The following is a 403,515-nucleotide window of genomic DNA, read 5'->3' as shown; positions in this document are numbered from 1 at the left end:
GACCCGTTGAACGCGCCGTAAAACATGCAGTCCGGACATACGTGCCTCCGGAGGCCCCGCCCCCCGTCACCACGACACACCCAGCCCGTCCGGCGTTTGAGGACATCAGTAAGGCGCGCCCGCGCCCCGGGCAGACGCCAAAACGGAGCCCGTCCGGCGATTGAGGACAAGCGAGGAAGCCGCGCCGCCCACCAGGGCGGAGACGCCCGTCCGGCGCGAGGACAAGCAAAGACGCCGCGCCGCCCAGGCGGACCGCCCACGTCACCCCGCCGCAACGCGCTCCGCCTGGAAGACCAGGAGCGCCACGTCGTCCCCCGGCGGCGCCCCGTCAAAGTCATGCACCGCCCGCCGTATCCGCTCCGCCACCCCCTCCGCCGAAAGCCCCACGCACCCCTCCAACGCCCGCGCCAACCCATCCCCGTCGTCCAGCATCCGCCGCCCCGAGCGCCGCTCGGTCACGCCGTCCGTGACGCAGAGGAGCGTGTCCCCGGGGGCCAGGTCGAACGTGTGGCTCTGGTACGAGACGTTCTCCTCGACCCCCAGCAGCAGCTGCGGCGACGCCGCGGACGTCACCGTGCCGTCGGGCCGCAGCAGCAACGGCAGCGGATGCCCCGCGCTGGCCAGCGTGCACCGCGCGCCCCCACGGGGCCCCGGCAGCGGCACCAGCTCCCCGTACAGGAGCGACAGGAACCGCGGCCGGTTCTCCTCACGCACCTCACCAGCCTCACGCACCTCACCGGCCTCACGAGGCCCACCGGCGTCACGAGTCCCACCCGCCTCACGCGCCCCAAGAGGCCCCCCGTCCCGGGACGGCAACGCCGCCACCGCGGCCGCCGCCTCCGTCGCGTCGTCCAGGAGCAGCCGGTTCAGCCGGTCGAGCACCGCGCCGACCCGGTACCCCTCCCGGGCCAGCAGCCGCAGCCACGGGCGGGCGAGGCCCGTGACGACCGCCGCCTCGGGGCCGCTGCCCTGGACGTCGCCGAGCATGAAGCACCACCGGCCGCCGGGCGGGCACGGGAAGATGTCGTAGAAGTCGCCGCCCGCGAGCCCCTCGTCGCTGGGCTCGTAGACGAGGGCGCTCTCGACGCCGGGAATGCGCGCGACCTGGCTCGGCAGCAGTCCGCGCTGGAGGACCCGGCTGATGGTGGCCTGCCGGGTGTACCGGCGCGCGGCGCCGATCGCCAGGGCCACGCGCCGCGCGAAGTCCTCGATGAGGGCGGACACCTCGTCGGGCACCCGCGTACGGCCCGCCCCGCCGAGCAACAGCGTGCCGAGCGGCCGCCCGTTGGCGACGAGCCGGCACGCGAGGGCGGCGCCCTCGTCCCCCGAAGCGCCGCCCCCCGCGTCGTCCTCCGCGCCCGCCGGCCACGGCAAAGGCACCGACACCGGCACCGACCCGCCCCGCAGGGACTCCGGCAGCCGCGGCAGTTCCTTCCGCAGGGACTCCTGCTCCAGGACCGCGCGCAGGTCGTCGATACGGGCCTCCTCGGCGTGCCAGACCCGCGCGAGCCGCGGCGCCGCCCCGGCCTGGCCGCCCTGGACGTCGAGCCAGACCGCGCACCAGTCCGCGAGCCTGGGCACGAGCAGCTGGCAGGCGAGCGCGGCGACGAGGTCCTCGTCGAGCTGCCCGGCGAGCAGGTCGGAGGCCTCGGCGAGGAAGGAGAGCGCGGCGCGGCCGACCCAGTCGGGGTCGTCCCGTACGGCGCGGCGGGGCGCGGGGGTCAGGATCTCGGCGGCGCGCAGTTCCCGCCGTACCACCGGCTCGGCCTCGGGCCCACCCGAGCCCCCGCCGACACCCGTGCCCTCAGGGGCCTCAGAGGCCCCAGGGGCCTCCCCGTCGGCCCGGGCACCCTCGGGGCTCTCCCCGGTCGTCACAGGCGCCCCAGGGGCCTCTCCCGCCCCGTCCCTCACGCCGAGCGGCAGCCGCGCCCACACCGTCTTCGTCCCCGACCGGTACGTGATGCCCCAGCGCTCGGCGAGCGCGGCGACCAGTTCGAGTCCCCGCCCGTACTCCGGCGTTCCCGCCGGCGCACGCCCCCGCCCGTCGCTCTGCACGCCCCGGGCCGGATGGTGGTCGGACACCTCCAGGACCAGCGCCGCGCCCACCTCGTCCGGCCCGTCGTCGCCCACGGCGGGGTCCTGCGCGGGGTCTTCGAGGCGGCAGAGCAGTTCGACGTCGGTGCCCGCGTGCACCACCGCGTTGGTGACCAGTTCGTCGACGATCAGCACCGCGTCGTCGGCGAGCAGGTCCGTGCTGTGCTGCCCGGGCGAACAACCGCTCTCCCCCTGGCAGAAGACACAGGTGGCCAGCAGCCCGAGGCTCGTCCAGTCCGCCAGCGCGGCCCGCGCGAAACGGCGGGCGGCGGCCGGGGCGAGCGGGTTGCCGGGCAGGCTGGTACGTGACGTGGACCGCGCGTCCTTGCGTAACGGCACCTGCGGTGCCGGTCGACGTGTCGTCTCGCGCGGGATCGGAATGCGACCCACTGTGCGGCTCCTGGTCCGGTTCCGGTTCTGGCGTTGCGCCGCTTACGATCCCGACAGAGTGACAGACGGAGGCCGTCCGTACGCGCCGAGTCATGGAAGTGACACCGGCCGGCCGCGACCAAACCGCCGGAACGGCGTGCGAACTCGCCCCGGACAGAGCATTCTTGCCTCGCTGGCCGAACAAGGGCCGGACAAGGAGCCCGGAATGAGCAGAACCGCGCCCGCCGAGGATCGCGCGAGCATCCTCCTCGTGGACGACATGGAGGACAACCTCGTCGCGCTGGAAGCGGTCCTGGCTTCCCTCGACGAGCCTCTCGTACGGGCCCGTTCGGGCGAGGAGGCGTTATCGGCCCTGGGGCAGCGGCAGTTCGCGGTGATCCTGCTGGACGTCAGGATGCCGGGCATGGACGGCTTCGAGACGGCCACCGCCGTCAAACGGCTCGACCACGCCAAGGACATCCCGATCATCTTCCTCAACGGGTCGGACGCCGACGGCGGTTACGCGTTCCGGGGATACGCGACCGGCGCCGCCGACTTCCTCACCAAGCCCTTCGACCCGTGGGTGCTGCGGGCCAAGGTCCGGGTCTTCCTCGAACTGCACCGGGGGAAGCTCCAGTTGGAGCGGCTGCTGGCCAGGGAGCAGGAGCAGCTGGGCCGGATCGGGGACCGGCTGTCGGCGATCGAGAAGGAACTGGCGCAGGACGACCCCAACGATCTCGCGGTGCTGGGCCGTCAACTGAGGCGTATCGAGGACATGTTGGGCGAGCTGCGGCGCGAACGGGGCCAGTAGACGGCCGGTGGACGAGGCGAACGCGGCGGACGAGACGGACGAGACGGACGCGGGGTGGCCGTACGGGAATCCGGCCGGCCGCCCCGTCCCCCGCCCCCGTCAGAACGCCTTGGTTCCCGCGTACATCTCGTCCAGCAGGTCCTTGTACTCCCGCTCCACCACCGGCCTCTTGAGCTTGAGGCTCGGCGTCAGCTCGCCGTGCTCGATGTCCAGGTCGCGCGGCAGCAGCCGGAACTTCTTGACCGTCTGCCAGCGCTGGAGCCCCTCGTTGAGCCGCTGGACGTAGCCGTCGATGAGCTGGACCACCGCGGGCGAGGCCACGACATCCTCGTACGCCTTGCCCGCCATCCCGTTCTCCGCCGCCCAGCCGAGGATGGTGGGTTCGTCGAGCGCGATCAGGGCCGTACAGAAGTTGCGGTCCGCGCCGTGCACCAGGATGTTGGAGACGAACGGGCACACCGCCTTGAACTGGCCCTCGATCTCGGCCGGCGCGATGTACTTGCCGCCCGACGTCTTGATCAGGTCCTTCTTGCGGTCGGTGATCCGCAGGTAGCCGTCGACGGACAGCTCGCCGATGTCACCGGTGTGGAACCACCCGTCGGCCTCCAGCACCTCGGCGGTCTTCTCGGGCAGCCCGTGGTAGCCGGACATGATCCCCGGGCCGCGCAGCAGGATCTCGCCGTCGTCGGCGATCCGTACCTCGGTGCCGGGCAGGGGCTTGCCGACGGTGCCGGTACGGTACGCCTCGCCCGGGTTGACGAAGCTCGCGGCGCTGGACTCGGTCAGTCCGTACCCCTCCAGAATGTGGATCCCGGCGCCGGAGAAGAAGAAGCCGATGTCGGGGGCGAGCGCGGCGGAGCCGGAGACGGCCGCGCGCAGCCTGCCGCCGAACGCGTCGCGGAGCTTGGCGTAGACGAGCGCGTCGGCGGCCTTGTGCTTCGCGGCGAGGGCGAAGGGGAGCGACGCCCTGCCCGTACGGCGGAAGTTGTCCTGGGAGATCTTGGCGGACTCGCGGGCGAGTCCCGCGGCCCACTGGAAGATCTTGTATTTGGCGCCGCCGCCGGCCCGCGCCTTGGCGGCGACCCCGTTGTAGACCTTCTCGAAGATCCTGGGCACGGCGGCCATGTAGGTCGGTCTGACCACCGGCAGATTCTCGATGATCTTGTCGACCCGGCCGTCCACGGCGGTGACGTGCCCGGCCTCGATGTGCCCGGAGGTGAGCACCTTGCCGAAGACGTGGGCCAGCGGGAGCCACAGGTACTGCACGTCGTCGGGGCGGATCAGGCCGGTCCCCACGGTGGCCTTGGCCATGTACGACCAGCTGTCGTGCAGGAGCCGTACCCCCTTGGGGCGGCCGGTGGTGCCCGACGTGTAGATCAGGGTGGCCAGCTGGTCCGGGCGGATGGCGCCGAGCCGTTCGGTGACGGCGTCCGGCGTCTTGGCGAGAAGCTCGCGCCCGCGGCTCTCCAGGTCGGCGAGGGAGAGCACCCAGCCGTCCGGGTCGCCCTCGGCGGGGACCGCGTCGGCCGCGTCGAGGACCACGACGTGCGCGAGGTCCGGCAGGTCCGCACGGCGCTCCCGCGCCTTGGCGAGCTGGGTGGCGTCCTCCGCGATCAGGACCCGGCTGGCGGAGTCGGCGAGGATGTACGCGCACTCCTGGGCGTTGGTGGACGGGTAGACCGTGGTGGTCGCGGCGCCCGCGCACATCACCCCGAGGTCGGCGAGGATCCAGTCGACGCTGGTGGCGGCGGCGAGCGCGACGCGCTCCTCGGGCCGTACGCCCAGGTCGATCAGGCCGGCCGCGACGGCGTACACCCGCTCGGCGGCCTCGGCCCAGGTCAGGGAACGCCAGTCGTCGGGGCCCTCGCCGGAGGCCGGGGGGACCGGGTAGCGGTAGGCCTCCGCGCCGGGCGTGGCCGCCACGCGCTCAACGAAGAGGACCGCCACGGAGGGCGGCCGGTTCTCGATCAAGTTCTGTGTGTCGCTCACGGCATCCTCCGGGCCCGTCCGCAGCGCTGTGTGACGGACTGCTGTTCCAACTGTCGAGTAACTAACTCGCGAGTAACTACCGATCTGTGATCAGACTAGAGGCCGTCCGGCCGGTACGTAAGTGCCTGCGCGCCGCCGCTTCCCGGAAAGCGGCCGGCGGGCCCGCACGCCACGGCGTGGGGCCCGCCGACAGAGTGCGCGGGCCTGTTTCCGGGGCGCCCGTTCGGGGCGCCCTTTCGGGTGCCGGCCTACTTCTTGGCCTTGCCGCCCGACTCGTCGCTGGACAGCACCGAGATGAAGGCCTCCTGCGGCACCTCCACGCTGCCGACCATCTTCATCCGCTTCTTGCCCTCCTTCTGCTTCTCCAGCAGTTTCCGCTTACGGGAGATGTCACCGCCGTAACACTTGGCGAGGACGTCCTTGCGGATGGCGCGGATGGTCTCGCGCGCGATGACCCGCGAGCCGATCGCGGCCTGGATCGGGATCTCGAAGGCCTGGCGGGGGATGAGCCCGCGCAGCGTGGCGACGAGCCGCACGCCGTACGCGTACGCCGCGTCCCGGTGCGTGATGGCCGAGAACGCGTCGACCTTGTCGCCGTGGAGCAGGATGTCGACCTTCACGAGCTGCGCCGACTGCTCACCGGTCGGTTCGTAGTCGAGCGAGGCGTAGCCGCGCGTCTTGGACTTCAGCTGGTCGAAGAAGTCGAAGACGATCTCGGCGAGGGGGAGGGTGTAGCGGATCTCCACCCGGTCCTCGGAGAGGTAGTCCATGCCGAGCAGCGTGCCGCGGCGGGCCTGGCACAGCTCCATGATCGAGCCGATGAACTCGCTCGGGGCGAGGATCGTGGCCTTGACGACCGGCTCGTACACCGCGTCGATCTTGCCCTCGGGGAACTCGCTCGGGTTGGTGACGATGTGCTCCTTGCGGTCCTCCATCACCACCCGGTAGACGACGTTGGGCGCGGTCGCGATCAGGTCGAGGCCGAACTCCCGCTCCAGCCGCTCGCGGATCACGTCGAGGTGCAGGAGGCCGAGGAAGCCCACGCGGAAGCCGAAGCCGAGGGCCGCGGAGGTCTCCGGCTCGTACACCAGCGCGGCGTCGTTGAGCTGGAGCTTGTCGAGGGCGTCGCGCAGCTCGGGGTAGTCCGAGCCGTCCAGCGGGTACAGGCCGGAGAACACCATCGGCTTGGGGTCCTTGTAGCCGCCGAGCGCCTCGGTCGCCCCCTTGTTCAGGGTGGTGATCGTGTCGCCGACCTTGGACTGCCGGACGTCCTTCACGCCGGTGATGATGTAGCCCACCTCACCGACGCCGATGCCGTCGGCCGGGGTCATCTCCGGGGAGGAGACCCCGATCTCCAGCAGCTCGTGGGTGGCGTTGGTGGACATCATCCGGATGCGCTCGCGCTTGTTGAGGCTGCCGTCGATGACACGGACGTACGTGACCACGCCCCGGTACGAGTCGTACACGGAGTCGAAGATCATCGCGCGGGCGGGCGCGTCCGCGTCACCGACCGGCGCCGGTACGTCCCTGACCACGCGGTCGAGCAGCGCGTCCACGCCGACGCCGGTCTTCGCCGACACCCTGAGGACGTCGTCGGGCTGGCAGCCGATGAGGTTGGCCAGCTCCTCGGCGAACTTCTCGGGCTGGGCGGCCGGCAGGTCGATCTTGTTGAGCACCGGGACGATCGTGAGGTCGTTCTCCATCGCCAGGTACAGGTTGGCGAGGGTCTGGGCCTCGATGCCCTGCGCGGCGTCCACCAGGAGGACCGTGCCCTCGCAGGCGGCGAGCGAACGGGAGACCTCGTAGGTGAAGTCCACGTGGCCCGGCGTGTCGATCATGTTCAGGACGTGGGTCTTCCCCACGTCGTCGCCCGTGTTCGGCGCCCAGGGCAGCCGGACCGCCTGGGACTTGATCGTGATGCCGCGCTCGCGCTCGATGTCCATCCGGTCGAGATACTGGGCGCGCATCTGCCGCGAGTCGACCACACCGGTCAGCTGGAGCATCCGGTCGGCGAGGGTCGACTTGCCGTGGTCGATGTGCGCGATGATGCAGAAGTTGCGGAGCAGCGCCGGGTCCGTACGGCTCGGCTCGGGCACGTGGGTAGGGGTCGCGGGCACGCAGGGTCCTGATTCTTGAGACGCGCGGCGTCTCGTCTCGGGTCGACTCGGATCGATACGTAGCCCCTATCGTCCCACGGGTACGGGGCTGCGACCGGTTTGGGCCGCGTCGGCGGTGACTGGTAGCCTGAGCAGCTGTGTCCCGTGCCGTCTCGGTCCGGGACACTCACTCGAAGATCATCAAACCTGAAAAGGCTCATTCGTGGCGAACATCAAGTCCCAGATCAAGCGGAACAAGACGAACGAGAAGGCGCGCCTGCGCAACAAGTCCGTCAAGTCCGCGCTCAAGACCTCGATCCGCAAGGCTCGTGAGGCCGCTGTCGAGGGCGACGTCGAGAAGGCCACCGCGGCCGCTCGCGAGGCGTCCCGCCAGCTCGACAAGGCCGCCTCGAAGGGCGTCATCCACAAGAACGCCGCCGCCAACAAGAAGTCGGCGCTGGCGTCCAAGGTCGCCGCCCTCCAGGCCTGAGCATCCGCTCCACGCTCCACATGATGTGATCGCCGGAAGGGACCCAGCGGGCCCTCTCTACCGCTCCTGACCGGCGGACCCAGGATCCACACACGACTGCGTTCGCCACGCGGGTGCGGATCCACACAGGTTTGACGTCGAAGGCCCCGGGGCCGTCCTCTCCCAGGACACCCCCGGGGCCTTCGTCACGCCACGCCCCTTCGGCCCTCGCCCGGCAACCTCTTCCGCCCGGCGGCACTCTTCTCCCGGGCCTTCCGGGCCCGCCCGGCGGCCTCTTCCGCCCACCCTGCGGTACTTCCCCAACGCGGCCGACCTGCCGGCCCCGCCCGGCGGCCTCCTCTGCCCGGTTGCCCGGCGGTACTCTTCCCCCGACTTCCGGCCCAGCGACGTCTCTTCCGGCCGGCCCCGCCCGGCCCCGCCCGGCGGCACTCTTCTCCCCGGCCTTCCGGGCCCGCCCGGCGATGTCCCTTCCGGCCCCCGGCAGCCTTTCCTGCCCCGCCCTCCGGCGGCACTCGTCCAACCCGGCCGACCTCCCGAGCCGGCCCGGCGACGTTCCTCCGGACCCCGCCCGGCGCCCTCTTCCGCGCGGCGCCCGGCGGTACTTTTCCAACTCGACCGGCCCTCCCGGGCCCCCGTCGGCTTTCCCGTCGCCACGAGCGGCACTCGTCCGACCCGCCAGGAGTACGTTCCGACCCGCCCGCCGTACGCTCTAGCTCGACCGGCCTACGTTTCAGCCCGTCCGGGCACGTTCCAGCCCGTCCGGCTTACGTCCCACCGGCCCAAGGCACGTTTCGGCCCGACCGGCCTACGTTCCAGCCGGCCCGGGGCACGTTCCAGCCCGTCCGGGAACGTGCCAGGCGGCCGAGGCACCATTCAGCCCGTCCGGCGATTGAGGACACAGCGACGGCCGCAGGCCGAGCCAGTCGTCCGTACGGTCACGCAAACGCACGCGTACTCGGACCCGCTACCGACCCGCCCGCGCCGCGCGGGCAATCGCGACGACCGCCTTTTCCAGCGCGTACTCCGGATCGTCGCCCCCGCCCTTCACCCCCGCGTCCGCCTCCGCGACCGCGACCAGCGCCGCCGCCACCCCGTCCGGGGTCCAGCCGCGCATCTGCTGGCGCACCCGGTCGATCTTCCACGGCGGCATCCCCAGCTCGCGGGCGAGATCGGCGGGCCGGCCACCCCGCGCCGAGGAAAGCTTCCCGATGGCCCGGACGCCCTGGGCGAGCGCGCTGGTGATCAGCACGGGCGCCACCCCCGTCGACAGCGACCAGCGCAACGCCTCCAGCGCGTCGGCCGCCCGCCCCTCCACCGCACGGTCCGCGACCGTGAAGGAGGAGGCCTCCGCGCGGCCCGTGTAGTACCGCGCGACGACCTCCTCGTCGATCGTCCCCTCCACGTCCGCCGCCAGCTGCGAGACCGCGCTCGCCAGCTCCCGCAGATCGCTGCCGATGGCGTCGACGAGGGCCTGGCACGCCTCGGGTGTGGCCGAGCGGCCCAGCGCGCGGAACTCGGAGCGCACGAAGCTCAGGCGCTCCGCGGGCTTCGTGGTCTTGGGACACGCGACCTCCCGCGCGCCCGCCTTCCGCGCCGCGTCCAGCAGCGCCTTGCCCTTGGCCCCGCCCGCGTGCAGCAGGACCAGCGTGATCTCCTCGGCGGGCGCGACGAGATACGCCTTGACGTCCTTGATCGTGTCGGCGGAGAGATCCTGCGCGTTCCGCACGACGACGACCTTGCGCTCGGCGAAGAGCGACGGGCTGGTCAGCTCGGCGAGTGTGCCGGGCTGGAGCTGGTCGGAGGTGAGATCACGGACGTCCGTGTCGGCGTCGGAGGCGCGGGCCGCCGCCACGACCTGCTGCACGGCACGGTCGAGCAGCAGGTCCTCCTGGCCCACGGCGAGCGTGAGGGGGGCGAGCAGGTTGTCGGGGGAAGCTTTTCTGGTGGCCATCGCGAACCAGCATGGCACGCCCCACCGACACTCCTCCCGCCCCCGGCCACCGACCGCGCGCACCCCGGCGGACGGTCACCACGACGCCCCGCACCCCCTCGCGAACACGCCCTACGCGGACGGTCACCGCGGCACCGCACGCCCCCCATGGAAACGCCCTACACGGACCGCCACCACGGCGCCCCGCACCCGCTCACGGACACGCCCTACGTGGACCGTCGTCAGGGCGCCCGGCCGCCCCCTTCTCGCACACCGCCCTGCACGGACACCGCCCCGCGCGGACCCGTCACCACGGCGCCCCGCGCCCCTCGCGAACACGCCCTACGGCGCCTCGCGCCACCCGTCCCAGTCCGCCACGAACGCGTCCAGCTCGGCGGTGTCCAGGCGGGCCCGGGGGTCCTCCACGACCACGAGCCACTGCGCGTCCTCCGCGTCGTCCTCGCCGGCCAGGGCGTCCCGTACGAGCTGGGGCTCCTCGGTCACGGCGAACCGCTCGCCCAGCTCCCGCGCCACCTCCTCCGCGGCGTCGCGGTCAGGCAGCACCAGCACATGTCTCACATCGCTCACCCCCGCATTCTCCCGTGCCCGCGCGGCCTCCCGTGCCCGCGCTACCCCTTGGGGACGATCTGGATGTCGAGGTCGATCTTGATGCTGGAGCCGACCACCGCGATCCCCCGCGCGAGCATGGACTGCCAGTTCACCGTGTAGTCCTCCCGGTGCAGCTCGGTGGAGGCCCGGACGGCCACCCGGGTCTCGCCCTCCATGCCGTTGCCCATGCCGAGGTACTGCGCTTCGAGGGTGACCGTACGGGTCACGCCGTGCAGGGTCAGCGCCCCGGTGATCGCCCAGTTGTTCCCGCCGCGGTGGGCGAAACGGTCGCTGTAGAACTCCAGCGTCGGGTAGTTCGCGACGTCGAGGAAGTCGGCCGATCGCAGGTGGTCGTCGCGCATCTGGACGTTCGTGTCGATCGAGGCGGCGCCGATGATCACGTGCATCGCCGACTGCTCGATCGTCTCGCCGATCCGGATTGCCCCGGCGAAGTTGTCGAACCGCCCGTGCACCCGCGCGAGTCCGATGTGGCGCGCGATGAACCCGATGCGGGAGTGCGCCGGTTCGATCTCCCACTCACCGGGGGCGGGCAGCGGGAGCGAGGGCGCGATCTGGAGGGTGATGTCGCCGAGCCCGGCGTGCTGGCCGTCGTCGGCGATCGAGACACTGCCCCGGTACGAGCTGAAGCTGTCGGCCGACACCGCCAGCCGGTACTCGCCGTTCGGGACCATCGCCACGATCGTCCCGAACGGATCGGTCTCGCCGCTCACGATCTTGCGGCCGTTCCCGTCGGTGACGGTGAACTCGGCCTGCCGGACGGGCTCGTTGACGGGATCGAGGACACGACAGGTGAGCAGGCCCGCACCGGTGGGCACCGTCAGTCCCGCGAGTGGATTGCTCTTCTGGTGAGCGGCCGTCCGTCGGCCGAGCAGGCGACTGATCATGCGCTACGTACCCCTGTGCGTTTTGGGCTCTGCGGGGCCGCGCGCGGCAGTCGTCCTCGGCAGGGCGGCGGCCCATGACGAATACGCATTCGATCACCCCTGCGTCGTTCGAGGCAAACGTACGCCGGTGTACGGAGTCCGTTATTACCAGCCGTTATTGAACCGTGTCCGATCAAGGTCGCCACACCGCCGCTCCCATCCCGGCATCCCCCGTCATGTCTGGCCAACGGCCCCCATGGCGTCCGGAGAGCCACCGCGACGGAACCCGCCCCACCCGGGGGCGTGACCAACGAGAACAAGACATTCTCGACGACCCGCCACCCCCGCACCCCGGCCCTTCCCCGTCATCCCGGCCGCCCCCTCGGGCCACCCCTCGGGCCGTCCCTCGGGCCGCGTGGCACCGCGCGCAGACCGGGCCCGGTCCCGGTGACCGCGATCGCCCCGTCGGTGTCCGTACGGAGCACCGCCGCGCCCCCGGCACGCAGGGCGCCGACCGTCCGGGGCGAGGGATGCCCGTACAGGTTCTCCGTACCGACGGAGATCAGGGCCAGCCGTGGCCGGACCGCCCGGAGCAGGCCGGGGTACTGGAAAGGTGAGCCGTGGTGGGCGACCTTGAGGACGTCCACCGGGGGCAGCGCCGGATGGTCGCGCACCAGCGCCTGCTGTGCCGGGGGTTCGAGGTCCCCGGGGAGCAACAGCGTGGGGCCGCCCGCGACGCGCACGAACAGGGTGACGCTGGCATCGTTCGGCTCCACCGCCACCGGGCCCGCCCGGGGCCACAGCACCTGCCAGCTCAGCGGCCCGACGCGGCGTCGCTCCCCCGGTCCCGCCCGGACGACGGGCACCCCCGCGGTGGCGGCCGTTCTCCTGACGAACGCGCTCTGGTCCCGGGGTTCCTGGAGCCGCGTCGTCTGGATCGCGCCGACCGCGCGGCCCCGCAACACCCCCGGCAGTCCGGCGACATGATCGGCGTGCAGGTGGGTGAGGAGCAGCAGAGGGACACGCGTGACGCCGAGGTCCCGCAGACAGCGGTCGGCGAGGAGCGGGTCGGGCCCGGCGTCCACGACCACGGCCGTACCGTCCCCGGCCGCCAGGACCGTGCTGTCGCCCTGGCCGACGTCGCACATCGTGACCGACCAGCCCGGCGGCGGCCATCCCGTCACCAGCCGGGTCAGCGGGGGTGGCCGCAGGATCACGAGCAGCAGGAGCACCGCGCAGCCGGCGGCGGTCCAGGGATGGCGCGGGACGCGCCGGGCGGCGAGCAGGACGAGGACCGTCAGGGTGGCGAGCAGCAGCCCGCCCCACCATCCCCCGGGCCAGCCGGTCTCGGCGCCCGGCAGGGCGGCGCCGCGACGGGCCACCGAGGCGATCCACCCCGCCGGCCACCCCGCGCACCGGGCCAGCGCCTCGGCGACGGGCATCGCCAGCGGCGCCACGGCGAGGGCGGCGAAGCCCAGCACCGTGGCCGGGGCCACGGCCAGCTCGGCGAAGAGGTTGCACGGGATCGCCACCAGGCTGACCCGCGCCGCGAACACCGCGACGACCGGCGCGCACACGGCCTGCGCGGCCCCTGCGGCGGCCAGCGCCTCGGCGAGCCGCGGCGGCACCCCGCGCCGCCCCAGCGCGGCGCTCCAGCGGGGCCCGATCGTGAGCAGCGCGCCCGTGGCCAGGACGGAGAGCAGGAATCCGTAACTCCGCGCCAGCCACGGGTCGTACAGCACCAGGAGGAGGACGGCCCCGGCCAGGGCGGGGATCAGCGACCTGCGCCGGCCCGTGCCGATGGCGAGCAGGACGACGGCCCCGCACGCGGCGGCCCGCAGCACGCTGGGGTCGGGGCGGCAGACCACCACGAAGGCGAGCGTGAGCGCCCCGCCGAGCAGCGCGGTCGACCGCAGCGACATCCTCAGCCTCGGCGCCAGGGCCGCGCCGTTCGGCCCTCAGCGCGAGCCCCGGCGGGCCGATCAGCAGGACGAGGACGATGGTGAGGTTGCTCCCGGAGACGGCCGTCAGGTGGGAGAGGTCCGTCGCCTTGAACGCGTCCTGGAGGTCGGGCGGGATCCGCGACGTGTCGCCGACCACCAGTCCCGGCAACAGGGCGCGGGCGTCCGCCGGCAGCCCCTCGGTGGCCTCCCGCAGCCCGGCCCGGAGCGCGCCGGCCACCCGCTGCGGCCGGGACGGCGGCCCGGTGATGTGGGGCGGCCCGGCCCCTTCCACGCGCAGCGTGGCCGCGTACCGGTCGTCCCCGTACAGCGGCGGCGAGAGCCGCCCGGTCAACCGCAACCGGGTAGACGGCAGTACGCTGTGCCACCGCCCCGCGTACGCGCCGGGCGTGGCGAGCACCAGCACCGGCGTCCGCCCGGCGGTGACCGCGCCGTCGGGCGCCGTCACGCGCGTCACCTCGGCCTCCACCAGGAACGCGCCGCCGGACATCCGGTCACCGAACACCCTGGGCCGGGTGGGCCGGGGATCGGAGGTGACGACCGCCTCGACCGTCACCCGCGCGTATCGCTCCGCGAGCCCCACCACCGGCCCCCGCCGCAGATCGGCCCCGTACAACCCTCCGGAAGCCGCCCCAGCGGCCCCACAGAGCAACACCCCGGCCAACGCCACCCCATTGACCCGCCCCCACCGCCGCCGTGTCGGGGCGCCCCCGGAAAGCCGCCGCCCCCGCCCCACGTCTGCCGGGGCAACTCCGTCACGCCGCCGCCGACGCACCTCCGCCGGAGCCGGCCCATCGAGCCGCCCGCGCCGCCCACGGGGCGGAGTGACCCGGCCAAGTCGCCCGTGCGGCGTGTCTGCCAAGGCACCCCAGTTGACCCGTCCCCGCCGGACCCCGGCCGTGGGCACCCGGTCGAGCCGTCCCCGCCGCATCTCCGCCGCAGCCGCCCCGTCAAGTCGCCCCCGGCGCGCCCCCGCCCAGGTGGGTCCGTGGAGCCGCCCCCGCCGCGCATCCGGTCTCCGGATCGGACCAGGCTCGCTCCCCCGCTGCCTGGCCCCGTTCCGCTCAGCCCCCCGTTGGCTCCCGCCGCCCCCGCCCGTCCCTCGCAGCGCCGTCCGGATCAGGATCAGCGCCGCCGCCGAGAGGCAGGTGAGGACGGCCGCAGCCGTCCAGTGGGCCGGGGCGCCCAGTGCCAGGGCCGCGGCCGCCCAGGCCGCCGCCGCGGGGGGCACCAGGCGGAGGTCTGGTGGGCCCTCCTGGTGGGGGTTCGCGGCGCCCAGTGGGTTGTCGGAGGCCGCGTGGACCGCCGGGCGGGTTGGGCGGGTCGGGCGGGGCAGAGAAGTCGGGCGTCCGGGGCTCGTCACGGGCGGACCAGGGGGCTGAGGTCGGCGAAGCGGCGGTCGCCGATACCGTTCACCTCGCGCAGTTCATCCACGGACCGGAAGCCGCCGTGCTCGGTGCGGTAGTCGAGGATGTGCTGGGCGAGCACCGGACCCACCCCGGGCAGTGTGTCCAGTTGCTCCGCCGTCGCCGTGTTGAGGCCGATGGGTTCCGCCGGGCGCGCCGGGCCCCCGGTCGGCGCGGCGCCAACCGGCGGTGCCGGTACGCCCACCACCACCTGTTCGCCGTCCATCAGCACCCGCGCCCGGTTCAGCGCCGTCGTGTCCGCGCCCGGCTCGGCGCCCCCCGCCGCACGCAGCGCGTCGGCCACCCGTGATCCCGCCGGCAGCCGCAGCACCCCGGGCCGCCTGACCTTGCCGCCCACGTCGACCACCACACGGTCCGTGGGCGCCGCGGAGGGCGGTGCCGACGGCGGAACGACCGCCGCCGCCCGGACCGTCTGCGGAGCCCGGACCGACCTCGGCCGCGCCGACCAGAAATGCTGGGCCGCCAGGACCCCCGCCACGACCAGGACCACGGCGAGCGCGGCGAGCGTCCTGGGCTCCAGACCACAGCGGAGCTGAAGCCACAACGGCAGCCGCTCGCCCACCGCCTGGGCCACCCGCTCCCGCCTCCGCCCTGCGGCCGGGGGAGGAGGATCCGGCGTCGCCGGCACGGACGGCCCCGCCGACGCCGGCAGTTCGGCGGGCGTCGGTGACCCGGCGTCAGGCGGGACAGGGCGCGGCGGCTCCGCCACCCGCACGCGCTCCTCCGCCCGCCTCGGCGGTGACAGTCCGTCACCCCTCGGCCCGTCGGCGAACAGCGCGTCCGCCCGGCGCCGCAGCGCCGTGGACGTCGTGGATGCCGTCGACGCCGTCGATCCGCCTCCGCGAGAACGCGGACGGAGACGGCGTCCGCGCCGCGCGCGGCTGTCGGAGCCCGGCGCCCGGCCCGGGCCGCTGGTCGGAGAACTGGTCACGGAACGTGTTCGGAAGGTCATGCCTCAACACGTTAGGCACATCCGCCGAACCTCGCGGATCACCCTCAATTCCGGTGGACAACCGACCCGTTGTGGATAACTCCGTCACCCGTACGAGTCACGCACACTGGTCACGCTCACGAGTCATGCACAGGAGCCACGCACCCGTGTCAGCGCGGCGAGATCACAGCCCCCAGCAGCCCCGGCCCCGTATGCGCCCCGATCACCGCGCCCACCTCGCTGACGTGCAGATCCACCAGCCCCGGAATCCGCTCCCGCAACCGCTCGGCCAGCGCCGTCGCCCGGTCGGGCGCCGCGAGATGGTGCACCGCGATGTCCACCTGGCCGGTCCCGGCCCGCTCCGCGACGATCTCCTCCAGCCGGGCGATCGCCTTCGACGCCGTCCGTACCTTCTCCAGCATCTCGATCCGCCCGCCCTCCAGCTGCAACAGCGGCTTCACCGCCAGGGCCGAGCCGAACAGCGCCTGGGCCGCCCCGATCCGCCCGCCCCTGCGCAGATAGTCCAGCGTGTCGACGTAGAAGTACGCAGACGTCCCGGCGGCCCGCTTCTCCGCCGCCGCCACCGCCTCGTCCAGCGTGCCGTCCGCCTCCGCCACCTCGGCCGCCGCCAGCGCGCAGAACCCGAGCGCCATCGCCACCATCCCGGTGTCCACCACCCGCACCGGCACCGGAGCCTCCTTGGCGGCCAGCACGGCGGCGTCGTACGTCCCCGAGAACTCGGCGGACAGGTGGAGCGAAACGATCCCGCTCGCGCCGGCCTCGGCGGCCGTACGGTACGCGGCGGCGAAGACGTCGGGGCTCGGCCGGGACGTCGTCACGGAGCGTCGCTTCTGGAGGGCGACCGCCAGCGAGCGGGCCGAGATCTCCGTACCCTCTTCCCACGCCCTGTCGCCGAGCACGACGGTCAGCGGGACCGCGGTGATGCCGTGCCGCTCCATCGCCTGGGGTGGCAGGTAGGCCGTGGAATCGGTGACGATCGCGACATGGCGGGACATGAGCGGGAGGTTACCCGCCGTCGCCCCCGGTCGGCAGCCCGGGACCGCCTCAATGATCGCTTCCGTCCGGACCGACGTCGAATCGGTCACTTCCAGCGCCCGTATTCCGTCACTTACAGCGCCCGCATCCCGTCATTCACCGGTCCCGTGTACCCGTCACCCCGAGATCCAGGTCCCGTGTCCCGTCACCCCAAGATCCCGGTCCCGCTCAGTTCATGGTCTCCGGCCGGGCCTGCCTGGCCTGTTTCTGCCACGGGTAGACGGTCTGCCGCGGGTCCGGCGGCTCGATCGCCTCCGCCCTCGGCGCGTCCGTCCTGCCGTCCGCCGCCGCCGGCGGCTCCTCCCCGTGCGACTCCACCGTCGACCAGTGCCGCAGCGCCCCCGACTCCATGTCGATCTGCTCGCTCAGGGACGACAGGTCGTCCTCCGCGAACTTCCGCGCCCGGTCCCGCGCCGCCCACCGCAGGGAGTCCGCCGAACGCGTGATCCGCTCCGTACGCTCCCGCAGCCCCGGCAGGCGCTCCGTGACCCTCGCCCGGTCCGGGTCGCGCTCCATCTGCCGGAGATCGTCGTCCAGCTCCCTGCCGTGCGCGCTCAGGCGCTCGAACAGGGCGACCGACTCCGACAGCGAGGCGTCCTCGGCCGCGCCCGCGTGCAGCGCCTCCTGCGTCGCCTTCATCGACGTACGCAACCGGACCCGCAGCTGCGCCAGCTCGCCCGGTACGCCCATCTGTCCCATGCTCCGCGCGCGCAGCGTGGTGTCCTCCACGGTCCTGCGGGCCTGCGAGATCGTGCGGTCGACCCCGCGCTTGGCCGCCTTGACCGCCTTGACGCTCGCGAACACCCCCAGGGCCACGAAGGCGACGAAGAGTAGCGCCAGGATCAGGATCACGGCTTCCATGAGCGCCCCTCGGGGGTTGGGTCGGAAACATCTCGTTCGTCCGTCACGCCTTCCACCGTGGCCGCCGCGGCTTCCACTGTGGTTCTTCCACCGTAAACGGAACGGGCAGGCAAAGGGTTCCGTAGGAACCCTCAACCTGCCCGTAAGGGGAAGCCCTAAGCAGCCCTGAGCGGACCCGAGCGGACCTGAGCCGCCCCGACCACCCGCCGACCACCCGCCGGCCCCCGCCGTCACACGACGATGTTCACCAGCTTCGGCGCCCTGACGATCACCTTCCGGATCGTCGCCCCGCCCAGCGCCGCGACCACCGTCGCGTCACCCAGCACCAGCGCCTCCAGCTCCGCGTCCGAGATCGACGCGGACACCTCCAGACGCGCCTTGACCTTGCCCTTGACCTGCACCACGCACGTCACGGTCTCGTCCACGACATACGCCGGGTCGGCGACCGGGAAGTCCTGGTGCACCACCGAGTCGGCGTGGCCCAGCCTGCGCCACAGCTCCTCGGCGATGTGCGGGGCCAGCGGCGCGACCAGCAGCACCAGCCGCTCGGCGACCGTCCGCGACACCGGACCGCCCGCCTTCGTCAGGTGGTTGTTCAGCTCGGTGACCTTGGCGATGGCGGTGTTGAACCGCAGCCCCGCCATGTCCTGCGCGACCCCGTCGACGGCCTTGTGCAGCGCGCGCAGCGTCTCCTCGCCGGGCTCCGTGTCGACCACGGTGACCTCGCCCGTCGTCTCGTCCACGACATTGCGCCACAGCCGCTGCAACAGCCGGTACTGACCGACCACCGCACGGGTGTCCCACGGACGCGAGACGTCCAGGGGGCCCATGGCCATCTCGTACAGGCGCAGGGTGTCCGCGCCGTACTCCGCGCAGATCTCGTCCGGAGTGACGGCGTTCTTGAGGGACTTGCCCATCTTGCCCAGTACGCGTGTGACCTTGGCGCCCTGGTACCAGTACCCGCCGTCGCGCTCCTCGACCTCCGCGGCCGGCACGGCGATGCCCCGGCCGTCCCGGTAGACGAACGCCTGGATCATGCCCTGGTTGTAGAGCTTGTGGAACGGCTCGACCGACGAGATGTGCCCCAGGTCGTAGAGCACCTTGGACCAGAACCGCGCGTACAGCAGGTGCAGTACGGCGTGCTCCGCGCCGCCCACGTACAGGTCGACGCCGCCGTGCGGCTGCCCCTCGCGGGGGCCCATCCAGTACTGCTCGATCGCCGGGTCGACCAGCTTCTCGCTGTTGTGCGGGTCCAGGTAGCGCAGCTCGTACCAGCAGGAACCGGCCCAGTTCGGCATGGTGTTGGTCTCACGCCGGTAGCGCTTGACGCCCTCGCCGCCGCCCAGGTCCAGCTCCACGTCCACCCAGTCCTGCTTCCGCGACAGCGGCGGCTCGGGCTGGGTGTCGGCGTCGTCCGGGTCGAACGTCCGTGGCGAGTAGTCGTCGACCTCGGGCAGTTCCAGCGGCAGCATCGACTCGGGCAGCGCGTGGGCGATGCCGTCCTCGTCGTACACGATCGGGAACGGCTCGCCCCAGTAGCGCTGGCGGCTGAACAGCCAGTCGCGCAGCCGGAAGTTCACCGTGCCCTCGCCGATGCCCCGGGCCGCCAGCCAGTCGGTGATCTTCGCCTTGGCGTCGGCCACGCCCAGTCCGTCCAGGACGATCGCGTCGTTCGCGGAGTTGACGATCTTCGCGTCGTACGAGGCGAACGCGTCGTCCCACTCCGCCGGGTCGGCGGACCGGCCGTCGGACGGCTCGACCACACAGCGCATCGGCAGCTCGAAGGCGCGCGCGAACGCGAAGTCACGGCTGTCGTGCGCCGGGACGGCCATGATCGCGCCGGTGCCGTACCCCATCAGGACGTAGTCGGCGATGAAGACGGGCACGGGCTCGCCGCTGACCGGGTTGGTCGCGTACGCGCCGGTGAAGACACCGGTCTTGTCCTTGGCCTCGGCCTGCCGCTCGACGTCGGACTTCGACGCGGCCTGCTTGCGGTACGCGTCGACCGCCTCGGCCGGGGTCGCGTGGCCGCCCGTCCACACCTCGTGCGTGCCGGCGGGCCAGGCGGCGGGGACGATCCGCTCGACCAGTTCGTGCTCCGGGGACAGCACCATGTACGTGGCGCCGAACAGGGTGTCCTGACGGGTCGTGAACACCGTGATCGCGCCGGCGTCACCGACCGGGAAGTCGACCCGCGCGCCCTCGCTGCGGCCGATCCAGTTGCGCTGCTGCGCCTTGATGGCGTCCGGCCAGTCCAGCGCCTCCAGGTCGGCCAGCAGGCGGTCGGCGTAGGCGGTGATGCGCATGTTCCACTGGCGCAGCTTGCGCTTGAAGACCGGGAAGTTGCCGCGCTCGGAACGGCCCTCGGCGGTGACTTCCTCGTTCGCCAGGACCGTGCCCAGGCCGGGGCACCAGTTGACGGGGGCGTCGGAGGTGTACGCCAGCCGGTACTCGCCCAGCACGTCGGCGCGTTCGACGGCGTCCAGCGCACTCCAGGGGCGCCCGTCCGGCGTCGCGCGCCGTCCGCTCTCGAACTGCGCCACCAGCTCCTCGATCGGGCGCGCCCGGTCCGCTTCGTCGTCGTACCAGGAGTTGAAGATCTGGACGAAGATCCACTGGGTCCACCGGTAGTAGTCCGGGTCGATCGTCGCGAAGGAGCGGCGCGTGTCGTGACCCAGTCCCAGCCGGCGCAGCTGGGCCTTCATGTTCTCCATGTTGGCCTCGGTGGAGGCCCGGGGGTGCGTGCCGGTCTGCACCGCGTACTGCTCGGCGGGCAGGCCGAAGGCGTCGAAGCCCAGCGTGTGCAGGACGTTGTGACCGGTCATGCGCTGGTGGCGGGCGAAGACGTCCGTGGCGATGTACCCGAGGGGGTGCCCGACGTGCAGGCCCGCGCCGGAGGGGTACGGGAACATGTCCATGATGAACTTCTTGGGCCGCGCGACCAGCCCGGGGTCCCCGGCCAGGTCACCGGTGGGGTTCGGCGCCTCGTACGTGCCCTCGGCGGCCCAGCGGTCCTGCCAGCGTGCCTCGATGTCGGCGGCCATGGCAGCCGTGTAGCGGTGCGGCGCGGCCGTCTCGGTGGCGGCCGGAGCCGTGTCGGCGGCAGCGGAATTCGTCTCGCTCATGATCCTTCGAAGCTCCATCGATCGTCTCTGCCTGCGGCGAATGAAAAAGCCCCTCGCACAGGAGGGGTCAGCCGCGCCGATTCCGACCGGATCTTCCATCCGTCGGGACTGATCAGCGCGGCCCGCCGAGCAGAAGGCGTACGGCACGCATGGCGTCAGGGTACCGCAGGGCCCGGACGGCCCGCACCGGAGATCCGGCGGGGCGGGTCGGCGGGACGGAAAGCGAGAACCGGAGGACCGGCGTGTCGGCTGGACGGCGATCACCGATCACCTCGCCGACCCAAGGGGAGCGCCTTACTCCGCGTATCGCCCCTATCCGGGGCAAGCTCAAAGTCGGTTACCTCACCTTCCCTTGGTTAAACCTGAGAATCGGTCTCTGCCTGGTATCGCTCCACTTAGCATGCGGCAACGGGACCGCTTTCCCGAGCCATTCGGAGTCGACCCCCATGAACCCTTCTCGCAATCGCAGGATCAGTTCGTCGCCCGCGCTGGACCCCGGCATGAGCCGGCAGGTCCAGGGCGGGCTGACCGTCGCCGCACTGGTACTCGTACCTCTTCTCGCCGTCGCGACAGGCGACGCCTTCCGCGCCGCGCTCGATTTCGCAGCCGGCGTGCTTTCCCTCGTGTCCCTGACGGCAGCCGTCGCGTGGGGGCTGATAGCCACCGACCGGCTGCTGCTCTCCTCGCGGCACCGGCTGCTCGCGCAGGGCATCCACCGGGCGACGGCCGTGGCCTCGCTCGGCTTCCTGCTGCTGCACGTCACCGTCAAGGTGTCGCTGGGGCACGTCTCGCTGATCGGCGCCCTGGTGCCGTTCGGCCTGGGGATGACCGGTACGAACGGTCTCATCGGTTTCGGTTCGCTCGCCGGACTCCTGATGATCGTCGCCGCCACCACCGGGGCGATGCGCAGTGCCTTCGCCGCCCCCGGCCGCATCGCCGGCCGCTGGCGGGCGATGCACATGGTCGCGTATCCGGCCTGGTGCTTCGCCCTGGTGCACGGCCTCTACACGGGCCGGCCGGCGGCCACCTGGGTCACCACGATGTACTGCGTCTCGCTCGTCGGAGTGGCGGCGGCCGTGTCCCTGCGGCTCCTCCCCCGCCCGGTCCAGAACCGGATCGCCGACCAGCTGATCGCACTGACCGGCGGACAGCGCCGTACGGCGGAGCCGGAGCAGTCGCTCCGGGACCTGTCGTCGGATCCGCTGCCCGGAGCGACGGGCCTCACCCCGAGGCCCGAGTACGAGCAGCTCCGCCGTGAGCCGTCCTTCTCGGCCTCGGCGCAGCCGCTGGGCGCCCCGCTCGGCCGGCCGCGGACCCCACCGCGGCTCGCCCCGCCGTCCCCGCCGCTGTACGAGGCGGAGCGGGCCCCCATGGGCCTGTACGCGGGCGGCTCGGGCGCGTCGGGCGGCGATTCGCTGTCCGACGCGTTCACGGACCCGTTCTCGGGCCGTGCCCCCGATCCGGTGTCCGGACCCGGAACCGGCCTCTCGGCCGGCTACCGCGCGGTCTCCCTGGGTACGGACCCCACCACCGTTCTCCCGGTCACACCGCCCTACGGCGCGGCGCCGGGATCCCCGTCCGGCCCGCTGTCCGGTCCCCCGTCCGGCGACGTCCCGCTCGCCGAACGCATCCCCATGACCGAGGAACTGCCGATCATCACCGAAGAGTCCACCGGCCGTCCCGGCTCCTGGCCGGCGCCCTCCCCGCCGCCGCCCGGACAGGCCTTCGCTCCCCCCGCCCCGGCACCCGCCCCGGCCCCCTCCCCGTACGACACGGGATCCGTCCCCTCGTACGGCACGGGCTCGACGCCTCCGTACGACACCGGGTCGGTCCCGGCGTACGACACCGGCTCCGCCCCTTCGTACGACACGGGGTCGACCCCGGCGTACGACACCGGTTCCGTGCCCGTCTACGGGCCCAACGCGGCCTCCCCGTACGACACCGGCTCGATCCCCGCGTACGACACAGGCGCCCTCCCCGCCTACGACACGGGCAACCTTCCTCCGTACACGGGCCAGTCGCCCGCCTCCCCGGTCGGGCCTTCCTACGAAGGCGCGGCGTACGACGGAACGGGGCCCCGTCCCGGCAGCGAGCCCCCGCCGGGTCCGCTCTACCAGCCCCCGGCCGGGGAGCCCTGGACCGCACCCGCAGGAGACCGACCGTGAACGCCCCCCTCCCCGACGTCCCCGAGGTCCGCGTCGTCGGCCTGCCCCAGCTGACGCAGGGGTTCGACCTGGTCGAACGGCTCGACCTGCCCATGCACCTGAAGGTGCACGGGCCGCTCCAGCCGATGACCGGCGAGCGGCTGGCGCAGCTCGCGGAGAACATCACCCTGCGCGGCCGCGGCGGCGCGGGCTTCCCCTTCGGCAAGAAGCTGCGGGCGGTCGCCCAGGCGTCGATCCGGCGCGGGGTCAGGCCCGTCGTGGTGATCAACGGCAGCGAGGGCGAGCCCGCGTGCCGCAAGGACACCGTGCTGCTCAACCGGGCGCCGCACCTGATCCTGGACGGCGCCCTGCTGGCCGCCGAGGCGCTCGGCGCCCGCACCCTGGTCGTCGCCGTCACCCGCAACTCCACGGAGATATCCATGCGGGCGGCGCTCGCCGAGCGCGGTCTGTCCGACCGGCGCGGCCAGCAGTTGCGCGCGCGGGTGGTCCGTACGCCCGAACGCATGGTCTCCGGCGAGGCCTCGGCGGTGATCCGCGCCATCGGCGGCGGGCCCGCCCTGCCGCCGGGGCGCAGGGAACGCGCGGCGGAGTCCGGCGTCGGCGGAGCGCCGACCCTGCTCTCCAACGCCGAGACGTACGCACAGCTGGCCGTCGGCGCCCGGATCGGCGCCCGCCGCTACGGCCATACCGGGCTGGAAGACGAGCCGGGCACCGTCATGCTGACCGTGTCGGGCGCGGTCGCCCGGCCCATGGTCATCGAGGTGCCGACCGGTGTGCCGCTGCGGTACGTCCTCCAGATGGCCGGCGCCCCGCCGCTGCCCCAGGGCGTGCTCACCGGCGGCTACCACGGCAACTGGATCGACGCGGTGGCCGCCCATGAGGCGGTCGTCTCGCGGGCGTCCCTGGCGGCCGTGGGAGGCTCCCTGGGCGCCGGGGCGATCCTGCCCATCGGCCCCGAGACGTGCCCGCTGGGCGAGGCCCTGCGGGTGGCCAACTGGCTCGCGGCCGAGACGGCGGGCCAGTGCGGCCCCTGCAAGCTCGGTCTGCCCGCCGCGGCCGGCGGTCTGTCCGACGTGATCAACGGGGGCGGCCCGACCGCCCTGGAGGCGCTGCGCGCCGTCACCCAGGCGGTCAAGGGCCGGGGCGCGTGCAAGCACCCCGACGGCTCCGCGCGCTTCTTCGCCTCCACCCTGTCGGCGTTCACGGACGACCTGGCCGCGCACATGCTGCACGGCGGGTGCGGGCGTGAGACGACCGGGGTCCTCCCGCTGCCGGGTCCTGGCTACCAGGAGGCCGAGGAGTCGATCCCGAGCGGCGAGAAGCTCGCCGTGGACTGGACGCTCTGCCAGGGCCACGGGCTCTGCGCGGACATCGTGCCCGAGCTGATCCGGCTGGGCCCCGACGGCTATCCGGCGCTCGCGGACGCATCGGTCCCCATGCACATGCGGGGCCGCGCGCAGCGCGCCGTGCGCCGCTGCCCGGCGCTGGCGCTCCGTATCGAGCAGTCCGAGCCGGAACGGCCCGCGCGCGCGGCGCTGCCGCCCGGCGGCGGCCGCAAGGCCCTGGGCCCCGGCCGGGGTTGAGCACGAAGAAGCGGGCCACCCGATCGGGTGGCCCGCTTCTTCATGTGCTCTACGAAGTGAAGCTGATGCACTGTGGAGCTAAGGAGAATTGAACTCCTGACCTCTTGCATGCCATGCAAGCGCTCTACCAACTGAGCTATAGCCCCGCGCCGGGTCTCCCCTGCGGTGACGCCAACATTAACGGTCCCTCCCGCCGAGCACCAAATCGATTCCCCTCCGTACGGATGTGCCCGGTACGGACGTCCTCCGCGACCGCGTCGCGAAGGACTCCGTCAGGCGGTCGCGAAGGAGTAGAAGCGCTTGAGGGTGCAGTGTTCGTCGAGGAGACGTCCGTAGATGGGCTCGCCTTCGAGCTCACGGTAGGTCTCGATCGGGTCGCCTTTTATGATCAGTGCCCGTGCGCACTCCTCGCACCAGTACTGGTAGTCGGCGTGGAGCGGATCCATGTCCCTGACGATCGGCGTGCCGCTGCCGCACCAGTCGCACTTACGCCTGTGAGCACCCATCACTCAGCTCCGGCCGCGGCCGCGGACCTCCGTCGTGGCAGGCAGGTCATCGTCCCCCTCGACGCCGCTGGCGGACATGCGCGCTCTCCCTCCGGGTCCAGGCCGGCGTCCCCCTCCGGCCGTCCGATTCTGCCACGCCCGCGCAACGGGGTCAGCATGAAAAGGCCTGCCGGTGAAGGCTCATAGCGGACGTCAGCGCATGGTAGGGGCCTTTCGCCCGGCGACGGAACCGACCGCCGCGCCCAGGACACTCGCGCCGGCGAGCGCGAGCATGCAGATCCACAGCGCGTCCGCGGCCGCGCCGGGTCCCGAGGCGTCCAGACGGTTCAGGAAGAGTGTCCCGAATGTCGCGACCCCGAGCAGCTGGCCGAGTTGGGTGACGGTGGCGAGCAGTCCGCTGGCGTCGGCCGCGTCCTCCTGGCGTACGGTCGCCAGCGCACGGGCCAGTACGGGGCTGAAACCGAGCGACAGTCCGGCGCCGAGGCCCATGAAGGCGGCGTACATCGCGACTCCGCCGTCGCCCACGTCACGCAGTACCCATCCCACGGCGACGGACGAGACGGCGGCCAGCGCGAACCCACCGGGGACCAGGGCCCTGTGCAGCCGCCGGGGCCAGGTGCGCCAGGTCAGGCCGATGAGGCCGAAGACGACCGCCGTCGGCGCGAAGGACAGTCCCGCGCGCAACGGGCTGTAGCCCAGGACGCCTTGGATGTAGAGGGTGAGGGAGAAAAGGAAACCGGCGTTGACGGCCATGACCAGCAGGATGCGTACGGCCGCCAGGGCCATCCCCGGAATGCGCAGCACACGCGGGGCGATCAGCGGGGCTCCCCCGTCGCGCGCGAGCCGGGACTCGAACGCGAGGAAGCCGCAGAAGAACACCACGGACGCCCCCAGCGACAGCCACGACCAGAGGGGCCAGCCCTCCTCCTGACCGAGCACCAGCGGTACGGTCAGCAGCGACACGGCCCCGGCCAGCAGCACCAGGCCCGGCAGGTCGAGCGAGCGCGAGCGTTCCGGTTCGCCGCGCCGGTCCTTGGGCAGCACCCGGGCGCCGAGCACCAGCAGGACCGCGCCCACGGGCACGTTGACCAGGAAGACCGGCCGCCAGCCCTCCCCGAACAGGTCGGCGCTGACGAGCAGTCCGCCCACGACCTGCCCGGCGGCGGCCCCGGTGGCGAGGACGGCGGCGTACGCGCCGAGCGCACGCCCGCGCGCCTCACCGGTGAAGTTGCGCTGGATGAGGCTGAGCACCTGAGGGATCATCAGGGCCGCACCGGCGCCCTGGATCAGCCGGAAGGCGATCAACTGCCCCGTGCCCGCGGCCAGTCCGCAGGCGAGCGAGGAGACGGTGAAGACGGCGAGCCCGCCGAGGTACATCCGCCGGTGGCCCAGCAGATCGCCCAGCCTGGCGCCGGTGATCAGCAGGACGGCGTACGAGACGGTGTAGCCGGCGATCACCATCTGCAACCCGGCGCCGGAGGCGTGCAGTTCGGTACGGATCGTCGGAGCGGCGACGTTGACGATGAAGACGTCGAGCAGCGCCATGAACTGGGCGGCGAGCACCACCGCGAGCAGCATGCCGGGCCGCTTGTCAGTGGTACCGGCTTTACTGGATGTGTCGGATCCGGCGGATGTGTCGGGTCCGGCGGACCTGCCGGGGCGGGCGGATCTGCCGGGGCGGGCGGAGGTCGCGGCGCCGGGGCTCGCGGCCGAAGGGGTCGTGGTCATGGCACCGAGCCTGCGGTGCGTCGGATACGGGTAACGAGAGCCCCTTGATGCTGGTACTGGCACCACCTGGCAGCGGCCTCTCCGGAAGCGCACGATGGGGGCGTGACAACGATGACCGTGCGGCACACCACAAGCGGCGGCCGCCGCAGGCCCGAGCTGGCGGCCTTCCTGCGCAGCCGCCGGGCCCGGGTGACCCCCGCCGACGTCGGCATGCCCCCGGGGCTGCGCCGCCGCACCCCGGGCCTGCGGCGCGAGGAGGTCGCGCAGCTCTCCGGGGTGGGGGTGACCTGGTACACGTGGCTGGAGCAGGGCCGCCCGATCAACGCCTCGGCCCAGGTGCTCGACGCCATCGCGCGCACGCTCCGCCTGGACCGTACCGAGCGGGAGCATCTGTACCACCTGGCGGAGGTGCCGCACGACCCGGACCCGGAGACGGACTCGCTCGCCGTCACCCCCGAGGTCCAGGGCATCATCGACGCGCTCGACCCGCTCCCCGCGGTGGTCTACAACGGGCGGTACGACATCCTGGCCACGAACGGGGCGTACACCGATCTCTTCGAGGAGATACCGCGCCCCGCCGGCCCGTGGAACGTGCTGTGGGTCCTGTTCACGGTGCCCGACACCCGCTGCCCGCTGGTCCATCCGGAGAGGGAGCTGCCGATGATGGTGGCGACGCTGCGGGCCACCTACGGACGCCATGTAGGAGAGCCCGTATGGGAGTCGTTCGTCCGCCGCCTGGCCCGCGCGAGCCCGTACTTCGCCGAGCTGTGGGAGCGGGGGGACGTGGCGCCGTCGGGCTCCAGGACGAAGACCTTCCACCACGAGGAGGTGGGCGAGATACGGATGACGTCGGTCTCGCTGGCGATCACCGGCATGCCGGAGTGCCGGATCGTCGTGTACACCCCGGGCGACGAGGAGAGCCGCGACCGCACGGCACTGCTCCGCGCCCGGCGCGCGCTGACCCCCTGAGACGGCTGACGGACAGCAAAAATCCCGTCCCCTGCGGGGGACGGGATCCACACTTCGTGCGACTGATTGTGGAGCTAAGGAGAATTGAACTCCTGACCTCCTGCATGCCATGCAGGCGCTCTACCAACTGAGCTATAGCCCCTCGTGTCCTGTGCGCTCGCGCGCTGCGGACTAGAAGAACTTTAGCCTGCGACCAGCCGGAAAGTGAAATCAGACGTCGTCGCCGAGCACCGGCTCGGGAAGCGTGCCGGCGTTGTGCTCCAGGAGACGCCAGCCGCGCGCGCCCTCGCCGAGGACGGACCAGCAGCAGTTCGAGAGACCCCCGAGGCCCTCCCAGTGGTGCGCCTCCAGGCCGAGCAGCCGACCGATGGTGGTGCGGATCGTGCCGCCGTGGCTGACGACGACGAGCGTGCCGTCGTCGGGCAGCTTCTCGGCGTGCCGGAGCACCACCGGCGCGGCCCGGTCGGCGACCTCGGTCTCCAGCTCGCCCCCGCCGCGCCGCACGGGCTCACCGCGCTTCCACGCGGCGTACTGCTCGCCGAACCGCCCGACGATCTCCTCGTGCGTCAGCCCCTGCCAGTCCCCCGCGAAGGTCTCGCGGAGCCCGGCGTCGTACGCGACCTCCAGGCCGGTGAGGCCGGCCAGCTCGGCGGCCGTGGCCGCGGCCCGGGAGAGGTCGGAGGCGACGATCGCGTCGGGCCGCAGGGACGCCAGCAGCCGCGCGGCCCGCCGCGCCTGGGCCACGCCCGCGTCGGTCAGCTCGATGTCCGTGGAGCCCTGGAAGCGGCGCTCCAGGTTCCACGCCGTCTGGCCGTGCCGCCACAGGACGATGCGGCGTCCTCTGCCGCGTCCGCTGCCGTTCAGCTCAGCTCACCGTCCGCGTCACCGGCGATCCCGGCGGGCTCGGCGGCCTTCGTACGGGTCTTCACGGCGTCCTCGGGCAGGGGCAGCTCGGGGCAGTCCTTCCACAGCCGCTCCAGGGCGTAGAAGACCCGCTCCTCGGTGTGCTGCACGTGGACGACGATGTCGACGTAGTCGAGGAGGATCCAGCGGGCGTCGCGGTCGCCCTCACGGCGCACCGGCTTGACGCCGAGCTGCTTCTGGATCTGCTCCTCGATCTCGTCGACGATCGACTTGACCTGGCGGTCGTTGGGCGCGGACGCGAGCAGGAAGGCGTCCGTGATCGACAGCACGTCGCTGACGTCGTACGCGATGATGTCGTGCCCGAGCCGGTCGGCGGCCGCCTGGGCGGCGACGGTGACGAGCTGGACGGAACGTTCGGTTGCGGTCACAAGCAGGCTTTCGTGTCGGCGGTCGTGGAGAGAACCAGGATCTCACGGACCGCCGACACCGGGCGCAGCTCTCCCGCCCCGGCCGGGTCGCGCGCGGCCGGGGCGGGTCAGGACTCAGTTCGGGGAGTAGTCCTGACCGAGGACGACCGACACGTCGGCGTTGGCGGCGGGTGTGCCCTTCTTCACCGCGTCGGTCGGCAGCCCGAGGGTCTTGGCGACCTCCACGGCCTGGTCCTTGATCGCCGCGTCACCATAGATGACCTGCGAGGACGCCTCCGCGTCCGCCGAACCGGCGTCCACGTAGCTGTAGCCGCCATTGATCACGGCGGTCCGCGCTGCCTCGGCCGCGCTCGTGCCGCCGCTGGCGTCCTCGACCCCCACGCGCAGGGCGCTGCCCTTCTCCGGGGCGCTGACCGAGCCGCCGAGAATGTCCTTCACCACACCGGCGACGGCGGAGTCGCTGAGGGTGCCGTCGGGCTGCACGGGCAGGAGAGCCGTCTTGTAGTCGCCCTCCTTCGCGTGCAGGGACAGCTTGGCGAGGGCGGCGCCCAGGTCGGCCTCGGTCAGCGACGGGTCGAGGATCTGCCCGAGGGTCTGCACGGTGACGGTCGCGGCCTTCGGGTCGTCGGACATCTTCCGCAGCACCCCCTGGAGGACCTGGCCGAAGCGCTGGAGCTGCTTGGCCTCGGGCTCGCCGGGGCCGCGGTACGTGGCGTACGCGACGGCCGCCTTGCCGCTGAGGGTCTGGTTCTCGCCCTTCCGTACCACCGGCTGGTCGCCCTTCTTCGCGCCGGGCACGTCCGTGTCGGTGGTGAGGTCGATGTTGCCGACGAGCTGGACGAGGTTGTCCAGGTACGGGGTGTCGAGCCGCCAGGTGCCCGAGATCTCGGTGCCGAGCAGCGTGCCGAGCGCCTTGCGGGTGGTGTCGGAGCCGTCGTCGTCCACGGACTTGCCGAGCGTGACCCCGGAGCCGTCGTCGCCCTCCACGGAGAGCGAGTTGGGCAGCAGGACGGTGGTGCCCTGGCCGGTCGTGGCGTTGTTGACGAGCAGCGCCGTCGAGGTGCCCTTCGCCTTGGTGTTGTGCAGGTGGACGACGATCACGTCACGCTTCTGCGCGCCGCCCGCGGCGGTGTTCCCCTTCGTGTCCGCCCCGGCGGAACCGGGCAGCTTGCCCGCGTACCAGAGGTAGCCGGCCCCGCCCGCGACGACCAGGACGACGGCGACGACCAGGGCCACCACCCGGGACCGGCCCCGGCGCTTGGCCTCCTCGCGCCGCTCGGACCGGCTCTCGGTGAACTTGAGCCAGTCGATGACGTCCTCGGAGTCCTCGTCGGGCTCCTCCGTGAAGGCGAACTGCTCGTCGACGGCGGGGCGCCGCTGCTCGGGGACGGCCGCCTGACCGGCCTCGGGGGCGGCCTGGCGCGGCGGCGCCTCGTGCCGCGGCTCGTGAGGCGCCTCCTGCTGCTGCGGGATCCACTGCTGGGTGGCGTCCACGGCGACGGGCTGCTGGGCCTGCTGCTGCCCGGTGTCGTAGCCGTACCCGTCGTACCCGTAGCCGTCCTGCTGCTGGGCGGGCTGAGGATGCTGCTGCCCGTAGTTCTCATAGGGCTGCTGCGACTGCTGCGGGGCCTGCTGCTGGGCATACGGGTCGTACGTCTGCTGCGGCTGTCCGTACGCGTCGTACTGCTGCGTCTGGGGCTGCTGCGTCTGAGGCTGCTCGTACACCGGCTGCCCGTACTCGTCGTACCCGACGATCCGAGGCTGTGCGTAATAGGGGTCGTACGGGTCGTACGGCTGCTGCTGGTCGTTCACCGGTGTCCCTCTCCGTGACTCATTCGCCGCGGTACAACTGCCTCTTGTCGATGTAACGCACCACACCGTCCGGGACCAGGTACCAGACCGGATCGCCCTTCGCGACGCGCTCCCGGCAGTCCGTGGAGGAGATCGCCAGTGCCGGGACCTCCACCAGCGACACACCGCCCTTGGGCAGCCCGTCGTCCGTCAGGTCGTGGCCGGGCCGCGTGACCCCGATGAAGTGGGCCAGCGAGAACAGCTCTTCGTGGTCCCGCCAGCTCAGGATCTGCGAGAGCGCGTCGGCCCCGGTGATGAAGAAGAGGTCCGCGTCGTCGTTGCGGGAGCGCAGGTCCCGCAACGTGTCGATCGTGTACGTCGGCCCGCCGCGGTCGATGTCGATGCGGCTGACCGAGAACTGCGGATTGGACGCCGTGGCGATGACCGTCATCAGATAACGGTCCTCCGCCGGGGAGACCACCTGACGGCTCTTCTGCCACGGCTGTCCGGTCGGTACGAACACCACCTCGTCGAGCTGGAACCGTATGGCGACCTCGCTGGCCGCGACCAGGTGCCCGTGGTGGACCGGGTCGAAAGTCCCGCCCATCACGCCGAGTCGGCGCCTGCCCCGGCCGGGGGCCGCGACGGGGCCGGCGGGCGTCTGCTGCTCTCCCATGCGTGCAGAGCGTACTTGCACCGGGTTGCGTACCGGCCTCAGCGGTCGCGGTTGAAGCGGGTGGTGATCCACAGCAGCAGGAGGAGCGCGAACAGCGCGCCGCCGCCCGTGAGGTACGGGCTGAGGCTTTCGTGGTTGCCGCCGCCGTGCTCGGCACCCTCGGCGAGCGTGACCAGGTTGGCGGCGGTGCCGGTGAGGCTCATCTTCAGCAGGCCCTTTTCGTCGGGAGTCGGTGAGACGTCGCGCACATCGTATGCGGGCGCCTCGGGCACGCTCACGCCGACTCAGTCGTTGTGGTCCTTGTCGCGGTAACCGCGCAGCAGGAACCAGGCGAGCAGAGCGACTCCGACCAGGGAGACGACGAGCACGATCCGGATCGTATCGCCGGGACCCTGCTGGTCGGAGGCCGCGGCGAGCAGTGTGGCGGGGAAGGGCATGTCGGCTGTGCTCCTCGGTGTTCTCGGGCTTCACGGGCCCCCTTCACACGGTAGACGCACCACCTAGGGTGGGGTTCGTCAGGGGGACGGGCCTTGGACTCGTAGAACAGGGGGCATCCATGACAGAAGAGATCCACGACAACGTGCCGAGCAGGCAGCGCAAGCGCTTCCCGGGCATCTCCTCACGCGCGTACGAACATCCCGCGGACCGCTCGGCGCTGGTGGCCCTGCGCAAGCTCACCGGTTTCGACACGGTGTTCAAGGCGCTGAGCGGGCTGCTGCCGGAGCGCAGTCTGCGGCTGCTCTTCCTGTCGGACTCGGTGCGCGTGAGCGAGGCGCAGTTCGCGCACCTCCACACCATGCTCCTCGACGCGTGTTACGTACTGGACCTGGCGAAGGTCCCGGCGATGTACGTGACGCAGGACCCGCGGCCCAACGCCATGTGCATCGGCCTGGACGAGCCGATCATCGTGGTGACCACGGGGCTCGTGGAACTGCTCGACGAGGAGGAGATGCGGGCGGTCGTCGGCCACGAGGTGGGCCACGCCCTGTCCGGCCACTCCGTCTACCGTACGATCCTGCTCTTCCTCACCGGCCTCGCGCTCAAGGTCGCGTGGATCCCGCTGGGCAATGTCGCGATCATGGCGATCGTGACGGCGCTGCGCGAGTGGTTCCGCAAGTCGGAACTGTCCGCGGACCGGGCGGGACTGCTGGTCGGTCAGGACCTCAAGGCGTCCATGCGCGGCCTGATGAAGATCGCGGGCGGGAACCACCTGCACGAGATGAACGTGGACGCGTTCCTGGAGCAGGCGGAGGAGTACGAGGCCGGGGGCGACCTGCGCGACTCGGTGCTCAAGATCCTCAACATTCTGCCCCGTACGCACCCGTTCACGACGGTGCGGGCGGCCGAGCTGAAGAAGTGGGCCGAGAGCCGCGACCACCAGCGGATCATGGACGGCCACTACCCCCGGCGCGGCGAGGACAAGGAGACGTCGGTCACCGACTCCTTCCGCGAATCGGCCTCGCACTACGCGGACACGGTCCGCACCAGCAAGGACCCGCTGCTGAAGCTGGTCGGTGACCTCGCGGGCGGCGCGGGGGACCTGGGCGGCAAGCTGCGCGACCGCTTCGGCGGCGGTACGGCCGGCCCGAAGACCCCGCCGAACGGCGAGGCGGCGGAGGGCCAGGCCTGACCGACGGGTCCGGCACGGCGCGCGGGGTGCGGGGGGCCGGGCTCAGGGAGACCTACGGCTTCGGCTCGGCCCCCGTCGACAGCATCCCGCACAGGCCCGTCCCGATCGGGCCGGTGGCGAACGGGTTGGTGCCGGGCGGCCGCTCGGCCACCGTCGTCCGCGCCCCCGCCAGGAGGGGCCGCAGCGTCCTCGGCGGCGCGGCCGAGCAGGCCTGCGGCCCGACCTGGGCCTGGCTCAGCAGCAGCTCGGCCTGGTGCTTCGCCAGGTCGTTCTGGTCGAAGCGGAAGCGCAGCTCGCGCCGGACGGTGAAGAGCGAGGCGTCCCGTACGGGCACCGCCGACGACGCGGCGGGCCGCAGCGCGTAGACGAAGGTGTGGTCGGAGCTGACCTCCAGGATCCCCGGCCCCGTCTCCTCGACGCGGAGCGTGCCGTGCACCCGTACCTCGTCGGCGGCGGGGGCCACCTTCGCCGGGTCGAAGCGCACCAGCCATCCCGCCGGGACGTGCCGCCCGTCGTCCGCCGGCGCGCTGAAGCTCCGGTCGAACTGGGTCAGCTGGTCGGGGTCGAGCAGCGCCCGTACGGGCCGCACCGTACGGCCCGCGAGGACGTCCGGGTCCAGCGAGGACGCCACGAGGTAGTCCTTGACGGTGGTCAGCGCGGCGACGACCTGGCTCTCGGTGAAACTTCTGGTCCCCCGCACACCCGGCAGGGTGATCCCGGCGGCCCCGGCACGGAACTGCGCGGCCGGACTGTGCGCGAAGAGGCCGTCGGGAGTGCCGCCCGGCACCCGCCCGGCCGGGGCCAGCGGGATGACCGTCATCCGCAGCGCCTCCGCCGTCCCGTGGGTCGAGGGCCGGTACGGACTCCGTACGCCCAGGTAGATCGCCGTGCCGAAGGCCAGGGCGACCACCAGGAGCAGGACGAGCGCCTGCCGGGGGCCGTGCAGGAAACCGCGGCGCCTGCCCCGCCTGACGTGCTTGGGCGGCAGGCTCCGGACGGCCGCGTGGGCGTGGTCGCCGCCCAGCCGCTCCCGCGCCGAGTACTCCTGGAGCCGGGCAGCGCGGATGAACGACTCGTCGAACACGACGGACCGGTACTCGTCATCGCCGTTGGGGGAGCCCTCGGGTGCCCCTTCAGGTGGCTCTCCGCGCCCTGCCATACCTTCAGGGTAGGTCGGCGGGGGCAAACGTAAACGCTCCGCCTCAGGGCGAGTTCCGCCGGACACCGTTGGTCCGTTCGGGTGAGCGGGTCCCCGGATCACGGGTGGCGCGGCCCCCGGAACACCCCGGCGGAGCCCCGTGCCGGGCGGTGGTCAGGGCGTGTGCGGTACGGCGCCGGTCGCCGGGGCCGTACGGTCCTGGTCCCGGGAGACCCCCGCCCCCGGCCCGATCACGGGACCGACGACGGGCGCGCCCGAACGGGTCGTGTCCACCCCGGTCGTGGCGGGAGCGGGCGCCGGGTCCTGGCGGCCGCTCGCCGCCCCGCGGTAGACGGCGCTGAAGGCGAGCGCGACCATCCCGATGCCCAGCAGCAGGGCGAGGAGCCAGGCGACGGGACGGTGCCAGCGGGCGTTGCCGCGGTACGGGCGCAGGGCGCCGCCGTGCGGTCCGTACGGCCCCGCGTACCCGTCCGGGTCGTCGGGGTCGTATCCGTACCCGTCCTCCCGGTCGTCACCGCCACCGGGCCCGTAGAACTCGTCGTAGAACTCGTCGTCCGGCGGGCCGCCCGACCGCAGGCGGGCCGCCTCCGCGGCGGCGCGTGCCTCGGCGGCGGCCAGCAGCCGCTCGACCGCGCTGGGTTCATGGAAGGTGGCGGACTTGATGAAGGCCTCGTCGAACACCACGGAGGCGAAGTCCTCGTCCGCGCCTCCGCGGTCGTCGTCGGGCTCCCAGCCGTCCGGGAACGGCCTGCCCCCCACGTCGTCCGGCACGATCCCAGGGTAAACCGGGCGAGTCGTTTTGGGCAGGCGGAGTCCAAAGTCCGGGTGGTCACCTCACCTGGTGTGACCGTCCCCGGTCACGATGTACTTGGTGGAGGTCAGTTCGGGCAGTCCCATCGGCCCGCGCGCGTGCAGCTTCTGGGTGGAGATGCCGATCTCGGCGCCGAACCCGAACTGGCCGCCGTCGGTGAAACGCGTCGAGGCGTTCACGGCGACCGTCGTGGAGTCCACCAACTGGGTGAACCGCCGGGCGGCGGCCTGCGAGGTGGTCACGATCGCCTCGGTGTGGCCCGAGGACCAGAGCCTGATGTGGGCGACGGCCGAGTCCAGCGAGTCGACGACGGCCGCGGCGATGTCGTACGACAGGTACTCCGTCTCCCAGTCCTCGGCGGTGGCCGCCACGACGGTCGCCTTGGTACCGCCCGCGTACGCGAGGACCCGCTCGTCGGCGTGCACGGTCACGCCCGCGTCGGCGAGCGCGTCCAGCGCGCGGGGCAGGAACGCGGCCGCGATGTCCTGGTGGACGAGCAGCGTCTCGGCGGAGTTGCAGACGCTGGGCCGCTGGGCCTTGGAGTTGATCAGGATGTCGACGGCCATGTCGAGGTCGGTGTCGGCGTCCACGTACACGTGGCAGTTGCCGGTCCCGGTCTCGATGACCGGGACGGTGGACTCCTCGACGACCGTACGGATCAGGGAGGCGCCGCCGCGCGGAATCAGGACGTCGACCAGGCCGCGCGCCCGCATCAGCTCCCGTACGGAGTCGCGGCCCTCGCCGGGCACCAGCTGGACGGCGTCGGCGGGCAGCCCGGCGCCCCCGACGGCGTCGCGGAGCACCCGGACGAGTGCGGTGTTGGAGGAGATGGCGGAGGACGAGCCGCGCAGCAGCACGGCGTTGCCCGACTTGAGGCACAGGGCGGCGGCGTCCACGGTGACGTTGGGGCGGGCCTCGTAGATGATCCCGACGACACCGAGCGGCACCCGTACCTGCCGCAGGTCGATGCCGTTGGGCAGCGTGGAGCCGCGGACGACCTCGCCGACCGGGTCGGGCAGGGCCGCCACGTCCCGTACGTCGGCGGCGATGGCCCGCACCCGCTCGGGCGTGAGGGTCAGCCGGTCGATGACGGTCTCGGTGGCCCCCGCCTCCCGGGCGCGCGCCACGTCCTCGGCGTTGGCCGTGACGATCTCGTGGGTACGGACCTCCAGCGCGTCCGCGATCGCCAGCAGCGCGTCGTCCTTGGCCGCGCGCGGCAGCGGCGCGATGTCGGCGGCGGCCGCGCGGGAGCGGTAGGCGGTCCTGGCGACCGGGGAGAGGTTGTCGTACGGCGAGAGCGAGGTCATGCCCGCAGGGTAGTGCGCGCCCTGCGGGCATTCCGCACCTATTCCGCACTCCGAGACACGTCACGGGACACGCGTGGGGCCCGTGGGACCGGGGGCGGCGGACGGGTCAGAACGGATGGACCCCCACGGGCGCGGCGGGCGGCGGCCCGTATCCCTCCGCGATGCGCAGGTGGTACGTCTCGCGGTCGATGACCTCCAGGCCCACGATCTCCCACGGCGGCAGCTTCGCGCTGGACCGGTGCTCCCCCCAGAGCCTCAGTGCCACCGCGGCCGCGTCGTGCAGGTCCCGGGCCTCCTCCCAGTAGCGGATCTCCGCGTGGTCGTTCGCGTACCGGCTGGTCAGCAGGAAGGGATGGTCGTGGGCCAGCTGTTCCAGGCCGCGTCTGACCTCCGTCAGCGGAGCCTCGGAGCCCGAGACGCTGAGTGTGATGTGCCAGAGCTTGGACACCTGGCGCTCTTCTCCCCGCGCTTCCTTTCCCGATCCTGCCTCCCTCTGTGGCTCGTCGCCGCCGCCGTCGCGGTCGAAGTCCTGTCCCGCTTCGACGCTGGTCAGGGTTCGTGTCTTCCCCGCCACCCGCCGGGCGTGGGCACTGCCGCCGTTCCCTCGGGGCACCGCCCCCGGGCGCGCTCGTCTCACCAGCGGCCTCCTGTTGTTGCTGCGTCGTCGTGCTGTTCCCCTGTGGACCGACCGGTCCTGCTCCCGGGGATCCCTCCTGGGATCGTGCCCCGGATTACCCCTGGGACAAAGTTGACCAGCCCGGGCGCCGATGTGGGGCGGTTTTCCCCAAGGTCCCTGTCCGGCGGAGCCGGTTTCAGCCGTTTCAGGGCCGCGGGCCGGGGTGGAGAATCACCAGATCGTCTCTGTGTACGACCTCGCGTTCGTAGGCGGGGCCCAGCTCACGGGCCAGGTCGCGGGTGGAGCGGCCGAGGAGCTGGGGGATCTCTTTCGCGTCGAAGTTGACGAGCCCGCGGGCGACGGCGCGGCCCGCCGTGTCCCGCAGTTCCACCGGGTCGCCGGCGCTGAACTCCCCCTCCACGGCGGCGATTCCGGCCGGCAGCAGCGAGGTGCGGCGCTCGACGACGGCCCGTACGGCGCCGTCGTCCAGGGTGAGGGCGCCCTGGGGGGTGGAGGCGTGGGCCAGCCACAGCAGGCGGTCGGCCGAGCGGCGTCCCGTGCGGTGGAAGTACGTGCCGGTGTCGCGGCCCGCGAGCCCGTCGGCGGCGTGGCTGGCGGAGGTGAGCACGACCGGGATGCCGGCGGCGGCGGCGATCCTGGCGGCCTCGACCTTGGTGACCATGCCGCCGGTGCCCACGCCCGCCTTGCCCGCGCTGCCGAGGGAGACGCCCGCGAGGTCGGCGGGGCCGCGCACCTCGGCGATCCGGGTGGTGCCCGGGGTGCTCGGGTTGCCGTCGTAGAGCCCGTCGACGTCGGAGAGGAGGACGAGGAGGTCGGCCCGGACGAGATGGGCGACGAGCGCGGCCAGCCGGTCGTTGTCGCCGAAGCGGATCTCGTCGGTGGCGACGGTGTCGTTCTCGTTGACGACGGGGACGGCGCCCATGCCGAGGAGCTGGTCGAGGGTGCGGTACGCGTTGCGGTAGTGGGAGCGGCGGCTGGTGTCGTCGGTGGTCAGGAGGACCTGGCCGACCCGGACGCCGTAGCGGGCGAAGGAGGCCGTGTAGCGGGCGACCAGGAGCCCCTGCCCGACGCTGGCGGCGGCCTGCTGGCGCGCCAGGTCCTTGGGGCGTCCGGTCAGGCCGAGCGGCGCCAGTCCGGCGGCGATGGCGCCGCTGGACACCAGCACGATCTCCTTGGGTCCCGTCTCGCCCGGTGCCTGCTCGCCGTTGCCGCCGCGCACCGTGGCCAGGACGTCCACCAGGGCGTCGACCCGGTCGGCGTCGAGCCCGCCGGAGGCGGTCGTCAGCGAGGAGGAACCGACCTTGACGACGATCCTGCGGGCCCCTGCCACCACGTCCTGCCGTACCGCTGCCACGTGCCTTGCCTCTGCTCTCACTGTCGGGCCGCCTCCCGGCCGGTCAGCGTACGCGCACCCGGGCGGCCGGCGCCGGGACTTTTCAGCCGCTGAGACGGCGGGCGCGCAGCTCGCTCCTGAACGACACGCAGTCCTCGTACGCGGGCAGCAGGCCCTGCCGTTCGGCCTCGGCCAGGGTCGGCGCCTCGGCGTCCTTGGGCGAGAGCAGCGGGGGGATGTCGGCGGGCCACTCGAGGGCCAGCGCGGGGTCGAGCGGGTGGATGCCGTGCTCCCGGGTGGGCGCGTATCCCTCGGAGCAGAGATAGACGACGACGGTGTCGTCCGTCAGCGCGAGGAAGGCGTGCCCGAGCCCCTCGGAGAGGTAGAGCGCGTGGTGGGTGTCGTCGTCGAGCCGGACGATCTCCGACTGCCCGTACGTGGGCGAGCCGACCCGGATGTCCACGACGGCGTCCAGGACGGCCCCGCGCACGCACTTGACGTACTTGGCCTGGCTGGGCGGCACGTCGGCGTAGTGGATCCCGCGCAGGGTGCCGCGCCTGGAGACGGAGTAGTTGGCCTGGGCGAGGTCGAGGTCCTGGCCGGTCGCCTCCCGGAAGTCGGCGGCGCGGAACCACTCGTGGAAGCTGCCGCGCTCGTCGGGGAACACCTTGGGCTCGTGGATCCAGGCGCCTTCGATGGACAGGGGTCGCATGATGTGTGGGGATTCCTCGCTGTGGCCGTACGGACGCGCACGTACGGAGATGGTCGGACGGACGGGGTCATACGGACGGGGTCACACGGGCGGGGTCATACGCAACGCGGATACGGACGTGGGCCACACGCGGGGCCGGTCACGGGGCGGGGCCGGATGGCCCCGAAGCGCCGGGGCCGTCGGGCGTGAAGTGCCGCGTCACCGGCCGGAGTCATCGCGCCAGCGCGCGGCGGACCCGGCCGAGCACCCGCCGCAGCAGGGACCGCCGGACGGGCGCGCCCTTCGGTGCGGCGGCCTTCTTCCGCTTCGGCAGCGCGGTGGCCGCGACGACCCTCGCCACCCCGTCCTCGGCGAACCGCAGGCCGACGGGCAGGACCGTCCAGCGGGGTGCGCCGCGCTTGGCCGACGGCAGCCCCACCTCGACGTGCCAGGCCCGGCCGGTGAGCGTCTCCACGGGCAGCTCCGACGAGAGGAGCGCCCCGTCGCCCTTGGGCACGAGCGTGGCGGGGCTCTCCGCCTTCGCGCCGCTCGCCGCGTCCGTCAGCCGCAGCGCCACGTCCTCCGGGTCGGCGGCGTGCAGCCGCAGCGGTACGGAGAGGCTGCCGTCGTCGTACGTCACGTGGGCGGGGGCGATCCCCGCGACGTCCTGGTCGAAGCGGCTGGTGGCGTGGTCGACGTCCAGCGACAGGTTGCCGTACGGCTCGGTCCAGTACGGCAGCACCAGCCGCCGGGGCGTGCCGCCGAGGGTGCCCTGGCGGGCCGCGTCCACGGTGTCCGCGCGGACGGCTCCCAGCCGGGCCTCCTTGGTCCACCCGCAGGCGCTGATACGGAAGTGGAGGTCCCAGATGCCGGGGCCGAGGGGGGCGCGGTTGGCGGCGGTCCCGGGGTCCACGGACGACTCGGCCCGCAGGACGAGCCGGAAGGCTCCGTCGGCGCCGTCGGCGGGCACCCGCTCGCGCGTGAACTCGACGGGCTGGTAGAACTCGGCGGCCGTGGAGCGTTCCCGTACAACGAGGTCGACCTTCGCCTGGTCCACCGGGGCGCGGGTGCTGGCGCCCACCTCCCGGATCGCGGCGGCGGTCTCCTCGCCGAAGGGCAGGTCGAGGCGGGCCTCGCCGTCCTCGGTGAGGAACGTGAGCGGGGAGCCGGCCACCTGGTACTCGGCGGTGAAGCCGATCCGCAGCGCCCCCGTCTCCCAGCCGAGCGTCTCCAGCCGTCCGGTGGGCTTGATCCCGGCCTCCCACCGGGCCAGTTCCTCCAGGTCGGCGAACCGGTCGGCGGTCACCAGCGCGGCGACGACCTGCTGGGTGGGCTGGAGTCCGGCGGCGACCCCGGGGCCCATGCGCTCGACGACCACCCCGCGGATCTCGTCGTACAGCTCGCGGCGGTAGTCCTCGGGCAGGGCCAGGAGCCGGCGCCCGCGCAGCCTCTCCACCATCTCGTTGCGCAGCCAGCGGCGGTAGAGCTTGTCGCGCAGCGCGCCCGGCTCGGTGTTGCGCTCGACGACGTCCAGCGCCTCGCGGAGGTTCTTGAAGTAGCCGACCGGGTCGAAGCGCTGGAAGCCGGCGTTCGAGGCGTCCTCGCGCTTGACGTGGTAGTAGCAGAGATAGTCGCTCAGCACCGCGACGTTCGAGGCGAGCAAGTAGGTCTCGGCGACAAAGACATGGTCTTCGAGGCGGCGCCGGCCTTCCTTGAATCGGATGCCGTTCCGGTCGAGGAATTCCTTGCGGAACATCTTGTGCGGAGTGAGGCTGTCGATCAGCGGGGCATTCCCGACGTTCGCGTGCGGCCGATTCACACGGAACAGTTCCAGCGGGACCGGCCGGCCCTTGCCCGCCATCTTTCCGACGATCACATCGGCGTTGTTCTCGACGCCGTATTCGTACATGCGCTCAAGGGCTTCGTCACCGAGCCAGTCGTCATTGTCGACGAACATCACGAACTCGCCCCGGGCCGCCGCGATCCCGACGTTGCGGGGCTTGCCGGACCAGCCGGACGGCTCCTGGTGGATCACGTGCATGTGGGGGTGCTCGGCGGCGAGCCGGTCGAGCCGTTCGGGCGTTCCGTCCGTCGACCCGTCGTTGACGAAGATGGCTTCGTACGTGTCGTCAGGCAGGCTCTGGCGCAGCAATGAGGCAATGCAGTCCTCGATGTACTGACCGGGGTTGTACACCGGAATAACCACGCTGACCTTGACGGACATGCGATAAGCCCCACTGGTGAAAGCGCCCCGGCGTCTGCTCGCGGGACATCGGAAAACCCACAATATCGTCTGGCCGTAAGGCAGCGGGATCGCCGTCCACAGCTGCGGCCGCCCGGTCCGTTAATCATTCCGGACCGGGCGGCCGGCGGTTCAGCGTCCGACGGCCTCGATCTGCTTGCGCAGCGGACCGAACGCGGAGCGCCCGCGGCGCAGGTCACGGGCGCGGGTGAGCTGACGCCAGAAGTCGGCGGTGAGGACGGTCTCGGGGGCGATCGCGTTCTTGCGCACGATCACCTCGTCCGGGACGGCCTGGGGGTCCGGTACGACGTACTCCTCGATGATCTTGTCGTACGCGTCCTTGAGGACCGTGCTCGTCGGGTCGGCGCCGAAGACCAGCACCACGCCGGTCGGCTGCGTGTCGACCTCGACCACGAGCAGGTCGGGGCGGAAGCGGCGGAGCACGGTGGCGACCTTGTAGACGTCCCCGGTCCACGCGTCGGTGTGGCGGTCGCGGGCGGCCTCGTCGATGTTGCGGGGCAGCATGTCGTCGAGCACGATCACGCTGGACCAGCGCGCGTGGCGCTCGACGTTCATGAAGTCGCGCAGGGCGAACTCGAAGAGGTGCATGCCGTCGATGAACGACAGGTCCAGCTTGGGGTCGCCGCCGAACAGCGCGAGGGGGTCCTTGCGGGCCAGCGCGCGGAACGGGTTGCGCTGCGGCCGCAGGTGCAGCAGGGGATCCTTGCGCGCGAAGAAGTCGTCGCTGGTCGCACGCACCAGGTGGACGTCGCAGCTGATCGCCTTGACCACCTTGAAGGCGGGGTCGACCGCTACGGAGGGAACGCGGGAGAGAGCCAGGCTGCGACCGTCGTTGACCCCGATCTCCAGGTAGGTACGGGGCTTGTAGACGCGGTGCAGTTGACGCAGGAAGCCGTGGCGATCCACTGAGGGCCCTTCACTCAGAAGCAAACATTGGAGACGTTAATTCCGAGTGAAGGTAGTCCCTCCGCCGACAAAACGTAAATGGCTACCGTCCGGTGGCGGCGCCTCCGCGCTCGCTCTCCAGCAGGGCGGGGAAGGCCTCCACGAGAGCTTCACGCCACTCCCTCATCGGTCCGAACCCGGCCTCCTTCCACCGGTCGTGGCCCAGCACGCTGTACGCGGGCCGGGGCGCGGGCCGGACGAAGGCGTCGCTGGTCGTGGGGCGTACCCGGGCGGGATCCGCGCCCAGCAGCCGGAAGATCTCGCGCGTGAGGCCGAACCAGGTCGTTTCGCCCCCGTTCGTCCCGTGGTAGACACCGGCCGGCGCCTCGCCGCGCAGGGCGTGCCGGCCGAGGCCGGCCAGGCGCTCCGCGAGGTCCGCCGACCAGGTCGGCTGACCCCTCTGGTCATTCACCACATCGAGGGTGTCCTTGACACCCTCCAGCTTGATCATTGTTCTGATGAAATTGCCACCGCCGGCGCCGTAGAGCCACGCGGTACGGATCACGAACCCGGTCTCCGGGAGCGTCTCCAGGACGGCGCGCTCGCCGGCGGCCTTCGTACGGCCGTAGGCGTTGATCGGCGCCAGCGGGCTGTCCTCCGGGTACGGGTCCCCGGCGTCGCCCGCGAGGACGTAGTCCGTGGAGACGTGGAGCAGGAGGGCGCCGGAGTCCCGGCAGGCCTCCGCGAGGACCCGGGGCCCCGTGCCGTTGACCGCGAGGGCCGCCTCCTCGCCGGCCTCGGCGTCGTCCACCGCCGTCCAGGCCGCGCAGTTCACCACCACGGCGGGTCGGTGCTCGTCCAGGGCGGCCCGTACGGACGCGGGGTCGGTGATGTCCAGGGCGGCCCTGCCGAGCCCCGTGACGGCCTCTCCGTCCGCCGTGAGCCGGGCCAGGAGGTCCTGGCCCAGCATGCCGCCCGCTCCGGTGACCAGCCAGCCGCTCACAGCGCCGCACGCTCCTTGAGGGGCTCCCACCACGCGCGGTTGTCGCGGTACCACCGCACCGTCTCGGCGAGGCCCGTGACGAAGTCCTTGCGCGGCTCGTACCCCAGCTCGGTGCGGATCTTGGCGCAGTCGACGGAGTACCGCCGGTCGTGGCCCTTGCGGTCGGTGACGTACTCGACGCTGGTGTCCCAGTCCGCCCCGCACGCCTCCAGGAGCAGCCCGGTCAGTTCCTTGTTGGACAGTTCCGTACCGCCGCCGATGTTGTAGACCTCGCCCGCCCGGCCCTTCGTGCGGACCAGCTCGATGCCCTGGACGTGGTCGTCGATGTGCAGCCAGTCGCGTACGTTCCCGCCGTCTCCGTAGAGCGGGACCTTCTTGCCGTCCAGCAGGTTCGTGATGAACAGCGGGATGACCTTCTCGGGGAAGTGGTGGTGCCCGTAGTTGTTGGAGCAGCGGGTCACGCGCACGTCGAGGCCGTGGGTGCGGTGGTACGAGAGCGCGATCAGGTCGCTCGACGCCTTCGCGGCGGAGTACGGCGAGTTGGGCGCCAGCGGGTCGGTCTCGGGCCAGGAGCCCTCGTCGATGGAGCCGTAGACCTCGTCCGTGGAGATGTGCACGAAGGTCTTCACCCCGGCGCGGTGCGCGGCGTCGATCAGGGTGTGCGTGCCGACGACGTTCGTACGGACGAACTCGGCGCCCCCGTCGATGGACCGGTCGACGTGCGACTCGGCGGCGAAGTGCACCACCTGGTCGTGCTCGGCCATCAGCTTGGCGGCCAGCTGCGGGTCGCAGATGTCCCCTTCCACGAAGGAGAACCCGGCGTGGTCGCGGACCTCGTCGAGGTTGGCCGGGTTGCCCGCGTAGGTGAGCTTGTCGAGCACGGTGAGGGCGACGTCACCGGGGCCCTGCGGACCGAGCACCGTACGGACGTAGTGCGAGCCGATGAAGCCCGCCCCGCCGGTCACCAGGATCCTGGTGGGACGGCCGGAAGTGGCGGAAGTGGTCATGACGAGATCTGCACCTTGCTGTGGTCGCCGAGGACGAGGCGGTGGGCGGACGGGTGACGGGGGGCGGGGGTGACCTCGACGTTGCGGCCGATCAGCGACGCCTCGACCCGGCGTACACCGGTGATGGAGGCACCCCGCAGGATGATGGAGTACTCGATCTCGCTGTCCTCGATCGTGCACTCCTCCGAGACGGACGTGAAGGGACCGATGTAGGCGTCGCTGACCACCGTGTCCGCGCCGATGATCGCGGGGCCGACGATCCGGCTCCCGGTCACCTTGGCGCCCTTCTCGATCCTGACCCGGCCGATGATCTCACTGTCCGCGTCGACGGTGCCTTCGCAGAACGGCTCGATCCGCTCCAGCACCGAGCGGTTGACCTCCAGCATGTCCGTGACGTTGCCGGTGTCCTTCCAGTACCCGGAGATGGTCGTGGAACGGACGTCCTTCTTCTGGTCGATGAGCCACTGGATGGCGTGGGTGATCTCCAGTTCGCCGCGCCAGGAGGGCTCGATGGACCGTACGGCCTCGTGCACGGCGGGGGTGAAGAGGTAGACGCCGACCAGCGCGAGGTCGCTCTTGGGCTGCTTGGGCTTCTCCTCCAGGGCCACCACCCGGCCGCCGACGTCGAGTTCGGCCACGCCGAAGGAGGTCGGGTTGGGCACCTGGGTGAGCAGGATCTGCGCGTCGGGGCGGTCGGCGCGGAATCCGTCGACCAGACCGGAGATGCCGCCGACGATGAAGTTGTCACCCAGGTACATCACGAAGTCGTCGTCGCCCAGGAATGCGCGGGCGATCAGCACCGCGTGCGCCAGGCCGAGCGGGGCCTCCTGCTGGAGATAGGTGATCCGCATTCCGAATTGCGAGCCGTCGCCGACCGCTTCACGGATCTCGTCGGCGGTGTCGCCGACGATGACTCCGACCTCCGTGATGCCCGCTTCCGCGATCGCTTCCAGTCCGTAGAAGAGCACCGGTTTGTTCGCGACCGGTACCAGCTGTTTGGCGGAGGTGTGCGTGATGGGGCGCAGACGGGTACCCGCCCCGCCGGACAGCACGAGAGCCTTCACGTTTTCCCGACCTCACTGAAGATTGTTACTGCGCGGGCTGTACGGATCAGCCCGATTTTACCCAGCGTTTCCCCAGAGGGCAGTACGCGGCCACGTCCGGACACGCTCCCGGCGGCCCCCGGCGCGCCGCCGTCCGCTCATCCTTTCGACGTCAGCGCGCCCATGCTCCTGCGCAGCCTGCGGGCCGCCCGCCGCGCCAGCGACGCGGGCCTGCGGATGGTCCTGGCCGGTTCCACCCGCCGCTTGCCCGCCCAGTCGTTGACGGTGATCTCGTACGTCGCGTCGGGGATCCCCGCCCCGCGGGCCCCGAAGTGCGGGTAGGCGAGATACGTCGTCCCCGTCCGGCCCTTGCGCACCACCTCGGGCGCGGTGCCGGCCCGGAGGAAGGCGAGGACGTCGAGGAGGAGGTCGAGCCGGCCCCTGGCCACACACTCCAGGCGGAGCCGCTCGTTCACCTTGAGCCGGGCCGCCAGACCCGGCGTCCAGTATTCGGCCATCAGAGGGGCGGCCAGCTCCATCTTGTGGCGCCGGACGTCGTCGGACTCCTTGAGGAGGCGGGGGGTGAACTGCTGGAGCAGGGTGACCGTGAACGGTCTGGTCATCAGCTTGTCGCGCTTGGCACCCGGTGGTACGAGGTCGGCGATCAGCTTCATCAGGGCCCGCGCGGAATCGAACCGCAGAATGTATCCGCCCGACTTGGTGACGTGCTTGCCGTCGTCGCGGCCGACCAGGTAATAGCACGTGTAGTCGGCCACGATGGAGACGCCGGAGCCCCGCAGGAACGCCTCCAGCGTGAAGAGGGCGTCCTCGCCGGTCTTCAGTTCCTCGTCGAAGCGCAGGTCCAGCCGGGTGAGCAGGTCGCGCCGGAAGAGCTTCTGCGCGCTGAGCGCGAAGATGGCCCGCGAGTTGAACACGTCGACCCGCTCGACGGTCTTCCCCCACATGGACCGGGGGGCGGTGCGGTTGACGCCCTCGACCTTGCCGAGGACCACGTCCGTACCGGCGCGGTCGGCCATGGCGACCATCCGCTCCAGGGCCTCCTCGCCGAAGTAGTCGTCGGCGTCGAGGAAGAACACATAACGCCCGCGTGCCAGGGACAGCCCCACATTGCGGGGGCCGCTGGGGCCGCCGGAATTGGCCTGGCGCACCACTCTGGTCGGTACGGCGGACTCGGCGGCGAATTTCTCCAGATACTCCCCCGTACCGTCGGTCGAACCGTCGTCGACCGCGACGATCTCGATTCTTCCGGCGCCCAGGGTCTGTTTCTCCACCGATTCCAGACAGCGGACGAGGTAGGGCATCGCCTCATACGCACCGACGATGACGCTCACATCAGGAACAGCAATGTTGTTCATCGAGTTTTAAGACAATCGCCGCCGAGTATCGGTTGCCTCGCTCTCATCACCTGGAATGTGACGTCCATCACGACTCATTCGCGTCGTGCGGTACGACGCGAAAACCCGCGGAACACCGGAGGGCGTTCCGCGGGTCTTCGTACATCCCCGGAGGGATCGGCGGGCCGGGATCAGCCGCGCAGGGACGGATCCAGATCGTTGTTCTCCGGCTCCACGAAGGCGTCCGCGGCCGTCTCCAGCCCTTCCTCCGCCCTGGCCTCCACCGGCGCCGAGTCGTCCGGCGCCCCCGCGTCGGCCACGCTGTCGGGCTCGGCGAGGCGCTGCTCGACGCCGATGTTGCGCGCCAGGGACTTGGCGGCCAGCGTGCGGGTGGCCGCGTTGAACTGCTCGATCGACGTGGGCTCGTCGGGGCCCAGCAGATACCGCTTCAGTTCGTGGCGCGCGGCCGCCCGGGTGTCCCCGGCCGGGTCCGTCACCGTACGGAGCAACTCGTCGAGCTCCTCCGCGCTGTTGGACAGGATCACCGCGGCCCGAACGGCGGTGTTCTGCCGCTTGAACTCCTCGGCGCCCAGCTCCGCGGAGTCGGTCACCGCGTACGGCTTGCCGCTCGCGATGAAGTCGGAGACCACGCTGGAGATGTCGGAGACCATGGCGTCCGACTCGTTGAAGCAGTCGTAGAGCCGCGGCTCGGCGCCGCTGATGACCCGGTGCTCCCACCAGCCGAAGGAACGCCAGTAGGCGGTGTTCCACTCGGCCCTGAGCCGGGTCAGCTCCGCCTGCCGTGCCGGGTCGGCCTTGGCGTCACGGGACTCCTCGGCCTCGTCGCGGCTCGCGTCCGCGCCGGCCGTCAGCGCGGTGAGACGGGCCTCGACCCGGCTCAGCTCGGCCCGCGCGGCGGCCTGCTCCTCGCGCTGGGCGGCGCTCACCCAGCGGGTGTCGGTCGCCCGCTCCGCCGCGGCCTTCTGCACCAGCGCCACGATGCGCTCGTGGACCGCCTTCGCCTTGGGGCTGCGGGTGCCGGTGAACGGGTGCGGCTTGTACAGGAGCCGTACGGGCTGCTCGGCGGCGAGCAGCCGGTTCACGATGTTCTCCCCGGCCAGCAGCAGGGAGGTGTTGCCGGGGTTGTCGTCCCAGCCCTCCCAGGTGGGCGCGTACAGCACCGTGGGCACGGGGTGGCGCGGTACGCCCGTCCCCGACGCGATGGGGGCCAGCTGCGGGCGCCCCACCTCCACGATGTCCTCGTCGCGGACACCGACGTCGGCGAGCGCGTACCGGTCGCGGCCCGCGCGGCCCGCCGTCCACACCTCGTCGTACGCCTTGCTGAACGGGTTGACGCTGGCGAGCTTGTCGCTGTCGCCGTGGCCGATGAAGACGTGCTTCATGGTCGGCACCCGCAGCATGTGGATGTTCTTGCCCACGTTCGCCGCGTACAGGGCGACCCGGACGGTCGACAGGTCCAGGTTCATCAGGTGCACCCCGCCGGGGACGCACAGCACCGGCACGGCCGTCGGCAGGAGCTGCTGGGCGATGACCCGCTCGCGCAGCAGGATCATCGGCCGGTCCTCCATCTGGTCCAGCGTCTCCAGCCACATGTTGACCTGGTACGCGGACTCCTTGGAGCCGGAGAAGTAGAGGATCGTCGTCGGCCGGTAGTCGGCCAGCCAGACGTCCACGGCCGCCAGGACCTTCTCGGCGGAGGGGACGAGCCGGCTGGGCCGCAGGTACGGCAGCAGGGCCAGGACGTACCCGACACCGAGGACCAGCGTGAGCGCGAGGCTCGCGTACCCGTACAGGTTCTCGTCCGTGGCCAGGGCGGTGATCACGCCCGCCATGGCGAAGAGGTCCAGGTGGAGCATCTTCTCGGCGGACCGGTGGAGCAGCCAGCGCGGCGGGGCGTCCGGGATCCGGATGGAGCCGAGGTCGATGTTCCGCGTGACGACGGGGAGCCTGCGGCGCAGGCGGAGCAGGGTCACCACCGCGCCGTGCGGTGCCTGGAGGCCGTAGAACACGAGGACCGTCACGACGGTCACGTAGAAGATGCGGTCCTGACCGAGCCCGGAGCGGGCGACGAGCAGCACGAGGAGAAGCTGCCGGATCAGGAAGCGGATGGAGAGACCGGCGCGCACTTTGGCGAGGCGGTTCACCAGGTAACTGCCGCGGTGGTGCAGATGCGCGTCCGCGACATAACTGACAGCCACCGCGACTGCGAACAGCCAGGTGTCAGGAATTATCGCGGCGACCATGATGCACGGGAAACTGAGCACCAGGAGAAGTGCCGCTGCCAGCTCTGATCCGCTGCCTACCCGGGCGAGGCGAATGGCTGTCGAAATCACGAAGAACCTGCTCCAGACCGTGCCGGCTGATGACCTTGCGACGAAAGTGTGAAGACGAAGCTTCACGAACTCGGGCCCCCGCGGTGCGCAATTCCGCAACCGCGAAGGCCCATATCATGGATTGTCACGAATTATTACACATCTTCCTGACGGTCCAGGACGGCGGCCAGCGCCTGTTCAAAACCGGAGGCCTCGGACGCGGTGCGCGTCGGGTCCTGCTGCCGTACGTCGATGACGTGGCCGGTCAGCTCGGAGAGCAGGACGTCGAGGGACGTCCTGGCGACCGCCTCGGAGGAGAGCAGGGAACCGGCGGGCTCCTGGCCGAACGCCTTGGTCCGCATGGGGGTGGCGGTGCGCTCGGGGTTCACGCAGTTCACGCGGATCCCGTCGGCGGCCCACTCGTCCGACAGCGCCTGGGTCAGGTTCACCATGGCGGCCTTGGTGGACGAGTAGAGGCTGTACTCCGCGCGGCCCCGGGTGTAGCTGGAGGACGTGTAGAGAAGCAACTGGCCTTTGGTCTCGGCCAGGTACTTGTACGAGGCGCGCGCGATCTGCACCGGCGCCAGGTAGTTGACGTTCAGCGCTTCCTGGATCGTCGTGTTGTCCGTCTCGGCCAGCTTGCCGATGCGCAGCACGCCCGCGGTGTTGATGACGTAGTCGATGCGGCCGGTTTCCGAGTACGCCTTCGACAGGGCGTCGTCCACGTGTTCCGGGTTCTCGACGTGCGTACCGGTGGTGGAGCGGCCGAGCGCGTACACCGACGCGCCGTACCGCTCCGCCAGGGCGGCGATGTCCGCGCCGATCCCGTACGAACCGCCGAAGACCACCAGCGTGCGGCCGGAGAGCAGGTCGCGGTAGGCGGCCTCGTCGGCCTGGGCGGGGGCGGCGGTGGAGGCCAGCTGGAAGAGCTTGTCGGCGATGAAGACGTCGACGGGCTGGGTGACCTTCATGTTGTACTCGTCGCCCGCGACGACGTAGATCGGCACGTCGGGCAGGTACTTGAGCACCACCGAGCAGTCGTCCGTGGCCTGGAAGTTGGGGTCGCCGCCGGCGATGTCGTACGCCTTGCGGATCGTGGAGAGCTTGAAGGCCTGCGGGGTCTGGCCGCGCCGCAGCCGGGCGCGGTCGGGGACCTCGGTGATGAACTCGCCGTCGCCGCCGTGCGTACGGGTCACGATGATGGTGTCCGCGGAGGGGATCGCGACGTCGACGGCCTGGTAGCGGTCGAGCGCGTCCACGCAGTCCTGGATCACCCGCTGCGAGAGCAGGGGCCGTACCGCGTCGTGGAACAGGACGTTGGCGTCCTCGCCCTCCGCCAGGCCCTCGCCCAGCGCGGCGATGGCCCGCTCGGTGGTCTCGTTCCGCGTCGCGCCGCCCTCGATCACCCGGGTGACCTTGCTCAGGCCGGCCTTGATGACGATCTTCTCCACGTCGGGGACGAAGCCCGGCGCCATGAGCACGATGACGTCGTCGATCGCGTCGGCCTGCTGGAAGATCGACAGCGTGTGCTCGATGACCGCCTTGCCCGCGATCTTCAGCAGCTGCTTGGGGATCGACAGGCCCACGCGCTGACCTGTACCGCCCGCCAGGACGACGGCGGTGGTGCGGGGCCTCGCGTTGGACGCGGAAGTTGCAGACACGTAACTGACCTACCTTGCGGACTCAGAGGATGAATCGATGGTCCCACCCGCGGCAATCGTCCCGCAAGGCGGAGCACGGCTGTCAGCCACCCCCACGCAACCCCTGATTCACCTGGACAGGCTACTGCGGCACTGGTCATGACACGATCGCCGGAGGGGCGGGAACCCACCCCTCCGGCGATCGGAGAGACGCCTGTCACAGGACGGCGCCGCTGACCTGCGCGTCCCGTACGGCCGGAAGGAGCCGAAAGGGCTAGAAGGGGTCGAACTCGTCGTACTCCTTCTGGACGTCGTCGCGCTCCGCGTCCCGGTCCCTGCGGCGCTGCGACGCGGGACGGGGTGCCTCCAGGCGGTGGTCCTCGCCGCGGCGGCCCAGCATCTCGGCGCCCGCCATCATCGTGGGCTCCCAGTCGAAGACGACCGCGTTGTCCTCGGCGCCGATCGCCACGCCGTCGCCCGACCGGGCGCCGGCCTTCATCAGCTGGTCCTCGACGCCGAGCCGGCTGAGCCGGTCCGCGAGGTAGCCGACGGCCTCGTCGTTGCTGAAGTCGGTCTGGCGCACCCAGCGTTCGGGCTTCTCGCCCCGTACGCGGTAGATCCCGTCCTCCTCCAGGGTGACGGTGAAGCCCGCGTCGTCCACGGCCTTCGGACGGATGACGATCCGGGTCGCCTCCTCCTGCGGCTTGTCGGCGCGGGCCTTGGCGACGGCCTCGGCGAGTCCGAAGGACAGCTCCTTGAGGCCGGTACGGTCGACCGCGGACGCCTCGAAGACGTGGTAGCCGCGCTTCTCCAGCTCGGGCCTGATCATGTCGGCGAGGTCCTTGCCGTCCGGGATGTCGACCTTGTTGAGGACGACCATGCGCGGCCGGTCCTCCAGGCCCCCGTACAGCGCCAGCTCCGCCTCGATCACGTCGAGGTCGGTGACCGGGTCGCGGTCGGACTCCAGCGTGGCGGTGTCCAGGACGTGCAGCAGCACCGAGCAGCGCTCGACGTGACGGAGGAATTCCAGACCGAGGCCGCGGCCCTGGCTGGCGCCGGGGATCAGTCCGGGCACGTCCGCGATCGTGTAGACGACCGAACCGGCCGTGACCACCCCGAGGTTGGGGATGAGCGTGGTGAACGGGTAGTCCGCGATCTTCGGCTTGGCGGCCGAGAGCACGGAGATCAGCGACGACTTGCCGGCGCTCGGGTAGCCGACGAGCGCGACGTCGGCGACCGTCTTGAGCTCCAGGACGATGTCACCGCCGCCACCGGGCACGCCGAGCAGCGCGAAGCCGGGGGCCTTGCGGCGGGCGGAGGCGAGGGACGCGTTGCCGAGGCCGCCGCGGCCGCCTTCTGCCGCCACGTACGTCGTGCCCTGGCCGACGAGGTCGGCGAGGACGTTGCCGGCCTTGTCGAGGACGACCGTGCCGTCCGGGACGGGCAGGATCAGGTCCTGGCCGTCCTTGCCGGAGCGGTTGGCCCCGGCGCCGGGCTGGCCGTTGGTGGCCTTGCGGTGCGGCGTGTGGTGGTAGTCGAGCAGCGTCGTCACGTCCTGGTCGACGACCAGGATCACGTCGCCGCCGTGTCCGCCGTTGCCGCCGTCGGGTCCGCCGAGCGGCTTGAACTTCTCACGGTGTACGGAGGCGCAGCCGTGGCCTCCGCTACCCGCGGCGACATGCAGCTCGACGCGGTCCACGAAGGTGGTCATGGGGATTGCCTCCAGTACATACGGAAATGTCTCAACAACAACACACGAAGGGCGGACCCGCTTCCCGATACTCCGGGAAGCGAGGTCCGCCCTCGCGAAGAAACCCGTTCTACAGGTGCCTGACGACCGATGGGTCTCAGGCGACCGGAACGATGTTCACGACCTTGCGGCCACGGCTGGTGCCGAACTCCACCGCGCCGGCGCTCAGCGCGAACAGCGTGTCGTCGCCGCCGCGGCCGACGCCGGAACCGGGGTGGAAGTGGGTGCCGCGCTGGCGGACCAGGATCTCACCGGCGTTGACGACCTGACCGCCGAAGCGCTTCACGCCGAGCCGCTGAGCATTCGAATCGCGCCCGTTCCGAGTGGACGATGCGCCCTTCTTGTGTGCCATGTCTCCTCAGTCCCTTACTTCGCAGCCGCGGGGATACCGGTGACCTTGATCGCCGTGTACTGCTGGCGGTGACCCTGGCGACGGCGGTAGCCGGTCTTGTTCTTGTAGCGAAGGATGTCGATCTTGACACCCTTGTGGTGATCCACGATCTCGGCCTGGACCTTGATGCCGTCCAGGACCCACGGGTCGCTGGTGACGGCGTCGCCGTCGACCACGAGCAGGGTCGAGAGCTCGACCGTGTCGCCAACCTTGGCGGTGGGAATCTTGTCAACCTCAACGATGTCGCCGACAGCAACCTTGTGCTGGCGGCCACCGCTGCGCACGATGGCGTACACGCGGAACTCACTCTCGCTCGGAACGGAAACCCCTGACGCCAGCCGCTCGCACGGCCCGGGGCCGTGACGATCCGAAAGGACGAGCGGCCTCCTCCGGCGAGGTGGAGCGGCGCCGGAAGGTGGGTGCTCAGGGATTGGCGCGTACATAAACACGCCGACGGCCAAGAGTACGGGCAGGCCACCGGGGGGGTCAAACCAGCCCGGTGGGCGCAACGGCCCGTGCCCCGCCCCGGGGAGTCCGGGGCGGGGCACGGGCCGTTCGGCCGCCGTACACCGGGACGGGCCCGGCGCCGGCGGGGACGGACGACTCAGCTGTCGGTCGACGCCGTGACGGACGGGGCCGTCTGCTCGGCGGCCGACGTCTTCTTCGCCGCCGCCTTCGTCGTCTTCTTGGCCGTGGTCTTCTTCGCGACCGTCTTCTTGGCGGCGGTCTTCTTCACCGCCGCCTTCTTGGCGACGGCCTTCTTGACGGTCTTGCGGGCCGTCTTCTTGGCCGGGGCGGCGTCCGCGTCCGGCGTCTCCGGCGTTTCCTGGGCCGCCTGCGGCTCCTGGTCGGACCCGGGAGCCTCGGCCGGTACGGCAGCAGCCTCCTCGGGCTTCGACGCGGCCACCACGACCACCGCGGCGTCCTCCGCGCCCGTCGGCGAACCGGCGGGGGCGGTGACCTTGCGGGTCGCCCTGCGGCGGGCCCGCGGCGGCGCGGCGTCCGGGGTCGCCTCCGCATCGGGGGCCGTGGCGGCCTCCGCGGCCGGGGCCGGCTCGGGCACGGGCTCGTGCTCGGTCACCGGTACGACGACCTCGGCGGCGGCCTCCGCGTCGGCGGCCCTGGGCGAACCGGCCGGGGCCGTCGCCTTGCGGGTCGCCCTGCGGCGGGTACGGCCCGTGGGGGCCGCCTCCTCGGGCGCCGCCTCCTGGGCGGGCGCCTCCACGGACGGGGCGGTGTCCTCGGCGGACGCCTCCACGACCGGCGGGGCCTCGGCGACCGGCGTCTCCACGACGATCTCCGCCGCCTCCGCCTCGGCCGCCCTCGGCGAACCGGCCGGAGCCGACGCCTTGCGCGACGCCCGGCGGCGCGAACGGCCGCGTACGGACGCCTCGGCCTCCGCCACGCTGCTGAACAGCTCCTCGTCGGGCGCGAACTCCGCCACCGCGAACGGGACCGGTGCCGCCACCTCGGCGGCCAGTTCGGCCTCCGTCTCGTGCTCGGGCTCGGTCAGCACGTCGGCGTACTCGTGCTCGTGGTCGTGCTCGTGTCCGTCGTGACCGTGGTCCTGGTCCGTACCCGCCGAGCCGCCGCGGCCGCGCTTCTTGGAACGCTTGCCGTTCCCGCTCACCGCGCCGTTGTGGTGGGCGTTGCCGCTGCCGTTCCCGCCACCGCCACCGGACGCCGTCGGCTGTTCCATGTGGACGATCACACCGCGCCCGTTGCAGTGGACGCAGGTCTCGGAGAACGACTCCAGCAGGCCCTGACCGACCCGCTTGCGGGTCATCTGGACCAGGCCCAGCGAGGTGACCTCGGCCACCTGGTGCTTCGTACGGTCCCGGCCCAGGCACTCCAGCAGCCGCCGCAGCACCAGATCCCGGTTGGACTCCAGCACCATGTCGATGAAGTCGATCACGACGATGCCGCCGAGGTCGCGCAGCCGCAGCTGACGCACGATCTCCTCGGCCGCCTCCAGGTTGTTCCTGGTGACGGTCTCCTCCAGGTTGCCGCCCTGGCCGGTGAACTTCCCGGTGTTGACGTCGACCACGATCATGGCCTCGGTCTTGTCGATCACCAGCGAACCACCGCTCGGCAGCCAGACCTTGCGGTCCAGCGCCTTCATCAGCTGCTCGTCGATGCGGTACGTCGCGAAGACGTCGACCTCGCTCGTCCAGCGCGTCAGCCGGTCGGAGAGGTCCGGCGCGACGTGGGCGACGTACCCGTGGATGGTCTGCCACGCGTCGTCACCGCTGACGATGACCTTCGTGAAGTCCTCGTTGAAGATGTCGCGGACGACCCGGACGGTCATGTCGGGCTCACCGTAGAGAAGCGTCGGGGCGTTGCCGCTCTTCGACTTCTTCTTGATGTCCTCCCACTGGCCCTGGAGACGCTCGACGTCACGGCGCAGCTCGTCCTCGCTGGCGCCCTCGGCGGCCGTACGGACGATGACTCCGGCGTCGTCGGGGACGATCTTCTTGAGGATGGACTTGAGCCGGGACCGCTCGGTGTCGGGCAGCTTGCGGCTGATGCCGGTCATCGAGCCCTCGGGCACGTAGACCAGGTAACGGCCGGGCAGGGACACCTGACTGGTGAGGCGCGCGCCCTTGTGGCCGATCGGGTCCTTCGTCACCTGGACGAGCACCGACTGGCCGGACTTGAGCGCGGTCTCGATGCGGCGCGGGCCGTTGGCCATGCCCAGCGCCTCGAAGTTGACCTCACCGGCGTACAGGACGGCGTTGCGGCCCTTGCCGATGTCGACGAACGCGGCCTCCATGGACGGCAGTACGTTCTGCACCTTGCCCAGGTAGACGTTGCCGACGTAGCTGGTGGCCTGCTCCTTGTTGACGTAGTGCTCCACGAGCACGTTGTCCTCGAGGACGCCGATCTGGGTGCGCTCGCCGTTCTGCCGGACGACCATCACCCGCTCGACGGCCTCGCGGCGGGCGAGGAACTCCGCCTCGGTGATGATCGGCACCCGGCGGCGGCCCTGCTCGCGCCCCTCGCGGCGGCGCTGCTTCTTGGCCTCCAGGCGGGTCGAGCCCTTGATGGACTGCACCTCGTCGGAGCCGCTGTGGATCTCGCGCTCGCGGTCCGTCTCCTTGGCGCGCCGCTCACGCGGCTCGCGGACCTTGACGACCGTACGCTCCGGGTCGTCCTGGCCGTTCTGCGCGCTCTCGGCCTCGGGGCCGCTGTCACCGCTGCGACGGCGCCTGCGGCGACGGCGGCGGCTGCTGGAGGAGCCGGCGCCCGACCCGTTGTCCCCGTCGTCGTAGGAGGCGTCGTCGCCGTCGTCGTACGACCGCTCCGTCTCGTCCTCGGCGTGGTCGTGGGCGCGGTCGGCGGACCGGTCGGTGTGCTGGTCGGCGTGCTGGTCCGGGTGACGGTCGGTGTGCCGGTCGTCCGACTGCTCGTCCTGGGTGTCGTCCGGCTCCGCGGACTCACCGCGACGGCGGCGGCGGCCACCCCGGCGGCGGCGCCGCGAGGGGCGGTCGCCGTACTCGTCACCGTCGTCGAAGGGACCGTCGGCGCCCTCGGCGCCCTGGTCGGCCTCCGGCTCGCCGTCGTCGGCGTGCTGCTCCTGGGCGGCGGGCGCCCCGTCGGCGCGCGGGGCCTCGGCGGGCTCGGCGGACTCCCCGCGACGGCGGCGCCTGCGGCGGCCCGCCGGCTCGGGGGCGGCGACGGGCTCGGCGGGGGCCGCGTTCTCCGTCGTGTCCGTGTCGAGGATGTCCTCGTCCTCGTCGATGTGGTCGTCGAGGTCGTCGTGCCCGCGCGTCCCGGCGGCGGCGGCCATCGCGGCGGCCGTCTCGGGGGTCTGGAACATCGGCTCGGTGAAGACCGGGGCCTGGAAGACGGCCACGGCGGGCCGCGCGGCGCGGCGCCGCGAGCGCTCGGGGGCCTCGGGCTCCCGCTCGGGCTGCTGGGCGGGCTCGGGCTTCCTGGTGGCCCTGGCCGGCTGCGGCTCCGGCGCGGAGACGGGCTCGGCGGCGGCGGGGGTGGTCTCCGGCGCGGCGGCCCTGCGGCGCGTACGGCCCCGGGTGGCGGCCTTGCCGGCCGCCTCGACCTGGGCCTCGTCGGCGCTGATCTGGGCGACGGCGTCCTCGGGCAGGCTCTCGCCGGCCACGGGCTCGTTCTCGTCGGGGACCGCTGCGGGGGTGACGCCGGCTGCCGCCTCGGGCGCCGGGGCACCGGCGGGCGCGGTGGCCCTGCGGGTGGCGCGGCGGCGCGGACGGGCGGCGGGCGCCGCGTCCTCGGCGGGGGTCGCGGTCTCGCTCTGCGCCGGGCTGTCCGGCGTGCTGACGGCTGCTTCGGGTACGTCGGCCACGGTGGCCTCGTCCTGGGCGGCGGGGGTCTCGGGGGCGGCCTCGGGCGCGGCGACCTTGCGGGTGGCGCGGCGGCGGGTGCGCGGCGCGGGGGCTTCGGCGGGCGCCTCGACCGGTGCCTCGTCCGGCGTCACGGCCGCTGCTGTCGCGCTCTCCGTACCGTCCTCGGCCTGCGGCGGCCCGGCGGGCGCGGTGGCCTTGCGGGTCGCACGACGGCGCGTCCGCGGGGCGGGCGCCTCGTCGGGCGCCGCTTCCGCCACGGGGGCGGCGGCCGGCTCCGTGGTCGTCTCGGGGGTCGTCTCGGGCGCGGCCACCTTGCGGGTGGCCCTGCGGCGGGTGCGCGGCGCGGGCGTCTCGTCCGCCGCCGGTGCTTCCGCCGCGCCGTTCTCCGTACCGCCGCCGCTCTCCGTACCGCTCACGGCTTCCGCCGTCCCGGCGGACCCGACGCCCGCCGACGGCGGTCCCGCGGGGCGGGAGGCCGCGCGGCGCCTGCGCCGGGGGGGCAGCGTGTCGCTGGGTGTGTTGTTGTCTTCTTCGGTGGTCCCGGCCGTACCGGGTTCGTCGTTCTCAAGCATGCGGGGTTCTCCCGTCGCGTTCCCGGGCGCCGCGCCTGATTCCGGTCCGGCCGCGGCTCGCGCATCGCGCGATCACCGCCGTCCGGGGCGCGGGCGCCGCACGGGAACTGTTATGTCTGGCTCGCCGGTTCCCTACGCGAAGTACGTACGGCCTGGCGAAAGTCTTTTTTGGTGGAACGCGCCGCCCGACCCAGGTGGCTCCCGAGTACCAGGGCTGCGCTGTGACGACCGCCTTACGCGGAACCCGCACCTTCCGGCGCTTTCGCGGCGGCGGGTCCGGCGGCCTGTTTCAGGCCGGCCGTGGCTGCCTCGCGGTCGGGCGCGAGCGGGTCGGTCACCGTGCCGGACTCCTCGTCGAAGAGCCCCTGCGCCAGCCTGGTCACCGCTGCGGGGACCGGCGGCGCCAGGTCGGCCACAGCTCGGAGACCGGACAGGACGTCGTCGGGTCGCACGGCAGGTGTCACGTGCCGAACAACCAGGCGCAGTATCGCACAGGGCCCGTCGCCCGGCCTATCGGCCCGGGGCGGGGTGACCTCCAGGGACACCACCGCGGCGCGTGTGTCGAAGGTCCGCACACCGTTCTTCATACGGCGCTCGACCTCGACCGATTCGGCGGTCAGGAAGACGGACACGGCGTGTCCGGCCTCCTCAGGACGTACGCCCTCCAGCCGCAGCTCCCACACGGAAGCGGTCAGCCGGTCGGCGAGTCCTGACGTACGGGCCTCGACGGCGTCGGTGATGTCGAGACCGGTGGGCAGCGACTCGTCGAGCAGCAGACGCAGCTTCTCCGGGTCGCGGTGCTCCACCAGGGCGATCTCCAGGAACTCGGCCTCACTGCCCGTGCCGGTGGGTGCGGCATTGGCGTACGACACCTTCGGGTGCGGGGTGAACCCCGCCGAGTACGCCATCGGCACCTCGGCACGGCGCAGCGCCCGCTCGAAGGCGCGCTGGAAGTCTCGGTGGCTGGTGAACCGGAGGCGGCCCCGCTTGGTGTAGCGCAAACGGATGCGCTGCACCGCCGGTGTGGCTGGCGGCCCCTCGGGCTGTCGCTTGCCCAGTGGTTCTTCTCCTCGGTGCGGGGCGGTACGCGCTCGCGTGCCGCCCTCCGGCGTCCGGGTGACCCCGGTCCCCCGGCTCACCCCTGCTTGCGCAAGGAGATCTCAGGTGCGGGCACCGCGCCGGGGACAGTCGTTGTACTACCCAGAGTACGCGCCCGGTGCGCGATAGGTTCCCGGGGCTCGGTCATCCGTGACGTACCCCGTGTCGCACCGACCAGTGCGCGCCAGGCGTCACGGCGTGTCTGCCGGAACGTCTCCCGGGCGCTCTCGAGTGTTTCCCGAGCGACGCGGCCGATCGCGCGGGAGGCGCGCGCCGCCGGAGCGAGCACGTCGTCCCGCACCCAGTGGCCCACCGGGGTGCACACGTTCCGGTACGTCCAACGTCCCGGACGCCCCACCGCATTCCAGGCCAGCCAGGCGAGGGCCCTGCCGAGGGCGCGCGAGAGGTACCCGGCGATCCGCCAGGCGACGGAGAACGCGGCGCCGATCTCCCGTCCGACCGGGACGAGGATGCGCCGCACCACCCACCCGCCGGGCGCGACGACCAGGACGAGGGCGAGCCGGACGACGGCGGCCCAAAGGACGCGGGCGCAGAACGAGAGCCCGTGGCCGAGCCGGCCGAGGAGCCACACGATCCCCAGGCCGAGCGGGACCAGCGCGGAGCGCCAGACCCACACCGCGGGCACGACCATCCCGTACCGCACCACGGGCACGAGGACGTACCGCCTCACCGCCACCACCGGCCACACCAGGGCCTTGCCGAGGGGGGTCAGGACGTTCCGGTACGCGGCCACCAGCAACCGGTCCACCGCCCGCCCGAGCGGAAGGAACACGGCGGTGGCCACCCACCGCAACGCGGTACCGAGCGGTACGACCAAAGTCTCGTAGCACCGGACCAGCGGGAGGACCACCACCACACGCCCGAGCACACCGAGCGCGCGCCCCAGCCACTCCAGCCCCCACACCAACCCCCGCCCCAGCGGCCGCAGCACCGTACGGTCCACCGCCCTGGCGCCGGCGGCCAGCAGGTCCCACACCACCCGTACGGGCAGGACGAGCAGCAGGACGACGATCCGCACCGGGATCCGGACGGCCACCGTCAGACACCCGTCGCCGCCCTGGCAGGAAGAGGTCACACCCCGCTCCCCGTACTCCCCCACCGTCTCCATGCCCACGCCCACGCCCACGTCCACGCCCACGCCCATGTAGACCCCCCTGCCCAACAGGACGCGTCAGGGGCCGGTTCGGATCCAGAAACGGAGCTTTTCCCCGCGCTGGTCCTCCAGCACGCCGCCCACGGCCTCGATCACCTTCCGCGAGGCGGTGTTGGTGGTGTCGCAGGTGACCAGGACGGACCCGATCCCGATCCGCCGCGCGACGGGCAGCGCCTCGGTGAGCATGGCGGTCGCGTACCCCCGCCGACGGGCGGTGGGCCGCACGGCGTACCCGATGTGGCCGCCCAGCTCGCGCAGGAACGGATTGAGCCGGTGCCGGATCGCCAGCCGCCCGAGGAACGTGTCGCCCTCGACGTACCACAGAGTCGTACTGGGCACCCACCCCTCGACCCGGGGCGTCTCCTCCAACGCCTCGGCGCGAAGCCGCTCCACATACCCGGCGAACACCTCGGCCCGATGCCAACTCCCCGCGTACCGCTCCATCTCGTGCGCGAGCAACGACCGCTCCCCATCCCCCTCGTCGACGAACTCCCGCATCGCGTCGAGAAACGAGGCATGAACGCGAACGTCGGGAACGATGAGCTGAGGCATCCCCCCAGTCTCCCACCGGGCGCCCGGACGGGCCCGAAAGCACCGCGAGGTCCGCGGCCGATCTATCTCCCTCCCCTCCGCTTCAACCTGCCACAGCACGGCCGATCAACGTCCCGATGTGGCCTGACTCGGGGGCGTCCAGAATGCGCACCTCCGCCTTCGAAAAACCGGACCTCAGCAAAAGGCTTTCCCACTTTCCAGGGGTGTAGCTGTAGCGATAGGTGAACTGCGCCCGACCTGCGAATCCCCCCTTGTACATGCCCTGCGGACCGTAGGCTCCGGGGATGGCCGGAGGGTGCGAGAAGACCAGACTCCCGCCCGGCCGGAGTGCTTTGACCACGAGCGGCAGAAGCTTGGCCGGGTCGGTGAACCAGACCGCGCCGAAGATCGAGTACACCGCGTCGTACTGTTCCCCGTGATCGCGCAGGAAAGCGAGCACTTCCGCGCAGTGGAACGACACCTGGTCCCCCCACCGTTCCCGCACGGCCTCCACCATGACGGGAGACATGTCCACTCCCGTCGCCCTCACTCCCCGTTCCGCGAGGTAGGCGAGAGTCCGTCCGGTGCCGCACCCGATCTCCAATACCGTGCTCGGGCTTTCAAGAAGCTCCACACCCGGGCCGTGCCCGGCGTACTGCGTCCAGTTCATGACCGGATTACCGATCTCCCTGGTGACGCTGGTCGCGTACGTGTCCCAGAGATCGCGTTCGTCGTCGTGGTTGTGGCGGGCTCGCACGGTAGCTCTCTTCGTAAGGGGCGTACCCCACGCCGGTCAGTCGTGGGCCGGAGCGGGGCACGTGGGGCGCGGCTGTTCAGTGGGAGTCGGGAACCTTGTTGTCACAAGGGGAGCACTCTGTCCCGTCGATGGCCCACAACTCCTCATCAGGCGTGAAGCCGAGGGAGCGGATGAACTCCTCGGTGCGCAGGCAGAGACCGTCCCGCCGCCGCTCGATGAAGGGTGCGTGGTGCTTGTACCTGCCGCCGTTGTATGCGGCGCAGATGGCGAACCAGACAGGCGTGTCGAGGATGAGTTGATGCACGCCGATGTCCACGATCTTGCCCACCCCCAGATGCACGTCCGGGCGTTCGATGGACGCGACCACGTACATGACCGCGTTTCCGAGGATGCGTTCCGCCATGTCCCGCACCATCGTGTGGTCCCGGAGCAGAAGTGCCACCTCCCGCTCCCACAGGGACATCCCTCCGTCGAGAACGTTCACGGTGAGATGTTCGAGGTACGGCGCCACGCCATTGAGGATCTGGCGGGGATCGCGCGTCTTGGTGGCTCCGAGGGACTCGACAATCACTGTCATGAGAATCCTTCCGGTCTCGTCCGGGAGACGTACTCGCTGTCGAACCGCCAGCGCTCGGAATGTTCCGCTGAATCTCCCTGGGGACCCATCCTCGGGGCTCAGGCGAAGCAGCCCTAGCCGCTTTCCCGTTGAGGCAAGAACCCGTCCCGGATTCCCTCGACCAGGGTCCGCATCGCGCCGCCGTAGAGCGCCACCTCGGCGAATCGCTCAAAGGTGTCGACATACGTCTGCACGTCCCTGGGCTCTCGCGTCGTGACCTCGGAGTGGAACGTCTCGACCAGCACGAGTCGGTCGTCGTGGATGCTGAAGCACGTCATCGGAAAATCCGGCATCCGGCCGGCCAACGGCACGATCCCGATCGACACGTTGGGAAGCCGGGACAGGGACACGAGCCGGTCGAGCTGGACGGCCATGACGGCAGGCTCAGAGATCAGCCATCGCAGGACGTGCTCACAGATGATGAAGCGGAAGGACCGGCCGTCTTGGTAGAGAGTGGTCTGGCGCTCGAGCCTGGCTGCCACCGTCCGCGCCCGCGTCTCGTCCGGCAGCGCGGGCGGCAACGAGAACACGGCGGACGCGTACTCCGGAGTCTGGAGCAATCCCGGGATGAGCTGACCCTGAAAGAGCCTGAGAACAGTAGTGCCGGCCTCGATCGCCCTGATGGTGTTCTGATGTTTCCACGGACCCATTCGGCGCAGCAGACGCCACGCTGTGGCCTCCGTGACCTCGGCTCGGGCAGTAGTGAGGAACTGCTCCTTCACTTCCTCCGAGGCGCCGAGCGCGGACAGAATCAGGTCGACGTCCTGCACGGTTGGCAGCGTCCGACCGTTCTCGATCTTCGACAGCTTCCCCGCGGACATGGAAGCCCTGCGGGCCACCGCGTCACCGGTCGTCCCCGATGCCTTCCGCAGTGCCCGCAGGGCTTTCCCGATGGAGTCCGCGGTCAGTGGTGGCGCTCCCAGTAGGACGCGAACGGTACGGCGTGCGCAAGCGCCAGCCTCCGGTAACCCTGGTACTCGGCGAGTCGACCAGCAGGCAGGAGTTCACCACCGACGAACGCGCCGACGGGGTTGTAGTGCATGCGGTACACGTCCCGGTCGTCGAAGAGCCAGAAGTCGTGATCAGGCAGGCCGGCCACCTCCTGCTCCGCGAGGTCGACGATCCCGATGGACTCCCCTGCCTCGATGTTCCCGGGGTAGGCCGCCAGTTCGTACCGCAGGTACTCGGTCAGAGGCGAACGCAGGACATGAACACGCGACACGCTCTTGCCTTGGTCCGTCATCGAGCGCACCCACGGATTGTCGTCCCACTCGGGCCCCATGTCCTCACCCGCGAGGAACCGTGCGATCTCGTCCCGCTCCTCTTCCACGTCGTACTCGGCCAGCGTCTCCAGTCGGAACGCCGTCCGCTCGAAGGCACCGAAGAGGCGGCCGAAGTCCTCACCGCCGAGCACGGAAGAACTCCTCAAGGACGGCAGTCGGAACGATCACGGCGCCTTCCCCCTCGGGCAGGTCGAGCTGCGCCAGCCGCTCGGGGTCCGTCTCGACGTACCCCTGGACCACATAGCTCTTCCCGTCCTCCGTTCCCCACAGGGTCGGGCAGGTCCCGTTCTTGCACTCCTGGTCCCCGGACAGTTTGCGTAGCGGCGCGCCCATGGCTTCCCCCTCGTCCCAGTGGTCGGCCTCCATGCTCCCGAGCCGCCGTGAGCAAGGTCAAGAAAGCCGCCTTTCCACAACGGGAAAGGGCCTCGGGCGGCACCCGCCGGTCACTGCCGCTACTTGACCACCGTCAGGGGGAGGAGTTTCTTGCCCGTCGGGCCGATTTGGATGTCCAGGTCCAGTTGGGGGCAGACGCCGCAGTCGAAGCACGGGGTCCAGCGGCAGTCCTCGACCTCTGTTTCGTCCAGGGCGTCCTGCCAGTCCTCCCAGAGCCAGTCCTTGTCCAGGCCGGAGTCCAGGTGGTCCCAGGGGAGGACTTCCTCGTACGTGCGCTCCCTCGTGGTGTACCAGGCCACGTCCACGCCGAAGGCGGGGAGGGTCTTCTCGGCGCTCGTCATCCAGCGGTCGTAGCTGAAGTGCTCGCGCCAGCCGTCGAAGCGGCCGCCGGACTCGTACACCGCGCGGATCACCGCGCCGACGCGGCGGTCGCCGCGGGAGAGGAGGCCCTCCACGATGCCGGGCTTGCCGTCGTGGTAGCGGAAGCCGATCGAGCGGCCGTACTTCTTGTCGCCCTGGATCTTGTCCTTGAGCTTCTTGAGGCGGGCGTCGGTCTCCTCGGCGCTGAGCTGCGGGGCCCACTGGAACGGGGTGTGCGGCTTGGGGACGAAGCCGCCGATCGATACCGTGCAGCGGATGTCGCCCTGGCCGGAGACCCTGCGGCCCTCGGCGATGACCTTGACCGCCATGTCCCCGATCTGGAGGACGTCCTCGTCCGTCTCGGTGGGCAGGCCGCACATGAAGTACAGCTTCACCTGCCGCCAGCCGTTGCCGTACGCAGTGGAGACCGTACGGATCAGGTCCTCCTCCGAGACCATCTTGTTGATGACCTTGCGCAGCCGCTCCGAGCCGCCCTCGGGCGCGAAGGTCAGGCCCGACCTGCGGCCGTTCCTGGTCAGCTCGTTGGCGAGGTCGACGTTGAACGCGTCGACGCGGGTGGAGGGGAGGGACAGGCCGATCTTGTCCTCCTCGTACCGGTCCGCGAGGCCCTTCGCGATGTCGCCGATCTCGCTGTGGTCGGCGGAGGAGAGCGAGAGCAGGCCGACCTCCTCGAAGCCGGTCGCCTTGAGGCCCTTCTCGACCATCTCGCCGATGCCGGTGATGCTGCGCTCGCGCACCGGGCGCGTGATCATGCCGGCCTGGCAGAAGCGGCAGCCGCGGGTGCAGCCGCGGAAGATCTCCACGGACATCCGCTCGTGCACGGTCTCGGCGAGCGGCACCAGCGGCTGCTTCGGGTACGGCCACTCGTCCAGGTCCATGACGGTGTGCTTGGACACCCGCCACGGGACACCGGACCGGTTCGGTACGACCCGGCCGATGCGCCCGTCCGGAAGGTACTCGACGTCGTAGAAGCCGGGCACGTACACCCCGCCGGTCTTCGCGAGCCGCAGGAGCAGCTCCTCGCGCCCGCCGGGGCGGTCCTCCGCCTTCCAGGCCCGGACGATCTCGGTGATCTCCAGCACGGCCTGCTCGCCGTCGCCGATGACCGCGCAGTCGATGAACTCCGCGATGGGCTCGGGGTTGAAGGCCGCGTGCCCGCCCGCGACGACGATCGGATGATCGACGGTACGGTCCTTGGCCTCCAGCGGGATGCCCGCGAGGTCCAGGGCGGTGAGCATGTTCGTGTAGCCCAGCTCGGTGGAGAAGCTCAGCCCGAACACGTCGAAGGCGGAGACGGGGCGGTGCGAGTCCACCGTGAACTGCGGGACCCCGTGCTCGCGCATCAGTTCTTCGAGGTCGGGCCACACGCTGTACGTACGCTCCGCCAGCACGCCCTCGCGCTCGTTGAGCACTTCGTACAGGATCATGACGCCCTGGTTGGGCAGCCCGACCTCGTACGCGTCCGGGTACATCAGCGCCCAGTGGACGTCGCACGAATCCCACGGCTTGACCGTGGAGTTGAGCTCGCCACCGACGTATTGGATCGGCTTCTGCACATGCGGGAGCAGGGCTTCGAGCTGCGGGAAGACCGATTCGGCACGCATCAGGAAAAGTTCTTTCGTGGGCCGGCTGGATTGACCCACCAGAGTACCCCGGTGCTCAGCCGGCCAGCGCCGCCCGCCATTTCCGGTCCGAGGACTCCGCCCACACCTCGGGCAGCTCGCGCTCCCTGTCCTCCGCGTGCGCCTCCTCCTGGCCGTACAGGAGTCCCCAGGTGAACGCCGTCTCGCCGGCCGCGTGGGCCTTCACCGCGAGGGCGCGCAGGGCCTCCCGGGCCACCACGCTGTCCTGGTGGTCGCCCAGCACGGTCTGCACCGCCTTCATCCGCTCGGCGAACCGCTTCGCGGGCCGGCCCAGCACCGGCTTCGCCGCCTCGCCCGCGTACCGCGCGCGCTTCGCCGCCTTCCTGGCCTCGTGCAGCGCCACGTCCCGCTCCTCGCCGGGGCGCAGGGCCAGCGCGTGCTCGATGCGCCCGGCCAGCCGCCCGTAGTCCTTGAGGATCGCCTTGGGCAGCGCCTTGTCGGGCGGGCCGTCCGCGCCCTTGCGCAGCGGCGGGTCGGCGAGCAGCGCGTCGACGGACTTCAGCAGGGCGAGGTAGCGCTCGCCGTCGAGGACGGCGACGGTCGCGCTGCGCGAGTCGGTGCTCCCCGCCGCGTTCCAGATCTGGACCCGGGCGCGTACGGGTCCGAGGACCAGCGTCCCCGGCAGCGCGTCGAGCCGGGCGGTGATGCGCTCGGCCAGGACTTCGTGGTCGCGGTCCACGCCCAGCTCCCCCGCCAGCCACTTCAGCTCGTCGGCGATCGGGTCGGTGACGGACCGGTCGAGGATCCTGCGGTACGTACGGAACGCGGAGCGCATCCGGCGGGTGGCGACCCGCATCTGGTGCACGGCGTCCGGCAGGTCACGCCGGACGGCCGGGTCCTGGGCGATGATCGCCTCGGCCTGCGCCCTGATGTACGCGAGGACGTGGTCCCCCGCGGTGAGCGGTTCGGGCCGCCGGGCGGAGCCGTCCGCGGCGCCCTCCGGGGCGGTCTCCGCGAGGGCCCTGCTGAGCTTGGAGGGGGCGGCGGCGGGCCGCAGCCCGGCCTTGCGGAGCTTCTTCTCGACGGCGTCGAGGATCGCGGGGTCCGCGCCGTCGCCCAGCTCCACCTCGACCTCGGCCCAGGCGGTGACCCGGCCGGGCATGCCGGTCAGGCGCTCGGCGCGGACGGTGTCGACGCTGACCTCGGCGAGCAGCTCGCCGTCCGCGCCGGACAGGTGGGTGACCTCGCGGGACGAGCGCAGCCGCACGACGGGGATCAGGGCGGAGCCCCGGAGCCGGGAGCGCAGCAGCGCGGCCAGCTCGTCGGGGACGGTGTCGGCGAGGGGGGCCTGGATTTCGTCGCGGATGCCCGTGGAGACCGGGAATTTGAGGTGCCAGCCCTCGTCGTCCCCGCCGGTCCTGCGGCGCAGGGTGAGCCTGTCCGCCGCGAGGCGCAGATCCGCGGTGTCGTAGTAGACCGCGTCGAGCTCCACGACGCCCCGGTCGAAGAGGGACGAGACTCCTGGGACCCGGGTCAGGTCCGGCAGGGCGGGCCGGGCGTCGTCACCGGCACGCACAGGGAGTTCGTACTTGCGTTCGATCTCTCGCTTCGTGTCCGCCATATAGGGAACCTATCCGTCACAAACGTCCTCAATCGCCGGACGGGCTTTTAAAGCCCGTCCGGCCGCCTACGCCCTCAGTGGTTTCTGCACCCGGATCGACTGCAACAGCCCCACCGCGATCCACACGGCGAACATCGACGTGCCTCCGTACGACACGAACGGCAGCGGGAGCCCCGCCACCGGCATGATGCCGAGCGTCATCCCGATGTTCTCGAAGGACTGGAACGCGAACCACGCGATGATCCCGGCCGCCACGACCGTCCCGTACAGCTCGGTCGTCTCGCGGGCGATCCGGCACGCGCGCCACAGCACCACGCCCAGCAGCAGCAGGATCAGCCCGGCTCCCACGAAGCCCAGCTCCTCGCCGGCGACGGTGAAGACGAAGTCCGTCTGCTGCTCGGGGACGAACTGCCCGGTGGTCTGCGAGCCCTTGAAGAGCCCCGTCCCGGTCAGGCCGCCCGAGCCGATGGCGATGCGCGCCTGGTTGGTGTTGTAGCCGACGCCCGCCGGGTCCAGCTCCGGGTTGGCGAAGGCCGCGAAGCGGTTGATCTGGTACTCGTCCAGCATCCCGAGCGCGGCGATCGCGACGGCGCCGATCACCCCCGCCCCCACCAGGCCGAAGATCCAGCGGTTGGACGCGCCGGAGGCGAGCAGAACGCCGAGCACGATGACGGCCATGACCATGACCGACCCGAGGTCCGGCATCAGCATGACGATCGCCATCGGCAGGACGGCCAGGCCCAGCGCCTTGGCGACCGTGCGGTGGTCGGGATGCAGCTGGTCGCCGGCGTCGACCCGGGCCGCGAGCATCATCGCCATGCCCAGGATGATCGTGATCTTCACGAACTCCGACGGCTGGAGCGAGAAGCCGCCGCCGATGACGATCCACGCGTGGGCGCCGTTGATGGTCGCGCCGAGCGGGGTGAGGACCAGTATCACCAGCAGGACCGACAGGCCGTAGAGCACCGGGACCGCCCCTCGCAGGGTGCGGTGCCCCAGCCAGATCGTGGCGATCATGAGGGCGAACCCTATGCCGGTGTTCAGCAGGTGCCGGAAGAGGAAGTAGTACGGGTCGCCGTGGTTGAGCGTCGTACGGTTCCTCGTCGCCGACCAGACCAGCAGCGAGCCCAGCAGGGACAGGGCGATCGCCGAGAACATCAGCGGCCAGTCCAGCCGCCGCGCCATCGAGTCGCGGGCCGCGAGCCGCGCCCACGTACTGCGCTCCGGACCGTATCCGGAGACCGAGAAGCCACTCGTACCGGCCATGGCTCAGTCCCTCCGGACGTGCGGGGCGGCGCCGCCGGCGACCACCTGGGTGTCGGCCGGAGGCTTCTCCGGCATGTACGGCCTGACCTTCGGGGCGTCGATCGTGCCGTCGGGGCCGATCTTCGGCAGGGCGGTGGCGGGCTGGGGCATGAGCGCCTTCTTCAGGTTCTGCTTGCCCTTGAGGTCCAGCCCGTACATCGCCTCGTAGATCTTGCGGACGGCGGGGCCGGAGGCACCGGATCCCGTACCGCCCTGGGAGATCGTCATCACGATCGTGTAGTCCTTGGTGTACGAGGCGAACCACGAGGTCGTCTGCTTGCCGTAGACCTCGGCGGTACCGGTCTTGGCGTGCATCGGGATCCTGTCCTGCGGCCAGCCGCCGAACCGCCACGCGGCCGAACCGCGCGTCGCCACGCCCGCCAGCGCCTCGTCGATCTCGTCGCGCGTCTTGCGGTCGAACGGCAGGCGGCCGTGCGCCCTGGGCGCGATCTCCTCGACCCGCTTGCCGTCGGCGCTGATGATCGCCTTGCCGACGGTGGGGTTGAAGAGCGTGCCGCCGTTGGAGATGGCCGAGTAGATGGTCGCCATCTGGATCGGCGTGACGAGCGTGTCGCCCTGCCCGATCGAGTAGTTCACCGAGTCACCCGCGCGCATCCGGTCGCCCTCGAGGCAGCCTTCGTACGCGATCTGCTCGACGTACGTGCCGCCCTTCTTGCCCTGCTTGCACCAGGAGGCCTTGTTGGCCTTCCAGAAGTTCTTCTTCCACTGCCGGTCGGGCACCCGCCCGGTGACCTCGTTGGGGAGGTCGATGCCGGTCTCCTTGCCCAGGCCGAACTGGTGGGCGGTCTTGTAGAACCAGTCGCCGGGGTTCTTCTTCGGCTTCATCCCCCCGTCCTTCTGCCACTCCTTGTGTGCGATCCCGTAGTAGACGGTGTCGCAGGAGACCTCCAGCGCCTTGCCGATGGTGATGCTGCCGTAGCCCTGGGACTCGAAGTTCTTGAAGACCTGCCCGCCGACGGAGTACGAACTGGGGCAGGGGTAGCTGCCGTTGAATTCGTACCCGGCGTTGACGGCGGCCGTCGAGGAGATGACCTTGAAGATGGACCCGGGGGCCGCCTGGCCCTGGATCGCCCGGTTCAGGAGCGGGAAGTTGGACTTCTTGCCGGTGAGTTTCGCGTAGTCCTTGGCCGAGATGCCCCCGACCCACGCGTTCGGGTCGTACGTCGGCTGCGACGCCATCGCCACCACCCGGCCGGTCTTCGCCTCCATCACGACCACGGCACCGGAGTCCGCCTTGTAGTTCACGCCGGTGTTGCGGTCGATCTCCTTGCGGGCGGTCTTCATCGCGTTGTGGAGTTCGTACTCGGCGACGGCCTGCACGCGCGCGTCCACGGAGGTGACCACGTTGGCGCCGGGCCGCGCCTCGTCGCTCATCGCCTGGCCGATGACCCGGCCCAGGTTGTCGACCTCGTACCGGGTCACGCCGGCCTTGCCGCGCAACTCCTTGTCGTACGTACGCTCCAGGCCCGAGCGGCCCACCTGGTCCGAGCGCAGGTACGGCGAGAGGGTGTCCTGCGCCTTGGTGATCTCCTCGTCCGTGACCGGCGAGAGATAGCCGAGCACCTGCGAGGTGTTGGCGAGACCCGGCGCGGGGTAGCGGCGGACGGCCGTGGGCTCGGCGGTGATGCCGGGGAAGTCCTCGGTGCGCTCGCGGATCTGGAGGGCCTGCTGGGTGGTGGCCTCGTCGGTCACCGGGATGGGCTGGTACGGCGAACCGTTCCAACACGGCTGCGGCGTCTTCGCGTCGCACAGCCTGACCTTGTCGGTGACGTCCTTGGGCTTGACCCCGAGGACGTCGGCGAGCCGGGTCAGGACCGCCTTGCCGTCGTCGCGCATCTTCATCAGTTCGGTCCGGCTGGCCGAGACGACCAGGCGGGTCTCGTTGTCCGCGAGCGGCACCCCGCGCGTGTCCAGGATCGACCCGCGCACGGCCGGCTCCACGACCTGCTGGACGTGGTTGTTCTTCGCCTCGTCCGTGTACTCCTGGCCGTTGCGCACCTGGAGGTACCAGAGCCGGCCGCCGAGCGTGAGCAGCAGCGAGAACACCAGGACCTGGATGACGATCAGCCGGATCTTGACGCGGGGGGTCCGGCCCGTCTCCGGGATGTTGCTCACAGCCGCTTCACCCCCTTGATACGGCCCGCGCGGGCGGCGCGGCCGCGCGCGGCCTTGACCCGCAGCCCGCCGCGCTGGCTCCCGATCTTGAGGCCCGTACCGGTGGTGAGCCAGCCGGCCGCGACGTCCCCGCCGCCCCCGGCGCTCTGCGCCTCGGAGAGCGGATCGTTGTCGGCGCGTCTGGCCAGCCACATGATGAGCGGGACGGTGAACGGCGCCAGCAGCAGGTCGTAGACGGCCGCCGTGAACAGCAGGCTGCCGAGGCCCACGTGGCGGGCCGCGTTGTCACCGACGAGGGCGCCGACGCCCGCGTACAGCAGGGTCGAGCCGACGGCGGCGCCGACGACCACGGCCATCGGGCCGAGCGCCGACCTGAGCTGGCCGTTCTCGGGACGGGCCAGGCCCGCCAGGTAGCCGATGACGCAGAGCACCAGCGCGTAGCGTCCCGCGGCGTGGTCGGCGGGCGGGGCCAGGTCCGCGAGCAGCCCCGCGAAGAACCCGATGAGGGCGCCGCCGACATGCCCGTACACGAACGCCAGGGCGAGCACGACGAGGAGCATCAGGTCGGGGACGGCGCCGGGAAGCTGGAGGCGGGCGAGGACGGTCACCTGGATGACCAGGGCTACCACGACCAGCGTGGCCGAGAGCAGCATCCGGTTGAAGCGCATGGGGATCAGCTCTACCTCTGCTCGTCGACAATCTGCCCCGCGTCGGCGCCTGCGGTCGGCGACGGGGTGACCGTGACGGTGACGGTGGGGGTGGGCGTGGGCTTCGGCTTGGCCGGCAGGACGGTGTCCCGCGGGTCCTCCCGGGGCGCCTGGACGACGACGCCGACGATGTCGAGTTTGGTGAAGCCGACGAACGGGCGTACGTACACGGTCCGGGTGAGGTCCCCGCCGGCCGGGTCCACACGGACGACCGTGCCGACCGGGACGCCGGGCACGAAGGGCTTGTCCTTGGCGGAGCCGAAGGTCACCAGCCGGTCGCCCGTCCTGACCCTGGCCTTGCCGTTGAGCAGCTGGACGGCGAGCGGGCGGTCGCCCTGCCCGGTGGCGAAGCCCAGTTCGTCGGACTTCTCCATCCGGGTGCCGACGGTGAAGTCCGGGTCGTTGGCGAGCAGGACGGTCGCGGTGCCGGGTCCCACGGTGGTGACGCGGCCGACCAGTCCGTCCCCGTTCAGTACGGTCATGTCGCGCCGGATGCCGTCGTCGGCGCCGGCGTCGATGGTCACGGTCCAGGAGAAGCCCTGGGCCGCTCCTATGGCGATGACCTCGGCGCCCTTGATGCCGTACTGCCCGGTGCCCGCCTTCTTGAGCATGTTGTCCAGCTCGCGGACCCGGCTGCGGTTGCGGTCGTCGCTGCCGAGCTTCTGCTTGAGCGCGGTGTTCTCCTGCTGGAGCGCCGCGATGCGGTCGTGGCGCTCGCCGGAGTCCCGTACGGCTCCAATGGCGTTGCCGACCGGGTCGACCGCGGAGGCGACACCGTTCTCGACGGGACCGAAGACGGAGGCGGCTGCCTGCCGCGCGCCGTCGACCGGGGATTCCTCACCCCCGCGGATGTCCACCGTGATCAGTGCGAACGCGATGGCGATCAGCAGCACCAGGAGCAGCCGGCTCTCCTTTGTGTCCCTCACGTGCGGCGGCCGTGCCTTCCTCGTAGGAATGGTTGTGCCTGTGTGTCGGCGATCAGCTGGGTCGGTGTTTCGCTGGGTCGGTGTTCCGCTTGGTCAACGAGCCGCCGTACGGGGAGAAGCGGGCTCCCGCCGCGGGACCCCCGGACCCGTGAGGGGACCGGGGGACGCGCGTGTCCGGCGCGGTGTGTTTCAGCGGCGCGGCTGGGCGTCCAGGACCTGCTGGAGCGCCTCGAACTCCTCGACGCACTTGCCGGATCCGAGCGCGACGGAGTCCAGCGGGTTCTCGGCGATGTGGATGGGCATGCCGGTCTCCCGGCGCAGTCGCTCGTCGAGGCCGCGCAGCAGGGCGCCGCCACCGGTGAGCACGATCCCGCGGTCCATCACGTCGCCCGACAGCTCCGGCGGGCACTTGTCGAGCGTCGTCTTCACGGCGTCGACGATCGCGTTGACCGGTTCCTCGATGGCCTTGCGCACCTCGGCCGCGGAGATGACCACGGTCTTCGGGAGCCCGGAGACGAGGTCGCGGCCGCGGATCTCGGTGTGCTCGTCCTTGTCGAGGTCGTACGCGGAACCGATGGTGATCTTGATGCTCTCGGCGGTCCGCTCACCGAGGAGGAGCGAATACTCCTTCTTGATGTGCTGGATGATCGCGTTGTCCAGTTCGTCCCCGGCGACCCGGATGGACTGCGCGGTGACGATCCCGCCGAGCGAGATGACGGCGACCTCCGTGGTGCCGCCGCCGATGTCGACGACCATGTTGCCCGTGGCCTCGTGGACGGGGAGTCCGGAGCCGATGGCCGCGGCCATGGGCTCTTCGATGATGTGGACCTGGCGTGCGCCCGCCTGGGTGGATGCCTCGATGACCGCACGGCGCTCGACGCCCGTGATGCCCGAGGGCACACAGACGACCACACGCGGGCGGGCCAGATAGCGGCGCTTGTGGATCTTCAGGATGAAGTACCGCAGCATGCGCTCGGTGATCTCGAAGTCGGCGATGACACCGTCCTTCAGCGGCCGGACGGCAACGATGTTGCCCGGCGTCCGGCCGATCATCTTCTTCGCTTCGGCGCCGACCGCGAGAATGCCGCCCGTGTTGGTGTTGATGGCGACGACGGACGGCTCGTTGAGGACGATCCCCCGGCCTCTGACGTACACCAGCGTGTTGGCGGTCCCGAGGTCGACAGCCATGTCACGGCCGATGAACGACATGTTGTTCCCCATGAGGATGCGTCTGGCCTTCCCGGACGAAGCCTGTGACGGCTTTTCAGGAGGGCGAGGTGGGTGCTGTGGCTTGGAGGGTCATCGTAGTGCCGCCCGCACGCAGACGGCGCGGTGGCCCACCTCAGTAAAGGTGACGATGTTTCGCACCATTGCGTTCCCGGAATCGGCTCTCATATGCCGCAGGGCGACCGAATTCCTTCGGTCGCCCCAGGGCTTCACGGCCGTTTGGCTGACACGCGGTCAGGAAAGTCCGGGGAAGAAAAGCTTCAGTTCCCGAATGGCGGACTCTTCGGAGTCCGAAGCGTGGATGAGATTCTCCCGGACAATCGTGCCGAAGTCCCCCCGGATGGACCCCGGCGCTGCGGCGATCGGGTCAGTCGGCCCGGCGAGGGCGCGTACGCCTTCGATGACCCGCTCGCCCTCGACCACCAGTGCGACGACCGGCCCCGAGGCCATGAACGCGACCAGCGGCTCGTAGAAGGGCCGGCCCTTGTGCTCGCCGTAGTGCTGCTCCAGCGTCTCGTGATCGAGCGTGCGCAGCTCCAGCGCGGCGATGGTCCAGCCCGCCTTGCGCTCGATGCGGCCGATGATCTCGCCGACCAGTCCGCGGCGGACGGCATCGGGCTTGAGCAGGACGAGCGTACGGCTCACGGTACGGGCTCCTTCGGGTGCGGGATGCGGGTGCTCAGAGGCTACAGGGCGCCCGGCGACCCCCCTTACGCAGCGTCAGCCTCTACCGGGGACTCGGCCGCCTGGGCGGCCCACCGGGCCTTCGTCTCGTCGATGATCCGGCCGTAATGGACCGACGCCCACCACAGCGCGGTGAATACCGGGCCAAGGACGAACATCGCCGGTACGACCACTCCGCCCGCGATGAGCGCGACGTGGAACGCCCAGCCGAGCGCCACCCCGCCGGGGCGGGTGATCAGCCCGCAGAGCAGAACGGACAGGAGCATCGCCACCCCGCAGACCGTCCAGACCGTTCCCGTCGACAGATCGCCCGACTTCATCGCGACCAGTCCGGCGAATCCGATGACGAAGAATTCAGCGATCAGAGTGGACGCACACAGCGTACGCATCGAATTCAGCGCCTTCCCAGAAGCAGCCGGGCCTCGCCCACCGTGATGACGGAACCCGTCACCAGAACACCGGCCCCGGCGAACTCCGCGTCGTCCTCGGCGAGCGTGATCGCCGCCTCCAGCGCGTCGTCCAGCCGTGCCTCGACCACCACCCGCTCGTCGCCGAACACCTCGACGGCGACGGCGGCCAGCTCGTCCGCGCCCATCGCGCGGTGGCTGGAGTTCTGGGTCACCACCAGCTCCGTACAGATCGGCTCCAGCGCTTCGAGCACCCCGCGCACGTCCTTGCCCTCGCTCGAACCGATCACCCCGATGAGCCGGCTGAACCCGAACGACTCGGTGATGCCGTCGGCCGCCGCCCGCGCGCCCGCCGGGTTGTGCGCCGCGTCCAGCACCACCGTGGGCGAGCTCCGCATCACCTCCAGGCGGCCCGGCGAGGAGACCGACGCGAACGCCTTGCGGACCGTGTCCATGTCCAGCGGACGCGCGTGCTCCGCGCCGATCCCGAAGAACGCCTCCACGGCCGTCAGCGCCACCGCCGCGTTGTGCGCCTGGTGGGTCCCGTACAGCGGGAGGAACACCTGCTCGTACTCGCCCCCGAGGCCGCGCAGCGTCAGCAGCTGCCCGCCGACGGCGATCTCCCGGGCGACGACCCCGAACTCCAGGCCCTCGCGGGCCACGGTCGCGTCGACCTCGGCGGCCTTCTTGAGCATCACCTGCGCCGCGTCCACCGGCTGCTGCGCGAGGACGACCGTCGCGCCCGCCTTGATGATCCCGGACTTCTCCACGGCGATCTCGCCCGGCGTCGAGCCGAGCCGGTCCGTGTGGTCCAGGTCGACGGGGGTGACGACGGCCACCGACGCGTCGATGACGTTCGTCGCGTCCCAGCTGCCGCCCATGCCGACCTCGACGACCGCCACGTCCACCGGCGCGTCCGCGAACGCGGCGTACGCCATGCCCGTCAGCACCTCGAAGAACGACAGCCGGTGCTCCTGCGCCGCGTCGACCAGCTCCACGAACGCCTTGATGTCGTCGTACGTCTCCACGAAGCGCTCGGCCGGGATCGGCTCGCCGTCCAGGCTGATCCGCTCGGTGACGGACTGGACGTGCGGGCTCGTGTACCGCCCGGTCCGCAGCTCGAACGCGCCGAGCAGGGCCTCGATCATGCGGGCCGTGGACGTCTTGCCGTTGGTGCCGGTGATGTGGATCGTCGGGTACGCGCGCTGGGGGTCCCCCAGCACGTCCATCAGGGCCTCGATCCGCGCCAGCGAGGGGTCGAGCTTCGTCTCCCCCCACCGCCCGGCGAGCTCCTGCTCGACGGCGCGCAGCGCCTGGTCCACCTCGGGGTCCTCGGGACGGGACGGCACCTCGTCACGCCGCGGCCCGCCCTGGGCGCGCAGGGTGCGGCTGCCGGCCTCGATCACGGCGAGGTCGGGGTCTCGGTCTGTCTCGGCGCCGACGATCTCGTCAAACTCGTCGTACTCACCGGGCTGGTCGGAAGGACGGTGCTCACTCACACGGCCAGTCTACGGAGCGCGCCGTCCCCGTCCGCCGGACGGGCCGATTTCGGCGTCCGGCGGACGGGGACGGGGGTGATCAGGTGCCTCGGCTGTGATCAGGCCTCGCGGGTGATCAGCCCCGCGGCAGGGCCGCGATCTGCGCGGTGATCCGCTCGATGTCCGTCTCGGCCTTGGCCAGGCGGGTACGGATCTTGTCCACGACGTTGTCCGGCGCCTTCGCCAGGAACGCCTCGTTGCCGAGCTTCGCCGTCGCCTGCGCCTTCTCCTTCTCGGCCGCGCCCAGGTCCTTCGTCAGCCGCTTGTGCTCGGCCCCGACGTCGATCGTCCCGGACAGGTCGAGCCCCACCGTCGCGCCCGCGACCGGCAGCGTGGCGGTCGCGTGGAACCCGTCGCCCTCCAGCTGGAGCCGGAGCACCTGGCGGATGGCCGCCTCGTGCGCCGCCAGGGACGTACCGGACAGATCGAGCCGGGCCGGGACCTTCTGGCCGGGCTGGAGACCCTGGTCGGCGCGGAAGCGGCGGACCTCGGTGATCACCTGCTGGAGGTGCTCGATCTCCCGCTCGGCGTCCTGGTCGCGGAACCCGCTGTCGGCCGGCCAGTCGGCGACGACGACCGACTCCTTGCCGGTGAGCGTCGTCCACAGCGTCTCGGTGACGAAGGGGACGACGGGGTGCAGGAGGCGCAGGGTCACGTCGAGGACCTCACCGAGGACGCGGCCGGACACCTTGGCCTGCTCGCCGCCGTCGAAGAAGGTGGTCTTGGACAGCTCGACGTACCAGTCGAAGACCTCGTCCCAGGCGAAGTGGAACAGGGTGTCCGAGAGCTTCGCGAACTGGTAGTCGTCGTAGTACGCGTCGACCTGGGCGACCGTCTCGCCGAGCCGCGACAGGATCCACCGGTCGGTGGCCGACATCTGTTCGGGCGCGGGCAGCGGGCCTTCGACCGTCGCGCCGTTCATCATCGCGAAGCGGGTGGCGTTCCAGATCTTGTTGGCGAAGTTGCGGGAGCCCTGGACCCAGTCCTCGCCGATCGGCACGTCGACACCCGGGTTGGCACCGCGCGCGAGGGTGAAACGGACCGCGTCGGAGCCGTACTTGTCCATCCAGTCCAGCGGATTGACCGCGTTGCCGAAGGACTTGGACATCTTCTTGCCGAACTGGTCACGGACCATGCCGTGCAGGGCGATGGTGTGGAACGGCGGGGTGCCGTCCATCGCGTACAGGCCGAACAGCATCATCCGGGCGACCCAGAAGAAGAGGATGTCGTAGCCCGTGACCAGAACCGAGTTCGGGTAGAACTTCTCCAGGCTCGGGGTCTGTTCGGGCCAGCCGAGCGTCGAGAACGGCCAGAGGGCGGACGAGAACCAGGTGTCCAGGACGTCGGTGTCCTGGCTCCAGCCCTCACCCGTCGGCGGCTCCTCGTCCGGGCCGACACAGACCGTCTCGCCGTTCGGGCCGTGCCAGACCGGGATCCGGTGGCCCCACCACAACTGCCGCGAGATGTTCCAGTCCCGGAGGTCGTCCACCCAGGCGAAGTAGCGGGACTCCATCTCCTTGGGGTGGATCGTGACGCGTCCGTCGCGGACCGCGTCACCGGCCGCCTTGGCGAGGGTGGCGACCTTGACCCACCACTGGAGGGAGAGCCGGGGCTCGACGGTCGTCTTGCAGCGCGAGCAGTGACCGACGGAGTGGACGTACGGGCGCTTCTCCGCGACGATCCGGCCGTCCGCGCGCAGGGCGGCGACGATGGCCGAGCGCGCCTCGAACCGGTCGAGTCCCTGGAAGGGCCCAGGGACGGTGATGACGGCCCGCTCGTCCATGACCGTGATGTTGGGCAGGTCGTGCCGCCGGCCGATCTCGAAGTCGTTCGGGTCGTGGGCCGGGGTGACCTTGACCGCGCCGGTGCCGAACTCCGGGTCGACGTGGGTGTCGGCGACGACGGGGATCGTACGGTCGGTCAGCGGCAGCCGGATCCGCTTGCCGACGAGGTGCGCGTACCGCTCGTCGTCGGGGTGGACGGCGACGGCCGTGTCACCGAGCATCGTCTCGGCGCGGGTGGTCGCGACCACCAGGGTCTCGTCGCCCTCGCCGTACGTGATGGAGACCAGCTCGCCGTCGTCGTCCTGGTACTCGACCTCGATGTCGGAGATCGCGGTGAGGCAGCGCGGACACCAGTTGATGATCCGCTCGGCGCGGTAGATCAGCCCGTCGTCGAACAGCCGCTTGAAGATGGTCTGGACGGCCTCGGACAGCCCCTCGTCCATCGTGAACCGCTCACGGGACCAGGCGACGCCGTCACCGAGCCGCCGCATCTGCCCGGAGATCTGGCCGCCGGACTCTTCCTTCCACTGCCAGACCCGCTCGACAAAAGCCTCACGGCCCAGGTCCTGCCGGGACTTGCCCTCTTTCGCCAGCTCGCGTTCGACGACGTTCTGCGTGGCGATGCCGGCGTGGTCCATGCCGGGCTGCCACAGCGTCTCGTACCCCTGCATCCGCTTACGGCGGGTCAGGGCGTCGATGATCGTGTGCTCGAAGGCGTGCCCGAGGTGCAGGCTGCCCGTGACGTTCGGCGGCGGGATCACGATCGTGTACGGGGGCTTCTCGCTCTTCGCGTCCGCTTCGAAGTAACCGCGTTCTACCCAGCGCTCGTACAGTTTCCCCTCCACCTCGGCCGGCGCGTACTGGGTCGGCAGTTCGGGGGTGCTGGCTGGCTGCGGGTGCTGAGCGTTCTCGGTCACGGGCCCAGTTTAGAGGTGTCACGGGCCTGTCCTGAAACGAGATGTTCCGTAACGGTGCCGCCCCCGGCGATCCCCAGGGGTGACCCTTCCGTCAGGATGTTCGTATCGCATAAAGCATCTGGAGGGGACAGATCACATGAGCTACAACCAGCCGGGCCCGTACGGTGGGCAGCAGCCCCAGCAGCCAGGGCCGTACGGTCAGCCGGGTCCCTACGGCCAGCAGCCGCCGCAGGGTCCGCCGCAGCCCGGCTACGGTTACCCGCAGCAGCCCGGGGTCCCGCCGCAGGGGCAGCCCCAGCCCGGGTACGGCTACCCGCAGCAGCCGGGCCAGCAGCAGCCCGGACCGTACGGGCAGCCCGGGCAGCAGCCGGGGCCGTACGGGCAGCAGCCGCAGCAGCCTCCGTACGGCGGCGGCTCCTTCCCGCCCCCTCCGGGCCCCGCCCCCAAGAAGCGGACCGGGCTGGTCGTCGGCGTGGTCGTGATGGCTCTCGCGGTGATAGCCGGGGGCGCGTACTTCGTGACGCGGGACGGCGGTGACGGGGGGTCCTCCGTCGCCGACGACGGCGCGCACCGGCTCAGCGCCCCGGAGACCGTGATCGGCGGGACGTACAAGAAGGACAAGGCGCAGAGCGGCGACACCGGCATGAGCGAGAGCGACCTCAAGGACGCCGAGAAGTGGGGGGTCAAGAACGCCAAGGACGCGAGCGCCAGTTACAAGTCGGGGGACGAGGCGAACCCGCTGGCCGGCAAGGTGCTGACCTTCAGCGGCGCGTACGGCCAGATCGCCGACCCGGAGAAGACGGTCGACGCGATGTTCGCGTACCTGAAGACGCAGTCCGAGAAGGACGCGGACACCAGCTCCATCGGCACCCTCGTCGGCAGCCCCGAGGCGTTCACGCCGGCCGGGCTCGACGGCGCGGTCATGAAGTGCCAGGAGATCAAGGTGAAGACCGACGACTCGGGCGCCGCCGCCGGCGGCCCCGCGGAGATCTCCTTCCCGATGTGCATCTGGGGCGACCACAGCACGGTCGCCTCCGTCACCTACGTCGAGGTGGCGAACGCCGTGAGCGGCAAGAGCGCGCCGCTCCAGGACGCCGCCGCCATCGCCGCCAAGCTGCGCAACGACGTGCGCGTCAAGCTCTGACGCCCACCCGCCACATGACAGGGGCGCCCGAGCCGGTGTGAACCGGCCGGGCGCCCCTGTCGTGCACCGGGTGACCGCCTTCTGGGGCCTCGGTGGTTACGCGGACTTCTCGTGGCGGCCGTCGTTCTTGACGATGCGCGGCTCGCGCGGGACCAGCGTCGGGTTCACGTGCGAGAGGACCACGTCCTCCGTGATGACGACCCGCGCCACGTCCTTGCGGGACGGCACGTCGTACATCACCGACTGGAGCACCTCTTCCATGATGGCGCGCAACCCGCGGGCGCCCGTGCCGCGCAGGATCGCCTGGTCGGCGATCGCCTCCAGCGACGGGCGGTCGAAGTCCAGCTCCACGCCGTCGAGTTCGAAGAGGCGCTGGTACTGCTTCACCAGCGCGTTGCGCGGCTCGACCAGGATCTGGAGCAGCGCCTCGCGGTCCAGGTTGTGCACCGACGTCAGGACCGGGAGGCGGCCGATGAATTCGGGGATCATCCCGAACTTCACCAGGTCCTCCGGCATGACCTCCTGGAACTGGTCGCTCGCCTCGATCTCGCGCTTCGAGCGGATCGTGGCACCGAAGCCGATGCCCTTCGCGCCGGCCCGCGACTCGATGATCCGCTCCAGGCCCGAGAAGGCGCCGCCCACGATGAACAGGACGTTCGTGGTGTCGATCTGGATGAATTCCTGGTGGGGGTGCTTACGGCCGCCCTGCGGCGGGACCGAGGCCGTCGTGCCCTCCAGGATCTTCAGCAGGGCCTGCTGGACGCCCTCGCCCGAGACGTCGCGCGTGATCGACGGGTTCTCGCTCTTGCGGGCGACCTTGTCGATCTCGTCGATGTAGATGATCCCGGTCTCGGCCTTCTTGACGTCGTAGTCGGCCGCCTGGATCAGCTTGAGCAGGATGTTCTCGACGTCCTCGCCGACATAGCCGGCCTCCGTCAGCGCCGTCGCGTCGGCGATGGCGAACGGGACGTTCAGCATGCGCGCCAGCGTCTGGGCGAGCAGCGTCTTGCCGGAGCCCGTGGGGCCCAGCAGCAGGATGTTGGACTTCGCGAGCTCGATCGCGTCGTCGCGGCCCGCCCCGCCGCCGTTCTCGCCGGCCTGGACGCGCTTGTAGTGGTTGTAGACCGCCACCGAGAGGGCCTTCTTCGCGGGCTCCTGCCCGACGACGTACCCCTCCAGGAACTCGTAGATCTCCCGAGGCTTGGGCAGTTCCTCCCACCGCACCTCGGAGGTCTCCGCCAGCTCCTCCTCGATGATCTCGTTGCAGAGATCGATGCACTCGTCGCAGATGTAGACACCGGGACCTGCGATGAGCTTCTTCACCTGCTTCTGGCTCTTCCCGCAGAACGAGCACTTGAGCAGGTCGCCGCCATCACCGATGCGTGCCACGAGGTGCTTCCCCTTCGCCTGGGAGCAGCTTGGTTCAGCGGCTCCTGTGCCTCATATCCGACGGTACCTTGCCCGGGCCCCCGTTCGGGCCCCCCTTGGCGCGGTTCACAAGGTCGTGGGACTCCGCCGTACCGTACGCGGCGTCCGACCATGACCCGTGCGACCCGCGCCGAGGGCGCCGGGAGCCTCAGGCGGCCGCGGCAGCGGCCGTCGTCTTGCGGGTCGACACGATCTGGTCGACCAGGCCGTACGCGAGTGCGTCTTCGGCGGTGAGGATCTTGTCGCGCTCGATGTCGTCGCGGACCTTCTCGATCGGCGTCGTCGAGTGCTTGGCCAGCATGTCCTCCAGCTGCGCGCGCATCCGGAGGATCTCGTTGGCCGCGATCTCCAGGTCGGAGAGCTGCTCGCGGCCGGTCTGGCTGGACGGCTGGTGGATCAGGACGCGCGCGTTCGGGAGGGCCAGTCGCTTGCCGGGGGTGCCGGCGGCGAGCAGCACGGCGGCGGCGGAGGCGGCCTGTCCCATGCACACGGTCTGGATGTCGGGCTTCACGAACTGCATCGTGTCGTAGATGGCCGTGAGGGCCGTCATCGAGCCGCCGGGGCTGTTGATGTAGATCGAGATGTCGCGGTCCGGGTCCATCGACTCCAGGCACAGGAGCTGCGCCATGACGTCGTTGGCGGACGCGTCGTCGATCTGCACGCCGAGGAAGATCACGCGCTCCTCGAAGAGCTTCGCGTACGGGTCGTACTCGCGCACGCCCTGCGAGGTGCGCTCCACGAAGCGCGGGATGACGTAGCGGTTGTCCACCTGCGGGCCGGTGTAGAGGCCGCTCGCGGAGTAACTCGCGGGATTGTTGTTCATGTGGGTGTTCACCATCCTGATGGCGTTCGCTGGGCGGGGCTGCGGGGGCTGGTCCTGGGCGGGGGCCGCGGGGCTCAGGCCCCGGTGCCGCCGCCGCCCGGAACGTGCGAAGCGGCGCTGATGATCTCGTCGATGATGCCGTAGGCCACGGCCTCCTCGGCGGTGAACCAGCGGTCGCGGTCACCGTCGCGGATGATCGCCTCTTCGGTCTGGCCGGTGTGGCGGGCCGTGATCTCGGCCATGCGCTTCTTCGTACGGAGGAGCTGCTGGGCCTGGATCTTGATGTCGGAGGCGGTGCCGCCGAGGCCCGCCGAGCCCTGGTGCATGAGGATGTCCGTGTTGGGCAGCGCGAAGCGCTTGCCGGCCGTGCCGCCGGTCAGCAGGAACTGGCCCATGGAGGCCGCCATGCCCATGCCGATGGTGACCACGTCGTTGGGGATGTACTGCATGGTGTCGTAGACGGCCATGCCGGCCGTCACGGATCCACCGGGGCTGTTGATGTAGAGGTAGATGTCCTTCTCGGGCTCGGCCGCGAGGAGGAGGAGCTGCGCCGTGATCTTGTTGGCGATGTCGTCGTCGACCTGCTGGCCGAGGAAGATGATCCGCTCTCCGAGCAGTCGGCTGTAGACCTGGTCGCCGAGGCCACCACCGAGGGACGGCTCACCGGCGGCGTAAGGCATCAGATTCGTCACGTATCCACCTGCTCGTCTCTGACGGCTGCGGCCGTCTCAGCGTCTTCGTTCCGGGGGTCGGGGAACTCCCCAGCCCTCGTATTCATGGACCCTAACGCGCTGGTCGGCGAGGGCCATCCCGCTTCCGTGACTGTTCGCTGGGAGCGCAAGGCAGTTGGGGCTCCGTACGGCCCTGGGAGGGCCTGGGGGACGCCCGGGCCCTCGCGGGTGCCTCCGGGGTCGTCCGGGGGCCCTCAGGGGCGCTCCTGGGCGGGCGGCGGTGGGTGTCCGCCCGGCGGAAGGGGCGGGCCCCGGGCGCGTGTCGCGTCCGGGGCCCGTCCTCACGTGCGGCCTGCGGGGCGGATCAGGCGTCGGTCTTGTCGGCCTTCTCGGCCGTGCCCTCGTCGTCGCCCTGGGCGGCGTCCCCGGCCGGGGCGGCGGCCGCCTCGACCGTCTGGCCGGTCTCGTCTTCCTCGTCGTCGTCCAGCTCGACGGTCTCGCCGTTGGTGTCGACTACCTTCGCGGACTCGACCACCACGGCGAGCGCCTTGCCGCGGGCGACCTCGCCGACGAGCATCGGCACCTGGCCGCCTTCGACGACGGCCTGGGCGAACTGGTCCGGGGACATGCCGGAGGACTGGGCGCGGCGCATGAGGTGCTCGGTGAGCTCCTCCTGGCTGACGTTCAGCTTCTCCTTGTTGACCAGCTCGTCGAGGATGAACTGGGTCTTGATGCCCTTGACCGCCTGCTCCTTGGTCTCCTCCTCGAACTCCTCCTCGGTCTTGCCCTGGATCTCCAGGTACTTCGCGAGGTCGAGGCCCATCTGACCGAGCTGGTGGTGCTCCAGGTTGTGCTTGCGGGTGTTGATCTCGTCCGCGAGCAGCTTCTCCGGGATCGGCACCTCGGCGAGCTTCAGCAGCTCTTCGAGGACCCGCTCCTGGGCCTGGGTGGCCTGGTCGTACTGCTTCATGTTCTCGAGGCGCTTGCGGCTGTCGGCCCTGAGCTCTTCGAGGGTGTCGAACTCGCTCGCCGTCTGGGCGAAGTCGTCGTCCAGCTCGGGCAGCTCGCGGGCGGAGACCGTGAGGACCTTGACGGTGACCTCGGCGGGCTGGCCCTCGGCGGCGCCGCCCTTCAACTCGGAGGTGAAGGTGGCCTCGCCGCCGGCCTCCAGGCCGATGACGGCCTCGTCGATGCCGTCGAGCAGTTCGCCGGAACCGATGGTGTACGACACGTCGCTGGCGACGCCGTCCGGCAGCACCTCGCCGTCGACCTTGGCCTCCAGGTCGATCGACACGACGTCGCCCTGGGCGGCGGCGCGCTCGACCACGTTGGTGGTCGCGAAGCGGTCGCGGAGCTGCTCGACCGACTTGTCGACGTCCTCGTCGGTGACCTCGACCGCGTCCACGGTGACCTCGATGCCGGAGTAGTCCGGGATCTCGATCTCGGGGCGGATGTCCACCTCGGCGGTGAAGGACAGCAGCTCGCCGTCCTTGAGCTCGGTGATGTCGACCTCGGGCTGGCCGAGGACGTTCAGCTCACCCTCGTTGACGGCCTCGGTGTAGAACTTCGGGAGAGCGTCGTTGACGGCCTCCTCCAGCACAGCACCACGGCCGAACCGCTGGTCGATGACCCGGGCCGGGATCTTGCCCTTGCGGAAGCCCTTCACCGTGACCTGCTGGTTGATCTTCTTGTACGCCGCGTCGAGGCTGTCCTTGAGCTCCTCGAAGGGCACCTCGACTGTGAGCCGAACCCGAGTCGGGTTCAGGGTCTCCACGGCGCTCTTCACGGTTCGGTCTCCTTGGTGGCTGATTCTGGGGTTCTGCTGCCTCCGCCGCACTCGCGGCGGCCACAGCGGATTCGGCCCGGCTTCGTCAGATCCTTCAGAGACTCTTCAGACACACAGGCACGCAGCTTGCATAGTAACCGCATGCGGGAAGGGCCCCACAACGCGATCTTGTCGTGCTGGTCCGTGCGATCGGGCCACGGGCGGTCGGGCTACTGGTCGGGGTGGCCGGATTCGAACCGACGACCTTCCGCTCCCAAAGCGGACGCGCTACCAAGCTGCGCCACACCCCGTTGGTGCGACACGTAGGGTACATGCCCGAAGGCGCTCCGTTCGCCTTTTCCGGCCGGGCGACGGCCGGGGCGACGGGGAGGGTGAGCGGCGCCGGTGCGCCGCACCGGCGCCAAGTGATGTGCGGGGAGCGGCGGTGACCCGCTACGATGCTGTTCGTGCCGCGGTCACCCGACCGGCGGCGCTCGCTGTGCGGGCGTAGCTCAATGGTAGAGCCCTAGTCTTCCAAACTAGCTACGCGGGTTCGATTCCCGTCGCCCGCTCCACGGCTTCGGCCCGACCCGTGTGCGCAAGCCACCGGTCGGGCCGTTCGCGTTTCGCCGTTCGTGCCGTTCGTCCGGCGGCGGGGCGCCGGGGTCGCGTCAGAACGTGATGTTGCTGATCGTGTCCGCTATCGAGTTGAGCGTCCGGTTCACCGCCGGCGCCATGTTCGTGGACGCGAGGAAGAAGCCGAACAGCACGGCGACGACCGCCGGTCCGCCCTTGAGCGAGCCGCCTCGGATCAGCACCACGAGGATGATCGCCAACAGCACCACCACAGACAGTGAAATGGCCACAACTGATCACACCCTCCGTCGGTCCGCCTCGCGCTTCGACCATCGTGCCATCAACGGCCTTGTTGATGTTGCCCCGTGACGAAACATCGACGTCAAGTTCTCGCCAATCGCGCGCCCCGCGCGCCGGATCGCGCCCCACTCCGCCACACCCGGCGGGAGATGAATACCCGTGCGAATTCGATCCGACACCCGGCCGTCCGCACATTTGATCCACCGCTCATTTTCACGTCACCCGCGGACGGATCACGGAGTGGATCAGTGGGCAATTGACGCGGCGCCACCCCGGATGGCGGCGGAGTCGATCAAGGCCGACCCTATGACCCTTTTAAGGGCGATCAATTGGGGCATACAGGGCGGTTGTCGGTGGTGTCAGACGTGCGCGCATTCCCGTCCCGGAGGGGATCGGGAAGGTTTTACGAATCGCTTTGCGCGCGGCTAGGGTGCGGCGGATGTTCCAGGCTCCCCACGGTTATGACAGGACCCCACTGCCTCAGACCTCTCCGGCACCCGAGCCGAAGTCCCCCACCGGAACCGACGCTTCCGCCGTGGCCGACACGCCGAGACCCGCCCAGTGGGACGCCTTCTTCGACAACGCCAAGTACCTGGCCATCGTGCTCGTGGCCGTCGCGCACGCCTGGGAACCGGTCATGGACGGCAGCCGCGCCACCAAGGCGCTGTATGCGGCCGGAGCACTTCCGGCTGGTACGGCGCCCCGGGGCGCGGAAGTTGGCGGTCGCGCTGTTCGCGGGCGCGCTGGTGTTCGCGTACGCCCTGGCGCCCCGGATGCGGACCGGCTGGCTCTACCACAGCACCGGCGCCCAGGTTCACGGTGCTGGGCGCGGGCACGGTCTGCGGCTATCTGCTGCACGGATTCCTGGTCAAGGGCGCGGTGTTCGCCGGCCTCTTCGACACGTACCCCTGACTGGCGGATCCGGCCGGGGAGGTGCTGGTGTCGCTCGTGGCGGCCGTGGCGGTGACCCTGCTGTGCACTCCTCCGGTACGGCGGCTGTTCCGCTTCGCCGTGGAGCCGGAGATGCGGTGGGCGTTCCGCCCCGACGCCGTGGCGCCGGCGGGCGGGGCGGGCCCGGCGGGCGGGAGGGCCGCCGTTCCTACCGCGTCAGGCCGAGCAGGTGTCGTACCGTCGCGTACTTCTCGGTGAGCCGGGTCCGGGTCGGCTCGTCGAGGACGGCGAGCCGGGCCGGATCGGCGTTGTGCGCGAGGTCGGACTCCTTGACGAGGAGGGCGCCCGGGGTGGCCAGGATCCGTGCGGTGTACGTACGGAGGTCCTCGCCCTTCGCCTTCGTGAGCGCGAGGACCATGTCCGTGACCGGCCGGGGCAGCGGGGCGGCGGCCAGCCACTCCCGCGACAGCGCGCCGTCCTCGACCGCGTCGTGCAGCCAGGCGGCGGCGATCTGTTCGCCGGACCCGCCCCTGGCCCGTACTCCTTCCGCGACCGCGCTGAGGTGCTCGGTGTAGGGGCGGCCCGCTTTGTCGGTCTGGGTGGCGTGGGCCTCGCGGGCGAGGGCTTCGACCTCGGCGAGGGTCAGGTGCGGCATGGCCGGACTGTACCGGCCGTTCCCCGCCGCCGGGGCGGGTCTCAGGCCGCCGCACCCGTGCGGGAGAAGGCCGGTGCGGTGAGGGAGGTCATGCGGGCGGCGATGCGGGCCGCGTCGGCGCGGGGCAGGCTGTCCGCGATCAGCCCGTCGGCGAGGAACAGGACGCGGTCGGCGTGGGCGGCCGCCGCCGGGTCGTGGGTGACCATGACCACCGTCGCGCCGAGGGAGTCCACGGCGGTGCGCAGGAGCGACAGGATCTCGGCCGCCGTGGAGGTGTCGAGGGCGCCGGTCGGCTCGTCGGCGAAGACGACGTCGGGCCGGGTGACGAGGGCGCGGGCGAGGGCGACGCGCTGCTGCTGGCCGCCGGAGAGTTCGGCGGGGCGGCGACCGGTCTTGTCGGCGAGGCCGAGCCGGCCGAGGATCTCGGCGGTGCGGCGCGGGTCGGGGCGGTGGCCCGCGAGGCGGGTGGGCAGCTCGATGTTCTGGCCGACGGTCAGCGCCGGAAGCAGGTTGAACGCCTGGAAGACAAAGCCGAGGCGGGTACGGCGCAGCTCGGTGAGCCGGGTCTCGTCCAGGCCGGTGAGGTCCGTGCCGCCGAGGTGTACGGACCCGGTCGTGGGGCGGTCGAGACCGGCCGCGCACTGGAGGAACGTGGACTTGCCGGAGCCCGAGGGGCCCATGACGGCGGTGAAGCTGCCGCGCGGGAGGGCGAGGTCGATCCCGCGCAGGGCGTGGACGGCGGCGGGGCCGCGGCCGTACTGGCGGCGTACGTCGCGGAGTTCGACGGCGATGCCGTCCTCCCCGCCGCCGGTGCGGGGGCCTTCCGTACCGGTGTGCCGGCTGCGTGTGCGTCGTAATCCCATGGCGTCCGCCCTCTCCTGATCCGTACCGCCGATACCGCCGGTCACTGCCCTCCTGACGCTAGTGAGCGGAGGTGGGGGGCGGCCAGGGCGGTGCCCGGCGGACCGGGGGTGGGGGTAGCCCTACCGGTCCCCCGCGTACCGGGAAAGTTGCTTGTTAAACTCTTTGGTAAAGTAACTACTGACGCTCCCTTGACCTGCTCTTGACTCAAGCCGACGGAGGAAAGCCCATCGGACACGCGGAAACCCTCATCGCCATGGGCGGCGCGTTTCTCGCCGCCGCCCTGCTCGCCCGCCTCGGCAGCCGGATCGAGCTGCCGACGATCCCCCTGTTCATCCTGGCCGGGATCCTCCTCGGCCCGCACACCCCCGGCATCGTGCTCGTCTCCGACCCGCACGACCTGGAGATGCTTTCCGCCCTCGGCCTGGTCCTGCTGCTCTTCTACCTGGGCCTGGAGTTCCATCTGGACGACCTCAAGGCGGGCGGCCGGAAGATGGCCCTCGCCGGCGGCGCGTACCTGACGCTGAACGTCGGCGCGGGGCTGGGCTTCGGCTTCGCGCTGGGCTGGGGGACGTCGGAGGCGCTCGTGCTCGCCGGGGTGCTCGGCATCTCGTCGTCCGCGATCGTCACCAAGGTCCTGGTCGACCTGGGCCGGATCGGCAATCCGGAGACGAAGCCGATCCTGGGCATCATCGTGGTCGAGGACATCTTCCTGGCGCTCTATCTCGCGGCGCTCCAGCCGATCCTGTCCGGCGCGGACAGCGTGCGGGCGGCGCTGCTGGACGGCGGGAAGGCCTTCGGGTTCCTGCTGCTGCTCGCGCTGGCGGCGCGGTTCGGGACGAGGGTGGTCGGGCGGCTGATCGGCACGAAGGACGACGAACTGCTCGTCATCTCCTTCCTGGGCGCGGCCGTGTTCGTGGCGGGGGTCTCGGAGTGGTTCGGGGTCGCGGACGCCATCGGCGCGTTCATGGTGGGCCTGATGCTGGGCAGTACGTCGTCGGGCGAGCGGATCCGGAAGCTGGTCCATCCGCTGCGGGACGCGTTCGGCGCGATCTTCTTCTTCGCGTTCGGCCTGTCGATCAACCCGGGCGATCTGCCGACAGTGCTGTGGCCGGTGCTCGCGGCGGTGGCGGTGACGCTGGTGATGAACGTGATCGCGGGGCTGGTGGCGGCGCGGATCAACGGCTTCGGGGCGGGGCCCGCGGCGAACATCTCCACGACGCTGCTGGCGCGCGGCGAGTTCGCCCTGATCCTGGCGACGATGGCGGCGGGGGCCGCGCTGGACGAGCGGCTGGCGCCGTTCATCGCGGGCTATGTGCTGGTCCTGGCGGTCCTGGGACCGCTGGCCGCGGGCCGGTCGCACTGGCTGGCGCGGGTGCTGCCGGGCGGGCGGGCGTCTGCCGGGGCGGGCGGGACCGGCGGATCGGTGACGGTGCGGGAGAAGGAGCCGGTGGGCTGAGGCGGGGACCTGGTGGCCGGGGGTGCGGGCGGTGCGGTACGACTGGGTCCGCAGCGATCACGCCACGGTGATCGGGGGGATCACAGGAGGCAGCGCGTGTCACGTCCGGTCACCATCGTCACCGGGGGCAGTCGGGGGATCGGCGCGGCGACGTGCGTCCGGCTGGCGGCCGACGGGCACGATCTGGTCCTCGGGTACGTCAGTGACGGCGCCGCCGCCGAGTCGACGGCGCTCGCCGTGCGGGCGGCGGGGGCGCGGTGTGTCACCGTACGGGCGGACACCGCCGACGAGGCGGACGTGGAGCGGCTGTTCGACGTCACCGCCGCCACGTTCGGGCCGGTGGACAACCTGGTCAACAACGCCGGGGTGACGGGCCCGCTGGGCCGGCTCGCCGACACGCGCACCGCCGACCTGCGGCGGGTGCTGGAGGTCAACCTCCTGGGCTACCTGCTGTGTTGCCGAAGGGCGGCCCGGGACATGGGGGCGCTCGGTGCGGGCGCGATCGTCAACGTCTCGTCCACCGCGGCCGGGCTGGGCAGTCCCGGCGAGTACGTCCACTACGCGGCGACGAAGGCGGCCACGGACTCCCTGACGGTCGGCCTGGCGAGAGAGCTGGGCCCCGAGGGGATCCGGGTCAACGCGGTCGCGCCCGGCATCGTCAACACCGGGATGCACGCGACGATGGGCGACCCCGACCGCCCCGCCAAGGCGGCCCCCACGATCCCCCTGGGCCGCCCGGGCGAACCCGCGGAAATCGCCGCCGCCATCACCTGGCTCCTCTCCCCCGACGCCTCGTACACGACGGGCACGGTGCTACGGGTGTCGGGCGGGCGGTAGGAAGGGCCATGGCCGAGAACCGGGCGGACAGCAGGCCCGCGTCTCGCCGTCACCGTTGACGAGGGGTGCGCGCTCGGGGAGGTGCTTCTCAACCGTCGTACCGGTGGCATCGGTTACGTCGTCGGCGCGCACGCGCTGGCCGCGGCTGCCCCGCGTCGTGCTGGAGATCGAGCCGGACAACCGCCCGAGCGTCGCCGTGGCCCGCGCGGCCGGGTTCCGGCTTACGGACGCGCCGCCGGAGACCGTCACGGACAAGGGGCGTACGTACACCCTGCTCACCTGGGTACGTGAGGCCCCCGGCGCCGTCCCCTGACCCTCGGCGTCACCGGCGCGTGCGGCCGCGCAGGCGCCAGGCCTGGTAGAGGAGGTACGCGCCCACCAGGGCCACCAGCGCGCCCAGGAACGCGTACTGGCTTTTGCCCGACATGCCCGAGCCGCCCACCGCGCCCGTGCCCTGGGCTATCCAGAGCACCCCGAGCACGCACAGAATGACCCCGCCCACACCGCGAACCACCATGTTCTGTTCCCTTTCCGGTCGCCCAGTCCGCGCGGGTGCGCGCGTGACCGCCCCAGCTTCACCCCTCGGAGCCCCTGCGGAGGCCGGGTAACCCTTACAGAACGCGAACGTCACGCCTCGCGGCAGATCAGCAGCAGCGCCCGGTCGTCGTTGACGTCCTTCGCCACCGCCTCGATCAGGTGCCACGCCGCCCCCTCGAACCCGCCCGCCACATAGCGGTCGGCCTCGCCGGTCAAGCGGTCGATGCCCTCCGCGAGATCGCGGCCCGGGGCCTCCACCAGACCGTCCGTGAACAGCATCAGGACGTCACCCGGCCGCAACGAGCCCTTCACCGGGTCGAACTGCGCCGCGTCGTAGACGCCGAGCAGCGGGCCCTCGCCCGACATCTCGTCCCACCGGCCGCTGCCCGCGTGCAGGTGGAGGGCGGGCAGGTGGCCCGCGGAGAGCAGTTCGTAGTCGCCGGAGTCCAGATCGAGGACCAGGTGGATGGAGGTGGCGAAGCCCTCGTCCCAGTCCTGGCGCAGCAGATACCCGTTGGCCGCCGGGAGGAAGCCGTGCGGAGGGAGCGAGCCGAGCAGGCCGCCGAAGGCCCCGGACAGCAGCAGCGCCCGCGAGCCCGCGTCCATCCCCTTGCCGGACACGTCCGTGAGGACCACTTCCAGCGTGCGCCCGCCGTGCGTACGGGCCGCCACGACGAAGTCCCCGGAGAAGGACTGCCCGCCCGCCGGCCGCAGCGCCATCTCGTGGTGCCAGCCCTTCGGCAGCTGCGGCAGCGCGCTCTGTACGCGGATGCGTTCGCGCAGGTCGAACAGCATCGTCCCGCCGCGCCGCCACGGCACTCCGACCCGCGCCCTGAACTGGGCGATCAGCAGGCCGAAGAGCCCGCAGGCCGCGACGACCAGCACCACGCCGGGGGTGACCCGGCCGGTGCCTTCCGTGTACGGGCCGAGGACGACCGACTCGACGATCAGCGCGGTGGCCGCGGCGGCGTACAGGCCGAGCAGGCTGGCGGGCCGCAGCAGCAGACCGCCGGCGACGATGGGCAGGACGAGGGTGGAGGGCGCGCACCAGACCGGGACGGCGACCGTGACGACGGCGATGACCGGAACGGTGAGCAACAGCCCCGCGAGGGCGATCCAGTCGGACCCGTCCCCGCGGAAATAGTCGACCCCTGATTTGCGCAGGGCGATACGGCCCCGGTGCAGCGTTCTGCGCATCCGGGCCGTGAAGGAGTCCGTTCTCGCGTTACCGGCCATTGTTGTGGACCCTATCCATCCGCCTGCCCCGCGTGCAGGGGGACCCCTGTGACATTGTGTTCGAAATCGGGTCGCCCGATCGTCGTACCCCTGCTACTCATGGCATATGACGACTGATCTGCGCGAGCTGGCGCCGGCCGACTGGGACCGCTGGTACCACGTGCTCGAACACGCCTTCGGAGGTATCACCGAGACGTCCCAGGAGCGGGTCCTGTGGAGGGATCTCACCGAGTTCGGGCGCTTCGTCGGCGCCTGGGACGGGGACGAGTGCGTCGGGACGGCGGGGGCGTTCAGCTTCGGTCTCACGGTGCCCGGCGGCGCGCGCGTGGACGCGGCGGGGGTCACGATGGTCAGCGTGGCGCCGACGTACCGGCGGCGCGGGGTCCTCTCGGCCATGATGCGGCGCCAGTTGGACGACGTACGGTCGTGGGGCGAGCCACTGGCGGTCCTGACGGCGTCGGAGCCGCCGATCTACGGCCGGTTCGGCTACGGAGGGGCGACGCAGGAACTGTCCGCGGAGATCGACACGGTACGGGTACGGATCCCGCCGGCCGCCCGCCCCGGGGACACGGACCGGATCCGGTTGCGGCAGGTCAGGCCGAACGACCCCGCCGTACAGGCCGCGTGCGAGGAGGTCTACGCCTCGCAGGTTCCGGTCCGGCCCGGCATGATCGCGCGCGGGCCCGGCTGGGAGCGGCTGCCCGTCCTCAACGGCGAGCGCGAGCGGGACGGGATGTCGCCGCTCCAGTGCGTACTGGTGGAGCGGGACGGCGAGGTGGCGGGGTTCACCCTCTACCGCGTGAAGCCGGAGTGGGACCGCTCCGGTCCGAAGGGCACGGTCGAGCTGCGTGAGCTGTACGCGCGCGACGCGGAGGCGTACGGCGAGCTCTGGCGTTTCCTCTTCGGCATCGACCTGACCTCGACCGTCCGGGCGCGCAACCGGCCCCTGGACGACCCGTTCCAGTACCTCGTCTCGGACGTGCGGCGCTGCGGGCTCCAGGTCAGGGACGCGCTGTACGTACGGCTGGTGGAGGTGGGCGCGGCGCTGGAGGCACGGACGTACCGGACGCCCGTGGACGTGGTGGTGGAGGTCGAGGACACCTTCTGCCCCTGGAACGAGGGGCGTTGGCGGCTGACCGGCGACGCGAAGGGCGCGTCCTGCGTCCGCACCGCGGACCAGGCCGATCTCGCTCTGTCGGTACGGGAGTTGGGCGCGGCCTACCTGGGCGGGGTGCCGCTCATCTCGCTGGCGGGCGCGGGCCGGGTGACCGAACTGCGCCCGGGCGCGCTGGCCGAGGCGTCCACGGCCTTCGGCTCGGACGTCGCCCCGTGGCTGCCGCACGGTTTCTAGGGCGTGTCCGCGAAGTGGGGTCTGGCTCGCGGCGCCTGGCACGCGCGCTCGCGGCGTTGTCGGACCCACCCCGTACATCCAGTACGGGGTGAGTCCTCCGCCTTGCGATCGCACGCACCAGACGCCGCGAGCCCCGCCCTCCGGGCGGACGACCCCACTTCGCGGACACGCCCTAGTACCACCTGACTAGGAGGCGGCCGGGTCGCCGCTCTGGCAGCGGGGGCACCAGAAGAGGTTGCGGGCGGCGAGCGGTGCGGTACGGATCTCCGTACCGCAGAGGAGGCAGGGCAGCGCGGCCCTGCGGTAGACGTAGACCTCGCCGCCGTGGTCGTCCACGCGGGGCGGGCGGCCCATCGCCTCGGGGGTGTGCGCGGGGCGGACGGTGTCGATGCGGTTGTTCCGTACGCCCTCGCGCATCAGCTCCACCAGGTCCGCCCAGATCGCGTCCCATTCCGTACGGGTGAGGTCCTTGCCGGGGCGGTACGGGTCGACGCCGTGCCGGAAGAGGACCTCGGCGCGGTAGACGTTGCCGACCCCGGCGATGACCTTCTGGTCCATGAGCAGGGCGGCGACGGTCGTACGGGAGCGGGAGATCCGGGCCCACGCCTTCTCGCCGTCGTGGCCCGGGCGCAGGGGGTCGGGGCCCAGCCGGTCGTGTATCGCCCGCTTCTCGGGATCGGTGATCAGGGCGCAGGTCGTCGGGCCCCGCAGGTCCATGTACGCGGTGGCGGAGGCGAGGCGCAGCCGGACGGTGTCCGTGGGCGGCGGGGCGGGCGCGTCCCCGAGGGCGACCTTGCCGAACAGACCGAGGTGGACGTGGACCCAGCCGGTCCGCCCGAACCCCAGGAAGAGGTGCTTGCCGTGGGCGTCCACCGTGTCGAGGACCTGGCCGTCGAGCAGGGCCGCGCTGTCGGAGAACTTGCCCTGCGGGCTGCTGACCCGTACCGGCCGTCCGCCGAAGCGGTCGAGATGGTCCTCGGCGAGGCGGTGGATCGTATGCCCCTCGGGCACGGTGGTCTCCTCGGAAGTGCGGTCGGCACGACGAAAGTGCGGTCGGCATGACGGTGCCGCCGGGCGGCCGTTCAGGGTGCCCGGCGGCACAGGGGTCTCGGGGGTCGTCCGGTCGTTCAGTCCTGCTGCGGGTGGTGCGGCGGGATCGGCGGCAGGACGTGGGTGCTCTCGTACTCCGCGAGCATCCCGATCCGGCGCGCGTGCCGCTCCTCGCCCGAGTACGGCGTGGTCAGGAAGGTCGCGACGAAGGAGGTCGCCTCCTCCTCCGTGTGCATCCGGCCGCCGACGGAGATGACGTTCGCGTCGTTGTGCTCACGGCCGAGCGCCGCCGTCTGCTCGCTCCAGGCGAGGACGGCCCGTACGCCCTTGACCTTGTTGGCCGCGATCTGCTCGCCGTTGCCGGAGCCGCCGATCACGATGCCGAGGCTGTCCGGGTCGGCCGCCGTGCGCTCCGCGGCGCGCAGGCAGAACGGCGGGTAGTCGTCCTGGGCGTCGAAGATGTGGGGCCCGCAGTCGACGGGGTCGTGGCCCTGGGCCTTGAGCCACTGGACGAGGTGGTTCTTGAGTTCAAAACCGGCATGGTCGGAACCGAGGTACACGCGCATGCTCCGAGTGTGGCACGCGTGTCGCAGGGTGACCGTCATCGGGGGCCGGGACGGTACGTGTCAGCCCCGGCGGCCGGCCAGCTTCCACGCGGCGGGCAGCGCGCCCATCGCCAGCGCGGCCTTGAGCGCGTCGCCCAGCAGGAAGGGCACCAGGCCGGCCGAGACGGCGGCGCTCAGCGACAGGTCCGCCGAGACGGCGAGGTACGGGACGCCGACCGCGTAGATGATCGCGGAGCCCAGGACCATCGTCCCGGCCGTCCGGACGACGGACCGGTCGCCGCCGCGGCGGGCCAGCGCGCCGACGACCGTCGCGGCGAGCAGCATCCCGAGGACGTACCCGAGGGTCGGGAAGCCGACGCCGGAGGCGCCTTCGGAGAACCACGGCACCCCGGCCATGCCGAGCAGCGCGTACAGGGCCAGGGAGAGGAAGCCGCGGCGGGCGCCGAGGGAGACGCCGATGAGCAGCGCGGCGAAGGTCTGTCCCGTGACCGGCACCGGTGAGCCGGGGACCGGCACGGAGAGCTGGGCCGCGACGCCGGTCAGGACGGCGCCGCCCACCACCAGGGCGAGGTCGCGCGCGTGGGCACGGTGGGCCGGGAGGAGGTCGGCGAGGACCACTCCGGTACGGGGGGCGGGGGCGGCGGTGCTCATGGGGACTCCGGCGGTCGTCGGGGGGTGCGCCGGGCAGGCCGTGGCGTGTTCCGGGCGGGGGGACGGTCCGACCGTAACCCGGCCGTCCTGGCCCGATCACCGTCGGACGCCCACAAAGAGGAGGTCAGCGGCTTGTCGGGGGTGTCACACGGCGCCTGCCCACTCCGGAGCCCTCTTGCTGTTAGCGTGCACCTGCATAAGATGTGCAATAAGAGTTTCGGAGGGCTTGGACATGGCCGTTTACACACTTCTCGAACTTCCGTACGACTACGCGGCGCTCGAACCGGTCATCAACCCGCAGATCGTCGAGCTGCACCACGACAAGCACCACGCGGCCTACGTCAAGGGCGCCAACGACACGCTCGACCAGCTCGCGGAGGCGCGGGAGAAGGAGGCGTGGGGGGCGCTCAACGGCCTGGAGAAGAGCCTGGCGTTCCACCTCTCCGGCCACATCCTGCACTCGATCTACTGGCACAACATGACCGGTGACGGCGGCGGCGAGCCGCTCGCGGCGGACGGCGTCGGGGAGCTGGCCGACGCGATCGCCGCGTCGTTCGGGTCCTTCGCGGGCTTCAAGGCCCAGCTGAGCAAGGCGGCGGCGACCACGCAGGGGTCGGGGTGGGGCGTCCTCGCCTACGAGCCCGTCAGCGGCCGGCTGATCGTGGAGCAGATCTACGACCACCAGGGCAACGTCGGCCAGGGCTCGGTCCCGATCCTGGTCTTCGACGCCTGGGAGCACGCCTTCTACCTCCAGTACAAGAACCAGAAGGTGGACTTCGTCGAGGCGATGTGGCGGGTCGTCAACTGGCAGGACGTGGCGAAGCGCTACACGGCCGCCCGGAAGAACGCCACCCACCTCCTGATCGCCCCCTGACGGGGGGCCTCCCCCGCGGGGGAGGCCGCGCACGTCCTGCTCGTGATCGTCTTCTCACCCTTCACGGCGGGCGGATGGAACGGACGGCCCCCGCGAGGACATGACTCGCGGGGGCCGTCCTCCGTACCCGTGCGTGCACGCGCCGAAGCGGCCGCCCCGGTCGTACTAGTCGAAGATCGGGCCCTGGGTGCGGGTGCGCTTGATCTCGTAGAAGCCCGGGATCGAGGCGACCAGCAGCGTGCCGTCCCAGAGCTTCGCCGCCTCCTCGCCCTTGGGGGCCGGGGTGACGACCGGGCCGAAGAAGGCGATCTGCTCGCCGTCCGCGCCGGGGACCGCGATGACCGGGGTGCCGACCTCCTGGCCGACCTTGTCTATGCCTTCCTTGTGGGAGGCCCGCAGTTCCTTGTCGTACGCGTCGGAGTCGGCGTACTCCAGCAGGTCGGCCGGCAGGCCGACGTCGTCCAGCGCCGAGGCGATCGCCTCACGCGTCGGGCCCTCGCCCCGGTTGTGGATGCGGGTGCCGAGCGCGGTGTAGAGCTCGCCGACGACCTCGTCGCCGTGCTTCTGCTGGGCCGCGATCACCACACGGACCGGCCCCCACGCCTTCGTCCGCATCGTCTCGCGGTACTGCTCCGGCAACTCGTCGACCCGGTCCTCGTTGAGGACGGCGAGGCTCATCACGTGCCAGCGGACGTCGATGTCCCTGACCTTCTCCACCTCAAGGACCCAGCGGGACGTCATCCAGGCCCAGGGGCACAGGGGGTCGAACCAGAAATCGACGGGAGTCTTCTCGGACATGTCTCTCCTCTGAAACGGGCGTCCCGGCTACCCGCGGGCGCCCGGCGGACCTCGTCGCTGCAACGTCCCAACCGGACGGCGGCATTCCCGGATGCCCGGTCACAGCGGCACATGCGAGGATCGTCACTGTTTCGAACGACCCACCAACGATCTCCGCCATCGTCCGACGACCACGAGACCCACGAACGAGTCACGAAGGAGTGCCCGTGCCCGGTGAGAACCTGTCCCGCGACGAGGCCCGTGTACGGGCCGGCCTGCTGTCCGTAGACGGGTACGAGGTGGAGCTCGACCTGCGCTCGGCGGTGGGTGAGGCGCCGGACGGCCCCGGGCCCCGCACCTTCCGCTCGGTGACCACGATCCGCTTCCGCTCCGCGGAGCCGGGCGCGGCGGCCTTCGCCGACCTGATCGCCCCGCGTGTGACCGCCGTCACCCTCAACGGCCGCGCCCTGGACCCCGCCACCGTCTTCGACGGATCACGGGTGACGCTGGAGGATCTCCGCGCGGAGAACGTGCTGGTGGTCGACGCCCAGTGCGCGTACAGCAGGACCGGCGAGGGCATGCACCGCTTCGTCGACCCGGAGGACGGCGAGGTCTACCTGTACACGCAGTACGAGCCGGCCGACGCCCGCCGGGTCTTCGTCACCTTCGAGCAGCCCGACCTCAAGGCGCCGTACCGCTTCCAGGTGACCGCGCCCGAGGGCTGGCGGGTCTGGAGCAACGGCGCGGGGACCCTGGGCGACGACGGGGTGTGGCGCTTCGCGGAGACGAAGCCGATCTCGACGTACATCACGACGATCCTCGCGGGCCCGTACCACCACGTCACCGACTCCTACCGGCGTACGTTCGACGACGGCACGGTCCTGGAGATCCCGCTCGGCGCGATGTGCCGCAAGGGGCTCGCCCGGCACTTCGACGCGGACGACGTCTTCCTGCTGACCAAGCAGGGCCTCGACTTCTTCCACGACCGGTTCGACTACCCGTACCCCTTCGGGAAGTACGACCAGGCGTTCGTGCCCGAGTACAACCTGGGCGCGATGGAGAACCCGGGCCTGGTGACCTTCCGCGAGGAGTACATCTTCCGCGGCAAGGTGACGCGGGCGTCGTACGAGCACCGGGCCAACGTCATCCTGCACGAGATGGCGCACATGTGGTTCGGCGACCTGGTCACCATGACCTGGTGGGACGACCTGTGGCTCAAGGAGTCCTTCGCGGAGTTCATGGGCACCTTCGCGCTGGTCGGGGCCACCCGCTTCCAGGACGGCTGGATCACCTTCGCCAACAACCGGAAGTCCTGGGCCTACCGCGCCGACCAGCTGCCGTCCACCCACCCGATCACGGCCGACATCCGTGACCTGGAGGACGCCAAGCTGAACTTCGACGGGATCACGTACGCCAAGGGCGCGTCGGTCCTCAAGCAGCTGGTCGCGTACGTGGGGCAGGACGCGTTCCTGGAGGGCGCCCGGCGCTACTTCAAGCGGCACGCGTACGGGAACACCAGCCTCGGCGACCTGCTCGCCGTCCTGGAGGAGACGTCCGGACGGGACATGGCCGGCTGGTCCCGGTCCTGGCTGGAGACGGCCGGGGTCAACTCGCTCACCCCGGAGGCCGTGTACGACGCCGAGGGCCGGATCACCGAGCTGGCCGTGATCCAGGAAGCCGCCCCGTCCCACCCCGAACTGCGCCCGCACCGGGTGGCGGTCGGGCTCTTCCGGCGTACCGCCGACGGGGATCTCGTACGGTACGCGCGCGTCGAGACGGACGTCGCCGGGCCCCGGACGGTCATCGCGGAGCTGGCCGGTGCGGAGAAGCCCGACCTGATCCTGGTCAACGACGAGGACCTGACGTACTGCAAGATCCGCTTCGACGCCGCCTCGCTGGACACCCTGCGCACCCATCTCGGCGCTCTCACCGACCCGCTGGCGCGCGCCCTGTGCTGGTCCGCGCTGTGGAGCCTCACCCGTGACGCGCTCATGCCGGCCCGGGACTTCATCGGTCTGGTGCTCACCCACGCGGGGCGCGAGACGGACATCGGGGTGCTCCAGATGCTGCACGCGTGGGCGCGGGGCGCGCTCACCCTCTACGCGGTCCCGGAGTGGCGCGAGGAGGGCGGGCGGCTGCTCGCCGAGGGGGCGCTGCGGGAGCTGCGGACGGCGGAGCCCGGCGGTCAGCACCAGTTGACGTGGGCCCGCTTCTTCGCGGCGGTCGCGACGACGGACGCGGACTTCCAGCTGCTCCAGGGGCTGTTGGAGGGCACGGCCAAGATCGACGGGCTCGACGTCGACCAGGAGTTGCGGTGGGCCTTCCTGGAGCCGCTGACCGCGCACGGGCGCGCGGACGAGTCGGCGGTGGCGGCCGAACTGGCCCACGACGACACCGCGTCGGGCAAGCGGCACGAGGTGCGGTGCCTGGCGGCGCGGCCGTCGGCGGCGGTGAAGGCGCAGGCGTGGGTACGGCTGGTGGAGTCGGACACGCTGTCGAACGCGCTGGTCGAGGCGACGATCGCCGGGTTCGCCCGATCGGACCAGCGGGAGTTGCTGGCGCCGTACGCGGAGAAGTACTTCGAGGTGATCGAGCGGGTGTGGGCGGAGCGTTCGATCCAGATCGCCATGCACGTGGTGCGCGGGCTGTACCCGGCCGCGCAGGGCGACCGTTCGACCCTGGAGGCGGCGGAGGCGTGGCTGGCGTCGCACGAGGAGGTGGCTCCGGCGCTGCGCAGGCTGGTGCTGGAGGCGACGGACGATCTGGCCCGGTCGCTGCGGGGGCAGGCGTGCGACGCGGCGGCCGCGGGGCGGTGAGTCGGGGCGTGTTCGGGCGGTGAACGGGAGCGGGGGGCGAGTTGGCGCGTTCGAACGGTGAGCGGCGCATGATCGGCAGCCGAAGGCCCGTACTTTAGGGCGAGCTTGTCCGGTTTTGCCGACGAACGTGTAACAACGGGTTAGAAGGCGGTCACAGGGCGGGCAGACCCCGGGCATGAACAACAACACCCCGGTCACCCCCCGCCCCCTCCGTCCCCTCGGTCACGACGTGCGCCACCGCGTGCTCTCGGCCGCGCAGCTACGCGAGCACGGGGTCGCGGCCGCGCGCGCCGCCGCGCAGTGCCGCGCCGGTGGCCCCTGGCAGCAACCGCTGCCGGGGGTCTACCTGTTGCACCCGGGGCCGCCGACGAGCGAGGAGCGGCTGCACGCGGTGCTGCTGTACGCGGGACGCCCCGGCCCCGAGGGGGCGAAGAGCGTTCCGGCGCAGCCCGGCTCCTCCTCCGGCGGTCGCCCGGCGGCGGCGTCCGGGTCGGCCTCGTCCCGGTCGGCCTCGTCCCGGCCTGCCTCCCGGTCGGCGTCCCCGTACGGCGGTGTGATGATCACCGGTCTCGCCGCCCTCGCCCTGCACGGCTTCGGGTCCACCCCGGGCCTGCGGGCGCTCGACCTGATCGACGTGCTGGTGCCCCGTACCCGCCGGCTGCGGTCCACCAGGTTCGCCCGGCTGATCCGCGCCCACTCCCTGCCCCGGCCCGAGCTGGTGACCGGGGTGCCGGTGGCGCCGGTGGCGCGCGCGGTGGCCGACGCGGTCGCGGAGCTGTCGGACGCGGCTGTCGTACGGGCGCTGCTGACCGAGTCCGTACGGGGCGGGCACTGCGAGCCTTCCTCTCTCGTACGGGAGTTGAGTCAGGCGCGGCTGCTGGCCCGGCCGCATGTGGTGGACGCGGTGGACGCGCTGCTCGCCGAGGGGCGGTCGCTGGCCGAGGGGCGGCTCTACGAGATGGTGCGGACGTACGCGCTGCCCGACCCGGTCTGGAACGTCGACCTGCGGCTGCCGGGCGGACCGCACCTGGGCGGGGTGGACGCGTACTGGCCGGAGCAGGCGGTGGCCGTGGAGCTGGACACGCGGGCGCCCCGGGTGGGCGGGCCGGGCGGGCCGCAGGACGACGACGCGATCTGGGCGGAGTACGCCCGCAAGCGGGAGCACCTGGAGCGGCTGGGCGTCACCGTCGTGCATCTGACGCCGAGAAAACTGCGGGAGTCCCTGGAGCAGCAGGCGATGGTGGTCGGTACGGCGCTGACGGCGGCGGACGAGAGGGATCCGGCCGCGTACGTGGAGGTCCTGCCGAGGTGAGGCGGGGCCCGAAGGCTCGGGCACAAAAAGAAGGGGACGGGCGCGGCCCGCGCCCGTCCCCTCTTTTTGGTCTCTCCAGTCTCTCCGGGTCCGGGCTCAGCCGCAGAACTCCGCCTCCACGACCGTCGCCGGGTCACCGGCCCAGTCGGCGTTGAAGTTCAGGGAGAGCGCGTGCGTGCCGTCGGCGGTGGTGAAGGCGCCCGAGGAGGAGCCGTGGATCCCGCCGGTGTGGCCCCAGACGACCGTGCCGCAGGACAACCGGGTCTTCTCCAGGCCGAGTCCGTAGCCGACGACCCCGCCGTCCTCGCCGCTGCCGAGCGCGACGGTGGTCTTCATCTCCTTGAGCTGGGCCGGGGGCAGCAGCCGGCCCGTGAGCAGCGCGCCGAAGAACCGGTTGAGGTCGGCAGCGTCGGAGATCATGCTCCCGGCGGCCCCCGCCACCGTCGCGTTGAGTTCGGTGACGTCGTGGACCGTCCGCTCCGGGTCGTCGGCGAGGACGGCGTACGCGCGTCCCGACGGCCGCGGCAGCCGGGGGTCCGTACCGGGCAGGCGGGTGCCCGTGAGGTGCAGGGGCCGCAGGATGCGGCGTTCGATCTCGGTGGCGTACGGGCGTCCCGTCACCTTCTCCACGACCATCCCGGCGAGCACGTAGTTGGTGTTGGAGTAGTTCCAGTCCGTGCCGGGGGCGAAGTCCGGCGCGTGTCCCATGGCGAGCGCGACGAGTTCGCCCGGCTGCCAGGTCCGGTAGCGGTTCTTGAGGAAGTCGGTGGTGAAGACCTTCTGCTGGAAGCCGGGGTCGGCGGTGTAGCTGTAGACGCCGCTGGTGTGGTTGAGGAGCTGACGGAGGGTCACCCGGCGTCCGTCGTGCCCGTTGCCGCTGACCACCCCGGGCAGCCAGTGGTCGACGGTGTCGTCCAGGTCGAGCCGTCCCTCGGCCTCCAGTTGGAGCAGGACGGTCGACACGAAGGTCTTGGTGACGGAGCCGACGCGGAAGTGGTCCCGTGCGCCGCGCTCGCGGCCGGTGGCCGTGTCCCCCACCCCCGCGGTGCCCGACCAGGCGCCGGTACGGGTGGTGACCCGGGCGAGGACGCCGGGCACGCCGTCCGCGACGGCGGCGTCGAGGGCCCGCTGGGTGGCGGCGTGCGGCGCTCCGGCGTCCCGTACGGCGGAGGCCGCCGCGCCGGGACCGGAACCCTCCGCCGGCGCGTTCGCCACGGCGGGGCCGGCCAGCGCGGTGGACGCGAGGGCCGCCGCCGCCAGCGCGCCGGTCCAGGCGAGACGGGCGCGGTGCGTCGCGCGGCGGGCGACGCGGGTCGCCGGGCGGTGAGCGGGGGCCGTACGTGCCGACATGGGGAACTCCTCCGTGCGTGAGGTGCGGTCGGCGGACAGGACCGCGGCGGGGCGCGGGGAGTTGCCCGGCGCGGCGGGGTTGACCGTGTTCCGGTCGTTCGGGAACGGCGGCGGCAGAATACGGGAGGGCCGCCTCCGGCCGCGTACTACGCGCGTCATGTGTCCGCAGAGCGGACGGATTCACTCCGGTGCTCCGCCCAACGACCGCGCGGGCCGGGCATGTTCGCCGGTTTGAGCCGGTTCCTCCCGCCTGGCGGGTGACCCGCGTTGGCGGGTGTACGCCATGACCGAATCCCGCCGCCGACAACACTCCACAAACCCCTGTTGTGTAAGAAAAGCTGAGCGGTCACCGGTACCGAAATCCGGATCTTCTCTTCCACACCACAGGGATGCTGATGACCTCCGAATCCGCAGGCTCCATATCCGGGCCGAGACGCGTGGCCAGGATCGCGGCAGCCGCCGGCCTGGTGGCCGCGCTGATCGCCACGGGCGCCGCCCCCGCGTTCTCCGAGACGGGCACCGACGACCCGGCCGCCACCGCCGCCGTGAAGTCCGACCGGGCGTCCGACAAGCTCGGCGCCGTGGACGCCCAACTGCTGTCCCAGGCCGAGGCCGAGGGCACGAAGACCGTCACGCTGATGGTCGCCACCGCCCCCGGTGCGACCGAGCAGGTGGCGGGCCAGCTGAACGACGTCGCGGGTGCGACCGTCGGCAAGACGTACGACAAGCTCGGTTACGTACGCGCCACGCTCCCGACCGCCAAGGCGGACGCGGCGATCAAGGCGGCCGCGAAGCTCTCCTCCGTCCGCGGCATCGATCTCAAGCAGGAGATCCAGCTGGACGACCCGACGCCGGCGGCCGACACGGTCGCGCACGCGAAGGGCTCGAAGGGCTCCGCCGTCCAGAAGTACCCGGCGCCGAGCAGTAAAACTCCGGCGAAGAACCCGTACAACCCGTCCTTCGAGACGGGCGCGGTCGACTTCGTCAAGCAGCACCCGAAGGCCGACGGCCGCGGTGTCACCATCGGCATCCTGGACTCCGGTGTCGACCTGGGCCACCCGGCCCTCCAGAAGACCACCACGGGCGAGCGCAAGATCGTCGACTGGGTGACCGCGACGGACCCGGTGTCCGACGGCGACGGCACCTGGCTGCGGATGACCGGCGCCGTCAGCGGTCCCACGTTCACGGCCGCGGGCCGGACCTGGACGGCGCCGGCCGGCGCCTTCAAGTTCAGCACCTTCGCCGAGCGCGTCACGGTCGGCGGCGACATGGCCGGTGACCTCAACCGCGACGGCGACACGACCGACGTCTGGGGCGTGCTCTACGACCCGGCGAACGGCACCGTGCGGGTCGACCTGAACAACGACGGCAACTTCACGAACGACACCGCGCTGAAGCCGTACAAGGACGGCTTCCAGATCGGCTACTTCGGTACGGACAACCCGGCGACCCCGATCGTCGAGCGCATCCCGTTCGTCGTCGAGATCCGCAAGGACGTCGTCTACAACGGGTCCGGCGCCACGTCGGACTACGTCAACATCGGTGTGATCCAGGGCGAGCACGGCACGCACGTCGCCGGCATCACCGCCGCCAACGGCCTGTTCGGCGGCAAGATGAACGGCGCCGCCCCCGGCGCCAAGCTGGTCTCCTCCCGCGCCTGCACGTGGAGCGGCGGCTGCACCAACATCGCGCTGACCGAGGGCATGATCGACCTCGTCGCCAACCGTGGCGTCGACATCGTCAACATGTCCATCGGCGGCCTGCCGGCGCTCAACGACGCCAACAACGCGCGCGCCCAGCTGTACACGCAGCTGATCGACACGTACGGCGTGCAGCTGGTGATCTCGGCCGGCAACGACGGCCCCGGCACCAACACCATCAGCGACCCCGCCGTGGCGGACAAGGTCATCTCCGTCGGCGCCTCCATCTCCAAGGAGACCTGGGCCGCCAACTACGGCTCCGGCGTGACGACGAAGTACGGCCTGCTGCCGTTCTCGGCGCGCGGCCCGCGTGAGGACGGCGGCTTCACGCCGACCATCACCGCGCCCGGCGCGGCGATCAACAGCACGCAGACCTGGTACCCCGGCGGCCCGGTCGCCGAGGCGGGCTACACCCTGCCGCCCGGCTACTCCATGCTCCAGGGCACCTCGATGGCGTCCCCGCAGGCCACCGGCGCGAGCGCGCTGCTGATCTCGGCCGCCAAGCAGAAGCACCGCACGCTCACCCCCGCCGACCTGCGGACGGCGCTCACCAGCAGCGCCGACAAGATCCCCGGTCTCCAGGCGCACGAGCAGGGCGCGGGTCTCATCGACGTCGTCAAGGCGTGGAAGGAGATCGAGCACGGCGCCACCGCGCACGAGTACACGGTGAAGGCCCCGGTCGACACCGCGATCGACTACGCGCTGGAGACCCCCGGCTTCGGTACGGGTCTGTACGACCGCGAGGGCGGCCTCCAGGCCGGCAAGAGCCGGACGTACGACGTCACCATCACCCGGACCACCGGCCCCAAGGGCGCCGTGGAGCACCGGCTGGACTGGAAGAACAACGACGGCACCTTCCGTCTGCTCGGCAGTGACAAGGTCAAGCTGCCGCTGAACCAGCCGGTCACCGTCACCGTCCAGGCCCGCCCCTCCTCGGCCGGCGTGCACAGCGCCATCCTGGAGGCGGACGACCGTCGTACGGAGGGTGTGGACAAGCAGATCCTCGCCACCGTGGTCGTCTCCAAGGAGCTGGCGAAGCCGTCGTACGCCTTCAAGGCGAACGGTTCGGTGCAGCGCAACAGCTCGAAGTCGTACTTCCTGACGGTGCCGGAGGGCGCGAAGACCCTGGAGGTGGCGCTCGGCGGACTCGCCAAGGACAGCCAGACCCGGTTCATCTCGATCCACCCGTACGGTCTGCCGGTCGAGGACAGCTCGACGATCTTCTGCTACCCGAACTACGAGAACCCCGCCAACACCTGCCGCCCGGACGTGCGTTCGTACGTGGACCCGGCCCCCGGCGTGTGGGAGATCGAGGTCGAGGCGCGTCGTACCTCGCCGCTGCTCGACAACAAGTACACGCTCGACGTGTCGGTGCTCGGCGCGACCTTCGACCCGGCGGTGACCACGCTGCCCGAGGCGAAGATCGGCACGCCGACCCCGGTCCGGTGGACGGTCAAGAACAACTTCGCCGCCATCGACGGCAAGCTGTCGGGCGGCTCGCTGGGCTCGGCGAAGATCGACCGGCCGTCGATCGAGGACGGCGGCTCGCTCGTCTCCACGATCGTCGTCGGTGAGGGCGTGACCCGCCTGGACGTCGCCATCGGCGGCACCTCCGACCCGTCCGCGGACCTCGACCTGACGGTCGCCCGGGGCAACGTGGTCGTGGGGCAGTCGGCGGACGGCGACTCCGAGGAGTCGGTCAGCCTCGTCAACCCGGTCGCCGGTACGTACACCGTCGTGGTGGACGGCTACTCGGTGCCGGCCGGCACGACGGAGTTCAACTACCGCGACGTCTACTACTCGCCGTCGCTGGGCTCCATCAAGGTCGACGACACCAAGCCGGTCAAGCTCGCCAACGGCGCGTCGGCGCAGGTCACGGCCGATGTCGTGGTGAACAGCGCGGCTCCCGAGGGACGCCAGTTCTTCGGTGACGTGCAGCTGCTGAACGCGCGCGGCACGTCCGCGGGCACCGGCAGTGTGGTGATCGGCAGCGTCACGCCGTAACGGCGCGGTACTGCTGAAGGAGGGGGCGGGCGTCCGGACGGGCGCCCGCCCCTTCCGCTGTCCGGTCCGCGCCCCGGGCCCCGGTCCCGTCCGCGCCCCGGCCCCCGTCCGGTCCGCGTCCTGGACAACCGACTGGACAACACGGGCAGGGTGATACGCATGATGGAGCGGCACGGCACCCATGCCGCTCGTACATACGGAGGAGACCCCGTGAAGGTCGGAATCGTCGGAGCCACCGGTCAGGTCGGCACAGTCATGCTCAGGATCCTGGCCGAGCGGAGCTTCCCGGTCACCGAGCTGCGGCTCTTCGCCTCCGCCCGGTCCGCCGGGTCCACGCTGGACTGGCGGGGCACGCCGGTCACGGTCGAGGACTCCGGTACGGCCGACTGGTCCGGGCTGGACATCGTGATCTTCTCCGCCGGGGGGGCGACCTCGAAGGCGCTGGCCGAGAAGGTCGCCGCGCAGGGCGCCGTCGTGATCGACAACTCGTCCGCGTGGCGGCGTGACCCCCAGGTCCCGCTGGTCGTCTCCGAGGTCAACCCGCACGCGATCAAGGACCGCCCCAAGGGCATCATCGCCAACCCGAACTGCACCACGATGGCCGCCATGCCCGTGCTGCGCCCGCTGCACGAGGAGGCGGGGCTCGCCGCGCTGGTCGCCACCACCTACCAGGCGGTCTCCGGGTCGGGCCTGGCCGGGGTCGCCGAGCTGCACGGCCAGGTGAAGCAGGTCGTCGCCGACGCGGACAGGCTGACGCACGACGGCGGGGCGGTCGAGTTCCCCGCGCCGGCCGTCTACCAGCGCCCCATCGCCTTCAACGTGGTGCCGCTCGCGGGCAGCCTCGTGGACGACGGCTCCTTCGAGACCGACGAGGAGCAGAAGCTCCGCAACGAGTCCCGCAAGATCCTGGAGATCCCGGAGCTGAAGGTGTCCGGGACCTGCGTACGGGTGCCGGTGTTCTCGGGGCACTCGCTCCAGGTGAACGTACGGTTCGACCGCCCGATCAGCGTGGAGCGGGCGTACGAGCTGCTCAAGGACGCGCCGGGCGTCGAGCTGTCCGACATCCCGACCCCGCTCCAGGCGGCGGGGAAGGACGCGTCGTTCGTGGGCCGGATCCGGGTCGACGAGACGGTCGAGAACGGTCTGGCGCTCTTCGTCTCCAACGACAACCTGCGCAAGGGCGCGGCACTGAACGCGGTCCAGATCGCGGAGCTGGTGGCGGCGGAACTGACGGGCTGACCCCGGACGCGCGCGGGGCGGGCCGCCCGACCGGCCCCGCACTGTCGCGCCGCGCTCACCGCGGTGGCTTCGGCGGGTACAGCTTGAACTGCGACGTGTCGACACCGAACGAGAAGGGGGCCGGCAGCTCGACGGTGTCGCCGAACTGGAAGCGGTCGGTCGTCCGGTAGCGGAGCTTGCGCGGGTCCGGGTGCGAGCACAGTTCGACCGTGCCGTCGTTCGGGTCGACGAGCAGGTAGAACGGCACCTCGCTCATCGCGTACCACATGCGCTTCTTGACGTAGTCGCTGTCCCGGTCCGACGAGACCACCTCGACCACCAGGTCGACGCGGTCGGCCGGGAGCGGATTGCGGTTGTCCGCGATCTTCTCGGCCGTGGTGACGGTCAGGTCCGCCTTCGGCTCGAAACTGGAGATGTCGGAGATCATCGCCTGCTCGGGCAGCACCTCCCACTCCTCGGCGAGGAACTGGGCCGAAAGCCTGGCCACGATGCGGTTGTGGAACGGGGCGGCCGATGCCTGCATGACGATCTTTCCGTCGATGAGCTCGATCCGCAGCTGATCGAGCTCAGGGAGGGTCTCCAGAAAGCGCAGCAGTTCGTGCCCGGTGTCGTCCCGCACGGTTTCCTCGGCAGTCTCGTGATGCGTCAGGGTCATCGCGGCGCCTCCTTCCGCCGTCAGCGTAGGGACGGCGCCCGTTCTCCCCGCCACGGTAGCCCGGGGTCCCCACGATCGGGTGAACGCGACCCGCCGTGGAAGGATGGGCCGAAACGCCCTATACCGAGGAGATGACCGGGTGCCTGGCACAAATCTGACCCGCGAGGAGGCGCAGCTGCGTGCGCGCCTGCTCACCGTGGACTCGTACGCGATCGATCTCGATCTGAGCGGCGCGCAGGAGGGCGGCACCTACCGGTCCGTGACCACGGTGCGCTTCGACAGCGCGGAGGCCGGGGCAGAGACCTTCATCGACCTGGTGGCGCCCGCCGTCCACGAGGTCGTCCTCAACGGCACCCCGCTGGACGCCGCCGCCGTCTTCAAGGACTCGCGGATCGCGCTGGCCGGCCTCCTGGAGGGTCCGAACGACCTGACGGTCGTCGCGGAGTGCGCGTACACGAACACCGGCGAGGGGCTGCACCGGTTCGTCGACCCGGTCGACGAACAGGCGTACTTGTACACGCAGTTCGAGGTCCCCGACGCCCGGCGCGTGTTCGCGTCGTTCGAGCAGCCGGACCTCAAGGCGACGTTCCAGTTCTCCGTACGGGCCCCCGAGGGCTGGACGGTCATCTCCAACTCGCCGACCCCGGAGCCGGAGGACAACCTCTGGCACTTCGCGCCGACCCCGCGCATCTCGACGTACATCACCGCGCTGATCGCCGGCCCGTACCACGCGGTGCACAGCTCGTACGAGAAGGACGGGCAGTCGGTGCCGCTGGGCATCTACTGCCGGCCCTCGCTGGCGGAGTTCCTGGACGCGGACGCGATCTTCGAGGTCACGCGGCAGGGGTTCGACTGGTTCCAGGAGAAGTTCGCCTACGACTACCCCTTCGCCAAGTACGACCAGCTGTTCGTGCCGGAGTTCAACGCGGGCGCGATGGAGAACGCGGGCGCGGTGACCATCCGCGACCAGTACGTCTTCCGCTCGAAGGTGACGGACGCGGCGTACGAGACGCGCGCCGAGACCATCCTGCACGAGCTGGCCCACATGTGGTTCGGCGACCTGGTCACCATGGAGTGGTGGAACGACCTCTGGCTGAACGAGTCGTTCGCCACGTACACCTCGATCGCCTGCCAGGCCGACGCGCCGGGCTCGCGGTGGCCGCAGTCGTGGACGACGTTCGCCAACTCCATGAAGACCTGGGCCTACCGGCAGGACCAGCTGCCCTCCACGCACCCGATCATGGCGGACATCCGCGACCTGGACGACGTACTCGTCAACTTCGACGGCATCACGTACGCCAAGGGCGCCTCGGTGCTCAAGCAGCTGGTCGCGTACGTCGGCCAGGACGAGTTCTTCCGCGGCGTGCAGGCGTACTTCAAGGCCCACGCCTTCGGGAACTCCCGCCTCTCCGACCTGCTGGGCGCGCTGGAGGAGACCTCAGGGCGCGACCTCAAGGCCTGGTCGAAGGCGTGGCTGGAGACGGCCGGGATCAACATCCTGCGCCCGGAGATCACCCTCGACGCGGCGGGCCACGTGGCGTCGTTCTCCGTCACGCAGGAGGCGCCCGCGCTGCCCGCCGGGGCCAAGGGCGAGCCCGTCCTGCGGCCGCACCGGATCGCGATCGGGTGCTACGACCTGGACGGGAACGGCAAGCTGGTCCGTACGAACCGGATCGAGCTGGACGTCGACGGGGAGCGCACGGAGGTGCCGTTCCCGGCGAACACCCCGCGTCCGGCGGTGGTCCTGCTCAACGACGACGACCTGTCGTACGCGAAGGTCCGCCTGGACGAGGAGTCGCTGCGGGTCGTCACCGCGCACCTCGGGGACTTCGCGGAGTCCCTGCCGCGCGCCCTGTCCTGGGCCTCCGCGTGGGACATGACGCGGGACGGCGAGCTGGCGACGCGCGACTACCTGGCGCTGGTGCTGTCCGGCATCTCCAAGGAGACGGACATCGGCGTCGTGCAGTCGTTGCACCGCCAGGTGAAGCTGGCGCTCGACCTGTACGCGGCGCCGGTGTGGCGCGAGACGGGTCTGACGCAGTGGACGGAGGCGACGCTGGCGCACCTGCGGGCGGCGGAGCCGGGCAGCGACCACCAGCTGGCGTGGGCGCGCGCGTTCGCGTCGACGGCCCGTACGCCGCAGCAGCTCGACCTGTTGCAGGGCTTGCTGGACGGTACGGAGACGGTCGAGGGCCTGGCCGTCGACACCGAGCTGCGCTGGGCGTTCGTCCAGCGGCTGGCGGCGGTGGGACTGCACGACACGGAGGAGATCGCGGCGGAGTACGAGCGCGACAAGACCTCGGCGGGCGAGCAGCACGCGACGGCGGCCCGGGCGGCGCGGCCGACGGCCGAGGCCAAGGCGGAGGCGTGGGAGTCGGTGGTGGAGAGCGACAAGCTGCCGAACTCCCTCCAGGAGGCGGTGATCGGCGGCTTCGTCCAGACCGACCAGCGTGAGCTGCTCGCTCCGTACACGGAGAAGTACTTCGCGGCGGTCGCCGAGGTGTGGGAGTCCCGTTCGCACGAGATGGCGCAGCAGGTGGCGGTCGGGCTGTACCCGTCGCTCCAGGTCTCGCGGGAGACGCTGGACGCGACGGACGCGTGGCTGGCGTCGGCCGGCCCGAACGCGGCGCTGCGGCGGCTGATCTCGGAGTCGCGCGCGGGCGTGGAGCGCGCGCTGCGCGCCCAGGAGGCGGACGCGGCGGCGGCGCCGGTCGTCTAGAGCTTGGCCCGCGATCCCGGAGGTCCCGCTGTCTCTCGGACGGCGGGACCTCTTCGGGGTGTCGGCGGTCTTCGCCCCGAGGGGATTCGGGTACGCGAAAGCGCCGCACGGCGGGCGTGCGGCGCTCTGCCGGGGCGTGGGGCGGGTGGTCAGCCCTGCTTCGGCTTGGTGACGCGGTGGGACGGGTGCGACTTGTCCAGGACCAGCACCAGGCCGGTGATGATCGCGAACAGCAGCAGCGGGATGCCCACGAACAGGCCGAGGGTCTCCACCACGCTCAGGCCGGGGCCCGGGTCGTCACCGTCGTCGCGGCTCAGTGCGAGCGCCGGGGACGTCATGAGCAGCATCATCAGCGTCGTACCGGCCGCCAGGGCGCCCGCGCGCATCGCGTTCTTCTTGTCCACGATGCCAACGTAGCGAACGGCCGGGTCCGCCGCGCGCGCGGGGTCCCGTACGGATCGGCGTGCCTCCCGTACGGCTCCCTCTCCCGTCGCGCGTACGGCCCTGGCGCGCGTCCCGGCCGTCACGGGCGCAGCACGTCCATCAGGCGGTGCAGCCGGGGGGACGCGGCCAGTTCCTCCAGCGTCATCGGCCGGCCCGTCGCGTCCGCCACCGGCAGGCGCCAGTTGGGGTACTGGTCCCACGTCCCCGGCAGGTTCTGCGGCCTGCGGTCGCCCACCGCGTCCGGCAGCCAGACCCCGACCATCCGCGCCGGGGTGTGCAGCAGGAAGCGGTAGACCGCGCGGATCTCCTCCTCCTCGTCACCGGGGCCCCCGGGCAGCAGCCCCAGGCGCTCCAGGTACGTGAGCCACTCCCCGACCTCCGCGCGGTCCTCGGCCTGTTCCTGGTCCAGCGGGCGGGTGAGGAGCCCCAGCCGGTGGCGCAGTTCCACGTGCTCGCCGGTCAACCGGGCGGCGGTGGACGGCAGGTCGTGGGTGGTGGCGGTGGCGACGCAGTCCTCACGCCAGGTCTCCGGGGGCAGGGGCGGCTGTCCCGGCCCCTCCCAGTCCCGTTCGAACCAGAGCACGGACGTGCCGAGCACCCCGCGCCGCTCCAGCGCCTCGCGCACCCCCGGCTCGACCGTGCCGAGATCCTCCCCGACGACCGGGGCGCCCGCGCGGTGCGCCTCCAGGGCGAGGACGGCGAGCATCGCCTCGGCGTCGTACCGCACATACGTTCCCTGGGTGGGCTGCTCGCCCTGCGGGACCCACCAGAGCCGGAACAGCCCCATCACATGGTCGATGCGCAGCGCCCCGGCGTTCCGCAGCAGGCCCTGGAGCAGGCCGCGATACGGGGCGTAGCCGGACGCGGCCAGGACGTCGGGGCGCCAGGGCGGCAGGCCCCAGTCCTGACCGAGGGCGTTGAAGGCGTCGGGCGGGGCGCCGACCGACATGCCGGCGGCGAAGGCGTCCTGCTGGGCCCAGGCGTCGGCTCCCCCGGGGTGCACGCCGACGGCGAGGTCGTGGACGATCCCGACGGCCATGCCCGCCTCCCGCGCGGCGCCGGACGCGGCGGCGAGCTGCTGGTCGGTCAGCCAGGCCAGCCGGCGGTGGAAGCCGACGCGGCCGGACAGGTCGCGGCGGGCCCGGGCGGTCTCGGGCGAGCGCGGGTCGCGCAGCCCGGCCGGCCACTCGTGCCACCGCGGGCCGTGCGCCTCGGCGAGCGCGTACCAGGTGGCGTGGTCCTCCAGGGCCTGCCCCTGGGCGGCGAGGAAGTCGGCGTACTCGGCGGCGCGCCCGGGGCCGAGGGGGACGGCCGCCAGGATCTCCAGGGCGGGGAGCTTGAGGGCCCATACGGCGTCGCGGTCGATCAGCGCGTCCTCGCCGAGGACGGACGCGCGCAGGGCGTCGGCCTTCTCGCCGAGGGCGTCGAGCTGTTCGCGGTCCGCGCCGCGTACGTACGCGTACTCCGGCACGGCCTCGATCCGCAGGTGGACCGGGTCGGGGAAGCGGCGCGAGGAGGGGCGGTACGGCGAGGGGTCGGTCGGGTCGCCGGGGACGGCGGCGTGCAGCGGGTTGATCTGGACGAAGCCCGCGCCGAGGTGCCGGCCCGACCAGGCGGCCAGCTCGGCGAGGTCCCCGAGGTCGCCCATGCCCCAGGAGCGCTCGGAGAGCAGGGAGTAGAGCTGCACCAGGAAGCCGTGGGTACGGGGCGGGGGCTGCGGTACCTGATGGGGGGCGACCACCAGGGTGACGGTGGCCGTACGGCCGTCGGGGGCGCGCGCGGTGAGCCGGTGGACGCCGAGGGGCGCGCCGGCCACCACGGCGGCGGGGTCGGTGGCGGGTTCCGCGAGCGGGGGCGTACCGCCGTCCTCCGGCTCCACCTGGAGGGTCGTGCCGGGCGGCAGCGCCGTCAGGGCGGCGGGGATCCCGGGCCGCTCCTCCTCGGGGGCGCTCCACAGCACCACCGTCGGGGGCAGCAGCCGCTCGGCGGCGGTGGCTTCCGCGCGGGTGAGCGCGTCCGTCACCGCCTCGGGCGTGGACGCGTCGACCCCGAGCGCGGCGAGCACCGCCACGACGGTGTCGTCCGGGACCTGGACCGTGACGTCGGGCGAGGGGGCGTACGAGGTGGCGACACCGTGCAGTGCGGCGAGCCTGGCCAGGCCCATTCAGACTCCTGGGGACTCCGTGCCCCCGGCGGTGCCGGGAGCTGTCGGTTCGCTGGTGAGGGGGGCGGTGTCGGCGAGCGGGGGCTCACTGGTCAGCGGTTCCGCGTCGGCGAGCGGCGGTTCACTGGTCAGCGGGCCGGGCGCGGCTTGCGCGGGGCCCGGCACCGACGGTCTGGGGATCGGCGGTTCGGAGGGGCCGGGGAGCAGGCGCGGTGCGGGTGCGGCCATGACGGCATCTCCTGGGGCTGGGGGACAGGACACAACAGCCCTACCCAGCGTAGGCGGAGGCAGGCGCGTACGGCGGGTGAACCTGTGCCGGTGAGGAGGTGTCGGGTCACGGTCCGCCTTGCGCGGGTCACGATCCGTCCCCCGCCCGGCAGTTGGAACCCCTGCCTATCACACGGGGCAAAGGAGACACAGCGGCCACGCGCATTGACACCCCGACCACGGGGTGGTGGGCTCGTCCCCGCTTGGCGCGAATCCTCGCGAGTCTTGGGGGGACCAGGGAACACGAGAGGGGCACGGCGTGCGGCTCGGGCGTACAGGACGGACGGCGACGGCGGTCGCGGTGGCCGTGATCGGCGGGCTTCTCGGCGGGGCGCCGGGCGCGTACGCGGCGCCGCACGACCCGGCCTCCCCCGTGGCCGCCACCCCCGACCCCGAGGGCCGGGCGGCCGTGCCGGACGTGTGGCCCCGGCCCCAGACGATCAAGGCGGCCGGCCGGGCGGTGCCGCTCGGCGACCTGGTCACCGTCGTCGCGGGCGAGGGCGCCGATCCGGTCGCCGTCCAGGCGCTCACGGACGCGCTGCGCGCCGCCGGGGTCCGTACGGTCGGGCAGGCCTGGGCCACGGATCCGCTCGGGGCGGGCGCGGGCACGGTGGTCCTGGCCGGCGGCACCGGCGCGCGGGACGCGCTGCGCGCCCTGCGCGCGCCCGACAGCGCCGGCCTGCCGTCCGGCGGGTACCGCATCGCGGTGGGCCGGGTCGCGGGGCGCGACACGATAGCGCTGGACGGGGTCGGCGAGGACGGGCTCTTCCACGGCGCGCAGACCTTGCGCCAGCTGATCGTGAAGGCACCGGCCGGGAAGAAGGGCGCGACGGCAGGCGGGAAGCCGGGTGCGGGAGCGACCGTCCCGGGTGTGGTCGTACGGGACTGGCCGGGCACGCTCGTGCGCGGTACGACGGAGGGCTTCTACGGGGAGCCCTGGACGCACGAGGAGCGCCTGGCGCAGCTCGACTTCATGGGGCGTACCAAGCAGAACCGCTTCCTGTACGCGCCGGGCGACGACCCGTTCCGGCAGGCGCGCTGGCGCGATCCGTACCCGGCGGCGGAGCGCGCCCGGTTCCGTGAACTGGCCGAGCGAGCGGGACGCAACCATGTGACGCTCGCCTGGGCCGTGGCCCCCGCGCAGTCCATGTGCATGACGTCGGAGAAGGACCTGGCGGCGCTGAACCGCAAGATCGACGCGATGTGGGCGCTGGGCGTGCGGGCCTTCCAACTCCAGTTCCAGGACGTGAGTTACAGCGAGTGGCACTGCGACGCGGACGCCGACACGTTCGGCTCGGGCCCCGAGGCGGCGGCGAAGGCCCAGGCCCGGGTCGCGAACGCGGTGGCGGAGCATCTGGCGGAGCGGCACCCGGACTCCGAGCCGCTCACGGTCATGCCGACCGAGTACCACCAGGACGGCGTCACCGCGTACCGCACGGCGCTCGCCGGGACGCTCGACGGCGGCGTCCATGTGGCGTGGACAGGGGTCGGGGTCGTACCGCGCACCATCACGGGCCGTGAACTGGCGGACGCGAAGGCCGCGTTCGCGCATCCGCTGGTGACGATGGACAACTACCCGGTCAACGACTACGAGCCGGAACGTCTCTTCCTCGGCCCGTACACCGGCCGCGAACCGGCCGTCGCGGGCGGCTCGGTCGCGCTGCTCGCCAACGCCATGGAGCAGGCGTCGGCGTCCCGTATCCCCCTCTTCACCGCCGCCGACTACGCCTGGAATCCACGGGGTTACGTACCGGAGGAGTCCTGGCGGGCGGCCGTGGACGACCTGGCGGGCGAGGACGCGGCGGCCCGCGCGGCCCTGCGCGCCCTCGCGGGCAACGACGCCTCGTCCCTCCTCGACCCGTCCGAATCCGCCTATCTCAAGCCGCTGTTCACCGCTTTCTGGGCGTCCCGCGCCACGTCGGACGTACGCGCGCGGAGCCGCGCGGCGACCGCCCTGCGCGCCGCCTTCACCGTGATGGCCGGGGCGCCGGAACGTCTCGCGACGACGGCCGGGGGCCGGCTGGACGACGAAGTACGGCCGTGGCTCGACCAGTTGGCGCGCTACGGGCGCGCCGGGGAGCTGGCCGTCGACATGCTCACCGCCCAGGACCGCGGCGACGGCGCGGACTCGTGGCGGGCGTCGCTGGCGCTGGAGCCGCTGCGGGGGAAGCTGCGCGCGAGCACGGCCGTGGTGGGCGAGGGCGCCCTGGACCCGTTCCTCGACCGGGCCGTGAAGGCGGCGGCGGGGTGGACGGGCGCGGACCGCGCTGCCGGCGGGGACGTCACCGAGGACACCCGCTCCTACACGGTCGCCCTCGGCCGGGCGAGACCGGTGACGGCGGTGACCGCGATGACCGAGCCGGGCACGGGCGCCGGGGCGCGCGTCGAGGTGCGCGTCCCGGGTGAGGGCTGGCGCCCGCTGGGGCCGCTGTCGACGAGCGGCTGGACGCAGGCGGACGCGAAGGGCCTGCGCGCCGACGCGGTACGGATCGTGTGGCCGGGCGCGGTTCCCGGTCCGGGCGTCTCGGGTCCGGGCGCGCCCGCCCCCTCCGTACGGCAGGTCGTGCCCTGGTTCGCCGACGAGCCGGGGGCGCGGCTGGACCTGGCACCCCGCGAGGCGGACGCCCAGATCGGCGGGAAGGCGGAGACGGTCGAGGCGCGGCTGGCGGGGCGGCGGCCCGGCGAGGTGCGCGGATCGCTCACCGCGAGGGCGCCGTCCGGCATCCGGGTGACGGTGCCGAAGAAGACCACCGTGCCGCGCGGCGCCCTGACGACCGTCCCCATCGAGGTCGAGGTGAAGGCGGGCACGCCGGCCGGTTCGTACGAGGTGCCGCTCGCCTTCGGCGGTGAGCGGAGCACGCTGACCGTACGGGCCTCGCCGCGCACCGGCGGCCCCGACCTCGCGCGCGGGGCGACCGCCTCGTCCTCGGGCGACGAGACCCCGGACTTCCCGGCGTCGGCCGCGCTCGACGGGGACCCCGCCACCCGCTGGTCCTCGCCGGCGGAGGACGGCGCCTGGTGGCAGCTGGAGCTCCCGGCGGCGGCGCGCGTCGGGCAGGTGGTCCTGACCTGGCAGGAGGCGTACGCGCGCCGCTACCGCGTCGAGGTCTCGGCCGACGGCCGCACCTGGCGGACGGCGGCGACGGTCTCGGACGGCCGGGGCGGGCGGGAGGCGATCGGGATGGACGCGAAGGACACCCGGTTCGTACGGGTCCAGGGCGAGGCCCGCGCGACGGAGTACGGCTACTCGCTGTTCTCTGCCGAGGTCTACGCGGTGGCGCCGTAGCGCGGGCCCCCGGCCGCGGTGGCGCCGTACGGGAAGTACCGGACGTACCGGAAGCGGCACCCGCCCCGCACCGGCCCCCGCGCACGCCTCCGCTCCCCCCGGCCCACACCCGCCTGACCAGGGGGAACGACAAAGGCCCGGATCTCAGGCTGAAATGCCGTCGATCCGGGCCACCGCGTCCTCCGCGCCGTACGGTTGCAGGTACGGCATCCAGCGCGGGTCACGGTGTCCGGTCCCGATGATCCGCCAGGCGAGCCCGGACGGCGGGGCCGGTTGTTGGTGCAGGCGCCAGCCCAGCTCCCGCAGGTGCCGGTCGGCCTTGACGTGGTTGCACCTGCGGCACGCGGCCACGACGTTGTCCCACGCGTGCTGTCCCCCGCGGCTGCGGGGGACGACGTGGTCGACGCTGGTGGCGGCGGCGCCGCAGTACATGCAGCGGCCCCCGTCCCTGGCGAAGAGCGCACGACGGGTGAGAGGAACGGGCCCCCGGTAGGGGACCCGCACGAACCGCTTCAGCCGTACCACGCTGGGGGCCGGGACGACGCGGGTCGCGCTGTGCATGAAGGCGCCGGATTCCTCGAGGCTGGTGGCCTTGTTCTCCAGGACGAGGACGAGCGCGCGGCGGAGCGGTACGACGCCGAGCGGCTCGTACGACGCGTTGAGGACCAAGACATGCGGCACGGATGCCTCCTATTACGCCGGCGGCGCGTGGCTCGCGCCGGGACGATCTGCTCCAGTCTCTCCTCATGCCTGGTCGAAACGCCACCACGTCCGGGTAACGGGCTCGGAGTGTTTTCGACCACAGGACCACCACACGCCACCCGCCCGCCCCTCCTCCCCGGCCCGATATCGCGCCCCTACCACGCCCGTACCCGGCCCGTACCGCGTGAGGAGCGTCTCTCCGCCCGGCGGGGGCGGAGGAGGCCGTCCACTGCCCCGTTAGTGTGGTTGGCCAGTCCGACCCCTATCCGGAGGTTTCCGTCGTGTCCTGGTCCGCCCTGCCGGCCGCAGCCCCGCCGTCCGGTCCCGGCACCCTCGACGAGGCGGGGAACCGCGCGAACGACGCGGCGGGCTGGGTCGAGGACAACTGGTCCACCTGGCTGAGCGTCGGCCTGCGCATCCTGCTGATCCTGGTGATCGCGCTCGTCCTGCGCCACGTCATCCGCCGCGCGCTCACCAAGCTCATCGAGCGGATGAACCGCAGTGTGCAGGCGGTGGAGGGCACCGCGCTGGGCGGGCTGCTGGTGAACGCGGAGCGGCGCCGCCAGCGCTCCGAGGCGATCGGGTCCGTGCTGCGCTCGGTGACGTCGTTCCTGATCCTCGGCACGGCCGCGCTGATGATGCTCGGGGCGCTGAACATCAATCTGGCGCCGCTGCTCGCCTCCGCCGGGGTCGCCGGGGTGGCGCTGGGCTTCGGCGCCCGCAACCTCGTCACCGACTTCCTCTCCGGCGTGTTCATGATCCTGGAGGACCAGTACGGCGTCGGCGACAGCATCGACGCGGGGGTGGCCACCGGCGAGGTGATCGAGGTCGGCCTGCGCGTGACCAAACTGCGCGGCGAGAACGGCGAGATCTGGTACGTGCGCAACGGCGAGGTGAAGCGGATCGGCAACCTCAGCCAGGGCTGGGCCACGGCCGCCGTCGACGTGATGGTCCGGCCGTCCGAGGACCTGGAGAAGGTCCGCGCGGTCATCAAACAGGTCGCGGAGACGATGGCGAAGGACGACCCGTGGGCGGAGCGCCTGTGGGGCCCGATCGAGGTGCTGGGCCTGGACTCCGTCCTGCTGGACTCGATGACCGTACGGCTCTCGGCCAAGACGATGCCCGGCCAGGCGCTCAGCGTGGAGCGCGAGCTGCGGTGGCGGGTCAAGCGGGCGTTCGACGAGGAGGGGATACGGATCGTCGGGGGCGTCCCGCTCCAGGCGGACGAGGAGCCGGTGGACCTGTCGGCGGGCGTGTCGGCGCCCTCGGCGCTGTCCAGCCCCACGTCACCGCAGTCCCAGGCCGCGTCCCCGCTGACCCCGCAGGTGCCGCCGGGCGCCCCCGGCCAGGGGAAGTGACCGGCCGCCGTCCCGCCGCAGGTACGTCGTCTCCCGCACCCCCGCGGGCACGTCGTCCCCCGCACCCCCGCAGGTAACGCTTTGGTTGCCTCGGGGGTGCTTTGCTCCGGGAGGTATTGACTGATTCCTGACGCCGGGCCTACTTTCCTCGCATCCCAATAGGAAACTTTCCTAACAGTGTCACTCGGTGCCACGAGGAGAGCGAGCAGAGACAAGGCAGGTGTCCGGTCAGTGTCAGGATCATCCACTCCGTCACCGGGGACACCCAGCGTCCTGCGGGCCATGAACGACCGGGCCGCGCTGGACCTGCTCATCGCCCACGGACCGCTCACGCGCACCAGGATCGGTGAGCTGACCGGCCTCTCCAAGCCCACCGCGTCCCAGCTGCTGACCCGGCTGGAGAGCGCGGGCCTGGTCCGTACGACCGGCAGCCAGAGCGGCCGCCCGGGACCCAACGCCGTGCTGTACGAGATCGACCCGCGCGCCGGGCACGTGGCCGCGCTCTCCGCGGGACCCACCGGCATCGACGCGGTGGTCGCCGACATTACCGGCGCGGTCGTGGGCAGCTGCCGGGTCGAGGCGGAACCCGCCACGAAGGACGTGGGCCACCGCACCGCCCAGCTGGTCGCCGAGGCCGTGGACGGCGCGCTGCGCGCGGCCGGGCTCGGCCACGACGACCTGCGCTGCACGGTGATCGGGACCCCCGGCGCCATCGACCCGCAGACCGGCCAGCTGCGGTACGCGCCGCACCTGCCGGGCTGGCACTCCCGTACGCTCCGGGCCGATCTCGCGGAAGTGCTGGGCACCCCGGTCTTCATCGAGAACGACGTGAACCTCGCGGCGATCGCCGAGCAGTACGAGGGCGCGGCCCAGGACCACGACGACTTCGTCCTCGCGTACCTCGACGAAGGCGTCGGCGCCGCGATCGTGCTGGGCGGCACCCTGCTCAGGGGCGCCACCGGCGGCGCCGGGGAGATCGGCTACATGCCGCTGCCCGGCGCGCCGCTCGCCCGGGGCGGGGTCCGCGACTGGGCCGGTGACGACGCCGGCGGCGGTTTCCAGAGCCAGGTCTCCACCCCCGCGGTACGGAAACTCGCCGGCGGACTGCCGCTGGCCGAGGCCCTGGCCGACGAGGGCGTACGGAACCAGGTGGCGGCCATGCTGGCCACCGGCCTCGCGGCCGTGGTCGCGGTGGTCGACCCCGAGCTGGTCGTGCTCTCCGGCGCGGTCGCGGAGGTCGGCGGGGAGGCGCTGCGGGAGCGGGTCGAGGCCGAGCTGACCGGGCTCATCCTGCCCAGACCCCTGCTGCGGATCAGCGACCTCGACGGCGACCCGATCCTGACCGGCGCGCTGCGGTCGGCCCTGACCCAGGCGCGCGACACGGTCTTCGACACCACCTGACCGCGCCTCGCGTGCCGCTTCCCCGTATCCCACAGTCCTTATTCCACAGGCCCCTTGTCCCGCACCCGTACCCGTATCCGTACCGGTGTGTGTCCTCCGCCTTCCCCGCGACGCCCCCGCGTCCCCTCAGAACCCACCCGCCGCCGTTTTCCCGTACCCCTCCCCCGTAAAGGAAGTCCGCCATGGCGCGATGGCGTATACGCACCTGCGTGTCCGCGGCGCTCGCCGCATCGGCGCTGCTGTTGTCCGGCTGCGCGAATCCGAGCACCGGGAGCGACACCGACGACCCGACCAAGCCGGTCACGCTGAAGTTCTGGCACGGCTGGTCGGCGCCCGGCGAGGTGAAGGCGATCAACGCGAACATCGCCCGCTTCGAGAAGCTCCACCCGAACATCAAGGTCGTCTCCACCGGCAACGTCGGCGACGAGACGATCAACCAGGCGCTGCGCGCCGGCGGCAGCAAGGCTCCCGACGTGGTGACCTCGTTCACCACCAACAACGTCGGCCAGTACTGCTCGTCCGACATGTGGGTGGACCTCGACCCCTTCTTCAAGAAGAGCGGGATCGACAAGGCGAAGGTCTTCCCGAAGACGCTGCTGGACTACACGCAGTACCAGGGCGTCCAGTGCGCGGTGCCGCTGCTCGCGGACGCGTTCGGCATGTACTACAACAAGGACGCGTTCAAGGCCGCCGGGATCGCCTCGCCGCCCCGAACGATGTCCGAGCTGAAGGCCGACGCGGTCAAGCTGACCGAGAAGAACAAGGACGGCTCGATCAAGCGCGCCGGCTTCATGCCGAACTACCAGCTCTACCAGAACGCGCCGGACCGGATGTTCGCGCAGTGGGGCCCCCAGTACTTCGACGGCAAGGGCAAGGCGCGCCTCGCCGACGAGCCGAAGACCGAGGACTTCTTCTCGACGATGAAGTCGATCGCCGACGCGCAGGGCGGGTACGCGGCCATGGAGCGGCTGCGCCAGACCTTCGGCGACGAGTACTCCAACGGCAACGCCTTCCTGAACGGCAAGCTCGCCATGCACCTCGACGGTGAGTGGCGCGGGCTGATGCTGGACGACGAGAAGGCGACGTTCGACTGGGGCGTGGCGCCGCTGCCCGTACCGGACGACCAGGCGGACACGTACGGGCGCGGCTACCTGACGGGCACCGTCGCGGGGATCGCGCACAGCAGCATGCACCAGAACGCGGCATGGGAGCTGGTGAAGTTCCTGACGGTCGACACCGACTCGGTGGTCAGCTTCGCCAACGCGATCCACAACGTGCCGTCCACGAACGAGGCGCTCAGGTCCCCGAAGCTGGACCAGGACCCGGCGTTCCAGGAATTCCTCAAGATCGCCCAGAACCCGTACAGCCAGGCGGTCCCGCCGTCCAACAACGGCGGCCAGTACATCACCTCGTTCGGTGACTTCTCGCAGTCCGTCGAATCGGGCAGGACGCCGCTCAAGGACCTGCCCGGCGCGCTGAGGGAACTGGACGACCAGATCGACGCCGACAACGTCCAGTCGGAGAACTGAGGAGCCGGGTCATGGCACTGTCACTCACCACCTCGGCGAAGGCCGCCAGGTCCGGGGCCGCCGGGGCACCGCGCAACACCCCGCTGCGCCGCAAGCGGAACCGCGACCGGATGCGCACGCTGGGCTTCCTGTCCCCGTGGCTGATCGGTTTCTCGGTCTTCTTCGCCTATCCGCTGATCGCCACCGTCTACTTCTCATTCATGCACTACAACCAGATCAAGGCCCCGGACTTCGTGGGGCTGCGGAACTGGAAGTACGTGTTCCAGCAGATGCCGCTCTTCGGTCCCGCGCTGTGGAACACGATGTGGCTGGTCGTCGTGATGGTCGCGCTGCGGGTGGCCTTCGGCCTGGGCATCGGCCTGCTGGTGACGAAGATCAAGACGGGCGTCGGCCTGTTCCGTACGGCGTTCTACATCCCGTACCTGGCCCCGCCGGTCGCCGCGACCGTGGCCTTCGTCTTCCTGCTGAACCCGTCCACGGGCCCGGTCAACGAGATGCTGGGGTGGATCGGGCTGCACGGCCCGAACTGGTTCAACGACCCCAGCTGGTCGAAGCCGTCGCTGGTGCTGCTCTCCGTGTGGGGCATCGGCGATCTGATGGTCATCTTCATGGCCTCGCTGCTGGACGTGCCCAAGGAGCAGTACGAGGCCGCCGATCTCGACGGCGCGGGGGCCTGGTCGAAGTTCCGTTACGTGACCTGGCCGGCGATCACCCCGATCGTCCTGTTCGCCGTGGTCACCGGGGTCGTACAGACCATGCAGTACTACACGCAGGCCCTGGTCGCCGGGAAGCTCGCGTCGGGTGTCTCCATCGGGCCCGGCACGGTGATCCAGCCCGGCTACCCCGACCACTCGACCCTGACCGTCCCGCAGCTCGTCTACTCGCTGGGCTTCCAGAACTTCAACACCGGCGCCGCATGTGTGCTCTCGCTCGTGCTCTTCGCCATCGCCATGGCCGTCACCCTGCTGCTGATGCGCAAGAGCGTCGGCCTCATCCCGGCGGAGGACTGAGATGACCACCACCACCCTGACCGCACCACCCGTTCCCGCCGGGCGGACCCGCGACCGCGGACCCGACGCCGCCCGCCACCGCCGCAAGCGGATCCTGAACTGGATAGCGGTCCACTCCGTGGCGCTCGCGCTGGCGCTCTTCTTCGTCCTGCCGTTCGTGTTCGTCTTCCTCACCTCGGTGATGAGCGACGGGCAGGCGCTGAGCGGCGACCTGTGGCCCACCTCGTGGCACTGGTCGAACTACTCGACGGTGTTCCACACGCCGGGCTTCCTGACCTGGTGGCGCAACTCGCTGGTGTACGCGGTGCTGGGCACCGTCTTCACGGTCTGTTCGTCGGTCCCGGTCGCGTACGCCCTCGCCAAGTTCCGCTTCCGGGGCCGCCGTACGGCCATGATCCTCGTCATCTCCACGATGATGCTGCCGCCGCAGGTCATCATCATCCCGATGTACCTGGTGTGGGCGCAGCAGTTCCACCTGTCGGGCTCGCTGTGGCCGCTCATCATCCCGATGGCGTTCGGCGACGCGTACTCGATCTTCCTGCTGCGGCAGTTCCTGCTCACCATCCCGCAGGAGTACATCGAGTCGGCGAAGGTCGACGGCTGCGGCGAGCTGCGCACGCTGCTGAAGATCGTCGTACCGATGGCCAGGCCCGGCATCGCGGCCGTCGCCCTGTTCCAGTTCTTCTACTGCTGGAACGACTACTTCGGGCCGCAGATCTACGCCGCGCAGAACCCGGGGGCGTGGACACTGAGTTACGGGCTGGAATCCTTCAAGAGCGCGCACTCGGTCAACTGGAACCTGACCATGGCGGCGACTCTGCTGGTGATGGCCCCGGTCATCATCGTGTTCTTCTTCGCACAAAAGGCCTTCGTCGAAGGCGTCACGCTCACCGGAGTAAAGGGCTGAGAACCATGAAGCTCGCAGTGGTAGGCGGAGGATCGACCTACACACCCGAACTCATCGACGGATTCGCACGGCTGAGGGACACCCTGCCGATCGAGGAACTCGTACTGATCGACCCGTCGGCCGACCGGCTCGGACTGGTCGGGGGGCTGGCCCGGCGCATCTTCGCCAAGCTGGGCCACCCGGGACGGATCACCACCACGTCCGACCTGGACGCGGGGGTGGAGGGCGCGGACGCCGTCCTGCTCCAGCTGCGGGTCGGCGGACAGGCCGCGCGGAACCAGGACGAGACGTGGCCGCTGGAGTGCGGCTGCGTCGGACAGGAGACGACGGGCGCCGGGGGGCTCGCCAAGGCGCTGCGCACGGTGCCGGTGGTGCTGGACATCGCCGAGCGGGTGCGCCGTACCAACCCCGACGCGTGGATCATCGACTTCACCAACCCGGTGGGGATCGTGACCCGCGCGCTGCTGGAGGCCGGGCACAAGGCCGTCGGGCTGTGCAACGTGGCGATCGGCTTCCAGCGCAAGTTCGCGGCGCTGCTGGACGTCGCGCCGTCCGAGGTGTACCTCGACCACGTGGGGCTCAACCACCTGACGTGGGAGCTGGGGGTACGGCTGGGCGGGCCGGAGGGCGAGAACCTGCTGCCCAAGCTGCTGTCCGAGCACGGCACGGCGGTGGCCGAGGACCTGCACATGCCGCGCGAGATCGTCGACCGGCTCGGCGTCGTCCCCTCGTACTACCTGCGGTACTACTACCAGCACGACGCCGTCGTACGGGAGTTGCGGACGAAGCCGTCGCGCGCCTCCGAGGTGGCGGCGATGGAGAAGCAGTTGCTGGAGATGTACGGCGACCCGTCCCTGGACGAGAAGCCGGCGCTGCTCGCCAAGCGCGGGGGTGCCTTCTACTCGGAGGCGGCCGTGGACCTGGCGGCGTCGCTGCTGCGCGGCGGCGGCAGTCCGGTGCAGGTGGTGAACACGTACAACAACGGCACCCTGCCGTTCCTGCCCGACCACGCCGTCATCGAGGTCCAGGCGACGGTCGGCACGTCCGGCGCGGTGCCGCTGGCGGTGCCGAAGCTCGACCCGCTGTACGCGGGGCTGATCGCGAACGTCACCGCGTACGAGGATCTCGCCCTCCAGGCGGCGCTGCACGGTGGGCGCGAGCGCGTCTTCAAGGCGCTGCTGTCGCATCCGCTGATCGGACAGTACGAGTACGCCGAGGCGCTCACCGACCAGCTGATCGCGCACAACCGGGAGCACCTCGCGTGGGCATGAGCTTGGGTACGGGCACGGCCGGCCCGGCGGCGGGGCGCGGCAGCGTCCTCGCCGTCGACGCCGGGAACAGCAAGACCGATGTGGCGGTGATCGGCGCCGACGGTTCGGTGCTGGGCACGGCCCGCGGGGGCGGCTTCCAGCCGCCGGTCGTCGGGATCGAGGCGGCGATCGACATCCTGGCGGTGGCGATCGCCGAGGCGGCGTCGGCGGCGGGGCTGCCGGGGCTGGACTTCGCCGACCATGTGTCGGCGTGTCTGGCCAACGCCGACCTGCCGGTGGAGGAGCGGGAGTTGGCGCAGGCCGTGCAGGCGCGCGGGTGGGGGCGTACGACCGACGTGCGCAACGACACCTTCGCGATACTGCGGGCCGGCCTGCCGAGCGGCGCGGAGCCGCGCGGGGTGGCCGTCGTGTGCGGCGCGGGCATCAACTGCGTCGGCATGCTGCCGGACGGGCGGACGGCGCGGTTTCCCGCGCTCGGGCGCATCTCCGGGGACTGGGGCGGCGGTTCCGGGCTCGCGGAGGAGGCGATGTACCACGGCGCGCGGGCCGAGGACGGCCGGGGCGAGCCGACGGAGCTGGTACGGACCCTGCCGGGGCACTTCGGCCTGGCGACGATGTACGACCTGATCGAGGCGCTGCACCGGGGGCACATCCCGTACGCGCGGCGGCACGAGCTGGCGCCGGTGCTGTTCGCGACGAGCGCGGCGGGCGACCGGGTCGCCCGGTCGCTCGTGGACCGGCTGGCGGAGGAGGTCGTGGCGCTGTCGACGGTCGCGCTCGGCAAGCTGGACCTGCTGGGCGAGGAGGCGCCGGTGCTCCTCGGGGGCAGTGTGCTGGCGGCGCGTCATCCGCAGCTGGACGACGGGATCGCGGAGCGGCTGGCGGCGAAGGCGCCGAAGGCGTACGTGGACGTGGTCACGGCGCCGCCGGTGCTGGGGGCCGCGCTGCTGGGTCTCGACCACGTGGGGGCGAGCGCGGAGGCGCATGTGCGGCTGGGTGAGCACTTCGTGTGAGGTGCCGTGCCGGGCACGTGCTGCCGCCGCCGGGGTTCTTCCGGCGGCGGCAGTGTCGGTTCCGCCGCCAGGGTTCTCCCGGCGGCGGCGGCGTCGCTTCCGCGGGTCCGGGGCCGGGCCCTCCGGGCACATGGCGGATGATCGCCACGAACGCCCACGAACGCCCCGGAACGGGAACCGATCACGCGTGCGCGGCGTATTCATGGTGGGAAGCCGGACAGGAGCGGGCGCACACCGGCCCGGCGCGATCCGCACAAGATCGCGTCAAGGCTGCTGCCAATGTCCGTCCCTGCGGCCATACTGCTGGCCGGAAGGGGTTCCCGGGCTCGCGAGGGGGTGAGCCACCGCCGTCCCATTGACCCAGGGGGAGGTCACGTGACATACCCAGCGTCTCCGTCGCCCGCCGCGCACGGCGCGTGGGCCGAGACCGTGGAGCGCCTGCGCGCCTCCGCGACGACGGAGCCCGGACGGCTGCGGATCATCGGGGCCGCGCTGGCCCTGCTGGTCGTGGCCTTCGGCGCGGTGACGGCCTGGGAGGTCTCCGACCGGTTCGCCGCCGCCGACGACGTGGTGACCCGCAGTCAGCCGCTGTCCGCGGACGCGGCGAACATATACCGCTCGCTGGCCGACGCGGACACGGCCGCGGCGACGGGCTTCCTGGCGGGGGCTCAGGAGCGGCCCGAGGATCTGGCGCGGTATCAGAAGGACATAGAGACGGCGTCCCGGCTGCTGGTCAAGGCGGCGGCCAACACGGGCGGTTCCGGCGGCGGCGACGCGGCCCGGCAGATAGCGACACTGAACGAGGCCCTCCCCCGGTACACGGGCCTGATAGAGCGTGCCCGGGCGAACAACCGCCAGGGGCTTCCGCTGGGCGGCGCCTATCTGCGGTACGCGAACCAGCAGATGACGAGCGACCTGCTGCCGGCGGCCGAGAGGCTGTACGCGGAGGAGACGGCCCGGCTCGACCGGGACAACGACGACGCGCGGGTGTGGCCGTTCGTCTCCCTCGCGCTGGGCGTGCTGGCCTTCGCCGTCCTGTTCTGGGCGCAGCGGCGCAACTATCGTCGTACGAACCGGCTGTTCAACCACGGCCTGCTCGCGGCGACCGCCGCGTCCACCGTCGTCCTGCTCTGGCTGGCCGTGGGACACACGGTCGCGCGGACGGAGTTGAACAACGCGCAGGTGCACGGGCAGGAGTCGCTCGCGGTCCTGAACGACGCGCGGATCAACTCGCTCAAGGCCCGGGCGAACGAGAACCTCACGCTGGTGGCGCGGGGCGCGGTCCTCACGGCGGACGGCGACGACAAGTACGAGACGGACTACGCGTCGGGCATGGCGAGGCTCACCACCGCGCTCGACCGGGCGAAGGGCCTGGCCGACGACCGTTCGGGCGTCGCGCCGGTGGCCGACGCCATCGCCTCCGCCGGCGAGTGGCGGCAGCGCCACCGGTCGGCCAGCGCCACGGACAAGGCCGGTGACTACGAGCTCGCGCTGGAGCAGGTGATCGGCACCGAGGGATCCACCGGTGAGTGTTTCGACCAGGTGGACGCGGCCCTGGAGAAGGCGATCGCGCACGAACAGGTGGAGTTCGACGCCTCCGCCACGGACGGCAGGAGCGCGCTGACGGGACTGGCCGTCGGGGCCGGGGTCCTGGCCCTGCTCGGGGCGGTGGCCGCGATCCTGGGCATCGGCCGCAGGCTTTCGGAGTACCGGTGAGAGGCGGAGGGATGACTTCCATGGACAGGCTCCGCCGGTCCGGCGGGCCGCGCCCGTCCGGCGGCCGTCGCGGCGCCGGGAGGCTCCGTGGGCTGGGCGGGCTCCGTGGCCGGGGCGGGCTCCGCAGGGGGGGCAGGCTGCGTGGCTGGGGTGGCGTCACGGCCATGGCCACGGCGTGTGTGGTGACGGCGTCGCTCACCCTGCTGCCGCTCACCCACAGCACGTCGGAGAAGGCACCGGACCGGGCGGCCCAGCGCGTGGTCACCGCCGCGTCCGCCGCCGCCGAGGACTGCTCGGAGCCGGAAGCCAGCCTGCCGCCCTCCACCGCCGACGGCCCGACGATCGAGCGGATCAAGGCCCGGAAGAAACTGATCGTGGGTGTCGACCAGAACAGCTACCGCTGGGGGTACCGCGACCCGGAGTCGAACCAGCTCCAGGGCTTCGACATCGATCTCGCGCGGGCGATCGCCAACGACATCCTGGGCAGCCCGGACGCGATCATCTTCCTGGCGATCCCCACCAACCAGCGGGTGCCGGCGCTGGAGAAGGGCACGGTGGACCTGGTCGTCAGGACGATGACGATCAACTGCGCCCGGATCGATCAGGTCGCCTTCTCCACCGCCTACTTCCAGGCGGGCCAGCAGGTGCTCGCCCCCAAGGGGTCGAGCATCACCGGGCGCGACGCGTCCCTGGCCGGGAAGCGGGTCTGCACGGCGGAGGGCTCGACGGCGTACGAAGCGCTGAAGGAGAAGTCCTTCGGCGCGATCTACCAGGACAAGAACGACGGGAAGCCGGGGGACGAGGACCTGTTGACGGTGCCCAACCAGCTCGACTGCCTGGTGCGGCTCCAGTTGGGCGAGGTGGACGCGGTGGTGACGGACAACGCGCTCGCCGCCGGCCAGGCCGCGCAGGACCCGACGGTCGAGCTGACGGGCAAGCCGTTCACCACGGAGTACTACGGCGTGGCGGCCAAGCTCGGGAACGACGACCTGGTCCGCCGGGTGAACGCGGTGCTGGTGGGGTATCGCGCCGGTGGGGACAACAGCCCCTGGATGACGTCGTACCGGAAGTGGCTGGCGGCGGGGCTGCCGGGGATCACCGCGCCGCCTCCCGCCAAGTACAGGAACGGGTAGAGGGACCGCGCCCGCGCGGCCCGCGGGATGTGCCCGGTCCCGCGCGGGGGGTGCGTGGGCGCCCGGGATGTGCGCGGTTCCGACATGGGTTCCGGCAGGACACGAACGAGCGGAGAGGTGATCGATGGGCGGCGCGGGCTCCATCCCCGACTCCAGGGGTGTGCCATCGGGACCGGTGATGGACCGGGACGAGGCCGACCGCGCGCTGGCGCGCCTCGAAGCCGAGCACGAAGCCATCGAGACGTCCCTCCTCGCCCTCCAGGACCACGCGGGCCGCAGGCTCCTCGAAGGGGCCGCGCTCACCGGCGTCACGAAGGAGCGCTGGGCGGCGACCGAGCAGTCGATCACCCTGCTGTGGACGTACTTCGACGCCTACAGCGCCGCCCTGAGCGGGGCCCGGGACACCCGCGCCAGGCGCCGCTGGCCGAACCGCGACGACCTGGTGGAGCTGACCGAGACGCTGCGCGGCAGCAGCGTCACGCTCTCGGGCGCGGCCGCCCTCGCCGGGCCGGCGGAACAGCGGCCACCGTCCTCGATCACCGGCCCCGCCCAGCTCTCCGAGCGCTTCACACTCGCGGAGCTGGTCTCCCGGATGAACGAGCTGTACGCGCGCGCACTCGACATGGTCGTGGCCGCCGACTCGGTGTGGTCCGCGCTGCCCGCCCGGATCGACCTGCTCGCCGCCGAGCTGCGGCGCACCCTCTCGCTCGCGCACTCGGTGGGTGTACGGCCCGGGGAACACCCCGCCGGGGACGATCTGGAGTCGATCACGCACGAACTGACCGACCTGCGCGCCCAGGTGGTGTCCGACCCGCTGGGCTTCTGGCGGCTCGCGTCCGGGAGTTCGGCACCCGGCGGCGGCCGGCCGGACACGGAGCGGTACGACCGGGCGGCCCGCGCGCTGGAGGACGTACGGCGGGAGATCGAGGCGGTCCTGGCGGTGCGCCAGGACTCGGAGGAGCGGCTGATGCGGCTGCGGGACGTCGTGTCGCGCGCGGACCGCACGCTGGCCGAGGCCCGCGCCGCCCGGGGCGAGGTGCTCGCGAAGATCGCCGCCTCGGAGGTGCCCGCCGTCAGCGGGCCGCCGATCGTCCTCCACGAACGCCTGTCGACCGCCGCCGAGTACCGCAGGCACGCCCAGTGGCACCGGCTCTCCCCGCTGCTGGAGTCGCTGGAGCGCGAGGCCGAGGACGAACTGCTGCGGGCCCGCGAGTCGTTGACCGCCGTCACGCAGCCGCTCGCGGTCCGCGCGGAGCTGCGCGGCCGGCTCGACGCGTACAAGGCCAAGGTCGCCCGGCACGGCATGGCGGAGGACCCGGTGCTGATCGAGCGGTACGACGCGGCCCGCCGGATGCTGTGGAGCGCGCCGTGCGACCTGCGGGTCGCCGAGCAGGCCGTCCTGCGGTACCAGCAGGCGGCGGCGGACCTCCTGGTCCCGCGCGCGCCGGGCCCGGCGGACGGCGGGGGGCGGCCGTGAGCGGCAGGAGAGAGGGCACGGCGGGGCCGACCGTACAGACACCGGATCGGCCGGCGGGTCCACCGGGAGGTCCACCGGCGGCTCCACCGACAGCGGGGACACGGACAGGAGGGGACCGATGAGCGGGACGACGACGGGCACATGCCAGCGCCCCGGGTGCGAGGGCTCGTACGAGGACATGGGCGGCGGTGAGCTGTACTGCGACACCTGCGGTCTCGCCCCGGTGGTGGGCGCGCGCGGCGAGCTGTCCTCGCCGGCCACGGGCGTCACGGGCGGCGGCCGGGTCAGCGGGCGTTCCGCGCGCGGCAGTTCGTCGTCGCGCGCCTCCTCCCGGGCGTCCTCGCGCTCCGCCACCTCCCGCCGTTCGGTGTCCGGCCGGCTCTCCCTGGCGCAGTCGGGCGCGGCGACGGCCGGCCGGTCGGTGTCGGTCCGCAGCTCCGGCGCGTCCTCCACGGCCTCGGGGCGCGGCCGGCTGGGCGCCGGGCTGGTCTCCGTACCGGACGTGCCGCGTCCGGATCCACGCGCCGCGGTGATGGAGAAGGCGGAGGTGCCGGAGCGCAAGCGGTTCTGTTCGCGCTCCGACTGCGGTGCGCCGGTGGGGCGTTCGCGCGGTGACCGGCCGGGCCGTACGGAAGGGTTCTGCACGAAGTGCGGCCACCCGTACTCGTTCGTGCCGAAGCTGACCCGGGGCGATGTGGTGCACGGGCAGTACGAGGTCAAGGGCTGCCTGGCGCACGGCGGTCTGGGCTGGGTCTACCTGGCGATCGACCGGGCCGTCTCGGACCGCTGGGTCGTCCTCAAGGGCCTGCTGGACACGGGCGACCAGGACGCGATGGAGGCGGCGATCTCCGAGCGGCGCTTCCTCGCGGAGATCGAGCACTCGAACATCGTCCGCATCTACAACTTCGTGGAGCACCTCGACCAGCGGACCGGCTCAATGGACGGCTACATCGTCATGGAGTACGTGGGCGGCAAGTCGCTCAAGGAGATCGCCAACGACCGGCGGACGGCCACGGGTCAGCGGGATCCGCTGCCGGTGGAGCAGGCGTGCGCGTACGGAATCGAGGCGCTGGAGGCGCTGGGCCACCTGCACAGCAGGAACCTGCTGTATTGCGACTTCAAGGTCGACAACGCGATCCAGACCGAGAACCAGCTCAAGCTCATCGACATGGGCGCGGTCCGCCGGGTGGACGACGACGAGTCGGCGATCTACGGCACCGTGGGGTACCAGGCGCCGGAGGTCGCGGAGACGGGTCCTTCGGTGGCGTCGGACCTGTACACGGTGGCGCGCACGCTCGCGGTGCTGACCTTCGACTTCCACGGCTACACGAACGTGTTCGTGGACTCGCTCCCGGATCCGGGCACCATCGAGGTGTTCCGTACGTACGAGTCGTTCTACCGCCTGCTGGTCCGGGCAACGGACCCGGACCCGGCGCGGCGGTTCTCCTCGGCGCTGGAGATGGCGGAGCAGCTGACGGGGGTGCTGCGGGAGGTCGTGGCGCTCCAGACGGGACGCCCGCGCCCGGCACTGTCGACGCTGTTCGGCACGGAGGTACGGGTCACGGACACGGAGCTGTTCGCGCCACCGACGGAGGACGTGTCCCGCCTGGGCGCGCGAACGGCGCGAGGGAAGGGCCGACGGGCAAGTCCGTCGCCGAAGCCGACCCCGCTACCGCCCGCCCCGGGCCAGGCCCCCGCGTACGCCGCGTCCCAGGCTCCCGCGCACGCCTCGTCCCAGGCCCCCGCCCCAGGCCAACTCCCGGCGTACGGCCCGGGCCAGGGCCACGGCTCAGCCCTCCCGATCCCACCCCAGTCCGAACCCCCGGCACCCCTACCACTCGCCGCCCAGGCCCCGGCCTACGGCCCGGGCCCGGCTGCGGCACCGCCCGCCGGGCAGGTCTACGGGCCGGGCCACGCCTCCTCGTTGGCGGGGCAGGGGCGCGGTCCGGTCGTGCCGGGGCAGGGGCGGGTCAACAGCGGCGGGTCGGGCCACGGTCCGGCGGCCGTTTCGCCGGGCGGGCCGGCCTACGGCTCGTACGCTCCCGTCTCGGCCCCCGGGCCGCGCCTCGCGGTGATGGACGCTCCCGCGACCGCGCTCGCGCTGCCCGTCCCCCGGGTCGACCCGAACGACCCGAACGCGGGATTCCTGGCGAGCCTGATGGCCGCCGCCCCCGCCGAACTCATTTCCGCGCTGGCGTCGGCCCCGGCCGACACCGTGGAGCGGCGGCTGCGCGAGCTGCGGGCCCGGCTGGAGATGAACGACCTGGTCCCCGCCGGTGAGGCGCTGCGCGCGCTGGAGGCGGAGCACCCCGACGACTGGCGGGTCGTCTGGTACCGGGGCCTGTTCGCCCTGGCCACCGGCGACCACGAGAGCGCGGCGCTGGCGTACGACGCCATCTACGACGCGTTCCCGGGCGAGCCCGCGCCCAAGCTGGCGCTGGGGGTCTGCGCCGAGGTGCTCGGCCAGCTCGACAACGCCGCCGAGTACTACCGCCTGGTCTGGACGACCGACCCGAGCTACGTCAGCGCCGCGTTCGGCCTGGCCAGGGTGCAGTTGGCCGCCGGTGACCGGACCTCGGCCGTACGGACGCTGGAGTCCGTGCCCGAGGCGTCGATCCACTACACGGCGGCGCGGGTCGCTGCGGTACGGGCCAGGCTGCGCGAGCGTGAGGTGGCCGTACCGGCCCAGGGAGCGGCCGGGGCCCCGGGCGCGGAACCGGCGCTGATCGACGACCTGTCGGCGGCGGCGAGGCAGGTTTCCGCGCTCCAGCAGTTCGGCCTGGACGCGGTGCGGCGTGAACAGTTGTCGACGGAGGTACTGGGCACGGCTCTGGACTGGGTACTCTCCGGTAGTCCCGGGGGCCGCCCCGGCCCGGCCGTGCTGCTCGGCAGCGCGCTGGACGAGCGCGGCCTGCGTTTCGGGCTGGAACGCTCGTACCGGGTACTCGCCCGGCTCGCTCAGCGCGGCGAGGAGAGGATCGAACTGGTGGAGCGGGCCAACCGTTTCCGCCCCCGGACGTGGGTGTGAGTGATGGCGCAGATGCACCGGTCGACCGATGGCCCGACCTGCCCCGGCTGCGGGGATCCGCTGGAGCCCGCCGACCTGTTCTGCGGGGCGTGCGGGTACGACCTGTCGGCCGTGGCCGCAAGCACGGGCGGCGGCGACCGCCCCACGGTCGCCCTGACCGGCGCCCCAACCGCCCCCACCCCCACCGAAACCACCCCTGCCGGGGCTGGTCCCCTGGGCGGCACTCCTCTCGGCGGCGGACTCGTAGGAAGCATGCCCCCCGGCGGCGGTCCCGTTGGGAACGCGCCTGCCGGTGGTAGCCCCGTGGGCGCCGTCGCGTGGCCGCCGACCGCCGAGCCCGCGCCGGGCAGCGGTGGTCCCGTAGGTGGCACGCCTGCCGCCGGCTATCCCATGAGCGGCGCGCCTGCCGGCGGCGGTCCCGTCGGGGGCGCACCTGCCGGGCCCGTGGGGGCCGTTGCGTGGCCGTCGGCTGCTGAGACCGACAGTTCGAACGTGCCCGCGCCCGTCCATGTGCCGAGCGAGTTGCCGGGCCTGGACTCGTCCGGCTCGCCCCTCTCCGTCCACCGGCCCACGCCCCCGGCCGGCACCGGGCGGCCGGACCGGTCCGTGGCCGCCCACCCGGTCGTACCGCCGCCGCCCACCCCGCACCCGGCCGCCTCGCACCCGCCCGTACCGCCCGCTCCGCACGCATCGGCCGGTCCGTCCGCACCGCTCGCGGGCCCCCCGCAGCCCGCATCGCCCGCGTCGCCCGCGACCGGTCCGTCCGCCACGCCGCCCGCCCCGATCGCAACCGGTCCGTCCGTCACCCCGACCGCCCCGACCACGAGCCCCGCAGCGGCCGCGTCGCCCGGCGGCGCCTCGCAGGCCCCGTCCTCGCCGCCCAAGGCCGGGGCGGCCCCGCACGGTGGGGACTTCGAGTTGCCCGCGCCCCATCCGCCCGTACGGTCCGACGCGCCCGGCGCGAGTGATCCCCGTACCGTGGCCCCCGCGCCCGGCGCGAAGCTCTGTGTCGCCTGTCGGGCCGGGCGCGTGGACCTCGACGGCTACTGCGAGAACTGCGGGCACGCCCAGCCGCGCGAACGCGACCACATGGAGCAGGAGTTGGGCGCGGTCGCCGCCGTCAGCGACCGGGGGCTGCGCCACCACCGCAACGAGGACGCGTTCGCCGTGTCCGCCGCGGCCCTCCCCGACGCCTCCCCCGCCGTCGTGGCGATCGTCTGCGACGGCGTGTCCTCCGCGACCCGCCCCGACGAGGCCTCCGCCGCCGCCGCGGCCTCCGCCAACGAGTCGCTGCTGGCCGCCCTCCCGCGCGGCACGCACCCGCGGCAGGCGATGCACGACGCGATCGTCGCCGCCGCCGAGGCCGTCAACGCCCTGGCCCCGGAGCCCGGCAGGGCGTCCGAGCACGAGCCGCACCGCCATCAGAACGCCCCCGCCTGCACCATCGTCGGCGCCGTCGTCGCGAGCGGACTGCTGGTCGTCGGCTGGATCGGCGACAGCAGGGCGTACTGGGTCCCCGACGACCGCGACGGCCCCCCGGCCCGCCTCACCGAGGACGACTCGTGGGCCGCGCAGATGGTCGCGGCGGGCCTGATGAACGAGGCGGAGGCGTACGCGGACGAACGCGCCCACGCCATCACGGGGTGGCTCGGCGCCGACGCGTACGAACTGGAACCGCACACCGTGTCGTTCAAACCGGACCGCCCCGGCGTCGTCGTGGTCTGCACGGACGGGCTGTGGAACTACGCCGAGGGCGCCGACGACATGGCCAGGGTCCTGCCGCCCGACGCGGCGGCCCGCCCGCTGCACGCCGCGCGGGTCCTGGTCGGCCACGCGCTCGACGGAGGCGGCCACGACAACGTGACGGTGGCCCTGGTGCCGTTCGCCGTGCCGGGGCGAGGGGCAGGATCCGCGTACCAAAAGGCCCCCGTCCAGCCCTGATCCCCCTTCTCTTGTTCCGGTCTGTGGAGCGTCAAGGAGCGAAACGCGATGGCCAACTTCTCCAAGTCGAACGTGCCGCAGTTCTCGGTCGACGTGTACCAGAACGAGTACCTGCCCGAAGGCGGCCGCGAGGTCAACGCCATCGTCACCGTCACCTCCACGGGCGGCGGCACCTCGGGCCGCGTCCCGCTGCTCGGCGCCTCGGCCACCCCCTCGGCCGTGCCCGGCAACAGCCCCGACGCGGCCGTGGTGATCATGGTCGACTGCTCGGGTTCGATGGAGTACCCGCCGACGAAGATGCGCAACGCGCGCGACGCGACGGCCGCCGCCGTCGACACCCTGCGCGACGGAGTCGCCTTCGCGGTGGTCGCCGGTACGCACCTGGCGAAGGAGGTCTACCCGGGCAACGGCCGGCTGGCCGTCGCCGACGCGCGCACCAGGGGCGAGGCGAAGCAGGCGCTGCGCCGCCTGAACGCGGGCGGCGGCACGGCGATCAGCACCTGGCTGCGGCTCGCCGACCGGCTGCTGAACTCCGCCGAGGTCACCATCCGCCACGGCATCCTCCTCACCGACGGCCGCAACGAACACGAGTCGTCCGACGCCCTCAAGTCCGCGCTGGACGCCTGCGCCGGCCGCTTCACCTGCGACGCGAGGGGCGTGGGGACGGACTGGGAGGTGAAGGAGGTCACCGGCATCGCGTCGGCGCTGCTCGGCACCTCCGACATCGTCGCCGACCCCGCCGGACTGGCCGCGGACTTCACGCAGATGATGGCCAACGCGATGGGCAAGGAGGTCGCGGACGTCGCGCTGCGGCTGTGGACGCCGGTCGGGGTGGAGATCGCGTTCGTCAAGCAGGTCGCGCCCCGGGTCGAGCAACTCACGGACCGGCGTACGGAAGCGGGCCCCCGGGCGGGCGACTACCCGACCGGTTCCTGGGGCGACGAGTCCCGGGACTACCACGTGTGCGTACGGGTCCCGGAGGCCGGCATAGGCAGGGAGATGCTGGCCGCCCGCGTCTCGCTGATCGTCCCGGCGCCGGACGGCGGCTCCCCCGAGGTGCTGTCCCAGGGGTTGGTACGGGCGGTGTGGACGGACGACATGGAGGCCTCCACCTCCATCAACCCCCAGGTCGCCCACTACACCGGGCAGGCCGAGCTGGCGCAGGTCATCCAACAGGGCCTGGAAGCACGGAAGATGGGCGATCTGGACGGGGCGACGGCGAAACTGGGCCGCGCCGTGCAGCTCGCCGCCTTCTCCGGGAACGCCGATACGGCGAAACTGCTTTCGAAGGTGGTGGACGTCGTCGACGAAGCGAGCGGTACTGTGCGACTGAAGGCGAAAGTCGCGGAAGCGGACGAGATGACCCTCGAGACCCGCTCCACCAAGACGGTTCGTGTGAAGAAGTAGGAGCGCGACCGGGGCGGCGCCGAGCGGCACCGCCCGGGGAACCAGTGGTGAGAAATCCGGCCTCCGGGCCGCACAGGAAGGGGGAAGCGCCGATATGCCGACATGCCCGAACGGACACCAGTCGGGTTCCGACGACTGGTGCGAGGTCTGCGGCCATCGCATGACGGGCCAGGCGCCCACGGGCTCCGTGCCCCAGCCTCCCCCGCCGCCGCCCACACCCGGCTACGGCTTCCCGCCCGCCCCGGGCCCGGGCCTCGGGCCCGACCCGACGATGCAGGCCCAGCTCTGCCCGCAGTGCCGCACCCCGCGCGAGCCGATGGCTCCGTTCTGCGAGGAGTGCCGGTGGAACTTCCTCACGAACACCGCCACGTCGTACACCCCGCTGGCTCCGCAGGGAGGTCCGGTCAGCCGGCCCACGGGACCGGTCCCCGGCGCCAATCCGCCGCCGGGCTTCCCGTCCCTGGGGCCGCCGAGGCCGCCGGACCCGTACGAGTACCAGAGCTCGCGCCCCTCCCAGCTGAACCGGCCCGCCGAGCCGCTCGCGGCCGAGCAGGCCTCGCCCCACTCACCGCAGCAGGGCCCGCCCCCGTCGGCCTTCCAGCGGCAGGGGCCGCCCCCGCAGGGACAGCACCCGCAGGGTCCCCCGCAGCAGGGGTCACCTGCGCAGGGACCCCACCAGGGCGGCCCTCACCAGCAGGCATCGCACCAGCAGGGTCCGCCCCCGTCGCCGTACCAGCACCAGGGCCCCCCGCTCCCGCCCGTCTTCCAGCAGCAGTCCTCGGCCCCGCCCGCGCCGCCGCAGTCGCGCGGGACCGCCGAGGACGACTGGATGCTCCCGCCGCCCTCGGCGGGACAGTCGCCGCTGCCCCAGCACGGACCGCCCTCCCCGCAGCACGGGCCGCCCGCGGCCCCGTACGGTCAGCCCGCCGGATGGACGGCGGTCGTCGGGCCCGACCGTGAGTACTTCATGGCGATGATGCAGCGCAGCGGCCCCGAGGCGACGGGCCTCAACCTGCCCGCGTACTCCCCCGAGCAGCGGCTCACGCTCGGCGGGAACCAGCTGACCATCGGCCGCCGCCGGCACTCCACCGGTGAGTCCCCCGACATCGACCTGTCCGTCCCGCCGGAGGACCCCGGGGTCTCGCACCAGCACGCGGTCCTGGTCCGCCAGCCGGACGACACCTGGGCCGTCGTGGACCAGAACTCCACGAACGGCACCACGATCAACGGCGCCGAGGACCCGATCCAGCCCTATGTCCCCGTCCCGCTGTCGGACGGCGACCGGGTGCACGTCGGCGCCTGGACGACGATCACGGTCCGCCGGGGCTGAGCGGCCGCCTGCTTCGGCGGATCAGCGTCCGCCCGGCGGATCAGCGTCCGCCCGGCGGATCACCGACCGCCCGGGCCGATCAGGGTCCGCGCGCGGGGGCCGGTCACGGTCCGCCGGGGCCGGTCAGCCCGGCGGCCGCCGGTCCCGTCGGTTCGAGCGGCCATACGTACGGCCCCGCCGGGTCGTCCAGCCAGGCCCACTGGCGGCCGCCGCTGACCGTGACGCCGTACCGCTCACGGGCCGGCCGCTGCTCCAGCTCCCAGAGGGACAGCGCCTCGTGCGGGTCGAGGCTGCCCTCGGTCAGCGCGAGCAGGAAGCGGAACAGGTCGTTGTCGGTCACGCCCTTCGGCAGCCCGCCGAGGGGCCGTGCCGCCATGGGCACGCCCTGGGGGGTGCCCCGCAGCGGTACGAAGAAGGCGGCCGTCCGGAGGAACCGCCCTTCCGCGAAGTCCGGGCGGCCCGACGCCCCCGCCTCCCCGGCCTTCAGCGCGATCAGCCCGGTGGCGAGCGGGGCGAGGATCCCGGCCCCGGGGGCGCACTGCGCCAGCCAGCCGGTCGGCACCGACGGCAGGGTGCAGGTCGCGATGATCCGGTCGAACGGCGCGCGCTCCGGGCAGCCGCGCACCCCGTCCCCGGTGACCACGGCGGGCCGGTAGCCGGCCGTCGCGAGATGGGTGCGCGCGGACTCCGTGATCTCCGGGTCCAGGTCGACGGTGGTGACGTTCTCCTCGCCGAGCCGGTGGGAGAGGAGCGCCGCGTTGTATCCGCTGCCCGCGCCGATCTCCAGGACGCGGTTGCCGTCCCGTACGTCCAGCTCGTCCAGCATCCGGGCCATGAGGGAGGGCTGGCTGCTGGACGAGATCAGCTCGCCGTCCCGTACCCGCGTCGCGATCGCGCTGTCCGCGTACGCCCCGCGCAGCCAGCGCTCCCGGCGCCGGGGGTCGGGGTCCCCGTACCAGAGCCGGTCGTAGCCGCCGGGCCTCCCGACGAAGTAGTACGGGACGAAGAGGTGGCGCGGGACCTGCGCGAACGCCCTGTGCCAGGCCGGATCGTCCAGCGCCCCCGACAGCGCGATCTCCCGTACGAGCGCGGCCCGCGCCTCGCCGGCCGCCGCGTCGTCCGGTCGGTACACGTCCTGGTCCCGGTGTGCGCCCATCTCTCCACTGTCCTGGGTCCGGGCCCGGGAAGCGAGTGGGCCGGGTCCGTACGGCGGTCCGTACCGCAGGATCCGTACCGCACGGGCCGGGCCCTAGGTCGCTGGACCGAGGCAGGAAGCGGGTCGGGTCTGAGACGATGGTGGGGTGAACGAGATTCCGCACGGCACGCTTCAGGAGCAGACCTTCTACGAGCAGGTCGGCGGGGAGCAGACCTTCCGGCGCCTGGTCCACCGCTTCTACCAGGGGGTCGCCGGGGATCCCGAGCTGCGGGCGATGTACCCGGAGGAGGATCTCGGCCCCGCCGAGGAGCGCTTCACGCTGTTCCTGATGCAGTACTGGGGCGGCCCCCGCACCTACAGCGACCACCGAGGTCATCCCCGCCTGCGGATGCGGCACGCCCCCTTCGCGGTGAACCAGGCGGCGCACGACGCGTGGCTGCGGCACATGCGGGTGGCGGTCGACGAGCTGGGGCTGTCCGAGGAGCACAGGAAGCAGCTCTGGGACTACCTCACGTACGCGGCCGCGTCGATGGTGAACACGGCGGGCTGAGGGCCCGGAGACTCTGGGCGCCGACGACTCACTCTGAGTTCCGGAGCCCCCTGACGCCCAGAGCCGCTGACGCCCAGCCTCAGGCCGGCGTGACCGACAGGCCGCCGACTCCGGCCCTGCGGACCGCGATCGAGCCGTACTGCGTCCGCAGCCGGAGCCAGTTGCCGGACGCGAGCAGCGCCACCGTCTGCTCCGGGGCCCCGCCCGCCGGCACCAACGCCCGTACCGGACGCAGGAATCCGAGCGACTGGGCGGCGTGCGCGGCCCGCAGCGGGAGCGGGGTCTCCCCGAGCGTCCTGGACCAGATCTCGCGCCCGATCCGGTCCCGCTGCGCCCTGGTCCGGTCGACGGGCGCCAACCGCTCGTCCCGCGACCGGAATTCGCCGACCGCCGCGGCCACCGCACCGCGAATCGCGTCCTCCTCCGGCAGCCCGGGGAGCTGCTGCCAGCCGCCGCGCGGCGGCAGCATCCCGGCCCACGGGGGGCCGGTGACGGCGGCCGGGATCCCGGCCGTGCCCGCCGACTCCCCGATGCCTTCGAGGAGTTCACCCGCGGAGACGGTGACGTCCAGCACGTGCGGGGTGGCGAGGCGGGCCGAACGGACGGCGAGCACGTCGAACGACGCCGGCCTGCCGAACACGGCGAGCGCGCCGCCGCCGGCCTGGATCCTGACCGCCGCGGCGCGGTCGTAGTGGATCAGCCGGCCGAGGAAGGCGGCGAGGTCCGCCGCCTCCCGCGCGTCGGCGAACTCCAGAGTCAGGCCGGGCGATGTCATGCCGCGAGAGCGTCCTTCTTCTTGTCGCCGTGCTTGCCGCCGGCGCCGTTCCTGGCGCCGGCGCCGTCGTCCAGGTAGTGGACGAGGAAGGACTTCTCCTCGTCGGTGATGCGCCGGGGCCGCCCCGCCTCCAGGTTGTACGGCACGACGACCGTCGAGGCCCTCACGTACACCTCGTCCGCGCCCTCGGCGTCCTTGATCTCGTACGCGATGGTCAGCGACGCGGCCGTGATCGCCGTCACCCAGGACTCGATGATCACCGGCTCGTGCCGGTGGACCAGCGGGCGCTTGTAGTCGATCTCGTGCCGGGCCACGACGGACCCGCCGGAGAACGACGGCGAGCCGTCCCCGGGCGCCAGCCGGAACATGAAGTCGATGCGGGCCTCCTCCAGGTAGCGGAGGAAGACCACGTTGTTGACGTGCCCGAAGGCGTCCATGTCCGACCAGCGCAGGGGGCAGCTGTAGATGTGCCGGGCCATCTCAGCCTCGCGTCAGCTTCTTGTAGGTGGCGCGGGTGGGACGGGCGGCGTCCGCGCCGAGGCGCTCGACCTTGTTCTTCTCGTACGAGTCGAAGTTGCCCTCGAACCAGAACCACTTGGAGTTGCCCTCGTACGCGAGGATGTGCGTCGCGACCCGGTCGAGGAACCACCGGTCGTGACTGACGACCACGGCCGCGCCGGGGAATTCGAGGAGCGCGTTCTCCAGCGAGGAGAGCGTCTCGACGTCCAGGTCGTTGGTCGGTTCGTCAAGGAGCAGCAGGTTGCCGCCCTGCTTGAGGGTCAGCGCCAGGTTCAGGCGGTTGCGCTCACCACCGGAGAGGACACCGGCCGGCTTCTGCTGGTCGGGGCCCTTGAAGCCGAACGCGGAGACGTACGCGCGCGAGGGCATCTCGACCTGGCCGACGTTGATGTAGTCCAGCTCGTCGGAGACGACGGCCCACAGCGACTTCTTCGGGTCGATGTTGCCGCGGCCCTGGTCGACGTAGCTGATCTTGACGGTCTCGCCGACCTTGATCGAGCCGGAGTCGGGCTGCTCGAAGCCCTGGATCATCTTGAACAGCGTGGTCTTGCCGGCGCCGTTGGGGCCGATCACGCCGACGATGCCCATGCGGGGCAGGGTGAAGGAGAGGTCGTCGATGAGCACCTTGTCGCCGAACGCCTTGGTGAGGTGCTCGACTTCCACGACCACGTTGCCCAGGCGCGGGCCCGGCGGGATCTGGATCTCGTCGAAGTCCAGCTTCCGCATCTTGTCCGCCTCGGCGGCCATCTCCTCGTAACGGGCCAGGCGGGCCTTGGACTTGACCTGCCGTCCCTTCGCGTTGGAGCGGACCCACTCCAGCTCTTCCTTGAGCCGCTTGGCGCGCTTGATGTCCTTCTGGCCCTCGACCTTGAGGCGGGCCTGCTTGCTCTCCAGGTACGTGGAGTAGTTGCCCTCGTAACCGATGGCACGGCCGCGGTCGAGCTCCAGGATCCAGCCCGCGACGTTGTCGAGGAAGTACCGGTCGTGGGTGACGGCGACGACGGTGCCGGGGTACTTGGCGAGGTGCTGCTCCAGCCACTGGACGGACTCGGCGTCCAGGTGGTTGGTGGGCTCGTCCAGGAGCAGCAGGTCGGGCGCTTCGAGGAGGAGCTTGCAGAGCGCGACGCGGCGGCGCTCACCGCCGGAGAGGTTGGTGACGGGCCAGTCGCCGGGCGGGCAGCCCAGGGCGTCCATGGCCTGTTCGAGCTGGGTGTCCAGGTCCCACGCGTTGGCGTGGTCGAGGTCTTCCTGGAGCTTGCCCATCTCGTCCAGCAGGGCGTCGGAGTAGTCGGTGGCCATCAACTCGGCGACCTCGTTGAAGCGGTGGAGCTTGCCCATGATCTCGGCCGCGCCCTGCTGGACGTTCTCCAGCACCGTCTTGGTCTCGTCCAGCGGCGGCTCCTGGAGGAGCATGCCGACGGTGTAACCGGGCGAGAGGAAGGCGTCCCCGTTGGACGGCTGCTCCAGGCCCGCCATGATCTTCAGCACGGTGGACTTTCCGGCGCCGTTCGGACCCACCACACCGATCTTCGCGCCCGGCAGGAAGCTCAGCGTCACGTCATCGAGGATGACCTTGTCGCCGTGCGCCTTGCGCGTCTTGCGCATCGTGTAGATGTACTCAGCCAAGAGAAACCGTCCGGCAATCGAGAAGGGCCAATGTGCGGCTCCGCCGCGTGAGGGCAGATACACCCCATCTTGCCTGACGTCCATCCCCCGAGGGAAACGGGTACCTCACGGCCTTCTGAACTGGGCCCTACGGCTTGAGCACTTCCACCGAGCGGTCGTTGCGGGTCGTCATTGGTCACTGTTGGTCGACGTCTGACGGCCCACAGACGGCCCCGCAGAGGGTACGTTCTCCGTGGTCAGGACGCTTTGGAGGCAGCGTGCCAGTCCGGGCCGTCGAGCAGTCGGCGACCATCGTGCACCCGCACCTGCGGCCCGCTGTCGCCGAGGGCATCAAGGACACGCACCGCATAAGCCTCAAGCATCTCTGCTTGGATCTCTCCACGCGTGAACCACTGAACGTCCACGGTCTCGCTTGACGTGCGCTCCTCTCCCCCGACCTGTCGGCAGAGGAAGACCAGCGCGACGACGCCTCGCGTCATGTTCTTGTAGACGCCGGTAAGGCGTACGGCGTCTACCTTGATCCCGGTCTCTTCCAGTACTTCCCGGCAAACCCCTTCTTCGGGCCGCTCGTCCAGCTCCAGGACGCCGCCCGGCGCCTCCCAGGCACCGTTGTCGGCACGGCGGATGACCAGGACGCGGCCGTCGTCACGGACCACGACGCCGGCCACAGAGACCGAGTGAAGCGACATTGGCGCGCCCTCCTGGGTAGCGTTACTCATGTATAGGAGCATAGGAGGAACGGAAGAGTATGGGCATCACAGCCTCTAGGGACTCTGGTCAGCCACGGTACCTACAGATCGCCGAAGACCTCGCTCAGCAGATCAGGGCCGGGATCCTCGCGCCAGGGCAGAAGGTACCCAGTGAGTCCGAGCTGATGACTCGGTACTCGGTCTCGCAGGGCACCGCGCGCAAGGCAGTGGCAGAGCTGCGCCCGACTGGTCTGATCGACACCCACCACGGCAAAGGCTCTTTCGTGAAGAGCCAGCCTCCCGTACGCCGCAAGTCTTCCGACCGCTTCCGTCGGTCCCACCGCAGGGCGGGCAAGGCCGCCTACCTCGCAGAGACGGAGCAAGCAGGAAAAACGCCCGGGGTGACAGTCCTCTACGTGGGCCCCATCGAGGCGCCGGGCGACATCGCGGAGCGTCTGGACGTCCCCGCCGGAAGCAAGGTCCTCGCGCGTCGACGCCTGTATTTCAGCAATGGAACACCGACGGAAGAGGCGACCTCCTACCTCCCGTGGGACATCGCGGAGACCATCCCGGAGCTGTCCCAGGAGAACCCCGGCGGCGGGGGCATCTACGCGCGCTTGGAGGAGAACGGCCACACCCTCAAGGAGTTCACCGAGACGGTTCGCGCCCGGCTCGCGACCAAGCAGGAGACCGGCGCGCTCAGTCTCAGCCCCGGCGCACCCGTCTTTCATCTGACCCGCAATGCAGAAACAGAAGCCGGTCGCATCGTGGAGGTCTGCGACACGATCATGGCCGCTGACCAGTTCGTTCTCGACTACCGGATCCCCGCCGGGGACTGACCGTCGTGCGCCTCCCACAGCCCGCTGCGAAGAAATTTGTCGCGGCGGGTTGACTCATGTGCAGGAGTTGGGTCATTCTCATAAACGTAACTCCTGCACATGAGTGCAGGAGTACAGGAGTCATGAGACTCCGTGCATTGCGTGCCCGAAAGGGCGCGCGGCAAGTCAAGGGGCCCCGGACAGAGGGGGCCGAGGGACCCGGACCCCTGGTCAACCGGAGGGCAATTCGAGACCGAAAGGTCGCGTCTCCAGCCTGAAACGGGAGCTCGTGTTCCCGAAGGAGACACCCCCTGCTCGACCACTCAGCGAAGGAGTCGGCATGCACCGGCGACATACCAGGGCGCCGCTCGCGCCGGACCTGCACGAGCGGTAACGCCCACCGCGTCACTCGCCGCCCAAGCGTTCCCCGGCCTGGCGGCGGCCGGCTGCCTCTCCCGTCCGTCCGATCATTCGTGACCGTACGGACGGGGGTGCGGGGAGCTGGAAATGCCGGTTCCAGTGCATCGAGAGAGACGAGATCACTTCATGGCCTCCCAGAAGTACACCACCAGGAAGATCACAAAGTCCGTCTCGGCCAGGCGTCCCGTCCTTGGCCAGGGACCCGGAGACTGTTACGCCGAGTGCATCGACTGCAACTGGCGGTCATTCAGCCGGAGGGACTACACGGAGATCGTCGCGGCGGCCAAGCGTCACCGTTGCCGCTGACGGTCGCCTCTCTCTGTACAGCGCATTCGCCCCTGATGGTGACCCCCACGGGTCGGCGGGTTCCACTCCCGCCCGGGGCACTCCAACCACGCAACGGCGTACGGCCCCGGTGGTGAGACACCGGGGCCGCTGTTCGAGCCGTGTCACCTGCTAGGGAGATCCCGACTCATGCCTTACATCGTTACTGTTCAGGACGCCGTTACGGCGTTCGAGCCCTGGCTTGACCCGACCGACGACGAACTGTCCGCGATCGAGATCGAGATGCCGCTCATCCGGGCGGAGGTCGAACTCCTCGACGCGCAGATCATGACCCTGGACCGGCCTGCCAACGAGCTGGACACCCGCCGGGTGCGCCGGGCCCGCCGCCGAGTGCTGGCCGCCCGCCGGGAGCTGTCGAACCGGGGCACCACGGTGAGCACGTCCGGGGGTGCCGCGTGAGCGCCGACCTGGACAAGAAGCTGACCGCCGCGCACGCCGAGGTGAAGGCGGAGATCGCCCGCACCGACACCAAGACCTCGCTGCTGCTGGCGTTCATCGGCGCCCTGCTCGCCGGAGTCTGGACGGTCGCCAAAGACGCGCCCGTACCGGTCGCCGGATACGTCGTCGGCGCCGCCGGTGTGGCCCTGCTGCTGGTTGCGGCGGGCCTGCTGCTGCGGGCGGTGCGACCGAACATGTCCGGCGCGGCCGTGGCCGGTTTCCCGTACTGGGCCCGGCTGACCGCCGAGGAGATCCGTACCGCGCTGGCGGAAGACCGGCGCGGGGCGGACATCGCGAATCTCTCCCGTATCGCGGTGACCAAGTTCCGGTGCCTGTCCCGCGCGGTCGACCTGACGTGCGCGGCCGGCGTGCTGCTGATCCTCGCTGCCGTGATCGCGATCGGGGGTGGGCTGGCATGAACCGCACCGCCAAGACCCTGCTCGTCCTCGCCCTGGTCGGCGTGGTCGGGATGGCGTTCCGGGTGTCGTGGACCGCGTTGCGGGATGTGGCCCGTGCGATCGGCGCGGACGCCACCGGGGCCACGCTGTACCCGTTCGTAGTCGACGGCCTGATGGCTCTCGCGCTGGTCGCCGCGCTGGTTCTGGTCGGGGACGATCGGAAGTTCGCTCTGCGGGTGCTGGCCGCCTACACGGTCGCATCCCTGGTCCTGAACTACGTGCACGGTCTCGTTCCCGCCCTGCACAGTCGGGCGGTCGACTGGGGCCAGTTGGCCGACTGGAACCCCGCCAACTGGGCGCTGGTCCTGCTGGCCACCTCGCTTCCGGTCGGGTCGATCTACTTCGGTTCCGACCTCGTGGCCAAGGTGCTCCACCACCGACCGCAAACCACCCCAGACGATCAGAAAACGACCGAGATTATTATCAATCGGTCTACCTCTGACCTGGAAAAGTCGGCCGACACCCCCGCCCTTCCGGTCGAGACCCCGGCCGCGCTCCCCGCCCCCGACCCGGTTGAGATTCCGGCGGTCGTGGAGTCGGCTCCGATCGCCGCGCCCGTTCCTGTGGTTGCGGCGGAGTCGGTGCGGCCCCGTCGGGCGACCGGTCGGGTCCCGCAAGCCGCCCGGCCGGGTGCCCGACCGAGGCGCACGCCTGACCAACTCCTTGATGAGGCCCGTGCGGCAACGGCGGACTGGCCGGACGGCCGGTTGACGGCCGATGCCATCCGCAAGGCGGTCAGCACGTCTGCGGAGAAGGCTCGCGGACTGCGCGATACTCTGCGCGCCGAGCGTGACGCGGCTAACGCCGTTACCGATTCTCGTCAGGACGACACTGCCCCGGCGGTGGCCTGATGTCGGCCCGGTTCTTCGACCCGGACGGCGAGGTGTACGGGCTCCCGACGTTTCCCTTCCGCATGGCCCCGGACGGGTACGCGACCCGTCGGCAGCTCCGTGCCGACGGGTTGCGGCCGGGCGGTCAGCGGGCCGCCGCGCAACTGCTGTGGTTCTCCAACCGCCGCCGCCGCACGGGCCAGCCGCCGACGCTCCGTGTCGCTTACCTGTACCGGCGCGACCGTGCCAAGCCCGTACGGCCCATGACCCCGGGTCGCGCCGCCGCGCTCGCCAAGGCCATGCTCGCCCGCCGCACCTGCCCCAACTGCCGCACCGATCGCGGGTACTGCATCCCCCGCTCACTCGGCATGTGTGTTCCCTGCGCTAACCCCTCCTGACCTGCGCGTCGATCGCCCCGGCATTCACGCCGTGAGGGCGCCGCATCGACCGCGGCCCGGGGCACGCACCACTACTCACCCACCCCGAGAGGACATCGTGACCACCACCGAGACCGAGACGTTCGAGACCATCCGCCTGACCGCCGACGTCGTACTCATCGCCAACGGGCACGTCCTGCTGATCGAGCGCGGGTGGGACCCGTTCGAGGGCATGTGGGCGCTTCCCGGCGGCCACGTCGACGCGGGCGAAACGAGCCTGACAGCCGCCGCCCGCGAGCTGGCCGAGGAGACCGGCATCGCCGTGACCACCGCCGACCTGCGGCAGGTGGGCACCTTCGACGCTCCCGGCCGTGACCCGCGCGGCCGGTACGTCACGGTCGCCTACGCCGCGACGCTTCCCCGGCCGGTTCAGCCGTCGGCGGGGGACGACGCCGCGGCCGCCCGCTGGTGGCCGCTGGACGCGCTCCCTGTCCTGGCGTTCGATCACGCGGCCATCGTCCGGGCGGCCACGGAATCCACCTCCTGACCTGCGGCGCCTACAGTCCCGATGGTCGAAAGGGCCGGTTCGACTCCGGCCCGGGGCGCCCCCGCACCACCCCGCGACCACGTACCCGGAGGAACCGTGGAACACCTGCCCGCCCCGCGCACGGTCGTCCAGCTCCCGGACGGCACCCACGCCTACGTCAACCCCACCCACCTGCCCGCACCGCAGCAGTCGGCCCCGCAGGTCGTGCACATCCACCAGGCCCCGCCGGACCGCACCATCCAGCGTCTCGCGCTCGGATCCGGCGTCGGCGCCGGGACTGTGGCGGCCGGCGTGTACTTCGGGCCGTTGCTGGTCGGCGTGCTGACCGCGATGGCCGCGAACCTCGCCCTGCTCGCCCTGATCGCCGCCGTGTGCGCGTGGGGTGTCGTGACCGTCGTGAAATCGATCGGCGGCCCGGACGGCAAGGCCGCCGCGAAGAACGTCCGCCGTGCCCGTGGCCGTCGCTGAGCGAAAGGGTGCTGGCATGACGTTCAAGGCCGGCGACATGGTGCGGATCGTCTCCTGCGAGGACGACCCGCGCGCGGCCGGGAAGACCGGCCACATCCTGGACGAAGTCCCCCCGGGACCGCTGACGAACGGGCGGTGGACCGTAGCCGGGATCGGCTTTTGGATCGCCCCCGTGCTGTGCCACACCCGCGAACTGCGGCCCGCCTGACGCTTGCCCGATCCGCCCGTGCCCTGTGCCGGGCGGTGAGGGGAGCCGGACAGTCCGGCCCCGGAACGGGAGACCTGCGATGGCACTCAAGCCCAACCCCGAACCCCGCCTCACCGCCGGGGAGAAGACCCGTGTCGCCGCCCTGATCGCCCGCATGGCCAAGCGCGGCCTCGCGGGGGAGGACGTCCACCTCGATGACCTGACCCGCCGGGTGGACCGCATCTTCGAGACGGCCGCCACCCGCAGCGAGCGTGAGAACGACGCCATGACCCGCGAGCTGGAAGCCGCCCGGGACGCGGTGGCCGTGGCCAAGACCGCCGCGCGCACCGCCGGTCGCACCGACCGTGCCGCCGCCAGGACTGCGCTGCGGACCACCGAGGACGCGTTGCGTCGTACCGAGCGCGCCGCCCGCCGCATCGGACTCTGAACTGCCCCCGGACGGCCGTCTACCGGCCAAGGACGCCGACCGTCCGGGGTTCCCGCCGCTCCACAAGCTGAGAGCAGGAGACCTCCATCATGTCCGAGAACGTCATCCATCTGTTCAAAGATGCCGAACCCACCACCACCCTTACCGCGGTTCCTTCCCCGGCCGCCCCGGCGCCCGCCGTTGTTCTCCCGGTCGAGCAGGTCAAGCCGCTGGTTCCGCTGTGGGTGCGCTCCGGGCGCGCGGTCCGTACGGCCGTCACGCATGAGGGGACCCGTACGGCGGGGCGCCTGGTGGTGCGGCACGGCATGTACGTGGTCGGTGGCACGCGCATCGTGTCCCGCCGTGCGTGGGACGGCCGTACCGCCGCCCGGTACGAGCGGATGCTCCGGGCCGCCGAAGCGGTCGGCAACTACGAGGCCGCCGGCGACTGGGAAGAGCGGCTGCATCGCTACCGTGCCGACCGGCACCGCCGCCGGATGGACCTGCTCACCGCACCCGAACGCATCGTCAAGGGCGCGGCGGTCGGCGCAGGTGGCGGGGTCGGAACCCTCCTGGTGATCGGGATCGCGCTGGCGGTGGCGAACAAGAACCCCGCCGACGTCATCACCCCCCTCATGGCCCTCGTGGACCTCATCCGCCTGTTGGTCGTCATCACCACGGTGGTGTGGGGGCCGTTGGTCGCCGCTGCCCCCTGGGTGGCCCTGCTCGGTGTGTGGGCTGTTGGCCGCCGCCGGGGCGCCGCCCCCCAGTGGGCCCTTCCTGTGAGCGCGCGTGGTCAGGACGCGGGGGCGCCGATCACCCCTTCCGTGGTGGTCACCGCCCTGCGGGACCTGGGGGTTGCTCCGCTGCGGGCCGCGATCAAGGACATGGGTGACGCGGGCGCGGCGATGCTGGGACCGATCCGGATCGCCGGGTGCGGTGTCGAGGTCGACGTCACCCTTCCCTCCGGGGTGTCCACGAACGAGGTGCAGGGCAGGCGCCGCAAGCTCGCCGAGAACCTCGCCCGCCACGAGCACGAGGTGTTCATCACCATCCCCCAGGCCGCCCGGACCGTGCGTCTGTGGATCGCCGACAGTGGCGCACTCGATGAGCCGATCGGGCCGTCCCCACTGGTCACGGACGACACCCTGACCGCCGACTACGCCAAGGGAAAGGCCCCGTGGGGCCAAGACCTGCGCGGCGACGCCGCGACCCTGAGTCTTTACCAGCGGCACCTTCTGATCACGGGTCTGTCCAACCAGGGCAAGACCGCCGCCCTGCGGGCGCTGGCCCTGTGGTTGGCGTTGGACCGGTCGGTGGAGTTCCGTCTCGCCGACCTCAAGGGCGCCGGGGACTGGGCCATGTTCGACGGCTTGGCCACCATCCTCATCCAGGGCCCGACCGACGATCACGTCGTTGAGGCAACGGAGATGCTGGAAGGCGGTGTGAGTGAGATGGAGCGGCGGCTCCAGGCCCCGCCCGGCACGGTGTTCCCGCCGCTGGTCCTGCTCGTGGACGAAGCGCAGGTCGCGTTCATGTGCCCGGTGGTCGACGCGGACAAGCGGCCCTATGGCGGGTCGAAGGCCACGTCCCGGTACTTCATGGCCGCGCGGAAGATCCACAACCAGGGGCGGGCCGTCAACGTCACCCTCTGGCAGGGCACCCAGGACCCCACCGACCAGAACCTCCCCAAGCTCGTCCGCGAAGGCGCCCACACCCGCGCATCGCTCGCGCTGGGCACGGAGTCGCAGGCCCGGATGGCGCTCGGAGACAAGGCCGTCGACGGAGGGGCCGCACCCAACCTGCTCCGCCCCGGGCTGGACAAGGGAACCCTCGTGGTCGCGTCCGACGGCATCACCATCGCCGCCGGGCAGGCGTCCATCACGGTCCGCACCCACTACATCGACACCGAGACCGCCGGGCAGATCACCGCCCGCGCACGGGCCATGCGCGACGGCGTCACCACCCTCCACGTCATCGAACACGGCGAGGACCACGACCCGTTGGCGGACATCGCATCCGTCATCGCCGACGCGCCCCGCGTCCTCACCCAGGACGTCCTCAAGCGGCTCGCGACGCTGAACGAGGACGCATACGGGTCGTGGACCAACAGCGACCTCAAGCGCGTCCTCGACGCCGAAGGCGCCGGGGCGTACAAGTCCGACGGGCGGATGGTCGTCGGCCGCGACCGCGTCGCCCGCGCCCTCACCAACCGTGGCACCGACGGTTCCGCTTCCGCCGCCGAGTAGAGGGAGCCACACCCCGGCGGGTCAGGGAGACAGGGAGAACTCCCTCACCCCCTCCCTGACCCACCTCCCTCCATCTGACCTGCACAAACGATGTTCAGGGAGCTAGGGAAGCACCGCAGGTCAACACCCCCGAAGGGCCCTCTACGCCCTCCCGGAAGGGGGTGCCTCCACCTCCCTGACCTCTCCGCCACACGATTCCACTTGCACGTGAAAGAGACCCCCCTTCCGACATCCTCCCCACTTCAAAGGACTACTCATGGCATCCCGACAGCCCGCCAGGCGCACCACCGACAACGGTGACGAGGTGGTGGAGATCCGCGTGATCGCCCGCGACAACCTCGTCCGGGCACTGGCCGAGCAGATCGTTGCCTCCATCCCGAACTGCCCCCCGCCCCGCTTTTCCCCCTCGCGCAAGGACGCCGGACGCACCCTCGCCTACATCAAGTTCAAGGCTCCCACGCAGCGCGGGCGAGAAATCGGAAGGAGCTGACCCCACATGTGGGACACACTCATCGCCGTACTCGGCACCCTCGCCGGCGGCGCCCTCGTGGCCTATCCACAGCGCGCGGCTGACCGGGCCGCCCGTACCGAGCGGCACCAGCAGGAAGTCACCGGGGCCCTCATCGCCCTTCTCAAAGCGGTGCTGAAGTACCGCGAGAGCTACTGGCTCATGGTCGCGTCGCTCCGGGACGGCACCGGCGAGACCAGCGACCAGCGCGCGGACCGCTTCCGACTCCGAACGGAAATCACCCTGGCCCGCGATCTCCTCGCTCTCGTCGCACCCGGCAGCACCCTTGTCGACCTGGGAGAAAAAGCCGCCTGGGCCGCCATCGACCTCAGCGACATTCCACTGGGCGCCGTGAACAACGGAACGTTCAACCCCGCCACGGAAGCGGCCCTCACCGCCGGACGCGAACAGAGCCGCGACACACACACCGCACTCCGACAGGCAGGAAGCGCCTACCTGTCGACCCGCTCACGCCCCCGCCTCCCGACCCCGGAACCGAACCAACTGCACTCCTGACCCACCACACGACCAAGGGCGGCCCCCGTCTCACCAAAGTCCGGGGCCGCCCTCGTCCAGCACACAACTCAAGAGTGGAACTGGAGCCCCCAGCATGACCCAACGCACCCCCATCCGGCGAGTACGCGGTGAACAGTCGCGCCTGCTCGATCTGTTCTCGTGCGCCGGCGGCGCCGCCATGGGCTACCACCGGGCCGGGTTCGACGTGACCGGCGTCGACATCGCGCCCCGGCCCAACTACCCCTTCGCCCACCACCAGGGCGACGCGCTCGCCCACCTCGCCCACCTCATCGAGACGGGCGAGATCCGGCGGTACGCGTTCGTCCACTCCTCCCCGCCGTGCCAGGGCAAGTGCTCCCTGACCGTGGGCACCAACGCCTCCCAGGGCTGGGGCGGAACCCACGTGGACCTCGTGGCCCCGACGCGGGAGCTGCTGGACCGTACGGGCCTGCCCTACGTGATCGAGCAGCCCAACGGCCGCGCGGACATCCGCAAAGACCTCACGCTGTGCGGGGAGATGTTCGGTCTCGGAGTGATCCGCCACCGCAACTTCGAGTTGGGGAACTGGACCACCCGGCAGCGGGCGCACGTCCCGCACCGGGGGCGGGTGCGCGGCTACCGGCACGGCGCCTTCTACGACGGCCCGTACGTCGCGGCGTACGGCAACGGCGGCGGCAAGCCGTCCGTCCCCGAACTCCAGACGGCCATGGGCATCACGTGGACCGACGTCCGCGAGGAACTGACCGAGGCCATCCCCCCGGCGTACAGCGAGTGGATCGGCCGCGCCTTCCTCACCCACGTTCGTACGGCGGTGGCGGCATGAACAACCACCTCCTGACCGCCGCCCTGGCGGGCGCCGAACGCGGCTGGCACGTCTTCCCCCTGCGCCCCGGCGACAAGCGCCCCGCCCTGCACGGCGAAACCTCCTGCCCCCTCACCGGGCAGTGCGCCGGCGGGCACCGGAAGTGGGAGGACCGGGCCACCACCGACCCCGACCGCATCCGCCGGGCCTGGTCCCAGGGCGCGTACAACGTCGGCATCGCGACCGGCCCGTCCGGGCTGGTCGTGGTGGACCTGGACATGCCCAAGCCCAACAGCAGTACGGGCACGCCGTGCGGCGTGACGACCTTCAAGGCGCTCTGCAAGCGCGCCGGGCAGGCCGTCCCCACCACCTACCGCACCCGGACCCCCTCCGGCGGACACCACCTCTACTTCACCGCCCCCGGCGGCACCCGGCTGACCAACACGGCAGGGAAGCTTGGGGAGTTGATCGATACGCGGGCGTGGGGCGGGTACGTCGTCGCCGCCGGCAGCACCACCCCCGCCGGTTCGTACGTGGTCGCCGATCCAGCACCGGTCGCCCCGCTCCCGGAATGGCTGTACGCCCTCCTGACGGCCCGTCAGGAATCGCGGGCACTAACGGCCGCCCCCGAGGCGCCCAAGGGCCCTGCGTACGCCACAGCGGCCCTCAAGGCCGAAACGGCGAACGTCGCGACCGCGCAGGAGGGTGTGCGCAACGCGACGCTCATTCGTGCTGCCCGCGCCCTGGGACGGTTCGTGGCATCCGGCGCCCTCACCCGGGCTGCGGTCGAAGATGCTCTTAATGGGGCGGGATTGGCCTCTGGTCTGCGGGAAAGCGAGTGCCAGGCCGCCATCACCAGCGCGTTGAACTGGTCGATCGCCCACAACCCCGGCAGGGCCGCATGATCCCGGCCCCCCTCCCCCTCCTTAAGAGCAGTCCTTCCATCCCTACCAGCCCCAGCCTCGCCGGAGCGGCCCCCGCCCACCGTGGCGCTGGGGCGGCGAAGGTCGTCGCCGAAGGCGTCCCCACCTCTGTTCCCCCCGCCCCTCGACATGCCGCCCCGCTCCGCGTCGTCGGGGAACTGACCATCCGGGCGCCGTACCGCGCCACGCCCACGGCCCAGTCGTGGTGCGCGTGCGGACGGGACCTGACCGCTGCCGGAAAAGCGGACCTCCTCGCGCTGGTTGAGGACCACGCGGCACACCGGGACGCCTGCCCCCACCACACCGACCAGACCAACGTCGCCCTGCTGCGCCCGCCGACCGCCCGCAACACCAGGAGGACCGCCGCATGAGCACCACACCCCCAAGCACCCCGTCCATCGACGGCGCGGCCCTGCTCAACGAGGTGGAGCAGTTCCACCGCCGCTTCAACGTCTTCCCCAGCGAAGCGGCCTACGTGGCCGTGGCCCTGTGGGACGCACACGCCCACCTGCTCGACTGCTTCGAGTCCACGCCGCGGCTGGCGTTCCTCTCCCCCGAGCCGGGGTCGGGGAAGTCGCGGGCGCTGGAAGTGGTGGAGACCCTGGTGCCCGCACCGATGACGGCCGTCAACGCGTCCGCCGCCGCCCTGTTCCGCTCCGTCTCCAACCCCAACGGGCGGCCCACCATCCTGTTCGATGAGATCGACACGGTCTTCGGGCCAAAGGCGGGGGAGAACGAGGAGCTACGCGGGTTCCTCAACGCCGGCCACCGCCGTACCGGGGTCACCTACCGGTGCATCGGTGACGGCGGGAACCAGACCGTTCAGGCGTTCCCCTCGTACTGCGCGGTCGCCCTCGCGGGACTGGGCAACCTGCCGGACACGATCATGACCCGGTCGGTCATCATCCGCATGCGCCGCCGGGCCCGCAACGAACGCGTCGAACCCTTCCGCGCCCGCATCCACGAGGCCGAGGGTCACAAGCTCCGTGACCGACTCGCCGAATGGGCCGAGCACGCCCGTGAGTTCGTCATGGGAGCCTGGCCCGACATGCCCGAAGGGGTCAGCGACCGGCCGGCCGACGTGTGGGAGTCCCTGCTCGCCATCGCCGACGTCGCCGGCGGGGACTGGCCGGAGAGGGCGCGTGAAGCGTGCGTGACGCTGGTGACCGCGTCCAGGACCAACGACAAGGGCAGTCTCGGCATCCGCCTGTTGACCGACCTGCGTGATCACGTCATGGTCGGAATCGACCGACTGCCGACCGTCGCGATCCTGGACCGCCTCAACGCCCTAGACGATGCGCCGTGGGCGGACCTGCACGGCAAGCCGCTCGACAACCGGCGCCTCTCGAAGATGCTCGCCGAGTACATGACCAGCGACAACGACCCCGTCACCTCCCGCAACATCAAGACCGCCGGGAGCGTCCTCAAGGGCTACTACGCCGCCGATCTCTGGGACGCGTGGGCCCGCTACTGCCCCCCACCCCCCGGAAGTCCGCTACCTCCGCTACCCGGCACCGAAAACCCGGCCTGACCAGCGGAAACACAGTAGCGGCAACCGGCATCCCGGGCCGCTACCCCGCCGCTACCCATCCGCTACCGCTACCCCAGCCGCTACCACCCACAGGCCCCTGACCTGCGACGTAGCGGCGGTAGCGGAAGTAGCGGCCCACAGAGGTAAGGGCAAAGGGCTCCCGCAGACGACGGAGACGAAATGACCGTACTCCCTGATCGCTTCCTCACCCCGCCCGACATCGCCGCGCTCTTCGACGTACCGCTGGAGACCGTCTACCAGTGGCGCAAGAAACGCACCGGACCCCCCGGATTCCGCGTCGGCAAACACCTACGCTACGACCCCACCGCCGTGCGCAACTGGGCAAACGACCGCATGACCGCAGACGCGGCCTGAGACGCCACCACACCCCAGCAACACCCAAGGGAGGGCCCACGGGCCCTCCCTTCCCCATGCACCCCGAAGGGATCGCCACCACATGGCAGGCCATATCCAAGACCGCTGGTACAAGACCGAGACCACCCCGGACGGCAAAACGGTGAGGGTCAAGAGCGATCGTTACGGTGTGGGGCTGCGCTACCGCGCCCGCTACATTGGACCGGACGGGACGGAGCAGTCCAAGAGCTACCCGGACCGTCAAAAGGCCCTGGCCGAGAAGTGGCTGACGCGCATCAAGGCCGACATGGACTCGGGGCAGTTCATCGATCCGAAGGCTGGACAGATTACCTTCCGGGAGTACGCCGCCAAGTGGCTGGCGGGGCTGACAACAGATCTGGGGAGTCAGGAAGTCGTGGACAGGCGTCTACGACTCCACGCGATCCCCTACCTGGGGACACGCCCCATGGGGTCGTTCAAGCCCGAGCACATGCGTACGTGGCTGAACATGCTCCTGCTGGCTCTGCCCAACGCGACGTACCGACGCGCCATCTACGACTCGGTGTCGTCGCTGTTCAACGCCGCCGTGGACGACGGCGTCATCCGGTCGAACCCCTGCCACGCTCACTCGGTCAAGCCCCCGGAGCCTGAACCGCGCTTGATCCAGCCGTGGACCGAGGAACGCGTGCTCGCTGTCCGCGCCGGCTTGCCGGACCGGTACGCGGCCACCGTGGATGCTGGCGGCGGCTGTGGATGCCGACAAGGGGAGGTGTTCGGACTCGCCGAAGACAACATCGACTTCGACGCCGGGTGGCTGCGTATCCGCCAGCAGGTCAAGCGCGTACGCGGCACTTTGGTCTTTGCTCCGCCCAAGCGCGGCAAGCTCCGGGATTCACCGCTCAGTCCGGTGGTCGGAATGGGACTGCGAGAGCACATGGAACAGTTCCCGCCCGTCGACGTCACGTTGCCGTGGAAGACGCCGGACGGACCGCCGGTCACTCGCAAACTCGTCTTCACCAGCGGTGTGGGCAACGCGATCTGGCGCAGCTACTTTGACGACTACGTGTGGAAACCCGCACTGGTCTCCGCCGGCGTCATCCCGCCCAAGCAGCGCGGCGAACGCTACGCCGCCGCACCGGACGACGGCATGCACGCGTTGAGGCACTTCTACGCCTCGATGCTCCTGAACGCGGGCGGGAATATCAAGGCTCTGAGCGTGTACCTGGGGCACTCGGACCCCGGCTTCACGCTGCGGATCTACACGCACTTGATGCCGAGCAGCGAGGTAAGGACGCGGGCGGCGGTGTCGGCGGTGTTCCTCCGGGCGCGCCCTGCGCTTCTCGCACAGGCGGCCTGACGGCCCCCAGACGGCCCACGGCCCGTGCGCGGCCCCTGTCCGGCGGTTCCCCCGCTGGTCAGGGGCCTGCGCCGGTCCTGAGCCGCCAAAAACACCCCATCTTGCCTGACGTCCATCCCCGGGGGGAAACCGCCCGCCCACCCCTCGGACACGCTCCCCCGGCCCGTGACCGTCCTTGGGGCACCGCGGTCAGGTCGCGTCCTGGGGGTGCTGTGCGGCGAACATGGCCTCGATCGCCTTGAGCACGAGGTCGGGGCGTTCCGTCGGCACCTCGTGGGAGGTGCCCCTGGCGGTGACGAGCGTACGGTTGGGCGCCTCGCGGGCAAAGGAGGCGGCGGCGTCGCGCCAGCGCTGGGCGTCCTCGGGAGACCCGTCGAACGGGGTCTTCTCCGACACCATGACCGTCACCGGCACCGAGTCCGGCCACGTGACCCGGTGGAATGCCCGGTGCGCGGCGGCGAAGCCCTCGGCGGTCGCGATGAGCTGGCGGTTCTCCGGCTTCCCGGGGTCCTTCTTCGCCTCGTCGACCTCCTGCCGGGTCGCGGCGACGAGACGGGGAATCTCCTCGTCCGTGAAGAACTGGGGGAGGTTGGCGTCGACCAGGACCGCACCGGAGAGCATCGCCGGGTCGTCCTCGGCGAGGTGGTTCGCGATCTCACCGGCCTGGGAGTGGGACACCAGGGTCACGTCATGGGTGACGCCCAGCTGCCTCAGGCCCGCCTTGAGGTCGCCGACGGCGCTCGCGACCTTCCAGGGGCCGGGCACCACGTCGCTCTTGCCGAGACCGGCCCGGTCGTACGTGATGACGGTGGCGCCGGTGGCCGCGTGGAGCTTGGGAACGATGTCCTTCCACTGCGAGGAGGACTCGCCGCCGCCCGAGTCCAGGACGATGGTGGAACCGTTGCCCCGCGTGACGTGGAAGGCCAGACGGTGACCGCCGTTGTCGACCATGTGCAGCTTTGCCGCGGCCGCCCTGCCGTTCCCCGCGGAGGCGGACGAGGTGACGGACGACGAGGCCGGGTGGCCGGAGGCGGAATCGTGGTCGCCGCACGCCGTGAGGGCGCCGGCGGTGAGGGTCAGCAGGGCGAGGGACGACAGAACACGGTACGTGAACCGTTGCTCGCGGAGAGTGCGGGACATGAATGATCCTTAGGCAGCCGAAGGCGCGTTGTTGTGCCTCTCCGATCCTTCGGGGATTTGGCCGCTCACAGAATCCGGCTGGCCTGTCCGTCGGCGGTGGCGCTGAGGCCAGTGAGCCTGGTGGGGTTTACCCCCGCCGCCCGTCACCCCGTCATCCCGCCGGCGACCACTGAGCGAGCCACGCCCCCCGCTCGCCGCGCTGCGGGGCGGGAGCGGGGGGCTTGTGCCGGCCGGGCTGGTCCCTGGCCGGGTCAGTCCGTGGACGTCGGGGACGTGGCCGGGTTCTTCTTCTTGCGGAGGACGAAGACCGCGCCGCCGCCGATCGCCAGGAGGGCGATCGCGATGCCCGCGATGAGGGGGGTCGCGTTGGAGCTGCCCGTCTCGGCGAGGTTGGGGGTGCCCGCCGTGGCCGCGCCCGCCGAGTCCGTGCCCAGCTGGGTGGTGATGTGCTCGTCCGGCGGGGGTGCGGTGCCGGTGGTACGGCAGTCCAGGACGCCCTTGAAGGTCTTGGTGAATCCGTCGGGGCCGTTCACCGCGAACTCGTACGGCTGGTCCTCGACCACGGGCACCGTGACCGTACGGGACTCGCCGGGCGCGACCGCGTGTTCGTCGCCCACCAGCTCGAAGGTGAACTCCGCGTCCCCCTCGTTGGCGACGGTGACGTCGACCCCGCCCCTGGCGCAGTTCTTCGCCGCGGAGACCGCCGGGATGGCGCCGCCCCCGGCCCAGGTGGCGGTGGCGGTGGCTGAGACCGTGGAGTCGCTGGATCCCGCGAGGATCTGCGTCTGGCTCCTGGTCACGCCGGCGAACGCCCGGCCGACCGGTACGGAGGTGGTGGCCTGCACCGCGAGCGACGCGGTGCCGTCGTCGGCGTCCTCCGGGACGTCGAAGTAGAGGCGCGAGCCGTCGGTCGCCGTGGTGACCTCCTTGCCCGCCTTGTCGGTGATCTTCACGCCGGTGGCGCTCGCGACGTCCGCCACGCCGACGTCGACGGGCGGGGTCACCGTGACCCGGTCGGCGTTCGTCCGGACGGTGACCGGTCCGAGCCGGTCGCCCGCCCTGCCGGAGACCGCGGCGGACTCCAGGGTGAGCGAGGCCCTGGGCTCGGGGGTGTCGCGCGCGTTCTTCTCCAGCCAGTCGGCCAGCTTCTCGGCCGCCGGGTCGCTGGCGTCCACGTCGGCGCCGTCCGAGAAGCGCCAGATGGCGACCTGGGTGCCCGCCGCCGCGGTCTGGTCGGTGAGCGGCCCGGACTTCGCGGCCGCGGCAAGGTCCGCCAGGTCGTCCACCTGCGGGTACGAGTGCTCCAGGATCCAGCGGATCTTGCCCGCGTCGTCGTTGGCGCCCAGCGAGGTCTGGGCCCAGGGCGTCTCCTGGTACTTCGCCTGCGCCTGGGTCGGGTTGTGGATGTCGATGCAGTACGTCTTGAGCGTGCCGCCGCCCTCGACCGTCATCTCGAACAGGCCGGCGGGCAACTCCTGGTCCGCGCCGTCCGTGTGGAGCACGGCTCCGGCGAAGGTCTTCAGTCCGTCGAGCGTGGCGGACGCCCCGCCCTGGTGCTGGGGCACGTCGTCGGCGGCGGCCGCGCCGGCCCCGGCCAGGGTGCCCATCGCGAGGAGACTCGGGACCAGCACGACGGCGGCGAGGCGGGCGGCACCCCGGCGCCACGCGGAACGCGCGAACGGCGCGGCCGGCGCGGAGGAGGCGGGCCGGGCGGAGGAGGCGGACAGCGCGGGCGTCCCGGATGAAGCGGACGACGCGCGTGACTCGGATATCGCAGAGACCACAGAATTCCCCTTCGGGCGAGGAGTTTCGCGTGGGACGCGTGGGGGGTTGTGCCTCGCCGACTGACTCAAGTGCCCCATGAGTACACGGGAATCCTAGGGACGGCGGATGTCGCGGGTGCCCAATCAACCGGTCAGGCAACCGTTCCGAATCGGAATCGTTATCGAAAGATCGGCGTATCCCTGGAATACGACCGCATACGTCCGCACGCATCGACAAGTCGCCACAGCCGCCTCCCGGACCGCTCCCCTACACCCCGGCCCCCGCCCCCGCGCCGACGGGCTCCTCCCGCGCACCGGGGTCCGCCCCCGGAACGGGCAACTGGCCCTGCACCTGCCGTACCCGCCCCGCCGACTCCGCCCGGGCCGTCCGCGGCATGCCCTCCTGGCCCTGGGTCGAGGCGCCGTGACGCTCCGTCAAGGAGGGAGTCGCCCTGGCCACACGCCTGAACGCCGACGTCCCGCGCGACAGGTCGTGGCCCACCGCCAGGGCGTCGATGTCCACGAACGTCCGCCGCTGGCCGTCCCGTTCCTCCTCGCGCACCCTCAGCCGCCCGTGCACCACAAGGGGCTCGCCGACCGAGACCGAGGCGGCGAGATTGGCCCCCAGCGTCCGCCACGCCCACACCGTGTAGAAGCTCGTGGGCCCGTCCGCCCAGATCTCCTTCTGCCGGTCCCAGCGGCGGGCGCTCACCGCGAATCTGAACCGCGCCACTCCTCCGGTCGACGACTCCCTGAATTCCACACCGGTCGCCACATTGCCCACCACGGTCACCACTGTGTCGTTCATAACCGCCCACTTCCGTCCGACTGCATTGCGTGATGCCACTGCACCCATGCTGAGCCGATCGGAAAGAATCCGCTGACGCCTGTGTATTACCGGCCGGTTGTGGATAACTCCCTCACCCTCACCCGGCCCTCCCCTCACACCGGCCCTGGCCCTCCCCAGCCCTCACGCCCTCACCCATTCACCGCGCCAGCGGCACCACCCCCGACACCGTGACGTACTGCTCCCGCACCTCCCGGTACCGCATCAGCTCCGCCGAGACGGGGTCGAGCACCTTCGCCCGCCCGCACCCGGCCGCCGCCTCCCGCAGCCGCCGCTCCGCGTCCTGCCCGTACCGCCGCGCGGGCCCCCGCGCCGCCGCCCCGCAGGCCCACTCCACGAACGGCCCGCCGACGATCCCCGCGAGCATCACCAGCACCGGCGGCAGCAGCCCGGGCTCCAGGACACCGACGATCTGCCCCACCAGCCAGAGCGCGCCGAAGATCTGGAGCAGCGTCATGGACGCCTGGGCCAGGACGGCGGCCGGCCACCACGCCGGACGCGGCGGGCGGCCCGTCGGCGCCCCCACCGTCACCGCCAGCTCGTCCAGCGCCTCCGGCAGCCCCTCCGCGCCCCGTACGGCCGCCTCGCGCACCGCGTGCGCCCAGGGCGCGGGCAGACCGGCGGACGCCTCCTCCGACACCGTACGGACCGCCTGCTCGACCCGCTGGCGGGCCGTCAGCTCCTCCTCCACCAGCACCTCGGACGACGTGACCTCACCCCCGGGCATGCGCTTGCGCTCGTACCAGCGGTACAGCCGCAGCCACGGCGTGCCGCAGGCACGCCCCGCGTTCCTGCGCCACTCGCGTTCCGCCGCCTCGCCGGCGGCCACCGCGCCGACGGCCCAGGCCAGCCGGTCAGCGAACTGTTCGCGCGAGCGCTCGCCGAGACCGGGATGCCCGTCGGCGACGTACGCCGAGCGCATCCGTACGGAAGCGGCGTCGACGTCGGCGGAGAGGCGGCGCGCGGCGGCGTTCCGCTCCTGGACGAACCGGCCCAGCAGCTCGCGCAGTTCGCCCACGCCCTGTCCGGTGAGCGCGGAGAGCGCGAGGACGGTGGCGCCCGGCTCGCCGTGCTCGCCCAGGGCCATGCCGTCCTCGTCGAGCAGCCGGCGCAGGTCGTCGAGCACCTGGTGGGAGGCGTCGCCGGGCAGCCGGTCGATCTGGTTGAGCACGATGAAAGTGACCTCGGCGTGGCCAGCGAGCGGGCGCAGATAGCGCTCGTGGAGCGCGGCGTCCGCGTACTTCTCCGGATCGACCACCCAGATCACGGCGTCCACCAGCCCCAGCACCCGGTCCACCTGGTCGCGGTGGCGGGTGACGGCCGAGTCGTGGTCGGGGAGGTCCACCAGGACGAGCCCGTGCAGTTCCTCGTCGCCGTCCCCGCCCGCCAGCGGCCTGCGGCGCAGCCGTCCTGGGATGGCGAGCCGGTCGAGCAGCCCCGCCGCGCCGTCCGACCAGGTGCAGGCGATCGGGGCGGAGGTGGTGGGGCGGCGCAGCCCGGTCTCCGAGATCGGCACTTCGGCGAGGGCGTTGAACAGCGTCGACTTGCCGCTGCCGGTCGCTCCCGCGATGGCGACGACGGTGTGGCGCGAGGACAGCCGCTGCCGGGCCGACGCCTCGTCGAGGACCCGGCCCGCCTCGGCGAGGATGGACCCTTCGAGGCGGGTACGGGAGAGGCCGACCAGCTCGCCCAGGGCGTCCAGCCGGACCCGCAGAGCGCCGCCGTAGGGCCCGCCGATGGGCGTGTGGGTCTCCTCCCCCGCCCCGAGGGCGCCGGAGGCGCCGTGAGGGCCGCCAGGGCCGTCGAGACCGTCAGGGCCGCCGGATCCGTCGGTCAGCCCTTGGGCCCGCGCGTCGCCCACGCCACGCAGGTCGCGCGGGTCGGCCTGTCCGTCCGTCAGACCGTCCGTGAAGCCGTCAGGCCCGGACCGGCCGCCCGCCCGCCCCCTGGCGCCACGCTCCCCCGCCCTCCGGGCGATCAGCCCGTCGTCCCACCGGCCGGGGCCCCTCCCCGCTCCCCCTGCCCCGCCCCCGGCGTCCGTCGTCACATCCGCGGCGGCGTTCACATCAGTCACGTCGGTCACCTTTCCTCCTGCTTTCCTTCTGGAGTACGGACAGCGCGGCGATCAGTTCCGCCTGGGGCTCCGGTGTCACCTCAAGGGCGTCGAGGGGCGCGAGCCGCCGGTCGCGCTCCCCGTGCAGGACACGGTCGATGTACGTCGTCACCAGCTCGGCGCCCCTGTCGCGCAGCCGCAGCGCGGCCTGCGCCCCGACGCTCTCGGCGAGCCGTTCCCCCGCGACCCGGGCACGACGCCCTCCTAGGAGGGCGGCCGCGAGGAGGGCGGCGACGGCCTCGGGTTCGGGCGCGGCGCTGCGTTCCAGCTGCCGCACCTCGTCCTCGGCCAGCTCCTCCAGGACGCGCCGCCAGCGCCGTACTGCCATCCCGATCCGCTCCGTCACCTCGCCGTCCGCGCCCGACACGTCGACGCCCCCGGAGGCCGGCTCGCGCCGCCAGACCTCCTCCACGCGTTCGTCGGCGGCGGCGACGGCGCACTGGAGGAGCGCGCCAAGGCTCTCCACGAGCGAGTCGAGCAGTTCCCGCGACGAACTGTCCCGCGGATAGCCCCGCCAGCGGGTGCGCGCGTCCCCGGCCAGGACGGCGCCGCGCTGGAGCTGACGGCGCACCCGCTCGCCCTCGGCGGTGTAGGCGTCCTCCACCGCGGCCATGAGCCGTACGGACGCCGCGTACTGCGCCGCCACCGCGCCCGCCAGCTCCGGCATCCGTACGTCCAGCGAGTCGATGACCCCCGACGCGGTCCGTACGACGGCCTGCTGACGGGCCGCCGGATCCTGCACCCGGTGCGCGAGCCAGGCGAGCAGCGGGGCGACGGCGGTGGTGGGCAGGAGTCCGCTGCCGCCGCCGGCCGACTCGGGCAGCTCGGGAATCGTGAAGCGGGGTACGTCCCCGAGGCCGGCCCTGGTCAGGAGGGCGCCATACTGCCGCGACACCTCTTCGACCAGCTGATGGGGGACGCGGTCGAGGACGGTCACGAGCGAGGCGTCGTACTCCTTGGCCGTACGCAGCAGATGCCACGGCACGGCGTCGGCGTAGCGGCTGGCGGTGGTCACCATGACCCAGACGTCGGCGGCGCAGATCAACTCGGCGGCCAGCACCCGGTTCTCCACCACGAGCGAGTCGATGTCGGGCGCGTCGAGGAGCGCGAGGCCGCGGGGGAGGGTGGCGGCGGTGTCGATACGGAGGGAGTCGGCGCCGGGGCGCTCGCGTCCGGCGGGTCTCCCGCCCCGGCCGGTGCGGCCGGTGTGGCCGGTCCTGCCGAAGGTACGGAGGTGTCCGCCGACAGGGCCGAAGGTGCGGCCGATGCCGGTGCCAACGCCTGCGCCGGTGCCTGCGCCAACGGCCATGCCGACGCCGTGTCCGATCCCTTGCCCGGCCCCGTGTCCAGCGTCCCGGCCGCCGTCCCGGCCCGCATCCCGACCGACCGATGTCCCGTCTCTTCTCCCGTCCCCGCTCTCCACCTCCACGTCCCCCTCGTCCCCGTCCTCCCCCTCGGGCAGCCAGATCCGGGTGAGGTGCGGCAGGATCCGCATGCCCGCGAACCAGTGGTGGTCGTCGGGATGGCACACCAGGACGGGGGTACGGGTGGTGGGCCGCAGCACCCCCGCCTCGCTGACGCGCCGCCCCACAAGGGAGTTGACGAGGGTGGACTTGCCGGCGCCGGTCGACCCGCCGACGACGGCGAGCACCGGGGCGTCGGGCTCCCGGAGGCGGGGCAGCAAGTAGTCGTCGAGCTGCGCGAGCAGCTCGGCCCGGGTCTGCCGGGCCCGCGGCGCCCCGGGAAGAGGCAGTGGAAGACGCACCGCCGCGACACGGTCGCGCAGCGCGGAGAGTGCGTCGATCAGCTGGGGGCGTACATCCAAGGTCACCACATGCGAAGAATGCCCGGTTTTAGCGGCTTTTTGAAGCGTATGGACATCCCTGCGCGCCGATCAGACACTCAGGACAGACGGGATGAGTGGGACACAGGCATAACGAGTGCACAACACCCGTGACAGGAAGGCGAAAAACCGATGCGCGAATCGCACCTGCCTGCGATTATCGGTTCGCTTCACTGAACCTCCACATCGTGCCACGCACGTGAAGCAACCGGGTCAGGGGGATCGGAGCCCTATCCTTGTCCCGGCAAGGTCACGGAACCACCCGCCGGGGGCTCCGGGACACCCGAGGCCGCTCGTCCGGCCCCCGTAGCTCAGTGGATAGAGCAGGTGCCTTCTAAGCACTTGGCCGCAGGTTCGAGTCCTGCCGGGGGCACGTTTCTACGCGCGAAGCGCGACTCTCCCCCGAGGGAGAGCCTTTCCGCAGGTCAGAGGCAGCGTAGCGGGCCCTGCGTAAGACCCACATCAGGGGGGCGCCGCCTGCGGTCAGGGACGCGTGGCAGTCCGGTTGGCGCCAGCTAAAACCGGGTTTCTACGGGTACTCGTTTCACCTACGTCCCACGGACTGTGGGTGCCGGAGCGGTACCCAGAGAGCAGCGTGCCACCGTTCCGCACGCAGAAAAGCGGCTCTGACACCCGAGCCAGGGGGTGCCAGAGCCGCTCTCCACGAAGCCACCTTGGGCAGGTTTTGGGCCGCTTCCACACGTTTGAGGTACTCATGCGTCTGGCCGACAATGCAGCGCGCATAGATCGCCACTTGCGCGCCGTGCCCAGACCCGACGAAAGACCGAGCCGGCGAGCATCCCGCCCCTCTCGCCCGGGAAGAGGAGATCTGTGGGTTCGAGAGGGAACCCCTTGATGATCTCTCGGATGAAGGTCACAAGAGTGGGGTGAATCGGAACGGGGCGCGGGCCCCTACCAGGTGCAGCTGGGCACAAGCTTGGCACCTCGTCAATCGGAGCCGGTGAGGATTCCCGTAACCGATGATGTGACGGACGGCCCTTGGCGCGCCACTGTTGGGCATCGCCCTGCCCGCCGGTGAGGATCGCGCCGGCACACGGCTGCTGGACGGTGATGCCGCGGACCCAGTCCCCTGCGGGCACGGTCGCCGTGCTCACGCGGCCCGCCCCCACATCCCGGCTGGAGATTCTGGACGAGGATCAGGAGGTTGGCGAACATTCGCCTTCCCGGGCCGGATCCTCTGCTGCCGCCGCGGCGAACTCCGCATTGGGAGTATGGCGCGCTGCACCTGTCCGCCGGGCCCTTTCGGACTAGCCGCCGGCCCGGAGGAGGAAGCGCTGATCCGCCCCGCCCGAGCAGCGCTCCTCAATCGCCTCGGCGCCTTGAGTGGTGTCGTTGCCGACGATGCCGATGCATCCTCCGCTGGTCGATGGACGCAGTCGGAATGCCTCGGCAGTGGGTTCCATGCGGAAGAGGGTGCCCTGGTCGCAGTTCTGGCGGGGTTCGAGCATGCCCTTGAGTTGGTCTTGGCCCATGATCGTCAGGCATCCCTTGCCGAACTGGGGATGATGCCACTGAATGCGGAATAGCCCTTCGCCCATGGGTTCGAGGTAGGTGCGGGGCACTGGTGCCTCGGCACAGGGGAGTTGGACGGCCACGGCGCTGCCGTAGGCGCCGTTGCGGTCGCGTCCGTCGGTCAGGCACAGATCGGCGGTGCGGGCGGGGCGGATAGTGACCCACCCGTCGGTGGGAAGGGCCGCTCGTGTCCGGGCAGTGTCGGCGGAGAAAAGCCAGGTGATCAGGGCCAGGGCCGTAACCGCGAGCGCGGCTGCGAATCCGATTGGTCTCGGGCGGCCGAAGAGACGGGTCCGCCTGGGCGCGGCTTCCCCGGTTTCTGGCTGAGCGCCAGTTCCCGGGTCAGGTGTGGGGATGGGTCCGGTCGTGACGCGTGCGGCGGCGACCTTCTCTCGGGTCGCCAGCCAGGCATCGAGGCGCTCACCGTCCCCGCAGGCACGAACGAACGCCGCCAGAACCTCGGGACGCGGCAGGCTTGTCCGGCGCAGAACGTCGGCAATGGTACTGCGTGCCAGCACGTCGCCCCTGCTGGCTGCTCGCTCCTCCAGTTCGCGATACGTCAACCCCGAAAGCTCCTTGAGGCGCCGCATCGCGGCGACGAAGCCTGCGGAGTCCTGCGCTTCGTACGGCGATAGCTCGTACGGCGACAGCTTCCCCGAATCCCACATGAGCGTCATCCTGCCGAGCCCTTGCTCGAAGGAACAACGGAGTTTCCCGCCTTGTCCCGAACACTTCTCGGACAAGGCTCTGGCCTGGCCAGACAGCCCATGCCCTGTCAAAGGACAGCTCTCCGACCTCACTTTCGGCCTTTGCGCCGCCACCCTTGAAACCATTTCGGCTCGACCACGTACGAACGTTGCGGAGCCATTACACGGGCTGGGCAACACAGCTCGGTGGATCGGACCGGTGCTCCCCCTCCGGAACATTCCATGGCCTACTGCACGTGTCCGCCATGCTCCGCTGTCCGGAACCCGATCCGGACAAGGCTCTGATCAGCCCGGACGTGTCGTGGCTGTCCGGGACATCTGGATTCTCTTGCCCCGCCCCTTCGGTGGTCAGCAGTCTCTGTGGCGGGCCCTCGCCGAGGGCTTCTGAAAGGAGTGAGTCATATGCGTATCGGACGCATTCTGGCCGGCGCCGCGCTCGGCGCCACGCTTGCGATCGGGACCGTAGCGGTCCCCGCTCAGGCGGCCACCGCACCGACGACCGGGACCGTATCGGCGGTCAGCCCGTTGGCCATGGAGTTCTACGACGACTACTGGACCCAGGCCGAGTGCCGGAGCGTGGGGAAGCAGGGGGTGTCTGCCGGGATGTGGAGGATCTACGCCTGCGAGCCGTCGCCCTGGGACTGGGACCTCTACGTCGGCTACTGATCCACAACACCTGATGTCCCCCAGCACCACACTCCTCCGGGGGCATTCATAAGGGCCGGGGCCGGCGCACCGTCGTGGTGCCGTCGGCCCCGGTGTCGTGTGGATCATGGGCCAGGGCGTGGTTGTGGAGGGTGGCGACGGCTTGGACTGCGTCGTGGAGGCCGTTTCCACGTTGCCGGCAGTCGCCGAGCACAGTCACGCCCTCGCAGATGCCGGCCAGGCCGGAGTCCCGCCACGCTTTGGCGTCTGCGGTTCTGCCGGGCACGGAGGGGCTGTCGCGATGACCAGTCTGGTGTCGGCGTCGATGATGACCTGCACGTTCGCGGAGAATCGGTAGTTGCGGGAGGAAGCTCCGACGGTGCGATTCCGGACCGGGATCAGGGTGCCGTCCACGATCCAAGCCGGTCCGTTGCGTCGGCGGGGCGGGTCGCCGGCTCGATTGCCAGGAGCGGTCCCAGGCGCTGGATGAGCGGCACACGGTGGCCGGTGAGCAGCCGAACAGCGCCGCGAGCTGCCGCATCGTGAGGTTGGCCTGGTAGTAGACGGCCACGAGCGGGACTCTTCGGGCTGCCCGGCATGGTGTGCGGTGGGACTCAGGCGGACGGGGTGAAGTCGTCCTGGGACCGGGTCTGCCGCAGTGTTCCAGTCAGCCGGTCCGCGGCGATCTCGGCGTATTCGCGGGTCTTCTCGTTGCCCGCGGTGAAGTCGAGGACGGTGCCCCCTTCGGGGCAGATCTTGACCAGGTCACGCATCACCGCGACCGGCCTTTGCGTGATGTGCGAGCCCACGGCCTGGAGCGCGTCGGTGGTGGTCGGTATCTGCCGCCAGTCGGTGAACAGCAGCGCGGTACCGCCGGTCTTCGTCAGCCGATGGGCCTCGGTCATGATCTCTGGGTGAGCCAGAACCCGTACAAGCGCTGGTCCATGTTCTTGGCGGTGAAGTCCGGCAGCGTGTGAGCGTCGGCGTCGCAGGACCGAGGCGGTCCGGCCCGCAGCAGAGCATTGCGGCCAAGGCCACGGGCGATTCAAGTATGTCGGCCGGTATAGAGGATGGCGGCGGTACGACTACGACGCCGTCCGGACGTCGGCCGTGAGGCTTCGCGCACGGTCGGCCAGGACCACCCGTACCGCGTCGAACGGCTGCGGGCTGCGCAGTGCGCGCGAGGTGACCATGGCGCCTTCCACCGCCGCGACCACGGCGTGCGCGAGCTCCCGCGCGTCGGCGTTGCCCACGCCGTGGACGATCAGCTGGAAGGCCATGCCGTCGACCATGGCCGAGAACGAGCGGCGCGTGGCGTCCTGGAGCCCCTCGGACTCCTCGCTCGCCTCGATCACCAGCGGCGCGATGGCGCAGCCGCGCTGGTAGCCGCTGCCCACCATGCCTTCACGGGCCAGGTCGAAGTAGGTACGTACAAGGTCCTCGGCGGATGACGAGGAGGCCGCCGCCCGGTTGATGATCTCCACCTGATCCTGGGCGTGGCTGACGGCCGCCTCGGCCGCCATCTGCCCCTTGCCCTCGGGGAAGTGGTAGTAGACCGACCCCCGGGGCGCCGCGCTCCGCTCCACCACGTCGGACAGTGCCGTGCCGTGGTAGCCCCGCTCACGGATGAGCTGCCGTGCGGCCTCGACCATCCGCTGCCTGCTGTCCGACTTCCTACCCATGGCGCCAGTCTATCCGATTCCACGACTTGCTATCTATACCGAGCGACATAGTATGAGTGGGAGAGGCAGTGGACCGAAGACCGCGCAACGGCACCACACCAGCCCGGTGCCGGAAAGGGATCGTCATGCCATTTGTGAACATCGACCTGCTTCAGGGGATGTCGCCGGAGGGGCGGACGACACAGCGGTCGGAGAACATCGAGAACGCGTGGGTATTCGACGTCACCGACGGTAACTTCGTCTCGGCGAAGATCCACACCGACACCGCCGGCGCCGTGAAGACCGCGGGCTGACCTCTCCTCTTCCACTTTTCACCAGAAACAAAAGCGGTCGGCCGGTACGCGACCGCCGCCACCCCCACCCCGTCAGGAGACCGACATGACCTCCGTACTCATCACCGGTGCCTCGAAGGGCATCGGCCGGGCCGTCGCCGTCGAACTCGCCGCCCGCGGCCACCGCGTCGTCGCCACCGCCCGCCGGCCCGAAGACCTGGACGACCTCCCCGTCGACCAACGCCTGCGCCTCGACGTCACCGATCAGAAGAGCGTCGACGAGGCCATCCGCGACGCCGGGGAGATCGACGTACTCGTCAGCAACGCCGGCGCCACGATCCGCGCGTCCCTGGAGAACGTGCCTCTCTCCAAGGTCGAAGAACTCTTCCAGCTCAACACCTTCGGCCCCCTGCGGGTCGCCCAGGGCGTGCTGCCCGCGATGCGCGAACGCGGCGCGGGGCGGCTCATCTTCCTCTCCAGCATCCAGGGCCGGCTCGTCGTACCGATCATCGGCCCGTACGCCGCCAGCAAGTGGGCCATGGAGGCGTTCGCCGAGACCATCGCCGTCGAAGCGGGGCACTTCGGGATCAAGGTGACCATCCTCCAGCCGAGCACCGTCTCCTCCGGCGGGGCCGAGCGCGCGAAGTCGTACTTCACGGACAACGACCCGTACACGCCCCTGTTCAAGCAATTCGCCCCGCTGCGCGGCACCTCCATCTTCGAACCCATCACCCCCGAGGAGGTGGCCGTCGCGCTCGCGGACACGCTCGAACAGCCCGATCCCCCGCTGCGCCTCCCGATCGGCGAGCCCGCCAAGGTCGCCCTGGAGGCGCGCAAGGCAGCTCCCGAGGACGCCCCGTTCGTACCGATCTCGCTGGACTGGTAGCCGGATCAGCCGATTGCCGGATCAGCCGATTGCCGAGTCGGCTGATTGCCGTATCGATCCGAGTGCCGGATCAATCCGAGTGATACGGACTCACCGGGTGCGGGACGACGTGCAGTTGGGCCGGCCCGTTGAGGGAGAGCGACGGGACAGGGGCCGGAACCTCGTCGGGGTGGGCGAGCGCCAGCAGAGGAAGGCGCTCGAACAGCGTGGTCAGCGCCACGTGGGTCTCCGTGCGGGCCAGATGGGCCCCCAGGCAGACGTGGGGGCCGTGGCCGAAGGCGAGGTGCTCCTTGCCGGGCCGTCCGGGGTCGAACACGTCAGGGCTGTCGGGGTGCAGCTCAGGGTCGCGCCCGGCGGCCGCGAAGGCGATGATGACGGGCTCGCCCCGGCGGATGACGATCCCTTCGCCGAGATCGATGTCCTCGATGGCGTAACGCATCGGGTGGTGCATGACCGGGCCGTTGTGCCGCAGCGTCTCCTCGATGACGTCGTCCCAGCCGACGTCGCCCGCGCGGAGCCGGGCGAGGTGTCCGGGCGCGGCCAGCAGGGCGTACACGGCGCTGGTGATCAGGTTGACGGCCGTCTCGTACCCCGCGGCGAGCATGAGGAAGAGATGGTCGAGGAGTTCCCTGTCGCTCAGCGGCGCCCCGCCGTCCGCGGAGTGGGACGAGGAGGGGGACGAGGAAGGGGACGAAGAAGGGGACGGCGCGAGGAGGTCGTTGGTGAAGTCGGAACCGGGGTGTGCCTTCTTGTACTCCAGCAACTCCGCCAGCCGGGCCTCGAGCTCGGCCAGCCGGGCCCGGCCCTGTTCCGCGGTCGCCGTGGTGTCCATCAACGCGTCGATGGACGCGCCGAGATCCTCCCTGAGGAAGTCGGGGACACCGAACAGATCGCAGATGACCGTCATGGTCAGCGGAAGGGCGAGCGCGCGCCGGATGTCGGTGCTCCGGCCGGGCAGCAGCGCGTGGATCGCGTCGACCAGGCGGTCCGCGGTCGTCTGGATCCGCGGGCGCATCGCCTCCACCCGCCGGGGTGAGAACGACGGGGCCATGCGGCGGCGTAACCCGCGGTGCTCCTCGCCGTAGGCGTTCAGGAAGTTCCGCATGAGGGCCGAGACCGCCAGGGGCCAGCCTTCGGGGACATCGGCGAGGCCCGGCCAGTGGCGGTACGGATCACGGGAGACGCGCGGATCCCCCGTCAGCCTCTGGATGACGCTGTGCCGGGTGACGGACCAGGCGCGGACACCGCCCGGAAGCTCCACCGGCGTCGCCGGGCCCCTGGCGCGCAGGACGGCCGCGTCCGCGTGGGCGGCACGCGCGGTGGGGTCCAGCACGGGACATCCGGAATCGGACAGCGCAGTCATGGCGTGCTCCTCCGTGCCGCCGTGCCGCCGGGGCGCACGGCACGACCGTCGGTTGTGTACGCGGCTGTGTACGCGGTTGCGTGCGCGGCACCCCCCGGACCGCCGGCCTCGGCAGAGCAGGCTCCCTCTGTTCTCTTCTCTTCTACGCTCCGGCCCTCACCCTGACAACGGCGCACTTCGCGCCACCGCCGGAGCGAAACCCGCGCGGTGGCGCGAAAGCCGGCGCAGTCGCCGAAAACCCGCGCGGTGGCGCGAAGCCCGCGTCGTCAGCCGATGCGGGCCACTCCCGCGTACAGACCGCAGTCCTCGTCCTCCGGAGCCGGCGTGTCCTTGAACCACTCCGTCGCCGTCACCACACCCGGGGGCACCAGGTCGAGGCCGTCGAAGAAGCGGGACACGCCCTCACGGGTACGGAATCCGAGGGTGATGCCCCCCTTCGCGTACTCCGCCGTCACCCGCGACGACAGCTCGGGGAAGAGGTCGGACGCGGCGTGCGACAGCACCAGGTAGCTGCCGGCGGGCAGGGCGCCCACGAGCGTGTCCGTGATGCCGTACGGGTCCTGGTCCTCGGGGATGAAGTGCAGGAGCGCGATCAGCGACAGGGCGATGGGCCGGCTGAAGTCCAGGAGCGTACGGGCGTGTTCGAGGATCACCTCGGGCTGGCGCACATCCGCCTGGATGTAGTCGGTGACGCCCTCCGGCGAGCTGATGAGCAGGGCCTCCGCGTGCCGCAGCACGATGGGGTCGTTGTCCGTGTAGACGATCCGGGCCTTGGGATTGATCTCCTGGACGATCTGGTGGAGGTTCGGCTCCGTCGGGATGCCCGTACCGATGTCCAGGAACTGGTCGACGCCACTGCGCGCCAGCCAGGCGGAGGCCCGGTGCATGAACGCGCGGTTCTGCCGGGCGGCGGCCTTCGCCTCGGGAGGAAGCTTCTCGCCCACCTCCTGGTCGACCTGGTAGTTGTCCTTGCCGCCGAGGAGGAAGTCGTAGACACGCGCCGGGTGCGGCTTGCTGGTGTCGACCTGAGGCTTGGGCGTACTCGCCGTCATGAGGCGCTCCTATGCGGACGTGATCGTGGACAACACATTGATCGTGGAGATCGTGGAGAAGGTGACGTGTACCTGTACCCGGTGCGATGGTAGTCGCGGTGCCGGAGCGCCTGCGGGCAGGCCCCATGCGCGTAGACCCCTCTCGTACGGGAACGCTCGCCGCCCTCCTTTCTCTCCCGCCCCTCTGCCGCCTCGCTCCCGCGCTTCTCTCCCGCCTGCTTCCTTTTCCGTCCCGCTACACTCGGACGCCCCGGGGGCTTGACCAGGACCGACGCCCCAGTACCACTGGAGCGTTCGTTCATGGCCATGCGTCGCGTGCTGGGGAAGCGCATCGTGGAGATCGACGAAGCCGCGTACGACGATCTTCTCGCCCGCCACGACGGCGTGGTCCTGGACGTCGGTACAGGCGACGGGAAGCACCCGTTCCATCTGGCCCGGCAGCGCCCCGGCCAGCTGGTCATCGGGCTGGACGCCGCCAAGGACAACCTCCGTAAGACCGCGGCGAAGGCGGCCGCGAACCCCGCCAAGGGCGGGCTGGCCAACCTGCTCTACCTGTGGGCGCCCGCCGAGCAGCTGCCGGCCGGGCTGCGCGGCGTCACCGAACTGCACATGCTGATGCCCTGGGGCAGCCTGCTGCGCGGCATGCTCGGCTCCGATCCCTCGATGCTGCGGGGGCTGGCGGCGGTCTGCGAGCCGGACGCGCGCTTCCTGACCACGCTGAACCTGCACGCGTGGCGCCCGCCCGTACCGGAAGTCGGCGACCACCCGGAACCGACCCCCGAGTCGGCGGTCAAGGGCCTCGGCCCGCTCCTGGCGGCGGCCGGGTGGCGGCTGGACGAGGCGAAGTACCTGGACGCCGAGGAGATCGCCTCCCTCGCCACGTCGTGGACGCGCCGCCTGAACTCGACGCGGGCGCAGCTCGACGTCCTCGCCCTGACCGGGATCATCAACCCGTCGAGCGAGGACGGGGCGGAACCGCCGGCGCCGGCTGTGTGAACCGCTCAGCCGGAGGTGTCGTCCTTCGGCTGCCCCGCCTGTGCCTTCGCCGCCTCCAGCACGAACTCGTACGCCCGCTTCCTCGACCACGTCGGCAGCGTCGCCAGTGCCAGCGCCAGCGTCTTCGAGGAGACCGACTGCGCCGCCAGCGCTCTGACCAGGGCGGACAGGTCGACGTCGGAGTCCGCGGCCCCCTCGGGGACCTCCTCCGCCGGGTCCACGCAGCACAGGACGTCGCCACCGCCGGTGACCCGGGCCGCCGCCTCCGCCACCGGTCCCCACCAGGGGCGTTCCGCCGCGGCGGAGGTCGCCGCGGTCACGGCCACGGTCCGGACGCCCAGCGTCCGCCCCGCCTCGTCCAGGATCTTGGGCAGTTCGGCGGCCGGGGCCCTGAACACCACCCGCGACAGGCGGTGCGCGCCCAGCAGCCTGCCGATCTGCTTCCTGCGCTCGTGGGGGGCGAGAAGGACCGGCACGGTGTACGGCGACAGCGCGGCGACCGCCAACTCCGCCGGGAGCCCGATGACTTCCACCGCCGGCCGGTCGCGCGCCGCGAGCAGCTTGCCGACCGGGGCGCTCCGGGTGTCCTCGGTCGACACGGCCAGGACCCGCCCGCCCTCCGCGATCGTCGGCGCGACCGCGTCCCAGGGATCCGCGTCCGCCCCCAGTACGGTGAGGGACTGACCGGCCCCGGAGTCCTCCGCGATCACCGTGTCCGCCGCCGCGATCTCCGCCGCGAGGCGCTCGTCCCGCTCGTCACCCGCGCGGTAGAGGACGAGCCGGGCCTCGGCGGCCTCGGTGTCCCGCTCGACGACGACGGTGATCTCGGCGTCCGGGTCGGTGAGCGCGTGCAGGAGGTCGCGGGGCAGGTCGGAGGAGGCGTGGTCGGCGTCGGTGGCCAGGGTGTTCGGCAGGCGCTCGGAGCTGAGCCGTACCACCGCGCCCGAACCGGGCCGCCAGGCGGAATGGGCCAGCGCCCGGACGGTGAAGGAGTGCTCACCGACGGTCACGGTGATCCGCAGCGGACCCGCCAGCCGTGGGGGGGCCGGTCCGTCGAGCGTGGCGCCGACGCCGATCACGCAGGTCGCGCGGCCGGTGATCTCGGAGCTGGTGGTGAATTCGAGGGTCTTGGTGTGGGTGGCGCGGATGTCCCGGTGCCCCCGGCACCGCAACCGCATCAGCTCGGCCGACATCACGCACCCGCTTTCCTGTCTTCCCCTGGGGACACCAGGTACAGGAGCGATCATCGCAGCAGGTCGATCGAGGGGCGAATTCCGCGCGGCATAGAGTGCGTGCGTGCCGTCGTACAGCATTGGCCAGGCAGCGGGACTGCTCGGCGTGAGTTCGGAGACCGTCCGCCGCTGGGCCGACGGGGGTCAGCTGCGCATGGAGCGGGACGGCTCGGGGAACCGCGTGATCGACGGGGTCAGCCTCGCCGGATTCGCGAAGGACCGGGCCGTGGGGCTGCATCCGGTGGCCGACGAGGTGTCCACCTCGGTGCGCAATTCCTTCGCGGGGATCGTGACCGGGGTGGTGCTGGACGACGTGGTGGCCCAGGTGGAGGTCCAGTCGGGGCCGCACCGGCTGGTGTCGCTGGTGACCCGGGAGGCCGTCGAGGAACTGGGGATCGAGGTCGGGGTCACGGTCACGGCCCGCGTGAAGTCGACCAACGTACACGTCGACCGGCCTTGAGGGCTGTCCCGCGATCACCACCGGCGATCGCGGGACAGCCCGGACAGCGGTCAGATCAGCCGAAGACTCCTCATTGTGCCTTTTTGAGGATTTCCTCGACCGTGCTCTTCGGGTCCTGCCCGACGAAGGGACGGTCGAAGACCCAGTTGTAGAGCATTTCCCGCGCGACCTGCGGCTGGTAGGCCGGCACTTCGTGCCCGGAGTCGGGGATGGCCACCTGTGTCACGTGCTTCCCGGGGGAATCGCCCGCCTCATCCGTCTTATCCGTCTTATCCGTCCTGAGACTACGGACGAACCCTTTCGGGTTTCCCTGCGCCTGCTTCCAGATCAGCCGGGGGGACGCGTGCCACTTCTCGTGCGGAGTGACCAGCGCGTCCAGGATTTCCTCGGTGCTCTGGTATCCGCAGGCGGTGTCGAAGTTCCCCGTGTAGAGCAGGACCTTGTAGCCCTTTTCCATGAGGTCGCCGTACTTCTTGGAGGCGTCCGTCATGTTGTCGGCCTTGAGGGCCGTGGCCACCGGACCGGAGTTGTCCGCGAACTGCCAGACCACACCCGAATTCTGGACATTCAGCGCTTCCTTGACGCCCTTGCTGTCCATGTAGGGTTTCAGCGCTCCCGCGGACAGGTCGTCCCAGCGCCGTACGTCGTAGACGTCGAAGTTTCCTCCGTACGCCAGTACCGCGTCCACCAGGGCATTGCCGAGATCGGTGGCGTGCTCCAGCGTCTTGGGCTCCTTCGTCCTCTCTCCTTCCTCAAGGACGTTCTTGAAGTTCGTGTAGTACGTGTCCAGGTGCTCCTTCTGCCCCCTGCCGAGGTATCCGGACGCGTAGGCATATTCGATCAGTACCCTGACCGACAGTTCGGGCTTGATCCACCCGTTGCCTACCGCGATGCCTTTCAGGTTGATGTCCGGGTGCTCGGAAATCTCCAGAGCGATCGCCGGTACGTACTTTCCCGCGTAGCTCTCCCCGCAGACGTACAGGGGGCAGGCCTTGTATTCCGGGTACGTCGCGTAGAACGCTTGCAGGCCCTCGCGGAACATCGTGCTGAGGACGTCCTCATCCTGGACGTACGTGTTCGGCTTTTCGCAGTAGCTGTACCCCGTGCCGATGGGCTGGTCCCAGTAGAGGACGTGCGCTTCCTGGTTCCAGCTGTCGGGGCTCACGGAAATGGTCCCGGCCGCGTCGTCGGCGATGCGCAGAGGGCCGTTCTCCAGGAAGAGTCCCGCCGAGGAGGAAGCGCCCGGGCCGCCGTTGAGCCAGATCAGCAGGGGCGTCTCCTCGATCAGCCGCTTCTGCTCGCCGGGATCGAGGTGGGGGTCGCAGGTCTGGCTTTCGAAGAACCAGTAGAACAGGTGGCTCTTCGCCTTGTCCGGGCCGTCGACGTCCACATGGCCGGCGTAGGAACGGACCGTCTTCGGAGTGCCGTCCTCCCCCTCGTCCGGCTTCAGGGGTTTGGGGTAGAAGCCGATGCGTTGCGTGTTCGCGACATTGGCGGGGATCCCGTACACGGGTGTGCGAGGCATGGTTTTCCTTCTCCCGTCCGAGGCCGGCGTCAGAGGGCCGACGTGCGGGACGCATGGGCGCGGTACGAGCGGCCGAAGTACTTCTCGGACCGCTCCGGCCCTTCCAGCAGACCGATGCGCTGCCCCATGAGAAGTTGCAGCGCGGGGAAGCGGCCCTTCTCGAACAGCAGGATGTTCATCGACCCGCCGTATTGGAAGCAGCCGATCTCCTCGCCCTTGTCCACCGCGACTGGCCTGTCGTCCGTGACATTCCTGAACTTGTCGAGGAACTTCACCGACCCGATCGAGTTGAGCCCGACGGCCACCAGGGCAACGTACCCCTCACCGTCCGGCTCTCCCAGGTGATTCACGTACGGGGTCTTGAAGATGACGTATCCGCGGCGGAAATCGGTGAACGCGTTGTAGTCGTACCCGTAGCCGACATTCCCGTTGTTCACCAGTTCGGGGAAGTTCTGCATCCCGTAGTAGACCCCGGGGAGGTCGTCGTGGGCCTCCACCACCTCGCCGCCCACCGGAGCGTGGTACCGGTGATAGGTGTCGGGCAGCAGAATGCAGGACACAGCCGTCCCGCCGCCCTGATTGCCGTCCTTGTCCCGGGTGAAGCGCGTGGCGTACGTCGAGCCGTGCAGCAGCTGGCTGACATTCATGGCGACTGTTTTGACCGGGATCAGCGCCCCGTCGGTCAGCTCGTCGACGATCATGTTGATGACGCAGTCGGTCGGAGCGACCACCACGCTGGGGTCGAGCGGGTCGGCGATCGGCCGGACACCCGGTTTCAGTTCCCTGATGAAGAATTTGTTGTACGTCGACCAGTCGCCCTTCTTGAAGGCCGCCATGGTCTTCGGGCCGAGCTCTTCGATCCACTGCCGGACGAGGTTCACCGACCGCTCGTCGTCCATCTGCTCGCCTTGTAACCTGGTGAACTCGGCCAGCATCACCGCACCCTGGCCCGCGACCATGAAGTCCGTGCCGGCTTTGTTGTTGTAGTTGATCCAGCTGAACTTCTCGATGTACTGAAGGCCGTCGTGCACGCCCTGCGTCCAGCCCCACCGACACCATTCCGACAAGAAGTCGGTCAAGGTGTGGATGGTCGCGTTCTGCCAGTCTTTCCAGACCCTTTCCTTCTGTTCGCCCGTCAGGTCGGGCGGACAGTCCTGCACGTTTTTGATCGCCCTGTCGAAATCGTCCTGGAAGTTGTTGGTGTTGTCGTGGTACCAACCATGGACATCCTTCAGGAACTCCTTGAGGTGATCATCACACCACGTCTCGCCCTGATTCATTCTGTACGTCCTTCCGTGCGTGGGAACCACCAGGTGCGACCGCACCCTTGCCTGCGGCTCCCCATTCACACATCGACGCACACCCGAATACTCCGTCAGGCGCGAACAACCACCCATAAGGCGGAACAGATCGGGACCTGCTATGCCTCTCCGCCCGTCCACCCCTGCGCGCGCAGCACCGCCGCCACGTCCGGGGCCCGGTAGTGGTCCCCCTTGAGCACCTTGCCGTCGGCCCGCAGGACCGGGCGTCCCTCGGGGCCCAGCTTGGTCATGTTGGCCCGGTGGATCTCCGCGATCACCGCGTCGAGATCGATGCCGTGGACCAGTGCGGTGCCGTACGCGACGTAGACGACGTCGGCGAGTTCGTGGGCGAGATGGTCCAGGGCCCCCTCACGGGACGCCTCCGCGACCTCGCCGACCTCCTCGTCCAGCAACTCCTGCCGGTGGGCGGCGAGTTGCGCTGGGATCTCGGTCGGAGTCGTACGGGCGTCGAGGCCGAAGGCCCGGTGGAACTCGCGGACCAGGGCGGCGGGGGAAGGAAGCACGGCCGGATGATATCCGGCGCGCAGGGCCGCCCGGCGAGTATGTTTCATCACGGAACTTAATAACGGTCGCGGCGCGGGCAGAGCCGGCCCGGCGGCGGAGAAGAGGAGCACCATGGACCAGGAGTTGTGGACCGACGTGGATCGCTACTTCGGCGATCGTCTGGTGGGGAGCGACCCCGTCCTCGACGCGGCGCTCGCGGACAGTACGGCCGCCGGGCTGCCGGCCATCCATGTCGCGCCCGTACAGGGGAAGTTGCTGCATCTGCTGGCCCGGATGCACGGGGCGCGGACGATCCTGGAGATCGGCACGCTCGGCGGGTACAGCACTATCTGGCTGGCCCGCGCGCTGCCCCCGGGCGGGCGGCTGGTCACGCTGGAGGCCGACCCGGTCCACGCCGACGTGGCCCGCGCCAACCTCGCCCGCGCGGGGCTGTCGGACACGGTCGAGGTGATCACCGGGCCCGCGCTGGAGACCCTGCCCCGGCTGGCGGAGGCCGGACACGGGCCGTTCGACCTGGTCTTCATCGACGCCGACAAGCCCAGCAACCCGGAGTACCTCACCTGGGCCCTGGCGCTCTCCCGGCCCGGCAGCGTCATCATCACGGACAACGTCGTGCGCGCCGGCGGGGTGATCGACCCGGACAGCACCGACCCCCGGGTGCGGGGGGTACGACGTTTCACCGAACTCCTCGCCGCCGAGCCCCGGTTGAACGCGACCGCGCTCCAGACGGTGGGCAGCAAGGGGTACGACGGGTTCGCCCTGGCCCTCGTCACGGCGGGCGCCCCGTCGGCACCCGACGCCCCCGCCGCCCGCAGGACAGGCACCCTGCGTGAGACCCTGCGCGGACTCGACGTGTTCGCCGGTGAACTCCCCTCCTTCGACCCGCACACGGCCCCCTCGGATCCCGAACAGCTCTTCGTGGACTGGCTCTTCGAGGCGGTGGACGCGGGCGTCCGCGAGCCGCACGCGATGACGCTCTCGACCGTCGATCCCGAAGGGAACCCGGCGGCACGGGTGTTGATCCTCAAGAACGTGGACGCGGACGGCTGGCAGTTCGCCGTGCACGCCGCCAGCCCCAAGGGCCGGGACCTGGCCGCCCACGGCCGGGCCGCGCTCACCTTCTACTGGCCCCCACTGGCCCGGCAGGTACGGGTACGGGGCCCGGTGACCGCCGAGCCGTCCGAGCGGAGCGCCGCCGACTTCCTCGCCCGCTCCCCCGAGGCTCGCGCGGAAGCCCTGCTCGGCCTCCAGAGCGGCCCGTTGACGGACCTCACGGCCCGCGACGCGGCGACCCGGGCCTCCCTGGAACGCGTGGAGCGGGAGCCCGGGTTGGTGACGCCGGAGTGGACGCTGTACTCCCTGCGGGCGGAAGAGGTCGAGTTCTGGCAGGGCGACCGGCAGCGCAACCACACCCGCCTCCAGTACAGCCGACGAGGAGACGGAGACGGCTGGGTGAAGCAACTCCTCTGGCCGTGACGTGAGGCCGGCCCTCAGCCGGCCACCACCCCCTCAGCCGAGTTCGAGACTCGTGACGGCGAAGAGCCCGGCCAGATCCACGTCCGGGTCGGGCCCGGTGTACATCCGCGCCGCCTCGAACGACGGGTTCAACCCCAGCCGTTCCATCAACGCGACGGACGGCGCGTTGATGTCCGGAACGTCGATCGCCACCGGCGCGCCCGGGGAGGTCGCCGCCAACCCGCCCACCAGCGCGGCGGCGACCTCCTGCGACGAGGCGTAGAGCGGCCCGACGCGGGAGGCACCACGGGAGGCGCGCAGGACGGCGAAGCCGTCGAGTTCCCCGTCCCGGATCGCGACCAGCGCGGTCCGGCCGGGCAGCCCCACCCAGGAGGCGAGGAAGCCGGGCCGGGGAGCGGGGAAGAACCGCCGGTCGTACGCGGCAAGTTGGCCGAAGGGTACGGTACGGGCGTCCCGCAGCGTGATTCCGTCCCCGCGCTCACCCCCGCTGCCCCCGCTCGACGGCACCCCTTCGTACCGGACGTTGTTCCAGGCCCGACGGAAGCCGGACGCACGGTAGTTGTCCTGCTGGTCGATCACCCCGTCGAGCCCGACGTTCCGGCCGCCCAGGCGCGCCATGCCCGCGCGCCACACCTGGATCCCGTACCCCTGCCCCCGTACGGACGGCCGGGCGATGTAGAACCCGACGAAGCCGAAGTCCGTCCCGTAGCGCACGGCGGAGATCGAGGCCACCGGCTCACCGTCCAGCCGCCCGAAGAGGAACCCGTCCGGGTCCGTGGGGAAGAACGCCTGCCCGTCGGAGTCCCCCGGATTCCATCCCTCGTCGGCCGCCCACTCACCGAGCACCCTGATGTCGTCGGCACTCGCGCCCGCGATCTCGAACTGTCCCACTCCGCACCTCCAGGTACCTTTCGTCCCGAAGTACAGCAGGCGCCGGGGCGTCCGGGGAAATCCTCAGGACCCCCTGGGGGATCCTGAGGACAGGACATGTGCCAGGTGTCAGGGACCAGGTGCCAGGAACCAGGCGTCAGGGACCAGGTGCTACGACGCGTACACGCTGAAGCCCGACAGCTGTCCGGCCGGCCACCCCGTGTTCCCGGTGAACTGGAGCCGTACGTAACGGGCGTTGGCGGCCGTCGCCAGCGTCACCGTCGCACTGTTGCCCGAGGCGGGGTCGAAGGTGCGGCCCGCCGCCGCCGAAAGGGTGGTGAAGTCCGAGCCGTTGGTGGATCCCAGCACCGCCACCGTCTGCGTGCGGCTCCCCCATGCCGGGTTCGGCGGCAGCGAGAGCACCACCCGCTTGACGGCCGACGCCGCTCCCAGGTCGACCTGGATCCACTGCGGGAAGGCGTTGTTGGCGCTCTCCCAGTAGGTCGAACCGTTCCCGTCGACGGCGTTGCCCGCGCCGTAGTTCTGCGTGACACTGCTCGCCGAGGCCGGCCTGTTCAGCGCCAGGTCGCCCGTCGGCTGCGTCGGCCCGCCGCCGCCGGGGAACGGCACGGTGGGACGTACCGCCGTCAGCGCCAGCTGCCCCTTCAGCATCCGCCCGCCGTCGGCGGTGAGCCGCAGGTAGTAGTCGGCGGAGCACGCCGTGCCGTCCTCGTTCAGCGCCCGGATCCCGGACCCGGCCGGCACCTCGGCGCTCGTCTCCGTGGTCTTGGCGATCTGGTTGCCCTCGTTGAACTCGTCGAACATCGAGATGTAGAAGCCCTGCACCCCCACCCGGCAGAGGTTGTAGAACTGACGCCACATCAGTTCACCGTGCGCCCGGTGCCCCGACTGGAGGTCGCCGGGGATGACGCAAGGCTGGTAGTCGATGCCATGGGCGTTGCAGTCCGCCTGGTCGGGAGTGTTGAGGTCCCGGTAGAACTGGTCGGCCTGGCTGACGTTGGTGATCCGCCCGACCATCCACGGCGAGATCATGTTGAACGAGTGGTACACGTCGAGGAAGCCGGGGCGCGAGTCGTTGATGCCGTTGCGCCAGTGCGTCGGCACGCCGCCGATCACATAACACCCCTGCGCCTTGAACCAGTCGACGACGTCCTTGCAGGGCGCCGGTGCGAACGGCCGCCCCGGGTCGTTGAATCCGAAGCCCCAGATGCAGACGACGGGCTTCCCGTTCTGCACGGCGTACGCGCTCGAAGCGGTGTACGCCTTCATCTTGTTCGTCCAGTCCTGCTTGATCTCCGACTGCATGTTCGTCCAGTCGGTGACGTCGTACATGATGTAGAACTTCCGGCCGTACGCCTCCGCCGACTGCCGCACCTTCTGGGCCATTCCGTCCCGCGTCGGCCCCTCCGCCCCGAACGGGTTGAAGCGCTGGAGCGCCGCCGTGTCGCAGCCGTTCTCCCGCATCCACCGGAAGTGGGTGTCGACCGTCTGCTGGTCCCAGGACGAGAACAGCGTGGCGCGCTGGCCGTTGCCGAGGTTCGGGTACGCGGTCGCGTAACTCCGCGTGTACTCCCGCATGTCGGGCCACGACACGAGGGTGGTGTTGCTCGGCGACGGCGGCTGGCCCGCGTTCCTGCTGTAGTGCCACCAGCTGTTGATGGGCGCCCCGTCGCCGATGCAGGCGAACCAGCCCTGGTAGCCCACCGTCACCTTGCCGACCACGTCTCCCGGCGGCGAGGCCGCGGGGGCGGCGGCGGCCTGCGTGAGCGTGCCCGGCAGTCCGCCGAATCCGGCGGTGGCGGTCCCGGCGAGTGCGGACACGATGACGGAGCGTCTGGAGATGGCCATGGGGGATTCCTCGCTGTCGGCTCTGCGTACCGGTCGGGGGGTACGAGCGGCGGCCCGCGTCCCGGCGGACCCCCGCTCGCCGACAACATATGGACATGACAACGCACGGACAAGATGAGTGCACGCAAATTCTGGACTGACGCGCACAAACTCCTGATCATTCACCGGGAAAATTCAACGAAATGAGGGGGTACGGAGGGGGTACGGCCCGGCACGGACGCGCGCCGCGGACGTGTCGCTCACGCCCTGCGGACGGCTCCCCACTCACCTCCCACGCGCGCGATCCGGCCAATCTGCTCCCCGGCCCCGGGGGCCGTGGCCGGGTCCGTACCGTCGGGCGGACCCCGTCGCGCAATCCCCCGATAGAGTGCCCACCCACCTCACGGGTGGTTCGAACGCACCATCACAGCCAGGCACGCCCACGCCGCACGGGTCCCCGACTCGGATCGAACATTTGTTCTATGATTCCCCCGGCGTCCCCCGTTACAGCCGCTTGATCAGGGCCGTTGTCCGGGCACCGACTCATCACCCCGCGCCCTTCCGGAGGAATCATGCGACCTGTCCCCGCTCCCGCCTGCCCTGTCGCCGGACATCCCGCGTTCGAGTACGGCGGTACGGCGCCCCTCGCCGAGCCACGCCGGGTTGACGTCCTCGCCCGCCGCGCGGCCCTGTCGTCCCTGGCATCACGACCGACACCGAGGAGGGGTGCATGAGCCACACCAAGACACTTCCGCCGCCCCTGCGGGCGTGGGCGGAACGCTCCGTCGGCCCCCTCGGAGCCGTACACGACGCGTCGCACCCCCGCGCGGGCTCCCGGGTGTGGGACATCGCCGACGCCCGGGGCCGGCGCTTCTTCGTCAAGCAGTCGCCGACGCCGAAGTTCTACGAGCGCGAGACGTTCGGGTACCAGTCGGCCGTGCCCGCGCTCGGCTTCGGCGGGGCGCCCCGGCTCGTGGCCACCGACGCCCGCAATCTGGCGCTCCTCCTGACCGCCGTACCGGGCACTCCGCTCTCCCTGCTCACCCTCACCGTCACCGCCCACCGGTCGGCACACCGGCAGTTCGGGGCTCTTCTGCGGCGGCTGCACGGCAGCGACAGGATGCCGGGCGCGGGCCGCCGGGCGGCGGGAGAGGCGGTGGAGGACGCGGCGACGACGGGGGTCGAGAGGCATCTCGTACGGGCCGGGGCCCTGCTGAGCGACCACCGGCGGGCGCTCGTACGGCGCGCGGCCGAGCATCTTCTCCAGCTGACGGACCGGCTCGTGCCGGCCCACATCCACGGCGACGCGCAGGAGCGGAACGCCCTGTGGACGGGGGCGGGGAGGGGGGCGGGCCGGTTGGCGGTGATCGACTTCGAACGGTCCCGGTATGCGCCCGCCGTACAGGACTTCGTACGGCTGGCCTGCGGGCCCTGGCAGGGCCGCCCCGACCTGCGGGACGCGTTCTTCCACGGGTACGGGCGCGCCCTCACGGACGCCGAGCGCCAGGCGCTGACCTGTCTGGCCGCGCTCGACGCGGTGAGCGCGCTGGCGTACGGACCGGCGCACGGCGACCACGAGGTGACCGGGCGGGGCACGCGCACGCTGGAGCGGCTGGAGCGGGGGCTCTTGGTATGAGTGATCAGGAAGTATGCGCGGCCGGGACAGGAGTGGTCGGGACAGGAGTGGTCGGGACGCGGGTGGTCGAGACCGTCGGCGGGCCTCTCGACCCCGTCGATCCGGGGCAGCTCCTCCCCCGCCTCGCCGCCGAGATCCCGCCGGGCGGGGGGCTGGAACTGACCGTACGGACCGGCGATCTCACCCAGGAGTTGTGGGAGGACCTCCTGGTCGAGGCCGGCTTCATCGTGGACGAGATCGTCCCGGTCAGCGTCCTGGACCGGGGAGCTCCGGTCCTCTGCCGGCTGATCCGCGCACGCCGGCGCCTCGCGCCCCCGCGCCCGCGCGTCACCAGCCGGCCGCGCGCCGCGGCGCCGCCCCGGGCGCAGGCCGTGATCGGCGTCGGCGTGATCGTGCGGGACCGGTCCGGCCGTATCCTCCTCGGCCTGCACCACGGCGGGACCTGGGAACTGCCGGGCGGGAGGCTGGAGCCCGGCGAGGCCGTCACCGCCGCCGCCGTACGCGAACTGCGCGAGGAGACCGGACTCCACGCCCGGGAGCAGGACGTGACCGTGTTCGCGATGCTCCACGACGAGACGGCGGGCCTCACGCGCGTCACGATGGCCGCCGTCGTCACCGCGTACGAGGGTGTCCCCTTCGCGGCGGAACCGGAGCTGATCGCCGAGTGGCGGTGGGTGCGGACGGACGAGCTGCCCAGCCCGCTCTTCGTACCGTCCGCCCAGATCCTCACCACCTGGCGGCCGGAACTCGACGTGGAGCACCCGCCGGTCCACCGCCTGCCTCTCGCCCTCGCCGGCGCCCTCGCAGGCGAGCGGGGAGGCGAGCGGGGCGGGCGGGTCGCCCGGCCACCGGAAGCCGTCCGCCCGGATCAGGGCTTGCGGGCCAACCCGGCGTAGAGGGAGACCGCACCGTCGGTGGTGCCCTCCGGAAGCTCGCCCTCCGGACGCCAGCGGTGCGGGACCTCCACTCCCGGTTCGACCAGGTCGAGGCCGTCGAAGAAGCGCAGGATCTCGTCGCGCGAGCGCACTTGGCCGGGGATTCCGCTGCCGTGGTAGACGCCGAGGATCTTCACCCACATCTCCGGATCGAAGTCCGGGGTGCAGTGGGAGAGGCCGAGGTAGCTGCCGGAGGGCAGCGCGTCGAGCAGGAACCGTACGGCGTCGTACGGCCGTTCGTCGTCGGGCACGAAGTGCAGCAGCGCGTTCAGCGACAGCGCGACCGGGCGGCTCAGGTCGAGCGTGTCGCGCAGGCGGGGCGACTCGATGATGCTCCGCGGATCCCGGAAGTCGGCGTGGACGAAGGCGGTACGGCCCTCGGGGGTGCTGTGCATCAGGGCCTCGGCGTGCCGCAGCACGACCGGGTCGTTGTCGACGTAGACGACGCGCGCGTCCGGGGCGGTCTCCTGGGCGACCTGGTGGAGGTTGGGGCTGGTGGGGATGCCCGTACCGATGTCAAGGAACTGCCGGACGCCCGCCTCCCCGGCCAGCCAGCGGGTCGCCCGGTGCATGAACCGCCGGTTGGTCGCGGCCGCCGTCCTGGCACCGGGGGCGATCGCCTCGACGCGGGCCGCGGCCTTCCGGTCGACCTCGTAGTAGTCCTTGCCCCGGAGGAAGTAGTCATACATACGCGCGGCGTGCGGGCGTGTGGCGTCGATGCCGTCGAAGTCATCAGGACCGTCGTGGCCGTTGATGGCTTCGTCGAGGTCGTCGAAGGTGTCGACCGGGGGCGGGTCGGGGTCCGTCATGCGATCCATCCGTTTCTCGGGCGGCCCGGGCCGGGAGGCCGGCTCAGAGCAGGAAGTCGGCGAGGCCGTTCTTCGCCCCTTCGACAAAGCCCGCCATGGCGGCGACGGTGCAGATCAGGGCCGGACCCGTGGGATCCGAGGACTGGCGGACCGCGACGCGCCCGCCGTCCACCCGCTTGGCCTCCACACAACTGCCCCCGTTGGGACCGCTCCAGGGCCGCTCCCAGCCGTCGTCCCCCAGTGAGTCCGCCGGCATGCCGTTGAATATGTCCCGCATCATCAGAACTCCTTGCGTATTCCTTGGAGAAAGTCTCTTGTTCCGTCCACACCGGAGGCATGGACCGCCATGGTGTCCAGGACTTCCAGATAGGCGGCGACGTCGGGGCGCTGGTCCATATAGACCGCGCCGGTGAGATTCTCGGTGTACACGATGTCCGGCAGATCGGGGAGATCGAACCGGAAGAGATGGAACGGCCCGAACGCGCCGAGGTGCGGACCGATCGAGAACGGCATGATCTGGAGCGTCACATTCGGCCGGGACGCCAACTCGATCAGCCGGTCGATCTGCCCGCGCATGACGTCCACTCCCCCGACGGGCCTGCGCAACACCGCTTCCTCCATGAGGATCCAGAGAATCGGCGCGTCGGCTTTCGTGAGCAACTGCTGGCGTTTGGCGCGGAGTGCCACGCGCCGTTCCAGCTCGGCGGGATTGCGGTGCGCGCCGGCGCTCAGGACGGCGCGGGCGTACTCCTCCGTCTGCAACAGGCCGGGGACGTAGTGCGGTTCGTACGTCCTGATCAGGCGCGCCTCGTCCTCCAGGCTGACGTAGGCGCTGAACCAGCTGGGCAGGACGTCGCGGTAACGGTGCCACCAGCCGGGCTTGTTGGCCGCCTTGACCAGCTCGACGAATTCCTCGGCCTCCGGCGCCCTCACTCCGTACGCCGTCAGGAGCAGCCGGACATACGGGAGTTTGAGGCCTACTTCGGAATTTTCCATCCGCCGGACGGTGAGGGGGGTCACGTCCAGGATTTCGGCCGCCGCCTCGCGGGACACCCGGGCTTTCTCACGCAGAGCACCGAGTCGCTTACCGAGAAGCATACGCAGGACCGTGGGAGCGGTTCCCGTACGGGAGTCACTCACGTGCCGCCTCCTGACGCCGACTCATTGGGCCGATTCTGGCAGGTGGGCCGGGCTCGAACCAGTGTGGTCGGGCGCATTCTGAAATTATCAGAGCGATCAGTTGCGAGTGGATAGTCCCAGCCCGCATAGTGAGCGCGTGACGCGGACCACGGATCGACCCGCCCGTCCTCGATTCCGTTCGGCTGCCCGCCCGGTGACGGCGGGTCACACCGCCCGGGTCACCCTCCCCATGGACCGCGCCTCGGCGTGACCATCGGAGTCCGCTGACCGACGCCACGGGGGGCCGGTCAGCGGACTCTGCTGTACGGGCCGCTGTACGGGGAGTGCTGTGAGGTCGTCGCCGGGACTCAGGACAGCGTCGCGCTGACCACGAGGACGAAGGCGGCCACGGAGAACAGCGTGCGGACACGGTGGAACGCGTTCCAGCGACCCTCGAAGGCGAGGCGCGCCGCACGGGCCGGCGCCGGGGACGACTCCAGCTGGTTGTTGAGCGGTACGTTGCCGCCGATGGTCACCAGGTGATTGATCACCGCGCACACCAGTCCGGCCACCAGCAGCCACTTCTGGTTGTCCGAGCGGCCGTCGACGGGGACGGCCAGCGCCGCCGAGGGGAAGCCCACGATGGCGAAGAAGGTCAGCAGGAAGACCGGGCGCGGCACCTGCCGGTTGACCAGGCGCATGGCCGGGACGAACTGCTCGTCCGTCAGCTTGCCCAGGGCAGGCATGATGCCGGTCTGAAAGATCAGGAAGTAGCCCGCGAACAGACCGGTGGATATCGCGGAGAGAGCGAGCAGCAAGGTGGCCATGACGGACATCATGTCGCAGGAAACGGTCGCACCGGCGCGGTTCTTGAGCACTTTTCGAAGACGCGGGCATGCCGCTGGCATGGAGTCGCCACTCTCTGAACTGGCACTTGTCACGGAGCGCAATCGTGTGCGTACATGGAGTGGCGTACGGCTCCGAGGGGATGCGGGGGTGGTCAGCCGTGGCGGAGGTCTCAGGTGCGGTTCTCAATCGGTCCGCGCTGTCGCCGGCGCAGTCGAAGGGGACAGTGACAAGGAGCATCACGCAGGCGGGCACGACGGGCGTGATGGGCGTGACAGGCATGTCCGCGGGGATGGACCCGCTCCGGACGCCGGGCCGGCCGATCCGGGGGATACGGGAAGTGACGGCCACGCTCACGGCGTTGGTGCGGTCGGCCCGCCGGGAATTCCTGATCTTCGACGATCCGGGAAGCTGTCTGGGGCAGGGGATTCCCGAGCAGTTCCTCGACTTCGCCGACTGCTGCGTACGGGCGGCGGGTGAGCGGCTCCCGCCGGACGCCGGGCCCGGCGGCAGGGCGGGCGGCAGGGCGGGCGGCAAGCCCGAGGGCCGCGCGGCGGCGCGGGCTCCCGCGATCACCGTGCGGCGGATCGTGCCGAGACAGGGCCTGGCGGGGCTGCCGTTGCCCGCGCCGTGGCCGCTGCCGGGCCGGGCCAGACAGACGGATTCCATCCCGTTCAAGATGATCCTGGTGGACCGTGCGGTGGCCGCCGTGCCCCTCGATCTCCAACTGCACTACAACGGCGTGCTGCTGATCCGTGACCCCGTGATCGTCCAGGCCCTGGTCCGTACGCACCAGCTGTGGTGGGAGACCGGCGAGGAGCTGCCCACCGACCCGCTCTCGGTGTCGGCCCCCGGGGTGCTGCCCGAGTCGTTGCGGCCGGTGCTGGAGGCTCTTCTGGCGGGCCTGACGGACGAGGCGGCGGCGACCAGGCTGGGCATGTCGGGGCGTACGTACAGCAGGCGGGTGTGCGACCTGCTCACCGCCCTCGGCACGACGAGCCGCTTCCGGGCGGGCGCGGAAGCGGCTCGTCGGGGGTGGATCTGATGGGGGCGCTCGATGTGACGCGGTGGCGCGGTCGGATGGGGAAGCCGGATCTGCCTGGGTGCCGCCTAGGACACGACGTCCTTGCGGGAGAAGCCCCGGAAGGCCAGGGCGAACAGCACCACGGCGTACGTCACCGAGATCGCCGTGCCCTTGAGCATGCCGCCCCATTCCAGCTGCGGCTGGAGCGCGTCGGCCCACGCGAACTGCCAGTGGGCGGGCAGGAAGTCCCGCCAGGACCCGAGCGCGGTCACGGCGTCCAGCACGTTGCCGATGATCGTGAGCCCCACCGCGCCGCCGACCGCGCCGAGGGGAGCGTCGGTCTTCGTCGACAGCCAGAAGGCGAGCGCCGCCGTGACCAGTTGGGAGACGAAGATGAAGGCGACCACCAGCGCCAGCCTCGGCACGGTCTCCCCGGCGGCCAGGGAGCCACCGGCCGGCAGCTCCAACGGCCCCCACCCGTAGGCCACCGTGCCCGCCGCCAGGCCGACCACCGGGAGCAGCAACATCGCCGCCGCGCTCATGGTGAGCGCGACCACGAGCTTGCTCCAGAGCAGCCGGGCCCGGGGCACGGGCGCGGCCAGCAGATAGCGCAACGAGGACCAGCTGGCCTCGGAGGCGACGGTGTCGCCGTGGAAGAGCGCGACGGGCACCACGAGCAGGAAGCCCGCCGAGACGAAGAGACAGGTGGCGGCGAAGTTCGCGCCGGAGGCGGTCGCGGTGTCCATCAGGTTCAGCCGGCCGCCACCGCCGTCCCCGTCACTGTCGCCGCCGGGGGTGCCCCCGATGGCGAAGGCGACGATCAGGACAAACGGAAGGAGACCGAGGATGGCGCCCATCACGAGGGTGCGGCGCCGCTTGAGCTGGCGCAGCGCCTCGACCCGCAGGGGCAGCGTGTGGCGGGACCGGTAGCCGGGGGCCGACTCGGTGGCCGGGGCCCCGACGGGACCGGCGGACCCTCCGGGCCCGGCGGCTCCCGCCGCCGGTTCGGTCAGCGCGCTCATGCGGAGCCTCCTGAGATCAGGGTGAGGAACGCGTCCTCGAGGCGGCGGTGCGGTCCGACCCCCGTCAGCGACACGTCGAGCCGGACCAGTTCGGTGATGAGGGCACCCGTCGACAGCGTCCCGCCGAGGGCGACCAGCAGTCCGTCGTCCGTCCGGACGGCGGAGCCGATCCCCGGCAGGGCGGCGATCTTCTCCAGGACGGGTTCGGGCACGGGCTCGGCGGTGGTGACGAGCAGGGTGTCGCCGGAGCCGGTGATCTCCGCGACCGGACCGGCCTGGATCAGCCGGCCCTGGTGCATGACGACCAGATGCGTGCAGGACTGTTCGACCTCGGAGAGGAGGTGGCTGGAGACGATGACCGTCCTGCCGCCCGCCGCGTACCTGATCATCACGTCCCTCATCTCCCGGATCTGGGGCGGGTCGAGACCGTTGGTCGGCTCGTCCAGGATCAGGAGGTCCGGCATACCGAGCATGGCCTGCGCGATGGCGAGCCGCTGCCGCATGCCCTGCGAGTAGGTGCGTACGGCGCGGGCGAGCGCGTCCCCGAGTCCGGCGATCTTCAGGGCCTCCTCGATGTGGGAGTCCTCGCCGGGGCGGCCGGTCGCCTGCCAGTACAGCTCCAGGTTGGCCCGGCCCGACAGGTGCGGCAGGAAGCCCGCGCCCTCGACGAACGAGCCGACCCGCGACAGCACGGGTGCGCCCGGCCGGATCGCGTGGCCGAACACCCGGATCTCCCCGGCGTCCGGGGCGATGAGTCCCATCAGCATGCGCAGGGTGGTGGTCTTGCCGGCGCCGTTCGGGCCCAGCAGACCGAGCACCTGCCCCTTTTCGACCTGGAAGGAGAGGTCACGGACGGCATAGCGGTCGGCGGACTTGGCGTAACGCTTGGTCAGGCCGGTGATCCGGAGGGGCACCTGGGCGAGCGCCGGGTCGGGCGCGGGCGCGTGGGTGCGGCGCCGGGCGGTGAGCAGGAGGGCGGCGGCGATCAGGACGCCGAGGGCCGGGAGTCCCCAGACCCACCAGGGCAGCGTGGTGGCCGCGGTGGTGAGGCCGGGCACGGTCGGGACGGTCAGCGGGCTGTCCACGGAGACCCGGTAGGTGGCGGGGACGACCGGGGAGGCGTAGCCGAGGTCGGTGGCGGCGAGGACGACCCGGAGGCGGTGGCCGGCGTCGACCTCGTGGTCGACGGCGGGCATGGTCAGCTCGACGGCCTTGCCCTGCCGGGCGCCCTCGACCTTGACCGGGGCGACGAGCTGGGAGGGCAGGACCTGCTGTCTGCCGTCGGGGCCGACGTCGTACACCTTGCCGAAGAGCACGGCGTCGCCGGTGTCGGAGGTGACGGTGACCCGGACGGTCGGTGAGCCGGTGATCCGCAGGGCCTCGCCGAGCGGCCGGGAGTCGAAGCTCGCGTACTGGCCGGGGAAGTCGAGGGAGAGCCCGACGCCGAGCGACGACAGCTGGGAGAGTCCGCCGCCGAGACCGGGGACGGCGGAGATGGCGGGCGGGCTGGCGCCGGGCGGGTTGGCGAAGGTCTTGGTGCCGCCGCTCAGCGGGATGTCGGTGCCGCCGCTCTCCAGGCCCGGGTAGCGTCCGCCGGTCGCGCCGCGCAACAGGGCCTGGCCGTCGGTGGAGTCGACGCCTCCGGTCCGGCTGACGCGGAAGGCGGGTCCGGTGTCGGCGTTCTTGTCGTCCTTGAGGTAGCGGTCGAACCACGAGGTGATCCGGCTCTCCACCCGTCCGGTCTCCGGGTCCCCGCCGTCGTGGCCGCCCTGCTTCCAGTCGACGTCGACCGGTGCGCCGTTGGCGCTGATGGCCTTGGCCATCGCGTCGGCCTGGCCGAGGGGGAAGAGCGAGTCGTTCTGTCCCTGGACGATCAGCGCCGGCACGTCGATGCGGTCGCCGACGGCGGAGGGGCTGCGCTGCTCCAGCATCGTGCGGGCGGCGGCGTCCGGGGTGCCGGAGACGGCGACCCGCTGGTACATGTCACACAGCTGCTTCTCGTAGGTGGCGCAGCCCCCGCCGCCGACGGAGAAGAAGATCCCGGCCCAGAGCTTCTTGAAGACCCCGTCGGGGAACAGCGCGTCGGCTAGGTTCCAGTAGGTGATCTGGGGGGCGATCGCGTCGACCCGCTTGTCGTGGCCGGCGGCAAGGAGGGAGACCGCTCCGCCGTACGACTGCCCGGTGATCCCGACGCGGGGATCGCCCGCCTTGTCGAGCTCGACCTCCGGCCGCTTCGCCAGCCAGTCGATCATCCGGGACACGTCCTTGACCTCGTGGTCGGGGTCGTTGAGCCCGATCTTGCCGGTGGACTTCCCGAAGCCTCGCGCCGACCAGGTCAGCACGGCGTACCCGTCCCGGGCGAGTTTCTCCGCCTGGGCCCGTACGTCGTCCTTGCTGCCGCCGAAGCCGTGCCCGATCAGCACGGCGGGCCTGCGCCCGGTGCCGGAGGTGAAGTACGAGGTGTCGATCGTGGCGCCGGGCATGTCCATGGTCCGGTCCTGCCGGCGCACGGTGGGCGCGTCGTCGGAGGCGACGGCGGTCCAGGTTCCGGCGCCGACCAGCACCAGAGCGGCGGCCGCGCCCGCGAGCCATCGTGCACGCGGCCGGGGCCCGCGGCGTGGGGGTGGGGTCTCCATGTCTGAACCCTAAGCGGGCTCCGAGCCGTACAGCGCTGACACCGGGCTGAACCGGGCGGCATCCTCAAGGAGTACGCGGAAGGCCCGCCGTACACCAGGCGCGGTAGTGGGCGCGCGGCCGATATGAGCCCGTCCGGCGATCGAGGACATCGGTGACCGCGCCGCCCCGCGGACGGTGGCGCGCAAACGTCGGCCGGTATTGGCATCTTGTGCACCTCCGGGTCACGCGAGACGCTGACGCGCATCCCCACCCCGTACGCCACGCACCTTGCGGCACCCGCACGCCGCGCACCGCGCACCGCACTACGTGCGTACCCGCACCCCGCACCCCGTACTTGCCCGCAATCCGGACAACGAAAGGTCAGGTGCACGACAATGCCATCCTCTGTACGCCGCCTCGGCGCGCTGATCCCCGTGATCGCCCTCGCCGCCGGTCTCCAGTTCGCCGCGGCCCCCACCGCACAGAGCGCGCCCACCGGCGAGGTCCGTCTCGCCGCCGCCGGCACGGCCGTCGAGAACAGCTGGATCGTCATCCTCAAGGACGGTTCCACCAGCGCCGCCGATCTGGGCGCCACCCCGCAACACGTCTACCGCACCGCCCTCAAGGGCTTCTCCACGACGATGTCCACGGCCGCCGCGCGGAAGCTGGCCGCCGACCCCCGGGTGTCGTACGTCGAGCAGAACGCGACCGTCCGCCTCAACGCCACGCAGGCGAACCCGACCTGGGGTCTCGACCGGGTCGACCAGCGTGACCTGCCGCTGTCGGCGTCGTACACGTACAACACGACGGCGTCGAACGTGAACGCGTACATCATCGACACCGGGATCCGCACCACGCACGCCGATTTCGGCGGCCGGGCGTCGGTCGGTACGGACACCGTCGGCGGCGGCCAGAACGGCCAGGACTGCCAGGGCCACGGCACGCACGTCGCCGGGACGGTCGGCGGCGGTACGTACGGGGTCGCGAAGGGCGTCAAGCTCATCGCCGTACGGGTCCTGAACTGCCAGGGGTCCGGTACGACGGCCGGGGTCGCCGCCGGGATCGACTGGGTGACGGCCAACGCCGTGAAGCCCGCCATCGCCAACATGAGCCTGGGCGGCGGCGCGGACACCGTCCTCGACAACGCGGTGCGCAGGTCGATCGCCAGCGGCATCACGTACGCCATCGCGGCGGGCAACGGCAACGCGCTCGGCACTCCGCAGAACGCGTGCAACTACTCGCCGGCCCGGGTCGCGGAGGCGATCACCGTCGGCGCGACGGACAGCACGGACCGGCGGGCGTCGTTCTCCAACTTCGGTACGTGCGTGGACCTGTTCGCGCCGGGGGTGAGCATCACGTCGGCCTGGCGGACCAGCGACACCGCCACGAACACGATCTCGGGTACGTCGATGGCCACCCCGCACACCGCGGGGGTGGGCGCGCTGTACCTGGCGACGCACCCGACGGCGACTCCGCAGCAGGTGAGGGACGCGCTGGTGGCCGGCGCGACGAACAACAAGGTCATCAACCCGGGCACGGGCTCCCCGAACAAGCTGCTGTACTCGCTGTTCTGAGCCGTCCGAGCCGTGAAACTCCGACCGCGGAGTGCCCGTCGATCGGGCACTCCGCGGTCCTGGTCAGGCGACCGGCCCCGGCGCGCGGAGACCTGCGGGGGCGGGCACGGTGACCGGCGAGGGTTCGGACGCGCGGGACCAGCGGTTCGCGATCACCGAGCAGACCGCGAGCTGGAGTTGGTGGTAGAGCATCAGCGGGAGGATCACGAGCCCGGCCGATCCCCCGAACAGCACCGCCGCCATGGGCAGTCCCGTCGCGAGGCTCTTGTTGGAGCCGCAGAACACGACGGTGACGCGGTCCTCCCGGCTGAACCCGAGGCGCCGGGCGGCGAAGGACGTGGTGGCGAGCGCCACCGCCAGCAGGAGTCCGGTCAGACAGAACAGCGCGATCAGCCGGCCAGGGGTCACCTGGTGCCAGATCCCCTGCGCCATGCCCCTGCTGAAGGCCGTGTAGACCACAAGGAGGATCACTCCCCGGTCCAGGAGGCTGAGCGACTTCTTGTGGCGCGCGATGAACGCGCCGATCCAGCGGCGTACCAACTGCCCCGCCAGGAAGGGCAGAAGCAGCTGGGAGGCGATGGACAGCAGGCCGTGGTGCGAGAACCCGACGTCGGAGCCGACCAGCCAGGCCGCCAGCAGCGGGGTGGCGATCATCCCGAACAGACTGGAGTACGTGCCGGCGCAGACGGCGGCCGGGACGTTGCCGCGCGCCGTGGAGGTCAGCGTGATCGACGACTGGATGGTCGAGGGGACCACACAGAGGAAGAGCAGACCGATGTAGAGCCGTTCCGTGAGCAGATGGGGGACGAGGAAGCCGGCCGCCAGCCCCAGGAGCGGGAAGAGCACGAAGGTGCTCGCGCCGACCGTGAGGTGGAGCTTCCACTGCCGCAGTCCGTCCACCACCTCGCGGGTGGAGAGCCTGGCGCCGTAGAGGAAGAACAGCAGGGCGATGGCGACGTCCGCCGTGCCCTCGGCGAGCGTGGCGCCCCGGCCGGTCGCGGGCAGGAGCACCGCCAGCCCGACCGTACCGAGGAGGGCCACGACGTACGGGTCGACCGCCCTCGGCAGGCGGCGCGGCCGGGAGGGGCGTGAGGGTGAGGCCGGGGTCGTCATCTCACTCACTGCCCTCGCCCTGCCAGGGCGGATGCCCGACCGCGACCGCGTCCGGTCCCGACACCTCGCGCGATTCCACGTCGATGGCGCCGCCGCCCCCGTCGTGGTCGCTGCCCGCCGTGCCCTTGCTGTGCAGCAGGGTGTTGAACGTCCGGTCGATCTCCAGGATCGAGTCCCGGGACGAGTTGTCGACCACCAGCAGCCCGATGGTCTGACCGGGGCGCGCCCGGTCCTCCGACTCGTCATCGCTGTCATCGCCGTCGTCGAGGGCGTGCGCGACGGGAGGGGGCAGTGTGTCGTCCGCCGCGTGCGCGGCGGCCGCGCCGTACAGCAGGCTCGCGGCCGCCACGACAAGAAGCCCGGTGGAGCGCAATTGATTCACTGGGCCGGGACCGGTGCGCGGTGTTCGTGGTGCCTGCTGATGTTCTTCTCCAGCAGTTCCGTGGCCGCCTTGACCCCGATGGCGCCGGTGTGCGCCATGGCGGGCAGCCGCCCGTCGGCCGCTTTCAGTTCGAGCAGCGCGCTGTCGATCGCGCTGTGCGCGGCGAAAAGGCACGGGGTGCTGTAAATGGCCACGTCGACGTGGAGATCGGTGAGTTCGGTCAGCGAAAGGCGGGGCGACTTCCCTCCCGCGATCTGGTTGAACAGGAGCGGCTTCGAGCCGACGACTTCGCGAATACGGCTGATCCATTCGACGCTGCGCACGCCGTCCACGAGGACGACGTCCGCGTCCGTCTCCGCGAGTGCGGCGGCGCGGCGGATGATCTCGGATTCCTCGGTGGCGTCGGTACGCGCGACGACGAGCAGGTCCCGCCGGCTCTCCAGCACGAGGTCCAGCTTCTCCAGGTACCCCTCCAGCGGCAGGATCTGCTTGCCGTCCGCGTGCCCGCACCTCCGGGGTCTCTTCTGGTCCTCCAGGATCACGCCCGACGCCCCGGCCCGCTCCAGGCGTTGCACCACGTGGCAGGCCACTTCGGGGTCCACGTACCCGTCGTCGATGTCGACCAGCAGGTGGTGCGTGGGGAAGGCGAGACGCAGCCGCTCGGTGAACTCCACCATGTCGGGCCAGGCGATGAATCCGATGTCGGGCAGCCCGTAGTGCGAGGCGGCGAAGCCGAATCCGGAGACGAAGAATCCGTCGTAGTGCTGGGCCGCGATGGAGGCCGAATACATGTCGTAGATGCCGATGAGGGGCGTGGTGCCCGGCGCTTGGACAGCGGCTCGTAAATCGGTTCCGTACTGCATGCGCACTCCTCGGTAAAGAAATCGGCCGCGGGTCGGCCGACGTTCTGATCTCAAATGTTCCAGAGACTCAAGGAATAGTAAAACCAAACGCGAATGCAGCACCCGTTTGAAGAAACAAAGCAGGTCACAGCCATACCTACGAATTTCAGACCACAGTACGAACCGTGACGGAAGTTTCGTTTCTCTGCCACGCGGAATGGGGCGTGAAGAATATTATCCGCGATGCGCCGTCACGACAAAAGAAGCGCCGTGGCGACGGATCTGTCGTACGGGTACGGAGTCTCCGCCGGCAACAGCGAGGCGGCGGTTACCAGTTCGCCGGCGCGCACGTGTTCGTGCACGCGCCGGGCGAGGGGGGTCACGTCCGAGATGGCCACGGTCCACTCGTCCGCGTACTTCCGGGCGGCGTCCCCCGAGAGGCCGAGCTGAAGCGAGCGATAGGGCAGCGCGGAGAGCCGCAGATCCCGCTCGGGATCCCACTGCACGCGAGCGGGCGCCCGCTTCAACTCCCGCTTCCAGGAGACCTGATCGGCGTGCACGTCCCGGTCGTAGTGCGACAGACACGCGTGCCGCAGGGCCCAGTCGAACCCGTCCCGCGAGATCTCCACGGCGAGAACGGTCTCCTGCGCCTCCTTGAGCCCCCACCCGCAGCGGTACATCATCCAGAGGAACGAGGGCTTGATCCACGTCATCCGGTCCCGCTTCCACACGTCGGGAAACCGCCCGTCCCGCGCGGCGGGCAGCCCGATGGCCGGCGGGTACGCCTGGTAGACGGTGATCGTCTCAGCGGTGTGCAGCGCGCGGATCTGGCGCGTGGGTGTCGCCGACACCGGATCCCCGCCCTTGAGGGCGCGCTCACCACTGGTCATGTCGATGCGCCTCTGCGACGTCCGGATCGCGGCCTCACATCCGGGATCTCAGTACGTCCACCTCGCAGCCCGGCGCGAACGGGTCAAAGCCGTGCCCGGCCAGCCAGCGGATCACCAGCAGGCTGCGCACCGACCACCACGCGCGGATGACGTCTCGGTCGACGTCGGTGCCGTAGCCGGCGAGGACGTCGCCGAGGCGTTCCTCGTGTCCGAGCGTGAGGGTGGCGAGGTCGTACAGGGGATCGCCCTGCCCCGCCTCGGACCAGTCGATGATGCCGGTGACCTCGTCGTCCTCGGTGAAGACGTGCGTGATCTGGAGGTCGCCATGGGTGAACGCCGGGGTCCAGGGCCGGAACGCGGCCTCGGCGACCTCGCGGTTGCGGGTGACGAGGTCGGCGGGCAGGACACCGTCCGCCACGAGCCGCGCGCACTCGGCGTCGAGCTCTGCGGCCAGCTCGACCGGGTCCCGGCCGGCCCCGCCGGTCCTGGCCGGCAGCGGCGCGTCGTGCAGCTTCCGGATGGCGGCGCCTGCCGCGGCCCACGCGGCCCGGGACGCGGTCGACGGCTCACCGAGGACGCCGAGCGCGGTGCCCGGGACCGCGGCGATCGCCAGGACGGGCGGCTTGCGCCACAGCACCTCCGGTGTCGGGATCGGTACCAGGCTCATCGCCTCGACCTCGACGTCGATACGCGCCTGATCGGCGTCCACTTTCAGGAACACGTCACCGACACGCAGGGTCGCCCGCTCGGAATGAGCGACGACAACTTTGACCTCGTCCATGGGCAAGCAGTATCCCGGGGAGGGTCGTCCACGTCATCGGATTTTGCGCGGGCGCCCGCGCGGCTGACCAGTCCTCAGGCCAGTTCCCGGCCCTTGAGGGCTGCAACGAAGGAAGCCCAGGCCGGGGCCGGGAAGGCGAGCGCGGGCCCGTGGGGGTTCTTGGAGTCGCGCACGGGGACGTGGGCGTATCCGTCGGCCACCTCAAGGCAGTTGCCGTTGCCGCCCCCGCTGTAGCTCGACTTACGCCAGCGTTCATAGGTCACGTTCGCACTCCACTGCTACGGCCCCGGTCAGGGCAGGCGACTACGACAGTTCCCTGCCCTTGAGGGCTGCAACGAAGGAAGCCCAGGCCGGGGCCGGGAAGGCGAGCGCGGGGCCGTGGGGGTTCTTGGAGTCGCGCACGGGAACGTGCGCGTATCCGTCCGCGACCTCCAGGCACTCGCCCTGTGGGATTTCCCCACCGCTGTAGCTGGACTTCCGCCACTGCTCAGCGCTGATCATGTTCGTACTCCTTTGCCACGGCTCTGGCCGAGCCAGCGGCTACGAAAGGTCCCCGCCCTTGAGGGCGCCGACGAAGGAAGCCCAGGCCGGGGCCGGGAAGGCGAGCGCGGGGCCGTGCGGGTTCTTAGAGTCGCGGACGGGGACGTGGGTGTGTCCGTCTGCTACCTCCAAGCAGTCTCCGTTACTGGGGCCGCTGTAGCTGGACTTCCGCCAGTGCTCACTGTTGATCATGTTCGTCTTCCTTTGCTATGGCCCTGGTCAGGGCGAGCGACTACAACAGGTCTCCGCCCTTGAGGGCGGCAACAAAAACGGCCCACACCGGGGCCGGAAAAGCGAGCCTAGGGCCCTGGGGAATCTTGGAATCGCGCACAGGAACGTGCGCGTATCCGTCCGCGACCTCCAGGCACTCGCCACCGCCACCACCGCTGTAGCTGGACTTGCGCCAGTGCCCACTGCCGGTCAAGTTCGCACTCCTCGGTTACGGCCCTGGTCAAAGCCAGCGACTACGACAGATCCCCGCCCTTGAGGGCGGCCACGAAGGAGGCCCACGCCGGAGCCGGGAAAGCGAGTGCGGGCCCCTGGGGGTTCTTGGAGTCGCGGACGGGGACGTGCGCGTGTCCGTCCGCGACCTCCAGGCAGTCGCCGTTGCCGCCGCCGCTGTAGCTGGACTTGCGCCAGTGCTCACTGCCGGTCATTTTCGTATTCCTTTGCTACGGCCCTGGTCAGGGCAAGCGACTCCGACTGCGACAACGCATTTCCCAGAGCCATATCGTAGGCGGCCTGACAGTTGCTCACCAGAGCCGGATCGTCCATCAAGTTCCCTGTGTACAGCCCCTCGACGTAGGCGACAGGCGCCGTGTCCTTGAAGCTGAGCAAGGCGAGCGGGCTCTCCATCAGCGCATGCTCTCCGCCTCCGAAGGGCAGGACGTGGTACCTCAGCCGTCCCGCTTCGGCCAAGTCCGCGACCTTGTTGAGCTGCTGGGCCATGGCCTGCGAACCACCGACTCGCCGCCTCAGCACCCCCTCGTCCAACAGCGTCCACACTACGGGCCCTGACGGAGCTGCGAGGATCTGCGACCGTTCCATGCGATTGACGACACGCTGGTCAACGTCGGTGTCCCAGTGATTCGCCAGGTACGCGCGGAACACGGCACGCGCATACGCCTCCGTCTGGAGAAGACCCGGGATGAGCGAGAGTCCGTACTGCCGGATCTCCGTCGCCAGGCGCTCCAACTCGGCCACCGCCGCGAAGTAGTTCGCGAACTTCGGGTCCAGGTCCCCCAGCCACCGCAGGAAATACCCGTCCGTCCCCAGCGCCTGGTCCAGGCGCCTCGCGTCCTCTGGATTCGGTAAGCGGCGGCCCGCCTCGAAGTGGCTGATCAGCGTGGGCGAGCACACCACCACCTCGCTCAGCGCCTCCTGCGTCAGGCCCGCCGCCAGGCGGCGGAGTCGCAGTTCTTCGCCGTACTTCTCCCTCAGTGTCCGCGACTTCCGTGCCTCCGGCATGGGACCAGCTCCTCACTTGAAACGCGTGCTGTCAGGCGAAATCACCTAGAAGCGTAGCGAGTCAAGCTCCAGGCTGTGAGCGAATCATCACATTCAGCAACGGACTTGGACTTGGAGGGGCGGCCAGATGGCTCTCGACCCGAACGGCACCGTCGTCATGCGGTGGAGTCGGCATCCGCGATGTGTGGGGCTCGCGCGGCTGGAACTGCGCAAGGCGCTGCTGGGGTGGGGACTGTCGTCCTTGGAGGACTCCGCGCTGCTCGTTCTCTCCGAGCTGCTCACCAACGCGGCGCGGCACGCCCGGGTTTCGCCGGGGCGGGAGATCGAGACGCGGTTCTTCGGTACGCCAGGAGGTCTCCGGATCGAGGTCCACGACGCGTCCTCCGAGAAGCCCGAGCAGCGTACGCCGGATCTCGACGCCACCGACGGGCGCGGGCTCGTGCTGGTCGCCGCGCTGGCCGACGCCTGGGGGGTCAGTGACCGGCTCGGGCCCGGGAAGCTCGTGTGGGCCGAACTGGCTCCCCCACCGGAGAGTTGAGATCAACGACTACAGCCGGCCGCACACCGCGTCACGCGGCGAACCCCCTCGCCAGCGTCGCGTCGACCCGGGTGAAGTGCCCGCCGTCCTTCTTGAGCGCGCCCCCGATGATCGCCCCGTCCGCCCCCGCCCGGGTCGCCGCGATACTGGCGGGGCCGACCCGGCCCCCCACCACCAGCGGCGTGTCCGGCAGCGCTTCCCGGATACGGGCGATGGCGTCCAGCGCGTCCGCCACACCGGAGTCCTTGGTCACGACAAGGACGTCGGCGGCGCCGAACTTGACCGCCTCCACGGCGGCCCACACGTCGTCCGCGCCCCTGGCCAGCGGCAGGCTGGTCGCCTCGTTGACGTCGGCCCAGATCCGGACGTCGGCGCCGAGCCGGGCCCGAAGTTCGGCGGTGGCCAGGCCGCAGCCGGCCATGATCCCGTCCGGGCCCACCGCCGCACCGGTCAGCAGCTTGACCCGGATGAACGGCGCCCCCACGGCGTAGGCGACGGCGAGGGCGCCGGGACCGTCGTTGTGCGCGACGTTCACGCCCAGCGGCAGCGGGCTCGCGGCGCTCACCTCGGTGGCGACGCGCGTCATGATCGCGATGGTGGAGGGCGCGACCGTCGTCTGGGCGGGTACGTCGCAGGCGTTCTGGATCATGAGATGGGTGAACCCGGCGTCGGTGAGGGTGACCGCGTCGGCCACGGCCTGGTCGATGATCTCCGACAGCGGTGTCCCCCGGTAGTTGGGGATGCCCGGCAGCGGGGGGAGATGGACCATCCCCACCAGCCGGAAGGCGGGTGTCTCGGTCATGGGTCTGTCCTCTCGGCGAGAAGAAGGGCGGTTCTGTTACGTGCCGGGCGAGCCTCGGAGCCGTACAGAAAAAAATCACCCACGGGGCTGTACGGCGCGCCGCGCGGCGCGCCCCGCGCGGATCGCGGCGGCCACCTCGGACGGATGGTCCACCAGCGCGACATGGGCCAGGTCCTCGGGCCCGACGATCAGGTTCTCGGCGATCGCGGCCAGCAACGCCCGCCAGGCGGGGCCGACCGCGACCACGGGGGGAGCCGCGGGCTCGGTCTGGAGGGCGGACCACACCACGGTGGTTTCCGCGAGGGTCCCGACGCCACCGTCGAGGGCGACGATCGCGTCGCAGTCCAGCAGATGGCCGAGGCGTTCGGGATAGCCGTCGGACCAACGGTGTTCGGTGGTCCATTCGTTCGGTACGAGCGCGGTCCAGCCCCGCATCGGAAGACCGACGACCCGGCCGCCCGCGTCGGCGGCGCCGCGCGAGACCTCGGCCATCAGACCGCCGTAGCCACCGGTGACCACCGTCCACCCCTGCCCGGCCAGCGCGCCCCCGACCTCCCGGGCCGTCACGCACCGGGGGTCGTCGCCGGTCAGCCGTGCCGAGCCCAGGACACCGACGGAAAGCCCACTATCCGGAGACGAGTTGGTAGCCACGGACGCCCTTCTTCTGCGACAGGGTGATCAGCGCGCCGCGCAGCACGCCCTCGGAATACTCGCTGCCAGGGTTGATGGAGCGGGTACGCCCGAAGCGGGCCTCGCCGCGCGATTCGTGGATGTGGCCGTGCAGTCCGAGCAGCGGCTCGTACTCCTCCAGGGCCTCCCGGACCGCGGAGGAACCCACGCCGGTGATCACCGGGCTGCCCGACTTCATGACCGGGCGGAACTCCTCGTCCAGCGCCATCGCCTGATCGATCATGGTGTCCTTCGGCGGGACGTGGAGATTGAAGATGCACCGCGACATGTCCGGCACGGTCGCCGCCTGGTGGTCTATCAACTGGCGCAGCTTGTCCTCGGGCAGCTCACGGGGCGAGTCCCAGGGGGTCGGATTGGAGTAGCCGACGCTGACCAGGGTGTAGCCCTGCTCCAGCTCGACCATGGTCCGGTCGGGGTTGATCACCCGCGCGGAGGTGCCGAGCAACTCGTCCACGAAGAACGGGTCGTCGTTGCCGGGGGCGAGCAGGCAGGTGATGCCGGTGCCGTCGAGCCGCTCCTCGGCCAGCTCCAGCCAGGACCGCAGGGTGGCGTGCATGACCTCGCGGAACTTGGCGTCCACCAGCTCCGGTTGGTCGCGGAACGTGGCGATCTCGTCCGGGGTCGTCTCGTAGACGTAGTAGCCGGCATCCGTGATCTGCTTGCGCAGGGCGGGCAGTTCGTCGGCCTCGATCTCGCGGCGGCGGCCGAAGAGGAAGCTCTCGTAGCGGCCCTGGCCCGCCTCCACCACGGGGACGAGCATCTTGCCGGTGATGTCGCCGCCCATCAGCAGGATCTCGGCGCCGTAGAACTTCCCGGCGTTGAGGAACTTGCGGAAACAGCGCTCCGACCCGTGGATGTCGGTGGCGAAGAAGAGTTTGGTGTCCTTAGCGCGTGACAATGGTCTGCCCTACTTCCTCGGGGAGTTCGTACCAGGAGACCCGTCGTCCGATCTTCGAACGGGTCTTCCACTTGAGGGACTTGGGGGCGGCTTCGAGGCCGTCGCGCAGCCGGAGGACCCGTCCGGCGACGAGGTCGGCGAGGCCCGGTTCGAGCAGTTCGCGTGCCACGTCCGGGATCCGGTCCAGGTTGTCGGTGAGGGTCGTGTACCAGCCCCAGTCCCCCGAGGTGATCCGGATCAGCCGGCCCAGCTCGATGGCGTCGACCCCGTCGGAGCCGTCGACCACGTCGTGGGTGAGCAGCAGCGTCACCGCGTCGATCAGGTCCTTGCGGTTGATCTGCACCACCTGGAGTTTGGTGAGCAGCAGATCGGACGGGAAGAGCGTGCGGTCACCGGTGTCGAGCCGGTCGGCGAGCGCCACCCCGTGGCACATGTCGAAGCGGCCGACGAACACGTCGATCTGGCGGTCGTGGGGCTCGTCGTAGAAGAGCATCCGCTTGTCGCCGCGTAGGTTGTTGAACCGCTTGTTGGGCGTGTAGCCCAGTTCCTCCATCGCCGTACGGAACGGGGCCGTCCGGTGAGGAGGGATGACGAGGTCGATGTCGCCGTAGGAGCGGGAGAGGCTTTCGGGCATCGCGGTGTGACGGTGCTCGGCGATGGCCAGGCCGCCGATCAGACGGGCCACGCAACCGCGTTCCGCGAGGCCGTCGATCAGCCGTACCGCCTCGGCTTCGATGTCGGATTCGGGTAGATCGGTCATGCCGGTTCTCCGATCGTGGCGCGGTGAATGGTGTCGTAGTGCTCGGCCTTGACCTCCTCGGAACCGAAGTTGTAGCTGCGCTTGCCCAGCGTGTCGGCGAGGTGGAAACCGATCAGGCTCAGCGGCAGCGCGGCCAGCAGCGGGGTGAACTCCTCGGGGAGGCCCGGCGCGAGGGGCAGCAGGTGTACGGGGTGGGCGGGTTCGCGGTCGGAGACCAGGATCGGGCGGCCGCCGATGAAGTCGATCTCGGCGATGATCTCCTCGGCCCGGTCGTGGCCCGCGCCGTCGGGGGCGACCAGGACGACCGGTGTGCCGGGGGTGGTGACGAAGTACTCCTCGTGCGCCCACTCCTCCGTGTTCGTCGAAACACCCATGATCTGGGGTCCCTCGAAGAGCTTCGCGGCGCCGAAGCGCGCGCCGGCCTCGTTCGGTCCGGCGCCGAGGAAGGTCACCCAGGGCTGGTCGCGCAGCATCAGCGCGGCCTGTCTGGCCGGCTCGGCGTTGGCCTTGAGCGTCGAGCGGGCGAGTTCCGGGCTGGTCTCCAGCACGGCGCGGGCCGCCGAGGTGTCCCGGCCGCGCGCCGAACCCCAGCGGAGGGCCAGGTCCAGCAGGGTGGCGACCATGCCGAGGTACGTACTGGTGCCCGGCGAGAAGCCGAGCGTGGGCACGTCGATCGGCAGCAGGTGCTGGGCCGCGCGGCCGAGCGCGCCGTCGGGGTTGTTGGTGAGCGCGATGGTGAGGTGGCCGAAGCGTTCGGCCTGCACCAGGGCTTCCGTCGTACGCCCGACCTTGCCGGAGAACGAGACGCCGAGGACGGCTGATCGGGGCGGCAGATACCGTACGCGATAACGGGCCAGGTCCAGGGCGTGCACGCCCTCGGCGGCCACGCCGGCGTGCTTGGCGAAGGCGAGCGCGGTGGCGGATCCGGCGAAGGCCGAATCGCCGCAGCCGGTGAGGTAGAGGTGCTCGATGCCGTGCTGCACGAGCAGGTCCGCGATGGCCTGGACGGCGCCGTCCGCGTCGCGCAGGTGGTCCTCGATCACCTCGGGCACGGTGTCGATCTCGTCCATCATGACGGAGATCTCGTACGGCTCGGGGTCTTCGGGCGAGGGGTCTCCGGCCTGGGCGGGTGTGGCACCGTGCTTGGCCCGCGTGTCCCGGGCGTCGGCCCGCGCGTCCCCGCCGTGGGCGAGGCGGCGGGCCGCCTCCGCCGGGTCGGTGTCGGCCAGCGTCATCGAGCCGAACGACGTCACCGCGAAACTGGCCGAGGCGCACCCCCGCCGCACGGCGGCCAGCAGGGACTCGCCCCTGGCCAGACCCGCCGCCAGGCCGCCGCAGAACGCGTCGCCCGCGCCGGTCGGGTCGACGGCGTCCACCGGGTGGGCGGGGACGAGGACCGGGTCCTCGCCGAGGCGGCAGGCCAGCGCCCCGGCGGCGCCGAGCTTGACCACCACGTCACGTACTCCCTGGGTACGCAGGCCGGCCACCGCCCGTTCCGGGTCGTCGTACCCGGCCAGGTCCGCCAGCTCCTCGCGGCTCGGGACGAAGACGTCCACCCGTGCCGCCAGCGCCAGCACGTCCGCGGGCGGCTCGTGCGCCCACCCCTCGTGGGTGTCGAGCGTGATGACGGCGCCCGGCGCCTGCGCGCGGACCGCGTCCACCAGCGCCGCCGACGCCGGCAGCGGCATCGCGGCGATGTGGACGACCGGCGCCGGGTCGGCCGTGAGCCACCCGGCCGGCAGGTCCCCGGGCCGGACGGCGACCTCGCGGGACCGCTCGGCGGGGGTGCGGTACACCCACTCGCGCGAGCCGTCCTCGCCGTACAACACCCAACTGCGCACGGTCGGGCCGGGGATGGGGACCACCCCGGCCGTGTCGATGCCCAGCGCGCCGAGCCGGGTGAGGTGTGCGGCGGGGAAGTCCTCTCCCCGGCGGGTGACGACGCCGACCGGCACCTGCCACAGGCGCGCCCCGGCGGCGCTGTAGACCGCGTTCCCGCCCGGACTCGCCATGCTGGTACGTCCGTCGGGAAGGACGACGTCGTCAATGGTCAGGTTGCCGACGATGACGACCTGTGGTGTCTCGGCCAGCTCGTTCATGGTTTCTTCCTCCACGGTGGGTGCCTCCTTCGGCCGGGTGGTGCGGGTGGGATCCCTGCGGCGGGACCCCACCCGTGGAATCACTCCGGGGATCACTTCGGGCGATCACTCCGCGGATCACTCCGGGGGGATCTCACGGAACACCAGGCCGAGGTCGACGCCCCTGCGGCGGTTGAGCAGCAGCGCGGCGAAGTACCAGATCACGCCGGACACGACCACGCCGACCATGAAGTACAGCGACAGGGCGCGGGTGACGCCGAAAGTGGAGTTGATGGAGTCGTTGAAGATGAACGCCATCAGGAGGGTGCCCAGGGCCAGTACGCCACCGGCGCCGGCGAGCGTGACGAGCGGAACGCCGAGGACGCGCTTGCCGCCGGCCGACTCCCACACGTCCCGCAGCCGCCAGGGGAAGACGATGCCGGCGATCGACACCACGATGAACGCCGCGATCTGGGCGAGCAGCGCGCCGAGGAGCGTGGCGTTGGCCACGTTGGTCAGCAGGATCAGGGCCAGGATGCCGGTGACCGTACAGAACGCGATCGCCTTGACCGGGGTACGGAACCGCTCGCTGACCTCGCCCAGCTGGTGCGGCACGGTGCGGTCGAGCGACCAGGCCAGCATGTAGCGCGTGGCCTGCATCGCCGACAGGGGCGTACCCATGACGGCCCAGATGACGAACGCGAGGCCCATCAGCGTGAGCAGGAAGATGTTGTGGGTGAGCAGTGCGGCCAGGAAGTTGAATCCGGGGGGCAGCCCGCCGGGCAGGCCGAGCTTGTCGGGCTGGTTGTTCGCGAGGTAGCCGAGGCTGCCGAGCCACTTGGCCGAGACGTGCGAGGTGAGCAGCCAGGTGATGAGCGCGAGGACCGCGCCGTTGGCGAACACGCCGCCGACCATGGCGAGGTACTGGCTGCGCGAGGCCCGCTTGATCTCGCCGCCGATCTGCGCCGAGCCCTGCGCGTAACCGACCACGAAGAACACCCAGGGAAGCATCAGCAGCGTCTGGGACAGGCTGAATCCGCCCGAGGAGTGGTAGCCGGCCTGTGCGGCGGCGGACTCGATCTGGTCGAACCTCAGGCCGCCGGACCGGTCGGCGAAGCTGTCCCAGCCGGACGGGATGTGGCCGCCGCGCAGGAGGAGCAGACCGACCGAGACCAGCAGACCGACACCGGCGACGAGGAACAGCACCTTCTGGAGCCGCCAGTACGCCTGGCCGCCGGTGACGAGCATGACGCCGAAGCCGATGGTGATGACCGCGCCCAGCAGGATGACCCACCACTGGGTGTGGATGCCCAGGAAGTCCTGCTTGGAGAGCAGTTCGTTGCTCATGTCGGCCCAGACCTGCTGGCCGGTGACGGCGCTGATGGTGGTGAGGGCGACGGGCACCGCGAAGGTGAGGGCGAACCAGGCGTTGAAGCCGATCCAGAAGAAGATCATCCAGAGGCCCTGGCTCCAGGAGAGCAGGAAACCGACGATCGGGTGCAGCGTGCGGCTGACGAAGACGTAGTCACCGCCGGAGCGGGGCATCGCGGCGGAGAACTCCGCGTACACCCACAGCAGCGTGACGGCCATGAGTATGGTGCCCAGGACCACCGCGGTGAGTATGTTGCCGCGCGGGAAGGCGGTCTGCGCCTGAAGGAACAGGAAGACCGCGCCGACGGCGACGTTCATGCCGAGCGTGTTCATGATGACGGCGTCGAACAGCGACACCTCACGGATCAGCCCGGTGGACTTACGGACGAACACTCCTGCGGCGGCCTCGGCCTCATTGGTCGGCAGAGTCTTTCTGGTTGACGCCACAACTCCTCCTTGCTGGCGTACCGCGGGAGAGCGGTACGGGGGACGCGAGAGCGGTACGGGGAAAGCGAAAGCGGTACGGGGGACGCGAGAGCGGTACGGGGGAAGCGCGTTGGTCAGTCTTCGACCGGCCCGATGAGCCGTACGACGGAGTCGTCGCGGCGATGGCTGTCGATCTGGAACCGGAACCGTGAGGGGTGGTAGAGCACCCGCGAGTACTCGGTCGGAACGTCGTTCTGGTCCGCCGTGACGGCGACGACCTCCAGCACCATCGAGCGCCGGGGCAGTCCGAGCACCACGCTGTCCGGCGCGGTCAGCTCCGCGGCTCCGACGAGATTGCGGGCCGACACCATCTCGACGCCGTGGTCCTGGGAGAGGCGCTGATAGAGCGAACCGGACAGATCGGTGCCGGCCAGGGCGCCGAACCGCCCCGCGTCCAGGTACGCGTTGAGCAGGGCGATCGGCTCGCCGTCCAGCGTCGCGAGACGGCGTACGTGCAGCATCCCCGCCGGCAGGCTCCCCAGCGCGGCGGTGACGTTCTCGTCCGCCTCGACCACCGACGCACCGAGCACCGAGAGGCTCCAGGGCCGCCCGGTCTCCCGCAGCAGGTCCGAGAAGCTCGAAAGGCTCGACAACTGCTCGTCGACCTTCTGCTCGCAGACGAACGTCCCCCGGCCGCGCGAACGGGCCAGGTACCCCTCGGCCACCAGCGCGAGGATCGCCTGGCGCACCGGGGCGAGGCTGACGCCCAGCGTCTTCGCGAGATCGCGCTCCTGCTGGATGCGCTCACCGGCGGCGAGACGTCCGTCGTGGATCTGTTCTTTGATCGCCGCCGCGACCTGGTGGTACAGCGGCGTCGGGGAGTCCCGGTCCACGGTGATCTCAAGTGGCCGAAACCCGCTCGCTACGGTGACTGGCGATTCCATGGCCGGAACTCTACAAAGTTATAAACTTCTGTCAACGCTCTCGGCAGAACTGCTGCTGACAGCTTGGCCGGGCGCGAGGTGCCCCTCACCCCCGCTCCGACCTGGCGCTATCGACTCCGGGTCGACTCCGGTGGCCTCTGGCCGCACCACTCGCCCAACAAGCTTTTTACGGGGCCCAGTTGGCGCGCCGACTCGTCCGGCAGGTGTGATCAGGGGGCGGCCGCCCGGCGTTCCGGGGCATGCGGGATGTCCCCGTGTGAGGCATTGATCCTTGTCTGGGGCGGCTGCATCACGCCACCAGCCATCGCGCTTCGGCGCGGTACGTCCGACGGCCCGTCGGATGGATCCGACGGGCCGTCAGGTCAATCTGGTACTCCGTCAGGCGCTTTTGCCTGCAAGCGACTTCGGCTGCCGCCGCGAGTACGTCAGTGGTTACGGGGGAAGCCCAGGTCCACGCCATCCGGGGCCTCGGACGGGTCCGGCCAGCGGGTGGTGACGACCTTGCCGCGCGTGTAGAAGTGCACGCCGTCGTTGCCGTAGATGTGGTGGTCGCCGAAGAGGGAGTCCTTCCAGCCGCCGAAGGAGTGGTAGCCCACCGGGACCGGGATCGGCACGTTCACGCCGACCATGCCCGCCTCGACCTCCAGCTGGAAGCGCCGTGCGGCGCCGCCGTCGCGGGTGAAGATCGCCGTGCCGTTGCCGAACGGCGACGCGTTGATGAGGGCGATGCCCTCCTCGTACGTCTCCGTCCGGAGCACCACCAGCACCGGGCCGAAGATCTCGTCGCGGTACGCGTCCGAGTCGGTGGAGACCTTGTCGAGGAGGGACAGGCCGATCCAGTGGCCGTCCTCGAAGCCCTCCACCGTGTGGCCCGTGCCGTCGAGGACGACCTCCGCGCCCTGGGCCGCCGCGCCCGTGACGTACGAGGCGACCTTGTCGCGGTGGGCCTTGGTGATCAGCGGGCCCATCTCGGAGGCGGGGTCGTTGCCGGGGCCGATGACGATCTTCTCGGCGCGCTCGCGGATCTTGTCGACCAGTTCGTCGCCGATCGCACCGACCGCGACGACCGCCGAAATGGCCATGCAGCGCTCACCGGCGGAGCCGTACGCCGCCGAGACCGCCGCGTCCGCCGCCGCGTCCAGGTCGGCGTCCGGGAGGACCAGCATGTGGTTCTTGGCGCCGCCGAGGGCCTGGACCCGCTTGTGGTTCGCGGAGGCCGTCGTGTGGATGTGCCGGGCGATCGGCGTGGACCCCACGAAGGAGACCGCCGCGATGTCCGGGTGCGCCAACAGCGCCTCCACCGCGACCCGGTCGCCGTGCACCACGTTCAGCACCCCGTCGGGCAGCCCGGCCTCCGAGGCCAGCTCGGCGAGGAGGTTCGCGGCGGACGGGTCCTTCTCGCTGGGCTTGAGGACGAACGTGTTGCCGCAGGCGACGGCCAGCGGGAACATCCACATCGGCACCATCGCCGGGAAGTTGAACGGCGTGATGCCCGCGACCACCCCGAGCGACTGGCGGATCGAGGAGACGTCGACCCGGCTGGAGACCTGGGTGGACAGCTCGCCCTTGAGCTGCGTGGTGATCCCGCAGGCCAGCTCCACGATCTCCAGGCCGCGCGCGACCTCGCCGAGCGCGTCGGAGTGCACCTTGCCGTGCTCGGCGGTGATCAGCGCGGCGAGGTCGTCGCGGTGGGCGTCGAGGAGGGCGCGGTAGCGGAAGAGGATGCCCGTCCGCTGTGAGAGGGACGACGTGCCCCACGTCGCATACGCGGCCTTCGCGACGGCGACCGCCGCGTCCACCTCCTCGGCGGAGGCGAGTGCGACCTGGGTGGTGACGGCTCCGGTCGCCGGGTCCGTGACGGGGCCCCAGTTGCCCGAGGCGCCCTCGACGGTCTTGCCACCGATCCAGTGGTGGACGGTCTTCATTGCGTTACTCCCTCAGAAATCGCGGTCACAGGACGCGCTCACAGATCGCACTCACCGATCGCGGCGACGGACCGTGCTCACAGATGGCGGCGCCGGGCCCGGGTGTGCCGGTCGTACTCCTCACGGGCCTCGACCGCCGCCGCGCGGGTCGCGGTCTCCGCCACGGGAACATCCCACCATGCCTGGGCCGCCGGCACGCCCGACACTGTGTCTGCGGTTTCGGTCTCCACGTAGACACATGTGGGGCCCTCGGCCGCGCGCGCCTCCGCCAGCGCTTCGCGCAGGTCACGGACGGTCTTGGCGCGGATCACCCGCATCCCGAGCGAGGCCGCGTTGGCGGCGAGATCGACGGGCAGCGGGGCGCCGGTGAACGTGCCGTCCGCGGCCCGGAAGCGGTACGCCGTACCGAACCCCTCCGAGCCGACCGACTCGGACAGGCCGCCGATCGAGGCGTACCCGTGGTTCTGGACCAGGACGACCTTGAGGGGCAGCCGCTCCTGGACCGCCGTGACGATCTCGGTCGGGTTCATCAGGTACGTTCCGTCCCCGACCAGCGCCCAGACGGGCCGGCCCGGGGCGGCGAGCTGGACGCCGATGGCGGCCGGGAGCTCGTATCCCATGCAGGAGTAGCCGTACTCCACGTGGTACTGGTCGCGGGAGCGGGCCCGCCACAGCTTGTGCAGGTCACCGGGGAGCGAACCGGCCGCGTTGATGACGATGTCCTCGTCCGTCACCAGCGCGTCCAGCGCGCCGAGGACCTGGGCCTGGGTGGGCCGGGTCAGCTCCTCGTCGGCGGACAGGGCGGCGTCCACGCGCTGTTCCCAACGCTCCTTGTCCTCCGCGTACTCCGCCGCGTAGGCGGGGTCGACGCGGTGGCCCGCGAGCCCTTCGGTCAGCCCTTCCAGTGCCGTACGGGCATCCGCCACCAGCGGGTCCGCCGCCAGCTTGTGGGCGTCGAAGCCGGTGACGTTGATGTTGAGGAAACGGACCTCGGGGTGGGCGAAGAGGGTGGCGGACGCGGTCGAGAAGTCCGACCAGCGCGTGCCGACCCCGATCACCAGGTCGGCGGTCCTGGCCAGTTCGTCGGCGGTGGCGGTGCCGGTGTGGCCGATGGCGCCGACGTCGCCGGGGTGGTCGAAGCGCAGGGAGCCCTTGCCCGCCTGGGTGGAGGCGACGGGCACCCCGGTCGCGTCGGCGAACGCGGCCAGGGCGTCCTCCGCGCGGCTGTGGTGGACCCCGCCGCCCGCGACGAGCAGCGGGCGGCGCGCTGCCCGTACGAGCCGTACCGCTTCGGCCAGTTCGTACGGATCGGGCGCCTGCCGGCGCACCCGCCAGACGCGCTCGGCGAAGAACTCCTCCGGCCAGTCGAACGCCTCCGCCTGTACGTCCTGCGGCAGCGCGAGCGTGACCGCGCCGGTCTCGGCCGGGTCGCTGAGGACGCGCATCGCGGCGAGCGCGGCCGGGATCAGCGCCTCGGGGCGGCTGACGCGGTCGAAGTAGCGGGAGACCGGCCGCAGGGCGTCGTTGACGGTGACGTCGCCCGCGGAGGGGGCTTCGAGCTGCTGGAGGACGGGGTCGGCGGGACGGGTGGCGAAGGTGTCGCCGGGGAGCAGCAACACGGGCAGGCGGTTGATCGTGGCGAGGGCGGCGCCGGTGACGAGATTGGTGGCGCCGGGGCCGATGGAGGTGGTCACGGCGTGCGCGGAGAGGCGGTTGCTCTGGCGGGCGTACCCCACCGCGGCGTGCACCATGGCCTGTTCGTTTCGTCCCTGCAAGTACCTCATGTCCCCGCCGGACTCGACAAGGGCTTGGCCGATACCCGCCACGTTGCCGTGCCCGAAGATGCCCCAGGTCGCGGGGATCAACCGCTGGCGGTGGCCGTCCCGCTCGCTGTACTGGCGGGCGAGGAACGTGATCAGCGCTTGGGCGACGGTGAGACGGCGCGTGCTCATCGGGGGTCCTCCTCGGCTCGGTTTCCGGCGGTGGTGGCGCGGGGGTCGGTGCGCGGCGCGGCCGTGGCCTCGTACAGCGGCAGGCGCGGGTCCACGGGCTGGTCGGGCCAGGTGTCGCGGATCCAGCCGTGGTCGGGGTGGTCCCGGATCAGCCACTCCCGGGACTCCCCGGGTCCCGCCATCACGTTGAGGTAGTACATGTCCTGGCCGGGCGCGGCGATGGACGGGCCGTGCCAGCCGTCGGGGATGAGGACGGCGTCGCCCGTACGGACCTCGGCGAGGACGTCCGTACCGCCGGGGCGGGAGGGCGAGACCCGGTGGTAGCCGAGGGCGTCGGTGCTGCGGCTTCCGCCCGTACCCCCCGGGTCGATCTCGAAGTAGTAGATCTCCTCCAGCTCGGACTCGACGCCGGGCGTGTGCTCGTCGTGCTTGTGCGGCGGGTAGGACGACCAGTTGCCGCCCGGCGTCAGCACCTCGACCGCGATGAGCCGGTCGCACTCGAAGACACCGGCGGCGGCGAAGTTGTTGACCTGGCGCGAGCAGTCGCCCGCGCCGCGCAGCTCGACCGGAACCTCCGGCGCGGGGCCGTAGCGAGCGGGGAGTCGTCGCTCGCACTTCGCTCCTGCCAGGGCGAAGCGGCCTCCCGCACCGGAGGCGATCTGCGCATGGGCATCGCGCGGTACGTACGCGAAGTCGGTGACCCCGCCGAACACGCTTTCCCTGCCCAGCAGTTCAAAAAACTCGCCCTCCGTGTGCACCGTACAACCGCCGGTGAGCGGAAGCACGATCCATTCACTGTCCCCCGTGGCGAGGGTGTGGGAACCGCCCGGGGGCAACTCCAGGACACGCAGGGCGCTGTGGGCCCAGCCGGCCCGCTCGGGGTCGATGTCCAGGGCGTAGGGGCCGCGTGCCGAACCGCCCGCCCGCACGTGGCGGCCGGACGACCGGTCGTGATGGTTCGTCATGGGGTGTCCGTACCCTCCTAGAGCAGTCCGACGGCGGTGTCGACCGCCGCGGCCACGTCCCCGTCGACCGGATAGAGCAGCGAACGGCCCACCACCAGGCCCTGCACGGTGGGCAGTTGCAGCGCCTTGCGCCACTTCTCGTACGCGCCCTCCTGGTCGTCGCCGATCTCGCCGCCCAGCAGGACCGCCGGGAGCGTCGAGGTCTCCATCACCCGGGCCATATCGTCCGGGTCCTGGGTAACGGGAAGCTTCAGCCAGGTGTACGCGGAGGTACCGCCGAGTCCCGAGGCGATGGCTATCGAGCGCGTCACCGCCTCGGCGGACAGGTCCGTGCGGAGCCGGCCGTTCTCGCGGCGGCAGATGAACGGCTCGACGAAGACGGGGAGCCGGCGCTCGGCCATGGCGTCGACGGCGCGGGCGGCGGAGTGGAGGGTGCCGACCGACGCGCTGTCCTGGTAGTCGATACGGAGCAGCAGCTTGCCGGCGTCGAAGCCGGAGCGGGCCAGGTCCTCGGGGCGGTGGCCCGTGAAGCGGTCGTCCAGCTCGAAGGCGGCGCCGGCGAGGCCGCCGCGGTTCATCGAGCCGATGACGACCCGGTCCTCCAGGGCGCCGAGGAGCAGCAGGTCGTCCAGGATGTCGGCGGTGGCCAGGACGCCGTCCACGCCGGGGCGGGAGAGGGCCAGGCAGAGCCGCTCCAGCAGGTCGGCGCGGTTGGCCATGGCGAGGCGGCGGTCACCGACGGCGAGGGCGCCCCGGGCGGGGTGGTCGGCGGCGATGATCATCAGCCGGCCCGTGGAGCGGATCAGGGGGCGCCTGACCCGCCGGGCGGCGGCCTCGGCGACGGCCTCGGGGTGGTGGGTGCGCAGCCGGACCAGGTCCGACACGTCGACGCGGCTCATGAGGCGTCCCTTTCGGGCTCGGCCGGCATCGGTCCGCCGGCGAGGACCTGGGTGACCTCGCCGTCGTACGGCATGGCGGACGAACAGGCGAGGCGGCCGGCGACGATCGCGCCCGCGGCGTTCGCGTATCTCATGGTCTGCTCCAGATCCCAGCCGGCCAGCAGGCCGTGGCAGAGGGCGCCGCCGAACGCGTCACCGGCACCGAGTCCGTTGACCACGTCGACGGGGACGGGGGGTACTTCGGCGGTGGTGCCGTCGCGGTGGACCGCGAGGACGCCCTTGGGGCCCTGTTTGACGACGGCCAGCTCGACGCCCGCGGCGAGCAGCGCGCGGGCGGCGGCGTACGGCTCCCGCTCCCCGACGGCCACCTCGCACTCGTCCAGGTTGCCGACGGCGACGGTGGCGTGCCGCAGCGCCCGCGCGTAGACCTCACGGGCGGCGGCGGCCTGGTCCTGGCCCGGCTCCGCGCTCTCGCTCCGGTCCTGGCCCGGCTCACCGCCCCCGGGCCAGAACATCGGCCGCCAGTCGAGGTCGAAGACGGTGATCCCGCCCCGGGCGCGTGCCTCCAGCGCGGCGAGGGTGGCCGTACGGCTGGGCTCCGCGCACAGGCCGGTGCCGGTCATCCAGAAGATCCGGGCGGACCTGATGGCGTCCAGGTCCAGTTCGTGCGGATGGATCTCCAGGTCGGGGGCCTTGGGCTCGCGGTAGAAGTAGAGCGGGAAGTCGTCCGGGGGGAAGATCTCGCAGAAGGTGACCGGGGTCGGGTACCGGTCGACCGGCGTCACCCAGCGGTCGTCCACCGCGAACTCCCCGAGGGCCTGGTGGAGATAGTCCCCGAAGGCGTCCCGGCCGGTGCGGGTGATGACGGCGGTACGGCGGCCCAGGCGCGCGGAGGCGACGGCCACGTTGGTCGCGGAGCCGCCCAGGAACTTACCGAAGGTGTCCACCTGGGCCAGCGGGACCCCGGTCCTGAGGGGATAGAGGTCGACCCCGATCCGCCCCATGGTGATGACGTCGTACGGCTCGTACGGCTCGGGCATATGTGTTCCTCCGGTCTCGGCAACCCCAGGTGTAGTGCTCCGCCACGCGCCCTGTCAATGTTTTGTCCTGACATTCGGACGAAGGCTTGACACTCTTTCCGAATGGCCGGAAAGCTGACCGTTATGACTTCATCCGTACCCCCACTGAACCGCATCCGCGTCGGGTCGGCCCCCGATTCGTGGGGGGTGTGGTTTCCCGACGACCCGCGACAGGTGCCCTGGCGGCGTTTCCTCGACGAGGTGTCCGAGGCCGGCTACGAGTGGATCGAGCTCGGCCCGTACGGCTATCTGCCGACCGATCCCGACGTGTTGGGCGAGGAGACCGCGAAGCGCGGGCTGAAGGTCTCGGCCGGGACGGTCTTCACCGGGCTGCACCACGGCCCCTCGGTCTGGGAGAAGACCTGGGAACACGTCTCGGACATCGCGGCACTCACCCGGGCGATGGGCGCCGACCATCTGGTGGTCATCCCGGCCTTCTGGCGCGACGACAAGACCGGTGAGGTGCTGGAGGACCGGACCCTCACCCCGGAGCAGTGGCGCGACCTGACGACGCAGACCGAACGCCTGGGCCGCGAGGTGCGCGACCGTTACGGCCTGCGGATCGTCGTCCACCCGCACGCCGACACCCACGTCGACACCGAGGAGAACGTCAACCGCTTCCTGGACTCCACCGACCCGGAACTCGTCTCGCTCTGCCTGGACACCGGGCACTACGCCTACTGCGGCGGCGACAGCGTCAAGCTGATGGAGACGTACGGCGAACGCATCGGCTACCTGCACCTCAAGCAGGTCGACCCGGAGATCCTCGCCGAGGTCGTGGCCCACGAGGTGCCGTTCGGGCCGGCCGTCGGGCGGGGCGTCATGTGCGAACCGCCCGCCGGTATCCCGGCGCTGGAGCCGGTGCTGGCGGCGGCGCAGCGGCTGGACGTCGACCTCTTCGCCATCGTCGAGCAGGACATGTACCCCTGCCCGCCGGACAAGCCCTTCCCCATCGCCACCCGCACCCGCCGCTTCCTGCGGAGCTGCGGGGTCTGAGACCGGCGCCACCGAAGCACCGCTGGGCGCCCCCGGCCTCTCGGGCGATCATGTGCCGTATGTGTCACAAGAATCCCCTTTCTGTCACACATATCTCCATTACGCGGGTCTTCCGTCACAGGGGGGCGACAGACCCAGTCTCCTCATCACTCTCCGTCGTTCATCGGGCACAGGCTGAGTGATCGCCAGCGTCTCTGCCGCAGCTCCCCCGACGGCCCCACAGGCCGCCCCTGCGGCGGACGCAAGGAGGTGCCACTGATGACGGACAAAGGACTCTGGTCGTACAAGGAGATCGCGGCGCACATCCGGGTGCAGCCGGACACCGTCCGCTCGTACCGGAAACACGGACTGCTCCCGCCGCCCGACCACGTGGAGAACGGCAAGCCCTACTGGTACGCGGACACCGTCCGCACCTGGGTCGCCAACCGGCCCGGCAACAGAGGGTCCAGATGATCCTGATACGCCGGACCTGACGGACCGACGGCCCGGACGAAGGGGGCGATGAACCGGCCGGGCCCGTACCGCTCATCGGTACGGGCCCGCCGGGTCTCACACACCCGCCGTGTCCCGGTCCCGTACGGGTGACTGCCCGCCGTCCGGGGCATCCGTCACCGGCTCCCCCGCGCCCGCGCCCTCGCTGAGGCCGAACCGGTCGTGGAAGCGGCGCAGCGGCCCCGGCGCCCACCAGGTCGCCCTGCCCGTCAGCCTCATCACCGCGGGGACGAGGAGGCTGCGCACCACCATCGCGTCCATGATCACGGCGAGGGCTATCCCGAGGCCCAGGGCGAGCGCCGCATCGCCCAGTTGCTCGACGCGGCGGCCAATGTCTTCTGCACCACCGGCTACACCGCGGCGAGCACCAACTCCATCGCCCGGGAGGCGGGGGTCTCGCCCGGCACGCTCTACCAGTTCTTCCCGAACAAGGAAGCCATCGCCGTCGAGCTGGGCGACCAACTGCTGCGGCGCTGGCGCGAGACGTACGGCCAGGCGTTCCTGCCCGCGCACCTGAACCTGCCGCTGGACGAGCTGCTGGACGCCGTCCTCGACCCGCTCATCGAGTTCAACCAGGCGAACCCCGCCTTCGCCGTACTGCTCCAGGGCTCCGAGACCCCCGGCCACGAGGGCGCCGAGCGCGAGGCGTACGCGAAGGAGCTGAAGTCCGTCCTCCACCGCTACCTGAGCCCGCTCGTGGGCGAGGCGGGCTGCCAGGGCGTGCCCGCCGGACCGTCGCCGGACGGGATGGGGCAGGCGGCGGGGCACGGGGGCGCGCGGGGGTGACCCCCGGCTTCGCTTTCATACCCCCTAGGGGTAAAGTTCGAGGAGTCGGGCGTCACGGGATCGGCGTCACGCGATTCCCGCGCTCTCCCGGCACCCCCCGAAGCGGGTACCGATGCTGTCGAATGCTCTCGAAGAGGAGAACACCATGACCACCGAGACGACGACCGACTCGACCGAGACCTCCGGCGGAGTCACCACCGTCTACCAGGTCAAGGGCATGAGCTGCGGCCATTGCGAAGGCGCCGTCTCCGGCGAGATCTCCGCGATCGAGGGCGTCACGTCCGTCCGGGCCACGGCGGCCACCGGCCAGGTGACAGTCGTGTCCGAATCGGTACTGGACGAGAGCGCCGTACGCGCGGCCGTGGACGAGGCGGGATACGAGCTGGTCGAGCACGCCTGACCGTCGACAGTCACATAATCGTAGGTCCGGGTGTGGGTTGACCCCTTGATTCCGTGGTTTTTGACCTCGATGGCCTGTAGCTCTACATGTGAGCCACAAGACCTTCACAAAGAGATCTAGATCACATAGATTGAGGGGTAACCATTCGGGCAGCTCGCGTGTCTTAGAAGGCGATGCCGGAGAACGTCTTGGGGGACGTTCGAAGGCATGTCATGGAACGTCTTGGGGGACGTTCCGGACAGGCGCGATCGACCGGGGCACGTGCACCGCGGGGAGCTTTGAGCGGCCCTCCCGTACGTACGTACCCCGGTCAGAGCGCGGCGAGAAGCCCGCTGTGGTTTCAGCAGACGCCCGGTCCGGATCCCGTGGGGGGAATCCGCATCCGGGGATATGGAGAGCGCCCCGCTCGCCGACCCGTGGGGGGATCGGCGGCGGGGCGCTTTTCGTTGTGCTGCGCGCCGCGTGTGGTGTCCCACGTGGCGCGTGCCGCGTGCGGTCAGCGGCCCTCGACCGGGACGAAGTCGCGCAGGACCTCGCCGGTGTAGATCTGGCGGGGACGGCCGATGCGGGATCCCGGCTCCTTGATCATCTCGTGCCACTGGGCGATCCAGCCGGGCAGCCGGCCGATCGCGAAGAGCACGGTGAACATCTCGGTCGGGAAGCCCATGGCCCGGTAGATCAGGCCGGTGTAGAAGTCCACGTTCGGGTAGAGCTTGCGCTCGACGAAGTACTCGTCGGCCAGCGCGTGCTCCTCCAGCTTGAGCGCGATGTCCAGCAGCTCGTCGGACTTGCCGAGCGCCGACAGGACGTCGTGCGCCGCCGCCTTGATGATCTTCGCCCGGGGGTCGAAGTTCTTGTAGACGCGGTGCCCGAAGCCCATGAGCTTCACGCCGTCTTCCTTGTTCTTCACCTTGCGGATGAAGGAGTCGACGTCGCCGCCGGCCGCCTGGATGCCTTCGAGCATCTCCAGGACCGAGGCGTTGGCGCCGCCGTGCAGGGGGCCCCACAGGGCGCTGATGCCCGCGGAGATCGAGGCGAACATGTTCGCCTGCGAGGAGCCGACCAGGCGCACGGTGGACGTCGAACAGTTCTGCTCGTGGTCCGCGTGCAGGATGAAGAGCTTGTCGAGCGCGGCGACCACGACCGGGTCCGGCACGTACTCCTGCGCGGGCACGGAGAACGTCATCCGCAGGAAGTTCTCGACGTACCCGAGGTCGTTGCGCGGGTAGACGAAGGGGTGGCCGATCGACTTCTTGTACGCGTACGCCGCGATCGTCGGAAGCTTGGCGAGCAGCCGGATCGTCGAGAGGTGGCGCTGCTTCTCGTCGAACGGGTTGTGGCTGTCCTGGTAGAACGTCGACAACGCGCTGACCACGGAGGACAGCATCGCCATCGGGTGCGCGTCGCGCGGGAAGCCGTCGTAGAAACGCTTGACGTCCTCGTGCAGCAGCGTGTGCTGGGTGATCTCGTTCTTGAACGAGGCCAGCTGGTCGACGGTCGGAAGCTCGCCGTTGATCAGCAGGTACGCCACCTCGACGAAGCTGGACCGCTCGGCCAGCTGTTCGATGGGGTAACCGCGATAACGGAGGATGCCTTCCTCGCCGTCGAGGTAGGTGATCCCGGACTTGTAGGCGGCGGTGTTGCCGTACCCGCTGTCCAGTGTCACCAGGCCGGTCTGAGCACGGAGCTTTCCGATGTCGAAGCCCGAATCGCCGACGGTGCTGTTGATCACCGGATAGGTGTACTCGCCGTCGCCGTACCGCAGTACTACCGCGTCGTTCGCGTCGTTGTCGCGTTTCTCGCTCACGTCATCCCTCACCGACGTAGTGCCTCTTCTTCGAGGTGCCCTGACTGTCTCTACCATCCCCCATTTGGCTCAGGAGAGTGCACTCGGGGTCGGCCATTAGGCCTATCCGCGGCACTCAGTGCCGCGAACCTGTTCATCCTGCCCTCTTCGCACCCGTTCTGAAAGTCCACGCGCTCAGTTGCGTACGGCGGGCCGGTCGCCGGAGAGCGAAACGCCCGACAGGCGGTGGTCGAGGGCGGTGAAACGCCGGCCTGCCGAGACCGTCCGCACCGCCTGCCCTATGGCCTTGCGCGAGCCGACCAGCACCACGAGTTTCTTGGCCCGGGTGACGGCGGTGTAGAGGAGATTGCGCTGGAGCATCACCCAGGCCCCCGTCGTGACCGGGATGACCACGGCCGGGTACTCACTGCCCTGGGACCGGTGGATCGTCATCGCGTACGCGTGCGCCAGCTCGTCCAGCTCGTCGAAGTCGTACGGCACCTCTTCGTCCTCGTCGGTCAGCACCGTGAGCCGCTGGTCCTCCAGATTCAGCGAGGTGACGACCCCGACCGTGCCGTTGAAGACGCCGTTCTCCCCCTTCTCGTAGTTGTTGCGGATCTGGGTGACCTTGTCGCCCACCCGGAACACCCGGCCGCCGAGCCGCTTCTCCGGCAGGTCGGGGCGGCCCGGCGTGATGGCCTGCTGGAGCAGACCGTTCAGCGCCCCCGCGCCGGCCGGCCCGCGGTGCATCGGGGCCAGCACCTGGACGTCACGCCGCGGGTCCAGCCCGAACTTCGCGGGGATCCGGCGGGCCGCGACCTCCACCGTGACGCGGCCCGCGTCCTCCGTCTCGTCCTCCACGAAGAGGAAGAAGTCGGAGAGGCCCTCGGTGATCGGATGCACCCCCGAGTTGATCCGGTGGGCGTTGGTGACCACGCCCGACTGCTGGGCCTGGCGGAAGATCCGGGTGAGCCGGACCTGCGGCACGGGCCCGCCCTCCGCCAGCAGATCGCGCAGCACCTCCCCCGCCCCGACCGACGGCAGCTGGTCGACATCCCCCACCAGCAGGAGGTGCGCGCCCGGCGCCACCGCCTTCACCAGCTTGTTGGCCAGCAGCAGGTCCAGCATCGACGCCTCGTCCACGACCACCAGGTCCGCGTCCAGGGGTCGTTCCCTGTCGTACGCCGCGTCCCCGCCCGGTTTCAGCTCCAGCAGCCGGTGCACCGTGGACGCCTCGGCGCCCGTCAGCTCGGCCAGCCGCTTGGCCGCGCGCCCGGTGGGGGCCGCCAGCACCACCTTGGCCTTCTTCGCGCGCGCCAGCTCCACGATCGAGCGGACCGTGAACGACTTCCCGCAGCCGGGCCCGCCCGTGAGGACGGCGACCTTCTCCGTCAGCGCCAGCCGGACCGCCTGCCGCTGCTCGGGCGCCAGCTCCGCGCCCGTACGGCCGGCGAGCCACGCCAGCGCCTTGTCCCACGCGACGTCCCGGAAGGCCGGCATGCGGTCCTCACCGGTCCGCAGCAGCCGGAGCACCTGGGCGGAGAGGGACAGCTCCGCGCGGTGGAACGGGACCAGATAGACCCCGTTGACCGGCTCCCCGCCGTCCGGCCCCGGCACGCGCTCGCGCACCGCCCCCTCGTCCTCCGTCGTCAGCTCGGCCAGGCACTCGATGACCAGGCCCGTGTCGACCTGGAGCAGCTTCACGGCGTCCGCGATGAGCCGCTCCTCGGGCAGGAAGCAGTGCCCCTGGTCGGTGGACTGCGACAGCGCGTACTGGAGGCCGGCCTTGACCCGCTCCGGGCTGTCGTGCGGGATGCCGACGGCCTGCGCGATCCGGTCGGCGGTGAGGAAGCCGATGCCCCAGACGTCGGCCGCCAGGCGGTACGGCTCGTTCCTGACCACCGAGATCGAGGCGTCCCCGTACTTCTTGTAGATCCGCACCGCGATGGAGGTGGAGACGCCGACCCCCTGGAGGAAGATCATGACCTCCTTGATCGCCTTCTGTTCCTCCCAGGCGGCGGCGATCATCTTCGTCCGTTTGGGACCCAGCCCCGGGACTTCCACGAGCCTCTTCGGCGCCTCCTCGATGATGTCCAGGGTGTCCAGCCCGAAGTGCTCCACGATCCGGTCCGCGATGCGCGGGCCGATGCCCTTGATCAGGCCGGAGCCGAGGTAACGGCGGATGCCCTGGATGGTGGCGGGCAGGACCGTCGTGTAGTTCTCCACCGTGAACTGCTTGCCGTACTGGGGGTGCGAGGCCCAGCGCCCCTCCATCCGCAGCGACTCGCCCGGCTGGGCGCCGAGGAGAGCGCCGACGACGGTGAGAAGGTCACCGCCCCGGCCGGTGTCGACCCGGGCGACCGTGTAGCCGTTCTCCTCGTTCGCGTACGTGATGCGCTCGAGGACGGCTTCGAGCACGGCGAAGGAGAAGGACGGAGAGGGGGAGGGGGAGGGGGAGGAAGAGGGGGTCGCGGTCGGCGTGGCGGTCGGACGAGGGGACTGGTTGGGCATGAACCGACGCTACCGCCGGATTCCGACATCGCGCCCGGCCTGTGGATAACTCCCGTCGTACGCCTCTCCGCACGCCCCGGCGCGCGCTACTGGGGGCCCGGTCAGAAGACCGGGCCCCGCGCGCTCCCCCCGTCGGCGAGGCTTCGTGATCCCCCCGGATCCGTCCCCCGAAAACCTTGCCGACGTGTACGACTCATCTCACGCGGGGATGGTTGCACGATTTCGCAGCGTTATTTTTCTGAGTCCGCGTCATTGACGGCTGAGGCGGGGGGATTTCCTAGAGGGAGTGCGTCACGTACCGCTCCACGACCTCCGTCAGCAGCTCCACGCCGTCCCTCTTCCACAGCTCGTCGTTGAACAGCTCCACCTCGATCGGCCCGTCGTAGCCGGCCGCGTCCACCAGGGCGCGCCAGGCGCGCAGGTCGACCGATCCGTCGCCGAGCTGGCCGCGGCCGTTCAGGACTCCGGCGGGAAGGGGGGTGGTCCAGTCGGCCAGTTGGAAGGAGAACACACGGTCGGCGGCGCGGGCGACGGCCGCGGGCGCCCGGTCGTCCCACCAGACGTGGTACGTGTCCACGACCACGCCGACCTGTTCCGCCGGGAAGCGTTCGGCCAGTTCGAGGGCCTGGTCGAGCGTGGAGACCACACACCGGTCCGACGCGAACATCGGGTGCAGCGGCTCGATCGCGAGCCGGACACCCCGTTCACCGGCGTACGGGGCCAACTCGGCGAGCGCGTCGGCGATCCGCTCCCGGGCCCCGGCCAAGTCCCGGCTGCCGGGCGGCAGTCCGCCGGAGACGAGCACCAGCGTGTCCGTGCCGAGGGCCACCGCCTCGTCGATCGCCGCCCGGTTGTCGGCCAGCGCCTCGGCGCGTCCCGCCGGGTCGATCGCGGTGAGGAACCCGCCCCGGCAGAGGGTGGTGACGGCGAGCCCGGCGTCCCGTACGAGCCGGGCCGCGGCCTCGACTCCGTACTCCTGAACAGGCGCACGCCACAGGCCGACTCCGGGGATTCCGAGGCGTACGCACGCCTCGGTCAGTTGCGGGAGGGGGAGTTGCCTCACCGTCATCTGGTTGATGCTGAAGCGGCTGAGGTCGGGGGTGGGGGTGGCGGCAGTCGGGGCGGCGGCGGCGGTGCTGCTCGGATCTTCCGTCATCGGCCCACTCCGTACACGTCCAGCAGCGACCCCATCCGCGCCTCGGCGACCGCCGGGTCCGGGAACAGGCCCAGTCCGTCCGCCAGTTCGTACGCCCGTGCCAGATGCGGCAGCGAACGCGCCGACTGGAGTCCGCCGACCATCGTGAAGTGGTCCTGGTGGCCCGCCAGCCACGCCAGGAACACCACGCCCGTCTTGTAGAAGCGGGTGGGGGGTTGGAACAGGTGGCGCGACAACTCCACCGTGGGATCGAGCAGTTCGCGGAAACCCTTCGTGTCGCCCGTATCCAGGACCCGTACCGCCTCCGCCGCCACCGGACCCAGCGGGTCGAAGATCCCCAACAGGGCGTGGCTGAAGCCCTGTTCGTCACCGGCGATCAGCTCGGGGTAGTTGAAGTCGTCGCCCGTGTAGCAGCGCACGCCCCGGGGCAGCCGGCGGCGCAGCTCGATCTCCCGCCCGGCGTCCAGCAGCGAGACCTTGATGCCGTCGATCTTGTCGGGACGGGCGGCGATGACCTGGAGGAACGTCTCGGTGGCGGTGTCGAGATCCCCACTGCCCCAGTACCCGTCGAGCGCGGGATCGAACATCGGTCCGAGCCAGTGCAGTACGACGGGCTCCGCCGCCTGGCGCAGGAGGTGCCCGTAGAGGTGGAGATAGTCGTCGGGGCCCGTGGCCGCCGCCGCGAGTGCGCGCGACGCCATGAGGATGGCCTGCGAGCCGGTCGCCTCGACGAGGGCGAGCTGCTTCTCGTACGCGGCCCTCACCTCGTCCAAGGTGTGTGCGCCTGGCGGCAGTTGGTCGGTACCGACCCCGCAGGCGATACGGCCGCCGACCGCCTTCGCCTCAGTGGCGGTACGCCGGATCAGCTCGGCGGCGCCCGCCCAGTCCAGTCCCATGCCGCGCTGGGCGGTGTCCATGGCCTCCGCGACCCCGAGCCCGTGCGACCAGAGGTGGCGGCGGAAGGCGAGCGTCGCGTCCCAGTCGACGGCGGCGGGCGCGTCGGGGCTGGTGTCGGCGTAGGGGTCGGCGACGACGTGCGCCGCCGAGAAGACCGTACGGGAGGCGAGGGGGGTGGTGGGACGGGGTGAGTCCAGGACGAAGTGAGCGGGCTCCTCGCGGGGTGTGTACGTACGCAACTCCCCTCCGGCGGAAGGCAGTCGGAGGGTCACAGGGTCAGCTCCGGTACGTCGAAGCGGCGGCCCTCCGCCGAGGACCGCAGTCCCAGCTCGGCGAGTTGGACCCCGCGCGCGCCCGCGAGGAGGTCCCAGCGGTACGGCTCGTCGAGCGCGAGGTGGCGCAGGAACAGTTCCCACTGCGCCTTGAAGCCGTTGCCGAACTCCCCGTTGTCCGGCACCTCTTGCCACTGGTCGCGGAAGGACTCGGTGACGGGGAGGTCCGGGTTCCACACCGGCTTGGGGGTGGCGCTGCGGTGCTGCACGCGGCAGCGGCGCAGACCGGCGACCGCCGAGCCGTGCGTACCGTCGACCTGGAACTCCACCAGTTCGTCGCGGTTGACCCGTACCGACCAGGCGGAGTTGATCTGGGCGACCACGCCGCCCGCCAGCTGGAAGATGCCGTAGGCGGCGTCGTCGGCGGTGGCGGCGTACGGCTTGCCCCGCTCGTCCCAGCGCTCGGGGATGTGGGTGGTGATGTGCGCCTGGACGGTGGTGACGCGGCCGAAGAGTTCGTGGAGCACGTACTCCCAGTGCGGGAACATGTCGACGGTGATGCCACCGCCGTCCTCGGCGCGGTAGTTCCAGGAGGGGCGCTGGGGGTCCTGCCAGTCGCCCTCGAAGACCCAGTAGCCGAACTCCCCCCGTACGGAGAGGATTTGGCCGAAGAAGCCGCCGTCGATGAGGCGCTTGAGCTTGAGCAGGCCCGGCAGGAAGATCTTGTCCTGGACGACGCCGTGCTTGATTCCGGCGCTGCGGGCGAGCCTGGCCAGGTCGAGGGCGCCGGCGAGGTCGGCGGCGGTCGGCTTCTCCGTGTAGATGTGCTTGCCGGCGGCGATGGCCTTTTTGATGGACTCGACGCGGGCCGAAGTGACCTGTGCGTCGAAATAGAGGGAGATCGTGTCGTCCGCCAGGACGGCGTCGAGGTCCGTCGACCATTCGGTGAGGCCGTGGCGCTCGGCGATCTCCTTCAGGGCGTGTGCGCGGCGCCCGACGAGCACCGGCTCCGGCCAGAGGACGTCGCCGCCGCCGAGGTCCAGGCCGCCTTCTTCGCGGATCGCGAGGACGGAGCGCAGCAGGTGCTGCCGGTACCCCATCCGCCCCGTGACGCCGTTCATGGCGATCCGCACTGTCCTGCGTGTCACGAAGTTCCCTCCATACGGCCGTAGCAAGCGCTTTCTATAAGGTATGAAGCTAGCCTGCGATTCCGGGACGGACAAGAGCCGGACCGGGATCTCGCCCCTCGTGGTCCGGTCCGCCCGGCACTCACCCTCGTATCCCCCGGAGGAAAGCGATGACAGTCAGCCCGCTCTCTGGAGGCGAACGATGACGGTCACCCTGGCGGATGTGGCGGCCCGCGCGCGGGTGTCGCCCGCCACCGTGTCCCGTGTGCTGAACGGCAACTATCCGGTCGCCGCGACCACCCGGGAGCGGGTGCTGCGGGCGGTGGACGAGCTGGACTACGTACTCAACGGCCCCGCGAGTTCGCTCGCCGCCGCCACGTCCGACCTGGTCGGCATCCTCGTCAACGACATCGCCGACCCCTTCTTCGGGATCATGGCGGGGGCGGCGCAGACGGAGATCGGCGGCCAGGAGGGCACGGGGCGGGCGGGCGGCGAGAAGCTCGCCGTCGTCTGCAACACGGGGGGCTCGCCGGAGCGCGAACTGACGTATCTGACTCTCCTCCAGCGCCAGCGGGCGGCGGCCGTGGTCCTGACGGGCGGGGCCCTCGAAGATCCGGACCATATCGCCGCGATGGCCTCGAAACTGGCGAAACTCGCCGACGCGGGGACGCGGGTGGTGCTGTGCGGCCGGCCGCCGCTGCCGGACGGCGAGGCGATAGTGGCGGCGCTGGCGTTCGACAACCGCGGGGGCGGGCGGCGGCTGACGGAACACCTGCTGGCGCTGGGTCACCGGAAGATCGGTTACGTGGCGGGGCCGGCGGAGCGGACGACGACGCGGCATCGGCTGGAGGGGCACCGGGCGGCGTTGGGGGCGGGCGGGTTCGGCGGGGTTGAGGGGGTGGGGCTCGGTGAGGCTGGTGAGGCCGCTGATCAGGAGCTGCTGACCGTGCACGGGCCGTACACCCGGCGGTCGGGGTACGAGGCGACGCTGGAGCTGCTGCGGCGGGCGCCGGACCTGACCGCCGTGATCGGCGCGAACGACACGGTGGCGCTGGGGGCGTGCGCGGCCATCCGCGACCAGGGGTTGCGCATCCCGCAGGACATCTCGGTGGCGGGCTTCGACGACCTGCCGTTCTCGGTGGACGCGATGCCCGCGCTGACGACGGTACGGCTGCCGCTGTACGAGGCGGGGGCGCGGGCGGGGCGGCTGGCGATGGGGACGGAGGCGCCGCCGCCGGGCGGGATCGCGACGATCGGGGCGGAGCTGATGGTGCGGGGGTCCACGGGGGTGGCTCGGGTGGGGTGAGGGGGTGTGGTCGGGGGGTGTGATCAGCGGTGACGGGGTATTGGGGTGGGACGGCTTGATGTCCTGGAATGCGTCGTTCAGATGCCTTGTTCAGACGCCTCGTTCGGAAAGGAACAATCTCGTGAAGTTCGCCTTCTCCACCCTCGGAGTACCGGGTCTGCCCATCCCCGAGGTCGTCGGCCTCGCCGCCGCCACCGGCTACCACGGCGTGGAACTCCGCGCCCACCCGGAGGAACCGGTCCACCCCGGCATCGGTGCGGCCGAGCGGGCCGCGGTGGTGGACGACTTCAAGCGGGCCGGCGTGGAGATCCTGACGGTCGCGGGGTACGTACGGGTCGCCGACACGACCGCCGACGAGGACGCCGTACGGCAGGAACTCGACGACCTCCTCTGGCTGGCCCGGGACCTGGGCGCCGCGAACGTCCGCGTCTTCCCCGGCGGCGTGGACCAGGACCCGGCGGAGGCGGACGCGGCGGCGGCACGGCGGCTGGGCGCGGCGGGGGAAGTGGCGGCGGACTTCGGCGTACGGATCCTGCTGGAGACCCACGACTCGCACCGGACGGGTGTGGACGCGGCGCGGGTGCTGGGGACGGTGGGGCACCCGCAGGTGGGCGTGTTGTGGGACGTGATGCACACGTGGCTGGGCGGGGAGGACCCGATCACCACGCACGCGGTACTGGCGCCGCACCTGGGCTACGTACAGGTCAAGGACATCGCGTCGGCCGAGGACACGACTCCGCTGGCGCTGGGGGCGGGGGTGCTGCCGCTGGCGGAGTGCATGGCGCTGCTGGCGAGTGGGGGTGACGGCGGCGATGGCGGCAATGGCGGTGAGAACGGTTGGGTGTGCTGGGAGTACGAGAAGCGCTGGTATCCGCAGGCGGCGGAGTTGCAGGGGCTGCTGGAGGCGGGGCGGGGGTATTTGGAGGGGCTGGTGGGTGGGGGGCGCTGAGGTGAGGGGCTGAAGGTCGGGGCTGAAGGTCGGGGCTGAACTGGCGGAGCCGTTCACGTTCGTGGTGGACGGGGCGGGTGTGCTGCGCATGGCGCCGCGCCGCAGCGAAGATGTGGCCTGCGCGGGCGGCGGGACGGTTCTGAGCGCAGGCGAGATGGCCTTTGTGCGGGAGGGGGACTTCTTCTGCGTGTTCTGTGGGGGTGGGGGCGCGGAGCGTTCAGGGTCGGGTGCGGGTTCAGACCGAGGGGTAGTCGGGGGTGGCCGGGTTGTTGTGTGCGGGGTGGGGCCGCCCCTTGGTGTTGATTGTCGCGGGTCCGGTCCGGGCGTCAAGGGCGCTCCTGCGTCGCGTCGGCTTCGCCGATTGCGCTGCGCTTAACCCTTGACCCCCGGCCCGGACCCGCAAGTGCAGGCAGAGGGGGGCGGCCCGGGGAAAGGTCCCCCGGGGGCCAGTCTGTTCCCGGGGTTTCGTCGCGGTCCTCGGCTTTCGGCGGGGTTTTGCGCACCACTTGAATGGGGCGGTGACGGGCTGGTTCGGCGGCTGGACGGCCGTCTGTTGGCCGGTGCGCAAGCACCGTGTCTGAGGTGAGTGGGTGGTGGGGCGCAGGTGGCCGGGTGGGGCGGTTGTCGGGCCTGTTTCGGTGGGTCATGTGCTCTGAGAGCCCGTTAACGAAACACAGGACACAAGACCGGGCGAGAGGGCCCCTCGGGAGTCCTCAAAGTCGGGACAAATGGGGCATATTTCCTTGCTGGGGTGGGTTGCTGCGCGGCCCCGGCGGCCGACTGCCACCCACCGGCCCGCACGCGGGCCCCCACACCCGAGCCGAGTGGGTGGTGGGGCGGAATGTGATTGCCGGGACGGCCATCCGGCCCCTTCCGGCCGGATGTGGGCCGCCAGAGCCCCTTAACAGAACACAGGACACAAGACCCGGAGAAGAAGCCCCCCACCGGGCCTGAAAACCCACCCATATGGGGCATATTGGCTGCCGGGATCGAGGAACCCGGCCCGGCCCCCGCAGCTCACCACGAATCTCAGACACGGTGCCTGCACGCCCACCAACAGACGGCCTTCCAGCCGCCGAACCAGCCCGCCACCGCCCCATTCAAGTCGTGCGCAAAACCCCGCCGAAAGCCGCAGCCCGCGACGAAACCCCAACCGCATCCCGGGGTTGTCGGGGGACCTTCCCCCGGGCCGCCCCCCTCAGCTGCACTTGCGGGGCCGGGGTGGGAGTCAAGGGTGGAACGCAGTGGAATCGGCGAAGCCGACGCTCCGCAGGAGCGCCCTTGACGCCCACCCCGGCCCCGCGACAATCAACAACCGGGGCGGCCCCACGCCGATCAATACAAGACCGGCCACCCCCAACTACCCCTCGGCCCGAACCCGCACCCCACCCATCCACCCCAGCCAAATACCCCGCCGAATTAAGCTTCGCTTACGTATGGGGCGAGTCGGAGTCGCCTGAGAAGGGGTGGTCATGCTCGATCTCGGGCGGCTTCGCGCCCTCCACGCCGTTTCTGTCCACGGGTCCGTCGTGGCTGCCGCCTCCGCCCTGGGGTATACCCCCTCCGCCGTTTCCCAGCAGATCACCAAGTTGGAGCGGGAGACTCGTACCACACTCCTGGAGCGGCGGGGGCGTGGTGTGGTGCTCACCGACGAGGCGCGGCATCTCGCCGCCACCGCCGAGCAGTTGTTCGCCATCGTCGAGCGGGCCGAGACCACCCTGGAGGAGCGGCGCGGGCAGCCCACCGGGCAGCTCGTCGTCGCCGCCTTCGCCTCCTCGGCGCGTGGGTTGCTTCCCCCTGTGCTCGCCGAACTCGCCCTGCTTCATCCCACCTTGGATGTTCGGCTGCGCGAGATCGACCCGCACCTGTCCTCCGATCTCGTCGCCCGGGGGCTGATCGACCTCGCCGTCACCCACGACTGGGACATCGCCCGGCTGCCCACCCCCGACGGGGTCGAGCAGGCCGTCATCGGTGACGATCTGTGTGATCTGCTCGTGCCGGACGGGCATCCGCTCGCCGCGCGGGCCGTCGTGCGCCGGGCGGATCTGCGCGGGCTGCGGTGGATCTGCCAGCCGCCCGGCACCGTCTGCCACGACTGGCTCGTACGCACGCTGCGTGCCGCCGGCTGCGAGCCCGAGCTGGCTCATCAGGCCGAGGAGAACCACACCCAGATCGCCCTGATCGCCGCCGGGTTGGGCGTCGCGATGGTTCCCCGGCTGGGGCGCGGGCCGCTGCCCCCGGGCGTACGGGCCCTGGCCCTCGATCCTGTGCCCTCGCGACGGTTGTACGCGCTGTGGCGCACCGGTGCCGCCCGGCGGCCCGCCGTCACCGCGACCGTGGCGGCCCTGCGGCGGCATTGGCCCGACGTTGCCGCCGTGGCCAGTTGAGAGGCGGTCCGCCGGGCGGGCCGAACAAGGCCCGCCCGGCGGAGGTGCCTTACGGCCTCAGCGTCTGCTGACGCTCCACCTTCTGGCGGTCCAGCTTCGCGTCGAACGGCGCGAGCGGCTTCGCCTTCGCCGCGTCCTGCTGTACGGCCGCCGGCGCGACGCCCGCCCAGTCCAGGATCCGGGCCGTGGCCTTCGCCGACTGGTCCGGGTTCAGCGCCGCCACGTTGGCGCCGTGGTTGGCGCCCGGGGCGACGTACACGTAACTGTCACGCGCGCCGCGCCCGACGCGGAACTGCTCCGCGCCCCACGGGTCGTTCTGCCCGTACACGAACAGCATCTGGTCCGCGTGGTGCTGCACCCAGCTGTCGACGTCCGGCATCACGCGCGGGTCGAACGACATGGGGATGTCGCGCGGCACGAAATTGCGCGGCGGCTGGTAGCCGTAGCGGCTCAGCTTGCCCAGGTGCGGCTGCTTGATGTCCGGCGAGCCCAGCTGCGTACCGGCCTGGTAGTAGTACGGCGTGTACGTCGCGAGGCCCTGGTCCGTGTAGGCCGAGAAGCCGGAGATCGCGTCGATGGTGTCGTAGATCTCCTGGTCGGAGGCCGTGGCCGGCGGGATGCTCTCGCAGTCCGCGAGCAGGCTGTACTGCCAGAACGCCCAGACGAAGTCCAGGACGACGGCTTCGTACGCCTTGTCGAGCGAGCCGACGGTGGTGAAGGTCGCGCCGTTGGCCTCGGCCCACTCCGCGTACGTCTTCTCCAGCGGCTCCCGACGGATCAGCGCCTGGCGCTGCACGGCGTTGAGCTTGTCGCGGCACTCCTTGGTGCCGACCTTCTCGAAGAACCGGTCGTACGCCGAATCCTCCTTGTTCACCACGTCGTTGGGCGCGACGTACGCGACCACGCCGTCCATGTCACGCGGGTAGAACCGCTCGAAGTACGTGGCGGTCATGCCGCCCTTCGAAGCGCCCGTGGAGAGCCAGTTCTTGGTGTAGATCTTCTTCAGCGCCGTGAAGATGCGGTGCTGGTCGCTGGCGGCCTGCCAGATGTCCAGCTTCGACCAGTCGGCCGGCTCGGGGCGCGACGGGGTGAAGAAGCGGTACTCCATCGAGACCTGGTTGCCGTCGATGATGCGCGTCGGCTCACTGCGGCTCGGGTTGGTGGAGACGTTGTAGCCGCCGGTGGAGAAGACCGTGGGGCGGCTGGTGTCCTTGTGCAGCAGCGTGATGCGCTGCTGGAAGGTGCCCTTGGACGGGTGCCGGTGGTCCACCGGCTGCGTGTAGTTGAGGACGAAGTAGCGGTAACCCTCGTACGGCTTCTCCTGGATCAGGCTCATCCCGGGGATCGCCAGGACGCGGTCCTTGATGTCCGTGGCGTCCGGAGCGCCCTTGGTGTCCGTGACGGCCGTACCACTCGCGGACTTCTGGTCCGCGGCGGTGGCCGCACCCGCCGTTGCCGCGGTGCCTATGATCAGCGACAGCGACAACAGCCATCTCAGCGTCTTGCGCATGCACTCTCCCTGTGTTCATGACAGACCTGGTGAACCTAGCGGGGTGCATGCCGCACCGCCAGCCCCGCCGGCCTCCGTGGGAGCAACCTTCCCGGGCGCCCGCGCGTCGTACGCATGTACACCCGACTGATGACAGGGGCATGCGTGTTCGCCGGTGCTGGGTTCGCAGGGTTCGGAAAGCGCGTGCTGTCGCGCTGGTTCGCGGCGGGGACGGTCGTCGTCTCGCTCGCCGCGCTCGTTCTGGCCGATCCCGCCTCGGCCGATGCCGCGCCGCTCTCCGTGTGCTCGGGGCAGCCGCAGAAGACCGTGCCCTTCGCCCACGGCGAGCTGCGGATCTACAAGGCGCGGGGGTACGCGTGCGCCCTCACCGTCGCCGACCGGCCCGGCGCCAGGCGGGCCATGCGCGTCAGCCTCCAGGCGCGCGGCGGCGGCCCGTTGGTGGACAGCGGGGACTTCACACGGCACGCGGGGCCGGTGACCGTCCACGCCCTCAACCGGTGTGTACGGGCCTCCGGCGCCGTCTCCGGCGCCTCGGCCTCCACCGGGTGGGTCCTCTGCTGAGACGTGCCAAGAGCGAGCCTCAGACCACCGCCGCCGTCTCCTCCTCCTCGCCGATGAAGCTCCGCCACAGCTTGGTGTAACGGCCGTTCAGCGCCAGCAGTTCGTCGTGCGTGCCGTCCTCCACCACCCGCCCGTGGTCCATCACGACCACCCGGTCCGCGCGCGCCGCCGTGGTCAGGCGGTGCGCGACCACCAGGGTCGTACGGCGGCCGGTGAGGCGGTCCGTGGCCTGGTTGACCAGGGCCTCGCTCGCCAGGTCCAGCGCGGCGGTCGCCTCGTCCAGCAACAGGACGTCGGGGTCGACCAGTTCGGCGCGGGCGAGCGCGATCAGCTGGCGCTGACCCGCCGAGAGGTTACGGCCCCGCTCGGCGACCTCGTGCACGTACCCGCCGTCCAGCGTGGCGATCATCTCGTGGGCACCGACCGCGCGCGCCGCAGCCTCCACCTGCGCGTCCGTCGCCTCGGGGCGGCCGTACGCGATCGCGTCACGGATCGTCCCCGCGAAGAGGTACGCCTCCTGCGGGACCACCCCGAGGCGGTGGCGGTACGCCGTCAGGTCCAGGTCGCGCAGGTCCGTACCGTCCGCCGTGACCCGGCCGCCGGTCGGGTCGTAGAAGCGCGCGACCAGTTTCACCAGCGTGGACTTGCCCGCCCCCGTCTCGCCGACGAACGCGACCGTCTGACCCGCCGGGATCCGCAGGTCGACCCCCATCAGGGCGGCCTCGTCGGCGAGTTCACCGTCCTCGCCGGTGTAGGCGAAGCTCACGTCCTCGAACGCGATCTCCCCGCGCAGCGACAGCACGTCGAGCGGTGCCTTCGACGCCGCCGTCGTGGTCGGCTCCCGCAGCAGCTCCTGGATGCGGCCCAGCGAGACGCTCGCCTGCTGGTAGCCGTCGAAGACCTGCGACAGCTGCTGCACGGGGGCGAAGAACAGGTCGATGTAGAGGAGGTACGCGACCAGCGCGCCGGTCGTCAGCGTGCCCGCCTCCACCCGCCCCGCCCCGACGATCAGCACGGCGGCCGCCGCCACGGACGAGAGCAGCTGGACGAACGGGAAGTACACCGAGATCAGCCACTGCCCGCGCACCCGGGCCTCGCGGTAGTGGTCGCTGCGGGCGGCGAAGCGCTCCGCGCCGTCCCGCTCGCGCCGGAACGCCTGGACGATCCGCAGCCCGGAGACGGACTCCTGGAGGTCGGCGTTGACGGCGCTGATGCGCTCACGGGCCAGTTCGTACGCCTTCACGCTCTTGCGGCGGAAGAAGACCGTGGCGACGAACAGGACCGGCAGGGTCGCGAAGACCACCAACGCCAGTTCCACGTCGATCGCGAGAAGCACGACGAGGATGCCGAAGAAGGTGACGACGGAGACGAACGCCGTGACGAGCCCGGTCTGGAGGAAGGTGGACAGCGCGTCCACGTCCGTCGTCATCCGGGTCATGATCCGGCCGGTCAACTCGCGCTCGTAGTAGTCGAGTCCGAGCCGCTGGAGCTGCGCGAAGATCTTCAACCGCAGGGAGTAGAGCACCCGTTCACCGGTGCGCCCGGTCTTGCGCGTCTCGCCGATCTGCGCGAGCCACTGGACGAGCACGACCAGCAGCCCGAGACCGGAGGCGACCCACACCGCGCCGAGGGCCATGCGCTCGACGCCCTGGTCGATGCCGTGCCGGATGAGGACGGGCAGGGCCAGGCTCATCGCGGCGTCGACCGCCACCAGCGACAGGCTGACCAGCAGCGGCAGCCCGAAGCCGCGCAGCAGCCTGCGCAGTCCGTACGACTCCTCGGCGGCGACGGCACGCGCCTCGTCGATCTCCGGGAGGTCGGTGGCCGGCGGCAACGCCTCGACCTGCGCGAGCAGTTCGGGAGTCGCGCCGGGCGCGGCGGACTCCGCGGCGGCGATCTCGTCCCGCTCCCACAGGGCGGGCGTGATGCCGCGCTCCGCGTCGAACTCGGCGTCGATCTCCTCCTGCACGGAACGGTCCTCGGGCACGTCCGCCGACGCGCCCGCCGACGCACCTGCCGCCCCGCCCGCCGACGCACCCGCCACGAGAGCGGGCACGTGCCCCGGGGACACCTCGCCCAGCTCGTCCGGGTCCGTCAGCAGCTTCCGGTAGAGCGCCGAGCGCCGCTGGAGCTCCTCGTGCGTGCCGATGTCGGCGAGCCGGCCGCCGTCCAGCACCGCGATCCGGTCGGCGAGGTTCAGGGTGGAGCGGCGGTGGGCGATGAGCAGCGTCGTACGCCCGGCCATGACCCCGCGCAGCGCCTCGTGGATCTCGTGCTCGACCCGGGCGTCCACGGCGGAGGTGGCGTCGTCCAGGAGCAGCAGCCGGGGGTCGGTGAGGATCGCGCGGGCGAGCGCCACGCGCTGGCGCTGGCCGCCGGAGAGGGTCAGGCCCTGCTCCCCCACCTTGGTGTCGTAGCCGTTCGGCAGGTCGGTGATGAAACCGTGGGCCTGGGCGGCGCGGGTGGCCCGGAGGATCTCCTCCTCGGTGGCGTCCGGCTTCCCGTACGCGACGTTGGCGCGCACGGTGTCGGAGAAGAGGAAGCTGTCCTCCGGTACGAGCCCGATGGCGGCGCGCAGGGAGTGGAAGGTCAGCTCGCGAACGTCGTGGCCGCCGACGAGGACCGCGCCGTGGTTCACGTCGTAGAAGCGCGGGACGAGCAGCGAGAGCGTGGACTTGCCGCTGCCGGAGGAGCCGACGACGGCGACGGTCTCGCCGGGGCTCATCTCCAGCGAGAAGCCGTCGAGGACGGTCCTGCCGTCGTCGTACGAGAAGGACACGTCGTCGAACTCGACGGAGGCCGGGGCGTCCGCCGGCAGTTCCTTCGTGCCGTCCTCCATCGTGGGCTCGGTGTCGATGAGCTCCAGGACCCGTTCCACCCCGGCGCGGGCCTGCTGGCCGATGGTCAGGACCACGGCGAGCATCTTGACCGGGCCGACGAGCTGGGCGAGGTACGTGGAGAAGGCGACGAACGTGCCGAGGGTGATCTCGCCCCGGGTGGCGAGCCAGCCGCCGAAGGCGAGCATCGCGACCTGGCCGACGGCGGGGACGGCCTGGAGGGCGGGGGTGTAGCGGGCGTTGAGCCTGATCGTGCGGAGGCGTCCGGCGAAGAGCTTGCGGCCGACCTCGCGGAGCTTGCCGGTCTCCTGGTCCTCCTGCCCGAAGCCCTTGACGACCCGGACGCCGGAGACGGCGCCGTCCACGACCCCGGCGACGGCGGCGGCCTGCGCCTGGGCGTACCAGGTGGCGGGGTGGAGGCGGGTGCGGCTGCGGCGGGCGATGAACCAGATGGCGGGGGCGACGGCCAGGGCGATGAAGGTGAGGGGCAGGGAGAGCCAGGCCATGATCCCCAGCGAGATCAGGAACAGCAGCACGTTGCCGATGGTCATCGGCAGCATGAAGAGCAGGCCCTGGATGAGCTGGAGGTCGCTGGTGGCGCGGCCGATGACCTGGCCGGTGGAGAGCTTGTCCTGGCGCCGTCCGTCGAGCCGGGAGATGGTGGCGAACATCTCCGTACGGAGGTCGTGCTGGACGTCGAGCGCGAGGCGTCCTCCGTAGAAGCGCCGTACGTACGCGGAGACGTACACGAGGAGCGCGGCCAGGATCAGGAGGCCGGTCCAGACACCGAGGGAGCGGTGTCCGCCGCCGATGACGTCGTCGATGACGACCTTGGTGATCAGCGGGACGAAGGCCATCACGGCCATCCCGAGGAGCGAGGATCCCAGGGCCAGCACCACGTTGCGGCGGTACCGCCACGCGTATCCCGTGAGCCGCCGTGCCCAGCTCCGCTCCGCCGCCACTGCCGCCGCCACTGCTGCCTCCCGTTCGGCCGACCGACCTGATCTGCCGGAATGCCCAACGCGCGCGTCGGCGGATTTCATCCCTCCGCAACAATCCGCCGACCGCGCCGAGGGTCAGCGGGTGGCCGGGACCGCCTCGCGGGCTGCCTTCTCCGGGGTGGCCGGGACCGCCTCGTACGGTGTCGACGGCACCGCGTGGAGTGCGGCCTTCGCCTTGGTGGCGACGGGGTTGAGGTCCTTGTGGACCGCCTTGGCCACCGCCTGGATGGTGTTCACGCCGTCGTTCATCGTCTTGTTGTCGTGCGTGAGGACGGTGATCAGGTAGTTGTGCCCCTTGCCGGTGAAGGCGCCGATGCTGTGCACGCGCCATCCGTGGGTGGACCGGGACAGCCAGCCGTTCTTCAGCTGGACGGTGGCGGTGGCCGGGGCCCCGGCCGGGACGCCCCAGCGCTGGGACGCGACGACCTTGTTCATCTTGCCGAGGATGTAGCTGCGCGAGTTGTCGCTCAGGACGGTGTTCTTCGACGTGATGAGCGCGAGCAGCCGCTCCTCGTCGTGCGCGGTGATCTGGGTGAGCCCCCAGTACTGGCCGGAGCCCGGCGTGGTCTGGGTGAGGGCCGCGGCCTTGAGGAAGCCCTTGATCTTCGTCGGGCCGAGCTGCTTCCAGAGCGTGCTGGTGGCCGCGTTGTCCGACTTGGTGATCATGGCGGTGGTGAGGTCGACCTCCTTCTTCGTGAGGAGGCGGTTCGTCTTCTTCGCGTCCCAGAGGAGGGCCGCGAGGACGGTCACCTTGACCACGCTGGCGGAGTCGTACTTCTGCGTCGCGCGCAGGCTGCAATTCGTCTTGGTCGTACGGTCGTACACGGTGACGGCCGTGGTGGCCGTCCGGCCCTTGAGGGCCGCGGTGATGTCCTTCGTCAGCTTGGCGGCGAGGCCCGCCTTGCCGGAGGTGCAGGTGACCGTGGGTGTCGCGGCCGTGGCGGGTGCCGCGGCGGCGGCCACCGGCACGAGCACACCGGCGGCGAGCGCCAGCGAGAGCGCGCCACGGGTACGCCGGGACACGCGCCCGGATATTCGAAGGTTGGTCATCTTGGTCATGAGAGTGTTCCGCCCCCGTCAATACGTCTCTACGTCTGTACGTCTGTACGTCTGTACGTCGTACGAGCGCGCCGAGCGGGCGCACTCGGAGACATGACAGCCGGACGGGGGCGAATGGTTGTACGAAGCCCTGGCCCTTTACCGAACCGTGCCGAGGCGCGTCGGGGCCCCTCAGAGGTGCGTCGGCGCGAACATCCTCAGGCGCGCCGGGAGCACCACCACCGAGGGCCCCGGCGACCCGAGCGCCTTCGCCAGGTCCGCGCGCAGGGACTCCGGGGTCGTACGGACCGCCGGGACGCCGAAGGACTCCGCGAGCGCCACGAAGTCCGGCCCCGGCAGGTCCGTCCCGGTGGTCTCGCCGTACGCGCCGGTCAGGTACTCCCGCAGGATGCCGTAGCCCCCGTCGTCCACGATCAGCCAGGTGACCGGCAGGCCGTACTGACGGGCGGTGGCCAGTTCGGCGAGCGAGTACATCGCGCCGCCGTCGCCGGAGACCGCGAGGACCGGCCGGGTGGGGTCGGCCGCCGCCGCGCCGAGGGCGGCGGGGAAGGCGTACCCGAGGCCGCCCGCGCCCTGCGCCGAGTGCATCGGGCCCGGCCAGGCCGCCCACGCCCAGTAGGTGAGGATCGTCATGTCCCAGAAGCTGGCGGCGCGCGCGGGCAGCGCGTCCCGTACCGCCGCGAGGATCCGGCGCTCCGGTTCGAGGTGCTGGCCCGCGATCCTGGCCTCCACCGCGTCCAGGACCGCGCGGACCGCCCCGGCGGCCTCGGCGGGGTCGCGCCGTTCCGCCGACTCCAGCGGTTCCGACTCCAGCAGCGCCGACAGCGCGGCCCTGGCGTCGGCGTGGATGCCCAGCGCGGGGTGGTTGGCCTCCAGCTTGCCGAGGTCCGCCTCGATCTGGATCATCCGGCCGCGCGGGGCGAACGTGTGGTAGTTCGAGGACAGTTCGCCGAGGCCCGAGCCGACGACGAGCAGGACGTCCGCGTCTTCGAGGAAGTCCGTGGTGTGCCGGTCCTCCATCCAGGACCGCAGGGACAGCGGGTGCTCCCAGGGGAACGCGCCCTTGCCGCCGTACGTCGTCACGACCGGCGCGGCCAGCTTCTCGGCGAGCGCGCGCAGCTTGCCGGACGCGTCGGCCCTGACGACCCCGCCGCCCGCGACGATCACCGGGCGGGCCGCGCCGGCCAGCAGGTGGGCGGCGACGGCGGTCAGTTCGGGGCGCGGGGTCAGCTCGCGCGGGGTGGCGTCCACGGCGGTGACCGGCGGGAGGGTCGTGGGCGCGCTCAGCACGTCCGCCGGGATCTCCACCCAGACCGGGCCGTGCGGGGCGGTCAGCGCCGACTCCCAGGCGGCGGCGATCGCGGACGGGATCTGTGAGGCCGTACGGACGAGGTGCACGGACTTCACGACGTCGCGGAAGGACGCCTGCTGGTCGCGCAGTTCGTGGAGGTGGCCGTGGCGTCCGCCGCCGAGGCCGGCGCGCGGCACCTGGCTGGAGAGAGCCAGGACGGGCGCGGAGGCGGCGGCGGCCTCCTGGAGCGCGGCGAGCGAGGTGAGGGCGCCGGGCCCGGTGGAGAGGAACAGCGGGGCGACTTCGCCGGTGGTACGGCCGTACGCGTCGGCCGCGAAGCCCGCGTTGTTCTCGACCCGCAGGCCGACGTAGGCCAGCGGGGAGCGGCGCAGGGCGTCGAAGAGGGCGAGGGCGTGCTGTCCCGGCAGCCCGAAGACGGTGGTCGCGCCGAGCCCGTACAGCGTCTCGGTCACCAGGTCGCCGCCGGTGCGGCCGGGGGGCGGGGACAGGGCGGCGGCAAGCTGCGCGGGGGTGAGGCGGGGGGTGTCGTGGTCGTGGTCGTGCATCACGGGGTCCGGGGGGTGCGCTGGGAGGCGGGCAGGACAGCACGGAGGTCGTGGGCGAACGTCACAGCCCCGCCGTCGGGGGCAGCCGTCACAGCGCCCCCGCCCCCACGTCGCGGGCGTCCGCGATCTGGCGGGACATGATCGTGGTCAGTTCGTACGCCGTGTGCGAGGCGGCGACGGACGTGATCTCGGCGTGGTCGTACGCGGGCGCGACCTCCACCACGTCCGCCGAGACCAGCCGGCAGGAGGCCAGCCCGCGCACGATCTCCAGCAGTTCGCGGGAGGTGAGCCCGCCGGCCTCCGGGGTGCCGGTGCCGGGCGCGTGCGCCGGGTCCAGCACGTCGATGTCGACGGAGATGTAGAGCGGGCGGTCCCCGATGCGCTGCCGCAGCTGGTCGGTCACCTCGTCCACCCCGCGCCGCATGACGTCGGCCGAGGTGACGATCCCGAAGCCCATCTTCGCGTCGTCGTCCAGGTCCTTCTTGCCGTACAGCGGACCGCGTGTGCCGACGTGCGAGAGCGCCTCCGTGTCGAGGATGCCCTCCTCGACCGCCCGGCGGAACGGGGTGCCGTGGGTGTAGGCGGCGCCGAAGTAGGTGTCCCAGGTGTCGAGGTGGGCGTCGAAGTGCAGCAGGGCCACGGGCCCGTGCTTCTTCGCGACGGCGCGCAGCAGCGGCAGTGCGATGGTGTGGTCGCCGCCGAGCGTCATCAGCCGGGCGCCGGTCCCGAGCAGGTCGTCGGCCGCCGCCTCGATCGTGTCGACGGCCTCGTCGATGTGGAAGGGGTTCGCGGCGATGTCCCCGGCGTCGGCGACCTGCGCGAGCGCGAACGGCGAGGCGTCCTGCGCCGGGTTGTAGGGACGCAGGAGCCGGGAGGCCTCGCGGATCGCGTTGCCGCCGAAGCGGGCGCCGGGGCGGTACGAGACCCCGGAGTCGAAGGGCACGCCGACGACGGCGACGTCGGCCCGGCCGCCCACCTCGTCGAGCCGGGGCAGCCGGGCGAACGTGGCGGGTCCCGCGTACCGCGGGACGCGGGACGAGTCGACGGGGCCGCGCGGCTGCTCGGTGCTGCTCATCCGAAATGCCTTTCTTCGTACGATCGGGGTGCCGGCCGACCGTACCAAGCGACCGGCACCGCCTCCTAAGGAAGCCAGGAAGCCGCAGGGGACGCCGCGTCCTAAGGAAGCCGCTCGGGCGCCTCCTCCTAAGAAACCCGCAGCGTTTTCAGCGCGCCGCCCCAGGCGATCACCTGGTCGAGCACCGTGGTGAGGGTCTCCTCCAGCCGGGGCGTCGGCCGGAGGACGGAGTAGTTCTCGAAGTTCGCGTGCAGGTCGAGCGCGACCTGGGCGCGGACCGTCGCGACCTGGAGCTCGGCCAGGGACAGCCGCAGGTGCTCGACCGCGCGGACCCCGCCGGCGGCGCCGTACCCCACGAACCCCGCCGCCTTGTTGTTCCACTCGGCGTACAGGAAGTCGAGGGCGTTCTTCAGTCCGGCGGGGACCGAGTGGTTGTACTCGGGTGTCACGAAGACGAAGGCGTCGAAGCCCGCGATGGTCGCCGCCCAGTCCTTGGTGTGCTGCTGGCCGTACTGCGCGGCGGCCGGGGGCACGCTCTCGTCCAGCAGGGGCAGACCGACGTCCGCGAGGTCGATCAGGGTGAACTCGGCGTCGTCGCGCTTGGTCGCGACCTCCATCACCCACTTCCCGACGGCCTCGCCGAGGCGGTTGGGGCGGGTGCTGCCGATAATGACGGCGATCTTCAGCATTGCTGTCCCTTTCGGTCGTTACGTTGTTGAATGTCTCCTATCACCCCCTTGAACAGGCCGGGTGGTGACACGACTCACGCGGCCCCGGAACGTGTGCGGGCCGCCCACTCTGGACACCCTCACGAACTCCCCGGTAACTTAAATTGAGCAAGCGCTTAGGACAGCGGGCGCTGAGGAATCGAGTCGCCACCGCGCCGTGGGGCGGCAGCCGCAGAGGGAGGGCCCGAGCCGTGCGCCGTACCGTGTACAACGAGGACCACGAGGCGTTCCGGGAGACCATCCGCGCCTTTGTCGAGGCCGAGGTCGTCCCCGTCCACGACGCGTGGCTGGCGGCGGGCCAGGCTCCCCGCGACTTCTACTACAAGCTCGGTGAGCTGGGCGTCTTCGGGATCGAGGTCCCGGAGGAGTACGGCGGCGCGGGCGAGGAGTCGTTCAAGTTCCAGGCCGTCATCTCCGAGGAGTGCGCCCGCGCGGGTGTGTCCTTCGGCGGCTCCGGCGTCCATGTCGCGCTCTGCCTGCCGTACTTGAAGGCGTACGCGACCGAGGAGCAGAAGAAGCGCTGGCTGCCCGACTTCGTCAGCGGCCGGACGATGTACGCGATCGCCATGACCGAGCCGGGCACCGGCTCCGACCTGGCCGGCATGAAGACGACCGCCCGGCTCTCCGAGGACGGCACGCACTACGTCCTCAACGGCGCGAAGACGTTCATCACCGGCGGCGTCCACGCGGACCGCGTCATCGTCTGCGCCCGCACCGCCCCCTCGACCCCCGAGGACCGCCGCTTCGGCATCTCGCTGCTGGTCGTGGACACGAAGACGCCGGGGTACGCGGTCGGCCGCAAGCTCGACAAGCTGGGCCTGCGGACCTCCGACACCGCCGAACTGTCCTTCACGGACGTCAGGGTGCCGGTGGAGGACCTGCTCGGCGAGGAGAACAAGGGCTTCTCCTACCTCGGCCAGAACCTGCCCCAGGAGCGCCTGGCCATCGCCGTCGGCTCGTACGCGCAGGCCGCCGCCGCGGTGCGGTTCGCCCAGCAGTACGTGCGGGACAGGACCGTGTTCGGCAAGACCGTCGCGTCCTTCCAGAACACCAAGTTCGAACTGGCCGCCTGCAAGGCCGAGGTGGACGCGGCGGAGGCCGTGGTCGACCGCGCGCTGGAGGCCCACGACCTCGGCGAGCTGACGCCGGCCGAGGCCGCGTCGGCGAAGCTCTTCACCACCGAGGTCGCCCACCGCGTGATCGACAAGTGCCTCCAGCTGCACGGCGGCTACGGGTACATGAACGAGTACCCGATCGCCCGGCTCTACGCCGACAACCGGGTGAACCGCATCTACGGCGGCACCAGCGAGGTCATGAAGACGATCATCGCCAAGTCGATGGGGCTGTAGACACGGCCCATGAGTCCTGCGAGTCCTGTAAGTCCCGTGAGTCCTGTGAGTCCTGTAGGCACGACCCATGAGTGACGGCACCGGCGACTCCGACGCCCTGGACGACCTGCTCGATCTGCTCGACCTGGAGCGGATCGAGCGGGACATCTTCCGGGGCGTGAGCCGCTTCGCGGTCGTCCCCCGCGTCTTCGGCGGCCAGGTGGCCGCCCAGGCGCTGGTGGCGGCGGGCCGTACGGTCCCCGAGGACCGGCTGCCCCACTCCCTGCACGCGTACTTCCTGCGCCCCGGCGACCCCGGCGCGCAGATCGTCTACACCGTCGACCGCATCAGGGACGGGCGCTCCTTCACCGCGCGCCGGGTGGTCGCCGTCCAGCACGGGCAGCCGATCTTCCACCTCTCGGCCTCCTTCCAGCCGGCCGAGGAGGGCCTGGAGCACCAGGCGCGGATGCCGGACGCGCCGGACCCGGAGACCCTCCCCACGGCCGCCGAGATGCTGCCGCTCTACGCGGACCGGTTTGTCGACCCGGGCGTCGCGGACCGGCTGCTGGTGGCGCGGGGGGCCGTCGACCTGCGGTACGTGGACGCGCCGCCGTACGGCTCGGTGGGGGCGCCGCGCGAGCCGCGCTCGCAGGTGTGGTTCCGTACGGCCGGGAAACTCGCCGACGACCCGCTGCTGCACGTCTGCCTGGCCACGTACATCTCCGACATGACCCTGCTCGACCCGATCCTGCTGGTCCACGGACGCGGCGGCTGGGCGGTCGGGGACGTGGTGGGGGCGAGTCTGGACCACGCGATGTGGTTCCACCGCCCGTTCCGGGTGGACGAGTGGCTGCTGTACGACCAGGAGTCGCCGTCGTCGTCCGGCGGCCGGGGGCTGGGCCAGGCCCGGATCTACACGCGGGACGGCAGGCTGGCGATCTCGGTGATCCAGGAGGGCGTGATCCGGACGCCGCGGGACTGAGGACGGGTCGTCCGATCGCGCGTCCTCCTACGGAGGACGGTGGGCCTGCGGACTACGGGTGAGCGCGGCCGGGAGCGGGTCAGACCAGCCCGGCCTCGTTGAGCAGGTACGCCGTCATCGGGTCGTAGAAGCGCGGGTCCGTCACGTGGTCGTCCAGCGGGACGGTCACCTGGAGCGTGCCCTCGGCCTCGCCGATGAACAGCGCCGGGTCGTTGCAGTCCGCGTACCCGATCGCGTCGAGGCCCCGCTGGCCCGCGCAGCCCGCCCAGCCGTGGTCCGCGAGGACCAGGTCGGGCAGGGAGCGCCCCTCGCGCTCCAGGCCGTCCAGGATCGCCCGCATCGGCTCCGGCGAGTGGGTGTGCCAGAGGGTCGCGCCGCGCTCCAGCACGGCCACGTCGGCGAACTGAAAGACCATGCCCTCGTCGGCGGTCAGGCCGCCGGGGATCCGTACGATCTCGCATCCCGCGCGCCGCAGCGCGTCCGCCGTCTGGCGGTGGACGTCCAGCAGGCCGCCGGGGTGGCCGGTGGCGAAGAGGACGCTCTCGCGGCCCGAGGCCGCCTTGCGCAGCCGTGCAGCCATCCGTTCCAGGGCGTCGACGGTCAGCTCGGGGTCGATGGTGTCCTGCCCGGCCCGGTGCTCCGGGTCGTCGCTCACTCCGCAGCGCTCGGCCATCACGGCGAGCACGTCCTGCTCGTCGGTCCACCGGTCCCCCAGCTCCAGGCCGAGCCAGTAGTGGCGGTCACCGTTGGCGAGCTTGCGGTAGTGCGAGAGGTTGTTGTCGCGGGGCGTGGCGACGTCTCCCGCGATACGGGTGCGGACGAGGTGGTCGACAAGGGCGGCGCGGCTCGGTATCGGCATGAGCCCATTGTGCCGTCAGGTGTACGGGCTGTGCCCCTCGTCCCGGTTTCCGGACAGGTCACCGGCCGGTTCCCGGGCCCGGTCGCCCGCCGGGTCGCTCGCCGGATCGGCCGCCGGATCGCTCGCCGGATCGGCCGCCGGATCGCTCGCCGGATCGGCCGCCGAATCGGCCGCCGGATCGCTCGCCGAGTCGCCGAGCGCGGCGAAGGCGCCGTGGGCCAGGCGGCGCAGCAGCGACTCCATCGCCGTGCGGCCCGGCAGGCCCGTACCGTACGAACCGAGGTGCGGGGTGGAGTTCAGCAGGCCGAACACGGCGTGGACGGCGCCGCGCGCCTGGGCCTCGGGGACGCCGGGGTGAACCTCCCGTACGACGCCGACCCACAGCTCCACGTACTGGCGCTGGAGCTGGCGGACCAGCTTGCGGTCGCTGTCCCTGAGGCGGTCCAGCTCGCGGTCGTGGAGGGTGATCAGCGGACGGTCGTCGAGGGCGAAGTCAATGTGGCCGTCGATCAGCGAGGCCAGGACGGCGGCGGGGTCGGGGGCCACGGGCGTCACGCCGGGCGCCCCCATCGGGCGCGGGGCGGCCCCCGCACCCCGTACGCGCTGCCTGCCGCCCTCCAGCAGCCGGCCGCTGATCCCGACCAGCAGCTCCGCGAGCATGGCGTCCTTGCCCGCGAAATGGCGGTAGAGACCCGGGCCGCTGATGCCGACGGCGGCCCCTATCTCGTCCACGCCGACGCCGTGGAACCCACGCTCGGCGAAGAGGCGCGCCGCCTCTTTGAGGATCTGCTCGCGGCGGGTCGGGGCCGCGGTCCTGGTGCTCATGGGAAATCATTCTAGACAGAGCTGTTAGCGGTCGTTAACCTGGACGCGTAGGTTAACGCTCACTAACCCAGCGAGGGAGCTACGAGCGATGCGGCAGGCACCTGTGCTGGCGAGTGCGGCGGATCCGTCCGCCGCGGCCTGGCGGGCCAACGAGAGCGCCCACGAAGAGCTGGCCGAAGGGCTGCGTGCCCGGCTGGCGGCGGCCCGGCTCGGCGGCGGCGAGAGGGCCCGCGCGCGGCACACGGCGCGCGGCAAGCTGCTGCCCCGCGATCGTGTGGACACGCTGCTGGACCCCGGCTCGCCCTTCCTGGAGCTGGCTCCTCTCGCGGCTGAGGGGATGTACGGCGGGTCCGCGCCGGCCGCCGGGGTGATCGCCGGGATCGGCCGGGTCAGCGGCCGGGAGGCGGTGATCGTCGCCAACGACGCGACGGTCAAGGGCGGCACGTACTACCCGATGACGGTGAAGAAGCACCTCCGCGCCCAGGAGATCGCGCTGGAGAACCGGCTGCCGTGCCTGTATCTGGTGGACTCGGGCGGCGCCTTCCTGCCGATGCAGGACGAGGTCTTCCCCGACCGGGACCACTTCGGGCGGATCTTCTACAACCAGGCGCGGATGTCCGCCGCCGGGATCCCGCAGATCGCGGCCGTGCTCGGCTCGTGCACGGCCGGCGGGGCGTACGTCCCGGCGATGAGTGACGAGGCGGTCATCGTCCGGGGCCAGGGCACGATCTTCCTGGGCGGCCCTCCGCTGGTGAAGGCGGCGACGGGCGAGGTCGTGACGGCGGAGGAGCTGGGCGGCGGCGAGGTCCATTCCCGTACGTCGGGGGTGACGGACCATCTCGCGGAGGACGACGCGCACGCGCTGCGGATCGTCAGGACGATCGTCTCCACGCTCCCCGCGCGCGGCGCGTTCCCCTGGGACGTCGAGCCGGTCGAGGAGCCCAAGGTGGACCCGGCGGGGCTGTACGGAGCGGTGCCGGTGGACTCCCGTACGCCGTACGACGTCCGGGAGGTCATCGCGCGGATCACGGACGGCTCGCGGTTCGCGGAGTTCAAGTCCGAGTTCGGTACGACGCTGGTGACGGGCTTCGCGCGGATCCACGGCCACCCGGTCGGGATCGTCGCCAACAACGGCATCCTGTTCTCCGAATCCGCCCAGAAGGGCGCGCACTTCATCGAGCTGTGCGACCAGCGCGGCATCCCGCTGCTCTTCCTCCAGAACATCTCGGGGTTCATGGTCGGGCGGGCGTACGAGGCCGGCGGCATCGCCAAGCACGGCGCGAAGATGGTCACGGCCGTGGCGAGCACGCGCGTGCCGAAGCTGACGGTGGTGGTCGGCGGTTCGTACGGAGCGGGCAACTACTCGATGTGCGGCCGGGCCTACTCGCCCCGCTTCCTGTGGATGTGGCCCAACGCCAAGATCTCCGTGATGGGCGGCGAGCAGGCGGCGTCCGTGCTGGCGACGGTGAAGCGGGACCAGCTGGAGGGCCGGGGCGAGGAGTGGCCGGCGGCGGAGGAGGAGGCCTTCAAGGACCCGATCCGCGCGCAGTACGAGACCCAGGGGAACGCCTACTACGCGACGGCCCGCCTGTGGGACGACGGCGTGATCGACCCGATGGAGACCCGCCAGGTGGTGGGTCTTGCCCTGACCGCGTGTGCCAACGCCCCGCTGGGTGAGCCCGGCTTCGGCGTCTTCCGGATGTGAGGGTGGGAATGTTCGACACGGTTCTGATCGCCAACCGCGGCGAGATCGCGGTGCGTGTCATCCGTACGCTGCGACAGCTCGGGGTCCGGTCGGTCGCGGTGTTCAGCGACGCGGACGCGGACGCGCGGCATGTGCGGGAGGCCGACACGGCCGTACGGATCGGTCCCGCCGCGGCCGCGGAGAGCTACCTGTCCGTGGAGCGGCTGCTGGAGGCGGCGGCGCGCACGGGCGCGCAGGCGGTGCACCCGGGCTACGGCTTCCTCGCGGAGAACGCGGAGTTCGCGCGGGCGTGCGCGGCGGCCGGCCTGGTCTTCATCGGCCCGCCCGGCGACGCGATCGCGCTGATGGGCGACAAGATCCGCGCGAAGGAGACGGTACGGGCGGCCGGGGTGCCGGTGGTGCCCGGATCGTCGGGCAGCGGGCTGACGGACGCCGAACTGGCCGCCGCCGCCCGGGAGATCGGCATGCCGGTGCTGCTCAAGCCCTCTGCGGGCGGCGGCGGCAAGGGCATGCGGCTGGTGCGCGCGGAGTCCGCGCTGGCGGAGGAGATCGCGGCGGCCCGGCGCGAGGCGCGCTCCTCCTTCGGGGACGACACGTTGCTGGTGGAGCGGTGGGTGGACCGCCCGCGCCACATCGAGATCCAGGTCCTGGCGGACGGGCACGGGAACGTCGTGCACCTCGGCGAGCGCGAGTGCTCGCTCCAGCGCCGCCACCAGAAGGTCATCGAGGAGGCCCCGTCCGTCCTGCTGGACCCGGCGACACGCGCGGCGATGGGCGAGGCGGCGGTCCAGGCGGCCCGGTCGTGCGGGTACGCGGGCGCGGGGACGGTCGAGTTCATCGTGCCGGGCGGCGACCCGGGGTCGTACTTCTTCATGGAAATGAACACCCGCCTCCAGGTCGAGCACCCGGTGACGGAGCTGGTCACGGGCCTGGACCTGGTGGAATGGCAGCTGCGGGTCGCGGCCGGGGAGGAACTGCCCTTCGCCCAGGAGGACATCACCCTCACGGGACACGCCGTGGAGGCCCGTATCTGCGCGGAGGACCCGTCCCGGGGCTTCCTCCCCACCGGGGGTACGGTCCTGTCGCTGCGCGAGCCCTCGGGTGACGGCGTGCGGACGGACTCGGGGCTGAGCGAGGGCACGGACGTCGGCAGTACGTACGACCCGATGCTCTCCAAGGTCATCGCGTACGGCCCCGACCGCGCCACGGCGCTGCGGCGGCTGCGGGCGGCCCTGGCCGACACGGTGACGCTGGGCGTACCGACCAACGCCGGTTTCCTCCGCCGTCTCCTGGCCCATCCGTCGGTGGTGGCGGGCGACCTGGACACCGGGCTGGTGGAGCGGGAGGTGGCGGGCCTGCTGCCGGCCGGGGTGCCGCCGGAGGTGTACGCGGCGGCGGCGGCCGTACGACAGGCCGCGCTGGAGCCCGCCGCGCCGGGAGGGTGGGTGGACCCCTTCTCCGTACCGAGCGGCTGGCGTCTCGGCGGCACACCGGCGCCGGTCGTCCATCCGTTGCGGGTGCCGGGACTCGAACCGGCGATACACGAGACGCGTCCCACGGACCGCTTCCGGGTGGAGCCCGACCGGGTCACGGTCACCGTGGACGGGGTGACGCACACGTTCCACCGGGCCGGTACGTGGCTCGGCCGCGACGGCGACAGCTGGAACGTGACGGACCACGACGCGGTGACGGCCGCCCTCCTCGGCGCGGCCGGGGCGGGCGGGACCCACTCGCTGACCGCGCCGATGCCCGGGACGGTCACGGTGGTGAAGGTGGCGGTCGGGGACGAGGTGACCACCGGGCAGAGCCTGCTGGTGGTCGAGGCGATGAAGATGGAGCACGTCATCTCCGCGCCGCACGACGGGACGGTCACCGAGCTGGACGTGACGCCGGGAGCGACGGTCGCCATGGACCAGGTGCTGGCGGTGGTCACCCCGCCGGAGGTCCCGCAGGCCGAGGTCTCCGCCACGCCCGCCCTCGCCCCGCAGGAGGAGTCATGACCGAAGGACTGCCCATGGCCGTCCCCGCGCAGGGGCTGCCGGCCCGGATCCGGATCCATGAGGTCGGCGCGCGCGACGGCCTCCAGAACGAGAAGGCGGTCGTCCCGACCGCGCTCAAGGCGGAGTTCGTGCACCGCCTCGCCGACGCCGGGCTGACCACCATCGAGGCCACCAGCTTCGTGCACCCGAAGTGGGTGCCCCAACTGGCGGACGCCGAGGAGCTGTTCCCCGCCCTCGCCGACCTCGGCGGGGTCGCCCTCCCCGTCCTGGTGCCGAACGCGCGCGGCCTGGACCGCGCGCTCGCCCTCGGCGCCCGCCGGGTCGCCGTGTTCGGCAGCGCGACCGAGTCCTTCGCGAAGGCCAACCTCAACCGGACGGTCGACGAGTCGCTGGCGATGTTCGCCCCGGTGGTGGCCCGCGCGCGCGAGGAGAAGGTCCACGTCCGGGGGTATCTGTCGATGTGCTTCGGCGACCCCTGGGAGGGCCCGGTCCCCGTGCACCAGGTGGTGCGCGTGGCCAAGGCGCTGATGGACCTCGGCTGTGACGAGCTGAGCCTCGGCGACACCATCGGCGTCGCCACGCCCGGGCACGTGCAGACCCTCCTCTCCGAGCTGAACGAGGAAGGGGTGCCGACCGACGTCATCGGGGTGCACTTCCACGACACGTACGGGCAGGCGCTCTCGAACACCCTGGCCGCGCTCCAGCACGGAGTGACCACCGTGGACGCCTCGGCGGGCGGCCTGGGCGGCTGCCCGTACGCGAAGAGCGCCACCGGAAACCTCGCCACCGAAGACCTCGTGTGGATGCTCGACGGCCTCGGTGTGGAAACCGGCGTCGATCTCGGCCGGCTCACCGCCACCAGTGTGTGGCTGGCCGAACGGCTGGGCCGCCCCAGCCCCTCCCGTACCGTCCGCGCCCTCTCCCACAAGGAGTGACTGACCCGATGTCCCTGGACCACCGCCTCTCCCCCGAGCACGAGGAACTGCGCCGCACCGTCGAGGCGTTCGCGCACGACGTCGTCGCGCCCAAGATCGGCGACCTGTACGAGCGGCACGAGTTCCCGTACGAGATCGTCCGCGAGATGGGGCGCATGGGCCTGTTCGGGCTGCCGTTCCCCGAGGAGTACGGCGGCATGGGCGGCGACTACCTCGCGCTCGGCATCGCCCTGGAGGAGCTGGCCCGGGTGGACTCGTCCGTGGCGATCACGCTGGAGGCGGGTGTCTCGCTCGGCGCGATGCCGGTCTTCCGGTTCGGCACGGAGGAGCAGAAGCGGGAGTGGCTGCCCCGGCTGTGCTCGGGCGAGCTGCTCGGCGCGTTCGGCCTGACCGAGCCGGACTGCGGGTCGGACGCGGGCGGGACCCGTACGACGGCGGTCCGGGACGGCGACGAGTGGGTGATCAACGGGACGAAGTGCTTCATCACCAACTCGGGCACGGACATCACGGGCCTGGTCACGGTCACGGCCGTCACCGGCCGCAAGGAGGACGGCCGCCCGCTGATCTCCTCGATCATCGTCCCGTCCGGCACTCCCGGCTTCACGGTCGCCGCCCCCTACTCCAAGGTGGGGTGGAACGCGTCCGACACCCGCGAACTGTCCTTCGTGGACGTCCGGGTGCCGGTGGCGAACCTGCTCGGCGAGGAGGGGAGGGGGTACGCGCAGTTCCTCCGCATCCTGGACGAGGGCCGGATCGCGATCTCCGCCCTCGCGACGGGCCTGGCGCAGGGGTGCGTGGACGAGTCGGTGTCGTACGCGAAGGAGCGCCACGCGTTCGGCCGCCCGATCGGGGCCAACCAGGCGATCCAGTTCAAGATCGCCGACATGGAGACGCGGGCGCACATGGCCCGGATCGGCTGGCGCGACGCGGCGTCGCGGCTGGTCCAGGGCGAGCCGTTCAAGAAGGAGGCGGCGGTGGCGAAGCTCTACTCGTCGACGGTCGCCGTGGACAACGCGCGGGACGCCACCCAGATCCACGGCGGATACGGCTTCATGAACGAGTACCCGGTGGCCCGCATGTGGCGCGACTCGAAGATCCTGGAGATCGGCGAGGGCACGAGCGAGGTGCAGCGGATGCTGATCGCGAGGGAACTGGGCCTGCCCAACTGAGCCCTCCCTCCGTCTGCTTGACCTGGAGCGGAGTTGAGGTCCTACGTTCGTCCTCACCGACCGGAAACGGACCGGCACCCGGATCTTCTCTTCCCACGGTGAGGACGGACGATGGAGTACTCCCACAGCGACGAGGAACTGCTCACCCAGCCGATCGGCTACTGGAGCTCGAGCGCCGGCAAGGCCGTCGTGACAGCCATCCGCGAGGGCCTGGCGGCGTTCGGCGTCACCCAGCCCCAGTGGTGGATCATGGCCCAAGTGGCCACGAGCGAGAACGGCCGCTCCCGCGAAGAGGTGCTGGCGGTCCTGTGGGGCTACCTGGAAGTGGGCGAAGCCCTCGTACCAGAAATCGACGCCCTCCTGGACCGGGGCCTGATCACCCCCGACGCCGGCGGGCGTCTGCGTCTGACGGAGGAGGGGGACGCTCTGTTCCAGAAGTGCGCGGCGTTCCAGAAAACGATGCGCGCCCGGGTGCACACGGGCATCACGGACGAGGAGTACGTCACCACCCTCAAGGTGCTCCAGCGCATGATCCACAATGTGGGCGCGAAGGCATGGCATCACTAAACGCACCATGCGGGAGCGGGAGGAAGTGTGATCTCGGTTCAGGACCGCGCGGACGCGCGGTGTGTGTGGGCGTATCACCTCATGGGGCATGAAGCGCGGGCCTGTTCGGTGATTGTCGGGCTGGGGAGTCATGACCTGGGGGTGGCGGACGTCGCCGTCGGGCTCTACCGGCGGGGCATGGCGCCGCTCATCGTGTTCACCGGGGCGACCAGTCCCACCACGCGGGAGCGCATGCCTCGTGGGGAAGCCGTTCACTACCGGGAGCGGGCGTTGGAACTGGGTGTGCCCGGTTCTGCTGTGGTGGTGGAGCCTCGCGCTCGGAACACGGGGGACAACATCCGCTTCTCGCGGGCGGTGCTGGAGGAGGCCGGCGTTGACGTTTCCTCCGTGCTGCTGGTCAGCAAGCCGTACGAGGAGCGGCGCGCGTACGCCACCGCGAGCATGTTGTGGCCGGGCGTTGACGTCGTGAGCGCGTCGGCTCCGACGACCTTCGAGGAGTACGTGGCCTCGATCGGGGACGACCGGCTGGTCGTCGACATGCTCGTCGGCGCGCTGCAACGGCTGTTGGTCTATCCGGATCAGGGGTTCATGACGAGACAGGCCGTCCCCGCCGAGGTGACCGCCGCGTATGAGCGCCTGTGCCGCGCGGGGTTCACCAGTCGGCTGGTGGGTCGTGTGGCGACGTCACACCGGACGGGCGCCGGAGGCTTTGGCGGCGTCTCGTAGTGCCTTGACCAGGGCTCGCAGCGCCGGCTCGGTCAGTGATGCCTCTCGTACCGCCGCGCAGATCGCTCTGACCGGCTGAGGGTTGCGTATCTCGCACACGACCACACCAGGATGGCGGGTGCCGGGGGCCACCCCCAGCAGGGGCATCACGCCGATGCCGAGGCCGGCGGCGACGAAGCCCTGGGCCGAGGCGTAGTCCCCGCTCTCGACCACGAAGTCCGGGGTGAAACCCGCCGCCGCGCACGCGGTGAGGACCGGCTCCAGGCAGGGGCCCAGTGGCTCGCTGCCGACCCAGGGCTCGTCGGCCAGATCGGCCAGGTCGAGTACGTCCCGGTCGGCGAGGCGGTGTCCGGCGGGCAGGACTGCGGCGTACGCGTCGTCCCGCAGGTGGAGCAGGTGGGGGAGGTGGGTGCCGGTGTTGGGTGGGGTGGGGGCCGATCACTAGGGCCAGATCCGCTCTGCCCTCCGCCACCTCCGGCAGCGGGTCCCCGGGGTCGGACAGCCTCAGGTCGATCCGTACGCCCGGATGTTCCGCGCGGAAGCGGGCCACCGCCGGCGCGACCAGGGAGGCGCCCGCCGTGGCGAAGTAGCGGATCGCCAGCCGCCCCGTGCGCCCGGCGCGCAGTTCGGCCGGGGCCGTCTCCGCCTCGGCGACGTTCCTGCTGATGGTGGCGGCGTGCTCGGTGAGCAGACGGTGAGTTCGGGGCTGGCCGGTGTCCTGAACGCCACCACTCCCCTGTGGTCCCCGCTCATCGGCCTCGCCCTCGGCACCGAGCACGGCCTGCGCCCCGTCCGGGCCGCCGGCCTCGTGACCGGGTTGGCCGGTACGGTGCTGATCTTCGCGCCCTGGCAGCGCAGCGGCGCCGCGAGTTGGGGCGCGCTCGCCATCCTGGGCGCGGCGGCGAGCTACGCCGTGGCCTTCGCGTACATGCAGCGCCACCTCGTGGGGAAGGGCGTGCCGACCCTGTCCCTCGCCACGGCCCAGCGCCTCGCCGCGACGGGACTGACCGCGCTCGCCCTGCCCGCCGGTGGCCGGGAGTCCCCGTGGGGCAGCCCCACGGCTCTCGCGGCGGTGGCGGTTCTCGGGGTCTTCGCGACGGGCGTCACCTTCCTCCTCACGTACCGGATCATCGCGGACGAGGGCGCCACCGACGCGGCGACCGTCGGCTATCTGCTGCCGGTGGTCTCCGTCCTGCTCGGCGCGGTGGTGCTCGGCGAGGAACTCGGGCTCCGGGAGGTCGCCGGCATGGCGGTCGTGCTCGCGGGCGTGGCGATGGCCCGGCGCCGGGGGCCGATGACGTAACGGCGCGGGCGCGACGACCCGGCGCCGGGGAGCCGCGATGACGCGACGCCGGGGAGCGGCGGGGCGCCCCGACGACCCGGCTTCGGGGGGAGCCGGACGGGCGCCGGGGATTCTCGGACCGAACCCCCGGCGCCCCGCCCTCCTCAGCCGAGAGCCGTCAGGCACCCGAGAGCCGTCAGGCCGCCGAACCCCTCACTCCGCCGGCCACGGCACCAGCGGCGAGCGGTAGTAGTCGATCCCCAGCGCCGTCATCCGGGGCCCCTGCGCCGCCAGCCGCGCCTTGAAGGCCGACCAGTCGTGCGTCTCCGCCGGGGACCAGCCCAGCTCGGCCACCCCCTGGAGCCTCGGGAACGTCATCGTCTCCAAGTGGTCGCTCGTCGAGAGCGTCTCCGTCCACACAGGCGCCTCCACGCCGAGGATCGCGCCCGCCGGCACCCCCGACGCGGCGAGGTACGTCGCCGGATCCCAGTCGTACGCCCGGTCCACCTCGATGTACCCGGCCCACGTCTGGCCCAGCACGGTCGACGGGTCGTACTTCATGTCCAGGTAGACCCGGTCCGCCGGGGAGAGGACCAGCCGGGTGCCGCTCTTCGCCGCCGCCGCGACCTGCTCGCGCACCGCCGCGCTCGTACGGTCGCGGCCCCAGTACTGCGCCACCGCGCCCTCCACGGGGCGGGCGCCGGTCAGCTCGTGCCAGCCCACCACCGTCTTGCCGTACTTCTCCACGACGGCCTGCGCCCGCTCCATGAAGGTCACGTAGTCCTCGTGGCTGGTGGCGTGCGTCTCGTCGCCGCCGATGTGGAGGTAGCGGCCGGGAGTGAGCGCGGCCAGCTCGCGGACGACGTCGTCCACGAAGTCGTACGTCACCGCCTTCGGCACGCACAGCGAGCTGAACCCGACCTGCGTGCCGGTGTAGAGCGGCGGCGCGACGCCGTCGCAGTTCAGTTCCGCGTACGAGGCGAGCGCCGCGTTCGTGTGGCCCGGCATGTCGATCTCCGGGACGACCTCCAGGTGGCGCGAGGCCGCGTACGCGACCAGCTCGCGATACTGCGCCTTGGTGTAGTACCCGCCCGCGCCACCGCCGACCTGGGTGGACCCGCCGTACGTCGCCAGCCGTGGCCAGGAGTCGATCGCGATCCGCCACCCCTGGTCGTCGGAGAGGTGCAGATGCAGTGTGTTGATCTTGTAGAGCGCCAACTGGTCGATGTAGCGCTTCACTTGACCGACCGTGAAGAAGTGGCGCGAGACGTCGAGCATCGCGCTCCGGTACGCGTACCGGGGCGTGTCCGTGATCGTGCCGCCCGCGACCGTCCACGGGCCGCTCTGCCGACCGCTCTTCTCGACCGCGGCGGGGAGCAGTTGGCGCAGGGTCTGCACGCCGTGGAAGAGCCCGGCGGGGCGGTACGCGGTGATCGTGACGCCGGTACGACCGGACTCCAGCCGGTAGCCCTCGTCCCCGAGGCCCCGGTCGCCGGGGCCGGTGCCCAGCCGCAGCCGGACACCGCCCCCGGGGCCGAGCCCGAGGTCGGGGACGACCGGCAGGGCGTATCCGGTGGAGGGGCGCAGGATGCCGGCCAGGTACGAGCCGACGGCACGCGCGGCCCTGGCCTGGCCGGAGCTCGCGACGACGCCGATCCAGGTGAAGGGGGTGATCGTGTACGGGGAGCCGCCCGGCCGGACGGACGCCGGTACGGGGACGACGTCACCGAGGGAGCGGGGGGTGGGGGTCGGGGAGGCGGGCCGGTCGGAGGGCGCGGGCGCGGCGGCGACGGAGGAGATCCCGGCGGCCACGACCAGCAGGAGCGATCCGAACAGGCGGAACAACGTTCTGTGCTGTCTCACAAAGGTGTCCCTTCGACAGGGCGACGAGGTACTCACCTGTGGGGGTGCGGACGGCCGAACCTCTCCATGGGACCCGCACGCGGCGGCGGCGGTCAAGACGCCCTACCGCGCCAGTCCGCCACCGCGTGCCCGGGAGACTCTGACCACTTCCTGCCCGAATTCGGGCAGAAATGTTGCGTACGGCGGCGCGCACCAGCAGTATCAACGAGTGCTCGAACGACGCCCGTCGCACGACGACCTCATCGACCACCTGGTGCGCAGCACCGCGCTCCAGCGCGGTGAGGCCGCCCGGGTGATCCTCGACGTGCTGGCCTACTTCGACGAGACGACCGAGGACTACGTCCGCCGCCGCCACCGGGAGATGCAGGCCGGGGGCGCCGTGAACGCGGAGATCTTCGAGCGGATCGCGGCCGAGCTGCCGTACCGCGCGGTGGCACCGCCGGAGCTCTCGCTCCGGCAGCTGCGCCGCATCGTCTACGGCTGAAGCGGCTGATACGGCTCGGCGGCCGGGCGGACCACGCGATCAGGAGGGGCAGAGACTGTCATGTGCGGAATCGTCGGTTACATCGGAAAGCGTGATGTCGCACCGCTGCTGCTGGAGGGCTTGCAGCGGCTGGAGTACCGGGGGTACGACTCCGCCGGCATCGTCATCACCGGCAAGCCGGCCGCGGGCAAGGCGGCCGCCCTGCGGATGGTCAAGGCCAAGGGCCGCGTCCGCGAGCTGGAGGCCCGGGTCCCCAAGCGGTTCGCCGGCACGACCGGCATCGCGCACACCCGCTGGGCCACCCACGGCGCCCCCAGCGACCACAACGCGCACCCCCACCTGGACGGCGAGGGCAAGGTCGCGGTCGTCCACAACGGCATCATCGACAACGCCTCCGAGCTGCGCGCGAAGCTGGAGGCGGACGGGGTGGTGTTCGCCTCCGAGACCGACACCGAGGTCCTGACGCACCTGATCGCCCGCTCACAGGCAGAGACGCTGGAGGAGAAGGTCCGCCAGGCCCTCCGGCTGATCGAGGGCACGTACGGCATCGCCGTGCTGCACGCCGACTTCGCGGACCGCATCGTGGTCGCCCGCAACGGCTCCCCCGTCGTCCTCGGCATCGGCGAGAAGGAGATGTTCGTCGCCTCCGACGTCGCCGCGCTCGTCTCCCACACCCGCCAGGTCGTCACCCTCGACGACGGCGAGATGGCCACCCTCAAGGCCGACGACTTCCGTACGTACACGACCGAGGGCTCCCGTACGTCCGCGACGCCGACCACCGTGGAGTGGGAGGCCGAGTCGTACGACATGGGCGGCCACGACACGTACATGCACAAGGAGATCTCGGAGCAGCCCGAGGCGGTCGACCGGGTGCTGCGCGGGCGGATCGACGACCGTTTCTCCACCGTCCACCTGGGCGGGCTCAACCTCGACGCCCGTGAGGCGCGCGGGGTGCGGCGGATCAAGATCCTGGGCTGCGGCACGTCGTACCACGCGGGCATGATCGGGGCGCAGCTGATCGAGGAGCTGGCCCGGATCCCGGCGGACGCGGAGCCGGCGTCCGAGTTCCGCTACCGCAACCCGGTCGTCGACCCCGACACCCTGTACGTCGCGGTGTCCCAGTCCGGCGAGACGTACGACGTGCTGGCCGCCGTCCAGGAGCTCAAGCGCAAGGGCGCGCGGGTGCTGGGGATCGTGAACGTGGTCGGTTCGGCGATCGCCCGGGAGACGGACGGCGGGGTGTACGTCCACGCGGGCCCCGAGGTCTGCGTCGTCTCGACCAAGTGCTTCACCAACACCGTCGTTTCCTTCGCCCTGCTGGCTCTGCACCTGGGCCGGATCCGCGACCTGTCGGTCGCCGACGGCAAGCGGATCATCGCGGGGCTGCGGAAGCTGCCCGCCCAGATCACCGAGATCCTCGCGACCGAGGGCGACATCGAGAAGCTGGCCGGTGAGTACGCGCACTCCCGGTCGATGATGTTCATCGGACGGGTACGGGGCTATCCCGTGGCGCGCGAGGCGTCGCTGAAGCTCAAGGAGGTCTCGTACATCCACGCCGAGGCGTACCCCGCCTCCGAGCTCAAGCACGGTCCGCTCGCGCTGATCGAGCCCGCGATGCCGACGGTGGCGGTGGTGCCGGACGACGACCTGCTGGAGAAGAACCGGGCGGCGCTGGAGGAGATCAAGGCGCGGGACGGGCGGATCCTGGCGGTGGCGCACCAGCCGCAGGAGAAGGCCGACCACACGATCGTCGTGCCGAAGAACGAGACGGAGCTGGACCCGATCCTGCTGGGCATCCCGCTCCAACTGCTGGCGTACCACACGGCGTTGGCGCTGGGCCGCGACATCGACAAGCCGCGGAACCTGGCGAAGTCGGTGACGGTGGAGTAGGCGGGGAGCAGGCGCGGCCACTGGTGTGTCCGGTGCGGTACGGGGGTGTACGGAGGCGTACGGAGCGTCTCCTGGCGCGTCCGCACGTGCCGGACGCGCCAGGAGCGGAGGGCCGGCGACGCCCGGCGCCGGCCCCCGGCACCGCTCAGCCGGCGGCCGTCACACCCCGGCCGGCAGCGCGTCGACGCGGAAGAGCGGTGGGCCACTTGGCGAGCGCGGCCGTCGCTCCGTACCAGGACGCCAGGCCCGCGAGGGCGGCGAGCCAGCCGCCGGCCTTGGCCAGGCCTCCGCTGTCCGCGAACTGGGCGACCCCGAGCAGGAGCAGCGCGACGGTCAGCAGGCCGTACGTGCCCTGGACGAGCGGGCCCGAGCCCGCGGCGCCTATGGTGAGGCTGAGGGCGAGGAGCGCCCACAGGATCAGGAAGAGTCCGGCCGCGTCCGCGGAGACCTGGTCGCCCGCGCCGGTGCCCCAGGTGAACCAGAAGGCGCCGAGGCCCGCGAAGGCCGTACCGGTGAACGAGTCGCCCGCCCGGAAGGCGAACAGACCCGCGACGAAGAGCGCGACCCCGCCGACGTACAGGGCGAGGGTGACGGCGTCGGCCGCCGTCACTCCGTCCACCACGTCGGTGAGGCCGATGCCGAAGGCCAGCAGGGTGAGTCCCAGCGCGAGATGGCCGAGAACCGAAGTTGAGGTTGCGCTTCCCGCGGAGACGTCATTGTCCACGGCGGGCTCCCTTCACGGAGTGCGGGTGCTGTTGTCCCAGCGACCGTTATGTACCCTTCGCAAGGGCGCAATCCACCTCTCGGAGTGAGTAAATTCACGCCGGGAGCAAGGAAGTTGACGGACGATCAGCGTTTTCGCGCACGGAACGCGGGAAGAAGAGCGCGGCTCGGCCGACGTACGGGACGACCGGCGACGTACGGGATCACCGGCGCGACGTACCGGATCACCGGCATGGGTCACGGGACGGCGGGCCCGACTTACGGGATGACCACCACGGGCCGCTGCGCGCGCCGCGCGAGCCGGCCGGCCACCGAGCCGAAGATCCGCCCGACGATGCCGTGCGTCGAGCCGACCACGATCGCGTCCGCCGAGTACTCCTGGCCGACCTCTTCCAACTCGTGGCAGATGTCGCCACCGCGCTCCACCAGGATCCAGGGCACCTCGGCGAGGTAGTCCGCGCAGGCCAGTTCGAGGCCGAGCACCTCGGTGCGGTGGTCCGGGACGTCCACGAACACCGGCGGCTCACAGCCCGCCCACACCGTGGTCGGGAGCCTGTTGGCGACATGCACGATGATCAGGCCGGAGCCGAGCCGCCGGGCCATGCCGATGGCGTACGCGAGCGCCCGCTCACTGGAGGTGGAGCCGTCGAAGCCGACGACCACTCCGTGCCGGAAGGCGGGATCGCAGGAGGCGCGCGTCTGGTCCACCGCCAGCGGGTCCGACACGGGATCGGCTACCTGCTTGCGGTCCGCGGGTTCAGGGATTTCGTGACCGGCCATGGGCGTCTCGGCGAAAGAGGTCCTCTTGGGAAAGGATCAACAAGTGGCGTGGTGTGCGGAGCATGTGACGGACCTGTGTCCTGTGTCCGGGAATCATCTTCCCAACTCCATACCCCCAAGGGTACGGCGACACTCCTCTCGTGCACAGAGTTCGCAGCCCCTTACGCGGCGTTTCAGGGAGCATGCACGAGGGCGCCCAGGATCGCAACGCCGGATGGCATCTACAGCTGTCCCGCGGAGTGACGGGAGTGACCGGAGGGGCGCGCTCCTCGTTGGCCACCGGCCACGCCGCCGCCGTCAAGGAGCCTCCCGTGCCCGCACCGTCGACCGTCACGTCATCCGTTCGGGTGTCCGCCGAGTTGCCCGCCGGGAGCGCGGGGCCGGCACCCGGCCGCGCGTCCGCCGGGAGCCGCGAGGACGCCGCCGGAATCCGCGAGGACGCCCCCCGCCCGCCGCACCCGGGGGCGGCCGCCCGGCCCCCCGCCGACCCGGCGGACGAACTCCTCCGCTGGGCGGTGTTCAGCTGCCTGCCGGTCCCCGTCGTGCTCAGCGTCTACGGAACGTCCCTCGGAGGGACCGTCGCGGCGGCGTTCGGCCTCGCCGCCGTGACCGCCGTCTGCCGGCTCCTGCTGCGGCGGTCGGAGCGGGCGGCGGCCCGGTTGCGCGCCGGGGAGGCGGGGGCGGACCCGGGGGCGCCGGCCGGGGCGGCCGTGGGGGCGGACGCGGTACGGGGCGGGGAGGCCCGTACCGCCCAGGAAGCCGACCCGGCACATGCGCCCGGAATGTACGGAACGGCCGGAAGCCGACGGTCCCGTGGCCGACAGGGGGCGCACCGGGGCTCACGCGCGTGTGAGGGGAGTGCGCCGGGAGACTGATGGTCTTCGCACAGACACACCCATCGCTTTTCGGCCAACTTTGCACATGAACCGAAGCCTTGGCGAAAAGGCCTGTCAACCCCCTTGCCACCAGGGAAGAAAGGACTGAACCGGTCCTCCGCACCCTACGGGGACGGGCCATGCGCGCGAGGCCCACTTCCCTGCGCGGCCCGTGAGTGGAACGCTTCGTGATCGAATGCTTCGCGCCAAGTTGCCTTGTCGACATAACGCCGGTGGGAGAACTTGTCACGCCGGCACCACGGGACACAGTAGATTCGATCATGAGGATCCAAGGCTGGGGACCCGTGCAGAACCGAGGGGAATCGTGCAGGAGCGAGAGGCCCGACAAGAACGGGGAGACGCGAACACCGAGGGGGGCTTAGCGACATGAGCCAGGACTCCACTGCCGCACCGGAGTCGGCACGGAAGCTTTCCGGGCGCAGGCGCCGGGAAGTGGTCGCCGTGCTGCTTTTCAGCGGTGGGCCCATCTTCGAGAGTTCCATCCCCCTCTCCGTGTTCGGAATCGACCGCCAGGACGCCGGGGTTCCGCGCTACCGCCTGTTGGTCTGCGCCGGAGAGGAAGGACCGCTGCGGACCACCGGCGGACTCGAACTGAGCGCGCCGTACGGCCTGGAGGCCATCAGCAGAGCCGGCACGGTGGTCGTACCGGCCTGGCGGTCCATCACCTCACCACCGCCCCCGGAAGCGCTCGACGCGCTGCGCCGGGCGCATGAGGAGGGCGCGCGGATCGTGGGTCTGTGCACCGGCGCGTTCGTGCTGGCGGCGGCCGGTCTGCTGGACGGACGGCCGGCCACCACCCACTGGATGTACGCGCCGACGCTGGCCAAGCGCTATCCGTCCGTCCATGTGGACCCGCGCGAGCTGTTCGTCGACGACGGGGACGTGCTGACGTCCGCCGGCACGGCGGCCGGAATCGATCTGTGTCTGCACATAGTCCGGACGGACCACGGCGCGGAGGCCGCGGGCGCGCTGGCCCGCCGGCTGGTGGTGCCGCCGCGGCGCAGCGGCGGCCAGGAGCGCTATCTCGACCGGTCGCTGCCGGAGGAGATCGGCTCCGACCCGCTGGCCGAGGTGGTGGCCTGGGCGCTGGAGCATCTGCACGAGCAGTTCGACGTGGAGACGCTCGCGGCCCGCGCGTACATGAGCCGGCGGACCTTCGACCGGCGGTTCCGCTCGCTCACCGGCAGCGCGCCGCTCCAGTGGCTGATCACGCAGCGGGTGCTCCAGGCCCAGCGGCTGCTGGAGACCTCGGACTACTCGGTGGACGAGGTGGCGGGCCGCTGCGGCTTCCGCTCCCCCGTGGCGCTGCGCGGCCACTTCCGGCGGCAGCTGGGGTCCTCCCCCGCGGCCTACCGTTCCGCCTACCGGGCGCGCCGCCCGCAGGGCGAGCCGGTGGCGCACGGGGTCACGGAGCCGGTCGTACCGGCGCAGGCGTCCGCGCAGTCCCGGCGGACGGCGGCGGCGGCCGGGGCACCGGGGCACGCGTCGGCGTCGTCCCCGGTGGCGGACCCGGGAAAGCCGGGCTCCGACCTGTACGCGGCGGGTCCCGGACGTCCCAGCCTGCCCGGCCAGCGGAGCGCTCCGTAGGGTGCGCCCCGTAGGGTGAGGGCCATGAACGACCGCATGGTGTGGATCGACTGCGAGATGACCGGGCTCTCGTTGACGGAAGACGCACTGATCGAGGTGGCCGCACTGGTCACCGACTCGGATCTGAACGTGCTCGGCGACGGGGTGGACATCGTGATCCGCCCGCCGGACCGGGCGCTGGAGACCATGCCCGAGGTGGTACGGCAGATGCACACCACCTCGGGCCTGCTCGACGAGCTTGCGGCCGGCACGACGCTGGCCGCCGCCGAGGAGCAGGTGCTGGCGTACGTACGCCAGCACGTCAAGGAACCGGGCAAGGCGCCGCTGTGCGGGAACACGGTCGGCACCGACCGCGGCTTCCTGCTGCGGGACATGCCGGCGCTGGAGGGCTACCTCCACTACCGGATCGTGGACGTCTCGTCGGTGAAGGAGCTGGCGCGCCGCTGGTACCCCCGGGCGTACTTCAACAGCCCGGAGAAGGGCGGCAACCACCGCGCCCTGGCGGACATCCGCGAGTCCATCGCGGAGCTGCGCTACTACCGCGAGGCGGTCTTCGTCCCCCAGCCGGGCCCGGACTCGGAAACGGCCAAGCAGATCGCCGCGAAACACGTGCTGAAGGCGGACTGACCCCGCCGCGACCTCACGAAAACGCGGGCGCGAGCACCCTCGCGGACCCTGTACACTTTTTCTCGGCCGGTCAGGGAAAAAGACCGGGCATGGTGGGTATAGCTCAGCTGGTAGAGCACCTGGTTGTGGTCCAGGATGTCGCGGGTTCGAGTCCCGTTACTCACCCTTCTTGATCGAGGGCCGACCTGTGGTTTCGGGTCGGCCCTTTGTCGTGTGTCCCCCGGGCTTTCCGCCGGCCAGTACCTTGGGAATCCGAACCTTGCGTGCGATCGCCCGGACTCCGGCCTGCGGACGATCTCGAAGATCCACCCGAGGAGACGACGCGGGTCTCCTCGGTGGACGAGGCGGTCAACGCCTGTTGGACCGGCGACTACTCGGGCTCTCGAACACGCTTCCCCTGCTGCTGCGCGACGGCAGGGCCGTGGCTCGCGAGACACCCACCGAAGGCGTCTGGCGACAACTCGCGCTCGCCTACCAACTGGCCGCGTCCTTCGCGACGCGGGCCGGGTACCCCGACTGGGCGTTCGCCGCCGTCGAGAAGCAGCCGGCCGCCGCCCGGGACGGCGACAGGGTGCTGGAGATCGGCACGGCCACCGGGTACGTCGCGGCGCCGCTCTCCGAGCGGCTCGGCAGCGACCGGGTGGTCAGTGTCGAGATCGACGCGGCGCTGTCCCAGCGGGCGGCCGCCACCCTCGCGGACCATGGCTTCTCGCCCCGCCTGGTCGTCGGCGACGGTGCGGAAGGGTGGGAGGAGGGCGCTCCCTACGACCGTCTGATCTCCACCTGCGCGCTACGGCACATCCCGTACGCACTGGTCCGGCAGGTCGCACCCGGCGGCCTCATCGTCGCGCCGCCGGCCCGCGCCTTCTGGAGCGGCGCCCCGGTGCGGCTGTCCGTGGAGGACAACGGCATCGCGCGGGGGCCGTTCCGGGGCGGCGCCTCGTACATGCCCATGCGCTCGCACCGGCTGCCCGACGCGGGGCCGGTGGACAGCGGTACGGCGCGGCCTTGGGAGGCCGTGACCGACCCCGGTCACCTGCTCGGCCTCGGCTTCGCCCTGTACGCCGGGGCCCGCCTGCCGGGCGTCACCATGTCCCACGCCGAGGCTGGCACCGCGGTGACGGTCTGGCTCCAGGACGCGGCCGGCTCGGCGGCCGTCGCCGCCACCGGCGAGTCGGTGGGGGAGTGCGGCGAGCGGAACCTGTGGCCCGAGGTCGAGGCCGTGTACGCCGAGTACGTGACCCTCGGGCAGCCGGACGGAGACAGCTTTGGCCTGAGCGTCACGCCGACCGGCCAAGAAGTCTGGCTGCGCTCGCCTCGAACGGTGATCGCGGCCGTGTGACGGAAACCAACTGGCCTCGGTCGACGTCATCCCGCCTGACGACGTCGGCCGGGGCTCACGCGTGTGCGGGGGGCGGCGGGAGCGGTGTTCAGGCGGGGTCGATGGGGATTTCGTAGGCGATTTCGTAGCGGACGTCCGCGATCGTGATGTCCGCCGTTTCCACCGGGCGGCCGTCCGTGTCGTAGTACGTGCGCTCGATCTCCGTGATCAGGTCGCCGACCGAGATGCCGAGGAGGTTGGCCTGCGCCTGCGTGGCGCGGGCCGGGCGGGGGAGTTCCACGGCCGTGTCGATGTCGACGCCGATCGAGCGCATGCGCTCGACCACCCCGGCGCCCGCGTGCGGGCCCATTTCGGGGAGCACGATCGGGGTGCCGTCGGTGATGGCCATCGGTTCCCACGACTCGGAGAGCTGGACCGGCAGCCCGTCGCCCAGGAACTCGTACGCCGTGTGGACGCAGAGGTCCCCCGGCTCGATGGCCAGGCGTTCCGCGATGCGCTCGGGGGCCGGTACGCGGGCGTTGCTGCGGGACTCCCACGTACCGGAACGGCGCTGTTCCTCCATGTCCGCGCGGAAGGGGCTGCCGTTGCGGCGCTCCCGGCGGCGGGAGCGGATCATGCGCAGCCGCTCGCGCGGTCGCCGGACGTACGTCCCCGACCCCGCGCGGCCTTCCAGCAGCCCTTCGATGATGAGGCGCTCCATGGCGCGCTGCGCCACGGACTGGCCGACTCCGTACTCCTCGGCGAAGCGGGCCCGGCTGGGCAGCTTCTCGCCCAGCGTCCACTCGCCCGCCCTGATGCGGGTGCGCAGAGCGTCGGCGACCTGCAAGTACGGCGTCTCTCGTGGCATTTGGGCGGCTCCGGGTGGTGTGCGTCGACATTGACAAAGCTAACCCATCAGGTGAAGCTGAATACTCAGCATTACGAGGCGTGATCGAGCGCTCACCAGGGGAGGGCTGTGCCCACTGTGGACATCCAGGCGGCCGCGCTGGTCGGCATGCTCGCCGCCGCGACCGGCGGCGAGCCGCGGACCACCGGCACCGAGGCCGGTGCCGTGCGGATCGAGGCCGACCTCCCCGAGCAGTTGAGCCCGGCCACGCGGAACGCGATCCTCGCCGCCCTCGCGACGGCCGACCGGTACGGACACACCCACACCGACGACGGCGACACCGTCTGGGCCGAGTTGGACCGGAAGGCCGAGATGAGCGGGGAGGCCGGGGTCGGTGGCGAGGGCGCGGTGGAGACCGACGCCGCTGTGGAGTCCGACGCCGGGCTCGACCGCGAGGCAGATCTGTGAGCGCCCTTCCCCATCCACGAGAACGGGAGGAACCACCCATGACTGTCACCGTCGCCTTGCCGGCGTCCCTGTCGGAGACGGACGTCCGTACCTGCGAGGCCTGCTGGCGCGCCCCGGTCGGTGCCGTCCGTACGGATGCCGACGGCCGGGCCCTGCTGTGCGTGCCGTGCGCGCAGGGCGGTTATCCGCGCCGCGTCGACCTGTTCCCGCCGCTCGGGATCTACAAGCTGACGAACCGGCGGGTACGGATGAGCGACGGCAAGCACGGTGGCGGTACGCCGCAGACCCCGCCCAACCCCGGGCCCGCCCTGCCCACCCCGCCCCCGGCGCCGTCCCCGCCCGGCACCCCGCCGGTGTAGTTCGCGTCGGGGCGAGGGAGGGTGCGGTGCAGTCCTGGGGCGTGGGGGTGATCTTTGCGGGCCGTCCCCGCCCGGTTCCTTGACCCGCCGGTGACCAGCCGCGACGCTGCGCGCAAGGTACGGGCTCCCCGTGCCCGTACCTCCGTCGTCGCGGGAGGATCGTGTGCGCCGGCTCGGCCAGGGCATCCGGATCAGCCGTACGTCCCGTCGCGCCGCCGTCCTCGGGATCGTCTGCGTGCTCGGGGCCGGCGCGGCGGCCGGGTGCGGAGGCGGGGCGGCCGACGGGCGGACCACCCTCACCGTCGGGGTCTTCGGGTCCTTCGGGTTCGAGGAAGCCGGGCTCTACGAGCGGTACATGACACTCCGTCCGGACATCGCCATCAAGCAGACGTCCATCCAGCGCAACGAGAACTACTACCCCCAGCTCCTCACCCACCTGGGCAGCGGCAGCGGACTCGCCGACATCCAGGCCGTCGAGGTCAGCAACATCGCCGAGGTCACCGCCACGCAGTCCGGCAAGCTGGTCGACCTCGGTACGGCGGCGGGCGTGGACCGGGGCGCCTTCCTGCCGTGGAAGTGGGCGCAGGCCACGGACCGCCGGGGCAGGACCCTCGGCCTCGGCACCGACATCGGGCCGCAGGCCATCTGCTACCGCAAGGACCTCTTCGCGAAGGCCGGCCTGCCCACCGACCGCGCGGCCGTGGGGCGGCTGTGGGCGGGCGACTGGGGGAAGTACCTGGCCACCGGGAAGCGGTACCGGGCGAAGGCGCCCCGGGGCACGGCCTTCGTGGACTCGGCGAGCGGTGTGATGGCCGCCGTGACCGCCGCCGACCCGCACCGCTTCTACGACCGGCGCGGCAAGGTCGTCTACCGGACCAGTACGACGGTACGGAACGCCTGGCGCACCGCCGCCCGGTTCGCGGCCTCCGGCCTGACCGCCAGGCTCCAGCAGTTCACGCCCGCCTGGGACCAGGGGTTCGCCAACGCGTCCTTCGCGACCGTCTCCTGCCCCGCCTGGATGCTCGGCTACATCCAGGACAAGTCCGGGGCGGCGGGCCGTGACCGGTGGGACGTGGCCGCCGCGCCCCGTCCCGGCAACTGGGGCGGCTCGTTCCTCGTGGTGCCCAGGACGGGCCGCCATACGGAGGAGGCCGCCGCGCTGGCCGCCTGGCTGACCGCCCCCGCCCAGCAGGCGAAGCTCTTCGCCGAGCGGGGCAGCTTCCCGAGCGCGCGGGCCGCGTACGCGCTGCCCGTGGTGGCCGGCGCCCGGCACCCGTACTTCGGGAACGCGCCCATCGGGCGGATCTTCTCCGAGGCCGCCCAGGGCGTCCCCGTACAGATCGTCGGACCGAAGGATCTGATCATCGCCCAGAACCTGTCCGACGTCGGGATGCTCCAGGTCGACCAGAAGGGCGCGTCCCCGGAGGACGGCTGGAACGCGGCGGTGAAGGCCATCGACAACGCGCTGGACCTGTGACGAGCGAGGCGCCGGTCGCCGGCGGCACGCCGGTCGCCGGGGAAGCACCCGCCGCCGGTGAGCTGCCGGCCGGTGGCGTGTCCGTCGCCGCTCCCCCGAGAACGGGTCACGCCGACCCCCGTGACGAGCGGCGGCGCGCCCGCCGCAGCCGTCGCCACCGCCGTGACCTGCGCTGGAGCCCGTACGTCTTCGTCGCCCCGTTCTTCGCCTTCTTCGCCGTCTTCGGGCTCTTCCCCCTCCTCTACACCGGCTGGGCCGCGCTCCACCGCGTCGAACTCACCGCGCCCGACCACCGGGAGTGGGTGGGCCTGCGCAACTTCTCGCGGCTGCTGGACGACGACTTCTTCTGGAACGCGCTGGCCAACACCGTCACCATCGGGCTGCTCTCCACCGTCCCGCAGCTGCTGATCGCGCTCGGCCTCGCGCACCTGCTCCACCACCGCCTGCGCGGCTCGGCGTTCTTCCGGGTCGCCGTGCTCACGCCGTACGCCACCTCGGTCGCCGCCGCGACCCTCGTCTTCGTGCTGCTCTTCGGCCGCGACCACGGGCTGATCAACTGGGCACTGGGAGTGGCCGGTCTCGACGCGGTCGACTGGCAGAACGGCGACTGGACCTCCCGCATCGCGGTCTCGACGATCGTCGTCTGGCGGTGGACCGGCTACAACGCGCTGATCTATCTGGCGGCCATGCGGTCCGTCCCCGGCGACCTGTACGAGTCGGCGGCCCTGGACGGGGCGTCCCGGTGGCAGCAGTTCGTCCATGTGACCGTGCCGTCGCTGCGGCCGACCATCCTCTTCACCTGCGTGGTCTCCACGATCGGCGCCACCCAGCTGTTCGGGGAGCCGCTGCTCTTCAACGGCGGCGCCGGCGCGACGGGCGGGGCGAACCACCAGTACCAGACCCTCGGGCTGTACCTGTACGAGCAGGGCTGGGTGAACCTCCATCTCGGCCGGGCCTCGGCGATCGCCTGGGCGATGTTCCTGATCCTGTTGGTGCTCGGCGCGGTGAACTGGCTGGTCGCCCGGCGGATCACGGGAGGAGAGAAGCGATGAACCGTACGACCGGGGGAACGGGGCAGCCGGCCGGCGGCCGGGTCGCGCACGCCGTGCTGATCCTCTTCGCCGCCGGGTCGCTCTTCCCCCTCGTCTGGACGGCGGTCGCGGCCTCCCGTACCAGCGGCCGGCTGGCGCAGACCCCGCCGCCGTTCTGGTTCGGCGGCCATCTCCTGAAGAACCTGGAGATCGCCTGGACCGACGCCAACCTCGGTACGGCCCTGGTCAACACGACCGTCGTGGCGGGCAGCGTCGCGGCGGGGACGGTGTTCTTCTCGACCCTCGCCGGGTTCGCCTTCGCCAAGCTGCGCTTCCGCTTCCGGAACGCGCTGCTGGCGCTGGTGATCGGCACGATGATGGTGCCGCCGCAGCTCAGCGTCGTCCCCCTGTATCTGCTGATCGCCGAGCTGTCCTGGACGGACCGGCTCCAGTCCGTCGTGCTGCCCGGTCTGGTCAGCGCCTTCGGGGTGTTCTTCATGCGGCAGTACCTGACGCGGGCGCTGCCCACCGAGCTGATCGAGGCGGCCCGGGTGGACGGGGCGGGCAGCTGGCGGGTGATGTGGCACGTCGTCTTCCCGGCGGCGCGGCCGGCGATGGCGGTGCTGGGGATGCTGACGTTCGTGATGGCCTGGAACGACTTCTTCTGGCCGATCATCGCGCTGACGCAGAGCGGCAACCCGACCGTGCAGGTGGCGCTCACCGGGCTCGGCCGGGGTTACATCCCCGACCAGTCGGTGATCATGGCGGGCGCGCTGCTCGGCACGCTGCCGCTGCTGCTGGCGTTCGTGGTCTTCGGCCGGCACATCGTGGGCGGGATCATGCAGGGCGCGGTCAAGGGCTGACCCCGCCGCGCGGGATGGCGGTACGAGGCGCGCCCCGGCCGGGTGGGGGGTTCGGGGATCCGGCCGGGACGCGCGGGGCGGCTGGTGGGGGCAGCCTTGGGGGGGTGGTCGAGGGGGGGACGGGGGTGGTCGAGCGGGGACGGCGCTTACGCACGCTAGCCGCTCCGAGGACGACAAAAGCCCTGTTCGGGGCGGTGCTTGAGGTTCTTAGGGCGCCCTTAAGGAAGGCATGGGGGCGGGTTAAGACCGACCGGTACGGGGGACTCCCCGACGTTCAGACGTCGGCGCCCCGGCGGCCCGGCGCGCCGCGCTTCCTCCCGCGCAGCCGGTGGCCGCGCGGCTCGCGGGCTGGCCGCCACCCCTCGCGCCCGATCCAGATCCGCACCTCCGTGCCGCCGAGCACGGACCGCCCGATCCGTACGTCCCCGCCGGTCGACTCCGCGACCCGGCGCACGATGTCCAGGCCGAGGCCCGTCGAGCCCTCCCGGCCGCCGCTGTTGCCCCGTACGAGCGCGGCCTTGGGGTCGGCGATGCCGGGGCCCGCGTCCGAGACGAGGACGATCACCGCGTCCTCGCCGTTGTGCACGTCCACGGAGAACGCGGTGCCCTCCGGGGTGTGCCGGAAGACGTTCCCGAGCAACGCGTCGAGCGCGGCGGTGAGTTCGGGGCGGGCGACCGGGATGCGGATCGGCGCGCCGACCCCCGCGAGCCGTACCTTCCGGCCCTCGTCCTCGGCCAGCGCCGACCAGAAGTCCATGCGCTCGCGGACGACCTCGGAGACGTCGCAGCCGACGGCGGGCGTGTTCGCGACCGGGTGGGAGGTGGATTCGCGGGCGGTACGGATGATGGTGTCGACCTCGCGCTCCAGCTGGGCGACCGCCGCTCTGGTCTGGTCGGCGGCGGGCCCCTCCCCCAGCGAGGCGGCGTTGAGGCGCAGCACGGTCAGCGGGGTGCGCAGCCGGTGGGAGAGGTCGGCCGCCAGTTCCCGCTCGTTGGCGAGGAGCTGGACGACCTGATCGGCCATGGAGTTGAACGCGACGGCGGCGGAGCGCAGTTCGGGCGGTCCCTCCTCGGGAACGCGGACACCGAGCTTGCCCTCCCCCAGGGCGTGGGCGGCGCCCGCGAGCCGCTGGGCGGGCTCGACCATGCGCAGGCCGAGGCGGTCGGCGACGGTCACCGAGCCGACGATCAGCGCGATGCCCACGCCGGCGAGGACGAGCCAGGCGGTGGTGACCCCGTTGGAGACCTCCGCCTCGGGGACGTACACCTCCACGATGGCGATCCAGTTGGAGCCGAGGCTGGATCCGAGGGCGGTGGGCTGGAGCAGCGCGAAGCCGCCGGGGACGTCGGTGATGGAGGCGCGGCCGAGCCGCCGTACGGTCGCCAGGTCCTTCTCGGCGGCCCGGCGGGTGCCCAGCTCCAGCGGGAGGCTGCCCGGTTCGCCGGAGGGCGGGACGTGGACGGCCATCTTGCCGTCGGCGCCAGCCTGGGTGGAGGCGATCGCGCGGTCGAGCTGGTCGCGGTCGGAGGTGATGGAGAGGGTGGGGCCTATGGCGGCGGCCTGGCGTTCGGCGTTGGTGAAGGCCCGGTCCCTGGCCATCTCCTTGATGACCATGCCCAGGGGTACGGCGAAGGCGATGACGACCATCACCGTGACGGCCAGGGAGACCTTGATCAGTGCCCACCTCATACGGGCCGCTCCGTGGCCGGGGGTTCGAGCTTCACGCCGACGCCCCGCAGGGTGTGCAGATAACGGGGCCGGGCGGCCGTCTCGCCCAGTTTGCGGCGGAGCCAGGACAGGTGGACGTCGATGGTCTGGTCGTCGCCGTACGACTGCTGCCAGACCTCGGCGAGCAGTTCCTTGCGGGGGACGACCACCCCGGGGCGCCCGGCGAGGAAGGTCAGCAGGTCGAACTCGCGCCGGGTGAGGTCGAGGCGGGTGCCGTCCAGTTCGGCCTGGCGGCGCAGCGGGTCGATGGCGAGGCCGCCGACGCGGATGACGCGGGGGGACGCGGCCTCGCCGGAGGTGGCGCGGGAGCGGCGCAGGACGGCCGCCATGCGGGCCGACAGGTGCTCGACGGAGAAGGGTTTGGTGAGGTAGTCGTCGGCCCCGTCGTTGAGGAGCCGGACGATCTCGGTCTCGTCGTCGCGGGCTGTGGCGATGATCACGGGTACGTCCGTGATGCCGCGCAGCATCTTGAGCGCCTCCGACCCGTCGAGATCGGGCAGGCCGAGGTCGAGAATGACCACGTCGAAGTGGAAATGGGCCACTTCGCGCAACGCCTCCAGGGCCGTCCCGACACTGCGTACGGTGTGGGAGGCCTCGGTCAAGTGCCTGATGAGGGCGGAGCGTACGAACTGGTCGTCCTCGACCACGAGCACACTGGGCATGGGCGGCACCGTACGCCATTCGGGGGATACCGGCAGGCGGTTCCCCGGCGCACCCCCGGTGGGGCACCATGGGCCCCGATGCGTATCGGACTCGTACATGCCATTGCGTGGTCGCTCGCGACCGGCGCCGCCGTGACGCTGTCGTGGTGGGGTGTCCACACGGTGATGGCGGGGACGGCGTACGACCCGCCGCGCGCGGTGCCGATCGGCAAGGACAGCGCGACGACGCAGGGGGCCCGGCCGGTCGTGTCCTCCACGCACCGCCCACCGAGCCCGGCGCCGTCCCCGGCGTCCCCCTCGGCGCCGGAGCCGGAGGAGTCCGTGAAGCCGTCCCCGACGCTCACGTTCACTCCCGTTCCCGTTCCGTCCCAGAGCTACGGCGGCCCGGCCTCGAAGCCCGCGCCCAAGCCGTCCTCGACTCCGTCGGGCAACGTGAAGAGCTACACGGTCGACGGGGGCCGGGTGGTCCTGGACATCGGTGAGGCCGCGGCGGAGCTGGTGTCGGCGACGCCGGACTCCGGGTGGCAGATGCAGGTGTGGACGCAGCCGACCTGGATCCGGGTGACGTTCACCCGGGACGGCCGGGAGGTGTCGGTCTTCTGCACCTGGCACGACCACCCGCCGCTGGTGGAGTTCGACGACCGCTGAGGGGGCCCGGGCTCAGGCGAGGACCAGGGAGACGAGTTCGTCGATGAACGAGCGGCGCTCCTCGGGCGTCTGGCCCCGCTGGATGCTGTGCAGCAGCGCCACCCGCCCGTACACGGCGACGAAGACCATGACCGCCGCCCGGTCGCTCGGCAGGCGCAGGGTGTGCCCGGCCGCCTCGCACCGGTCGAACGCGGCGGTGAGCGCCTCCACCACGTCGATGAGCACGGGCGGCGCGGCGGACCGGGGCTCGCCGGAACCGTTGCCGAGGACGAGCCGGTGGTGGCCGGGGTTGTCCGTCGCGAAATCGCAGTACGCGTACAACTGGGCGTGGACACGCCCGGCCACGTCCTCCGGGGGCACCCCTTCGTCGGCCGCGCGCATCAGCGACCGGAGCCGGGCGTGCTCGTGGTCCATCAGTCCCTGGACCAGTGCCGTCCGGTCGGTGAAGTGGTGGTAGATGGAGGCGGGGGCGATGCCGACGGCGCGGGCGACGCCGCGGATGGTGAGACCGTCCTCGCCGCCGAGCCCGGAGAGCAGACGGCCGGCCGCGTCCAGGATCTCGACGCGCAGACGTTCGCCCTCGCCCCAGCGGTTACGCGTCCGTTCCGGCTTGATGTCCACGTCGTCTGGCACGAGGCCATTCTTACCGCATGCGGCGGGCGCGGGGAGGGGACCGCCGGGGAGCGCGGCCCCCCTGCGGACTCACCCCACGGCGTGGGCCGTGGCCTCCTCCCAGGGCGCGCGTTCGGCGACGTACCGGCGCAGGGCGCGGGCCTCCCGGGGCATGTTCCAGCTCATCGCGCCGACCACCCGGCCGTCCGCGCCGCCGTACAACCCGGCGAACCGGCCCTCGGCGGGGTCCCCGGCGACGACGCGGAAGCCGGCTCCCCGGCCGTCAGCTTCCTGGCCATCGGCTTCCTGGCCCGTGCCCGTGCCTGTGCCCGTGCCCATGCCCGTGACGCCGTACGCCTGGATCTTCACGTCGTACTGATCGGTCCAGAAGTACGGCACCGGCGTGAACGGCCGCCCGGCGCCCAGCAGCGTCAGCGCGGCGGCGGTCCCCTGCTCGGTGGCGTTCATCCGGTGCTCGACCCGGAGGCGACCCAGGTCCCGGTGGTGCCAGGACGCCACGTCGCCGGCGGCCACCACGCCGGGAGCCGCCCGGCACAGCTCGTCGCACTCCACTCCGTCGCCGAGCGGGAGCCCGCTGCCGGTGAGCCAGCCGGTGGCCGGGGTGGACCCGATCGCCACCAGGACCAGGTCGGCCGGGACGCGTGAGCCGTCGTCCAGGAACACGCCCACCACCCGGCCGTCCTCCCCGGCCAGTCGCCGCACACCGGTGCGGGTGCGCACCCGCACCCCGTGCGCGGTGTGCAGGCGGGCCGCCAAGTCGCCGACCAGGGGCCCGAGCTGACGGACCATCGGGGTAGGCAGCGGATCCACGAGGGTGACGTCCGCGCCGAGTCCGACGGCGACCGCCGCGGCCTCGGACCCGAGGAAACCGGCGCCGACGACCACCACGGAGGCCGCCGTGAGGAGCCCTTCGCGCAGCGCGAGCGCGTCGTCGAGGGTGCGCAGGACGTGGACGCCCGCGAGTTCGTGCCCCTGCGGGAGGGAGCGCGGGGTGACGCCGGTGGCGATGACCAGCCCGTCGTACGGGAGCACCTCGCCGCCCGCGAGGGTGACGGTGCGCGCGGTGGCGTCGAGCCCGGTCGCGGGCCGGCCGAGCAGCCAGCGCGCGTCGAGAGCGGCGAGGTGGTCCGCGCGCCGGAGGGCCGTGCGGTCCGGGGTCCACCTCCCGCGCAGGATCTGCTTTGACAGCGGCGGGCGGTCGTACGGCGGGTGGGACTCGTCCCCCACCAGCGTGAGCCGCCCCGTCCAGCCCTCGCGCCGGAGCGCCTCTGCGGCGGTCAGGCCCGCCGCAGAGGCACCCACGACAACGATCTCGGACGGACCGCTCACGTCTCGGCCAGTCCGATGGCGAGCGCGGGGCAGACGCGTGCCGCCTCGCGGGTGTCGGCCTGCTGTTCGGCGGACGGGTTCGGCTCCAGCAGCACGGCGATGCCGTCCTCGTCACGCTGGTCGAACACCTCCGGGGCGGCCAGGACACACTGCCCGGAGCCGACACACTTGTCCTGATCGAGGACGACCTTCATCGCGCTGTTCCCTTCCGTTTCCGGGTCACCGGATCACCGGCCACCAGGTCGCCAGCCACGAAGTCACCGGTCACCACGTCACCGGCAGCTCGTGCACCCCGTAGACCAACATGTCGTGCTTGAACCTCAGCTCCCCGGCCGGCTTCGCGAGGGCCAGGGTGGGGACGCGGCGGTACAACGTGCCGTACACGACCTGGAGTTCGACCCGGGCCAAGGGCTGGCCGAGGCACTGGTGGACGCCGAAGCCGAACGCGACGTGATGCCGCGCGTCGCGGCCGAGGTCGACGGCGTCCGGATCCGGGAAGACCGCCTCGTCGCGGTTGGCGACGTCGGTGGCGGCGATGATGCCCTCGCCCGCGCGGATCAACTGCCCGCCGATCTCCAGGTCTTCGCGCGCGACCCGGCGCCGTCCGGAGTGGACGATGGTGAGGTGGCGCAGGAGTTCCTCGACGGCGTTCGCGACCGCCTTCGGGTCGTCGGCCGCGCGGAGCCGGGCCAGCTGCTCCGGGTTCTCCAGCAGCACGACCGTACCCAGAGCGATCATGTTGGCGGTCGTCTCGTGCCCGGCCACCAACAGCAACAGGCCCATGGCCGCGACCTGTTCACGGCTCATCCGGCCGGTGCCCAGCTGCTCGACGGCCAGCCGGCTGAGGACGTCCCGGGCGGGGTCGGCCTTCTTCCGGTCCACCAGGTCGGCGAGATAGCCGGTCATCTCCGTCACCGCCGCGACGGATTGCGCCGGCGTGACCTCGCGCGACACCATCGTTTTGCTGAGCCGGTGGAAGAGGTCACGGTCGGCGTACGGGACGCCGAGCAGCTCGCAGATGACCAGCGAGGGCACCGGCAGCGCGAACGCCTGCACGAGGTCGGCGGGTTTCGGCCCGGCGAGCAGGTCGTCGATCAGGCCGTCGACGATCTGCTGGATCCGCGGCCGCAGCGCCTCCATCTTCTTGATCATGAAGTCGGAGGTGAGCAGGCGGCGCTGGGCGGCGTGTTCGGGATCGTCCAGGGTGATGAAGGACTTGGTCCGTCCCTGCCGGGCGGCCGCGGCCTCGGTGGCGTGCGGGTAGCCCGGCCGGTCGGAGTCGGAGCTCACCCGGGGGTCGGCGAGCACGGCCCGTACGTCCTCGTAGCGGGTGATCAGCCACGGTGTGCTGCCGTCCCACAGCCTGACCCGGGAGACCGGCGCCTCACGCTGGATCCCGCGCAGCTCGGGCGGCGGGTCGAAGGGGCAGCCGCGCGCCATCGGGAAACCGGGTGGGGAGAGGGGCGCGGATGGGGGTGCGGATGGGGGTGCGGAGATGCGTGGGGGGGATGTGCTTTCCGTCACCATGGGCTCCTACGGAGAGTTACCAAACCATTGTTCGGGAAGTTGCTGAACAAACGTTAGGCAACGGCGTTCGCGCCGTCCAGAGCCGAGGGCTTCCCTGTGATCAAAACCGGCCACGGCGCGCGACGGAGCACGTCGGAGCCGCGTCGGAGCCAGGTCGGACCCGTGTCGGAGCCGTACCGCAGCCGTACCGGAGCCGAGAGTTACGAGAAGGCGCCCGCGGGCGGCGGCGGGGACGGCCTGGCGCTCGCGTCCGTGACGACGGCCGCTCCGCCGGTGAAGTCCCGCAGGGCGCGGCCGTGTTCGACCCGGCCGGGGTGTGGATCGCCCGCGATGCGGCGGGTCAGTTCCGTCACCGGCAACTCCCGGCCGGACGCCAGGAGTACGGCGTTGCCGAAGCGGCGGCCCCGCAGGACCGCCGGGTCCGCGGCCAGCGCGAGATGGCCGAACAGCGAGGCCGCGGTGGCGATCTGGCCGCGCAGGTGGGCGAGGGGAGGCCCGTCGGCGAGGTTGGCGGCGTAGCAGCCGTCCGGGGCGAGGACCCGCCGTACCTCCGTCAGGAATTCGGCGCTGGTGAGGTGCGCGGGGGTACGGGCTCCGCCGAACACGTCGGCGATCACCAGGTCCGCCCAGCCGTCCGGCACCTTCCCGAGACCGGCCCTGGCGTCCGCGGACCTGACCCTGATCCGGGCCTGGGGGTCCAGCGGAAGGTGCTCACGCACGAGTTGGACGAGGGCCGCGTCGATCTCCACGACCTGCTGCGTGGAGCGGGGCCGGGTGGCGGCGACGTACCGGGCGAGGGTGAACGCGCCGCCGCCGAGGTGCAGGACGCGCAGGGGCTGGTGGGCGGGGGCCACGAGGTCGGCGACATGGCCGAGCCGGCGCTGGTACGCGAAGGACAGGCGGGCGGGGTCGTCCAGATCCACGTGGGACTGCGGGGCGCCGTCGATCAGCAGCGACCAGGCGCGGGGGCGCTCCCGGTCCGGTACGAGTTCGGCGAGGCCGCCGTCGACCGGTGCGGTCACCGTCTCGGCCGTACCTCGTCCGCCTCGCCTGTTCCTGGCCATCCCCCCAGTATCGGGGTCGCCGCGGACATGCGGAGATCCGGCGGGGGTGCGGGCCCCTGCGCCGGGTGCGGGACGGGTGTCACCAGGTGGGGGACGCGCGTCCCGGTGCGGTCGGACGGGTGTCCCGGTGCCGTACTACCGGCAGCGGTCCGCCGCCTCGATCAGTCTCGCCGCCTCCCCGAGCGCCGCGCGCAGCACCGCCGGGTCCGTGACGGGGTCGGAGGCCTCCGGCGGCAGCAGCCAGCCGGTGCCGGTGACCGGCGGCTCCTCGGCGGGGGTCCGCGGACCGCGCCCGCCCGTCCGCGTACACGCACTGCCGGGGACGTCCCACTCCTCCGCCGTACCGGGCGGCACGAGGAAGCCGAGGGTGTGACAGGAGCCGTCGTGCAGGACGGGCCCCACCGAGGGGGTGGCCCCGCGCCGGAGGATGTCCACCGCCTCGAGACCCTGCCGGGCCGGGACCGTCACCAGGTCCAGCACCTCGCCGCCGTCGTGCTCGGGCGCGTATCGGTCTCCATACCGACCTCCACCTCCACCTAACAAGGGAACCCTCCTCGTCGAGCGGAGACGCGTCGGGCGTCTCCACAGTCTCCATAGGGTTCAACGCCTGCCGGCGTCAACAGCTACGGAGGCACACCGCCGCAAAGGATGGCAGTTCATGGCAGATCGCGGGCGAGATATCCGGTTTGTTGGCAAACACCGCATGTGCACCCCGTCCCAGGAGGTACGTTCTTGCCCGCCGGACCACCGGAGCACAGGAGAGGGCTCGGCCATGGCGTTGTCTCGGGCAGTTCCCAACCTCCCCTTCCGCCGGCGGCGCGGACAGCGCTCGCCGGGGGAGTTCGCGGCGGCCGTGCGCAGGGCCGCCCGGGAGATCGGTGAACACGTGGCGTGCGACGCACGTTATATCGGCCGGGTGGAAGCGGGTGAGATCCGCTGCCCCAACTACGCGTACGAACGGGTCTTCCTGCACATGTTCCCCGGGCTGACCCTGACCGACCTGGGCTTCACGGCCCGCGAGCACGTTCGCGGCCGCGCGGCGCGGGTATCCGTGGAGCAGTCCGCCCACGACCCGGGACCCAGCGAGACCAGCGAGGAGAGCGACGTGCTGCGTCGGGCCTTCATGACCAGCGGTTCCGTCGGCATGGCCGCCGCGACCCTGGGCCTCGGCGGTACGGCCGCCGCGGCCGCGCCCTCGATCCCCGCCCCGCGCCGGATCGGTGACACCGAAGTGGCCGCCGTCGAGGCGGCGGTACGGCGCATCCGCCTGCTGGACGACCGGCACGGCGCCGACGGCCTCTACCGCCAGGCGGCGGTGCCGCTGCGCGGCGCGTACGCGCTGCTCGACGCGGGGACGGCGACCCGGCAGTCCACCACCGACCGGCTGCACTCCGGCGCGGGCGAGCTGTCGATCTCCGTGGGATGGCTCGCGCACGACTCGGGACGCCTCGACGACGCCCGCTCGCACTACGCGGAGGCGCTGGCGACCGCGCGGGTCGCGGGCGACCCGGCGCTGGAGGCGCACGCCTTCTGCAACACGTCGTTCCTGGCGCGGGATTCGGGCCGGTACCGGGAGGCGTTACGGGCCGCGCAGGCGGGCCGGGGCGCGGCCAAGCACCTGTCGTCCGCCCGGCTGCTGTCGCTGCTGGCCCTGCGGGAGGCGGGCGGCTGGGCGGGGCTCGGGGACCGTACGAACTGTGAACTGGCCCTGTCCGAGGCCCACACGCTCTTCGACCGCGGCCCCTCGGACGCGGACCCCGAGTGGATGTCCTTCTTCGGCGAACCTGAGCTGGAGGCCCTGGAGGCGCAGTGCCACGCGGCGTTGGGCGACTGGCCGCGGGCGGCCCGGCACGCGTACCGCGCCTCCGTACTCCAGAATCCGCACTTCACCCGCAATCTCGCGCTCTACCGGGCCGAGTTGGCCACGGACCTGGCGCGCGCGGGCCGGCCCGACGAGGCCGCGGCGGCGGGCCGGCAGGTGCTCGACCTGCTGGGCGAGGTCCAGTCGTCCCGGATCCAGGGGATGCTCGCGGCCACGGCCCGGCTGCTGCTGCCACGGCGGCGGTCGCCGGAGGTGGCGGCGTTCCTGGAGCGGCACGCGGCCGTGTAGCCCCCTGGGGCCGTACGGCGACCACCAGGGACCCGGCTCAGCCCACCAGATGCGCCGTGTGTCCCGGCTCAGCCCACCAGATGCGCCGTGTCGTTCCAGACCTCGATCGCCGGGTCGCCGTACGCCCAGTTCAGGACGGACACGGACGTCGGGTCCAGTCGTATGCGGGCCGCGAACGACACGTCCTCGCCCAGCCAGCGCGCGCCGATCGCCCGCAGGATGTGGCCGTGGGCGAAGACCAGGACGTCACGGTCGGCCGAGCGCGCCCAGGCGACCACCTCGTCGGCGCGGGCGGCGACCTGCGCCAGGCTCTCGCCCTCCGGGACACCGTCGCGCCAGATGAACCAGCCGGGCCGCGCGGCCTTGATCTCGGCCGGGGTCAGCCCTTCGTACGCGCCGTAGTCGAACTCCATCAGCGCGTCCCACTCCGTGGCGCGCTCCCCGAACCCGGCCAGGTCGCACGTCTCGCTCGCGCGGACCAGCGGGCTGGTACGGACCTCGGCGCCGGCCAGCCCGGACCACGGCGCGCGGTGCAGGCGCTCGCCCAGCAGCGCGGCCCCGCGCCTGCCCTCGTCGAGGAGCGGAATGTCCGTCCTGCCGGTGTGGCGGCCGGAAAGTGACCAGGCCGTCTGGCCGTGCCGGGCCAGCAGGACGCGCGGTGCCATCGGGGCTCTCCCTGGAGTTCACAACGGGTGCCGCCCCATCATCGCGTACCTGAACATTGGGCAACCCCCAGGGGGATATCGGCGTCCTCTTTCGGGGAGAAGGTGATGTTGTCGAACGTTGATCCGGGGGGACACCCGGCCGAAACGTCCGACCGGCCGCACCGTACGGTTGAACGTCGGCCGAAAACCGTATGACAACACGATGGAGATTGTCCGGATGCCGTACAGCGCCAGCGCGGAGACCAGGCCGCACCCCCGGCCTCGGCTCCGGCTCCGGCCGCGCTGGTGGGCCGAGCTGGTGCTGATCGTCGCCGTCTACGCCGCGTACTCGGCGGGACGGCTGATGGCGCGCGGGGACGTGTCCACGGCGGTCGGCCACGGACTGGCGATCCTGCGGATCGAGAAGGCGCTGCGCCTCAACGCCGAACACCCGCTCAACCGGCTCTTCACCAGCACTCCCGCCCTGGGCATACCCGCCGACTTCGCCTATGCCTCGCTGCACTACCTGGTCACTCCGGTGGTGCTGATCTGGATCTTCCGCAGCCGCCCCGCCCGCTACCGGGCCGCCCGTACGTGGCTGATGCTGTCCACCCTCCTGGGACTCATAGGCTTCACGCTTCTGCCGACCTGCCCGCCCCGCCTCCTGGAGGCCGGGCACGGCTTCGTGGACACGATGGCGCAGTACAGCTCGTACGGCTGGTGGGGCGCGCAGGCGAGCGCGCCGCGCGGGCTCGGCGGGATGACCAACCAGTACGCGGCGATGCCGAGCCTGCACGTGGGGTGGGCCGTGTGGTGCGGGGTGCTGCTGTGGCGGCACGCGCGTTCGCCGTTCATGCGGTGGCTCGGGGTCGCCTATCCCGTGGTCATCACGATCGTCGTGATGGGCACGGCGAACCACTACTTCCTGGACGCGGTGGCGGGTGTGGTGGTGATGGCGGCGGGGGCGCTGCTGACCCGGCCCGCGCTGCGCCTGGCGGACCGCCTGTGGGCGGCGCTGCCGTTCGCGGCCGCCGGGGCTCCCGACGGAGTCCCGGCCGGAGGCCCGGCGGAGATGCCCGCCGGTCCGGCTGCCCCGTCGCGCCCGTCCCTCCCGTCCCTCCCGTCCGCCAAACCCCCGATTGTCAGCGGCGGATGCGACACTTCCGCGGGTGACCGATTCCCTGGGCAGCGGACCCGCACCAGCGCTCCCTCCAGCCCCTCCGTCCCCGCCGCCTCCGCCGCGGACGACGCTGCGGCAACGGCTCGCTGAGCTGCGCGGCCCGGCTGTCGCGCCGCATCCCCTGGACGCCCGTGCCCTGGCCGCCCTCGCGGCCAACCCCGGCTGCCGCCGCCGCGCGCTGCTGGACGGCGCCGGGGTCGACAAGGCGGCGCTCGCGACGGCGCTGGGCTCCCCCGCCCCGTTCGGCCAGTCCCAGTTCGCGTTCATGCGGGGGAACGCGTTCGAGGCCAAGGTCAAGGCCGACGGCGGTACGGAACTGATGCGCCTGGTCGCCGAGCGGCTGGGCGCCACGCCTCCCGCGCCCGGTGAGGTCCTCGTACCGGATCTGTCGGCGGCGGGCCCCGAGGGGCGTACGGCCAGGACTGCGCTCGCGCTGCGGGAGGCGACGGAGGCGGGCGGCTGGGTGCTGCTGGACCATCCGCTGCTGGCCCTGGAGGTGGCGGGCTCGCCCGCGTATCTGGAGCCGGACGCGGTGGTGGTACGGCCCGACGGGCGGTGGACGGTCGTCGAGATCAAGTCGTTCCCGATGATCGACGGCTCGGCGGACGCGGCGAAGGTGGGCGCGGCGGCGCGCCAGGCGGCGGTGTACGTGCTGGCGCTGGAACGGGTCGCCGTCCGTACGGAGGGCGCGGAGGTGGACCACCGGGTGCTGCTGGTCTGCCCGAAGGACTTCTCGAACCTGCCGACGGCGTCGGTGGTCGACGTACGGAAGCAGCTGTCGGTGACCCGGCGGCAGCTGACCCGGCTGACGCGGATCGAGGACATCGCGGACGCGCTCCCCGAGGGCACGACGTTCGACGTGGAGCAGTGCTCGGGCGCGGAGCTGACGGCGGCCGTGGAGTCGGTCACGGCGGCGTACGCGCCCGAGTGCCTGGCCGCCTGCGAGCTGGCGTTCCACTGCCGGGGCAGGGCGCGCACGGACGGCGCGGTGGAGGCGCTGGGGCGGGGCGTACGGGGGGAGCTGGGCGGCCTGACGACGGTGGGCGCGGTCCTGGCGGCGGCCCGCGGCGAGTCGGGCGACCCGGACGACCCGACGGTGGTGGCGCTGCGCAGGGCGGCGGGCCTGCGGGCGGAAGCACTGGCGGAGGCGACGACGCGCGCGGCCGCGCGGGAGGAGGCGGGCGGGGAATTGGCGGCGGTGGTGTCTTCGGGACCGATTTCGGGCCCGGCTCCCGCTCCGGCGGCTTCGGGCGCGGCGGCTTCCGGGGCGGCGGCTCCCGGGGCGGCGGCTGGCGGGCCGACGGCTCCCGCTCCGGCGGCTCCCGGGGCGGTAGCTTCCGGGGCGGTGGCTTCCGGGGCGGTGGCTCCCGCTCCGGCGGCTTCGGGGCCAGCGGCTTCCGGATCAACGGCTCCCGGGCTGGCAGCTCCCGGATCAGCGGCTCCCGGGCCGAAGGCTCCCCAGCTGGCGGCTCCCCGGCCGGGGGCTCCCGGTTCTGCGGCTCCCGGTTCTGCGGCCTCCAGGCCGACGGCTCCCGGGCCGACGGCTGCCGGTTCCGCCGCCTCCGGGCCAGCGGCTGCCGAGCTGGCGGCTCCCGGATCAGCGGCTCCCGGATCAGCGGCTTCCGGGGCGGCGGCTTCCGGTTCTGCGGCCTCGGGGCCGGCGACTCCCGGGCCAGCGGCTCCCGCTTCCGCAGCTTCCGGGCCGGGGGCTTCCGAGCCGGGGGCTCCCGCTTCTGCGGCCTCCAGGCCGACGGATCCAAGACCGCCAGCTCCCGGACCGACGGCTGCCGGTTCCGCGACCTCCGGGTCGACGGCTCCCGGACCGGCGGCTCCGGGGCCGGCGGCCTCCGGGCCGGCGGCCTCCGGCACGGCTCACGGCGGCCCGCGAGGGAGGGGCTGATGTCGCTCATCGGTACGCTCGCCCGGCTGGAGGCCATGGAGAGCGGGCGCGCGCGGCCCCTCGCCACCGTGCGGCACCGGCGGATCTCCGGGCAGCCGCTCGTGCTGGTGCCGCTGACCACGTCCGGCGAGGCCGGCGCCCCGCTCGGCGCGCTCGTCGGGACGGACCGGGACGCCCCCCGGCTGCTGACCGTCGCGCAGCCGCGCGACCGCGACCTGCGGTTCGCCTTCCTCGCCGAGCTGGCCGAATCCGTCCTGCCGTACGTGGACGCGTACGCGGACGTCGTGGAGGCCGCCGAGCGCAACGAGACCGACCCGGAGAGCGGCAAGCGCGTCAAGGTCGAGGTCGAGCTGTGCGCGGACGCGCCGCAGTTGATCGTGCCGAGCCGGCCGGGCATCGACTTCGTACGGCTGCTGGGGCGCTCGATGCGGTTCCGGCGTACGGCGGAGGACGACCCGGAGACGCCGTACCCCGCGCCCCCGCGCGTGCCGCTGCTCGGCCGCTGGCTGACGCACTACGGCGAGCGCGCGCGAGTCCCCGGGTCCTCGCTGCTGCTCGCGACGACCGACCTGCTCAACCGGCACTGGGCGACCGGGCAGTCCAACCTGGAGGACCAGCACCTGGGCGCGCTGCTCGCCTGGATCGACCCCCCGGACGGCTCCTCCGGCGAGGAGGCCGCGCTCCGCGCCGAGCTGGAGCGCGACCGGGACGGCCAGCTGGTGTGCCCGCCGGCCGGACCCGCCACGGACCCGGCGTTCGACAACCGGCTGCTCGCCCCGGCGATCGAGCGCTACGACAGCGCCCGGCAGGCGCTGGCCGCCGCCGAGGACGGGCCGGGCGCCGACGAACAGCTCGCCCGGCTCACCACGGCCGAGCGGGAGATCCGCCGGCTCCTCGCCGGGGTCATGCGCCCCACCTGGGACGCGGTGTGGCACGGCCTCGACCTGCTGGCGGAGCTGCCCGAGGGGGCCAGGGTCGCGGACCGCTGGACGCGCGACCGCTGGTCGTTCACCGGCCACCGCGACCGGGTGCGGGCCGGCGAGCCGCCGCAGCCGCGCCGCGACGACGCGGTGACGGCCGCCCAGAAGCTCGCCTCGCGGGAGACCGCGCAGGGGCAGCTGGAGGCGCAGGAGGCGCTGGACGACCCGCTGGTGCTCGCGGGGCGCCGGCTGGCCGGGGAGGCGTTCCTGGGCGAGGTGACGGAGGTGGAGATGGCGTACAGCGACAGCAAGCGCCCCTCGCCGCGCCCGCTGGTCACGGTCCTGACCGGCGACCAGCCGCATCTGGGCCACCGGACGAAGGTGTTCCGCTCGCTGGACGGCAAACCGCAGTCGGCGGAGTTCGTACGGGCCGACCCCGCCGCGCCGGACGACGGCCCCGGGGCGCTGGTGCTGCGGCTGCTGGACCGGATGGGGCGCGGCAAGGACCCCGCGCCCGGTTCCGTACCGGAGAAGGGCGACCTGATCGTCTGGACCCTCTTCGAGCACGACCAGCGCGGCGGCCCCAGGCTGCCGGACCCGGAGGAGACGCCGTGGACCCACGGCGGCCCGCCGGGCGGCGAGGCCACCCCTGACGCGCCGACGCCCGCCCCCGCCCCCGATCCGGTCACGGAGGACGACTTCCTATGAGCAGCAGCGGTACGGACGAGGCCGCGCACCCCCGTACGGCGGCCGCCTTCGACCCCGGCGCCGCCGCCGGCCGGGCCACCGACGCGATCCTGCGCGACACCCTGCACGGCGCCCACCGCGGCGTGGTGGTGGACTCCCCGCCGGGCGCCGGGAAGTCCACGCTGGTCGTGCGCGCCGCCCTCGAACTGGCCGCCGCCGGACGGCCGCTGATGGTGGTCGCCCAGACCAACGCCCAGGTGGACGACCTGGTCACCCGGCTCGCCGAGAAGGCACCGGACCTGCCGGTCGGGCGGCTGCACAGCAACGACCCCGACCCGTACGACAAGGCCCTGGACGAGCTGCCCAGCGTGCGCAAGTCCGCGAAGGCCGCCGATCTCGCGGGGCTCGACATCGTCATCTCGACGGCCGCGAAGTGGGCCCATGTGCAGGGCGTCGAGCCCTGGCGGCACGCCATCGTGGACGAGGCGTACCAGATGCGGTCGGACGCGCTGCTCGCCGTCGCCGGGCTCTTCGAGCGGGCGCTGTTCGTCGGCGACCCGGGCCAGCTGGACCCGTTCAGCGTGGTGGGCGCGGACCAGTGGGCGGGGCTGTCGTACGACCCGTCCGCCAGCGCCGTGTCCACACTCCTCGCGCACAATCCGGAGCTGCCCCAGCACCGGCTGCCCGTCTCGTGGCGGCTGCCCGCGTCGGCGGCGCCGCTGGTGTCGGACGCGTTCTACCCGTACACCCCGTTCCGCAGCGGTACGGGCCCCGGTGACCGGACCCTGGCCTTCGGCGTCCCGTCGGACGGCTCGGGGCCCGACCGGGTGCTGGACGAGGCGGCCGGGGCGGGCTGGGGGCTGCTGGAGCTGCCCGCGCGGCGCACGCCCCGTACCGACCCGGAGGCGGTGCGCGCCGTAGCCTTGGTGGTACGGCGGCTGCTGGACCGGGGCGGCGTGGCGACCAGCGAGCGCTCCCCCGACCCGGTGCCGGTCACGGCCGACCGGATCGCGGTCGGTACGGCCCACCGCGACCAGGCGGCGGCGGTCCGCGCGGCCCTCGCCGAGCTGGGGGTGGCGGGCGTCGCGGTCGACACGGCGAACCGCCTCCAGGGCCGGGAGTTCGACGTCACGGTGATCCTCCACCCCCTCTCTGGCCGCCCGGACGCGACGGCGTTCCACCTGGAGACCGGCAGGCTGTGCGTCCTGGCCTCCCGCCACCGCCACGCGTGCGTGGTGGTCTGCCGGGCCGGCGTGGCGGAGCTGCTGGACGAACATCCCTCCACGGAACCGGTGCAGCTGGGAGTCACGGTGAAGTTCCCGGACGGCTGGGAGGCAAACCACGCGGTCCTGGCACGCCTCTCGGAACACCGGGTGAGCTGGCGTCCCTGAGGCGCGCCGGAGGCCCTCTTGCGGGGGGTTGGACAATGGACGGTGGCCCAGAGGCCGGCACAGGTACGAGCAGGAGGAATCACATGGCGGATCCCGAGCGGAGCCGGCGGCGGCTGCGGCCCGCGCCGCTGCTCTTCGAGCCCTCGGAGGCGGTCGCCGACCCCGAGCACTTCTTCGACCTCGAATCCATGGACGACCCGGCGGACCTGCTGAGCCGCGCCACCGAGCTGACCCTGGCCTTCCGCGCGGCGGCCGACCGGGCCGTCGAGTTCCAGGCGGTCGCGGCGGCGCAGCTCGCGGACCCGCGCCGGTTCGACCGGCTGACGGCCGCGGACATCGCGGTGCGGGCGCAGTGGACCGAGGACTACGCGAAGAAGATGGTCGAGTTCGGCCGGGATCTGCTGCGTGGTGAGGGCCTGGCGGAGAAGTAGCGCCGGACGGGGGGGCGGGCGCGGCCTTCCGAGGCGGCGCCCGCAGCCAGGGTCCCGGGAGGTGGCGCCTGCGGTTGCCCTGTCGGGCGTCCGTTCCGGCCAGGCTGCTGGCATATGCCGGGGCGAAGGTTACGCCCTCCCGAACCGCCGTGTCCCGATTTCCGTGAACTCTCAGGAATGGGGTGGTCACTCCCGGTAGATCTGGGTGACATGAGCGGATGGCTGCGAGACGAATCACCTTTGAGTCCGGGCGCGAGTGACGACGAGCGCCGTACCGACATCTTCGGTCTCCTCCGCGAGGAGGGCGGGCACCACACGGCCCGCGTCACGCCGGCCGGCGCGGACTGGCTCGCCTCGGCGGGACCGTACCCCCGCTCGACGCTCTCGCAGTGGGCCGCCCGCCCGAGCGCCCCGGGCGTCCTCCCGTGCGGCGGGGCGTTCGACGTGGTCAGCGCCCCCGCGATCTTCGGCCGCCGCATGCTGAACCGGCTCTGGTCCGACGGCCCGGGATCGGGCCCGGTCGCCGCGTACCGGGGCAGGACCCTGCTCTTCGCCGCGCCGGGGACAGCGCAGCGGCTGCCGTCCCTGCTGGCGTGGGAGGAGTGGGGCGGCTCGGCGGCGGACGGCTCCCCGGCCGGAGGGAGTGCCGGTGACGGAGACCCGGCGGGCGACGGCCCCTCCGTACCGCCCCTGCTGTGTCACGGGGCCGGGGACGCCGTGACCGTACCGCCGCTCGCGCCCGGGAACACGTCCGGCCCGCGCTGGGTGGTGGCCCCCGACACCCGCCATCCGTGGCTGCCGGGGCCGGACGTCCTGCTGTGGGCCTGCGTGCGGGCGGCCCGTACGGCGGGCCGTGCCGCGCGCACCCGTTCCCGCGTCCCCGCGCACTCCTCTGACCAGGCGATACGGCCCCGGCCCCGGTCCCCGTATATCGATTTTTCCTCACGCCGATCCGGGTGCTAAGGTCTACGACGTCACCAGGCGCCGTTAGCTCAGTTGGTTAGAGCAGCTGACTCTTAATCAGCGGGTCCGGGGTTCGAGTCCCTGACGGCGCACAGACAGGAATGAGGCCTCTCGCGAAAGCGGGGGGCCTCACTCCTTTGCCGGGGGTCTCATTCCCTTCCCGTGGTGATCTTGACCGTCCAGGCGCCCGTCGCCGTCCGGTCCGCGACCTCCACCCTGATCCGCTCGTCCGGGACCGTGAACGTCTCCCCCACCCCCAGCGGCGCGTCGGCCAGCGGCGGGTACACCGAGGTGTCCCAGCAGGCGTCACTGCGCGGATGGGTGTCCACCACCTCCACCGGACCGCCGCCGGACTCCGCCCCGCTCCGTACCCGGTAGATCAGCACGCCCTCCGTGCAGGTGCCCGCGTCGTTGCCGGTCGCGCCGCGCGCCTCGATGGCGACCACGGAGTCCCGCCCGGTCCTGATGACCGCGAGCCGCGTCCCCGTTTCGCCGCCGAACTGGGCGGCCTCGGCGATCGGCTCCAGGGTGAGCAGTTCCGTACCGGGCAGGACGCAGCGCACCTGGCGCCGGTCCAGCCAGCCCAGTTTCCACTTGTGCCAGCCGAACAGGTCGGGCGAGAGGCCGAACTGGCTGCCCATCACGTCCCAGTCCCCGACGTAGGTGTCCCAGTCGCCCTTGCCGTCCGACGGCCGGTGGTAGAGATCCGGCAGGTCGAACACGTGCCCGGTCTCGTGGGCCAGCACGTTGCGGTCCGGCGGGTGCTTCTCGAAGACGGTGACGATACGGCGGATGTCCGTGCCGTCCGCCTTCAGCGGCCGGTCGAAGTTGACGACCTTCGTGGCGTCGGAGTCGACACCGGGCGCGGTCGGATCGGCGACCAGGTAGACGATGTCGTACCGCGAGAAGTCCACGACCGGATCGGCGACGCGCAGCGCGTCCCGCAGGTAGGCGGTGCGGCGCGAGGGGTCCCAGTCGCGCTTTATCCCGTACGAGGTGGAGGCGTGCGGCATCCGGATCCAGCGGGCCTCGGGGTGGGCGCGCAGGGCGAACTTCCCGTACGACGCCCGCGCGTAGAAGCGGCTGGTGGCCGGGAAGTGATCGGCCACCAGCTCCTCGGGGCGGGTCATCGGTTCGGCGTCCGGGAACGACAGGAAGACCATCACCGCGTCGAGGGTGCGGTCGGGGCGGGTGTAGGAGCCGTTCCAGGTGTCCAGGCCGAGGGAGTGGTGGGCGCCGGTACGGGGCAGGGCGCACGGCCCGGCGGCCGGCGCGGCCACGGCGGGACCCGCGACCAGGGACGTGGCGGCGAGCGCCATGAGGGAGGTGAAAGCGGCCGCGGTACTGCGCAGGCGCGGCCGTTCCACTCCCCCGGGTGGCTCCAGACGCTCCACGTCGACCTCCGGCTGGGGGATGAGGGGACACCACCACCCACCTTGTGCCGGTTCCTTGCCATACGCCCTGTTCCGCTGCCCCACTCGGGTGAGGGGCGGCGCGCGGAGCGCGACACCCCGGCCTCTCACGGAAAGTCACAACCGCTCACGACGGGATCGTTCGAGGCCACGGGCGTGCAGAAACGATCGTCCAACGACAACCCGCCGACCGGTGACGCCCCGGATCCTTGCCACAGAGCTGGAACGGCCACCCGGACAGCCTCTATGATCGGCACACTTTCCCAGGCCGACCGTCCCGACCGACCCTGTACGACACCACTGCACCGCGGGAGCGAGCCGTGAGCGGAACCTCCGAAGGGCCGCACTCTGCGGCAGTCGTGGCGCCCGGCACCGTACGACCGCCGGTCACGGAGCGTCATGCGGACCGGACGGATTCGGTGGACCGGACCGGACCCGGCGGCGACCACCGCGCCGCCTTCCGGGCCGCGCCCCTCGCCATGGCCGTCGTGGACCACGAAGGCGCGATCGTCAGCGCCAACGACGCGCTCGCCGCCCTGCTCGGCGTGCCGGCCGCCGCGCTCCTCGAACGGTCCGCCGCCGACCTCGCCGACCTCTCCTCCGACACCCGCACCTGGCGCGCCTACCGCGAGGTGCTGCACGGCCTGCGCGCCCGGTTCCGCTGCACCCGCCGCCTCAAGCACTCCGACGGGCGCACCCTGTGGGCCGAGATCACCGTCGCGCCCGTGCCGGACAGCCCCGGTGTCCTGCTGTCGGTCTCCGACATCACCGACCGGCGTGAACTCCAGGCGCGGCTGCGCCATCTCCAGATGCACGACCCGGTGACCCGGCTGCCCAACCGCACCCTGTTCTTCGAACGGCTGGCCTCGGCGCTGGAGACCCCGCCGCACTCCGCCTACGCGGCCGACGACCTCGGCCACGACCGGGACGGCAGGGGGGCAGATCATGGCAGAACAGGGCGGATCGGCCTCTGTTACCTCGATCTCGACGGCTTCAAGGCCGTCAACGACACCCTCGGCCACCGCGTCGGCGACCGGCTGCTCGCCGCCGTCGCGAGCCGGCTGACCGAATGCGCCGACCACGACGGCTACACCCGCAGCGGCAGCCACCTGGTCGCCCGGCTCGGCGGGGACGAGTTCGCGATCCTGGTCGAGGACTCCACCGGTACGGAACAACTCGCCGATCTCGCCCGGTCGGTGCTCACCGCGCTCCAGCGCCCGTTCGACCTGGCCGGCCAGCGGCTCGCCGTCTCCGCGTCGATCGGGGTGGTGGAACGTACGGTCGAAGGCACCACGCCCACCGGTCTGATGCAGGCCGCCGACACCACGCTCTACTGGGCGAAGGCCGACGGCAAGGCCCGCTGGACGCTCTTCGACCCGGAGCGCAACGCCCACCGGATGACCCGTCAGGCGCTCTCCTCGACGCTGCGGCCGGCGGTCGAGCGGGGTGAATTCCTGCTGGAGTACCAGCCGTTGGTGGGAATGGCCGACGGAGCCGTACGGGGCGTGGAGGCGCTGGTGCGGTGGGAGCACCCGCAGTTCGGCACGCTCGCGCCCAACCGCTTCATCGGGATCGCCGAGGAGGACGGCTCGATCGTGCAGCTGGGCCGCTGGGTGCTCCGTACGGCCTGCCGCCAGGCCCGGCAGTGGCAGAAGGACCACCCGGGCGCCCGCCCGCTGTTCGTCAGCGTGAACGTCGCCGTGCGCCAGGTGTGGGACTCCGACCTGGTGGCGGACGTCGCCGGGATCCTCGCCGAGACCGGACTGGCCCCGTACCTCCTCCAGTTGGAGCTGACCGAGTCGGCGGTGATGGGCTCGGCGGGCCGGCCGCTCCAGGCGCTCCAGGCGTTGAGCGACATGGGGGTACGGATCGCCATCGACGACTTCGGCACGGGGTACTCGAACCTCGCGTACCTCAGCCGACTGCCCGTCTCCGTACTGAAGTTGGACGGTTCGTTCGTCCGGGGCTTCCGTTACGACGAAGGGGTCCACCCGAGCCCGGCGGACGAGGTGATCGTGGAGACGCTGGTCCACCTCGCGCACCGGCTGGGGCTGACGGTCACCGCGGAGTGCGTGGAGACGGAGGGGCAGGCGGAGCGGCTGGGCCGGATCGGCTGCGACACGGGGCAGGGCTGGCTGTACTCGCGCGCGGTCACGCCGGAGCGGATCGCCGAGATGATCGCGCCCGGCGTGGCGCGGGGCGCGAGCCGCCAACAGGCGTGAGAGGCGGAAGCCGCCAACAGGCCCCGGAAAAAGGAGAAATGCCCCCGGCCGTGTGAGCACACGGCCGGGGGCGTTTCCCGCGTTCGGATCACTTTCCTCAGGCCCGTCGGATCACTTTCCTGAGGTCTGCCAGACGGTCAGCGCCAGCGCGGCGCACGACGTCACCGCCGCGAGCGACGACAACGGCCAGCGCGAACGCTCCAGCGCCTCGATACGGTCCTCGTGGTCGCCGATGGCCTTGTCGGTCTGGTCGACGCGCTGGAGCAGCAGCGCCAAGTCGCCCCGGGTGGTGGCGAATCCGACGTCCACGGATCGGTGCAGGCGCTCCAGTTCGACCGCGATGTTCTCGGCTTCCGACTGGGTCACGCAGGTCCTCCCTCCTTGGAGACGGCTCCCCCGGCCCGGGGAACGCGCAGCCGGTCCCAACTGGCCCGTCCCGGAACGCCGTCGGCGTCGGAGCCGCTGTAGCCGAGCTTGCGCTGCCACGCGGCGTACGAACGGGTGTCGGCCGCGCCCCATACGGGCCCCGGGCCGATCTCGTACCGTCCGCAGCCCTCGGCGACCAGCCGGCGGCCGACCGCCGTGATCAGCGGGCTGTTCCTGCCGGGCACGAAGAAGGCGGCGCCGGGGAACGTCTCGTACACCGGTTTCTGCGGGGTGCCGGGACCGGTGGGCGGGGCCGGAGGGGCCGGCTTCGAGCCGAGGCGGACGGTGACGCGGTCCCGCATCGCGGGCATGGAGAACGAGGGGTCGATCTTCCGCCGCGTCCACTCCTTGTGCGCGATCACACTCCTCGCCGACCAGCCGTGTGCCCGGCACAGCGCCGCCGACAGCCGCTCGGCGGCGTCGAGTTGGGCGGCGGGATAGGGGTCGCGGCCGTTGCCGAGGTTCTCGATCTCGAAGCCGTAAAAGCGGGCGTTGCCGTCCACGGCGTCCGGTCCCCTGGCGGGCAGGGGCTTTTCCGCGCGTACGGCTTCGAGGACGGCGGCCGAGCCGTTGCCGGCGTGGTTCGTCCGTCCGTACCCGACGAGATGGACGGTCCCCTCCTTGGTGAGCAGGCCGATACAGAGAGGCCCTGGCAGGTCGGGGGTGCCGCCGCGGCAGAGCGCGAGGCTGTCGACGCCCGCGGTGTGGTGCAGCATCACACCGTGGACGGGGCCCCAGGGGCCTTTGTGGTTGCGGTTGTGGGTCTTCCAGTCGCCGTGCTCGGCGACGCGGACGCCCTCGCCGCGCAGGGCGCGGACGAGGGCGTCGGCGGAGAGCGGTGCGGCCATGGGCCGGCTCCTCACGTCGTGGGCGTCGTCGTGAACGGACGCCGCCGGGGGCGTCACATCAGCGGCGTCACGGTCACGAACCGGTTGGTGAAGGTGGAGGTGTTGGAGGTGGCCGACTTGTAGGCGGCGGTCGCGGTGCAGACGGCTCCGGCCGTGAGCCCGTTGACCTGGAACTGGGTGGAGGCGGAGCACTGGTTCGTACCGGTGACGATCGCCGCGCGCGCGTCGGCAGCCGCGAGCGTGACGGCCGTACCGGTGCGGATGTTCGCCGACATGAAGGAAGCGGCGGCGGCGCTGCCGCTGATGCGCGCCCCCACCGAGACCAGGACGGAGCCGGAGAGCGGCACGGTGAAGGTGACCGCCGTCGGATCGCCGGTGGAGCCGGTCAGCGTCTCGGTGTAGGAGGTGACGGCCGCGAGGGTGCCGGTCGTCGTGTTGGCCTTGTGCACGGCGCCCGGGACGACGGGCTGCCACTGGGTGCCGGAGTAGAGGAAGAAACGGCCGGGGGTGTTGAGCCAGACGAGCATGCCGGCGACCGGCGCGGTGACCCGGGCGTCCCGGGTGGCGGCGTCGAGGAAGCGCAGGACGGTGCGGCCGTCGATGGACTCGGCGAGCGACTGGATGTGGAGGGGGACGTTGGCGGCGTCGGTGGACTGCGGGTAGGGCAGATTGCCGAGTGGGGTGAGCTGGGCCATGGCTGGACCTCCTGGGTGTACGTAAGGGGCGGGGCGGGCGACGGGCGGCGGGCGCGGGGAGGGCGGGCGGCGCCGGGTCAGCCCTCGCGCGACGGCGGCAGGACGTCGGGGCTCGTACCCCGGTCGCCGGCGCCCGCCCCGGGGCTGTCGATGGGGACGGGTGGCTGCGGAGGCTCGGGGGGCAGCGGGTCGTCGGGCGGCGGTACGGGGTCGGGCTCGGCGTCGGGCTCGGCGTCGGGATCCGGTACGGCCTCCGGACCGGACCCGGGGTCGGCATCCGGTACGGCCTCCGGATCGGACACGGCATCGGCATCCGGTACGGCCCCGGACCCGGCCTCCGGCGCGAGCGCCGGCACCCCCCGCGCCCCGGCCGCCAGGCCGTTCCGCTTCTTCCACGCGTTCACCGGCTCTCTCCTCCCGACACCGCGACGGCGGTCGTCATGGCCGCGCCGGTCCTGGCCGCCGCCCCCAGCGTCACCGGCGCCGCCGCCAGCAGCGCGCGGTAGTCCGGCTCCCCCGCCCTCAGGTCGGCGAGCGTCGCGTACTGGGCGGTGACCTGGACGTACGTACGCCTCGTTCCGTACGACGGGTCGACCGGGCCGTCCGGGGTCAGCCCCGCGTCCCGCGGCACGCCGTTGTACGACGTCCCGCGCAGCGTGAGCGTCTGCTGTGGCGCGGCGCCCGCCGTGTAGGTCGTGCGCGTCCCGACCACCCAGGCGAGCGTGTCGAGTTGGGCCCCCGTCGTGTCCACCACCCGTACGGCGTCACCGAGTTGGATCCGCGGATCGTGGAGCACCTCGACCTCCCCCAGCACCGGTACCGGATAGCGGCCGGCGTTGAGCATGGTCTGCGCGAGGCCGCTGGCCGAAGTCCCGTTCTGCACCCACTCGGAGGCGGGGGCCGCGTACTGCTGCCGGCCGTAGTACCGCTGGCTGTCCGGACTCCACCAGGCCGCCTGGCGCAGCTGCGGATCGCCGGTCGCCTTCTGCGGGACGATCCGGGCCGAGGGCTTGCCGTCCTTGGTGACGGTCCACAGCGGTACGGTCCCGGTGTTGGTGAAGCGGGCGAAGTACGTGGGGCCCTCGCGGCGGCAGCTGACGGAGACGACGCCCTTGACCGCCGTACCACCGGTCGCGGCGGTACCGAAGCGCACCCGGTGACCGTCGTTGACCACCGAGTCGTCGGTGACGACCAGCGGTCCGATGTCGAACTCGTCCTCGGCGACCGCGTACGAGATCTCCACCGACGTACCGGGATCGATCCGCCGGATCGCCGTGTCGTCCACGATGTCGCCGTTGACGCGGGCGACCCCCGACCAGTCCTGGTAGGGCTGCTCGCAGTGGTTGCGGCAGGCGTCGATCTCCTCGCTGACGGTGAGAGCGGCGATGTCCCGCCGGGTGGTCACGGTCAGGTCGGGCTCGGCCGGCACCCGGCCGAAGCGGGACGGCCCTTTCCAGTGGAAGACGCCCTGTTCGTCGAACTCCGCGGTGGACATGCTCGCGCGGGCGATCTCGGTGATCACGTCCCACTGCGAGCCCGTCACCCTCGGCATGGCGTAGATCGGCAGCGCCTCGTCGTCCAGCACCGCGCCCTTGGTCCACTTCCCCTTCTGCTCCCACTCGTCGCGGGGGAAGGACGGGATGTCGGGCCAGATCCGGTCGGTCAGCTGGATGCACTCCACCGCCATGTCGGTGGTGAGATCGACGTGGTGGACCTCCGCGCGCGGCTGGCTCCCCGCTGCCTCGACGTAGGTCGCCGGGCTGCCGACGTGGTACGAGCCCTCGGGACCGGTCAGCCGGGGCGCGACGGTCGGCAGCACACTGGTCCCCGAGGACCGCGTGTCGAAGAGGAATCCGAGGTGCCAGTTGCCCCTGAGGGCGGCCAGCGCGCTGAACGTCCAGGTGAAGTACCAGTAGGTCGAACCCTGGGTCCCGGAGTAGAGGGAGACGGTGCCCGCCGCGATGTCGACACTCCCCTTGAGGTAGCCGAAGGCGCCACCGCTCCGGTCGAGCACGACACTCAGCTCGATCTTGTTCCCCCTGCTCTTCGCCGTGTTGACCCAGCATTCGAGCAGGAAGACCTTGCCGGGCACGACGAAGCGCGAGCGCGGCATCCAGGAGGCGGTGAGTCCGGCCGCCTTCGGCATCAGGGCCATCTCGAAGGGGGCGCCGTCGCGGATCCAGTCGTACTGGCTGTTCGCGGGGACCGACTCGGGCTGGCCGTACGTCGCGTTGACCCCGCCGTGCAGGGAGGCGTACAGCGCGGTGAAGGCGTTGGTGTCGTCGGTGTCCGCCAGCGGCGCGCGGGGCGGCGGGCAGGTGTGGATGCCGCCCTGCCGCAGCAGTTCGTCCACGCACCAGGGGGCGGACGCGATCCGCAGACCGGTCCAGACGCCGTGGTACGGGCGCGGCAGCGAGGCGGGACCCCGCAGCCGCTCGGCGCCGTCGAGGGCCTGGACGGTGACGGTGTCGCTGCCGGACGCTGCCGTACGGGAGCGGATGGTGCCCCGGAAGGCCGGCAGCGTACGGCCGTTGACGCCCGTCTCGTGGACGACGGACTGGCCCGGGCGTACGGCGTCGCCGGTGGCGCGGTCCGCCCAGGCGGAGTACAGGCGCGGGGCGGGCTCGGCGACCGGGCCCGTACCCGTGTCACCGGTGCTCCGCTCCTCGGTCCTGCCGCTCAGCTGCGCCTCGAACTGCGCCGAGGCGCTGCCGCTGAACGCCCGCATGGCTTCGGGGAGATCGGTGTTGTAGGCGCGCTCGACCTTCCAGGACTGGATCTGCCCGCCGAGTTCCTCGCCGCCGAGGCGGGTGGAGTGGACGGGGGTACGTTCCGGGGCGGCGAGGGCCGCGTCGAACCGCTCGTCAGAGGGCTGCACCTGCCACCTCCACCAGATCGATGCTGACACTGCGGTACGGGAGGCGCGTCGCGGGCGTCTCGGTGCAGCCGGTGACGGCCATCGCCGGGCAGCCGTCGCCGAGCGACAGGGCCACGGGCTCCTCGCCGATGGTCAGGCTCGCGCCGGCGAGACCCGTCATGCCGGTGGCGCCGGGGGCGCCGACGGGGGTAACGAAGGCGGCGTTCGCGGGCGCGGTGCCGGTGACCAGAGCGCCGGCGGCCGACGTGGTGGACAGGTAGGCGCCGTCCACGTCCTTCCAGTCGAGCTGGGCGGTGGCCAGGGCGGGGTTCCAGTCGGGCGGCAGCAGCCAGGAGATCCGCATGCCCGGCATCACGGGCCAGCCGGTCCAGGTCCCGTGCCGCCAGCCGATCTTGGTGCTCGGGTCGTCGCAGCTGCCGAGGACGACGTCGTCGACGGCGGGACTGATGGTGATCGCTCCCTGCACGGTGAACCAGTGGTCGTGACCGGCGGGGTGCAGCGTCTGGCCCGCGGCCTGGTAGGGGTCGAGCAGGTTGCCGGCCGCGGGGTCGAGCACGGCGACGGACCGGCCGGCGTACACGGTGCGTCCGAGCATGCCGGGGCCGTTGACGCGCCGGGCGAGCCGGATGAGGTGGTCGGCGTCGGCGGGCTCCAGCCAGTCCCAGGCGAACTTGAGGCGGCGGGCGGTACGGGCGGGCGAGATCGTGGTGATCTGCCCCTCCAGCGACTTGAACTCGCTGACGTTCAGCTCGGCGCTGCGGTCCCAGCTCTTGGCGGCCTGTGTGATCTCCCGCAGGAGTCCCGGCTTTCCGATCCACAGATTCCTTGCCATGTCCTGTCTCACCTCCTGGCGAGCTTGCGCTGTCCGACGAGGACGGCGCGAGCGATGGTCTGCGAGTCGACCTCGATGTGTACGGGGCGTTCGGCGAGGCGCTCGACGGCCTGGGCGAGCCGGTTCATCCCGGCGGCGCCGCCGGGGTGCTGGCCGAACATGCGCTCCAGCCGGGAGAGCGGGATGACGGCCTCGGCCTCGCCGCCCTCCCCGATGAGCGCGAGCCGGCCGCCGGTCCTGGCCTCGACGATGCCGCCCTGCGCGAGCTGGGGCACGGGGATGCGGGGCAGGTTGAACGCGAAGCCCTTGCCGCCGATGACGGGCACCCAGTCGGGAACGCTGAACTTGACCTGGTTGAGGCCGCCGATCAGGGAGTTGAGCCCTCTGACGAGCATGCGGGTGGGCAGCAGGAAGGCGTTGACGACGCCCTTGAAGAGCGGGCCGAGGAACCGCGCGGCGGCGGAGGACGCGGACCGCATGGCGTTCCAGGCCGCGGTCATGCCCCGCTTGGCGACGGCCATGACCTTGTCCATGTTGACGAACCGCGCGATGAGGGGCGCGAGCAGCGTCATGATGAGCCCGAACGGGCTGGCGGCCATGGCGAGGTTGAGCCCCTTCTGCGCGAGCGACGCGCCCTTGAGCCCCTTCCCGAGCCCGTCCATGGACTTCCCGCCCTTGTCGGCGTTCTTCCCGGCCTTCCCGACGGACTTCTCCACCCCGTCGGCCTGCCGCTTGACGTCCTGAAGCGCGTTCTTCGCCTTGTCGGCGGAACTCTTGAGCCGATCGAGCGAGGTCTTGAACTTGTCGGCCCCGGCCCGAGCCTTCCCCATCCCGCCGTCCATCTGGGCGAGCGACGTCCGCATCCCCTTGACCGAAGTGCCACTGTTCTGGGCGGCCGTCTTCATTCTGGTCAGTGGGGTGACTATGCTGCCAATATTACGTTGAAACGTTTGGAGCGCCGAGTTGGAAGCCTTGAGAGACGCAGTCAAGGACACGACTTTACCGCCATTTCGTCAGGATTCGTCATACAGCACCGGACAGTGTGTTCAGGCTCCTGAGAGCCTGGCGCGTCGCCGCAGTGATCTCATTGGAAGCCTCCTTCACCTTCTTTGCGTTCTGCACGAGTTCCGCCCGGCTCTTGTCGAGCTCCTCCTTTCGCTTCTTCGTTTTTTCCTGAATTTCATGGACCTTCTTCGCGCGCGTCTCGATCACAGTCAGTCTCGCTGCGATCGTCTTCTCGATCCTCTCCACCCGAGAAAGAGCATTGGCGGCGGACGACATGTCCCGGCGTCCGCCCGCGCCGGGACCCTGCGCAGTCCGGGCCTTGGCCAGTTGATCCTCTATCTTCTTGAGATCCCTCTCGTTCCGCCTGTGATTCCTTTCGATTTTTTCCTCAAGATATTTCTTCTGGTCCGACCACGGGTAGGTGAAGATCTGCTTACCCCGAAAACTGAAGCCCTTTTCGTCCGCCTTGAAGAGTGAGTAGTCGAGCTTCACCAAAGTCAACCCGGCCGAAAATGCGACGAGTTCGAGTTTCATCAGGTTGATCGATTGGTTGATGTCTCGATACATTTCCTTGTAGTTCACGGCATCGTCGATCCAGGGCGGCTTGACCCAGGGATCGTTGCCGCCCGGCGGGTTAGGACTTGCCATTTTTACTCCTAGGGGGATACATGATTTGGGGACCTTGGGTCAGCTACGTGATACTGCTGGCCCCGACCATCGGAATTATCCCTTTCGCGATCCCCCCGCTCTACGTTCATATCTGCCTGAAAATCAGAGGTGTCGAACAGACAGGCCACTGCAAATTGGCAGGGCTGAGGGGGAACGAATACAACTGCACCTACAACTACACCGACAAGGACGGAATAAGTCACTACGAGTCGGTGAACGTGCCCAAGATTCCCGACCACGTACAAGCCGGAGATCCTCTCGACATCGTGTACGACGCAAGAAAGCCGGCTCGCTCCCGGCCCGCTTTCAGCCTCTCCAGACTCATACCCTGGAAATGGAGCAATGTGATGCACTTCGCGATAGTCCAGTGCGCGTGCGCCTACATGGCCGGCGCCAGGGTCCTGGCCGGCTGAGGGAAGGAGTTCGGATGCCTAACGAATCGGGCTCGATCGTTTCGGGGCGGGGAGAGTCCAGAGTCGAACTCCCAGCAGGCACCCCACTCGACCGGGCGCTGCTCCTCGAAGCATGGGGAGGATTACTGAGCCGCACTTTCAACATCGAGGGCGAACTGACGTCCCGTCAGGGAACGGAAAGAGAGGATCTCGGATCTTCCGGGTGGGGCAGAGACAGATCCCACATCATCGTGCCGCCCGGGTATTCGAGTCTCCATGTCACAGGGGATCCCACCCGAAAGCCAGGAAAATGGAACCTGCTGATCAGTGAGCCTTCGACAGCGCCGGAAATAGGGATCGAAGCGGCAGGCGTCGGCGCGTCGCGTGTGTTCGCCTACCACGGCGGAACGGTCCAGGCGTCCGTCGAATTCGAGTCGCAGGGGTGTCTGGCCTTCTACGGCTTCGACGGAACGCGACGCCGCGAGCTGCTCTCCCGCGATACGAAGTTTCGCGGTTCGGTGAAGATCCCTGGCCCCGGCCTGATCGCCGTCCAGTCACCGGTGGCTCCGCACTGGGGAAGCATTCCGCCTTGGCGGATCACTCTCCAGGGCAAATAGCGAGCCCCCGCAGCGACGAGTCATCCCCGTGCAGGGGGACAACGTCAAACCGGGGTCCATGACTCCCTGGGCATTGCGGGTACTGAAGGGCGGGTGGGGCGGGTCAGGCGAAGAACGTGGAGAGTTCGTGCACGCTCGGTCCTCTGGCGATGTCCGGTGTGCTCCGGGCCTCCGGGTTGTCTTCGGGCGGCTCCCCCGGTCTCGGGATCGGTGACGGGAATTCCAGCGGATCGGCGTCCTCGTCGCGGTTGACCGTGGCGAACATCCAGTTCGCCTCGGCCAGTTGGTCGGCCACGTGGGCCAGGAGGTACTCCGTCACCGACCAGTCGGCCGACTCGCCGTGGAGTTCGCGGGCGACCGCGCTGTCCCGGGGGAGGTGCTGGACCAGTACCGCGAGGCGGCGGGAGGAGAGGCGGCCGCGGTGCCAGTCCAGCAGGTCCGTGCCGTAGTAGCGCAGCAGGTCGGCCTCCAGGGCCTCGGCGTGCTCGTCGACGAGCTCGCCGAGGCTCAGTCTTCCCCCAGGCCGAGCCCCGTCTCCTTGCCGTACGCCTCCAGGATCGCCGCGATGTCCTGCATCGTGACGTCGTGCCGCTCGAAGCGCGTGAACTGCTGCTCGCCGAGCAGCAGTCGCAGCAGACCGTCCACGTCGTTGTCGTCGAGGTCCCGCAGCTGGCGCGCCGTCGTGCGCGTCAGCTCCGTCGGCAGTTCGAACGAGTCCTCGTCCAGATCGAAACTCCAGGCCCGGCCGAGCGCTTCGAGGCGCTGGGCACGCGCCGCGTTGACGTTGAATCCCGCCATGTCCGTCTCCTGTTCGGTGAGGTGGGGTCAGTGGGGGGCGTGGGGGGTGAGGTCAGGTGGGGTGGGGGGGAGGGGAGGGGAGTTGCGGTACGGGGGTGGCGCGTCGGCCACCCCCGTACCCGTAGCGGTTACGCGAACGCCGTGTCCTTCATCAGCCACGTCGCCAGCGGCAGCGTCGTGTCGTCCTGCGCGTAGGCCGTGAAGGTCACACCGAGCTTCATCGCGCCCGTGCGGGTCATCGAGATCTCCTCGGTCTCGGTGACCTGGCCGCGCGGGATGACGAAGCGGTACGACACGTCGCCGGTGCCGTTGCTGTCGGTGAACTCGAAGCCGAGCTGGCGCTCGTCCGCCTTGGGGTTGGCGGAGAGGTCGTACTTGAACGTGCCCGCCGCGGCCGGGGACGACAGGAGCGCCGTGGCGCCACCGCCCATGAAGAACGGCAGGGTGTTCTTGTTGATCTGGAGCAGCTGGAACTTCACCGTCAGTTCACGGTCGGAGTAGATGTAGCGCAGCGCGCTCACCGACTGCCAGCCGTCCACCTGGTCGATCTTGTCCTTCTTGCTGAGCTTGATGCCGTCGGTGGAGGTGTAGCCCAGCTCGGTCCAGCCGGTCCACGCCACGGTGGTGTCGATCGGCGCGGCCGGCGCTCCGGTGGCTCCGACCGGGGCCGCCACCAGAACCTTTCCGGTACCCGCTACGCGGATTTCCTTGCTGCTGTTGGGACCTGTTGCCATGGGAACTCCTCAGGAAGGGGTGCGGGTGGTGGGTTTACGCGGGGCGGATGGACAGGCGGAGCGTGGCCAGGTAGCGATTGCCGGCCGGGCGGTTGTAGTCCGGCAGCCAGCGGGGCCCGTCGGCCTCGTCGACGTCGGTGACCACCGCCGTGCCGTACCGCGTACCGATCAGCTCCAGGACACAGGCGCGGGCGGCGAGGGCCACGGTGTGCGCCGTGGTCTTGTCGGGGCCGTACACCTCGAGGTCGAGCAGTGGTTTGTCGAGGTGCAGGTCGTCGACCCACACGCCGCCGGCGCGGGAGACCAGGACGGCCTTCTGGGTGCCGTCGAACCCGGCGGGCGGGCGGTTGTCGACCGTGACGCCGACCATTTCGGGCCGGTCCTCGAGGAAGTCGACGACGAGCCGTTCCACATCGGGAAAGTTCAAAACGCTCACATGGACGCTCCTTCGCGGAAGGCGATGGGCCGTGGGGCGGATGTGCCGATCGGTGACACTGATCGGTGACACCGATCGGCGATGCTGATCGGTGATGCTGATCGGTGATGCCGATCAGGGGTGCGGCCCGGTCGCGACCCAGGGGAGTGGGATTCCGGGCAACACAAAGCGGCAGGTCCGCCGCCCCTCGGAAGGGGCGCAGCTCTGCCGCTGCTTCAAGTGTGATCGAGGGGCGCTGATCCCGCAACCGAGCTTTCCGGCGGTGTGGTTGGTGGTCCCGGGGAACGAGGGGCGCAACGGGAGAGGCCCCGCCGGTGTCCCGGCGGGGCCTCTCCTGGTCTCGTACGTCGATCGTGCGTCGATCGTGTGTGGTCGTGCGTCGGTCGTACGGTCAGCTCCTGCGGCGCGCCGCCCGCTCCGCCGCGAACACGTCCTCCAGCCGGTAGAGCAGCCGTCTGCCCTGGCGTCCCGCCGCGGTCAGGTGTCCGAGCTGGACCCACTTCCTGATGGTCGCCGGCGACACCTCGACCTCGGCGGCGGCCAGATCCCCCGAGATCAGCGCGACACTCGCCGCGCCACCCGCGCCACCCGCGCCACCCGCGCCCGCCACGCCATCCCCGCTCACGACGCCGCCTCCACCGCCGGGGTGTGGCGGCAGACGGGATTCACGCACATCACCGTCGCCCGCTCCGGGAACGCCCGCAGCGACACCGAGTCGCAGGCGGGGCAGCGCCCGGCGACGCGGACCAGTTGCTCGGGGTCGCCCAGCGCCCGGGCGCACCGGCGGGCCATCCGCCGGGTCTCGTCCTCCACGTGCGCGGCCAGGTCCGGGTCCCCGCCGATCCGCTCCAGGAGGCCGGCGATGCGCCGGAGTCGTACGGGTACGGAGGCCGCGGCCACGCGGGGCAGGCCGAGCCGTTCCCGTACGGCCTCCTCCAACTCCACGACCCCGTCGGTGACATCGCGGATGGCGTCGGACACGTACAGCCGCAGGGGCGCGACGGAGCCGCCCGTCGGGGCGGCGCCGGGGCGCTCGCGCAGGACGCGTCCGGCGGTCGGGGCGAGTTCCGTCAGGAGCTCGGGGAAGTGCCGCAGGAGCGCGGCGATCCACAGGGCGCCGCCGGTGCCGCCCGTACTGCCTGTCCCGCCGGTGCGGCCGGTGCTGCCGGTGCAGTCGTTGCTGCCGGTGCGGCCGTTGCTGCCGGTGTTCGTCATGCCGCCCGCCTTACCTCGCGGCCGTTGCGCCACAGACGCCCGCCGCTGACCCCGTCGAACCACGTCCGCATGGGGTCCACGACGGCGACGCACTCCTCACGGATCGGGCAGTGATTGCAGGCACGCAATACCGGCTCGGCCTCGGAAGGGACTTTGGTGAACACAAAACGCTGGGGAAGATCGGCGCAGGCGGCGTCCCTGCGCCAGTCAAGATCTTCGTCCGTACGGAAGAAGCCCAAGGTCACGGCGGTTGAGGACACTGTCATCGGTGAAGGCACGTGCAACCCCTCCCCATGTATGGGAATATTTGTTCGACAATTGCGGACGCGTGATCAGCGTTGCATGGTGCGAGCGCGTGCGCAAGCGACTACGTTCTGTCAGGAGGTGTCCCGCACTGCGCCCCAAGTCGCCGCTCAGCTCCGCGCGTTGTACGACATCTCCACAACAACGCGCGAGCGCGCACACGTATAGGTGCGCGCGCGATCGGTACTCTGTCCCCCGCGACGAGGGGAGATCGAGACAATGGGTTCAGGCTCGCGGGCGGACGCCCGCAACAGCACGGGTTTGCGGGGCGACGGCGTCAGGAACCGCGCGGACGGACTGGACGTGTTCGCCGGCTGGGTGGAGTCCCTGATGCGCCGTCAGGGGTACGACATCGACAGTCCGCGCGGCGGCGGCAAGTCGAAGCTCGCCGACGACGCGGGGGTGCACCGGGCGGCGGTCAGCCGGCTGCTCCAGCGGCAGAGCATGCCCGACCTGGAGACCATGCGAAGACTGGCGGCGGTGCTCGGCATCCCGCTGAGAGACATGCTCATCCGGTCGGGACGCCTGTCCGAGGAGGATCTGCCGATCGCGGCGCGGCCTCATATGGACGCGGCGCGGCCCGAGTTGGCGGAAGACTCCCCGCGACTGAGTCCGGAAGAGGCGGCACGGAGAATGGGGGTGCCCCCTGAGCTGCGGGAAGTGTTCGTGAAGGTCGCGAAGCAATTCCTGCCGGCAAGTAGTTAGGGGACCAGCTGCCCCGTGGGGGGGCGTGAAGGAGTGCGCGCATGGGCAACGACGGGGACGGTGGCGTTCCGGTCCCACAGGACCGGCTGGCCATGCTGTTGGGTGATTTATTGATCGAGCTGGGCCAGAAGGTCCAGCAGGCCGGTGTCGACGGTGTGCGCATCCTCACGGACGAAGAGATCATCCGGGATCAAGTGCGGTGGTACCGGACCGGCTGGGCGGAGCACGCCCGGGCGGCCGGCCAGACGCAGCCCGCGGCGGCGGGTCACCCCGACATGGAGGACTTTCCCGTGCCCTCCGGCAGACTGCTCCGCTTCCCGGACCAGTCGACCGACACGGAGCCGGCGACCCCGGCGGCGGACACACCCGGTCCGTCCCGTGCGTCGGAGAGACCGGAGGCACCGGGGACGGCGGGGACACCAGGGACGCCGGGCACACCGGGCGCACCGGAGGAGCGGGACGGGCTCGCGCGCCCGCACTCGCCCCTCCCCGGAGACCCGGAGTCCCCGCCCGGACCGGAGTCCCCGCCGGCGTCACAGACGCAGCGGCTGCCCCTCGTGGGCGCGGGCGACGCGAACGTACGCAACCTGATGCCGCACCGGCCACGACACAGGCGGACGGCGCGGGAGCGGGGCGACGAGAGGTGAGCCGAGGGGCACGCTGAAAGGTGAGCCGAGAGACGAGCCGGGAGGCGAGCCGAGGGGCCCGGCCTCCGGGCCGCCCCGTCGGCAGGGCGCCGGTGCACCATTCCACCTAAGCTGTACATATGGGCGAATCTCTGACGCGGGCGGGGTACACCACACGGCCGCTGCGCCCCGCGGACACCGACGCGGTGATGGAGCTGCTCATGCTGACCAGCGCCTGGGACATCCGTTACCGCCTGCGGGAGCAGCTCCGTGCCGCCGCCGCCCACGACGCCCACCTCGCCTTCGTCGCCGAGCGCGACGGCGCCCTGCTGGGCGCGGCGAAGCTCGCCCGGGAACCCGCCTTCCCCGGCACGGCCTCCGCGCTGGTCGCCGTCGTACCGCAGGCCCGCAGGACGGGCATCGGTGCAGCGCTCGCGGGGCTGCTCGAAGAGGGGGCGGGGCGTCTGCCCGGCACGCGGACGATCACCTGCACGCTGCGTGACGACCTCTCCGAGGGGCGCGCGTTCGCGGAGGGGCGCGGCTTCCGGGTGACGAACCACAGCGTGGGGCGGTTGTACGAGCTGCCCGCCCACGGCGAGAGGCTCGCGGAGGCGGCGGCGCGGTCGGCGACCCTGGCGCACGTCAGCGTCCGGGCGGCCACCATGGAGGACGAGGGGCGGACGATCATGGAGTGCGCGGGCCGGTGCCTGGAGGGCGCCAAGCTCCCGTTCCAGGAGGGCCAGGACTTCAACCTCGATCACGCGCGACGACTCATCCCCGAGCAGGCCGTGATCATGCTGGCGGAGTCCCTGGACGGGTCCGAGCCCGTGACCTGCGGGCTGACCATCCTGACCCCCCAGGCGGCCTCCGACACGTGGTACACGATCTTCACCGGCGTGGACGCGCGCTACCGGGGGCGGGGCATCGCGGCCGCGGTGAAGTCCGCGGCGCTGCTGCACGCGTACCGGGCGGGAGCCGGTTCTGTCATCACCCACAACGACGAGACGAACGAGCCCATCCTCCGCCTGAACGACTCGCTCGGCATGAAGCCGGCGCTCGGCGTCTGGGGCCTGGTCCGCCCGCTGGACCGCTGAACCCCGCCCCCTGGAGGGGACGGGGTACGGGGTACATCTCGCCCCCCAGGGGGGGTACGCCTCGCCCCCCGCGTCAGCCCAGCGTCGGCAACCCGTAGGCGTCGGCGATCAGTTCGTAGCTGCGCAGCCGCGTCTCGGGGCTGTGGGCGTGCGCCGTGATCATCAACTCGTCGGCGCCCGTGCGCTTCTGGAGATCGTCCAGGCCCTCCCGTACGACATCCGGCGTGCCGTGCACGATGTTCACCAGCCAGCCGTCCACGAACTCCCGCTCCATCGGGCTGAACTGGTACGCCGCCGCCTCGTCCGGCGTCGGGATCAGACCCGGGCGGCCGGTGCGCAGCTGGAGCATCGACAGCGCGCCGGTGAGGACCTGGCGGCGTGCCTCCGGCTCCTCGTCGGTGGCCAGGGCCGCCACCCCGATCACCGAGTACGGGGCGTCCAGCACCTCCGACGGGCGAAACGACTCGCGGTACAGCTCCAGCGCGGGGATCGTGTTCTGCGCCGAGAAGTGGTGGGCGAAGGCGAAGGGCAGGCCCAGCACTCCGGCGAGGCGGGCGCTGAAACCGGACGAGCCGAGGAGCCAGATCGGCGGCCGGCCCTGGGGACCCTGGACCGGGCCGGGGATCGCGTGGATCCGGCCGTAGCGGTGCCCGGAGGGGAAGTCGTCGTCCAGGAAGCGGGTCAGCTCGGCAAGCTGCTCGGGGAAGTCGTCCGCGCCTTCGTTGAGGCGTTCGGTACGGCGCAGGGCGGCGGCGGTCGCTCCGTCGGTGCCGGGCGCGCGGCCCAGGCCCAGGTCGACGCGGCCGGGGGCGAGCGCCTCCAGGGTGCCGAACTGCTCCGCGATGACCAGCGGGGCGTGGTTGGGCAGCATCACCCCGCCGGAGCCGAGCCGGACGCGCTCGGTGTGGGCGGCGAGGTGGGCCAGGATCACGGCCGGGGACGACGAGGCGACGCCCGGCATCGAGTGGTGCTCGGCGACCCAGTGCCGGTGGAAGCCGCGGCGCTCGGCCAGCTTCGCCAGCGCGACGCTGGTGCGCAGGGAGTTCGCGGCGGTCGAGCCCTTGCCGACCGTGACCAGGTCCAGGACGGACAGGGGCACGGGCGCGGTACCCCGGACCACACCACGAATCCTGTCCGTGGCCCGGTCCGCGTCTTTGTCCGCGTCCGTGCCTGTGCCTGTGTCTGTTGTGTCTCGGCTCGCGTCAACCACCGGTGAACACCCTCCTGCGCATGAAGAACCTGGGAACACGCAAGAACAGGAGGGGTGCTCCGCTTATTCCCCGGCGCGCCGTCGCGGGCGCGCCGGGAGCGTCGGTCCAGGACCGTCACTCCGGCCCGGCGAACAGGGTGCCCAGCCCCCGCCCCCGCGCCCGTCGTTCCGTCAGCCGCAGCCCTTCCCAGACCGTCACCTGGTTCGCCGTGAGCACCGGCTTGCCCAGCGCCTCCTCCAACTCCGGCAGGTAGGCCACCGTGTGCAGGGCCGTGTCCGGGAGGAGCACCGCCTCCGCGTCGGGATGATCACCCGAACGGGCCAGCTCGATCACCCCTTCGCGCGTGTCGGCCTGACGCGTGTCGGCCTCGCGCATGTCGGCCTCGCGCGCGTCCGGATCCGCCGCCTCGCCGGCCGTCCCGAACGCCCCGGCCGGGGCGGCGGCGGGCCTGCCCGAAGCACCGGCGGACCCGGCAGACCCGGCGGCCCCGGCGGAAGCGGCGGCTCCGGCCAGAGCGGCGGCCCCGCCCCCCGGTCCGCTCCCCCGGCCCGGTACGACCTCCGTCCCCGCCGCCTCCAGGAACGCCACGAAGCGGTCGGTGACGTCCCGGGGATAGCGCGCCGCGACGGCGACCCGGCCGACCCCCAGGGCCCGTACCGCGTGGGCGAAGGCGAACGACGTGCTCGACGCCGGCAGCCCCGCCGCGACGGCCAGCGCGCGCGTGTGCTCGTGCGCCCCGTCCCACCCGTACATGAAACTGCCACTGGCGGACGCCCAGACGACGCACTCCGCGCCCGCGAGCCTCAGTTCCGCCACCCCCTCGGCCAGCCGCTCGGGCTCGCCCATGTCCGCGTGGACCAGCGGCAGCCTGACGTCGGTGCCCAGCAGCATCTCGATACGTGGAAAGTCGTCCTCGGCGGCATGTCCGGGACAGAGAAGTCCAACGGTCGTCATGTCCAGCCCTCCTGTGTCGTCCGTCGTCACGGGATCGATGACGAATACCCCCGACTCCGGTGCGTACTCCCCCCGCTCCTTCTCACCTCCCCACCCCCCCAGTGCGCTGTTGACGACCTTCGTACGAGGTGCGAGCGTGGTCGATCCGCACACTTCCCGCACACCTCCCGGACGCCGCTCCCGAACGCCGCTCCCGGACGCCGGCAGACGGGCTCCGCCGGCGGAAGGGTCCTTCGGTAGAAGGGTTCCCCCTCATGGCCGTACCGACCCTGCTCGTCCTGGACGGGGCGGGCCAGGACCCCGCCCCGCGCCTCGGCAGGCTGACCGGGCGGGCCACGGTCCTGCACACCGACGGGGCGGGCCTCGCCGCCCGGCTGCCCGCCGCGGACGTGCTGCTGGTCTGGGACTTCACCTCCGACGCGGTACGGGAAGCCTGGCCGGGTACGGGCCCGCGGCCCCGCTGGGTGCACACCGCCAGCGCCGGGGTCGACCGGCTCCTCTGCCCCGAACTGGTCGCCTCCGACACCGTCGTCACCAACGCGCGCGGCATCTTCGAGGAGCCCGTCGCCGAGTACGTGGCGGGCCTCGTCCTCGCCATGGCCAAGGACCTGCCCGGGACGCTGGAGCTGCAACGCGGACGGCGGTGGCGCCACCGCGAGGGGCTGCGCGTCGCGGGCAGCAGGGCCACCGTGATCGGCGCGGGCCCCCTCGGCCGGGCCGTCGCGACCACCCTGCGCGCGCTGGGTGTGACGGTCGCCGTCACCGGCAGCCGCGCGCGGCCCGGCGTCCACGGACCCGAGCACGTGCAACGGCTGCTCACCCGCGCCGACTGGGTGATCTGCGCCGCCCCGCTGACGGAGTCGACCCGGGGCATGTTCGACGCCCGGCGCTTCGGCCTGATGCAGCCGTCCGCGCGTTTCATCAACGTCGGGCGCGGGGAGCTGGTGGTCGAGAGCGACCTCGTCGCCGCCGTGTCCAAGCGGTGGATCGCGGGCGCGGCGCTGGACGTCTTCGACCGGGAGCCGCTGGATCCGGACAGCCCCCTGTGGGACGTACCGGGTCTGATCGTGTCCCCGCACATGAGCGGGGACACCGTCGGCAGGCTCGACCGGCTGGGTGAGCAATTCGTTGATCTGTACGAACTGTGGGCCGCCGGCAAGCCCCTCCGTAACGTGGTCGACAAGAAACGCGACTACGTCCCCCCGCTCGACCGGCCCACGACTGGGCCATGACTGGCTATGACCGACCCCGACCGATCGCTGACCGATCGCTGACCGGCCCGTGACCGGCCCCGCGCCGCCCGCGTTCCCGACCGGCCCGGAGGCGGCGGCGATGCCCTCCTGCGTACGCCCGGGGCTCTGACCTCCCACTCCGCTTACACACCATGCCTCTGTCATATGCCATGGTGACGGCGCCCTGCCCACGGCGCGGCGCCACTCCGTTCTTCTCCTCAACAGCCGCCCCGCGCGGTGGCCTTGGCGGTTATCGTGGGTCCGTAATCCTGCGGTCACTACCTGCTGTCAACCCGCTGACAACCTGCTAGGGGGAGCCGTGGCGCTGAAGCCGGAGCCGACCGCGCCGTTCCACTCGGTGCATGACGTCCTGCGTGTCCTGGAGACGGTGGCCAAGTACGGCGGCGGGGTGACGGACGTCCAGATCGCACGCGAGACGGGCCTGCCCACCGGGCATCTGGCGCCGATGCTCTCCATGCTGCGGCGCGAGGGGTACGTCGAGCAGGTCGCGGACGGCGCCTACACGATCGGCGACTCGCTCGTCCTGCTCGGTTCCGGCGCCGCCCGGAAAGAGGCGCTGGAGGCCAAGCTCCAGGACGACCTGACCAAGCTGCGCGACTCCGTGGGCGCGGCCGTGTACCTGAGCCGGTACATCGACGGCGAGATCAAGGTGACCCGGATCGCGGACGGGCCCGGCACCCCGGCGGTGAACGAGTGGGTGGACTTCCGGTCCGCCGCGCACGCCAGCGCGATAGGGAAGTGCCTGCTCACGCAGTTGGACCAGAACGGACGCCGGGACCACCTGGCACGCCACAAGGTGGCCCGCTTCACGTCCCGCACGATCACCAGCGAGCGGCTGCTGCTCTCCCGGCTGGACGGCCAGCCGCCGACCGTGCCAGTGCTGGATCTCCAGGAGTACGCCGTGGGGACGGTGTGCGCGGCCGTGCCGCTGACGGCCGGCTCCGCGGTGGGCTGCCTCGCGCTGTCGCTGCCGGTCGAGGACGCGCACCGGCTGAGGTGGGCGGCGGCGAGGCTGAACCGCGGGGCGGCTCCGATGGCGCTGTCGCTGACGCTCTGAATGGCGCTCCCCGGCTGACGCTCCGGGTGCGCTCCCCGGCTGACGCGCCGGATTGCGCGTCTCGGCTGACGCGCCCTTCGGTGCGTCTCGGCCGACGCTCCGAATCCGCGGCCCAAACCGATCTGGCGACCCTTCGCCAACCTCTCCCACAGCTATTCACACCGCGTCGCACCCTCACTACGCTTGGTGACTGTGCCGCTGGGAAGTGCCCGTGGCGCGGACACGAAGGCGATCGCTTGCCAGGGAGCGCGCGCCGGGGGCCGTCTTCGACGGCCTCCTCAGGACCGCCCCGCCGAGGGGCTGACAGGACCCGGGCCACGGCCTCCCCCCTTCCTCCCCGGGGCGGGGAAGGCCGTGGTCCGGAGCACCCCTCGGCACCGGGTATTATTTTCGAGTCAGCAGGCGCCGTTAGCTCAGTTGGTTAGAGCAGCTGACTCTTAATCAGCGGGTCCGGGGTTCGAGTCCCTGACGGCGCACAGACAGGGAAGGCCCCTCGCGAGAGCGAGGGGCCTTCTTCGTGTGCCGGGGGTACGGAGTGTGCGGGGCGGGCGCCGGGGCTCCCGGGGCGAGCGGCCGGTCAGCCGACCTGGGCGACGGAGCGGTTGCCGTCGACCGCGGGCGTCACGCCGAAGATGTCGACCGCGTGGTAGTACGTCCACGCCGTGGCGTCGCAGGACGCCTTCGTCGCGCCGGAGTACGCCGAGCAGACCCGCTTGAGGTCGGTGTAGAACGCGGAGTCGATCCGCGCCTTGTTGGCGCTGAACGTGCCGGCCGCCTTGTAGTTGCGGTAACCGAAGTCGTGGCGGGCGCAGGCCGTCTGGAACGGGAAGCCGAAGGGGTTGTCCGGCGAGCTGGAGCAGTAGTCGGTGGACCAGTCGAAGCCGTACGCCGACCAGGCGCCCTGGTTGCCGCGGGCGGAGACCCACGCGTTGTAGCTGCTGACGGTTCCCTGGGTCCAGCCGCTCAGCACCTGCGGCTTGTCCGCGGGCGCCGCGACGGCCTGACTGGTCGACAGCAGGGCGGCGGGAAGGGCGAGCAGGGCTGCGGCGAGCGAAAGTGCCAGACGTCTGCGCATGGGAAAACCTCCGGGCGAAAACGGGCGTGACGCCGTGCGGTGGCACGGCGCTTCCTCACACTGAACGGCGCGGTTCGCTTACGGGTCTACGCGCGATGACCGCTGCGGGAATCCTCCCTGACATTCGAGTGCCGGGAAACCCCCCTGCACCGCCCGCACCACCGAACGCCCCCTCAAACGGCCCTAGTTGATGGCTTCGGTACGGATATCCGTACGGATGTCGCACGGGATCTCGACCCGCAGGACCGTGGGCCCGCCGACCGGGCTCGACAGGGACAGCCGGCCGTCCAGGACGGAGACCCGGTCGGCCAGACCGGTCAGTCCGCTCCCGCCCTCCGCGCGCGCCCCGCCCCGCCCGTCGTCCTCGACCGCCAGCACCAGCCGCCCGTCCCCGTACCGCCCGGTCACCGTGGCCCGGGCCGCCCCGCTGTGCCGCGCGACATTGGCGAGCGCCTCGCACACCACGAAGTACGCGGTGGCCTCCACGGCGTCGGAGTACCGGCCGGCCGCCCCGTCCAGCGAGACTTCCACCGGCACCACCGAGCGGTCGGCCGCGTCCGCGACGGCGGCGGCCAGCCCGTAGTCGGTGAGCACCGCCGGGTGGATGCCCCGGATCAGCTCGCGCAGCTCCGCCAGCACCTCGCCCGCCTCCTCGTGCGCCGTACGGAGCCGGTCGGCGACGGGGCCCGGCGGGGCGTCGAGCCGGGCGAGCCCGAGGGACATCGTCAGCGCCACCAGGCGTTGCTGCGCCCCGTCGTGCAGGTCGCGCTCGATCCGCCGCCGCTCGGCCTCGAACGCGTCCACCAGCCGCATGCGCGACCGGGTCAGTTCGGTGACGCGCTGGCCGAGCGCGGTCTCCCGCGGGGCGATCAGGAGCCGGGTCACCTCCGCGCGGGCGCCGGCCACCGCGCCGAGCGCGTACCCGCACCCGGCCAGGAGGACCACGCCGAGCACGGCGAACGCCCAGGCGGCGGGCCAGGACGTGACCGTCCAGAGCTTCGCGACCTTCGCCTCCCCGCCGTCCCCCACGGTCGCCATCAGCAGGGGCGTGGCGATCAGGTCCAGCGGCAGCAGCAGCCCGAAGCCGACGGCGATCAGGTCCAGCGGCCACAGCACCAGGGCGAGGAGCAGGGCGTGGCCCAGCTCCCGCCAGGTCGCCCGCTCCCGGAACCGGGTCAGCGCCCAGGGCCCCAGCCCCGGTTCGGCCGGCCGGCGGTGCGGGTCGGGCAGGGGCCGGGTGTCCACCAGCCGTATCCGGCGCCGCTCCAGCCCGGCCACGGGAATCCCGCCGAGCGCGAGCAGCGCGAGCAGCGGGAGCCCGACCAGGACGAGGGAGAGCAGCCCGCCGGCCACGGCGAGGACGCCCGTCACCCCCAGCACGGCGATCCCGGCCGGGACCCCGCTCAGCAGGTACGCGGCCGAGCGCCAGGGCCAGGGAGTCAGCGGGTAGCCGGGCCGGGCCAGCGCCTGCCACACGGTTTCGGGAGACGCGGCGCGGGAGGAGAGGGCGCGGGAGGGCATGGCACGACGGTAGAGGGGGCGGCCGGGGCCGGACCATCGGGCGGGGCGGAGTGCCGGGGGTAGGGCCTGCCCCACCCCGGGACTCGGTCCCGCCCCGCTGTGCCGGGCCTCCGTTCCGGATGGAGTGGACCCATGACCCACCCCAGCAGAAACGACACCGGCGACGCCGTGCGGCTGGCCTCCGTGAGCCGTACGTACGGGACCGGGGCGGACGCCGTCACCGCCCTCGACCGGGTGTCGCTCGCGTTCCCGCCGGCCACGTTCACCGCCGTGATGGGCCCCTCGGGCTCCGGCAAGTCCACCCTGCTCCAGTGCGCGGCCGGCCTCGACCGTCCCACGTCCGGCTCGGTGGTCCTCGGCGGTACGGAACTCACCGCGCTCTCCGAGGCCCGGCTGACCCGGCTCCGCAGGCGCCGGGTCGGCTTCGTCTTCCAGGCCTTCAACCTGCTGCCCGCCCTGACCGCCGAGCAGAACGTGGCGCTGCCCCTGCGGCTCGCCGGACACCGCGCCTCGCGCACCCGGGTACGGGAGGCGCTGGCGGAGGTCGGCCTCGGCGACCGGGTCCGCCACCGGCCCTCGGAGATGTCCGGCGGACAGCAGCAACGGGTCGCGCTGGCCCGCGCGTTGATCACCCGCCCCGAGGTGCTGTTCGCCGACGAGCCGACGGGTGCGCTCGACTCGCGGACCGGCCGCGAGGTGCTCTCCCTGCTGCGCGCCATGGTCGACCGGGAGGCCCGGACGATCGTGATGGTCACCCACGACCCGGTGGCCGCCTCGTACGCCGACCGCGTGGTGTTCCTGGTCGACGGACGGGTCGACGGCGAACTGCCCGCGCCGACCGCCGAGGAGGTCGCGCGCCGGATGACGGTGCTGGAGACCGTACGGAACACCGCCCCGGACACCGCCCGGAAAGCCGTCCCGGAGACGGGCCCGGAGACCGCCGGGACCGCCCGGCCGGAGGTCGCGTCGTGCTGAGTGTCGCTCTGCGGACCCTCCGCGCCCGTTGGACCACGTTCATCGGCAGCTTTGTCGCCCTGGCGCTCGGCGTCGGCCTGATCGCCACGATGGGGCTGGCGCTGGCGGCGAGCCTCGACGCCCCCGACCGCCGCCCCGAGCGGTTCGCGGCGGCCCCGGTCGTGGTGAGGGCGTCCGACACGCTGCGCGTACCGACCCCGGTCGGGGACCGGACCAAAAGGCTGGACTTCCCCCCGCCCCTGTCGGCCGCGCTCGTGGCGAAGGTGGCCGCGGTCGGCCGTACGATCGAGGACCGTTCCTTCACGGTACGGGCACCGGGAGCGGCGGCCCCCGCCGCCCTGGTGGGCCACCCGTGGTCCACCGCCGCGTTCGCGCCGTACCGGCTGAGCACGGGCCGGGCGCCCTCCGCCGCCGACGAGGTGGTGGCGACGGGGAGTTGGGCCGCCCCGGGCCTGCGGATACGGACGGACCGGGGCACGGTCACGGTGGTCGGTACCGTACGGGACCTCGGCTTCGAGCACGCCCTGTTCTTCACCGACACCCGCGCCGCCGAACTCTCGCCGCCGGTGCGTCAGTTGGCCGTGGTGGCGGAGGCCGGAGCCGTACGGGCGGCGGTAACGGACACCCCGGCGGTACGGGTGCTGACGGGGCGCGGCCGTGCGCAGGCGGACGCCGATCCGGACCGGGACAGCGAGGCCCTGGTCGTGGTGAACACCATGCTCGGTACGGCGGCGGGGGTCACCGGCTTCGTCTCCGTCTTCGTCGTCGCCTCGACCTTCGCGTTCGGAGTCGCCCAGCGGCGAAGGGAGTTCGGGCTCCTGCGCACGGCCGGCGCCACGCCGGGACAGATCCGGCGCACGGTGTTCGCCGAGGCGGCCGTGGTCGGCGTGCTGGCCTCGGCGGCGGGGTGTGCGCTCGGCGCCGCCGCCGCGCCGAGGCTGGCCGCGTGGCTGGTGGGGAGCGGTGTCGCGCCCGGCTGGTTCGCGATCGGCACGTCCACCTGGCCGTACCAACTGGCCTTCTGGGCGGGGCTGTTGGTCGCCCTGACCGGCGTGGTCGCCGCGTCCTGGCGCGCGGGATCGGTCGGCCCGGCGGAGGCGCTGCGCGACGCTGCGGTGGACAGCGGGACCATGACGTGGGGCCGCGGGGTCTTCGGCGCGGGGCTGCTGCTGACCGGGCTGGGGCTGCTCGCCCTCACGCTGATGACCGAACCGGGCAGCCTGCTCGGCCGCAAGGCGTACACCAGCCGCCCGATGCTGCTGATCACGGCGTTCGCCCTGCTCGCGCCCGTCCTGGTCCGCCCGCTGATCCGGCTGCTGACCTGGCCGCAGGCCCGACTCCCGGGCGCCACGGGCCTGTTGGTGCGGGCCAGCGCGTGCGCCGGGATCCGCCGTACCGCGGCCGTCGCCGCACCCGTCCTCGTCACGGTGGCGCTGGCCGGGTCGCTGCTCGGCGCCGTCGCCACCGTCGCCGACGCGAAGGCCGGGGAGATCCGGCTGCGTACCACGGCGGACTTCGTGGTGTCCGGCGCGGCCGACACCGGCTTTGACGCGGCCACGGTCGCCCGGATGCGCCGGATCCCGGGCGCCGCGATCTCGCCGACCTCGGCCGGGGCCGTCTACGTCCTGGAGGACGGGGTCGCGCTGATCAGGTCCGACGCCCGCGCGGCGGAACCGTCCGCGCTCGCGGCGACGGCCCGACTCCCGCTGGTGGCGGGCCGGTTGGCCGATCTGGACGACCACTCGATCATCGTCAACGACGAGTGGCGGCAGCACACGGTCGGCCGGTCGGTGGACGTCCGGCTCGGCGACGGCACGCGCAGAACGCTCCGTATCGCGGCGGTGATGCGGGCCGGGACCGGCGACAACGGCGTGTACGTGACCCCCCGCAACGCGGCGGGCGCGCCGGTGGACCGTGTCGACGTCAGGGTCCGGGAGGGCGCGGACGCCCGTGCGGTGGGCGCCGCCCTGCGGACGGCGGTCGCGGACGGCGGCCGGGTGTTCGACAAGTCGGCCTGGGTGGCGGCGAGTTACCCGGAGACCGACGGCAGGACCCGCGTCGGCTTCCTGCTCGTCCTCGGTATCGCCCTGCTCTACAGCGGGATCGCCCTCGCGAACACCATGGTGATGGCGACCGCCGACCGGGTCCGCGACCTGGCCGTCCTGCGGCTGGCGGGCGCGACGAAGGCGCAGGTGCTGTGGCTCGTCGCGGCGGAGGCGCTGACGGTGGTGGCGGTGGGCGCGGTGATGGGCGTCCTGGTCGCCGGGCTCAACCTGCTGGGAATGTGGGGTGCGTTGGGCGTGCTGCGCGTGCCCTCCGTACCCGTGATGCCCTGGTCCGCGCTCGCCACGGTCGTGGGCGTCTGCGCGGCGACGGCGGTGGTCGCGGCGGTCGTACCGGCGTGGCTGTCGCTGCGACGGCGGCCGGTGGAACTGGCCGGGGTACGCGAGTGACCGCGCCGGGGTGAGGTGGCGGCGCCGGGTGAGGTGACCTCGCCCGGGTCAGGGGGGCGGCGTCCCGGGGAGCGGGGCCGACGGCGGCGGACCGACGGTGCCCCGCTCCCCGGGCGCCTGACTACGACGTACCGGCCCCGGTCGCCGCTGCCACCACGGCGACCGGAGTCGCTACCTCATACCGAGATCTGACGCTCCGTCAGAACTGCACGTCCGAGCAGGAGTAGAACGCGTTCGCCGTGTCGGAGATCGTCCACACGCCCAGGATCATGTGCCGGCCGGTCCGGGAGGGGAGCTTGCCCGAGTGCGACAGCGTGAACGGCGGCCGCGCGTTGTTGTACGGCACCGTCAGGAACGGCTGGGTCTCCAGGGCGGCGCGGGTGAGCGGCGCGTTGGAGTTCCAGCCCTGCTTGGTGATGTAGTACTTGAAGTCCGTCGTGGCGTGGCTCGCGGTGAACTGCCAACGGAAGTTGTAGTTCGCGCCGCTCGTCACCTTCGTGGTCGGCCAGGCACCGTTGCGCTGGTCGTTGAGCTGGTTGAACTGGCTGAGGCCGGCCGAGCACAGCTGCCCGTCCGGGGGGCCGGCCGCCGGGAAGCCCTTGGGGCCCTCGGCGCTCTGCGGCTCCCACTGGATGTTGCCGCAGTTGGACACCGTGCCGTTGGCACAGAGCTTCTGACGGCTGAGCGGCTGGTCGGTGTAGCCATGGCTGCTGGCGCTGCCGGTGCCGACGAACGACACGCCGGCGATCGCGAGGCCGACCACGGCCGCGCCTATTTTCTTTCGCATGCTTCGCTCCAGAGAACGTGGGGAGTTCGGTGAGCCGTACTGCACGCGTGCAGGGGAATACAGTCTGCGGTCTAGACCAAGCCCTAGAGTATTAACGGAACTTGACCGTGTCCATAACAAGTGCGGTCCAGACCAATCAGAATCTCTCCGCCGCGCCCTGCCGTCCCGTGTAGAAGGCCACCGTCAGGTCTTTGACGAGGGCTTTACGCTCGTAGTCGTCCAGTTCGACCAGTCCGCGCGAGGTCAGCCGGTGCACGGTGTCGTCCACCGCGTCGACCACCGACGTCAGCACGCTGTCCCGGTGCCGGGCGTCGATCGCGGCGATCCGGCTGCGCTGCATGGCCTCGGCGATCTCGGGGGCGTACTCGATCCGCGTCGGCTGCGCCGAGAAGACCTCGACGCCGACGGGCCGGCACTCCGCCGACAGCATCCGGGTCAGCGCGTCACCGACGGCCTCCGCGTCGCGCAGGGTCGGGGCGTCGTCGTGGAACGCGTCGGCGGGCAGCTGCGACAGGACGCGCGCCATCGCCGCCTCGACCTGCTCGCGCAGGTACTCCTCGTGGTCCCGTACGCCGAGCGCGGCGCGCACGGTGTCCTTGACCCGCCACACGACGAGGACGACCACGCGCAGGGCCGTACCGTTCGCGTCGACCGCCGGGACGGGCTCGCTGCGCCAGTGCCGGAGCCGTACGTCCACCTTGCGGCGCAGCAGCAGCGGGCTGACCCAGAGGAGGCCCGTGCGGCGCACACTCCCCCGGTAGTCGCCGAACAGCGTCAGCACCCAGGCCTGACCGACCCGGCCGCGCCCGAGCCCGCCGAAGGCGAAGAGCGCGACGGTCACGCCGAGCGCGAGCACCGCCCACTCTCCGAGGGCGATGCCGTGGTACGCGGGGGAGGGCAGCCGGAGCACGGTGTTGACGGCGTCGGGGACGGCCCCGGCCCACCAGACCACCACGGCGCACGCGACGAGGGCGGCGAGCCCGGCGCACACGGCGACCCAGCCGGGCAGGACGGGCCCCGGCCGCTCGACGAGCCGGGGATCCCCGGGCGGAGCGGCCCGCACCGGCACGACGGGCCCGGACGCGGGGGCGGGCACCCGCCGCATGCGCCGCGCGCCGGCGGCGGGGAGGGAGGGCCCGCTCTCGTCGCGCTCGTCGCGGAAGAGGAGGTGGACGGGGATGTCGTGGCTGGACTCCCCCACGATGACAGGACCACTCCACCGCCCGGCCTCACCACCGCCGACCCCGTCCCCCGCACCCACGTTGTCGTCGGCGACGCGCGCGCGGGGGGCGGAGGGGGACTCGGCGAGGGCCGAGGAGGTCGGCACGGGGGCGGGCGCGACCGGCGGGGAGGAGGAGGGCGGTACGGGGGCGGACCCGACCGGCGAGGAGGAGGAGGGCGGTACGGGGGCGGACCCGACCGGCGGGGAGGAGGAGGGCGGTACGGGGGCGGACCCGACCGGCGAGGAGGAGGAGGGCGGTACGGGGGCGGACCCGACCGGCGAGGACGACGAGGGCGGTACGGGCGCGGGGGACGCCGCTGACGGCGGTGCGGGGGCCGGCGCCACGGGTGGCACGGACCGGGGCGCGGGCTCTGGGTCTGGCTCTGGCGAGGACGGGACCGGCGGCACCGACCGGGACCCGGGCTCCTCCGCCGAGGTGGCGAGGGGCGCGATACCGGCGGGCGCGTTCAACTCACGCCCGGGGATCGGGTGCAGCGCGGGGCTGAGCGGTCGAGCGGGAGCGAGGTGCTCCACAAACCCGGGCAGGTCACGCCCAAGAACCTGCCGCACCGACGCACGAGAACCGGGATCCACCCCAGCCCCCCGCGCCAAGTCCGCCTCAACACCCCGCCCAAGGCTCCCCCCGGCACGGACCTCAACGCCGGCACCGGAGCCCGACTCGACATCCAGCCCAAAAGCCGGACCGTGGGTCCCCCCGGCGTCACGCGCCGAGGCAGACTCAAAGCTCCGCGCGGAGGCGGATCCGGCATCGCGCGTGGAGTCCGGGCCGGAGGCCCGCGCGGAAGTCGGCTCGGCGTCCCGCCCGAAGGCCGGACCGGCGGTCCGCGCGGAAGCGGACTCGGCGTCCCGCACGACGGGCGGCTCGGCGCCCAGCTCGGAGGCGGGGCCGGAGGTCCGGGCGGGCGCCTCCGGCGCGGCGTTCCGGGCGGAGGCGTCCGGCTCGGAAGTTCGCGCGGAGGCAGACCTGGCGTCCCGGCGGGGGCCGCCGGCCGTGGCGGCCGTGTTGGCCGACGCGAACCCGCGCCCGGCGCCGCCGCGTGCGGCCGCGTCCCGCGTGCCTGTGTCGGCGGAGATGCCGTGGACCGGCTCCGGCTCTGCCGTCACGGCGGGAGACGGCAGCACCGGCTCAACGCGACCGTCCGCGTGCACCGTTACCGGTCGGCAGTGCGTGCCTTCGAACACAGGCGTCCACGCGGCGTTGGCAGGCGCGGTGCGAGCGGGTGCGCTCGAGGCGGATACGTCCGGCGCGGAAACGTCCTCGGCAGACGGCTCAGAGGCGGACTTGCACGAGGCGGACGCCTCGGGAGCGGACGCCCCCCGGGCGGACATGGACGAAGCAGCCGACTCCGAGGCGGGCACGTACGGGGCGGAGGACTCGGAGGAAGGTGCCCCCGGGGCAGACACGCACTGAGCGGACCATTCCGAGGCGGCCGTTCCCGAAGGGGACTGCACGGACGGGGACGCGTACGAAGCGGAGGTCTCCGAGGTCGGTGCCCCCGGCGGTACCGGCCCACCGTCCCCCGGCGCGCGGTCACCGGACGCACCGTCCCCGCCCGTCGGCGCGGGGGTCCGCCCCGGCGCGGTGGGAGCGGAGTTGGGGCCCTCCGGCCGAGGCCCCGAAGCCGAAGTCGGGGCCGGGGCCGGACCTGCACCCGAAGCCGAAGCCGCACTCGCACCCGGAGCCGGGCTCAAAGCCGAAGTCGGAACTGAACCAGAGGCCGGACCCGGAGCCGGGGCCGGATCCGAAGCCGGACCGGAGGCCGCACCCGAAGCCGGGCTCAAGGCCCAAGTCGGGGCGGGACCCGAAGCCGGGGCCGGGGCCGGACCTGCACCCGGAGCCGACGTCGGGACCGACCCCCGGGCCGAGGCCGGGGCCGAGGCCGGAGCCGGGGCCGAGGCCGGGGCCGAGGCCGGAGCCGGAGCCGGGCCCGGAGCCGGGCCGTAACCCGCACCCCAGGCGCTCTCGTCGTGTTGGCCCGGCCTCGTCGTCATTTTTGCCTCCGTCATTCGAACAGTCGCCGCCACGTCTCGGGGCCCGGGTAACCGTCCGCCGCGCTGCCGCGCCAGCCCTGCGCGCGCTGGAACGCCTCGACGTTGCGGCGGTCCGCCTCGCCCCAGCTCGGGCCCGGGCCCGAGGTGTAGTGCCTGCCGAAGCCCTTCCGCACCAGCCGCTCGCCGAGCCGCTCGACGTACGGACCCGACCGGCCGGGCCGGAAGGACCCGAGGCCCGGATACGCCGGCACCCCCGCCGTCGTACCACCGGAAGCGGCCCGACCGGCGGAGGCGCCACCGCCGGAGGCCGCACCACCCCCGGCCGCCCGAGCCGCGCTCTTCCCGCCCGCCCCGGCGATGCCCTTGCCCAGGCCGGTCACCAGGAGCCGCCACGTCTCCGGCCCCGGCAGCCCGTCCGCCTCCGCGCCGCGCCAGCCCTGCGCGAGCTGGAACGCGCGCGTGGCCCGCCGGTCCGCCTCCTCCCAGCGCGGCCCGGGACCCAGGGTGTAGAAGCGTCCGGCGCCGCGCGCGACCAGCATCCGGCCGAGCTGGGTGACGTACTTGTTGTGCGCACCGGGCCCGAACGCCCGCGCCCCCGGGTACGGCACCGCCGCCGTCGCCTTCCCACCGGCGGCGCCGCCGGCGCCCTTGGCGCCCTCGGTGCCCTCCGTCAGACCCCGGTAGCGATACGGCACGTACCGCGCCGAGTTGCTCCAGTACGCCATCGGCGTGGACTGCGCCCGCGTGTGCGGCTGCGTCTGCTCGTACGCGATGTAGTACGTGTGCGTGTAGTCCGTCCAGCCGCCGAAGAGCGTGACGTGCGACCCCTTGTTGGGGTCGGACGGGTTGTGGAAGAGCAGCATGTCCCCCGGCTGGAGATCCTCCCGCGCGATCTTCACCCCGTACTGCGCGAGGCTGCCCGTCCATTCGTTCCCCGCGAGGTTCCAGGCCATCGAGACATAGCCGGAGCAGTCCTGCCGGTACCCGTCGGACCAGTACGTGCTCATGCTGTACGGCACCTGCGCGCTCACCCACCGCTTGGCGCGGTCGATGATGTCCGCCCGGGTCGTGGCGCGCGGCGGCGCGGACGGATTCCCCGCCACCGGCCCGGGCGACGGCCGCCCGTGCAGCGGGCCGCTCCCGCCCTGCGGGGTCTCCGGGTCGGGCTCACCACCGGGCACGGCGGCGACCACGGCCCCCGGCACCGCCCCGGCGGCGTCGAAGGCACCGGCCGCCGCCAGGTCCGCCGCCGACGCGACCCCGTCGAACCCCGTCCCGGCCGGCCCCAGGTCGGCCCCCGCCGCCGGCCCCGTCGCGCCGAAGGCGACCCCCGCCGCCGTGACCAGCACCAACGCCCGCCGGGCGCCGTGCGCGCCCGGGTGGCCGCCGGCCCGTACCGGCAGCCCCCTGGCCAGATCCCGGCGCCGCCCGGCGCATCCGGGACACGGGCAGTCGAGAGCGGGCTCGTACTCCTCGAAGGCCGGGACGGTCATGCGAATCCCCTCCACACTCATCAAGATCTGTCGACGCGACTGCACGGGCGCCAGTGTCTCAACTGTCCGGACACGTCGCATTTTGACGGATCAAAGGTAAAAAACGACTATCCGACAGGCCGCGCAAGACCTCACCCGGTCCGGGCCACCCACCGCGATCGGGTAGAGTTCTCCAGGTCAGCGCGCGCCGTTAGCTCAGTTGGTTAGAGCAGCTGACTCTTAATCAGCGGGTCCGGGGTTCGAGTCCCTGACGGCGCACCGACGGTCGAAGCCCCCTCACGTCATGTGAGGGGGCTTCGCCTGTTCCGACGGGGCCGCACCCCTCCCGTACACCTCCAAGACGTGGCGTATGTCCGCCATTGTTGGGGTTCGCACGCCGAGGGCGTGTGCCTGGAGCGTGCGCGTGCGTGCGCCCTCCTCGTACGTACGCCCTCCTCGTACGTACGCTCCCCGCGCGCGTACGCCCTTCACCCGGCCCGTCACCCGCGCACGCCGGGTCACGACCCGTTCCGCGCCAGCCCCACCGCGTACTCCGCCCACCACTCGCCCGCCCGCGGCCCGCCCCTGCACTCGCCGTCCGACTCCCCCGGGCGCTTGATCCACAGGTACGCGTCGACCAGCGGATCGCCGGTCCTGACGGTCGGCGCCTCGCCGAGCGCGCGGCCCGGCGGGTTGCACCAGTTCTCGCCGGGATCACCCGAGGTGTACGCGCCGTTGCCGTTGCGGCTGGTGTCGACCACGAACGGTTTGCCGCCGACCCGCGCGGAGAGCCGCTTGCCGAAGTCCACGCTCTCGGCGGTCGGGAAGAAGTTCGAGACGTTCACCGCGAAGCCGTCGGCCTGGGCGAGGCCCGCGCGCCGCAGCGGCTCGAAGAGCGCGTCGGGCGTGCGCCAGCCCGGGTTGCCCGCGTCGAGGTAGACGGAGGTGCCGGGCTGCCGGCCGAGCCGCTCGACGGCCGCGCCGAGCAGGCCGTACCGCTCCGCGCGGAACGCTTCCGGAGTACAGCCGTCCGCCAGGTGCAGGACGGCGTCCGGCTCCAGGATCACCGTGGCCCGGCGCGCGCCGATCCCTTGCGCGACCTCGTCGATCCAGGTCCGGTACGCGTCGCCGTCGGCGGCGCCGCCCTTCGAGTACTGGCCGCAGTCGCGGTGCGGGATGTTGTAGAGCACCAGCAGCGCGTCCCGGCCGGCCGCGGTGGCCGACGTGGTGACCGCTTCCGCCTGCGCCCTCGGGTCGTCGGGGCCGATCCAGGACGCGGCGGGCTGCTCGGCGATCTTCCTGAGGAGCCGCGCGCTGTCCAGGTCGCCCCGGTCCGCGTGGACGACGGCCTCGCGGGCGGCCGTACTGTCGGGATCGACCCAGTACGGCACGTCGCCCTTGGGGCGCTGGCCGAGGGGCGCGGAGACGGCGGAACGCCCGCCCCGGTCGGGACCGTCCGGGCCGTCCGGACCGTCGGGGCCATCGCCGCCGGAGCCGCCCGAGCCACCCGAACCGCCGGACGAGCAGCCCGCGAGCAGGAGGAGCACACCCGCCGCGAGGGCCGTGGCCCGTACCGCACTGCCGTCCATCCGCTTCCCCACGTCAAGGACCACGGCCCCCACATTACGGTTTACGGCCCCCGCGCCCGGCGAGTCCCCCCCGGCGCGGGCCGGGACCCCGCCTCGCGAGATCCGCCTCGCGGGGTCCGCCTCACGGGATCCGCCTCGCGAGATCCGCCTCACGGGGTCCCGGCGAAAGGCTCAGCTGTCGCGGGCCTCGTCCACGCCCGTCAGGTACGCCGACACCACCACGTTCGCCGTGTAGTGGCCGGCCTTCTTGTCGAAGGTCCCGCCGCAGGTGATCAGCCGCAGCTCGGCCCGCGACTTCTCGCGCGGCCCGTAGACCTTCTTCGCGTCGAACCGCTCCCGGCTGAAGACCTGCACGTCGTCGATGGTGAACTCGGCGACGGAACCGTCACTCCTGGCCACCCGCACCTTCGCGCCGGGCCGGGCCGAGCTGAGCCCGTAGAAGACGGCCGGCTTCGTCTTGGTGTCGACGTGCCCGACGAACAGGGCGGTGCCCGCCGCGCCCGGCTGCACCCCGCGGCCGTACCAGCCGACCGTGTGCGGCGCCCCGTACGGCGGCGGGTCGACCGCCCCCGCGGCGTCAAGCCCCCGGGGCGCGACGGGCGCCTCGATCCCCAGCGAGGGGACCTCGACGCGCCGCGGCTCCGACGGCTCCAGCGGGGCGCGGGCGGCGGGCAGCGGTACGCCGTCCAGCGGGCGGCCGACCGCGGCCACATCACCGGTCGTGGGCGCCGACTGGCCGCCCGTACCGCCGGTGGCGTCGCGGCCCCAGAGACACAGGCCCAGCAGCAGGACGGCCCAGGCCACTCCGGTCAGCAGCCGGCCGGAGCCTTTGGCGGCCTTGGCGCCCGTGGCGGCCTCGGTGCCTGCGCCGCCTGCGCTGCCCTTGGCGCCCGCGCTGCCCGCGCTGCCCGTGGTGCGCTCGCCGGTGGACATGTCAGTCCGCGTCCCGCGCGGCCGACCGGTGCCGTCGCACGCTCCGGTACGCCACCGCGACCGCGGCGACACCGGCCAGGACCAGACCGATCACCGCCTGGCGGGTGCCGGGGCCCTCCGCCTCGCCGGCCTCCCGCCCGTCCGCGGCGAGGACCGCCGTACCGCCGCCGCCCGCGCCCACCGGTGCGACCGGGCTGGCGTGGTGGGTGGGCCGGTGGTGGGTCGGCCGGGAGTGGACGACCTGGACGAGGCCGGCGCCGGTCCGGCCGTGGCCGTCGCACTTGACCTTGACCTCGTACGTGCCGGAGGCGACGTCGGACTTGATGGCCGCCCCGCCGAACAGGGGCGATTTCCGGCCGTCTTCGTGGCCGGCCTTTTCGTGGCCGGCTTCCTCATGACCCGCCGGACCGTGGTCGCGGGGCGGGCCGTCGTCGCGGGGCGGCGGCCCCTCGTCGCGGCCGCCTCGGCCGAACACCGGGCCCGAGAGGCCGGCCTCCAGGACGAAGACCTGGGACCTGGCCGTACCGAACCGGCTCCGGCAGCCGTCGACCCGGATCTCGACCTCGCCACCGGGGGCGACGGTCGCCGGGGTGATGGTGACGCGGACGGACTCGTCGGCCTGTGCGGCGGTGGCGCCGAGGACCGTGGCGCCAAGCACGGTGGCGCCGAGGACGGGGGCGACCACCAGTGCGGCGGCCGCACGGGTGGTACGGAGAGCGAGCAACCTTGAACGCATGGTGAACCTCCTGGTAGACGCCAGGCTCACCCGCGCGGCGGGTTTTCGCATCCGCAGCGGCCGCCTACTTCTCGGCACACCCCGCTGACCTGCTCAGATACGGTCCACAAGGTCGGCGATCGAGTCAACGACCGACGAGGGACGGAACGGATAGCGGTCGATCTCGGCCGGTGTGGTCACTCCGGTGAGCACCAGGAAGGTCTCCATCCCGGCCTCCAGACCGGCGAGCACGTCCGTGTCCATCCGGTCGCCGATCATGGCGCTGGTCTCGGAGTGCGCGCCGATGGCGTTGAGCCCGGTGCGCATCATCAGCGGGTTCGGCTTGCCCGCGAAGTACGGGTCCTTGCCGGTCGCCTTCGTGATCAGCGCGGCGACCGCGCCGGTGGCGGGCAGCGGGCCCTCGGTGGAGGGGCCGGTCTCGTCGGGGTTCGTGCAGATGAAGCGCGCGCCGCCGTTGATCAGCCGGATCGCCCTGGTCAGGGCTTCGAAGCTGTACGTACGGGTCTCGCCGAGCACCACGTAGTCCGGCTCGTGGTCCGTGAGGATGTAGCCGATGTCGTGCAGGGCGGTGGTCAGTCCGGCCTCACCGATCACGTACGCCGTGCCGTCGGGCCGCTGGGCCTCCAGGAACTTGGCGGTGGCGAGCGCCGACGTCCAGATGTTGGCCACCGGTACGTCGAGGCCCATGCGGGCGAGCCTGGCCTGGAGGTCGCGGGGGGTGTAGATGGAGTTGTTGGTGAGAACGAGGAACGGCTTCCCCGACTCCCGCAACGCCTTGAGGAACTCGGCCGCGCCGGGGATCGGAACCCCTTCGTGAATGAGGACACCGTCCATGTCGGTGAGCCAGGATTCGATCGGCTTGCGCTCTGCCACTGGATTGTTCTCCGCTCTGCGGTGGCCAAAATGATGCTCGGTCCGACCCATCCAGCGTAACGAGCGGGCGGCGGGGCCGCGCATGCGTCCGGGGCGAGCGGCGCGGGGCGGGGGCGGGGGGGCGGCGGGGAGGTCGAACTTCCCGTACGGGCGGGCCTGTTGGGGGCGGGTCTGTGGGGGGGGTGATGGCGGTGGTGGCGATGGCGGCGGCGGGCCCCCGGCGGCCGGGTCCCTCATGTCTCAGCGCCGCTGGGTCCGCCGGCGCCGGAAGACGGCGAACAGCACGCCTCCGGCGGCGAGCAGCGCACCGGCGGCGAGGCTCCGGCCCAGGGTGCCGCCGGGGCCGGTCGCGGCGAGTTCGGGGTCGTCGGGAAGGGCGGGGGCGGGCGACACGCCACCCGGCGGCCGTTGGGTGGGTCCCGGGGTCTCCTTGCCGCGTCCGCCGACGCCGGGGCTCGTACCGCTGCCGGCGGGCCGGTCGGTGGCGCGGCTCCCGTCGGGACGGCTGCTGCTCGGGTGTCCGGAGGGGCGGGGGGTGGGATGTCCGGAGGGCGGGTTGCCGGGCACGTCCTGACGGATGCCGGGGTCGGAGTCGCGGTCATGGTTGTTGCCACGGTCGGAGTCAGTGCCGGGGTCGACGTCAAGGCCGGGGTACGTTCCGGGATCGGCGTCGGGGTCGGGGACGGGGTCGGGATCGCTGCCCTGCTTCACGCGGCCGACCGAGAAGCGGTAGGAGTTGGACTTCCCGACCCAATCCCCGTCGTCGCCACGGCGCTGCACGGTCGCGGAATTGATCTCGATCGTGTTGGCGCGGGTGCCCTTGGCGAAGGTGAGCCGCGCGCGGACGGTGACGGTACGTCCTGCCGGGACGGCGAACCCGGGCGAACCGTCATCCAGGATGCCGAGCGTCTCGTCCTCGTCGGACCGCTCCAGCGAGAGGGTCCGCCAACGGCCCCCGCCCTCGGACATCTGGAGCTTGACCTGAGAGGTCTTGAGGACCCGGGCCCGGTCGACCAGGACGATCACGGGGTGGATGTCGTGGCAGGCGTCGGCGGTGGTGTTGGTGAGATCGAGGTACCAGGTACCCGCGCCACCACCGGGCCGGTACGAGCGCGGGCCCCCGTGGATGCGGGTGTCGATGGGAAAGTCGGGATCGGACGCCTTCCCGCAACGAGGCTGCCGCTCGACCCCGGGCACGGCGACGACGCGGGCGGCCCCGACGACGCGCGGGGCGCGGCCCGCCCCAGAGGCGGCACCCGCCAGGTCGCCCCGGCGCCCCACTCCCTCACCGCCACCTCCGGCCGTACGAACGTCCCGCGCGTCCCGGACAAGGCCCACCACACGCGCGACCCAATCACTACGAGCGCCACCGTCGGGATGCGCAGCACGGACCCCACCCACGACACCGTCCCCGAACACCCCGACGGCAGGGACCACGCGGCCACCCCCGGACGAACCGCCAACACGAGCGTCCCACCCGGCACGGGCGGCAACGAACGCACGAACGCCGCGCGCGCCACCGGACGCACGGACGGCCCGGAACGCGGCAGACGCACGCTCGCCGCCCTCGGCACCAGAGCCACGACCGGTGTCACCGACCCCTGCGCCATGCGCCGCGCCGACCGCGTGGGCGACGTCGGTGACGGCTGCGGTGGCGGCGGCTTCGGTCGGGCCGGTCGCTCCGGCCTCTGGGGCCGCTGCGTGTGCGCGAGGGGCGGAGGCCATCGCACCCGGGGCGGACGGGGCCGTGTGGGTGGTCGTGGGTGGGTCGGGTGTCGTGGCCGCTGCCGGGGGTGTCAGGGCCGGGGCCACGGCGGTCGCCGCGAGGACTCCGAGTGTGGGGGCGAGGGCACGACGCAGTCGCATGGGGGCACGGCCTTTGCTGCTCGCGAAGCGGTCAGGGCACGGACGGTGCCGGTTCCTGGCTCTGCCAGCCGGGCATCGGCCGGCACCGGATCCGACGCTGCCACGCGCGACCCCGGGCGCCGGGGCGCCACGACCCAGAACGGTATGAAAGTCGTACGAATACGCTCGATCGGCTCAACCTCGCCCGCATCAAGCCGGATCACGCCGACGCAGTCCGTCGTAGTGCGTCGTGGTACGTCGTGGTACGTCGTGGTGCGCCGCACGCCGTGTCATCGCCTCGCCGCGACGCGACAGCGCCCACCTCCGCCGCAGTGGCCCCACCGCTGGGCCGCGACGGCCACCACGCCGCCACAGCGGCCCCCGCCCCCGGCGCCCGCCGCCCCCGCCGACCACCCCACCCCTCACCCCAGTTCGGCCCCCCGGCCCCGCCCGAACACCGACGCCAGCACCAACTGCGCCGCCCCCTCCGCCACCGGATACGCCCCCTCCGCGCCCCGTACCGGAACCACCGCCCCCCGGCTCCGTTCCGCGACCGCCGCCCCCACTCCCCGTACAAAACACGCCTCGTGCGCGGCGATCGTCCGGCCGCCGAGCAGCACCCGGTCGATGTCCAGCAACTCCACCAGGTTCGCCGCCCCCGCGCCGAGCACCCGCGCCGCCTCCGCCAGATCGCCGCGCGCGACCGCCGCCAGGCACAGCGCCTCGATACAGCCCCGGTTGCCGCAGTCGCACAACGGCCCGTCGAGTTGGATGACCTGGTGCCCGAACTCCCCGGCCCCGGTGCGGACCCCCCGGTGGAGCGCGCCGCCGAGGACCAGCCCGGCCCCCAGCCCCGTACCGAGATGGAGGTACGCGAAGGAGTCGCCGGGTCCACGCAGGGCGAGGCCGAGGGCGGCGGCGTTGGTGTCCTTGTCCAGGACCACCGGGAGCCCCAGGCGTGCGGCGAGGGCGTCCCGCAGCGGGTAGCCGTCCCACGCGGGGAAGCCGGTGACGCGCTGGAGCACGCCGGTGCGGTGGTCGAGGGGGCCCGGCATCGCGACCCCGACCCCGAGCAGCCCCCCGCTGCCGGCCACCTCACGCACTCCCCCGGCCGACGACGGGGCCGCGCCCGCAGCCGAATCCCCGGCCGAATCCCCGGCCGAGTCCGCAGCTGAGTCCGTAGCCGAGTCCTCAGCCGAGTCCCCGATCGGCTCTCCGGCCGACAGTCCGGCGGATCCCTCGGCCGAGCCCTCAGCCGACCGGTCAGCCGAGCCCCCAGCCGACTCCCCGACCGCCTCGCCCGCCAACGCCCCGACCGCCTCGCCCGCCCCGGACGCCACCCCCACAACCTCCCCCACCACCCGCCCCACCTGCGCCACAGCCGTCTCCACGACCTCCGCCGCCCCCGCGCCCAGGTCGAACGGAACGGTCCGTGCCGCCGCCACCGCCCCGGCCAGGTCCACCAGGACCGCCGTCAGCTCGTCGCGGTCCAGGTGCAGGCCCACCGCGTACGCCGCCGACGGCACCAGCCGCAGGACGGTCCTCGGCTTCCCCCCGGTGGACGCCCGGCGCCCGGCCTCCACGGCGAGCCCCTCCGTACGCAACCGGGCAGTGATCTTGCTGACGGCCTGCGGGGTCAGGCCCGTGCGCTCGGCGAGTTCCAGCCGGCTGATGCCGCCCGCCCCCGCCGTACGGAGCAGGTCGAGCACCAGCGCGGCGTTGTGCCCGCGCAGCACCGGCAGATTGGCCCCCGGCCCGACATGCCCCATCGGGGCCACGCTCGGCACGCCCGCCGCACCCATCGCGCCCATCGCACCCGCCCCGCTTCCCGCTTTCCCCGTACTCCCCGCGCTCCCCGCACTCGCCCTGTTCACCCCGCCATTCTGCACCGCTCTTGCACTTTGGCAACAGCGTTGCTTAAGTGGACCCATGACTGATACCGGGACTGGCACCGCGCTGCGCGTCGCCCTTGTGGGCTACGGCCTCGCGGGCTCCGTCTTCCACGCCCCCCTGATCACCGCGACCGACGGCCTGGTGCTCGACACGATCGTCACCTCGAACCCCGAGCGCCGGGAGCAGGCGCGCGCCGAGTTCCCGGACGTACGGTTCGCGGACTCGCCGGACGAGCTGTGGGAGCGTACGGACACGCTCGACCTGGTCGTCGTCGCCTCCCCCAACAAGACGCACGTACCGCTCGCGACCGCCGCGCTCCAGGCCGGCCTGCCGGTGGTCGTGGACAAGCCGCTCGCCGGATCGGCCGCCGACGCACGGGAGTTGGCCGCTCTCGCCGAGGCGCGCGGCCTGCTCCTCTCCGTCTTCCAGAACCGCCGCTGGGACAACGACTTCCGCACGCTCGCCCGCCTGATCGAGGCCGGCGAGCTGGGCGACGTACAGCGCTTTGAATCGCGGTTCGAGCGGTGGCGCCCGCAACTCAAGGGCGGCTGGCGCGAGTCGGGCTCTGCGGAGGAGATCGGCGGGCTGCTGTACGACCTGGGCAGCCACATCGTCGACCAGGCGCTGGTCCTCTTCGGCCCGGCGGTACGCGTGTACGCGGAGTCCGACGTACGGCGCCCCGGCGCGCGGGCGGACGACGACACCTTCATCGCGATCACGCACGCGAACGGCGTCCGCTCCCACCTGTACGCCAGCGCCACCACCGCACAACTCGGCCCGCGCTTCCGGGTGTTGGGGTCGACGGCCGGTTACGTGAAATACGGCCTCGACCCGCAGGAGGCGGACCTCCGCGAGGGCAGGCGGCCGGGTACGTACGTCCCCTGGGGTGTGGAACCCCCCTCGATGTGGGGCCGGATCGGCGCGGGCGAGTCCCCGGCGACCGGAGGCGGCGAGCCCGTGGAAACGGAACCGGGCGACTACCCGGCGTTCTACGCGGGGATCGCCACCGCACTGCGCGAGGGTACGGCCCCGCCGGTGTCGGCGCACGAGGCCGCGGCGGCCCTGGATGTACTGGAAGCTGCCCGGCGCTCGGCGCGCGAGGGCGTCACGATCAGCCTGGAGGCCCGCTCATGAGCACCCCATACTCCGCCCCGCTTCCCGCCCCTTCCTCCACGCCTCTCCCGGCGCCCCTCTCCACCCCGCCCACGGCGGCCGAACTCGAAGCACAGGAAGCGGAACTGACCCTCCGTCATTTCACCTACGACGACGCGTGGGTGCTCGGCACGCTCCTCGTGGAGCTGGCGAGGGAGCGGCGGGCGCCGGTGGCGATCGACATCCGCCGGGGTCCCCAACAGCTGTTCCACGCCGCCCTGCCGGGCTCGACGGCGGACAACGACGCCTGGATCGACCGGAAGAGGCGGGTGGCCGAGCGGTACGGGGCGAGCTCGTTCCTCGTCGGCACGCGGTTCCGCGAGAAGGGCACGACGTTCGAGGAGTCGTCCCGCCTGGACCCGGACCGGTACGCGGCACACGGCGGCGCGGTCCCGATCGCGGTCGAGGGCGCGGGGGTCATCGGCACGGTCACGGTCTCCGGGCTGCCGCAGGCGGAGGACCACGCGATGGTGGTGGAGGCGCTGGAGAAGCTGCGCGCGCTGTCGGCGGAGTGAGGGGGTGGCGGGGCGGCGCGGCGGAGTGACGGGCGGCGGGGCCGGTGCGGGGACAGCCCCGCACCCACCACCCCCGCCGCCCCCACCACCCTCACCACTACGCGCGCTTCGCCGCGCTACGCGCCCTTGAGCTCCTGCCGCTGGCGGCCCAGCCCCGCGATCTCCAGCTCCACCACATCGCCGGGCCGCAGGTACGGCTTGGGCTCGGGCTGCCCCAGCGCCACACCCGCCGGCGTACCGGTGTTGATGACGTCTCCCGGGTAGAGCGTCATGAACTGGCTGACGTACCGCACCACTTCCCCGACCCCGAAGATCTGGTCCGCCGTCGTGCCGTCCTGCTTGACCTCGCCGTTCACGCTGAGCTTCATCGCGAGGGCCTGCGGGTCCGGCACCTCGTCCGCCGTGACCAGCCAGGGGCCGAGCGGGTTGAACGTCTCGCAGTTCTTGCCCTTGTCCCACTGGCCCCCGCGCTCCAGCTGGAACTCGCGCTCGGAGACGTCGTGCGAGACGGCGTACCCGCCGACGTGATCCAGCGCCTCCTCCACGGAGTCCAGGTAGCGCGCGGTGCGGCCGATCACCACCGCCAGCTCGACCTCCCAGTCGGTCTTCACACTGCGGCGGGGGACGAGGACCGTGTCATCAGGTCCGACCACTGTGTCCGGAGCCTTGAAGAAGATGATCGGCTCGGAGGGGATCTCCGCGCCGGTCTCGCGGGCGTGGTCGTGAAAGTTCAGGCCGATGCAGACGATCTTGCCGATGCGCGCGACCGGGGCCCCGATGCGCAGACCGTCCTGGTCGACGACGGGCAGGTCGCCGGAGGCGGCCGCGGCGCGCACCCGTTCCAGGGCGGCGCTGTCGGCGAGGAGCGCCCCGTCGACGTCCGTGACCAGGCCGGAAAGGTCCCGGAGGGTCGTACCGTCCTGGTCGAGCAGCGCCGGGCGCTCCGCCCCCGCCGTACCGACTCGCAACAACTTCATTGGTGTTTCTCCCTCTGGTCGAGCTGGTCGGACAGGGTGGGACTGGATCAGGCCGGGGGTCGGACTGAAGTCGAACCGGGGTCGAGCTGGGCTCGGACGGGTTCAGGCCGGGTCGGGCCGGGAGTGTCCGGGGGGTCCCCGCCCCGGGGACACAGCCGCAGGTGGGCCGTTCGATCCTGCAAGACATCCGATCACTGTGCAAGCCCCGGTTCATCACCTGGACCGTCCGAGCCCCTCACACCGGGCTGGCCAGCGCCCCCGCCAGCGGCATGTCCCGGTAGAGGAAGTACCGCTCGGCCGCCGTCCATGTGGTGCTCGTCACCACGTACAGCGCGGCCGCCAGCGGCACCACGGCGACCGTGAAGAGCGTCGCGAACGACATCAGCGGCATGAACTTCATCATCGCGCCGAGTCCGGCGACCTGCTGGCCGTCCGGCCCGGCGGGCATCGCGGGCGCGGCCGCCATCTGCCGCTTCATCCGCCGGAAGTTGAAGGTCGCGACGCCGGCGACGATCGCGAAGAGGACCACGTACACCACACCGGCCGCACCGAACATCCCGCCGTGCGCGAGCGCGTCGGCCCAGCGGTCGCCGAGAGGGGCGGCGAAGAGGGAGTGGCCGAGGAGTTCGTTGGCCCCGCCGCCGATCCGGCGGCTGGAGAACAGGTGGTACATCAGGAAGAACGCCGGCATCTGCAACAGGCTCGGCAGGCAGCCCGACAGCGGCGAGACCTTCTCCGCCGCGTGCAGTTCCATGAGCGCCGTCTTCATGCGCTCGGGGTTCTTGGCGTGCCTCTTGCGCAGGGCGGCGATCTGCGGGGCCAGTCTGGTACGGGCCTTCTGGCCGCGCGCGGACGCCCGGGAGAGGGGGTGGATCGCGAGCCGTACCAACGCGGTGAAGAGGACGATCGCCGCGGCGGCCGCGCCGTGGTGGAAGACCGGCTGGAGCAGGTCGGAGAAGTTGCCGACCAGGTCGGCGAAGACGGACATGAAGACAGACATGGGGAGCCCTCCGTGGGGTCTCGTCGTGCCGGACGAATGGGAATTCGCGAATTTCGGCAGGACGAACCGCGCGGGGATACCGGGGGTGCGGGGAGGGGGAGGGAAGAGCGGTGAAGCGGTACGGCGATGGTGATGTGCTGATGCGGTGATGCGGTGATGCGGTCGTGAACCCGGTGATCCCCTACGCGGCCGTCGGCAGACGACGGCCGGGCGCTCGGGCCCTGGTGCGGCCGGAGGCGTCGGGATCCCGTTGCGGCAGGAAGGCGGTGCGGTGCTCGCGGTCGCGGATGGCGGTCCGTACCCGCTGACGCGGTACGGCGGGCACGGAGCGCGCGCTGATGTGTGCGCACACGGCGAGCGCGGTACCGGCCGCGGCGGTGGCGGCGAGCGCGACGGCGGCGGAGAGGCTGCCGGCGTCCAGCAGCATGACCTCGGTGAGGAGGAAGAGCAGCAGACCGGCGGGGCGGAGCTGGCGCGATGCGGTACGGATCATGGCCTGCCCCCCTCTGGTCGCTCTCGGTGTTGTGCTCTTCGTCCCGACCGGGAGGTCAGGCGCACTCCAACCGTTATACAGGATGGGTCCGTACGGAATCGGTGGATGGGTCCGTACGGAATCGGTCAGACGCGGTCGGTCGTGAGCGGCCGGAGGAGCCGGCGGGGGTGCAGCAGGGCCCGGCACACGGGGTCCTCCGGATTCCGGTCGAGTCCGGGGCCCGGGAGCATCTCGACGTCCTGCGGCGGTACGGGCACGGCGCACGCGGAGCACTCCCCGTACGCGCCCAGTTCGGTGCCGCACACGGCGTGGGTGAAGATCCGCAGCTGCTCGGAGCCGTCGACCTCACGCCCCCAGACGCTGAGTGAGCGCACGATCGGCCAGAGGCCGAGACCGCGTTCGGTCAGGACGTACTCGTCGCGGGGCGGGGTGTCCTGGTAGCGGCGCTTCTCCAGTACACCGGCCCGCTCCAGGCTCTGGAGGCGGGAGGCGAGGACGGCGCGCGGCACGCCGAGGTGGGTGAGGAAGTCGTTGTAGCGACGGACTCCGTAGAAGGCGTCGCGGACGACCAGGAGGGTCCAGCGCTCGCCGATGATCTCCAGCGCGCGGGCCATCGAGCACTGCTGGGCTGTGTAGTCCTTCCCGAGAGCCATGCGGTCACCTTAACAAGTCCAGGTTCAATGAATGAACCGACCATGCTACGCTCGGCGCCGACCGGCCGGGTTCAATGAACGAACCAACTCGGTCAGGGACGACGAGGTCACGGAACAACGGACCGTAGGGGACAAGAGACGCCATGGCTGGATCGAAAACAGACACAAGCGGGCAGGTGTCGACCCCGGGAACACCACCCACGCCGACGCCCTCGGCCCCGCCCCCGCCCCCGCCCCCGCCCGCGGGCGCAACCACCGGACCGACCACCGGCGTAACCGCGCGCCTCCCCGCCGCCACCCTCGCGGTCACCAGCCTCGCCACGATGGTCGCGCTGATGAACTACACGACCCCGATGCTCAGCCTCCCCACCCTCACCGCGGAGTTCGGCACCCCGCTCTCCGCCCAGGCGTGGCTCCTCAACGGCACCCCGCTCGGTCTCGCCGCCCTGCTCCTCGTCGCGGGAGGCCTCGCCGACGACTACGGCCGGCGGCGGCTCTTCCTCATCGGCACCTTCGCGCTGGGCGTCAGCACGGCGCTCGGCGCGGTCGCCGGCGACAGCCTCTTCTTCACCCTGGCCCGCGTCGCGCAGGGCGCGGCGAGCGCGGCCATCATCGCGAGCAGTCTCGGCCTGCTGGTCCACGCCTTCCCCGCCGGGCACGCGCGGATCAGGGCGACGGGGGTGTGGGGCGCGTTCGTGAGCGGCGGGATCGCCCTCGGCCCGCTGCTGGCCGGCGCCCTGAACAGCACGAGTTGGCGTCTGCCGTACGTGATCCTCGGCGCCGCCGCACTCGTCACGGCCGCCTTCGCCACCCGCGTACTCACCGAATCACGCGCTCCGCACCGCACGCGGCCCGACCTGACGGGCGCGCTGACCCTCGCCCTGGCCCTCACGGCGCTCATCAGCGCCCTCACGCTGGGCCGGGACGGCTGGCTGCGCGCGCCGGTGCTGCTCCTGCTGGCCGCGGCCGTCGTCCTCACGGCGGTCTTCGCCGCGGTGGAGAGGCGTACGGTGGCTCCCCTCATCGACCTGGGCCTGCTGCGCCGCCCGCTGTTCCAGGCGGCGTCGGTGGGCGGGCTGTTCACGGGGCTCGCGGTGATCGGGATGATGAGCTACCTGCCGTCGCTGCTCCAGGGGACGATACGGCTGTCGGCGCTGGGCGCGGCGTGGCTGTTCGTGCTGTGGGCGGGCACCGCGTTCGTGGTGGCGCTCCAGGCCAGGCGGCTGAGCGGGCGGGTGGCGGCGCGCCACCAACTGGCCCTCGGCTTCGTCCTGCACGCGGTGGGGGCGCCGGCGATCCTGGTGGCGCTGGATGCCGGTTCCCTGGTGGGCCTGCTGCCGGGGCTGTTCGTCGCGGGGGTCGGCAGCGGCCTGCTCAACGCGGCGCTGCCCCGCCTCTCCGTCGAGTCCGTACCGCCGGAACGCGCGGCGATGGGCTCGGGCGCCAACAACACGGCCCGCTACATCGGTTCGGCGGCGGGCGTGGCCCTGATGATCGCGGTGGCGACGTCGGGCACGAGCCGGGAGGCGGGGACGAACGCGGCGATCCTGGTGGCGACGGCGCTGTCGCTGGTGGCGGCGGCGCTGATGCTCGTACTGAAGGACCGCACACCAAGCCCCTGACAGACGCTCCCATCCCACACCCCACACCACTACATCCCCTCACCCCCTCATCCCCCCTCACCCCACTCATCCCCTCCTCCCCCCATCTCCTCCACCGGCCTCCGTCCGAACCACCCCACGGCAGTACGGTGTGGACCATGCGCCCCGACATGCCTGCTGACCACACCACGGAAGCCGAGCGCCTGCTCCGCACGGCGGCCCAGTACCCGGAGGACCACGAACCCCTGCTCCTCCAGGCCGCGGCCCATCTCGAACTGGCCGGCGCCCGCGACCGCGCCACCGGGCTCTACGACACCCTCCTCGCGGCCTCCCCCGACCGCCCCCACCTGGTGAAGGCCCTCAAGGCGGCCAACCTCTGGGAGTACGGGCACGAGGCCGAGGCCCAGGCGATCATCGCCGGCCTCCGCGCCGCGGCCCCGCTGGACCCGGCGCCGTGGGAGATCGTGGCGGAGACCCTGGAGGCCCACGACGAACTCGAAGCGGCCCTCGACTCCTTCACCACGGCCCTCGAACTGCTCCTCACCCCCGGCGAGGACGTCCCGTACCGCACCCAGTCCCTCCTGACCGGACGCCACCGCGTCCGCCGCCTGCTGGCCCTGGACCACGACGCCTGGGACACCCTCGCTGACAACCTCCACGGGGCCGCGGTCCCCCTGGACGAACTCCACGACCCGAAGCGCCTCTGGTCCCTGGGCTCGGACAACCCGGCCGAACTCCAGGCCGAGATCACCCGCCTCCGCGCCGAGTTGGGCTCGTACCGCACGGCCCTGTCCCGCCCGTTCCCGGTGGCGGTACTCCACTGGCCCACCCAAGAACTGCGCGAACTCCTTACGGCGTACCCGACCCTCACGACGGAATACCCCACAGAGGAAGCCCACCTCGAGGCCCTGGAGTCCGCCCTCCGCGACCTGGCGGCCACGGGCACCCCGAACCTGGGCATCGTCACGGGCACGGTCCCTTCCTACGAAGCCTTCGCAGCCTCAGAAGCCGCCTCCCCCGAAGACCCCAACCTGCTCCCCCAATACGCCACCACCCTCGCAGCCCGAGGCCGAGCCACCCCCTGGCCCCCCACCCAAACGTCCCCCTGCTGGTGCAACTCCACCACCCCCTACAACGCCTGCCACGGCACTCCGCTGCCTTCTTGATCACTTCGCCGGATCGACCGCTCGGACGGAACCCGACCACCATCAACCGTGAACCGCCCGGAGACCCGGGCGGGCAGGAGCCATGAGAAACCCAGCAAAACCGTCGTCGGCCGCCGTGTCGTCGCGTATGAGTCGCCAGGCGCGACGGGACACCGAGCCCGAGGTGGCCGTCAGAAAGTTGCTGCACGCCTCGGGCTACCGCTACCGGCTCAATGTCCGGGTGCCCGACATGCCGCGGCGAACCGTGGACATCACCTTCTCCAAGGCCAAGGTCGCGGTCTTCCTGGACGGGTGCTTCTGGCACGGCTGTCCGAAGCACGCGACGCAGCCGAAGGCGAACGCGGAGTGGTGGCGGGAGAAGCTCGACCGGAACATGGCTCGCGACCTGGAGACCACGGAGCACATGACAGCTCTCGGTTGGACCGTCCTCCGGTTCTGGGAGCACGAGGCACCGGCGGTGGTCGCCGCCCAGGTCGCGGCCACCGTGAGCAGGAACGGAACCGACGACACACATCGGCACGAGGGGAAAGACCAGTGAGACGTCTACGGTCCGTGGATGTGTGCTCAGGCGCCGGCGGCTTGGCCCTGGGGCTGGAACAGGCAGGATTTGATCCGGTTTTGGTGCTGGACCACAAACCGGTCGCGTGCGAAACCTTGCGTACGAACAGACCGTCGTGGCAGGTGCTGGAAATGGATCTCCTCGACTTCGACCCGGTGGAACACCAGGAGACCTACGACGTGGATCTGCTCTCCGCGGGCCTTCCCAGGGTGAAGTCCGCAGCGACCCGCGGACGAACCGAGAGCACCACAGAGCAACGTCTGGTGGAAGCGACCATCTTCCTCGTACACGCGGTGCAGCCGCGGGCCCTGCTCATCGAGAACGTCCCCGGGCTGGTGGACTCTCCTGAGTTCGCAGATGTACGCGCATTCGCCGAGGAAGAACTTGTCCACCTCGGTTACAGATCCAGTTGGTTCGTCGTGAACGCTGCCGACTTCGGCGTACCGCAAGACAGAAGACAAGGCGTACTGGTCGCGATAAAGGACGGCGGAACCGAGGACTTCCGACCGCCTGGACCGACCGTGTCCAGGCACGTCACAGTAGGAGAGGCACTCAACACCTCCATGTCGGCGCGCGGTTGGACCGAGGCCGACAACTGGGCGGCCCGAGCCGACCGCGTCGCACCGACACTTGTCGGCGGTTCGGACAACCGCGGCGGCGCCGATCTGGGTATGTCAGGAACGAAGAAGGCTTGGGCGCGGATGGGCATCAACGGCGCCGCCCTGAGCGACGAGGTTCCCGGACCGGACGGGGTCCAGGAGTCGGACACCTCCGACTCTCCGCTCAAGAAGATCACTGTGGAACAGGCCGCCATCCTTCAGGGTTTACCCAATGATTGGCACGTGGCGGGCAAGAAGACCGCACGCTATCGCCAGATCGGTCACGCTTCACCTCCTGCCGTGGGTAAGGCGCTGGGAGTGGCCATCGTCCGAACCTTAGGAGCGTGACTCCATCAGCCGGGCAGATGCGTATCCTCGACCTGGCGGTCGGAAAGTGTGTGCAAGCCGGCTACACTTTGCCCCCATGAGCACCCCCATTCACTATAAGTCGCAAAATGTACCAATTGGCGTGATTGATCTTTTTGCCGGCTGTGGGGGGCTTTCTGCTGGATTTCGATCGTACGAACCGAACGGCCCCGGAAGCTCACCTTTTACATCCGTCGCGGCCGTTGAGTTCGACAAGGCAGCAGCATCGACCTATGCGGCGAACTTCGGATCTGTACATGTGCACGCCGACGATATCGCGACATTCGACCCCGCCCCTTTCGAACGCACGACGGATGTCATTGTGGGCGGACCCCCCTGCCAGGGATTTTCCGGACTGGGAAAGAACGATCCGAATGATCCACGCAATGAGCTGTGGCGTGAGTACATGAGAGTCGTCACGACCGTCCGGCCCAAGATCTTTGTGATCGAGAACGTCGACCGTTTTCTGAAATCCAGCCAGTTCGCCGAGCTGGAAGCCGCCGTCGACAAGCCGGACGGCGAGCTGAACGACTACTGGATGGAGGTCAAGATTCTCAACTCGGCCGACTACGGGGTCCCACAGGCTCGACGTCGTGTGATTGTGATCTGTACCCATCGAGACCTCGGCATACCACTTCGACACCCAACTCCGACACACGACAGGAACGGGATCCTTCCTGATCCTGGGGCCGAGAAGCAAGCCGCATTCTTCACGACGGACCAACTGTCCGAGGTGAACCTTCCACCGCTCCCGTGGGTACCCGTGGGACCTCAGGTCTTCGACCGCAGCGACGAGGTTCCGCTCCTCGGGCCGGACCTCCCCTCTCCGAGCGGTGACCCGTCCCCCTTCGACGCCAACATCCTTGGCCACTATCTGACGACCGATCTCCATATTCGGCGGACGACAACAGAACTCTCCCGGGCTCGATATCTGGCGATCCCACCCGGGGGAAATCGAATGAACCTACGCGAGATGCGCTATCGCCTCGACGGCACGGGGAGAATTCGGCTGTCCACCGAGGACGGTTACAATCGACTCCGGGGTCCGGAGTACAACCTCTCCACCGACAGCTGGGACCGACACGACACCGGCGCCGGCGACGTCATGGGGCGCCTCCGCCCAGGTGGCCCGTCGGTCACCATTCGCACGGAGTTTTTCAAGCCGGAGAAGGGTAGGTACCTGCACCCCACCGCGAATCGTCCGATCACCCATTTCGAGGCAGCGCTGATTCAGGGATTTCCGGAGAATTTCAAGTGGTACGGCTCGAAGACGCAGATCGCCCGTCAGATCGGCAACGCCGTGCCGGTGGGCCTGGGCAGGGCGCTGGCCCAAGCCATTCACGAGCACCTTGAGATGTACGGCCGACCGGCTCATCCATGAGACGGCTCGCGATCGCGGACCGACGCGTCACGGAACAGTTCACCGAAGCGTTCCACCAGCGCCTCCAAAGCCTTCTCAGGGACCTGGCCGTCCGCAGGCCCTTCAGGCAGGGACCGACGGGTAACCGGTGGCGCGGAGTCCGCGCCACGCACCCATTCGTCCATGGCCTCGTCGTGGCGGGCCGCGTCCTCGGCCAACAAGTCGTAGAACAGTGTGCTGGCAGCCGCATTGGCCACAACGGCCAGCGCATTCACCTCGCGCCCCGTCCTCGCCACGCCTAGTTCCACCAGTCTGATCAGGGCCTGTGCCGTAGGGCGGTGGTCGATGATGTCCAGCCGCAGAACGGTGTTGAGGACGTCCTGATTTCCGCAGGCCACCACCACCGGTCGATAGTCGGGCCCGTTCCTGAACAGCTCTGCCGCCCACCACAGTCGAGAGAACGCCTGTGTGTAATGCGCCCCGTGGAATCGACTGGCCGAGACCACCGGAGGCCGGCCGTCCGACCCCGCCGCCGGCAGATGTCTCCACACCACGTAGTCGGGCGCCACGGCTGCAGCGAGATGATTCCAGATGCCTTCGTCCGCCGCTTCTCGACGCGTCAGTCGAAGGGTGGCGTGCAACCTTGGGGCAAGCCAGGCATCTGCCTTCGTCCGTGCATCGGCCTTGTAGACGTGCATGACGTCATCGATAAGGTCACGTACCGGTTCGACGCGTAGCCGTACGTCGTCGGGGGCCAGCGAGGTGATCGCGCCGCTGAGCTCGATGTAAGGCGGCTGCTCCCTACCCGATCTCACACCGGAACTGACGTACTTGACTGCGTTGAGCTCCGAGAGCAACGCGATCCGGTCGGGAAGTGGTTCCGGTCTGTCGATCACGCCTTGTTCTCCCTCTGGGACATGTCGAGCACGCGCAGGGCGGTACCAACGTTCCTGGCAACTTTCGCCCGACGGCCCGCCGCATAGTTGATACGTGGTTGTAGTTCGTTCCAGCCGGACGATTCGCAGCGGCGTGCGTGGATCTCGTTCAGGGCGTCGATTCCCGACATGCCGGGCAGGATGTCGGAGAGCATCCCGTTCAACACGGCGTCACGCCATCCACCCGGCCACTCAGGGTTGCCGTCCGAGTCCAGTTCGAGGTCGCTGACGGCGGAGTGGAACACCGCCGTCCATATGTCGGTCGCGATCTGGGCGGCGAGCATGTCCCTGATCCCCCGCTCCAACGGACTCCCGCCGGAGTTGAGCAGTTCCGAGATGCCTTCGAAGCCGGTGTTCACGTGGACCGTCGGAAGGTCTCCGGAGGTCTCCACCAACCAGGGGGCGTCCTTGAAGGCCTTGAGCCACTCATGTGGACCATCGGCGAAGTCGACCTCTACGACCTGCAACTCGCTGCGTCGTACCGGGGTTCGCGCGGTGAGGTCGACGGTCCAGTTCTTCTCGGAACCGCAGATGATCCGCCCGGGCACCCCGTCGACGGTCGCGACCACCGTCACCGACAGCTCGGCCTGGCTACGATGATCGGCCCTCCACAGTCTGATCCGTCCCACCCATTCCGCGCTGCCTTCGCCCTGTCTCCGAAGGAGGGCAGTCGTGCGGGCGTTGGTGGCCTTCTCCGTGAGCACGGCGACGACAGCTACGTCTGACCAGGCGCCGTCCTCGATCTCCTTCATCGGCAGGGTGGCCGTGAGAGAGAGCCTGGAGGTCTTCCAATCGTCCCGTTCCACCTGGTGGAGCGCCACGACGCGCTCCTCTCCGGAGAAGACTGACGTAGGCAGGTTGCGTTGGTCCTGCTTCACCGCCGTCACCCTGAAGGTGACCTTCCCGGCCGGTGTCGGATACGGAAGCACTCTCATGCTGCTCCTCCCTTCGGCTTCTGCAAATCGACGACGAGGCCGGCGAGGGCCGCCCTCACGGGATGGGAGGACACGTCCGTGGTGGCGGTGAATGTGGCCGTCCGAGCACCTGCCGCGAAGTGCAACGCGCCGTCGACGAGGCGGCAGTTCTCGCCGGCCACGACCTTCGACCAACCGACCGAGGGTCTGCCACCCGATCTCACCTCGAAGCGGGCGACGGGACTCATGACCCATGGGTCCTGGCGAGCGGGGAGGTTGACCTCGGCCTCGATCTGCCAGGCTCCCTCCGCGTCCACAGAAGCGTCGACGTCGAAGATCGTCGGGAATCCGCCGCCGGCTCTGGGACCGACCGCGGGCGTACCGTCCAGTCGCAGCAGATCACGAAGCGCCTTGGGACCCTCCTGTGTCTGTTCCTTGCGCCTCCCGACCAGCTCCCTGACCGCGCTGTTGGCCGCCCTGGTGAAGTCTGCGATCCGACGGTGTGCCGTGGGCGAGTAGCTGGCCCGGAGCTCCTCCGTCCGGGCCCACTTGTTGTGCTCGGGCGGCTCCGACGCTCTGAGGAACGCTTCGGCCCGGTCCGCCTCGTCCGTGTCGAGGCCGGTTGCGTGCCCGGCCAGCAGAACCGCCTGGAAAGGGCTGGTACCGAGTGGAAGATCGGGCACCCGAACCGATCTGACCTTCATGCGACTTCCTCGCATACTGACCACCTGGTTGGGTCTGCCGTCGGCGTCCTCCGCCGCCGTCACCAGCAGGACCGCCTCGTGCTCGACCGGCTTGCCGCGTCCACGGAGGGCCGGGACCTTCAACGGGACCTTGGCCATCGCCACCTGGCCGACCTCGGTCAGTCGGTCGACGGTGTCGCCGTCGAAGTACGCCTTGAGGGCGCGTGTACACGACGGCTGCGCGAGGTGCGGCTCGACCCGCTGCTCCTTCACCAGCACATTCCCGTTGCGCAACGTTTGTACGGATGCTTCGAGCAACGGTGCGGTCGTGGTACCGGATGTCATGGCGGCCCAGAAGTTGGCGGCGAGCGCGCCCACCAATTTCTTGTGCATCGCCTGCACCGATTCGTCCTCGTCGCCTTCGTCGTCCGTCAGGTCGTTCGAGCCGCTCGCCACGTCGTGGGCCCCGACAATGAGGAAGGAGGTACCCGGTTCTCCGCTCTCACGCGTGAGGTGGAGGCGCTCGACCGTCTCCTGGTCGGCCCACCAGGACCGGGCGACGTTCTCGCTGCCCGAAGCGGTGTCCGGCTCGCCGAACCAGGCAGGGCCGGCCCACGCCTCTCCGCCCACCACCCGCCACGGCAGATCGAGGCGTCCGATCAACCGTCTCTCGGAGCGTCCTTCGTGAGGCTCGGAAAGGGTGGAGTTGATCAGTACGAGTCCCAGCTGGCTGGTGGCCCAGAGCGTGGCCTTGCCCAGACCGTAGGAGCCTCCCGCACCTTCGTCCGACTTGTGGCTGTCGAGCTGGCGTCGAACGACCGCGGCGAACCGCCCATCCTCGTAATCGTCGCCCGTGAGTCCCGACGCGTTGTAGTCGTCGACCTTGAGCAGCACGAGCCGGGCACGTTCGTTCATGTCGCGGAGGCCTTCCGCGATGATTCTGCCAACCTTCTGTTCCTGGGCGGCCGCGGCCTCGTAGTGCGGGCGTAGGGACTCCCATCCGATCGCTTCGCGAAATCGATCGAGATGTTCGCCGCTCAACTCGTGCAAGGTGTAGCGAACGCGGACGGGCCGCGTTCGATCGAGTCGCTCGTCCAGACTGTTCTGGGTCGCCTCGCGCGCGAGAACCTCGACGTCGGCCTCGAAAGCAAAGGCAGCGGCGTTTCCGAATTCCCGCCCACCGTCGGCGTAAGCGGGTCGGTGGTACCACAGGGCCGGCTTGCCGGTCACGGCGTCCATGGTGCGGGTGTGAATGGTTCCGGAGTCGGTTCCGATCGCATCCGCGATCAGGCGCATGGTGTCCTCGCGCGGCACGGCTCGCCCGGTGATCCAGGCGGAAACGGCCGCACGCGTCAGGCCGACGCGTTCACCCAGCTCCGCCTGGCTCATGCCCAAACGCTTCAGCTGCCGCGCGAGCCACGGGCCGAAGTCCTCTCCGACGTCCAACGTCCCCACTCCTCAGCCGCCGTTCGACACATCAGGAAGCACCACGTTACACCCTCATTTGACAGCATCATCGGGCGACAATTCCGATTGACAGGGCCACCGAACCTCAGAACGGTTCCTCCTGCTGAGATTTCCTGAAATACGAATCCGACACCACACGATCCACTTCGAACCTTTTGCCCCGTCGGCGGCATTCACGTGAGTTGTCCGCACTCAAGCGCTCGTCAACTCCCTTTCATCGGGCGGATGTTGCCCCGAAGTCCCCTTGCGCCGAACCAATCACAGACGCTACTGTCCTCGAACGGCGCACCCTCAACACCTCGGAAAACCCTGGTAACGCGTACCCCTGTTTTGCTGTGCCCGATCTCAGGATCGACCAGCTACACCCGTCCCTCGTGCGACTTTCTGTCGTCCGTCAGGCCATCCCCCCGGAATGCACTCCCCGGTTTCTGTGCGTTCGGCCGCGATATATGCGCATCACCAGCAATTCGATCCGCCGCGAACCCGAACCGATTCAGGGATGACCCATGCCGGAAAATGAAGACTTCGAATTCCTCGACGCATACGATTCGCGTGAGGACCCGTAGCTCAAGTCCGACTTCCTGGAGGCCCACGGACGAACCTTCGAGTACATCCGGAACGCCCGCCGCAGGCGTGAAGCCGCGCGACGGGAGACGAAGAACCCGAATGCGACTCCCGTCGCCCCCCGTACCGCACACACCGCCCCCGTAAGCGACGCACCTCCCGTGGCCCCGCACCGTCCAGGACACGTCCTCGCAACAGGAACTCGCTGCGCCGTCCGCGGGTCTCCCCGCACCCCGTTCCGTACCAGAACGGTCATCATCGTCATCGTTCAGCGGTAACCCGACGGACCGTCAGTTCGCAGGTCTATCGTTCACTCCGAGGGTCGGCCGTGCCCGAACACGGTCGGCCCTCCTACCTCTTGCCACACTCGGCCGGCAGCCTCAGAAACGGAATCCCTGTGAACCAATCGTCTGCGACGGACACTTCATCGGCTTCACCCGTCATCCAGAAGATTGTCGAACAGTCCGCGCGCGTGCTGGAGACTTACCGCGTCGACCCCGGTCTGATAATGGAGCATGCCAACGGCGAGCGTCGCATCACCCAAGGAGGCTACGGCGACCGCCAGTTGTTCGAGCTGGTGCAGAATGCCGCGGACGAGATCGCCGCCGAGCCGGGCGGAAAGGTTCACGTGGTCCTCACCGACTCCCACCTGTACTGCGCGAATCAGGGTACGCCCGTCACCTCGGAGGGTGCGGAGACCATCCTCCGAATGAGTGTGTCCAAGAAGCGCGGCGGCCAGATCGGCCGTTTCGGCGTAGGAGTCAAATCGATCCTTGCAGTCACGGACATGCCCCAGTTCTTCAGTACTTCCGGTTCTTTCGGATTCGACCGCGCCTGGTCGTACGAAGCCATCCGCAAAACCCTCGGTACCACCGTGGACGATGGCTTCGAAGCGCCCGTCCTACGGATGGCCCGTCCCCTGAACCCCGTCGACGAACGTATGAAGGACAGCGTTCTCGACCAGCTGCTGGGTTGGGCCACCACGGTCGTGCGTCTTCCCCTGCTCCCTGGCGCGGCCGAACGTCTCGCCGACGACATGCACCGGACCTGGAAGGACGAGACGCAGAAGGAGTTCCCCGCCAGGTTCCAGCTCTTCTCCCATCACGTGGGGACAGTCGTCCTCGAGGACCGTCGAACAATGCCCCCGGTCCGGCGCGAGATCACCGTCGAACACGAAGGCTTCCACCACCGCATCCACGAGGCGCGCACCGGGCAAATGATCGAGACCACGACCTGGAAGGTCTTCACCCACGCTCACCGCCCCACGGAGGTCGCCCGCCGCAGCGCGGGCGAGATGCACGACCGAGGAACGATCGACATCGCCTGGGCGGTGCCGGAATACACAGGGGACACCCTTCTTGTGGCACCGAGGGGCCGTGGCGAGTTCTGGTCCTTCTTCCCGACCAAGTACCCCATGACGCTGAGCGGCGCCCTCAACGGCGCGTGGAAGACGAACGAGGATCGGCAGAACTTGCTGGATGCCAGCCCCTTCAACCAGGAGATCATCCAGGTCGCAGCCCGCCTGGTGATCGATTCCCTGCCTCACCTGGTGCCCGCCGAGGATCCGGGCGCCTTTCTTCCCTTCCTCCCCGGCCGTACCCGGGAGTCGGAGACGCTGAACTGGGCCGACAAATACCTGACCGAACAGATCTGGAAGTTGGCGGCACAGCGCCCTTCCCTGCCGGACCAGGACGGTGCGTTGCAGATCCCGCGGGATCTGCACGTGCACCCCACACTCGGCAGCCAAAAGGACTCGAGAACACGCTGGCTCGACATGTGGAACGCCCACCCGGGCCGTCCCTCGAACTGGCTTCATCCGTCTGTGGACGCAGCGGACATCCGGGTGGGCAAGGTCGAGCACATCCTCAACGAGACCAAGCAGCCGCGAGCGACGGTGCGCGCGTGGCTGGAGGCCCTTGTCTCGGACGGGTCCGCCGAGGCCTCCGCCGTCGCCGTCCGCATCCTTTCGGAGATGATCGGAGAGGGCTCGCCCCTCGCCGAGGAGGCCCGGACAGCCCGGATCGTCCTCACGGAGGAGAACGGGCTGGTCGCACCGGTTGCCGGAAGGGTGTTCAGGCGGTCGGTGCGGGACGGTCTCAAGGACGATCTGGTGTATGTGGACCAGAAGCTCTCGGAAGACATGTCCCTGACGAGCGCGCTCAACGACATCGGTATCCGCGAAGCGGACGCCCGAGGTCGTTTCGTGGGAGTCCTGGACCAAGGCTTCGAACGCTACGGACCGCAGGACTGGACACGTTTCTGGGAACTCTTCCACAGCGCAGGCGGCCGTCACGTCTCCATGGAGGTCAAGTCCCGGGTCGCCGAACCCCTCATGACTCTCCACGTCCGCACGGTGGACGGGCGCTACCACCGGATGAACGATTGTCTGCTTCCCGGCCCGGTGGTTCCCGCCGACGCGTCCCGGGACGCGTCCGTCGCAGTGGATCCGATTTTCCACTCCGACGACATGTCGGTGTTCCACGAGTTCGGTCTCCGGGATCGACCGGTGGGCGGCCGACAGCCCGCCGCGGAGCCCTGGTTCGAGGAATACCGGTCGGCGATGCACCAGGAGTACTGCAGAACCTTGACCAGCGGCGCCCCACGACCGGCACTTCATCGTCTCAAGGTGGAAGGTGCCGCCACCGGCGGCCCCCTCCATCTTCTCCCCCACCTCTCCGACGAGGCCAAGGCGGCGTTCGTCAAAGCCCTGCCCGACGACAGTGTCATCGACCGATGGACCATGCAGGTCGGTGTCCAGGGGTCGACGCGCCGGCCCGTCGTCTCACCGCTGCGCTGGATGTTGCGCGAGCACGGCATGGTACCGACGTCCCAGGGCATCGTCGCGCTCGGTGATGCCGTAGGACCACAACTCCGCGGCTACAGCGACGTACTTCCGGTGGCCGACATCAGTGCGGAGAAGGCACGCAAACTCCATCTGCCCGTCGTGGTGGCCGACGTGCCGTCACGGCAGTGGGCCCAGTTGATGGCAGAGCTCGGCCGGAGCGAGGACGACGTCTTCGTGGGGCGCACCTACGTGATGTTGACGCGTCTCGACGTGCCCTTCCCCGCGGACAGCCTCACTCGTTGCCGGATCGGCAGCGAGTGGGACACCCGCGAGGACGGCGAGATCGCCGTGGCGGCCACGGAGGAGGAGTACCGGGTGCTCCGTGCGGAGCACCAACCGGCGCTGTTCGCGGGCAGTGCCGAGGACGCGGACCTGCTGATCAAGACCTGGGGAATGCTCCAGTTCGCCGACGTGATCAGCAAGGAGACCCGACATGTCGGGGAGGGCGAGCCGATCCTGCTGAGGGACGAATTCCCGACTCTGCGTCAGCGGCTCGGCAGTGTGATCAACAACTACAGCCTTCTGCGGTGCTCCGAGCTGGAAGAAGTGACCCGCACCCCGCAGGGCACCCGAGCCGCTCCCCTGGCCAGTGCGCTCCACGGCACCACGGTGCTCGTCCTCGAACCCGAGTCCCGACTGGCGGCGCTCGTGGCCGCGGACAGGGAGCTGCGTTGGGGCCTGAAGGAAGGAGGTTGCCGAGCCGTCCTCGAAGCCCAGGAGCGCCAGGAAGCGGACCAGCAGGTGCAGGCCGCGCTCCGCAAGGTTCGTGACGCCGAGACGGTCGAGGAGAAGTTGGAACTGCTGGTCGGCGCACCTTCGCTCCGCGCCGGACTGCCCCCCGGCCTCCTGGAGAGCGAGCAAGCGGATCAGGGAGGCGAGGAACCGTCCGCCCGCCGAATCGCCCATATGGCGTACAACGCTCACGGCGACGGCGTGTTGCAGATGCACGCGAAAGATCTGATGGCGGCTTACCCGAACCAGGCACCGTCGTCCTTCACCGGCTCGTCCCTCGCGGTGAAATTTGTGTCCGACTTCGGCTTCCCCGACTCGTTCGCCGGTACCAAGGCTTCCTCACTGGCACCGAGGGTCGACGTCCCCGGCCCCACGGAGTTCCTCGGTCTGCACGACTACCAGGAGCGCCTGGCCACCAACGTTCTCGCGATGCTCGACCGACTCAGCCCCCAACGAGGGATGTTGTCGCTGCCGACAGGAGCGGGCAAGACCCGAGTGGCCGCGGAGGCCGTCATCCGCTGGGTGAAGCGGGTGGACCGACTGGACGGCCCCATTCTGTGGATCGCGCAGACGGAGGAGCTCTGCGAACAGGCCGTCCAGAGCTGGAGCTTCGTCTGGTCGAAGGTCGGCACGGACAGCCCTCTGACGATCAGTCGACTCTGGTCGACGAACGAGGCCGGTCCGGTCCAGGACCGTCCCCACCTGGTCGTGGCGACGGACGCGAAACTACGCAACTGCCTGGACGGCGAGAGCTACGAATGGCTGCGGTCCGCCTGCCTCGTCGTCGTCGACGAGGCCCACGTGGCCATCTCCCCGCAGTATACGGAGATCCTCGGCCACCTCGGGCTGTCCCACACACGAACCGAACGCCATCTGCTCGGCCTGACAGCCACGCCCTTCCGCAACACCAACGACGACGAGACACGTCGACTGGTGCAGCGGTTCGGTGGTCGTCGACTCGACGACGGCATATTCGCCACCGACGACGCGTACGCGGAACTCCAGGAGCTGGGCATGCTGGCGCGAGTCACGCACCAGGAACTCGCGGGCGGCACCATTGAGTTGACCAGTGTCGAGAAGGAGCGGGCCGAACAGCTGAGTCTGCTGTCGAAAGCGGCCGAGCAGCGCCTTGCCGGCGATCAGGACCGTAACCAGCGCATCATCGACGAGATCCGGACCATGCCGACGGACTGGCCCGTACTGGTCTTCGCCACGTCCGTGGGCCATGCCAAGTTCCTGGCTGCCAAGCTCAACGACCTGAAGATCACTGCCGCCGCGGTCGACTCGGCGACGCCGACAGCGGATCGTCGGCACCGGATCGACCTGTTCCGAAAAGGCGGCATCCGTGTTCTCACCAACTACGGTGTTCTGACGCAGGGTTTCGACGCCCCCGCCACGCGGGCCGTCGTGGTCGCCCGCCCCACCTACAGCCCCAACGTCTACCAGCAGATGATCGGCCGTGGCCTGCGCGGACCGCGTAACGGAGGCAAAGAAACCTGTCTGATCCTGAACGTCCGGGACAACATCACCAACTACGGCAAGGCGCTGGCCTTCACACAGTTCGAGCACCTGTGGAGTGCGAAGTGAGCAACGCATATCTGGACAGTCCGGTCCTCACGGTCGAGCAGCAGGCGGTCGTCGACAAGCCGTGGGACACCCGGCTCCTGGTCACCGCGGAGGCCGGCGCCGGCAAGACACACACGCTCGTGCGCAGGCTGGACGTTCTCATGAGCAACGAGGAGGACGCTCTCGAGGCCCGGGAGATCCTTGTGCTCAGTTTCTCCCGGGCGGCCGTACGGGAGCTACGCGAACGGATCGCGCTTCATGCGCGCGAAGCTCGCCGGGTACGGGTGCAAACCTTCGACTCCTGGGCGTACGCACTGCTGAGAAGTGCCTACCCGGCCCGTGACTGGAGCGCCTTCCCTTTCGAGGAACGTATCCAGGAGGCCACCGAGGCGATCATGCGTGGGGCTGTCGAGGAGAGCGAATCGGGCGCTCCCGCGCATGTGGTGATCGACGAGGTCCAGGATCTGGTCGGCGATCGTAGGGACATGGTGGAGACGCTGCTCGACCGTTTCCAGAACAACTGCGGCTTCACCGTCGTGGGCGACGGGGCCCAGGCGATCTTCGGATTCCAGGTGTCGGACGACGACGCCCGTGCGGCGGAGACCAACTACTTCTTCGACTGGCTGCGGGCGTCCTACCCGGACGACCTCGTCGAGCTCCATCTCTCGGAGAATTTTCGCGCACGGACCGACGAAGCTCGTACGGCCCTGGCATTGGGGACCGCCCTCCGCCGCCTGCCTTCCGAGACCGCGGAGTCCGACGCCGCAGGCGAGGTCCTTCATCACAAGCTGCGCGACCTGCTTCGATCGTGCCCCGACTTCGGCGCCCTCGACAACTCCTTCACCCTCGGCTCCCTCAAGGAGTTCCCGGGTACGTGCGCAATTCTCTGCCGGGACAACAGGCAGGCGATCGCGCTTTCGGACACCCTGTATTCCCAAGGCGTCCTACATCGAACTCAACGCCCGCTCCAGGACCGACCCGTGCCGGCCTGGGTGGCGTTCCTGCTGCGCGCCACCGGTTCCGCCACACTCACCGAGGAACGGTTCCGGGAACTTCTCGCCGACGGTCCGGTCCCGCCTCCCGGCGATCATCCCAGGCTGTGGCGCTCTCTGCGCAGCGCGGCACGCGGCCCCAGGGGTCTCATGGATGTCGCCTCGGTACGCCCTCTGATCGCGGAGGGACGGTTCCCCGACGACTTGGCCGCGGCGGAGCCCGCACCTCTGGTGATCTCCACGGTCCACCGCGCAAAGGGTCTGGAATTCGATCGGGTGATCGTGGTGGAACCCGGGACGACCGCGGAGTTGGCGAAACAGCACTCTCGCGTCGATCCGGCGTCGGAGGCCCGCGCGCTGTACGTCGCGATGACCCGTCCGAGGGACGACCTGTTCCGTATCGCGCCACCCGACACGGCGCTCCTCCGCAAGGACAGGTCCTCCAACCGCTGGTACCTGGGCGGTTGGCAGGCGTACATCCGAGACGGAATCACCGCCTCCGGCCAGGACGTCTCACGGGAACACCCCCCTGGTACGGACGGTTTCGAGGACGACGCCACCGCCGTGCAGGAGTATCTGGCCGCCTCGGTCCGCCCGGGGGACGAGCTGGTCCTGCGGGCGCAGCACGAAATGCCCATGGCCACGGACCAGAGCCCGCCGTACACGATCCATCACCGAGGCAGGCCCGTCGGTGTGGTGTCGGAGCAGTTCCGTCGCGATCTCCACGCGTCACTGAAGATCAACAGAACCTGGGAGATCAATTGGCCCGTGGAGATCGCAGGCTTCAGGATGGACTGTCTGGAGAGCGTCGCCGGGAGTACGGCGTCAGGCCTGCGTGCCGGGCTGGGCGACCAAGGAGTCTGGATCGTGCCCCGTATGTCGGGACTCGGCAGATACGGACGGGTCCGGAAGAACACCGAGGAAGGGCAGAACAGATGACCGCCGGTGCAGGCCCGCATTCCGCGCACTACGCGATGCGCGAAGGTCTCGTCACGGAGCTTCGCAGGGACCTGCTCGGCCCGGGCAAGGACGACGAGACACTGACGCAGGATCCGCCGATCACGACTTATCCGATCGGTGTGCTCTTCCCTCGCCCCACGGGCGAGGCCGCGGAGGAGGAACTCTCGGCAGCGGTCGCCGAGAACGACGGTCTCGACGACTCCCCTGTGTTGCGCGGCAGCAGAGACGTCGAGGACACCGCCCCGGATCTGGGGGTGTCCCTGGCCAACGACCGTCGACCGTCGTCCATGGGTCTCACCTTCGCCGTCGACCCCACCGTGACGTCGACAATCCTCGTCACCACCGAAGCCGCCAGGTACGACCCGGTCGACGCCGAAGGGCGTCCCGTCGCGGCGAAGCGCGCCGAGGCCCGTAGTACCTCCGAACAGTCCGAACGATGGCGTCGACGCGAACTGACACTCCGTCCTGTGACGATCGATATCGGCCGCTCAGGTATGCGCCCGGCAGAGATCGTCGACGAGGGCCTGGAGATCAGAGCTCTGGTCCGTCGTCCCACAGGGCCGCGCGGCACGGTCACCGTCACGGTCACTCTGATCAACACCCGACGGATCGGGGAGCGCGAGCTCCAGGACGCCTTTTGCATCTATCAGCCCCGTCTCACCGTCACCGCCCCCTCGGGAGAGGCCCCGTTCGTGGAGCGGCCGGCCACCGGAAGGGCGACGGACCCGGAACTGGCGGTGAGCAGGCTGCTCCATCGCCACGCTCCGACCTTCGCCACGGGTCACGGATGTGCGGCCGCCTGGAATTGGACCCCACCCTCGATCGGGGCGCCGCCTGTCGAGCGGGCGGCCGTCACCGAGGTGCGGACCGAGTTCCTACCGGCCCATGAGGTTCTTCTGACCGACTCCAATCCGGAGATCGACAACTCGGCCCTCACCATGCACGGACTGGCCACCAGGCCGGCGTCCGAGGTGTTGGCGGCTCTCAACGAACTGGCGGCCGGCTACGCGGCCTGGATCGAGCGAAAGGAGAAGGAGGCGGAGACGCTCACCGGAACCACCTTCGAGGGCCCTGCCCGGAAACAGATCGAGCGGTGCGTCGCCGCGTTGGCCCGCATGCGTCGAGGAATTCGTGTGCTGGACACGAAGCCCGACGCCATGGAAGCCTTCCGCCTCGCGAATCTGGCCATGGCACGTCAGCGGGCACGCAGTGTCTGGGTGAAGTCCGGACGTACCGGTGATCCGGACATGACGGTGGGCCGCTGGCGGCCTTTCCAGGTGTCCTTCATGCTCCTGTGCCTCGAAGGAATCGAGGACTCCGACCACGAGGACCGTGCAATCGCGGACCTGCTCTGGTTCCCGACGGGTGGTGGAAAGACGGAGGCCTATCTCGGGCTGATCGCCTTCACGACCTTCCTGCGCCGTATGCGCCTCAAGGCGTCGGGAGGGGGCGTCACCGTCCTCATGCGCTACACCCTGCGGCTGCTCACGCTCCAGCAGTTCGAGCGCGCCACCACCTTGATCTGTGCCATGGAACTCCTCCGGCTCGACAACAAGACGACGTTGGGCAACGAACCGATCTCCATCGGTATGTGGGTGGGCCAGTCCGCCACCCCCAACACCCTCTCGGTGGCGGAGGCCGGCCTGGTCGAGCTACGAGGTGGCAAGACTCTTCAGGAGAGGAATCCCGTCCAACTCCACGCCTGTCCCTGGTGCGGGACCCGGCTCGACGCCTACCAGTACGAGGTGGACGAGGAGGCGCGTCAAATGTACGTCCGTTGCCCGGACGAAAGTTGCGACTTCCGCGACGGACTGCCTGTCCACCTGGTCGACGAGGCGGTCTACGACGCGCGCCCGACCTTGGTGATCGCCACCGTCGACAAGTTCGCCTCGATGCCGTGGCGTGAGCGCACTGCGGCTCTGTTCAATCGGGACCGCTCGGACGGTACGCCCCCTCCCGAACTGATCGTCCAGGACGAGCTCCACCTCATCTCGGGTCCCCTCGGCACCCTCACCGGCCTGTACGAGACAGCGGTCGACGTGCTGGCCGACCGTCCCAAGGTGATCGCCTCCACCGCCACCATCCGCCGTGCCGCGGACCAGGGCAGAGCCCTCTTCGACCGCGAGGTCGCCCAGTTCCCTCCGGGCGGCCTGGACGCCCGTGACTCCTGGTTCGCTGTCGAGACACCCAAGGAACGCAAGGCCAGCCGCCGATACGTCGGCCTGCTCACGCCGAGCACGAGTCAGTCGACACTCCTCATCCGGACGTACGCGACCGTGCTGCATCACGCGATGCGTGCCGACACCACCGAGGAGGTACGAGACGCTTACTGGACGCTCGTCGGCTATTTCAACAGCCTCCGGCTGCTGGCCGCCGCTGAACTCCAGGTACACGACGACGTCGAGGCCTATCTGGAGTACCTCGCCGACCGGGACAACGGACAGAAGCGACACATTCGGGAACTGACCGAATTAACCAGTCGCGCCAACTCCAGCGAAGTCCCCCGCCGACTCAAGCAGATCGAGCGACGGATCCCGCATCCCGAGACCGTGGACGTCCTGCTCGCCACGAACATGATCTCCGTCGGTGTGGACGTGGATCGACTGGGTCTGATGGCGGTGATGGGCCAGCCGCAGACGACCGCCGAGTACATCCAGGCGACGAGCCGCGTCGGCCGAAGTCATCCTGGCCTGGTGGCGGTCATGCTCAACTCCGCCCGCTCCCGGGACCGTTCGCACTACGAGGACTTCCAGCACTTCCACTCGGCGCTCTACCGGGAGGTGGAGTCGACCAGCGTGACACCGTTCTCCTCGCGGGCCCGCGAACGCGGGCTGCACGCGGTTGTCGTCGCCCTTGCCCGTATCCTCATCCCGATTGCCCGACCGAACGAGGGCGCAGGGCGGATCGAAGAGTTCCGTGAGGAACTCGTGCGCCTCGTCAGGAAACCGTTCCTGGCGAGAGTCCTCGATGTCGACAAAGATGAATACGAGGCGACGTCGCAGGGGTTCGACGAGTTCGTCGATGCCTGGGTGGAGCAGGCCCAGGCCAACGGCGGCCTCTTGTACGAGCCGAAGCGCGGAAGAAAAACACCGTCGTTGCTCCGCGCTTTCGACGACGAGACTCACAGCGAGTCCTGGTCCACCCTGTGGAGTCTGCGTGACGTCGACGCCGAGTCCGCCCTGTTCATGGAGGCCTCTCGATGACCCCGCCCCCCTCCCGTCGCCGTCGTGGAGGCGCTCCCGAGCGCAGTTTCCCGCGTAAAGGCTCGGTCCGTCGTTCGCAGATGATCACGACGTACGGTGTCGGATCGATGATCGCGGTCGACAACGAGTCGTTCATCGTGTCCGGCATCGACTCGTGGAACACGAGCGACGCTCCGACCATCCACGAGCACCGGTTGGCACGGGTGCTCGGCGTGAAGTCGTTCCGGCTCCCGCCCGCGTCCGACGACACCAGCCGGGACGGTGTCCATGTCCGGCGATTCCCGCTCTGGCACTCGTGTCCGTCCTGCAACGCATTGCAGGACGTGCGCGGATTCCATTCACCACCGGGAAAGAACGAATGCGGAGAGTGCGACGAGGAACTCGTTCCGTCCCGTTTCGTCATGGCCTGCGCGCATGGACACATCGACGATTTCCCGTACTGGAAATGGGCGCACCGTAACAACCGTCAGGGAGGCTCCGGACTCTGCAGTGGCGAGATGCGTCTACGATCCAGCGGGAAGACCGCCTCACTTCGCTCAGTTCTGATCTCGTGCAGCTGCGGAATTCCCGAGGTATCCATGGAAGGGGCGTTCCGCAGCAAGGCCCTCTTCGACCTCAACGTCCGTTGCAGCGGAAAACGTCCCTGGCTGAAGGACGCACCTGTCGAGTCGTGCCCGGAAGCACCACGAACCTTGCAGCGTGGTTCGTCGGTGGCGTGGCAGGCCATCGTAAAGACCGCATTGTCGATCCCACCGTGGAGCGGTGGTCTCATGGCGCGCCTCGCGGAGCACTGGGAGACCCTCCGCACCATCGATCGCACCGAACTCAAGGTCTACCTCAAGGTTCTCGGCATACAGGAAAAACACGAATACCCCTGGGACCAGGTTGTCGCCCTCCTCGACGCAGAAACCCAGGAAGACTCCGGAACAGAAAGTGAGCAGAGCAAGGACCACGCTTACACCGCTCTACGCAAAAAGGAGTACGAGCGTCTGAGCGAGGGCAACCCCGAGAACTCGGCCGATCGGGATGAGCAGTTCATCTGCGAGCCTCCCCGCTCCTCCGCCGCCCCACTACTTCCGTACGGAGTGACGACTCCAATGTTGGTGAAGCGGCTTCGCGAAGTGCGCGCGCTCAAGGCGTTCTCGCGGGTCGACACACCGGATTCCCACGCGGACGTCCACGAGGCCCAACTGTCGCTGACACCGATGGACTGGCTGCCCGCCATGGAGGTTCAAGGCGAAGGGATCTTCCTCCGACTAGACGAGACGCGGCTCGACACCTGGGCGCGGAGCGCGGCGGTGGCCGCCCGTGCGGAGCGGATCAAGACCAATCACCTCCGCCAGCTGCGTGAACGCGCCAAGGACACAAAGGCTGCCCCCGACTCTCCCGCCTCTCCTCGCATGGTGTTGCTCCACACGCTGGCACATGTACTCATCAACGAATGGAGCTTGGCCGGTGGCTATCCGTCGGCGTCGCTTCGGGAACGGTTGTACGCAGACGACACCATGGCTGGTTTCCTCGTTTACACAGCGACGAGCGACTCTGCCGGCAGCCTCGGCGGCTTGGTCGCCCAAGGGGAACCGATCAAGTTGGAATACGTTCTTCGGTCCGCGTTGGATCGTGCCATGTGGTGTTCTGCGGACCCTCTTTGCCTCGAATCGGAGGCGAGTGGCACCGGCAGCCTCAACCTCGCCGCCTGCCATGCCTGTGTCCTATTGTCCGAGACGAGCTGCGAACGGAACAACGGCCTGTTGGACCGAGCACTTCTGATCGGAACACCCGAGGACCCGTCCATAGGATTCTTCCACGAAGCGTTGCGCTGAAGGAGAGATCACCAGGCCTCCTCCAGCTCGGCTACGAAGTACAACCGGGCGCGGTCGAGGGCGTCGTCCGGGTCTCGGCTGTGGGAACGAAGCCAGTGGAGGAGGTCCACGATCAGATGGATGACGGCTTCCTCGGCTACCGACACGCCCAGGGGCCGAACGGTGTGACCCCTTGGGTATCTTCGAAGGCGTAGAAAGTCAGCAGCGCTTCCGCCTTGGCGACCCTTGGCTCGTTTGGCCGTGCACGTGGTCCGGCGGTGATCGAAGGCCGGTAGCCAGCTCACACCACGTGACTTTCGTGTCTTCCCGCAGGATGAACGATGCAAGTTGATCTCCACCACCCGTCGCAGGGCGGCGAGTTCCTCAGCCTCGGCGAGGACCGAGAGATCCCAACCCTTCCTGGCGATGTCGAACTGACACTCACTCACGCCCGCACCCTGGGATCTGGACTCGGCGATTACCTTGCATGTCTTCGCTCCACCCCAGAGTGACACTGGATCTCTCACAATGCTCAAGCCAAAGTGCGTGCTCTCGCCGACGCCCCCGGCGCCAGCTGTCCTGCTTCCGTAGCGCCGGAGCGCGTGCCCGCTCAGCGAGGTCAACGCGAAGGGCCACATACATGGCAGTCGGACCGACGACGCGTCGGCGGCAACTCGGCGTGGATCTGCGCCGGTTACGGGAACGCGCCGGGCTCACATTGGAGGAGGCGGGTCTCTCGTCGGTATCTCCAAGGCGACCTTGAGCAGGTATGAGACCAAAGATGGAACAGTCAAGTGGCCTGCGGTCGACGCGCTGTGTCGTGCGTACGAAGCGCCCGAACAGGAACGTCACACACTCGTCGAACTGGCCAAGGGAGCGAAGATTCGAGGGTGGTGGCGGTCACTGCCGACCCGATCCCTGAGTCGATGAATCTCATGCTGACCCTTGAGGACGAGGTGGTTCGGGAGGACACCCCTACCCCCTGCATGTACGTGCCAGGACTTCTACAGACCCGCGGGTACGCGGAGGCGGTGCATCGTGCGTCGGAGATGCGCTGCACCGAGCAAGAGGATCGCCTCACGGTCGGAGGCGGGGTCAGAGGTAGGGCCTGATGATCAGGTCTGGGGGGTTGGGGTGGGATTTGGCTTGGTGGAGTTTGGTGGTGAGGGCTGCTAGCAGTTCTTGGGGGTGGTCTCGGATCAGGGCGGGGGAGGCGCTGAGTACGTCCACTCCGTGCGCTTCCAGGCGGAGGCGTCTGCGGAGGGTGGTGCGGTATTCCGTGATGCCCAGGTGGTATTCCTCCGAGTCGACCTCCAGGGCCACGCCCGCGTGGGGCCAGTAGGCGTCCGGGCGGGCCAGGAAGGTGCCGTTCGGGGTGAGGAGGGTGGGGTTCCAGAGGGGGTGGGGGAGGTGGGCGCGGAGGAGGGTGTCCCTGGCCTGGGCCTCGGCCATGGAGCGGGTGCCCGCGCGGAGGTCGTCGAGGACCGTGCGGGCCGCCGGGTTGCGGAGGGCGCGGGACGCGTGGAGTTCGGCGCGGAGGTCTTCCGGGTGGCAGCTCGTCTTCTGGACCGTCGCCGTGAGGATCGCGCGGACGCGGTCCGGGGAGCGTTCGTGGGCCGCGAAGTCGGCGGCCGCGCGCACCGGGCGTACGCAGGGGATGCCGTCCACCAGCAGGGTCGGTGGCCAGCGGCTCGTGCGGAGGACCTGAACGTACGAACTGTTCCGCAGGCCCCGCTTCGCCGATACGAGAACGGTCGCGCTGTGGGTCGTTGTCCCCGGCACTCCGTACAGCGCGAGCGCCGACTCGCCCGTCAGTACCGCCGTGGTGCCCGACAGGGCGGTCGGGTCCGTCGTTCCGTACAGCACCGCCGCCAGCAGGCGTTGATGGACGTCCGGCGCCCCCGTCTGGAGCAGGATCACGCCCGGCAGCAGGCGCTGCCAGGGGCCGTTCGGTGCGCAGCGGTGGGTGGTGGTGCTGGGTGCCAGGCCGGTCGCGCGGAGCTGGCGTGACGTTGCCAGGTGCTGTTGGGTGCGGGCGAGGCGGGCGATGGCCGGGTCCGCGGCGGTCGTTCGGAGCATGCGGGTTCTCTGCCCGGGTGGGGGCCGGGACCGAACGTCGGTGAGGGGGTTGTGACCATCTGTTGTGTCCTGCGTTGCGTTGAGGCATTGAGACGTTGGGGTCGAGAGTGGGGGGCCGTCCGTTGCGCGGCGTACGCTTTCCGCGTCGGTGACCGTGGACGCAGAGGTGGTTGTGATGGCTCAGGTTCCCGCAGCGGTGGTCGCGGCCGGTGGGCTCGTCGGTGGGTACGCGGTCGCCCGGTGGACCAAGAAGCGCCCCCTCGGCGGGGTCGCGCTGGCCGCCGCCGGCGCCGTGGCCGCCCGGCAGTGGCACCAGGCCGGCGGGGCGAAGGCCTCGGTCGGGCTGAGCGCCGCCTACCTCGCCGCGTTCGGCGCCTCGCACCCCCTGGCCAAGAAGGTCGGCGCCTGGCCCGCCGTCCTCACCGTGGCCGGTACGGTCGCCGCCGCCTCCTGGGTCGTCACCCGGCGTGGGGCATGAGGCGAGCCGTAGCGCATAGGGACAACCTGAGCACGGCCGCCCCGACCGCTGAGCTCCGCCGCCCCGGCCGCTGAGCAGCCCCGCCCCGCCCCCGCCGCCCCCAGGAAGGTACGAAACCGGAATAAACCGCCCGCTCCAGGCATGATGTGGGCCATGAGGAGACAGGTGCCGGGAAAGGACCTGCGATGGGGTCTGACCCGGCTCACCGCCGTGGCGAGCGGCCTGCTCGCGCTGCTGATCGGGTTGATCTTCGGTTTCATGCTGTGGGCGATCAACGGCATGCGCGATTCGGCGGACGCGCGCAAAGAGACCCGCATGGGCGTGGTCGAGACCGAACGGTTCGAACAGCTGCTCGCCAATCTGGAGACGGGCCAGCGGGGTTTTGTCATCACCAAGCAGGACGTGTTCCTGCAACCGTGGCGGGCCGCCCTCAAGGACTTCCCCACGCAGTCGCGCGAATTCCAGGCCCACGCCACCTCCCCCGGACAGAAGCGGCTCGCGGAGAAGATCACGCGGGGCGTCGACGCGTACATCCGTACCTACTCGATCCCCCTGGTCAGCGCCGCCCAGCGGGGTGATCCCAACGTGTCGAGCCTGCTCACGACGGCCCGGGGGAAGCGGCTCGCCGACGTGCTGCGGGCCGACTTCACCCGCTACATGAACACCGAGCGCGACCTGCTCGACGAACGGACGGACACCGCCACCGCCAACGCGGACCGGGCCGTGATCGCGGCGTCCGCCGGGCTCGGGGCGTCGATCCTGCTCATCGTCGGCTTCGCCGTCTACCAGTCGCGCGCGATCGTGCGCCCGGCGCGCAAGGCGGCCGCCGTGGCGAAACAGATCGCCGGCGGCGACCTCAGCGTGCGCATGGAGACCACGGGTCCCGCCGAGATCGGCGCCCTGGGCGCGTCCTTCAACACCATGGTCAGGTCCCTCCAGGAGAGCCGCGGCCGGACCGAGGCGGCACGCCGGCGCCTGCGGCTGCTCTACAACACCAGCGTGTCGGTCGGCACCACACTCGACGTCGAACAGACCGCGCGGGAACTGGTCCAGGTGGTCGTGCCGCAGTTCGCCGACTTCGCAACCGCCGACCTCCTGACCCCCGTACACGGCGAGGTGCCGCAGGCCGGCGCCGGAGAGCTCCAGAGAATCGCGGTCGGCGGCATCCGTGAGGACCACCCTTTCCGCCCCGTCGGGACCCGGCGCACTCCCCCCTCCACCACCCTGTACGCACGCAGCCTCAGCACCCGGCTCGGCCACATCGAGGCCGACCTGCGGACGTCGACCTCATGGCGGACCGGGGATCCGGAGTACGCCGGGCGCATCCTCGACGAGGGCGTCCACTCGCTCATCACCGCCCCGATGCTCTCCCGGGGCGACACGATGGGCGTGCTCAGCTTCTGGCGCTCCCGGCAGGACGAACCGTTCGACGAGGAGGACGTCTCCCTCGCCGAGGAACTGGCCGCGAAGGGCGCCGTGGCCATCGACAACGCCCGCCGCTACACCCGCGAGCGCTCCACCGCGCTCACCCTCCAGCGCAGCCTCCTCCCCCAGCGGCTGCCCGAACAGGCCGCGGTGGAAGTGGCCTCCCGCTACCTGCCCACCGGCGAGCTGGGCGGCGTCGGCGGCGACTGGTTCGACGTGATCCCGCTGTCGGGCACCCGGGTCGCCCTCGTCGTCGGCGACGTCGTCGGCCACGGCCTGCACGCCGCCGCGGCCATGGGGCGGCTGCGCACCGCCGTCCGCACGCTCGCCGACGTCGACCTGCCGCCCGACGAACTCCTCACCCACCTCGACGACCTGGTCATCCGGCTCGCCGACGGCGAGCAGTACAGCGCGGAACTCCACGACCCGGCGGCCGTGGCCGACCTCGGAGCCACCTGCCTGTACGCGGTGTACGACCCCGTCTCGCGCCGCTGCACCCTGGCCACCGCCGGCCACCCGCTCCCCGTCGTCATCACCCCCGACGGGTCGGTGGCACCGGTCACCGGCCACATCGGCCCGCCCCTCGGGATCGGCGGCCTCCCCTTCGAGACCACCGAACTGGAGCTGGAGCCCTCCAGCGTGCTCGCCCTCTACACCGACGGCCTCATCGAGTCCCGCGAGCACGACATCGACCGGGGCATCGCCGAGCTGTGCCGGGCACTGGCCCGTCCCGCCGCGACGCTGGAGGAAGCCTGCGACATCGTCACCGGCGCGCTGCTCCCCGACCGCCCGGCCGACGACGTGGCCCTGCTGCTGGCCCGTACCCGCGCCCTGTCGCCCGACCAGGTCGCCACCTGGGACATCCCCGCCGATCCGGCCGAGGTCGAACGGGCCCGGAGACTGGTCGTCGAGCAGCTGGAGGCGTGGGGGCTCACCGAGGCGGCCTTCATCACGGAACTGGTCGCCAGCGAACTCGTCACCAACGCCGTCCGCCACGGCGCGCCGCCCATCCGGCTCCGGATCATCCGCGACCGTACCCTCATCTGCGAGGTCTCCGACGGCAGCAGCACCGCGCCCCACCTGCGCCGCGCCAGGGAGACGGACGAGGGCGGCAGGGGACTGCTGCTCGTCGCCGGCCTCACCCAGAGCTGGGGCACCCGCCAGACGACCACCGGCAAGACCATCTGGTGCGAGCAGCCGCTGCCCGGCTACTGACCGCCCATAGGCCCCCACAGGGGGGCCAACACCCCTCACGCCCCCAGCGCGTGCGACACCGTATAGATCACCAGACCCGCCAGCGCCCCCACCACCGTCCCGTTGATCCGGATGAACTGAAGGTCGCGCCCGATGTTCGCCTCGATCTTCCGCGACGTGTCGTTCGCGTCCCAGCTCTTCACCGTGTCCGAGATCAGCGACGTGATCTCCCCCCGGTACGTCGACACCACATACCCCGCCGCGTCCTCGACCCAGCCCTCCACCTTCCGCTGGAGCCGCCCGTCCGTCGCCAGCCGCGCGCCCAGGGACAGCAGCGAGGCCCGCGCCCGCAGGCGCAGTTCGCTGTGGTCGTCGCTCGCCGCCGAGATGATCATTCCGCGTACGGAGGACCACGCCGACGCGATGATGTCCTGCACCTCGGGACGCGCCAGCAGCTCCGACTTCAGGCGCTCGACCCGCGCCCGCGTGTCCGTGTCCGACTGGAGGTCCACCGCGAAGTCCCGCAGGAAGCGGTCGATCGCGCCCCGGGCCGGATGCCCCGGCATGTCCCGCATCTCCGTGACGAACCGCAGCAGCTCCCGGTACACGCGGTCGCCGATCCTGCGGTCCACGAACCGGGGCGTCCAGCCCGGCGCCCCGCCCTGCACCGCATCCATGACCGAGTCGCCGTGCGCCACCAGCCAGTCGTGCGCCCGCGTGCAGATCAGGTCCACGGCCCGGTGGTGCGCCCCGTCCGAGACGACCCGGTCGAGCATCTTGCCGAGCCCCGGCGCGATCTCCGCCGCGTCCGCGCGCCGCGTGATCGCCTCGCCCACCACGGCCTGCACGTCCGAGTCCCGCAGCACGGTCAGCGCGCCCCGCAGCGCCGTGGACAGTTCGGCCGTCACCCGGTCCGCGTGGGCCGGTTCGGCGAGCCAGGAACCGAGCCGCCCGCCGATGCCGAGCGCCCGCAGCCGGGCCCGTACGACATCCGCGGACAGGAAGTTCTCCCCGACGAACGCGCCGAGGGACGTGCCCAGCTGGTCCTTCTTGTTCGGGATGATCGCGGTGTGCGGGATGGGCAGGCCCAGCGGGCGCCGGAACAGCGCCGTCACCGCGAACCAGTCCGCCAGCGCGCCCACCATCCCCGCCTCGGCCGCCGCCGCCACATAGCCGGGCCAGCCGTCCACGCCCGAGTTCTTCGCCCAGGTGGCGAGCACGTAGATCACCGCGACGAGCAGCAGCAGCCCGCTCGCGGTGGTCTTCATCCGGCGGACGCCCCGGCGCTTCTCCTCGTCCGCGGCCGTGTACGAGAAGGCGGGCAGCCCGCCGACGGACAGCCCCCCGGAGCGCCCGGCACCCGCGCCGGGCGGACGGCCCGCACCCCCGCCGGAAGAAGCACCCCCGCCGAAGGAACCGCCGCCGGAAGAAGCGCCCCCGCCGGAGGAACCGCCGCCGGAAGGACCGCCGGCGTCGTCGGGAGCACCGCCGGCGTCCGTGCCCGGTCCGGCCGCACTCCCCTTGTTGGTACGTTCCATCCGCTCCACCCGTCCGCGTACGTGTCGTGCCCCAGCTCGTGCACAATTCCACCCGTACGCATTGTCCCTGCCTGTGGTACTCCCGGGGCGCACATCGAGTTCCCGGAGACGCGTCCCGTACGCACGGGATCCGTGGGACGACCGGCACGGCGACCGACACGAGGAGAGACCGGGGCCATGACACGACCTCGTGGATTCGCCCTGCTCGGGGCCCTCACAGGGGTGGTGGCGCTGGTCTGCGCCGCCATCGTCTCGGGCTTCGGCTTCGGATACGGGTACGGCTCCGGCGGCGAGCGCCCCGGCGCCGCCCAGGGCCGTACGTCCCACGGCACCGCGGCGCCCGCCTCCGCCGGTGGCTGGACGGGCACCTGGGCCGCCGCGCCGGGCGGACCCGAGCCGGGCGCGCCGCACGGCTACCCCGGGCGTTCCGTCCGCAACATCGTGCACACCAGCATCGGCGGTACGAGCGTCCGGATCACCCTCTCCAACCGGTACGGCTCCAGGGGCCTGCGCATCGGTCACGCGTCCGTCGCCCTGCGCGGGCCGGGCGGCGGGGCCGGCGGAAGAAGCGGCGGAACCGGCGCGGTCAACGCCACCGCCACGGCCGCCGGCGGGGGCGGCGCGGCGGCCCTCGCCGGGACCATGCGCCGCGTGACGTTCGGTCACGCCCCCGCCGTGACCGTCCCGCCCGGCAGCCAGGTCGTCAGCGACCCCGTACCCCTGCGCCTGCCGCCCGGCGCCGATCTGCTGGTGACGGTCTACACCCCGGCCGCCGGAGGGCCGGTGACGTACCACCGCAACGCCCTCCAGACCTCGTACCTCGCCCGCGGCGACCGTACGGAGGACATCGGCGGACGCGCGTACACCCTGCCGACCACCAGCTGGCGCTACCTGACGGCCGTCGACGTCCTCGCCGCCGGCACGCGCGGCGCGGTGGTCACCTTCGGTGACTCCATCACCGACGGCGTGGGCTCCCACCCCGACACCAACCGGCGCTGGCCCGACCATCTCGCCGACCGGCTGCGCGACCGGCACGTCGGAGTCCTCAACGAGGGCATCGGCGGCAACCGCCTCCTGGGAGGCGGGGTGGAACGCGGAAAGGGCGCGAGCGGCGTCGTACGGTTCCGCGGTGACGTCCTCGACCGGGCGGGCGTCCGCGCGGTGGTGATCGACCTCGGCATCAACGACATCCTGGCCGGGCGGGAACGGGACCCCGCCAGGATCGTCCACGGCCTGGCGGACCTCACCGCGCAGGCGCACGCACGCGGGCTGCGGGTGATCGGCTCGACCCTGACACCGTTCGGCGGGTACGGCGGTCACACCGCCGCCGGGGAGGCTGTGCGGCAGCGGGTGAACGAGGCGATCCGGGCGGGCGGGGTCTTCGACGGCGTGGTCGACTTCGACCGGGCGCTGCGCGATCCGTACGCGCCGGACCGGCTGTACCCGGCGTACGACTCCGGCGACCATCTGCACCCGAGCGACGAGGGGTACCGGGTGATGGCCGGGGCCCTGGACCTGGGGGTCCTGGAGGCGCGGAGTCCCGCGCGGTTGTAGGACCGTTCGGGAGGACGGCACTCCGGATCGCCGTTCCGTGAAAACGGCGCTCCGGATCGCCGTTCGGTGAGGACGGCGCTCCGGATCAGAGCTGTTTGCGCTCCGCCTTCTTCTCCAGCTTGAGCCTCTTGCGCTCCTCCTTGAGACGGAGCCGGTCCGCCTCCCTCAGCTTGCGCTTCACGCCGACCCCGCCCATCAGCGCGAACCCGGTGACCACCACGCGCGGCGCCCCCGGATCCACCTCGCCGCCGCCCACCTGGTCGAACCCGCCCATGAAACCGAAGCCGTTGACCTGGACGTGCATCCCCGGGGGCACGATCACGTCGATCCCGCCCATGACCGCCACGCAGCGGATCACCACGTCCCGGTCCGTGAACCGGGCCTCGCGCAGGTCGATCTCGCCGCCCGCCTGGAACACGGCGCCCGTGAACGTACGGCCGACCGTCCACGTCCCCTTGCGGCTGAAGCCGCTCCAGAACGCGAACCCGCCGGTGGACGTCGGCTGACCGCCGCCGACCCGGTCCGCCCAGCCGGCGTCGGCGCCGGACACCGGGGCGGACCCGGCGGCGGACCGGGCACCGGACACCAGATCGGCCGTCGTCCCCGGGGCGGGGAGGTCCCGTACCAGTGGCGCCAACTCGCCATGGGTACGGGCCTGGAGCGCGACCCCGAGGCGTTCCTCGAACTCGTCCATGTCGAGGCGGCCTTCGGCCATGGCCTCACGCAAGCGCTCGGCGACCCGCTCCCGCTCGGCGTCGGAAGCACGCGTCTCTGGCTGCTCGCTCGTCATGGAACCAGCCTAGTGCGGGAGCTTCGAACCTTCACCGCCCGTACGGTCAACTGTTCGACCCGCCACCTCGTCGGCAGCGGCGTCCTCCGCCTCCGGCCTCTCCGCGTACATCTTCGCGATCACCGTCTCGATGTCCGGCTCCCGCACCGACAGGTCCACCAGCGGGTACTCCGCCGCGATCCGCGCCACCAGCGGCGCCGCCGAAGCCGCCGCCGGGAACGCCAGCCACTGGCGCGGGCCCTCCACCCTCACCACCCGCGCCCCCACCACCTCCACCGGCGGGAGTTCGCGCTCCAGGTCGACCACCAGCGTCCGCTCGCTCTCGCCCACCTCGTGCAGACCGGCCAGCGCCCCGTCGTACAGCAGCCTGCCGCGGTCGATCACCATCACCCGCTTGCACAACTGCTCGATGTCGGTGAGGTCGTGGGTCGTGAGCAGCACCGTCGTCCCGCGTTCCGCGTTCAACTGCCGCAGGAAGTCACGGACCTTCGCCTTGGAGATCACGTCGAGACCGATCGTCGGCTCGTCCAGGTAGAGCACCTCGGGGTCGTGCAGCAGGGCCGCCGCGATGTCGCCGCGCATCCGCTGGCCGAGCGAGAGTTGCCGTACCGGTACGTTCAACAGCGCCCCGAGATCGAGGAGTTCGACGCAGCGCGCCAGATTCGCCTCGTACCGCGCGTCCGGGACGCGGTACATGCGGTGCATCAGACGGTACGAGTCGATCAGCGGCAGGTCCCACCACAGGGTGGTGCGCTGCCCGAAGACGACTCCGATGCGCTGCGCCAGGCGCGTACGCTCCCGGGACGGGTCGATGCCCGCGACCCGCAGCCGGCCCCCGCTCGGCGTCAGGATGCCGGTGAGCATCTTGATGGTGGTGGACTTGCCGGCGCCGTTGGGGCCGATGTAGCCGACCATCTCGCCGCGCGGCACCCGGAAGCTGATCCCGTCCACCGCCCGGACCTGCTGCTTCTCCCTGCGGAAGCGGCCCACCTTGCGCCGGACGTCGAAGACCTTCTCGATCCCGTCCAGCACGATGAAATCCGCGTCGTCGCCCACCGGTCCAGCCCCTTCCCTGTCCTTCTCGGTCCTTCTCGGTCCTTCTCGGTCCTTCTCGGCCGCTCTCGATTCCTCTCGGCCGCTCTCGGTCCTTCTCGCTTCGCTAACTGCCCGTACTGCGGTACGACCGCAACCCCGCCCGCCACGCCAGCCCCGCCGCCGCGCAGCACACCCCCGCCACCACCGGAGGCAGGAACACCACCACCTCCGGCAGCCCCAGCGGGACCTCGCGCCCCAGCACGTACAGCGCCGGGAACCAGTTGACGAAGGCCAGCGGCACCACGAAGGTCACCCCGCGCACCAGGTCCTTCGCGAACAGCGACGGCGGGTACTGGAGGAGGGTCGTCCCGCCGTACGTGAACGCGTTCTGCACCTCGGCCGCGTCCTGCGCCCAGAACTGGAACGCGGCCCCCGCCACGAACACCGCCGCGAAGATCGCCGTCCCGCTCACGATCATCACCGGGACCATCAGCACCCGCACGGGCGTCCAGTCCAGGTCCAGCGCGACCAGCGCGTACCCCAGCACCAGCCCGCCCTGGAGGATCCGCCCCAGCCTGCGCAGCGCGAACCGGTCCGCCGCCACCTGCGCGAGGATCGGGACCGGCCGCACCAGCAGGGAGTCGAGCGTCCCGTCGCGCACCCGGCGGCCCAGCCGGTCCATCGAACCGATGAGGAGATCGGCCGTCCCGAAGGCCGTGCTCGACGTGCCGTACAGGAAGGCGACCTCCGTGAGCGCGTACCCGCCCAGGGAATCGACGTGGGAGAACATCAGCAGGATCGCCATGAAGTCCAGGGCGCACGCGGTGAACGACCCGATCGTGGTCATGGCGAAGGACGCGCGGTACGCCATCGTGGACCGTACCCACATCGCCACGATCAGCCCGTACGCCCGCAGCCCGCCGCCCAGCCGGACCTGCCACGACCCCCGCGGAATCCACCGCTCCCCGGAAACCCGCGGCTCGCCGGAAACCCGCAGATCCTCAGCCACCCTGCACCACCACCCTCCGCGTCGCCACGCCCTGGAGCAGCCGCCCCAGCGCCAGCAGCGCCACCGCCCACCCCGCCTGGAACGCGTACGCCTCCACCAGCCCCCACCCCGTGCGCTTGCCGAGCAGGACGTCCACCGGGATCTGGAGCATCGACGACCAGGGCAGCGCCCGCGCCACCGCGCCGAGCGCCCCCGGGAAGAGGGTCAGCGGCAGGAGCTGCCCCGAGAAGAACATCCCGACCAGCATCGCCATCTGCCCCACCCCCGCACCGTCCATCAGCCAGAACGCGCTCAGCGCCACCAGATAGCGGATCGCGAAGCTCACCACGACCGCGAGCAGCACGGCGAGCAGGAAGGCCGCCCAGACCAGCGGATGCGACGGCAGCGCCAGATCGAAGGCCAGGGCGCCGAGCACCATCGGCACGATCCCCCGGCCCAGCAGATGGAAGGCCGCCCGCCCCAGGTCACCCGCCAGCCACCACAGCTGGAGGTCGGCGGGCCGGTAGAGGTCGACGGCGACGTCGCCGGTACGGATCCGTTCGATCAGCTCGTCCTGGAAGCTGCCGCCCAGCATGGCGCAGGTCATCAGGAGCGCCTGGCCGAGCCACACATAGGTGAGCGCCTGCGCCTGGTCGTATCCGCCGAGGCCCGGCCGCTCGTCCCAGAGCGCGAGGTACGTGTACGCGAGAATGAAGCCGAACACGGTGTTGGCGAAGATCCCCGCGAACGTGGCGACCCGGTACGTGGCATAGCGCCGGAACCCGCCCGCGGCCACCACGGCGTAGAGCCGCACGACAGCCTCCCTCTCCAAAACGCCCGACCCTAGCCCCCGGCCCCGGCCCGGCGCGACCGATATTCGGCCCGGCCGCCCGATACCCGTACGGCCGCAGAAGTGGCAATCCACACAAACCGCCCTGATCCGTTTCCCCGCGCGGACGTGTTTCATGGATGAGCGCAGCGTTTCTTGGGGCTCCGCGACGAATGGCCTGATACGACACCGTTATGCCGGACAGTGAACCGCCGGCGCCCGCCGAGGAGTCTTCATCCACATGAGCGACGAGCCACAGCAGCAGAGCTGGGCCCCACGGGACCCCACGGCCACGCCACCGGCCGGGCCGGGGAAGAAGGGCAAGAAGGCCGGGCGTCCCAAGCGCACCGGCTGGCGGCGCCTCTTCCCCACCTGGCGCGTGCTGCTCGGTACGTTCCTCTTCCTCGCGCTGCTCGTCGTCGGCGGCTTCCTCGCGGGCTACCACTACGTCCACATCCCGGCCGCCAACGCCGCCGCGACCGCCCAGTCCAACGTCTACCTGTACGCGGACGGCACCCCGCTCGCCCGGGACGGCGACGTCAACCGCGAGAACGTCCAGCTGGCGCAGGTGCCGAAGACCGTACAGCGGGCCGTGCTCGCCGCCGAGGACCGCGGCTTCTACAACGAGCCCGCCGTCGACCCCCAGGGCATGGTCCGCGCCGCGTGGAACACCGCGACCGGCAAGGGCACCCAGGGCGGCTCCACCATCACCCAGCAGTACGTCAAGAACTACTACCTCGGCCAGGAACAGACCGTCACCCGCAAGGCCAAGGAGTTCTTCATCGCGATCAAGCTCAACCGCGAGGAGAGCAAGGAACAGATCCTCGAGGGCTACCTCAACACCAGCTACTTCGGGCGCAACGCCTACGGCATCCAGGCCGCCGCCCAGGCGTACTACGGCAAGGACATCGAGGACGTCACCACCGCCGAGGGCGCCTACCTGGCGTCACTGCTCAACGCCCCCAGCGAGTTCGACGTCGTCGCCCACCCCGAGAACAAGCCGGCCGCCCTCGCCCGCTGGAACTACGTCCTCGACGGCATGGTCAAGGAGGGGTGGCTGAGCCCCGCCGACCGCGCCGCGACGAAGTTCCGCACGCCCGGGCCGATCAAGAACACCGCCGCCGGCCTCTCGGGGCAGCGCGGCTACATCGTCCAGGCCGTCAAGGACTACCTGATCACGAACCACATCATCGACGAGAAGACCCTCGCCACCGGCGGCTACCGGATCACCACCACCCTCCAGCGCGGCAAGCAGGACGCCTTCACCCAGGCCGTCAAGGACCAGGTCACCTCCAAGCTCGACCCCGGCCGGGCGGCCGACAAGAACGTGCGCGTCGGCGGCGCCTCCGTCGACCCGGCCACCGGCAAGGTCGTCGCGATGTACGGCGGGATCGACTACACCAAGCAGTACGTCAACAACGCGACCCGCCGCGACTACCAGGTCGGCTCCACCTTCAAGCCCTTCGTCTTCGCCTCCGCCGTCCAGAACGGCTCCGAGACCCAGGACGGCGAGACCATCACCCCCAACACCGTCTACGACGGCGACAACAAGCGGATGGTCGAGGGCCCCGACGGACCCACCGGCTACGCCCCCGCCAACGAGGACGACGTCGACTACGGCCCCATCACCGTCAGGACCGCCACCGACAAGTCCGTCAACGCGGTCTACGCGCAGATGGCGCAGGACGTCGGCCCCGCCACGGTCAAGAAGACCGCCGTCTCCCTCGGCCTCCCCGCCACCACCCCCGACCTGACCGCGTCCCCCTCCATCGCGCTCGGCCCGGCCACCGCGAGCGTCCTGGACATGGCGGAGGCGTACGCGACCCTCGCCAACCACGGCCAGCACGGTACGTACACGCTGGTCGACAAGGTCAGCAAGAACGGGGCGGCCGTCCGGCTGCCCGACCGGACCCCGAAGCGCGCGATCAGCCGCGAGGCCGCCGACACCACCACGTCCATGCTGCGCAGCGTCGTCGACAGCGGCACCGGCACCGCCGCCCAGGCCGCGGGCCGCCCCGCCGCGGGCAAGACGGGCACGGCGGAGAACGACAAGGCCGCCTGGTTCGCCGGCTACACCCCGAACCTCGCGACCGTCGTCTCCGTCATGGGCGCGGACCCCGGGACCGCGAAGCAGAAACCGCTGTACGGGGCGCTGGGCCTCGCGCGCGTCAACGGCGGCGGCCCGCCGGCGCAGATCTGGGGCCAGTACACCGCGGCGGCCCTCAAGGGCACCCCCGTCAAGGCCTTCGACCTGCGACTGGAGGACGGCGCGCAGAGCGCGTCACCCGACCCGCGGACCTCGGACGAACCGACCGGCCCGGAGGAGTCGCAGTCCCCCGACACGCAGGGCGGCACGGACGGCCCGTCCCAGGACCAGAGCCCGCCGCCGGGCCAGGACCAGGGCGGGACGACCGGCACGCCCAGCGGCGGCGGCCCCACCACCCAGGGACCGACCGACGGCACGGCGGCCGGCGGCACGGACGGCGGCACCGACACCGGCGGTACGGGAACGGGCGGCGACGGAACCGGGGGCCAGGACTCCGGCGGCGGTACGGGCGACGGAGGAACGGGCGGCGACACCGGCGGCGGCCCGGGGGGCGGCACGAACGGCGGGACGACGGGCGGGGAGGACGGGGGGACCGGCGGAACGGGAGACGTACCACCGCTGCCGGGGGCGGGGCGCTAGCGGGTGTCCTGGGCGCGTCCGCGGGCCGGACGCCACTTCGCGGACACGCCCTGGGCAGCGGCCCCCGCCGCGCGACCGGCCGGGCACGCCTCTCGGCTACAGATACAGCCCGGTCGAGTCCTCGGAACCCTCGAAGCGGTCCGCCGCCACCGCGTGCAGGTCGCGCTCCCGCATCAGGACGTACGCCACCCCGCGCACCTCGACCTCGCCGCGGTCCTCGGGGTCGTACAGCACCCGGTCCCCCGGCTTCACCGTCCGTACGCTCTGCCCCACCGCGACCACCTCGGCCCAGGCCAGCCGCCGGCCGACCGCGGCCGTCGCGGGAATCAGGATGCCGCCGGAGGAGCGCCGCTCGCCCTCCGCGATGTCCGTGCTCACCAGGACCCGGTCGTGGAGCATGCGGATGGGCAGCTTGTCGTCGGTGTTCTCACTCACGCCCCAGAACCTACCCGCCCGCGCGGCCGGCCCCCGCCCCAGGGGCGCGGCGGCCGCCGCGCCCCTCCCGGGTCAGGTCACCCGCGGCGGCGGCGCGCCGACATCGCGTACAGCCCCACGATCCCCACCGCGAGCAGCGCCACCGGCACCACCCGCTCCAGCCGGGGAGCGCCGTCCATGCCGACGAACTGCGCCCGCAGACCCGCGACCGCCCTGTTCACGGCCACGAACGCCCGTCCGGCCGTCTGGTCCACACTGGAGGCCACCTTGGCCTTCGCGTCGCCGACGATCGTCTTCGGGTGCACCCGCACCCCGATCTCGTCGAGCGTCTCGGCGAGCTGCCCGCGCCGGCGGATGATGTCCGCCTCGATCTGCGCCGGGGTCCTGGAATCCGACACCGCGCTGCCTCCGTCGTCGTGTCCGGTAATCCTTCGTCAGTACTTCTGTCCGTACCGCTCGACAGTCTGTCAGTTCAGCGGCCCGCGCACCCGGCGGCACCCCCTATCGGGCCCGGCCGCATTACCCTCGGCAACGTACCTCCGTACGCCTGGGACCTCCGTGCCGCCTGACCGCGTGTACCCCGAGATCCGGCGATACCCCCACCTCCACCGAGGAGAACCAGAACCATGAGTGAGCGACTTCAGCCCGGCGACACCGCCCCCGCCTTCACCCTGCCCGACGCGGACGGCAACGACGTCTCCCTCGGTGACCACAAGGGCCGCAAGGTCATCGTGTACTTCTACCCGGCGGCCATGACCACCGGCTGCACCAAGCAGGCCTGCGACTTCACCGACAATCTCGACCTGCTGGCGGGCGCCGGTTACGACGTCATCGGCGTGTCGCCGGACAAGCCGGAGAAGCTGGCGAAGTTCCGGGAGAAGGAGAACCTGCGGGTCACGCTGGTCGCGGACCCCGAGAAGGACGTTCTGACGGCGTACGGCGCCTACGGCGAGAAGACGACGTACGGCAAGACCGTGACCGGCGTGATCCGGTCGACGATCATCGTGGACGAGGACGGCAAGGTGGAGCAGGCGCTCTACAACGTCCGGGCGACGGGGCATGTGGCCAAGATCATCAAGGATCTGGGCATCTGATCCGCGACTGATCGCCGTCCGGCCCCGCGCCCCTGGACGCGTGCTGTGGCCGGGGTCCCTCCTCCTGAGGTGTCCCGGCCGCTTCGGGTGCGCGCTAGAGCGAGATCGCGTTCTTGGCGCGGGCGACGGACTCCTCGGGGGCGGGGCCGCCGGGGTTCTCCGTGGCCAGGGCCTGGTTGAGCGTGACGAAGGGCCGCATGCGGTCCTCGTACCGGGAGAAGGCGCCCTCGTGGCTGCCGTCGCCTTCGCCCGTCCGGGCCAGCTCCTCGGCGAGCACATGGGCGCCGACCAGGGCCAGGCTGGTGCCCTGGCCGGAGAGCGGCGACGCGCAGTACCCGGCGTCGCCCAGCAGCACGACCCTCCCGCGCGACCAGCGGTCCATCCGGATCTGGGCCATCGCGTCGCAGTAGAAGTCGGGCGCGGTGGCGGCGGCCTTCGCGAGTCTTTCCGCCGCCTCCCAGCGCAGGCCCGCGAGCCGGTCGACGACGATCTTCCGGAAGCGCTCGGGGTCCCGGCGCTCCTGGCCGTCCCGATCGCCGTCCCGCCCGTCCCGGCCGCCGGCGAGGGGCTCCGAGCGGAAGCCGAAGGCGATCCGCAGCTCGGTGTTGTCCCGCACGGGCATGACGCCGAAGCCGTTGTCCCCGTCCTGGAGCCACACCTGCCACTGGTCGAGGCCGAGGAAGTTGTCGGCGCCGAAGACGGAGAGGTACGTGCCCAGGTGGTGCGCGTACCGCTCCTCCGAGCCGAAGACCAGCCGCCGTACCGTCGAATGCAGCCCGTCCGCCCCCACGACCAGGTCGAAGACGCGGGAGGGCGCGTGCGCGAAGTCGGCGCGCACGCCGTCCGGTTGCTCGGTGAGCGCGGTGACGGTGTCGCCGAAGAGGTACGTGACCCCGTCGCGGGTGTGTTCGTGGAGCAGCGACACCAGGTCCTCCAGGAGGAGTTCGAGGTCGTCGCCGTCCAACCGGCCGCTGCTGTGGGCGACTTCGGTGGAGCGGTGGACCTCGTTCCCGTCGGCGTCGAGGACGGACATGCCCCGGATACGGGTACGGAGTCCGCGCGCCCGCTCCAGCAGCCCCATCCGCCGGACGACGTCGAGGGCGACCCCCCGGATGTCGATCGCCTGACCACCGCGCCGGGGCGCGGAGGCGCGCTCGACGACGGTGGGCGCGAAGCCGCGCCGGCGGAGGCGGTGGGCGAGCGCGGAGCCGGCGATGCCGGCGCCGGAGATCAGTACGGTCTTCATGCGGGAGCCCCTTTCGTACGGCGTACGCGTCTGAATGTACGGCGTACGAACAGTGCTGCCAACGGGTAGATTGGCGGTGCTGTACTAGGCCAGGGTCCGGAAACGGCGGCGCGGCGGGACATGGCTCCAGCGGGCGGCTGCCCTAGTACAGGAGCGAAGGCGCGCGAAAAATAATCCGATCCGAGGATCCGAGGAGACGACGTCGATGCCCAGAACCACCCGGTCCGCGCAGTCACCACCACCTCCCCCTCCGTACCTGCGGATCGTGGCGGCCATCCGGCGGCGCGTCGCGGAGGGCGAACTCGCCCCCGGTGACCGGGTGCCGTCGACCCGGCAGATCGCGCGGGAGTGGGGCGTGGCGCCGGCCACCGCGACGAAGGCGCTGGCGAGGCTGGAGAGGGAGGGGCTGGTGGAGCCGCGCCCGCGCGTGGGGACGGTGGTGGCGGGACCGGCGGAGGAGCCGCGCGAGGCACGCCCCCTGAAAACGACGGGCCGCAGCCTCCCCTCGCCCCCCGAACTCCTCACCCGGGAACGGGTCGTCGCGGCGGCCGTGGAGATCGCGGACGCGGAGGGGCTGGCGGCGCTCTCCATGCGCGGGGTCGCGGCGCGGCTGGGGGTGGCCGCGATGTCCCCGTACCGGTACGTCGACAGCAAGGAGGACCTGGTCCTGCTGATGGCGGACGCGGCGTTCGGAGAGGCGGAGTATCCGGACGCGGCCGCGTTCCCGGGCGACTGGCGGGCGCGGGTGGAACTGGGCACGCGCACGCTGTGGCGGCTCTACCGCAAGCATCCGTGGCTGGCCCAACTCCACCCTCTGTCCCGCCCCTTGATGCTGCCGAACCTGATGGTCCACGCCGAGTGGATGCTGGGCGCGCTGGACGGCCACGGCCTGGATCCGGTGACGATGTTCGACCTGCACGTGCTGCTGTACGGCTACGTCCAGGGCCTCGCGGTCAACCTGGAGCGCGAGGCGCAGGCGGCGGCGTCCACGGGCCTGACGGAGGACGAGTGGCTGGACGGCCAGGCGGCGGCGATGACCCGGATCCTCACGTCACCGCGCTTCCCGGTCGTGACCCGCGTCATCACGGGCCTGGGCGACGGCTACGACCTGGACCTGGACGCCGTGCTGGAGTTCGGCCTGCGACCGCTGCTGGACGGAATCGAGGCAATCGTGGAGGCCGCCCAGGGAAGCCCCCGGGGCGCGAACACCTGACCCCGACGCTCCCCCTCCCCTCCCCCTCGCCCTCCCAAAAAAGTGACAACCCCCGCTCCGTTTATCGGACGTAACCATCCGATATCCGGTTCGTTGTCCCGTACGGAGAACGAACACACACCCGGACCGGAGGGACGGAATCCATGCCACCGAGCCCCTACACACGAGAACGCCTCGCGGAGGCGGCGCGCTCATCCCGGACGATGTCGGAAGCGCTGACGAAGCTGGGCGTGGACCAGAAGCCGGCGAAACGGCGGTACATAGCCGAGCGGATGAAAGAACTGGGCATCGAGACCTCGCACTTCGAGCGCGAAGGACTCCGCTGGTCCCGCGCGACACTCGAATCGGCCGTCGCGGCGTCGACCAGCATGTGCGAGGTGCTCCGACGCCTCGGGGTCGAGGTGGTCGGCGGGCAGCACACGCACATCAGCCGCCGGGTGAAATCCCTGGGCATCGACACGTCCCACTTCACGCCGCAGGTGCGCACCGCGCGGATGCGCATGAACCGCAACCGCCGGTCGGCCGAGGAGATCCTGGTCGTCACGGACGAGGCGCACGCCCGCCGCACGCCCAGCTCACTGCTCAAGCGGGCGCTGGTCGACCTGGGGCGGGAGGAGAAGTGCGCGCTCTGCGACTGCGGTTCCACCTGGCGCGGTTGCCCCCTCCCCCTGGAGGTGGACCACATCAACGGCGACTGGCGCGACAACCGCGTCGAGAATCTGCGGATCTTGTGCCCCAACTGCCATTCCTCGACCGATACTTACCGCAGGCCCAGGAGATCCCGCAGCACGCGGAGAGCCGCCGCCAGTTCCGGCGGTGGCAACTGATGGCCGCAGGAACCCGGTACACACGAGAACGGCTGGCCGAGGTGGCGGCGCTCAGCAGCGACATTGATCAAGCGATCTCACTGCTCGGCACCAAACCGTACGCAAACCTGCGTCGGCACCTCTACAAGAGATTCGAGCACTTCGACATCGACGTCTCGCACTTCCCGGGAAAAAGACGAAGGTCTACCGTGGCAGCCCTACCGGAGAAGCCTGTGTTGCAGCAGGCCGTCAGCCGCTCGGTCTCCATCGCTGCCGCGCTACGAGCCTTGGGACGGCCCGACTCCACTCGGCAGCGTCTCCTCTTCCGCGAATCGGTAGCAGCGCACGGGATCGACACATCTCATTTCCTGGGGCAGGCACACCAGCGTGGCAAGCCCGGACCCACTCCGGTGATGTCCGCCGAACACGTCCTCGTGAAGCGAGAGGACGGACGACGCAGCAAAACGAAGATCCTGCGTCGCTGCCTGCGCCAGATCGGGGTCGCCGAGCAGTGCGTGCTGTGCGGAACGGGGCCTGAGTGGTTCGGAAAGCCGATGACATTGGAGGTCGACCACATCAACGGGGACTGGAGCGACAACCGCCGGGACAACCTCCGGCTGCTGTGTCCCAACTGCCATGCCGCCACCGCCACGTGGTGCCGGGGAGGTGCGCGACGCAGGACGCCCTAGAGGGAGGCGGCTAGCGCGATAGGCAGGGCACAGTATGCTGTAGACGATGGGCCCGTGCCCCAGCTGGCTATGAGGGTGCCGGTTTAGGTCCGGTATGTCGTGGGTTCGAGTCCCACCGGGCCCACCTCGCGCGAGGGCGCGGGACCCGACATGGTTCCGCGCCCTCGCCGTACGTCAGGCCAGCAGCTCCCGTACCGCCGGTACCAGCGCGCGGAACGCCTTCCCCCGGTGGCTGATCGCGTTCTTCTCCTGGGGAGACAGCTCCGCGCACGTCCTCGTGTCGCCCTCCGGCTGAAGGATCGGGTCGTAGCCGAAGCCGTTCGTGCCCGAGGGGGTCGTGCGGAGGGTGCCCAGGAGGCGGCCCTCCACCACGCGTTCCGTGCCGTCGGGCAGCGCCAGGGCCGCCGCGCACGCGAAGTGGGCCCCGCGGTGCGGGGGCGCGATGTCGGCGAGCTGGGCCAGGAGCAGCGCCAGGTTCGCGGAGTCGTCGCCGTGGGTGCCCGACCAGCGGGCCGAGAAGATGCCGGGCGCGCCCCCCAGGACGTCCACGCACAGGCCGGAGTCGTCGGCGACCGCCGGGAGGCCGGTGGCGTCGGCCAGGGCGTGGGCCTTGAGCAGGGCGTTCTCGGCGAAGGTGACGCCGGTTTCCTTGACGTCCGGGATGTCGGGGTAGGCGTCCGCGCCGACGAGGTCGTGGGGCAGGCCCGCGTCGGCGAGGATGGCCTTGAGTTCGGTGAGCTTCCCGGCGTTGCGGGTGGCGAGGATGAGGCGCGTCATGTCCTCAGTATCGGTGCAGTGATGAGCACGTCGGCGAGCGCGTCAGCGACCGCTTCACGGCGTGCAGATCTTGCCTATCTCCGTCGCCGCGTCCGTGATCGGCGTGAGGTCGGGGCTGTTGTCGCCGTCCTTGACCGCCGTACGGACGTTGGCCACGCCGTCGGACAGCTGGTCGACCGCCTTGCTCAGGTCGGCGTTGTCCGTCCTGTCGTTGAGGTTGTCGAGTTCGTTGTTGATGCCGCTCAGCGCGTCGTCGATCTTCAGCGGGTCGTCACCCGCGTCGGATATCGCCTGCTGGAGGTTGCCGACGCTGTCGCTGATGGCCTCGGCGGTCTGGACGCAGTCCACCGCCTTGTCGAGTGCGCCGCATCCGGCCACCGCGCTGAGGGTGAGCATCGTGGCTGCTGCGGCGAGTGCGGTACGGCGGTGGCGCGGGCCCATCTCGGATCCCCCCGGGGACAAGTGGTCTGACGCGGACGGGCGTACGGTTCTGCCCGTACCGCACGGGCGTACGGTACGGGCCGTGCCCATGCGCCTGAAGACGCCCGGGGGTGATCCTTGGTTGCGCCTTTACCCGGCGGCGCCCCCTAGGGCGTGTCCGCGAAGTGGGGTCTGGCTCGCGGCGCCTGGCACGCGCGCTCGCGGCGTTGTCGGACCCACCCCGTACATCCAGTACGGGGTGAGTCCTCCGCCTTGCGATCGCACGCACCAGACACCGCGAGCCCCGCCCTCCGGGCGGACGACCCCACTTCGCGGACACGCCCTAGAGCGTTCCCTCCAGCGCCGCCCGCTGGATCGTCGCGAGGTCCGCGCAGCCGGCCGTCGCCAGGTCGAGGAGCGTGTTGAGTTCCTTGCGGTCGAACGGCTCCGCCTCCGCCGTGCCCTGGATCTCGACGAAGCGGCCGTCGCCGGTGCAGACGACGTTCATGTCGGTGTCGGCGCGGACGTCCTCCTCGTACCGGAGGTCGAGCAGCGGCGTGCCGTCCACGATGCCGACGCTGACCGCCGCGACCGTGCCGACGAGCGGCTTGCGTCCCGCCTTGACGATCTTCTTGCCCTGGGCCCACGCGACGGCGTCGGCGAGGGCGACGTACGCGCCGGTGATGGCGGCGGTGCGGGTGCCGCCGTCGGCCTGGAGGACGTCGCAGTCGAGGACGATCGTGTTCTCGCCGAGCGCCTTGTAGTCGATCACGGCGCGCAGCGAGCGGCCGATGAGCCGGCTGATCTCGTGCGTACGGCCGCCGATCTTGCCGCGTACGGATTCGCGGTCGCCGCGGGTGTTGGTGGCGCGGGGCAGCATCGAGTACTCGCCGGTGACCCAGCCTTCCCCGCTGCCCTTGCGCCAGCGGGGGACGCCTTCGGTGAAGGAGGCGGTGCAGAGGACTTTGGTGTCGCCGAAGGAGACGAGGACGGAGCCCTCGGCGTGCTTGCTCCATCCGCGTTCGATGGTGACGGGGCGGAGCTGTTCGGGGGTGCGGCCGTCGATGCGAGACATGGCCATGAGCCTAGCGGGGATGGGTGAGGGGCCCGTTCCGGTGGTGGGCGTAGAGGCCGGTTCCCATGGGTGCGCGTACGGGCGCCGGCGAGCGCTCGGGCCGGCCGCGCGATCAGGCCGCCGTCACATCATGTCTTCGATGTCCGCCGCGACGGGGTCCGCGTCCGTGCCGATGACCACCTGGACCGCCGTGCCCCTCTTGACGACGCCGTGGGCCCCGGCGGCCTTGAGCGCCTTCTCGTCCACGAGGGAGGGGTCCACGACCTCGGTACGGAGGCGGGTGGCGCGGCCCTCGACCTCTTCGATGTTCTCGAGCCCGCCGAGCCCGGCGACGATCTTCTCCGCCTTGGTGGCCATGTCTTCTCCCGCTCTGGAGCGCCGCATCACGGTTCCGTTCTGTCACGGTAACGCACGGTAGCTCCCTCTTCGCGTGCCGACGACCTCACGAAGGCGTGGAGGACCACCGAGTGAAGCCCCCGTCCCTCCTCGGAGGGGCGGGGGCTTCGACGTGTCGTCGGACGGCGGGTGTCAGAGCTCGTACACCGCTCCTGGTACGGCCAGTTCGGCCGGGCCGTCGTACACCGCCCGCGCGTCCGCCAGGTTCCGCTCGGCGTCCGTCCACGGCGGGATGTGGGTGAGCACCAGCCGCCGCGCCCGGGCGCGGGCGGCGTGGGCGCCGGCCTCGCGGCCGTTGAGGTGCAGGCCGGGGATGTCTTCCTTGCCGTACGTGAACGCCGCCTCGCACAGGAACAGGTCCGTGTCCTCGGCCAGCTCGACCAGCGGTTCGCACACGCCGGTGTCTCCCGAGTAGGTGAGCGAGCGGCCGGCGTGCTCGACGCGCACGCCGAAGGTGTCGACGGGGTGCGCGACCTTCTCCGTACGTACCTGGAAGGGGCCGATGTCGAAGGAGCCCGGCTTGAGGGTCTGGAAGTCGAAGACCTCACTCATGGACTTGTCCGTCGGGGTGTCCGCGTACGCCGTGGTGAGTCGCTGTTCGGTGCCTTCGGGGCCGTACACCGGCAGGGCGCCGCAGCGCCCGCCGTCGAAGCGGTAGTAGCGGGCGACGAAGTACCCGCACATGTCTATGCAGTGGTCCGCGTGGAGATGGCTGAGGAAGATGGCGTCGAGGTCGTACAGACCGACATGGCGTTGCAGCTCGCCCAGGGCGCCGTTGCCCATGTCGAGGAGCAACCGGAAGCCGTCGGCCTCTACGAGGTAGCTGGAGCAGGCCGATCCCACCGAGGGAAAGGAGCCCGAGCAGCCGACGACGGTGAGCTTCATGGAGCGTGAACCTCCGTTGCGTGGACGGGGGTCGTTCGGTCTTCGAGCGTAAGGCGCGAAAGGGCCGGTCGCTCCTCCACACCGGTCGTCTGTGGGCGAACTCACCTGCTCTGTCACCGGTTCGGATGGATCGCCGGTTCGGCGCGATCCCTTCGGCGGGGCGATACCTTCGGCGTCATGAATACGACGTGGTGGATCGTTCTGGTCGTCGTGGTGGCGCTCGCGCTGGTCGCCTCGGTGGTGGACGGCTGGGGCCGCAGCCCCCGCCCGGGCGGCAGGAGCGGGCCGGGGGGCAGGACCAGGCCGCCGGGGCGGCCCGGCCGTGCGCCGAAGCGGACGGGGCGGCCGGTCCCGGGGGAGATCTGGTGGGCGAACGTGCCGTTCGAGGACGGCCCCGGGTCGAAGGACCGGCCGTGTCTGGTCCTGTCGGTCCGGGGGAACAGTGCGCGGGTCGTGAAGATCACGACGAAGCAGCACGACGGGCCGGGGGTCATCCTGCTGCCGCCGGACACGGTGGGCGACGCGCAGGGCCGCCGGAGCTACCTGGAGACGGGTGAGCTGAGGAGCGTACGGCTCAAGGACTTCCGGCGGCGCGCGTCGCGGGTGGATCCGGCGCTGTGGGAGCGGGTGCGGGACCTGGCGGGGTGACGGGGGGGGTGTCCTCAAGCGCCGGACGGGCTCGGGGGGTGCCGGGACGGGCTTGACGGGTGCCGGGACGGGCTCGGTTTCCCTCCCGTCACGCCCACAGCTGGCCGTGCAGCGTTTTGATCGCCTCTTCCGTCGTGGCCGCCGTGTACACGCCCGTCGACAGGTACTTCCAGCCGCCGTCCGCCACGACGAACACGATGTCCGCGCTCTCGCCCGCCTTGACCGCCTTCTTGCCGACGCCGATCGCCGCGTGGAGCGCGGCGCCGGTGGAGACGCCGGCGAAGATGCCCTCCTGCTGGAGGAGTTCACGGGTACGGGTCACCGCGTCGGCCGAGCCGACGGAGAAGCGGGTGGTGAGGACGGACGCGTCGTACAGCTCCGGTACGAAGCCCTCGTCCAGGTTCCGCAGCCCGTAGACGACGTCGTCGTAGCGCGGCTCGGCCGCGACGATCTTGACGTCGGGCTTGTGCTCGCGCAGGAACCGGCCGACGCCCATCAGCGTGCCCGTCGTGCCGAGGCCGGCCACGAAGTGGGTGACGGACGGCAGGTCGGCAAGAATCTCGGGACCGGTGGTGGCGTAGTGGGCGCCCGCGTTGTCGGGGTTGCCGTACTGGTAGAGCATCACCCAGTCGGGGTTCTTCTCCGCCAGCTCCTTCGCGACCCTCACGGCCGTGTTGGAGCCGCCCGCCGCCGGGGACGGGATGATCTCCGCGCCCCACATGGCGAGCAGGTCGCGCCGCTCCCGGGAGGTGTTCTCCGGCATGACGCAGACGATGCGGTAGCCCTTGAGCTTGGCCGCCATCGCGAGCGAGATGCCGGTGTTGCCGCTGGTGGGCTCCAGGATCGTGCAGCCCGGGGTGAGCCGGCCGTCCTTTTCGGCCTGCTCGACCATGTGCAGGGCGGGCCGGTCCTTGACCGAGCCGGTCGGGTTGCGGTCCTCCAGCTTGGCCCAGATCCGGACGTCGTCCGAGGGCGACAGCCGGGGAAGCCGTACGAGAGGGGTGTTGCCGACCGCGGCCAGCGGGGATTCGTAGCGCATCAGGCCGTGTGCGTCTCGGGAGCGCCGCCGGCGACCGCGGGGAGGATGGTGACGCTGTCGCCGTCGGAGAGGGCGGTGGAGATGCCGTCCAGGAAGCGGACGTCCTCGTCGTTCAGGTAGACGTTGACGAAGCGGCGCAGCTGGTTGCCGGCGGCCGGGTCGATGAGCCGCTCGCGGATGCCGGCGTGGCGGGTGTCGAGGTCGGCGAACAGGTCCGAGAGCGTGTCGCCGGTGCCCTCGACGGCCTTCGCTCCGTCGGTGTAGGTGCGGAGGATGGTCGGGATGCGGACCTCGATGGCCATGACGTGGGCTCCTTGTCGGTACGGCGGGGCGGGAGGAACGGGCCGGGCGGGCCGGGCGGGGGAAGTACGGGCGCGCGGCGCGCGCCCCCGCGCGGCGGGGGTGGTGCGGGGTGCGGACGCGGACGGTGTACGGGCCTGGCGGAGGCGCTCGTTCCGGCCGGGGCGGCCGGGGCCGCCGGTGCGTCCGGGCTCAGCCGGCCGCGTCGGGGGACGCGCCGGGACAGATGGCGCTCGCGAGGCGGCACAGGTCGACGTGCAGCCGCGCCACGAGCAGCGGGGTGCTCGGCGTCTTGTCGCTCACGTCGGGAAGAACCATGCGGTCATCGTATCGATTCCCGCCGCGCATCCCGATAGGCCGTCTCGTCCGGCGGACGCATGGTGCTCGTCAGGTGGACGGCGGCAGGTAGACCACCAGGGGTCTGCCGGTCACCGGATGCTCGCTGACCTCGGCCTTCACTCCGTAGACGGTGTCGAGGAGTGCGGGGGTGAGGACGTCGTGCGGGGTGCCGGAGGCGACGATCCGGCCCGCCCGGAGGACGTGGATCCGGTCGCAGTAGTGGGCGGCGAGGTTGAGATCGTGCAGGGCGAGGAGGTTGGTGGTGCCCGCCCGTGTGATCAGGGTGAGGATGCCGAGCTGGTAGCCGATGTCGAGGTGGTTGGTGGGCTCGTCCAGGACGAGGAGGGCCGGCCGCTGGACGAGGGCGCGGGCGACGAGGGCGCGCTGGCGTTCGCCGCCGGACAGGGTGGGGAAGGCGCGCGGCGCGAGGTCGGCGATCCCGACGCGGGCGAGGGCTTCGTCGGCGAGGGTGGTGTCGGCGGCGGTGTCGGCCTCCCAGAAGCGTTTGTGGGGGGAACGGCCCAGGGCGACGACCTCCCTGACGGTGAGTTCGAAGTCGGTGCCGCCGTCCTGCGGGACGGTGGCGACGCGGCGGGCCCGTTCCTTGGGGGTCATCGTGTGGAGGTCGCGTCCGTCGAGCAGGGCGCGGCCGGCGCTGGGGCGGAGGGTCCCGTACACGCACCGCAGCAGGGTGGTCTTGCCGCTGCCGTTGGGGCCGACGAGTCCGACGGTCTCGCCGGGCGCCGCGGTGAGGTCGGCGCGGTCGACGAGGAGGCGTCCGCCCGTTTCGTACGACAGTCCTTCGAGGGACAGCGAGGCGGTCATACGGGGGCTCCTTCCGGGCTCGTCATACGGGGGCTCCTTCGGGGCGGCGGCGCATCAGCCAGAGGAAGAACGGGCCGCCGGTGAGCGCGGTGAGGACGCCGACGGGGATGTCCTGCGGGGCGGCGACGGTACGGGCCGCGAGGTCGGCGGCGACGAGGACGACGGCCCCGCCGAGCGCGGCGACGGGCAGCAGGACGCGGTGGGTGGCGCCGACGGCCATGCGGGCGGCGTGCGGGACGAGCAGTCCGACGAAGCCGACGGCGCCGCTGGCGGCGACCATGACGCCGGTGACCAGGGAGGCGAGGACGAAGACGGCGGCGCGGAAGCGGGCGGTGTCCAGGCCGAGGGCGGTGGCGCCCTCCTCGCCGAGGAGGAGCAGGTCGAGGGGGCGGGCGAGCGCCATGAGGACGGCGGTGCCGAGGGTGAGGACGACGCCGGGCAGCAGGAGGGTGGACCAGCGGGCGCTGCCGAGGCCGCCCATCGACCAGTAGAGGGCTTCCTGGAAGTGCTCGGGGCGGGCGGAGAGGACGAGGACGAGGGTGGTGAGGGCGGTGAGGATGTACGAGACGGTGACGCCGGCGAGGACGAGCCGGCCGCCGGTCAGTTCGCCGCCGCGCCGGGCGAGTCCGTAGACGAGGACGAGCGCGACGAGGGAGCCGGCGAAGGCGGCGGCGGGCATGGCGACGGTGGTGGTGACGCCGCCGCCGATGCCGAGGACGAGGACCAGGACGGCGCCGGTGGACGCGCCGGAGGAGATGCCGAGGAGGAAGGGGTCGGCGAGCCGGTTGCGTACGAGTGCCTGGAGGACGGTCCCGACGACGGCGAGTCCGGCGCCGACGACCGCGCCGAGGAGGACGCGCGGGAGCCGTACGTCGAGCACGATCGTACGGAAGGGGCTGGGCTCGGCCCGCCCGGTCAGGGCGGCGACGACCTGGCCGGGCGGGATGCGGACGGAGCCGAGGGCGAGGGCCGCGACGACGGCGGTGGCGAGTGCGGCGGCGAGGCCGGTCAGCACGAGGGTGTGGCGTATCCGCCCGGGGGCGGGCGGGGAGGGGGTGGCGCTCACCGGGTCTTACTTCACGGTCTCGGGGTGGAGTTGCGCGGCGAGTTCCGCGATGGCGCCGGGGGCGCGGACGCCGAGGACGACCTCGGAGAGGGGCATGACGGCGAATCGTTTGTTCTTGATCGCCGGGACGTCCCGGAGGACGGGGTCGTCCAGGAGGCGCTTCTCCTTCTGGGCGACGGTGGTGGAGCCGTAGTCGTAGATGACGACGGTCTGGGGCCTGCGGGCGACGACCTGTTCCCAGGTGGCGTCGCCGAAGGACTTGTCGAGGTCGGCGAAGACGTTGCGGCCTCCGGCGCGGGTGATCAGTTCGTTGCCGATGCCCTTGCCGCCGGCGGTGAAGGCGGTCTTGTCGCCGCTGTCGTAGACGAAGACGGAGAGCGGTTCGACGCCCTTGAGCTTCTTCGCGGTGTCGGCGACGGTGGCGCGCGCGCCGGCGATCCACTTCTCGGCGCGGCCGGGGACGCCGAAGGTGCGGCCGACTTCCCGTACTTCCTGGTAGACGTCGTCCAGGGTGGTCCTGCCCCGGGTGCAGTTCTCCAGGTTGAGCCGGGTGTTGACGCCGGATCCCTTGAGCGCGTCGCGGCTGCGGCCGTCCCCGGCGTCGAAGGCGCTGGAGTAGCCGCCGTACACGAAGTCGGGGTTGGCGGCGAGAAGTTTCTCCTTGGAGGGGTACTCCTTGGCGAGGACCGGGACGTCCGCGTAGGCCTTGGCGTAGGCGGGAAGGATCTTGTCGTCCAGGTAGGCGGTGCCGACCAGGGACTTCTGGAGGCCGAGGGCGAGCATGACCTCGGTGGCGTGCTGGTTCATGGTGACCACCCGCTTCGGCGGGGCCTGATAGGTGGTGGTCACCCCGCAGTTGGTGACGGTGTACGGGAAGCCCTGGCGGGCCTCGGCGGGTTTCGCACGGGCCGCGTCCTTGCCGTCCGTACCGCCTCCGCAGGCGGCGAGCGGGAGGAGCGCGGCGGACAGGGCGACGGCGGTGAGCGCGCGGCGGCGCCGGGGAACGACATGCACGGCTGGGCCTCCTCCAGGGGATTTCCGCGTCCCCTGGTTGGTGGAAGAAGGGCGGCAGGTCAGTTCCTGGCTGCCGGGCCGTCCAGGTCTGTCCTGGGGGCCCGGTCACAGTGGCGGGACCGCGCCGGATTCTCACCGGCTTCCTGGGTTCCTGCCGCCTCGGGTTCGCCGGTCAGTCTCTCAGACGCCCTCGGGGGCTTCCGCGACGACCTCGACGACCTCTTCCGTGACCTGGCCGTCGACGATGCGGTACGAGCGGAACTGGAAGGGGCCGAGGCCGTCGGTGTCGGCGGTGGAGACCAGCACGTAGTGGGCCCCGGGCTCGTTCGCGTACGTGATGTCGGTACGGGACGGGTAGGCCTCGGTCGCCGTGTGGGAGTGGTAGACGATCACCGGCTCCTCGTCGCGGTCGTCCATGTCCCGGTAGAGCTTGAGCAGGTCGGCCGAGTCGAACTCGTAGAACGTGGGCGAGCGCGCCGCGTTGAGCATGGGGATGAAGCGCTCGGGGAGTCCGGTGCCGGCCGGGCCCGCGACCACGCCGCAGGCCTCGTCGGGGTGGTCGCGTCGGGCGTGCGCGACGATCTGGTCGTGCAGGGCCTGGCTGATGGTGAGCATGCTGGAAATATAAACGGACCCGGCCCCGCGCAGGGCGGGACCGGGTGGGGGTACGGAGGCCGGAGCGCGTCGCGTACGGAGACCGGGGGCCGGTCCCGTACGGAAGGCGCTTACTCCGCCACTGAGGCGTACCCGGGCGCGTCGCTCCCGGTGCTCCCGGTCGTACGGCGCTGGAGGAGCCGCCAGCCCACCGCGAGCCCGGCCGCCCAGACCGCGCCGACGTACAGGGAGACCCGCGCGTCCTTGTCGTACGCGATCAGGCAGGTGACGAGCGCCAGGAAGGCGACCGCGACCCAGCTGAACACCGCCCCGCCGGGGGCCGGGAACGGGGACGCCGGCAGGCGGCCCGCGTCGACGGCGCGGCGGTAGCGGATGTGGCTGACCAGGATCATCAGCCACGTCCAGATCGCGGCGGCGGTCGCCACGGACGTGACGTATCCGAACGCCTTCTCCGGGACGATGTAGTTGAGGATCACGCCGACGCCCATCAGAGTGACGGAGACGCTGATGGCGAGCGCCGGGGTCTTGCGGGAGTTGAGCCGGCCGAGCGCCCTGGGTGCCTCGCTGTTGGCGGCGAGGCCGCGCAGCATGCGGCCGGTGGAGTACATGCCGGAGTTGCAGGAGGAGAGCGCGGCGGTGAGGACCACGAAGTTGACGATGCCCGCGGCGAGGGGGATGCCCATCTTCTCGAAGGCGTGGACGAACGGGCTGGTGCCGGCGGAGAACTCGGTCCACTGGACGACGGCGAGAATGACGGAGAGCGCGCCGACGTAGAACACGATGATGCGCCAGGGCAGGGTGTTGATCGCCTTGGGGAGGGTCTTCCCGGGGTTCCGCGACTCGCCCGCGGTGACGCCGACGAGTTCGACGGCGAGGTAGGCGAACATCACGCCCTGGAGGGTCATCAGGCTGGAGCCGACGCCGTTCGGGAAGACGCCGTCGTGCGCCCAGAGGTTGGAGGCCCGTGCGGTGTCGCCGGCCTCGGAGAAGCCGAGGGTGAGGACGCCGAGGCCGATCACGATCATGCCGATGATGGCGGTGACCTTGATCATCGAGAACCAGAACTCGACCTCGCCGAAGATCTTCACCGAGATCAGGTTCACCCCGAAGAGGACCACGAGGAAGACCAGCGCGCTGACCCACTGCGGGATCGCGGGGAACCAGAAGTGGATGTAGATGGCGGCGGCGGTCAGCTCGGCCATGCCGGTGACCACCCACATCAGCCAGTACGTCCATCCCGTCGCGAACCCGGAGAAGGGGCCCAGGAACTCCCGCGCGTACTCCGCGAAGGAGCCCGACACGGGGCGGTAGAGGAGCAGTTCGCCGAGGGCGCGCATGATGAAGAAGATCACGACGCCGGCGAGGGCGTACATGAGGATGATGCTGGGCCCCGCCTTGGCGATGTTCGCCCCGGCGCCCATGAAGAGGCCGACGCCGATGGCGCCGCCGATCGCGATCATCTGGACCTGCCGGCTGCCCAGTCCCCGCTCGTAGCCCTCTTCGCCGGGGTGGTCCTCACCGGTACGGGGAGCGGTTCCGCCGCCGTCGTCCTGCCCCTGGTCGACCTGCGCAGAGGTCATGGTGATGCGCCCTTTCTGCCGGCCGGCCCGCGCCGTCGTCGGCGGCGGGCCGGTTGCTGATCCCCCCGGATACGGCCGTCAGGCCGACAGCGTCTCGATGAGGCTCTCCTGGAGGGCGCCGAGCCAGAGGTAGGCCATCACCATCGGCTTGCGCGGGTCGGAGTCGGGCAGCCGGTACAGCTCGGCGCCCTCGTCCTCGTCCGTGACCTCCAGGCGGGTGCCTATCGTCAGCCGGAGGTCGTTGAGGGCGCCCAGCCAGTGCAGGCACTCCTCGCCGCTCAGCTTGAGGACGGCGCCGCCCTCGCCGGTGGGGCCCAGCGCGTCGAGCGAGCGGACGACGGCGATGCCGTCGGCGCGCTTGCGGTCGCGCAGGTCGTTCTCCGTGAAGCGCCGGAACTCCGCGGAGAACTCCTTCAGTTCGTCGTCGCCGTCGCCGTACGCGTCCGGGAAGAGCCGGGCCAGCGCGGGGTCCTCGGGCGGTTCACTGGGGCCGACCGCGAAGAGCGCGGCGAGCGGGTCCTCGCCCTGGGCGGGCTCGTCGCCGGGGCCGATCAGCTCCAGCAGCTGCATGGCCAGGGAGCGCAGGATCGAGATCTCCACCTCGTCGAGCGCGACGGCCGCGCCGCCGCCCGGGGTGGCCTCGAAGTGCCCGGCCATCAGTCGCGGTCCTGGGTCAGGGTCGCCCAGAGGCCGTATCCGTGCATCGCCTGCACGTCGCGTTCCATCTCCTCGCGGCTGCCGCTGGAGACGACCGCGCGGCCCTTGTGGTGGACGTCGAGCATCAGTTTGTGTGCCTTGTCCTTGGAGTAGCCGAAATACGTCTGGAAGACGTACGCCACATAACTCATGAGGTTGACCGGGTCGTTGTGGACGATCGTCAGCCAGGGCACATCGGGTTCGGGGACGACGAACGTCTCCTCGGCCGATTCGGGGCGTTCGATCTCTGTCGGAGCGACACTCACGGTTCGGGACGACCTTCTTCTCTGCCGGTTGCAGCCCGGGATTCAGCCCTGCACGACCCATGCTGCCACCCGCGGGGGCCGGTCGCACAAACGACTCCGGGGGCGGCGCGGGAGGCGGCGGAAAAGAAATCGTCACTCTGACGAGTATTGGGGGTAGCATCGTCTGTATGAACACTGCGGACCTTGGGCTGCCGGTGGACGTGCCGTCGACCGCGCTCTTCACCGACCAGTACGAGCTGACCATGCTCCGAGCCGCCCTCAGGGCCGGTACGGCCGACCGCCGCTCGGTCTTCGAGGTCTTCACCCGGCGGCTGCCGGAGGGGCGCCGGTACGGGGTCGTCGCGGGCACCGGGCGCGTCCTGGACGCCGTGGAGAACTTCCGCTTCGACGCGGACGTCCTGCGCTTCCTGCGGGAGCGGAAAATCGTCGACGAGGAGACGCTGGCCTGGCTGGCCTCGTACCGCTTCGGCGGGGACATCTGGGGCTACCCGGAGGGCGAGACGTACTTCCCGGGCTCGCCGATCCTGCGGGTGGAGGGCTCCTTCGCCGAGTGCGTGCTGCTGGAGACCGTGATCCTGTCGATCCTCAACCACGACTCGGCGATCGCCGCGGCGGCCTCCCGGATGGCGGCGGCGGCCGGGGGGCGGCGGCTGATCGAGATGGGCGCGCGGCGCACGCACGAGCTGTCGGCGGTGGCGGCGGCGCGCGCCGCGTACGTCGGCGGGTTCGACACGACGTCGGACCTCGCGGCCGGCTTCCGGTACGGCATCCCGACCGTGGGCACGAGCGCGCACGCCTTCACCCTGCTGCACGACACCGAGCGCGACGCGTTCCGGGCGCAGGTCGACTCGCTCGGGCGGGGCACGACGCTGCTGGTGGACACGTACGACGTGGCCGAGGCGGTGCGTACGGCGGTGGAGATCGCGGGGCCCGAACTGGGCGCCGTCCGCATCGACTCGGGCGACCTGCTGCTGGTCGCGCACCGGGTACGGCAGCAGCTGGACGAGCTGGGCGCGGTGAACACCCGGATCGTGGTCACCTCCGACCTGGACGAGTACGCGATCGCCTCGCTGGCGGCTGCCCCGGTGGACGCGTACGGCGTCGGCACCCAGCTGGTCACCGGCAGCGGGCACCCGACGTGCTCCATGGTCTACAAGATCGTGGCGCGCGCGGAGTCCGCGGACCCGGCGGCGCCGCTCGTCCCCGTGGCGAAGAAGTCGCTGGGCGGGAAGACGTCGATCGGCGGCCGCAAGTGGGCCGCGCGGCGGCGGGACGCGGAGGGCCGCGCCGAGGCCGAGGTGCTCGGCACCGGGCCCGTACCGCCCGATCTGCTCGACGACCAGCTGCTGGTGCAGCTGGTCAAGGGCGGCAGGGTGGTGGCCCGCGAGCCGCTGGACGCGGCGCGGGACCGGCACATCGCGGCGCGGGCGGGGCTGCCGATGTCGGCGATCCAGCTCTCGCGCGGGGAGCCGGTGATTCCGACCGTGTACCTCTGACCGGCGCCCGTCCCCTCCCCCAGGGGCGGCGGAGTCTCTAGGCTCGCAACCGCCCCGAAGCCGTCCGCTCCCACCGAAGGAAACCAGCCATGCACCGCGCCTTGATCGTCGTCGACGTTCAGAACGACTTCTGCGAGGGCGGGAGCCTCGCGGTCGAGGGGGGCGCCGATGTGGCCGCCGCCATCACCGACCTCATCGGCGAGGCGACCGCCGTGTACCGCCACGTGGTGGCGACGCGTGACCGCCACATCGACCCGGGCAGCCACTTCGCCACGGCTCCGGCGGTCCCGGACTACGAGACGACCTGGCCGGCGCACTGCGTGGCCGGAACGGAGGGGGTGGGCTTCCACCCGAACTTCGCCCCGGCGGTGGCGTCCGGCGCGATCGACGCGGTGTTCGACAAAGGCGCGTACACGGGGGCGTACAGCGGCTTCGAGGGCTCGGACGAGAACGGCACCGGCCTGGCGGACTGGCTCCGCGAGCGCGAGGTGACCGAGGTCGACGTGGTAGGCATCGCGACGGACCACTGCGTACGCGCGACGGCCCTGGACGCGACAAGTGAGGGATTCGTCACCCACGTACTCCTGGACCTGACGGCAGGCGTGTCCCGAGAAACGACGGACCGCGCCCTGGACGAGATGCGCACAGCAGGAGTAACCCTCAGGGGCAAGCCAGTGGTGGCCTGATCCACCCGTCCGGCGTGAGGGGGGTGGGGCCGGAGGAGGCATGGGTGTCCGGACGTAAAGCGTCGCAGCTCGCGCGAAGCGCGGTGAGGATAGCAGTCCGGACACCCGTGCCTCCGGAGGCCCCACCCCCCGGCACCACGACACATCAAGCCCGTCCGGCGCTTGAGGACACATACGGCCGGAGGCCGTGCACCACCGGCCCGGGGGCCCACAGAACCGCCCGCACACGGCCACAAGCGGCCCTACGCCGCCCTCCCCACCGGCCCCCTCAGCAACGCGCCTATCGGCTGCCACAGCTCCTCCACGCACTCCGGAGTCGTCCGCCACAGCAGCCCGTCCGGGTGGTGCAGCACCGCCGTGATCTCGTCCAGCGTCGGCGGCTCCGCGTTCCCCCGCAGGTACACCGCCCGGAGCCCCAGATTCCGCAGCCTGGTCAGGGCGCGGGCGCGGTTCCCCGCGTGGACCAGGACGCGGACCGCGCCGCCCTCGGTCGCCGGGCTGGGCAGGGTCAGTGCCACCACCACCGTGCCGTTCGGGAGTCTGCTGAAGCCTCCGCCTGCCATGGTCTTCCTCTCCCCCGTGTGCCGGTCGAGCGTCGTCATGAGACGTCTTGTCAATAAGACGCCCGTAGGACGCACCTAAACACGATCGGCCGCCGCCCGCTAGAGGGCGACGGCCGATCATGGTTTGACCTGCGGTTACTTCCGGTTACCGGCCGGAGGGACCCACGTGGACCGTGAGCGTCTGGCCATCCAGCGGCTGACCGACGATCGTGATCTTCGTGTTGGTGTCAGGAACCTGCACACTGCCCTGCGGGTTCGCCGGGTCGTAGTAGGTGCCCTTGCGGTCGTCGAAGACGGGCGAGCCCAGCTTCGGCTTGATCTTGGCCGCGACGTTCGCCTTGTGCAGCGTCAGACCCTGCGTCGGCCACCAGCTGAACGTGGAGTCGTAGGCCTGGATGCGGTTGCGCATCAGCGACCCGTCGGCCCACTTCTCGGCCTTCGCGTGCGCGTCGATCGGCAGGACAAGACCCTCGCCCGCGTGCTGGCTGGTGTTGTTGTCCTTCTGCGAGGTGTCCCACAGCCAGATCAGCAGACCGGTCTGGTACGGGAAGTGCTCCACCTTGCTGTCGTTCGGCGCCGCGAACCCGAAGTTGTACGGACCGACCTTGAGGGTCTCGTCGTACGACACGTACTGGCGGTTCTCGGCGATGTAGTACTGCGGGTAGTCCTGGGTGAAGGACTCACCGATGCGCGAGAAGCCCTTCGCGGTCCAGCCCGCGTCGTCGCCCTCGGCGTTGTCCGTGAAGAGCGGGGCGCCGTCGGCGACCACGCTGATCGCGTCGGCCGCGAAGCCCTTGCCGCCCGCGCCGCCGTCCGTCTGGTAGCGGAAGCGGATGTCGACCTTCTTGCCCGCGTAGGCGTTGAGGTCGTAGACGAGCTTCTTGTACGAGCCCGAACCACCGGTCAGCGCCGGCTTGTCGGCCGAGTCACGGGTGATCGGCAGACCGTCCGCGGTGCCCTCGGCCGGCGTCCAGTTGCTGCCGTCCGTGGAGACCTCGGCGTACAGGTAGTCGTAGTCCGCCTCGATGTCCCACCAGCCCTGGAGCTGCAAGGACGCCGTGGACTTGCCGGTCAGGTCGACCGAGCGGGTGAGGGTGTTCTTGAGGTCGTCACCCATGTCGCTCCACCACTGCTTGGAGCCCTCGGCGGGCTTCACGACCGTGGTGGTCTCTTCCTTGGGCGGCAGGTCCACGATCAGCGCCTGCGGGTTCTTGGTGTTGTACTCCGAGACACCCAGCTTGGCCGTCGAGTTCGTGGCGGCCTTGGCCTTGGCGTAGCTGAGCCAGCCGAGCTGGAGCTTGTCCCAGGCCGTCATGTCGCCCGGCCGGTCGCCGATGGCGTCCTTGCCGTTGCCCAGCCAGGAGCCCGACGACATCAGGGTCCAGAAGGCGGTGGAGTTGTCGCCGCCCGCGGTGTCGTACAGGTCGGGCAGGCCCAGGTCGTGGCCGTACTCGTGCGCGAAGACGCCGAGGCCGCCGTTCTCCGGCTGCATCGTGTAGTCGCCGACCCAGATCCCGGTGTTGCCGATCTGCGTACCGCCGGACTTGTTCTCCGCCGGGCCGGTGCGGCCCGCGTCGGTGCCGTACGCGTACCAGCGGTGCGCCCACAGGGCGTTGGTGCCCTCGGCGCCGCCGCCGGCCGACTCGTCCTCGCCCGCGTGGACGATCTGGAAGTGGTCGATGTACCCGTCGGGCTCGTTGAAGTTGCCGTCGCCGTCGAAGTCGTAACGGTCCCACTGGTCGTAGCCGGCGAGGTCCGTCTTGATCTGGGCGTCCGTCCGGCCCTTGGCCTTCTGGTCGGCGGCCCACGCGGTGACGCCGTCCTTGACCGCGTCCCAGACGTTGGCGCAGTTGGAGCTGCCGCAGTAGTTCGAGCCGTAACGGGCCTCGTTGTACGGGACCTTGACCCAGTCGGAGACCTCGCCGTCGACCGAGTAACGCCCGGAGGACGTCTTCTCGTAGTAGGTCTTCAGCGATTCCTTCTGCTGGCCCTTGCGGTCCTTGCCCTCACCGAAGTAGAGGTCCTGGAAGTGCTGCTGGTTGTAGTCGGCCTGCCAGGCGGTGGAGTTGTCCACCTTCCGGTCGGGCTCGGCTATCTCGTTGTGCTGCGGCCCGGGCGTGCCGCCGTACTTGACGACCGGCGGCTTGGGGCCGGCCGCGCCGTCCGGGTCGTACTGCGAGGTGGTGTCCACCTGGTCGCCGAACTCCACCAGCACGGTGAAGATCTTGTCGGTCTTCTCGCGGCCCAGCTCGACGTACTTCTTGTTGCCGAGCTTGACGACCTGGGAGCCGCCGCGCTTCTCGACCTTGGCGTCACCCGCGACGACCTGTTCCATGGCGGCGCTGCGCTCGGCCGCCTGCTGCTTGCTGAACGGGCCGTCGAGGTCGTGGTCGACCTCGGCCTTCTGAGGAGCCGGGTCGCGGCGCTCGATGCCGGCCGAACCGGCTGAGGGGTTGCCCTCGGCCTGTGCCGTGGTGAAGGCAGAAGCGGTGGCGGCGGTCGCGGCGAGTGCCACGATCACCGCGGACACTCTTCTTGCCCGTCGGTTGCTGATCACGTGATGCTGTCCTCCCCGGCGCATGCGAGCGGCGGTCCGGGAGTTGGGGGATCCGCGCGCGTATGCGCGTCATAAGTGGCTGTATTTGATCTGAGTTGAAGGAGAAAAGCCAGACCTTGACTTGAACTGGTCAAGTGCATTATGCGCGGGGGGACCTCCGGTATACGGACGGGGGCGGCGGAGTACGGCCCCCGGGCCCGCAGGGGCCCCGGCCGCGGGCCGCGCCGGGATGCCGGTCCGGCCGGGACACGCGAACAACGGGCGCACCGAATCGTCCACTTGGCGGGGGGCGTGACTCCATGCGCCCCCCGTGCGACGGCACCGTGGGTCAGCCCACGCTTACTGTTGGTTCCGCGGGGGCATCCACCGTCGTAGAGTCGGGGAAGACTGCGACTGACAGTGCGATCACCTGTGCGACCACTGCGAGCGGCAGTGCGGCGTACGTGCGAGACACGCGAGACACCACACCGATGCTCCGAGGGACGGATTCCGCCATGCCGCGTCCGACTGCCGCACAGCTCGCCTACGGTTCCGCCACGGTCGTCTGCTCGACCCTCGTCATGCTGCTGCTCTCCGGTACGTCCACGGGCATAGGCGTCGCGGTGATCGGTATAGCCGCTCTCGCCCTGGGGCTGATCGTCGCCGTGACCGTACCGCTGCCCGGCCGGGCCAGGGCGGCTCGCGCCGCGGCCAGGGCCCGTACGTCCTCCGGTGCCGGGACCGGGACCGCCAAAGAGGCCCGGGTGCCGGCCGCACGCGCGCACGCGGGTGGGGGCGCGGAGTCCCGCTTCGGTCAGCATTCACTGCGCCGCTGAGACGACGACGGTCCTGGCCACCCGGTCGTGGAGGCCCTGTCGGTAGGGCCTGCCCGTCCAGATCGTCAGGATGATGACCGCCCACCAGAGGCAGAAGCAGCAGAGCAGCGCGGGCAGCCAGAGGACGACGGCCCGCAGCAGCGAGGCGTTCGTGTCCGGCACCCCGCCGTCGTTGAGCATCGCGACGCGCAGCCTCAGCCAGCGCTTGCCGAGCGTCTGGCCGTTCCTCTTGGTCAGCAGGGTGTCGTAGGCGACGTAGGCGATGAGCGAGATGAGCGACCAGAGCCACTGCCTGCCGGTGTTCACCTGGTCGGTGAAGTCGTTCCACTCGTTGTTCCCGTTCGACGTCGACGTGTCGAAGCCGCCGACGGCGAGCGAGAGGATCGCCACCGGAATGGCGATGATGAGGACGTCGATGATCCGGGCCGTGAGCCGCTTGCCGAAGGGCGCGAGGGGCGCCATGCCCGCGTAGGGGTCCGCGCCGCCGTAGGGGCCGCCGCCGCCGAGCGGGTCCCCGCCGTACGGACCGTCTCCCCCGCCCCCGTACGGACCGTCTCCCCTGCCCCCGTACCGGCCGCCGCCTCCGGGGCCGCCTCTCCGGCCGCTTCCCGGGGGGCCGCCGAAGGGGTCGGAGCCTTCCGGGGGAGGTGGGGGCGGGACACCTGCCGCTCCCCCGTAGGGAGATCCGTACGGCGATCCGTACGGGGAGTCCCCGGACGGCCCGTCACCTCCCGGCCCTGAGCCCTCCGCCCCCGAGCCCTCCGATCCTGAGCCCTCCGACGACGGGGACTGCCGCGGTTTCTTGCGAAACGGGTCGTCGTCGGGTGGCTGCTGGTCGGGCGGCGGCCGGTCGTTGCTCATGGGGGCAGTGCACCGCGCCCGCGAAGGGCCCGCAACGGCTTGCCCGCCGTTCGGAGGTACGGCCGACGGCCGGACGGAGCTGACGGAGGGTCGGCCGATCCCCCGTCAGGCGGCCGGACCGCCCCTCACCGGTGCCGCGCGGTCAGCCCGCCACGAAGGTGTGCGCGGCCTTGTCGTGCCAGCACTGCCGCCACGGCCGGTCGAACAGGCACCACAGGACGTTGAGCACGCCCACCACGAGCAACCCCAGCACCCCGTAGACCAGCCAGCGGCGCAGGGCCGCGCCCAGGGTCGGGGACTCGTGGGACTCGATGTCCCGCACCTGGAGGCCGCAGAGCTTCTTGCCCAGCGTGCGGCCCCACTTGGCGGTGGGCAGCGCCTCGTACAGGACCCCGACGACCAGCAGCGCGCCGAGCACGGCGCCGAGATACCCGGCCGTCGTCGAGTCGAGCAGCCAGACGGTGACGGTCTCCCCCGTCTGCTTCGCCGCCTCGATCTTGTCGTCCACATGCGTGCGGGCCCTGGCCGCGAGCGGCAGGGCGACGGCCCCGACGATCGCGCCGAGCACGAGGGTGTCGATCAGCCGGGCCACGAGGCGCTTGCCGAGACCGCCGGGCCTGGCCGCCGCCTGGGCCTGCGCGGCCTGGAGGAACGGGTCGCTGACCGGGGGCTTCCACGGCACGACGGGCTGGTCGCCGGCGGGCTGCGCGAGCTGGTGCACCTGCTGCGCCCAGGAGGCGGAGCCGCCGCCGGCGCCGGCCTGGCGGGGCTGCGGCGGTTGCGGGGGCGAGGGTTGCGGCGCCTGTGCCTGTTGCCGGGACTCCTTCTGCGACTGCGGGGGTACGGTGCCCGCCCCGGCCGCGCCGGGGGTCATGGAGCGGACCGGCAGGGCGCCGTCGGCCTGGTCGGTACGGCCGGCCGCGGCGTCCTCGTCCTTGGCCCGGCGGGCGGCGCGCAGGGCGCGGATCGCGATCGTGCTGTCGACGGGGGGCTGGCCGGCCGCTCCGGAGGACGGGATCTGGCCGGGGACGGCGGCGGGCCGGTCCGTACCGCCCTCGCCGGTGCCCGGGCCGCCGCGCCGGTCGCCGGTGTCGGCTCCCGTACCCGTACCCGTGCTCGTACCGGTGCCGGGACCCGTACCCGCGCCCGGTCCTGACGGGACACCGCGGCGCATGGCGCGGATCGCGACCGTGCCGTCCGTGACGGGCGGGCCGTCGTCCGCGGCGGGCCCGGGCGTGCGGACTCCGGGCAGGGCTCCGCCCGTCGGGTCGACGCGCGCGGGGAACGGCGGGATTTCGCGGCGCGGCGAGGCGGGCTCGGGGGCCGGGTTCGGGACGCGCGGGTCCTGGGGCGGCGCGCCCCAGGAGACGCGGTGGTCCCGCTCGCCGCCGAAGCCGGTCTGCCGGGAGGCGTCGGCCTGCCACGCGGACGACGGTTCCTGCCGGGGCTGTTCGGCGGCCCGCGGTTCCTCGTCGAAGAACACCGGCCCCGTCTCCTCGAAGGCGGGCACCGCGGGCGCGGCGGAGGCCGCCGCGTCGGCACCGGGCGGTGCGGGGCGGCTCGATCCGGGCACCCACGCTGCTCCGTTCCAGTACCGGACGTATCCGGGGATGGACGGATCGGGGTAGTAGCCGGGAGCGGGGTTGCCGTCTCCGGTCGCCGAGGTTGGGGCGCTCATCACCGTGGTCCCGTATCTCCTCTGAGCCAATTCAGAGTCCACATCTATCAGACCACCGGGGTCCCCATGGCCGCTCCGGTCGTTTGAGCCACTTTCCGGTCGGGGTGACGGGGCGGAGGACGGGGCGGAGGACGGGGCGGAGGGTACGGGTCGGGAAGCCGCGCGTACCGAAAAGTCGTACCGCACATTCGTGTCGGAAGTCGCGTCATGATTCGTCCGCACCGCGCTCTCTACCGGTACGGCCCGCCGTCGGGGCCCGTACCGAGAGAGGAAGTGCCGCCCATGCACACCGTGGTGGAACGCGAACTGGAACTGAACCTGGTGCTGTCGCCGGAGCGCAGCATCCCCGTCCCGGCCCGGCTGACCTATCGCACGGACGATCCGTGCGCCGTGCACATCGCCTTTCACATCGGCTCCGAGGCGCCGGTGCACTGGACCTTCGCCCGGGAGCTGCTCGTGGAGGGGATCTTCCGGCCGTGCGGGCACGGTGACGTACGGATCTGGCCGACCAAGTCCGGCGGGCGCAGCGTCCTGTGTGTGGCCCTCACCTCCCCGGACGGTGACGCGCTGCTGGAGGCGCCGGCCGTGGCGGTGTCGGCGTGGGTGGAGCGGACGCTGCGGATCGTGCCGCCGGGGACGGAGTGCGAGCGGCTGGGCATCGAGGAGGGGCTGGCGGGGCTGCTGGCCCCGGCGCCCGCCGACGACCTGTGGCTGCGGGATCCGTGGCCCTCGGACGGGTCGGCGGAGCCGGCCGACTCCGCCGAGGGGGAGGTGGAGGCGGGGTGACCCTCTGGTCCGGCGGGGTGAGCCCCTGGTCCGGCGGGGTGACCCCCTGGTCCGGCGGGAGGGGCCGCCGGTCAGAAGAGCTTGCCCGGGTTCAACAGGCCCAGCGGGTCGAACGCCTGCTTGATGCCCCGCTGCAACTCCAGCCCGACCGGGCCCAGTTCGCGGGCGAGCCAGTCCTTCTTCAGTACGCCGACGCCGTGTTCGCCGGTGATCGTGCCGCCGAGTTCGAGTCCGAGCGCCATGATCTCGTCGAAGGACTCGCGGGCGCGGCGGGACTCGTCGGGGTCGGCCGCGTCGAAGCAGACCGTCGGGTGGGTGTTGCCGTCGCCCGCGTGGGCGCAGACGCCGATCGTGAGCCCGTACTTCTCGCCGATCCGCTCGATGCCTTCGAGCAGGTCGCCGAGGCGGGACCGGGGTACGCACACGTCGTCGATCATCGTCGTGCCCTTGACGGCCTCCAGCGCGGGGAGCGCCAACCGCCTGGCCTGGAGCAGCAGTTCGGACTCGGCGGTGTCCTCCGCCGGGACGACCTCGGTGGCGCCCGCCGCTTCGCACAGCAGGCCGACGGCCGTCAGGTCGGCCCCGGGGTCGTGGGTGTCGAAGGCGGCCAGCAGAAGGGCCTCGGTGGTGTCGGGGAGGCCCATGTTCGCCATGGCGTTGACGGCCCGGACGGTCGTACGGTCCATCAGTTCGAGGAGGGACGGGGTGTGGCCGCTCTCCATGATCCGGCAGATGGCGTCGCAGGCGGCGGTCGCGCTGCCGAACTCGGCGGCGAGGACGAGCTGGCGCGGGGGCCGGGGGCGCAGGGCGAGGACGGCCTGGACGACGATGCCGAGGCTGCCCTCGGAGCCGACGAAGAGGCGGGTCAGGTCGTAGCCGGCGACCCCTTTGGCCGTACGGCGGCCGGTGGTGAGGAGCCGTCCGTCGGCGAGGACGACGTCGAGGCCGAGGACGTACTCGGCGGTGACGCCGTACTTCACGCAGCACAGTCCGCCGGAGGCGGTGCCGATGTTCCCGCCGATCGTGCAGGTCTCCCAGCTGGAGGGGTCGGGCGGGTAGAAGAGGCCGTGTTCACCGACGGCGCGGGAGAGCGTGGCGTTGACGACGCCCGGCTCGACGACGGCGATCCGGTCGACCGGGTTGATCTCCAGGATCCGGTCCATCTTCAGCAGGGAGAGGACGACACACCCGTCCGAGGCGTTCGCGGCGCCGGACAGACCCGTGCGGGCGCCCTGCGGGACGACGGGGACGCGCAGGGCGGTGGCCGTGCGCATGACGTGCTGGACCTGTTCGACCGTCCGGGGCAGGACGACCACCGCCGGAGTGCCGGCCTCGCAGAAGCTCGCCATGTCGTGGGCGTAGGACGCCGTGATGTCGGGGTCGGTGATCAGGGCTTCGTCGGGCAGTCCTGCCCGCAGCTGTGCGAGGAGATCGTCCATGATCCCAGCGTCGCATCCGGGGCCATCGGTGTGAACCCGTCTGCGATCCACCACGCGGGAGCGGGTGTGCTCTTCGTATTGACGCACAGTAATCAACATGAACGCCATGAAGACGGATCAGCTCAAGCGGGTCAGGCGGGCGGCGCTGGCCACCGGGGTCGGCGGAGCGCTGGTCGCCGGTGTCCTGCTGGTGGTGCCGGACCGGGGGGCGGAGCCGGCGCCCGCGCTCGGCCCCGAGGCCCGTGCGATGGCCGCGGTGGGGGCGGGTGCGCCGGCGGCGCTGCCGGACCTGGCGGCGCTCGTCCGGGACCGGGAGGACCGGGTACGGACGCATCCGGAGGACGCGGGGGCGTGGGCGGTGCTCGGCTCGGCGTATGTGGAGCGGGGGGTACGGCGGGCGGATCCGGCGTACTTCCCGAAGGCGGACCGGGCGCTGCGGCGGTCGCTCCAGGTGGCGCCGGGTGGGGCGGCCCGGGGGGCGGGGGGCGCGGGGGACACCGGGGGCGCTCGTGGGAAGGGCGCGTCCGCCGGCGCGTTCGGCCGTAGCGACGCGCTGATCGGTCTCGGCGCGCTCGCCAACGCCCGGCACGACTACGGCGCCGCCCGGAAGTGGGGCGAAGAGGTACGGAAGCGGGAGCCCGGCCGCTGGGCCGCCTACCCGGTCCTGATCGACGCGTACAACGGGCTCGGCGACTACGCGGCGGCGGGCAAGGCGCTCGACAGGCTCAAGAAGCTCCACTCGGGCGCGCCCGTGCTGGAGCGGTCCGCGGAGGTCTACCGGGACCGCGGCTGGCGTGAGGACGCGGAGGCGAAGGCCGCCGAGGCGGCGGCGCGCGCGGCCTCTCCGGTGGAGAAGGCCGAAGCGCTGTCCACGCAGGGCGAGTTGTCCTGGGAGCGGGGCGAACCGGCGGAGGCGCTGGGGTACTTCGACGGCGCGCTGAAGGCCGTACGCGACCACGCCGGGTCCCTGGCGGGGCGGGCGAGGGCGCTGGCGGCGCTGGGCCGTACGGAGGAGGCGTACGCGACGTACCAGCGGGCGAACGAGGAGATGCCGAGGCCCGAGTACGCCTTGGAACTGGGCGAGTTGTACGACGCGCGGGGGCTGGACGGCGACGCGCAGAACCAGTACGCGGCGCTGCGCGCCCGCGCGGAGGAGGCGCAGGTGCGGGGCGTGAACGAGGAGTTGGTCCTCGCGCGCTTCGAGACCGACCACGGGGATCCTAAGTCGGCGGTGGAGCGGCTGCGGGCGGAGTGGGCGCGCGGGCACCGGAGCATGGAGGTCGCGGACGCGCTGGGGTGGGCGCTGTTCCGTACCGGCGAGGGCAGGGAGGCGCTCACGTACGCGAAGAAGGCGACCGGACAGGGCAGGCGCAGCGCGCTGTTCGCGTACCACCGGGGCGAGATCGAGCGCTCGCTGGAGATGACGGGGGCCGCGCGCCGCCATCTGGATGAGGCGCTGAGGACCCATCCGGCGTTCTCGCCGCTGCTGGCGCCGAAGGCGCGGGAGGCGCTGGACGCGCTGGGGGAACCGGCGGCGGGTGGTCCCAAGGACCTTTACGGGCAGGCGGGTTCGGGGCCGTCGGCGAAGGCGGAGTAGGTCCGGGGACGGTGCCGGGGACGGTGCCGGGGACGGTGCCGGGACGGGTACGGCCCCACGGGTCAGTTTCCGTGGGGCCGTACGGCGTCCAAGCGTTCAACACCCGTGCGGAAGCGGCACGTCAGAGATTGCCGCGCTTCTCCTGCTCGCGCTCGATCGCCTCGAAGAGCGCCTTGAAGTTGCCCTTCCCGAAGCCCATCGAACCGTGCCTCTCGATCATTTCGAAGAAGACCGTCGGTCGGTCCTGGACGGGCTTGGTGAAGATCTGGAGCAGGTAGCCGTCCTCGTCGCGGTCGACCAGGATCTTGAGCTCGCGCAGCGTCTCGACGGGGACACGCGTCTCGCCCGCCCACTCGCCCAGCGTCTCGTAGTACGAGTCGGGGGTGTCGAGGAACTGGACTCCCGCGGCCCGCATGGCCCGTACGGAGGCGACGATGTCGTTCGTCGCGAGCGCGATGTGCTGGACGCCGGCGCCGCCGTAGAACTCCAGGTACTCGTCGATCTGCGACTTCTTCTTGGCGATGGCGGGCTCGTTGATGGGGAACTTCACCTTGAGCGTGCCGTCCGCGACGACCTTCGACATGAGCGCGGAGTACTCGGTGGCGATGTCGTCGCCCACGAACTCCTTCATGTTGGTGAAGCCCATCACCTGGTTGTAGAAGCCCACCCACTCGTTCATACGGCCGAGTTCGACGTTGCCGACGCAGTGGTCGACGGCCTGGAAGGTGCGCTTGGCGGGGGGCGCGACGATCGGGTCGGCGGCGGTGAAGCCCGGCAGGTAGGGGCCGTCGTAGCCGGAACGCTCGACCAGGGTGTGGCGGGTCTCGCCATACGTGGCGATGGCGGCGCGGACGACGGTGCCGTGCTCGTCCTTGCTCTCGTACGGTTCCTCGATGCCGCGTGCGCCGTGCCCGGTGGCGTAGGCGTAGGCGGCCCGGACGTCGGGCACCTCGATCGCCAGGTCGACCACGCCGTCGCCGTGCTCGGCGACGTGCGCGGCGAGGAAGCGGCCCCAGTCGGTCGAGGGCTTGATGACGGACGTGAGGACGAAGCGGGCGGAGCCGTTGGTGAGGACGTAACTCGCCGTCTCGCGGCTGCCGTTCTCCGGTCCCGCGTAGGCGACGAGTTTCATGCCGAAGGCCGTGGCGTAGTAGTGCGCGGCCTGCTTGGCGTTGCCGACGGCGAAGACGATCGCGTCCATGCCCTTGACCGGGAAGGGGTCGGCGGCGCGCGCGGTGTCGGGAGCGGTACCGAGGTGCATCGAGGTGTCTGCCATGGGCTCAGCGTCACCCCGTTCCACAAGGTGCGCAACAGTTCGCGGCTTCACTGGGCAATCTGTCCGGCGGGAGGCCAGAATGACGGGGCGATCTGCACAGAGTGACCATGGAACGACGCGAGGGGGAGGCGGTCATGGGGATCGACGGACTCGACGGCAGGCTGATCGTGCTGCTGGCACGGGAGCCCAGGATCGGGGTGCTGGAGGCCTCGCGGCGGCTGGGGGTGGCGCGCGGGACCGTACAGGCGCGGCTGGACCGGCTCCAGGCGCAGGGGGTGATCCGGGGGTTCGGCCCGACGGTGGACCCGGCGGCGCTGGGCTATCCGGTGACGGCCTTCGCGACGCTGGAGATCAGGCAGGGGCAGGGGGCGGACGTACGGGCCCACCTGGCGACCGTTCCCGAGGTGCTGGAGCTGCACACCACGACGGGGCAGGGCGACATGCTGTGCCGGCTGGTGGCGCGCTCGAACGCGGATCTCCAGCGGGTGATCGACCGGGTGGTGGGGTTCGAGGGGATCATGCGGGCGTCGACGGCGATCGTGATGGAGAACCCGGTGCCGCTGCGGATCATCCCGCTGGTGGAGCAGGCGGCGGGGGGTTCGGCGCTCGACTGAGGTGCACTCGGCCGAACAGGTGCGCTCGGCCGATCGGGTGCAAAGGAGTGGCTGCAAAAGATTGATTGCAAAGAAACCCTTGCATCGAGTTCTTTGCGTGTCTATCGTGGAGGCATGTCAGAAGCCCAGCAGCCCCCGGCCGGTGGCGACGTCCACGACCTCGATCCGCGCAGCCTGCGTGGACTCGCCCATCCGATACGGATGCGTCTGCTCTCCACCCTGCGACACCAAGGCCCCGCCACCGCCTCCCAGTTGGGCGAGCGGCTCGGCGAGTCCAGCGGTGCGACCAGCTACCACCTGCGGCAGCTGGCGACGTACGGATTCGTGGAGGACGTGCCGGAGCTCGGCAAGGGGCGGGAGCGCTGGTGGAAGGCGGCCCGGCGGGGCGTCACCTTCGACCGCTCGCTCTACACCGATGTCGATCCGGAGACCCGTACCGCCCTGGAGGTGTTTCTCCAGGAACTGGCGAACTCCCACACCAGGGAGTTGTCCACCTGGATCGGCTCCATCGGTGACTGGCCCGTCGAATGGCACGGAGCGGCGAACGTCAGCGACTACACCCTACGGCTGACGCCCGAGCTGGCGACGGAGATGAACGCGAAGGCCCACGCGCTCATCGAGAGCTACCGGGACCGCGCTCTTCCGGAGGACGCGGAGAACGTGGCACAGGTGCGCGTCCATCTCCACGCGCTGCCGCAGACCGAAGACTGACAACTGACGACACCGTACCGACCGTTCCTCACGGCGCCGGGCACCTCGGCGCCCCTCATCGATCGCGACCCGGGGGTTCCTCATGCATGCCGACATTCACCTGATGCTGCACAGCGAGCACTCCACCGAGCTACGCGGGCAGGCCGACGAGGACCGGCGGGCCATGTCCACCGCGCGGGCCGCCCGCGCCGCCTCACCCGGGGAGCCGGACCCCGCGTCGCACGATCTCCGGGCACGGCTGGGCTGGACGATGGTGGAGCTGGGGCTGCGCCTCGCGAGCCGTCCGCCCGCGCGAGAAATCCCCCTCGCGTGAGCCGCCGGGAGGCGGCGCCCGCGCCCGGGTTCGACAGACGGCCGCTGGCCGCCGTCCTCGCCGCCAACACCGTCTCCAT

Annotated in this window: 352 protein-coding genes, 10 tRNA genes, 9 pseudogenes and 1 riboswitch (1 of these 372 cut by a window edge); of the genes and pseudogenes, 146 read left to right on the top strand and 225 right to left on the bottom strand. The window is 71.3% G+C overall.

Annotated elements, in window-relative coordinates:
* Nucleotides 1–261 precede the first annotated feature (261 nt).
* Complete coding sequence (locus ACIODU_RS13910; RefSeq protein ID WP_401767333.1) at nucleotides 262–2,484, bottom strand: SpoIIE family protein phosphatase; 2,223 nt, start codon at nucleotides 2,482–2,484, stop codon at nucleotides 262–264.
* Nucleotides 2,485–2,689: 205 nt separating this feature from the next.
* Between ACIODU_RS13910 and ACIODU_RS13905 the strand changes: the two genes are divergently transcribed.
* A complete protein-coding gene (locus ACIODU_RS13905; protein WP_356432764.1) occupies nucleotides 2,690–3,274 on the top strand; it encodes a response regulator in 585 nt (194 codons plus the stop codon).
* Nucleotides 3,275–3,373: 99 nt separating this feature from the next.
* Here the strand turns inward: ACIODU_RS13905 and ACIODU_RS13900 are convergent, their stop codons facing one another.
* Nucleotides 3,374–5,263, bottom strand: a complete 1,890-nt coding sequence (locus ACIODU_RS13900; RefSeq protein ID WP_401767331.1) for an AMP-dependent synthetase/ligase — start codon at nucleotides 5,261–5,263, stop codon at nucleotides 3,374–3,376.
* 248 nt (nucleotides 5,264–5,511) lie between these two features.
* Nucleotides 5,512–7,380, bottom strand: a complete 1,869-nt coding sequence (lepA, locus tag ACIODU_RS13895) for a translation elongation factor 4 (protein WP_161312544.1) — start codon at nucleotides 7,378–7,380, stop codon at nucleotides 5,512–5,514.
* Between the two features lie 202 nt (nucleotides 7,381–7,582).
* Between lepA and rpsT the strand changes: the two genes are divergently transcribed.
* Nucleotides 7,583–7,849, top strand: a complete 267-nt coding sequence (gene rpsT, locus ACIODU_RS13890) for a 30S ribosomal protein S20 (protein WP_161312545.1) — start codon at nucleotides 7,583–7,585, stop codon at nucleotides 7,847–7,849.
* A gap of 964 nt (nucleotides 7,850–8,813) precedes the next feature.
* On the opposite strand, the gene holA is transcribed toward rpsT, so the two are convergent.
* The 8 genes and pseudogenes from holA to leuS form a co-directional block, all read right to left on the bottom strand.
* The gene (gene holA, locus ACIODU_RS13885) at nucleotides 8,814–9,800 is read right to left on the bottom strand and encodes a DNA polymerase III subunit delta (protein WP_401767328.1); all 987 of its coding nucleotides are present in this window, start codon (nucleotides 9,798–9,800) and stop codon (nucleotides 8,814–8,816) included.
* 321 nt (nucleotides 9,801–10,121) lie between these two features.
* Complete coding sequence (locus tag ACIODU_RS13880; protein ID WP_327236685.1) at nucleotides 10,122–10,367, bottom strand: hypothetical protein; 246 nt, start codon at nucleotides 10,365–10,367, stop codon at nucleotides 10,122–10,124.
* Between the two features lie 41 nt (nucleotides 10,368–10,408).
* Nucleotides 10,409–11,293, bottom strand: coding sequence for a YceI family protein (locus tag ACIODU_RS13875; protein ID WP_356432770.1), 885 nt, complete (start codon nucleotides 11,291–11,293; stop codon nucleotides 10,409–10,411).
* Nucleotides 11,294–11,637: 344 nt separating this feature from the next.
* Nucleotides 11,638–14,164 (bottom strand): annotated as a pseudogene (locus ACIODU_RS13870) (ComEC/Rec2 family competence protein).
* A 428-nt stretch (nucleotides 14,165–14,592) separates the two neighbouring features.
* Nucleotides 14,593–15,234 (bottom strand): helix-hairpin-helix domain-containing protein, encoded by a 642-nt coding sequence (locus tag ACIODU_RS13865; RefSeq protein WP_401767326.1) that lies wholly within the window; start codon nucleotides 15,232–15,234, stop codon nucleotides 14,593–14,595.
* A 527-nt stretch (nucleotides 15,235–15,761) separates the two neighbouring features.
* Nucleotides 15,762–16,607, bottom strand: a complete 846-nt coding sequence (locus ACIODU_RS13860; protein ID WP_356432775.1) for a DegV family protein — start codon at nucleotides 16,605–16,607, stop codon at nucleotides 15,762–15,764.
* 208 nt (nucleotides 16,608–16,815) lie between these two features.
* Complete coding sequence (locus ACIODU_RS13855) at nucleotides 16,816–17,508, bottom strand: hypothetical protein (RefSeq protein WP_356432777.1); 693 nt, start codon at nucleotides 17,506–17,508, stop codon at nucleotides 16,816–16,818.
* A 230-nt stretch (nucleotides 17,509–17,738) separates the two neighbouring features.
* Complete coding sequence (gene leuS, locus ACIODU_RS13850; RefSeq protein ID WP_401767323.1) at nucleotides 17,739–20,633, bottom strand: leucine--tRNA ligase; 2,895 nt, start codon at nucleotides 20,631–20,633, stop codon at nucleotides 17,739–17,741.
* 446 nt (nucleotides 20,634–21,079) lie between these two features.
* Between leuS and ACIODU_RS13845 the strand changes: the two genes are divergently transcribed.
* A complete protein-coding gene (locus tag ACIODU_RS13845; protein ID WP_356432781.1) occupies nucleotides 21,080–22,798 on the top strand; it encodes a ferric reductase-like transmembrane domain-containing protein in 1,719 nt (572 codons plus the stop codon).
* A complete protein-coding gene (locus tag ACIODU_RS13840; protein ID WP_161312003.1) occupies nucleotides 22,795–24,381 on the top strand; it encodes an NADH-quinone oxidoreductase subunit NuoF family protein in 1,587 nt (528 codons plus the stop codon). The genes ACIODU_RS13845 and ACIODU_RS13840 overlap by 4 nt, the downstream gene beginning before the upstream one ends.
* A 73-nt stretch (nucleotides 24,382–24,454) precedes the next feature.
* Here ACIODU_RS13840 and ACIODU_RS13835 read toward each other — a convergent pair.
* From ACIODU_RS13835 to ACIODU_RS13825, 3 genes are all read right to left on the bottom strand, one after another.
* Nucleotides 24,455–24,527, bottom strand: a tRNA-Ala gene (locus tag ACIODU_RS13835).
* 126 nt (nucleotides 24,528–24,653) lie between these two features.
* Nucleotides 24,654–24,887 carry a hypothetical protein gene (locus ACIODU_RS13830; RefSeq protein ID WP_356429996.1) on the bottom strand — a complete coding sequence of 78 codons (234 nt, stop codon included), beginning with the start codon at nucleotides 24,885–24,887 and terminating at the stop codon, nucleotides 24,654–24,656.
* Nucleotides 24,888–25,079: 192 nt separating this feature from the next.
* On the bottom strand, nucleotides 25,080–26,465 hold the full coding sequence (locus tag ACIODU_RS13825) for an MFS transporter (protein ID WP_401767375.1): 1,386 nt from the start codon (nucleotides 26,463–26,465) through the stop codon (nucleotides 25,080–25,082).
* A 261-nt stretch (nucleotides 26,466–26,726) separates the two neighbouring features.
* On the opposite strand from ACIODU_RS13825, the gene ACIODU_RS13820 reads away from it, so the two are divergent.
* A complete protein-coding gene (locus tag ACIODU_RS13820) occupies nucleotides 26,727–27,584 on the top strand; it encodes a helix-turn-helix transcriptional regulator (RefSeq protein WP_401767373.1) in 858 nt (285 codons plus the stop codon).
* A gap of 69 nt (nucleotides 27,585–27,653) precedes the next feature.
* Here ACIODU_RS13820 and ACIODU_RS13815 read toward each other — a convergent pair.
* The 7 genes from ACIODU_RS13815 to ACIODU_RS13785 form a co-directional block, all read right to left on the bottom strand.
* Nucleotides 27,654–27,726: transfer RNA gene (locus tag ACIODU_RS13815), tRNA-Ala, on the bottom strand.
* A gap of 68 nt (nucleotides 27,727–27,794) precedes the next feature.
* On the bottom strand, nucleotides 27,795–28,448 hold the full coding sequence (locus tag ACIODU_RS13810; RefSeq protein ID WP_356430004.1) for a histidine phosphatase family protein: 654 nt from the start codon (nucleotides 28,446–28,448) through the stop codon (nucleotides 27,795–27,797).
* Complete coding sequence (gene rsfS / locus ACIODU_RS13805; protein WP_401767320.1) at nucleotides 28,445–28,876, bottom strand: ribosome silencing factor; 432 nt, start codon at nucleotides 28,874–28,876, stop codon at nucleotides 28,445–28,447. Before rsfS ends, ACIODU_RS13810 begins: the two co-directional genes overlap by 4 nt.
* Before the next feature lie 114 nt (nucleotides 28,877–28,990).
* Nucleotides 28,991–30,688 carry a LytR C-terminal domain-containing protein gene (locus ACIODU_RS13800; RefSeq protein ID WP_356429993.1) on the bottom strand — a complete coding sequence of 566 codons (1,698 nt, stop codon included), beginning with the start codon at nucleotides 30,686–30,688 and terminating at the stop codon, nucleotides 28,991–28,993.
* A 19-nt stretch (nucleotides 30,689–30,707) separates the two neighbouring features.
* Nucleotides 30,708–31,343, bottom strand: a complete 636-nt coding sequence (gene nadD, locus ACIODU_RS13795) for a nicotinate-nucleotide adenylyltransferase (RefSeq protein WP_356429990.1) — start codon at nucleotides 31,341–31,343, stop codon at nucleotides 30,708–30,710.
* A gap of 38 nt (nucleotides 31,344–31,381) precedes the next feature.
* Nucleotides 31,382–31,621 (bottom strand): hypothetical protein, encoded by a 240-nt coding sequence (locus ACIODU_RS13790; RefSeq protein WP_356430013.1) that lies wholly within the window; start codon nucleotides 31,619–31,621, stop codon nucleotides 31,382–31,384.
* Between the two features lie 6 nt (nucleotides 31,622–31,627).
* Entirely contained in the window at nucleotides 31,628–31,780 is a 153-nt protein-coding gene (locus ACIODU_RS13785; protein ID WP_356429988.1) for a hypothetical protein, read from the bottom strand.
* A gap of 119 nt (nucleotides 31,781–31,899) precedes the next feature.
* On the opposite strand from ACIODU_RS13785, the gene ACIODU_RS13780 reads away from it, so the two are divergent.
* On the top strand, nucleotides 31,900–32,973 hold the full coding sequence (locus ACIODU_RS13780; RefSeq protein ID WP_401767317.1) for a M48 family metallopeptidase: 1,074 nt from the start codon (nucleotides 31,900–31,902) through the stop codon (nucleotides 32,971–32,973).
* A gap of 52 nt (nucleotides 32,974–33,025) precedes the next feature.
* Here ACIODU_RS13780 and ACIODU_RS13775 read toward each other — a convergent pair whose 3' ends face one another.
* The 37 genes from ACIODU_RS13775 to ACIODU_RS13595 all read right to left on the bottom strand — a co-directional run bounded on the left by ACIODU_RS13775 (nucleotide 33,026) and on the right by ACIODU_RS13595 (nucleotide 78,543).
* Nucleotides 33,026–34,132, bottom strand: a complete 1,107-nt coding sequence (locus ACIODU_RS13775; RefSeq protein WP_401767315.1) for a hypothetical protein — start codon at nucleotides 34,130–34,132, stop codon at nucleotides 33,026–33,028.
* Between the two features lie 153 nt (nucleotides 34,133–34,285).
* Nucleotides 34,286–34,903, bottom strand: coding sequence for a hypothetical protein (locus ACIODU_RS13770; protein ID WP_401767314.1), 618 nt, complete (start codon nucleotides 34,901–34,903; stop codon nucleotides 34,286–34,288).
* A 63-nt stretch (nucleotides 34,904–34,966) separates the two neighbouring features.
* The gene (locus ACIODU_RS13765; RefSeq protein ID WP_161312013.1) at nucleotides 34,967–36,250 is read right to left on the bottom strand and encodes a glutamate-5-semialdehyde dehydrogenase; all 1,284 of its coding nucleotides are present in this window, start codon (nucleotides 36,248–36,250) and stop codon (nucleotides 34,967–34,969) included.
* Nucleotides 36,251–36,356: 106 nt separating this feature from the next.
* Entirely contained in the window at nucleotides 36,357–36,887 is a 531-nt protein-coding gene (locus ACIODU_RS13760; protein ID WP_356429977.1) for a hypothetical protein, read from the bottom strand.
* A 184-nt stretch (nucleotides 36,888–37,071) separates the two neighbouring features.
* On the bottom strand, nucleotides 37,072–38,217 hold the full coding sequence (proB, locus tag ACIODU_RS13755) for a glutamate 5-kinase (protein WP_356430002.1): 1,146 nt from the start codon (nucleotides 38,215–38,217) through the stop codon (nucleotides 37,072–37,074).
* A gap of 106 nt (nucleotides 38,218–38,323) precedes the next feature.
* The gene (gene rfbC, locus ACIODU_RS13750) at nucleotides 38,324–38,932 is read right to left on the bottom strand and encodes a dTDP-4-dehydrorhamnose 3,5-epimerase (protein ID WP_401767311.1); all 609 of its coding nucleotides are present in this window, start codon (nucleotides 38,930–38,932) and stop codon (nucleotides 38,324–38,326) included.
* A 211-nt stretch (nucleotides 38,933–39,143) separates the two neighbouring features.
* Nucleotides 39,144–41,135: a glycosyltransferase family 2 protein gene (locus tag ACIODU_RS13745; RefSeq protein WP_401767309.1), complete on the bottom strand. Its 1,992-nt coding sequence runs from the start codon at nucleotides 41,133–41,135 to the stop codon at nucleotides 39,144–39,146.
* Between the two features lie 150 nt (nucleotides 41,136–41,285).
* Nucleotides 41,286–42,080: a class I SAM-dependent methyltransferase gene (locus tag ACIODU_RS13740; protein ID WP_356429968.1), complete on the bottom strand. Its 795-nt coding sequence runs from the start codon at nucleotides 42,078–42,080 to the stop codon at nucleotides 41,286–41,288.
* An 82-nt stretch (nucleotides 42,081–42,162) separates the two neighbouring features.
* Nucleotides 42,163–43,029, bottom strand: a complete 867-nt coding sequence (rfbD, locus tag ACIODU_RS13735; protein ID WP_401767371.1) for a dTDP-4-dehydrorhamnose reductase — start codon at nucleotides 43,027–43,029, stop codon at nucleotides 42,163–42,165.
* Nucleotides 43,030–43,058: 29 nt separating this feature from the next.
* Complete coding sequence (rfbB, locus tag ACIODU_RS13730; protein ID WP_356429964.1) at nucleotides 43,059–44,069, bottom strand: dTDP-glucose 4,6-dehydratase; 1,011 nt, start codon at nucleotides 44,067–44,069, stop codon at nucleotides 43,059–43,061.
* Complete coding sequence (locus ACIODU_RS13725) at nucleotides 44,066–45,133, bottom strand: glucose-1-phosphate thymidylyltransferase (protein WP_401767307.1); 1,068 nt, start codon at nucleotides 45,131–45,133, stop codon at nucleotides 44,066–44,068. Before ACIODU_RS13725 ends, rfbB begins: the two co-directional genes overlap by 4 nt.
* 137 nt (nucleotides 45,134–45,270) lie before the next feature.
* The gene (locus ACIODU_RS13720; RefSeq protein WP_401767305.1) at nucleotides 45,271–46,488 is read right to left on the bottom strand and encodes a glycosyltransferase family 2 protein; all 1,218 of its coding nucleotides are present in this window, start codon (nucleotides 46,486–46,488) and stop codon (nucleotides 45,271–45,273) included.
* Between the two features lie 170 nt (nucleotides 46,489–46,658).
* Complete coding sequence (locus tag ACIODU_RS13715) at nucleotides 46,659–48,821, bottom strand: hypothetical protein (RefSeq protein ID WP_401767303.1); 2,163 nt, start codon at nucleotides 48,819–48,821, stop codon at nucleotides 46,659–46,661.
* A 134-nt stretch (nucleotides 48,822–48,955) separates the two neighbouring features.
* Nucleotides 48,956–50,461, bottom strand: coding sequence for a bifunctional cytidylyltransferase/SDR family oxidoreductase (locus ACIODU_RS13710; RefSeq protein WP_356429959.1), 1,506 nt, complete (start codon nucleotides 50,459–50,461; stop codon nucleotides 48,956–48,958).
* Nucleotides 50,462–50,714: 253 nt separating this feature from the next.
* Nucleotides 50,715–52,151 (bottom strand): GTPase ObgE, encoded by a 1,437-nt coding sequence (gene obgE, locus ACIODU_RS13705; protein ID WP_356429957.1) that lies wholly within the window; start codon nucleotides 52,149–52,151, stop codon nucleotides 50,715–50,717.
* Between the two features lie 136 nt (nucleotides 52,152–52,287).
* The gene (gene rpmA / locus ACIODU_RS13700) at nucleotides 52,288–52,542 is read right to left on the bottom strand and encodes a 50S ribosomal protein L27 (protein WP_161307630.1); all 255 of its coding nucleotides are present in this window, start codon (nucleotides 52,540–52,542) and stop codon (nucleotides 52,288–52,290) included.
* 14 nt (nucleotides 52,543–52,556) lie between these two features.
* Complete coding sequence (gene rplU, locus ACIODU_RS13695) at nucleotides 52,557–52,877, bottom strand: 50S ribosomal protein L21 (RefSeq protein WP_161307631.1); 321 nt, start codon at nucleotides 52,875–52,877, stop codon at nucleotides 52,557–52,559.
* Nucleotides 52,878–53,185: 308 nt separating this feature from the next.
* Nucleotides 53,186–57,475: an Rne/Rng family ribonuclease gene (locus ACIODU_RS13690; protein ID WP_401767300.1), complete on the bottom strand. Its 4,290-nt coding sequence runs from the start codon at nucleotides 57,473–57,475 to the stop codon at nucleotides 53,186–53,188.
* A gap of 233 nt (nucleotides 57,476–57,708) precedes the next feature.
* Nucleotides 57,709–58,491, bottom strand: coding sequence for a TIGR03936 family radical SAM-associated protein (locus tag ACIODU_RS13685; RefSeq protein WP_327236660.1), 783 nt, complete (start codon nucleotides 58,489–58,491; stop codon nucleotides 57,709–57,711).
* A 119-nt stretch (nucleotides 58,492–58,610) separates the two neighbouring features.
* Nucleotides 58,611–59,738 carry a hypothetical protein gene (locus ACIODU_RS13680; RefSeq protein ID WP_401767299.1) on the bottom strand — a complete coding sequence of 376 codons (1,128 nt, stop codon included), beginning with the start codon at nucleotides 59,736–59,738 and terminating at the stop codon, nucleotides 58,611–58,613.
* 27 nt (nucleotides 59,739–59,765) lie between these two features.
* Nucleotides 59,766–60,299 (bottom strand): GNAT family N-acetyltransferase, encoded by a 534-nt coding sequence (locus ACIODU_RS13675; protein ID WP_401767298.1) that lies wholly within the window; start codon nucleotides 60,297–60,299, stop codon nucleotides 59,766–59,768.
* A gap of 82 nt (nucleotides 60,300–60,381) precedes the next feature.
* Nucleotides 60,382–61,035 (bottom strand): class I SAM-dependent methyltransferase, encoded by a 654-nt coding sequence (locus ACIODU_RS13670; protein ID WP_401767296.1) that lies wholly within the window; start codon nucleotides 61,033–61,035, stop codon nucleotides 60,382–60,384.
* 76 nt (nucleotides 61,036–61,111) lie between these two features.
* The gene (locus ACIODU_RS13665; RefSeq protein ID WP_401767294.1) at nucleotides 61,112–61,612 is read right to left on the bottom strand and encodes a hypothetical protein; all 501 of its coding nucleotides are present in this window, start codon (nucleotides 61,610–61,612) and stop codon (nucleotides 61,112–61,114) included.
* A 113-nt stretch (nucleotides 61,613–61,725) separates the two neighbouring features.
* A complete protein-coding gene (locus ACIODU_RS13660; protein WP_401767369.1) occupies nucleotides 61,726–62,532 on the bottom strand; it encodes a helix-turn-helix domain-containing protein in 807 nt (268 codons plus the stop codon).
* A 23-nt stretch (nucleotides 62,533–62,555) separates the two neighbouring features.
* Nucleotides 62,556–63,065, bottom strand: coding sequence for a DUF6879 family protein (locus ACIODU_RS13655; protein WP_401767292.1), 510 nt, complete (start codon nucleotides 63,063–63,065; stop codon nucleotides 62,556–62,558).
* Nucleotides 63,052–63,300, bottom strand: a complete 249-nt coding sequence (locus tag ACIODU_RS13650) for a hypothetical protein (RefSeq protein ID WP_401767291.1) — start codon at nucleotides 63,298–63,300, stop codon at nucleotides 63,052–63,054. Before ACIODU_RS13650 ends, ACIODU_RS13655 begins: the two co-directional genes overlap by 14 nt.
* An 86-nt stretch (nucleotides 63,301–63,386) precedes the next feature.
* Nucleotides 63,387–65,312 (bottom strand): TIGR03960 family B12-binding radical SAM protein, encoded by a 1,926-nt coding sequence (locus ACIODU_RS13645; RefSeq protein WP_356429937.1) that lies wholly within the window; start codon nucleotides 65,310–65,312, stop codon nucleotides 63,387–63,389.
* 55 nt (nucleotides 65,313–65,367) lie between these two features.
* Nucleotides 65,368–66,912 carry a CHAD domain-containing protein gene (locus tag ACIODU_RS13640; protein WP_401767290.1) on the bottom strand — a complete coding sequence of 515 codons (1,545 nt, stop codon included), beginning with the start codon at nucleotides 66,910–66,912 and terminating at the stop codon, nucleotides 65,368–65,370.
* 66 nt (nucleotides 66,913–66,978) lie between these two features.
* Complete coding sequence (gene rodA / locus ACIODU_RS13635) at nucleotides 66,979–68,178, bottom strand: rod shape-determining protein RodA (protein WP_401767288.1); 1,200 nt, start codon at nucleotides 68,176–68,178, stop codon at nucleotides 66,979–66,981.
* A 3-nt stretch (nucleotides 68,179–68,181) separates the two neighbouring features.
* Nucleotides 68,182–70,353 (bottom strand): penicillin-binding protein 2, encoded by a 2,172-nt coding sequence (gene mrdA / locus ACIODU_RS13630; RefSeq protein WP_401767286.1) that lies wholly within the window; start codon nucleotides 70,351–70,353, stop codon nucleotides 68,182–68,184.
* Nucleotides 70,350–71,021 (bottom strand): rod shape-determining protein MreD, encoded by a 672-nt coding sequence (mreD, locus tag ACIODU_RS13625; RefSeq protein WP_401767285.1) that lies wholly within the window; start codon nucleotides 71,019–71,021, stop codon nucleotides 70,350–70,352. Before mreD ends, mrdA begins: the two co-directional genes overlap by 4 nt.
* A gap of 11 nt (nucleotides 71,022–71,032) precedes the next feature.
* A complete protein-coding gene (gene mreC / locus ACIODU_RS13620) occupies nucleotides 71,033–71,986 on the bottom strand; it encodes a rod shape-determining protein MreC (RefSeq protein ID WP_356429924.1) in 954 nt (317 codons plus the stop codon).
* Between the two features lie 189 nt (nucleotides 71,987–72,175).
* Complete coding sequence (locus ACIODU_RS13615) at nucleotides 72,176–73,195, bottom strand: rod shape-determining protein (RefSeq protein ID WP_041996374.1); 1,020 nt, start codon at nucleotides 73,193–73,195, stop codon at nucleotides 72,176–72,178.
* Nucleotides 73,196–73,447: 252 nt separating this feature from the next.
* Nucleotides 73,448–73,858, bottom strand: coding sequence for a nucleoside-diphosphate kinase (gene ndk, locus ACIODU_RS13610; RefSeq protein WP_161311453.1), 411 nt, complete (start codon nucleotides 73,856–73,858; stop codon nucleotides 73,448–73,450).
* 65 nt (nucleotides 73,859–73,923) lie between these two features.
* Nucleotides 73,924–74,286: a DUF4233 domain-containing protein gene (locus ACIODU_RS13605; RefSeq protein ID WP_161311454.1), complete on the bottom strand. Its 363-nt coding sequence runs from the start codon at nucleotides 74,284–74,286 to the stop codon at nucleotides 73,924–73,926.
* 5 nt (nucleotides 74,287–74,291) lie between these two features.
* On the bottom strand, nucleotides 74,292–75,803 hold the full coding sequence (locus ACIODU_RS13600; protein WP_401767282.1) for a bifunctional folylpolyglutamate synthase/dihydrofolate synthase: 1,512 nt from the start codon (nucleotides 75,801–75,803) through the stop codon (nucleotides 74,292–74,294).
* Nucleotides 75,804–75,918: 115 nt separating this feature from the next.
* Nucleotides 75,919–78,543: a valine--tRNA ligase gene (locus ACIODU_RS13595; protein ID WP_401767280.1), complete on the bottom strand. Its 2,625-nt coding sequence runs from the start codon at nucleotides 78,541–78,543 to the stop codon at nucleotides 75,919–75,921.
* Between the two features lie 136 nt (nucleotides 78,544–78,679).
* Between ACIODU_RS13595 and ACIODU_RS13590 the strand changes: the two genes are divergently transcribed.
* Entirely contained in the window at nucleotides 78,680–79,687 is a 1,008-nt protein-coding gene (locus ACIODU_RS13590; protein ID WP_401767278.1) for a hypothetical protein, read from the top strand.
* A gap of 96 nt (nucleotides 79,688–79,783) precedes the next feature.
* Here the strand turns inward: ACIODU_RS13590 and clpX are convergent, their stop codons facing one another.
* The 5 genes from clpX to ACIODU_RS13565 form a co-directional block, all read right to left on the bottom strand.
* Nucleotides 79,784–81,076: an ATP-dependent Clp protease ATP-binding subunit ClpX gene (gene clpX / locus ACIODU_RS13585; RefSeq protein ID WP_161311458.1), complete on the bottom strand. Its 1,293-nt coding sequence runs from the start codon at nucleotides 81,074–81,076 to the stop codon at nucleotides 79,784–79,786.
* A 187-nt stretch (nucleotides 81,077–81,263) separates the two neighbouring features.
* Entirely contained in the window at nucleotides 81,264–81,953 is a 690-nt protein-coding gene (locus ACIODU_RS13580; protein ID WP_356429912.1) for an ATP-dependent Clp protease proteolytic subunit, read from the bottom strand.
* Between the two features lie 59 nt (nucleotides 81,954–82,012).
* Nucleotides 82,013–82,618: an ATP-dependent Clp protease proteolytic subunit gene (locus ACIODU_RS13575; protein WP_401767367.1), complete on the bottom strand. Its 606-nt coding sequence runs from the start codon at nucleotides 82,616–82,618 to the stop codon at nucleotides 82,013–82,015.
* A 355-nt stretch (nucleotides 82,619–82,973) separates the two neighbouring features.
* On the bottom strand, nucleotides 82,974–84,395 hold the full coding sequence (tig, locus tag ACIODU_RS13570; protein WP_401767276.1) for a trigger factor: 1,422 nt from the start codon (nucleotides 84,393–84,395) through the stop codon (nucleotides 82,974–82,976).
* A 213-nt stretch (nucleotides 84,396–84,608) separates the two neighbouring features.
* A tRNA-Pro gene (locus ACIODU_RS13565) sits at nucleotides 84,609–84,685 on the bottom strand.
* Between the two features lie 190 nt (nucleotides 84,686–84,875).
* On the opposite strand from ACIODU_RS13565, the gene ACIODU_RS13560 reads away from it, so the two are divergent.
* A tRNA-Gly gene (locus ACIODU_RS13560) sits at nucleotides 84,876–84,949 on the top strand.
* A 96-nt stretch (nucleotides 84,950–85,045) separates the two neighbouring features.
* Here ACIODU_RS13560 and ACIODU_RS13555 read toward each other — a convergent pair.
* Nucleotides 85,046–85,240, bottom strand: a complete 195-nt coding sequence (locus tag ACIODU_RS13555) for a hypothetical protein (RefSeq protein WP_161311462.1) — start codon at nucleotides 85,238–85,240, stop codon at nucleotides 85,046–85,048.
* Nucleotides 85,241–85,689: 449 nt separating this feature from the next.
* On the opposite strand from ACIODU_RS13555, the pseudogene ACIODU_RS13550 reads away from it, so the two are divergent.
* A pseudogene (locus ACIODU_RS13550) lies at nucleotides 85,690–86,399 on the top strand (hypothetical protein).
* Here ACIODU_RS13550 and ACIODU_RS13545 read toward each other — a convergent pair.
* Both ACIODU_RS13545 and ACIODU_RS13540 read right to left on the bottom strand, forming a co-directional pair.
* Complete coding sequence (locus ACIODU_RS13545; RefSeq protein WP_401767274.1) at nucleotides 86,350–86,796, bottom strand: HD domain-containing protein; 447 nt, start codon at nucleotides 86,794–86,796, stop codon at nucleotides 86,350–86,352. The pseudogene ACIODU_RS13550 and the gene ACIODU_RS13545 sit on opposite strands and share 50 nt — an antisense overlap.
* A 41-nt stretch (nucleotides 86,797–86,837) precedes the next feature.
* Complete coding sequence (locus ACIODU_RS13540) at nucleotides 86,838–87,659, bottom strand: ABC transporter ATP-binding protein (protein WP_401767366.1); 822 nt, start codon at nucleotides 87,657–87,659, stop codon at nucleotides 86,838–86,840.
* Between the two features lie 254 nt (nucleotides 87,660–87,913).
* Between ACIODU_RS13540 and ACIODU_RS13535 the strand changes: the two genes are divergently transcribed.
* From ACIODU_RS13535 to ACIODU_RS13525, 3 genes are all read left to right on the top strand, one after another.
* Nucleotides 87,914–89,116 carry a cation:proton antiporter gene (locus ACIODU_RS13535; protein WP_401767272.1) on the top strand — a complete coding sequence of 401 codons (1,203 nt, stop codon included), beginning with the start codon at nucleotides 87,914–87,916 and terminating at the stop codon, nucleotides 89,114–89,116.
* 96 nt (nucleotides 89,117–89,212) lie between these two features.
* Nucleotides 89,213–89,953 carry an SDR family NAD(P)-dependent oxidoreductase gene (locus tag ACIODU_RS13530; RefSeq protein ID WP_401767271.1) on the top strand — a complete coding sequence of 247 codons (741 nt, stop codon included), beginning with the start codon at nucleotides 89,213–89,215 and terminating at the stop codon, nucleotides 89,951–89,953.
* Nucleotides 89,954–90,056: 103 nt separating this feature from the next.
* Entirely contained in the window at nucleotides 90,057–90,266 is a 210-nt protein-coding gene (locus tag ACIODU_RS13525; protein ID WP_401767269.1) for a GNAT family N-acetyltransferase, read from the top strand.
* 9 nt (nucleotides 90,267–90,275) lie between these two features.
* Here the strand turns inward: ACIODU_RS13525 and ACIODU_RS13520 are convergent, their stop codons facing one another.
* Complete coding sequence (locus tag ACIODU_RS13520; protein ID WP_356429895.1) at nucleotides 90,276–90,470, bottom strand: hypothetical protein; 195 nt, start codon at nucleotides 90,468–90,470, stop codon at nucleotides 90,276–90,278.
* Nucleotides 90,471–90,580: 110 nt separating this feature from the next.
* Complete coding sequence (locus tag ACIODU_RS13515; protein WP_356429893.1) at nucleotides 90,581–91,726, bottom strand: PP2C family protein-serine/threonine phosphatase; 1,146 nt, start codon at nucleotides 91,724–91,726, stop codon at nucleotides 90,581–90,583.
* Nucleotides 91,727–91,832: 106 nt separating this feature from the next.
* Between ACIODU_RS13515 and ACIODU_RS13510 the strand changes: the two genes are divergently transcribed.
* Entirely contained in the window at nucleotides 91,833–93,077 is a 1,245-nt protein-coding gene (locus tag ACIODU_RS13510) for a GNAT family N-acetyltransferase (RefSeq protein WP_401767267.1), read from the top strand.
* Between the two features lie 186 nt (nucleotides 93,078–93,263).
* On the opposite strand, the gene ACIODU_RS13505 is transcribed toward ACIODU_RS13510, so the two are convergent.
* From ACIODU_RS13505 to ACIODU_RS13495, 3 genes are all read right to left on the bottom strand, one after another.
* A complete protein-coding gene (locus ACIODU_RS13505; RefSeq protein WP_401767265.1) occupies nucleotides 93,264–94,088 on the bottom strand; it encodes an Fpg/Nei family DNA glycosylase in 825 nt (274 codons plus the stop codon).
* Between the two features lie 116 nt (nucleotides 94,089–94,204).
* Nucleotides 94,205–94,693 carry a ribose-5-phosphate isomerase gene (locus tag ACIODU_RS13500; protein WP_356427488.1) on the bottom strand — a complete coding sequence of 163 codons (489 nt, stop codon included), beginning with the start codon at nucleotides 94,691–94,693 and terminating at the stop codon, nucleotides 94,205–94,207.
* 60 nt (nucleotides 94,694–94,753) lie between these two features.
* Complete coding sequence (locus tag ACIODU_RS13495; protein WP_401767263.1) at nucleotides 94,754–95,344, bottom strand: biotin transporter BioY; 591 nt, start codon at nucleotides 95,342–95,344, stop codon at nucleotides 94,754–94,756.
* A gap of 232 nt (nucleotides 95,345–95,576) precedes the next feature.
* Here ACIODU_RS13495 and ACIODU_RS13490 point away from each other — a divergent pair, with 232 nt between their 5' ends.
* Nucleotides 95,577–96,218, top strand: coding sequence for a superoxide dismutase (locus tag ACIODU_RS13490; RefSeq protein WP_401767261.1), 642 nt, complete (start codon nucleotides 95,577–95,579; stop codon nucleotides 96,216–96,218).
* A gap of 165 nt (nucleotides 96,219–96,383) precedes the next feature.
* Here ACIODU_RS13490 and ACIODU_RS13485 read toward each other — a convergent pair whose 3' ends face one another.
* Complete coding sequence (locus ACIODU_RS13485) at nucleotides 96,384–97,016, bottom strand: DsbA family protein (protein ID WP_356427494.1); 633 nt, start codon at nucleotides 97,014–97,016, stop codon at nucleotides 96,384–96,386.
* Between the two features lie 206 nt (nucleotides 97,017–97,222).
* Between ACIODU_RS13485 and pepN (ACIODU_RS13480) the strand changes: the two genes are divergently transcribed.
* Together pepN (ACIODU_RS13480) and ACIODU_RS13475 are read left to right on the top strand one after the other, a co-directional pair.
* On the top strand, nucleotides 97,223–99,811 hold the full coding sequence (gene pepN, locus ACIODU_RS13480) for an aminopeptidase N (protein WP_401767259.1): 2,589 nt from the start codon (nucleotides 97,223–97,225) through the stop codon (nucleotides 99,809–99,811).
* Between the two features lie 175 nt (nucleotides 99,812–99,986).
* Nucleotides 99,987–101,123 (top strand): hypothetical protein, encoded by a 1,137-nt coding sequence (locus ACIODU_RS13475; protein ID WP_401767257.1) that lies wholly within the window; start codon nucleotides 99,987–99,989, stop codon nucleotides 101,121–101,123.
* Nucleotides 101,124–101,219: 96 nt separating this feature from the next.
* On the opposite strand, the gene ACIODU_RS13470 is transcribed toward ACIODU_RS13475, so the two are convergent.
* Nucleotides 101,220–102,473: a serine hydrolase domain-containing protein gene (locus ACIODU_RS13470; protein ID WP_401767255.1), complete on the bottom strand. Its 1,254-nt coding sequence runs from the start codon at nucleotides 102,471–102,473 to the stop codon at nucleotides 101,220–101,222.
* A 389-nt stretch (nucleotides 102,474–102,862) separates the two neighbouring features.
* On the opposite strand from ACIODU_RS13470, the gene ACIODU_RS13465 reads away from it, so the two are divergent.
* Both ACIODU_RS13465 and ACIODU_RS13460 read left to right on the top strand, forming a co-directional pair.
* Nucleotides 102,863–106,177, top strand: a complete 3,315-nt coding sequence (locus ACIODU_RS13465; protein WP_401767253.1) for a S8 family serine peptidase — start codon at nucleotides 102,863–102,865, stop codon at nucleotides 106,175–106,177.
* Between the two features lie 210 nt (nucleotides 106,178–106,387).
* Nucleotides 106,388–107,416: an aspartate-semialdehyde dehydrogenase gene (locus ACIODU_RS13460; RefSeq protein ID WP_401767252.1), complete on the top strand. Its 1,029-nt coding sequence runs from the start codon at nucleotides 106,388–106,390 to the stop codon at nucleotides 107,414–107,416.
* Nucleotides 107,417–107,471: 55 nt separating this feature from the next.
* Here ACIODU_RS13460 and ACIODU_RS13455 read toward each other — a convergent pair whose 3' ends face one another.
* Nucleotides 107,472–108,071 (bottom strand): Uma2 family endonuclease, encoded by a 600-nt coding sequence (locus tag ACIODU_RS13455; protein WP_401767251.1) that lies wholly within the window; start codon nucleotides 108,069–108,071, stop codon nucleotides 107,472–107,474.
* A 139-nt stretch (nucleotides 108,072–108,210) separates the two neighbouring features.
* Here ACIODU_RS13455 and pepN (ACIODU_RS13450) point away from each other — a divergent pair, with 139 nt between their 5' ends.
* On the top strand, nucleotides 108,211–110,790 hold the full coding sequence (gene pepN / locus ACIODU_RS13450; RefSeq protein WP_401767249.1) for an aminopeptidase N: 2,580 nt from the start codon (nucleotides 108,211–108,213) through the stop codon (nucleotides 110,788–110,790).
* A gap of 149 nt (nucleotides 110,791–110,939) precedes the next feature.
* Here the strand turns inward: pepN (ACIODU_RS13450) and ACIODU_RS13445 are convergent, their stop codons facing one another.
* From ACIODU_RS13445 to ACIODU_RS13435, 3 genes are all read right to left on the bottom strand, one after another.
* A complete protein-coding gene (locus ACIODU_RS13445; RefSeq protein ID WP_161310026.1) occupies nucleotides 110,940–111,194 on the bottom strand; it encodes a hypothetical protein in 255 nt (84 codons plus the stop codon).
* A 119-nt stretch (nucleotides 111,195–111,313) separates the two neighbouring features.
* Nucleotides 111,314–113,398 carry a 4-alpha-glucanotransferase gene (malQ, locus tag ACIODU_RS13440; protein WP_401767247.1) on the bottom strand — a complete coding sequence of 695 codons (2,085 nt, stop codon included), beginning with the start codon at nucleotides 113,396–113,398 and terminating at the stop codon, nucleotides 111,314–111,316.
* On the bottom strand, nucleotides 113,399–113,626 hold the full coding sequence (locus tag ACIODU_RS13435; protein WP_401767245.1) for a hypothetical protein: 228 nt from the start codon (nucleotides 113,624–113,626) through the stop codon (nucleotides 113,399–113,401).
* 298 nt (nucleotides 113,627–113,924) lie between these two features.
* Here ACIODU_RS13435 and ACIODU_RS13430 point away from each other — a divergent pair, with 298 nt between their 5' ends.
* A complete protein-coding gene (locus ACIODU_RS13430; protein WP_401767244.1) occupies nucleotides 113,925–116,951 on the top strand; it encodes a beta-N-acetylglucosaminidase domain-containing protein in 3,027 nt (1,008 codons plus the stop codon).
* A gap of 144 nt (nucleotides 116,952–117,095) precedes the next feature.
* Here the strand turns inward: ACIODU_RS13430 and ACIODU_RS13425 are convergent, their stop codons facing one another.
* Entirely contained in the window at nucleotides 117,096–117,632 is a 537-nt protein-coding gene (locus tag ACIODU_RS13425; protein ID WP_161306982.1) for an HNH endonuclease, read from the bottom strand.
* Nucleotides 117,633–117,934: 302 nt separating this feature from the next.
* On the opposite strand from ACIODU_RS13425, the gene ACIODU_RS13420 reads away from it, so the two are divergent.
* The 14 genes from ACIODU_RS13420 (at nucleotide 117,935) to ACIODU_RS13355 (ending at nucleotide 138,174) form a co-directional block, all read left to right on the top strand.
* A complete protein-coding gene (locus tag ACIODU_RS13420; RefSeq protein ID WP_356427526.1) occupies nucleotides 117,935–119,011 on the top strand; it encodes a mechanosensitive ion channel domain-containing protein in 1,077 nt (358 codons plus the stop codon).
* A gap of 282 nt (nucleotides 119,012–119,293) precedes the next feature.
* A complete protein-coding gene (locus tag ACIODU_RS13415; protein WP_401767242.1) occupies nucleotides 119,294–120,412 on the top strand; it encodes an ROK family protein in 1,119 nt (372 codons plus the stop codon).
* Between the two features lie 182 nt (nucleotides 120,413–120,594).
* Nucleotides 120,595–121,941, top strand: a complete 1,347-nt coding sequence (locus ACIODU_RS13410) for an ABC transporter substrate-binding protein (RefSeq protein WP_356427532.1) — start codon at nucleotides 120,595–120,597, stop codon at nucleotides 121,939–121,941.
* A gap of 11 nt (nucleotides 121,942–121,952) precedes the next feature.
* A complete protein-coding gene (locus ACIODU_RS13405; protein WP_356427535.1) occupies nucleotides 121,953–122,951 on the top strand; it encodes a sugar ABC transporter permease in 999 nt (332 codons plus the stop codon).
* A gap of 1 nt (nucleotide 122,952) precedes the next feature.
* Nucleotides 122,953–123,858: a carbohydrate ABC transporter permease gene (locus ACIODU_RS13400; RefSeq protein WP_401767239.1), complete on the top strand. Its 906-nt coding sequence runs from the start codon at nucleotides 122,953–122,955 to the stop codon at nucleotides 123,856–123,858.
* Between the two features lie 5 nt (nucleotides 123,859–123,863).
* On the top strand, nucleotides 123,864–125,129 hold the full coding sequence (locus ACIODU_RS13395; RefSeq protein WP_401767237.1) for a 6-phospho-beta-glucosidase: 1,266 nt from the start codon (nucleotides 123,864–123,866) through the stop codon (nucleotides 125,127–125,129).
* Entirely contained in the window at nucleotides 125,126–126,142 is a 1,017-nt protein-coding gene (locus ACIODU_RS13390) for an N-acetylglucosamine kinase (RefSeq protein WP_401767364.1), read from the top strand. The genes ACIODU_RS13395 and ACIODU_RS13390 overlap by 4 nt, the downstream gene beginning before the upstream one ends.
* Before the next feature lie 279 nt (nucleotides 126,143–126,421).
* Nucleotides 126,422–127,858 (top strand): hypothetical protein, encoded by a 1,437-nt coding sequence (locus ACIODU_RS13385; protein ID WP_401767235.1) that lies wholly within the window; start codon nucleotides 126,422–126,424, stop codon nucleotides 127,856–127,858.
* A gap of 164 nt (nucleotides 127,859–128,022) precedes the next feature.
* Nucleotides 128,023–128,991 carry a glutamate ABC transporter substrate-binding protein gene (locus ACIODU_RS13380; protein ID WP_401767234.1) on the top strand — a complete coding sequence of 323 codons (969 nt, stop codon included), beginning with the start codon at nucleotides 128,023–128,025 and terminating at the stop codon, nucleotides 128,989–128,991.
* 124 nt (nucleotides 128,992–129,115) lie between these two features.
* Nucleotides 129,116–130,468 (top strand): hypothetical protein, encoded by a 1,353-nt coding sequence (locus tag ACIODU_RS13375; protein ID WP_401767232.1) that lies wholly within the window; start codon nucleotides 129,116–129,118, stop codon nucleotides 130,466–130,468.
* A gap of 118 nt (nucleotides 130,469–130,586) precedes the next feature.
* Nucleotides 130,587–133,496: a tetratricopeptide repeat protein gene (locus tag ACIODU_RS13370; protein WP_401767230.1), complete on the top strand. Its 2,910-nt coding sequence runs from the start codon at nucleotides 130,587–130,589 to the stop codon at nucleotides 133,494–133,496.
* Nucleotides 133,497–133,886: 390 nt separating this feature from the next.
* Nucleotides 133,887–135,437, top strand: coding sequence for a PP2C family protein-serine/threonine phosphatase (locus tag ACIODU_RS13365; protein WP_401767362.1), 1,551 nt, complete (start codon nucleotides 133,887–133,889; stop codon nucleotides 135,435–135,437).
* A 48-nt stretch (nucleotides 135,438–135,485) separates the two neighbouring features.
* Nucleotides 135,486–136,844: a VWA domain-containing protein gene (locus ACIODU_RS13360; protein ID WP_401767228.1), complete on the top strand. Its 1,359-nt coding sequence runs from the start codon at nucleotides 135,486–135,488 to the stop codon at nucleotides 136,842–136,844.
* Between the two features lie 94 nt (nucleotides 136,845–136,938).
* The gene (locus ACIODU_RS13355; RefSeq protein ID WP_401767226.1) at nucleotides 136,939–138,174 is read left to right on the top strand and encodes an FHA domain-containing protein; all 1,236 of its coding nucleotides are present in this window, start codon (nucleotides 136,939–136,941) and stop codon (nucleotides 138,172–138,174) included.
* Nucleotides 138,175–138,277: 103 nt separating this feature from the next.
* Here the strand turns inward: ACIODU_RS13355 and ACIODU_RS13350 are convergent, their stop codons facing one another.
* A complete protein-coding gene (locus ACIODU_RS13350) occupies nucleotides 138,278–139,330 on the bottom strand; it encodes a methyltransferase domain-containing protein (protein WP_356427565.1) in 1,053 nt (350 codons plus the stop codon).
* A 145-nt stretch (nucleotides 139,331–139,475) separates the two neighbouring features.
* Here ACIODU_RS13350 and ACIODU_RS13345 point away from each other — a divergent pair, with 145 nt between their 5' ends.
* The gene (locus ACIODU_RS13345) at nucleotides 139,476–139,880 is read left to right on the top strand and encodes a globin (protein ID WP_356427568.1); all 405 of its coding nucleotides are present in this window, start codon (nucleotides 139,476–139,478) and stop codon (nucleotides 139,878–139,880) included.
* Between the two features lie 79 nt (nucleotides 139,881–139,959).
* Here the strand turns inward: ACIODU_RS13345 and ACIODU_RS13340 are convergent, their stop codons facing one another.
* The 4 genes from ACIODU_RS13340 to ACIODU_RS13325 form a co-directional block, all read right to left on the bottom strand.
* Nucleotides 139,960–140,655: a hypothetical protein gene (locus tag ACIODU_RS13340; protein WP_356427571.1), complete on the bottom strand. Its 696-nt coding sequence runs from the start codon at nucleotides 140,653–140,655 to the stop codon at nucleotides 139,960–139,962.
* Nucleotides 140,652–141,134 carry a thioesterase family protein gene (locus ACIODU_RS13335; RefSeq protein ID WP_356427574.1) on the bottom strand — a complete coding sequence of 161 codons (483 nt, stop codon included), beginning with the start codon at nucleotides 141,132–141,134 and terminating at the stop codon, nucleotides 140,652–140,654. Before ACIODU_RS13335 ends, ACIODU_RS13340 begins: the two co-directional genes overlap by 4 nt.
* A 1-nt stretch (nucleotide 141,135) precedes the next feature.
* A complete protein-coding gene (ettA, locus tag ACIODU_RS13330) occupies nucleotides 141,136–142,800 on the bottom strand; it encodes an energy-dependent translational throttle protein EttA (protein WP_161312847.1) in 1,665 nt (554 codons plus the stop codon).
* A gap of 236 nt (nucleotides 142,801–143,036) precedes the next feature.
* Nucleotides 143,037–143,531 (bottom strand): NUDIX hydrolase, encoded by a 495-nt coding sequence (locus tag ACIODU_RS13325; protein WP_401767223.1) that lies wholly within the window; start codon nucleotides 143,529–143,531, stop codon nucleotides 143,037–143,039.
* A gap of 17 nt (nucleotides 143,532–143,548) precedes the next feature.
* On the opposite strand from ACIODU_RS13325, the gene ACIODU_RS13320 reads away from it, so the two are divergent.
* The 17 genes from ACIODU_RS13320 to ACIODU_RS13240 all read left to right on the top strand — a co-directional run bounded on the left by ACIODU_RS13320 (nucleotide 143,549) and on the right by ACIODU_RS13240 (nucleotide 157,044).
* Nucleotides 143,549–144,328, top strand: coding sequence for a GntR family transcriptional regulator (locus ACIODU_RS13320; protein ID WP_401767221.1), 780 nt, complete (start codon nucleotides 143,549–143,551; stop codon nucleotides 144,326–144,328).
* Between the two features lie 873 nt (nucleotides 144,329–145,201).
* Complete coding sequence (locus ACIODU_RS13315; protein WP_401767219.1) at nucleotides 145,202–145,471, top strand: DUF6284 family protein; 270 nt, start codon at nucleotides 145,202–145,204, stop codon at nucleotides 145,469–145,471.
* Nucleotides 145,468–145,929 (top strand): Pycsar system effector family protein, encoded by a 462-nt coding sequence (locus tag ACIODU_RS13310; protein WP_401767218.1) that lies wholly within the window; start codon nucleotides 145,468–145,470, stop codon nucleotides 145,927–145,929. Before ACIODU_RS13315 ends, ACIODU_RS13310 begins: the two co-directional genes overlap by 4 nt.
* On the top strand, nucleotides 145,926–146,819 hold the full coding sequence (locus ACIODU_RS13305) for a DUF2637 domain-containing protein (protein WP_401767216.1): 894 nt from the start codon (nucleotides 145,926–145,928) through the stop codon (nucleotides 146,817–146,819). The genes ACIODU_RS13310 and ACIODU_RS13305 overlap by 4 nt, the downstream gene beginning before the upstream one ends.
* Entirely contained in the window at nucleotides 146,819–147,196 is a 378-nt protein-coding gene (locus tag ACIODU_RS13300; protein ID WP_401767214.1) for an RRQRL motif-containing zinc-binding protein, read from the top strand. Before ACIODU_RS13305 ends, ACIODU_RS13300 begins: the two co-directional genes overlap by 1 nt.
* Before the next feature lie 97 nt (nucleotides 147,197–147,293).
* Complete coding sequence (locus tag ACIODU_RS13295; protein WP_401767213.1) at nucleotides 147,294–147,722, top strand: NUDIX domain-containing protein; 429 nt, start codon at nucleotides 147,294–147,296, stop codon at nucleotides 147,720–147,722.
* Between the two features lie 96 nt (nucleotides 147,723–147,818).
* Nucleotides 147,819–148,190: a DUF6251 family protein gene (locus tag ACIODU_RS13290; RefSeq protein WP_401767211.1), complete on the top strand. Its 372-nt coding sequence runs from the start codon at nucleotides 147,819–147,821 to the stop codon at nucleotides 148,188–148,190.
* A 16-nt stretch (nucleotides 148,191–148,206) separates the two neighbouring features.
* Nucleotides 148,207–148,398: a hypothetical protein gene (locus tag ACIODU_RS13285; protein WP_401767209.1), complete on the top strand. Its 192-nt coding sequence runs from the start codon at nucleotides 148,207–148,209 to the stop codon at nucleotides 148,396–148,398.
* Between the two features lie 79 nt (nucleotides 148,399–148,477).
* The gene (locus ACIODU_RS13280) at nucleotides 148,478–148,825 is read left to right on the top strand and encodes a DUF6257 family protein (protein ID WP_401767207.1); all 348 of its coding nucleotides are present in this window, start codon (nucleotides 148,478–148,480) and stop codon (nucleotides 148,823–148,825) included.
* Nucleotides 148,826–148,914: 89 nt separating this feature from the next.
* Nucleotides 148,915–151,053: an ATP-binding protein gene (locus ACIODU_RS13275; protein WP_401767205.1), complete on the top strand. Its 2,139-nt coding sequence runs from the start codon at nucleotides 148,915–148,917 to the stop codon at nucleotides 151,051–151,053.
* Nucleotides 151,054–151,309: 256 nt separating this feature from the next.
* Nucleotides 151,310–151,543 carry a hypothetical protein gene (locus tag ACIODU_RS13270; protein ID WP_401767204.1) on the top strand — a complete coding sequence of 78 codons (234 nt, stop codon included), beginning with the start codon at nucleotides 151,310–151,312 and terminating at the stop codon, nucleotides 151,541–151,543.
* Between the two features lie 6 nt (nucleotides 151,544–151,549).
* Nucleotides 151,550–152,077, top strand: coding sequence for a hypothetical protein (locus ACIODU_RS13265; RefSeq protein ID WP_401767203.1), 528 nt, complete (start codon nucleotides 151,550–151,552; stop codon nucleotides 152,075–152,077).
* Between the two features lie 94 nt (nucleotides 152,078–152,171).
* Nucleotides 152,172–152,900: a DNA methylase gene (locus ACIODU_RS13260; RefSeq protein WP_401767201.1), complete on the top strand. Its 729-nt coding sequence runs from the start codon at nucleotides 152,172–152,174 to the stop codon at nucleotides 152,898–152,900.
* Entirely contained in the window at nucleotides 152,897–153,784 is an 888-nt protein-coding gene (locus tag ACIODU_RS13255; RefSeq protein ID WP_401767200.1) for a bifunctional DNA primase/polymerase, read from the top strand. Before ACIODU_RS13260 ends, ACIODU_RS13255 begins: the two co-directional genes overlap by 4 nt.
* A 385-nt stretch (nucleotides 153,785–154,169) precedes the next feature.
* Entirely contained in the window at nucleotides 154,170–155,333 is a 1,164-nt protein-coding gene (locus ACIODU_RS13250) for a DUF3631 domain-containing protein (protein ID WP_401767198.1), read from the top strand.
* A 180-nt stretch (nucleotides 155,334–155,513) separates the two neighbouring features.
* Nucleotides 155,514–155,708, top strand: a complete 195-nt coding sequence (locus tag ACIODU_RS13245; protein ID WP_401767196.1) for a helix-turn-helix transcriptional regulator — start codon at nucleotides 155,514–155,516, stop codon at nucleotides 155,706–155,708.
* An 82-nt stretch (nucleotides 155,709–155,790) separates the two neighbouring features.
* Nucleotides 155,791–157,044 carry a tyrosine-type recombinase/integrase gene (locus tag ACIODU_RS13240; protein ID WP_401767194.1) on the top strand — a complete coding sequence of 418 codons (1,254 nt, stop codon included), beginning with the start codon at nucleotides 155,791–155,793 and terminating at the stop codon, nucleotides 157,042–157,044.
* A gap of 189 nt (nucleotides 157,045–157,233) precedes the next feature.
* On the opposite strand, the gene ACIODU_RS13235 is transcribed toward ACIODU_RS13240, so the two are convergent.
* From ACIODU_RS13235 to ACIODU_RS13215, 5 genes are all read right to left on the bottom strand, one after another.
* Nucleotides 157,234–158,184 (bottom strand): alpha/beta fold hydrolase, encoded by a 951-nt coding sequence (locus tag ACIODU_RS13235; RefSeq protein WP_401767192.1) that lies wholly within the window; start codon nucleotides 158,182–158,184, stop codon nucleotides 157,234–157,236.
* Between the two features lie 251 nt (nucleotides 158,185–158,435).
* Nucleotides 158,436–159,968 (bottom strand): Cys-Gln thioester bond-forming surface protein, encoded by a 1,533-nt coding sequence (locus ACIODU_RS13230; protein WP_401767190.1) that lies wholly within the window; start codon nucleotides 159,966–159,968, stop codon nucleotides 158,436–158,438.
* A gap of 247 nt (nucleotides 159,969–160,215) precedes the next feature.
* The gene (locus ACIODU_RS13225) at nucleotides 160,216–160,755 is read right to left on the bottom strand and encodes a single-stranded DNA-binding protein (protein ID WP_401767188.1); all 540 of its coding nucleotides are present in this window, start codon (nucleotides 160,753–160,755) and stop codon (nucleotides 160,216–160,218) included.
* A 178-nt stretch (nucleotides 160,756–160,933) separates the two neighbouring features.
* The gene (locus tag ACIODU_RS13220) at nucleotides 160,934–162,877 is read right to left on the bottom strand and encodes a GTPase (RefSeq protein WP_356427583.1); all 1,944 of its coding nucleotides are present in this window, start codon (nucleotides 162,875–162,877) and stop codon (nucleotides 160,934–160,936) included.
* Nucleotides 162,861–164,732 (bottom strand): dynamin family protein, encoded by a 1,872-nt coding sequence (locus ACIODU_RS13215; RefSeq protein WP_356427721.1) that lies wholly within the window; start codon nucleotides 164,730–164,732, stop codon nucleotides 162,861–162,863. Before ACIODU_RS13215 ends, ACIODU_RS13220 begins: the two co-directional genes overlap by 17 nt.
* A gap of 318 nt (nucleotides 164,733–165,050) precedes the next feature.
* Between ACIODU_RS13215 and ACIODU_RS13210 the strand changes: the two genes are divergently transcribed.
* Nucleotides 165,051–165,123: transfer RNA gene (locus ACIODU_RS13210), tRNA-Arg, on the top strand.
* An 895-nt stretch (nucleotides 165,124–166,018) separates the two neighbouring features.
* Here ACIODU_RS13210 and ACIODU_RS13205 read toward each other — a convergent pair.
* Nucleotides 166,019–166,960 carry an XRE family transcriptional regulator gene (locus ACIODU_RS13205; protein WP_401767186.1) on the bottom strand — a complete coding sequence of 314 codons (942 nt, stop codon included), beginning with the start codon at nucleotides 166,958–166,960 and terminating at the stop codon, nucleotides 166,019–166,021.
* A 432-nt stretch (nucleotides 166,961–167,392) separates the two neighbouring features.
* On the opposite strand from ACIODU_RS13205, the gene ACIODU_RS13200 reads away from it, so the two are divergent.
* Nucleotides 167,393–167,656 carry a hypothetical protein gene (locus ACIODU_RS13200; RefSeq protein ID WP_401767184.1) on the top strand — a complete coding sequence of 88 codons (264 nt, stop codon included), beginning with the start codon at nucleotides 167,393–167,395 and terminating at the stop codon, nucleotides 167,654–167,656.
* A 46-nt stretch (nucleotides 167,657–167,702) separates the two neighbouring features.
* Here the strand turns inward: ACIODU_RS13200 and ACIODU_RS13195 are convergent, their stop codons facing one another.
* From ACIODU_RS13195 to ACIODU_RS13185, 3 genes and pseudogenes are all read right to left on the bottom strand, one after another.
* Nucleotides 167,703–168,206: a hypothetical protein gene (locus tag ACIODU_RS13195; RefSeq protein WP_401767183.1), complete on the bottom strand. Its 504-nt coding sequence runs from the start codon at nucleotides 168,204–168,206 to the stop codon at nucleotides 167,703–167,705.
* Between the two features lie 43 nt (nucleotides 168,207–168,249).
* A pseudogene (locus ACIODU_RS13190) lies at nucleotides 168,250–168,647 on the bottom strand (site-specific DNA-methyltransferase); the annotation flags it as partial.
* 73 nt (nucleotides 168,648–168,720) lie between these two features.
* Entirely contained in the window at nucleotides 168,721–169,317 is a 597-nt protein-coding gene (locus ACIODU_RS13185; RefSeq protein WP_356427585.1) for a TetR family transcriptional regulator, read from the bottom strand.
* Nucleotides 169,318–169,442: 125 nt separating this feature from the next.
* Here ACIODU_RS13185 and ACIODU_RS13180 point away from each other — a divergent pair, with 125 nt between their 5' ends.
* Complete coding sequence (locus ACIODU_RS13180; RefSeq protein ID WP_401767181.1) at nucleotides 169,443–169,610, top strand: hypothetical protein; 168 nt, start codon at nucleotides 169,443–169,445, stop codon at nucleotides 169,608–169,610.
* A gap of 85 nt (nucleotides 169,611–169,695) precedes the next feature.
* Nucleotides 169,696–170,475: an SDR family oxidoreductase gene (locus ACIODU_RS13175; RefSeq protein WP_356427591.1), complete on the top strand. Its 780-nt coding sequence runs from the start codon at nucleotides 169,696–169,698 to the stop codon at nucleotides 170,473–170,475.
* 70 nt (nucleotides 170,476–170,545) lie between these two features.
* Here ACIODU_RS13175 and ACIODU_RS13170 read toward each other — a convergent pair whose 3' ends face one another.
* Nucleotides 170,546–171,838 (bottom strand): cytochrome P450, encoded by a 1,293-nt coding sequence (locus ACIODU_RS13170; protein WP_401767179.1) that lies wholly within the window; start codon nucleotides 171,836–171,838, stop codon nucleotides 170,546–170,548.
* A 266-nt stretch (nucleotides 171,839–172,104) separates the two neighbouring features.
* Entirely contained in the window at nucleotides 172,105–172,890 is a 786-nt protein-coding gene (locus tag ACIODU_RS13165) for an SAM-dependent methyltransferase (protein WP_356427596.1), read from the bottom strand.
* Nucleotides 172,891–173,190: 300 nt separating this feature from the next.
* Here ACIODU_RS13165 and kamB point away from each other — a divergent pair, with 300 nt between their 5' ends.
* Nucleotides 173,191–173,886 carry a 16S rRNA (adenine(1408)-N(1))-methyltransferase KamB gene (gene kamB / locus ACIODU_RS13160; RefSeq protein ID WP_401767177.1) on the top strand — a complete coding sequence of 232 codons (696 nt, stop codon included), beginning with the start codon at nucleotides 173,191–173,193 and terminating at the stop codon, nucleotides 173,884–173,886.
* A gap of 5 nt (nucleotides 173,887–173,891) precedes the next feature.
* On the opposite strand, the gene ACIODU_RS13155 is transcribed toward kamB, so the two are convergent.
* Nucleotides 173,892–175,079 carry a DUF371 domain-containing protein gene (locus ACIODU_RS13155; protein ID WP_401767175.1) on the bottom strand — a complete coding sequence of 396 codons (1,188 nt, stop codon included), beginning with the start codon at nucleotides 175,077–175,079 and terminating at the stop codon, nucleotides 173,892–173,894.
* Nucleotides 175,080–175,182: 103 nt separating this feature from the next.
* On the opposite strand from ACIODU_RS13155, the gene ACIODU_RS13150 reads away from it, so the two are divergent.
* Nucleotides 175,183–175,578, top strand: coding sequence for a TOBE domain-containing protein (locus tag ACIODU_RS13150; protein WP_356427603.1), 396 nt, complete (start codon nucleotides 175,183–175,185; stop codon nucleotides 175,576–175,578).
* 70 nt (nucleotides 175,579–175,648) lie between these two features.
* Here the strand turns inward: ACIODU_RS13150 and ACIODU_RS13145 are convergent, their stop codons facing one another.
* The 3 genes from ACIODU_RS13145 to ACIODU_RS13135 all read right to left on the bottom strand — a co-directional run bounded on the left by ACIODU_RS13145 (nucleotide 175,649) and on the right by ACIODU_RS13135 (nucleotide 178,928).
* Nucleotides 175,649–177,103: a hypothetical protein gene (locus ACIODU_RS13145; protein WP_401767173.1), complete on the bottom strand. Its 1,455-nt coding sequence runs from the start codon at nucleotides 177,101–177,103 to the stop codon at nucleotides 175,649–175,651.
* Nucleotides 177,104–177,132: 29 nt separating this feature from the next.
* On the bottom strand, nucleotides 177,133–178,383 hold the full coding sequence (locus ACIODU_RS13140; protein WP_401767172.1) for a phosphatidylserine decarboxylase: 1,251 nt from the start codon (nucleotides 178,381–178,383) through the stop codon (nucleotides 177,133–177,135).
* A 140-nt stretch (nucleotides 178,384–178,523) separates the two neighbouring features.
* A complete protein-coding gene (locus ACIODU_RS13135; protein ID WP_401767170.1) occupies nucleotides 178,524–178,928 on the bottom strand; it encodes a MazG nucleotide pyrophosphohydrolase domain-containing protein in 405 nt (134 codons plus the stop codon).
* A 112-nt stretch (nucleotides 178,929–179,040) separates the two neighbouring features.
* Here ACIODU_RS13135 and ACIODU_RS13130 point away from each other — a divergent pair.
* Nucleotides 179,041–179,703, top strand: a pseudogene (locus ACIODU_RS13130) (O-methyltransferase); the annotation flags it as partial.
* A 78-nt stretch (nucleotides 179,704–179,781) separates the two neighbouring features.
* Complete coding sequence (locus ACIODU_RS13125) at nucleotides 179,782–180,405, top strand: pyridoxal 5'-phosphate synthase (RefSeq protein ID WP_401767360.1); 624 nt, start codon at nucleotides 179,782–179,784, stop codon at nucleotides 180,403–180,405.
* 33 nt (nucleotides 180,406–180,438) lie between these two features.
* Here the strand turns inward: ACIODU_RS13125 and ACIODU_RS13120 are convergent, their stop codons facing one another.
* Both ACIODU_RS13120 and ACIODU_RS13115 read right to left on the bottom strand, forming a co-directional pair.
* The gene (locus ACIODU_RS13120; protein ID WP_356427615.1) at nucleotides 180,439–181,296 is read right to left on the bottom strand and encodes a GNAT family N-acetyltransferase; all 858 of its coding nucleotides are present in this window, start codon (nucleotides 181,294–181,296) and stop codon (nucleotides 180,439–180,441) included.
* Nucleotides 181,297–181,446: 150 nt separating this feature from the next.
* The gene (locus tag ACIODU_RS13115; protein ID WP_401767167.1) at nucleotides 181,447–183,144 is read right to left on the bottom strand and encodes a discoidin domain-containing protein; all 1,698 of its coding nucleotides are present in this window, start codon (nucleotides 183,142–183,144) and stop codon (nucleotides 181,447–181,449) included.
* A gap of 709 nt (nucleotides 183,145–183,853) precedes the next feature.
* On the opposite strand from ACIODU_RS13115, the gene ACIODU_RS13110 reads away from it, so the two are divergent.
* Together ACIODU_RS13110 and ACIODU_RS13105 are read left to right on the top strand one after the other, a co-directional pair.
* Nucleotides 183,854–184,759: a phosphotransferase enzyme family protein gene (locus ACIODU_RS13110; protein ID WP_401767166.1), complete on the top strand. Its 906-nt coding sequence runs from the start codon at nucleotides 183,854–183,856 to the stop codon at nucleotides 184,757–184,759.
* A complete protein-coding gene (locus ACIODU_RS13105) occupies nucleotides 184,756–185,655 on the top strand; it encodes an NUDIX hydrolase (RefSeq protein WP_401767165.1) in 900 nt (299 codons plus the stop codon). Before ACIODU_RS13110 ends, ACIODU_RS13105 begins: the two co-directional genes overlap by 4 nt.
* On the opposite strand, the gene ACIODU_RS13100 is transcribed toward ACIODU_RS13105, so the two are convergent.
* From ACIODU_RS13100 to ACIODU_RS13085, 4 genes are all read right to left on the bottom strand, one after another.
* On the bottom strand, nucleotides 185,628–186,383 hold the full coding sequence (locus ACIODU_RS13100) for an SAM-dependent methyltransferase (RefSeq protein WP_401767359.1): 756 nt from the start codon (nucleotides 186,381–186,383) through the stop codon (nucleotides 185,628–185,630). The two genes, ACIODU_RS13105 and ACIODU_RS13100, sit on opposite strands and share 28 nt — an antisense overlap.
* A gap of 163 nt (nucleotides 186,384–186,546) precedes the next feature.
* Nucleotides 186,547–186,783, bottom strand: a complete 237-nt coding sequence (locus ACIODU_RS13095; RefSeq protein ID WP_401767163.1) for a DUF397 domain-containing protein — start codon at nucleotides 186,781–186,783, stop codon at nucleotides 186,547–186,549.
* Nucleotides 186,783–187,643: a helix-turn-helix domain-containing protein gene (locus tag ACIODU_RS13090; protein WP_401767161.1), complete on the bottom strand. Its 861-nt coding sequence runs from the start codon at nucleotides 187,641–187,643 to the stop codon at nucleotides 186,783–186,785. Before ACIODU_RS13090 ends, ACIODU_RS13095 begins: the two co-directional genes overlap by 1 nt.
* Nucleotides 187,644–187,990: 347 nt before the next feature.
* Nucleotides 187,991–188,449, bottom strand: coding sequence for a DUF1772 domain-containing protein (locus tag ACIODU_RS13085; protein WP_401767160.1), 459 nt, complete (start codon nucleotides 188,447–188,449; stop codon nucleotides 187,991–187,993).
* A 359-nt stretch (nucleotides 188,450–188,808) separates the two neighbouring features.
* Between ACIODU_RS13085 and ACIODU_RS13080 the strand changes: the two genes are divergently transcribed.
* A complete protein-coding gene (locus ACIODU_RS13080) occupies nucleotides 188,809–189,513 on the top strand; it encodes a DNA-binding response regulator (protein ID WP_401767158.1) in 705 nt (234 codons plus the stop codon).
* Nucleotides 189,514–189,578: 65 nt separating this feature from the next.
* Here the strand turns inward: ACIODU_RS13080 and ACIODU_RS13075 are convergent, their stop codons facing one another.
* Together ACIODU_RS13075 and ACIODU_RS13070 are read right to left on the bottom strand one after the other, a co-directional pair.
* Entirely contained in the window at nucleotides 189,579–190,514 is a 936-nt protein-coding gene (locus ACIODU_RS13075) for an ABC transporter permease (protein WP_401767156.1), read from the bottom strand.
* Nucleotides 190,511–193,150 carry an alpha/beta fold hydrolase gene (locus ACIODU_RS13070; RefSeq protein WP_401767154.1) on the bottom strand — a complete coding sequence of 880 codons (2,640 nt, stop codon included), beginning with the start codon at nucleotides 193,148–193,150 and terminating at the stop codon, nucleotides 190,511–190,513. Before ACIODU_RS13070 ends, ACIODU_RS13075 begins: the two co-directional genes overlap by 4 nt.
* Before the next feature lie 375 nt (nucleotides 193,151–193,525).
* Between ACIODU_RS13070 and ACIODU_RS13065 the strand changes: the two genes are divergently transcribed.
* Nucleotides 193,526–194,704, top strand: coding sequence for a S8 family peptidase (locus ACIODU_RS13065; protein ID WP_401767152.1), 1,179 nt, complete (start codon nucleotides 193,526–193,528; stop codon nucleotides 194,702–194,704).
* A 63-nt stretch (nucleotides 194,705–194,767) separates the two neighbouring features.
* Here the strand turns inward: ACIODU_RS13065 and ACIODU_RS13060 are convergent, their stop codons facing one another.
* The 11 genes from ACIODU_RS13060 to ACIODU_RS13010 all read right to left on the bottom strand — a co-directional run bounded on the left by ACIODU_RS13060 (nucleotide 194,768) and on the right by ACIODU_RS13010 (nucleotide 200,719).
* Nucleotides 194,768–195,817 (bottom strand): bile acid:sodium symporter family protein, encoded by a 1,050-nt coding sequence (locus tag ACIODU_RS13060; protein WP_401767358.1) that lies wholly within the window; start codon nucleotides 195,815–195,817, stop codon nucleotides 194,768–194,770.
* A 1-nt stretch (nucleotide 195,818) separates the two neighbouring features.
* Nucleotides 195,819–196,166 carry a hypothetical protein gene (locus ACIODU_RS13055; RefSeq protein WP_401767150.1) on the bottom strand — a complete coding sequence of 116 codons (348 nt, stop codon included), beginning with the start codon at nucleotides 196,164–196,166 and terminating at the stop codon, nucleotides 195,819–195,821.
* 29 nt (nucleotides 196,167–196,195) lie between these two features.
* Entirely contained in the window at nucleotides 196,196–197,062 is an 867-nt protein-coding gene (locus tag ACIODU_RS13050; protein ID WP_401767148.1) for an oxaloacetate decarboxylase, read from the bottom strand.
* 230 nt (nucleotides 197,063–197,292) lie between these two features.
* Nucleotides 197,293–197,931, bottom strand: a complete 639-nt coding sequence (locus ACIODU_RS13045; protein ID WP_401767146.1) for a DUF4291 domain-containing protein — start codon at nucleotides 197,929–197,931, stop codon at nucleotides 197,293–197,295.
* Nucleotides 197,932–197,965: 34 nt separating this feature from the next.
* Nucleotides 197,966–198,712 carry a phosphotransferase family protein gene (locus tag ACIODU_RS13040; protein WP_401767145.1) on the bottom strand — a complete coding sequence of 249 codons (747 nt, stop codon included), beginning with the start codon at nucleotides 198,710–198,712 and terminating at the stop codon, nucleotides 197,966–197,968.
* Nucleotides 198,713–198,786: 74 nt separating this feature from the next.
* Nucleotides 198,787–198,975: a DUF397 domain-containing protein gene (locus tag ACIODU_RS13035; protein WP_401767143.1), complete on the bottom strand. Its 189-nt coding sequence runs from the start codon at nucleotides 198,973–198,975 to the stop codon at nucleotides 198,787–198,789.
* Nucleotides 198,976–199,015: 40 nt separating this feature from the next.
* Nucleotides 199,016–199,213 (bottom strand): DUF397 domain-containing protein, encoded by a 198-nt coding sequence (locus ACIODU_RS13030; protein WP_401767141.1) that lies wholly within the window; start codon nucleotides 199,211–199,213, stop codon nucleotides 199,016–199,018.
* Between the two features lie 39 nt (nucleotides 199,214–199,252).
* Nucleotides 199,253–199,444 (bottom strand): DUF397 domain-containing protein, encoded by a 192-nt coding sequence (locus ACIODU_RS13025; RefSeq protein WP_401767139.1) that lies wholly within the window; start codon nucleotides 199,442–199,444, stop codon nucleotides 199,253–199,255.
* A 40-nt stretch (nucleotides 199,445–199,484) separates the two neighbouring features.
* The gene (locus ACIODU_RS13020; RefSeq protein WP_401767137.1) at nucleotides 199,485–199,676 is read right to left on the bottom strand and encodes a DUF397 domain-containing protein; all 192 of its coding nucleotides are present in this window, start codon (nucleotides 199,674–199,676) and stop codon (nucleotides 199,485–199,487) included.
* A gap of 40 nt (nucleotides 199,677–199,716) precedes the next feature.
* The gene (locus tag ACIODU_RS13015) at nucleotides 199,717–199,908 is read right to left on the bottom strand and encodes a DUF397 domain-containing protein (RefSeq protein ID WP_401767135.1); all 192 of its coding nucleotides are present in this window, start codon (nucleotides 199,906–199,908) and stop codon (nucleotides 199,717–199,719) included.
* Nucleotides 199,895–200,719 (bottom strand): Scr1 family TA system antitoxin-like transcriptional regulator, encoded by an 825-nt coding sequence (locus tag ACIODU_RS13010; RefSeq protein ID WP_401767133.1) that lies wholly within the window; start codon nucleotides 200,717–200,719, stop codon nucleotides 199,895–199,897. The genes ACIODU_RS13015 and ACIODU_RS13010 overlap by 14 nt, the downstream gene beginning before the upstream one ends.
* A 127-nt stretch (nucleotides 200,720–200,846) precedes the next feature.
* Here ACIODU_RS13010 and ACIODU_RS13005 point away from each other — a divergent pair, with 127 nt between their 5' ends.
* Entirely contained in the window at nucleotides 200,847–201,257 is a 411-nt protein-coding gene (locus ACIODU_RS13005) for an ATP-binding protein (protein ID WP_401767131.1), read from the top strand.
* Nucleotides 201,258–201,288: 31 nt separating this feature from the next.
* Here ACIODU_RS13005 and ACIODU_RS13000 read toward each other — a convergent pair whose 3' ends face one another.
* The 12 genes from ACIODU_RS13000 to iolC all read right to left on the bottom strand — a co-directional run bounded on the left by ACIODU_RS13000 (nucleotide 201,289) and on the right by iolC (nucleotide 216,007).
* The gene (locus ACIODU_RS13000) at nucleotides 201,289–202,059 is read right to left on the bottom strand and encodes a BtpA/SgcQ family protein (RefSeq protein ID WP_401767129.1); all 771 of its coding nucleotides are present in this window, start codon (nucleotides 202,057–202,059) and stop codon (nucleotides 201,289–201,291) included.
* A 75-nt stretch (nucleotides 202,060–202,134) separates the two neighbouring features.
* A complete protein-coding gene (locus tag ACIODU_RS12995; RefSeq protein WP_401767127.1) occupies nucleotides 202,135–202,710 on the bottom strand; it encodes an LOG family protein in 576 nt (191 codons plus the stop codon).
* Complete coding sequence (locus ACIODU_RS12990; RefSeq protein WP_356427672.1) at nucleotides 202,685–203,647, bottom strand: hypothetical protein; 963 nt, start codon at nucleotides 203,645–203,647, stop codon at nucleotides 202,685–202,687. Before ACIODU_RS12990 ends, ACIODU_RS12995 begins: the two co-directional genes overlap by 26 nt.
* Nucleotides 203,634–204,407 (bottom strand): nucleotidyltransferase family protein, encoded by a 774-nt coding sequence (locus ACIODU_RS12985; protein WP_401767124.1) that lies wholly within the window; start codon nucleotides 204,405–204,407, stop codon nucleotides 203,634–203,636. Before ACIODU_RS12985 ends, ACIODU_RS12990 begins: the two co-directional genes overlap by 14 nt.
* Complete coding sequence (locus ACIODU_RS12980; RefSeq protein WP_401767122.1) at nucleotides 204,404–206,521, bottom strand: PfkB family carbohydrate kinase; 2,118 nt, start codon at nucleotides 206,519–206,521, stop codon at nucleotides 204,404–204,406. The genes ACIODU_RS12985 and ACIODU_RS12980 overlap by 4 nt, the downstream gene beginning before the upstream one ends.
* Before the next feature lie 102 nt (nucleotides 206,522–206,623).
* Nucleotides 206,624–208,303 (bottom strand): APC family permease, encoded by a 1,680-nt coding sequence (locus ACIODU_RS12975; RefSeq protein WP_401767120.1) that lies wholly within the window; start codon nucleotides 208,301–208,303, stop codon nucleotides 206,624–206,626.
* 113 nt (nucleotides 208,304–208,416) lie between these two features.
* Entirely contained in the window at nucleotides 208,417–209,226 is an 810-nt protein-coding gene (locus ACIODU_RS12970; protein WP_356427683.1) for a GntR family transcriptional regulator, read from the bottom strand.
* A gap of 425 nt (nucleotides 209,227–209,651) precedes the next feature.
* Nucleotides 209,652–211,151: a CoA-acylating methylmalonate-semialdehyde dehydrogenase gene (locus ACIODU_RS12965; RefSeq protein ID WP_401767117.1), complete on the bottom strand. Its 1,500-nt coding sequence runs from the start codon at nucleotides 211,149–211,151 to the stop codon at nucleotides 209,652–209,654.
* A gap of 77 nt (nucleotides 211,152–211,228) precedes the next feature.
* Nucleotides 211,229–213,103, bottom strand: a complete 1,875-nt coding sequence (iolD, locus tag ACIODU_RS12960) for a 3D-(3,5/4)-trihydroxycyclohexane-1,2-dione acylhydrolase (decyclizing) (RefSeq protein WP_401767115.1) — start codon at nucleotides 213,101–213,103, stop codon at nucleotides 211,229–211,231.
* Nucleotides 213,100–214,068 carry a 5-deoxy-glucuronate isomerase gene (gene iolB / locus ACIODU_RS12955; protein WP_401767113.1) on the bottom strand — a complete coding sequence of 323 codons (969 nt, stop codon included), beginning with the start codon at nucleotides 214,066–214,068 and terminating at the stop codon, nucleotides 213,100–213,102. The genes iolD and iolB overlap by 4 nt, the downstream gene beginning before the upstream one ends.
* A 17-nt stretch (nucleotides 214,069–214,085) precedes the next feature.
* Nucleotides 214,086–214,967, bottom strand: coding sequence for a deoxyribose-phosphate aldolase (locus tag ACIODU_RS12950; protein ID WP_401767111.1), 882 nt, complete (start codon nucleotides 214,965–214,967; stop codon nucleotides 214,086–214,088).
* Nucleotides 214,964–216,007, bottom strand: a complete 1,044-nt coding sequence (iolC, locus tag ACIODU_RS12945; protein ID WP_401767109.1) for a 5-dehydro-2-deoxygluconokinase — start codon at nucleotides 216,005–216,007, stop codon at nucleotides 214,964–214,966. The genes ACIODU_RS12950 and iolC overlap by 4 nt, the downstream gene beginning before the upstream one ends.
* Nucleotides 216,008–216,130: 123 nt before the next feature.
* Here iolC and ACIODU_RS12940 point away from each other — a divergent pair, with 123 nt between their 5' ends.
* A complete protein-coding gene (locus ACIODU_RS12940) occupies nucleotides 216,131–217,042 on the top strand; it encodes a sugar phosphate isomerase/epimerase family protein (protein WP_401767107.1) in 912 nt (303 codons plus the stop codon).
* 258 nt (nucleotides 217,043–217,300) lie between these two features.
* Nucleotides 217,301–217,495 carry an AlpA family transcriptional regulator gene (locus tag ACIODU_RS12935; RefSeq protein ID WP_161307998.1) on the top strand — a complete coding sequence of 65 codons (195 nt, stop codon included), beginning with the start codon at nucleotides 217,301–217,303 and terminating at the stop codon, nucleotides 217,493–217,495.
* Nucleotides 217,496–217,591: 96 nt separating this feature from the next.
* Here the strand turns inward: ACIODU_RS12935 and ACIODU_RS12930 are convergent, their stop codons facing one another.
* Nucleotides 217,592–217,786: a hypothetical protein gene (locus ACIODU_RS12930; RefSeq protein ID WP_401767105.1), complete on the bottom strand. Its 195-nt coding sequence runs from the start codon at nucleotides 217,784–217,786 to the stop codon at nucleotides 217,592–217,594.
* On the opposite strand from ACIODU_RS12930, the gene ACIODU_RS12925 reads away from it, so the two are divergent.
* Both ACIODU_RS12925 and ACIODU_RS12920 read left to right on the top strand, forming a co-directional pair.
* Nucleotides 217,697–218,320: a TetR/AcrR family transcriptional regulator gene (locus ACIODU_RS12925; RefSeq protein ID WP_401767103.1), complete on the top strand. Its 624-nt coding sequence runs from the start codon at nucleotides 217,697–217,699 to the stop codon at nucleotides 218,318–218,320. The two genes, ACIODU_RS12930 and ACIODU_RS12925, sit on opposite strands and share 90 nt — an antisense overlap.
* A gap of 145 nt (nucleotides 218,321–218,465) precedes the next feature.
* Entirely contained in the window at nucleotides 218,466–218,720 is a 255-nt protein-coding gene (locus tag ACIODU_RS12920; RefSeq protein WP_356427702.1) for a cation transporter, read from the top strand.
* A gap of 496 nt (nucleotides 218,721–219,216) precedes the next feature.
* Here ACIODU_RS12920 and ACIODU_RS12915 read toward each other — a convergent pair whose 3' ends face one another.
* From ACIODU_RS12915 to ACIODU_RS12895, 5 genes are all read right to left on the bottom strand, one after another.
* A complete protein-coding gene (locus ACIODU_RS12915) occupies nucleotides 219,217–220,539 on the bottom strand; it encodes a citrate synthase (RefSeq protein WP_161309812.1) in 1,323 nt (440 codons plus the stop codon).
* 162 nt (nucleotides 220,540–220,701) lie between these two features.
* On the bottom strand, nucleotides 220,702–223,017 hold the full coding sequence (locus tag ACIODU_RS12910) for an ATP-dependent RecD-like DNA helicase (protein WP_401767100.1): 2,316 nt from the start codon (nucleotides 223,015–223,017) through the stop codon (nucleotides 220,702–220,704).
* Nucleotides 223,018–223,294: 277 nt separating this feature from the next.
* Nucleotides 223,295–224,173 carry a sugar phosphate isomerase/epimerase family protein gene (locus tag ACIODU_RS12905; RefSeq protein WP_401767098.1) on the bottom strand — a complete coding sequence of 293 codons (879 nt, stop codon included), beginning with the start codon at nucleotides 224,171–224,173 and terminating at the stop codon, nucleotides 223,295–223,297.
* Nucleotides 224,170–225,342 carry a dihydrodipicolinate synthase family protein gene (locus ACIODU_RS12900; protein ID WP_401767096.1) on the bottom strand — a complete coding sequence of 391 codons (1,173 nt, stop codon included), beginning with the start codon at nucleotides 225,340–225,342 and terminating at the stop codon, nucleotides 224,170–224,172. Before ACIODU_RS12900 ends, ACIODU_RS12905 begins: the two co-directional genes overlap by 4 nt.
* Entirely contained in the window at nucleotides 225,339–226,490 is a 1,152-nt protein-coding gene (locus ACIODU_RS12895; protein ID WP_401767094.1) for a Gfo/Idh/MocA family protein, read from the bottom strand. The genes ACIODU_RS12900 and ACIODU_RS12895 overlap by 4 nt, the downstream gene beginning before the upstream one ends.
* A gap of 181 nt (nucleotides 226,491–226,671) precedes the next feature.
* Here ACIODU_RS12895 and ACIODU_RS12890 point away from each other — a divergent pair, with 181 nt between their 5' ends.
* From ACIODU_RS12890 to ACIODU_RS12880, 3 genes are all read left to right on the top strand, one after another.
* Nucleotides 226,672–227,775, top strand: coding sequence for a LacI family DNA-binding transcriptional regulator (locus tag ACIODU_RS12890; RefSeq protein ID WP_401767092.1), 1,104 nt, complete (start codon nucleotides 226,672–226,674; stop codon nucleotides 227,773–227,775).
* 121 nt (nucleotides 227,776–227,896) lie between these two features.
* Nucleotides 227,897–228,724 (top strand): sugar phosphate isomerase/epimerase family protein, encoded by an 828-nt coding sequence (locus ACIODU_RS12885; RefSeq protein ID WP_401767090.1) that lies wholly within the window; start codon nucleotides 227,897–227,899, stop codon nucleotides 228,722–228,724.
* A gap of 1,472 nt (nucleotides 228,725–230,196) precedes the next feature.
* Nucleotides 230,197–231,111, top strand: a complete 915-nt coding sequence (locus ACIODU_RS12880) for a LysR family transcriptional regulator (RefSeq protein ID WP_401767088.1) — start codon at nucleotides 230,197–230,199, stop codon at nucleotides 231,109–231,111.
* A gap of 49 nt (nucleotides 231,112–231,160) precedes the next feature.
* On the opposite strand, the gene ACIODU_RS12875 is transcribed toward ACIODU_RS12880, so the two are convergent.
* On the bottom strand, nucleotides 231,161–232,621 hold the full coding sequence (locus ACIODU_RS12875) for a S28 family serine protease (protein WP_401767086.1): 1,461 nt from the start codon (nucleotides 232,619–232,621) through the stop codon (nucleotides 231,161–231,163).
* Between the two features lie 129 nt (nucleotides 232,622–232,750).
* Between ACIODU_RS12875 and ACIODU_RS12870 the strand changes: the two genes are divergently transcribed.
* Nucleotides 232,751–233,182, top strand: a complete 432-nt coding sequence (locus ACIODU_RS12870; RefSeq protein ID WP_356426278.1) for a hypothetical protein — start codon at nucleotides 232,751–232,753, stop codon at nucleotides 233,180–233,182.
* 19 nt (nucleotides 233,183–233,201) lie between these two features.
* Here the strand turns inward: ACIODU_RS12870 and ACIODU_RS12865 are convergent, their stop codons facing one another.
* From ACIODU_RS12865 to ACIODU_RS12845, 5 genes are all read right to left on the bottom strand, one after another.
* A complete protein-coding gene (locus ACIODU_RS12865; RefSeq protein WP_401767085.1) occupies nucleotides 233,202–236,993 on the bottom strand; it encodes an ABC transporter ATP-binding protein in 3,792 nt (1,263 codons plus the stop codon).
* Between the two features lie 102 nt (nucleotides 236,994–237,095).
* Nucleotides 237,096–238,070, bottom strand: coding sequence for a serine hydrolase (locus ACIODU_RS12860; RefSeq protein ID WP_401767357.1), 975 nt, complete (start codon nucleotides 238,068–238,070; stop codon nucleotides 237,096–237,098).
* Between the two features lie 180 nt (nucleotides 238,071–238,250).
* Nucleotides 238,251–239,939, bottom strand: coding sequence for a thiamine pyrophosphate-binding protein (locus ACIODU_RS12855; RefSeq protein ID WP_401767083.1), 1,689 nt, complete (start codon nucleotides 239,937–239,939; stop codon nucleotides 238,251–238,253).
* 85 nt (nucleotides 239,940–240,024) lie between these two features.
* The gene (gene speB, locus ACIODU_RS12850) at nucleotides 240,025–241,011 is read right to left on the bottom strand and encodes an agmatinase (protein ID WP_401767081.1); all 987 of its coding nucleotides are present in this window, start codon (nucleotides 241,009–241,011) and stop codon (nucleotides 240,025–240,027) included.
* Between the two features lie 128 nt (nucleotides 241,012–241,139).
* Complete coding sequence (locus tag ACIODU_RS12845; RefSeq protein WP_401767079.1) at nucleotides 241,140–241,700, bottom strand: NADPH-dependent FMN reductase; 561 nt, start codon at nucleotides 241,698–241,700, stop codon at nucleotides 241,140–241,142.
* A 230-nt stretch (nucleotides 241,701–241,930) separates the two neighbouring features.
* Between ACIODU_RS12845 and ACIODU_RS12840 the strand changes: the two genes are divergently transcribed.
* Nucleotides 241,931–243,088, top strand: coding sequence for an acyl-CoA dehydrogenase family protein (locus ACIODU_RS12840; RefSeq protein WP_401767077.1), 1,158 nt, complete (start codon nucleotides 241,931–241,933; stop codon nucleotides 243,086–243,088).
* 67 nt (nucleotides 243,089–243,155) lie between these two features.
* Nucleotides 243,156–244,049: an acyl-CoA thioesterase gene (locus ACIODU_RS12835; RefSeq protein WP_401767075.1), complete on the top strand. Its 894-nt coding sequence runs from the start codon at nucleotides 243,156–243,158 to the stop codon at nucleotides 244,047–244,049.
* 79 nt (nucleotides 244,050–244,128) lie between these two features.
* Here the strand turns inward: ACIODU_RS12835 and ACIODU_RS12830 are convergent, their stop codons facing one another.
* A complete protein-coding gene (locus ACIODU_RS12830) occupies nucleotides 244,129–244,908 on the bottom strand; it encodes a phosphatase (RefSeq protein WP_401767073.1) in 780 nt (259 codons plus the stop codon).
* Between the two features lie 15 nt (nucleotides 244,909–244,923).
* Nucleotides 244,924–245,733, bottom strand: coding sequence for a TetR/AcrR family transcriptional regulator (locus tag ACIODU_RS12825; protein WP_401767071.1), 810 nt, complete (start codon nucleotides 245,731–245,733; stop codon nucleotides 244,924–244,926).
* Nucleotides 245,734–245,821: 88 nt separating this feature from the next.
* Here ACIODU_RS12825 and ACIODU_RS12820 point away from each other — a divergent pair, with 88 nt between their 5' ends.
* The 6 genes from ACIODU_RS12820 to ACIODU_RS12795 all read left to right on the top strand — a co-directional run bounded on the left by ACIODU_RS12820 (nucleotide 245,822) and on the right by ACIODU_RS12795 (nucleotide 252,835).
* Complete coding sequence (locus tag ACIODU_RS12820) at nucleotides 245,822–247,438, top strand: carboxyl transferase domain-containing protein (RefSeq protein ID WP_401767069.1); 1,617 nt, start codon at nucleotides 245,822–245,824, stop codon at nucleotides 247,436–247,438.
* 8 nt (nucleotides 247,439–247,446) lie between these two features.
* Nucleotides 247,447–249,438, top strand: coding sequence for an acetyl-CoA carboxylase biotin carboxylase subunit (locus ACIODU_RS12815; RefSeq protein ID WP_401767068.1), 1,992 nt, complete (start codon nucleotides 247,447–247,449; stop codon nucleotides 249,436–249,438).
* Nucleotides 249,435–250,373, top strand: coding sequence for a hydroxymethylglutaryl-CoA lyase (locus tag ACIODU_RS12810; RefSeq protein WP_401767066.1), 939 nt, complete (start codon nucleotides 249,435–249,437; stop codon nucleotides 250,371–250,373). Before ACIODU_RS12815 ends, ACIODU_RS12810 begins: the two co-directional genes overlap by 4 nt.
* 8 nt (nucleotides 250,374–250,381) lie before the next feature.
* A complete protein-coding gene (locus ACIODU_RS12805; RefSeq protein WP_161306649.1) occupies nucleotides 250,382–251,542 on the top strand; it encodes an acyl-CoA dehydrogenase family protein in 1,161 nt (386 codons plus the stop codon).
* Between the two features lie 111 nt (nucleotides 251,543–251,653).
* A complete protein-coding gene (locus tag ACIODU_RS12800; RefSeq protein ID WP_401767063.1) occupies nucleotides 251,654–252,109 on the top strand; it encodes a MarR family winged helix-turn-helix transcriptional regulator in 456 nt (151 codons plus the stop codon).
* 27 nt (nucleotides 252,110–252,136) lie between these two features.
* On the top strand, nucleotides 252,137–252,835 hold the full coding sequence (locus tag ACIODU_RS12795; protein WP_401767062.1) for a YdcF family protein: 699 nt from the start codon (nucleotides 252,137–252,139) through the stop codon (nucleotides 252,833–252,835).
* Here the strand turns inward: ACIODU_RS12795 and ACIODU_RS12790 are convergent.
* Together ACIODU_RS12790 and ACIODU_RS12785 are read right to left on the bottom strand one after the other, a co-directional pair.
* Nucleotides 252,794–253,195, bottom strand: coding sequence for a LysR substrate-binding domain-containing protein (locus tag ACIODU_RS12790; RefSeq protein ID WP_401767356.1), 402 nt, complete (start codon nucleotides 253,193–253,195; stop codon nucleotides 252,794–252,796). The genes ACIODU_RS12795 and ACIODU_RS12790 overlap by 42 nt on opposite strands.
* A gap of 124 nt (nucleotides 253,196–253,319) precedes the next feature.
* A pseudogene (locus ACIODU_RS12785) lies at nucleotides 253,320–253,613 on the bottom strand (LysR substrate-binding domain-containing protein); the annotation flags it as partial.
* Here ACIODU_RS12785 and ACIODU_RS12780 point away from each other — a divergent pair.
* Nucleotides 253,515–254,138, top strand: a pseudogene (locus tag ACIODU_RS12780) (DMT family transporter); the annotation flags it as partial. The pseudogenes ACIODU_RS12785 and ACIODU_RS12780 overlap by 99 nt on opposite strands.
* Before the next feature lie 192 nt (nucleotides 254,139–254,330).
* On the opposite strand, the gene ACIODU_RS12775 reads toward ACIODU_RS12780, so the two are convergent.
* Nucleotides 254,331–255,980: a beta-N-acetylhexosaminidase gene (locus tag ACIODU_RS12775; protein WP_401767061.1), complete on the bottom strand. Its 1,650-nt coding sequence runs from the start codon at nucleotides 255,978–255,980 to the stop codon at nucleotides 254,331–254,333.
* Nucleotides 255,981–256,188: 208 nt separating this feature from the next.
* Here ACIODU_RS12775 and ACIODU_RS12770 point away from each other — a divergent pair, with 208 nt between their 5' ends.
* Both ACIODU_RS12770 and glmS read left to right on the top strand, forming a co-directional pair.
* Nucleotides 256,189–256,464 carry a hypothetical protein gene (locus ACIODU_RS12770; protein ID WP_327236531.1) on the top strand — a complete coding sequence of 92 codons (276 nt, stop codon included), beginning with the start codon at nucleotides 256,189–256,191 and terminating at the stop codon, nucleotides 256,462–256,464.
* Between the two features lie 60 nt (nucleotides 256,465–256,524).
* Nucleotides 256,525–258,354 carry a glutamine--fructose-6-phosphate transaminase (isomerizing) gene (gene glmS, locus ACIODU_RS12765; RefSeq protein ID WP_401767059.1) on the top strand — a complete coding sequence of 610 codons (1,830 nt, stop codon included), beginning with the start codon at nucleotides 256,525–256,527 and terminating at the stop codon, nucleotides 258,352–258,354.
* A gap of 145 nt (nucleotides 258,355–258,499) precedes the next feature.
* Here glmS and ACIODU_RS12760 read toward each other — a convergent pair whose 3' ends face one another.
* Nucleotides 258,500–259,078 carry a GPR1/FUN34/YaaH family transporter gene (locus ACIODU_RS12760; protein WP_356426224.1) on the bottom strand — a complete coding sequence of 193 codons (579 nt, stop codon included), beginning with the start codon at nucleotides 259,076–259,078 and terminating at the stop codon, nucleotides 258,500–258,502.
* A gap of 257 nt (nucleotides 259,079–259,335) precedes the next feature.
* Nucleotides 259,336–259,857 (bottom strand): universal stress protein, encoded by a 522-nt coding sequence (locus ACIODU_RS12755; RefSeq protein WP_356426221.1) that lies wholly within the window; start codon nucleotides 259,855–259,857, stop codon nucleotides 259,336–259,338.
* A gap of 311 nt (nucleotides 259,858–260,168) precedes the next feature.
* On the opposite strand from ACIODU_RS12755, the gene ACIODU_RS12750 reads away from it, so the two are divergent.
* From ACIODU_RS12750 to ACIODU_RS12730, 5 genes are all read left to right on the top strand, one after another.
* Complete coding sequence (locus ACIODU_RS12750) at nucleotides 260,169–260,732, top strand: hypothetical protein (RefSeq protein WP_356426218.1); 564 nt, start codon at nucleotides 260,169–260,171, stop codon at nucleotides 260,730–260,732.
* Nucleotides 260,733–261,119: 387 nt separating this feature from the next.
* Entirely contained in the window at nucleotides 261,120–262,340 is a 1,221-nt protein-coding gene (locus ACIODU_RS12745; RefSeq protein ID WP_356426216.1) for a helix-turn-helix domain-containing protein, read from the top strand.
* Between the two features lie 24 nt (nucleotides 262,341–262,364).
* A complete protein-coding gene (gene orn, locus ACIODU_RS12740; protein WP_401767056.1) occupies nucleotides 262,365–262,967 on the top strand; it encodes an oligoribonuclease in 603 nt (200 codons plus the stop codon).
* Between the two features lie 92 nt (nucleotides 262,968–263,059).
* Nucleotides 263,060–263,132, top strand: a tRNA-His gene (locus tag ACIODU_RS12735).
* 193 nt (nucleotides 263,133–263,325) lie between these two features.
* Nucleotides 263,326–264,309 (top strand): methyltransferase domain-containing protein, encoded by a 984-nt coding sequence (locus ACIODU_RS12730; RefSeq protein WP_401767054.1) that lies wholly within the window; start codon nucleotides 263,326–263,328, stop codon nucleotides 264,307–264,309.
* Nucleotides 264,310–264,397: 88 nt separating this feature from the next.
* On the opposite strand, the gene ACIODU_RS12725 is transcribed toward ACIODU_RS12730, so the two are convergent.
* Nucleotides 264,398–265,156, bottom strand: coding sequence for a GntR family transcriptional regulator (locus ACIODU_RS12725; protein WP_401767052.1), 759 nt, complete (start codon nucleotides 265,154–265,156; stop codon nucleotides 264,398–264,400).
* 108 nt (nucleotides 265,157–265,264) lie between these two features.
* On the opposite strand from ACIODU_RS12725, the gene ACIODU_RS12720 reads away from it, so the two are divergent.
* The 5 genes from ACIODU_RS12720 to ACIODU_RS12700 all read left to right on the top strand — a co-directional run bounded on the left by ACIODU_RS12720 (nucleotide 265,265) and on the right by ACIODU_RS12700 (nucleotide 269,333).
* A complete protein-coding gene (locus ACIODU_RS12720) occupies nucleotides 265,265–265,603 on the top strand; it encodes a hypothetical protein (RefSeq protein ID WP_401767050.1) in 339 nt (112 codons plus the stop codon).
* Nucleotides 265,604–265,641: 38 nt separating this feature from the next.
* The gene (locus tag ACIODU_RS12715; RefSeq protein WP_356426204.1) at nucleotides 265,642–265,962 is read left to right on the top strand and encodes a hypothetical protein; all 321 of its coding nucleotides are present in this window, start codon (nucleotides 265,642–265,644) and stop codon (nucleotides 265,960–265,962) included.
* A 184-nt stretch (nucleotides 265,963–266,146) separates the two neighbouring features.
* The gene (locus ACIODU_RS12710) at nucleotides 266,147–267,439 is read left to right on the top strand and encodes an extracellular solute-binding protein (RefSeq protein ID WP_401767354.1); all 1,293 of its coding nucleotides are present in this window, start codon (nucleotides 266,147–266,149) and stop codon (nucleotides 267,437–267,439) included.
* Nucleotides 267,436–268,491: a carbohydrate ABC transporter permease gene (locus ACIODU_RS12705; protein ID WP_401767048.1), complete on the top strand. Its 1,056-nt coding sequence runs from the start codon at nucleotides 267,436–267,438 to the stop codon at nucleotides 268,489–268,491. The genes ACIODU_RS12710 and ACIODU_RS12705 overlap by 4 nt, the downstream gene beginning before the upstream one ends.
* A complete protein-coding gene (locus ACIODU_RS12700; RefSeq protein WP_401767047.1) occupies nucleotides 268,488–269,333 on the top strand; it encodes a carbohydrate ABC transporter permease in 846 nt (281 codons plus the stop codon). The genes ACIODU_RS12705 and ACIODU_RS12700 overlap by 4 nt, the downstream gene beginning before the upstream one ends.
* A gap of 274 nt (nucleotides 269,334–269,607) precedes the next feature.
* On the opposite strand, the gene ACIODU_RS12695 is transcribed toward ACIODU_RS12700, so the two are convergent.
* Together ACIODU_RS12695 and ACIODU_RS12690 are read right to left on the bottom strand one after the other, a co-directional pair.
* Nucleotides 269,608–271,023, bottom strand: a complete 1,416-nt coding sequence (locus ACIODU_RS12695; RefSeq protein WP_356426199.1) for a HAMP domain-containing sensor histidine kinase — start codon at nucleotides 271,021–271,023, stop codon at nucleotides 269,608–269,610.
* Nucleotides 271,020–271,724 (bottom strand): response regulator transcription factor, encoded by a 705-nt coding sequence (locus ACIODU_RS12690; protein WP_327236518.1) that lies wholly within the window; start codon nucleotides 271,722–271,724, stop codon nucleotides 271,020–271,022. Before ACIODU_RS12690 ends, ACIODU_RS12695 begins: the two co-directional genes overlap by 4 nt.
* A 78-nt stretch (nucleotides 271,725–271,802) precedes the next feature.
* Here ACIODU_RS12690 and ACIODU_RS12685 point away from each other — a divergent pair, with 78 nt between their 5' ends.
* Nucleotides 271,803–272,372: a hypothetical protein gene (locus ACIODU_RS12685; RefSeq protein ID WP_401767044.1), complete on the top strand. Its 570-nt coding sequence runs from the start codon at nucleotides 271,803–271,805 to the stop codon at nucleotides 272,370–272,372.
* A gap of 12 nt (nucleotides 272,373–272,384) precedes the next feature.
* Here ACIODU_RS12685 and ACIODU_RS12680 read toward each other — a convergent pair whose 3' ends face one another.
* The 6 genes from ACIODU_RS12680 to ACIODU_RS12655 form a co-directional block, all read right to left on the bottom strand.
* The gene (locus ACIODU_RS12680) at nucleotides 272,385–273,005 is read right to left on the bottom strand and encodes a TetR/AcrR family transcriptional regulator (protein WP_356426193.1); all 621 of its coding nucleotides are present in this window, start codon (nucleotides 273,003–273,005) and stop codon (nucleotides 272,385–272,387) included.
* Nucleotides 273,006–273,074: 69 nt separating this feature from the next.
* Nucleotides 273,075–274,334: an NAD(P)/FAD-dependent oxidoreductase gene (locus ACIODU_RS12675; protein WP_401767042.1), complete on the bottom strand. Its 1,260-nt coding sequence runs from the start codon at nucleotides 274,332–274,334 to the stop codon at nucleotides 273,075–273,077.
* On the bottom strand, nucleotides 274,331–274,528 hold the full coding sequence (locus ACIODU_RS12670; RefSeq protein WP_356426327.1) for a ferredoxin: 198 nt from the start codon (nucleotides 274,526–274,528) through the stop codon (nucleotides 274,331–274,333). The genes ACIODU_RS12675 and ACIODU_RS12670 overlap by 4 nt, the downstream gene beginning before the upstream one ends.
* 70 nt (nucleotides 274,529–274,598) lie before the next feature.
* Entirely contained in the window at nucleotides 274,599–275,774 is a 1,176-nt protein-coding gene (locus ACIODU_RS12665; RefSeq protein WP_401767040.1) for a cytochrome P450, read from the bottom strand.
* A 287-nt stretch (nucleotides 275,775–276,061) separates the two neighbouring features.
* A complete protein-coding gene (locus ACIODU_RS12660; protein WP_356426185.1) occupies nucleotides 276,062–276,925 on the bottom strand; it encodes a fused MFS/spermidine synthase in 864 nt (287 codons plus the stop codon).
* A gap of 135 nt (nucleotides 276,926–277,060) precedes the next feature.
* Complete coding sequence (locus tag ACIODU_RS12655; protein WP_356426325.1) at nucleotides 277,061–277,405, bottom strand: hypothetical protein; 345 nt, start codon at nucleotides 277,403–277,405, stop codon at nucleotides 277,061–277,063.
* A gap of 292 nt (nucleotides 277,406–277,697) precedes the next feature.
* On the opposite strand from ACIODU_RS12655, the gene ACIODU_RS12650 reads away from it, so the two are divergent.
* Nucleotides 277,698–279,035, top strand: a complete 1,338-nt coding sequence (locus ACIODU_RS12650) for a tetratricopeptide repeat protein (RefSeq protein WP_401767038.1) — start codon at nucleotides 277,698–277,700, stop codon at nucleotides 279,033–279,035.
* Nucleotides 279,036–279,103: 68 nt separating this feature from the next.
* Here the strand turns inward: ACIODU_RS12650 and ACIODU_RS12645 are convergent, their stop codons facing one another.
* Entirely contained in the window at nucleotides 279,104–279,700 is a 597-nt protein-coding gene (locus tag ACIODU_RS12645; protein ID WP_356426180.1) for a histidine phosphatase family protein, read from the bottom strand.
* A 217-nt stretch (nucleotides 279,701–279,917) separates the two neighbouring features.
* On the opposite strand from ACIODU_RS12645, the gene ACIODU_RS12640 reads away from it, so the two are divergent.
* From ACIODU_RS12640 to ACIODU_RS12610, 7 genes and pseudogenes are all read left to right on the top strand, one after another.
* Complete coding sequence (locus ACIODU_RS12640) at nucleotides 279,918–280,949, top strand: phosphatase PAP2 family protein (protein ID WP_401767352.1); 1,032 nt, start codon at nucleotides 279,918–279,920, stop codon at nucleotides 280,947–280,949.
* Nucleotides 280,849–282,000, top strand: a pseudogene (locus ACIODU_RS12635) (hypothetical protein); the annotation flags it as partial. The gene ACIODU_RS12640 and the pseudogene ACIODU_RS12635, both read left to right, overlap by 101 nt.
* A 758-nt stretch (nucleotides 282,001–282,758) precedes the next feature.
* Nucleotides 282,759–284,387, top strand: a complete 1,629-nt coding sequence (locus tag ACIODU_RS12630) for a hypothetical protein (protein WP_401767037.1) — start codon at nucleotides 282,759–282,761, stop codon at nucleotides 284,385–284,387.
* Nucleotides 284,384–285,757 (top strand): AAA family ATPase, encoded by a 1,374-nt coding sequence (locus ACIODU_RS12625; protein WP_401767035.1) that lies wholly within the window; start codon nucleotides 284,384–284,386, stop codon nucleotides 285,755–285,757. Before ACIODU_RS12630 ends, ACIODU_RS12625 begins: the two co-directional genes overlap by 4 nt.
* Before the next feature lie 83 nt (nucleotides 285,758–285,840).
* Entirely contained in the window at nucleotides 285,841–286,188 is a 348-nt protein-coding gene (locus ACIODU_RS12620) for a hypothetical protein (protein ID WP_356426169.1), read from the top strand.
* 210 nt (nucleotides 286,189–286,398) lie between these two features.
* A pseudogene (locus ACIODU_RS12615) lies at nucleotides 286,399–287,179 on the top strand (hypothetical protein).
* Nucleotides 287,170–287,243 (top strand) — tRNA-Lys (locus ACIODU_RS12610). The pseudogene ACIODU_RS12615 and the gene ACIODU_RS12610 overlap by 10 nt, the downstream one beginning before the upstream one ends.
* A 57-nt stretch (nucleotides 287,244–287,300) precedes the next feature.
* Here ACIODU_RS12610 and ACIODU_RS12605 read toward each other — a convergent pair.
* Nucleotides 287,301–288,545: a M6 family metalloprotease domain-containing protein gene (locus ACIODU_RS12605; RefSeq protein ID WP_401767033.1), complete on the bottom strand. Its 1,245-nt coding sequence runs from the start codon at nucleotides 288,543–288,545 to the stop codon at nucleotides 287,301–287,303.
* A 338-nt stretch (nucleotides 288,546–288,883) separates the two neighbouring features.
* Here ACIODU_RS12605 and ACIODU_RS12600 point away from each other — a divergent pair, with 338 nt between their 5' ends.
* Nucleotides 288,884–290,785 carry a putative bifunctional diguanylate cyclase/phosphodiesterase gene (locus tag ACIODU_RS12600; RefSeq protein WP_401767031.1) on the top strand — a complete coding sequence of 634 codons (1,902 nt, stop codon included), beginning with the start codon at nucleotides 288,884–288,886 and terminating at the stop codon, nucleotides 290,783–290,785.
* Nucleotides 290,786–290,896: 111 nt separating this feature from the next.
* On the opposite strand, the gene ACIODU_RS12595 is transcribed toward ACIODU_RS12600, so the two are convergent.
* From ACIODU_RS12595 to ACIODU_RS12560, 8 genes are all read right to left on the bottom strand, one after another.
* Nucleotides 290,897–291,151, bottom strand: coding sequence for a hypothetical protein (locus tag ACIODU_RS12595; RefSeq protein WP_401767029.1), 255 nt, complete (start codon nucleotides 291,149–291,151; stop codon nucleotides 290,897–290,899).
* Nucleotides 291,148–292,059 carry a peptidoglycan-binding protein gene (locus tag ACIODU_RS12590; RefSeq protein ID WP_401767027.1) on the bottom strand — a complete coding sequence of 304 codons (912 nt, stop codon included), beginning with the start codon at nucleotides 292,057–292,059 and terminating at the stop codon, nucleotides 291,148–291,150. Before ACIODU_RS12590 ends, ACIODU_RS12595 begins: the two co-directional genes overlap by 4 nt.
* Before the next feature lie 53 nt (nucleotides 292,060–292,112).
* Nucleotides 292,113–292,754, bottom strand: coding sequence for a hypothetical protein (locus tag ACIODU_RS12585; RefSeq protein WP_356426154.1), 642 nt, complete (start codon nucleotides 292,752–292,754; stop codon nucleotides 292,113–292,115).
* A gap of 77 nt (nucleotides 292,755–292,831) precedes the next feature.
* The gene (locus ACIODU_RS12580) at nucleotides 292,832–293,158 is read right to left on the bottom strand and encodes a hypothetical protein (RefSeq protein WP_401767025.1); all 327 of its coding nucleotides are present in this window, start codon (nucleotides 293,156–293,158) and stop codon (nucleotides 292,832–292,834) included.
* Entirely contained in the window at nucleotides 293,155–295,632 is a 2,478-nt protein-coding gene (locus ACIODU_RS12575; protein WP_401767023.1) for a hypothetical protein, read from the bottom strand. The genes ACIODU_RS12580 and ACIODU_RS12575 overlap by 4 nt, the downstream gene beginning before the upstream one ends.
* Nucleotides 295,619–296,464, bottom strand: coding sequence for a hypothetical protein (locus tag ACIODU_RS12570; RefSeq protein ID WP_356426146.1), 846 nt, complete (start codon nucleotides 296,462–296,464; stop codon nucleotides 295,619–295,621). Before ACIODU_RS12570 ends, ACIODU_RS12575 begins: the two co-directional genes overlap by 14 nt.
* Before the next feature lie 8 nt (nucleotides 296,465–296,472).
* Nucleotides 296,473–297,369: a hypothetical protein gene (locus tag ACIODU_RS12565; RefSeq protein WP_401767022.1), complete on the bottom strand. Its 897-nt coding sequence runs from the start codon at nucleotides 297,367–297,369 to the stop codon at nucleotides 296,473–296,475.
* Between the two features lie 118 nt (nucleotides 297,370–297,487).
* The gene (locus tag ACIODU_RS12560; RefSeq protein ID WP_401767020.1) at nucleotides 297,488–298,117 is read right to left on the bottom strand and encodes a hypothetical protein; all 630 of its coding nucleotides are present in this window, start codon (nucleotides 298,115–298,117) and stop codon (nucleotides 297,488–297,490) included.
* 47 nt (nucleotides 298,118–298,164) lie between these two features.
* On the opposite strand from ACIODU_RS12560, the gene ACIODU_RS12555 reads away from it, so the two are divergent.
* Nucleotides 298,165–298,551, top strand: a complete 387-nt coding sequence (locus ACIODU_RS12555; RefSeq protein WP_401767018.1) for a hypothetical protein — start codon at nucleotides 298,165–298,167, stop codon at nucleotides 298,549–298,551.
* Nucleotides 298,552–298,565: 14 nt separating this feature from the next.
* Nucleotides 298,566–299,147 (top strand): hypothetical protein, encoded by a 582-nt coding sequence (locus tag ACIODU_RS12550; RefSeq protein WP_401767016.1) that lies wholly within the window; start codon nucleotides 298,566–298,568, stop codon nucleotides 299,145–299,147.
* 103 nt (nucleotides 299,148–299,250) lie between these two features.
* Here the strand turns inward: ACIODU_RS12550 and ACIODU_RS12545 are convergent, their stop codons facing one another.
* The 7 genes from ACIODU_RS12545 to ACIODU_RS12515 all read right to left on the bottom strand — a co-directional run bounded on the left by ACIODU_RS12545 (nucleotide 299,251) and on the right by ACIODU_RS12515 (nucleotide 302,596).
* Nucleotides 299,251–299,607 (bottom strand): hypothetical protein, encoded by a 357-nt coding sequence (locus tag ACIODU_RS12545; protein ID WP_401767350.1) that lies wholly within the window; start codon nucleotides 299,605–299,607, stop codon nucleotides 299,251–299,253.
* A 47-nt stretch (nucleotides 299,608–299,654) separates the two neighbouring features.
* On the bottom strand, nucleotides 299,655–299,945 hold the full coding sequence (locus ACIODU_RS12540; protein WP_401767015.1) for a hypothetical protein: 291 nt from the start codon (nucleotides 299,943–299,945) through the stop codon (nucleotides 299,655–299,657).
* 128 nt (nucleotides 299,946–300,073) lie between these two features.
* A complete protein-coding gene (locus ACIODU_RS12535; RefSeq protein ID WP_356426134.1) occupies nucleotides 300,074–300,679 on the bottom strand; it encodes a phage tail protein in 606 nt (201 codons plus the stop codon).
* A 34-nt stretch (nucleotides 300,680–300,713) separates the two neighbouring features.
* On the bottom strand, nucleotides 300,714–301,049 hold the full coding sequence (locus ACIODU_RS12530) for a hypothetical protein (protein WP_356426318.1): 336 nt from the start codon (nucleotides 301,047–301,049) through the stop codon (nucleotides 300,714–300,716).
* Between the two features lie 457 nt (nucleotides 301,050–301,506).
* Nucleotides 301,507–301,725 carry a helix-turn-helix domain-containing protein gene (locus ACIODU_RS12525; RefSeq protein WP_401767349.1) on the bottom strand — a complete coding sequence of 73 codons (219 nt, stop codon included), beginning with the start codon at nucleotides 301,723–301,725 and terminating at the stop codon, nucleotides 301,507–301,509.
* An 11-nt stretch (nucleotides 301,726–301,736) separates the two neighbouring features.
* Nucleotides 301,737–302,330 carry a hypothetical protein gene (locus ACIODU_RS12520; RefSeq protein ID WP_401767012.1) on the bottom strand — a complete coding sequence of 198 codons (594 nt, stop codon included), beginning with the start codon at nucleotides 302,328–302,330 and terminating at the stop codon, nucleotides 301,737–301,739.
* On the bottom strand, nucleotides 302,327–302,596 hold the full coding sequence (locus ACIODU_RS12515; RefSeq protein ID WP_356426131.1) for a WhiB family transcriptional regulator: 270 nt from the start codon (nucleotides 302,594–302,596) through the stop codon (nucleotides 302,327–302,329). The genes ACIODU_RS12520 and ACIODU_RS12515 overlap by 4 nt, the downstream gene beginning before the upstream one ends.
* A 367-nt stretch (nucleotides 302,597–302,963) precedes the next feature.
* Here ACIODU_RS12515 and ACIODU_RS12510 point away from each other — a divergent pair, with 367 nt between their 5' ends.
* The 3 genes from ACIODU_RS12510 (at nucleotide 302,964) to ACIODU_RS12500 (ending at nucleotide 305,058) form a co-directional block, all read left to right on the top strand.
* Complete coding sequence (locus ACIODU_RS12510) at nucleotides 302,964–303,338, top strand: helix-turn-helix transcriptional regulator (protein WP_356426311.1); 375 nt, start codon at nucleotides 302,964–302,966, stop codon at nucleotides 303,336–303,338.
* A gap of 41 nt (nucleotides 303,339–303,379) precedes the next feature.
* A complete protein-coding gene (locus ACIODU_RS12505; protein ID WP_401767010.1) occupies nucleotides 303,380–303,985 on the top strand; it encodes a hypothetical protein in 606 nt (201 codons plus the stop codon).
* Between the two features lie 119 nt (nucleotides 303,986–304,104).
* Nucleotides 304,105–305,058, top strand: a complete 954-nt coding sequence (locus ACIODU_RS12500) for a GNAT family N-acetyltransferase (RefSeq protein ID WP_401767008.1) — start codon at nucleotides 304,105–304,107, stop codon at nucleotides 305,056–305,058.
* A 73-nt stretch (nucleotides 305,059–305,131) separates the two neighbouring features.
* Here the strand turns inward: ACIODU_RS12500 and ACIODU_RS12495 are convergent, their stop codons facing one another.
* Both ACIODU_RS12495 and ACIODU_RS12490 read right to left on the bottom strand, forming a co-directional pair.
* Nucleotides 305,132–306,187: an LLM class flavin-dependent oxidoreductase gene (locus tag ACIODU_RS12495; RefSeq protein ID WP_356426308.1), complete on the bottom strand. Its 1,056-nt coding sequence runs from the start codon at nucleotides 306,185–306,187 to the stop codon at nucleotides 305,132–305,134.
* Nucleotides 306,188–306,383: 196 nt separating this feature from the next.
* Nucleotides 306,384–307,223 (bottom strand): decarboxylase, encoded by an 840-nt coding sequence (locus ACIODU_RS12490; RefSeq protein ID WP_401767006.1) that lies wholly within the window; start codon nucleotides 307,221–307,223, stop codon nucleotides 306,384–306,386.
* Between the two features lie 254 nt (nucleotides 307,224–307,477).
* Between ACIODU_RS12490 and ACIODU_RS12485 the strand changes: the two genes are divergently transcribed.
* The 3 genes from ACIODU_RS12485 to ACIODU_RS12475 all read left to right on the top strand — a co-directional run bounded on the left by ACIODU_RS12485 (nucleotide 307,478) and on the right by ACIODU_RS12475 (nucleotide 310,009).
* Nucleotides 307,478–308,455 (top strand): D-2-hydroxyacid dehydrogenase, encoded by a 978-nt coding sequence (locus ACIODU_RS12485; RefSeq protein WP_401767004.1) that lies wholly within the window; start codon nucleotides 307,478–307,480, stop codon nucleotides 308,453–308,455.
* A gap of 319 nt (nucleotides 308,456–308,774) precedes the next feature.
* The gene (locus ACIODU_RS12480) at nucleotides 308,775–309,533 is read left to right on the top strand and encodes an IclR family transcriptional regulator (RefSeq protein WP_401767001.1); all 759 of its coding nucleotides are present in this window, start codon (nucleotides 308,775–308,777) and stop codon (nucleotides 309,531–309,533) included.
* 402 nt (nucleotides 309,534–309,935) lie between these two features.
* Nucleotides 309,936–310,009: transfer RNA gene (locus tag ACIODU_RS12475), tRNA-Lys, on the top strand.
* A 101-nt stretch (nucleotides 310,010–310,110) separates the two neighbouring features.
* Here the strand turns inward: ACIODU_RS12475 and ACIODU_RS12470 are convergent.
* Nucleotides 310,111–310,608 carry a phospholipase gene (locus ACIODU_RS12470; RefSeq protein WP_356426115.1) on the bottom strand — a complete coding sequence of 166 codons (498 nt, stop codon included), beginning with the start codon at nucleotides 310,606–310,608 and terminating at the stop codon, nucleotides 310,111–310,113.
* Between the two features lie 183 nt (nucleotides 310,609–310,791).
* Nucleotides 310,792–312,129 carry a sensor histidine kinase gene (locus ACIODU_RS12465; protein WP_401766998.1) on the bottom strand — a complete coding sequence of 446 codons (1,338 nt, stop codon included), beginning with the start codon at nucleotides 312,127–312,129 and terminating at the stop codon, nucleotides 310,792–310,794.
* A gap of 132 nt (nucleotides 312,130–312,261) precedes the next feature.
* Between ACIODU_RS12465 and ACIODU_RS12460 the strand changes: the two genes are divergently transcribed.
* Together ACIODU_RS12460 and ACIODU_RS12455 are read left to right on the top strand one after the other, a co-directional pair.
* Nucleotides 312,262–313,104, top strand: a complete 843-nt coding sequence (locus ACIODU_RS12460) for an ABC transporter ATP-binding protein (RefSeq protein ID WP_401766995.1) — start codon at nucleotides 312,262–312,264, stop codon at nucleotides 313,102–313,104.
* Complete coding sequence (locus ACIODU_RS12455; protein ID WP_401766992.1) at nucleotides 313,098–315,557, top strand: ABC transporter permease; 2,460 nt, start codon at nucleotides 313,098–313,100, stop codon at nucleotides 315,555–315,557. The genes ACIODU_RS12460 and ACIODU_RS12455 overlap by 7 nt, the downstream gene beginning before the upstream one ends.
* A gap of 199 nt (nucleotides 315,558–315,756) precedes the next feature.
* Here the strand turns inward: ACIODU_RS12455 and ACIODU_RS12450 are convergent, their stop codons facing one another.
* From ACIODU_RS12450 to ACIODU_RS12440, 3 genes are all read right to left on the bottom strand, one after another.
* Nucleotides 315,757–316,344, bottom strand: a complete 588-nt coding sequence (locus tag ACIODU_RS12450; RefSeq protein WP_161311070.1) for a lytic polysaccharide monooxygenase — start codon at nucleotides 316,342–316,344, stop codon at nucleotides 315,757–315,759.
* 136 nt (nucleotides 316,345–316,480) lie between these two features.
* Nucleotides 316,481–318,100, bottom strand: a complete 1,620-nt coding sequence (locus ACIODU_RS12445; protein ID WP_401767347.1) for an SPFH domain-containing protein — start codon at nucleotides 318,098–318,100, stop codon at nucleotides 316,481–316,483.
* A gap of 1,490 nt (nucleotides 318,101–319,590) precedes the next feature.
* Entirely contained in the window at nucleotides 319,591–321,072 is a 1,482-nt protein-coding gene (locus ACIODU_RS12440) for a peptidoglycan-binding protein (protein ID WP_401766989.1), read from the bottom strand.
* 184 nt (nucleotides 321,073–321,256) lie between these two features.
* On the opposite strand from ACIODU_RS12440, the gene ACIODU_RS12435 reads away from it, so the two are divergent.
* Nucleotides 321,257–321,330 (top strand) — tRNA-Lys (locus ACIODU_RS12435).
* Nucleotides 321,331–321,569: 239 nt separating this feature from the next.
* Here ACIODU_RS12435 and ACIODU_RS12430 read toward each other — a convergent pair.
* From ACIODU_RS12430 to ACIODU_RS12405, 6 genes are all read right to left on the bottom strand, one after another.
* Nucleotides 321,570–322,640 (bottom strand): glycoside hydrolase family 6 protein, encoded by a 1,071-nt coding sequence (locus ACIODU_RS12430; RefSeq protein ID WP_401767345.1) that lies wholly within the window; start codon nucleotides 322,638–322,640, stop codon nucleotides 321,570–321,572.
* Between the two features lie 171 nt (nucleotides 322,641–322,811).
* Complete coding sequence (locus tag ACIODU_RS12425; RefSeq protein WP_401766986.1) at nucleotides 322,812–323,573, bottom strand: class F sortase; 762 nt, start codon at nucleotides 323,571–323,573, stop codon at nucleotides 322,812–322,814.
* Nucleotide 323,574: 1 nt separating this feature from the next.
* Complete coding sequence (locus ACIODU_RS12420) at nucleotides 323,575–324,309, bottom strand: hypothetical protein (protein WP_356426095.1); 735 nt, start codon at nucleotides 324,307–324,309, stop codon at nucleotides 323,575–323,577.
* 93 nt (nucleotides 324,310–324,402) lie between these two features.
* Nucleotides 324,403–325,182, bottom strand: a complete 780-nt coding sequence (locus tag ACIODU_RS12415) for an HAD-IIA family hydrolase (RefSeq protein ID WP_161310662.1) — start codon at nucleotides 325,180–325,182, stop codon at nucleotides 324,403–324,405.
* Between the two features lie 240 nt (nucleotides 325,183–325,422).
* Nucleotides 325,423–326,463 carry a hypothetical protein gene (locus ACIODU_RS12410; protein ID WP_401766983.1) on the bottom strand — a complete coding sequence of 347 codons (1,041 nt, stop codon included), beginning with the start codon at nucleotides 326,461–326,463 and terminating at the stop codon, nucleotides 325,423–325,425.
* A gap of 986 nt (nucleotides 326,464–327,449) precedes the next feature.
* Nucleotides 327,450–328,796, bottom strand: a complete 1,347-nt coding sequence (locus ACIODU_RS12405; protein ID WP_401767344.1) for an ROK family protein — start codon at nucleotides 328,794–328,796, stop codon at nucleotides 327,450–327,452.
* A gap of 160 nt (nucleotides 328,797–328,956) precedes the next feature.
* Here ACIODU_RS12405 and ACIODU_RS12400 point away from each other — a divergent pair, with 160 nt between their 5' ends.
* On the top strand, nucleotides 328,957–330,054 hold the full coding sequence (locus ACIODU_RS12400; RefSeq protein ID WP_401766980.1) for a Gfo/Idh/MocA family oxidoreductase: 1,098 nt from the start codon (nucleotides 328,957–328,959) through the stop codon (nucleotides 330,052–330,054).
* Nucleotides 330,051–330,587, top strand: a complete 537-nt coding sequence (locus tag ACIODU_RS12395) for a heme-degrading domain-containing protein (protein WP_401766977.1) — start codon at nucleotides 330,051–330,053, stop codon at nucleotides 330,585–330,587. The genes ACIODU_RS12400 and ACIODU_RS12395 overlap by 4 nt, the downstream gene beginning before the upstream one ends.
* Before the next feature lie 116 nt (nucleotides 330,588–330,703).
* Here ACIODU_RS12395 and ACIODU_RS12390 read toward each other — a convergent pair whose 3' ends face one another.
* From ACIODU_RS12390 to ACIODU_RS12375, 4 genes are all read right to left on the bottom strand, one after another.
* The gene (locus tag ACIODU_RS12390) at nucleotides 330,704–331,564 is read right to left on the bottom strand and encodes a fumarylacetoacetate hydrolase family protein (RefSeq protein WP_401766974.1); all 861 of its coding nucleotides are present in this window, start codon (nucleotides 331,562–331,564) and stop codon (nucleotides 330,704–330,706) included.
* Between the two features lie 235 nt (nucleotides 331,565–331,799).
* On the bottom strand, nucleotides 331,800–332,564 hold the full coding sequence (locus ACIODU_RS12385) for a YidC/Oxa1 family membrane protein insertase (protein ID WP_401766971.1): 765 nt from the start codon (nucleotides 332,562–332,564) through the stop codon (nucleotides 331,800–331,802).
* Nucleotides 332,565–332,745: 181 nt separating this feature from the next.
* The gene (locus ACIODU_RS12380) at nucleotides 332,746–333,057 is read right to left on the bottom strand and encodes a DUF6412 domain-containing protein (RefSeq protein ID WP_356426075.1); all 312 of its coding nucleotides are present in this window, start codon (nucleotides 333,055–333,057) and stop codon (nucleotides 332,746–332,748) included.
* 125 nt (nucleotides 333,058–333,182) lie between these two features.
* Complete coding sequence (locus ACIODU_RS12375) at nucleotides 333,183–333,710, bottom strand: helix-turn-helix domain-containing protein (protein WP_356426072.1); 528 nt, start codon at nucleotides 333,708–333,710, stop codon at nucleotides 333,183–333,185.
* A gap of 143 nt (nucleotides 333,711–333,853) precedes the next feature.
* On the opposite strand from ACIODU_RS12375, the gene ACIODU_RS12370 reads away from it, so the two are divergent.
* The 5 genes from ACIODU_RS12370 (at nucleotide 333,854) to ACIODU_RS12350 (ending at nucleotide 339,382) form a co-directional block, all read left to right on the top strand.
* Complete coding sequence (locus tag ACIODU_RS12370) at nucleotides 333,854–335,332, top strand: MFS transporter (protein WP_401766967.1); 1,479 nt, start codon at nucleotides 333,854–333,856, stop codon at nucleotides 335,330–335,332.
* Nucleotides 335,333–335,469: 137 nt separating this feature from the next.
* Nucleotides 335,470–336,477 (top strand): tetratricopeptide repeat protein, encoded by a 1,008-nt coding sequence (locus tag ACIODU_RS12365; protein ID WP_401766964.1) that lies wholly within the window; start codon nucleotides 335,470–335,472, stop codon nucleotides 336,475–336,477.
* An 82-nt stretch (nucleotides 336,478–336,559) separates the two neighbouring features.
* A complete protein-coding gene (locus ACIODU_RS12360; RefSeq protein ID WP_401766961.1) occupies nucleotides 336,560–337,015 on the top strand; it encodes a very short patch repair endonuclease in 456 nt (151 codons plus the stop codon).
* Between the two features lie 41 nt (nucleotides 337,016–337,056).
* Nucleotides 337,057–337,983 (top strand): DNA cytosine methyltransferase, encoded by a 927-nt coding sequence (locus tag ACIODU_RS12355; RefSeq protein ID WP_401766959.1) that lies wholly within the window; start codon nucleotides 337,057–337,059, stop codon nucleotides 337,981–337,983.
* A gap of 76 nt (nucleotides 337,984–338,059) precedes the next feature.
* Entirely contained in the window at nucleotides 338,060–339,382 is a 1,323-nt protein-coding gene (locus tag ACIODU_RS12350; protein WP_401766956.1) for a DNA cytosine methyltransferase, read from the top strand.
* On the opposite strand, the gene ACIODU_RS12345 is transcribed toward ACIODU_RS12350, so the two are convergent.
* The 3 genes from ACIODU_RS12345 to ACIODU_RS12335 form a co-directional block, all read right to left on the bottom strand.
* Entirely contained in the window at nucleotides 339,373–340,257 is an 885-nt protein-coding gene (locus tag ACIODU_RS12345; protein ID WP_401766953.1) for a DUF6339 family protein, read from the bottom strand. The genes ACIODU_RS12350 and ACIODU_RS12345 overlap by 10 nt on opposite strands.
* The gene (locus ACIODU_RS12340) at nucleotides 340,254–341,117 is read right to left on the bottom strand and encodes a hypothetical protein (RefSeq protein WP_401766951.1); all 864 of its coding nucleotides are present in this window, start codon (nucleotides 341,115–341,117) and stop codon (nucleotides 340,254–340,256) included. Before ACIODU_RS12340 ends, ACIODU_RS12345 begins: the two co-directional genes overlap by 4 nt.
* A 110-nt stretch (nucleotides 341,118–341,227) precedes the next feature.
* On the bottom strand, nucleotides 341,228–343,339 hold the full coding sequence (locus ACIODU_RS12335; protein WP_401766948.1) for a helix-turn-helix domain-containing protein: 2,112 nt from the start codon (nucleotides 343,337–343,339) through the stop codon (nucleotides 341,228–341,230).
* Nucleotides 343,340–344,321: 982 nt separating this feature from the next.
* On the opposite strand from ACIODU_RS12335, the gene ACIODU_RS12330 reads away from it, so the two are divergent.
* From ACIODU_RS12330 to drmB, 4 genes are read left to right on the top strand one after another with little or no spacing between them, the layout of a single operon-like run.
* On the top strand, nucleotides 344,322–349,088 hold the full coding sequence (locus ACIODU_RS12330; RefSeq protein WP_401766946.1) for a DEAD/DEAH box helicase: 4,767 nt from the start codon (nucleotides 344,322–344,324) through the stop codon (nucleotides 349,086–349,088).
* Entirely contained in the window at nucleotides 349,085–350,998 is a 1,914-nt protein-coding gene (locus tag ACIODU_RS12325; RefSeq protein WP_401766943.1) for a UvrD-helicase domain-containing protein, read from the top strand. Before ACIODU_RS12330 ends, ACIODU_RS12325 begins: the two co-directional genes overlap by 4 nt.
* Nucleotides 350,995–354,222 carry a helicase-related protein gene (locus tag ACIODU_RS12320; RefSeq protein WP_401766940.1) on the top strand — a complete coding sequence of 1,076 codons (3,228 nt, stop codon included), beginning with the start codon at nucleotides 350,995–350,997 and terminating at the stop codon, nucleotides 354,220–354,222. The genes ACIODU_RS12325 and ACIODU_RS12320 overlap by 4 nt, the downstream gene beginning before the upstream one ends.
* A complete protein-coding gene (gene drmB / locus ACIODU_RS12315; RefSeq protein ID WP_401766938.1) occupies nucleotides 354,219–356,045 on the top strand; it encodes a DrmB family protein in 1,827 nt (608 codons plus the stop codon). Before ACIODU_RS12320 ends, drmB begins: the two co-directional genes overlap by 4 nt.
* Nucleotides 356,046–356,053: 8 nt before the next feature.
* On the opposite strand, the gene ACIODU_RS12310 is transcribed toward drmB, so the two are convergent.
* On the bottom strand, nucleotides 356,054–356,191 hold the full coding sequence (locus ACIODU_RS12310; protein WP_401766935.1) for a hypothetical protein: 138 nt from the start codon (nucleotides 356,189–356,191) through the stop codon (nucleotides 356,054–356,056).
* 473 nt (nucleotides 356,192–356,664) lie between these two features.
* On the opposite strand from ACIODU_RS12310, the pseudogene ACIODU_RS12305 reads away from it, so the two are divergent.
* Nucleotides 356,665–357,094: pseudogene (locus ACIODU_RS12305) on the top strand (helix-turn-helix domain-containing protein); the annotation flags it as partial.
* Between the two features lie 25 nt (nucleotides 357,095–357,119).
* On the opposite strand, the gene ACIODU_RS12300 reads toward ACIODU_RS12305, so the two are convergent.
* Nucleotides 357,120–358,103, bottom strand: a complete 984-nt coding sequence (locus tag ACIODU_RS12300; protein ID WP_401766932.1) for a hypothetical protein — start codon at nucleotides 358,101–358,103, stop codon at nucleotides 357,120–357,122.
* Nucleotides 358,104–358,278: 175 nt separating this feature from the next.
* Here ACIODU_RS12300 and ACIODU_RS12295 point away from each other — a divergent pair, with 175 nt between their 5' ends.
* Nucleotides 358,279–358,581 carry a hypothetical protein gene (locus tag ACIODU_RS12295; RefSeq protein WP_356426043.1) on the top strand — a complete coding sequence of 101 codons (303 nt, stop codon included), beginning with the start codon at nucleotides 358,279–358,281 and terminating at the stop codon, nucleotides 358,579–358,581.
* A gap of 153 nt (nucleotides 358,582–358,734) precedes the next feature.
* Nucleotides 358,735–361,221, top strand: coding sequence for a SpoIIE family protein phosphatase (locus ACIODU_RS12290; protein ID WP_401766929.1), 2,487 nt, complete (start codon nucleotides 358,735–358,737; stop codon nucleotides 361,219–361,221).
* 35 nt (nucleotides 361,222–361,256) lie between these two features.
* Here the strand turns inward: ACIODU_RS12290 and ACIODU_RS12285 are convergent, their stop codons facing one another.
* On the bottom strand, nucleotides 361,257–362,738 hold the full coding sequence (locus ACIODU_RS12285) for a DUF445 domain-containing protein (RefSeq protein WP_401766926.1): 1,482 nt from the start codon (nucleotides 362,736–362,738) through the stop codon (nucleotides 361,257–361,259).
* Nucleotides 362,739–362,915: 177 nt separating this feature from the next.
* On the opposite strand from ACIODU_RS12285, the gene ACIODU_RS12280 reads away from it, so the two are divergent.
* Nucleotides 362,916–364,292 carry an SGNH/GDSL hydrolase family protein gene (locus ACIODU_RS12280; RefSeq protein WP_401766924.1) on the top strand — a complete coding sequence of 459 codons (1,377 nt, stop codon included), beginning with the start codon at nucleotides 362,916–362,918 and terminating at the stop codon, nucleotides 364,290–364,292.
* 85 nt (nucleotides 364,293–364,377) lie between these two features.
* On the opposite strand, the gene ACIODU_RS12275 is transcribed toward ACIODU_RS12280, so the two are convergent.
* The 4 genes from ACIODU_RS12275 to ACIODU_RS12260 all read right to left on the bottom strand — a co-directional run bounded on the left by ACIODU_RS12275 (nucleotide 364,378) and on the right by ACIODU_RS12260 (nucleotide 367,919).
* Nucleotides 364,378–365,082 carry a DUF1707 domain-containing protein gene (locus tag ACIODU_RS12275; protein WP_356426033.1) on the bottom strand — a complete coding sequence of 235 codons (705 nt, stop codon included), beginning with the start codon at nucleotides 365,080–365,082 and terminating at the stop codon, nucleotides 364,378–364,380.
* A gap of 9 nt (nucleotides 365,083–365,091) precedes the next feature.
* On the bottom strand, nucleotides 365,092–366,138 hold the full coding sequence (locus tag ACIODU_RS12270; RefSeq protein WP_401766921.1) for an ATP-binding cassette domain-containing protein: 1,047 nt from the start codon (nucleotides 366,136–366,138) through the stop codon (nucleotides 365,092–365,094).
* 103 nt (nucleotides 366,139–366,241) lie between these two features.
* A complete protein-coding gene (locus tag ACIODU_RS12265; protein ID WP_401767342.1) occupies nucleotides 366,242–367,072 on the bottom strand; it encodes an ABC transporter permease in 831 nt (276 codons plus the stop codon).
* Nucleotides 367,073–367,118: 46 nt separating this feature from the next.
* On the bottom strand, nucleotides 367,119–367,919 hold the full coding sequence (locus ACIODU_RS12260; protein WP_401766918.1) for an ABC transporter permease: 801 nt from the start codon (nucleotides 367,917–367,919) through the stop codon (nucleotides 367,119–367,121).
* A 256-nt stretch (nucleotides 367,920–368,175) separates the two neighbouring features.
* Here ACIODU_RS12260 and ACIODU_RS12255 point away from each other — a divergent pair, with 256 nt between their 5' ends.
* Nucleotides 368,176–370,620 (top strand): transglycosylase domain-containing protein, encoded by a 2,445-nt coding sequence (locus ACIODU_RS12255; RefSeq protein ID WP_401766915.1) that lies wholly within the window; start codon nucleotides 368,176–368,178, stop codon nucleotides 370,618–370,620.
* 96 nt (nucleotides 370,621–370,716) lie between these two features.
* Here the strand turns inward: ACIODU_RS12255 and ACIODU_RS12250 are convergent, their stop codons facing one another.
* Both ACIODU_RS12250 and ACIODU_RS12245 read right to left on the bottom strand, forming a co-directional pair.
* A complete protein-coding gene (locus ACIODU_RS12250) occupies nucleotides 370,717–371,019 on the bottom strand; it encodes a co-chaperone GroES (protein WP_161309485.1) in 303 nt (100 codons plus the stop codon).
* Nucleotides 371,020–371,132: 113 nt separating this feature from the next.
* Nucleotides 371,133–371,453: a DUF3618 domain-containing protein gene (locus tag ACIODU_RS12245; protein ID WP_356426023.1), complete on the bottom strand. Its 321-nt coding sequence runs from the start codon at nucleotides 371,451–371,453 to the stop codon at nucleotides 371,133–371,135.
* 228 nt (nucleotides 371,454–371,681) lie between these two features.
* On the opposite strand from ACIODU_RS12245, the gene bcp reads away from it, so the two are divergent.
* A complete protein-coding gene (gene bcp / locus ACIODU_RS12240; RefSeq protein ID WP_356426020.1) occupies nucleotides 371,682–372,149 on the top strand; it encodes a thioredoxin-dependent thiol peroxidase in 468 nt (155 codons plus the stop codon).
* Between the two features lie 94 nt (nucleotides 372,150–372,243).
* On the opposite strand, the gene ACIODU_RS12235 is transcribed toward bcp, so the two are convergent.
* Nucleotides 372,244–373,395 (bottom strand): FAD-dependent monooxygenase, encoded by a 1,152-nt coding sequence (locus ACIODU_RS12235; protein WP_401766910.1) that lies wholly within the window; start codon nucleotides 373,393–373,395, stop codon nucleotides 372,244–372,246.
* A 205-nt stretch (nucleotides 373,396–373,600) separates the two neighbouring features.
* On the opposite strand from ACIODU_RS12235, the gene ACIODU_RS12230 reads away from it, so the two are divergent.
* The 4 genes from ACIODU_RS12230 to ACIODU_RS12215 all read left to right on the top strand — a co-directional run bounded on the left by ACIODU_RS12230 (nucleotide 373,601) and on the right by ACIODU_RS12215 (nucleotide 376,227).
* The gene (locus ACIODU_RS12230) at nucleotides 373,601–374,608 is read left to right on the top strand and encodes a GntR family transcriptional regulator (RefSeq protein WP_401766907.1); all 1,008 of its coding nucleotides are present in this window, start codon (nucleotides 373,601–373,603) and stop codon (nucleotides 374,606–374,608) included.
* 143 nt (nucleotides 374,609–374,751) lie between these two features.
* Complete coding sequence (locus ACIODU_RS12225; RefSeq protein WP_401766904.1) at nucleotides 374,752–375,435, top strand: HNH endonuclease signature motif containing protein; 684 nt, start codon at nucleotides 374,752–374,754, stop codon at nucleotides 375,433–375,435.
* Entirely contained in the window at nucleotides 375,435–376,103 is a 669-nt protein-coding gene (locus tag ACIODU_RS12220; RefSeq protein WP_401766901.1) for an HNH endonuclease signature motif containing protein, read from the top strand. The genes ACIODU_RS12225 and ACIODU_RS12220 overlap by 1 nt, the downstream gene beginning before the upstream one ends.
* 48 nt (nucleotides 376,104–376,151) lie before the next feature.
* Nucleotides 376,152–376,227, top strand: a tRNA-Leu gene (locus tag ACIODU_RS12215).
* A 50-nt stretch (nucleotides 376,228–376,277) separates the two neighbouring features.
* On the opposite strand, the gene rdgB is transcribed toward ACIODU_RS12215, so the two are convergent.
* From rdgB to ACIODU_RS12190, 5 genes are all read right to left on the bottom strand, one after another.
* On the bottom strand, nucleotides 376,278–376,880 hold the full coding sequence (gene rdgB / locus ACIODU_RS12210) for an RdgB/HAM1 family non-canonical purine NTP pyrophosphatase (protein ID WP_356426005.1): 603 nt from the start codon (nucleotides 376,878–376,880) through the stop codon (nucleotides 376,278–376,280).
* 54 nt (nucleotides 376,881–376,934) lie between these two features.
* Nucleotides 376,935–377,321 (bottom strand): hypothetical protein, encoded by a 387-nt coding sequence (locus ACIODU_RS12205; RefSeq protein WP_401766898.1) that lies wholly within the window; start codon nucleotides 377,319–377,321, stop codon nucleotides 376,935–376,937.
* A gap of 322 nt (nucleotides 377,322–377,643) precedes the next feature.
* Nucleotides 377,644–378,375, bottom strand: coding sequence for a ribonuclease PH (rph, locus tag ACIODU_RS12200; protein WP_356428664.1), 732 nt, complete (start codon nucleotides 378,373–378,375; stop codon nucleotides 377,644–377,646).
* Between the two features lie 123 nt (nucleotides 378,376–378,498).
* On the bottom strand, nucleotides 378,499–378,732 hold the full coding sequence (locus ACIODU_RS12195; RefSeq protein WP_356428667.1) for a PTS glucose/sucrose transporter subunit IIB: 234 nt from the start codon (nucleotides 378,730–378,732) through the stop codon (nucleotides 378,499–378,501).
* 171 nt (nucleotides 378,733–378,903) lie between these two features.
* The gene (locus ACIODU_RS12190; RefSeq protein WP_401766894.1) at nucleotides 378,904–379,656 is read right to left on the bottom strand and encodes an MBL fold metallo-hydrolase; all 753 of its coding nucleotides are present in this window, start codon (nucleotides 379,654–379,656) and stop codon (nucleotides 378,904–378,906) included.
* A 177-nt stretch (nucleotides 379,657–379,833) separates the two neighbouring features.
* Between ACIODU_RS12190 and ACIODU_RS12185 the strand changes: the two genes are divergently transcribed.
* Complete coding sequence (locus ACIODU_RS12185; RefSeq protein WP_401766891.1) at nucleotides 379,834–380,304, top strand: type II toxin-antitoxin system PemK/MazF family toxin; 471 nt, start codon at nucleotides 379,834–379,836, stop codon at nucleotides 380,302–380,304.
* A gap of 88 nt (nucleotides 380,305–380,392) precedes the next feature.
* Here ACIODU_RS12185 and ACIODU_RS12180 read toward each other — a convergent pair whose 3' ends face one another.
* From ACIODU_RS12180 to clpS, 10 genes are all read right to left on the bottom strand, one after another.
* Nucleotides 380,393–381,343 carry a cysteine synthase gene (locus tag ACIODU_RS12180; RefSeq protein ID WP_356428674.1) on the bottom strand — a complete coding sequence of 317 codons (951 nt, stop codon included), beginning with the start codon at nucleotides 381,341–381,343 and terminating at the stop codon, nucleotides 380,393–380,395.
* Complete coding sequence (locus ACIODU_RS12175; protein WP_356428677.1) at nucleotides 381,343–381,645, bottom strand: MoaD/ThiS family protein; 303 nt, start codon at nucleotides 381,643–381,645, stop codon at nucleotides 381,343–381,345. Before ACIODU_RS12175 ends, ACIODU_RS12180 begins: the two co-directional genes overlap by 1 nt.
* A 190-nt stretch (nucleotides 381,646–381,835) precedes the next feature.
* On the bottom strand, nucleotides 381,836–381,961 hold the full coding sequence (locus ACIODU_RS12170; RefSeq protein ID WP_356428680.1) for a putative leader peptide: 126 nt from the start codon (nucleotides 381,959–381,961) through the stop codon (nucleotides 381,836–381,838).
* 69 nt (nucleotides 381,962–382,030) lie between these two features.
* Nucleotides 382,031–382,807, bottom strand: coding sequence for an ABC transporter ATP-binding protein (locus ACIODU_RS12165; protein WP_356428683.1), 777 nt, complete (start codon nucleotides 382,805–382,807; stop codon nucleotides 382,031–382,033).
* A 22-nt stretch (nucleotides 382,808–382,829) separates the two neighbouring features.
* Complete coding sequence (locus ACIODU_RS12160; protein WP_356428686.1) at nucleotides 382,830–383,873, bottom strand: iron ABC transporter permease; 1,044 nt, start codon at nucleotides 383,871–383,873, stop codon at nucleotides 382,830–382,832.
* A 6-nt stretch (nucleotides 383,874–383,879) separates the two neighbouring features.
* The gene (locus ACIODU_RS12155; protein WP_401766886.1) at nucleotides 383,880–384,887 is read right to left on the bottom strand and encodes an ABC transporter substrate-binding protein; all 1,008 of its coding nucleotides are present in this window, start codon (nucleotides 384,885–384,887) and stop codon (nucleotides 383,880–383,882) included.
* Between the two features lie 60 nt (nucleotides 384,888–384,947).
* Nucleotides 384,948–385,033, bottom strand: a riboswitch (cobalamin riboswitch).
* Nucleotides 385,034–385,067: 34 nt separating this feature from the next.
* Entirely contained in the window at nucleotides 385,068–385,502 is a 435-nt protein-coding gene (locus tag ACIODU_RS12150) for a Mov34/MPN/PAD-1 family protein (RefSeq protein ID WP_401766884.1), read from the bottom strand.
* A gap of 110 nt (nucleotides 385,503–385,612) precedes the next feature.
* Nucleotides 385,613–387,082: an amino acid permease gene (locus ACIODU_RS12145; protein ID WP_401766881.1), complete on the bottom strand. Its 1,470-nt coding sequence runs from the start codon at nucleotides 387,080–387,082 to the stop codon at nucleotides 385,613–385,615.
* 78 nt (nucleotides 387,083–387,160) lie between these two features.
* Complete coding sequence (locus ACIODU_RS12140; protein ID WP_356428691.1) at nucleotides 387,161–387,739, bottom strand: DUF2017 domain-containing protein; 579 nt, start codon at nucleotides 387,737–387,739, stop codon at nucleotides 387,161–387,163.
* The gene (clpS, locus tag ACIODU_RS12135; protein WP_327236438.1) at nucleotides 387,739–388,044 is read right to left on the bottom strand and encodes an ATP-dependent Clp protease adapter ClpS; all 306 of its coding nucleotides are present in this window, start codon (nucleotides 388,042–388,044) and stop codon (nucleotides 387,739–387,741) included. Before clpS ends, ACIODU_RS12140 begins: the two co-directional genes overlap by 1 nt.
* Nucleotides 388,045–388,211: 167 nt before the next feature.
* On the opposite strand from clpS, the gene ACIODU_RS12130 reads away from it, so the two are divergent.
* Entirely contained in the window at nucleotides 388,212–389,540 is a 1,329-nt protein-coding gene (locus tag ACIODU_RS12130; RefSeq protein WP_401766877.1) for a nicotinate phosphoribosyltransferase, read from the top strand.
* A gap of 89 nt (nucleotides 389,541–389,629) precedes the next feature.
* Nucleotides 389,630–390,226: a nicotinamidase gene (locus tag ACIODU_RS12125; protein ID WP_401766874.1), complete on the top strand. Its 597-nt coding sequence runs from the start codon at nucleotides 389,630–389,632 to the stop codon at nucleotides 390,224–390,226.
* Nucleotides 390,227–390,468: 242 nt separating this feature from the next.
* Here the strand turns inward: ACIODU_RS12125 and ACIODU_RS12120 are convergent, their stop codons facing one another.
* The gene (locus ACIODU_RS12120) at nucleotides 390,469–390,789 is read right to left on the bottom strand and encodes a hypothetical protein (RefSeq protein WP_356428700.1); all 321 of its coding nucleotides are present in this window, start codon (nucleotides 390,787–390,789) and stop codon (nucleotides 390,469–390,471) included.
* 145 nt (nucleotides 390,790–390,934) lie between these two features.
* Nucleotides 390,935–393,346, bottom strand: a complete 2,412-nt coding sequence (locus ACIODU_RS12115; RefSeq protein ID WP_356428703.1) for an immune inhibitor A domain-containing protein — start codon at nucleotides 393,344–393,346, stop codon at nucleotides 390,935–390,937.
* 494 nt (nucleotides 393,347–393,840) lie between these two features.
* Between ACIODU_RS12115 and ACIODU_RS12110 the strand changes: the two genes are divergently transcribed.
* Nucleotides 393,841–394,161: a hypothetical protein gene (locus tag ACIODU_RS12110; RefSeq protein ID WP_401766870.1), complete on the top strand. Its 321-nt coding sequence runs from the start codon at nucleotides 393,841–393,843 to the stop codon at nucleotides 394,159–394,161.
* Here ACIODU_RS12110 and ACIODU_RS12105 read toward each other — a convergent pair.
* Both ACIODU_RS12105 and ACIODU_RS12100 read right to left on the bottom strand, forming a co-directional pair.
* Nucleotides 394,147–394,623, bottom strand: coding sequence for an RDD family protein (locus tag ACIODU_RS12105; protein ID WP_356428709.1), 477 nt, complete (start codon nucleotides 394,621–394,623; stop codon nucleotides 394,147–394,149). The genes ACIODU_RS12110 and ACIODU_RS12105 overlap by 15 nt on opposite strands.
* 541 nt (nucleotides 394,624–395,164) lie before the next feature.
* Nucleotides 395,165–396,700, bottom strand: coding sequence for an RDD family protein (locus ACIODU_RS12100; RefSeq protein WP_401766867.1), 1,536 nt, complete (start codon nucleotides 396,698–396,700; stop codon nucleotides 395,165–395,167).
* Between the two features lie 282 nt (nucleotides 396,701–396,982).
* Here ACIODU_RS12100 and ACIODU_RS12095 point away from each other — a divergent pair, with 282 nt between their 5' ends.
* Entirely contained in the window at nucleotides 396,983–397,486 is a 504-nt protein-coding gene (locus tag ACIODU_RS12095) for an SsgA family sporulation/cell division regulator (protein ID WP_356428715.1), read from the top strand.
* 71 nt (nucleotides 397,487–397,557) lie between these two features.
* On the opposite strand, the gene ACIODU_RS12090 is transcribed toward ACIODU_RS12095, so the two are convergent.
* Entirely contained in the window at nucleotides 397,558–398,925 is a 1,368-nt protein-coding gene (locus ACIODU_RS12090; protein ID WP_401766864.1) for an FAD-binding oxidoreductase, read from the bottom strand.
* 97 nt (nucleotides 398,926–399,022) lie between these two features.
* On the opposite strand from ACIODU_RS12090, the gene ACIODU_RS12085 reads away from it, so the two are divergent.
* Nucleotides 399,023–400,522, top strand: coding sequence for a tetratricopeptide repeat protein (locus ACIODU_RS12085; RefSeq protein WP_401766861.1), 1,500 nt, complete (start codon nucleotides 399,023–399,025; stop codon nucleotides 400,520–400,522).
* Between the two features lie 121 nt (nucleotides 400,523–400,643).
* Here the strand turns inward: ACIODU_RS12085 and hppD are convergent, their stop codons facing one another.
* Nucleotides 400,644–401,783 carry a 4-hydroxyphenylpyruvate dioxygenase gene (gene hppD, locus ACIODU_RS12080; RefSeq protein WP_401767339.1) on the bottom strand — a complete coding sequence of 380 codons (1,140 nt, stop codon included), beginning with the start codon at nucleotides 401,781–401,783 and terminating at the stop codon, nucleotides 400,644–400,646.
* A gap of 149 nt (nucleotides 401,784–401,932) precedes the next feature.
* Here hppD and ACIODU_RS12075 point away from each other — a divergent pair, with 149 nt between their 5' ends.
* The 4 genes from ACIODU_RS12075 to ACIODU_RS12060 form a co-directional block, all read left to right on the top strand.
* Complete coding sequence (locus ACIODU_RS12075) at nucleotides 401,933–402,412, top strand: Lrp/AsnC family transcriptional regulator (protein WP_356428841.1); 480 nt, start codon at nucleotides 401,933–401,935, stop codon at nucleotides 402,410–402,412.
* 114 nt (nucleotides 402,413–402,526) lie between these two features.
* The gene (locus tag ACIODU_RS12070) at nucleotides 402,527–403,123 is read left to right on the top strand and encodes an ArsR/SmtB family transcription factor (protein ID WP_401766858.1); all 597 of its coding nucleotides are present in this window, start codon (nucleotides 402,527–402,529) and stop codon (nucleotides 403,121–403,123) included.
* 82 nt (nucleotides 403,124–403,205) lie between these two features.
* Nucleotides 403,206–403,436: a hypothetical protein gene (locus ACIODU_RS12065; RefSeq protein WP_401766855.1), complete on the top strand. Its 231-nt coding sequence runs from the start codon at nucleotides 403,206–403,208 to the stop codon at nucleotides 403,434–403,436.
* On the top strand, nucleotides 403,433–403,515 hold the beginning of the coding sequence (locus ACIODU_RS12060; protein ID WP_401766853.1) for an MFS transporter. 1,291 nt of this gene lie beyond the right edge of the window; 83 of the gene's 1,374 nt are visible here — the first part of the coding sequence; its start codon is at nucleotides 403,433–403,435; its stop codon lies beyond the right edge, outside the window. Before ACIODU_RS12065 ends, ACIODU_RS12060 begins: the two co-directional genes overlap by 4 nt.

The sequence above is a fragment of the Streptomyces sp. NPDC088261 genome (assembly GCF_044740805.1).
Lineage (GTDB): Bacteria > Actinomycetota > Actinomycetes > Streptomycetales > Streptomycetaceae > Streptomyces.
The sequence above is the reverse complement of the archived record's forward strand: the minus strand, read 5'-3'. Positions and strand labels throughout refer to the sequence as shown.

Bases quoted from the DNA above. Each gene is read 5' to 3' on its own strand.
- ACIODU_RS12395 (WP_401766977.1), top strand. From the start codon at position 330,051: ATGAGCACCCCATACTCCGCCCCGCTTCCCGCCCCTTCCTCCACGCCT.
- bcp (WP_356426020.1), top strand. From the start codon at position 371,682: ATGAGTGAGCGACTTCAGCCCGGCGACACCGCCCCCGCCTTCACCCTG.
- ACIODU_RS13280 (WP_401767207.1), top strand. From the start codon at position 148,478: ATGGCACTCAAGCCCAACCCCGAACCCCGCCTCACCGCCGGGGAGAAG.
- ACIODU_RS13485 (WP_356427494.1), bottom strand. From the start codon at position 97,016: ATGTCCGAGAAGACTCCCGTCGATTTCTGGTTCGACCCCCTGTGCCCC.
- ACIODU_RS12365 (WP_401766964.1), top strand. From the start codon at position 335,470: ATGCGCCCCGACATGCCTGCTGACCACACCACGGAAGCCGAGCGCCTG.
- ACIODU_RS12910 (WP_401767100.1), bottom strand. From the start codon at position 223,017: ATGCCCAACCAGTCCCCTCGTCCGACCGCCACGCCGACCGCGACCCCC.
- ACIODU_RS13495 (WP_401767263.1), bottom strand. From the start codon at position 95,344: ATGAGCACCGCCGCCCCCGCCCCCCGTACCGGAGTGGTCCTCGCCGAC.
- ACIODU_RS13140 (WP_401767172.1), bottom strand. From the start codon at position 178,383: ATGAATCAGGGCGAGACGTGGTGTGATGATCACCTCAAGGAGTTCCTG.
- ACIODU_RS13605 (WP_161311454.1), bottom strand. From the start codon at position 74,286: ATGCGTACGCTGTGTGCGTCCACTCTGATCGCTGAATTCTTCGTCATC.
- ACIODU_RS13400 (WP_401767239.1), top strand. From the start codon at position 122,953: ATGACCACCACCACCCTGACCGCACCACCCGTTCCCGCCGGGCGGACC.
- ACIODU_RS12550 (WP_401767016.1), top strand. From the start codon at position 298,566: ATGCCTAACGAATCGGGCTCGATCGTTTCGGGGCGGGGAGAGTCCAGA.
- ACIODU_RS12640 (WP_401767352.1), top strand. From the start codon at position 279,918: ATGCCGTACAGCGCCAGCGCGGAGACCAGGCCGCACCCCCGGCCTCGG.
- ACIODU_RS13200 (WP_401767184.1), top strand. From the start codon at position 167,393: ATGCGTATCGGACGCATTCTGGCCGGCGCCGCGCTCGGCGCCACGCTT.
- ACIODU_RS13275 (WP_401767205.1), top strand. From the start codon at position 148,915: ATGTCCGAGAACGTCATCCATCTGTTCAAAGATGCCGAACCCACCACC.
- ACIODU_RS12120 (WP_356428700.1), bottom strand. From the start codon at position 390,789: ATGGCAGGCGGAGGCTTCAGCAGACTCCCGAACGGCACGGTGGTGGTG.
- ACIODU_RS13175 (WP_356427591.1), top strand. From the start codon at position 169,696: ATGACCTCCGTACTCATCACCGGTGCCTCGAAGGGCATCGGCCGGGCC.
- ACIODU_RS13340 (WP_356427571.1), bottom strand. From the start codon at position 140,655: ATGACATCGCCCGGCCTGACTCTGGAGTTCGCCGACGCGCGGGAGGCG.
- ACIODU_RS12685 (WP_401767044.1), top strand. From the start codon at position 271,803: ATGCGTATCGGACTCGTACATGCCATTGCGTGGTCGCTCGCGACCGGC.
- speB (WP_401767081.1), bottom strand. From the start codon at position 241,011: ATGAGCAGCACCGAGCAGCCGCGCGGCCCCGTCGACTCGTCCCGCGTC.
- ACIODU_RS13095 (WP_401767163.1), bottom strand. From the start codon at position 186,783: ATGATGCGGGACATATTCAACGGCATGCCGGCGGACTCACTGGGGGAC.
- ACIODU_RS13545 (WP_401767274.1), bottom strand. From the start codon at position 86,796: ATGCCGCACCTGACCCTCGCCGAGGTCGAAGCCCTCGCCCGCGAGGCC.
- ACIODU_RS12500 (WP_401767008.1), top strand. From the start codon at position 304,105: ATGGGCGAATCTCTGACGCGGGCGGGGTACACCACACGGCCGCTGCGC.
- ACIODU_RS12935 (WP_161307998.1), top strand. From the start codon at position 217,301: ATGACGGACAAAGGACTCTGGTCGTACAAGGAGATCGCGGCGCACATC.
- ACIODU_RS12625 (WP_401767035.1), top strand. From the start codon at position 284,384: ATGAGCAGCAGCGGTACGGACGAGGCCGCGCACCCCCGTACGGCGGCC.
- ACIODU_RS13455 (WP_401767251.1), bottom strand. From the start codon at position 108,071: ATGACCCTGACGCATCACGAGACTGCCGAGGAAACCGTGCGGGACGAC.
- ACIODU_RS12940 (WP_401767107.1), top strand. From the start codon at position 216,131: ATGACTTCATCCGTACCCCCACTGAACCGCATCCGCGTCGGGTCGGCC.
- mreD (WP_401767285.1), bottom strand. From the start codon at position 71,021: ATGCGCTTCAACCGGATGCTGCTCTCGGCCACGCTGGTCGTGGTAGCC.
- ACIODU_RS13535 (WP_401767272.1), top strand. From the start codon at position 87,914: ATGGGCGGCGCGTTTCTCGCCGCCGCCCTGCTCGCCCGCCTCGGCAGC.
- ACIODU_RS12645 (WP_356426180.1), bottom strand. From the start codon at position 279,700: ATGGCACCGCGCGTCCTGCTGGCCCGGCACGGCCAGACGGCCTGGTCA.
- ACIODU_RS12100 (WP_401766867.1), bottom strand. From the start codon at position 396,700: ATGAGCGCCCCAACCTCGGCGACCGGAGACGGCAACCCCGCTCCCGGC.
- ACIODU_RS12820 (WP_401767069.1), top strand. From the start codon at position 245,822: ATGCGGCAGGCACCTGTGCTGGCGAGTGCGGCGGATCCGTCCGCCGCG.
- ACIODU_RS13720 (WP_401767305.1), bottom strand. From the start codon at position 46,488: ATGAACAACATTGCTGTTCCTGATGTGAGCGTCATCGTCGGTGCGTAT.
- ACIODU_RS13085 (WP_401767160.1), bottom strand. From the start codon at position 188,449: ATGGCCACCTTGCTGCTCGCTCTCTCCGCGATATCCACCGGTCTGTTC.
- ACIODU_RS13010 (WP_401767133.1), bottom strand. From the start codon at position 200,719: ATGCCGGAGGCACGGAAGTCGCGGACACTGAGGGAGAAGTACGGCGAA.
- ACIODU_RS12585 (WP_356426154.1), bottom strand. From the start codon at position 292,754: ATGGCCCAGCTCACCCCACTCGGCAATCTGCCCTACCCGCAGTCCACC.
- ACIODU_RS12095 (WP_356428715.1), top strand. From the start codon at position 396,983: ATGCACACCGTGGTGGAACGCGAACTGGAACTGAACCTGGTGCTGTCG.
- ACIODU_RS12485 (WP_401767004.1), top strand. From the start codon at position 307,478: ATGGCCGTACCGACCCTGCTCGTCCTGGACGGGGCGGGCCAGGACCCC.
- ACIODU_RS13185 (WP_356427585.1), bottom strand. From the start codon at position 169,317: ATGGGTAGGAAGTCGGACAGCAGGCAGCGGATGGTCGAGGCCGCACGG.
- ACIODU_RS12385 (WP_401766971.1), bottom strand. From the start codon at position 332,564: ATGTCTGTCTTCATGTCCGTCTTCGCCGACCTGGTCGGCAACTTCTCC.
- ACIODU_RS12570 (WP_356426146.1), bottom strand. From the start codon at position 296,464: ATGGCAAGGAATCTGTGGATCGGAAAGCCGGGACTCCTGCGGGAGATC.
- ACIODU_RS12220 (WP_401766901.1), top strand. From the start codon at position 375,435: ATGGCCGCAGGAACCCGGTACACACGAGAACGGCTGGCCGAGGTGGCG.
- ACIODU_RS13050 (WP_401767148.1), bottom strand. From the start codon at position 197,062: ATGCAGTACGGAACCGATTTACGAGCCGCTGTCCAAGCGCCGGGCACC.
- ACIODU_RS12250 (WP_161309485.1), bottom strand. From the start codon at position 371,019: ATGCTCCACGACCGGGTCCTGGTGAGCACGGACATCGCGGAGGGCGAG.
- ACIODU_RS12350 (WP_401766956.1), top strand. From the start codon at position 338,060: ATGAGCACCCCCATTCACTATAAGTCGCAAAATGTACCAATTGGCGTG.
- ACIODU_RS12755 (WP_356426221.1), bottom strand. From the start codon at position 259,857: ATGGCCGGTCACGAAATCCCTGAACCCGCGGACCGCAAGCAGGTAGCC.
- ACIODU_RS12140 (WP_356428691.1), bottom strand. From the start codon at position 387,739: ATGGCCGGGCACTTCGAGGCCACCCCGGGCGGCGGCGCGGCCGTCGCG.
- ACIODU_RS13675 (WP_401767298.1), bottom strand. From the start codon at position 60,299: ATGCCTCAGCTCATCGTTCCCGACGTTCGCGTTCATGCCTCGTTTCTC.
- ACIODU_RS12860 (WP_401767357.1), bottom strand. From the start codon at position 238,070: ATGACCAACCTTCGAATATCCGGGCGCGTGTCCCGGCGTACCCGTGGC.
- ACIODU_RS13075 (WP_401767156.1), bottom strand. From the start codon at position 190,514: ATGAGCGCGCTGACCGAACCGGCGGCGGGAGCCGCCGGGCCCGGAGGG.
- ACIODU_RS13390 (WP_401767364.1), top strand. From the start codon at position 125,126: ATGAGCTTGGGTACGGGCACGGCCGGCCCGGCGGCGGGGCGCGGCAGC.
- ACIODU_RS12700 (WP_401767047.1), top strand. From the start codon at position 268,488: ATGAACCGTACGACCGGGGGAACGGGGCAGCCGGCCGGCGGCCGGGTC.
- ACIODU_RS13070 (WP_401767154.1), bottom strand. From the start codon at position 193,150: ATGGAGACCCCACCCCCACGCCGCGGGCCCCGGCCGCGTGCACGATGG.
- ACIODU_RS13385 (WP_401767235.1), top strand. From the start codon at position 126,422: ATGTCCGTCCCTGCGGCCATACTGCTGGCCGGAAGGGGTTCCCGGGCT.
- holA (WP_401767328.1), bottom strand. From the start codon at position 9,800: ATGGCCACCAGAAAAGCTTCCCCCGACAACCTGCTCGCCCCCCTCACG.
- ACIODU_RS12985 (WP_401767124.1), bottom strand. From the start codon at position 204,407: ATGACCGATCTACCCGAATCCGACATCGAAGCCGAGGCGGTACGGCTG.
- ACIODU_RS12505 (WP_401767010.1), top strand. From the start codon at position 303,380: ATGGGCAACGACGGGGACGGTGGCGTTCCGGTCCCACAGGACCGGCTG.
- ACIODU_RS13490 (WP_401767261.1), top strand. From the start codon at position 95,577: ATGGCCGTTTACACACTTCTCGAACTTCCGTACGACTACGCGGCGCTC.
- ACIODU_RS12465 (WP_401766998.1), bottom strand. From the start codon at position 312,129: ATGCCCTCCCGCGCCCTCTCCTCCCGCGCCGCGTCTCCCGAAACCGTG.
- ACIODU_RS12950 (WP_401767111.1), bottom strand. From the start codon at position 214,967: ATGAGCCGCGTCGACGTGTCGGACCTGGTCCGGCTGCGCACCCACCAC.
- ACIODU_RS13205 (WP_401767186.1), bottom strand. From the start codon at position 166,960: ATGACGCTCATGTGGGATTCGGGGAAGCTGTCGCCGTACGAGCTATCG.
- ACIODU_RS12130 (WP_401766877.1), top strand. From the start codon at position 388,212: ATGAACACTGCGGACCTTGGGCTGCCGGTGGACGTGCCGTCGACCGCG.
- ACIODU_RS12075 (WP_356428841.1), top strand. From the start codon at position 401,933: ATGGGGATCGACGGACTCGACGGCAGGCTGATCGTGCTGCTGGCACGG.
- ACIODU_RS13350 (WP_356427565.1), bottom strand. From the start codon at position 139,330: ATGGGCGCACACCGGGACCAGGACGTGTACCGACCGGACGACGCGGCG.
- ACIODU_RS13305 (WP_401767216.1), top strand. From the start codon at position 145,926: ATGAACCGCACCGCCAAGACCCTGCTCGTCCTCGCCCTGGTCGGCGTG.
- ACIODU_RS13405 (WP_356427535.1), top strand. From the start codon at position 121,953: ATGGCACTGTCACTCACCACCTCGGCGAAGGCCGCCAGGTCCGGGGCC.
- ACIODU_RS13170 (WP_401767179.1), bottom strand. From the start codon at position 171,838: ATGACTGCGCTGTCCGATTCCGGATGTCCCGTGCTGGACCCCACCGCG.
- ACIODU_RS12285 (WP_401766926.1), bottom strand. From the start codon at position 362,738: ATGGAACGTACCAACAAGGGGAGTGCGGCCGGACCGGGCACGGACGCC.
- ACIODU_RS13260 (WP_401767201.1), top strand. From the start codon at position 152,172: ATGACCCAACGCACCCCCATCCGGCGAGTACGCGGTGAACAGTCGCGC.
- ACIODU_RS13030 (WP_401767141.1), bottom strand. From the start codon at position 199,213: ATGATCAGCGCTGAGCAGTGGCGGAAGTCCAGCTACAGCGGTGGGGAA.
- ACIODU_RS12835 (WP_401767075.1), top strand. From the start codon at position 243,156: ATGAGTGACGGCACCGGCGACTCCGACGCCCTGGACGACCTGCTCGAT.
- ACIODU_RS12420 (WP_356426095.1), bottom strand. From the start codon at position 324,309: ATGCGTTCAAGGTTGCTCGCTCTCCGTACCACCCGTGCGGCCGCCGCA.
- ACIODU_RS13240 (WP_401767194.1), top strand. From the start codon at position 155,791: ATGGCAGGCCATATCCAAGACCGCTGGTACAAGACCGAGACCACCCCG.
- ACIODU_RS13225 (WP_401767188.1), bottom strand. From the start codon at position 160,755: ATGAACGACACAGTGGTGACCGTGGTGGGCAATGTGGCGACCGGTGTG.
- ACIODU_RS13645 (WP_356429937.1), bottom strand. From the start codon at position 65,312: ATGCGTGCCGAATCGGTCTTCCCGCAGCTCGAAGCCCTGCTCCCGCAT.
- ACIODU_RS12870 (WP_356426278.1), top strand. From the start codon at position 232,751: ATGACAGGGGCATGCGTGTTCGCCGGTGCTGGGTTCGCAGGGTTCGGA.
- ACIODU_RS13640 (WP_401767290.1), bottom strand. From the start codon at position 66,912: ATGGCGGACACGAAGCGAGAGATCGAACGCAAGTACGAACTCCCTGTG.
- ACIODU_RS12845 (WP_401767079.1), bottom strand. From the start codon at position 241,700: ATGCTGAAGATCGCCGTCATTATCGGCAGCACCCGCCCCAACCGCCTC.
- ACIODU_RS13245 (WP_401767196.1), top strand. From the start codon at position 155,514: ATGACCGTACTCCCTGATCGCTTCCTCACCCCGCCCGACATCGCCGCG.
- ACIODU_RS13785 (WP_356429988.1), bottom strand. From the start codon at position 31,780: ATGCCCTTCCCCGCCACACTGCTCGCCGCGGCCTCCGACCAGCAGGGT.
- ACIODU_RS13315 (WP_401767219.1), top strand. From the start codon at position 145,202: ATGCCTTACATCGTTACTGTTCAGGACGCCGTTACGGCGTTCGAGCCC.
- ACIODU_RS13255 (WP_401767200.1), top strand. From the start codon at position 152,897: ATGAACAACCACCTCCTGACCGCCGCCCTGGCGGGCGCCGAACGCGGC.
- ACIODU_RS12405 (WP_401767344.1), bottom strand. From the start codon at position 328,796: ATGGGGCATGTCGGGCCGGGGGCCAATCTGCCGGTGCTGCGCGGGCAC.
- ACIODU_RS13365 (WP_401767362.1), top strand. From the start codon at position 133,887: ATGAGCGGCGCGCCTGCCGGCGGCGGTCCCGTCGGGGGCGCACCTGCC.
- ACIODU_RS13235 (WP_401767192.1), bottom strand. From the start codon at position 158,184: ATGTCCCGCACTCTCCGCGAGCAACGGTTCACGTACCGTGTTCTGTCG.
- ACIODU_RS12300 (WP_401766932.1), bottom strand. From the start codon at position 358,103: ATGCTCCGAACGACCGCCGCGGACCCGGCCATCGCCCGCCTCGCCCGC.
- ACIODU_RS13065 (WP_401767152.1), top strand. From the start codon at position 193,526: ATGCCATCCTCTGTACGCCGCCTCGGCGCGCTGATCCCCGTGATCGCC.
- hppD (WP_401767339.1), bottom strand. From the start codon at position 401,783: ATGCACCTCGGTACCGCTCCCGACACCGCGCGCGCCGCCGACCCCTTC.
- ACIODU_RS12725 (WP_401767052.1), bottom strand. From the start codon at position 265,156: ATGCCACGAGAGACGCCGTACTTGCAGGTCGCCGACGCTCTGCGCACC.
- ACIODU_RS12170 (WP_356428680.1), bottom strand. From the start codon at position 381,961: ATGGTTCTTCCCGACGTGAGCGACAAGACGCCGAGCACCCCGCTGCTC.
- ACIODU_RS13375 (WP_401767232.1), top strand. From the start codon at position 129,116: ATGGGCGGCGCGGGCTCCATCCCCGACTCCAGGGGTGTGCCATCGGGA.
- ACIODU_RS12715 (WP_356426204.1), top strand. From the start codon at position 265,642: ATGACTGTCACCGTCGCCTTGCCGGCGTCCCTGTCGGAGACGGACGTC.
- ACIODU_RS13285 (WP_401767209.1), top strand. From the start codon at position 148,207: ATGACGTTCAAGGCCGGCGACATGGTGCGGATCGTCTCCTGCGAGGAC.
- ACIODU_RS12165 (WP_356428683.1), bottom strand. From the start codon at position 382,807: ATGACCGCCTCGCTGTCCCTCGAAGGACTGTCGTACGAAACGGGCGGA.
- rdgB (WP_356426005.1), bottom strand. From the start codon at position 376,880: ATGACGCGCCTCATCCTCGCCACCCGCAACGCCGGGAAGCTCACCGAA.
- leuS (WP_401767323.1), bottom strand. From the start codon at position 20,633: ATGAGCGAGACGAATTCCGCTGCCGCCGACACGGCTCCGGCCGCCACC.
- ACIODU_RS13415 (WP_401767242.1), top strand. From the start codon at position 119,294: ATGAACGACCGGGCCGCGCTGGACCTGCTCATCGCCCACGGACCGCTC.
- ACIODU_RS12930 (WP_401767105.1), bottom strand. From the start codon at position 217,786: ATGGTGGTGCGCAGCCTCCTCGTCCCCGCGGTGATGAGGCTGACGGGC.
- ACIODU_RS13665 (WP_401767294.1), bottom strand. From the start codon at position 61,612: ATGACAGTGATTGTCGAGTCCCTCGGAGCCACCAAGACGCGCGATCCC.
- ACIODU_RS12815 (WP_401767068.1), top strand. From the start codon at position 247,447: ATGTTCGACACGGTTCTGATCGCCAACCGCGGCGAGATCGCGGTGCGT.
- ACIODU_RS12665 (WP_401767040.1), bottom strand. From the start codon at position 275,774: ATGGCGCGCGGCTGCCCCTTCGACCCGCCGCCCGAGCTGCGCGGGATC.
- ACIODU_RS13830 (WP_356429996.1), bottom strand. From the start codon at position 24,887: ATGGGTGCTCACAGGCGTAAGTGCGACTGGTGCGGCAGCGGCACGCCG.
- ACIODU_RS12875 (WP_401767086.1), bottom strand. From the start codon at position 232,621: ATGCGCAAGACGCTGAGATGGCTGTTGTCGCTGTCGCTGATCATAGGC.
- ACIODU_RS13580 (WP_356429912.1), bottom strand. From the start codon at position 81,953: ATGGTGAACACCCACATGAACAACAATCCCGCGAGTTACTCCGCGAGC.
- ACIODU_RS12230 (WP_401766907.1), top strand. From the start codon at position 373,601: ATGCCCAGAACCACCCGGTCCGCGCAGTCACCACCACCTCCCCCTCCG.
- orn (WP_401767056.1), top strand. From the start codon at position 262,365: ATGAACGACCGCATGGTGTGGATCGACTGCGAGATGACCGGGCTCTCG.
- ACIODU_RS12185 (WP_401766891.1), top strand. From the start codon at position 379,834: ATGAATACGACGTGGTGGATCGTTCTGGTCGTCGTGGTGGCGCTCGCG.
- ACIODU_RS13615 (WP_041996374.1), bottom strand. From the start codon at position 73,195: ATGTCGTTCATCGGCCGTGACATGGCTGTCGACCTCGGGACCGCCAAC.
- rfbB (WP_356429964.1), bottom strand. From the start codon at position 44,069: ATGACCACTTCCGCCACTTCCGGCCGTCCCACCAGGATCCTGGTGACC.
- ACIODU_RS12085 (WP_401766861.1), top strand. From the start codon at position 399,023: ATGAACGCCATGAAGACGGATCAGCTCAAGCGGGTCAGGCGGGCGGCG.
- ACIODU_RS13855 (WP_356432777.1), bottom strand. From the start codon at position 17,508: ATGGAAGCCGTGATCCTGATCCTGGCGCTACTCTTCGTCGCCTTCGTG.
- ACIODU_RS12470 (WP_356426115.1), bottom strand. From the start codon at position 310,608: ATGCGCAGACGTCTGGCACTTTCGCTCGCCGCAGCCCTGCTCGCCCTT.
- ACIODU_RS12905 (WP_401767098.1), bottom strand. From the start codon at position 224,173: ATGACGGAAGATCCGAGCAGCACCGCCGCCGCCGCCCCGACTGCCGCC.
- ACIODU_RS12510 (WP_356426311.1), top strand. From the start codon at position 302,964: ATGCGCCGTCAGGGGTACGACATCGACAGTCCGCGCGGCGGCGGCAAG.
- ACIODU_RS12810 (WP_401767066.1), top strand. From the start codon at position 249,435: ATGACCGAAGGACTGCCCATGGCCGTCCCCGCGCAGGGGCTGCCGGCC.
- ACIODU_RS13380 (WP_401767234.1), top strand. From the start codon at position 128,023: ATGGCCACGGCGTGTGTGGTGACGGCGTCGCTCACCCTGCTGCCGCTC.
- ACIODU_RS13180 (WP_401767181.1), top strand. From the start codon at position 169,443: ATGCCATTTGTGAACATCGACCTGCTTCAGGGGATGTCGCCGGAGGGG.
- ACIODU_RS13520 (WP_356429895.1), bottom strand. From the start codon at position 90,470: ATGGTGGTTCGCGGTGTGGGCGGGGTCATTCTGTGCGTGCTCGGGGTG.
- ACIODU_RS12380 (WP_356426075.1), bottom strand. From the start codon at position 333,057: ATGATCCGTACCGCATCGCGCCAGCTCCGCCCCGCCGGTCTGCTGCTC.
- ACIODU_RS13115 (WP_401767167.1), bottom strand. From the start codon at position 183,144: ATGGCCATCTCCAGACGCTCCGTCATCGTGTCCGCACTCGCCGGGACC.
- ACIODU_RS13410 (WP_356427532.1), top strand. From the start codon at position 120,595: ATGGCGCGATGGCGTATACGCACCTGCGTGTCCGCGGCGCTCGCCGCA.
- ACIODU_RS13590 (WP_401767278.1), top strand. From the start codon at position 78,680: ATGAGCTACAACCAGCCGGGCCCGTACGGTGGGCAGCAGCCCCAGCAG.
- ACIODU_RS13000 (WP_401767129.1), bottom strand. From the start codon at position 202,059: ATGACCGAGACACCCGCCTTCCGGCTGGTGGGGATGGTCCATCTCCCC.
- ACIODU_RS12670 (WP_356426327.1), bottom strand. From the start codon at position 274,528: ATGAAGGTCGTCCTCGATCAGGACAAGTGTGTCGGCTCCGGGCAGTGT.
- ACIODU_RS13320 (WP_401767221.1), top strand. From the start codon at position 143,549: ATGGGCATCACAGCCTCTAGGGACTCTGGTCAGCCACGGTACCTACAG.
- ACIODU_RS12225 (WP_401766904.1), top strand. From the start codon at position 374,752: ATGCCACCGAGCCCCTACACACGAGAACGCCTCGCGGAGGCGGCGCGC.
- ACIODU_RS12890 (WP_401767092.1), top strand. From the start codon at position 226,672: ATGACGGTCACCCTGGCGGATGTGGCGGCCCGCGCGCGGGTGTCGCCC.
- iolB (WP_401767113.1), bottom strand. From the start codon at position 214,068: ATGACGAACCATCACGACCGGTCGTCCGGCCGCCACGTGCGGGCGGGC.
- ACIODU_RS12235 (WP_401766910.1), bottom strand. From the start codon at position 373,395: ATGAAGACCGTACTGATCTCCGGCGCCGGCATCGCCGGCTCCGCGCTC.
- ACIODU_RS12450 (WP_161311070.1), bottom strand. From the start codon at position 316,344: ATGCGAAAGAAAATAGGCGCGGCCGTGGTCGGCCTCGCGATCGCCGGC.
- glmS (WP_401767059.1), top strand. From the start codon at position 256,525: ATGTGCGGAATCGTCGGTTACATCGGAAAGCGTGATGTCGCACCGCTG.
- ACIODU_RS12255 (WP_401766915.1), top strand. From the start codon at position 368,176: ATGAGCGACGAGCCACAGCAGCAGAGCTGGGCCCCACGGGACCCCACG.
- ACIODU_RS12965 (WP_401767117.1), bottom strand. From the start codon at position 211,151: ATGAAGACCGTCCACCACTGGATCGGTGGCAAGACCGTCGAGGGCGCC.
- ACIODU_RS13860 (WP_356432775.1), bottom strand. From the start codon at position 16,607: ATGTCCCGCCATGTCGCGATCGTCACCGATTCCACGGCCTACCTGCCA.
- ACIODU_RS12490 (WP_401767006.1), bottom strand. From the start codon at position 307,223: ATGACGACCGTTGGACTTCTCTGTCCCGGACATGCCGCCGAGGACGAC.
- ACIODU_RS12515 (WP_356426131.1), bottom strand. From the start codon at position 302,596: ATGACAGTGTCCTCAACCGCCGTGACCTTGGGCTTCTTCCGTACGGAC.
- rfbD (WP_401767371.1), bottom strand. From the start codon at position 43,029: ATGCTGGGCCAGGACCTCCTGGCCCGGCTCACGGCGGACGGAGAGGCC.
- ACIODU_RS12535 (WP_356426134.1), bottom strand. From the start codon at position 300,679: ATGGCAACAGGTCCCAACAGCAGCAAGGAAATCCGCGTAGCGGGTACC.
- ACIODU_RS12320 (WP_401766940.1), top strand. From the start codon at position 350,995: ATGACCGCCGGTGCAGGCCCGCATTCCGCGCACTACGCGATGCGCGAA.
- ACIODU_RS12375 (WP_356426072.1), bottom strand. From the start codon at position 333,710: ATGGCTCTCGGGAAGGACTACACAGCCCAGCAGTGCTCGATGGCCCGC.
- ACIODU_RS12145 (WP_401766881.1), bottom strand. From the start codon at position 387,082: ATGACCTCTGCGCAGGTCGACCAGGGGCAGGACGACGGCGGCGGAACC.
- ACIODU_RS12920 (WP_356427702.1), top strand. From the start codon at position 218,466: ATGACCACCGAGACGACGACCGACTCGACCGAGACCTCCGGCGGAGTC.
- ACIODU_RS12150 (WP_401766884.1), bottom strand. From the start codon at position 385,502: ATGCTCACCATCAGCCAGGCCCTGCACGACCAGATCGTCGCGCACGCC.
- ACIODU_RS12520 (WP_401767012.1), bottom strand. From the start codon at position 302,330: ATGACGAACACCGGCAGCAACGGCCGCACCGGCAGCAACGACTGCACC.
- ACIODU_RS12175 (WP_356428677.1), bottom strand. From the start codon at position 381,645: ATGGCCATCGAGGTCCGCATCCCGACCATCCTCCGCACCTACACCGAC.
- ACIODU_RS12070 (WP_401766858.1), top strand. From the start codon at position 402,527: ATGTCAGAAGCCCAGCAGCCCCCGGCCGGTGGCGACGTCCACGACCTC.
- ACIODU_RS13515 (WP_356429893.1), bottom strand. From the start codon at position 91,726: ATGGCCGGTAACGCGAGAACGGACTCCTTCACGGCCCGGATGCGCAGA.
- ACIODU_RS12540 (WP_401767015.1), bottom strand. From the start codon at position 299,945: ATGGCGGGATTCAACGTCAACGCGGCGCGTGCCCAGCGCCTCGAAGCG.
- ACIODU_RS12880 (WP_401767088.1), top strand. From the start codon at position 230,197: ATGCTCGATCTCGGGCGGCTTCGCGCCCTCCACGCCGTTTCTGTCCAC.
- ACIODU_RS12800 (WP_401767063.1), top strand. From the start codon at position 251,654: ATGGAGTACTCCCACAGCGACGAGGAACTGCTCACCCAGCCGATCGGC.
- ACIODU_RS13470 (WP_401767255.1), bottom strand. From the start codon at position 102,473: ATGTCGGCACGTACGGCCCCCGCTCACCGCCCGGCGACCCGCGTCGCC.
- ACIODU_RS12205 (WP_401766898.1), bottom strand. From the start codon at position 377,321: ATGGGCCCGCGCCACCGCCGTACCGCACTCGCCGCAGCAGCCACGATG.
- ACIODU_RS13475 (WP_401767257.1), top strand. From the start codon at position 99,987: ATGAACAACAACACCCCGGTCACCCCCCGCCCCCTCCGTCCCCTCGGT.
- ACIODU_RS13325 (WP_401767223.1), bottom strand. From the start codon at position 143,531: ATGCTCCTATACATGAGTAACGCTACCCAGGAGGGCGCGCCAATGTCG.
- ACIODU_RS12745 (WP_356426216.1), top strand. From the start codon at position 261,120: ATGAGCCAGGACTCCACTGCCGCACCGGAGTCGGCACGGAAGCTTTCC.
- ACIODU_RS13155 (WP_401767175.1), bottom strand. From the start codon at position 175,079: ATGTCGGCCGAGCTGATGCGGTTGCGGTGCCGGGGGCACCGGGACATC.
- ACIODU_RS13005 (WP_401767131.1), top strand. From the start codon at position 200,847: ATGGCTCTCGACCCGAACGGCACCGTCGTCATGCGGTGGAGTCGGCAT.
- ACIODU_RS12110 (WP_401766870.1), top strand. From the start codon at position 393,841: ATGCCGCGTCCGACTGCCGCACAGCTCGCCTACGGTTCCGCCACGGTC.
- ACIODU_RS12280 (WP_401766924.1), top strand. From the start codon at position 362,916: ATGACACGACCTCGTGGATTCGCCCTGCTCGGGGCCCTCACAGGGGTG.
- ACIODU_RS13370 (WP_401767230.1), top strand. From the start codon at position 130,587: ATGAGCGGGACGACGACGGGCACATGCCAGCGCCCCGGGTGCGAGGGC.
- ACIODU_RS13360 (WP_401767228.1), top strand. From the start codon at position 135,486: ATGGCCAACTTCTCCAAGTCGAACGTGCCGCAGTTCTCGGTCGACGTG.
- ACIODU_RS12360 (WP_401766961.1), top strand. From the start codon at position 336,560: ATGAGAAACCCAGCAAAACCGTCGTCGGCCGCCGTGTCGTCGCGTATG.
- ACIODU_RS12440 (WP_401766989.1), bottom strand. From the start codon at position 321,072: ATGACCGTCCCGGCCTTCGAGGAGTACGAGCCCGCTCTCGACTGCCCG.
- ACIODU_RS12400 (WP_401766980.1), top strand. From the start codon at position 328,957: ATGACTGATACCGGGACTGGCACCGCGCTGCGCGTCGCCCTTGTGGGC.
- ACIODU_RS13015 (WP_401767135.1), bottom strand. From the start codon at position 199,908: ATGACCGGCAGTGAGCACTGGCGCAAGTCCAGCTACAGCGGCGGCGGC.
- obgE (WP_356429957.1), bottom strand. From the start codon at position 52,151: ATGACCACCTTCGTGGACCGCGTCGAGCTGCATGTCGCCGCGGGTAGC.
- drmB (WP_401766938.1), top strand. From the start codon at position 354,219: ATGACCCCGCCCCCCTCCCGTCGCCGTCGTGGAGGCGCTCCCGAGCGC.
- ACIODU_RS13775 (WP_401767315.1), bottom strand. From the start codon at position 34,132: ATGGCAGGGCGCGGAGAGCCACCTGAAGGGGCACCCGAGGGCTCCCCC.
- ACIODU_RS12090 (WP_401766864.1), bottom strand. From the start codon at position 398,925: ATGGACGATCTCCTCGCACAGCTGCGGGCAGGACTGCCCGACGAAGCC.
- ACIODU_RS12370 (WP_401766967.1), top strand. From the start codon at position 333,854: ATGGCTGGATCGAAAACAGACACAAGCGGGCAGGTGTCGACCCCGGGA.
- ACIODU_RS13905 (WP_356432764.1), top strand. From the start codon at position 2,690: ATGAGCAGAACCGCGCCCGCCGAGGATCGCGCGAGCATCCTCCTCGTG.
- ACIODU_RS13575 (WP_401767367.1), bottom strand. From the start codon at position 82,618: ATGCCTTACGCCGCCGGTGAGCCGTCCCTCGGTGGTGGCCTCGGCGAC.
- ACIODU_RS13500 (WP_356427488.1), bottom strand. From the start codon at position 94,693: ATGCGCGTGTACCTCGGTTCCGACCATGCCGGTTTTGAACTCAAGAAC.
- ACIODU_RS13300 (WP_401767214.1), top strand. From the start codon at position 146,819: ATGTCGGCCCGGTTCTTCGACCCGGACGGCGAGGTGTACGGGCTCCCG.
- ACIODU_RS12295 (WP_356426043.1), top strand. From the start codon at position 358,279: ATGGCTCAGGTTCCCGCAGCGGTGGTCGCGGCCGGTGGGCTCGTCGGT.
- ACIODU_RS13165 (WP_356427596.1), bottom strand. From the start codon at position 172,890: ATGACGGCGAGTACGCCCAAGCCTCAGGTCGACACCAGCAAGCCGCAC.
- ACIODU_RS13875 (WP_356432770.1), bottom strand. From the start codon at position 11,293: ATGATCAGTCGCCTGCTCGGCCGACGGACGGCCGCTCACCAGAAGAGC.
- malQ (WP_401767247.1), bottom strand. From the start codon at position 113,398: ATGGGCCTGGCCAGGCTCGCCGCACTGCACGGTGTCGCCACCTCGTAC.
- ACIODU_RS13435 (WP_401767245.1), bottom strand. From the start codon at position 113,626: ATGGCCGCACCCGCACCGCGCCTGCTCCCCGGCCCCTCCGAACCGCCG.
- rpmA (WP_161307630.1), bottom strand. From the start codon at position 52,542: ATGGCACACAAGAAGGGCGCATCGTCCACTCGGAACGGGCGCGATTCG.
- ACIODU_RS13820 (WP_401767373.1), top strand. From the start codon at position 26,727: ATGACCGTGCGGCACACCACAAGCGGCGGCCGCCGCAGGCCCGAGCTG.
- iolD (WP_401767115.1), bottom strand. From the start codon at position 213,103: ATGAGCACGCGCCGTCTCACCGTCGCCCAAGCGCTGATCACGTTCCTC.
- ACIODU_RS12065 (WP_401766855.1), top strand. From the start codon at position 403,206: ATGCATGCCGACATTCACCTGATGCTGCACAGCGAGCACTCCACCGAG.
- ACIODU_RS12105 (WP_356428709.1), bottom strand. From the start codon at position 394,623: ATGGCGCCCCTCGCGCCCTTCGGCAAGCGGCTCACGGCCCGGATCATC.
- ACIODU_RS13680 (WP_401767299.1), bottom strand. From the start codon at position 59,738: ATGGGCGTGGGCGTGGACGTGGGCGTGGGCGTGGGCATGGAGACGGTG.
- ACIODU_RS12630 (WP_401767037.1), top strand. From the start codon at position 282,759: ATGTCGCTCATCGGTACGCTCGCCCGGCTGGAGGCCATGGAGAGCGGG.
- ACIODU_RS13825 (WP_401767375.1), bottom strand. From the start codon at position 26,465: ATGCTGCTCGCGGTGGTGCTCGCCGCCCAGTTCATGGCGCTGCTCGAC.
- ACIODU_RS12195 (WP_356428667.1), bottom strand. From the start codon at position 378,732: ATGGCCACCAAGGCGGAGAAGATCGTCGCCGGGCTCGGCGGGCTCGAG.
- ACIODU_RS13690 (WP_401767300.1), bottom strand. From the start codon at position 57,475: ATGCTTGAGAACGACGAACCCGGTACGGCCGGGACCACCGAAGAAGAC.
- ACIODU_RS12565 (WP_401767022.1), bottom strand. From the start codon at position 297,369: ATGAAGACGGCCGCCCAGAACAGTGGCACTTCGGTCAAGGGGATGCGG.
- ACIODU_RS13395 (WP_401767237.1), top strand. From the start codon at position 123,864: ATGAAGCTCGCAGTGGTAGGCGGAGGATCGACCTACACACCCGAACTC.
- ACIODU_RS12180 (WP_356428674.1), bottom strand. From the start codon at position 381,343: ATGCGCTACGAATCCCCGCTGGCCGCGGTCGGCAACACCCCTCTCGTA.
- iolC (WP_401767109.1), bottom strand. From the start codon at position 216,007: ATGCCCGAGCCGTACGAGCCGTACGACGTCATCACCATGGGGCGGATC.
- ACIODU_RS12275 (WP_356426033.1), bottom strand. From the start codon at position 365,082: ATGACGAGCGAGCAGCCAGAGACGCGTGCTTCCGACGCCGAGCGGGAG.
- kamB (WP_401767177.1), top strand. From the start codon at position 173,191: ATGGCCATGCGTCGCGTGCTGGGGAAGCGCATCGTGGAGATCGACGAA.
- ACIODU_RS12690 (WP_327236518.1), bottom strand. From the start codon at position 271,724: ATGCCCAGTGTGCTCGTGGTCGAGGACGACCAGTTCGTACGCTCCGCC.
- ACIODU_RS13780 (WP_401767317.1), top strand. From the start codon at position 31,900: ATGACAGAAGAGATCCACGACAACGTGCCGAGCAGGCAGCGCAAGCGC.
- ACIODU_RS12825 (WP_401767071.1), bottom strand. From the start codon at position 245,733: ATGAGCACCAGGACCGCGGCCCCGACCCGCCGCGAGCAGATCCTCAAA.
- ACIODU_RS13765 (WP_161312013.1), bottom strand. From the start codon at position 36,250: ATGACCTCGCTCTCGCCGTACGACAACCTCTCCCCGGTCGCCAGGACC.
- ACIODU_RS12460 (WP_401766995.1), top strand. From the start codon at position 312,262: ATGACCCACCCCAGCAGAAACGACACCGGCGACGCCGTGCGGCTGGCC.
- ACIODU_RS12425 (WP_401766986.1), bottom strand. From the start codon at position 323,573: ATGTCCACCGGCGAGCGCACCACGGGCAGCGCGGGCAGCGCGGGCGCC.
- ACIODU_RS13105 (WP_401767165.1), top strand. From the start codon at position 184,756: ATGAGTGATCAGGAAGTATGCGCGGCCGGGACAGGAGTGGTCGGGACA.
- ACIODU_RS12125 (WP_401766874.1), top strand. From the start codon at position 389,630: ATGCACCGCGCCTTGATCGTCGTCGACGTTCAGAACGACTTCTGCGAG.
- ACIODU_RS13110 (WP_401767166.1), top strand. From the start codon at position 183,854: ATGAGCCACACCAAGACACTTCCGCCGCCCCTGCGGGCGTGGGCGGAA.
- ACIODU_RS12830 (WP_401767073.1), bottom strand. From the start codon at position 244,908: ATGCCGATACCGAGCCGCGCCGCCCTTGTCGACCACCTCGTCCGCACC.
- ACIODU_RS12695 (WP_356426199.1), bottom strand. From the start codon at position 271,023: ATGAGGTGGGCACTGATCAAGGTCTCCCTGGCCGTCACGGTGATGGTC.
- ACIODU_RS12560 (WP_401767020.1), bottom strand. From the start codon at position 298,117: ATGGCAAGTCCTAACCCGCCGGGCGGCAACGATCCCTGGGTCAAGCCG.
- ACIODU_RS12620 (WP_356426169.1), top strand. From the start codon at position 285,841: ATGGCGGATCCCGAGCGGAGCCGGCGGCGGCTGCGGCCCGCGCCGCTG.
- ACIODU_RS12805 (WP_161306649.1), top strand. From the start codon at position 250,382: ATGTCCCTGGACCACCGCCTCTCCCCCGAGCACGAGGAACTGCGCCGC.
- ACIODU_RS13540 (WP_401767366.1), bottom strand. From the start codon at position 87,659: ATGGGATTACGACGCACACGCAGCCGGCACACCGGTACGGAAGGCCCC.
- ACIODU_RS13025 (WP_401767139.1), bottom strand. From the start codon at position 199,444: ATGATCAACAGTGAGCACTGGCGGAAGTCCAGCTACAGCGGCCCCAGT.
- rfbC (WP_401767311.1), bottom strand. From the start codon at position 38,932: ATGCGACCCCTGTCCATCGAAGGCGCCTGGATCCACGAGCCCAAGGTG.
- ACIODU_RS13650 (WP_401767291.1), bottom strand. From the start codon at position 63,300: ATGGAGGCCGACCACTGGGACGAGGGGGAAGCCATGGGCGCGCCGCTA.
- ACIODU_RS13745 (WP_401767309.1), bottom strand. From the start codon at position 41,135: ATGTCCGTCAAGGTCAGCGTGGTTATTCCGGTGTACAACCCCGGTCAG.
- nadD (WP_356429990.1), bottom strand. From the start codon at position 31,343: ATGGGAGAGCAGCAGACGCCCGCCGGCCCCGTCGCGGCCCCCGGCCGG.
- ACIODU_RS13040 (WP_401767145.1), bottom strand. From the start codon at position 198,712: ATGGACGAGGTCAAAGTTGTCGTCGCTCATTCCGAGCGGGCGACCCTG.
- ACIODU_RS12530 (WP_356426318.1), bottom strand. From the start codon at position 301,049: ATGGTCGGCGTCACGGTCGACAACCGCCCGCCCGCCGGGTTCGACGGC.
- rodA (WP_401767288.1), bottom strand. From the start codon at position 68,178: ATGGCCGGTACGAGTGGCTTCTCGGTCTCCGGATACGGTCCGGAGCGC.
- rph (WP_356428664.1), bottom strand. From the start codon at position 378,375: ATGTCTCGCATCGACGGCCGCACCCCCGAACAGCTCCGCCCCGTCACC.
- ACIODU_RS12650 (WP_401767038.1), top strand. From the start codon at position 277,698: ATGGCGTTGTCTCGGGCAGTTCCCAACCTCCCCTTCCGCCGGCGGCGC.
- ACIODU_RS13355 (WP_401767226.1), top strand. From the start codon at position 136,939: ATGCCGACATGCCCGAACGGACACCAGTCGGGTTCCGACGACTGGTGC.
- ACIODU_RS12290 (WP_401766929.1), top strand. From the start codon at position 358,735: ATGAGGAGACAGGTGCCGGGAAAGGACCTGCGATGGGGTCTGACCCGG.
- ACIODU_RS12430 (WP_401767345.1), bottom strand. From the start codon at position 322,640: ATGGACGGCAGTGCGGTACGGGCCACGGCCCTCGCGGCGGGTGTGCTC.
- ACIODU_RS13145 (WP_401767173.1), bottom strand. From the start codon at position 177,103: ATGCCTCGCACACCCGTGTACGGGATCCCCGCCAATGTCGCGAACACG.
- ACIODU_RS12590 (WP_401767027.1), bottom strand. From the start codon at position 292,059: ATGGCCGCACCGCTCTCCGCCGACGCCCTCGTCCGCGCCCTGCGCGGC.
- ACIODU_RS12390 (WP_401766974.1), bottom strand. From the start codon at position 331,564: ATGAAGTTGTTGCGAGTCGGTACGGCGGGGGCGGAGCGCCCGGCGCTG.
- ACIODU_RS13335 (WP_356427574.1), bottom strand. From the start codon at position 141,134: ATGGCCCGGCACATCTACAGCTGCCCCCTGCGCTGGTCGGACATGGAC.
- ACIODU_RS12660 (WP_356426185.1), bottom strand. From the start codon at position 276,925: ATGGCCAGGAACAGGCGAGGCGGACGAGGTACGGCCGAGACGGTGACC.
- ACIODU_RS13265 (WP_401767203.1), top strand. From the start codon at position 151,550: ATGTGGGACACACTCATCGCCGTACTCGGCACCCTCGCCGGCGGCGCC.
- ACIODU_RS13100 (WP_401767359.1), bottom strand. From the start codon at position 186,383: ATGTATGACTACTTCCTCCGGGGCAAGGACTACTACGAGGTCGACCGG.
- ACIODU_RS13465 (WP_401767253.1), top strand. From the start codon at position 102,863: ATGCTGATGACCTCCGAATCCGCAGGCTCCATATCCGGGCCGAGACGC.
- ACIODU_RS12190 (WP_401766894.1), bottom strand. From the start codon at position 379,656: ATGAAGCTCACCGTCGTCGGCTGCTCGGGCTCCTTTCCCTCGGTGGGA.
- ACIODU_RS13060 (WP_401767358.1), bottom strand. From the start codon at position 195,817: ATGACGACCCCGGCCTCACCCTCACGCCCCTCCCGGCCGCGCCGCCTG.
- ACIODU_RS13045 (WP_401767146.1), bottom strand. From the start codon at position 197,931: ATGACCAGTGGTGAGCGCGCCCTCAAGGGCGGGGATCCGGTGTCGGCG.
- ACIODU_RS13510 (WP_401767267.1), top strand. From the start codon at position 91,833: ATGACGACTGATCTGCGCGAGCTGGCGCCGGCCGACTGGGACCGCTGG.
- ACIODU_RS13845 (WP_356432781.1), top strand. From the start codon at position 21,080: ATGAACCCTTCTCGCAATCGCAGGATCAGTTCGTCGCCCGCGCTGGAC.
- ACIODU_RS13270 (WP_401767204.1), top strand. From the start codon at position 151,310: ATGGCATCCCGACAGCCCGCCAGGCGCACCACCGACAACGGTGACGAG.
- ACIODU_RS13250 (WP_401767198.1), top strand. From the start codon at position 154,170: ATGAGCACCACACCCCCAAGCACCCCGTCCATCGACGGCGCGGCCCTG.
- ACIODU_RS12970 (WP_356427683.1), bottom strand. From the start codon at position 209,226: ATGGAATCGCCAGTCACCGTAGCGAGCGGGTTTCGGCCACTTGAGATC.